This window comes from Dactylosporangium sp. CS-033363 (assembly GCF_050942475.1).
Classification (GTDB): domain Bacteria; phylum Actinomycetota; class Actinomycetes; order Mycobacteriales; family Micromonosporaceae; genus Dactylosporangium.
On sequence record NZ_CP192032.1, the window covers coordinates 565,703 to 1,021,342 of the forward strand.

Annotated in this window: 409 protein-coding genes, 3 tRNA genes, 7 pseudogenes and 1 riboswitch (1 of these 420 running past the window's edge); of the genes and pseudogenes, 232 read left to right on the forward strand and 187 right to left on the reverse strand. The window is 71.9% G+C overall.

From position 1 onward, the window contains the following. Nucleotides 1-28 precede the first annotated feature (28 nt). From ACQPZ4_RS02670 to ACQPZ4_RS02715, 10 genes are all read right to left on the reverse strand, one after another. Nucleotides 29-370: a hypothetical protein gene (locus tag ACQPZ4_RS02670; protein ID WP_433055565.1), complete on the reverse strand. Its 342-nt coding sequence runs from the start codon at nt 368-370 to the stop codon at nt 29-31. A gap of 59 nt (nt 371-429) precedes the next feature. Continuing rightward, nucleotides 430-966 carry a hypothetical protein gene (locus ACQPZ4_RS02675; RefSeq protein ID WP_433055568.1) on the reverse strand — a complete coding sequence of 179 codons (537 nt, stop codon included), beginning with the start codon at nt 964-966 and terminating at the stop codon, nt 430-432. A gap of 628 nt (nt 967-1,594) precedes the next feature. Next, nucleotides 1,595-2,755 carry an acyl-CoA dehydrogenase family protein gene (locus tag ACQPZ4_RS02680; RefSeq protein WP_433055571.1) on the reverse strand — a complete coding sequence of 387 codons (1,161 nt, stop codon included), beginning with the start codon at nt 2,753-2,755 and terminating at the stop codon, nt 1,595-1,597. 18 nt (nt 2,756-2,773) lie between these two features. Next, nucleotides 2,774-4,795, reverse strand: a complete 2,022-nt coding sequence (locus ACQPZ4_RS02685; RefSeq protein WP_433055574.1) for a biotin carboxylase N-terminal domain-containing protein — start codon at nt 4,793-4,795, stop codon at nt 2,774-2,776. A 10-nt stretch (nt 4,796-4,805) separates the two neighbouring features. Then, the gene (locus ACQPZ4_RS02690; RefSeq protein WP_433055577.1) at nt 4,806-6,383 is read right to left on the reverse strand and encodes an acyl-CoA carboxylase subunit beta; all 1,578 of its coding nucleotides are present in this window, start codon (nt 6,381-6,383) and stop codon (nt 4,806-4,808) included. Nucleotides 6,384-6,387: 4 nt separating this feature from the next. After that, a complete protein-coding gene (locus tag ACQPZ4_RS02695; protein ID WP_433055580.1) occupies nt 6,388-7,494 on the reverse strand; it encodes an acyl-CoA dehydrogenase family protein in 1,107 nt (368 codons plus the stop codon). After that, on the reverse strand, nt 7,491-9,167 hold the full coding sequence (locus ACQPZ4_RS02700) for an acyclic terpene utilization AtuA family protein (protein ID WP_433055583.1): 1,677 nt from the start codon (nt 9,165-9,167) through the stop codon (nt 7,491-7,493). The genes ACQPZ4_RS02695 and ACQPZ4_RS02700 overlap by 4 nt, the downstream gene beginning before the upstream one ends. Further along, the gene (locus ACQPZ4_RS02705; RefSeq protein WP_433055586.1) at nt 9,164-9,961 is read right to left on the reverse strand and encodes a TIGR03084 family metal-binding protein; all 798 of its coding nucleotides are present in this window, start codon (nt 9,959-9,961) and stop codon (nt 9,164-9,166) included. Before ACQPZ4_RS02705 ends, ACQPZ4_RS02700 begins: the two co-directional genes overlap by 4 nt. 12 nt (nt 9,962-9,973) lie before the next feature. Beyond that, nucleotides 9,974-10,549 (reverse strand): TetR/AcrR family transcriptional regulator, encoded by a 576-nt coding sequence (locus tag ACQPZ4_RS02710; RefSeq protein WP_433055589.1) that lies wholly within the window; start codon nt 10,547-10,549, stop codon nt 9,974-9,976. A gap of 91 nt (nt 10,550-10,640) precedes the next feature. Next, nucleotides 10,641-11,318: a Crp/Fnr family transcriptional regulator gene (locus ACQPZ4_RS02715; protein WP_426509797.1), complete on the reverse strand. Its 678-nt coding sequence runs from the start codon at nt 11,316-11,318 to the stop codon at nt 10,641-10,643. A gap of 592 nt (nt 11,319-11,910) precedes the next feature. On the opposite strand from ACQPZ4_RS02715, the gene ACQPZ4_RS02720 reads away from it, so the two are divergent. The 5 genes from ACQPZ4_RS02720 (at nt 11,911) to ACQPZ4_RS02740 (ending at nt 16,501) form a co-directional block, all read left to right on the forward strand. After that, nucleotides 11,911-13,119: a CapA family protein gene (locus ACQPZ4_RS02720; protein ID WP_433066173.1), complete on the forward strand. Its 1,209-nt coding sequence runs from the start codon at nt 11,911-11,913 to the stop codon at nt 13,117-13,119. 263 nt (nt 13,120-13,382) lie between these two features. Beyond that, a complete protein-coding gene (nth, locus tag ACQPZ4_RS02725) occupies nt 13,383-14,060 on the forward strand; it encodes an endonuclease III (RefSeq protein ID WP_433066176.1) in 678 nt (225 codons plus the stop codon). A 32-nt stretch (nt 14,061-14,092) separates the two neighbouring features. Then, nucleotides 14,093-14,656 (forward strand): TlpA family protein disulfide reductase, encoded by a 564-nt coding sequence (locus ACQPZ4_RS02730; protein WP_433055592.1) that lies wholly within the window; start codon nt 14,093-14,095, stop codon nt 14,654-14,656. Further along, complete coding sequence (locus ACQPZ4_RS02735) at nt 14,653-15,303, forward strand: NUDIX hydrolase (RefSeq protein WP_433055595.1); 651 nt, start codon at nt 14,653-14,655, stop codon at nt 15,301-15,303. Before ACQPZ4_RS02730 ends, ACQPZ4_RS02735 begins: the two co-directional genes overlap by 4 nt. 49 nt (nt 15,304-15,352) lie before the next feature. Next, the gene (locus ACQPZ4_RS02740; protein WP_433066179.1) at nt 15,353-16,501 is read left to right on the forward strand and encodes a MarP family serine protease; all 1,149 of its coding nucleotides are present in this window, start codon (nt 15,353-15,355) and stop codon (nt 16,499-16,501) included. Here ACQPZ4_RS02740 and mycP read toward each other — a convergent pair. Next, the gene (gene mycP / locus ACQPZ4_RS02745; protein WP_433055598.1) at nt 16,482-17,819 is read right to left on the reverse strand and encodes a type VII secretion-associated serine protease mycosin; all 1,338 of its coding nucleotides are present in this window, start codon (nt 17,817-17,819) and stop codon (nt 16,482-16,484) included. The genes ACQPZ4_RS02740 and mycP overlap by 20 nt on opposite strands. A gap of 720 nt (nt 17,820-18,539) precedes the next feature. Further along, entirely contained in the window at nt 18,540-22,514 is a 3,975-nt protein-coding gene (gene eccCa, locus ACQPZ4_RS02750; RefSeq protein ID WP_433055601.1) for a type VII secretion protein EccCa, read from the reverse strand. Between the two features lie 122 nt (nt 22,515-22,636). Here eccCa and eccD point away from each other — a divergent pair, with 122 nt between their 5' ends. Beyond that, nucleotides 22,637-23,947: a type VII secretion integral membrane protein EccD gene (gene eccD / locus ACQPZ4_RS02755; protein ID WP_433055604.1), complete on the forward strand. Its 1,311-nt coding sequence runs from the start codon at nt 22,637-22,639 to the stop codon at nt 23,945-23,947. 100 nt (nt 23,948-24,047) lie between these two features. On the opposite strand, the gene ACQPZ4_RS02760 is transcribed toward eccD, so the two are convergent. After that, nucleotides 24,048-24,584 carry an inorganic diphosphatase gene (locus ACQPZ4_RS02760; protein WP_433055607.1) on the reverse strand — a complete coding sequence of 179 codons (537 nt, stop codon included), beginning with the start codon at nt 24,582-24,584 and terminating at the stop codon, nt 24,048-24,050. An 81-nt stretch (nt 24,585-24,665) separates the two neighbouring features. On the opposite strand from ACQPZ4_RS02760, the gene dacB reads away from it, so the two are divergent. The 7 genes and pseudogenes from dacB to folE all read left to right on the forward strand — a co-directional run bounded on the left by dacB (nt 24,666) and on the right by folE (nt 34,624). Continuing rightward, nucleotides 24,666-26,057, forward strand: a complete 1,392-nt coding sequence (gene dacB, locus ACQPZ4_RS02765) for a D-alanyl-D-alanine carboxypeptidase/D-alanyl-D-alanine endopeptidase (RefSeq protein ID WP_433055610.1) — start codon at nt 24,666-24,668, stop codon at nt 26,055-26,057. An 88-nt stretch (nt 26,058-26,145) separates the two neighbouring features. Continuing rightward, nucleotides 26,146-27,186 (forward strand): annotated as a pseudogene (locus tag ACQPZ4_RS02770) (zinc-dependent metalloprotease); the annotation flags it as partial. A 1,072-nt stretch (nt 27,187-28,258) separates the two neighbouring features. Further along, complete coding sequence (tilS, locus tag ACQPZ4_RS02775) at nt 28,259-29,407, forward strand: tRNA lysidine(34) synthetase TilS (protein ID WP_433055613.1); 1,149 nt, start codon at nt 28,259-28,261, stop codon at nt 29,405-29,407. Nucleotides 29,408-29,481: 74 nt separating this feature from the next. After that, nucleotides 29,482-31,059 carry a gamma-glutamyltransferase family protein gene (locus tag ACQPZ4_RS02780; RefSeq protein ID WP_433055616.1) on the forward strand — a complete coding sequence of 526 codons (1,578 nt, stop codon included), beginning with the start codon at nt 29,482-29,484 and terminating at the stop codon, nt 31,057-31,059. Between the two features lie 73 nt (nt 31,060-31,132). Further along, nucleotides 31,133-31,708: a hypoxanthine phosphoribosyltransferase gene (gene hpt, locus ACQPZ4_RS02785; protein WP_433055619.1), complete on the forward strand. Its 576-nt coding sequence runs from the start codon at nt 31,133-31,135 to the stop codon at nt 31,706-31,708. Nucleotides 31,709-31,934: 226 nt separating this feature from the next. Next, entirely contained in the window at nt 31,935-33,935 is a 2,001-nt protein-coding gene (gene ftsH, locus ACQPZ4_RS02790; RefSeq protein WP_433055622.1) for an ATP-dependent zinc metalloprotease FtsH, read from the forward strand. After that, nucleotides 33,932-34,624 carry a GTP cyclohydrolase I FolE gene (gene folE / locus ACQPZ4_RS02795; RefSeq protein ID WP_433066181.1) on the forward strand — a complete coding sequence of 231 codons (693 nt, stop codon included), beginning with the start codon at nt 33,932-33,934 and terminating at the stop codon, nt 34,622-34,624. Before ftsH ends, folE begins: the two co-directional genes overlap by 4 nt. 79 nt (nt 34,625-34,703) lie before the next feature. On the opposite strand, the gene ACQPZ4_RS02800 is transcribed toward folE, so the two are convergent. Continuing rightward, complete coding sequence (locus ACQPZ4_RS02800; RefSeq protein WP_433055625.1) at nt 34,704-36,752, reverse strand: hypothetical protein; 2,049 nt, start codon at nt 36,750-36,752, stop codon at nt 34,704-34,706. A 187-nt stretch (nt 36,753-36,939) separates the two neighbouring features. Here ACQPZ4_RS02800 and ACQPZ4_RS02805 point away from each other — a divergent pair, with 187 nt between their 5' ends. Beyond that, nucleotides 36,940-37,575: a hypothetical protein gene (locus ACQPZ4_RS02805; RefSeq protein WP_433055628.1), complete on the forward strand. Its 636-nt coding sequence runs from the start codon at nt 36,940-36,942 to the stop codon at nt 37,573-37,575. 3 nt (nt 37,576-37,578) lie between these two features. On the opposite strand, the gene ACQPZ4_RS02810 is transcribed toward ACQPZ4_RS02805, so the two are convergent. The 7 genes and pseudogenes from ACQPZ4_RS02810 to ACQPZ4_RS02840 form a co-directional block, all read right to left on the reverse strand. Continuing rightward, entirely contained in the window at nt 37,579-38,199 is a 621-nt protein-coding gene (locus ACQPZ4_RS02810; protein ID WP_433055631.1) for a hypothetical protein, read from the reverse strand. Beyond that, nucleotides 38,196-39,254 (reverse strand): M23 family metallopeptidase, encoded by a 1,059-nt coding sequence (locus ACQPZ4_RS02815; RefSeq protein WP_433066184.1) that lies wholly within the window; start codon nt 39,252-39,254, stop codon nt 38,196-38,198. Before ACQPZ4_RS02815 ends, ACQPZ4_RS02810 begins: the two co-directional genes overlap by 4 nt. A gap of 86 nt (nt 39,255-39,340) precedes the next feature. Beyond that, nucleotides 39,341-39,883: a hypothetical protein gene (locus ACQPZ4_RS02820; protein ID WP_433055634.1), complete on the reverse strand. Its 543-nt coding sequence runs from the start codon at nt 39,881-39,883 to the stop codon at nt 39,341-39,343. Nucleotides 39,884-39,889: 6 nt separating this feature from the next. After that, complete coding sequence (locus tag ACQPZ4_RS02825) at nt 39,890-41,821, reverse strand: MFS transporter (protein ID WP_433066186.1); 1,932 nt, start codon at nt 41,819-41,821, stop codon at nt 39,890-39,892. Between the two features lie 50 nt (nt 41,822-41,871). After that, a pseudogene (locus ACQPZ4_RS02830) lies at nt 41,872-44,837 on the reverse strand (ATP-binding protein); the annotation flags it as partial. A 618-nt stretch (nt 44,838-45,455) separates the two neighbouring features. Beyond that, nucleotides 45,456-45,830: a hypothetical protein gene (locus ACQPZ4_RS02835; RefSeq protein WP_433055637.1), complete on the reverse strand. Its 375-nt coding sequence runs from the start codon at nt 45,828-45,830 to the stop codon at nt 45,456-45,458. A 12-nt stretch (nt 45,831-45,842) separates the two neighbouring features. Next, entirely contained in the window at nt 45,843-46,157 is a 315-nt protein-coding gene (locus ACQPZ4_RS02840; protein ID WP_433055640.1) for a hypothetical protein, read from the reverse strand. Between the two features lie 330 nt (nt 46,158-46,487). Between ACQPZ4_RS02840 and folP (ACQPZ4_RS02845) the strand changes: the two genes are divergently transcribed. The 7 genes from folP (ACQPZ4_RS02845) to ACQPZ4_RS02875 all read left to right on the forward strand — a co-directional run bounded on the left by folP (ACQPZ4_RS02845) (nt 46,488) and on the right by ACQPZ4_RS02875 (nt 51,108). After that, nucleotides 46,488-47,315, forward strand: a complete 828-nt coding sequence (gene folP / locus ACQPZ4_RS02845; protein ID WP_433066189.1) for a dihydropteroate synthase — start codon at nt 46,488-46,490, stop codon at nt 47,313-47,315. Next, nucleotides 47,312-47,680, forward strand: a complete 369-nt coding sequence (gene folB / locus ACQPZ4_RS02850; protein WP_433055643.1) for a dihydroneopterin aldolase — start codon at nt 47,312-47,314, stop codon at nt 47,678-47,680. The genes folP (ACQPZ4_RS02845) and folB overlap by 4 nt, the downstream gene beginning before the upstream one ends. Next, complete coding sequence (folK, locus tag ACQPZ4_RS02855; protein ID WP_433055646.1) at nt 47,677-48,198, forward strand: 2-amino-4-hydroxy-6-hydroxymethyldihydropteridine diphosphokinase; 522 nt, start codon at nt 47,677-47,679, stop codon at nt 48,196-48,198. The genes folB and folK overlap by 4 nt, the downstream gene beginning before the upstream one ends. A 47-nt stretch (nt 48,199-48,245) precedes the next feature. After that, a complete protein-coding gene (locus ACQPZ4_RS02860) occupies nt 48,246-48,785 on the forward strand; it encodes a DUF3180 domain-containing protein (protein WP_433055649.1) in 540 nt (179 codons plus the stop codon). 93 nt (nt 48,786-48,878) lie between these two features. Beyond that, on the forward strand, nt 48,879-50,261 hold the full coding sequence (locus ACQPZ4_RS02865) for an ABC transporter permease (RefSeq protein ID WP_433055652.1): 1,383 nt from the start codon (nt 48,879-48,881) through the stop codon (nt 50,259-50,261). 30 nt (nt 50,262-50,291) lie between these two features. Next, the gene (locus ACQPZ4_RS02870) at nt 50,292-50,591 is read left to right on the forward strand and encodes a hypothetical protein (RefSeq protein ID WP_433055655.1); all 300 of its coding nucleotides are present in this window, start codon (nt 50,292-50,294) and stop codon (nt 50,589-50,591) included. A gap of 109 nt (nt 50,592-50,700) precedes the next feature. After that, nucleotides 50,701-51,108, forward strand: a complete 408-nt coding sequence (locus ACQPZ4_RS02875; protein ID WP_433055657.1) for a hypothetical protein — start codon at nt 50,701-50,703, stop codon at nt 51,106-51,108. A gap of 21 nt (nt 51,109-51,129) precedes the next feature. On the opposite strand, the gene ACQPZ4_RS02880 is transcribed toward ACQPZ4_RS02875, so the two are convergent. Then, nucleotides 51,130-52,125 (reverse strand): ABC transporter ATP-binding protein, encoded by a 996-nt coding sequence (locus ACQPZ4_RS02880; RefSeq protein WP_433055660.1) that lies wholly within the window; start codon nt 52,123-52,125, stop codon nt 51,130-51,132. 2 nt (nt 52,126-52,127) lie between these two features. On the opposite strand from ACQPZ4_RS02880, the gene ACQPZ4_RS02885 reads away from it, so the two are divergent. The 4 genes from ACQPZ4_RS02885 (at nt 52,128) to ACQPZ4_RS02900 (ending at nt 56,651) form a co-directional block, all read left to right on the forward strand. Continuing rightward, nucleotides 52,128-52,811 carry an ABC transporter permease gene (locus ACQPZ4_RS02885; protein WP_433055663.1) on the forward strand — a complete coding sequence of 228 codons (684 nt, stop codon included), beginning with the start codon at nt 52,128-52,130 and terminating at the stop codon, nt 52,809-52,811. Then, nucleotides 52,808-53,494, forward strand: a complete 687-nt coding sequence (locus tag ACQPZ4_RS02890; RefSeq protein WP_433055666.1) for an ABC transporter permease — start codon at nt 52,808-52,810, stop codon at nt 53,492-53,494. The genes ACQPZ4_RS02885 and ACQPZ4_RS02890 overlap by 4 nt, the downstream gene beginning before the upstream one ends. Before the next feature lie 224 nt (nt 53,495-53,718). Then, a complete protein-coding gene (locus ACQPZ4_RS02895; protein WP_433055669.1) occupies nt 53,719-54,660 on the forward strand; it encodes a glycine betaine ABC transporter substrate-binding protein in 942 nt (313 codons plus the stop codon). A gap of 152 nt (nt 54,661-54,812) precedes the next feature. Beyond that, nucleotides 54,813-56,651 carry a hypothetical protein gene (locus ACQPZ4_RS02900; protein ID WP_433055672.1) on the forward strand — a complete coding sequence of 613 codons (1,839 nt, stop codon included), beginning with the start codon at nt 54,813-54,815 and terminating at the stop codon, nt 56,649-56,651. 286 nt (nt 56,652-56,937) lie between these two features. Here ACQPZ4_RS02900 and ACQPZ4_RS02905 read toward each other — a convergent pair whose 3' ends face one another. Further along, nucleotides 56,938-58,137: a DNA polymerase III subunit delta' gene (locus ACQPZ4_RS02905; protein ID WP_433055675.1), complete on the reverse strand. Its 1,200-nt coding sequence runs from the start codon at nt 58,135-58,137 to the stop codon at nt 56,938-56,940. Continuing rightward, nucleotides 58,134-60,227, reverse strand: coding sequence for a dTMP kinase (gene tmk / locus ACQPZ4_RS02910; RefSeq protein ID WP_433055678.1), 2,094 nt, complete (start codon nt 60,225-60,227; stop codon nt 58,134-58,136). Before tmk ends, ACQPZ4_RS02905 begins: the two co-directional genes overlap by 4 nt. 196 nt (nt 60,228-60,423) lie before the next feature. Between tmk and ACQPZ4_RS02915 the strand changes: the two genes are divergently transcribed. From ACQPZ4_RS02915 to ACQPZ4_RS02950, 8 genes are all read left to right on the forward strand, one after another. Continuing rightward, entirely contained in the window at nt 60,424-61,614 is a 1,191-nt protein-coding gene (locus ACQPZ4_RS02915; protein ID WP_433055681.1) for an amino acid deaminase/aldolase, read from the forward strand. Further along, nucleotides 61,614-62,537 carry an SAM-dependent methyltransferase gene (locus tag ACQPZ4_RS02920; protein WP_433055684.1) on the forward strand — a complete coding sequence of 308 codons (924 nt, stop codon included), beginning with the start codon at nt 61,614-61,616 and terminating at the stop codon, nt 62,535-62,537. The genes ACQPZ4_RS02915 and ACQPZ4_RS02920 overlap by 1 nt, the downstream gene beginning before the upstream one ends. 32 nt (nt 62,538-62,569) lie before the next feature. Beyond that, entirely contained in the window at nt 62,570-62,827 is a 258-nt protein-coding gene (locus tag ACQPZ4_RS02925) for a DUF6364 family protein (RefSeq protein ID WP_433055687.1), read from the forward strand. Continuing rightward, on the forward strand, nt 62,805-63,104 hold the full coding sequence (locus tag ACQPZ4_RS02930; protein WP_433055690.1) for a type II toxin-antitoxin system PemK/MazF family toxin: 300 nt from the start codon (nt 62,805-62,807) through the stop codon (nt 63,102-63,104). Before ACQPZ4_RS02925 ends, ACQPZ4_RS02930 begins: the two co-directional genes overlap by 23 nt. A 22-nt stretch (nt 63,105-63,126) precedes the next feature. After that, nucleotides 63,127-64,263, forward strand: a complete 1,137-nt coding sequence (locus ACQPZ4_RS02935; RefSeq protein ID WP_433055693.1) for an NADH-quinone oxidoreductase subunit D — start codon at nt 63,127-63,129, stop codon at nt 64,261-64,263. Between the two features lie 74 nt (nt 64,264-64,337). Beyond that, nucleotides 64,338-64,658, forward strand: a complete 321-nt coding sequence (locus ACQPZ4_RS02940) for a YbaB/EbfC family nucleoid-associated protein (protein ID WP_433055696.1) — start codon at nt 64,338-64,340, stop codon at nt 64,656-64,658. A gap of 600 nt (nt 64,659-65,258) precedes the next feature. Beyond that, nucleotides 65,259-65,540 (forward strand): hypothetical protein, encoded by a 282-nt coding sequence (locus ACQPZ4_RS02945; RefSeq protein ID WP_433055699.1) that lies wholly within the window; start codon nt 65,259-65,261, stop codon nt 65,538-65,540. Then, nucleotides 65,540-66,193 carry a WXG100 family type VII secretion target gene (locus ACQPZ4_RS02950; protein WP_433066192.1) on the forward strand — a complete coding sequence of 218 codons (654 nt, stop codon included), beginning with the start codon at nt 65,540-65,542 and terminating at the stop codon, nt 66,191-66,193. Before ACQPZ4_RS02945 ends, ACQPZ4_RS02950 begins: the two co-directional genes overlap by 1 nt. Here ACQPZ4_RS02950 and ACQPZ4_RS02955 read toward each other — a convergent pair. Both ACQPZ4_RS02955 and ACQPZ4_RS02960 read right to left on the reverse strand, forming a co-directional pair. Beyond that, entirely contained in the window at nt 66,190-66,810 is a 621-nt protein-coding gene (locus ACQPZ4_RS02955; RefSeq protein ID WP_433055702.1) for a LysE family translocator, read from the reverse strand. The genes ACQPZ4_RS02950 and ACQPZ4_RS02955 overlap by 4 nt on opposite strands. Continuing rightward, entirely contained in the window at nt 66,807-68,645 is a 1,839-nt protein-coding gene (locus tag ACQPZ4_RS02960) for a metallophosphoesterase family protein (protein ID WP_433066195.1), read from the reverse strand. Before ACQPZ4_RS02960 ends, ACQPZ4_RS02955 begins: the two co-directional genes overlap by 4 nt. 86 nt (nt 68,646-68,731) lie before the next feature. Here ACQPZ4_RS02960 and ACQPZ4_RS02965 point away from each other — a divergent pair. Continuing rightward, nucleotides 68,732-68,804 (forward strand) — tRNA-Thr (locus tag ACQPZ4_RS02965). A 95-nt stretch (nt 68,805-68,899) separates the two neighbouring features. Here the strand turns inward: ACQPZ4_RS02965 and ACQPZ4_RS02970 are convergent. Together ACQPZ4_RS02970 and ACQPZ4_RS02975 are read right to left on the reverse strand one after the other, a co-directional pair. Continuing rightward, complete coding sequence (locus ACQPZ4_RS02970; protein WP_433055705.1) at nt 68,900-69,739, reverse strand: hypothetical protein; 840 nt, start codon at nt 69,737-69,739, stop codon at nt 68,900-68,902. Between the two features lie 70 nt (nt 69,740-69,809). Next, entirely contained in the window at nt 69,810-70,889 is a 1,080-nt protein-coding gene (locus tag ACQPZ4_RS02975; RefSeq protein WP_433055708.1) for a S8 family peptidase, read from the reverse strand. Nucleotides 70,890-70,957: 68 nt separating this feature from the next. On the opposite strand from ACQPZ4_RS02975, the gene ACQPZ4_RS02980 reads away from it, so the two are divergent. The 3 genes from ACQPZ4_RS02980 to ACQPZ4_RS02990 all read left to right on the forward strand — a co-directional run bounded on the left by ACQPZ4_RS02980 (nt 70,958) and on the right by ACQPZ4_RS02990 (nt 76,274). Then, on the forward strand, nt 70,958-73,564 hold the full coding sequence (locus tag ACQPZ4_RS02980) for a CHAT domain-containing protein (RefSeq protein WP_433055711.1): 2,607 nt from the start codon (nt 70,958-70,960) through the stop codon (nt 73,562-73,564). A gap of 96 nt (nt 73,565-73,660) precedes the next feature. Further along, nucleotides 73,661-74,851, forward strand: coding sequence for a putative bifunctional diguanylate cyclase/phosphodiesterase (locus ACQPZ4_RS02985; RefSeq protein ID WP_433055714.1), 1,191 nt, complete (start codon nt 73,661-73,663; stop codon nt 74,849-74,851). Between the two features lie 13 nt (nt 74,852-74,864). Beyond that, a complete protein-coding gene (locus ACQPZ4_RS02990) occupies nt 74,865-76,274 on the forward strand; it encodes a cellulose binding domain-containing protein (RefSeq protein ID WP_433055717.1) in 1,410 nt (469 codons plus the stop codon). Here the strand turns inward: ACQPZ4_RS02990 and ACQPZ4_RS02995 are convergent. Then, complete coding sequence (locus ACQPZ4_RS02995) at nt 76,252-76,869, reverse strand: LuxR C-terminal-related transcriptional regulator (protein ID WP_433055720.1); 618 nt, start codon at nt 76,867-76,869, stop codon at nt 76,252-76,254. The two genes, ACQPZ4_RS02990 and ACQPZ4_RS02995, sit on opposite strands and share 23 nt — an antisense overlap. Nucleotides 76,870-77,058: 189 nt before the next feature. Between ACQPZ4_RS02995 and ACQPZ4_RS03000 the strand changes: the two genes are divergently transcribed. Then, nucleotides 77,059-78,921: a cellulase family glycosylhydrolase gene (locus tag ACQPZ4_RS03000; RefSeq protein ID WP_433055723.1), complete on the forward strand. Its 1,863-nt coding sequence runs from the start codon at nt 77,059-77,061 to the stop codon at nt 78,919-78,921. Here the strand turns inward: ACQPZ4_RS03000 and ACQPZ4_RS03005 are convergent. Continuing rightward, complete coding sequence (locus tag ACQPZ4_RS03005) at nt 78,918-79,754, reverse strand: PSP1 domain-containing protein (RefSeq protein ID WP_433066197.1); 837 nt, start codon at nt 79,752-79,754, stop codon at nt 78,918-78,920. The genes ACQPZ4_RS03000 and ACQPZ4_RS03005 overlap by 4 nt on opposite strands. 433 nt (nt 79,755-80,187) lie before the next feature. Here ACQPZ4_RS03005 and ACQPZ4_RS03010 point away from each other — a divergent pair, with 433 nt between their 5' ends. Beyond that, complete coding sequence (locus tag ACQPZ4_RS03010) at nt 80,188-81,495, forward strand: hypothetical protein (RefSeq protein WP_433055726.1); 1,308 nt, start codon at nt 80,188-80,190, stop codon at nt 81,493-81,495. A gap of 613 nt (nt 81,496-82,108) precedes the next feature. Here ACQPZ4_RS03010 and ACQPZ4_RS03015 read toward each other — a convergent pair. After that, nucleotides 82,109-82,345, reverse strand: coding sequence for a hypothetical protein (locus ACQPZ4_RS03015; RefSeq protein WP_433055729.1), 237 nt, complete (start codon nt 82,343-82,345; stop codon nt 82,109-82,111). A 199-nt stretch (nt 82,346-82,544) separates the two neighbouring features. On the opposite strand from ACQPZ4_RS03015, the gene ACQPZ4_RS03020 reads away from it, so the two are divergent. The 5 genes from ACQPZ4_RS03020 (at nt 82,545) to ACQPZ4_RS03040 (ending at nt 87,372) form a co-directional block, all read left to right on the forward strand. Next, the gene (locus ACQPZ4_RS03020; protein ID WP_433055732.1) at nt 82,545-82,946 is read left to right on the forward strand and encodes a winged helix-turn-helix domain-containing protein; all 402 of its coding nucleotides are present in this window, start codon (nt 82,545-82,547) and stop codon (nt 82,944-82,946) included. A 175-nt stretch (nt 82,947-83,121) separates the two neighbouring features. Beyond that, a complete protein-coding gene (locus ACQPZ4_RS03025; RefSeq protein ID WP_433055735.1) occupies nt 83,122-83,574 on the forward strand; it encodes a MarR family winged helix-turn-helix transcriptional regulator in 453 nt (150 codons plus the stop codon). Then, the gene (locus tag ACQPZ4_RS03030; protein WP_433055738.1) at nt 83,571-85,103 is read left to right on the forward strand and encodes an MDR family MFS transporter; all 1,533 of its coding nucleotides are present in this window, start codon (nt 83,571-83,573) and stop codon (nt 85,101-85,103) included. Before ACQPZ4_RS03025 ends, ACQPZ4_RS03030 begins: the two co-directional genes overlap by 4 nt. 98 nt (nt 85,104-85,201) lie before the next feature. Next, nucleotides 85,202-86,836 (forward strand): fatty acid--CoA ligase, encoded by a 1,635-nt coding sequence (locus ACQPZ4_RS03035; protein ID WP_433055741.1) that lies wholly within the window; start codon nt 85,202-85,204, stop codon nt 86,834-86,836. Next, the gene (locus ACQPZ4_RS03040; protein WP_433055744.1) at nt 86,833-87,372 is read left to right on the forward strand and encodes a hypothetical protein; all 540 of its coding nucleotides are present in this window, start codon (nt 86,833-86,835) and stop codon (nt 87,370-87,372) included. The genes ACQPZ4_RS03035 and ACQPZ4_RS03040 overlap by 4 nt, the downstream gene beginning before the upstream one ends. Here ACQPZ4_RS03040 and ACQPZ4_RS03045 read toward each other — a convergent pair. Beyond that, nucleotides 87,278-88,201 (reverse strand): Ku protein, encoded by a 924-nt coding sequence (locus tag ACQPZ4_RS03045; protein ID WP_433055747.1) that lies wholly within the window; start codon nt 88,199-88,201, stop codon nt 87,278-87,280. The two genes, ACQPZ4_RS03040 and ACQPZ4_RS03045, sit on opposite strands and share 95 nt — an antisense overlap. A gap of 97 nt (nt 88,202-88,298) precedes the next feature. Here ACQPZ4_RS03045 and ligD (ACQPZ4_RS03050) point away from each other — a divergent pair, with 97 nt between their 5' ends. Further along, nucleotides 88,299-89,228, forward strand: coding sequence for a non-homologous end-joining DNA ligase (gene ligD, locus ACQPZ4_RS03050; RefSeq protein WP_433055750.1), 930 nt, complete (start codon nt 88,299-88,301; stop codon nt 89,226-89,228). After that, nucleotides 89,221-90,102: a non-homologous end-joining DNA ligase gene (gene ligD / locus ACQPZ4_RS03055; protein WP_433055753.1), complete on the forward strand. Its 882-nt coding sequence runs from the start codon at nt 89,221-89,223 to the stop codon at nt 90,100-90,102. Before ligD (ACQPZ4_RS03050) ends, ligD (ACQPZ4_RS03055) begins: the two co-directional genes overlap by 8 nt. A gap of 69 nt (nt 90,103-90,171) precedes the next feature. On the opposite strand, the gene ACQPZ4_RS03060 is transcribed toward ligD (ACQPZ4_RS03055), so the two are convergent. Beyond that, entirely contained in the window at nt 90,172-91,455 is a 1,284-nt protein-coding gene (locus ACQPZ4_RS03060) for an aminotransferase class V-fold PLP-dependent enzyme (RefSeq protein ID WP_433066200.1), read from the reverse strand. A gap of 23 nt (nt 91,456-91,478) precedes the next feature. After that, a riboswitch (SAM riboswitch) is annotated at nt 91,479-91,594 on the reverse strand. 1,106 nt (nt 91,595-92,700) lie between these two features. Between ACQPZ4_RS03060 and ACQPZ4_RS03065 the strand changes: the two genes are divergently transcribed. Beyond that, nucleotides 92,701-94,083, forward strand: a complete 1,383-nt coding sequence (locus ACQPZ4_RS03065; protein ID WP_433055756.1) for a PrsW family intramembrane metalloprotease — start codon at nt 92,701-92,703, stop codon at nt 94,081-94,083. Nucleotides 94,084-94,170: 87 nt separating this feature from the next. Here ACQPZ4_RS03065 and ACQPZ4_RS03070 read toward each other — a convergent pair whose 3' ends face one another. Next, the gene (locus ACQPZ4_RS03070; protein ID WP_433066203.1) at nt 94,171-94,479 is read right to left on the reverse strand and encodes a GroES family chaperonin; all 309 of its coding nucleotides are present in this window, start codon (nt 94,477-94,479) and stop codon (nt 94,171-94,173) included. Between the two features lie 173 nt (nt 94,480-94,652). Here ACQPZ4_RS03070 and ACQPZ4_RS03075 point away from each other — a divergent pair, with 173 nt between their 5' ends. Continuing rightward, nucleotides 94,653-95,891 carry an AI-2E family transporter gene (locus ACQPZ4_RS03075; RefSeq protein ID WP_433055759.1) on the forward strand — a complete coding sequence of 413 codons (1,239 nt, stop codon included), beginning with the start codon at nt 94,653-94,655 and terminating at the stop codon, nt 95,889-95,891. A 5-nt stretch (nt 95,892-95,896) separates the two neighbouring features. On the opposite strand, the gene ACQPZ4_RS03080 is transcribed toward ACQPZ4_RS03075, so the two are convergent. The 13 genes from ACQPZ4_RS03080 to mtfM all read right to left on the reverse strand — a co-directional run bounded on the left by ACQPZ4_RS03080 (nt 95,897) and on the right by mtfM (nt 104,235). Next, nucleotides 95,897-96,634 (reverse strand): alanyl-tRNA editing protein, encoded by a 738-nt coding sequence (locus ACQPZ4_RS03080; RefSeq protein WP_433055762.1) that lies wholly within the window; start codon nt 96,632-96,634, stop codon nt 95,897-95,899. Nucleotides 96,635-96,725: 91 nt separating this feature from the next. Continuing rightward, a complete protein-coding gene (locus ACQPZ4_RS03085) occupies nt 96,726-97,151 on the reverse strand; it encodes a hypothetical protein (protein WP_433055765.1) in 426 nt (141 codons plus the stop codon). Further along, nucleotides 97,148-97,711 (reverse strand): RNA polymerase sigma factor, encoded by a 564-nt coding sequence (locus ACQPZ4_RS03090; protein ID WP_433055768.1) that lies wholly within the window; start codon nt 97,709-97,711, stop codon nt 97,148-97,150. Before ACQPZ4_RS03090 ends, ACQPZ4_RS03085 begins: the two co-directional genes overlap by 4 nt. 115 nt (nt 97,712-97,826) lie before the next feature. Beyond that, nucleotides 97,827-98,717 carry an alpha/beta fold hydrolase gene (locus tag ACQPZ4_RS03095; protein ID WP_433055771.1) on the reverse strand — a complete coding sequence of 297 codons (891 nt, stop codon included), beginning with the start codon at nt 98,715-98,717 and terminating at the stop codon, nt 97,827-97,829. Beyond that, nucleotides 98,714-99,040 carry a DUF2516 family protein gene (locus ACQPZ4_RS03100; RefSeq protein WP_433055774.1) on the reverse strand — a complete coding sequence of 109 codons (327 nt, stop codon included), beginning with the start codon at nt 99,038-99,040 and terminating at the stop codon, nt 98,714-98,716. Before ACQPZ4_RS03100 ends, ACQPZ4_RS03095 begins: the two co-directional genes overlap by 4 nt. 69 nt (nt 99,041-99,109) lie before the next feature. Next, entirely contained in the window at nt 99,110-99,589 is a 480-nt protein-coding gene (locus ACQPZ4_RS03105) for a hypothetical protein (RefSeq protein WP_433055777.1), read from the reverse strand. Continuing rightward, nucleotides 99,586-100,029, reverse strand: a complete 444-nt coding sequence (locus ACQPZ4_RS03110; RefSeq protein WP_433055780.1) for a helix-turn-helix domain-containing protein — start codon at nt 100,027-100,029, stop codon at nt 99,586-99,588. Before ACQPZ4_RS03110 ends, ACQPZ4_RS03105 begins: the two co-directional genes overlap by 4 nt. Nucleotides 100,030-100,100: 71 nt before the next feature. After that, on the reverse strand, nt 100,101-101,048 hold the full coding sequence (locus ACQPZ4_RS03115) for an asparaginase (protein ID WP_433055783.1): 948 nt from the start codon (nt 101,046-101,048) through the stop codon (nt 100,101-100,103). Next, nucleotides 101,041-101,874 carry a 3-keto-5-aminohexanoate cleavage protein gene (locus ACQPZ4_RS03120; protein ID WP_433055786.1) on the reverse strand — a complete coding sequence of 278 codons (834 nt, stop codon included), beginning with the start codon at nt 101,872-101,874 and terminating at the stop codon, nt 101,041-101,043. Before ACQPZ4_RS03120 ends, ACQPZ4_RS03115 begins: the two co-directional genes overlap by 8 nt. A gap of 178 nt (nt 101,875-102,052) precedes the next feature. After that, nucleotides 102,053-103,117, reverse strand: coding sequence for a YgfZ/GcvT domain-containing protein (locus tag ACQPZ4_RS03125; RefSeq protein WP_433055789.1), 1,065 nt, complete (start codon nt 103,115-103,117; stop codon nt 102,053-102,055). Further along, nucleotides 103,111-103,545 carry a Fur family transcriptional regulator gene (locus ACQPZ4_RS03130; protein ID WP_433055792.1) on the reverse strand — a complete coding sequence of 145 codons (435 nt, stop codon included), beginning with the start codon at nt 103,543-103,545 and terminating at the stop codon, nt 103,111-103,113. Before ACQPZ4_RS03130 ends, ACQPZ4_RS03125 begins: the two co-directional genes overlap by 7 nt. A 1-nt stretch (nt 103,546) precedes the next feature. After that, nucleotides 103,547-104,134 carry an FABP family protein gene (locus ACQPZ4_RS03135; protein WP_433055795.1) on the reverse strand — a complete coding sequence of 196 codons (588 nt, stop codon included), beginning with the start codon at nt 104,132-104,134 and terminating at the stop codon, nt 103,547-103,549. Then, nucleotides 104,131-104,235: a small membrane protein MtfM gene (gene mtfM / locus ACQPZ4_RS03140; RefSeq protein WP_033363477.1), complete on the reverse strand. Its 105-nt coding sequence runs from the start codon at nt 104,233-104,235 to the stop codon at nt 104,131-104,133. Before mtfM ends, ACQPZ4_RS03135 begins: the two co-directional genes overlap by 4 nt. Nucleotides 104,236-104,247: 12 nt before the next feature. Between mtfM and ACQPZ4_RS03145 the strand changes: the two genes are divergently transcribed. Continuing rightward, nucleotides 104,248-104,622 carry a DsrE family protein gene (locus ACQPZ4_RS03145; RefSeq protein ID WP_433055799.1) on the forward strand — a complete coding sequence of 125 codons (375 nt, stop codon included), beginning with the start codon at nt 104,248-104,250 and terminating at the stop codon, nt 104,620-104,622. 51 nt (nt 104,623-104,673) lie between these two features. Here the strand turns inward: ACQPZ4_RS03145 and ACQPZ4_RS03150 are convergent, their stop codons facing one another. From ACQPZ4_RS03150 to ACQPZ4_RS03175, 6 genes are all read right to left on the reverse strand, one after another. After that, nucleotides 104,674-105,459, reverse strand: a complete 786-nt coding sequence (locus ACQPZ4_RS03150) for a hypothetical protein (RefSeq protein ID WP_433055802.1) — start codon at nt 105,457-105,459, stop codon at nt 104,674-104,676. A gap of 145 nt (nt 105,460-105,604) precedes the next feature. Beyond that, the gene (locus ACQPZ4_RS03155; RefSeq protein ID WP_433055805.1) at nt 105,605-105,913 is read right to left on the reverse strand and encodes a DUF1416 domain-containing protein; all 309 of its coding nucleotides are present in this window, start codon (nt 105,911-105,913) and stop codon (nt 105,605-105,607) included. Nucleotides 105,914-105,929: 16 nt separating this feature from the next. After that, nucleotides 105,930-106,781, reverse strand: coding sequence for a sulfurtransferase (locus ACQPZ4_RS03160; protein ID WP_433055808.1), 852 nt, complete (start codon nt 106,779-106,781; stop codon nt 105,930-105,932). Between the two features lie 176 nt (nt 106,782-106,957). Next, nucleotides 106,958-107,050 (reverse strand): Ms5788A family Cys-rich leader peptide, encoded by a 93-nt coding sequence (locus ACQPZ4_RS03165; protein ID WP_390891029.1) that lies wholly within the window; start codon nt 107,048-107,050, stop codon nt 106,958-106,960. 31 nt (nt 107,051-107,081) lie between these two features. Then, a complete protein-coding gene (locus tag ACQPZ4_RS03170; RefSeq protein WP_433055812.1) occupies nt 107,082-107,852 on the reverse strand; it encodes an LmeA family phospholipid-binding protein in 771 nt (256 codons plus the stop codon). 108 nt (nt 107,853-107,960) lie between these two features. Continuing rightward, complete coding sequence (locus ACQPZ4_RS03175; protein WP_433055814.1) at nt 107,961-108,923, reverse strand: hypothetical protein; 963 nt, start codon at nt 108,921-108,923, stop codon at nt 107,961-107,963. A gap of 362 nt (nt 108,924-109,285) precedes the next feature. Between ACQPZ4_RS03175 and ACQPZ4_RS03180 the strand changes: the two genes are divergently transcribed. From ACQPZ4_RS03180 to pstB, 6 genes are all read left to right on the forward strand, one after another. Continuing rightward, entirely contained in the window at nt 109,286-109,987 is a 702-nt protein-coding gene (locus ACQPZ4_RS03180) for a winged helix-turn-helix transcriptional regulator (protein WP_433055817.1), read from the forward strand. A gap of 22 nt (nt 109,988-110,009) precedes the next feature. Continuing rightward, nucleotides 110,010-110,963: a mycothiol synthase gene (gene mshD / locus ACQPZ4_RS03185; protein ID WP_433055820.1), complete on the forward strand. Its 954-nt coding sequence runs from the start codon at nt 110,010-110,012 to the stop codon at nt 110,961-110,963. 255 nt (nt 110,964-111,218) lie between these two features. After that, nucleotides 111,219-112,340, forward strand: a complete 1,122-nt coding sequence (pstS, locus tag ACQPZ4_RS03190; protein WP_433055823.1) for a phosphate ABC transporter substrate-binding protein PstS — start codon at nt 111,219-111,221, stop codon at nt 112,338-112,340. A 12-nt stretch (nt 112,341-112,352) separates the two neighbouring features. Beyond that, the gene (gene pstC, locus ACQPZ4_RS03195) at nt 112,353-113,345 is read left to right on the forward strand and encodes a phosphate ABC transporter permease subunit PstC (RefSeq protein WP_433055826.1); all 993 of its coding nucleotides are present in this window, start codon (nt 112,353-112,355) and stop codon (nt 113,343-113,345) included. Continuing rightward, nucleotides 113,345-114,433, forward strand: coding sequence for a phosphate ABC transporter permease PstA (pstA, locus tag ACQPZ4_RS03200; protein ID WP_433055829.1), 1,089 nt, complete (start codon nt 113,345-113,347; stop codon nt 114,431-114,433). Before pstC ends, pstA begins: the two co-directional genes overlap by 1 nt. 16 nt (nt 114,434-114,449) lie before the next feature. After that, complete coding sequence (pstB, locus tag ACQPZ4_RS03205; protein ID WP_433055832.1) at nt 114,450-115,226, forward strand: phosphate ABC transporter ATP-binding protein PstB; 777 nt, start codon at nt 114,450-114,452, stop codon at nt 115,224-115,226. A gap of 9 nt (nt 115,227-115,235) precedes the next feature. Here the strand turns inward: pstB and ACQPZ4_RS03210 are convergent, their stop codons facing one another. Beyond that, entirely contained in the window at nt 115,236-116,000 is a 765-nt protein-coding gene (locus tag ACQPZ4_RS03210) for an NUDIX hydrolase (RefSeq protein ID WP_433055835.1), read from the reverse strand. A gap of 9 nt (nt 116,001-116,009) precedes the next feature. Next, on the reverse strand, nt 116,010-116,450 hold the full coding sequence (locus ACQPZ4_RS03215; protein ID WP_433055838.1) for a hypothetical protein: 441 nt from the start codon (nt 116,448-116,450) through the stop codon (nt 116,010-116,012). Nucleotides 116,451-116,467: 17 nt separating this feature from the next. On the opposite strand from ACQPZ4_RS03215, the gene ACQPZ4_RS03220 reads away from it, so the two are divergent. Genes ACQPZ4_RS03220 through ACQPZ4_RS03230 form a run of 3 tightly spaced genes read left to right on the forward strand, consistent with a single transcriptional unit; the run spans nt 116,468 to nt 119,848 of the window. Further along, nucleotides 116,468-117,445: a Gfo/Idh/MocA family protein gene (locus tag ACQPZ4_RS03220; protein ID WP_433055841.1), complete on the forward strand. Its 978-nt coding sequence runs from the start codon at nt 116,468-116,470 to the stop codon at nt 117,443-117,445. Nucleotides 117,446-117,494: 49 nt separating this feature from the next. Then, entirely contained in the window at nt 117,495-117,821 is a 327-nt protein-coding gene (locus ACQPZ4_RS03225; RefSeq protein ID WP_433055844.1) for a hypothetical protein, read from the forward strand. Nucleotides 117,822-117,847: 26 nt separating this feature from the next. Beyond that, nucleotides 117,848-119,848, forward strand: coding sequence for a M91 family zinc metallopeptidase (locus ACQPZ4_RS03230; RefSeq protein ID WP_433055847.1), 2,001 nt, complete (start codon nt 117,848-117,850; stop codon nt 119,846-119,848). Between the two features lies 1 nt (nt 119,849). Here ACQPZ4_RS03230 and ACQPZ4_RS03235 read toward each other — a convergent pair whose 3' ends face one another. From ACQPZ4_RS03235 to ACQPZ4_RS03250, 4 genes are all read right to left on the reverse strand, one after another. Then, nucleotides 119,850-120,863, reverse strand: coding sequence for an anion permease (locus ACQPZ4_RS03235; RefSeq protein ID WP_433066206.1), 1,014 nt, complete (start codon nt 120,861-120,863; stop codon nt 119,850-119,852). Nucleotides 120,864-120,865: 2 nt separating this feature from the next. Then, the gene (locus ACQPZ4_RS03240; protein WP_433055850.1) at nt 120,866-121,492 is read right to left on the reverse strand and encodes a DUF47 domain-containing protein; all 627 of its coding nucleotides are present in this window, start codon (nt 121,490-121,492) and stop codon (nt 120,866-120,868) included. A 116-nt stretch (nt 121,493-121,608) separates the two neighbouring features. Then, a complete protein-coding gene (locus ACQPZ4_RS03245; RefSeq protein WP_433055853.1) occupies nt 121,609-122,574 on the reverse strand; it encodes a hypothetical protein in 966 nt (321 codons plus the stop codon). 40 nt (nt 122,575-122,614) lie between these two features. Next, complete coding sequence (locus ACQPZ4_RS03250) at nt 122,615-123,115, reverse strand: DUF402 domain-containing protein (protein WP_433055856.1); 501 nt, start codon at nt 123,113-123,115, stop codon at nt 122,615-122,617. A 174-nt stretch (nt 123,116-123,289) separates the two neighbouring features. Here ACQPZ4_RS03250 and ACQPZ4_RS03255 point away from each other — a divergent pair, with 174 nt between their 5' ends. Further along, a complete protein-coding gene (locus ACQPZ4_RS03255; RefSeq protein ID WP_433066209.1) occupies nt 123,290-125,245 on the forward strand; it encodes an ATP-dependent DNA helicase in 1,956 nt (651 codons plus the stop codon). Here the strand turns inward: ACQPZ4_RS03255 and ACQPZ4_RS03260 are convergent. After that, nucleotides 125,171-125,560 carry a hypothetical protein gene (locus tag ACQPZ4_RS03260; protein WP_433055859.1) on the reverse strand — a complete coding sequence of 130 codons (390 nt, stop codon included), beginning with the start codon at nt 125,558-125,560 and terminating at the stop codon, nt 125,171-125,173. The genes ACQPZ4_RS03255 and ACQPZ4_RS03260 overlap by 75 nt on opposite strands. 110 nt (nt 125,561-125,670) lie before the next feature. Between ACQPZ4_RS03260 and ACQPZ4_RS03265 the strand changes: the two genes are divergently transcribed. Genes ACQPZ4_RS03265 through ACQPZ4_RS03275 form a run of 3 tightly spaced genes read left to right on the forward strand, consistent with a single transcriptional unit; the run spans nt 125,671 to nt 128,302 of the window. Continuing rightward, nucleotides 125,671-126,822 (forward strand): sensor histidine kinase, encoded by a 1,152-nt coding sequence (locus ACQPZ4_RS03265; RefSeq protein WP_433055862.1) that lies wholly within the window; start codon nt 125,671-125,673, stop codon nt 126,820-126,822. Beyond that, a complete protein-coding gene (locus ACQPZ4_RS03270) occupies nt 126,819-127,463 on the forward strand; it encodes a response regulator (protein ID WP_433055865.1) in 645 nt (214 codons plus the stop codon). The genes ACQPZ4_RS03265 and ACQPZ4_RS03270 overlap by 4 nt, the downstream gene beginning before the upstream one ends. A gap of 11 nt (nt 127,464-127,474) precedes the next feature. Beyond that, the gene (locus tag ACQPZ4_RS03275) at nt 127,475-128,302 is read left to right on the forward strand and encodes an EI24 domain-containing protein (RefSeq protein ID WP_433055868.1); all 828 of its coding nucleotides are present in this window, start codon (nt 127,475-127,477) and stop codon (nt 128,300-128,302) included. On the opposite strand, the gene ACQPZ4_RS03280 is transcribed toward ACQPZ4_RS03275, so the two are convergent. Continuing rightward, on the reverse strand, nt 128,262-129,020 hold the full coding sequence (locus ACQPZ4_RS03280) for a maleylpyruvate isomerase family mycothiol-dependent enzyme (RefSeq protein WP_433055871.1): 759 nt from the start codon (nt 129,018-129,020) through the stop codon (nt 128,262-128,264). The genes ACQPZ4_RS03275 and ACQPZ4_RS03280 overlap by 41 nt on opposite strands. A 36-nt stretch (nt 129,021-129,056) precedes the next feature. Between ACQPZ4_RS03280 and ACQPZ4_RS03285 the strand changes: the two genes are divergently transcribed. Continuing rightward, complete coding sequence (locus tag ACQPZ4_RS03285) at nt 129,057-130,091, forward strand: UDP-N-acetylmuramate dehydrogenase (RefSeq protein WP_433055874.1); 1,035 nt, start codon at nt 129,057-129,059, stop codon at nt 130,089-130,091. Here the strand turns inward: ACQPZ4_RS03285 and ACQPZ4_RS03290 are convergent. Together ACQPZ4_RS03290 and ACQPZ4_RS03295 are read right to left on the reverse strand one after the other, a co-directional pair. Next, nucleotides 130,088-130,837 carry a class I SAM-dependent methyltransferase gene (locus tag ACQPZ4_RS03290; RefSeq protein ID WP_433055877.1) on the reverse strand — a complete coding sequence of 250 codons (750 nt, stop codon included), beginning with the start codon at nt 130,835-130,837 and terminating at the stop codon, nt 130,088-130,090. The genes ACQPZ4_RS03285 and ACQPZ4_RS03290 overlap by 4 nt on opposite strands. Continuing rightward, a complete protein-coding gene (locus tag ACQPZ4_RS03295) occupies nt 130,834-131,592 on the reverse strand; it encodes an SDR family oxidoreductase (protein WP_433055880.1) in 759 nt (252 codons plus the stop codon). The genes ACQPZ4_RS03290 and ACQPZ4_RS03295 overlap by 4 nt, the downstream gene beginning before the upstream one ends. 125 nt (nt 131,593-131,717) lie before the next feature. On the opposite strand from ACQPZ4_RS03295, the gene mshA reads away from it, so the two are divergent. The 4 genes from mshA to ACQPZ4_RS03315 all read left to right on the forward strand — a co-directional run bounded on the left by mshA (nt 131,718) and on the right by ACQPZ4_RS03315 (nt 136,290). Beyond that, complete coding sequence (gene mshA / locus ACQPZ4_RS03300) at nt 131,718-133,019, forward strand: D-inositol-3-phosphate glycosyltransferase (protein ID WP_433055883.1); 1,302 nt, start codon at nt 131,718-131,720, stop codon at nt 133,017-133,019. Between the two features lie 8 nt (nt 133,020-133,027). Next, nucleotides 133,028-133,519 carry a YbjN domain-containing protein gene (locus ACQPZ4_RS03305; RefSeq protein ID WP_433055886.1) on the forward strand — a complete coding sequence of 164 codons (492 nt, stop codon included), beginning with the start codon at nt 133,028-133,030 and terminating at the stop codon, nt 133,517-133,519. A 14-nt stretch (nt 133,520-133,533) separates the two neighbouring features. Beyond that, nucleotides 133,534-135,003 (forward strand): glycosyltransferase family 39 protein, encoded by a 1,470-nt coding sequence (locus ACQPZ4_RS03310; RefSeq protein WP_433055889.1) that lies wholly within the window; start codon nt 133,534-133,536, stop codon nt 135,001-135,003. Between the two features lie 312 nt (nt 135,004-135,315). Beyond that, complete coding sequence (locus tag ACQPZ4_RS03315) at nt 135,316-136,290, forward strand: alpha/beta hydrolase family protein (protein ID WP_433055892.1); 975 nt, start codon at nt 135,316-135,318, stop codon at nt 136,288-136,290. Here the strand turns inward: ACQPZ4_RS03315 and ACQPZ4_RS03320 are convergent. The 3 genes from ACQPZ4_RS03320 to ACQPZ4_RS03330 are packed head-to-tail and all read right to left on the reverse strand — an operon-like array spanning nt 136,287 to nt 139,133. Continuing rightward, complete coding sequence (locus ACQPZ4_RS03320) at nt 136,287-136,595, reverse strand: STAS domain-containing protein (protein ID WP_433055895.1); 309 nt, start codon at nt 136,593-136,595, stop codon at nt 136,287-136,289. The genes ACQPZ4_RS03315 and ACQPZ4_RS03320 overlap by 4 nt on opposite strands. A 49-nt stretch (nt 136,596-136,644) precedes the next feature. Then, entirely contained in the window at nt 136,645-137,874 is a 1,230-nt protein-coding gene (locus ACQPZ4_RS03325) for an MDR family MFS transporter (protein ID WP_433055898.1), read from the reverse strand. Between the two features lie 32 nt (nt 137,875-137,906). After that, nucleotides 137,907-139,133 (reverse strand): MFS transporter, encoded by a 1,227-nt coding sequence (locus ACQPZ4_RS03330; protein WP_433055901.1) that lies wholly within the window; start codon nt 139,131-139,133, stop codon nt 137,907-137,909. Between the two features lie 65 nt (nt 139,134-139,198). Here ACQPZ4_RS03330 and ACQPZ4_RS03335 point away from each other — a divergent pair, with 65 nt between their 5' ends. Then, nucleotides 139,199-139,951 carry a phosphoglyceromutase gene (locus ACQPZ4_RS03335; protein WP_433055904.1) on the forward strand — a complete coding sequence of 251 codons (753 nt, stop codon included), beginning with the start codon at nt 139,199-139,201 and terminating at the stop codon, nt 139,949-139,951. A gap of 44 nt (nt 139,952-139,995) precedes the next feature. Here ACQPZ4_RS03335 and phoU read toward each other — a convergent pair whose 3' ends face one another. Then, nucleotides 139,996-140,661 (reverse strand): phosphate signaling complex protein PhoU, encoded by a 666-nt coding sequence (phoU, locus tag ACQPZ4_RS03340; protein ID WP_433055907.1) that lies wholly within the window; start codon nt 140,659-140,661, stop codon nt 139,996-139,998. Nucleotides 140,662-140,867: 206 nt separating this feature from the next. On the opposite strand from phoU, the pseudogene ACQPZ4_RS03345 reads away from it, so the two are divergent. Further along, nucleotides 140,868-141,914: pseudogene (locus ACQPZ4_RS03345) on the forward strand (sensor histidine kinase); the annotation flags it as partial. A gap of 77 nt (nt 141,915-141,991) precedes the next feature. Beyond that, nucleotides 141,992-142,675 carry a winged helix-turn-helix domain-containing protein gene (locus ACQPZ4_RS03350; RefSeq protein WP_395899630.1) on the forward strand — a complete coding sequence of 228 codons (684 nt, stop codon included), beginning with the start codon at nt 141,992-141,994 and terminating at the stop codon, nt 142,673-142,675. Between the two features lie 4 nt (nt 142,676-142,679). On the opposite strand, the gene ACQPZ4_RS03355 is transcribed toward ACQPZ4_RS03350, so the two are convergent. Further along, entirely contained in the window at nt 142,680-143,312 is a 633-nt protein-coding gene (locus tag ACQPZ4_RS03355) for a PilZ domain-containing protein (protein WP_433055912.1), read from the reverse strand. Nucleotides 143,313-143,392: 80 nt separating this feature from the next. Here ACQPZ4_RS03355 and ACQPZ4_RS03360 point away from each other — a divergent pair, with 80 nt between their 5' ends. Next, nucleotides 143,393-143,608: a hypothetical protein gene (locus ACQPZ4_RS03360; protein WP_433055915.1), complete on the forward strand. Its 216-nt coding sequence runs from the start codon at nt 143,393-143,395 to the stop codon at nt 143,606-143,608. Here ACQPZ4_RS03360 and ACQPZ4_RS03365 read toward each other — a convergent pair. Then, nucleotides 143,579-144,409: a hypothetical protein gene (locus tag ACQPZ4_RS03365; protein ID WP_433055918.1), complete on the reverse strand. Its 831-nt coding sequence runs from the start codon at nt 144,407-144,409 to the stop codon at nt 143,579-143,581. The genes ACQPZ4_RS03360 and ACQPZ4_RS03365 overlap by 30 nt on opposite strands. A 62-nt stretch (nt 144,410-144,471) precedes the next feature. Here ACQPZ4_RS03365 and ACQPZ4_RS03370 point away from each other — a divergent pair, with 62 nt between their 5' ends. Both ACQPZ4_RS03370 and ACQPZ4_RS03375 read left to right on the forward strand, forming a co-directional pair. After that, nucleotides 144,472-145,401 carry a Ppx/GppA phosphatase family protein gene (locus ACQPZ4_RS03370; protein WP_433055921.1) on the forward strand — a complete coding sequence of 310 codons (930 nt, stop codon included), beginning with the start codon at nt 144,472-144,474 and terminating at the stop codon, nt 145,399-145,401. A gap of 40 nt (nt 145,402-145,441) precedes the next feature. Next, complete coding sequence (locus ACQPZ4_RS03375) at nt 145,442-146,245, forward strand: sugar phosphate isomerase/epimerase family protein (RefSeq protein ID WP_433055926.1); 804 nt, start codon at nt 145,442-145,444, stop codon at nt 146,243-146,245. A gap of 117 nt (nt 146,246-146,362) precedes the next feature. On the opposite strand, the gene ACQPZ4_RS03380 is transcribed toward ACQPZ4_RS03375, so the two are convergent. After that, complete coding sequence (locus ACQPZ4_RS03380) at nt 146,363-146,563, reverse strand: cold-shock protein (protein WP_433055929.1); 201 nt, start codon at nt 146,561-146,563, stop codon at nt 146,363-146,365. A 190-nt stretch (nt 146,564-146,753) separates the two neighbouring features. Continuing rightward, nucleotides 146,754-147,326, reverse strand: coding sequence for a CGNR zinc finger domain-containing protein (locus ACQPZ4_RS03385; protein WP_433055932.1), 573 nt, complete (start codon nt 147,324-147,326; stop codon nt 146,754-146,756). A 78-nt stretch (nt 147,327-147,404) separates the two neighbouring features. Here ACQPZ4_RS03385 and ACQPZ4_RS03390 point away from each other — a divergent pair, with 78 nt between their 5' ends. The 9 genes and pseudogenes from ACQPZ4_RS03390 (at nt 147,405) to ACQPZ4_RS03430 (ending at nt 155,793) form a co-directional block, all read left to right on the forward strand. Beyond that, complete coding sequence (locus tag ACQPZ4_RS03390; RefSeq protein ID WP_433055935.1) at nt 147,405-148,325, forward strand: proline dehydrogenase family protein; 921 nt, start codon at nt 147,405-147,407, stop codon at nt 148,323-148,325. Nucleotides 148,326-148,430: 105 nt separating this feature from the next. Continuing rightward, nucleotides 148,431-149,882, forward strand: a complete 1,452-nt coding sequence (locus ACQPZ4_RS03395; protein ID WP_433055938.1) for a basic secretory protein-like protein — start codon at nt 148,431-148,433, stop codon at nt 149,880-149,882. Nucleotides 149,883-149,909: 27 nt separating this feature from the next. After that, nucleotides 149,910-151,247 (forward strand): efflux RND transporter periplasmic adaptor subunit, encoded by a 1,338-nt coding sequence (locus ACQPZ4_RS03400; RefSeq protein WP_433055941.1) that lies wholly within the window; start codon nt 149,910-149,912, stop codon nt 151,245-151,247. Further along, nucleotides 151,244-151,915: pseudogene (locus ACQPZ4_RS03405) on the forward strand (ABC transporter ATP-binding protein); the annotation flags it as partial. The gene ACQPZ4_RS03400 and the pseudogene ACQPZ4_RS03405, both read left to right, overlap by 4 nt. Nucleotides 151,916-151,997: 82 nt before the next feature. Further along, nucleotides 151,998-153,182 (forward strand): ABC transporter permease, encoded by a 1,185-nt coding sequence (locus ACQPZ4_RS03410; protein WP_433055945.1) that lies wholly within the window; start codon nt 151,998-152,000, stop codon nt 153,180-153,182. A gap of 146 nt (nt 153,183-153,328) precedes the next feature. Continuing rightward, nucleotides 153,329-153,544 (forward strand): helix-turn-helix domain-containing protein, encoded by a 216-nt coding sequence (locus ACQPZ4_RS03415; protein WP_033363444.1) that lies wholly within the window; start codon nt 153,329-153,331, stop codon nt 153,542-153,544. 129 nt (nt 153,545-153,673) lie between these two features. Beyond that, on the forward strand, nt 153,674-153,775 hold the full coding sequence (locus ACQPZ4_RS03420; RefSeq protein ID WP_007465623.1) for a 30S ribosomal protein bS22: 102 nt from the start codon (nt 153,674-153,676) through the stop codon (nt 153,773-153,775). A 90-nt stretch (nt 153,776-153,865) separates the two neighbouring features. Then, nucleotides 153,866-154,936 (forward strand): NAD-dependent epimerase/dehydratase family protein, encoded by a 1,071-nt coding sequence (locus tag ACQPZ4_RS03425; protein WP_433055948.1) that lies wholly within the window; start codon nt 153,866-153,868, stop codon nt 154,934-154,936. Further along, a complete protein-coding gene (locus ACQPZ4_RS03430) occupies nt 154,933-155,793 on the forward strand; it encodes a lysophospholipid acyltransferase family protein (protein ID WP_433055951.1) in 861 nt (286 codons plus the stop codon). The genes ACQPZ4_RS03425 and ACQPZ4_RS03430 overlap by 4 nt, the downstream gene beginning before the upstream one ends. A gap of 1 nt (nt 155,794) precedes the next feature. Here ACQPZ4_RS03430 and ACQPZ4_RS03435 read toward each other — a convergent pair whose 3' ends face one another. From ACQPZ4_RS03435 to ACQPZ4_RS03445, 3 genes and pseudogenes are all read right to left on the reverse strand, one after another. Beyond that, nucleotides 155,795-156,700 carry an HAD family hydrolase gene (locus tag ACQPZ4_RS03435; protein ID WP_433055954.1) on the reverse strand — a complete coding sequence of 302 codons (906 nt, stop codon included), beginning with the start codon at nt 156,698-156,700 and terminating at the stop codon, nt 155,795-155,797. Between the two features lie 382 nt (nt 156,701-157,082). Then, nucleotides 157,083-157,949: pseudogene (locus ACQPZ4_RS03440) on the reverse strand (DUF5667 domain-containing protein); the annotation flags it as partial. Nucleotides 157,950-158,118: 169 nt separating this feature from the next. After that, complete coding sequence (locus ACQPZ4_RS03445) at nt 158,119-159,045, reverse strand: sigma-70 family RNA polymerase sigma factor (RefSeq protein WP_433055957.1); 927 nt, start codon at nt 159,043-159,045, stop codon at nt 158,119-158,121. Nucleotides 159,046-159,575: 530 nt separating this feature from the next. Between ACQPZ4_RS03445 and ACQPZ4_RS03450 the strand changes: the two genes are divergently transcribed. From ACQPZ4_RS03450 to ACQPZ4_RS03460, 3 genes are read left to right on the forward strand one after another with little or no spacing between them, the layout of a single operon-like run. After that, nucleotides 159,576-161,084 carry an AMP-binding protein gene (locus tag ACQPZ4_RS03450; protein WP_433055960.1) on the forward strand — a complete coding sequence of 503 codons (1,509 nt, stop codon included), beginning with the start codon at nt 159,576-159,578 and terminating at the stop codon, nt 161,082-161,084. Further along, a complete protein-coding gene (locus ACQPZ4_RS03455) occupies nt 161,081-161,320 on the forward strand; it encodes a glutaredoxin family protein (RefSeq protein ID WP_433055963.1) in 240 nt (79 codons plus the stop codon). Before ACQPZ4_RS03450 ends, ACQPZ4_RS03455 begins: the two co-directional genes overlap by 4 nt. Then, nucleotides 161,317-161,964: an HAD family hydrolase gene (locus ACQPZ4_RS03460; protein WP_433055966.1), complete on the forward strand. Its 648-nt coding sequence runs from the start codon at nt 161,317-161,319 to the stop codon at nt 161,962-161,964. The genes ACQPZ4_RS03455 and ACQPZ4_RS03460 overlap by 4 nt, the downstream gene beginning before the upstream one ends. Here the strand turns inward: ACQPZ4_RS03460 and ACQPZ4_RS03465 are convergent. Then, on the reverse strand, nt 161,935-162,579 hold the full coding sequence (locus tag ACQPZ4_RS03465) for a response regulator (RefSeq protein WP_433055969.1): 645 nt from the start codon (nt 162,577-162,579) through the stop codon (nt 161,935-161,937). The two genes, ACQPZ4_RS03460 and ACQPZ4_RS03465, sit on opposite strands and share 30 nt — an antisense overlap. Before the next feature lie 20 nt (nt 162,580-162,599). Then, nucleotides 162,600-163,901, reverse strand: coding sequence for a sensor histidine kinase (locus ACQPZ4_RS03470; protein WP_433055972.1), 1,302 nt, complete (start codon nt 163,899-163,901; stop codon nt 162,600-162,602). 397 nt (nt 163,902-164,298) lie between these two features. Between ACQPZ4_RS03470 and ACQPZ4_RS03475 the strand changes: the two genes are divergently transcribed. The 12 genes from ACQPZ4_RS03475 to ACQPZ4_RS03530 all read left to right on the forward strand — a co-directional run bounded on the left by ACQPZ4_RS03475 (nt 164,299) and on the right by ACQPZ4_RS03530 (nt 179,119). Beyond that, a complete protein-coding gene (locus ACQPZ4_RS03475) occupies nt 164,299-165,021 on the forward strand; it encodes a redox-sensing transcriptional repressor Rex (RefSeq protein WP_433055975.1) in 723 nt (240 codons plus the stop codon). A gap of 85 nt (nt 165,022-165,106) precedes the next feature. After that, entirely contained in the window at nt 165,107-166,405 is a 1,299-nt protein-coding gene (locus tag ACQPZ4_RS03480) for a glutamyl-tRNA reductase (RefSeq protein WP_433055978.1), read from the forward strand. Between the two features lie 35 nt (nt 166,406-166,440). Further along, entirely contained in the window at nt 166,441-167,331 is an 891-nt protein-coding gene (gene hemC, locus ACQPZ4_RS03485) for a hydroxymethylbilane synthase (protein WP_433066212.1), read from the forward strand. Next, on the forward strand, nt 167,315-168,898 hold the full coding sequence (locus tag ACQPZ4_RS03490; protein WP_433055981.1) for a uroporphyrinogen-III synthase: 1,584 nt from the start codon (nt 167,315-167,317) through the stop codon (nt 168,896-168,898). Before hemC ends, ACQPZ4_RS03490 begins: the two co-directional genes overlap by 17 nt. An 18-nt stretch (nt 168,899-168,916) precedes the next feature. Continuing rightward, nucleotides 168,917-169,897: a porphobilinogen synthase gene (gene hemB / locus ACQPZ4_RS03495; protein WP_433055984.1), complete on the forward strand. Its 981-nt coding sequence runs from the start codon at nt 168,917-168,919 to the stop codon at nt 169,895-169,897. A 46-nt stretch (nt 169,898-169,943) separates the two neighbouring features. Next, nucleotides 169,944-171,503: a diguanylate cyclase gene (locus ACQPZ4_RS03500; protein WP_433055987.1), complete on the forward strand. Its 1,560-nt coding sequence runs from the start codon at nt 169,944-169,946 to the stop codon at nt 171,501-171,503. A 184-nt stretch (nt 171,504-171,687) separates the two neighbouring features. Next, nucleotides 171,688-172,650 carry a UDP-glucose 4-epimerase GalE gene (gene galE / locus ACQPZ4_RS03505; RefSeq protein ID WP_433055990.1) on the forward strand — a complete coding sequence of 321 codons (963 nt, stop codon included), beginning with the start codon at nt 171,688-171,690 and terminating at the stop codon, nt 172,648-172,650. 31 nt (nt 172,651-172,681) lie between these two features. Then, on the forward strand, nt 172,682-174,688 hold the full coding sequence (locus tag ACQPZ4_RS03510; RefSeq protein ID WP_433055993.1) for a hypothetical protein: 2,007 nt from the start codon (nt 172,682-172,684) through the stop codon (nt 174,686-174,688). Nucleotides 174,689-174,694: 6 nt separating this feature from the next. Next, nucleotides 174,695-176,125 (forward strand): GT4 family glycosyltransferase PelF, encoded by a 1,431-nt coding sequence (gene pelF / locus ACQPZ4_RS03515; RefSeq protein ID WP_433055996.1) that lies wholly within the window; start codon nt 174,695-174,697, stop codon nt 176,123-176,125. Next, nucleotides 176,122-177,564, forward strand: a complete 1,443-nt coding sequence (locus ACQPZ4_RS03520) for a hypothetical protein (RefSeq protein WP_433055999.1) — start codon at nt 176,122-176,124, stop codon at nt 177,562-177,564. Before pelF ends, ACQPZ4_RS03520 begins: the two co-directional genes overlap by 4 nt. After that, nucleotides 177,561-178,184: a spherulation-specific family 4 protein gene (locus tag ACQPZ4_RS03525; protein ID WP_433056002.1), complete on the forward strand. Its 624-nt coding sequence runs from the start codon at nt 177,561-177,563 to the stop codon at nt 178,182-178,184. Before ACQPZ4_RS03520 ends, ACQPZ4_RS03525 begins: the two co-directional genes overlap by 4 nt. Continuing rightward, nucleotides 178,181-179,119: an endo alpha-1,4 polygalactosaminidase gene (locus tag ACQPZ4_RS03530; RefSeq protein ID WP_433056005.1), complete on the forward strand. Its 939-nt coding sequence runs from the start codon at nt 178,181-178,183 to the stop codon at nt 179,117-179,119. The genes ACQPZ4_RS03525 and ACQPZ4_RS03530 overlap by 4 nt, the downstream gene beginning before the upstream one ends. Before the next feature lie 4 nt (nt 179,120-179,123). Here the strand turns inward: ACQPZ4_RS03530 and ACQPZ4_RS03535 are convergent, their stop codons facing one another. Then, nucleotides 179,124-179,774, reverse strand: a complete 651-nt coding sequence (locus ACQPZ4_RS03535) for a TetR/AcrR family transcriptional regulator (protein WP_433056008.1) — start codon at nt 179,772-179,774, stop codon at nt 179,124-179,126. Nucleotides 179,775-179,933: 159 nt separating this feature from the next. On the opposite strand from ACQPZ4_RS03535, the gene ACQPZ4_RS03540 reads away from it, so the two are divergent. The 3 genes from ACQPZ4_RS03540 (at nt 179,934) to ACQPZ4_RS03550 (ending at nt 186,055) form a co-directional block, all read left to right on the forward strand. Beyond that, entirely contained in the window at nt 179,934-182,876 is a 2,943-nt protein-coding gene (locus ACQPZ4_RS03540) for a PQQ-dependent sugar dehydrogenase (RefSeq protein ID WP_433056011.1), read from the forward strand. Then, nucleotides 182,873-184,960: a ThuA domain-containing protein gene (locus ACQPZ4_RS03545; protein WP_433056014.1), complete on the forward strand. Its 2,088-nt coding sequence runs from the start codon at nt 182,873-182,875 to the stop codon at nt 184,958-184,960. The genes ACQPZ4_RS03540 and ACQPZ4_RS03545 overlap by 4 nt, the downstream gene beginning before the upstream one ends. Before the next feature lie 228 nt (nt 184,961-185,188). After that, nucleotides 185,189-186,055, forward strand: coding sequence for a DUF3152 domain-containing protein (locus ACQPZ4_RS03550; RefSeq protein WP_433056016.1), 867 nt, complete (start codon nt 185,189-185,191; stop codon nt 186,053-186,055). A gap of 656 nt (nt 186,056-186,711) precedes the next feature. Here ACQPZ4_RS03550 and ACQPZ4_RS03555 read toward each other — a convergent pair. Beyond that, nucleotides 186,712-187,713, reverse strand: coding sequence for an N-acetyltransferase family protein (locus ACQPZ4_RS03555; protein ID WP_433056019.1), 1,002 nt, complete (start codon nt 187,711-187,713; stop codon nt 186,712-186,714). A gap of 138 nt (nt 187,714-187,851) precedes the next feature. Next, the gene (locus tag ACQPZ4_RS03560) at nt 187,852-188,931 is read right to left on the reverse strand and encodes a lytic transglycosylase domain-containing protein (RefSeq protein ID WP_433056022.1); all 1,080 of its coding nucleotides are present in this window, start codon (nt 188,929-188,931) and stop codon (nt 187,852-187,854) included. Between the two features lie 283 nt (nt 188,932-189,214). On the opposite strand from ACQPZ4_RS03560, the gene ACQPZ4_RS03565 reads away from it, so the two are divergent. Both ACQPZ4_RS03565 and ACQPZ4_RS03570 read left to right on the forward strand, forming a co-directional pair. Beyond that, a complete protein-coding gene (locus tag ACQPZ4_RS03565) occupies nt 189,215-189,448 on the forward strand; it encodes an FmdB family zinc ribbon protein (protein ID WP_433056025.1) in 234 nt (77 codons plus the stop codon). Between the two features lie 251 nt (nt 189,449-189,699). After that, nucleotides 189,700-192,426: an adenylate/guanylate cyclase domain-containing protein gene (locus ACQPZ4_RS03570; RefSeq protein WP_433056028.1), complete on the forward strand. Its 2,727-nt coding sequence runs from the start codon at nt 189,700-189,702 to the stop codon at nt 192,424-192,426. A 17-nt stretch (nt 192,427-192,443) separates the two neighbouring features. Here ACQPZ4_RS03570 and ACQPZ4_RS03575 read toward each other — a convergent pair whose 3' ends face one another. The 4 genes and pseudogenes from ACQPZ4_RS03575 to ACQPZ4_RS03590 all read right to left on the reverse strand — a co-directional run. After that, nucleotides 192,444-192,941 carry a hypothetical protein gene (locus ACQPZ4_RS03575; protein WP_433056031.1) on the reverse strand — a complete coding sequence of 166 codons (498 nt, stop codon included), beginning with the start codon at nt 192,939-192,941 and terminating at the stop codon, nt 192,444-192,446. Between the two features lie 20 nt (nt 192,942-192,961). Further along, the gene (locus ACQPZ4_RS03580; RefSeq protein ID WP_433056034.1) at nt 192,962-193,531 is read right to left on the reverse strand and encodes a DNA-3-methyladenine glycosylase I; all 570 of its coding nucleotides are present in this window, start codon (nt 193,529-193,531) and stop codon (nt 192,962-192,964) included. 60 nt (nt 193,532-193,591) lie between these two features. Continuing rightward, nucleotides 193,592-194,077: an SRPBCC family protein gene (locus tag ACQPZ4_RS03585; RefSeq protein ID WP_433056037.1), complete on the reverse strand. Its 486-nt coding sequence runs from the start codon at nt 194,075-194,077 to the stop codon at nt 193,592-193,594. 110 nt (nt 194,078-194,187) lie between these two features. Beyond that, nucleotides 194,188-194,544, reverse strand: a pseudogene (locus tag ACQPZ4_RS03590) (DivIVA domain-containing protein); the annotation flags it as partial. 76 nt (nt 194,545-194,620) lie between these two features. Between ACQPZ4_RS03590 and folP (ACQPZ4_RS03595) the strand changes: the two are divergent. Next, nucleotides 194,621-195,481: a dihydropteroate synthase gene (folP, locus tag ACQPZ4_RS03595; RefSeq protein WP_433056040.1), complete on the forward strand. Its 861-nt coding sequence runs from the start codon at nt 194,621-194,623 to the stop codon at nt 195,479-195,481. A gap of 74 nt (nt 195,482-195,555) precedes the next feature. On the opposite strand, the gene ndhC is transcribed toward folP (ACQPZ4_RS03595), so the two are convergent. Next, nucleotides 195,556-195,945, reverse strand: a complete 390-nt coding sequence (ndhC, locus tag ACQPZ4_RS03600; protein WP_433056043.1) for an NADH-quinone oxidoreductase subunit A — start codon at nt 195,943-195,945, stop codon at nt 195,556-195,558. A 146-nt stretch (nt 195,946-196,091) separates the two neighbouring features. Here ndhC and ACQPZ4_RS03605 point away from each other — a divergent pair, with 146 nt between their 5' ends. From ACQPZ4_RS03605 to ACQPZ4_RS03615, 3 genes are all read left to right on the forward strand, one after another. Continuing rightward, entirely contained in the window at nt 196,092-197,537 is a 1,446-nt protein-coding gene (locus ACQPZ4_RS03605; RefSeq protein ID WP_433056046.1) for a hypothetical protein, read from the forward strand. Nucleotides 197,538-197,741: 204 nt separating this feature from the next. Beyond that, nucleotides 197,742-199,589: a 2-oxoacid:acceptor oxidoreductase subunit alpha gene (locus ACQPZ4_RS03610; RefSeq protein WP_433056049.1), complete on the forward strand. Its 1,848-nt coding sequence runs from the start codon at nt 197,742-197,744 to the stop codon at nt 199,587-199,589. After that, a complete protein-coding gene (locus ACQPZ4_RS03615) occupies nt 199,582-200,610 on the forward strand; it encodes a 2-oxoacid:ferredoxin oxidoreductase subunit beta (protein WP_433056052.1) in 1,029 nt (342 codons plus the stop codon). The genes ACQPZ4_RS03610 and ACQPZ4_RS03615 overlap by 8 nt, the downstream gene beginning before the upstream one ends. Nucleotides 200,611-200,634: 24 nt before the next feature. On the opposite strand, the gene ACQPZ4_RS03620 is transcribed toward ACQPZ4_RS03615, so the two are convergent. Both ACQPZ4_RS03620 and ACQPZ4_RS03625 read right to left on the reverse strand, forming a co-directional pair. Then, nucleotides 200,635-202,086, reverse strand: coding sequence for a leucyl aminopeptidase family protein (locus ACQPZ4_RS03620; protein WP_433056055.1), 1,452 nt, complete (start codon nt 202,084-202,086; stop codon nt 200,635-200,637). A 103-nt stretch (nt 202,087-202,189) separates the two neighbouring features. Then, nucleotides 202,190-202,357, reverse strand: a complete 168-nt coding sequence (locus ACQPZ4_RS03625) for a DUF3117 domain-containing protein (protein ID WP_081971220.1) — start codon at nt 202,355-202,357, stop codon at nt 202,190-202,192. Nucleotides 202,358-202,579: 222 nt separating this feature from the next. Between ACQPZ4_RS03625 and ACQPZ4_RS03630 the strand changes: the two genes are divergently transcribed. The 4 genes from ACQPZ4_RS03630 to ACQPZ4_RS03645 all read left to right on the forward strand — a co-directional run bounded on the left by ACQPZ4_RS03630 (nt 202,580) and on the right by ACQPZ4_RS03645 (nt 206,824). Further along, nucleotides 202,580-203,380 carry a PaaX family transcriptional regulator gene (locus ACQPZ4_RS03630; protein WP_433056058.1) on the forward strand — a complete coding sequence of 267 codons (801 nt, stop codon included), beginning with the start codon at nt 202,580-202,582 and terminating at the stop codon, nt 203,378-203,380. Between the two features lie 5 nt (nt 203,381-203,385). Further along, nucleotides 203,386-204,180 (forward strand): enoyl-CoA hydratase-related protein, encoded by a 795-nt coding sequence (locus tag ACQPZ4_RS03635; protein WP_433066215.1) that lies wholly within the window; start codon nt 203,386-203,388, stop codon nt 204,178-204,180. A 136-nt stretch (nt 204,181-204,316) separates the two neighbouring features. Then, entirely contained in the window at nt 204,317-205,573 is a 1,257-nt protein-coding gene (locus tag ACQPZ4_RS03640) for a DUF1800 domain-containing protein (RefSeq protein WP_433056061.1), read from the forward strand. A 24-nt stretch (nt 205,574-205,597) separates the two neighbouring features. Next, on the forward strand, nt 205,598-206,824 hold the full coding sequence (locus tag ACQPZ4_RS03645) for a DUF1501 domain-containing protein (protein ID WP_433056064.1): 1,227 nt from the start codon (nt 205,598-205,600) through the stop codon (nt 206,822-206,824). 115 nt (nt 206,825-206,939) lie between these two features. On the opposite strand, the gene ACQPZ4_RS03650 is transcribed toward ACQPZ4_RS03645, so the two are convergent. Together ACQPZ4_RS03650 and ACQPZ4_RS03655 are read right to left on the reverse strand one after the other, a co-directional pair. Further along, nucleotides 206,940-208,307, reverse strand: a complete 1,368-nt coding sequence (locus tag ACQPZ4_RS03650; RefSeq protein WP_433056067.1) for a DNA-3-methyladenine glycosylase family protein — start codon at nt 208,305-208,307, stop codon at nt 206,940-206,942. A 40-nt stretch (nt 208,308-208,347) separates the two neighbouring features. After that, complete coding sequence (locus ACQPZ4_RS03655; RefSeq protein ID WP_433066217.1) at nt 208,348-208,950, reverse strand: O-methyltransferase; 603 nt, start codon at nt 208,948-208,950, stop codon at nt 208,348-208,350. Nucleotides 208,951-209,092: 142 nt separating this feature from the next. On the opposite strand from ACQPZ4_RS03655, the gene ACQPZ4_RS03660 reads away from it, so the two are divergent. Together ACQPZ4_RS03660 and ACQPZ4_RS03665 are read left to right on the forward strand one after the other, a co-directional pair. Beyond that, the gene (locus ACQPZ4_RS03660) at nt 209,093-210,418 is read left to right on the forward strand and encodes a trypsin-like peptidase domain-containing protein (RefSeq protein ID WP_433056070.1); all 1,326 of its coding nucleotides are present in this window, start codon (nt 209,093-209,095) and stop codon (nt 210,416-210,418) included. Between the two features lie 72 nt (nt 210,419-210,490). After that, nucleotides 210,491-210,913 (forward strand): Sec-independent protein translocase subunit TatB, encoded by a 423-nt coding sequence (locus ACQPZ4_RS03665; RefSeq protein WP_433056073.1) that lies wholly within the window; start codon nt 210,491-210,493, stop codon nt 210,911-210,913. 451 nt (nt 210,914-211,364) lie between these two features. Here ACQPZ4_RS03665 and ACQPZ4_RS03670 read toward each other — a convergent pair whose 3' ends face one another. The 3 genes from ACQPZ4_RS03670 to ACQPZ4_RS03680 all read right to left on the reverse strand — a co-directional run bounded on the left by ACQPZ4_RS03670 (nt 211,365) and on the right by ACQPZ4_RS03680 (nt 214,783). Beyond that, nucleotides 211,365-212,507 (reverse strand): Mrp/NBP35 family ATP-binding protein, encoded by a 1,143-nt coding sequence (locus ACQPZ4_RS03670; RefSeq protein WP_433056076.1) that lies wholly within the window; start codon nt 212,505-212,507, stop codon nt 211,365-211,367. Between the two features lie 338 nt (nt 212,508-212,845). Next, nucleotides 212,846-213,439: a DUF1003 domain-containing protein gene (locus ACQPZ4_RS03675; RefSeq protein ID WP_433056079.1), complete on the reverse strand. Its 594-nt coding sequence runs from the start codon at nt 213,437-213,439 to the stop codon at nt 212,846-212,848. Between the two features lie 60 nt (nt 213,440-213,499). Then, nucleotides 213,500-214,783 (reverse strand): magnesium transporter MgtE N-terminal domain-containing protein, encoded by a 1,284-nt coding sequence (locus tag ACQPZ4_RS03680; RefSeq protein ID WP_433056082.1) that lies wholly within the window; start codon nt 214,781-214,783, stop codon nt 213,500-213,502. 81 nt (nt 214,784-214,864) lie between these two features. On the opposite strand from ACQPZ4_RS03680, the gene ACQPZ4_RS03685 reads away from it, so the two are divergent. Beyond that, nucleotides 214,865-215,725, forward strand: coding sequence for a PhzF family phenazine biosynthesis protein (locus tag ACQPZ4_RS03685; RefSeq protein WP_433056085.1), 861 nt, complete (start codon nt 214,865-214,867; stop codon nt 215,723-215,725). Here the strand turns inward: ACQPZ4_RS03685 and ACQPZ4_RS03690 are convergent. Then, complete coding sequence (locus tag ACQPZ4_RS03690) at nt 215,671-216,603, reverse strand: DMT family transporter (protein ID WP_433056088.1); 933 nt, start codon at nt 216,601-216,603, stop codon at nt 215,671-215,673. The genes ACQPZ4_RS03685 and ACQPZ4_RS03690 overlap by 55 nt on opposite strands. An 80-nt stretch (nt 216,604-216,683) precedes the next feature. Here ACQPZ4_RS03690 and ACQPZ4_RS03695 point away from each other — a divergent pair, with 80 nt between their 5' ends. From ACQPZ4_RS03695 to ACQPZ4_RS03705, 3 genes are read left to right on the forward strand one after another with little or no spacing between them, the layout of a single operon-like run. Further along, nucleotides 216,684-217,376 carry an HAD family hydrolase gene (locus ACQPZ4_RS03695; RefSeq protein ID WP_433056091.1) on the forward strand — a complete coding sequence of 231 codons (693 nt, stop codon included), beginning with the start codon at nt 216,684-216,686 and terminating at the stop codon, nt 217,374-217,376. 20 nt (nt 217,377-217,396) lie between these two features. Next, entirely contained in the window at nt 217,397-217,987 is a 591-nt protein-coding gene (amrA, locus tag ACQPZ4_RS03700; RefSeq protein WP_433056094.1) for an AmmeMemoRadiSam system protein A, read from the forward strand. Between the two features lie 13 nt (nt 217,988-218,000). Further along, a complete protein-coding gene (locus tag ACQPZ4_RS03705; RefSeq protein WP_433056097.1) occupies nt 218,001-218,495 on the forward strand; it encodes a hypothetical protein in 495 nt (164 codons plus the stop codon). Here the strand turns inward: ACQPZ4_RS03705 and ACQPZ4_RS03710 are convergent. After that, on the reverse strand, nt 218,473-219,297 hold the full coding sequence (locus tag ACQPZ4_RS03710) for an SDR family NAD(P)-dependent oxidoreductase (RefSeq protein WP_433066220.1): 825 nt from the start codon (nt 219,295-219,297) through the stop codon (nt 218,473-218,475). The two genes, ACQPZ4_RS03705 and ACQPZ4_RS03710, sit on opposite strands and share 23 nt — an antisense overlap. Before the next feature lie 73 nt (nt 219,298-219,370). On the opposite strand from ACQPZ4_RS03710, the gene ACQPZ4_RS03715 reads away from it, so the two are divergent. The 6 genes from ACQPZ4_RS03715 to ACQPZ4_RS03740 are packed head-to-tail and all read left to right on the forward strand — an operon-like array spanning nt 219,371 to nt 223,930. Then, nucleotides 219,371-220,324: an HpcH/HpaI aldolase/citrate lyase family protein gene (locus tag ACQPZ4_RS03715; protein ID WP_433056100.1), complete on the forward strand. Its 954-nt coding sequence runs from the start codon at nt 219,371-219,373 to the stop codon at nt 220,322-220,324. A gap of 53 nt (nt 220,325-220,377) precedes the next feature. Then, on the forward strand, nt 220,378-221,289 hold the full coding sequence (locus ACQPZ4_RS03720) for an SDR family NAD(P)-dependent oxidoreductase (protein ID WP_433056103.1): 912 nt from the start codon (nt 220,378-220,380) through the stop codon (nt 221,287-221,289). Nucleotides 221,290-221,346: 57 nt separating this feature from the next. Next, nucleotides 221,347-222,057, forward strand: a complete 711-nt coding sequence (locus tag ACQPZ4_RS03725) for a hypothetical protein (protein ID WP_433056106.1) — start codon at nt 221,347-221,349, stop codon at nt 222,055-222,057. Nucleotides 222,058-222,101: 44 nt separating this feature from the next. Then, nucleotides 222,102-222,803 (forward strand): hypothetical protein, encoded by a 702-nt coding sequence (locus tag ACQPZ4_RS03730; RefSeq protein WP_433056109.1) that lies wholly within the window; start codon nt 222,102-222,104, stop codon nt 222,801-222,803. Nucleotides 222,804-222,820: 17 nt separating this feature from the next. After that, entirely contained in the window at nt 222,821-223,492 is a 672-nt protein-coding gene (locus ACQPZ4_RS03735) for a hypothetical protein (RefSeq protein ID WP_433056112.1), read from the forward strand. A 9-nt stretch (nt 223,493-223,501) separates the two neighbouring features. Then, complete coding sequence (locus ACQPZ4_RS03740) at nt 223,502-223,930, forward strand: CoA-binding protein (RefSeq protein ID WP_433056115.1); 429 nt, start codon at nt 223,502-223,504, stop codon at nt 223,928-223,930. On the opposite strand, the gene ACQPZ4_RS03745 is transcribed toward ACQPZ4_RS03740, so the two are convergent. Then, a complete protein-coding gene (locus tag ACQPZ4_RS03745; protein ID WP_433056118.1) occupies nt 223,893-225,098 on the reverse strand; it encodes an acyl-CoA dehydrogenase family protein in 1,206 nt (401 codons plus the stop codon). The two genes, ACQPZ4_RS03740 and ACQPZ4_RS03745, sit on opposite strands and share 38 nt — an antisense overlap. 82 nt (nt 225,099-225,180) lie before the next feature. Here ACQPZ4_RS03745 and ACQPZ4_RS03750 point away from each other — a divergent pair, with 82 nt between their 5' ends. Then, complete coding sequence (locus tag ACQPZ4_RS03750) at nt 225,181-225,381, forward strand: DUF4190 domain-containing protein (RefSeq protein WP_433056121.1); 201 nt, start codon at nt 225,181-225,183, stop codon at nt 225,379-225,381. Nucleotides 225,382-225,548: 167 nt separating this feature from the next. Here the strand turns inward: ACQPZ4_RS03750 and ACQPZ4_RS03755 are convergent, their stop codons facing one another. From ACQPZ4_RS03755 to ACQPZ4_RS03765, 3 genes are read right to left on the reverse strand one after another with little or no spacing between them, the layout of a single operon-like run. After that, nucleotides 225,549-226,337 (reverse strand): LLM class flavin-dependent oxidoreductase, encoded by a 789-nt coding sequence (locus tag ACQPZ4_RS03755; RefSeq protein ID WP_433056124.1) that lies wholly within the window; start codon nt 226,335-226,337, stop codon nt 225,549-225,551. Continuing rightward, on the reverse strand, nt 226,321-227,148 hold the full coding sequence (locus ACQPZ4_RS03760) for a RecB family exonuclease (RefSeq protein ID WP_433056127.1): 828 nt from the start codon (nt 227,146-227,148) through the stop codon (nt 226,321-226,323). The genes ACQPZ4_RS03755 and ACQPZ4_RS03760 overlap by 17 nt, the downstream gene beginning before the upstream one ends. A gap of 38 nt (nt 227,149-227,186) precedes the next feature. Further along, on the reverse strand, nt 227,187-227,804 hold the full coding sequence (locus tag ACQPZ4_RS03765) for a MarC family protein (protein ID WP_433056131.1): 618 nt from the start codon (nt 227,802-227,804) through the stop codon (nt 227,187-227,189). A 114-nt stretch (nt 227,805-227,918) separates the two neighbouring features. On the opposite strand from ACQPZ4_RS03765, the gene ACQPZ4_RS03770 reads away from it, so the two are divergent. Further along, nucleotides 227,919-229,163, forward strand: a complete 1,245-nt coding sequence (locus ACQPZ4_RS03770; RefSeq protein WP_433056134.1) for a glycoside hydrolase family 18 protein — start codon at nt 227,919-227,921, stop codon at nt 229,161-229,163. On the opposite strand, the gene ACQPZ4_RS03775 is transcribed toward ACQPZ4_RS03770, so the two are convergent. The 10 genes from ACQPZ4_RS03775 to ACQPZ4_RS03820 form a co-directional block, all read right to left on the reverse strand. After that, entirely contained in the window at nt 229,160-229,933 is a 774-nt protein-coding gene (locus ACQPZ4_RS03775) for a TetR/AcrR family transcriptional regulator (RefSeq protein ID WP_433056137.1), read from the reverse strand. The two genes, ACQPZ4_RS03770 and ACQPZ4_RS03775, sit on opposite strands and share 4 nt — an antisense overlap. Beyond that, nucleotides 229,930-230,781, reverse strand: coding sequence for a PHP domain-containing protein (locus ACQPZ4_RS03780; protein WP_433056140.1), 852 nt, complete (start codon nt 230,779-230,781; stop codon nt 229,930-229,932). The genes ACQPZ4_RS03775 and ACQPZ4_RS03780 overlap by 4 nt, the downstream gene beginning before the upstream one ends. A 20-nt stretch (nt 230,782-230,801) precedes the next feature. Continuing rightward, complete coding sequence (locus tag ACQPZ4_RS03785; protein WP_433056143.1) at nt 230,802-231,998, reverse strand: hypothetical protein; 1,197 nt, start codon at nt 231,996-231,998, stop codon at nt 230,802-230,804. A 31-nt stretch (nt 231,999-232,029) separates the two neighbouring features. Then, nucleotides 232,030-232,704, reverse strand: a complete 675-nt coding sequence (locus ACQPZ4_RS03790; protein ID WP_433056146.1) for a SigE family RNA polymerase sigma factor — start codon at nt 232,702-232,704, stop codon at nt 232,030-232,032. 96 nt (nt 232,705-232,800) lie between these two features. After that, nucleotides 232,801-233,748: a PH domain-containing protein gene (locus ACQPZ4_RS03795; RefSeq protein ID WP_433056149.1), complete on the reverse strand. Its 948-nt coding sequence runs from the start codon at nt 233,746-233,748 to the stop codon at nt 232,801-232,803. A 9-nt stretch (nt 233,749-233,757) separates the two neighbouring features. Next, nucleotides 233,758-233,916 (reverse strand): hypothetical protein, encoded by a 159-nt coding sequence (locus ACQPZ4_RS03800; RefSeq protein WP_203853873.1) that lies wholly within the window; start codon nt 233,914-233,916, stop codon nt 233,758-233,760. 134 nt (nt 233,917-234,050) lie between these two features. Further along, on the reverse strand, nt 234,051-234,731 hold the full coding sequence (locus tag ACQPZ4_RS03805; RefSeq protein ID WP_433056151.1) for a DUF6758 family protein: 681 nt from the start codon (nt 234,729-234,731) through the stop codon (nt 234,051-234,053). Nucleotides 234,732-234,750: 19 nt separating this feature from the next. Continuing rightward, nucleotides 234,751-235,368: a TrmH family RNA methyltransferase gene (locus tag ACQPZ4_RS03810; RefSeq protein ID WP_433056153.1), complete on the reverse strand. Its 618-nt coding sequence runs from the start codon at nt 235,366-235,368 to the stop codon at nt 234,751-234,753. Between the two features lie 142 nt (nt 235,369-235,510). Next, the gene (locus ACQPZ4_RS03815; RefSeq protein WP_433056155.1) at nt 235,511-236,011 is read right to left on the reverse strand and encodes a hypothetical protein; all 501 of its coding nucleotides are present in this window, start codon (nt 236,009-236,011) and stop codon (nt 235,511-235,513) included. Nucleotides 236,012-236,108: 97 nt separating this feature from the next. Beyond that, entirely contained in the window at nt 236,109-236,504 is a 396-nt protein-coding gene (locus tag ACQPZ4_RS03820; protein ID WP_433056157.1) for a thiol-disulfide oxidoreductase DCC family protein, read from the reverse strand. A 100-nt stretch (nt 236,505-236,604) separates the two neighbouring features. On the opposite strand from ACQPZ4_RS03820, the gene trxA reads away from it, so the two are divergent. Together trxA and ACQPZ4_RS03830 are read left to right on the forward strand one after the other, a co-directional pair. Next, nucleotides 236,605-237,021 (forward strand): thioredoxin, encoded by a 417-nt coding sequence (gene trxA, locus ACQPZ4_RS03825; protein ID WP_433056159.1) that lies wholly within the window; start codon nt 236,605-236,607, stop codon nt 237,019-237,021. A gap of 62 nt (nt 237,022-237,083) precedes the next feature. Continuing rightward, on the forward strand, nt 237,084-239,273 hold the full coding sequence (locus ACQPZ4_RS03830; RefSeq protein WP_433056161.1) for an intein-containing Rv2578c family radical SAM protein: 2,190 nt from the start codon (nt 237,084-237,086) through the stop codon (nt 239,271-239,273). On the opposite strand, the gene ACQPZ4_RS03835 is transcribed toward ACQPZ4_RS03830, so the two are convergent. Together ACQPZ4_RS03835 and ACQPZ4_RS03840 are read right to left on the reverse strand one after the other, a co-directional pair. After that, nucleotides 239,260-240,210 carry an MFS transporter permease gene (locus tag ACQPZ4_RS03835; protein ID WP_433056163.1) on the reverse strand — a complete coding sequence of 317 codons (951 nt, stop codon included), beginning with the start codon at nt 240,208-240,210 and terminating at the stop codon, nt 239,260-239,262. The genes ACQPZ4_RS03830 and ACQPZ4_RS03835 overlap by 14 nt on opposite strands. Beyond that, nucleotides 240,207-240,641 (reverse strand): hypothetical protein, encoded by a 435-nt coding sequence (locus tag ACQPZ4_RS03840; protein WP_433056165.1) that lies wholly within the window; start codon nt 240,639-240,641, stop codon nt 240,207-240,209. Before ACQPZ4_RS03840 ends, ACQPZ4_RS03835 begins: the two co-directional genes overlap by 4 nt. Before the next feature lie 288 nt (nt 240,642-240,929). Between ACQPZ4_RS03840 and ACQPZ4_RS03845 the strand changes: the two genes are divergently transcribed. Both ACQPZ4_RS03845 and ACQPZ4_RS03850 read left to right on the forward strand, forming a co-directional pair. Further along, the gene (locus tag ACQPZ4_RS03845) at nt 240,930-241,427 is read left to right on the forward strand and encodes a MaoC family dehydratase (RefSeq protein ID WP_433056167.1); all 498 of its coding nucleotides are present in this window, start codon (nt 240,930-240,932) and stop codon (nt 241,425-241,427) included. Between the two features lie 26 nt (nt 241,428-241,453). Continuing rightward, the gene (locus tag ACQPZ4_RS03850) at nt 241,454-242,212 is read left to right on the forward strand and encodes a DUF695 domain-containing protein (RefSeq protein WP_433056169.1); all 759 of its coding nucleotides are present in this window, start codon (nt 241,454-241,456) and stop codon (nt 242,210-242,212) included. 10 nt (nt 242,213-242,222) lie between these two features. Here ACQPZ4_RS03850 and ACQPZ4_RS03855 read toward each other — a convergent pair whose 3' ends face one another. Beyond that, complete coding sequence (locus ACQPZ4_RS03855; protein ID WP_433056171.1) at nt 242,223-242,786, reverse strand: TetR family transcriptional regulator; 564 nt, start codon at nt 242,784-242,786, stop codon at nt 242,223-242,225. 84 nt (nt 242,787-242,870) lie between these two features. Between ACQPZ4_RS03855 and ACQPZ4_RS03860 the strand changes: the two genes are divergently transcribed. Both ACQPZ4_RS03860 and ACQPZ4_RS03865 read left to right on the forward strand, forming a co-directional pair. Beyond that, a complete protein-coding gene (locus ACQPZ4_RS03860; protein WP_433056173.1) occupies nt 242,871-243,764 on the forward strand; it encodes an oxidoreductase in 894 nt (297 codons plus the stop codon). An 80-nt stretch (nt 243,765-243,844) separates the two neighbouring features. Next, nucleotides 243,845-246,622, forward strand: a complete 2,778-nt coding sequence (locus ACQPZ4_RS03865) for a glycoside hydrolase family 9 protein (RefSeq protein ID WP_433056175.1) — start codon at nt 243,845-243,847, stop codon at nt 246,620-246,622. On the opposite strand, the gene ACQPZ4_RS03870 is transcribed toward ACQPZ4_RS03865, so the two are convergent. From ACQPZ4_RS03870 to ACQPZ4_RS03880, 3 genes are read right to left on the reverse strand one after another with little or no spacing between them, the layout of a single operon-like run. After that, nucleotides 246,603-248,606, reverse strand: a complete 2,004-nt coding sequence (locus ACQPZ4_RS03870; protein WP_433056177.1) for a hypothetical protein — start codon at nt 248,604-248,606, stop codon at nt 246,603-246,605. The two genes, ACQPZ4_RS03865 and ACQPZ4_RS03870, sit on opposite strands and share 20 nt — an antisense overlap. A gap of 27 nt (nt 248,607-248,633) precedes the next feature. Further along, nucleotides 248,634-249,452, reverse strand: a complete 819-nt coding sequence (locus ACQPZ4_RS03875) for an oxygenase MpaB family protein (protein ID WP_433056179.1) — start codon at nt 249,450-249,452, stop codon at nt 248,634-248,636. Further along, the gene (locus ACQPZ4_RS03880; RefSeq protein WP_433056181.1) at nt 249,449-249,880 is read right to left on the reverse strand and encodes a Fur family transcriptional regulator; all 432 of its coding nucleotides are present in this window, start codon (nt 249,878-249,880) and stop codon (nt 249,449-249,451) included. The genes ACQPZ4_RS03875 and ACQPZ4_RS03880 overlap by 4 nt, the downstream gene beginning before the upstream one ends. 120 nt (nt 249,881-250,000) lie before the next feature. On the opposite strand from ACQPZ4_RS03880, the gene ACQPZ4_RS03885 reads away from it, so the two are divergent. After that, entirely contained in the window at nt 250,001-250,465 is a 465-nt protein-coding gene (locus ACQPZ4_RS03885; protein ID WP_433056183.1) for a DUF2231 domain-containing protein, read from the forward strand. Between the two features lie 9 nt (nt 250,466-250,474). On the opposite strand, the gene ACQPZ4_RS03890 is transcribed toward ACQPZ4_RS03885, so the two are convergent. Together ACQPZ4_RS03890 and ACQPZ4_RS03895 are read right to left on the reverse strand one after the other, a co-directional pair. After that, the gene (locus ACQPZ4_RS03890) at nt 250,475-250,777 is read right to left on the reverse strand and encodes a translation initiation factor 2 (protein ID WP_433056185.1); all 303 of its coding nucleotides are present in this window, start codon (nt 250,775-250,777) and stop codon (nt 250,475-250,477) included. 59 nt (nt 250,778-250,836) lie between these two features. Further along, a complete protein-coding gene (locus tag ACQPZ4_RS03895) occupies nt 250,837-250,971 on the reverse strand; it encodes a hypothetical protein (protein ID WP_433056187.1) in 135 nt (44 codons plus the stop codon). 86 nt (nt 250,972-251,057) lie between these two features. Here ACQPZ4_RS03895 and ACQPZ4_RS03900 point away from each other — a divergent pair, with 86 nt between their 5' ends. Next, the gene (locus tag ACQPZ4_RS03900; RefSeq protein ID WP_345124620.1) at nt 251,058-251,240 is read left to right on the forward strand and encodes a hypothetical protein; all 183 of its coding nucleotides are present in this window, start codon (nt 251,058-251,060) and stop codon (nt 251,238-251,240) included. Between the two features lie 73 nt (nt 251,241-251,313). Here ACQPZ4_RS03900 and ACQPZ4_RS03905 read toward each other — a convergent pair whose 3' ends face one another. Next, on the reverse strand, nt 251,314-251,661 hold the full coding sequence (locus tag ACQPZ4_RS03905) for an FmdB family zinc ribbon protein (protein ID WP_433056190.1): 348 nt from the start codon (nt 251,659-251,661) through the stop codon (nt 251,314-251,316). Nucleotides 251,662-251,664: 3 nt separating this feature from the next. Then, nucleotides 251,665-252,237, reverse strand: a complete 573-nt coding sequence (locus ACQPZ4_RS03910; protein WP_433056192.1) for a 5-formyltetrahydrofolate cyclo-ligase — start codon at nt 252,235-252,237, stop codon at nt 251,665-251,667. Nucleotides 252,238-252,363: 126 nt separating this feature from the next. On the opposite strand from ACQPZ4_RS03910, the gene ACQPZ4_RS03915 reads away from it, so the two are divergent. The 7 genes from ACQPZ4_RS03915 (at nt 252,364) to ACQPZ4_RS03945 (ending at nt 259,683) form a co-directional block, all read left to right on the forward strand. Further along, on the forward strand, nt 252,364-254,421 hold the full coding sequence (locus tag ACQPZ4_RS03915) for a diguanylate cyclase (protein ID WP_433056193.1): 2,058 nt from the start codon (nt 252,364-252,366) through the stop codon (nt 254,419-254,421). A 9-nt stretch (nt 254,422-254,430) separates the two neighbouring features. Further along, complete coding sequence (locus ACQPZ4_RS03920; protein WP_433056195.1) at nt 254,431-255,363, forward strand: UTP--glucose-1-phosphate uridylyltransferase; 933 nt, start codon at nt 254,431-254,433, stop codon at nt 255,361-255,363. Next, the gene (locus ACQPZ4_RS03925; RefSeq protein ID WP_433056197.1) at nt 255,360-256,646 is read left to right on the forward strand and encodes a molybdopterin molybdotransferase MoeA; all 1,287 of its coding nucleotides are present in this window, start codon (nt 255,360-255,362) and stop codon (nt 256,644-256,646) included. The genes ACQPZ4_RS03920 and ACQPZ4_RS03925 overlap by 4 nt, the downstream gene beginning before the upstream one ends. After that, the gene (locus ACQPZ4_RS03930) at nt 256,643-257,257 is read left to right on the forward strand and encodes a GNAT family N-acetyltransferase (RefSeq protein ID WP_433056199.1); all 615 of its coding nucleotides are present in this window, start codon (nt 256,643-256,645) and stop codon (nt 257,255-257,257) included. Before ACQPZ4_RS03925 ends, ACQPZ4_RS03930 begins: the two co-directional genes overlap by 4 nt. A 220-nt stretch (nt 257,258-257,477) precedes the next feature. After that, nucleotides 257,478-258,161 carry a divisome protein SepX/GlpR gene (sepX, locus tag ACQPZ4_RS03935; protein WP_433056202.1) on the forward strand — a complete coding sequence of 228 codons (684 nt, stop codon included), beginning with the start codon at nt 257,478-257,480 and terminating at the stop codon, nt 258,159-258,161. Nucleotides 258,162-258,226: 65 nt separating this feature from the next. After that, nucleotides 258,227-258,300, forward strand: a tRNA-Ala gene (locus tag ACQPZ4_RS03940). A gap of 225 nt (nt 258,301-258,525) precedes the next feature. After that, nucleotides 258,526-259,683: a low temperature requirement protein A gene (locus ACQPZ4_RS03945; protein WP_433056203.1), complete on the forward strand. Its 1,158-nt coding sequence runs from the start codon at nt 258,526-258,528 to the stop codon at nt 259,681-259,683. A 3-nt stretch (nt 259,684-259,686) separates the two neighbouring features. On the opposite strand, the gene ACQPZ4_RS03950 is transcribed toward ACQPZ4_RS03945, so the two are convergent. Continuing rightward, nucleotides 259,687-260,499 carry an SCO2525 family SAM-dependent methyltransferase gene (locus ACQPZ4_RS03950; RefSeq protein WP_433056205.1) on the reverse strand — a complete coding sequence of 271 codons (813 nt, stop codon included), beginning with the start codon at nt 260,497-260,499 and terminating at the stop codon, nt 259,687-259,689. Between the two features lie 315 nt (nt 260,500-260,814). Between ACQPZ4_RS03950 and ACQPZ4_RS03955 the strand changes: the two genes are divergently transcribed. From ACQPZ4_RS03955 to ACQPZ4_RS03970, 4 genes are all read left to right on the forward strand, one after another. Further along, nucleotides 260,815-261,768, forward strand: coding sequence for an FAD-dependent oxidoreductase (locus ACQPZ4_RS03955; RefSeq protein ID WP_433056207.1), 954 nt, complete (start codon nt 260,815-260,817; stop codon nt 261,766-261,768). 159 nt (nt 261,769-261,927) lie between these two features. Continuing rightward, nucleotides 261,928-263,769, forward strand: a complete 1,842-nt coding sequence (locus ACQPZ4_RS03960; protein WP_433056209.1) for an SCO2524 family protein — start codon at nt 261,928-261,930, stop codon at nt 263,767-263,769. A gap of 2 nt (nt 263,770-263,771) precedes the next feature. Then, nucleotides 263,772-264,689: an SCO2523 family variant P-loop protein gene (locus tag ACQPZ4_RS03965; RefSeq protein ID WP_433056211.1), complete on the forward strand. Its 918-nt coding sequence runs from the start codon at nt 263,772-263,774 to the stop codon at nt 264,687-264,689. Then, on the forward strand, nt 264,689-265,651 hold the full coding sequence (locus ACQPZ4_RS03970) for an SCO2522 family protein (protein ID WP_433056213.1): 963 nt from the start codon (nt 264,689-264,691) through the stop codon (nt 265,649-265,651). Before ACQPZ4_RS03965 ends, ACQPZ4_RS03970 begins: the two co-directional genes overlap by 1 nt. Before the next feature lie 21 nt (nt 265,652-265,672). Here ACQPZ4_RS03970 and ACQPZ4_RS03975 read toward each other — a convergent pair whose 3' ends face one another. After that, the gene (locus ACQPZ4_RS03975; protein WP_433056215.1) at nt 265,673-266,617 is read right to left on the reverse strand and encodes an SCO2521 family protein; all 945 of its coding nucleotides are present in this window, start codon (nt 266,615-266,617) and stop codon (nt 265,673-265,675) included. A gap of 276 nt (nt 266,618-266,893) precedes the next feature. Between ACQPZ4_RS03975 and ACQPZ4_RS03980 the strand changes: the two genes are divergently transcribed. The 3 genes from ACQPZ4_RS03980 (at nt 266,894) to ACQPZ4_RS03990 (ending at nt 273,953) form a co-directional block, all read left to right on the forward strand. Then, nucleotides 266,894-267,658: a hypothetical protein gene (locus ACQPZ4_RS03980; RefSeq protein WP_433056217.1), complete on the forward strand. Its 765-nt coding sequence runs from the start codon at nt 266,894-266,896 to the stop codon at nt 267,656-267,658. A 117-nt stretch (nt 267,659-267,775) separates the two neighbouring features. Continuing rightward, on the forward strand, nt 267,776-271,990 hold the full coding sequence (locus tag ACQPZ4_RS03985; RefSeq protein ID WP_433056219.1) for a HEAT repeat domain-containing protein: 4,215 nt from the start codon (nt 267,776-267,778) through the stop codon (nt 271,988-271,990). A gap of 124 nt (nt 271,991-272,114) precedes the next feature. After that, nucleotides 272,115-273,953 carry a hypothetical protein gene (locus tag ACQPZ4_RS03990; protein ID WP_433056221.1) on the forward strand — a complete coding sequence of 613 codons (1,839 nt, stop codon included), beginning with the start codon at nt 272,115-272,117 and terminating at the stop codon, nt 273,951-273,953. A gap of 46 nt (nt 273,954-273,999) precedes the next feature. On the opposite strand, the gene ACQPZ4_RS03995 is transcribed toward ACQPZ4_RS03990, so the two are convergent. Together ACQPZ4_RS03995 and ACQPZ4_RS04000 are read right to left on the reverse strand one after the other, a co-directional pair. After that, a complete protein-coding gene (locus ACQPZ4_RS03995; protein WP_433056223.1) occupies nt 274,000-275,241 on the reverse strand; it encodes an acyltransferase family protein in 1,242 nt (413 codons plus the stop codon). A 51-nt stretch (nt 275,242-275,292) separates the two neighbouring features. Continuing rightward, nucleotides 275,293-277,071 (reverse strand): hypothetical protein, encoded by a 1,779-nt coding sequence (locus tag ACQPZ4_RS04000; RefSeq protein ID WP_433056225.1) that lies wholly within the window; start codon nt 277,069-277,071, stop codon nt 275,293-275,295. Between the two features lie 160 nt (nt 277,072-277,231). Between ACQPZ4_RS04000 and ACQPZ4_RS04005 the strand changes: the two genes are divergently transcribed. From ACQPZ4_RS04005 to ACQPZ4_RS04025, 5 genes are all read left to right on the forward strand, one after another. Next, entirely contained in the window at nt 277,232-277,930 is a 699-nt protein-coding gene (locus ACQPZ4_RS04005) for a glycosyltransferase family 2 protein (protein WP_433056227.1), read from the forward strand. A 180-nt stretch (nt 277,931-278,110) separates the two neighbouring features. Further along, nucleotides 278,111-280,240, forward strand: coding sequence for a S8 family serine peptidase (locus ACQPZ4_RS04010; RefSeq protein ID WP_433056229.1), 2,130 nt, complete (start codon nt 278,111-278,113; stop codon nt 280,238-280,240). Nucleotides 280,241-280,335: 95 nt separating this feature from the next. Then, complete coding sequence (locus ACQPZ4_RS04015; RefSeq protein ID WP_433056231.1) at nt 280,336-281,376, forward strand: Clp protease N-terminal domain-containing protein; 1,041 nt, start codon at nt 280,336-280,338, stop codon at nt 281,374-281,376. 75 nt (nt 281,377-281,451) lie between these two features. Next, nucleotides 281,452-282,270, forward strand: a complete 819-nt coding sequence (locus ACQPZ4_RS04020; protein WP_433056233.1) for a metallophosphoesterase family protein — start codon at nt 281,452-281,454, stop codon at nt 282,268-282,270. Nucleotides 282,271-282,352: 82 nt separating this feature from the next. Next, complete coding sequence (locus tag ACQPZ4_RS04025) at nt 282,353-284,464, forward strand: carboxypeptidase regulatory-like domain-containing protein (protein WP_433056235.1); 2,112 nt, start codon at nt 282,353-282,355, stop codon at nt 284,462-284,464. Between the two features lie 49 nt (nt 284,465-284,513). Here the strand turns inward: ACQPZ4_RS04025 and ACQPZ4_RS04030 are convergent, their stop codons facing one another. The 4 genes from ACQPZ4_RS04030 to ACQPZ4_RS04045 are packed head-to-tail and all read right to left on the reverse strand — an operon-like array spanning nt 284,514 to nt 288,364. Further along, nucleotides 284,514-285,932 carry a S28 family serine protease gene (locus ACQPZ4_RS04030; protein WP_433056237.1) on the reverse strand — a complete coding sequence of 473 codons (1,419 nt, stop codon included), beginning with the start codon at nt 285,930-285,932 and terminating at the stop codon, nt 284,514-284,516. Between the two features lie 58 nt (nt 285,933-285,990). Continuing rightward, on the reverse strand, nt 285,991-287,124 hold the full coding sequence (gene solA / locus ACQPZ4_RS04035; RefSeq protein ID WP_433056239.1) for an N-methyl-L-tryptophan oxidase: 1,134 nt from the start codon (nt 287,122-287,124) through the stop codon (nt 285,991-285,993). Further along, on the reverse strand, nt 287,124-288,047 hold the full coding sequence (locus ACQPZ4_RS04040) for a hypothetical protein (RefSeq protein ID WP_433056241.1): 924 nt from the start codon (nt 288,045-288,047) through the stop codon (nt 287,124-287,126). Before ACQPZ4_RS04040 ends, solA begins: the two co-directional genes overlap by 1 nt. Continuing rightward, nucleotides 288,044-288,364 carry a PadR family transcriptional regulator gene (locus ACQPZ4_RS04045; protein WP_433056243.1) on the reverse strand — a complete coding sequence of 107 codons (321 nt, stop codon included), beginning with the start codon at nt 288,362-288,364 and terminating at the stop codon, nt 288,044-288,046. The genes ACQPZ4_RS04040 and ACQPZ4_RS04045 overlap by 4 nt, the downstream gene beginning before the upstream one ends. Before the next feature lie 146 nt (nt 288,365-288,510). Between ACQPZ4_RS04045 and ACQPZ4_RS04050 the strand changes: the two genes are divergently transcribed. Then, a complete protein-coding gene (locus ACQPZ4_RS04050; protein ID WP_433056245.1) occupies nt 288,511-288,930 on the forward strand; it encodes a hypothetical protein in 420 nt (139 codons plus the stop codon). A gap of 366 nt (nt 288,931-289,296) precedes the next feature. Here the strand turns inward: ACQPZ4_RS04050 and ACQPZ4_RS04055 are convergent, their stop codons facing one another. Then, entirely contained in the window at nt 289,297-289,572 is a 276-nt protein-coding gene (locus ACQPZ4_RS04055; protein ID WP_433056247.1) for a helix-turn-helix transcriptional regulator, read from the reverse strand. A gap of 65 nt (nt 289,573-289,637) precedes the next feature. Between ACQPZ4_RS04055 and map (ACQPZ4_RS04060) the strand changes: the two genes are divergently transcribed. Then, entirely contained in the window at nt 289,638-290,414 is a 777-nt protein-coding gene (gene map / locus ACQPZ4_RS04060; protein ID WP_433056249.1) for a type I methionyl aminopeptidase, read from the forward strand. A gap of 7 nt (nt 290,415-290,421) precedes the next feature. On the opposite strand, the gene rpsD is transcribed toward map (ACQPZ4_RS04060), so the two are convergent. Further along, nucleotides 290,422-291,030 (reverse strand): 30S ribosomal protein S4, encoded by a 609-nt coding sequence (rpsD, locus tag ACQPZ4_RS04065; protein WP_433056251.1) that lies wholly within the window; start codon nt 291,028-291,030, stop codon nt 290,422-290,424. Nucleotides 291,031-291,073: 43 nt separating this feature from the next. Here rpsD and ACQPZ4_RS04070 point away from each other — a divergent pair, with 43 nt between their 5' ends. After that, nucleotides 291,074-291,748, forward strand: a complete 675-nt coding sequence (locus ACQPZ4_RS04070) for a DUF2470 domain-containing protein (RefSeq protein WP_433056253.1) — start codon at nt 291,074-291,076, stop codon at nt 291,746-291,748. On the opposite strand, the gene ACQPZ4_RS04075 is transcribed toward ACQPZ4_RS04070, so the two are convergent. The 5 genes from ACQPZ4_RS04075 to ACQPZ4_RS04095 form a co-directional block, all read right to left on the reverse strand. Further along, the gene (locus tag ACQPZ4_RS04075) at nt 291,745-293,307 is read right to left on the reverse strand and encodes a methyl-accepting chemotaxis protein (protein ID WP_433056255.1); all 1,563 of its coding nucleotides are present in this window, start codon (nt 293,305-293,307) and stop codon (nt 291,745-291,747) included. The genes ACQPZ4_RS04070 and ACQPZ4_RS04075 overlap by 4 nt on opposite strands. Nucleotides 293,308-293,405: 98 nt before the next feature. Next, complete coding sequence (locus tag ACQPZ4_RS04080) at nt 293,406-294,794, reverse strand: chitinase (RefSeq protein ID WP_433056257.1); 1,389 nt, start codon at nt 294,792-294,794, stop codon at nt 293,406-293,408. A gap of 126 nt (nt 294,795-294,920) precedes the next feature. Continuing rightward, nucleotides 294,921-295,421, reverse strand: a complete 501-nt coding sequence (locus ACQPZ4_RS04085; protein ID WP_433056259.1) for an endonuclease V — start codon at nt 295,419-295,421, stop codon at nt 294,921-294,923. Between the two features lie 477 nt (nt 295,422-295,898). Beyond that, entirely contained in the window at nt 295,899-299,081 is a 3,183-nt protein-coding gene (locus ACQPZ4_RS04090; RefSeq protein ID WP_433056261.1) for a helix-turn-helix transcriptional regulator, read from the reverse strand. A 12-nt stretch (nt 299,082-299,093) separates the two neighbouring features. After that, nucleotides 299,094-299,366: a helix-turn-helix domain-containing protein gene (locus ACQPZ4_RS04095; RefSeq protein ID WP_433056263.1), complete on the reverse strand. Its 273-nt coding sequence runs from the start codon at nt 299,364-299,366 to the stop codon at nt 299,094-299,096. A 36-nt stretch (nt 299,367-299,402) separates the two neighbouring features. Between ACQPZ4_RS04095 and map (ACQPZ4_RS04100) the strand changes: the two genes are divergently transcribed. Next, nucleotides 299,403-300,170 carry a type I methionyl aminopeptidase gene (gene map / locus ACQPZ4_RS04100; protein ID WP_433056265.1) on the forward strand — a complete coding sequence of 256 codons (768 nt, stop codon included), beginning with the start codon at nt 299,403-299,405 and terminating at the stop codon, nt 300,168-300,170. Between the two features lie 60 nt (nt 300,171-300,230). Here map (ACQPZ4_RS04100) and ACQPZ4_RS04105 read toward each other — a convergent pair whose 3' ends face one another. The 7 genes from ACQPZ4_RS04105 to ACQPZ4_RS04135 all read right to left on the reverse strand — a co-directional run bounded on the left by ACQPZ4_RS04105 (nt 300,231) and on the right by ACQPZ4_RS04135 (nt 310,099). Continuing rightward, nucleotides 300,231-300,662, reverse strand: coding sequence for a hypothetical protein (locus ACQPZ4_RS04105; RefSeq protein WP_433056267.1), 432 nt, complete (start codon nt 300,660-300,662; stop codon nt 300,231-300,233). Nucleotides 300,663-300,747: 85 nt separating this feature from the next. Continuing rightward, nucleotides 300,748-302,742, reverse strand: a complete 1,995-nt coding sequence (locus ACQPZ4_RS04110) for a PKD domain-containing protein (protein WP_433056269.1) — start codon at nt 302,740-302,742, stop codon at nt 300,748-300,750. Between the two features lie 27 nt (nt 302,743-302,769). Next, complete coding sequence (locus ACQPZ4_RS04115) at nt 302,770-304,509, reverse strand: potassium channel family protein (RefSeq protein WP_433056271.1); 1,740 nt, start codon at nt 304,507-304,509, stop codon at nt 302,770-302,772. Nucleotides 304,510-304,533: 24 nt separating this feature from the next. Then, nucleotides 304,534-306,081: a hypothetical protein gene (locus tag ACQPZ4_RS04120; RefSeq protein ID WP_433056273.1), complete on the reverse strand. Its 1,548-nt coding sequence runs from the start codon at nt 306,079-306,081 to the stop codon at nt 304,534-304,536. A gap of 25 nt (nt 306,082-306,106) precedes the next feature. After that, a complete protein-coding gene (locus ACQPZ4_RS04125) occupies nt 306,107-306,751 on the reverse strand; it encodes a hypothetical protein (RefSeq protein WP_433056275.1) in 645 nt (214 codons plus the stop codon). Between the two features lie 292 nt (nt 306,752-307,043). Next, nucleotides 307,044-307,523, reverse strand: a complete 480-nt coding sequence (locus ACQPZ4_RS04130; RefSeq protein ID WP_433056277.1) for a hypothetical protein — start codon at nt 307,521-307,523, stop codon at nt 307,044-307,046. 29 nt (nt 307,524-307,552) lie between these two features. After that, nucleotides 307,553-310,099 (reverse strand): LuxR C-terminal-related transcriptional regulator, encoded by a 2,547-nt coding sequence (locus ACQPZ4_RS04135; protein ID WP_433056279.1) that lies wholly within the window; start codon nt 310,097-310,099, stop codon nt 307,553-307,555. Nucleotides 310,100-310,477: 378 nt separating this feature from the next. On the opposite strand from ACQPZ4_RS04135, the gene ACQPZ4_RS04140 reads away from it, so the two are divergent. Then, on the forward strand, nt 310,478-311,119 hold the full coding sequence (locus ACQPZ4_RS04140; protein WP_433056281.1) for a hypothetical protein: 642 nt from the start codon (nt 310,478-310,480) through the stop codon (nt 311,117-311,119). Between the two features lie 450 nt (nt 311,120-311,569). Continuing rightward, nucleotides 311,570-312,544: a cation diffusion facilitator family transporter gene (locus ACQPZ4_RS04145; protein WP_433056283.1), complete on the forward strand. Its 975-nt coding sequence runs from the start codon at nt 311,570-311,572 to the stop codon at nt 312,542-312,544. Between the two features lie 64 nt (nt 312,545-312,608). Here the strand turns inward: ACQPZ4_RS04145 and ACQPZ4_RS04150 are convergent, their stop codons facing one another. Then, a complete protein-coding gene (locus ACQPZ4_RS04150; RefSeq protein ID WP_433056285.1) occupies nt 312,609-313,187 on the reverse strand; it encodes a DUF7144 family membrane protein in 579 nt (192 codons plus the stop codon). A 292-nt stretch (nt 313,188-313,479) separates the two neighbouring features. On the opposite strand from ACQPZ4_RS04150, the gene ACQPZ4_RS04155 reads away from it, so the two are divergent. Both ACQPZ4_RS04155 and ACQPZ4_RS04160 read left to right on the forward strand, forming a co-directional pair. Then, complete coding sequence (locus tag ACQPZ4_RS04155) at nt 313,480-314,331, forward strand: formylglycine-generating enzyme family protein (RefSeq protein WP_433066222.1); 852 nt, start codon at nt 313,480-313,482, stop codon at nt 314,329-314,331. 203 nt (nt 314,332-314,534) lie between these two features. Beyond that, nucleotides 314,535-317,090 (forward strand): LuxR C-terminal-related transcriptional regulator, encoded by a 2,556-nt coding sequence (locus ACQPZ4_RS04160; RefSeq protein ID WP_433056287.1) that lies wholly within the window; start codon nt 314,535-314,537, stop codon nt 317,088-317,090. Between the two features lie 255 nt (nt 317,091-317,345). On the opposite strand, the gene ACQPZ4_RS04165 is transcribed toward ACQPZ4_RS04160, so the two are convergent. From ACQPZ4_RS04165 to ACQPZ4_RS04175, 3 genes are all read right to left on the reverse strand, one after another. Beyond that, nucleotides 317,346-318,320 (reverse strand): DUF7144 family membrane protein, encoded by a 975-nt coding sequence (locus tag ACQPZ4_RS04165; RefSeq protein ID WP_433056289.1) that lies wholly within the window; start codon nt 318,318-318,320, stop codon nt 317,346-317,348. 364 nt (nt 318,321-318,684) lie between these two features. Continuing rightward, nucleotides 318,685-319,356: a PP2C family protein-serine/threonine phosphatase gene (locus ACQPZ4_RS04170; RefSeq protein ID WP_433056291.1), complete on the reverse strand. Its 672-nt coding sequence runs from the start codon at nt 319,354-319,356 to the stop codon at nt 318,685-318,687. Nucleotides 319,357-319,413: 57 nt separating this feature from the next. Next, nucleotides 319,414-322,062 (reverse strand): LuxR C-terminal-related transcriptional regulator, encoded by a 2,649-nt coding sequence (locus ACQPZ4_RS04175; protein ID WP_433056293.1) that lies wholly within the window; start codon nt 322,060-322,062, stop codon nt 319,414-319,416. Nucleotides 322,063-322,730: 668 nt separating this feature from the next. On the opposite strand from ACQPZ4_RS04175, the gene ACQPZ4_RS04180 reads away from it, so the two are divergent. Then, nucleotides 322,731-322,922: a hypothetical protein gene (locus tag ACQPZ4_RS04180; protein ID WP_433056295.1), complete on the forward strand. Its 192-nt coding sequence runs from the start codon at nt 322,731-322,733 to the stop codon at nt 322,920-322,922. Here ACQPZ4_RS04180 and ACQPZ4_RS04185 read toward each other — a convergent pair. The 3 genes from ACQPZ4_RS04185 to ACQPZ4_RS04195 all read right to left on the reverse strand — a co-directional run bounded on the left by ACQPZ4_RS04185 (nt 322,919) and on the right by ACQPZ4_RS04195 (nt 326,277). Next, nucleotides 322,919-323,410, reverse strand: coding sequence for a MarR family transcriptional regulator (locus ACQPZ4_RS04185; protein WP_433056297.1), 492 nt, complete (start codon nt 323,408-323,410; stop codon nt 322,919-322,921). The two genes, ACQPZ4_RS04180 and ACQPZ4_RS04185, sit on opposite strands and share 4 nt — an antisense overlap. Nucleotides 323,411-323,434: 24 nt before the next feature. Continuing rightward, nucleotides 323,435-324,562: a PP2C family protein-serine/threonine phosphatase gene (locus ACQPZ4_RS04190; RefSeq protein ID WP_433056299.1), complete on the reverse strand. Its 1,128-nt coding sequence runs from the start codon at nt 324,560-324,562 to the stop codon at nt 323,435-323,437. A 146-nt stretch (nt 324,563-324,708) separates the two neighbouring features. Then, nucleotides 324,709-326,277, reverse strand: a complete 1,569-nt coding sequence (locus ACQPZ4_RS04195; RefSeq protein ID WP_433056301.1) for a dolichyl-phosphate-mannose--protein mannosyltransferase — start codon at nt 326,275-326,277, stop codon at nt 324,709-324,711. Nucleotides 326,278-326,315: 38 nt separating this feature from the next. On the opposite strand from ACQPZ4_RS04195, the gene rsmI reads away from it, so the two are divergent. Next, entirely contained in the window at nt 326,316-327,143 is an 828-nt protein-coding gene (gene rsmI / locus ACQPZ4_RS04200) for a 16S rRNA (cytidine(1402)-2'-O)-methyltransferase (protein WP_433056303.1), read from the forward strand. Between the two features lie 189 nt (nt 327,144-327,332). On the opposite strand, the gene ACQPZ4_RS04205 is transcribed toward rsmI, so the two are convergent. After that, the gene (locus ACQPZ4_RS04205) at nt 327,333-328,292 is read right to left on the reverse strand and encodes a hypothetical protein (RefSeq protein ID WP_433056305.1); all 960 of its coding nucleotides are present in this window, start codon (nt 328,290-328,292) and stop codon (nt 327,333-327,335) included. Between the two features lie 108 nt (nt 328,293-328,400). On the opposite strand from ACQPZ4_RS04205, the gene metG reads away from it, so the two are divergent. Continuing rightward, a complete protein-coding gene (gene metG, locus ACQPZ4_RS04210; protein ID WP_433056307.1) occupies nt 328,401-330,164 on the forward strand; it encodes a methionine--tRNA ligase in 1,764 nt (587 codons plus the stop codon). A 1-nt stretch (nt 330,165) separates the two neighbouring features. On the opposite strand, the gene ACQPZ4_RS04215 is transcribed toward metG, so the two are convergent. Continuing rightward, nucleotides 330,166-331,347 (reverse strand): hypothetical protein, encoded by a 1,182-nt coding sequence (locus tag ACQPZ4_RS04215; RefSeq protein ID WP_433056309.1) that lies wholly within the window; start codon nt 331,345-331,347, stop codon nt 330,166-330,168. A gap of 81 nt (nt 331,348-331,428) precedes the next feature. Between ACQPZ4_RS04215 and ACQPZ4_RS04220 the strand changes: the two genes are divergently transcribed. From ACQPZ4_RS04220 to ACQPZ4_RS04245, 6 genes are all read left to right on the forward strand, one after another. After that, nucleotides 331,429-332,286, forward strand: a complete 858-nt coding sequence (locus ACQPZ4_RS04220; protein WP_433056311.1) for a TatD family hydrolase — start codon at nt 331,429-331,431, stop codon at nt 332,284-332,286. Beyond that, nucleotides 332,283-333,131, forward strand: coding sequence for a 16S rRNA (adenine(1518)-N(6)/adenine(1519)-N(6))-dimethyltransferase RsmA (gene rsmA, locus ACQPZ4_RS04225; RefSeq protein ID WP_433056313.1), 849 nt, complete (start codon nt 332,283-332,285; stop codon nt 333,129-333,131). Before ACQPZ4_RS04220 ends, rsmA begins: the two co-directional genes overlap by 4 nt. 9 nt (nt 333,132-333,140) lie before the next feature. Then, the gene (locus ACQPZ4_RS04230) at nt 333,141-334,088 is read left to right on the forward strand and encodes a 4-(cytidine 5'-diphospho)-2-C-methyl-D-erythritol kinase (RefSeq protein ID WP_433056315.1); all 948 of its coding nucleotides are present in this window, start codon (nt 333,141-333,143) and stop codon (nt 334,086-334,088) included. Nucleotides 334,089-334,164: 76 nt separating this feature from the next. Further along, nucleotides 334,165-335,958 carry an ABC-F family ATP-binding cassette domain-containing protein gene (locus tag ACQPZ4_RS04235; protein WP_433056317.1) on the forward strand — a complete coding sequence of 598 codons (1,794 nt, stop codon included), beginning with the start codon at nt 334,165-334,167 and terminating at the stop codon, nt 335,956-335,958. A gap of 20 nt (nt 335,959-335,978) precedes the next feature. Beyond that, on the forward strand, nt 335,979-336,452 hold the full coding sequence (locus ACQPZ4_RS04240) for a DUF4383 domain-containing protein (protein ID WP_433056319.1): 474 nt from the start codon (nt 335,979-335,981) through the stop codon (nt 336,450-336,452). 79 nt (nt 336,453-336,531) lie between these two features. Next, a complete protein-coding gene (locus tag ACQPZ4_RS04245; protein WP_433056321.1) occupies nt 336,532-337,635 on the forward strand; it encodes a CehA/McbA family metallohydrolase in 1,104 nt (367 codons plus the stop codon). Here ACQPZ4_RS04245 and ACQPZ4_RS04250 read toward each other — a convergent pair. Next, nucleotides 337,616-338,218 carry a TetR family transcriptional regulator gene (locus tag ACQPZ4_RS04250; protein ID WP_433066224.1) on the reverse strand — a complete coding sequence of 201 codons (603 nt, stop codon included), beginning with the start codon at nt 338,216-338,218 and terminating at the stop codon, nt 337,616-337,618. The two genes, ACQPZ4_RS04245 and ACQPZ4_RS04250, sit on opposite strands and share 20 nt — an antisense overlap. Before the next feature lie 89 nt (nt 338,219-338,307). Beyond that, entirely contained in the window at nt 338,308-339,285 is a 978-nt protein-coding gene (locus ACQPZ4_RS04255) for an acyl-CoA desaturase (RefSeq protein WP_433056323.1), read from the reverse strand. A 231-nt stretch (nt 339,286-339,516) separates the two neighbouring features. On the opposite strand from ACQPZ4_RS04255, the gene ACQPZ4_RS04260 reads away from it, so the two are divergent. The 9 genes from ACQPZ4_RS04260 (at nt 339,517) to cysN (ending at nt 348,738) form a co-directional block, all read left to right on the forward strand. Further along, nucleotides 339,517-339,591: transfer RNA gene (locus tag ACQPZ4_RS04260), tRNA-Gln, on the forward strand. 10 nt (nt 339,592-339,601) lie between these two features. Continuing rightward, the gene (gene glmU, locus ACQPZ4_RS04265; protein ID WP_433056325.1) at nt 339,602-341,107 is read left to right on the forward strand and encodes a bifunctional UDP-N-acetylglucosamine diphosphorylase/glucosamine-1-phosphate N-acetyltransferase GlmU; all 1,506 of its coding nucleotides are present in this window, start codon (nt 339,602-339,604) and stop codon (nt 341,105-341,107) included. 33 nt (nt 341,108-341,140) lie between these two features. Then, a complete protein-coding gene (locus ACQPZ4_RS04270) occupies nt 341,141-342,121 on the forward strand; it encodes a ribose-phosphate diphosphokinase (protein WP_433056327.1) in 981 nt (326 codons plus the stop codon). A 327-nt stretch (nt 342,122-342,448) separates the two neighbouring features. Further along, nucleotides 342,449-343,066: a 50S ribosomal protein L25/general stress protein Ctc gene (locus ACQPZ4_RS04275; RefSeq protein ID WP_433056329.1), complete on the forward strand. Its 618-nt coding sequence runs from the start codon at nt 342,449-342,451 to the stop codon at nt 343,064-343,066. Nucleotides 343,067-343,139: 73 nt separating this feature from the next. Then, nucleotides 343,140-343,727, forward strand: a complete 588-nt coding sequence (gene pth / locus ACQPZ4_RS04280; RefSeq protein ID WP_433056331.1) for an aminoacyl-tRNA hydrolase — start codon at nt 343,140-343,142, stop codon at nt 343,725-343,727. Nucleotides 343,728-343,854: 127 nt separating this feature from the next. Beyond that, nucleotides 343,855-345,675, forward strand: coding sequence for a sugar transferase (locus tag ACQPZ4_RS04285; protein ID WP_433056333.1), 1,821 nt, complete (start codon nt 343,855-343,857; stop codon nt 345,673-345,675). After that, complete coding sequence (locus tag ACQPZ4_RS04290) at nt 345,675-346,433, forward strand: 3'(2'),5'-bisphosphate nucleotidase CysQ (protein ID WP_433056335.1); 759 nt, start codon at nt 345,675-345,677, stop codon at nt 346,431-346,433. Before ACQPZ4_RS04285 ends, ACQPZ4_RS04290 begins: the two co-directional genes overlap by 1 nt. A 105-nt stretch (nt 346,434-346,538) precedes the next feature. Then, nucleotides 346,539-347,447, forward strand: a complete 909-nt coding sequence (gene cysD, locus ACQPZ4_RS04295; protein ID WP_433056337.1) for a sulfate adenylyltransferase subunit CysD — start codon at nt 346,539-346,541, stop codon at nt 347,445-347,447. A gap of 1 nt (nt 347,448) precedes the next feature. Beyond that, the gene (cysN, locus tag ACQPZ4_RS04300; RefSeq protein WP_433056339.1) at nt 347,449-348,738 is read left to right on the forward strand and encodes a sulfate adenylyltransferase subunit CysN; all 1,290 of its coding nucleotides are present in this window, start codon (nt 347,449-347,451) and stop codon (nt 348,736-348,738) included. On the opposite strand, the gene ACQPZ4_RS04305 is transcribed toward cysN, so the two are convergent. Continuing rightward, nucleotides 348,722-349,495, reverse strand: a complete 774-nt coding sequence (locus ACQPZ4_RS04305) for a hemolysin family protein (RefSeq protein WP_433056341.1) — start codon at nt 349,493-349,495, stop codon at nt 348,722-348,724. The two genes, cysN and ACQPZ4_RS04305, sit on opposite strands and share 17 nt — an antisense overlap. A 59-nt stretch (nt 349,496-349,554) precedes the next feature. Between ACQPZ4_RS04305 and galE (ACQPZ4_RS04310) the strand changes: the two genes are divergently transcribed. Next, nucleotides 349,555-350,526 (forward strand): UDP-glucose 4-epimerase GalE, encoded by a 972-nt coding sequence (gene galE, locus ACQPZ4_RS04310; RefSeq protein ID WP_433056343.1) that lies wholly within the window; start codon nt 349,555-349,557, stop codon nt 350,524-350,526. A gap of 3 nt (nt 350,527-350,529) precedes the next feature. Here the strand turns inward: galE (ACQPZ4_RS04310) and ACQPZ4_RS04315 are convergent, their stop codons facing one another. The 4 genes from ACQPZ4_RS04315 to ACQPZ4_RS04330 are packed head-to-tail and all read right to left on the reverse strand — an operon-like array spanning nt 350,530 to nt 354,145. Then, on the reverse strand, nt 350,530-351,723 hold the full coding sequence (locus ACQPZ4_RS04315; RefSeq protein ID WP_433056345.1) for a hypothetical protein: 1,194 nt from the start codon (nt 351,721-351,723) through the stop codon (nt 350,530-350,532). Continuing rightward, nucleotides 351,716-352,204: an RNA polymerase sigma factor gene (locus ACQPZ4_RS04320; protein ID WP_433056347.1), complete on the reverse strand. Its 489-nt coding sequence runs from the start codon at nt 352,202-352,204 to the stop codon at nt 351,716-351,718. Before ACQPZ4_RS04320 ends, ACQPZ4_RS04315 begins: the two co-directional genes overlap by 8 nt. 44 nt (nt 352,205-352,248) lie before the next feature. Further along, nucleotides 352,249-353,541 carry a WD40/YVTN/BNR-like repeat-containing protein gene (locus tag ACQPZ4_RS04325; RefSeq protein ID WP_433056349.1) on the reverse strand — a complete coding sequence of 431 codons (1,293 nt, stop codon included), beginning with the start codon at nt 353,539-353,541 and terminating at the stop codon, nt 352,249-352,251. Beyond that, the gene (locus ACQPZ4_RS04330) at nt 353,531-354,145 is read right to left on the reverse strand and encodes an RNA polymerase sigma factor (protein WP_433056351.1); all 615 of its coding nucleotides are present in this window, start codon (nt 354,143-354,145) and stop codon (nt 353,531-353,533) included. The genes ACQPZ4_RS04325 and ACQPZ4_RS04330 overlap by 11 nt, the downstream gene beginning before the upstream one ends. A gap of 79 nt (nt 354,146-354,224) precedes the next feature. On the opposite strand from ACQPZ4_RS04330, the gene trpS reads away from it, so the two are divergent. From trpS to ACQPZ4_RS04350, 4 genes are all read left to right on the forward strand, one after another. Next, complete coding sequence (gene trpS, locus ACQPZ4_RS04335; RefSeq protein ID WP_433056353.1) at nt 354,225-355,247, forward strand: tryptophan--tRNA ligase; 1,023 nt, start codon at nt 354,225-354,227, stop codon at nt 355,245-355,247. Next, the gene (locus ACQPZ4_RS04340) at nt 355,244-355,780 is read left to right on the forward strand and encodes a 2'-5' RNA ligase family protein (protein ID WP_433066227.1); all 537 of its coding nucleotides are present in this window, start codon (nt 355,244-355,246) and stop codon (nt 355,778-355,780) included. Before trpS ends, ACQPZ4_RS04340 begins: the two co-directional genes overlap by 4 nt. Nucleotides 355,781-355,870: 90 nt before the next feature. Then, nucleotides 355,871-356,905: a YihY/virulence factor BrkB family protein gene (locus tag ACQPZ4_RS04345; RefSeq protein ID WP_433056355.1), complete on the forward strand. Its 1,035-nt coding sequence runs from the start codon at nt 355,871-355,873 to the stop codon at nt 356,903-356,905. A gap of 8 nt (nt 356,906-356,913) precedes the next feature. Continuing rightward, nucleotides 356,914-357,339, forward strand: a complete 426-nt coding sequence (locus ACQPZ4_RS04350) for a hypothetical protein (RefSeq protein ID WP_433056357.1) — start codon at nt 356,914-356,916, stop codon at nt 357,337-357,339. An 11-nt stretch (nt 357,340-357,350) separates the two neighbouring features. Here the strand turns inward: ACQPZ4_RS04350 and ACQPZ4_RS04355 are convergent, their stop codons facing one another. Both ACQPZ4_RS04355 and ACQPZ4_RS04360 read right to left on the reverse strand, forming a co-directional pair. After that, nucleotides 357,351-358,784, reverse strand: coding sequence for a glycoside hydrolase family 13 protein (locus tag ACQPZ4_RS04355; protein WP_433056359.1), 1,434 nt, complete (start codon nt 358,782-358,784; stop codon nt 357,351-357,353). 10 nt (nt 358,785-358,794) lie between these two features. Next, entirely contained in the window at nt 358,795-359,694 is a 900-nt protein-coding gene (locus ACQPZ4_RS04360; RefSeq protein ID WP_433056361.1) for a MerR family transcriptional regulator, read from the reverse strand. Between the two features lie 57 nt (nt 359,695-359,751). Here ACQPZ4_RS04360 and ACQPZ4_RS04365 point away from each other — a divergent pair, with 57 nt between their 5' ends. The 8 genes from ACQPZ4_RS04365 to ACQPZ4_RS04400 all read left to right on the forward strand — a co-directional run bounded on the left by ACQPZ4_RS04365 (nt 359,752) and on the right by ACQPZ4_RS04400 (nt 368,139). Continuing rightward, entirely contained in the window at nt 359,752-360,099 is a 348-nt protein-coding gene (locus tag ACQPZ4_RS04365) for a hypothetical protein (RefSeq protein WP_433056363.1), read from the forward strand. 238 nt (nt 360,100-360,337) lie between these two features. Continuing rightward, entirely contained in the window at nt 360,338-361,354 is a 1,017-nt protein-coding gene (locus tag ACQPZ4_RS04370; protein WP_433056365.1) for a BMP family lipoprotein, read from the forward strand. Between the two features lie 92 nt (nt 361,355-361,446). Next, on the forward strand, nt 361,447-362,967 hold the full coding sequence (locus tag ACQPZ4_RS04375; protein WP_433056367.1) for an ABC transporter ATP-binding protein: 1,521 nt from the start codon (nt 361,447-361,449) through the stop codon (nt 362,965-362,967). Continuing rightward, nucleotides 362,964-364,148, forward strand: a complete 1,185-nt coding sequence (locus ACQPZ4_RS04380) for an ABC transporter permease (RefSeq protein ID WP_433056369.1) — start codon at nt 362,964-362,966, stop codon at nt 364,146-364,148. The genes ACQPZ4_RS04375 and ACQPZ4_RS04380 overlap by 4 nt, the downstream gene beginning before the upstream one ends. Further along, complete coding sequence (locus ACQPZ4_RS04385) at nt 364,145-365,401, forward strand: ABC transporter permease (protein WP_433056371.1); 1,257 nt, start codon at nt 364,145-364,147, stop codon at nt 365,399-365,401. The genes ACQPZ4_RS04380 and ACQPZ4_RS04385 overlap by 4 nt, the downstream gene beginning before the upstream one ends. A 77-nt stretch (nt 365,402-365,478) precedes the next feature. After that, complete coding sequence (locus ACQPZ4_RS04390; protein WP_433066229.1) at nt 365,479-366,147, forward strand: cytidine deaminase; 669 nt, start codon at nt 365,479-365,481, stop codon at nt 366,145-366,147. Further along, the gene (locus ACQPZ4_RS04395) at nt 366,144-367,421 is read left to right on the forward strand and encodes a thymidine phosphorylase (protein WP_433056373.1); all 1,278 of its coding nucleotides are present in this window, start codon (nt 366,144-366,146) and stop codon (nt 367,419-367,421) included. The genes ACQPZ4_RS04390 and ACQPZ4_RS04395 overlap by 4 nt, the downstream gene beginning before the upstream one ends. Nucleotides 367,422-367,458: 37 nt before the next feature. Then, nucleotides 367,459-368,139 (forward strand): DUF4272 domain-containing protein, encoded by a 681-nt coding sequence (locus ACQPZ4_RS04400; protein WP_433056375.1) that lies wholly within the window; start codon nt 367,459-367,461, stop codon nt 368,137-368,139. Here the strand turns inward: ACQPZ4_RS04400 and ACQPZ4_RS04405 are convergent. Beyond that, nucleotides 368,136-368,990: a putative RNA methyltransferase gene (locus ACQPZ4_RS04405; RefSeq protein WP_433056377.1), complete on the reverse strand. Its 855-nt coding sequence runs from the start codon at nt 368,988-368,990 to the stop codon at nt 368,136-368,138. The two genes, ACQPZ4_RS04400 and ACQPZ4_RS04405, sit on opposite strands and share 4 nt — an antisense overlap. Between ACQPZ4_RS04405 and ACQPZ4_RS04410 the strand changes: the two genes are divergently transcribed. The 5 genes from ACQPZ4_RS04410 (at nt 368,975) to ACQPZ4_RS04430 (ending at nt 375,357) form a co-directional block, all read left to right on the forward strand. Continuing rightward, on the forward strand, nt 368,975-370,042 hold the full coding sequence (locus ACQPZ4_RS04410) for an adenosine deaminase (protein WP_433056379.1): 1,068 nt from the start codon (nt 368,975-368,977) through the stop codon (nt 370,040-370,042). The genes ACQPZ4_RS04405 and ACQPZ4_RS04410 overlap by 16 nt on opposite strands. A gap of 324 nt (nt 370,043-370,366) precedes the next feature. Further along, nucleotides 370,367-373,885, forward strand: coding sequence for a sensor histidine kinase (locus ACQPZ4_RS04415; protein ID WP_433056381.1), 3,519 nt, complete (start codon nt 370,367-370,369; stop codon nt 373,883-373,885). Further along, complete coding sequence (locus ACQPZ4_RS04420; protein WP_033358336.1) at nt 373,882-374,286, forward strand: roadblock/LC7 domain-containing protein; 405 nt, start codon at nt 373,882-373,884, stop codon at nt 374,284-374,286. Before ACQPZ4_RS04415 ends, ACQPZ4_RS04420 begins: the two co-directional genes overlap by 4 nt. A 110-nt stretch (nt 374,287-374,396) precedes the next feature. Continuing rightward, nucleotides 374,397-374,774 carry a DUF742 domain-containing protein gene (locus ACQPZ4_RS04425; protein WP_345124324.1) on the forward strand — a complete coding sequence of 126 codons (378 nt, stop codon included), beginning with the start codon at nt 374,397-374,399 and terminating at the stop codon, nt 374,772-374,774. Continuing rightward, nucleotides 374,755-375,357, forward strand: a complete 603-nt coding sequence (locus ACQPZ4_RS04430) for a GTP-binding protein (protein ID WP_345124326.1) — start codon at nt 374,755-374,757, stop codon at nt 375,355-375,357. The genes ACQPZ4_RS04425 and ACQPZ4_RS04430 overlap by 20 nt, the downstream gene beginning before the upstream one ends. Nucleotides 375,358-376,250: 893 nt before the next feature. Here the strand turns inward: ACQPZ4_RS04430 and ACQPZ4_RS04435 are convergent. The 5 genes from ACQPZ4_RS04435 to deoC all read right to left on the reverse strand — a co-directional run bounded on the left by ACQPZ4_RS04435 (nt 376,251) and on the right by deoC (nt 384,631). Then, entirely contained in the window at nt 376,251-379,862 is a 3,612-nt protein-coding gene (locus tag ACQPZ4_RS04435) for a hypothetical protein (RefSeq protein WP_433056383.1), read from the reverse strand. 234 nt (nt 379,863-380,096) lie between these two features. Next, nucleotides 380,097-381,260 carry a DNA primase gene (locus tag ACQPZ4_RS04440; RefSeq protein WP_433056385.1) on the reverse strand — a complete coding sequence of 388 codons (1,164 nt, stop codon included), beginning with the start codon at nt 381,258-381,260 and terminating at the stop codon, nt 380,097-380,099. 155 nt (nt 381,261-381,415) lie between these two features. Next, nucleotides 381,416-382,273 carry an aldehyde dehydrogenase family protein gene (locus tag ACQPZ4_RS04445; protein ID WP_433056387.1) on the reverse strand — a complete coding sequence of 286 codons (858 nt, stop codon included), beginning with the start codon at nt 382,271-382,273 and terminating at the stop codon, nt 381,416-381,418. Next, on the reverse strand, nt 382,263-383,693 hold the full coding sequence (locus ACQPZ4_RS04450) for an aldehyde dehydrogenase family protein (RefSeq protein ID WP_433056388.1): 1,431 nt from the start codon (nt 383,691-383,693) through the stop codon (nt 382,263-382,265). Before ACQPZ4_RS04450 ends, ACQPZ4_RS04445 begins: the two co-directional genes overlap by 11 nt. A gap of 2 nt (nt 383,694-383,695) precedes the next feature. After that, the gene (gene deoC, locus ACQPZ4_RS04455; protein ID WP_433056390.1) at nt 383,696-384,631 is read right to left on the reverse strand and encodes a deoxyribose-phosphate aldolase; all 936 of its coding nucleotides are present in this window, start codon (nt 384,629-384,631) and stop codon (nt 383,696-383,698) included. A 25-nt stretch (nt 384,632-384,656) separates the two neighbouring features. Here deoC and upp point away from each other — a divergent pair, with 25 nt between their 5' ends. Continuing rightward, complete coding sequence (gene upp, locus ACQPZ4_RS04460; protein WP_433056392.1) at nt 384,657-385,298, forward strand: uracil phosphoribosyltransferase; 642 nt, start codon at nt 384,657-384,659, stop codon at nt 385,296-385,298. A 90-nt stretch (nt 385,299-385,388) separates the two neighbouring features. Then, entirely contained in the window at nt 385,389-386,450 is a 1,062-nt protein-coding gene (locus ACQPZ4_RS04465) for a glycoside hydrolase family 26 protein (protein ID WP_433056394.1), read from the forward strand. On the opposite strand, the gene ACQPZ4_RS04470 is transcribed toward ACQPZ4_RS04465, so the two are convergent. Together ACQPZ4_RS04470 and ACQPZ4_RS04475 are read right to left on the reverse strand one after the other, a co-directional pair. Next, a complete protein-coding gene (locus tag ACQPZ4_RS04470) occupies nt 386,445-388,055 on the reverse strand; it encodes a phospho-sugar mutase (RefSeq protein ID WP_433056396.1) in 1,611 nt (536 codons plus the stop codon). The genes ACQPZ4_RS04465 and ACQPZ4_RS04470 overlap by 6 nt on opposite strands. Nucleotides 388,056-388,080: 25 nt before the next feature. Further along, nucleotides 388,081-389,802, reverse strand: coding sequence for a serine/threonine-protein kinase (locus ACQPZ4_RS04475; protein ID WP_433066232.1), 1,722 nt, complete (start codon nt 389,800-389,802; stop codon nt 388,081-388,083). Nucleotides 389,803-390,610: 808 nt separating this feature from the next. On the opposite strand from ACQPZ4_RS04475, the gene ACQPZ4_RS04480 reads away from it, so the two are divergent. Next, complete coding sequence (locus ACQPZ4_RS04480; protein ID WP_433056399.1) at nt 390,611-391,921, forward strand: amidohydrolase; 1,311 nt, start codon at nt 390,611-390,613, stop codon at nt 391,919-391,921. Between the two features lie 2,159 nt (nt 391,922-394,080). Here ACQPZ4_RS04480 and ACQPZ4_RS04485 read toward each other — a convergent pair. Next, nucleotides 394,081-395,163, reverse strand: a complete 1,083-nt coding sequence (locus ACQPZ4_RS04485; RefSeq protein WP_433056401.1) for a DUF4349 domain-containing protein — start codon at nt 395,161-395,163, stop codon at nt 394,081-394,083. 107 nt (nt 395,164-395,270) lie between these two features. On the opposite strand from ACQPZ4_RS04485, the gene ACQPZ4_RS04490 reads away from it, so the two are divergent. Genes ACQPZ4_RS04490 through ACQPZ4_RS04505 form a run of 4 tightly spaced genes read left to right on the forward strand, consistent with a single transcriptional unit; the run spans nt 395,271 to nt 398,457 of the window. Next, entirely contained in the window at nt 395,271-395,903 is a 633-nt protein-coding gene (locus ACQPZ4_RS04490) for an MBL fold metallo-hydrolase (protein WP_433056403.1), read from the forward strand. A gap of 9 nt (nt 395,904-395,912) precedes the next feature. After that, nucleotides 395,913-396,734 (forward strand): hypothetical protein, encoded by an 822-nt coding sequence (locus ACQPZ4_RS04495; RefSeq protein ID WP_433056405.1) that lies wholly within the window; start codon nt 395,913-395,915, stop codon nt 396,732-396,734. Nucleotides 396,735-396,792: 58 nt separating this feature from the next. Next, on the forward strand, nt 396,793-397,542 hold the full coding sequence (locus ACQPZ4_RS04500; RefSeq protein WP_433056407.1) for an SCO6745 family protein: 750 nt from the start codon (nt 396,793-396,795) through the stop codon (nt 397,540-397,542). 9 nt (nt 397,543-397,551) lie between these two features. Next, nucleotides 397,552-398,457: an N-acetyltransferase family protein gene (locus tag ACQPZ4_RS04505; RefSeq protein ID WP_433056409.1), complete on the forward strand. Its 906-nt coding sequence runs from the start codon at nt 397,552-397,554 to the stop codon at nt 398,455-398,457. Here the strand turns inward: ACQPZ4_RS04505 and ACQPZ4_RS04510 are convergent. Continuing rightward, nucleotides 398,454-398,909, reverse strand: a complete 456-nt coding sequence (locus ACQPZ4_RS04510) for a gamma-glutamylcyclotransferase family protein (protein ID WP_433056411.1) — start codon at nt 398,907-398,909, stop codon at nt 398,454-398,456. The genes ACQPZ4_RS04505 and ACQPZ4_RS04510 overlap by 4 nt on opposite strands. Before the next feature lie 164 nt (nt 398,910-399,073). Between ACQPZ4_RS04510 and ACQPZ4_RS04515 the strand changes: the two genes are divergently transcribed. After that, a complete protein-coding gene (locus tag ACQPZ4_RS04515; protein ID WP_433056413.1) occupies nt 399,074-400,477 on the forward strand; it encodes an NAD(P)H-quinone dehydrogenase in 1,404 nt (467 codons plus the stop codon). Here the strand turns inward: ACQPZ4_RS04515 and ACQPZ4_RS04520 are convergent. Further along, a complete protein-coding gene (locus ACQPZ4_RS04520) occupies nt 400,474-401,016 on the reverse strand; it encodes a 2'-5' RNA ligase family protein (RefSeq protein ID WP_433056415.1) in 543 nt (180 codons plus the stop codon). The two genes, ACQPZ4_RS04515 and ACQPZ4_RS04520, sit on opposite strands and share 4 nt — an antisense overlap. Beyond that, the gene (locus tag ACQPZ4_RS04525; RefSeq protein ID WP_433056417.1) at nt 400,989-401,801 is read right to left on the reverse strand and encodes an Fpg/Nei family DNA glycosylase; all 813 of its coding nucleotides are present in this window, start codon (nt 401,799-401,801) and stop codon (nt 400,989-400,991) included. Before ACQPZ4_RS04525 ends, ACQPZ4_RS04520 begins: the two co-directional genes overlap by 28 nt. 194 nt (nt 401,802-401,995) lie before the next feature. Here ACQPZ4_RS04525 and thrS point away from each other — a divergent pair, with 194 nt between their 5' ends. The 5 genes from thrS to ACQPZ4_RS04550 all read left to right on the forward strand — a co-directional run bounded on the left by thrS (nt 401,996) and on the right by ACQPZ4_RS04550 (nt 406,072). Then, nucleotides 401,996-403,219 (forward strand): threonine--tRNA ligase, encoded by a 1,224-nt coding sequence (thrS, locus tag ACQPZ4_RS04530; RefSeq protein ID WP_433056419.1) that lies wholly within the window; start codon nt 401,996-401,998, stop codon nt 403,217-403,219. 134 nt (nt 403,220-403,353) lie between these two features. Next, nucleotides 403,354-403,971: a DUF3152 domain-containing protein gene (locus ACQPZ4_RS04535; RefSeq protein WP_433056421.1), complete on the forward strand. Its 618-nt coding sequence runs from the start codon at nt 403,354-403,356 to the stop codon at nt 403,969-403,971. 58 nt (nt 403,972-404,029) lie between these two features. Beyond that, entirely contained in the window at nt 404,030-404,548 is a 519-nt protein-coding gene (locus ACQPZ4_RS04540) for a SigE family RNA polymerase sigma factor (protein WP_433056423.1), read from the forward strand. Beyond that, nucleotides 404,545-405,597: a hypothetical protein gene (locus ACQPZ4_RS04545; protein WP_433056425.1), complete on the forward strand. Its 1,053-nt coding sequence runs from the start codon at nt 404,545-404,547 to the stop codon at nt 405,595-405,597. Before ACQPZ4_RS04540 ends, ACQPZ4_RS04545 begins: the two co-directional genes overlap by 4 nt. A 136-nt stretch (nt 405,598-405,733) precedes the next feature. Continuing rightward, a complete protein-coding gene (locus ACQPZ4_RS04550) occupies nt 405,734-406,072 on the forward strand; it encodes a YbjQ family protein (RefSeq protein WP_433056427.1) in 339 nt (112 codons plus the stop codon). Nucleotides 406,073-406,083: 11 nt separating this feature from the next. Here the strand turns inward: ACQPZ4_RS04550 and ACQPZ4_RS04555 are convergent, their stop codons facing one another. Beyond that, entirely contained in the window at nt 406,084-407,838 is a 1,755-nt protein-coding gene (locus tag ACQPZ4_RS04555; protein WP_433056429.1) for an acetyl/propionyl/methylcrotonyl-CoA carboxylase subunit alpha, read from the reverse strand. 90 nt (nt 407,839-407,928) lie between these two features. Here ACQPZ4_RS04555 and ACQPZ4_RS04560 point away from each other — a divergent pair, with 90 nt between their 5' ends. The 4 genes from ACQPZ4_RS04560 (at nt 407,929) to ACQPZ4_RS04575 (ending at nt 411,640) form a co-directional block, all read left to right on the forward strand. Continuing rightward, nucleotides 407,929-408,564 (forward strand): PadR family transcriptional regulator, encoded by a 636-nt coding sequence (locus ACQPZ4_RS04560; protein WP_433056431.1) that lies wholly within the window; start codon nt 407,929-407,931, stop codon nt 408,562-408,564. 80 nt (nt 408,565-408,644) lie between these two features. After that, the gene (locus ACQPZ4_RS04565; protein ID WP_433056433.1) at nt 408,645-409,598 is read left to right on the forward strand and encodes an ATP-binding cassette domain-containing protein; all 954 of its coding nucleotides are present in this window, start codon (nt 408,645-408,647) and stop codon (nt 409,596-409,598) included. Between the two features lies 1 nt (nt 409,599). Beyond that, nucleotides 409,600-410,355, forward strand: a complete 756-nt coding sequence (locus ACQPZ4_RS04570; protein WP_433056435.1) for an ABC transporter permease — start codon at nt 409,600-409,602, stop codon at nt 410,353-410,355. Between the two features lie 58 nt (nt 410,356-410,413). Continuing rightward, nucleotides 410,414-411,640: an MFS transporter gene (locus ACQPZ4_RS04575; RefSeq protein WP_433056437.1), complete on the forward strand. Its 1,227-nt coding sequence runs from the start codon at nt 410,414-410,416 to the stop codon at nt 411,638-411,640. Here ACQPZ4_RS04575 and ACQPZ4_RS04580 read toward each other — a convergent pair. Continuing rightward, nucleotides 411,555-412,214 carry an O-methyltransferase gene (locus tag ACQPZ4_RS04580; protein ID WP_433056439.1) on the reverse strand — a complete coding sequence of 220 codons (660 nt, stop codon included), beginning with the start codon at nt 412,212-412,214 and terminating at the stop codon, nt 411,555-411,557. The genes ACQPZ4_RS04575 and ACQPZ4_RS04580 overlap by 86 nt on opposite strands. Beyond that, complete coding sequence (locus tag ACQPZ4_RS04585; protein WP_433056441.1) at nt 412,211-412,807, reverse strand: Maf family protein; 597 nt, start codon at nt 412,805-412,807, stop codon at nt 412,211-412,213. Before ACQPZ4_RS04585 ends, ACQPZ4_RS04580 begins: the two co-directional genes overlap by 4 nt. A gap of 28 nt (nt 412,808-412,835) precedes the next feature. Here ACQPZ4_RS04585 and ACQPZ4_RS04590 point away from each other — a divergent pair. Next, nucleotides 412,836-413,123: pseudogene (locus ACQPZ4_RS04590) on the forward strand (MscL family protein); the annotation flags it as partial. A gap of 190 nt (nt 413,124-413,313) precedes the next feature. On the opposite strand, the gene ACQPZ4_RS04595 reads toward ACQPZ4_RS04590, so the two are convergent. Beyond that, nucleotides 413,314-413,499 (reverse strand): acyl-CoA carboxylase subunit epsilon, encoded by a 186-nt coding sequence (locus ACQPZ4_RS04595; protein ID WP_433056443.1) that lies wholly within the window; start codon nt 413,497-413,499, stop codon nt 413,314-413,316. 166 nt (nt 413,500-413,665) lie between these two features. On the opposite strand from ACQPZ4_RS04595, the gene ACQPZ4_RS04600 reads away from it, so the two are divergent. Both ACQPZ4_RS04600 and ACQPZ4_RS04605 read left to right on the forward strand, forming a co-directional pair. After that, a complete protein-coding gene (locus ACQPZ4_RS04600) occupies nt 413,666-415,810 on the forward strand; it encodes a prealbumin-like fold domain-containing protein (RefSeq protein WP_433056445.1) in 2,145 nt (714 codons plus the stop codon). A 63-nt stretch (nt 415,811-415,873) separates the two neighbouring features. Beyond that, nucleotides 415,874-417,700: a serine/threonine-protein kinase gene (locus tag ACQPZ4_RS04605; RefSeq protein WP_433056447.1), complete on the forward strand. Its 1,827-nt coding sequence runs from the start codon at nt 415,874-415,876 to the stop codon at nt 417,698-417,700. A 3-nt stretch (nt 417,701-417,703) separates the two neighbouring features. Here ACQPZ4_RS04605 and ACQPZ4_RS04610 read toward each other — a convergent pair whose 3' ends face one another. Further along, nucleotides 417,704-419,335: an acyl-CoA carboxylase subunit beta gene (locus tag ACQPZ4_RS04610; protein ID WP_433056449.1), complete on the reverse strand. Its 1,632-nt coding sequence runs from the start codon at nt 419,333-419,335 to the stop codon at nt 417,704-417,706. On the opposite strand from ACQPZ4_RS04610, the gene ACQPZ4_RS04615 reads away from it, so the two are divergent. Both ACQPZ4_RS04615 and ACQPZ4_RS04620 read left to right on the forward strand, forming a co-directional pair. After that, complete coding sequence (locus tag ACQPZ4_RS04615) at nt 419,334-420,167, forward strand: biotin--[acetyl-CoA-carboxylase] ligase (RefSeq protein ID WP_433066235.1); 834 nt, start codon at nt 419,334-419,336, stop codon at nt 420,165-420,167. The genes ACQPZ4_RS04610 and ACQPZ4_RS04615 overlap by 2 nt on opposite strands. A 136-nt stretch (nt 420,168-420,303) precedes the next feature. Further along, nucleotides 420,304-420,858, forward strand: coding sequence for a PH domain-containing protein (locus ACQPZ4_RS04620; RefSeq protein WP_433066238.1), 555 nt, complete (start codon nt 420,304-420,306; stop codon nt 420,856-420,858). A gap of 164 nt (nt 420,859-421,022) precedes the next feature. Here the strand turns inward: ACQPZ4_RS04620 and ACQPZ4_RS04625 are convergent, their stop codons facing one another. Beyond that, complete coding sequence (locus tag ACQPZ4_RS04625) at nt 421,023-421,658, reverse strand: GtrA family protein (protein WP_433056451.1); 636 nt, start codon at nt 421,656-421,658, stop codon at nt 421,023-421,025. Between the two features lie 61 nt (nt 421,659-421,719). Continuing rightward, nucleotides 421,720-422,229, reverse strand: a complete 510-nt coding sequence (locus ACQPZ4_RS04630; RefSeq protein ID WP_433056453.1) for a GtrA family protein — start codon at nt 422,227-422,229, stop codon at nt 421,720-421,722. Nucleotides 422,230-422,492: 263 nt separating this feature from the next. On the opposite strand from ACQPZ4_RS04630, the gene ACQPZ4_RS04635 reads away from it, so the two are divergent. The 8 genes from ACQPZ4_RS04635 (at nt 422,493) to ACQPZ4_RS04670 (ending at nt 434,365) form a co-directional block, all read left to right on the forward strand. Then, nucleotides 422,493-424,319: a phosphoenolpyruvate carboxykinase (GTP) gene (locus ACQPZ4_RS04635; RefSeq protein WP_433056455.1), complete on the forward strand. Its 1,827-nt coding sequence runs from the start codon at nt 422,493-422,495 to the stop codon at nt 424,317-424,319. Nucleotides 424,320-424,438: 119 nt separating this feature from the next. After that, nucleotides 424,439-425,209: an isoprenyl transferase gene (locus ACQPZ4_RS04640; protein ID WP_433056457.1), complete on the forward strand. Its 771-nt coding sequence runs from the start codon at nt 424,439-424,441 to the stop codon at nt 425,207-425,209. A 494-nt stretch (nt 425,210-425,703) separates the two neighbouring features. Next, nucleotides 425,704-426,984, forward strand: a complete 1,281-nt coding sequence (locus tag ACQPZ4_RS04645; RefSeq protein WP_433066241.1) for a PhoH family protein — start codon at nt 425,704-425,706, stop codon at nt 426,982-426,984. Nucleotides 426,985-427,235: 251 nt separating this feature from the next. Then, the gene (locus tag ACQPZ4_RS04650) at nt 427,236-427,946 is read left to right on the forward strand and encodes a lytic transglycosylase domain-containing protein (RefSeq protein ID WP_433056459.1); all 711 of its coding nucleotides are present in this window, start codon (nt 427,236-427,238) and stop codon (nt 427,944-427,946) included. 73 nt (nt 427,947-428,019) lie between these two features. Continuing rightward, nucleotides 428,020-428,679: a rhomboid family intramembrane serine protease gene (locus ACQPZ4_RS04655; RefSeq protein ID WP_433056461.1), complete on the forward strand. Its 660-nt coding sequence runs from the start codon at nt 428,020-428,022 to the stop codon at nt 428,677-428,679. Nucleotides 428,680-428,688: 9 nt separating this feature from the next. Continuing rightward, complete coding sequence (locus ACQPZ4_RS04660) at nt 428,689-429,657, forward strand: NAD(P)/FAD-dependent oxidoreductase (RefSeq protein ID WP_433056463.1); 969 nt, start codon at nt 428,689-428,691, stop codon at nt 429,655-429,657. Nucleotides 429,658-430,346: 689 nt separating this feature from the next. Further along, a complete protein-coding gene (locus tag ACQPZ4_RS04665) occupies nt 430,347-432,884 on the forward strand; it encodes a PAS domain S-box protein (RefSeq protein ID WP_433056465.1) in 2,538 nt (845 codons plus the stop codon). Then, nucleotides 432,881-434,365 carry an ATP-binding protein gene (locus ACQPZ4_RS04670; protein ID WP_433056467.1) on the forward strand — a complete coding sequence of 495 codons (1,485 nt, stop codon included), beginning with the start codon at nt 432,881-432,883 and terminating at the stop codon, nt 434,363-434,365. The genes ACQPZ4_RS04665 and ACQPZ4_RS04670 overlap by 4 nt, the downstream gene beginning before the upstream one ends. Here the strand turns inward: ACQPZ4_RS04670 and ACQPZ4_RS04675 are convergent. Further along, nucleotides 434,355-434,882, reverse strand: a complete 528-nt coding sequence (locus ACQPZ4_RS04675) for a DUF4245 domain-containing protein (protein ID WP_433056469.1) — start codon at nt 434,880-434,882, stop codon at nt 434,355-434,357. The two genes, ACQPZ4_RS04670 and ACQPZ4_RS04675, sit on opposite strands and share 11 nt — an antisense overlap. A gap of 95 nt (nt 434,883-434,977) precedes the next feature. On the opposite strand from ACQPZ4_RS04675, the gene glpX reads away from it, so the two are divergent. Continuing rightward, nucleotides 434,978-435,964, forward strand: a complete 987-nt coding sequence (gene glpX, locus ACQPZ4_RS04680; RefSeq protein ID WP_433056471.1) for a class II fructose-bisphosphatase — start codon at nt 434,978-434,980, stop codon at nt 435,962-435,964. Between the two features lie 48 nt (nt 435,965-436,012). Here the strand turns inward: glpX and ACQPZ4_RS04685 are convergent, their stop codons facing one another. After that, entirely contained in the window at nt 436,013-436,900 is an 888-nt protein-coding gene (locus tag ACQPZ4_RS04685; RefSeq protein WP_433056473.1) for a 2-dehydropantoate 2-reductase N-terminal domain-containing protein, read from the reverse strand. Nucleotides 436,901-437,010: 110 nt separating this feature from the next. Here ACQPZ4_RS04685 and ACQPZ4_RS04690 point away from each other — a divergent pair, with 110 nt between their 5' ends. Beyond that, nucleotides 437,011-437,700, forward strand: a complete 690-nt coding sequence (locus tag ACQPZ4_RS04690; protein ID WP_433056475.1) for a TetR/AcrR family transcriptional regulator — start codon at nt 437,011-437,013, stop codon at nt 437,698-437,700. 192 nt (nt 437,701-437,892) lie between these two features. Here the strand turns inward: ACQPZ4_RS04690 and ACQPZ4_RS04695 are convergent, their stop codons facing one another. From ACQPZ4_RS04695 to ACQPZ4_RS04715, 5 genes are all read right to left on the reverse strand, one after another. Next, nucleotides 437,893-438,078, reverse strand: a complete 186-nt coding sequence (locus ACQPZ4_RS04695; protein ID WP_433056477.1) for an exodeoxyribonuclease VII small subunit — start codon at nt 438,076-438,078, stop codon at nt 437,893-437,895. Between the two features lie 49 nt (nt 438,079-438,127). After that, complete coding sequence (locus ACQPZ4_RS04700; RefSeq protein ID WP_433056479.1) at nt 438,128-438,883, reverse strand: GNAT family N-acetyltransferase; 756 nt, start codon at nt 438,881-438,883, stop codon at nt 438,128-438,130. Between the two features lie 865 nt (nt 438,884-439,748). Further along, on the reverse strand, nt 439,749-440,960 hold the full coding sequence (gene xseA, locus ACQPZ4_RS04705; RefSeq protein WP_433056481.1) for an exodeoxyribonuclease VII large subunit: 1,212 nt from the start codon (nt 440,958-440,960) through the stop codon (nt 439,749-439,751). Nucleotides 440,961-440,994: 34 nt separating this feature from the next. Continuing rightward, nucleotides 440,995-441,636 (reverse strand): response regulator, encoded by a 642-nt coding sequence (locus ACQPZ4_RS04710; protein ID WP_433056483.1) that lies wholly within the window; start codon nt 441,634-441,636, stop codon nt 440,995-440,997. A 28-nt stretch (nt 441,637-441,664) separates the two neighbouring features. Then, entirely contained in the window at nt 441,665-442,903 is a 1,239-nt protein-coding gene (locus ACQPZ4_RS04715; RefSeq protein WP_433056485.1) for a sensor histidine kinase, read from the reverse strand. Nucleotides 442,904-443,016: 113 nt separating this feature from the next. Here ACQPZ4_RS04715 and ACQPZ4_RS04720 point away from each other — a divergent pair, with 113 nt between their 5' ends. The 3 genes from ACQPZ4_RS04720 to ACQPZ4_RS04730 are packed head-to-tail and all read left to right on the forward strand — an operon-like array spanning nt 443,017 to nt 447,163. Beyond that, the gene (locus tag ACQPZ4_RS04720) at nt 443,017-443,772 is read left to right on the forward strand and encodes an ABC transporter ATP-binding protein (protein ID WP_433056487.1); all 756 of its coding nucleotides are present in this window, start codon (nt 443,017-443,019) and stop codon (nt 443,770-443,772) included. Continuing rightward, nucleotides 443,769-446,087 carry an FtsX-like permease family protein gene (locus ACQPZ4_RS04725; RefSeq protein WP_433056489.1) on the forward strand — a complete coding sequence of 773 codons (2,319 nt, stop codon included), beginning with the start codon at nt 443,769-443,771 and terminating at the stop codon, nt 446,085-446,087. The genes ACQPZ4_RS04720 and ACQPZ4_RS04725 overlap by 4 nt, the downstream gene beginning before the upstream one ends. A 38-nt stretch (nt 446,088-446,125) precedes the next feature. Continuing rightward, a complete protein-coding gene (locus ACQPZ4_RS04730; protein WP_433056490.1) occupies nt 446,126-447,163 on the forward strand; it encodes a 4-hydroxy-3-methylbut-2-enyl diphosphate reductase in 1,038 nt (345 codons plus the stop codon). A gap of 1,028 nt (nt 447,164-448,191) precedes the next feature. Here the strand turns inward: ACQPZ4_RS04730 and ACQPZ4_RS04735 are convergent. Continuing rightward, the gene (locus ACQPZ4_RS04735; RefSeq protein WP_433056492.1) at nt 448,192-449,367 is read right to left on the reverse strand and encodes a DNA recombination protein RmuC; all 1,176 of its coding nucleotides are present in this window, start codon (nt 449,365-449,367) and stop codon (nt 448,192-448,194) included. A gap of 10 nt (nt 449,368-449,377) precedes the next feature. On the opposite strand from ACQPZ4_RS04735, the gene ACQPZ4_RS04740 reads away from it, so the two are divergent. Further along, entirely contained in the window at nt 449,378-450,187 is an 810-nt protein-coding gene (locus ACQPZ4_RS04740; RefSeq protein ID WP_433056494.1) for a hypothetical protein, read from the forward strand. A 168-nt stretch (nt 450,188-450,355) separates the two neighbouring features. Then, nucleotides 450,356-450,706, forward strand: coding sequence for a hypothetical protein (locus ACQPZ4_RS04745; RefSeq protein WP_433056496.1), 351 nt, complete (start codon nt 450,356-450,358; stop codon nt 450,704-450,706). Nucleotides 450,707-450,781: 75 nt separating this feature from the next. On the opposite strand, the gene ACQPZ4_RS04750 is transcribed toward ACQPZ4_RS04745, so the two are convergent. From ACQPZ4_RS04750 to ACQPZ4_RS04760, 3 genes are all read right to left on the reverse strand, one after another. Beyond that, nucleotides 450,782-452,587, reverse strand: a complete 1,806-nt coding sequence (locus ACQPZ4_RS04750; protein ID WP_433056498.1) for a tetratricopeptide repeat protein — start codon at nt 452,585-452,587, stop codon at nt 450,782-450,784. A 186-nt stretch (nt 452,588-452,773) separates the two neighbouring features. Then, a complete protein-coding gene (locus ACQPZ4_RS04755; RefSeq protein ID WP_433056500.1) occupies nt 452,774-454,558 on the reverse strand; it encodes an ABC transporter ATP-binding protein in 1,785 nt (594 codons plus the stop codon). Between the two features lie 47 nt (nt 454,559-454,605). Further along, nucleotides 454,606-455,640, reverse strand: the 3' portion of a protein-coding gene (locus ACQPZ4_RS04760) for an ABC transporter ATP-binding protein (protein ID WP_433066243.1). Its footprint extends 657 nt past the window's final position; only the last 1,035 of its 1,692 coding nucleotides appear in the window; the start codon falls outside the window, past its right edge — the gene reads right to left on this strand; the stop codon is at nt 454,606-454,608.

Below are 455,640 nucleotides of genomic sequence, written 5' to 3' on the forward strand. Positions count from 1 at the left end.
GCCGCGAATGTCGGGCCACCCGCGGTTGCTAGGGCTGGGTGGGTGACGGTGCGAGGGCGCGCAACCAGCGGCTCAGCGTGGTCACCACCAAGGGCACGTCGGTCACCCTGAACAGCGAATCGGTGTCCGACTCCAGGGAGAAGGGTGGCAGGCCGCCCTCGTAGGACTCGATCTGCAAGTCCGCGTCGGCGCCGGTGAGGGTGAGGAACCAGCCGTTGTCGTCGTCGCCCACGTGGTCCACCGCGAATCGTTCGATGGACAGGTCGGGGAACTCGGCGTACAGGGCGGCGAACACCTCGTCGAGCGGTCCTCCGGTCTTGTGCTCCGCCGACCAGGGGACCGTGCTCCAGCGCTCCGCGGATCGTGACATGGCAGCCTCGCCTCGGTTGAGAAGCTCTCGAGGGGCGAGCATACGGCGATGTGGGACGGTCAGGCGTTCTGGCCGGCGACCGTCCAGCGGGTTTCGAACTTCATGCGTTGGCAGCGGTTGTCCGTCTCCGGGCTCAGGGTCACCGCCGAGCGGAGGACGATCGTGACCTCCGTCGTCGGGGGGATTCGGTACGTCTGCGGGTGGTCGTCGATCGCGTACGCCGGGTTTGGGGCCAGGGTCAGGCGGTCGGTGCAGTACGCCCGCGTTGCCGCATCGTCCGGAGTCGTGCCCGCCGTGACCGACTTTGCCGAGGTGGCCGCCGGCGTGATCGAGGTGATGGTCATGGCCACGTGGTTGGGGTTCGCCACGCGCATGGTGATGTCGGCGCTGTGGCCGGGGAAGAGGCCGTCCTCGCTGTCGAAGATGGATCTCACGGTGGACGGGTCGACCACCAAGGGCTTCAGGTCGCCGGCTCGGCCGTCGCCCGCCTTGGCGTCCGTGGTTTTCATGAGGGTGTCGAAGGCGTAGCCCGACACGCCCATGGTCGTGGCCAACGTCGCTGCCACGAGGACGGTGCGGAGTTCGGCGAGGGTCATGCCGCCGGGGACTCCGTGGGAGCGGGAGCCGGCGGGGCCTCGGTTGCCTCGACCACCGGAGGTTCCGTTGTCGGGGCCGCCTTGGTGGGAGCCGGTGGTGGGCCCATGAGGATGGTGCCGTTCTTGATTTTGTTGGGGTACTGCGTCGGCGAAGGAGCCGGGGGAGTGGTCGAGCGGACGGGGGCAGGGGCAGCCGTCGTGGGCTTGGCCCGAACAGGTGAAGAAGTCGATTCAGGCGCAGCAACAGCAACAACCGATTCAGGCGCAGCAACAACACCAGAAGTGGGCGGGGCGAACTGGGCGGCCTTGCCCAGAACCAGGACGTCCGTGGCGGCCGTCCAGCCAGTACCGGCGCCGGCGGGAGCGGTGGTCCAGGCCAGGGCGGCCATGAAGGCGGTCGCGGCGATGACGAAGTGGCGGGGCTGACGGGGGACGCGCACGACGGGCCTTCCAGAAGCCGGGGAGAGACATCCAGAAGTGTGCGCAGGTCAGGCCGTCCATAACACCGGGTGACCGGCGGGCCCCAAAGCGTCGAGTGGTGTAACTCTCCGGTGTTTCCGCAGCTCACGACGGCAAAAAACCACAAAGGGAGTGACGGCTATAAATCAAGCCGTCACTCCCTGGAGAACTAGTACGACTTCTCCTGGCCAAGCAGGTGCTGGGAGACGAAGTTCAGGATCATTTCGCGGGAGACGGGAGCGATGCGGCCCGCCCGGACTGCGCCCAGCAGGGTGGCCACGCCGTACTCCGTGGTCATGCCGTTGCCGCCCAGGGACTGGATTGCCGTGTCGACCGCCAGGGCGGCGGCCTCCGCGGCGGCGTACTTGGCTATGTTCGCGGCCACGCCCGCCTCCAGGTCGCGGCCGGCGTCGTAGAGAGCGGCCGCCTTCGCCACCATCAGGCGGGCCATCTCGACCTGGATGTACGCGTGGGCCAGCGGGTGCGCGACGCCCTGGTGGCTGCCGATCGGGCGGCCCCACACCGCTCGGGTCGCGGTGTAGGCCGAGGCTCGCTCCAGGGCGTACCGTGCCGTTCCACACGCCATCGCGGCAACTGTGATGCGCTCGGGGTTGAGGCCCGAGAACAATGCGGGGAGGCCCGCTTCAGGGTCCTCGCCGATCAAGGCGCCGGCAGGGACGCGTACGTCGTCCAAGTACAACTGGAACTGGTTCTCGGGGCTGACGATCTCCATGTCGATCTTCGTTGCGGTCAGGCCCGGCGCGTTGGTCGGCACGACGAACAGGGCCGGCTTCAGCTTGCCGGTGCGCTCGTCCTCCAGGCGGGCCACGACCATGACCTTGTCGGACTCGTCGACGCCGGAGATGTAGACCTTGCGGCCGGTCAGGGAGTAGCCGCCCTCGAACGGCTTGGCGACCGTGGTCAGTTTGTGGAAGTTGGAGCCGGCGTCCGGTTCGGTGATGGCGAAGCAGACCTTCAGGGAGCCGGCCGCGAAGCCCGGAAGGAGAGCCTGGCGCTGGGACTCGGTGCCGTGCTTGGCCACGATGGTCGCGGCGATGGCGGGGGAGACGACGAGCAGCAGGAGGGGGGTGCCGGCCGCGGCCAGTTCCTCGCAGACGATCGCGAGCTCGGTGATGCCGCCGCCACCGCCGTCGTACTGTTCGGGGACGCTGACGCCCAGGTAGCCGAGCTTGGCCGCCTCCTGCCAGAGCTCGTCGGAGTGCTCGCCGGCCTTGGCCTTGCGCACGAAGTACTCGTGGCCGAAGCGCTTGCCGAGCTTGGCCACCGCGTCGCGCAGGTCCTGCTGTTGAGGGGTGTAGTCGAAGTCCACGCAAACTCCTACGAGGGGCTATGAGGGGGAGAGCACCGCCAGCAGTGCGCCGGACTCGACCTGCGAGCCGGCCGCGACCCGCAGGTCGCTGATGACGCCGTCGGTGGGGGCGTGCACGGGGTGCTCGAGCTTCATCGCCTCCACCGTGAGCAGCAGGTCGCCGGCCGCGACCCGCTGGCCGGGGACCACGAGCACCCGGCCGACGGCGCCCGGCAGCGGCGCGACCAGGGAGCCTTCCGGCTGGTCGGGCACCGGCAGCGGGTACCGCGGCAGCTCCGTCAGCGCCACCGAGCCCTCGGGACTGTCCACGAAGGACACTCCCTCGACCTCGTGCACCGCGAACTGCAGCCGCACGCCGCCGACGTCGAGCACGACCCGGTCGCCGGTGGCGCTGAGGATGGCGGCCGGCGGGTGGTCGGGGGCGCCGGCCGGGTCGAGCGCGGCGCCGGGCAGGCCGACGTCCTCGGGGTCGATGCGGCGCACCGCCCACGCGGCCAGGTCGTTGGCGCGGTCCAGCCGGTAGCCGACCTCGATCGTGCCGGTCGGGCCCTCGTAGACGACGGTCTGCAGGGCGCTGGGCACGTTGCGCCAGCCGGACGGGAGCCCGGGCAGCAGCGCGGTCTTGGCCCGCCGTGCGGCCCCCGCGAGCGCCGCGGCCAGGCACGACAACCGCACCGCGTCCACAGAGGACAGCAGTGGCGCGAAGACCTCGGGGTGACGATCCAAAAAGCCTGTGTCGGTACCGCCCGAAAGAAACGCCGAATGCCGCAGCGTCCGCACCAGCAGGTCGCGGTTGGTCGTCACGCCGTGAATGCGCGCCCGGGCCAGCGCCCCGCCGAGCATCCGGGCCGCCTCGGCGCGGGTCGGCGCCCAGACGATGAGCTTGGCCAGCATCGGGTCGTAGTGCACGCCGATGACGGAGCCGTCCGCGACCCCGGAGTCGAGGCGCAGGCCGGGCCCGGGCAGCGGGGCGAACGAGTTCGTGACGCCGGGGATGTCGAAGCGGTGCAGGGTGCCGGTCGAGGGCATCCAGGCGTATGCGGGGTCCTCGGCGTACAGCCGCACCTCGATCGCGTGCCCGCGCAGCACCGGCGGGCCGTTGAACGGCAGCGGGCCGCCCTCGGCCACGACCAGCTGGAGCCGGACCATGTCGACGCCGACCACGCACTCGGTCACCGGGTGCTCGACCTGCAGCCGGGTGTTCATCTCCAGGAAGAAGAACTCGCCGGTGGGCGCGAGGAGGAACTCGACCGTGCCGGCGCCGACGTACGACACGGCGCGCGCGGCCGCGATCGCCGCCTGGCAGAGCCTCTCGCGCAGCTGCGGGTCGACCGCCGGGGACGGGGTCTCCTCGAGGATCTTCTGGTGCCGCCGCTGGATCGAGCACTCGCGCTCGCCCAGGGGGACCACGTTGCTGTGCGAGTCGGCCATGATCTGGACCTCGATGTGCCGGGCCCGCTCGACGTACCGCTCGCAGAAGACGGTCCCGTCGCCGAACGCGGACGCCGCCTCGTGCCTGGCCGCGGCCACCGCCTCGGCCAGCGAGTCGCGGTCGCGCACGATCCGCATGCCCCGGCCGCCGCCACCCGCGGACGCCTTGACCAGCACCGGGAACGTGTCGACGTCCTCGGGCTCGACGGCCGTGGGCAGCATCGGGACGCCGGCCTCGGCCAGCATCGCCTTGGCCTCCAGCTTCGAGCCCATGATGGCGATCGCCTTGGGCGACGGGCCGACCCAGGTCAGGCCGGCGTCGATGACCGCGCGGGCGAACTCCGCGTTCTCGGACAGGAAGCCGTAGCCGGGGTGCACGGCGTCCGCCCCGCACTTGCGCGCGGCCGCGATGAGCAGATCGCCGCGCAGGTACGTGGCCGTCGGCGCGTTGCCCGGCAGGTGGACCGCGTAGTCCGCCTCGGCCACGTGCGGGGAGTCGGCGTCGGCGTCGGAGTAGACGGCGACCGTCTCGATCCCCATCGCCCGGCAGGTGGCGAACACCCGGCGGGCGATCTCGCCGCGGTTGGCTACCAGCAGCCTTCTGATCACTATGGCTCCCCTAATGCCGGAATACGCCGAAGTTCGCCCGGTCGCCGGTGCCGGCGAGCGCCAGGCACATGCCCAGGACGGTGCGGGTGTCGCGTGGGTCGATCACGCCGTCGTCGTACAGGCGGCCGGACAGGAACAGCGCCGCGGACTCCTGCTCGACCTTGTGCTCGACCATGAACCGCATGGTGCGGTCCTGCTCCTCGTCGTAGGCGTGCCCCTTGGCCTCGGCCGCCTGGCGGGCCACGATCGACAGCACCCCGGCCAGCTGCTGCGGGCCCATCACCGCGGACTTGGCGTTGGGCCAGGTGAACAGGAACCGCGGCTCGAACGCGCGGCCGCACATGCCGTAGTTGCCGGCCCCGTACGACGCGCCGATGTTGATCGTCAGGTGCGGCACCCGCGAGTTCGCCACCGCGTTGATCATGAGCGCGCCGTGCTTGATGATGCCGCCCTGCTCGTACTCGCTGCCGACCATGTAGCCGGTGGTGTTCTGCAGGAAGATCAGCGGGGTGCCGCTCGCGTTGGCCAGCTGGATGAACTGGGCCGCCTTCTGCGCCTCGGCCGAGAACAGCACGCCGCGCACGTTGGCCAGCACGCCGACCCGGTGGCCGTGGATCGCGCCCCAGCCGGTGCACAGCGCCGCCCCGTACGCGGGCTTGAACTCGTCGAACTCGCTGCCGTCGAGCACCCGGGCCAGGATCTCCCGCGGGTCGAAGGGCACCCGCAGGTCGGCCGAGGGGATGCCGAGCAGGTCGTCGGCGTCGAACTTGGGCTCGGCCCCGTAGGTGCGGCCCACGGTGTGGCTGAAGTTGCGCACGCACGAGCGGGCCAGCCGCAGCGCGTCGCGCTCGTCCTCGGCGATGTAGTCGGCCAGCCCCGAGCGGGTGCCGTGCATGATCGCGCCGCCCAGCGTCTCGTCGTCGACCGTCTCGCCGGTGGCCATCTTGACCAGCGGCGGCCCGGCCAGGAACACCTTGGCCCGGTCGCGCACGAAGATCGTGTAGTCGGACATGCCGGGGACGTACGCGCCGCCCGCCGTCGCGTTGCCGAAGACCACGGCCACGGTCGGGATCCGGTCCGCCGAGAGCCGGGTCAGGTCGCGGAACGCGGCGCCGCCCGGGATGAAGATCTCGGCCTGCTGCGGCAGGTCGGCCCCGCCGGACTCGACCAGGTTGATCAGGGGCAGCCGGTTCTCGCGGGCGATCTGGGACGCGCGCTGGGTCTTCTTGAGCGAGAACGGGTTCACCGCGCCGCCGCGTACCGTCGGATCGTTGGCCACGATCACGCACGGGACGCCCTCGACGACCCCGATGCCGGCCACCACGCTCGCGCCGACCGGGTAGTCGGTGCCCCAGGCCGCGACCGGGCAGATCTCCAGGAACGGCGAGTCGCGGTCGATCAGCAGCTCGATGCGCTCGCGCGGCAGGAGCTTGCCGCGCGCGTGGTGGCGGGCGATGTACTTGTCGCCCCCGCCGCCGCGGGCCTGCCGCAGCGCCGACTCCAGCTCCGTCAGCCGCTCGAGCATGGCCGCCCGGTTCTCCGAGTAGGCCGCGCCCCGCGGGTCGAGGTTGCTCGTCAGGACCGGCATGGCCTCAGACCCCCAACTGCTTCGCGATGATCTCGTTCATGATCTCCGTGGTCCCGCCGCCGATGCCCAGGATCCGAGCGTCGCGGTAGTGGCGCTCGACCTCGGCGTCGCGGACGTACCCCAGGCCGCCGTGCAACTGCACGGCCTGGTCGACGACGTGGTCGCAGGTCGCGACCGCGGTGTTCTTCGCCATCGCCACCTCCGTAACGAGCCGCTCGCCGCTTGCGACACGGACGGCGACGTGGCGGACGTAGGTCCGGGCCACCTCCACCTGCCGCGCCATCTCGGCGAGCCGGTGCCGGACGAGTTGCCGGCTGGACAGCGGGCGGCCGAACGTGTGCCGGTCCCTCGCCCAGGCCAGGGTGAGGTCCAGGCAGCGCTGGGCGGTGGCGTACGCCTGCACCGCCAGCGTGATCCGCTCGGTCGCGAAGTGGGTCATGAGCTCGGGAAACCCGCCCACGACGTGGTCCTTGGGCACCCGCACGTCCACGAACGCCAGCTCGGCCGTGTCCGAGCAGTGCCAGCCCATCTTCTCCAGCCGCCGGGTGACCTGGAAGTCCTCGATCACCAGCAGCCGGAACCCGTCCTCGGTCCGCACGGCCGTGGTCGCGAAGTCGGCCCGCGCCCCGCTGGTGATGAACGTCTTCGACCCGTTCACCAGGTAGTGATCGCCCTGGTCGACGGCGGTCGTGCGGATGCCGGCCACGTCGGACCCGCCGCCGGGCTCAGTGACGGCGAGGCAGCCGATCCGCTCCCCGGCCAGCGTCGGCAGCACGAACCGCTCGATCAGGTCGCCGCGCCCGGTGGCCACGATGTGCGGCAGCGCGATCCCGTGCGTGAACAGCGCGGCGACCAGCCCGGACGACCCGCCGGCCTGAATGATCTCCTCGATCACCACGACGGTGTCGACGAGATCCCCTTCGGATCCGCCGACGTCCTCGGCAAACCCGATGCCCAAAATGCCAACCCCCGCAGCGGTACGGTGCAATCTCCGCGGAATCTCGCCCGCCCGCTCCCACTCGTCGAGGTGCGGCACGACCTCACGCTCGACAAAGGCGCGCACAAGCTCACGCAGCCGCCGCCGCTCCTCGGTCTCGAACGGATCGCTCACGGCAGCAACTCCCGAGGCAAGTCGACGACCCGAGAACGCAACCACTCGCCAAGCGCTTTGCCTTGAGGATCGAACCGAGTGCTGGCCGCGACCCCCTCCCCGAGAATCCCGCGCACGACAAAGTTCACTGCGCACAGGTTGGGCAGCTCGTACCGTTCGACGCTCAGCTCGCGCGTTTCGGGCAGCAATTCCTGAAGCCGCTTGGGCGTCAGATAATCCCGCAGCCACGCATATGCCTGCTCGCTCCGCCCCCAAACGCCGATGTTCGCGTCGCCGCCCTTGTCTCCCGAGCGGGCGCCGAACACCTCGCCCAATGGTGCTGGGACGAAATATCCAGACGCTGGCGCGTCCGGATATTTCGGACTTATCACCATATTGCCGGGCGCGGTGCGCGACGGCGGCAAGATCACCTCGCGGGTGCCGTCGGGCAGGACGGCGACGTGCTCGACCGCGGTCTGCGCGATGAAGTGGCCGGTGAACACGCCAAACGGGGTGGCGTCGCCGGGCGGGGCGGTGAGGGCCAGCCCCGGGTACGAGGCCAGCGCCAGCTCCACCGCAGCCTGCGAGAACGGCCGGCCCGCCCGCTTGGCGTCGGCGTCCTTGATCGACACGGTGAGCAGCGCGCTCGCCGCCGCCTCGCTCGGCGCATCCGCGCGGTCGGTGCGGGCGAGGGTGAACTCCAGGCCGTCGGGGCCGAGGGAATCGAGAAGCTGTTGCCGTACCAGAGCGGCCTTTTCCTCGATTTTCAGACCACACAGCACGAAGGTCATCGCGTTGCGGAAGCCGCCGAGGGTGTTGACGCCGACCTTGAGCTCCGGCGGGGGCGGGGCACCGCGCGCGCCCGAGATGCGCACGCGGTCCGGGCCGTCGGCGGCCAGTGTGATCGAGCCGAAGTCGGTGACCACGTCGGGGCCTGGATAAGCCGGAGCGCCGATCTCGTACAGCAGCTGCGCCGTCACCGTCTCCACCGTCACCGCCCCGCCGGTACCCGGGTGCTTGGTGATCACCGCCGAGCCGTCGGCGTGCAGCTCGGCGAGGGGGAAGCCGGGGCGGCGGGCGCCGTCGGGCAGCTCGGTGAAGAACGCGAAGTTGCCGCCGGTGGCCTGGGCACCGCACTCCAGCACGTGGCCGGCGACCGTGGCCCCGGCGAGCGCGTCGAGGTCGTCCCGGGTCCAGCCGAAGCGGGCGATGCCGGGGCCGACGACCAGCGAGGCGTCGGTGACCCGGCCGGTGACCACGATGTCCGCGCCGGCGTTCAGGCATGCCGCGATGCCGAAGGCGCCGAGGTACGCGTTCGCCGTCAGGCCCGGCACCTGCGCGGTCACGTCGTCGCCTTCCACGTGGGCGACGGCGATCTCCAGTCCCAGCCGCGCGGCGAGGGCCTTGATGGCGTCGGCGAGGCCGGCGGGGTTGAGTCCGCCGGCGTTGGTCACGAGGCGGATGTTGGAGGCTTTTGCGGTACCGATGACGGCTTCCAATTGGCGCAGGAAGGTCTTCGCGTAGCCGGTGGACGGGTCCTTCATCCGGTCGCGGCCGAGGATGAGCATCGTGAGTTCGGCCAGGTAGTCGCCGGTGAGCACGTCGAGCTCGCCGCCGTCGAGCATCTCCTGCCAGGCCGTGTTTCTGTCGCCGTAGAAGCCGGAGGCGTTGCCGACCCGGAGTGGCGCTGTCATCGGGCTTTCGCCTTCGGCTCGCGCTTGTGGCCGGGCGGGCCGGCGAAGGCCTGGGCGACGGTCAGCCAGTCGGCCGCGTGGTCGCCGGTCGCCTGCAGGGCCAGGTCGGCCGGGTGGCGGCGCTGGGTGACGAGGAGGCAGAAGTCCAGGATCGGGCCGGTCACGCGGTCGGGCGCGCCTTCCGGGCCGAACGCGAGCAGGCCCCCGCCGGGCAGGGTCAGCTCGACGCGGAACGGTTCGGCGGGAGCGGGCCGGCCGTGGCTCTCGAAGCCGTGGCCGATGGTGCGGTACCCGATAAAAGCGACATGTCGCAAACGCCCGGTCGGCCGCAGGTGGTCCTGCGCGAGCTCCGGGAACGTCTCGGCGATGTCCCGGCCGTGCGCCCAGGTCTCCATCATCCGGCCGGTCGCGCTCGACGCCGGCGACATCGCGGTGCCGAACCAGGGCCGCTTCTCGCCCGGCGGAACGTGGCGGAGGGCCTCGGCCAGCGCCTTGCGCCCGGCCCGCCAGCGGGGGAGCAGCTCGTCGGGCGGGGCGACGCCGGCGGCCGCGGCCCGGTCGACGAAGGTGTGCGGGTCGTCGATCTCGCTGAGCCGCGCGAAGAAGGCGGCCGGGTCGGTGTTGGCGAGGGCGGCCGCCTCGTCGGTCCAGTGCAGGTGGGCGATCTGGTGCGCGACGGTCCAGCCCGCGGCCGCCGTCGGCCGGCTCCACTGCTGGGTGTCCAGGCCACTGACTAGCCGGTCCAGCGACTCGGACTCCGCCGCCAGGTCTTGCAGCACCTCGTCGAGCTGCATTCGCGCCTCCGTCTACAGGATGTCGTCGAGTTGGCGTTTCCACGCCGCGAGGAGCTGGGTGCGGCGCGGGGTGTCGTCGGTGAGCAGGTTCGCGACGCCGAGGCCGCGGAGGAGGTCGAGCGTCGCCTGTACCGCTTCCCGCACGCCCGGCCGCGACTCGTCCGCGCCCAGCACGTCGACGGTGAGCCGGTGCATCTCGCGGCCGACCCGGGCCTCGAGGGGCACCAGGGCGTCGCGGAGTTCCGCATCGGTACGGGCGGCCACCCACACTTCCAGTGCGGCCACGAACAGCGGGCCGGTGAACGCGGCGGCGAGTAGTTCGACGACCCGGTCCAGCCGCTCGGCGCGGTCGCCGGTGAGCTCGGCGGCCTCCTTGCGGATCTCCTCGGCGCGCCGCTCGGCCAGGTGCTGGACGGCGGCGAGGACCAGGGCGGTGCGCGTGGGGTAGTGGTGCAGCTGGGCGCCGCGGGAGACGCCGGCGCGCTCGGCGATGACCGTGGTGGTGGCGCCGGACCAGCCGTACTCGTACAGGCACTCGACGGTGGCCTCGAGCAGGCGGCGCTGCGTGATTCGGCTGCGCTCCTGCATGGGTCCAGCCTGCTCGTCGCAAAACAAACAGTCAAGACTGATTGTTTTGCGATTTGCAAAAAGCCGCCTCTCAGGGCGGCCTTTTGGGGTGTTAGACGCGCGCGCGGCGGGCGAGGCGCTCCGGGTCCATGATGATCACGCTCTTGCCGTCCAGCCGCAGCCAGCCGCGGGAGGCGAAGTCGGCCAGGGCCTTGTTCACCGTCTCGCGCGAGGCGCCGACGAGCTGGGCCATCTCCTCCTGCGTGAGGTCGTGGTTGACCCGCAGCACGCCGCCGTCGCGGGTGCCGAAGCGGCCGGCCATCTGCAGCAGCGTCTTGGCCACGCGGCCGGGCACGTCGGTGAAGATGAGGTCGGCCAGCGAGTCGTTGGTGCGGCGCAGGCGGCGGGCCAGCACGCGCAGCAGCTGCTCGGCGATCTCCGGGCGGTTGGTCAGCCAGGGCCGCAGCGCCTGCTTGCGCAGCCGGGCGAGCCGGGTGTCGAGCACGGCGGTGGCGGTCGCGGTCCGCGGACCGGGGTCGAACAGCGAGAGCTCGCCGACCATGTCGCTCGGGCCCATCACGGCGATCAGGTTCTGCCGGCCGTCGGCCGCGCGGCGCCCGACCTTGATCTTGCCGGACAGCACGATGTAGAGACTGTCGCCGGGCTCGCCCTCGCTGAACACGACCTCGCCCTTGCGGACGTCGATCGTCTCCATCTCCTTGGCGAGCGATTCCGCGGCGTCGGCCTCGACCCCCTGGAAAATCCCGCTCCGCGCCAGTACCTCGTCCATCGCGTCCACCTCTATCAGTCGGCCGAACGCCAGTTTATGCATACGGGGTCGGTTCTCCGACGGTGGGCGGCCGGGATAGTACTCCGCGACCTGCGGCGGGGCAGTAGTCCTGAAGGGCGGCGCCCCGTTCGCGGGGGTGCGATATCTTCGCGTCGGACACGACTGCCCGTACTCGCCGTGGGCGCGGGCGTTGCCGAGTGGTGGAGTGGATCGCATGACGGTGTACGGCGCCGGGCCCTCTCGCTGGCCCGACGATGAGCCGGAGCGTGGCACGACGCCCCCGCAACGTGATCAACCGTCGGGCCGTGACCCGGGTTACGGGTCCGGTACGGGGCGTTTCGACGGATTTGCGGCGGGTCGCACCCAGCGCGCCGAACACCCGAATCAGCCCGAGCCCGGCTCCGGCAACATTTGGGGCGGCGACCGCACCGGGCCGGTCGGCGACCGTACCGGCTCCGTCTACGGCGCCCCGCCGGTCCAGCCCCTCTACGGCGGCGGCCGCGAGCCGATCCCCGGCCCGCAGCGCCCGGAGGACCTGTACAACGCCAGGGCGTACGAACCCGAGGAGCGCGCGGGCCGGCGGAAGCTGCCGCTGCCCGGCGAGGCCCCGGCCCCCCGCAGCGGCGGCGGCCGGCGCACCGCGATCATCCTGGGCGCCGTGGCCGCGGTGGTCATCGGCGCCGGTACCGCGGGCGCGGCCACCTTCCTCGGCGGCGGCGACGACAAGCCGGCCGCGAGCCAGGGCCCGGCCGCGCAGGCTCCGGTCGGCGACGGCTCCTCCTCCCCGGCGGGCGGCTCCTCGGCGCCCGGCGGCGCGGTGCCCGGCCCGGCGGAGGGCATCACGCTCAGCGCCACCGGCGACATCGTCATGGGCATGGCCCCCGGCGGGCTGCCGCCGAACAACGGCAAGGGCTTCTTCGACCCGGTGAAGAAGTACCTCGCGGCCGACTTCCAGATGGGCAACCTCGAGCAGGTCCTGACCGACGACACCGGTGTGGGCAAGTGCTCGGCCGACAGCGCGGGCAAGACGTGCTTCGCGTTCCGGACCCCGCCCGGGTACGTCCAGAACCTCACCGACGCCGGCTTCAAAATGATGAACATGGCCAACAACCACGCCTACGACTACGGCGAGGTGGGCTACAAGAACTCCCAGAAGGCGCTGGACGGGGCCGGCATCAAGTACACCGGCTGGCCGGGCGACATCTCCGTCGGCGAGGCCAAGGGCGTGAAGATCGCCGTGATCGGGTTCGCCTCCTACAAGTGGTCGAACCTCTGCTCCGACCTCGACGCCGCCGAGAAGATCGTCAAGGAGGCCACGACCAAGGCCGACCTGGTCGTCGTGCAGGTGCACATGGGCGCCGAGGGCTCCGACAAGACGCACGCCAAGGACCAGACCGAGATGTTCCTCGGCGAGAACCGCTGCAACCCGGTCGCCTTCAGCCACCGCGTCATCGACGCCGGCGCCGACCTGGTCGTGGGCCACGGCCCGCACGTGATGCGCGCGATGGAGTTCTACAAGGGCCGGCTGATCGCCTACAGCCTGGGCAACTTCGCGGGCTACCGGGCGCTGTCCTACAACGGCACCGTCGGCATCGGCGGCGTGCTCAAGGTGACGCTCCTTGGCGACGGTACGTTCAAGGGCGGCTCGCTGACCGCGACGTACATGGTGTCGCCGGGGCTGCCGCAGCCCGACCCGAAGAAGCAGGCCATTCCGTTCGTCTCCAACCTGACGAAGCAGGACTTCCCGAACAGCGGGGCGGTCATCGCGCAGGACGGCACGATCACGGCTCCCGCTGCTTAGCGTTCGGGGTTCTCGTCCGATAAGTCGGGCGCTGGCGCGCCGCGACTTATCGGAAATTTCGTATACGCGCCGTTTGTCCGAATCGACACTTGATTGACCCAAGCTTCGGTTGCCCCGCGCGGGCGGCGGAGCAGGGCGTTGATTGGCGCGGGCATCGGCCGGGCGGCCGACGGGCGGGTCGCTCGATCGGGCGGGCGAGCGGCGCGACGTATTGTCGTGGCGTGACCGAGACCGCGTTGGCGTTGAAGCGGCGGGCGCGGCGGATGGGCCGGGCGCTCGCGACGATTCACCCCGACGCGCACTGCGAGCTCGATTTCACCAGCCCGCTCGAGCTCGCCGTGGCGACGATCCTGTCGGCGCAGTGCACGGACGAGCGCGTGAACCAGGTGACGCCGAAGCTGTTCGCGCGGTACCCGGATGCGGCCGCCTATGCCGGGGCCGACCCGATCGAGATGCAGGAGCTCATCAAGCCGACCGGTTTCTTCCGCAACAAGACCGAGTCGCTCATCGGGCTCGGGCAGGCGCTGATGGAGCGGCACGACGGCGAGGTGCCCGGGACGCTCAACGAACTGGTCGCGCTGCCCGGGATCGGGCGCAAGACGGCCAACGTGATCCTGGGCAACGCGTTCGACGTGCCGGGGATCACGGTCGACACGCACTTTCAGCGGCTCGTGCACCGGTGGCAGTGGACCGAGGAGACCGATCCGGTGAAGATCGAGTTCGCCGTCGCCGTGCTGTTTCCGCCGCGCGAGTGGACGATGCTCTCGCACCGCATCATCTTTCACGGGCGGCGCGTCTGCCACGCGCGGAAGCCGGCGTGCGGGGCGTGCACGCTGCGAAAGGATTGCCCGTCGTACGGTCTTGGGCCGACCGACGTCGAAAGCGCTGTCAAACTGCTGAAGGGCCCGCGCGCCAACGAACTCGCGGAGCTGGTGCTGTGAAGCGTCTCCTGTCCCTGGCCGCGCTGTTCTCGGTGGCCGTTCTGCTCGCGTCCTGCACCGCTGAAGTCAAACCGTCCGCGCCCGATGCGGCGGCGACGGCCGGGCCTCGGTGCATCGAGAAACAGGCGGCTGCTTCGGCGGGCACAGGCGGTACGACGGCGGCCCCTGCTCTTCCGGCAATGGCGCTTCCGTGCTTTTCCGGTGGCCGGTTCACCGACGTCGCCGACCTCGGCGGGGTGCCGACCGTGGTGAATCTGTGGGCCTCGTGGTGCGAGCCGTGCCGGGTGGAACTGCCGGTGTTGCAGCAGCTCGCGGCCGGTGGGAAGGTGCGCGTGGTCGGCGTCGTGACCAAGGATCGCCACGACCAGGCACAGTCGGTCATCGATGACAAGAAGCTGACGTTCCCGATGCTGGAGGACCAGGGGCAGCAGTTCGCGATCGCGGCGAGCTCGCTGGTGTCGCGGTCGCTGGTCGCGCTGCCGGCGACGCTGTTCGTGACGGCGGAGGGCCGCATCGCGTACGCGTACCAGGGCAAACCGCTCACCACGGACAAGGTGCAGGAGTTGACGCAGCAGTATCTGGGGGTGTCGGTGTGACCCTGCCCGACTGGTTCGAGCCGCTGCTCACGAACCTGCGCTCGAGCGAGGCGGCCGACTTCACGCGGCTGCCGACGCCGGAGGGCGAGGGGCGGCGGCAGAGCGCCGTGCTCGTCCTGTTCGGCGAGGACCCGGTCACCGGCCCCGACATCCTGCTGCTGCAGCGGGCCGCGACCATGCGCAACCACGCCGGCCAGCCCGCGTTCCCCGGCGGCGCGGTCGATCCGGGCGACGCCGACACCGTCGCGTGCGCGCTGCGCGAGGCCGAGGAGGAGGTCGGCCTCGACGCGAGCACCGTCGAGGTCGTCGCCACGCTGCCGACGCTGTGGATCCCGGTGAGTAACTTCCTCGTCACGCCGGTCATCGCCTGGTGGCGCGCGCCGCACCCGGTCGGCCCGGCCGATCCGAACGAGGTGGCGCGCGTCGAGCGGCTGCCGATCCGCGAACTGGTCGACCCCGCGAACCGCCTGCGCCTGCGCCACCCCAGCGGCTGGATCGGCCCGGCGTTTCGGATTCACGACATGTTGGTGTGGGGTTTCACCGCGGGCGTGCTCTCTACGCTGCTGGAACTCGGCGGATGGGCGGTGGAGTGGCCGACCGGCCGAGTTGAGGAACTGCCGACATCTGGTGCCGCACCTGTACGTTGAATGCGTGTCTGGCAGCGTGATCGATCTAGTCCTTTTGCTCCTCATGGTGATGTTCGCGGTGAACGGATATCGCCAGGGGTTCCTTGTTGGTCTGCTGTCATTCGTCGGCTTCTTCGGCGGTGCGCTGCTCGGCCTCCAGCTCGGCCCGCTGCTGGCCGAGCGCTTCTTCCAGTCCGACCAGGCGCGCGTGGTCATCTCGCTCTCGTTCGTCTTCGGCCTCGCCGTCGCCGGGCAGGCCCTCGCGAGCTTCGTCGGCAACCGGCTGCGCAACGCGATCGTGAGCCGCAACGCCCAGGCCGTCGACAACGCGGGCGGCGCGGTGGTTTCCGTCGTCGCGGTACTGCTGGTGGTCTGGCTCGTCGCCGCGCCGCTGAGCGCCTCGTCGCTGCCCTGGCTGGCCCGCGCGGTCAGCAACTCGATCATCCTGAACGTGGTCGACAAGGCCATGCCTGCCCAGGCCGACGCCCTGTCCCAAGCCCTGCGCGACACCGTCGACACCCGCGGCTTCCCCGACGTCTTCGACGGCCTCTCGCCGACCCGGGTCAAGGAGGTCTCGCCGCCGGACCCGAAGCTCGCCGGCTCGGAGCTGGTCAAGAACTCCAAGAAGTCCGTGGTCAAGGTGCTGGGCCAGGCCCCGAGCTGCTCGCGGCGCATCGAGGGTTCCGGCTTCGTGTACTCCCAGAACCGCGTCATGACCAACGCGCACGTCGTCGCCGGCACCAAGACCGTCAGCGTCCTGGTCGACGGCTCCTCGCGCCCGCTTCCGGCCACGGTCGTCGCCTACGATCCCGAACGCGACATCGCCGTCCTGTACGTCAAGAACCTCACCGCCCCGGTCATGCCCTTCGCCACGAAGAAGGCCGACTCCAACGCGGACGCGATCGTGCTGGGGTACCCGCTCGACGGACCGTACGACGCGCAGTCCGCCCGCATTCGCGACCACCGCAACATCACGGGGCCGGACATCTACGAGGACGGCAAGGTCACGCGGGAGATCTACACGATCCGGGCGCTGGTACGGTCCGGCAACTCGGGCGGGCCGCTGCTCTCTCCGGAGGGCGAGGTGCTGGGCGTGATCTTCGCGGCGGCGGCTGACGATCCGCAGACCGGGTTCGCGGTTACTGCTGATGAGGCGTCGGTGGTCGCGGAGGCCGGCAAGGCGCACACGGATCCGACGCCTACTGGGAAGTGCGCCTAGCTTTTCTGTCGCGGCGCGTGTGGTGGAAGAGGACGCCGCCGGCGCCGAGGACGGAGATCAGCAGCATCGCGGTCAGGCCGGCGAGGGCGCTGAGTTGGGTGCGGGCCTCGCTGGCGAGGCGCTGCTCCTGGGGCTGGTCCGACCCGTCCGGCATCGGGGCCGCCCCGCCCGGGCGCTGCGACTCGGCGCCCTCGGCCGGCGCCGCGTCCGCGTGCATCTCGTCGGCGTCGCCCACGGCCGACACCGGCGGCGGTCCGACCTCGGCGAGCGGGTTGCTGTCGACCTCGCCGATGGTGTCGTGGAGGGCGGCGACGGGGTCGACCTCGCCGTACCCGAAGCGGTCGTCCCGGCCCATCGGCCCCAGGTCCTTCGCGGTGCCGATCAGCCGGTTGATGACGTTCGCCGCGCTCATCTTCGGATAGCGCGCCCGCACGAGGGAGGCCGCCCCGGCGACCAGGGGGGTGGCGAAGCTGGTGCCTTGGACCACCCAGTACCCGCCGCCGGGCTTTGCTCCTGTCAAATTCACCGCGGGCGCCGTCAGCACCGTCTCCGGCCCGGTGAGCGACCCGGACCAGAGCGTCTCGGTCCCTCGCGGACTCACCGCCCCGAGCCCGGCGACGGCAACGACTCCCGGCTCCCGCGCCGGGTACCAGACCTGATGAATCGTCGGATCGGTGGCGATGTTCCCGGTGCACGCGACCACCACGACGTCATGCGCCGCGGCGTACTGCAAAGCCTCCGCAATCGCCTCACTGCGCAACGCCCCACCGAGCGACAGATTGATCACCGACGCGTGATGGTCGACGGCCCACCGCATGGCCTTGGCCACGACCCCCGGATCGTCGTACTTGTTCGCCTTGTCCAGCACCCGGATCGGCAGAATCTTCGCTCCGGGCGCGATGCCCTCGGCACCGGAATTGTCCCGATTGCTGCCGGCAATAAGTGCCGCCACGGTCGTACCGTGCCCAACCGGATCAACCATCCCCTGATCCCCGGCATCGGGGTCCACAAAGTCGATCCCGGGCAGCACCTGCCCGACAAGATCGGGGTGCGTGGCGTCCACCCCGCTGTCGATCACCGCGACGACGACCCCCCGCCCGGTCGACACCTTCCAGGCGTCGCGAGCGTCGAGCGCACTGAGTTGCCACTGCTCACTGCGCGCCTCATCCGCCTGCGCGGCGGGCGCGACCCCGAAAACTCCGACCGAACAGGCGAGCGCCGCCGACAGTCCCAAAGCAAGGACACGGCCGGCGGCGCGGGTGACGGAGGTGAGCGCGATGGCCCAATTCTGGACCGTGCCTCCAAATCTGTCAGGCATCTAGCCACACCCTCGCCGAAAGGTGTTCTTGTCCTCCGTCTCACGCACAGTGACCTTCGACGTCCGCGAATTGCTTGTTCCGACTCTCAGTGACAAACCGTGCCCACTCCGTGCCGATACCGCATACCGCGCTCCCCTTGGCCGCCGCCTCTGACCACCGCCACGCCGCGCCTCCCTAGGCTCACCGCGTCGTGGACACCGCGCCTACCTGGATCGCCGCGTTGTGGCCATTGCCCGTCTTTCCGCGCCCACCATGGATCGCCGGGCTACGTACGTCACCCGCCGGTCCGCGCCCACCATGGATCGCCGGGCTACGTACGTCACCCGCCGGTTCGCGCCCGCCAAGGCTTGCTGCATTGTGGACACCACTCGCCGAACCGCGCCCGCCACGGTTCGCCGCCCGGCACAGGCGCACAAGCGCCCTCCCGGCATGCCCGCGTGCCATCGGAGCCGCCACTGGCAGCGCGATCGCCCCAATTGGACTCGTGCCGGTCTTCGGCCGCGCCGGCAACACCCGTCGCTCGCCCGTCGGTCGTCGGCGTTGGCCCCCCGTTGTCCGCGGCACGTCGCCTGCCGTTGTCCGTGCACCAGCCGTTGTCCGTGCACCAGCCGTTGTCGGTTGCCGCTCGCCACTGCGGTCAGCTGCCCATCCGTCGTCCGCCGTCGTTCGCGCCCCCTGCCGTCGCCCGCGGACGGGGCGCAGTTCGGGGCGGTCCGGCGTCATGGCGGGGCGGGGCAGTCGGCGACCTGCATCAGGACACCGCCTCCCTTCCGGGTCACCAGGCGGGCCCGCCCCGGTGGCAGCGAGCCGAACCGCACGTTCCCCAGCCCCAGGTTCTCCTCCCGGTCGCCCGACATGACGAGCACGGGTGAGGCCAGTTCGCGCAGGCGTTGCAGGATCGGCTCGTACAGCGCCCGTCCAACGCCGCCGCTGTGGCGGGCGACGATCAGGTGCAGGCCGATGTCGCGGGCCTGGGCGAGGTACGGCAGCAGCGGCGTCAGCGGATTCCCCTCGGACGTCGGGACCAGGTCGTAGTCGTCGACCAGGACGAAGCAGTGCGGGCCCGACCACCAGGTCCGGTTGCGCAGCTGCTCCTCGGGCACGTCCGGGCCCGGCAGGCGGCGCTGCATGTAGTCGGCCACCGAGGCGATCAGGTCGACCGTCTGCTGGGTGCCGGTGCCATAGCCGATGAGGTGCTCGGACCGCACCGCGCCCAGCAGGCTCCGGCGGTGGTCGATCAGCACCAGGCGGGCCTCCTGCGGGGTGAACCGGGTGCTGATGGCCGTGGCCAGGCCGCGCAGCAGCGTCGACTTGCCGCATTCGGCGTCGCCGAGGGCCATGAGGTGCGGCTCGCCCGCGAAGTCGAGGCGGACCGGCTGCAGGTTGGACTCGGCGATGCCGATCGGGAGCGCGAACGGGTTGGCGGGGTCGGTGTCGGCGGCGATCTCGGCGTACGGCACCGAGGCCGGCAGCATCCGCACGCGCCGCGCCGGGGCGCCGGGCCAGGCGGTGGCGATCGCCGCCACCAGGTCGGCTGGCTCGCCGTCGGTCAGCTGGGGCAGGGCCACGAGCATGTGCAGGCCCTCCGCGGTGATGCCGCGCCCGGGCGACTCGGCCGGCACGGTCATCGCCGCCTTGCGCGGGCCGAGCGAGTCGGACGGGTCGCCGAGGCGCAGCTCGACCCGTGCGCCGAACAGGTCGCGGAAGTTGGGGCGGAAGTCCATCCAGCGCGAGGCCGAGACGATCACGTGGACGCCGTACGACAGTCCGCGCGCCGCGAGGTCCAGCACCACGGGCTCGAGGTCCTCGTAGTCCGTGCGCACGCTCGGCCAGCCGTCGATGACCAGGAAGACGTCGCCCCAGCCGTCGTCGGGAGTGTCGGCGCCGCCGGTCGCGCGCCGCCGCCGGTACGCCGGCATGCCGTCGATCCCGGCCGCGGCGAACTGCCGCTCGCGCGCGGCGAGCACGGTGGCCACCTCGCCGATCGTGCGGCGGACAAGATCGGTGTCGAGGCGGCCGGCGACCCCGCCGACGTGCGGCAGGTCGCGCAGTCCGGCGAGCCGGCCGCCGCCGAAGTCCAGGCAGTACACCTGGATCTCGGTCGGCGTGTGCGTGAGCGCCAGCGCCATGACCAGCGTGCGCAGCGCCACCGACTTGCCGCTCCTCGGGCCGCCGACGACCGCGATGTGCCCCTGCGCCCCGTCCAGCCGGAACCACAGCGTGTCGCGCCGCTGCTCGAGCGGGTTGTCGACGAGCGCGACGGGGACGTGCAGGGCGCCGTGCAGCTGCGGGTCGGGGGCGCACAGGCCGCGGTCGGGGTCGACGGCCGGCGGGTCGAGCAGCTCGTCCAGCGGCGCGGCGGCGGCCAGCGGGGGCAGCCACACCTGGTGCGCGGGCACGCCCCGTCCGGCCAGCCGGTCGACCACGATGTCGAGCAGGCTCTCGCCCTCGGGTGTCTCGACCGGCTCCGCCTCGGGCTTCGGGGCGGGCGGTGGGGGCACGTACTGCGTTCCGTACGACATCACCATGGGCCGCCCGTCAGCGCCCATCGCCGCCGACCGGGCCGGCCGCCGCCACACCCCGCCGACGTAGGCGCCCTTGAACCAGGTCAGCGGCTCGGTGCCCGCCCGGATGATGCCGTATCCGCTCGGGGTCTTCGGCAGGTCATACGCGTCCGACACCCCCAGCACCGTGCGCGACTCAAGAGAAGTGAACGTGCGCAAGGCGATCCGGTACGCCAGGTGCGTGTCCAACCCCCGCAGCCGCCCCTCCTCCAGGCGCTGCGAGGCGAGCAGCAGGTGGATGCCGAGCGAGCGGCCGACCCGCCCGAGTTGCACGAACAGGTCGATGAAGTCGGGCTTGGCCTCGAGCAGCTCGCTGAACTCGTCACACACGACGAGCAGGCTGGGCAGCGCGGGCAGCGGCAGCCCGCCGGCCCGGGCCCGCTCGTAGTCGCGGACCGAGTCGAACCCGCCCGAGCGGCGCAGCACCTCCTGGCGCCGGATCACCTCGCCGGTGATCGCGTCGGTCATGCGGTCGACCAGCAGCAGCTCCGTGCGCAGGTTGGAGATGAACGCGGCCACGTGCGGCAGGCGGTCCATCCGGGCGAAGGTCGCGCCGCCCTTGTAGTCGATGAGGACGAAGTTGAGCGTCTCCGACGAGTGTGTCGCGGCGAGCCCGAGCACCAGCGTGCGCAGCAGTTCGGACTTGCCGGAGCCGGTGGCCCCGACGAGCAGCCCGTGCGGGCCCGACCCGCCCTCGGCCGACTCCTTGAGGTCCAGCTCGATCGGCTGGCCCTCCAGGCCGAGCCCGATCGCGACCCGCAGCCGGTCGCGCTGCGGCCGCGGCGCCCAGGCCCGCGCGATGTCGAGGGTCTCCGGGTCGCCGATCTCCAGCAGCGCCACGAAGTCCGGATCGGGGATCCGATCGCGGGCGAGACCGGCCTCGAGCTCCGCCCCGATCGCCAGCCGCAGCGGGGCGAGCCGCCGGGCGAGCGCCTCGGACTCGGCCGGGTCGAGGGCGTCGACGACCCCGACCGGCGGCTGCGGCTCGGCGACGTCGTCGTCGGCGGAGATGGTGGTCAGCCGTCCGTCCACGGGCTGGAGCACGATCGCGGACCGGCCGACCAGCCGCGGCGGCTCCCGGTCGAGGTCGATCAGGGTCACCCCGTCGATGCCGCCGTCCGTGCCCAGGTGCGCGCTGCCCTCGAGGTCGGCCCCGTCGAGCACGATCACGAGGTACGGCGAGGCCGACGCCCCCTCGTCCCGCTCGGCGTCGAAGCGGCCCCGGTCCTGCAGCAGGTCGTCCAGGCGCTGTTCGAGCTCCTTGGCCGTCTCCGCGAACAGCCGGACCGGCCCCAGGCCGTCGCTGCGGGCCGGGTGCAGGACGTGCGGCAGCCACTTCGTCCACTCCCACCACGCCCGCCGCTCCGGCCCGGCGCAGATCGCGACCAGCAGATCGTCGGGCGCGTGGAACACGGTGAGCTGGGCCAGGATCGCCCGCGCCAGGGCCCGCGCCGGATCGTGCTCACCCCCTGAGCCGGCGCGCAGGTGGACGCGGGCGAAGCCGCGCAGTGAGATCGCCACGGGGAGGTCGGGGATCACGGAGTACGCGTCGAGGAAGCGCCGCAGGGCCGCCGCGGTCATCGGTTCCAGGTCCTCGAGGGGCCGGGTCATCGGCGGGATCAGCGGGGTGGCGAGCGTCTGCGGCCCGATCGCCACCCGCACGACCCCGAAGTCGCCGTCGCTCGGCCTTCGCTCCCAGAGGCGGAAGCTGTCGACCGCGGACCACAGCGCGCGGGGGTCCGGATGTCGGTAGTGCAGGCCGGTGCGCTGCTTGCCCGCCGTCTCGCGGACGCGGTGCCGGAGCTGGGCCAGGTGCCGCAGGTAGTCGCGGCGGGCGGCGATCATCTCCGCCTTCTTCGGCCCGCCGGCGCCGGTCGTGGTGAGCAGCATGCCGAGGGTCGAGAAGCCGAAGATGGCGCCGATGACATAGGAGTAGGTGCCGCCGTCCCGCCCGGCGAAGAGCAGGGCCGTCGCGACGGTGCCGGTCAGCATCGGCACGACCTGCACCAACTGCTGCCAGCGGGAGGCGGGCGCCCGCGGCACCTCCGGCGGGGCGTCCACCACGATCTCCCCGCTCGGGATGTCCGGAGCGGGGCGCCGAGGTGATCTTTTGATGGCGACCGATGTCACGTTGCGGAACTCTAGGGGGACGGTACGACATTTTTTGGGCCCGGGAACCGCTCCTTCACTCTGTGCAAATGGCGGTGCCTCGGGGACGACGCGGGACCGGGGACCGTGATAGTCCTGTCGCCATGTCCACCGCGACGGCCGGTCTGGCCCGCATCACGATCAACGCTCCCAGGAGGCGCGTGGACGTCGCGGTGCCTGACGCGGTACCACTGGCGGAACTGCTCCCGGAGCTCCTGCAGCACGCCGGAAAGGGGCTCGCCGACGAGGGCGAACGGCACGGCGGATGGCTCCTGCGCCGGGCCGACGGCACCGCGCTGTCCGCCGCCGCGGGCCTGGCCGGTCAAGGCGTGCGGGACGGCGCGGTGCTGCACCTGGTCCCGGCGCTCACGGGCTGGCCCGAGCTCGAATACGACGACGTCGTGGAGGCCATCGCCGCCGACGCGCGCCGCCAGGGAGTCGCCTGGAGCCCGGCCGCGACCCGGGCGACCACGCTGGGGATCACCGCCACCGGGCTGTTCGTCGCACTCGTCGTGATCGCCCGCGCCGATCTGCCACTGGCAGCCGCGGCGGTTGCCGTCGGCCTGTTGCTCTCCGGCATCGTTTCCGCTCGTGTGTACGGCGATGCGCTCGTCGGCTCCGGCCTGGCCGCATTCGCTCTGCCGTTCGCGTTCGCCGCGGGCTGGCTGATCGCGCCCGCACCTGCCACGCCGGCCGCCCACGCGCTCCTAGGGGCCGTGGCGCTGCTGCTGACCGCGCTCGTGGCGCTGATCGGCGTAGCCCACCTGGTCCGCCTGTTCGTCGCCGGCGCGACCGCCGGCCTGCTCGGCTCGCTGGCCGGCCTCTTGGCGACCACGACTCGCCCGGCGGCCGCGGCGGCGGTACTGCTCACGGTGCTCGTGGCGGGCGTCGCGGGGCTGCCGCTGCTGGCCATCCGCCTCGGCGGCCTGCCGATGCCGATCGCGGCCGAGCCGTCCTCACAGGGGCGGCCGCAGATCAGGCTCCTGGTCACCGTCGCCCGGACCGACGAGGTCCTCACCGGGCTGTTACAGGGCTTCGCGCTCGCCGCCGCCGGGGCGTTCCTGGTCCTGGCCCGGTCCGGCGACGCGTCGGGCACGGTGCTCGTGGCGGTCGCGGCGGCGGCCCTGCTCTTACGGGCCAGGACCTTCCTGACCGCGCGGCAACGGCTGCCGCTGATCGCGGCGGGGGTGAGCGGTTTCGCGCTGATCGGGCTGTTCGTCCCGGTCGACGCCTGGATCGCGGCCACGCTGGTGCCGTTAATATGCCTGTTCGTCACGGTCTTGGGCATGCGCCAGGCCACCCGTCCGGCGTCGCCCTACCTGGGCCGCGCCGGCGACGTCATCGACGCGCTGTGCTTGGTGGCGATGGTTCCGCTCGCGTGCGCGGTGCTCGGACTCTACGGACTTTTCGCCTGAAGAAGGCCAAGAGCTCCCGCGACGTCCGTTGTGGTGGCCGCGAACAACGCGAAAGGCGCCCGGGCGGGTAGCAACCGGGCGCCTTCGCGGTGGTTCGTGATCAGATCGGGCGGGCGATCGGGGCCACACCCGGGTCGTGGTACGTGCCGTCGGCGATGGCCTCGGCGTAGCGGCGGCGGGATTCGGCGATCTCCGCCTCCGCCTCGACGCGGCCGACCCAGGTCGCGCCCTCGACGCTCTTGCCGGGCTCGAGGTCCTTGTAGACCTCGAAGAAGTGCTGGATCTCCAGGCGGTCGAACTCGCCGAGGTGGTGGATGTCCCGCAGGTGCTCGAGACGGGGGTCGTCGGCCGGGACGCACAGGACCTTGTCGTCGCCGCCCTTCTCGTCCGTCATGCGGAACATGCCGATCGCCCGGGAGCGGATCAGGCAACCCGGGAAGGTCGGGGACTGCACGAGCACGAGTGCGTCGAGCGGGTCCTCGTCCTGGCCGAGCGTGCCCTCGATGTAGCCGTAGTCCGCCGGGTACTGCGTCGAGGTGAACAGCGTCCGGTCCAGCCGGATCCGACCGGTCGCGTGGTCAACCTCGTACTTGTTGCGCTGACCCTTGGGGATTTCGACCGTGACGTCGAAGTCCATCTGACGACTCCTCACCCTCGCACCGCTGCGCCTGCCATTAGTCTTCCGTACGGCACGCCGGGGCGGTACGGGGAGGGTCAGATGGCGAGGGAAACACCACAACGAGGCTTGATCGCCAGTGTCGTCGCGGTGGTCGTCGCGCTCGGGCTGGCCCTGTCGGCGGTGTTTGCCGGGACCGAGATCGTCAACGGGCTGGGGCTGGCGGGCGGGCAGAAGACGCACTGGACGGCCGGTACCGCGCCGTCCGCGCCGCCGCCGGTGCTCGCGGCGATGGACAGCCAGGCCCCGATGCCGACCAAGGACGGGGTGACTTCGGCGCTGCAGGCGCTGCTGACCGTGCCGCAGCTCGGACCGCACATCACCGCTTCCGTCGTGGACGTGTCCACGGGCGAGACGATCTACTCGTCCGAGCCGGACGCGGCGATGACCCCGGCGTCGACGACCAAGCTGGTGACCGCGGCGGCGGCGCTGGCGGCGCGCGGGCCCGCGTACCGGATCGAGACCAAGGTGGTCGCGGGGGCGCAGCCGGGCGAGGTGGTGCTGGTGGCCGGGGGCGATCCGACGCTCGCGGTGTTCCCGACCTCCTACTACCCGGGCGCGGCGCGGATCGACGACCTGGCCAAGCAGGTCAAGGAGGCGCTGGGCGGGCAGGCGCCGACCAAGGTCATCTACGACGTCAGCATCTACACCGGGTCCGGCATCGGGCCGGCCTGGGACGCCGACGCCACGACCGGCGGGTCCGGGGCGGTGATGACGCCGATCATGACCGAGGGTGGACGAGTCAAGTCCCAGAAATACGCGCAGCGGTACGCCAAGCCAGACCTGCAGGCGGCGCAGGCGTTTGCGGGAGCACTGGGGGTACCGACGAACGCGGTTGCAGTTGGAAACGCCCCTCAGGGCGCCAAGGAGCTGGGTAAGGTCGAGTCCGCACCGATGGCGCGGATGGTCGAGTTCATGCTGCAGGAGAGCGACAACGTGCTCGCCGACGCGCTCGCGCGGCAGGTGGCACTGGCCAAGAACCAGCCGGCCTCGTTCGAGGGCGGCGCGGCGGCGACCAAGTCGGTCCTGGAGGAGCTGGGCCTTCCGACCACCGGGTACGGCCTGGTCGACGGCAGCGGCTTCTCCCGCAACGACCGGCTCTCCCCGGCGCTGCTCACCGCGATTCTCGCCATGGCCGCGCGGGCGGACCGGGCCGACCTGCACTCGATCTTCAGCGGGCTGCCGGTCGCGGCCTACTCGGGGACGCTGAGCACCCGGTACCTCAAGTCGGACGTGGGCGGAACCGCGGCCGGCATGGTGCGCGCCAAGACCGGCACGCTCACCGGCGTCAATTCGCTGGCCGGGGTCGTGGTCGACGCCGACGGGCGGACCCTCGCGTTCGCGTTCATGGCCGACCAGACCACGAACGCGGATCAGGCGGTCGTCGCCCTTGACAGAGTCGCCGCAGCTCTCGCCGCCTGTGGGTGCCGCTGAGCAGTGCCCCGGTGACGCTGGGTCGATCAGGGGATACTCAGGGTTCGCACCCCCGGCGGCGGTGGTCCCGCGCGGGTACGGTTGGTCCATGGCGCAGTTCGTCGATTGGGATCTGGCCGCAGCAACCGCCGCGGCGCTGGGCAAGAGCGGCCCCGCGGTGTCATATGAGGCGGCCGCCGACGCCGTCACCGACCTGCGCGGCCTGGCCGAAGAGGCCTCCGGGCACGTCACCGAGTTCACCGGCCTGAAGGCCATGATCCAGGGTCCACCGGTTCGCGTGGTGGACCGTCGAGACTGGGCCGCCACCAACATCGCGGGCCTGCGCGAGGTCATCCAGCCGCTGGCCGAGCGGCTGGCGGGCGGCAAGCCGCCGGGTGCCATCGTCGGCGCGATCGGCTCGCGCTTCACCGGCGTGCAGGCCGGAACGGTGCTCGCGTACCTCTCCGGCAAGGTCCTCGGCCAGTACGAGGTCTTCTCCGCCGACCCCGGCCAGCTCCTGCTCGTCGCGCCGAACATCGTCGAGGCCGAGCGCAAGCTGGGCGCCGACTCGCGCGACTTCCGCCTCTGGGTCTGCCTGCACGAGGTCACCCACCGCGTCCAGTTCACCGGCGTGCCGTGGATGCGCGGCTACTTCCTGGGCGAGGTCGGCGCCTTCGTCGACGCCTCCCAGCTCAACCAGGACCAGCTCGCCGAGCGCGTCCGCCGCGGGGTGAGCGCGCTGGCCGACGTGGTCCGCGACCCCGACAGCCGCGTTTCGGTGCTGGATCTCGTACAGACTCCGGGCCAGAAGGCGGTGCTCGATCGCCTGACCGCGCTGATGACGGTGCTGGAGGGGCACGCCGAGTTCGTGATGGACGGCGTCGGCCCCGAGGTGGTGCCGACGGTCGAGGACATCCGCTCCAAGTTCAACCGCCGCCGCGAGGCCGGCAACCCGCTCGACCGCGTGCTGCGCAAGCTCCTCGGCGTCGACGTGAAGATGCGCCAATACGCCGAGGGCCGCAAGTTCGTCCACGCCGTCGTCGAGCGCGTGGGCATGGAAAGGTTCAACCGGATCTGGCAGTCGCCGCTGACGATCCCGCGCCTCAACGAGCTCGGCGACCCCGACGCCTGGATCGTGCGCGTGCTCGGGGCGAGCGCCCTGAGCCGCCCGGTGCAGGTGCCGCCGTCCTCGATCGCCGCCCCGACCGCCGCGGCCGTGGTGGAGCAGCCGCCGGCCCCCGTGCCGACGGTGCCGGAGCCGGTCGACGAGGCCGCCGCAGAGGCAGGCGTGGCCGAGGCGACCGAGGTGGCAGGGCTGACGTCGGAGGAGTCCACTGCTGTTGTGGCTCCTTCTCCGGTACCGCCCGGCTTCGTCCCCGCCGACGCCCCTCCCACGACCAGCTCGGGGTCGGCCGCGACTTCTGTGACTGATGTGCCCGATGTGGATGACGAGCCGGCGGAGATCGAGCCGGGCCCGCCGGCGCACGCGCAGGTGGACGAGGACGGCGAGCCGGAGCTGTCGTTCGAGCGCGGCGAGACGGCGGCCGAGGCCCGGCTGGACGCTCCCGAGCCGATCGGCGCCTTCGAGCCGGGCGAGGCGATGAACGTGGCCGAGACCTCGGACACGAACGTTGCCGCCGCGCCGCCGGTACCGGATGCCGAGCCGCCCGCACCGCCCGCGCCGTCCGGTTGGTCGACCGCCGCGGACTCGGACTTGTCGGCTGACTCGGACTCGTCGGCGGCCTCGGCCGGCGGCGACCCGGCTTCCGGCCCGATCGGCGCGTTCCAACCGGGCGAGGCGATGAAGGTCGCCGAAACCTCGACCAGAGAGGATGCTACCGGCGGGCTCGGCGGGGCGACGACCGGCGACGGCGTGGCCGACACGACGACCGGCGACGGCGTGGCCGACACGACGACCGGCGGCGGGGCGGCCGAGGCGACGACCGACGACGGTGGGGCTGGTGAGGCTGCGACCGGCGACGGTGGGATCGGCGAGGCGAAGTCCGGCGACGACGAGGGTCCAGCCAGGCCCGTCGGCAGCGGCTGATCGGGTGGCGAGCCTGGCGCCGGCGGTTGCCGCCGTACGAAATGCCGTGCGGCGCAGCCTCGGCGGTCCTGCTCGCGCCACGACCAGCGGTCCGGTCGAGGCCGGCACCGCAGCTCCGAGCTCCCGATCGGCGGCGTCCGCGGCAACCCCGCGGTCCCTGAAGCCGACCACGGCGATGGCGGCCCAGGAGGACACGCCGCCGATCGGGAGCCCGGCTACCGGGCACTGGTCGCCCGACGGGTGGGTACCCGGCGATGCGGCACGCCCCCAAGGCGAACGTCCACTGCGTGCGGTCGGACCCGGCGAGGGTGAGGCCACGGTCGCCCGCCTCGCCGCAGCGGCGCGCGATGCCGTGCTGGGGGACAAGCGATCCGGCAAAGGCTCGCGCGGTGGTGAGCGGGTTTTGAGTGCGGCGCCGCGGCGGGTGGTGGCGGGGGACACGGTGTTGGTGGCCTGTTCGGGTGGGGCCGACTCGCTCGCGTTGGCCGTGGCGGCGTTGTTCGTTTCGCGGCGGATCGGGGTTCGCTGCGGGCTCGTGACCGTTGACCACCGGCTGCAGCACGGGTCCGGGGATCGGGCGGCGGAGTTGGCGGACTGGGCGGTCGAGAAGGGGTTTTCGCCTGTACAGGTGCGGACGGTGCGGGTTGGTAACACCGGCGGGCCCGAGGCGGCCGCTCGGGAGGCCCGGTACGCCGCGCTCGAAGCGGCGGCCGTTGAGCACGGGGCGGTCATGGTGCTGCTCGGGCATACGCGGGACGATCAGGCTGAGACCGTCCTGCTGGCGCTTGCGCGGGGGTCGGGGCCGCGCGGGTTGGCCGGCATGCCGGAGCGGCGGGTGCGCAACGGGGTGTTGTTCGTTCGGCCATTGCTCGATGTCAGTCGCGCGGAGACGCGGGCGGCTTGTGCGGCCGAGGGGCTGTCCGTTTGGGACGATCCGCACAACGTCGACGTCGCCTATGCGCGGTCGCGCGTTCGGCCGCTGGTGGCCGCGCTCGGGGAGGGGGTCGTGGACAACCTTGCGCGTACCGCTCGGTTGATCGGGGCCGACTCCGCGTTTCTCGACGGGCTGGCCGGCGACGCGCTCGAGAAGGCCGTCACTGAGGGTGGTGGGCTTGCCGTCGCCGAGCTGGAGCGCATGCCCGGACCGATTCGCACGCGCGTGTTGCACGCTTGGGCGCTGCGGCTGGGGGTGCCGGGGACGGATTTGTCGTACCGGCACGTGGACGCTCTGGAACAACTCATCGTGCGCTGGCATGGTCAAGGGGCGGTCGCGCTGCCCGGCGGGCTTTCGGTGTCGAGGACGGGCGGGCAGCTGCGCGGCTGAGTGGACCGGGCGCATGGAGGCGGAGGCTCATGGGGTACCAAATCCGGCGCACTTCGGTTTTTGCTCCTCGGGGTGTGGTCGCGACCAGCCAGAGCCTCGCGTCGGCGGCCGGGCTGGCCGTGCTGCGGCGCGGTGGGAACGCGGTCGACGCCGCCATCGCCACGGCCGTTGCGCTCACCATCGTGCAGCCGGGGTCGAATGACATCGGCGGGGATCTCTTTGCGCTGGTGTGGGACGGGGAGCGGCTGCATGGGCTGAACGCTTCCGGTCGTTCTCCGCGGCTGTTGACGCGCGAATTGGTGCTCGAACAGGCGACACGCGCGACCGCGGGAAACGGCGAAGAGCCGGGCGCGCTCGGCGGTGAGCAGGGCGACGCCACGGTGGCCATGCCGGCGCGCGGGTGGCTGCCGGTCACGGTGCCGGGCGCGCCGGGTGGATGGCGGGATCTGCACGCGCGGTTCGGGTCGCTGCCGTTCGCCGAGCTGTTCGAGGACGCCATCCAGTACGCCGAGCACGGCTACCCGGTGTCACCGTACGTCGCCGCCGGGTGGCGGGTCGCGGCCGAGCGCGAGCAGCCGAAGCTGCGCGGGGACGAGTTCGCGGAGTGGTCGCGCGTGTTCACATTCGGTGGGCGGGCGCCGCGGGCGGGTGAGCGATGGAGCAATCCGGACGCCGCGCGAACGTTGCGCGGGATTGCGCGTACGAACAGCGAGGACTTCTATCGCGGCGACATCGCGCACGCGATCGTGGCGCATTCCGAGCGGACCGGCGGGCTGCTGCGCGCGGACGACCTGGCCGGGCATGCATCCGAGTGGGTCGATCCGATTTCGATCGCGTACCGCGGGCACGAGGTCTGGGAGCTGCCGCCGAACGGGCAGGGTATCGCGGCGCTCATCGCGCTCGGCATCCTGGACGGCTGGGCGCAGGCGTCGCTGCACGAGCAGATCGAGGCGGTCAAGCTCGGGTTCGCGGACGCGCACGCGTATGTGGCCGATCCCGCGCTCAGCGGGCCGGTGCGCGACTTGCTCACTTCGGAGTACCTGGCCGGGCGGCGCGCGCTGATCGGGGAGCGGGCCGGGCGCTATCCGGCGGGCGAACCGCGCAAGGGCGGAACGGTGTACTTGTGCACGGCCGACGCGCAGGGCCGGATGGTGAGCCTGATCCAGTCGAACTACATGGGGTTCGGCTCGCACGTCGTGCCGCCCGGGACCGGTTTCTCGCTGCAGGATCGCGGGGCCGGGTTCGTGCTCGAGGATGGTCATCCGAACGTGGTCGGACCGGGCAAACGGCCGTACCACACGATCATTCCCGCCTTTTTGACCAGGGGCGGGGCGCCGGTCGGGCCGTTCGGCGTGATGGGCGGCCACATGCAGCCGCAGGGCCATGTCCAGGTGGCGCTCGCGACCGTGGACGCTCGGTTGGATCCGCAGGAGGCGCTCAATCGGCCGCGCTGGTACTGGCACCGCGGGCTGGAGGTGCTGGTCGAGCCCGAGCTGGCCGGCGAGGTCGATGAGCTGCGGCGGAAGGGGCACGCGGCGTCGGTTGCGCCGTCGCCGGGCGTGTTCGGGATGGGGCAGGCGATCTGGCGTACGCCGGCCGGCTACGTGGCGGGTTCGGAGCCGCGCGCGGACGGGCAGGCCATGGGGTACTGACGAGGCGGAGACGGGTTTCTCATCCGAGCGACCCCGCGTCGATTCGGCCCCGGCGATAGTGCAGGCTTGTCGCATGGCCGACGGCACCACCTGGCATTCGTCCGACATCGACCACGTCATCGTCAGCGAGGAGCAGATCCGCGACAAGACCGCGGAGCTGGCCAAGCAGGTCGCGGCCGATCACGCGGACGCCGAGTCGATCCTGCTGGTGGGCGTGCTCAAGGGCGCGGTCATGTTCATGGCGGACTTCGCGCGGGCGCTCGGGCGGGTCGGGCCGCCGGTGGAGCTCGAGTTCATGGCGGTCTCGTCGTACGGGCAGGGGACCACGTCGTCGGGCGTGGTGCGGATTCTGAAGGACCTCGACCGGGACATCGCCGGGCGCCACGTGGTCGTCGTGGAGGACATCGTCGACTCCGGGCTGACGCTGTCGTGGCTGCTCAAGTACCTGGAGAGCCGCTCCGCGGCCCGGGTGGACGTGGTGGCGCTGCTGCGCAAGCCGGACGCGCTCAAGGTCAACATCCCGGTGCGGTACGTCGGATTCGACATCCCGAGCGAGTTCGTGGTCGGATACGGGCTCGATTACGCGGAGCGCTACCGGGACCTGCCGTTCGTCGGAGTCCTCAAGCCGTCCGTGTACGGACGCGGCTGACCAGCACTTTCGGCGGAACTTTCCTGAGAGTCTGCTGAGAGCCCATCCTCCCCGGCCGACGCCGATCCGCGTCTGTCGGTGCCACGGTGTACCGTCAAATGGTCGCAAGCGTCAACTGAGCCCATATCTCTGGCGGCGCTTCCGGCACCGCGTCGGAAAGTGGGTCCGGCGCGGTTGACGGCCTTACGGATGGAGGGGCCGGGCGCCGTGTGCGTCCGACGACAACATGGAACGTACCCGTTTGTTCCGCCGGCCGGTGGTCTGGATCCTTCTGGTGATCATCGGTGCCATCGTGCTCAGTTCCTTCTTCACATCCGGCCCGAGCTACACCAAGACGGACACGTCGGTGGTGCTCCAGAACCTTCGCGACGGCAACGCGAAGAAGGCTGTGATCCAGGACAAGGAGCAGACGCTCAACCTCGATCTCAAGACCAAGATCAAGGTCAAGGGCACGGAAACCAACAAGATCCAGGGCCAGTTCTCGTCGCAGAGCGCTGACGATCTCCAGACCGAGCTGAGCACCCTGCAGGGGCAGGGCAAGCTCCCGGACGGTTACAACGTCAACGTCACCCAGGACAACATCTTCATCAGCCTGCTGATCAACCTGCTCCCGATCGCGGTGCTGGTGGTCCTCCTGCTGCTGTTCATGTCGCAGATGCAGGGCGGCGGCTCCCGGGTGCTCAACTTCGGCAAGTCCAAGGCGAAGCTCATCTCCAAGGACACCCCGAAGACGACGTTCGCCGATGTCGCCGGCTCGGACGAGGCGGTCGAGGAGCTCCACGAGATCAAGGACTTCCTCCAGGCTCCGGCCAAGTACCAGGCCCTCGGCGCCAAGATCCCGAAGGGCGTGCTGCTCTACGGGCCGCCCGGAACCGGTAAGACGCTGCTCGCGCGGGCCGTCGCCGGCGAGGCGGGTGTGCCGTTCTACTCGATCTCCGGTTCGGACTTCGTCGAGATGTTCGTCGGTGTCGGTGCCTCCCGCGTCCGCGACCTGTTCGAGCAGGCCAAGTCGAACGCGCCGGCCATCGTCTTCGTCGACGAGATCGACGCCGTCGGCCGCCACCGCGGCGCCGGCATGGGCGGCGGTCACGACGAGCGCGAGCAGACGCTCAACCAGCTGCTCGTCGAGATGGACGGCTTCGACACCAAGGGCGGCGTCATCCTGATCGCCGCGACCAACCGGCCCGACATCCTCGACCCGGCCCTGCTGCGCCCCGGCCGCTTCGACCGCCAGATCGCGGTCGACCGGCCCGACATGGAGGGCCGCAAGGCGATCCTCCGGGTGCACGCCAAGGGCAAGCCGTTCACGCCCGACGTCGACCTCGACTCGGTCGCCCGGCGCACGCCCGGCTTCACCGGTGCCGACCTGGCCAACGTGATCAACGAGTCGGCGCTGCTGGCCGCCCGCAACGACAAGCGGGCGATCACCAACGACTACCTCGAAGAGGCCATCGACCGGGTCATCGCCGGCCCGGAGCGGCGCACGCGGGTGATGAGCGAGCACGAGAAGAAGGTCACCGCGTACCACGAGGGTGGCCACGCGCTCGTCGCCTGGGCGCTGCCCCACTCAGCGCCGGTGCACAAGGTGACGATCCTGTCCCGCGGCCGCTCGCTGGGCCACACGCTGGTCCTGCCGACCGAGGACAAGTACACGCAGACCCGCTCCGAGATGATCGACACGCTGGCCTACGCGCTGGGCGGTCGCGCCGCCGAGGAGCTCGTCTTCCACGAGCCGACCACCGGCGCCGGCAACGACATCGAGAAGGCGACCGCGCTCGCCCGCTCGATGATCACGGAGTACGGCATGAGCGCCAAGCTCGGCGCCGTGAAGTACGGCACCGGCGACGGCGAGCCGTTCCTGGGCCGCACGATGGGCCACGAGCGGGACTACTCGGAGAAGGTCGCGGCCGAGATCGACGGCGAGATGCGCGGGCTCATCGAGATCGCGCACGACGAGGCGTGGGAGATCCTGGTCGAATACCGTGACGTCCTCGACAGCATCGTCGAGGAGCTCATGGAGAAGGAGACCATCTCCCAGGCGGACATGACCCGGATCTGCGCCCGCGTCGTCAAGCGGCCGCCGATGGCGCCGTACAGCGGCAACGGCCGTCGCCGGCGCGCGAGCGAGGCCGGCGCGAACGGCTCCGAGGTCAACCAGCCGTCCGGCTTCGGTGGGGACGACCACGTCCGCATCGGCGGCGGCGAGACCCCGGACGGCACGCACTGAGCGAGTTCAGCGGCACCGAGCCCGACACCGACAACGGTGCCGGGCTCGTTGCCGACCGGGAGCTCGATCATGTGGCCGCCCGCCTGGTCAGCGGCAAGCTCGGCGGCGTCGAGGTCGAGCGCAACGTCGACCTCAAGCGCATCGAGAGCGCGGTCCGCGAGATCCTGATCGCGATCGGCGAGGACCCGGATCGCGACGGCCTGCGCAAGACGCCGGCCCGGGTCGCGCGCGCGTACGCGGAGCTCTTCGCCGGCCTGCGGGTCGAGCCGGCCCAGGTGCTGAGCACCACCTTCGAGGCCGACCACGAGGAGCTGGTGCTCGTGCGCGACATCGAGGTGCAGTCCATGTGCGAGCACCACCTGCTGCCGTTCCACGGCATCGCGCACATCGGCTACATCCCCGGCGCCGACGGGCGCATCACCGGCCTGTCGAAGCTCGCCCGCCTCGTCGAGGTCTACGCCCGGCGCCCACAGGTGCAGGAGCGGCTGACCTCGCAGATCGCGGACCTGCTGCAGAACCAGCTGAACCCGCGCGGCGTGATCGTGGTGATCGAGTGCGAGCACATGTGCATGTCGATGCGCGGCATTCAGAAGGGCGGCTCCCGCACGATCACCTCGGCGGTGCGCGGTTTACTGCGCGACGACGCGAAGTCTCGCTCCGAGGCGATGGCGCTGATCCTGCACAGTTAGCGGTTTCGCTGGTACTTCCTGTGCCCGCACGTGTTCGCTTGCGCCCCCTGCGCCCTCATTGGGCCAGGGGGTTCTCTGGTCAGTAGAAGAGGATGACGCCGCCGAAGACCAGGAGTGGGACGAGGGCCAGGAGGCTGATCACGAGGCCGAGGACCGGTGTTCGCGAGGTGGACTTGCGGGTCATCGAGCCGATGGTGAGCCAGCCGAGGCCGAAGGAGAGCGCTGGGAGTACCAGAGCGCAGGGAAGGACCAGGAGACCTGCTCCGGTCAGTTCCTCGCTGGCCAGGAGCGCGGGGATCTGGACGATGGCGGCCAGGAGCGCGAAGCCGAAGTAGACGCCGGCGTTGAGCCAGACGCGGCGGTTGGACGCCGCCTGCCGCCCAGGGGCCGCCAACTCCGCCTCAGAACGCTTCAGACCCGCCGCCGCGATGCGCAGGGCCGTCGATACCCTTCCGGGCACTGAGTTCGGTACCGGCGGGCTCAGGGGGCTTACGACCCCCGTTCCGACGACCCCGCCTGGACCGGAGACCGGCACGCCGCTGACGCGGTTGGGCATGCCGCTGACGGGGACTCGTGGGATGGCTCCGGTGTTGTGGAGGCTGGGCGGGGTTGGCGGGGCACTGCGGGGTACGACGACGGGATAGCCGCCGGTTGCGGGCTGTTGTGGCGCCTGGACCGCGCGCGGGGCGCCGGCGACCGCGGGAGTGCCCGGCATCGCGTGGGTCGGGGTGCCCGGCATCGCCGAGGTCGGCACGCCCGAGACCGGGGGTGCGCTCGTCGGGGGCCACGGCGGGGAGCTGACCGGGGTGGTGAGGATGCGCTGACCCTGCGGCCACGCGCCCGAGCCGCCGGTGAGCGCGGACGGGGGCGGCGGCGGGGCCATGGGCGCGCCGCGGCGCGGGTCGACCGGCTGCGGGCCCTGCGTGAGGGCGTTGTGCGCGGCCTGGATCTCCGGCCACGCGGGGCGCATCTCCAGGGGGCGGCCGCCCGCCTCGCCGGCGACCTCGGACAGGTAGGCCTCGTGGTGCGCGAGCTTGGCCCGGATCGCCGCCAGGTCCTGCTGGGCCGCCTTGAGCGCCGACTTGTGCTCCGCGACGACCGCGATCACCTCGCGGCGGACGGCGTCGAGGCGCTGGCCGGCCGCGACGTACTCCATCCAGGCCGTCCGGCTCGGCTCGCCGACCGGCACCGGCGGCGCCGTCCAGGGCCCGCTCAGCTGGGCGCAGACCCGCCGGACGAGCTCGACGGGCGGGTCGGGATCGAGGTAGACCGGGGCGTTGAGGCGGCTCGGGCCGGTGCCAGTCCCGGAGAACGTCGCCCCCGGCGGATCGCCGACCCAGGCGTGCGGGTTGCGGATCGCGATCTGCGTGGCGTGCGGCAAGGGCGCCTGCGTGGTCTCCTGGGTCAGCGGCGGCGGCGGCCAACCGGCGGCGATCAGGTGCAGCCGCCCGGCCGGCCCGGCGTGCGCGAGCTGGGCGATCCGCGCGAGGTCGCGCCCCTCCGTCAGCTCGGGCAACGACGCGATGACGATGAGCAGCGTGGGCGCCGGCCCGTCGGTGCGGGCGGCGAGCCAGCGTTCGCCTTCGTCGAGTACGGCGCGAAGTCCTTCGGCATCTGTAGCCGGCGGCGGCATGATCGCATCGATGCCGGTAAACCAGTCGAACGTCCCGCCGTCCACCACCGCGTCGATCGTGCGGATGCGCACCGACCCGGGCGGCGAGGAGGCGAGCAGCCGGAGCACGAGGCTGCGCAGCAGTCCCCCCACGCGCGCGTCCCGGGCATCGGCGTCGATCGCGATGTGCCCCGCCCGCAGCAGGGGCACGATCACCGGAAATCTCGCATCGTCGAGCGGGTGCGCCTGCCCCACCCGCACGAACGTGGGCGGCAACGGCCCGCCGAGCGGCGTGGTGTTCGCCAGCGCGTCCAACTGGGCCCCGAGCCACCCCGGCGCGAGCATGGCCGCATTGGCCCTCAGCCCGGCGGCAAGATCATGCTGCTCGGCGTACTGGTCGGCGGGGGCGGCGTTGGGGGAGTACCCCTCGAGGATCGGCCCGGCGGCGGCGATCAGCGCAGCGGTGTGCCGATGCTGCGCAGCCGCTCGCTCGATCCGTGCCCGCAGGCGTGCCACCGTGCCCCTTCCGATCCAAGCAGATGCGGGAACGGTAACGCAGACTGCCATTCTCGTCAGCAGGCGCACTGGGGGCTTCGCATAGTCGCTGGTAGCCGTGTTGCCGTTCCTGCGGTCCGCCTTGCCTTCGGCGCGCTCTCGGCGCGGGAGGGTGCCTGGGGGGCGCTCGGCGGATAGCCTCTGGGGCGTGGACCCATCGATTCCCAACGACCCGGGCGTGGACCAGGGAAGGTCGATCCCGCGTTCCCGATCGGGCGAGGGGGAGGTCCTCGAGGGCGAGGTCATCGACAAGGGCGTGCCGTTGGGGCGGACCCGGCCGGGGCCGCAGGCGCCTCCTGCCGCACCACCTCGAAAACCGCGGCGGCCGGGGCGGGTTCGGCGGACGATTCTGTGGACGCTGCTCGGGATTGTGGTGGTGGGGTGCCTCGGGGGCGGGATTACTGCGTTTGTGTTGTACAACAAGGCGGCGGAGCCTGATCGCGGCAATCCGACCGCGACGCTGCGGCAATATCTCGACGCCCGGTACAACTCGCGCGACGCGGGACGCGCGAGTGTTTTCGTATGCCGGTCGCCGAAGCTCACGGCGATGGATCAGGCGATCAGCGATGTCGAGCGGCGTGAGCAGAAGGATCAAATCCGAATCCGGATGTTCACCACGGAGATGTCCATTACGACGTCGACATCGAATTCCGCCACGGTGCGCACCAAAATCACGTACGAGATTCCAGAGGACGGCGGCCGGAGCTCAGGTGAGGTCTACACCTGGGAGTTCGGCATGACGCTGGAAAGCGGCTGGAGAGTCTGTTCCGCGTCACAGGTGTAGGAACTACTCCACCCAGAGCAGGTGGACCGGGATTTCCATGGTCTTCGGCGCCTGCCCGCTCCAGGCCCACCGGTACCAGTCCACCTCCCGGCAGACCCGGACGCAGATGTCGCCCTCGACCCCGTTGTAGGCCTCGGTCACGGCCCGCAAATCTCGCTGGTCCTTGCCGACCTTGTCATCCGGCCCAGGAATCCGAATCACGCGCAACCCGGTGACCCGCGGCACCTCACGAACTCGCCGAGGGGCCCGCGGAGGCGGCGCGTCCAACGAGACCAACGCGAGGTCCGCTGCAGAAGGCGGCGTCACCGAACTGGAAAGCTGCTCAACCCACACCCGCTCAAGCGGCACGAGCGGCGCGAACACCTCGGTTTGCTCCGCCTCGGCCCGGTACCACTCCTGCTCCGGCAACGCCGGCACGTAGGTCCGACTCGCCTGCACAATGGCATCGTCAATGCGCAGATCCCCACGCCACCCAAGACCGGGAAGTCCGACGACCGCTCGACGTCCGCGCAAAGAGCGCAATCCGGCGGCCGGGACCAATTCGATGCCCGCGGGTACGCGCTCGTCGCCGCCGGCCAGCAGGTCCCAGTCGGGGAAATCGCCGTCCGACGGTAAATCGCTCACGTCTTGACTCCCAGCGGCGCGCCCATGCGCTGCATGAACGCCACGGGGTCGATCGCGCCATTGTTGCTCGGATCGCTGTTGATGTGCACCTCGAAATGCAGGTGCGGCCCGGACGAGTGACCGGTCGTGCCCGAGAAGCCGATTTCCTGACCCGGTGCGACCTGTTGGCCGATGACGACGCTGGGCTGCTTGATCATGTGGCAGTACCGGGTGAGGAGGCCGTTCGCGTGCTGAATCTCGACGTACCAGCCGCAGCCGAGCACGGACGGGGAGCCGTCGCGCCAGCAGCCCCATTCGGTGCCGTTCGCGAGATGGGCCTGGCAGCGCACCTTCACCACGAGTCCGGCGGCCGCCGCTCGAATCACGGTATTGCGCGGCACGATGAGGTCGACGCCCTGGTGGGTGGGGCGGGAAGCGGTACGGAATCCGGATCCCACCTCGCCGTTCACCGGCGCCGTCCAGCCCGACGCGGCGATTTGATTCGCGCTGACGCACATCAGCTGCGTCGAGTTTCCGGCCGCGCGGGCAGCCCCACCGGTCAGCGAATTCACGACGGTGCTCGCGAGCTGTTCGTGCTTCGCATAAGCATTCGGGTACGCGCTCCGCTGCACCCTCTGCGCCGCCCGGGTGAGGCTCAGCTGCTCCCAGCCCGGAACTTGCAGGAGCTTCTCATAGAACTTCCGCGTGGCGTACTGCGGATCCATGATCTGTTCCGGAGTACCCCATCCGGTGCTCGGCCTTTGCTGAAACAGCCCGAGCGAGTCATGGTCGTTGCGCGCCCCGAGATTCGGCAGGTTGTGCAGGCTCGACTCCTGCATGGCGGTCGCGACGGCAATCACCCATCCGCGCGGGGGCACTTTCATGTCCTGCCCGACCCGCACGATAATGGCCGCGTTGCGCACCTGTTCATCGGACAACTCGTGATGGCTCGGCATTTTCGCGGCGGCGTCGACGAGTTGCCCATTTCCGCACCCGGCGGCGTCATAGTCCTGCGTATTGCGAGCCGCATCCATGAAGAACGCGATCGCCCCGCCGCCACAGCAAATCAGGACCATCAGGAATCCGACGGCCGCCCAAATGACCGGCCGGAGGCGTCTCTTTGCCGGCGGTACATCGAAATCGTCTTCTTCGCCCAGAATGCTCACGCCGTCTCCCAGTCCAACGACGTGACCAGCCATCGCCCGCCCGCGGCCTGCAGCTCGAGGACGATCGTCCCGCCCTGCGCCGGGAACTTGGCGACGGTCACGGACCCGAGGCTCTGCAGCTGAACCGCACCGGTGATGGTGTCGGTCGGCACGTCGGCGGGATCGGTGTCGGCGAGATCGGTCATGAGCTCGGTGGACGCGTCCGGCTTGAGCCCGGCCCGCCACTGATCCCCGCTGATCCCCGGCTTGCGCAGCCAGGCCTTGGCGAACCGAGTGGCCACAGTGGACACGTCCGCCGCCCCCTTGCTCAGCGAGGGCGCGGGATTGGCCGACTCGTCGACCCCGTCATCGCCGAGCGACGCATAGGGATCGGCCGAGGTGGGAACCGCGGCAACGGTCGGCCCGAGCCCGTCGTTGGCCGACTTCCCCTCGTCCCGATCGAGCACGGTCCGCCCGAGCCCCACGACGACAAGCACCACGACAACAAGAACCAACGCGATGCCGTACCGCGTACCAAGCAGCCGCAGGACCGTCCGCATGCCCGCCTACCCGGGGAGAGTCGCCGACTCAGGCCGTCGAGCCGGTGCCCGTTCGGACCCACTCCGATCCGACCCGGGCCGATAGATCGAGTACGACGGCGCACTCTCGGCCGGCGTATCCGGCGCGTCCCAAGAGGGCTCCCGCCGCCGCGTCGACCCGCTCGCGCTCCGGCTCCCGGCACCGCTGGTGGACCGCCCGGTCTCGGGCCGATCAACCGGCGCCACTTCCCCGCCGCCTCCGGCGGAGACAACGTCCTCGGTACGAGATTCAGGCCGCTGCTGCGTCTGCACCGTTTCGCCGCCACGCCGCTGCGACCCCGGCTCACGCGTCCCACCGGCGTCAACAATCTTGAGCGCAGCGGCCTGGCGTACGTCCCGCATGAACAGCCGATGCCAGCCGCCGACCGAGGTGATGGCGCGAGTGGAGTCCTTGCCGCCGAGTTGCGTGATCCGCCGGTACGGCCGCAGAAGAAGCCAGCCGACGACGCCGGTGAGCCAGATCAGCAGAACCTGAAGCCAAGGCGCCAAGGAACCTGTCGTCAGGATCAGTGAAACGGCGAACAGGTAGATCGCCGACCCGGTTCCGAAGATGATGATGTTGAACATCGCGGCAATGACGGCATTGCCGAGTCGTCGGAGTCCAGCATTGGCCGGACGCAGCAATCCAATGGTTCCCAGGATCGGCGAAGCGATGACCGCCCACCGGAAGATCAGGAAGCCGAGGATGACGAGCACGGACGCCGTGATGTCGAACAAAGCGAAGAACAGGGCGGAGAGGATGGCCAGGAATCCCGACCCGACGCGATCCATACCGCGACTGCCCTGGAGGTGCTCGTAGGCCTCGGGGTCCTCGGTGCGAATCTGCTCCGCGATCTTCATCCACCGCTGTTGCTTTTCCTCGGTGATGGTCTTCCGCATCGTCGAGGTGATCGGGGGGCCGGGCTGCTGGTTTCGGATGCGGTCCGCCTCGCGGTCGGCGGCCTGCTTCTCGTCGGCCCGGATGTTCTGAATGTCGACCCAGGTGAACGACTTCGAGTCATACAGGGCAGGACCGTATTTGTTCGCCGTCTCGCTGTCCGCAGACCCGAGGGTGCCGCGCAGCCAGTTGCGATAGAGCAGTCCGTCGACGACGGTGTCGCTGGCCCGCACTGCGGGCGGTCGACTGTCCTGACAAGCGGTCGGATCGTTGTTGTGGCACTTCTCCGGCGGAATGGACTCATCCGGAGGGCCGACCGCACCGTGAATCATGTCGAGGCTCGTGATCAGCGTCTTGTCCGCCAGGTGGGCCGAGAAGCTCGGCCATTGCGCAAGGGCGGTGATCAAGACCATCACGAAAAGCGCCCAGCCGGCGGTGGTGACCGCGTTGGAAAGATCAGATTGCCGAGAGCGCCACAGCAGATAGAGGCCTACGATCGCCACCGTGATCGCGCCGAAGACGGTGAACACTTTCGAGTAGACCGCCTTCGTGGCGGTGTCGACCAACGGGTCTGCCCAGCCCCACATGTAGGATGGGTCCCACGCGCGTTCCCGAAGCGCATTCGATGCACCGACAATGCCTGTCGCGAACAGGAATTCGCCGTTGGCTACGGTATTCTCGAACTCTGCGCTCGGATTGGTCACGACCGCCGCGCATTTAAGATCGTATGTACTGAAGTCGTAACCCGCGTAACCGTATTCACTGTAACGGAACAACAGGCGAGAACCGCGATCCGCATCCGGCTGCTGCGCGAACCAGCCGGCCACACCCGAGTCCGGGGCGCTTGGAGTCGGGGCATCGAGACAGCTGAGCTTGCCTTGGACGTCAACCTGGAGGCGGTTGGCGCAGTTGTCGAAGTTGCCTGGGAAACGCCATTCTTCGACCGTGCAAAGTGGGTCGCCCGGGGCGTAGGTCGGGGCCGCCGAAGCCGGTGCCATGGGGCCCGCGAACAGCGTTCCCATAGCGGCAACAAGCACGACGATCGCGTACAAAGGCAAGCGTCGCAAGCGTTTCACCGCTCGTCCTCCGCCCCATCCTCGTGCAGGTCCATGATCTCGCCGCCCACGGTCGGGGTCCCCGGCACGCCACCAGGTGTCGTGTCCAGGTACCGCAGCAGATCGGTCACGTAAGAAACGTCGACGCGCACTTTCTGCACGCGTCCGTCCACATCCCGCATCACGAACTCGCGGAAGCCCAGGCGCGACGAAGAGCTCGTGTCGACCTGGGAGAGCGAGGCCAGCGTCTGCTCGTATCCCACGTCAGTCGGCACCCGCAGCAGCCGGAGCGCCTCCGCCGCGATCTCCGTGTCCTCCGCGATGCGTCCCACGAAGACCGTCGACACCAGGTTCTGCACGTCCAGCCCGAGGATGTCCTTCGGGTTCTGGGACGCGACCAGCGCCGCGAGGTTCCATTTGCGCGAGTCGCGCGCGAGGCGGACCAGGAACGAGCGGCCCGAACGCCACCCCTCCATGAAGTGCGCCTCGTCCAGGCCGACGAGCTTGCGCATCGACATGTCCCCGCCGTAGCAGCGCCGCACGGCCAACCGGTGCGCGGTGTGCAGCATGGGTAGGGCGAGTGACTCTTCCGCCGACCAGTACTCGCGCTCGATCTTGAGGTCCGGCAGGCGCAGGCCGGCCATGGTGATCACGGTCAGGGCCGCGTCGGCGCCCAGCAGGCCGGGGGGCGGGGAGCCGAAGAACAGCATGGCCAGCGGCATCTCGGCGGTGTCGAGCAGGAGGTTGCCCAGCTCGGCGGCGTCGTGGTCGCCCGTGTCGCGCAGGGAGCGGATCACGTCCTCGAGCGTCGAGGACTCCTCGGCCGGCACCTGGCGGACGGCGTGGCGGAGCATGGTGGCGGTCGATGCCTCGCGGGCCACCTGCGGCGGTACGAGCATCATGCAGATGTCCTGCACGAGCATGCGGCGCTCGGCGCGGGCGTTGGACACGGCGATCTCGAACTCGCGGTCGCCGGCCGGGCCGTGCGCATAATGTTGGCGCTGCGGGGTAGGAATGAGGGAATACGGAGCGAGCGTGCCCTGCTCCGATCCCGTCAGGTTGAGCACCCGCGCATACGGGGCCAACTCGGGCATCGCACAAAGGCGCGCCAGCGGTCCCGAAGGATCCAGGAGCGTCACTTGTACCCCACGACGCGCCGCCAAGTATCCCAGCGCGCCCATCAGGGTCGACTTGCCACCGCCCGGCTCGGCCACGAAGACCGCGAGGCCGGAGCGCTCCCGCACCTCCATCGGGAAGTGCAGGTCCAGGAAGACCGGGCGGCGAGAGGTACCCGCCGTGCGCCCGATGAGGTCGCCCCGCCGGTCGCCGACCGTGGAGGCGGCCTGCGGCAGCGCGGCCGCGAACAGCTTGACCGGCATGCGCCGCAGATAGCCGGTGTTGGCCAGCGGCTCGCCCGGAATGAACTCGCGGGCCAGCCAGTCCTGCTGCTTGGGGTGCTGCAGCGCGACCCGCATCTCCCGGGAGTACATCTGCGTGATCCGGCGGGCCCGCTCGAGGCACTCCTCGCGGGTGCGCCCGCCGACCGCCACCCGGTGCCAGCCGTGCGCGCGGGACGAGTCGACCGGCAGGCCGGTGCTGATCTCGTCGCCGATGGTCAGGGCGCGCTTGGCCAGGCGCTCGAGCTCCGGGGGCGCGTCGATGCCGTGCTCGGAGTAGTCGGCCTGCTGCGAGCGGATCAGCCGCAGCCGGTGCTCGAGGTTGCGGAACGAGTCGCCCGGGCCCAGGATGTCGATCCGCGACGACAGCTCCATCGGCCACGGCATGCGCTCGTGGAAGTGCAGCCACGGCTCGTGCCGCTCGGGGATCTCCAGCGGCTCCATGCGGCCGACGGTCAGGACGGCGACGTGCCGCTCCTCGCCGGTCTGGCGATTGACGAGCTTCACCGTCGACCCGTACGGCGTCCGGTACCGCTCCACCGCCTCCGTCAACGCGAGCAGGTCGCCGGCGTCCCAGCCGCCCTCCAGCGAGGTGATGTGACCGGGCGGCGACATGCACAGCGCGACCGAGCGGTACAAGAGCCATTCCAGCTCGAACGAGGTCACTCGGCGGCCGCGCATGCCGAACGCGCCCAGCACCTCGTCGAACTGCTCGACGGTGCGGGCCATGCGGCGCCGCTCGGCGTCGGCGACCCCACGCTTGAACAGGGCGCCGATCCGCTCCGACAGCGTGTCGCCGAGCGTGCGGCGGGCGAAGGCGATCCCGAGGTACGTCTGCCCCTCGGCGTGATTGATCGACAGCAGGTGCTTCTGGGCCCCGACCAGGTGGTCCGCCCACGACGGGCCGCCGGGCACGGAGGGCAGCGGGTGCGGCGTGTTGCCGTCGACCACGCGCGCCCACTGGTCCGCCGGGAACGGCCGGGTCGTGCGGCGCAGGTGCAGGCGGAAGCCCGCCAGGCCCGCGTACTGCTCCGAGATCGCCGACAGCAGCGCCTCCCGCTCGGCGTCCGGGCGGAAGGCCCAGCGCACCTCGGGCAGCCAGTACCAGGCGGTGACGGTGTTCGGCGTGAACGTCAGGTGCCCGGCGATCTCCTTGATCGCCAGGTCGATCGCCGCGCTGCGGTCCTTGTGCTTCGGCCGCGGCGTCCTGTCCAGCGGCGTCCTGCGCCCCCGCTGCGCGGCCGGCGGCAACTCGCGCGGCGGTCGCGGCGGCTGCTGGGCGGGCACGACCCGGGCGGGCGCGGCCCGTCGCGTCGGCGGCGGAGGAGGCGCTGTCGTTACTGCCCTTCGACTTGTACTCCCAGTGCCCCCACGCCCCCCGGCATCCCCGAAGCGCTCGCCGGTGGCCCACTCGGGCGGACGAGGAGCGGCCGGCCCACCCATCGGCCGCCGTTCACCCGAGCCCGAGCCCGAGCCGGAGCCCGAGCCGGAGCCGGAGCCCGAGCCGGAGCCGGAGCCCGAGCCGGAGCCCGAGCCGGAGCCGGAGCCGGAACCCGAGCCGAAGCCGAAGCCGGAGCTCGAGCCGGAACCCGAGCCGGAACCCGAGCCGGAGCCCGAACCCGAGCCCGAGCCGGGACGGCGGGTCGTCGGCGCACCGGGCCGGCCACTTGTCTCAGCCCAGTTGTCAAAAGCCGGCCGATCCTCAGTAGCCGACCGCCCACCCGAAGCAGCCGCCGGCCGTTCGCCGGAAGCAGCAGCCGGCCGATCGCTGAGCGCGGGCCGGGTCGGGTGCCGCTCGCCGTTCGTCCGCCCAGGCTCGGTCCCGCGGGGAATCGCCCGCTTCGGCGCGCGCAGGTCCTCGGCCGACCGCGGCGCTCCCGAAGAGGGCGCGGCCGAGATCGGTACCCCGGAAATCGGCTGCACCCGCTCGGCCCGGCTCGTGCTGGGCTCCAGCGCGCGCTGCCGATCCCGCGCAGCCCCGCCCGGCGGGTCGTCGAACAACCCCATGAACGGCGAGTCGACGTCGGGAGCGGGCTGCCCGCCACCGGAGCGCCCGTTCTCGCGGGACGGGCCCCGGAACATGGCAACGCGCCCGCCCTCGGCCACCGCACGAAGTCCGCCATCGTAGTCATCCGACTGCGCAGCGTCGTCATCGATGTCCGAGCGGTCCTGAAAGCCCCCGTTCTTGCGGGGCGGAGGTGTGGTCATACGAGTTCACCGGTGAGTTCCGGGCGGATGCGCACCTTCGACGCGACCAGGCGGGCGTCGCGCTGTTCGGCGCTCGGCTCGCGGGTGTGACGCCAGTCGGTCAGGGCGGTGCGGACCACCATGCGGGCAGGACGATCGGGGTCGACGTAACGGAAGATCAGCGACGTCGCCACGATCGCGAGGGCGATCTCGTAGGCGGGGAAGTAGTCGACGTGCAGCGTGATCAGGTAGCGGATGAACATGAACAACGGCACCAGCAGCGCGAACACCCCGTACTGCGCATACGGCAGCTGGATGGGCAGCGTGTAGCCGGGCGGGCCGAGGTAGACCAGCCGAGCCCGGTAGATGTCGTCGTCTGTGCGCAGGCGCATGGCAGGTCAGGCCTAGTTGAAGATCAGGTTGACCAGCGAGTCGCCGAAGAAGAACAGCGACGCGGCACCGGCGACGAACGCAAGGCCGATGATCGCGATCGCCGAGCTTGTGAGCACCCGCGAGACCTCGCCCTTGCTGGCCCGGCCGATGAAGATCACCCCGAGCGCGGCAAGCAGGATCGGAACGATCTTGGTCGTGAAGAACGTCAGGATGCCATCGGTGTTGATCGTCTTCGGCGCTGGTGTTGGCGTCGGCGCGAGGGCGATCGCATCCACGGCGCGTGCGGCCGAGCCCCACATCGCCTGGCCGATCTCCATCAACATCATCAGACCTCCCCGGAGGCGCGGCGGGCAGTGTGCACGCCACGCGTTAAGCCTCGCCGAAAAGACGACCCAGGGGTACAACCCTGGCTGCTGTGTCGCTCTCCGGCGGAACCTTATCCGGGCGTTTGCCCTGTTAAATGACCATTGTCGGGTTTAACGGTCCGAATAACGTTCACTTGCAGAGAGTACGTTGCAGTCCCCTGTCCAACAAGCTGACCGATGTGGGGTCAGTGTGCACAGTGTGCCTCCTGAGGTGCTTGCGCGCAGCACCCCGAAGGTTGTCGCAGGTCGCCCCCGGGCGGCCTCGGTGAGTTGAGTACCTTCATTCAAGTGATGGTCTTGCGCCGTTCAACGCCCCTCGTCATGGGCGTGCTCAACGTGACCCCGGACAGCTTCTCCGACGGCGGTCGCTACGGGGACCTCGACGCCGCGGTGGCACACGCGCTGCAGATGACGGCCGAGGGCGCTGACCTGGTCGATGTCGGCGGGGAGAGCACCCGTCCGGGTGCCGGACGGGTCGACGCCGAGACCGAGGCGGCCCGCGTGCTGCCCGTCATCCGCGCGCTGCGGGCCGAGGGCGTGGCCATGAGCATCGACACCACCCGGGCCGCCGTCGCCGCCGCGGCGCTGGAGGCCGGGGCGGAACTGGTCAACGACGTGTCCGGGGGACTGGCCGACCCCGACATGGGCCGCGTGGTCGCCGACGCCGGCTGCCCGTGGGTGCTCATGCACTGGCGAGGGCACTCGCGGCGGATGTCCGATCTCGCGGTGTACGGCGATGTGGTCAAGGAGGTCACCGCCGAGCTGCTCGAACGGGTGGAGGACGCGGTCGCGGCCGGCGTCGCACCCGAGCGGATCATCCTCGACCCCGGCCTCGGGTTCGCCAAGAAGCCCGAGCACACCTGGCGGCTGGCCGCCCACCTGCCCGACCTGGTCGCGCTGGGGCATCCGGTGCTGGTCGGCTCGAGCCGCAAGTCGCACCTGGGCCGCCTGCTCGCGGACGCCGAGGGCCACGACCGCCCGACCGAGGACCGCGAGGCCGCCACCATCGCCACGACCGTCCTATCGGTGGCCGCGGGCGCGTGGGGCGTGCGCGTGCACGAGGTCCGTGGGAACGTGGATGCGATCAAGGTGTGGCAGGCGACGAAGGCGGCGGCGTGAACGTACCGGACAGGATCTCGCTTCGGGGTCTCAAGGTCCGCGGCTTCCACGGCGTGTTCGACTTCGAGCGCCGCGCGGGCCAGGACTTCGTGATCGACGTGGACCTGGAGCTCGACCTGCGCCCGGCCGCCGCCTCGGACGACGTCACGGACACCGTCCACTACGGCGAGCTGGCCGAACGCCTGGCCGCGGTCGTCACTGGCCCGGCGGTGAACCTGATCGAAACACTGGCCGAGAAGCTGGCCGCCGAGTCCCTGGCCGACCCGCGGGTCCGCGCCGCGACCGTCACCGTGCACAAGCCCCAGGCCCCGATCCCGCTCGAGTTCGCCGACGTCGCCGTCGTCATCCGAAGGGAGCGGCCGTGACCACCGCGGTGCTCAGCCTCGGCAGCAACCTCGGCGACCGCGAGCAGCACCTGCGCGGGGCGGTGGCGAGCCTGGAGGACAAGATCCTCGTGGTGTCCGGGGTGTACGAGACGCCGCCCTGGGGGGATCCCGACCAGCCGCACTATCTCAATGCCGCCCTGCTCGCGACGGATCCGGACGCCGGGCCGCGGGAGTGGCTGGCGGCCGCGCACCGGCTCGAGGAGGCGGCCGGCCGAGTGCGCGATCCCGCCCGGCGCTTCGGTCCGCGTACCCTGGACGTTGACGTGATTGCTGTGTGGAACGACGACGGGACGCCGGTCACCTCCGGCGATCCAGAGTTGACCTTGCCGCATCCGCGCGCCCACCTGCGGGCGTTCGTGCTGCGGCCGTGGCTCGACATCCAGCCGTACGCCCAGCTGCCGGGGCATGGCTGGGTCAACGACCTGCTGCGAGCCGACGCGGTCGCCGCCGACCTCGCCGACCTGCGTCCACGAGTCGACGTCCTCCTCGATACCTGAGTCTGGAGCGCTAAGCGATGGCCACGCCGTCACCCGAAGACCCCAACGTGAACGGACCGAACGGTCCCAAGGGCCGGATGGAGCCGACCAGCCCGGCCACGCTGGTGATCGCGGCGCTCGCCACCACGGCGCTGGCCTGGATCGCGATCAGCAACTTCTGGAACAGCCTGCCGACGCTGCCCTGGCTGCCGCCGCTGACGCTGATCGGGCTGGCGATCTTCGAGGGCATCGAGGCGTACTCCACCCGCAACCGCATCCTCCGCAAGGAGGGCGCGGGACCGCTCCAGCCCCTGGTGATCGCCCGCTACGCCGTGCTCGGCAAGGCCTCGGCGCTGGTCGCGGCGCTCTTCGGCGGCATGTACGTCGGGCTGTCGACCTGGCTGCTCACCCAGCGCGGCGTGCTGGCCAAGGTGTCCGAGAACCTGCCGCAGGCCCTGCTCGGGGTGGCCGCATCGATCGTGCTCATCGCGGCCGCGCTCTGGCTGGAGCGCTCCTGCCGCGTGCCCCCGAGCGAGCGGGACAAGGACGTGCCCAGGCAGAACCGCCAGGGCGGCAACGACCGGGCCCCCGACGACCAGAACGCATAAAAAGCCGGATGAGCAGATCGCTGGGTCTGTCGCCCGTCACCTGACGCGGTTACTGTGCGACGCGTACCCGTCGGTTGGCAGGAGGCGCGCGCCATGGCGTACGACGACTCGCGGTTCCGCGGAGAGCCGGGATTCCGGGAGGAACCCGATTTCCGCTCGGGCGGCGTGCCCGAGGACGCTCCGACCCTCGGCGTTTCCAATCAGTCCGTGTACACGCCCGGCGCGTTCCCGGTCTCGCCCGCCTACGGCTCACCGTCCGGCGAGAGCTTCGACGACAGCCCGCGGCGCCGCACCCCGACCGCCCAGCAGCTCGGCGACGTGTTCGACGACCCCGAGCACGGCGAGCCCGGCCGGGACCGGTTCGCGGTGCACGCCCTGTGGGAGCTGGTGCTGCTGCTCGCCGCGGGCGCGCTGCTGTACCTCGTCCGCGACGCCAGCCCCGCCGCCCTGCGCGGCGACGAGCTGCGCGCGCTGCTGCTGTCCGGGGCCGAGCTGGGCCTGGTCGCCGTGGCCATGGGCCTCAGCCTGCGGGCCGGCGCCCCGAACCTGGCGGCCGGCTCCATCGCCTTCGCGGCCGGGCTGTTCTTCGCGAGCAACTCCGAGCGCGGCCTGCTCATGACCGCCCTGATCACCGGCCTGATCGCGGTCGGCGTCGGGGTGGTGATCGCGGTGGTGGTCGTCGCCTTCCACGTGCCCGGCTGGGCGACCAGCCTGGCCGTCGCGCTCGCGCTGATCGCCTGGATCGCCAACCAGCCGAGCGAGAAGCTCGTCGACGGCGCGTACGACCCGCACAAGCACGCGATGTGGTGGGCCCTCGGCGTGGCCGTGCTCGCCGCCGGCGGGGGAGCCCTCGGGGTGATCCGGCCGCTGCGGCGCGCGCTGGGCCGCTTCCGCCCGGTCCGCGACCCGGCCGACCGGCGCGGCGGCGGCGCGGCCACCTTCACCGGCCTCGCGATCGCCGGATCGTCCCTGCTCGCGGCGATCGCCGGGGTGCTCGTGGCGCTCGACGACCGCGGGGTGGCGGCGGCCGACGCGACCGGCTCGTTCGGCGGGTTCACCGTCACCGTCCTCGCGCTCGGCGCGGCGCTGGCCGGCGGCACCTCCGCCTTCGGCCGCCGCGGCGGGGTCCTCGGCACGCTGCTGGCGGTCGCCGTGATCACTCTTACGCTTCGGTACACCGCTGCCGAGGGCTGGAAGCTCCAGCCCATCGCCCTGGCGGCGGGCGCGATCGCGCTCGGCCTGGTGGTGACCCGCCTGGTGGAGACGTTCGGCCGCCCGCGCACCGCCGCCGAACTGGCCGAGGACGCGCCGTGGACGCCGCCGTCGATCACCCCGGCGCAGACCGACGTGGAGGACAACTGGTCCCCGCCGTCCAGCCGCACCGGCAGCTGGCCCGGCGGCTTCGCGCCCGACGCCGACCGCGATCGCGGCCCGGACCGGGGCTGGGGCGCCGAGGAACGATGGGGCACCCGGTAGCCGCGCGCGTCACCCGATAACCTGGTGACCATGACCGACGTCACCCTGGAACAGCTCGATGCGATGCCCACCGAGGAGCTGCGCGAGCGCGCGTTCGCCCTGGCCCGGCAGCGGCGGGACATCAAGTTCTTCTGGGACCTGTTCACCCACGTGACGCACAGCGACGACGACACCCAGGACGGGTGGCTCGGCTCGCTCGACGCGACCATCGACGACGCCGTCGCCCTGTGGCGCGAGGCCACCGGGCACGACTACGGCGGCAACGAGCCCCTGGTCCGGGCCGCCTTCATCGACTACATCATGAAGTACGGGGACGAATCCGGACATTGAGGCTCGCGGTTTAGTTTTTGCGGCCGGGGGGCCTTATCCCGGCATGGCAATCACGCGATCTCGATACCGCACCGCGACGAGTGCCGGTACACTCGTCGCCTTTCTCCTGGTGCTGATCTTTGGCAGCCCCTGGTACGTCGACTGGGTCAACTCCGGCGACCGGGGCATCTTCCTGGAGACCCTCGCCTGGCCGGCCTGGGCCTTCGACAGCGACGCCTCCGTGCGCGACCTGCTCGGGGCCGACCTGAAGGCGATCCTGCTGATCGTGTTCACGGCGCTGTTCATCACGCTGCTGGTCGGGGCGCAGCTGGCCTCGGCGCGCGGCACCATCTCGGCGATCTTCACCGGGTGGGCCGCCTACATCTTCGCGGCCGCCCTCGCCGCCTTCATCACGTCGTTCCTGCTCGCCAACCCCTCGTTCGGCCAGGCCACCGCGAACGCGGCCGGCGGCGCGGGGTACGGCCTGATCGTCGGCTGGATCATCGGCCTGGCGACCATGGCCGGGCGGCGACCGTAATCGCCGCCCGGAAGCTCATGATCACGCGGGCGTGTCCACCGCCGCGGACGCCAGGGCGACCTGGACGTCGGCGGCGGTGAGTGCGCCGATCGGCGAGTCGCCGTCCCGCACGACCACGGCGCCCTTGCCCGCGGCCAGCATCGCCCCGAACGCCTCCCGCAGCGTCGCGCCGGACGACACCACCGGCGCGCCGTCGCCCGCCTCGCCGACCGGCCGCAGCCCGGTGGCCGGGATCGGGGTCACCGAGAGCCGCATGATCCCGCGGTCCTCGCCGACGAACCGCTCCACGAACTCGTTGCCGGGGCGCGCGAGGAGCTCGGCCGGCGTGGCGTACTGCTGCAGCTGCGCGTGATCCGAGAGCACCGCGATCCGGTCGCCGAGCTTGATCGCCTCCTGCAGGTCGTGCGTGACCAGGATCGTGGTCTTGCGCACCGCCCGCCGCAGCCGCAGGAACTCGTCCTGCAGCCGGCCCCGGTTGATCGGGTCGACGGCCGAGAACGGCTCGTCCATCAGCAGCACCCGCGGGTCCGCGGCGAGCGCCCGGGCGAAGCCGACCCGCTGGCGCTGACCGCCGGAGAGCTCGTGCGGGTACCGCTTGGCGTACTGCTCGGGGGTCAGCCCGACGAGTTCGAGCAGCTCGTCGGTGCGCTCGGTGATCCGGCGCTTGTCCCAGCCGAGCATCCGCGGCACGGTGCCCACGTTGGCGCGCACCGTCTGGTGCGGGAACAGCCCGACGTTCTGAATGACGTAGCCGATGGTCCGCCGCAACTGGGTCGGATCGGCGGCCGTGGCGTCGGCGCCGTCGATGAGGATGCGGCCGCCGGAGGGCTCGATGAGGCGGTTCACCATTCGCAGCACCGTCGACTTGCCGCAGCCCGACGGACCGATCAGCACCGTGACCTCGCCGCTGCCGATCTCGAGGCTGAGCTCCCCGACCGCCACCGTCCCGTCCGGATACACCTTGCGCAGCCGATCGAGGGTGATCGGCGCGGCATCGTGCTTCGCGGTAACGTCCACGCATGTCCTTCCTGGCTCGCGGTGAGGCGGGCAACCCCTGGTTCTCCTGGTCGTATGTCCAGGACAACTACGACACGCTGCGGGATGCGCTCCTCGACCACGTGGTGATTACCGTGTGGTCAGTGGTGATCGCGGTGGTCATCGCGATTCCCCTGGCGGTGCTGGCGTACTGGGTGCGCCCGCTCGCCACGCCGATTCTGACATCAGCGGGCGTGCTTTACACGATTCCGTCGCTGGCCCTGCTCGCCGCCCTGACCCCGTTCATGGGCACCGGGCGGTCGCCGGTGATCCTCGCCCTCACCTCGTACGCCCTCATCGTGCTCATCCGCAACGCCCTCACCGGCCTCTTGCAGGTGCCCGAGGACGTGCGGGAGGCGGCGACGGCGATGGGGTACGGCAGGTTCGCGCGGCTCTGGCGGGTCGAGCTGCCGCTGGCGCTGCCGGGCATGCTGACCGGGCTGCGGCTGGCGACGGTATCGACGGTGGCCTTGGTCACAGTCGGCGCGATCGTCGGCTCGCACGGCGGGCTGGGCTCGCTGATCCTGGCCGGGTTCCGCAACAACTACTACAAGGCCGAGATCTCGACCGCCGCGATCGGCTGCGTCGCCCTCGCCCTGGTCCTCGATCTCATCCTGATCTTCGTCAGCCGCGCGCTGACCCCGTGGACGCGGAGGCGGGTCGCATGAGCGTCATCTCGGACGCCCTGGTCTGGTTCAACGATCCGCTCAACTGGACCAACCCCGACGGCATTCTCGACCGGCTCGCCGAGCACGCCGAGATCTCCGCCGGCGCCGTTGTCCTGGGCTGCCTGGTCGCCTGGCCGCTGGGCATCCTGCTCGGCCGCCGCGGGGCCGCCTCCGGGGTGATCGTGCTGCTGTCCAACCTGACCCAGGCAGTCCCGGTCATCGCGCTGCTGACCATCCTCACCCTCACCCCGATCGGCCTGGGAAAACCGGCGGTGATCATCGCGCTCGCGGTGTTCTCGCTGCCGGCCCTCCTCGCCAACGCCTACACCGGCATGCGCCAGATCGACCCGGAGGTGCGCGACGCGGCCAAGGGCGTCGGCATGACCTCGGCCCAGCGGCTTTTCAGGATCGAACTGCCCTTGGCGGTACCGTTCCTCGCCACCGGACTCCGCATCGCCACCACCACCGTGGTCGCCACCGCCACCCTGGCCACAGCGGTCAACGGCGGCGGGCTCGGCATGATCATCTCGGCCGGCTTCGGGCTGGGCCCCGGCCACGGCGGGCAGATCCTGGCCGGCGCGATCCTGGTCGCCGGGCTCGCCCTCATCATCGACGGTGTGATGGCAATCATTGAGCGGAAGCTCACACCGAAGGTCCTCCGCCGAGCCGCCGGCCGCGTGTGAACACGATCCGGTGACACGTCGTTACGAAAACGTGCCTGGTTGCGGTTGCCGAATTTCCATCGCCGGAGTTGCCTATTTGGAAGCGGGCGGGCTTCCATTGCCAATTGAAGCGCTGCCCGTCGGACACGCGGCCGGTCACAGTGATCGCGCCGGGACACGGAAGGCGGGCCATTTTGCGAACAGCCATACGCGCCTCGCTCGGAGTCGTCCTCGGTCTCGTCAGCATGGGCCTCGTGGCCTGTGGCGAGTCGGGCTCTTCGGGCACGGAGGCGCCGGCGAGCGTCAGCGGTGCGGGTTGTGCCCCGGTGGCTGGAGAGAAGCTGGTCGTCCTCGATGACGACAAGAAGCTCCAGCTGGCGGACAACATCATCCCGGCGATCAACACCAAGGTCGCCGACCCGGCCCTCATCGCCGCGTTGGACAAGGTCTCCGACGCGCTGACGGTGGAGAAGCTGATCGCGCTGAACAAGGCGGTCGACGTCGACCGCAAGACCTCCAAGGTCGCGGCGGAGGAATTCGCCAAGACCGCGAACCTCACCACCGGCCTGGAGAAGGGCAAGGGCGGGGCCATCAAGATCGGCGCCGCCGACTTCTCCGAGAGCGCCACCCTCGGCGCGCTGTACGAGCTGGTCCTCGACGCCGCGGGCTACGACGCCTCGGTGCAGACCATCGGCAAGCGCGAGGTCTACTACGGCCAGCTGACCAAGGGCGACATCCAGATCGTTCCGGAGTACGCCGCGACGCTGACCGAGTTCATCAACCAGTCCGTGAACGGCAAGGACGCGACGGCGCTCGCCTCGGGCGACGTCGACAAGACCGTGGCCGCGCTGAAGGACCTGGGCGGCAAGCAGGGCCTCTCCTTCGGCAAGGCGTCCACGGCGACCGACGGCAACGCGTTCGCGGTGACGTCGGAGTTCGCGTCGAAGTACGGCCTGAAGACGCTCACCGACTTCGCCTCCAAGTGCTCGGGTCAGGCCACCGTCCTCGGTGGTCCGGCGGAGTGCCCGCAGCGCCCGTTCTGCCAGCCGGGCCTGGAGAAGACCTATGGCATCCAGTTCGGCAAGGTCCTGAGCCTCGACGCCGGCGGCCCGCAGAGCAAGGACGCCCTCAAGAAGGGCACCGCCTCGCTCGCGCTGGTGTTCTCGTCCGACGGATCGCTGGGCTAGCAGGTTCGTAAGACGTCCTCTCGTACCGCCTACTTCAAGGCGGTACGAGAGGACATTTCGTTTGTCATGAAGAGCAGGTAAGTTGTCTGCTCATGCCCCCCGCGGAGACCACCGGTGTGACCGGGGTAAAGCGGAGCACCAAACTGCTCCAGATGCTCTTCTGGGGCGGCGTCGGGCTTGCCCCGCTGGCCGCCCTGCTCCTGCTTGTGGGCAGCGGCTTCGTCCTGCAGTTCGCCGCCGTCCTCGGCCTGCTCGCCGTGGTCCTCATCGGCCTGTCGATCGCCCTGCGGCGCGAGGGCGAGACGGTCAAGGGCGAGGTCGAGGAGATGGTGTACGAGGAGATCGACACCCTTCGCGAGAACGTCCGCGGCGACATCACCCACGCCGCCCGCCAGACGCACGGCCAGCTCATGGAGCGCATCGGCGTCCTGCATGAGACCGTCGACGCGCTGCGGAACCAGGTCGAGATGATGCGCCGGCAGCTCGAACGGGCGGCCGCGCAGCCCCCGCCGCAGCAGCACCAGGCCCCGGCCGCCCAGGCGCCGCCGAGCGTCCTGCGGCACACCGAGACCGTGCAGGTCACCACCAAGACCACGGTCGTCGACCCGAACGAGTCCCGCTCCGGCACCGTGTACGGCGCCGGCCCGCGCGCCGACATCCCGCAGCAGCGCCGTCCCGATCGCTCCGAGCGCATCTCCGCTCGTCCGGAGCCCCGGCCCGAGCCCCGCGCGGAGCGCGACGACTACGGCCCCCGCGCGGACCGCGACGAGTACGGCCCCCGCGCGGAGCGCGACGACTACGGGCACCGCCCCGAGCGCGACGACTTCAGTCACCGCTCCGAACGTGACGATTACGGCCACCGCTCCGAGCGTGACGACTTCGCCCACCGCCCTGAGCGCGACGACTTCGGCCACCGCTCCGAGCGCCGGGATGATCGCCGGGACGACTACGGCCACCGCGAAGAGCGCCACGAGGACTACGGCCGCCGCGATGCCCGCGATGCCCGCGATGCCCGTGACTCCCGTGATGCCCGCGACTCCCGCGAGGACGAGTTCGCCCGCCGCGAGGAGCGCCGCCCCGGCCAACGCCCTGAGCGCGACGACCACGGCCGCGGCGATCGCGCTCCCGCTCGCGAGCCGTCCGTTCGCGAGCAGGCCCGCGAACAGACCTCCTGGACCGAACAGCTGCTCCGCGAGCGCCTGGAACGCTCCCAGAGCGCCGAGTGGCCCCAGGTCCCCACGCCCCGCACCGCCGACGTCGAGCGCCGCGGCGGCCGCCGCCGGGCCGCCGAGCAGGACGAGGACGACAACGTCAGCGGCATGCGCACCACGGACCGCTGGGCCTCGGTCCACAGCGACGAACGCGGCGGGCGCGAGCTGCGGATGGGCGAGCGCCGCTCGGCGGTACACGCCGACGAGACCGGCACCCACGTCCGCATCGAGGACCGCTGGGCCACGGTGCGCCACGAGGAGTACTACGCCGAGGAGACCCGCACCGGCGGCCACCACGCCGAACCCGAGGAGCGCCGCCCCGGCCGCCGCCGCGCCGAGCCCGACGACCGGGACGAGGACTACGACGCCCAGTTCGAGGGCCGGTACGACGCCGGCACCGAAAGCCCCCGCCGCTCCGAGGCCCGCCGCGAGCGCGAACGCAGCTGGGCCTCGGGCGAACAGGCCCGCGTCGAGGTGGGCCGCCGCCCGGAGGCCCAGTGGTCGGAGAGCACCTACGAGGAGGCGCGCCGCGACGAGACCGGCTCGACGCGCTGGTCCGAGGTGCGCCGGACCGACCGCAGCCTGAGCGGCCCGCAGGCGGCGCTGCCCGCCTCCCCGGCCGACCCCGCCTCCCGCTGGACCTCCGCCGCCCCCCGCGAGGACGACCGCGTGTCGCGCCGCTCCCAGGACGACGAGGAATACGGCTGGAACGACCACCGCGGCGGCCGAGCGGCCCGCCCGATAGCCGAGTTCGACAACAACGACGACCGCTGGCGCTGACCGCGGCCCGCACCGGGCGGCCCGCAGCCGGAGCCGCCGTCGAGTGTCGGGGCAGGGCAGCCAGTCAGCGGTGATCGAACGCCCCACGGCGATCGCTGGCGTTCACGGCGATCGCTGGCGTTGACGGCGTCCGCCACGGGGTTCCGCGCGGTCGAAGAAGCGGTCGCCCGGTGGGAGCAGTCGCCGTCCAGCGTTCGGAAGTCGCCCTCCAGCCTTCGGAAGTCGCCGTCCAGCGTTCGGAAGCCGCCGGTCCAGCCGAAATCTGTCGGGCGGTGGGCGGACCGGTTCAGCCGCGCCAGAGGGTCAGCATCATCGCCTCGACGGCGATCTTCGGCTTGACGTTGGCCTCGATGGCGACCCGGCACTCCAGCACCGCTTCGAGGCGGCGCAGGGTGCTCTCCGGCGTCCACTTCTCCGAGGCCGTCGTGGCCAGCTCGTCGATGTCCCCGTGGACCGGGGCCACGTCGGCGTCGAAGGAGTGCGCGATCACGTCCCGGTAGAAGCCGGCCAGGTCGACCAGCGCCCGGTCCAGGGAGTCGCGCTGGGCCCGGGTCGCCCGCGACTTCTGCCGCCGCTCCAGGTCCTTCAGCTGCCCGGCCGAACCGCGGGCCGCCCCCGCCGCCCCCTTGCCGGTGCCACCGGCGCCCAGCGCAGTCTCCAGCGCCGACCGCTCCTTGGCATCCACCTCGGCCACGGACGCCGCCGCCTCGGCCTCGGCCGCCTCGATCAGCGAACTGGCCGCGTCGAAGGCGGCCCCGATCCCGGTCAACCGCCGCGGCACCGCCAGCACGGCATCCCGCCGGCTGCGCGCCTGCGGATCACGAGCCAGCCGCCGCGCCCTGCCCACATGCCCCTGCGCGGCCGCAGCGGCCCAGGCCGCGGTCTCGGCATCGATCCCGTCCCGCCGGTGCAACACTTCGGCGATGGCATCGGCCGGCGGCTGCCGCAGCGGCACCACCCGGCACCGCGACCGGATCGTCACCGAGATGTCGTCGGGATGCGTGCTGGGCGTGCACAACAGGAACACGGTCCGGGCCGGCGGCTCCTCGACGGCCTTGAGCAGCGCGTTCCCGGCCGCCTCGGTCAGCCGGTCGGCATCCTCGACCAGCAGCACCTGCCAGCGCCCCTGCGTCGGCGAACTGGCCGCCCGCAGCACCAGCGCCCGCATCTCCCCGACGGCGATCGAAAGCCCCTCCGGCACCACGAACCGCACGTCGGCATGCGTGCCCGTCAACGCCGTATGGCAGGCCTGACACGTCCCACACCCGCCGTTGGGACACTGCAGCGCCGCCGCAAACGTACGAGCGGCAACCGACCGCCCCGACCCCGGCGGCCCGGTGAACAGCCACGCATGCGTCATCGCCTGCTGCCCGGCCACATCCGGCGCCTCGCCCCGCACAATCGCATCCGCCGCCGCGACAGCCCGCGACAACGTCGCCACCGCATCCGGCTGCCCCACAAGCTCCCCAAAGATCGGCGGCGTCATACCCGCGAGCCCTTGTCTGAGGAGGCGTCGGCGTCGCCGGCGACGGCGGGGGAGTCGTCGGCGTCGCCGGTCAGGGTGGTGGCCACCTCGGCGGCGTCGTGCAGGACCGTTTCGATTGAGGACTCGTCCTCCGGGATCAGGTGCCGGACCCGCTGCAGGATGCCCTCCGCCAGGGCGTCGATGCCGTTCGTGGCGTCCAGGACCAGGTAGCGGCTCGGGTCAGCCGAGGCCAGGTCCAGGAAGGCGTAGCGCACGCGCTCGTGGAAGGCGAGCGACTCGGCCTCCAGGCGGTCGGCCTCGCCGCGCTTGCCGGCGCGGGCCAGGCCCACCGTCGGGTCGAGGTCGAGCAGGACCACGAGGTCGGGCTTCAGGCCGCCGGTGGCCCACTTCGACAGCCAGGACACCTCGTCGACCGGCAGGGTGCGGCCCGCGCCCTGGTAGGCCAGGGACGAGTCGACGTAGCGGTCGCTGATGACCACCGCGCCGCGGGTCAGGGCCGGGCGGACCACCGACGCCACGTGGTGGGCGCGGTCGGCCGCGTAGAGCAGGGCCTCGGCGCGGGGGGTCACCACGTCGCCGCCCTCGGCGGGCTTGTCGAGCACCAGGCTGCGGATGCGCGAGCCGACCGGTGTGGCGCCCGGCTCGTGGGTGGTCACGACCTCGCGGCCGACCGCGCGCAGGGCGTCGGCGAGCCGGTGGACCTGGGTCGACTTGCCCGCGCCCTCGCCGCCCTCGAAGACGATGAACAGACCGTGGGCGGCCCGGGGGTCGGCGGCGCTGAGCGGGCGGCCGCGGATCGAGCCGAGCAGGTCGGCCAGGATCGGTACGCCCCGCTTGTCGTCCATCTGCCGCAGGGCGAACAGGCCGGCGAAGACGCCCAGGACGCCGGCGATCGCGAGCAGCGGGCGGGTGCTGGAGACGTCGAACTCGTAGAAGCCCAGGTTGATGGTGCGGGTGCCGCCGAGGCCGACGATGACGCTGGAGAGCGAGATCGTGAGCATGAGCACCACGCGGGTGCCCATCTGCACGAAGGCGAAGGCGCGGCCGCGCATGTCGTCGGCCACCTCGCCGCCCAGCAGCGTGGTGCCGGACAGGAACGCCATGCCCGCCCCGACGCCGACCAGCAGCGCGCCGCCGACGGCGACGGCGAGGTGGGTGGCCAGGGCCAGGATGAGCACCGAGCCGGCCGCCAGGATGATCGACAGGCCGAACCAGCGGCGCCGGGACAGCGCGCCGACGAGCTTCGGGCCGGCCGCGATGCCGACTCCGAGGCCGAGGAAGAGCACCGCGAAGAGCAGGGCGAACGCGGCCGTGCCGGCGCCCAGCGAGACCGCGTAGAACTTGGCCGTGCCGACCACCACGCCGCCGCCGGCGAAGGCGCCGAAGATGCCCAGCACCAGGCCCCGCACCAGCGGGGTCTTGCTGACGAAGGCCCACCCCTGGGTGAACTCGCGGAGCATGCCGGGCTTGTGCTCGACCCCCGCCGTCCGCCGGCCGCTGATCTCCCGGATGCCGAAGAACACGGTCGCCGCGGTGGCCAGGAACGTCAGCGCGTTGAACCACAGCGCCACGTTGCTCGGCTGCACGCCGGCGGGCGCGTCGCGGCCGAAGACCGCGGTCACCAGCTGCTGCAGGCCGATCAGCACGAGGGCGGCCGCGACCGGGGTGATGCCATACGTCGTGGCCAGCGTGAGCTGGTTGGCCGTCTCCAGCCGCGCCCGGGGCAGCAGGTTGGGCACCGACGCCTCCTTGGCCGGCGTCCAGATCATCGCCACCGTCTCGATCACGAACGTGGCGATGGCCGTCCAGGTGATGACCAGCGCGGCGTCGTGGGTGATCAGCGCCGCGGCCGGGATGGAGGCGAAGAACAGGAAGCGCAGCAGGTCGCAGACGACCATCGTGTAGCGCCGGTCGAAGCGGTCGGCGAACACGCCCGCCACCGGCCCGAGGATCAGCGCCGGCAGCAGCCGCACGGCGATGACCGAGCCGAACGCCACGCCCTGGGCGGCCTCGTTGGACACCTGCGCGGCCGCGAACGTCGAGGCGGCGAGCAGGCCGAGCCAGTCGCCGAGGGAGGACAGGCCGAGCACCGCCCACAACCGGCGGAAGGGCCGGATCCGCAGGACGGCCTGAAGCTCCCCGAATCCGGAGAGATCGCTGCTGGCGATGACGACACCCCCTAAAATCTCCGGCCCTCACGCTACAGCCCACCCCTGACAATTCTCGCGGCGCGCCAGCGGATGCGAGGTTCTTTCATATTCCAATCGCACAAGTTACGGTGACGGCGTGTCCAATGCCCGTGCCGCTCAGAGGGAACGCTTCGAGCGCGCCACCGCCGACCTCGACCCGCCGTTCGCGCTCGTCGACCTGGATGCCTTCGACGCGAACAGCAAAGCCCTGGTCGCAAGGGCGAGCGGCAAGCCGCTGCGGGCGCCGAGCAAGTCCATCCGCGTCCGCGCGCTGATCGACCGCGCCCTGGCCCAGCCCGGCTGGCACGGCATCATGGCGTTCACCCTTCCGGAGGCCATCTGGCTGGCCGAGCAGGGCACGGCGGACGACATCCTGGTCGCGTACCCCACCGCCGACCGCGCCGCGCTGCACCGCCTGGCCGCCGAGGAGAAGCTGGCCGCCAAGATCACCATCATGGTCGACAGCGTCGAGCAGCTCGACCTGGTGCCCCAGAGCGACCTGCTCAAGCGGGTCTGCATCGACCTCGACGCCTCCTGGCGCCCGCTGTCCAAGGTCCACATCGGCGTCCGCCGCTCGCCGATCCACAGCGTCAAGCAGGCCGGCGCGTTGGCCGCCGCCATCGCGAACAAGCCGGGGTTCCGGCTGGTCGGGCTGATGTCGTACGAGGCCCAGATTGCCGGCCTGGGCGACGCCCCGCCCGGGCGCCCGGTGCGCGGCGCGCTCATCCGCGCGATCCAGGCGCGCTCGATGCCGGAGCTGCTGGCCCGCCGGGCCGCGGTCGTTGCCGAGGTGCGCCGCCACGCCGACCTGGAGTTCGTCAACGGCGGCGGGACCGGCAGCGTGGCCGCGACGGCCGCCGACCCGTCCGTGACCGAGGTCGCCGCCGGGTCCGGGCTCTTCGGGCCGTGGCTTTTCGACGGGTACCGCACCTGGCGCCCCCAACCCGCCGCCTTCTACGCCATGTCCGTGGTCCGCCGCCCCGACGCGCACACCGCGACCGTGCTCGGCGGCGGCTGGATCGCCTCCGGCGAGACGTCCCCGACCCGCCAGCCGCTGCCCTGGCTGCCGGAGGGCCTCAAGCTGATCGGCACCGAGGGCGCCGGCGAGGTCCAGACCCCGCTGGTCGGCCCGGGCGCGTCGGGCCTGCGCCCCGGCGACCGCGTGTACTTCCGCCACTCCAAGGCCGGCGAGCTGTGTGAGCACGTGAACGAGGTACACCTGGTGCGGGGCGACAAGATCGTGGACGTCGTCCCCACGTATCGCGGCGAGGGCCACGCCTTCCTGTGATGCGCTGGCGGGAGGCGATGGAGACGGCGCTGTACGGCCGCGACGGCTTCTTCATCCGCGAACGTCCCGCCGACCACTTCCGGACCAGCGTCCACGCCTCGCCCCTGTTCGCGGGCGCGATTGCCACCCTGCTCGGCCGGCTCGACGCGGCCCTGGGGCACCCGGAGCGGCTCGATCTCGTCGACGTCGGGGCCGGCTGCGGCGAGCTGCTGACCGGCATCCTGGCCGCGCTGCCCGACGAGGTCCGTGGCCGCGTGCGCGCGACGGGGGTCGAGCGGGCGCCCCGACCGGGTGATCTGCCGCCCACGATCGAGTGGTCCGCGACCCCGCCCCCGCGCACGGCCGGCCTGCTGATCGCGACCGAGTGGCTCGACAACGTCCCGCTGGAGATCGTCGAGGTCGATTTTCAGAGCCGGATTTTGTACTGCACGAGCCTCCTCACCCCCACCGACGAACCCCTGCACCCGGCCGATGCGGCCTGGCTGGACCGCTGGTGGCCGCTGGACGGCGCGCCGCCCGGGGCCCGCGCCGAGATCGGCCGCCCGCGCGACGAGGCCTGGGCCGCCGCGGCCGGCACGGTCGAGCGCGGCCTGGCGCTGGCCATCGACTACGGCCACTTCGCCGCCGAGCGGCCGCCCTTCGGCACGCTGACCGGGTACCGCGACGGCCGCCAGGTCGAGCCGGTCCCCGACGGCCACCGCGACCTGACCGCCCACGTGGCCCTGGACTCGCTCGGCGACCAGGTCATGGCCCAGCGGGACGCCCTGCGCCTGCTCGGGGTCGACGGCGCCCGCCCGCCGCTCGCCCTGGCCAGCACCGATCCGGCCGGATACGTGCGCGCGCTCGCCCGCGCCTCGGCGGCGGCCGAGCTCACCGACCCGTCGGGCCTCGGGGGTCACTATTGGGTCATGCGCTGGGTATGACTGGCGGTCATACCAGCGGTACACTCGATGGCATGACGACCAAGGTGACTCTCTCCTTTTCCGACCAGACCATCGCCGACGCCCGCCACTGGGCCGAACGCGACGGGGTGTCGCTCAGCGCGTGGATCGACCGCGCCACGCAGGAGCGCGCCCTGCGGGAGATCTTCACGGCCCACGCCGAGGCGGTCCGCCGCGCCAAGATCGATCTCGACGCGTCCGCACTCGCCGACGAGGAGGAGATCGCGCTCGTCAACGCCGAGCTATACCGTGGACGCCGTGCGTCGCGGTGAAGTGTGGCTCATCAAGGGTGCCCGGGAGCGGTACGGTCTCATCGTCAGCTCCGACGTGTTCAACAGCACCGACGTCCCGGTGGTGATCGTGGCGGAGGTGACGGACGCCGAGGAGCTGCGGGACTCCCCGCTCGCGGTGGAGCTCGACGAGCTCGTCGTCATGCCCGACCGGCTGTCGTCGCCGCTGAAGCGGTGGTTCGTGGAGCGGGTGGCGGTCGCCGACACCAGCACCATGCACAACGTCTCGCGCGCGCTGCGCATCCTGCAGGATCTCTGAGGTGTACCTCTAGAGTGACTCCATGACGTCCGAGGTGACGGTCGGCACGGGTGCCGGCCTCGACACCGCCGACATGGTGCTCAACATCGGCCCGCAGCACCCGTCGACCCACGGCGTGCTGCGCCTGCGGCTGGTCCTCGACGGCGAGCGGGTGCTCAGCGCCGAGCCGATCATCGGGTACATGCACCGCGGCGCCGAGAAGCTCTTCGAGGTGCGCGACTACCGCCAGATCATCATGCTGGCGAACCGGCACGACTGGCTGTCGGCCTTCTGCAACGAGCTCGGCGTGGTGCTGGCCGTCGAGCGTCTGATGGGCATCGAGGTCCCGGAGCGCGCGGTCTGGCTGCGCACCGCGCTGGCCGAACTCAACCGGGTGCTCAATCACCTCATGTTCCTGGGCTCGTACCCGCTCGAGATCGGCGCCATCACGCCCGTCTTCTACGCGTTCCGCGAGCGCGAGACGATTCAGGCGGTGCTGGAAGAAGCGAGCGGCGGGCGGATGCACTACATGTACAACCGCGTCGGTGGCTTGAAAGAGGAAGTGCCGGCCGGCTGGACGGGGCGCGCCCGCACCGCGATCGACCAGGTGCGCAGGCGCATGCCCGACCTCGACAAGCTGATCCGCAACAACGAGATCTTCCGGGCCCGAACGGTCGGCGTCGGGGTCCTCACCGCCGAGCAGGCCGCCGCGTTCGGCGCGTCCGGCCCGGTCGCCCGCGCCTCCGGCCTCGACCTCGACCTGCGCCGCGACGAGCCGTACCTGGCCTATGGCGAGCTCGACGTGCCGGTGGTGACCCGCACGACCGGCGACTGCCACGCGCGCTTCGAGGTGCTCCTGGACCAGGTGTACGTCTCGCTCGACCTCGCCCAGCAGTGCCTCGACCGCGTCGACCAGCTCACCGGCCCGGTCAACGTGCGCCTGCCGAAGGTGGTCAAGGCCCCGGAGGGCCACACGTACGCGTGGACCGAGAACCCGCTCGGCATCAACGGGTACTACCTGGTCTCCCGCGGCGAGAAGACCCCTTGGCGGCTGAAGCTGCGGACCGCCTCGTACGCCAACGTCCAGGCCCTCTCCACCCTGCTCCCGGGCACCCTGGTCCCCGACCTCATCGCCATCCTGGGATCGATGTTCTTCGTCGTCGGCGACATCGACAAATAGGGTTATCCACAGGGTGGAGTTCGGTCTTCCTTGGGCACGGCGGGGTGCCGTACGGTCGGTGCCGGGGAGGTCGGATGGGTCGGGAGATCGACGAGGCTTGGATCGAGGAGGCGGTCGAGCGCTACCGCCGAATCGAGGCCCTGCAGGCCAAGTTCGACAAGGCGGTGCGGACCGTCGAGGTGACCGTGCGCTCGGCCGACGGCCTGGTCGAGGTCCTGGTCACCGCGGACGGCACGATCCGCGACGTGCGGATCAACGGGCCGCTGCAGAACAGGACGAACGAGTCCGTGTCGCGGGCGCTCCGGGAGGCGGTGACCGCCGCGGGGGACGCTGCGGCCTGGGCTCGCAAGAAGCTCCAGGCCGAGACCTTCGGCGACTACCGCGAACTCCGATGACGACGACCAGCGCAACCCATCGACCCGCCGCGCCACGGGCCGAGCCGGACCGTTCCGCTGCGCTGCCGGTTGAGCCGGACCGGCCCACCGCGCCGCGGGGTCGGTTCACCACGCCGCTGGCCACGTCGAATCGGCCCGCTGGGCTGTGGGTGCGGCGCGATCGGCTTGCCGCGCCGCGGATCGAGCCGGGCCGCTCCGCCACGCTGCCGGATCGGCCGCGCCCACTCGCCGTGCCGTGGGTCGGGCCGGACCGTTCCACTGCGCCGCCGGTTGAGCCGTTGATTGAGCGGGGCCGACTGCGAGGTTGGCCGCGCCGACGCGCCGCGTCGTGGGGTGAGCCGCGCCGACGCGGTGGGTCGTGGGGTGAGCCGTGCCGACGCGCCGCGTCGTGGGGCGGGCCGGACTGTTTGGCCGCGCTGCCGATTGAGCCGCGGCTTGGGCCGGGCCGACTGACCGTGCTTCGGGGCTGGTCGCGCCGACTCGCCGCGCCTTGGGTTGGGTCGGGGTGGTTGACCGTGTTGCGGGATTGGCCGCGCCGACTTGCCGTGGCACGCGATTCGGCGGGTGGGATGACTCAAACGGCTGCGGCGGGAGGTTGAAGTGCGGCTCGAAGACCTTGCGCGGCGGCTGGATGCAGTCGCCGATGAGCTCGCCGGTGCGGGCACCACCATGAACGTCGTCGATCCCGGGGCGCGGGTCTTCGGGGCGGACTCTGATGGGGCGTTGGGGCAGGCCAGTCGTGACCTGTATCGGCTGCTTGCCATCGCGCTGGCCGAGCGGGGGCATGAGGCAGTGGCCCATGGCGCGCGGCTGGCCGAAACCGCCGATGCGGTGCGGAAGGCGGCCGCCGGGTATCGCGGGGCCGAGGAAGGGCGGCCGTGATGGGTGCCGATGCGCTTGAGAGGCTCGCCGAGCCCGGGGACGATCTCCTGCAAAAGGTCGGAACGCTGCTCGCCGGCGGGGGAGTGCCGCCCAGCGCCGTCGAGTTGGTGCGGCGGGTCGGGGCGCTGCCGGCCGACGTGCTGGAGTACGCGCTCAAGCTCGATGTCGACGCCCTCCGTACCGCGGCCGGCGAGGTCCGGGCGCTGCGGGATCAGTTTCGGGGGCAGGCCGCGAAGGTCGGAGCCGATGTCGGCGACAGCGCTTGGGAGGGGACGGGCGCCGAGGCGTTCCGGACCGCATGGGGCGGGCTCAACCAACACCTCGACAGCATCGTCGAGCGGCTCGATGCCACCGCCGGCTACGCGGAAGGGGTGGCGAGCTGGGCCGCGGGGTTCCGGTACGAGCTGGCCGAAGCCGTCGCCCGGGTCATCTCCTCCGCCGAGGCCGTCGTCGTCGTGACCTCGGGTGGGGTGCCGGCCGTGCAGGCGGCGGGAAAGATCGCCGAGCGGGTGCTGCGGACCGCGGCCGAGGGGCTGGACGCGGCCGAGGAGCTGCGGCGGCGCTGGGAACCCAGGCTCGGGCGGTTGGAGTGGCAGCTGCTCGCGGTACAAGAGGGGGCGGTTATCCCTGGAGTCACGCGCGTCGAACTCTAGGCGTGCTCGAGGGCCAGGCGGGTGCTGAACGCGACCAGGATGCCGCCCGTCGCGGCGTCCAGCGTGCGGCGGACTCGGCGGTTGGCGAAGAAGCGGCGGGCGCGGTTCAGCAGGGCCACGATGAGCTGCAGGTAGAGCAGCGAGAGCAGGGCGTGGCTCAGGGCGTACGCCAGGAGGGTGAGCGGCGGGGAGGACGGGCCCAGGAACTGGGGCAGCACGGCCAGGTAGAAGACCAGGACCTTCGGGTTCGTGATGTTCGACAGGAAGCCCTGCCGGAAGCCGGTCAGCGCCGCGCGGGAGTCGGGGACGGCCTCGTCCAGGGCCGGATACCGGCCGCGGTAGCAGGAGCGGAACGAGTCGAAGGCCAGGTAGAGCAGGTACCCGATGCCGGCCCACTTCACCGCCTGGAACAGCGGTTCGACGCGGACGATGACGGCGCCCAGGCCGGCCACCGCGGCTGCGCCCTGCAGGACGTTCGACGCGCTCACGCCGGCCGAGGCCCAGGCGCCCCGGAGGCGGCCGCCCATCAGGGTGTTCTTGACGACGATGGTGAAGTCGGCGCCGGGGATGAGGACGAGCATCGCGGCGAAGATCAGGAACTGGAGGTACGAGCTCATCTGATCACGATCGGGGTGTCGATCAGGTGGACGTCCATCGGGCGGCCGGGCTCGAACCACGGGGCGTCGAGCGGGGCGTCCGGGCGGGCGTGCCAGTGCCGGCCGGTGCGCCGGACGCCGAGCGGGTAGATGGTCAGCGAGCCGTCGCGCTGGAAGTGCAGGCGGAGGAAGCCTTTGTAGCCGGTGATGCCCTGGCCGGCGAACAGCTCGTTGAGGTTCACGTCGAACTTGGCCGCGATGAGCAGGTACAGCGCGAACAGTTCGCCGGCGGCGACGGCGGCCAGCGGGAGGTACAGGACGACGGAAATCAGCAGCGGGAACGGCCAGGCGAGGTCCACGAACGGCAGGCTGAGCCACGCCCAGGTGCCCAGCGTGGCCAGGCCCACGAACGCCAGGCCGTGCAGCAGGCCGAGCAGCCAGTGCCTTGGCCTTCGCTGGCCGGCCGAGCGGGGCATCGCGAGCATGCACGTGCCCAGGAGGTCGATGATCACCATGAGCACGGCCGGCACGGTGACCAGGCGCTGCTCGACGCCCGACACCACGCGGTCGGCGGCGTTGACGAACGACAGCATCGTGAGCAGCTGCAACAGGCCCAGAAGAGCCAGGAACACAGGATTTCGCCACGATACGCGCCAAAAGACGCCCAACGCGAGCCCGCGCGACTGGGCCTTGGTCGGGAAGGTCTGCTTGAGCTCGTAGGTGCGCGACGGCGACGCGTTGCGGACCAGCGAGCGCACCGGCGGCACCGAGATCTTCTCGGGCAGCTCGTGGGTCGGGTAGAGGTACGCGCCGCCGCCGCCCGACGTGATCAGCTCGCGGCCGGGGCGGGAGTAGCGGGCGTAGTGGTGCAGGTCGCCGGAGATCATCGCGCGCACCTCGGCGCCCGTCGGGTCGATGATCGTGCGGACGAAGTAGTCGAGGCTGTCGTACGCCTTGCGGTCGTCGGTCGCCTCCACCCAGCTCGGCGACGGCGGGCAGATGATGACCTTGTCGCCGGGGCCGAGGCGGGCCGCCACCGAGCGGAAGTACCGCAGCTGCGGGTCGTCGATGTAGGCGCCCGCCTGCACGTCCAGCCCGAGCAGCCACCAGCGGTTGGGCAGCTGGACCGCGAAGTACGACCTCGACTGCCGGGTCCGCCACCCGCCGACCGAGCCCTCGTCGCCGCGGACGAAGAGCCGCAGAAAGGCGGTGAGCCCGTCGTACCAGTCGTGGTTGCCCGGCACCGCATACATCCTCGGCTGCGGACCCTCGGCGGGGATCTCCGGCATCGCCGCGCGGAACGGGCCCTTGAAGCGGTCCTCGTACTGCTGCCCGCTCGCCGTCGGATAGACCTGGTCGCCGCCGAGGACGAGCACCTCGCCCCGCGGCAGCTCCTGGCCGTCGACGCTCAGGCTCGGCTGGGCCAGCAGATAGGCCACCGAGTAGGTCGCGTTGAACCCGTCGCCGGTGTCGGCCGCGTAGTCCAGCCACAGCTCGCCGTCGTCCGGCCATGCCGTGTCGCTGGATTCGCCGGTTTCGTCGGTGAGCTCGCCGGCGAAGCCAGGCCCCTCGCGGAGGATGCGCGGCGAGAGTGCGTCCTGCAGCTCGCGCTTGTCGAGGTACGCCCCGAAGAGGTCGGCCAGCACCACCCGCACCGCCGTACCGCTCAGCAGCACCGGGCTCAGCCACGGCACGCCCCGCCGCGGGGTGAACCCCATCTGCTCCGGGTCCAGCGCGGTCGGCCGCCCGCCGGGTGGCGCGGGCAGGGCCTCGGCGTCCTCCTGGGGGAGCGGCAGCAGCGGCTCGCCCGGGTCGGCGCTCAGCTCACCAGGCGCGGGCGGCATATCGTCGGGCATCACGCGCCGGACGTTACCCGGCTAACGACCAAGGGGGAAACCCCTCGCGCGACGCCCGGGGGCGTGCCGTACACTTGGGAACCGTTGCCGCCTTAGCTCAGTCGGCAGAGCGATTCACTCGTAATGAATAGGTCAACGGTTCGATTCCGTTAGGCGGCTCGGCAACAGGGCCCGGGACAGGCGTCCCGGGCCCTTTCCGTGTGCTCAGGCCGGCTCGAAATCCAGACGCTCAGGCCGGCTCGAAAACCAGACGCTCAGGCCCGCTCGAAGCAGGCCGAGATCGACCCTGCGTACGGCGGGCGGCCGGCCTCGATCGGCATGCGCGTCACCGAGAGCACGCGCAGGCCCTTGGCCAGCTCGATCGAGAGCACCACGCCCGACTTGAGGGTGTGGATGCCGTCGCGGCTGCCGCCGGTGTCGACCGGGAACCAGTTGCCCTCGCCGTTGCTGCCCCAGATGCGCAGCGCGTAGGCGTCGTTGCCGCTGTCGGCGCCGACGTTGAGCCACACCTTGCGCGGGTCGGCGAGCCCGGCCTGTACCGGCGGGATCGTCAGTGACGTCTGGGTGGCCTCCAGCTGGATCGGCCCGAATGATGCGCCCATCTCTTCCTCCTCATCGAATGCCCGCGGGCCGCCGAGGGTCGGCCACGCCTGGGTGCCGTCCGCGCGCGGGTCGCCGACCACGGACAGGTGCCCGTGCTCGCGGTGCTGGTCGCGGTCGGGGTCGTGCGGCAGGTACGGCCGCCAGGTCCAGGCCGGGTAGTGCTTGCCGTCCTGGTCGGCGTCGTGGTTGCTGAAGATCTCGTCGTTGCTGATGCCGTACTTCGCCCGCGGGTCCCGGGCCCGCCGGATGTCGTCGAGCACCTTGCGCGCGTCCAGTCCGAGCCCGGGGACGTTCGGGAAGTCCCCGGCCGTCACGATGTTGTCGCCCCAGCCGGGGAAATCGTGCGGCGTGTGGTCGCTCTTCTCGTCGTGCAGGTCGTTGCCCACCGTGCCCCACGACTTGGGGTCAGTGCCCGGCGGAACGGCCCGCGGCGCGGCCAGCTGCAGCTGCTCGAACAGGGCGAGGATGGACTTTGCCGCTCTCCATGCCATAACCGGCTCCTCCTCGTGTTGCGTACACAAGGCAGATGCACGAGGAGGAGCCGTGATTCGGTCGGGCTTCTTACAGTCGGCGCACCGGGCCGCCGCCGTCCGGGCCGGTCATCTTCTCCAGCGCCTCCAACGGCGTGCGCGAGCCGGGGATGGTGCGCGCGGCGATGGCCCCGGACGCGATGGCGGCGGCGAAGGACGTGCCGCTCCAGCTGGCCGCCCCGGTGAACTTCTGCCGGCCCTCGGGGAGCTCCACCTCGGCCTCGTTGAGGTACTCGGCCACGATTGCCACCCCTGGCGCGGCGTACTGCACCCACGGCAGCTTCGCGCTCCAGTCCGGCACGGCGCCGTTGCCGTCGAGCGCTCCCACGGCGACCACCGGCGGGATCGCGGCCGGCCAGGTCGCCGAGTGCTTGTCGCGGCCCTTGGTGAGCGTCTCGAACAGGCCGTGGTTGCCCGCCGCCGCCACCACGAGCACGTTCGCGCCGATCCGCTCGATCGCGCGCGCGATGACCAGCGGCGGGCCGCCGGCCAGGGTGTAGCAGCCGAGCGAGAGGTTGAGGATGTCCAGCGGCCGGTCCGGATCGGCGGCCAGGTCCATGATCGCGCGGGCGGTCTCCCACGAGCTGGCCCGGGCGGTGACCGAGTCGAGCAGCGCCAGCTCGACGATCTCGGCCCCCGGCGCGTACGCCTTGATCAGGCTCTTCACGAAGATCGCGTGGCCGGAGCGGTACGGCACCGGGTCGGTCCCGGGCGGCGCCGGCTTGGTGTCGATGACGCCGACGCGCACGCCCCGGCCGGAGGTCTCGTCGACCGGGGCGCCGAGCGGGGCGATGGTCACCGGGCCCTCGACGAACCCGGGCGGGCCGCCGTCCATCGGCTTGTGGCTCTCGCCGACGACCGCCTCCACGTCGCGGTTGCGCCCCATCGTCGGCATCCAGCCGTCGCGCTCGGCGGCGCAGCGCTGGCGCACGATGGCCAGGGCCTCGCCGACGTCCATGGACGCGATCCCCCGGACGAGGGCCAGGCCGAGTCGCTCGTCCCGGTCGGAATCCGCAATCGGGTTGTACGGGATGTCCAGACGTTCCAGCATGTCCTCGACGACCTTCAGGTGCAGGAGATCGACGACGAGCTCATCCGGGTTGTCCACCATGGCGCCAGTGTCCTTTCACACGGGAGGTCCAGCTGTCCGAATACGGACCAGAGTCGCCAACCGCGCCGGTGATACACCCGGACGGGCTGCTGGAGCGCGCGGCCGCGGCCGTCGCGGCGGTCGACCGCGATCCCGGCAGCGGGTTGCCGCTGGCCGAGCGGGCCGCCCGCGCGGCGGTGCGGGCCGGGGACGCGGCGGCCGCCTCGACCGCCGAGCGGGCCTGGGGCCACGCGCTGCTGCACAAGGGGGACCTCGCCGGCGCGGTGCGGCACCTGGGCCGCGCCGCCGCCTGGGGTACCCGCGCCGGCTCGCCCCAGCTGACCGCCGAGGCCCGGCACAAGCTCGCCTTCGCCGTGCTCCAGCGCGGGCGGCCCCAGGCGGCGCTGCGCGAGATCGACGCGGCCCTGCCCGACCTCGACGGGGTGCCGGCCGCGCGGGCGCGGGCGCAGCGCGGGATCGTGCTGCACAACATGGGCCGGCTGGACGAGGCGCTGGGCGAGTACGACGCCGCGCTTCGGGTCCTGCGGCGGGAGGCGGACCTGCTCGGGGTACAACGGATGCTCATCAATCGTGCGCTCGTGCACGCCGACCGGCACGCGTTCGCCGCGGCCGCGCGGGATCTGGGGGAGGCCGAGCAGCTCGCCCGGGAGCTCGGGCGGCCGCTGACCATCGGGCTCATCGCGAACAACCTCGGCCTGATGGAGACCCTGCGCGGGGACGTGCCGGCGGCGCTGCGGCACCTGGACCGGGCCGAGCGGATCATCGGGGCGCACGGGGCGCAGCTCGGGACCCTGCACCAGGATCGGGCCGAGCTGCTGCTGACGGTCGGGCTCACCGCGGAGGCGGGGCAGGCGGCGGCGCGGGCGGTGTCGACGTACCGGCGCGAGCACCGGCATCTCAAGGTGCCCGAGGTGCAGCTGCTGCTGGCCCAGGCCGAGCTGCTGTCCGGGAATCCGGCGGCGGCCGGGCGGCACGCGGACGCGGCGCGGCGGGCGTTCCGGGCCCAGGACCGTCCGGCGTACGCCGAGCTCGCCCGGCTCGGCGGCCTGCGCGCCCGGCTGGCCGGTGGGGGCCGGCCGCGGGTGCCGGTCGCGGTGCTCGACGCGATGCTGGCCACGCTCGCGACCGCCGGCTGGCCCGGGGCGGCCACGGACGCCGCACTCGTCGCGGCCCGCCTCGTCAACGATGGGGCGCCGTACCTCGCCCGGGCCGCCGCGGCCGCGCGGAGCCGGGGGCCGGCGCTGGTGCGGGCGCGCGGGTGGTACGCGCGGGCCTTGCAGCGGCAGGCGCTCGGCGACACGTCCGGGACGCTGGCCGCGACCCGCGCGGGCTTGCGCATCCTGGACGAGCACGGGGCCGCGATGGGCGCCACCGACCTGCGCGTGCACGCCGCCGCGCACCGGGCCGACCTGGCCGCGCTCGGGCTGGAGACGGCGTTCGCGACCGGGCGGCCGGCGACGCTGCTGGAGTTCTCGGAGCGGGCCCGGGCCAGCCGGCTGCCCGCCACGCCGGTCCGGCCGCCCGACGATCCGCTGCTGACCGAACTGCTCGCGCGGTTGCGCGCGGTCATGCACGCCGATCGGCCGTCGGCAGCCCGGCAGGCAATGCTGGAGCGGCGGATCCGGGATCGCAGCCGGCACCTGGACGGCGGGTCGGGGACGCCGGCGGGGCGGCCGGCGTCGGTCGCGGAGCTCGGGGCGGCGCTGGGGGAGTGCGGGCTGGTCGAGTACGTCCGCCGGAACGGTGCCCTGTATGCGATCACCGTCGTCGACGGGCGGGCCCGGGTGCACGAACTCGGCTCAGCGGACGTGGGTGATCTCGTCGATCGGGTCGCGTTCGCGGTGAGCCGGCTGGATCGGCCCGCGGCGGCCGCGCTGCTCGCCGACGCCGCCAGCCGGCTCGACGCGCTGCTGCTCGGGCCGCTCGGGCTCGGCGATCGGCCGCTGGTCGCGGTGCCGACCGGGCCGCTGCACTCGCTGCCCTGGGCGCTATTGCCCTCGTGCGCCGGGCGGCCGATCACCGTGGCCCCGTCGGCGACGCTGTGGCTGCGCGCGCAGGCGCGGGTCGCGGACGGCGGACCCGTGGTCGCGGTGGCCGGTCCCGGGCTGGCGGCGGCCGGGCCCGAGGCGGCGGCGGTCGCGGCGCGGCACGGCGGGGTCGCGCTGACCGGCGCGGACGCGACCGTGGCGGCGACGCTGGCCGCGCTGGCCACGGCCGGGCTTGCGCACTTGGCCGCACATGGACAGCTGTCGGCGGAGAACCCGCTGTTCTCGGCGATCGCGCTCGCCGACGGGCCGCTCATGGTGTTCGACATCGAGCGGCTGCCGCGCGTTCCGCACACGCTCGTGCTGGCCGCCTGCGACGGCGGACGTCCGGTTGTGCGCACCGGCGACGAGCTCATGGGGCTCGGCGTGGCGTTTCTCGCGCGCGGGGCCGCGCAGCTGATCGCGCCGGTGCTGCCGGTGCCGGATGCGAGCACCCATTCGCTCATGCTCGCCTTCCACGAGGGACTGGCCCGCGGCCGCTCGCCGGCCGAAGCGCTCGCCGATGCGCAGGTCGCGCTCGCGGATGCGCGGTCGGCCGCGAGTTTCATCTGCATCGGCGCCGGATTTCGTCAGGTCCGCGGCGCGCCGGTCGATTGGGCCGGGGTGGAATCGGGACGGCGGGATGCGTGAGGCCGTGGCCGCCGCGCTCAGTCGGGGCGCGAGCGAGATTTCGTCAGGTCCGCGGCGCGCCGGTCGATTGGGCCGGGGTGGAATCGGGACGGCGGGATGCGTGAGGCCGTGGCCGCCGCGCTCAGTCGGGGCGCGAGCGAGGGGCGCAGCACCGCGGTGCTGCTCGTCGGCCTGGAGGGCGCCGACGGCGAAGCGCGGGACGGGTTCGGCGAGCTGATGCGCCGCAGCGTGCTGCGCGACGATCCGATCGGCCGGTTCGGCGACGGGTACGCCGCGGTGCTGCAGGACATCCGCAGCGTCGACAACGCCGAGGCGGTCGCGCGGCGCATCGCCGTGGCCGGACCCGCGCGCATCGGCATCGCGGTCGCCGCGCCCGGCGAATACGGGGCCGACGACCTGCTCAACCGGGCCGCGCTCGCCCTGCAGGAGGCGCGCAGCCGGCCGGACGGGGCGCCCTGGGCCTGCTACGAGCCGGATCCGACGGCGACCACACCGCTCGCCGAGGCGCTGCACGAGGCGAGCACAAACGACCAACTGCGGCTCTTGTACCAGCCGATCGTGGCCCTTCCCGACGGTGCGCTGACCGGCGTGGAGGCGCTGGTCCGCTGGGCGCACCCGGAACGCGGCACGCTCGATCCGGACGCGTTCGTGCCGCTCGCCGAGCGCATCGGGCTGATCGGCGAGATCGGGCGCTGGGTGCTGCAGGAGGCCACCACCCAGGCCGCGCGCTGGCAGCGGCGGCTGCCGGCCCTGCAGCTCAATGTGAACGTCTCGCCGCGCCAGCTGGACGACGACGGTTTCGCGGCCGAGGTGCTGCGCATCCTCGAGCGAACGGGCTTCTTCCCCGGCAATCTGGTGCTCGAAGTGACCGAGGGCGCGGTCATCGGCGCGCCGGCCTCGGTCGCGCAGCTGGCCGTGCTGAGCAACGCGGGCATTCGCATCGCGCTGGACGACTTCGGCACCGGGTACTCCTCGCTGCGCTACCTCGCCCGCCTCCCCGTCGATGTGCTCAAGCTCGACCGGCTGTTCGTGGCCGAACTCGACGGCACCTCCCGCGGCGGCGCGGTCGCGCAGGCCGTGCTGCGCCTCGGGCAGATCCTGAACCTGGACACCGTGGCCGAGGGCGTCGAGAGTGAGGCGCAGGCGCGCGAGCTGACGCTGCTCGGCTGCCACAAGGCCCAGGGATATCACTTCGCTCGCCCGCTCACCCCGGCTGAGCTGCAGCGCTGGCTTCCGGCCGGCGATCTGTCGCGGTACGAGGCGGAGGTCTGGGGCCCCGAGGTGTGATACTGCACGGGCCATGGGTGCCCACCTTCGCCTCCGCATCGGCGTGTCCCTCGCCGCCGTAGTCGTGGCCGCGGTGGCCGCGTCCGTTCTGCCCGGGTTGCCCGGTGCGATCGCGCTCGTCGCGGCCGCGTGCACCGCCGGGGCGCTGCTCGGCTGGCCGGGCGCGATCGGCGGACTCCTGCTGCTGTTCCTCGCCGACGGGATCGCGGCCCAGGTCGCGGTGGTGCTCGCCGGTGTACTGGCACCGCCCGCCATGTGGGCCTGGCGCCGCTGGACGGTGCGCGAACGGCGCATCCGCGCGCACGCGGCCGCGGCCGAGCGGGACCGGGTGGCGGTGGAGCTGCCCGAGACGCTCGACATGGCGCCGCTGCCCGATCTGGTCGCGGGGATCACGGAGGAGTGGTCGGCGCGTACCGGCATCGGGGTCATCCTGCACAGCGCCGGCTTGGAGGAGGCCGGCGACATGCCACCCCGGGCGGGCATCGAGCTGGGCTGGATCCTCAGCGAGTCGCTGGGCAATGTGGCCGCACACGCGCGCGCGGAGACGGTCGCGGTCACGCTCGGCCGCGACGGCGACGGCATCATGCTGGAGGTCCGCGACGACGGGGTCGGCTTCGCGTCCGCGCAGGCCGCCCACCGCGGGATCGCCGGCATGCAGGAGCGGGCGCGCGCCTGCGGCGGGCAGCTGACGGTCTGGTCGCGGCCGGGTCAGGGGACCAGGGTCACCGCCGTCTTTCCGGCCGCTCAGGCCGCGCAGGTGGTCGCGGGGCCCACGTGGCGGGTCCGGCTGGGGGCCGGATTGGCCGCTGCTGTAGTACCGCTGGTGGTCATCGCCGCCTTCAGCACCTCCGGCGGCCTCACGACACCGCTCGCGGCCGACGACGGCCAGCTGCCCTTCGACCCGAACGCGACGCACGGCCCGGCGACCGCGCTGCCCGCCTCGGAGGCGGGGCCCGGCCGCGCGTCCTCGACCGCGAGCCCGACCGCCACCGCGTCGCGCGGCGCGTCCGTGCGGCCGTCGGATTCGGCGGCGCCGACCGGCACCGGCACCGGCCCGGGCGTCCCGCCGCCGCCCGCCCCGCCGCCCGGCACGCTCGCGGCGGAGCAGCGCAGCTGCCGGGTCACGTACGTGAAGCGCACCGAGTGGAACCCCGGCTTCGTGGCCGACGTGACGCTGACCAACCTGACCGGGGCGGAGCTGCGGGGCTGGACGCTGCGCTTCGACTACCCGGGCGGGCAGAAGGTCACCAGCTACTGGAACGCGATCGCCTCCCAGAGCGGGACGGCGGTGACGGTCCGCCCGACCGGCGACCAGCCGACGGTGGCGGCCGGCGGGTCGCTCACGTTCGGCATCCAGGGCACGTGGCAGGGCGCCAACCCGAACCCGCCCGGCTTCACCGTCAACGGCTCGCCGTGCGGCTGAGCCAGTGGACGATCGCCTCGGTGCGGTTGTTCACCTGCAGCTTCAGGTAGATCTGACTCACCCGGTTGCGCACGGTCTTCTCGGCCAGGGCCAGCCGCTCGGCGATCACCGCGTTCGGCTCGCCCGCCGCGATCAGCTCCATGATGTCCAGCTCCCGCTGGGTGAGCGGCTGGCGGAACGGCCCGGAACCGTGCTCCGGCGGGCGGCTCTGCACGTGGTCGACGACGACCGACAGCGGCCCCGGCGACAGGCGGCTGTGCCCGGCGGCCGTGGCGATGACCGCGTCGAGCAGATCCGTGCGCGTGTACTGCCCCTCGACCAGAATGCTGCGCGCGCCCGAGCGCAAAGCGGTGAGCACATCGCCCGGCACGATCGCGTGGGCCACGATCAGCACCGGCGGGCGCGGGCCCGGCAGGGTGGCCAGCGCCGCCAGCTCGCGCACCGGTGAAAGCGTGTGCAAGACGATTACATCCGCCGCCGGGGTGTTGCCCCCGAGGACATCGACGATCGGGCGCACCTCCACGCCGTCCGCCACGGGGCGGATCAGCTCGGCCAGCGCGTGCCCGGTACCGCTGATCACCAGCACTTTCGTCACGGGCGCCACGACACCACGGACCCCGCGGGGTTGGCAACGAGTTCCGAAACTTTTCGCGGGACTGGTGACCCGCCGCCCCGGGACATCGATGCCAACGATGGTGCTCATCGTTTCGTACCGATGTCTGGATGTTTACGATCGCCAGTCACGGGAGCGCTCCCACAACCGCTCCCCACCACTGGAGGAAGCATGCGCTTCAAAGTCTTGGCCGCGGCCGCCACCGCGGCCGCGCTCGTCTCGCTGGGCGTGGTGGTCACACTGCCGTCCGCCGGGGCGCAGACCAACGCTCAGGCGGCCGTCCCCGCCAAGGACTGGCTGCACACGTCCGGCAACAAGATCGTCGACGCCAACGGCAACGAGGTCTGGCTCACCGGCACCAACTGGTTCGGCTTCAACGCGACCGAGCGGGTCTTCCACGGCCTGTGGTCGGGCAACATCACCGAGATCACCAAGTCGATGGCGGACCGGGGCATCAACCTGGTCCGGGTGCCGATCTCGACCCAGCTGCTGCTGGAGTGGAAGAACGGCCAGGCGGCGGTGCCGAGCGGCGTGAACACGTACGCGAACCCGGAGCTGGTCGGCAAGACCTCGCTCGGCGTCTTCGACTACTTCCTGCAGCTCTGTGAGCAGTTCGGCATCAAGGTGATGCTGGACGTGCACTCGGCCGAGGCGGACAACTCCGGGCACCTGTACCCGGTGTGGTGGAAGGGCTCGATCACCACCGAGAACTTCTACCAGGGCTGGGAGTACATCGCCCAGCGGTACAAGAACAACGACACCCTGATCGCGGCGGACATCAAGAACGAGCCGCACGGCAAGTGGAGCGAGAGCCCGCGGGCCAAGTGGGACAACTCCACCGACCAGGACAACTTCAAGAACACGTGCCAGACCGCGGGCAGCCGCATCCTCGCCATCAACCCGGACATGCTCATCATGTGCGAGGGCATCGAGATCTTCCCGAAGAACGGCACCAACTGGTCCTCGACGAGCGAGGCCGACTACTACGGCGACTGGTGGGGCGGCAACCTGCGCGGGGTCGCGCAGTACCCGGTCAACCTGGGCAACCACATCGTGTACTCGCCGCACGACTACGGCCCGCTCGTCTACGAGCAGCCGTGGTTCCAGAAGCCGTTCGACAAGACCTCGCTGACCCAGGACGTGTGGGGCCCGAACTGGCTGTACATCCACCAGAACAACATCGCGCCGCTGCTCGTCGGCGAGTGGGGCGGCCGCCTCGGCCAGGATGCGCGGCAGGACAAGTGGATGCTCGCGCTGCGCGACCTGATCGCCGAAACGCGCATCTCCCAGACGTTCTGGGTGCTCAACCCGAACTCCGGCGACACCGGCGGCCTGCTGCTGGACGACTGGAAGACGTGGGACGAGGCCAAGTACGCGATGCTGAAGCCGGCGCTCTGGCAGTACAGCGGAAAGTTCGTCGGTCTTGACCACCAGGTGCGTCTCGGCGCCAACGGGATGAGCCTGGCCGACCGCTACGGCGGCACCGTGAACCCCTCGGACTCGGCCTCGCCGTCGAAGTCGCCGTCGGCGTCTCCGTCCCCCTCGAAGTCGCCGTCCACTTCGCCGTCGGTGTCCACGCCGCCGCCGAGCGGGAAGATTCGCGTGCAGTACAAGAACAACAGCCCGGCCACGAACGACCAGGAGATCAAGCCGGGCCTGCAGGTGGTCAACGCCGGCTCTGCGGCGCTCGCGCTGAACACGGTGACCGTGCGCTACTACTTCACACGGGACAACGCGTCGTACAGCATCTGGTGCGACTGGGCGCAGATCGGCTGCGGCAACCTGGCCACGCGCGTGGTGAACCTGCCGGCCGCGGTCAACGGCGCGGATGCGTACATCGAGGTCGGCTTCACCGGGGGCTCGCTCGCTCCCGGGGCGAACACGGGCGAGATGCAGCTGCGGGTCAGCCGGACCGACTGGCAGCCGGTCAACGAGAGCAACGACTACTCCCGCGGTACCGCGACGTCCTATGTGGACGCCGCCACCGTGCCCGGCTACGTGGGTGGATCGCTCGCCTGGGGCGTGCAGCCCTAGCCGTGCCGCTCCTCGTAGGCCTGGCGCGATCCGCAGACCGACGCCCGGCTGCACGAGCAGCGTGAACCGTCGGCGTCCATGCGGACGATGACCGAGTCGCGGGGAACGCTGTGGCCCACCACGCGGCCCTCGCCGTCCGGAGTGCTCACCCGCGCTCCGACGGCGGGGGCCGTCGCCTGGAACTGGGCATAGAGCGGATGCTCGTACTTCAAGCAGCACATGAGCCGCCCGCACGCGCCGGAAATGCGCAGCGGATTGAGCGGCAGGTCCTGGTCCTTCGCCATGCGGATGGTGACCGGCTCGAAGTCGTTGAGGAACGTGGCGCAGCACAGGTCGCGCCCGCACGAGCCGATCCCGCCCTGGACGCGGGCCGAATCGCGCGCGGACAGCTGCCGCAGCTCCACCCGGCAGTGCAGGGTCGCGCCCAGGTCCCGTACCAGGGAACGGAAATCCACCCGATGGGGTGCGGTGAAGTAGATGGTCGTCCGCGCGCCCTGCCCGCCCGGGGAGTCCAGTACGTGATCTACTGCGACGACCTTCATCGGCAGCTCGTGGTCGCGGATCAGCCGCTTCGCCGCGACCTTGGCCTCGGCCTTGCGCTTGCGCAGCAGCTCGTCGCGGCGCAGGTCGTCGTCGCCGGCCATGGCGACCAGGCGCGGGAAGCCCTCGGTCTCCTCGGTGACCCACTGGGCGGCCCAGACGCACTCGGCCACCTCGGGCCCGTCGTCGGTCGGCACCAGCACGCGGTCGCCCACCTGCGGGCGCAGCTCGCCCGGGTCGAAGTAGAACAGCCGCCCGTAGCGATTGAAACTCACCGCGCACAGCATGCCCATGGCGATCACAGTAACGCGGGTCACGCCGGGCGCCTACGGCCCGCGATCGGATGACAGGAAAAGTAGGGAAAAGTCCGACTCGACACTTTTGGTGGACGACGTACCTATACCGACCCTTTCGTCGTTACTAGTGCGGATGGGACCGCAAAAAGGGGCGTAACTCCGGCCGGGAAGGCCTCGTTGGGCGCAGCAGTGGCACGCCCTGACGGGCTTGCTCCCGTACTCCCCGGTCTCGGAGGACCTCATCGCTATGACGGCATCTGTAGCTTCCGCGCGCCCAAAAACAGCCCGACTCCTCGCCACCCTCGCTGCCGCAGGGCTGCTCGGAGCAGCGTGCCCGGTCGCGTTAGCGGCTCCCGCCTCGGCGGGCGCGGCGGAGAGCTCCGGCTGCCCCAACGGCTTCGGCGCCACCGCCGCCGCCAACACGCTGGCCGTGGGCGGGCTCGATTTGCGCGGCATCGGCCTCAAGACGCCCCCGCTCCCGGAGCTGCGAGCGGCCACCGCGCACTCCGGGTTCGCCGGCGGCCCGGCCCGCGCGGCGGCGGACGCCCGCTACATCCAGAGCAGCGGCGTGCTGCCGCCCGGCCTCATCGGCCCGAGCGCCTACCAGCAGGCCCCTCCACCGAACGAAAAGCCTGCGACGGTACCCGTACAAGGCGTCAACCTCGGCGCCCTCACCGTCGGCACGGGTGGCCTGAGCGCCCACGCCACGTGGAAGGACGCCGCACAGTGCACGGAGTCGGCCGGCCCCCGCGCCACCGCCGACGCCCGCCTCGGCGGCCTGTCGATCCTGCCGGGCCGCGGCGGCAAGGCCCTGCTGCGCTTCGGCGCGATCGAGAGCTCGACCGAGACCGGCGTCGGCAAGGTCTCGGGCAAGGCCGCCGCAAAGGCCGGCGCCACGGGTGACATCGCCGACTTCAGCCTCCTCGCCGGCACCCCGGCCGCGATGGGCGTCCGGGTGATCAGTCCGCCGACCCTCGCGGTCGCCGCCAGCTCGTCGAGCAAGACCGTCGACTACAAGGCCCCCGTCCTGGAGGTCCGCGTCCCCGGCCGCGACGCGGTGAAGCTCGACTCGGCCGGCTCGCACGTCGACGTGGTCGTCCCGGTCGACGGCAACTCCCGCACGGAGGCCGAGGACCTCGGCCGCGCCGAGAACCTCCCGGTCGCCGGCCTGCCGCTGCTGGACCTGCTGGGCGGCGCGACGAGCGCCCTGTCCGGCACCCTCGCCGGCGCCACCGCCATCCCCGAGTCGCTGCTCGCCGGCCTCCTCCCGGGCCTCCCGGTCGTCGGCGGCGGCGAGTCCACGGTCCGCAACACCGAAGGCAAGTCGACCCACCCCGCGCGCGCGGTGGTGCTGCGGGTCGAGCTGGGATCGGTCGAGAAGCAGACGAGCCAGACCGGCTTGTACGCCAAGGCGTACTCGGTCCGCGTCAAGCTGATCGTGCGCACGAAGTGGAAGTCCGGCGGGTACGGCGACCAGACCGACCAGACCACCATCCTCGACCTGGGCGTGTGCGCCCTCGAGGCCGCGGCGGCCGCCCCGTCCTCCTCCGGCGGCTACGGCACGGGCGGCCACTCGGGCGGCTACGGCGGCGTGAGCGGCGACACCGGCGGCGGTGGCGGCGGCACGCTCCCCGTCACGGGCTCGACCACCGCGATCGTGGTGGGCGCCGGCCTGCTGCTGGTCGTCGCGGGGCGGATGTTCGTGGTGCTGTCCCGCCGGCGGTCGTCGGCGGTCTGAGACCCCTCGTAAAACCCCTTCGCTGCCCGTGCAGCTCTTCCTCCGGGAGGGCTGCCCGGGCGGCGTTTTTTGTCGTACCCCACGGCTACGGTTTTGGTTGCGGCGATTGGCGGCGACAAGTTCGAACCAGCACCAGAACGCGGATTGGAGACTTGCATGGGTTGAGGTGCATGAGCTGACGTGCATCAGCGCGCGGCAAGAATCCCGAGCGCCGTCGTCGTTGCCGCCGTCGTCGTCCGTCGTCGCCCACCGCCGTCCGCTGGCCGTTGCCGCCGTGGTCCGTCGTCCGCCGTTGCCCGCCCGTCGCTGCCCGCCCGTCGCCGCTGCCCGTCGCCCGCTGCCCGTCGCCCGCTGCCCGCCGCTGCCCGCCCGCCGGTCGCTGCCCGCCCGTCGCCGCCCGGCCGTTGCCGCCGTGGTCCGTCGCCCGCCAGTCGCTGCCCGCCGCCCGTCGCTGCCCGCCAGTCGCCCGCCTGTCGCCGCTGTCCGTCGCCGCCCGCCCGTCGCCGTCGTCCGCTGTCCGTCGTCCGGCGCCGGTCTGCGGGGGCCCCGGAAACACGAAAGCCGCCCCCGGGAGTCCAGGAACGGTTGGCGGGGCGATGCGCGGGCGGCGGGCCTATTTCGGGACCAGGCGGCGGAGTATCGCGGCGAATTCCAGGGCGGCTGAGGCGACCCGCTGGGCGCCGAGGATGGCGGTGGCGTAGCTGCCGTTCATGCCTGACGTCAGTTCGATCTGCACGTCGCCGTCGTCGATCAGCAGGATCGGGTCGCCGTCGTCCTCGGTGATGACGGTGTGGATGGCGCGCAGGTCCAGGGAGACCACGGGGCTCAGTTCTTCTTCGTCGTCCAGCATCGCTACCAGCTCCAAAAGGCCAAGCAGTCCGGGGGGCGCGGCGGCCGTGCGGCTCGCAGCGATTGGCGGCCGCCGCGCCCTGTTGGGCAGCGCGAGGCTTGGACCGCCCAGCCCGGCTCCGCGCTACGAACAACATAGTAGCCGTTTGGCCCTAAGGCCAGTACCCCCTGCGCCGATTGAACTTCGTATGGTCGCCAGCATGATCTCCCGGAGTTCCGGCTTGTCGCTGTATCGGCAGGTCGCGGACGCGATTCGGCAACAGATCATCAGCGGTGAACTGCCGCCGGGGAGTCTGCTGCCCTCGGAGAAGTACCTGGCCGAGGAGCACGATGTCGGTCGCGACACGATTCGAGACGCGATGGCGCACCTGCGCAGCGAGGGTCTCGTCGAGAGCAAGCGCGGCTATCGCAGTCGAGTGCGCTCGCTGCAGCAGCGTGAACGGGTCTGGCTGCATCCGGGCGAGGTCGTCACCGCCCGCATGCCCACGCCGGTGGAGAAGAAAGAGCACAGCATGCAGGAAGGCGTGCCTGTGCTCGTGGTGGGAGACCGTGCCTACCCGGCCGACCGGTACGAGTTCGGACCCGCCGAGAACGCCGGCTGAAACCGGCGAGAACGCCGGCTGAAACCCGGCGGCGAACGCCAGGTCACGAAAAGACACTTGGCTGAGCAAAACGCGTAGGTAACGCGTATCACCCGCAAATAAGTTGTTCAACGCTGCCCGCTGAACCGATGCTTGTGGCAAGCAAGTATCGGCGACGAGCGGGGAGTACGCGGGCGTGCATGAAGAGATCGGGCGGGAGGTCGGCCGGTTCATCCGGCTGTCCGAGCGGCTCTTTGCCACGCTCAAGTGGAACGAGGCCGGTCGCGGCCTCGAGCGCCCCGCCTACCTGCTGCTGAGCCGGATCGCGGTCGACGGGCCGTTCCGGCTCTCGGCCCTCGCCGCCGATGTGAGCCTCGACCTCTCGACCGTCAGCCGGCAGGTCGCCGCGCTGGAGACGGCCGGGCTGATCGGGCGGTACCCGGACCCGCACGACCGCCGCGCCAGCCTGGTCGAGGTGACCGAGCTCGGGCGCGAGGTGTTCGCCGAGAACCGGGCCCGCTGGCTGGCCACGTGGGAAGAACTGCTCGCGGACTGGACACCGGAGCAGCGCGAGGAGTTCGCCGCGCTGTTCGCCCGTCTGAACGAGTCCATTGCGCAACGTCTGCCGAAAGAAAGAGACGCTCGATGAACGAAGCCCGGCCAGCCCTGGCCCACAAGCAGATTCTGCTGCTGATGGGCGGCCTCATGACGGGCATGCTGCTCGCCGCGCTCGACCAGACCATCGTCGGCACCGCGCTGCCCACGATCGTCGGCGACCTCGGCGGGCTCGACCACTACTCGTGGGTCGTCACCGCGTACCTGCTGGCGTCCACCGCGTCGACGCCGCTGTACGGCAAGATCAGCGACCTCTACGGCCGGCGCCCCGTGCTGCTGTTCGCGATCGCGACCTTCCTGGCCGGATCGCTGCTCGCCGGGCTGAGCCAGAACATGCCCGAGCTGATCGCGACCCGCGCGCTGCAGGGCATCGGCGCCGGTGGTCTGATGACGCTGGCGTTCACGATCGTCTCGGACGTGGTCGCCCCGCGCGAGCGGGCGCGGTACCAGGGCCTGTTCGGCGCGGTGTTCGGCATCTCCTCCGTCGCCGGTCCGCTGGTCGGCGGCTACTTCGCCGAGACCGACTGGCGCTGGATCTTCTACATCAACGTGCCGTTGGCGATTTTCGCGCTGTTCGTCTGTGCTCGTGTGCTGCGGCTCGTCCCGCACACCCGCCGCGACCACAAGGTGGACTACCTCGGCGCCGCGTTCATGGTGGCCGGGTCGAGCGCGCTGCTGCTGGCCCTGTCGCTGGGCGGCACCGACGGCTACGCCTGGGACTCGGTCACGATCCTCGGCCTGTTCGCCGCGTTCGCGGTGCTCGCCGCGGCGTTCATCGTCGTCGAGAGCCGTGCGCAGGAGCCGATCCTGCCGCTGCGGCTGTTCAAGCGCGCGACGTTCTCGCTGTCGAATGCGGCCACGTTCATTCTCGGCTTCGCGATGTTCGGCTCGATCATCTACGTCCCGCTGTACCTGCAGATCGTCAAGGGCGCCACGCCGACCCGCTCGGGCCTGCTCATGCTGCCGATGATGGCGGGCGTCATCGTGACGTCGATCGTGTCCGGGCGCATCATCTCGAAGGTCGGGCGCTACAAGTGGTTCCCGGTCGCCGGTACCGTCATCATGGGCTCCGGCTTGTTGCTCTTCACGACGCTGCAGGTGAACACGCCGCTGTGGCAGGCGTTCATCTACATGACCGTGATCGGCGTGGGCCTGGGCATGGCGATGCAGCCGCTCATTCTGGCCGTGCAGAACTCGCTCGAGCTGCGTGACATGGGCGCCGGTACCTCCGCCGCCACGTTCTTCCGCTCGCTCGGCGGTTCGGTCGGCGTCGCGGCGCTCGGCGCGGTCATGAACAGCAAGCTCAGCAGCGGCAGCGGCGGCGTGTCGATCAACGCTCCGGCGCAGGTGCGGGCGCTGCCGGCGGCCCAGCTGGAGATGGTCGAGCGGCTGTTCGTCAACGCGCTGCACCCGGTGTTCCTGTCCGCCGCGGTCGTCGCGCTGGTCGGAACGCTCATCACGCTGGCCCTGCCGAACAAGTCGCTGCAGGGCAGCACGCCGGTGGAGACGACCACGGGCGAGGATGCCGCGGCGGAGATGGAAGCGAAAGCCGCCGCTTTCTAGACAAATCACGATATGGCCGGATTCCTGAAAAGGCATCCGGCCATATTTTGTTACCGGTGGGTTTTCATTGTGGCGCAGGACACATTACTTTTGCAGGCATGCGCAGCACGATGATGAAGACACCCCTGCTGATCTCCCGCATTTTGCAGCACGGCAGCACCGTCCACGGCGACTCCGAGGTCGCCACCTGGACCGGCGAGGGCGCCCGGCGGACCAACTACGCCGAGGTCGGCCGGCAGGCCGCGCGCCTCGCCCACGCGTTGCGCGGGCTCGGGGTCACCGGCGACGAGCGCGTCGGCACCCTGATGTGGAACAACGCCGAGCATCTGGTCGCGTACCTCGCGGTGCCGAGCATGGGCGCCGTGCTGCACACCCTCAACCTGCGCCTGTTTCCCGAGCAGCTGATCTACATCGCCAACCACGCCGAGGACCGCGTGGTCATCGTCGACTCGACGCTGATCCCGCTGCTGGCCGGCGTCCTGCCGCACCTGACCACGATCCGGCACATCGTCGTGGTCGGCGGCGGCGACACCGCCAAGCTCGCCAAGGACGGCGTCGAGGTGCACGCCTGGGACGAACTGCTCGCGGGCAAGCCGGACACGTTCGAATGGCCGGATGTGGACGAGGACGACGCGGCGGCGTTGTGCTACACGAGCGGTACCACGGGAAACCCCAAAGGCGTCGCCTACTCCCACCGCTCGATCTACCTCCACTCGATGGAGGTGTGCATGGCGGAGTCCTTCGGCCTCGGCCCGCAGATGCGCAACCTGGTGATCGTCCCCATGTTCCACGCGATGGCCTGGGGCCTGCCCTACGCCGCGCTCATGAGCGGCGCGCAGCTCGTCATGCCCGACCGGTTCCTGCAGGCCGCCCCGCTGGCCAAGATGATCGAGGTGGAGAAGCCGTCCTTCGCCGGTGCGGTGCCGACGATCTTCAACGACCTGCTGGCGTACCTCGACGCCAACCCGACCGACGTCTCCTCGCTCAAGGAGGTCGTCATCGGCGGCTCGGCCTGCCCGCCGGCGCTCATGCACGCGTACGCCGAGCGCTACGACATCCAGGTCATCCACGCCTGGGGCATGACCGAGATGTCGCCGCTCGGCTCGATCGCGCGGGCGCCGTTCGGCACCGAGGGCCCCGAGGCCTGGGCGTACCGCTACACCCAGGGCCGCATCCCGGCCGGCGTCGAGGGCCGCATCGTGGGCCCGACCGGCGAGGTCATGCCCGCGGACGGCAAGGCGGTCGGCGAGCTGCTGGTGCGCGGGCCGTGGATCACCGCGCAGTACATCGGCGAGGACGGCCCCGATCCGGACAAGTTCGACAACGGCTGGTTGCGCACGGGCGACGTCGGCACGCTCACCCCGAACGGGTACCTCACGCTGACCGACCGCGCCAAGGACGTCATCAAGTCCGGCGGTGAGTGGATCAGCTCGGTCGACCTGGAGAACGCGCTCATGGCCCACCCGGCCGTGCTCGAGGCCTGCGTGGTCGGGGTGCCGGACGACAAGTGGGGCGAGCGGCCGCTCGCGACGGTGGTGCTCAAGGAGGGCCAGACCGCCGACGCGGCGACCCTGCGCGAGTTCCTGTCCGCGAAGGTCGCGCGGTGGCAGCTGCCCGAGCGCTGGTCGTTCATCGAGGCGGTGCCGAAGACCTCGGTCGGCAAGTTCGACAAGAAGCGGGTCCGGTCCGACTATGCAGGCGGGGACCTGGAGGTGGTAGAGATCAACGGGTGACCCGCCCGGCCAAGATTGCGTTGGCGATCACCGCCGCCCTGTCGGCGTGTGTGATCGCGCTCTGCGGCGTGGCCCTGGCACTCAAGGACTGGGTGCCAGGGCTCGCGGGCTGCGCCGATCCGACCCGCCCCGCCAAGACCTCGGTCATCACCGAAAAGGCGAGGATCGAGCAGTCGTACCCCACGATGAAGCCGATCCAGTCCGTCCACTGGCAGGAGCACGAGGCCCGGGCGCGCAGCTGCCCCGAGATCGGCCCGATGGACTACGAGATGAACGGTTTCGCGGTGCTGACCGCGCAGCGCGCGGCGGCCGCCCCGGACGGACCGGCCGCGGCCGACCCCGACGTGCCGGCCGACCTGCGCCCGTTCGCCCCGCCGTCGCCGCACTGGATCACCGTGGGCGACGGCCTGCTGCTCGATCGAGCGTCCGCGACCGTGTACTTCACGCGCTTTTCTTCGCGGCCGCCTTCTTCGCCGGGGCCTTCTTGGCCGGCGTCGCCTTCTTCGCGGGGGCCTTCTTCGCCGCCGCCTTCTTGATCGGCGTCGGCTTGGACTCCTCGTCCTCGTCCGACTCGGCCGGCTCCTCGCCGCGGGCGGCCCGGGCCCGCTCGACCGACGCCCGCAGCGCGGCCATCAGGTCGACCGCCGCGGCCGGGGCCTCCTCGGCCTCCTCCGGCTGCACGACCTCGCGCCCGGCCACCTTGGCGTCGATGACCTCCTGCAGCGCCTCGCGGTAGTTGTCGGTGTACGTCGACGGGTCGAAGTCGGCCGCCATCGACTCGATGAGCGATCCGGCCATCGCCAGCTCGGCCGGGCGCGCCGTCACGTCCTCGTCGAGGATGTCGAACTTGGCCGCGCGAATCTCGTCCGGCCACAACATGGTGTTCAACACGAGCACGTTGTCGCGGACCCGCAGCGTCGCCAGCTGCTCGCGCTGCCGCAGCGCGACCTTGACGATCGCCACCCGCTCGACGTTGGTCAGCGCGTCCCGCAGCAGCGCGTACGGCTTGGCCGCGGTCTGCTCGGGCTCGAGGTAGTACGCCTTGTTGTACAAGATCGGATCGACCTGCTCGGTCGGCACGAACTCGAGCACCTCGATCGCGCGGCTCGTGGTCAGCGGCAGCTCGGCGAAGTCCTCGTCGGTGAGGATGACCATCTCGCCGCCGCCCAGGTCGTAGCCCTTGGCGATGTCGTCGTAGGCGACCTCTTCGCCGTCGATCGAGCAGACCCGCTTGTACTTGACCCGCCCGCCGTCCTCCCGGTGCACCTGGTGGAAGCGGATGTCCTTCTCTTCCGTCGCCGAATAGAGGCGGACGGCGATCGAGACCAACCCGAAGGAGACCGCGCCCTTCCAGATCGCGCGCATGAGGATCCTTTCCGCAGCGTATCGACCATGCAATCTTCAGCTTCGCATCGTTTTGACCTGGGCGCGAGCAACTCTTAGGCGAACTATCGTGTGGTGCATGGCCGTCCCACCGGTTCCGATGCTCGCCTCGCCCGGCGTGCTGCCCGCCGGGCCGGGCTGGGCGTACGAGTTCAAATGGGACGGCATCCGCGCGATCGCGGTCGTCCAAGCGGGCGTGACCAGGCTCTACGCCCGCAGCGGGGCCGAGGTGACGGCCGCCTATCCGGAGCTCGCCCAGATCGGGCGCGGCCTCACCGACTCGGTGCTCGACGGCGAGGTGGTCGCCATGGACGAGGCCGGGCAGCCGTCGTTCCAGGTGCTCGCCGAGCGCATGCATGTGCGTGAACCGCACCGCGCGGCGCGGCTGGCCGCTGCGGTGCCGGTGACGTACCTCGTCTTCGATGCCCTGCGCGCGGAGGGCGAGGAGATCACCGGCGTGCCGTACCGCGGCCGGAGGGAACGCCTCGAAGCACTGCCGCTCGGCCCCCGCGCGATGGTCCCCCCGTCCTTCGACGACGGCCCGGCGACCGTGGCCGCGAGCGTCGAGAACCGGCTCGAGGGCGTGGTGGCGAAGCGGGCCGACTCGCTGTACCACCCGGGGATTCGCACTTCCGACTGGATCAAGGTCAAGCTGGAGGAGAGCGCCGAGTTCGTCGTCGGCGGCTGGCGGCCGGGCAAGCGCGCGCTGGGCGCCCTGCTGGTCGGCGTCCCGGCCGCGGGCGGGCTCGCCTATCGGGGCCGGGTCGGCGGCGGCATCTCCGGCGCGTCCGAGCGGGCGCTGCTGGCCGCGCTCGAGCCGTTGTCGACGAACGAAAACCCCTTTGGCGCAGCGGTACCCCGTGAGGACGCTCGCGGCGCCGTCTGGGTCCGCCCGCACCTGGTCGTCGAGGTCAAATTCAGCCACCGGACGCGCGACGGCCGGCTGCGTTTCCCGCGCTTTCTGCGCATCCGCCCGGACCTCACCGCCGAGGAGGTGCACGATGCCTGATCGAATGCGCGTCGAAGTGGACGGCCGGCAGCTCGAAATCTCCAATCTGGACAAGGTTTTGTACCCGCAGGCCGGATTCACGAAGGGCGAGGTGCTCGACTACTACACGCGCATCGCGCCGACCCTGCTGCCGTACCTGGAGGGCCGGCCGCTCACCCGCACCCGCTATCCGAACGGCGTCGAGGGCAACAGCTTCTTCGAGAAGAACGCGCCGGCGGGCACGCCCGATTGGGTCAGGACGGTACGGCTGCCGGTTCCTGGCTCTTCGAAAGGCCGCGAGCAGATCGACTTCATCGTGGTCGAGGAGATCGCCACCATGGTGTGGCTGGCCAACCTGGCGGCGCTGGAGCTGCACACGCCGCAGTGGCGCGTCGACGCCGAGGGCCGGAAACTCGACCCCGACCAGCTCGTCGTGGACCTGGATCCCGGCCCGCCGGCGGGCTTGCCGGAGTGTTACGAGGTCGCCCTGATCATGCGCGAACGCCTGTCCACTGATGGCCTTTCGTGCTGCGCGAAGACGTCGGGCAAAAAAGGAATGCAGCTGGTCGTACCGCTACCGGGCGACGAAACCGCCGACGAACTGAGCGCTTACGCAAAATCGATCGCCGAGGAACTCGCGCGCGCACACCCGAAACTGATCGTCGCGAAAATGGCGAAGCAGCTGCGGCCGGGGAAGGTCTTCATCGACTGGAGCCAGAACAACGCGTTCAAAACGACCATCGCGCCGTATTCGCTGCGGGCGGGTTCGGTGCCGACGGTCAGCGCGCCGCTGACGTGGGACGAGGTGGAGGCGGGGGAGCTGACGGCGGTCGATTTGAGCCCTTCGGCCGTGCTGGAACGGGTCGAGTCGCTCGGCGATCTGTTGCAGTTGTGATCCGATAAGTCGGGCGCTGGCGCGCCGCGACTTATCGGATATTTCGTATCTGCCCGATTCGGCCGCTTCTTAGCGCAGCGCGTTGATCAGGCGATCGATGTGCTCCGCTGTGGTGCCGATTCCGATGCTGGCCCGGATCGCCTGGTTGGCGCCGGGCTCACAGGATGCTTCGCTCCTCGCGCTCGCCGATCGCGCGGTCGCTTGTCCGACGGCCGGCTTGCGCGTGGAAGGGGTCGCGCAATCGGCGTCTGGCGCGTGCGTGGCGCGGCTTTCGGCTTCGGCCAGCAGGCGGCGGGTCAGCGGGTGGGCGCAGAACAGGCCGGTGCGCACCCCGATGCCGTGGTCGCGGCCCAGGGTGGCGGCCAGTTCGGCCGGGTCGCGGCCGGCCACCGTGAAGGAGACGATGCCGACCCGCTCGGCGTCGGCCGGGAACAGGCACAGCTCCTCGACGTGCGGCAAGGCGGCCAGGCCGGTGCGCAGGCGGTGCAGCAGGGCCTGCTCGGTCGCGGCCAGGTCGCGGTGCTGCAGGGCGCGCAGGGCGGTGGCGAGGGCGACGGCGCCGAGCAGGTTCGGGGTGCCGGCCTCGTGGCGGGCCGGGCCGGTCGCCCAGCGGGTGGCGCCGTCGTCGGGGACGTGGGCGCTGGCGCCGCCGCCGGCGAGGTACGGTTCGGCGGCGTCCAGCCAGTCGGCCCGCCCCGCGAGGACGCCCGCGCCGAACGGCGCGTAGAGCTTGTGGCCGGAGAACGCGATGTAGTCGGCGTCCAGCTCGGCGAGGCGGCCCGGCGCGTGCGGGGCCAGCTGCGCGGCGTCCACGGCGATGCGGGCGCCGAAGCGGTGGGCGACCTCGGCGAGGCGCCGGACCGGCCACACCTCCCCGGTCACGTTGCTGGCCGCGGTGATGCTGACGAGGACGTTCGCGTTCTGTCGACGGTACAGCCAAAGCTCCAAAGCCCCGACCGCCTCCTCCGCCGACCGTGGCGCGGGCAGGCGCACCGCGTCGCGCCAGGGCAGAAGATTGGCGTGGTGCTCGGCGTCGAACGTGACGACCGTGGTGCCCTCGGGGACCGCCCGCGCGAGCAGGTTGAGCGCGTCCGTGGTGTTGCGCGTGAAGATCACCGTGTCGCCGGCGCCGCGGCCGAGGACGTCGGCGACGGTCTCGCGGGCCTGCTCGTACTCGCGGGTGCAGCGCTCGGACAGCGCGCCCGCACCACGGTGGACGCTGCCGTAGTAGGGCAGCAGCTCGGCGACGGCATCGGCCACGACCCGCAGGCACGGCGCGGTGGCGGCGATGTCGAGGTTGGCGAAGTCGACGGACCGGCCGTCGGACAGCTTGACGTCGCCGGGCGTGAGGATTTCAGACACGGGTGCACCCCAATCGTTCGCGCTTGCTCGGCACACCGCGTGCCGGGCCGTGTCATCACCCGGGGCACCCCGCCGCGAACGCGAGGGTTGCCGGCCAGCAAGCCGGGGCTGTGCGCTGGCACTCATGACCTGTCCCGACGGTACCGCGGATAGAGTTGCCCCATGAGCGAACTCCCGCCGAGTGGGACGCCGTCCTCGCCCGAGCCGGCTTCCGGGCCGCCCGCCGCGCCATCCTCGGATGCGGGGCCCTGGGCTTCCCCGAGCGCGCCGTCGCCGGGGTGGGGTTCGCCCGATCCGAGCTGGGGATCACCCGCTCAGCCGCCTGCTTCGAGTCCTTCCTCCGCGCCGCCGCAGCCTTCCTCGGCACCGCCGGCTTGGGGCACGCAGCCGGCCTCCGCGCCGCCGGGGCCTGCCTCCGCGCCGCCGCAGCCGTCGTCGGCACCGCCCGCTTGGGGCACGCAGCCGCCCGGACCCGCCTCCGCGCCGCCGCAGCCTTCCTCGGCGCCGCCCGCTTGGGGCACGCAGCCGCCCGGACCCGCCTCCGCGCCGCCGCAGCCTTCTTCGGCACCGCCCGCTTGGGGCACGCAGCCGCCCGGACCCGCCTCCGCGCCGCCCTCGTGGGAAGCGCAGCCCGCCTCCGCGCCGCCCGCTTGGGAGGCACAGCCCGCCTCTGCGCCGCCCGCGCCTGGTTCCGGGTGGGGCGCTCAGCCCAATGCCGCGCCGCCCGGTCCCGCGGCGGCGCCGCCCGGCCACGGTTGGGGCGCCCCGAGCGCACAGCCCGCGCCGCCGTCGCCCGGGCACGTCCCGCCGCCACCTGGTCATGCCACGCCGCCGCCACCTGGGTACGCCGTCACGCCGCCTCCGCCCGGTTACCCCGCCGCGCCGCAGCCCGGGCAGGTCGCGCCTCCGCCCGGTTACCCCGCCGCGCCGCAGCCCGGGCAGGTCGTGCCGCCGCCTGGTTACGGTGCCGCGCCGCCGCCGGGGCAGGTCACGCCGTCGCCTGGTTACGGTGCCGCGCCGCCGCCGGGGCAGGTCACGCCGTCGCCTGGTTACGGTGCCGCGCCGCCGCCGGGGCAGGTCGCGCCGCCGCCTGGGTATGCCGCTGGGCCGCCGTCCGGGCAGGGTCCCGCGGGGCCTGAGGCGGGTGGGTCGGAGTGGGCGCGGCCCGTGATGGGGCAGGGTGCGCCGGGGCAGGGGGCGGTGGCGCCGGTGGTGCCGGCTTCGGCGGTACCAAATGTGACTGAAGCCGCCGAACCCCAAACCGGCCAGCAGCAATATCCGACGGCGGCGCTCGCCCTGGCTGCCGCGCCCCCCGCGCGGAGGTCGGATCGGCGGCGGCTCTGGACGCTCATCGGCGTCATGGGGTTCATCGCGGCCTGCGGCGTGGCCGTGCTCGCGTTCTTCGGGTTCAACGGGGGCTGGACCGCCCTCGTCGTCGGCGTCGCCTCCGCGATCATCCCGGTGCCGGTGCTGGTCTCCTGCTTCCTGTGGCTGGACCGGTACGAGCCGGAGCCGGTGAAGTACCTGGTCTTCGTCTTCGGCTGGGGCGCGTTCGTGGCCACCGGCGTCGCCCTGGTCGTCAACACCGCCGGGTCGTACTTCGCCGAGAAGGCCGGGTTCTCCGATGCGCTGGTCGCCGTGCTCGTGGCGCCGCTCATCGAGGAGAGCATGAAGGCGCTCGGGCCGGTGCTGCTGTTCTGGCGGCGGCCCCGCGCGTTCTCCGGGATCATCGACGGCATTGTCTACTGTGGACTGTCGGCGACCGGGTTCGCGATGGTGGAGAACATCCTGTACCTCGGGTTCAAGGGGTACGGGGAGACGGCCGACAAGTCCGGGCCCGTCACCGGGGCGGCCGCGCTGGTCGGGATCTTCATCGTTCGGATCCTGATGACCGGGTTCGCGCATCCGCTGTTCACCTCGATGACCGGCATCGGGCTGGGCTTCGCGTCGCGCTCGTCGGCCAAGGCGGTGCGGTGGCTCGCGCCGATCGCCGGGCTGCTGGTCGCCATGATGCTGCACGGATCGTGGAACCTGATGTCGGTGACCGCCTCGACCAGCGCCTGGGTCCTCCTGTACGGCTACTTCGCCGTCATGATGCCGATCTTCCTCTGCATGGTCGGGTTCGCGCTGTGGCTGCGGGCCAACGAGGGCAAGCTGACGGAGCGGGTGCTCGGGGAGTACGCGCGCGCCGGATGGTTCTCGCCGCCCGAGGTCGCCGCGCTGGGCACGCTCGGGCGCCGGCTCTCGGCGCGCCGCTGGGCCAAGCGCGTGGCCGGGGACGCGGGCGCCAAGGCGATGCGGGCGTTCCAGTTCGACGCGACCCGCCTGGCGCTCCTGCGCGACGGGCTGCACCGCGGGCTGGACAAGGAGCCCAACCGGCGGATGGAGGCGCTCGCCGAAGAGCGACAACTGCTGACCGCCCTCGACGCGTACCGTCAAGTCTTCGTCGGCCGCGACCCGCAATCGCCGCGCGCGGTGTGGGACGGCGCCCGGTACCACATCACGTTCCCGGACGGCGTGGTCCGCGTGCTGGACGCCCCGCCGACGCCGGTGGTCCCGGTGCCGGTCTCCCTGGCCCCGCCGCCCCCGCCGATGTTTGCCGCGCCGTACTACAGGTAGAACGCGCCGAGCCCGGCACGACGCCGCGCCGGGCTCAGACGGAAGCGCGCGCCCGGCCCGACCCGCGCAGGGCCCAGGGCGATGCTCTTACAGGTAGAGGCCCGTCGAGTCCGGTTCGACCCGGCGGGCCGCGACCGCGTGGACGTCGCGCTCGCGGAGCAGCACATAGTCGCGGCCCTGCAGCTCGACCTCGGAGCGCTCCTCGGGATCGAACAGCACCCGGTCGCCGGAGACGATGGAGCGCACGTTGGGCCCGACGCCGACCGCGGTCGCCCACGACAGGCGCTTGCCGACCGACGCGGTCGCCGGGATGACGATGCCGGAGATGTGTCGGCGCTCGCCCTCGGCGCCCTCGAGCCGGACGAGCACCCGGTCGTGCAGGAGGCGGATCGGCAAGGCCTCGGTGGGTGGATTGCCGGGTAGATCGCCGGTGGACGCCTGGTAACCACCGGCGGGTTGTGCTGTCACGCTTGCGACGCTACCGCTTCGGTGCGTGCCAACGTCGCGCGACCCGGTCTACCGTGGGGAGTCACCGTCGCGGCGTTGGGGCGTTTGGGGAGGTACTTCACGTGGGCCGGTTCGACAAGGTGCGCGCAAATCTGCGCCGGGCCTACGTTCAGCGCCTGGCCGCGGCTCAGGCCGAGCGCGAGCTCGCCGCCGCGGAACCCGAGCCGGAGCCGGTCGAGCCGGTCCGCCATCTCGATCATGCGACCACGACAAGCCGGGACGACGCCGAGGTACCGCACGGTCTCCGCGTCGCCACCGCCTGGTCCTGGCGCCTGCTGATCCTGATCGCGGCGGCCGCCGTGCTGCTGTGGCTCATCAGCCGGCTCAAGACCGTACTCATCCCGCTCAGCATCGCCCTGCTGCTCTCGGCCCTGCTCGCGCCCGTGATGGGGGTCCTGAGCCGGCGCGTGAAGCTGCCCCCGTCGCTGGCCGCGTTCGTCGTGCTGATCATGGGTCTGGGCGCCGTCGCCGGCGTGCTCACCCTGGTCATCAGCGAGTTCGTGGCGGGCTTCCCGGCGCTGGCCGAGAAGGCCTCGATCGGCGTGCAGCAGATCCAGGAGTGGCTGACCACCGGCCCGCTGCACCTCAGCGGCCGCCAGCTGGACGCCACCTTCGACGCCGCCACCACCTGGCTCAACGACAACCGCGGCAGCCTGACCGACAGCGCCGTGAACACGGCCACGGCCACGGTCGAGTTCCTGGCCCTGATGCTGCTGATCCTGTTCGTCACCTTCTTCTTCATGCGCGACGGCAAGCGCATCTGGCACTTCGTCACGGGCATCCTGCCCACTCCGGCCCGCGACCCGATCCGCCGCGCGGGCGAGGCGGCGTGGCGCACCCTGGTCGCGTACGTCCGGGCCACCGTCCTCGTCGCCTTCATCGACGCCCTCGGCATCGGCCTGCTGCTGTTCTTCCTCAACGTGGACTTCTGGTTCCCGCTGGGCACCCTGGTCTTCCTGGGCGCCTTCGTACCGATCGTGGGCGCGACCGTCTCCGGCGCCGTCGCCGTGCTGGTCGCCCTGGTCGACGAGGGCCCGATCACCGCCCTGGTGGTCCTGATCGGCGTGATCGCGGTCCAGCAGCTGGAGGGCCACGTGCTGCAGCCCCTGATCATGGGCCGCGCCGTCTCGGTCCACCCACTGGCCGTGATCGTGGCGATCGCGACCGGCGTGGTCCTGGCCGGCATCATCGGCGCCCTGGTGGCGGTCCCGCTGGTCGCCGTGCTGAACACCGGCATCCGCCACCTGGTCCAGCACCGCAGCGAACCCCCACCGGACGCCGTGATCGTGTCATCCGAGTAGCCGGGTCAGTCGGAGAGGCGCACCCGTACGCGACGGTTGGCCTTGCCCTTGGACTCGACCTTGACGACCTGCAGGCGGCCGATCTGCGCCGTCGAGGCGACATGCGTGCCGCCGTCCGCCTGGGTGTCCAGGCCGATGATGTCGACGATGCGGATTTCCTGTTCCTCGGCCGGGATCAGGTTGGACTGGGTGCGGATGATGTCCGGCAGGGCCAGGGCCTCGTCGCGGCCCAGGACCTTCGTCACCACCTTGCGGTCGGCGACCACCTCGGCGTTGACGAGCTCCTCGAGGCGGGCCTTGAAGTCCGGCGGTACCTCCGGCAGGTTGAAGTCCATCCGCGCCTCCGCCGGTTCCATGGAGCCGCCGGTGACCAGGGCGCCGAAGTCGCGGAAGACGACCCCGCACAGGACGTGCAGGCCCGAGTGGGTGCGCATGAGCTTCGTGCGGCGATCGTCCTCGACGGCGCCGGTTACCTCGGTGTCCACCGGGGGCAGCGGATCGCCCTCGGCGGGCAGGAGGTACAGGTCGTCGGCCTTGCGGGTGCCGGCGATCCGCGTCTGGACGCCCTGCCAGAGCAGGACGCCGTGGTCCGGGGGCTGGCCGCCCCCGCCCGGGTAGAACGCCGAACGATCCAGCACGATCCCGTCCTCGGCCGACGCGTGCAGGACCTTGGCGGTCCACTCGCGAAGCGTCGGGTCGGCGAGGTCGAGCCGGTACGTGCGGCCGTGATGTGTGACACCCATGAAAGCCGACTATATGCGGCAGGTCGGCCCGGCCCAGCACTGCGAAGTAGTCATGCAATACAGAATCCGTCGACCCCGGGTTTGATACGCGTCAGAGGCTCAGCCATTCGGTCACTACCGGCGACCCGTTCGACGGCGCGAAGTACAAGCGGAACAGGCCGGTGGGCAGCGGGCGCAGGGTGAACCAGCCCAGCGCGTCGACCTCGGCCGCGCTCGGCGCGCCGCGGTGGGGCGTGAGCTCGATGCGGCCCGGGGCCGGGGGAGCGACCTGGCCGACGAGCGCCTCCTCGGTCGCCTCGACCTCGATGGTGAGCTCGCCGGCGACGAAGGTGAACACCCGGGAGGCGCCGCGCACCGCGGCCTTCTCCGGTTCGGTCAGGGTGGCCAGTTCCGCGTCGACCGTGCGCCAGGTGAAGGCCGAACGGCCGGTGGCCAGGAACGACTCGGGCACCGCGGCGGCCGAACGCACCGCCTCCCCGAGGGAGTCCAGCAGGTGATCGTCCGAGAAAGCGGTCATCCGGCCACCTCCGTGAGCAGCGGGACCAGCGCGGGGTCGCGGCGCAGGCGGTCCAGGCAGCGCTGGCGGTTGGGGCCGATGGCGCCGACGGCGATCGCGAGCTCGGCGCTGATCTGCGCGTACGGCGTCGGCGGATCCGCGAACAGCAGCGCCAGCAGGCGCCGGCAGCGCTCGGGCAGCTCGGCGAACGCGGCGCGCAGGGCGATCGCGCGCTCCTCGACGAGCAGCCAGTCCTCGTCGGTGGCGCCGGGTTCCGGGCCGTCGAGAAAGTCCACGACGCTGACCCGCTGCCGGGCCCGCAGCACCCGCAGGCACTCGTTGCGCGCGGTGGTGGCGATCCAGCCGGGCAGCGCGGCCGGCTCGCGGATGGTGGCGAGGCGCTCGACCAGCCGCAGCCAGACGGCGGCTCCGGCGTCCTCGATGTCGGCGTCCTGCAGGCGGTACCGGCGGCAGATCCCATGCACCAGCGGCGCATAGCGGGCCACGAGCGCGTCCCAGGCGGTCTGGTCGCCGCCGCGCGCTCGATCGACCAGCGCCACCAGCGTCGGGTCGTCGCGCATGACGTCCATCATCCATGCCATAGCCCACTACGGAGTCGCGACCGCGCCGCACTGATACACCCCGAATCAGGCGGCCGGTAGCTCCACGACGTGGTCGCGCAGGTCCGGCCGCGAATCAGGCGTTCAGGAACTCCGAGATCCGGTTGCGCAGGTCGGCCCGCTGGGTCCAGAGGATGCCGGGCCGGTCGTAGAGGTGCAGCTCGGCGCCCGGGATGGCCGCCGCGAGCTGCTCGGCCACCGCGGCCGGGTGCAGGTCGTCGCCGCGGCAGCCGATCACCAGGCACTCGGCGGTGACCGCGGCCAGACCGGCCCGGTCGTCGAGGGCGGCCTGCTCGGGCAGGCTGGCCAGGCCGGTGCCCAGGCCGTCGCGCATGAGCTGGTCGAGGCGCTGGCGCAGGAACGCCCACACCGGCGGCGAGTTGCGCAGCTGGGCCGGGATCTCCTGGGAGATCACGTCGGCCACCGCGGCCGCGTCGCCCGCCTCGATCGCCTCCAGCAGGGCGCTCAGCCGCTCCTGGGCGGCCGCCGGGCGCGGGGCGTCGAGCACGGCGGGCAGGAAGAACACGGCGCGCTCGAAGCGGCCGGGGTTGTCGGCGAGCAGCCGCGTCAGGGCCCCGGCGCCCATGCTGACGCCGAGCGCCCGGGTCGCGCCGGCCAGGTCGGCGATCGCGCGAAGGTCACGGGCCAGGTCGACGTACGTCCACGTGCCCCCCGGAGCCGCCGACTGCCCGTGCCCGCGGAACTGGAAGAAGACCTTCCGGCCGCGCACGGCGCTGCCCAGCGGCCGGGTCTCGGCGATGCCGCTGCCGAGGCCGTGGGCGAACACCGTGACGGGGTCGCCCTCGCCGGTGACCAGCTGCTCCAGCTCGACGCCGTGCGGCGTGGCGACCAGCTCGGTCGGCGGGGAGGGGAGCGTCGGCCGGCCGGTCTGCGGTCCCCGGGTCACGGGCGGCCGGAACCGGTCGGGGCGCCCGTCCGGCGGGGGCGGCCAGCGGAAGTCCATCACCAGGAGCCGTGGCCGTCGACCGCGTCACGCAGCGCGGGGCGGATGTCGAGCAGGTACACCGCGAAGATCCCGCACGCGATGAGCGGGAAGATGCCGAGGTAGCCCAGCCCGAGGTTGGGCGAGATCGCGGTGAGCAGCTCGCCGCCGCCGATCAGGGCGAGCCAGATGGACTTGGACATGGTGCCGATCGCCGGGAAGGCGTCGGTGCGCTGCACCACGCAGTGCAGGAAGGCGGCGGCCCCCAGCACCAGGCAGAAGATCCACACAACGATGGAGATGTAGTTCTCGACCTGGGCGTAGAAGATCGGGACGGCACTCACCATGCAACGAGCTTATGCCGAAGCCCTCCGGCCCGTGTACGACGGTGCCGGAGGGCTCCGGAATAAACCTTGTTACTTCTTGGGAGCGACCTTCTTGGCCGCCGTCTTCTTCGCGGGCTGGGCGGCGGCGGGCTGCGCGGCGGCGGGCTCCTCGGTGGTGGTCGCCACCTCGGCGGTCACGGCCTTGTTCGCCGGCTCCAGCTCGACCCGGGCCTCGGCGGTCCGCGCGGTGGTCACGACCTTCTCGCCGCGGGCGACCAGGCCGGTGTAGACGGCCAGGGCGCGGTCCTGCGCGACCTGGGCGCCCTGCTGGGCGCTGGCCAGGAAGCTGGCGGCGTTGCGCCAGGCCACGCCGCGCAGGCGGTTGAGGTCGCTGCGCAGGTTGGCGTCGGTGCCGGCCGGGCGCAGGTCGCCGACCCGGGCGCGCAGCTGGGCGACCTGCTCGGGCAGCTTGCGCAGCTGCTCGTAGGCGAGGTCGCCGGCGCCGGCGGCGGCGTAGAGCGGCGTGGGGATCTTGCGAGTGGTGGTCTTGGTGGTGGTTTCGGTGGTCACTGCGACTCCTCGTGGGAACGTGTGGGCTCGGCGTCGGGCGCGCGCTCGACCTGCGCGCCATGCGTGTTCGCGCCATCGGCTTCGGCGTCGGCCGAGTCCGAGGTGTTCCGCGCGTTCTCCCGGCGGAACGTTTCGTAGATCTGGGTGAGCGACTGCTTCTGGGCCACGGTGAGATCACTGTCCGCGGCGATCGCGGCCAGCACGTCGTGCCCCTCGCGCTCCAGCAGCCCGGCCCGCAGGTACATCAGCGGGGTCGACACCCGCAGCGCGCCCGCCAGCTGGGCCAGCACCTCGGCGCTGGGTTTGCGCAGGCCACGCTCGATCTGACTCAGGTACGGGTTGCTCACTCCGGCCTGCTCGGCGAGCTGGCGGAGCGAGATACGCGCGTTGCGGCGCAGGTCACGGATGAACCCACCCAGGTCGCGCGGCTCTTCGGTCACGCTTACAGACGGTAGCGCGAGGTGCTAGCTGGTTGCAAGCAAAGTGCTAACTCCGGCTAGCGTGAACCGGGTCACCACACCGAGCGAACCACGCCCACCTCGCGCCCGCCGCCCAAAACCGGAACCCGGCCCGGAAGGTTCACCCCGAGGCGCGCGAACGCCGACGCGAGCACCGGGAGGCGGGCCCGCATGCCACCGTCGTCGATCTTCAGCGCCACCGCGCCGACGCCGGGGACCGCGGCCGCCGCCACGCCCTCGGCCCCGCCCTTGAGCAGCAGGCCCGGCACCGCGCGCATGAGCCGCGTGTCGTCGTCACCGGCGTCGTCGCCGGAGACCAGCACGGGGTACCGCCGCATCGCATCCGCCACCGCGCGCTCCTGCGTGCCCTCGGGCGCGTGCACCAGGCGCAGGAACGACCCCGCCAGTCCGCGCAGCGAGAACGCGAGCACCGGCGCGCCGCAGCCGTCGACGCCGGTCCCGCGGATGGGCTCGCCGGCCAGCTCGGCGACGGTCGCGGTCAGCCGCTCCTGCAGCGGATGGGCCGGGTCGAGATAGGTCTCCAGCGGCCACCCGTTGGCCCGCGCGGTCCGCAGCATCCCGGCGTGCTTGCCGGAGCAGTTCATGAACACCCGCTCGCGGCCGTGCCCGGCGCGCACCACGGCGTCGCGGGCGTCCTCGGACAGCGGGAAATCGGGCGGGCACCGCAGGTCGTCCACGGTCAGCCCGGTCCGGTCCAGAAGAGCCTGAACCGCCGTCACGTGTACCGCCTGACCTCGGTGACTCGCCGCCACCAGCGCGAGGTCGGGGCCGTCCACGTCGAGCCCGGCGCGCAGCATCCCGACCGCCTGCAGCGGCTTGGAGGACGAACGCGGGAACACCGCCCCGAGCACGTCCCCGGCCCAGGCCGCGACCTCGCCGTCGGCGCCGAGCACGACGACCGACCCGTGGTGCCGGCTCTCCACGAACTCGTTGCGCACGACTTCGGCCAGCGGTTCGCCGCCGGCGTACAGGTCAGACACGGGCGATCCCGAGCAGGTCACGGGCCTGGTCGGCGCTCATCGGCGGGCGCTGGGCGAGCCGGGCGAAGCCGCTGGCCCGGGCCACGAGCTGGGCGTTGCTCTCGACCGGCTGCCCCTTCGCGTACGTCACCGTGTCCTCCAGCCCGACCCGCAGGTGACCGCCGGCGGCGAGCGAGGCCAGCAGCACGGGCAGCGAGGAGCGGCCGATGCCGGTGGCCGAGAAGGTGGTACCGGCGGGCAGGTCCTTGATCGCCGCCTCGCACGCGGCGACCGCGGCGACGGTGCCGGGCATCCCGCCGGGCACGCCCATGACCAGGTCGACGTGCACGTGCCCGCCTGCGGGCAGGCCGTGCTTGTCGAGCAGCCGGGCCAGGGTGGTGAGCTGGCCCAGGTCGAAGATCTCGTACTCGGGGACGATGCCGCGCTCCTGCATGCGCAGGTGCAGCTCGACGATGAACTCCCAGCGGTTGAGGAACACGTCGTCGCCGAAGTTGACGGTGCCCATGGTGCAGGAGGCCATGTCGGGCCGGGCGTCGAGCACCCGCAGCCGGTCGGCCTCGGGGTCGGTCACCGCGCCGCCGGTCGAGAGCTGCACGATCAGGCCGGTCGACTCGCGCAGCGCGGCCACCGCGTCGGTGAGCCGGCCCGGGTCCAGCGTCGGCTCCGCCTTGTCGTCGCGGAGGTGGACGTGGATCACACTCGCCCCGACCGCCTCGCAGTCCCGTGCCGTCGTCACCAGTTCGTCCAGCGTCACGGGCAGCGCCGGCACGTCCGTTTTGCGGTTTTCCGCGCCGGTCGGGGCCACCGTGATCAACGTCGTCGTCATCACGGTGCCGAGTTTTCCACGATGCGGGACCCGACCACGACTCCGGGTCGATCGCGGCCGTCGCCGGGCCGGACCGCGCCGATCCACGGAGGCGAAGCCCGCAGCGGTGGGGCCCGCAGCGGTGGGGCCGCGTCACGGCGCGGACGGTCCGGGCGGTCGAGGCGGCCGGTGGGCCCCGTTACGACTCCGGGTCGATCCGGGCGGTGGACGGGCCCACGCGCAGTGCCGAATCGGGGGTGAGGTTCTGCTTCACGACGGCCAGCGCGACCATGCCCAGCTCGTAGTGGCGCACCGCGGTACCGATGAAGCCGACCGGCCGCTCGCCGCCCTCCAGCAGCACCGGGGTGTGCCGGGCGGGGAGCTCGTCGGTGGCGATCCCGTCGAGGTGGAGCAGGGCGAGCTTGCGCGGCGGCCGGCCCAGGTGGTGCACCCGGGCGATCGTCTCCTGGCCGCGGTAGCAGCCCTTCTCCAGGTGTACGGCGGGCGCGGTCCAGCCGACCTCGGACGGCAGCGTCTTGTGGTCGGTCTCGAACCCGGCCCGCGGGCGGCGGGCGGCGACCCGCATGGCCTCGAACGCCCAGATGCCGGCGAGCGGCAGCCCGAGATCCTCGGCCACGGTCGGCACGAGCTGGCGGGGGACGAGGAGGTCGGCACCGTACGGCATCCGGCGCACCCAACCGCCGTAGGAAAGGCGTTCCACGGCGTAGACGGCGGTCGGGCGGGGCGGCACCGAGCCGGTGGCGAACTTCGCGTCCGGCACCGCGAGCAGGTCCGGCGGCAGCATGGGCCCGACGCCGAGCGAGATCAGGACCTCGTCCGTCTGCGGCCCGACCACCGAGAGCAGGGCCCAGTCCTCGGTGACCTCGGCCGGCTCGACCCGCATGAGGAACCGCATGCGCTCAAGGAACTGCAGCAGCCCGGGCGCGTCGGCGGTGTCGAGCCAGGTGGCCGCGCCGTCGTCGGTGAGCACGGCGTGGTGCTCGACGTGCCCGTGCGGCGAGAGCACCAGCAGCTCGGAGCCGGTCATCGGGGCCAGGTCGGTGAGGTGCTGGGTGGTGAGGCTGTGCAGCCAGCCCAGCCGGTCGGCGCCGGGCACGGCCAGGACGCCAGTGTGCGAGCGGTCGACCAGGCCGGCGGCCGTGTCGAGGGTGCGCTGCTCCTTGGCCGGTTCGCCGTAGTGCGCGACGGCGCCGGCATCGGGGTCGGTGGGATCGAGGGCGGCGACGGGGATGGCGCTCAGCATGGTGCTCCCTTGCTCGTACCGCAGTCGCCGCACACGCCGAAGAGCGCCACGTGCCCGATGTCCAGGCGGAAGCCGCGCGACTCGAGCAGCTCGCCGGCCAGCTGGTCCAGGGCCGCGGACGGCAGCTCGCGAACCGAGCCGCAGTCCCGGCACACCAGGTGGGCGTGCTGATGCTCGTCGACCGCGTGGTACGTGGGCGCGCCGTGCGACAGGTGCGCGTGCGTGATCAGCTCGAGCTCCTCGAGGAGTTCGAGCGTGCGGTACACGGTGGTGATGTTGACCCCGGCCGCCTTCCCCGCCACCTCGGCGTGGATCTGGTCGGGCGTGGCGTGGCGCAGCAGGTAGACGGCCTCGAGCACGAGCTGCCGCGGCGCGGTCAGCCGTAGCCCGCGCGACCGAAGCAGTTCCGCGAGGTCCACAGCTCCCAATCTATCCCGCGACCCGCTCCAGCCGAGCGGACAGGTGGACCTGGAGCGGCTGCCCGACGGCGGCCATGTCGAAGGTGTACAGCAGCGCGCCGTCGACGATGCCGTAGAGCCGCTGGCCGCCGCGCACCTCCTTGGCCGTGCCGGTGCGCCCGACGCCGTCCGTGGCCATCTGCCACTGGGTGGTGGTGCGGGCGACGCCGGTGTACAGCTCCACGATCCCGGTCGGCGCGCTCGTGATCACCTCGAGCTCGTCGGTCGCCTTGCCCTCGCCGTCGAGCACCGGCCGCCACCAGCCGACCTCGCGCTGCGCGGGCCGGATCGGGTTGGCGTCCTCGTCGATGAGCCACGCCCGCGACTCGTAGAACAGGAACGGCCGCCCGTCATGGCTGAACCGGACCTCCTGGCCGTAGTGGAAGCCCTCGATCGTCGGATAGTCGCCCTGGCCGCGGCCGCGCCACACCCCGACGAGCGGCAGCAGCCCGAGCAGCGCCGGGTGCAGGTCCGGCCCCTGACGCAGGTCGTGCGTCTCCTCGTACGGATACTCGCCGACCTGCGCGAGCCCCGCCCACGGCGGCTGATCGTCCGTCACCAACGCCCCCTCGACACCCGAACCGCGAGATAGATCAGCCCACCGGCCAGCGCACCCATGCCGGCGACCAGCAGGCTCACGAACCCGATCTCCGTAACCATCACCGGAATCCTATGCTGCGGAGCATGGCCCGTTCTCTCGTCGTCAAGGCAACCGCCGGATCTGACGCCCCGGAGCGCTGCTCCCAGGCCTTCACCGTGGCCGCGACCGCCGTCGCCGGCGGCGTGCCGACCTCACTGTGGCTCACCGGCGAGTCGGCGTGGTTCGCCGTGCCCGGGCGCGCCGCCGAGTTCGAACTCCCGCATGCGGCGCCGCTGCCTGACCTGCTGGAGGCCGTCCTGGCCGGCGGCTCGGTCACGGTCTGCACCCAGTGCGCGGCGCGCCGGAACATCGGCCCGGACGACGTCCTACCGGGCATCCGCATCGCCGGGGCGGCCGCCTTCGTCGAGGAGGCCTTGGCGGAAGGCGCTCAGGCGTTGGTCTACTGAAAACGATATGTCGGGCGCTGGCGCGCCGCGACATATCGGACATATCAGCATTTAGCAGCCCGCGGTTGAGCTCACGATCAACTTGTCGCCGTCTCGGCGGAGCGTGACGCCGGCTGAGCCTGCGCGGTACGCGAAAAGTTTCTCGGTGTCCAGGACGACCGCCGAGGCCGGAACCGTGGCCCGCGCGGCCTGGCCGTCGCTGGTGACGACCGCCTCCACGGTCCACAGGGCGCCGCACGCCGGGCTGGTCAGGCGGTGCGTGCTCCACTCCGCCGACGGCTTGCCCAGGGTGTCGAGGACGGCCTGGACGGGGGCGCGGTTGGCGTTCTGGGACTGCGGCGTGGCCTCGGTGACCGCCGCGTCCTGGATCCGGCAGCCCGTGTCGGCCGTGAAGCGCAGGACGCCCTTGTCGGTCACGGTGCCGCGGACCGCCACGAAGTTGCCGGCGTCGGCGCTGAGGATGTCGGTGGTGCCGCTGTGGGCCACCTCCGCCCCGTACTCCTTGGGCAGCGCGGCCCGCACGCGGTCCAGGGTGGCGGCCTCGGCGTCCTGCTTGACGTACACGAGGAGGTCGCGGTTGAAGCGGGTGCCCTCGCGGGCCGTGGTCACCCGGCAGCTCGCCTCCGTGCGCCGGTACCCGCCGAGCGCGGCGACCGAGCCGGCCGGGTCCAGGGCGGCGTAGATGCGTCCGAGCGCCGTGTCCACCGTCGGCAGCGCGTCGGCGATCGTGGTCTGGTCGCGGGCGGTGGGCGGGTCGCTGGAGTACGAGTACAGGGCGAGCCCGGCGATGACCACGGCCCAGGCGACCAGTCCGGCGATGATCCAGCGACGCTTCACGGCGGTCATCCTCGCAGCCACATAGTGAGACGCCGCCCGCCGGGCCTCAGCCCGGCGAGCGGCGTCACGTCACGAAGCGTCAGCCGACGGTGACGGCAACCTCAAGAGATCGCCGACGGTGACGGCGATCTCAAGGAGAAAGGCGTCAGCCGACGGTGACGGCAACCTCGTTCAGGCCGCGGTTGGCGGCGAGGGTGGCGTCGCCGTTGCCCTGGCGGGACAGGGCGCGCAGCGTCCAGGTCCCCGGGGCGGCGAAGAAGCGGAACTGCCCGGCCGGCGAGGTGACGACCTCGGCCGTGAACTCGCCGGTGGAGTCGAGCAGGCGCACGTAGGCGCCGCCGACCGGCTCGGACCCGGAGCGGACGACCCCGGTGATGACGGTCTCCTTCTCCACGTCGACGCTCGCGGGCAGGGGAGCGCTCTGGTCGGGCGCGGCGCAGCTGTCGGTGCTCATGTCAGTCCCTCTTTCCTCAGGCCTGGCCGGGCTCGTCGCCCAGCGCCACCGGCACGCCGACCAGCGAGCCGTACTCGGTCCACGAACCGTCGTAGTTGCGCACGTCGCCGTGGCCCAGGATCTCCTTGAGCACGAACCAGCTGTGCGAGGAGCGCTCGCCGATGCGGCAGTACGCGATGGTCGGCTTGCTCTCGTCCAGGCCGGCCTCGCCGTAGATCTTGCGCAGGTCGTCGTCGGACTTGAAGGTGCCGTCCTCGTTCGCGGCCTTGCTCCACGGCACCGAGATCGCGGTCGGGATGTGGCCCGGGCGCTGCGCCTGCTCCTGCGGGAGGTGCGCCGGGGCGAGGAGGCGGCCGGCGTACTCGTCGGGGGAGCGGACGTCGACCAGGTTGTACGAGCCGATGGCCTTGACCGCGTCATCGCGGAAGGCGCGGATCGACAGGTCCTGGTCGTGCACGGCGCTGTAGGTGGTGGCCGGGCGGTCGACCTCGTCCTTGCTCAGCGGGCGCCCGTCGAGCTCCCACTTCTTGCGGCCGCCGTCGAGCAGCTTGACGTCGCCGTGGCCGTAGAGCTTGAAGTACCAGTACGCGTAGGCCGCGAACCAGTTGTTGTTGCCGCCGTAGAGCACGACGTGGTCGTCGTTGCCGATGCCCTTGCTGGACAGCAGGGCCTCGAACTGCTGCTTGTTGACGAAGTCCCGGCGGACCTGGTCCTGCAGCTCGGTCTTCCAGTTGATCCGGACGGCGCCGGGGATGTGCCCGCCGTCGTACGCGGTGGTGTCCTCGTCGACCTCGACGAACACGACGCCGGGGGTCTCGAGGTTCTGCTCGGCCCAGTCGGCCGTGACCAGGGCGGATTCGCGACTCATGGGTGTTCTCTCTCCCAGGATTGAGTTGGGCACGCGGGCATGGAGCCACGCGCGACCCAGGGGGACGGATCACGGTTTCGACGATGAGTCCGCAAAGGAGCCCGGCGGGCCAGACTCATCGGTCTGGGGCGCCGCTGCCTCGAGCCGTCAGAAGAGCACGCTGCAGGGCCGCACCACTAGGGGCGGCAACACAGGCACGTGGCCACGCGGCACAGGTCGACCGCGCGCCTTTTCGTGAGCAGCATGCTCATAGTCCGGCAGCCTAGCATTGCCGAGCGTGCCCGCCCAGGGTCCGCCGCGTCACTGATCCGTGAGCTTGACGTCGGCGGCCGAGGCCGTGACCTGCAGCCCCGCGTCGGTCGTCTGCACCGAGTTGACCACGAGGTTGTAGGGAAGGCCGGGCAGCTTGACCGACACCTGCAGTTTGCTCTGGTACTGCTTGATCAGCGAATTGACCTGGGAAGGCAGATTGCCGCGGTCGGTCGTGACCGACTCGAGCTTCAGCCGCACCTTGCCCGTCTCCACGACCATCGCGCCCTTGGCGATGAGCGTCAGGCTGAATCCCTGGAACGACAGCGGCACCCGCATCTCGATCTTGTTGTCCACGACCTTCAGGTCGACGTTGGACGGGTCGATCGAGGACGGCAGCCCGGCCACCTCGAGCAGCGGCCGCACGTTCTCCCACGACATCGTCGCGTTGCCGGCCACGACCCCGGCGACCACGTCGCCCTTGCCGTTCATGAGGTCCCGGGCATCGGCCTTGACCGAGCGCGCCTCGACCGTGAGGGTGTCCAGCTTGACGTTGTTGACCTGCGGCTTCGTCAGCGAGATGGTGATCTTCTTGTACTCGCCGGCAAGCACCTGGGTCAGGAACGGGAACCCGGTGATGGTCACGTCGGGCTCGCCCTCGTACTGCACGTTGTTGGCCGCGAGCTGCGACTTCGTCTCCTGCGTGATCCGGTCGTCGGCCGCGCTGGCCGCGATCCGGTCCACCACGACGAACACCCCGACCAGGATGATCGCCAGGACGACCAGCACGATGCCGATCTTGGCCCCTCGCCTTGCCGCCACTGACACTCCCTCCGACCGTGGTTCGTCAACCGTTCGTACCCACGAACGAGTTTTTCTTACCGTCGCAAGTGTGGGGCCGAAAGGCCGCCGCAAGTGTGGGCCGAAGGTCTACAGGAGCAGGAGCGTGGCGGCCACGTAGGCGGCGGGCGCGGCGAAGGCGATCGCGCCGATCGGGCCCTGGATGTGCCTGGCCAGCCATAACGCGGGTTCGTCCCCGTCGATGATGCGGCTCGCCTCGGCGTAGCCGACCGAGAGGTCGACCATGACCGCCACGATCGCGGTGGCCAGGCCGGCCAGGGCGCTCGGCAGCGGGTCGAGCCCGTCCAGGTAGTTGCCGATGGCGCCGGCGGCCGCCGTGCCGACCATGGTGCCCAGGACGACGCCGGCGCCGCCGCGGGGGACCTGCGGGGCGATGCGGGGCAGGGCGGCGATCGAGTCGGCGAAGCGGGCGATGAACAGGGCGATCCCGGCGGCGGCGAGGCAGGCCACGATCGCCTGGGTGCCCTTGGGGCTGCGGCCCAGGACGATCAGGCTGGCGAAGGAGACCACGCCCAGGGTCACCACCAGCGAGGAGCCCAGGGACTCGGTGACCCGCTGGCGGCCGGCCGGGCGGGTGAGCTGGCCGACCACGCCGATGATGAAGCCGGCCGCGGTGACGTAGGCCAGCGGGGCCAGGGACGCGGGGCGGGTGAAGACGGCCGCCGCGTCGGTGCCCAGGGCGACCGCGATGCCCACGGTGCCGACGACCTTCGGGGCCGGCGGGCGGCTCGCGATGGTCCAGACGGCGACGAAGAGGGCCTGGACGCCGAACACGACCACGGCGTAGGACTCGTGGCGGGTCTGTGCGCCGACGATCAGCGCGATGGCGACCAGCGCGGCGAAGCCCGCCACGCCCAGCGAGATCCAGCGGCGCACGGGCGGCTGGGGCGGCGGCTGCTCCTCGGAGGCGTCGTCGCCCGGCCGGGGGTCACCGTCCGAGGGGCCCGCGTCGCGGCGACGGCGACGGGCGGCCGGCTCGGTGGCGTCGGGCCAGGCGCCGAAGTCCTCGGTGGGCGGCGGGGATGCGGGCACGCAACGATGGTGCCAGAGAGCGGGCGTTCCGGCCGCGCCGGGGACGGGCGAGCCTGGAGCGGTGCTCGCAGCCGGTCCGGGCCATAGGGCCGTACAACACCCGAAAGTGCGCCCGAAACGGGCTCAACACGAATGTGAAATACACTAGAAACGCAGGTCACGCGGGCCATACCACGTTGCCGGAAATGATGGGGTGTGGCTCACCCGACTGTCTCGAAGTGCGGTTCGACCGGTCGCAAAACGTGAATACTCCGATATTCTCGTTCGGGACAAGCCACATACCTCCCGTCAGTGCTGCCGGGACGCTAGCGAGCCCACAGCGCCCCTCCTCGCGGGAGGCGCCGCGGCCACGGAGGTGACTCGTGGAGATTCTGCTGCTGACCGCGGCACCCGCGGGCCAGGTGGTCCTGCCGGGACTCGACCTGCTGCCCCACACGGTGCGCACCGCCCCGCGCGATGTCCGCACGCTGGTGAGCGGGCCGAGCCCTGACGCCGTCATCGTCGACGCCCGCACGGAGCTCGCCGATGCCCGCGCCACCTGCCGGATGCTGCACGCCACCGGGCTGGGTGTCCCGCTGCTGGCCGTGGTCACCGAGGCCGGGCTGGTCGCGCTGCACGCCGACTGGGGCCTGGACGACGTCATCCTGGCCACCGCCGGGCCGGCCGAGATCGAGGCCCGCCTGCGCCTGGCCGTCGGGCGGCTCAACTCGGCCGCGGCGGCGAGCGGCGGGATGATCAAGGCGGGCGAGCTGACCATCGACCCGGACACGTACGCCGCCAAGCTCAAGGGCCGCCCGCTCGACCTCACGTACAAGGAGTTCGAGCTGCTGAAGTTCCTCGCCCAGCACCCGGGCCGGGTGTTCACCCGCGACCAGCTGCTGCGCGAGGTCTGGGGCTACGACTACTTCGGCGGCACCCGCACCGTGGACGTCCACGTCCGGCGGCTGCGGGCCAAGCTCGGCTCCGAGTACGAGTCGATGATCGGCACGGTCCGCCAGGTCGGCTACAAGTTCGTGGTCCCGCCGTCGCGGCCGCTCCACGACTCGGAGCCGGTCCGGGTCTGAAGATCCCCGCTAGATTGATCGAATGAGCACAGAGGTCCAGCGCGCCGATCGACTTTCTCCGGACCAGGTCGAGCAGGTGCTCGCGCTCATGCGGGCGGCCGGCGACACCGATGGCGCCCTGCCGCTGTCCGAGCACGTCGTGCTGCATTTGCGGCACGGGGGCGAGGCACCGGCAGTACACCTGCTGGCTTGGAACGACGAGACGATCGTCGGCTATGCGCACGTCGACACCACCGACGCCGTCGAGGGGGCCTCGGCCGAGCTGGTCGTGCACCCGTTGCACCGGCGGCACGGACTCGGGCGCGCGCTGGTCACGGCGGCGATGGAGGTCGCCGACGAGCGGGCCGACGGGCGGCTGCGGCTGTGGGCGCACGGTGATCACCCGTCGGCGTCCGCGCTGGCCATCCGGCTCGGCTTCGCCCGGGTGCGGGTGTTGTTGCAGCTCCGGCGCTCGCTGTTCGCCCCGCTCGACGAGATCCGGCTTCCCGCGGGTGTACGCCTACGTGCCTTCGAGCCCGGCCGGGACGACGAGGCCTGGCTGGCCGTCAACTCGGCCGCCTTCGCCGAGCACCCCGAGCAGGGGAAGTGGACGCTCGAGGACCTGCACGTGCGGCTGCGCGAGCCGTGGTTCGAGGCGGCGGGGTTCATCCTGGCGACCGACGAGCACGACGATCGGTTGCTCGGCTTCCACTGGACCAAGGTCCACGGAGAGACGCATGTTCACCCCCACGACACCAGCGAACCTCATGCACACGAGCCGATCGGTGAGGTGTACGTTCTCGGGGTCGCACCCGACGCGCACAGCGGCGGGCTCGGCCGGGCGCTGACCCTGGCCGGCCTGCACCACCTGCGCAACCGGGGCCTGGCCCAGGTGATGCTGTACGTGGACGAGAGCAACACGCGGGCCGTGGCGCTGTACCAGAAGCTCGGGTTCGTCCGCTGGTCGAACGACGTTTCGTTCCAGCGCGCCCTGTGACCTGACGCTCTGTAACAGTGATCACTCGGCCAAAACGGACACCACGCATCACTGCTGGGCAGTTCACCCAATGGCCAACTCGCCTCCGACCAGGCGTCATCTGCGGAGAGTGACCTGTTCACCCCGCGTTCACCCTTCTCCAGAGGGGTGGTTACCTGCCCCTCTTAGCGTCGCTGTCAGTCGACGAACTGCGTCGGCCTTCCGACATCCTCCCCAGGCATCGGAAGTCGGATTACTCCCGACGAAGGGACCGCAGTGAACTTCAAGCGGCACGGCCTCATCGCCGGCATCGCGCTCACCGCGACGCTCGCGCTCGCCGCGTGCGGCTCGGACAACAACGACCCCGCGACCTCGGCTACGAACGGCGCCTCCGGTGGCACCGGCGGCAGCACCGTCGAGTGCGCGAGTGGCACCCTTACTTCGCAGGGCTCGAGCGCTCAGGGCAACGCCATGGCCGAGTGGGCCAAGGCCTACCAGCAGAAGTGCTCGGGCGCCCAGGTGAACTACCAGGCGACCGCCTCCGGTGCGGGCATCACCGCGTTCCAGGGCGGCACGGCCGACTTCGCCGGTTCTGACTCCTCGCTGAAGTCGGGCGACGAGCAGACCAAGGCCAACGCCCGCTGCGGCGGCGCCCCGGCGCTCAACCTGCCGATGGTGACCGGTCCGATCGCGATCGCCTACAACCTCGACGGCGTCAAGGACCTCCAGCTCAAGCCGGAGACCATCGCCAAGATCTTCGCCGGTACCGTCACCAAGTGGGACGACGCCGCGATCAAGGCGGACAACCCGTCGGCCACCCTGCCGTCGACCGCGATCCTCGCGGTGCACCGCGGTGACTCCTCCGGCACCACGGAGAACTTCACCAACTACCTGACCCAGACCGCGCCGAGCGTGTGGACCTTCGGCAAGGACAAGGTCTGGAAGGCGCCGGGCGGCTCGGGCGAGCAGAAGTCCGACGGTGTGGCCGCGGCCCTCAAGAAGACGGCCGGCGCCATCGGCTACGTCGAGTGGTCGTTCGCCAAGACCAACGCCCTCGCGACCGCCAAGGTCTACAACGGCGCGGGCGAGTACACCGCCCTGACCGGTGAGGCCGCGGGCAAGACCATCGCGGGCGCCAAGGTCACCGGCACCGGTGACGACCTGGCCATGACGATCGACTACTCCACCAAGGAGGCCGGGGCCTACCCGATCGTCCTGGTGACCTACGAGATCGTCTGCAGCAAGGGCAACCAGGCCGACAAGCTCGCGCTCCTCAAGGGCTTCCTCGGCTTCACCTCGAGCGCCGACGGCCAGACCCAGCTCGACAAGCTGGGCTACGCCCCGCTGCCCGAGTCGGTCCGCGCCAAGGTCGCTGCCTCCGTCAAGAACCTGGCCTGACAGGAAGTCTCGTTGAGCCAGACGACTCAGCCCGCCACCTCCGTCGGTTCGCCCGACGGAGGTGGCGGTCTTCCGCCGCGCAAGCGGTTCAGCGGTGACATCATTTTCCGCGGAACCGCCACGGCCGCCGGCTCGATGGTGCTCGTCATCATCGCGGCCATCGCCATCTTCCTGCTCGTCAAGGCGATCCCGGCCATCAGCAAGGACACCGAGAACTTCCTGACCTACAAGGACTGGTTCACCGACGGCGACCAGCCGAAGTTCGGTGTCGCCGCGACCGCCTTCGGGACGGTGCTCACCGCCGTGCTCGCGCTGCTCATGGCCGTTCCGGTGGCCCTGGGCATCGCGCTGTGCCTGTCGCACTACGCACACCGGCGGGTCGCGACGGCGCTGAGCTTCGTCATCGACCTGCTCGCGGCGGTGCCGAGCGTCGTGTTCGGTCTGTGGGGCCGGGACTACTTCTACGAGCCCATCTCCAACTTCTCCGCCTGGCTGCACGACGTGGCGGGCTGGCTGCCGATCTTCGGCAGCGAGGGCCCCTACGGCAAGTCCGTGCTGCTGGGTTCGGTCGTGCTGGGCATCATGATCCTGCCGATCGTGACCTCGCTGTCCCGTGAGGTGTTCCTCCAGACGCCTCCGGAGAACCAGGAGGCCGCGCTCGCGCTCGGCTCGACCAAGTGGGAAATGATCCGCACCGCGGTCATCCCCTACGGCCGCGCCGGCATCATCGCCTCGGTCATGCTCGGCCTCGGCCGCGCGCTGGGCGAGACGATCGCGCTCGCCCTGACCCTCGGCAGCGTCTTCGCCGTGAACTTCGACCTGCTGGGCCCCGGCGGCGTCACCATCGCCTCCAACATCGCCAGCCGGTTCGGCGAGGCCAACGAGTTCGGCCGCAGCGCGCTCATCGCGTCCGGTCTGGTGCTGTTCGCCATCACGCTCGTCGTCAACATGGCCGCTCGCGCGATCGTGTACCGGCGTCGTGAGTTCGTGGGAGGCAGTGCGTAATGGCCGTCGAGACCCCCGTTCGCAGCCTGGGCGTGCAGGACGCGTCCCAGCTGCGGACCAAGACGCTGCCGTCGTGGTCGCCGTACGTGGTCGTCGTCGTGGCGATCGTGCTGTCGTACGTGCTGATCAAGCTCACCGGCGCGGGTGGCTGGGTGCTCACCGGCGTCGTCGCCGCGGTGCTGTTCGTGCTCCTCATGGGAGTCGCGGCGACCGTGGTCGAGGGCGGCCGGTCGGCGCGCAACCGCATGGCGAGCATCATGATCTACGGGGCGTTCATCCTCGCCCTGCTGCCGCTGCTCTCGGTGGTCTACACCCTGCTCGACAAGGGCAGCGACCGCCTCGACGGCAACTTCTTCAACACGTCGATGAACAACATCGGCCCGTTCGACGAGCAGGGCGGCGCGTACCACGCCATCATCGGCACGATCGAGCAGGCGGGCATCGCCACGCTGATCACCGTGCCGCTGGGCATCCTGGGCGCCATCTACATCGTCGAGTACGGCCGGGGCTGGTTCGCCAACCTCATCCGCTTCTTCGTCGACGTCATGACCGGTATCCCCTCGATCGTCGCCGGTCTGTTCATCCTGTCGTTCTGGGTGTTCACGATCACGCCGCTGTACAGCTCGGACGGCTTCGCCCACTACTCGGGCTTCGCCGCCGGCCTGTCGCTCAGCGTGCTCATGCTGCCGACCGTCGTGCGGTCCGCCGAGGAGATGCTGCGGCTGGTGCCGACCGCGCTCCGTGAGGGCTCGTACGCGCTGGGCGTGCCGAAGTGGAAGACGATCACCAGCATCGTCCTCCCGACCGCTGGCCCCGGCATCGTGACCGGTGTCATGCTGGCTGTGGCCCGCGCGTGTGGTGAGACGGCTCCGGTGCTCCTCGTGGCCGGTGGCGCCTCCGCGATCAACTTCAACCTGTTCGACGGCAACCAGTCGTCGCTGTCGCTGTTCGTGTATCAGCAGGCCGGTGTCGCCTCGGAGTTCGCGCCTGGGCGGGCCTGGACGGCCGCTTTGACGCTGGTCGTCCTCGTTCTCGTCCTCACCGTTGCCGCGAAGCTGCTCGCCCGCCGCAACAAGCTCGCCCGATAATCACTGGAGCGCCAACATGGCAAAGCGGATTGAAGCCCACGGCGTCACCTCGTACTACGGATCGTTCAAGGCGATCGACTCCGTGTCGATGACGATCGAGCCCAAGTCGGTCACCGCCCTGATCGGACCCTCGGGTTGCGGCAAGTCCACGTTCCTGCGGTCGATCAACCGCATGCACGAGGTGCTGCCCAACGCGCGCATCGAGGGCCAGCTCCTGATCGACGGGCAGAACATCTACGACCGCGACGTCGACGTGACGGCCGTGCGCCGGATGATCGGCATGGTGTTCCAGCGGCCGAACCCCTTCCCGACGATGTCGATCTTCGAGAACGTCGTCGCCGGCCTGCGCCTCAACGGCGTGCGCAAGAAGTCGGTGCTGGAAGAGGTCGCGGAGAAGGCGCTGCGCAGCGCCAACCTCTGGAACGAGGTCAAGGACCGGCTGGGCCGCCCCGGCGCGGGCCTGTCCGGCGGTCAGCAGCAGCGGCTGTGCATCGCCCGGACGATCGCGGTCGAGCCGCAGGTCGTGCTGATGGACGAGCCCTGCTCGGCCCTCGACCCGATCTCGACGCTCGCGATCGAGGACCTGATCACCGAGCTGAAGAACCAGTACACGATCGTGATCGTCACGCACAACATGCAGCAGGCGGCCCGTGTCTCGGACCGCACCGGCTTCTTCTCGATCGACAAGACCGGGGAGCCGGGCCGGCTCATCGAGTACGACGACACCGCGAAGATCTTCACCAACCCCTCGGTGAAGAAGACCGAGGACTACATCACCGGCCGCTTCGGCTAGACCGGCGACTCACGCACCAGGGCGGATGGCGTCGGCCGGGTCACGGTCCGGCGCCGCCGCCAGCGCGGCCTCGATGCCGCCGGCCTCCGCGAGCTCCAGCAGCGTGTGACTGGTCGGCGGCAGCATCGTGTACCGCCCGTCGGCCGCCTCGGCCGGCGTGCACCACACGTGGTCGTCGGCCTCGCCGCCCACGTCCCGGGTCACCTGGCCGCTGGGCAGCAGGGCGAGGAAGAAGTACGTGTCGAAGCGCCGGGGCTCGAACTCCGGCGTGACCCAGCGCGACCACGGCGCCAGCAGGTCGCTGCGCAGCACGAGCCCGTTGCGGCTGAGGAACTCGGCGAAGCCCAGCTCCCGCGCGATCAGCGCCCGCCGCGCCCGCTCCCAGTCCGGCCCGCTCACGTCGCCGACCACGGACTCCGCGTCGGCCCCGGCGAGCAGCACCCCGGACTCCTCGAACACCTCGCGGACGGCCGCGCAGACGACCGAGCGGGCCACCGACTCGTCCAGCTTGAGCCGGGCCGCCCAGTCCGCGGGTGCGGGTCCGGCCCAGCCCGGCAGGACCGCCGCGTCGCGCGGGTCGACCCCGCCGCCCGGGAAGGCGTACATGGAGGCCGCGAAGGCCATCGTGGCCACCCGGCGGATCAGGTACGCCTCGAACGGCTCCCGCAGCAGCACCACCGTGCTCGCCAGCCTCGGCTGCACCGGGACGCCGCCCTCCGCCTCGAAGCGGCGGGCCATCTCGGCCATTTTCGGCGGCAGCTTGTACGAGACCATGAACCTACGTTAAGGGGTGGCCTCGTGCCCGGCGCGACCGTGGGTCCGCCGGCGCTCCTTCATCTCGGCCTCGAACAGGTGGCGGCGGCCCTGGGCGAGCTTGTGCCGCGCGTCCCGCTCCAGGTCGCGGAACACGGTGTAGTACCCGTCGTCGAAGTCCTCGACGATCTGGAAGGTCCAGCGCCCCGGGATCACGTTGCGCCCCAGGAGTTCGGTCTCGATCCGCTCGGCCGTGCCGTCGTGCCCGGCCTCGCGCAGCATGGCCACGGCGTCGTCGAGCATCAGGTCGGCGTGCCCGATGAGCTGGTGGAGGTCGTAGAGGCGGCCGCGGGCCCGCTCGACGGTCTCCAGGGCCTCGCTGAGCTTGCCCAGCGCCTCGACGGTCTTGTCCGAAACGCCCGCCGGACGGCGGTGAGCGGCGTCCGGGCCATCTCCAGGAGAACTGTTCACCTGCCTAAGCTACGGCCATGACTGATCGCATCCGCTGGGGGATTCTGTCGACCGGCTCCATCGCCGCCACCTTCGCCGAGGACCTCAAGCTGCTGCCCGACGCCGAGCTGGCCGCGGTCGGCTCGCGCAGCACCGAGTCGGCGGAGCGCTTCGCCGCGGCCCACGGCGTGACCCGGGCCCACGGGAGCTGGCAGGCGCTGGTCGAGGACCCCGAGGTCGACGCGATCTACGTGGCGACCCCGCACAGCGCCCACTACGAGGCCTCGATGCTCGCCCTGCGGGCCGGCAAGGCGGTGCTCTGCGAGAAGCCGTTCACGCTCGCCGTCGAGGAGTCCGAGCAGATGGTGGCCACGGCCCGCGAGCTCGGCGTCTTCCTCATGGAGGCGATGTGGATGCGCTGCATCCCGGCGATCCGGCGGATGGCCGAGCTCGTGCGCGACGGGGCGATCGGCGAGCCGGTCGCGGTGCACGCCGACTTCGGCATGCAGGGGCCGTTCCCGGAGACCTCGCGGCTGCGCGACCGCAAGCTCGGCGGCGGGGCGCTGTACGACGTCGGGATATACCCCGTGACGTTCGCGCACCTGTTCCTCGGCCGGCCCGCCTCGGTGCAGGCCTGGGCCCGGATGAGCAGCGGGGGCGTGGACGAGAACACGGGCATGCTGTTCGGGTACGACTCGGGCGCCGTCGCCGCGCTCACGTGCTCGCTGCTGGGGGACACGGCGCGGACCGGGGTCGTCACCGGCACCCAGGGCCGCATCGACGTCAAGCGCGACTTCTTCCACCCGCACGGCTTCACGCTCTGGCGGGCCGGCGAGACCGAGGAGTTCGACCTGCCGTACGAGGGCAGCGGCTATCAGTTCGAGGCGGCGGAGGTGCACCGCTGCCTGCGCGAGGGCCTGCTGGACAGCCCGCTGGTCCCGCTCGGCGAGACGCTGGACATCCTCCGGCTGCTTGCGGAGGTTTCCGGAATTGTCGGACTTGACTATTCAAGCTGAGGACTGAACGGGGCGGACGCAGCGTTCCGCCCTCACTACCGTGCGGCGTATGGCTCAGGAACTCCGGGCCGACCCGGACGAATTGATCAAGCTGGCCGCCGCCTGCCTGGCCGCGGCCGACACACTGGGCGGGCGCTACCGCTCCGACCACGGCGAGCTGGACCTGCCCGCCGACGCCTTCGGCAACACGGAGGCGGCGGCCGGGCTGGCCCGCACGGCGGCAGCGGTCGGGGCGAACGCCCATCGGGCCGTCTCGGCACACGTCGAAGTCCTCGAAGAGGACGCCGACGCGCTGCTGCAGACGGCCTTCGCGTATCTGGCCGCCGATCGGCAGGCCATGCAGACCGTGGGCAACGCGCGGCGGGCGCCGCTCTAGACCCACACCACACGGGGGAACGACTGATGGTGCAGACGGTAGAGCTGTCCGCCGTCACGGTGGACGACATCTGGGAACTCGCCGCGCGACCCGAGCTGCTCGGGCGGGCGGCCACGACCTGGCGGGCGGTCCGCGCCGACGTGCGCGCCGCCCTGGACGCACTGGAGCAGGCGGCGGGCCCGGTGACCCGCGGCTCCTGGGAGGGCGAGGCCGCGGACGGGTTCCGGCGGCACTTCGCGAAGTACACGGAATGCCTGCACGACCTCGACGCCGTCCTGCTGGACACGTCCGTCGCGCTGGACGGGGCGGCCGCCCTGCTCCGCAACGGCCGGGACCAGCTCGACGCTGCCTTCGGCTTCGCGTCGGGAGTACCGCACCGGCGCGGCGCCGGGACCGTCACGTTCGCGCCGGTCAACGCGGCGCAGGACGCGGCGGTGCGGGCCGGGATCGCCGAGGCGCTGGACATCCGCGCGGACCTGGAGCACGGGCTGGCCGAGCAGCACGGGCGGCTGACCGGCGCGCGGGCGCGCTGGGAGGTGCTCGGGGCGGTCTGGGCCATGGTCATCGGCCGGACGGCGCCGGGCTGGGTGCCGCCCCCACCGGCGCCCGGGATCGACGCGCGGCTGGTCGGCGACCTGTTCGTGGTGCAGGCGACCGGTGGCGCGGACCGCGTCGAGGTCGAGGACGGCCACGTGGTCGTCAACGGCGTGCGGCTGATCGTCCCGCCCGGGGCCCGGCTGGTGCTGCGGACCGGGGCCGGCGACGACACGGTCCAGTCCACCGCGCAAACGGGCATGACCGTGCTCGGCGGCGACGGGGACGACCGGCTGACCGGCGGCCGGGGCGACGACGTGCTCGTGGCGGGCCTGGGCGTGGACACGGTGACCGGCGGGGCGGGCGCGGACCGCGTCAGCCTCGGGGTCCTGGCGCCCACCGGCCGGAAGGTGCCGGAGGACGCCGCCGAGCACGCCGACCTGGGCGACGGCGACGACCGGCTGTGGGGCAGCTACGGCTCCGACGACGTGACCGGCGGGGGCGGGGCGGACCTGCTCTTCGGTACCGACGGCGAGAACCGCATGTCCGGCGGCGACGGCGACGACGTGCTGGCCGGCGGCGGGGGTCGCGACCGCCTGCTCGGCGGGGCCGGCTTCGACCGCCTGGCCGGCGGCGACGGGCAGGACTACCTCGACGGCGGCGACGGGGACGACCGGCTCGACGGCGGCCGCGGCGACGACACGCTCTACGGGCTGGGCGGCTCCGACCAGCTGCGCGGCGGCCAGGGTGACGACTACCTCGAGGGCGGCGAGGGGGCCGACCTGGTGGCCGGGGACGACGGCGCGGACGTGGTCTCCGGCGGCCAGGGCGACGACCAGCTCGACGGCGGGGCCGGGGACGACGTGGTGTACTCCGGCGCCGGCCGCGACGCGGTGACCGGGGGCGCCGGGGCCGACGCGCTGTTCGGGCAGGCCGAGGACGCGGTGACCGGGGTCGAGCGGATGGCCCCGGCCGAGACCGCCGACCTGAGCGGGTTCATCGAGGTGGGGGGCGATGCGCAGTACCAGGCGCGGGTGCACGCCGACCTCGACCTGCTCGCCGCCTCGCCCACGGGCCGCGCGATGCTCGAGGACCTGCGGGCTTCCGGACAGCGGCTGTACATCGAGCCGCTCGACGCCCGCAACGGCTTCGCGAACTACCGCGACGGGGTGCCGACCATCCAGTACAACCCGTCCTACGACGACCGCCCGCCGGTCACGACGCTCTTCCACGAGATGGCGCACGTGTACGACTACGAGCGCGGCAACGCCGACCGGAACGACTACAACCAGGCCAGCGGGCCGGACTACCAGTGGAAGGGCGGGCCGGCGGTGAAGAACTTCGAGCGCCAGGCGGTCGGCCTGCCGATCGACGACGACGGCGACCCGGCCACCCCGAACCGGATCGACCCGGGCCACCCGCTGGCCCGGACCGAGAACGGGCTGCGGGGCGAGCTGGGAGTGGGCGAGCGGGAGCGGTACGGCTCACCCTGATTCAGAACAGCGGGTGGGCCAGCAGATAGGTCAGCATCGCGATGACGGCGGCGGCCGGGAACGTCAGGATCCAGGCGATCACGATGTCCCCGGCCACCTGCCAGCGCACCGCCGACAGCCGCTTCGTGGCGCCAACACCCATGATCGCCGAGGTGATGCTCTGCGTGGTGGAGATGGGCAGCCCGAGCTGGGAGGTGGTGAACAGCACGCCGGCCGCGACCGTCTCGGCGGCGAAGCCCTGCGGCGGGTCGAGGTCGATGATCTTGCGGCCGAGGGTGCGGATGATGCGCCAGCCGCCCGAGTACGTGCCCAGGGCCAGCACGGTCGAGCAGGTCAGGAACACCCACTCCGGGATGTCGGTCTTGTCGGCGTGGTAGCCGCCCGTGTAAAGGGCCAGCACGATGATGCCCATGGTCTTGGCGGCGTCCTGCATGCCGTGGCCGATCGCCATCGCCGCCGCCGAGACCGTCTGGGCCCGCCGGAAGCCGCGGCCGAGCACGCGCGGGTGGGCCCGCCGGAACGCCCACATGATGGCGATCATGAACGCGCCGCCGAGCACGAAGCCGACCACCGGCGAGACGACCATCGGCACCAGGACCTTGTCCACGATGCCGGACCAGAGGACCTTCGCGTCGAGGCCGAACCACACGGCGCAGACGGAGGCGCCCACCAGGCCGCCGAACAGGGCGTGCGACGAGGAGGAGGGCATGCCGAAGTACCACGTGACGAGGTTCCAGGCGATGGCCCCGACGACCGCCGCGAAGACGATGCCCAGCCCGCTCATGCCGGTCGGCGGGTCGATGATGCCGCTGCCGACGGTCGCGGCGACGTGGCCACCCAGATGCGCGCCGATGAAGTTGCCGGCCGCGGCCATGAGCAGCCCGGCGCGCGGGGTCAGCGCGCGGGTCGACACCGAGGTGGCGATGGCGTTGGCGGCGTCGTGGAAGCCGTTGGTGTAATCGAAGATCAGCGCCACCAGGATGACGGCGAGAACCCCTGCGAGCTGTGCGCTGATGGCTACGACTCCTTGACCACAATGGTCTCGATCGTGTTGGCCACGTGCTCGAAGGCGTCGCAGGCGGCCTCGAGCTCGTCCACGACCTCCTTCATCTTGAGCACGGTCAGCGCGTCGTACTCGCCGGAGAACAGCCGGACCAGGGCCATGCGGTAGGCGCTGTCACCGTCGTTCTCCAGCCGGTTGCACTCCACCCAGTACGACTCGAGGTCCTTCATCGACTTCAGGCGGGGCATCGCCTCGGCGGTGAGCCGGGACTGCTGGTCGAGCACCTTCACGATCTCGTGGATCTCGCGGGGCAGCGACGGGAGCTTGGTGAGGCCGTAGAGGTACAGGAGGCTGCCCACCGCCTCGAGGTGGTCCATCACGTCGTCGAGCTGCGAGCCGAGGCGGTAGATGTCCTCGCGGTCGAACGGCGTGAGGAAGCTGGAGTTGATCTTCTTGTACAGCTCATGCGTGATCGCGTCGCTGTCGTGCTCGACCTCGACCAGCCGCTCGCTCACCGACTGGACGTCGACGCCCGGGACGGCCAGCTCGGACAGCAGGTCGGTGCCCTTGACGAGGTTCTGCGCCGCACGGCTGAACAGTTCGTAGAACGAATCGTCGCTGGGACGCAGCCTGAACCGCACAGTGAACCTCTTACGTCATCAAGGGGGCGCCGAAACTCCTAAACCGTGAATGCTAAGGCCCTCACCATGCGGCCGTCGCCGTGAGATCCCTCGCACGCTGCTGGTTCATCCCCAGTTCACCGAATATTCGCCTCCGGGGCGGCGTAGCGGACCGGGACCGCCCGGTGCTTGTAGGTGCGCTGGACCGGCCGCCGGAGAAAACGGGCCAGCGCCCCGCGGTGCCGGCTGGCGATCACGTCGACCTCGGCCGCCCGCAGCTCGCTCCAGAACGCGTTGCGCACCCGGCGGGGTGCCTCCGGGACGTCGGCGAAGCGGACCCGGCGCCCGTCGTCGTGCGCGGCCCGCACGAGCGCGCGCAGGATGTGCCGGGCCTCGGCCGGGAACTCGGGCCAGTCCTCCTGCGCGTCGAAGCCGAGCCGGGCCGCGAGCGACTCGGTGACGATCGGCGCGACCCCCACGGGCAGGCCGCCCGGCTCCAGGTCGCTGAAGCGGCCCTCCAGGAACGCGTACCGCTCGTACGCGCCGAGCAGGTCCGCCCGCGACCAGTGCGCCCCGGTGAGCACCACGGTGATCGCGCCCGGGACGACCCGCCCGCCGAGGAACTGGGTCAGGATCGCCGCGTGCGGGCGCAGGAGGAGGTCCAGCGTGTCGTACTCGCGGCCGGTCGCCAGCACGGCGCCGGTCTCCGGGTCGGGTTCCGGCTCGGCCCGCACCATGAGCAGGAACGGCTCGGCCCGCCGGGCGTGCACCCGGCCGAGCGGGTTGCCGGCCACCCGGGCGGCCAGCGGGGCGAGCACCGCCTGCTCGAACGTCGGCGGCGGCTCCCCGGGCGGCATCGCGCAGGTCAGCCGCAGCGTCGGGGTGGTCGTGTCCGGGTCGATCCGCACGCCGACCTCGACCCCGGCGAACCCGGCCCGGGCGGCGGTGGCGGCGGGGTCGATGGGGCCGTCGAGGGCCACGAAGAGCCCGGTGGCGAGGTACGGGCGGCCCCGGCGCACCTTCGACGCGGCGATCGCACCGAGGGCGCCGCAGGTCGCCAGGCCGGCCAGGCCGGTGGCGACGGTCGCCAGGGCATTGTCCATGCCAAAATGGTACTTAACGCACATTTCGTGCGCGGCCACTTTACGTGACGAAACTCAGCCACTCGTGGTACGCCGACCCGAACGGTTCGACCCGCTCGGTGACCGCGCCCATCAGCCAGTCCGCGCTGGCCAGGGCCTGCGTGACGACGTCCGAGGGGTACGCGTAGCGCACCTGGTGCACCGCGAACTCGTCCTCGTCCAGCAGCTCCACCCCGCCGTGGCGCCGCCGGCGCACGTCGAGGTCCAGGTCGATCGCGGTGACCTCGGTCTCGGCCGGCCAGTGCGGCACGCTGGTGATGTCGCAGTAGATCTCGGTCCGGTGTGGCGCGGCGTTGAAGCAGGCGGTCCACCAGGCCTGCCGCGGGAAGAGCAGCACGTGCGGGGACTCCGCGAACCCCTTCGGTGCGGCGCCCTTGAAGATCGCGGTCTGCGGGCCGGCCCCGACCCACACGCCGTGCTCGTCCTCGCCCAGCCACTCCGTCTCGTAGTTCCAGTGGAGCGAGCCGTCGTACTTGCGGTACACGACCCTCACGCGTTTCATGCGCCTCACGGTACCGACCGCGTGTGCCCTCCGTTTCTGTCGTACGCAAGGGGTAGCGTCCCCTCCGTGACCGCCACCCCCAAACCTCGTCGCCCCCGACCGGAAGTGATCGATCTCCTGGCCGCCGCCGTCGGCGCGGTCCCGGACGGGGCCGAGCGCCCCGGCCAGCAGAGCATGGCGAAGGCGATCGAGGCCGCGGTGGAGAAGGAGGAGCACCTGCTGGTGCAGGCGGGGACCGGCACCGGCAAGTCGCTGGCCTACCTGGTGCCCTCGCTGCTGGTCGACGGGCCCGTGGTGATCTCCACGGCCACCCTGGCCCTGCAGTCCCAGCTGGTCGACCACGACCTGCCCCGGCTGGCCGACGCGGTCGAGCCGGCGCTGGGCAAGCGGCCCACGTTCGCGGTGCTGAAGGGCCGCCACCACTACCTCTGCCTGGCCCGGCTGGAGGGCACGAACGCCGACGAGCCCGACGACGGGCTGTTCGACGTGGGAGAGGCCCGGCCGACCAAGTGGCTCGGCGAGGCGGGCCGGCTCGGCAAGCAGATCGAGCGGCTGCGCAAGTGGGCGATGGAGACCGACACCGGCGACCGCGACGAGCTCGACCCGGGCGTGGACGACACGGCCTGGCGGCAGGTCTCGATGCCGGCCCGCGAGTGCGTGGGCGCGCAGCGCTGCCCCTACGGCGCCGAGTGCTTCGCCGAGGCCAGCCGCACCCGGGCCCGCGAGGCCGACATCGTGGTCACCAACCACAGCCTGCTCGCCGTCGACATGCTGACCGGCCGGCAGATCATCCCGCCGCACGAGCTGCTCGTCGTCGACGAGGCGCACGAGCTGGCCGACCGGGTCAGCTCCGCCTCGCAGGCCGAGCTCACCCCGGAGACGCTGGAGCGGACGGCCCGCCGCTGCCGGACCTACGTCGACGACGACGTGGCCGACCGGCTCATGGAGGCCGGCGACGTGCTCACCGTCGCCCTGGCCGAGGTGCCGGCCGGGCGGATCACCGGCGAGCTGCCGACGGTCCTCGCCGAGGCCCTCACGCTGCTCGACGGCGGCGGCCGCAAGGCCCTCGAGGCGATCGGCGAGGTCCGCGCCGACGACGCCGACCCGGTCCGCAAGACCCAGGCCAAGACCATGATCGGCGACCTGGTCAAGATCGCCCAGCGCATGATCGCCAACGCCGAGCACGACGTCACCTGGGTCGAGCGCGACGAGCGCGGCCGCCGCGCCGTGGTCATCGCCCCGCTCTCGGTGGCCGGCACGCTGAGCAGCCACCTGTTCAGCGAGCGCACTGTGGTCGCCACCTCGGCCACCCTCGCCCTCGGCGGCCAGTTCGACACCGTCGCCCGCTCGCTGGGCCTGCCCACCGCCGTCGAGCGCCCGGCCCCCGCGGCCACCCCGGCCGAGCGGGCCCGCGAGGCGGTCGTCCGGGCCGACGAGGCGCGCGACACGGCCGGGCTGGCCTGGAGCTCGCTGGACGTCGGCTCGCCGTTCGACTACCCCAAGCAGGGCATCCTGTACGTTGCGGCGCACCTTCCCAAGCCGCAGACCTCGGGCCTGTCGGAGCCGGCCGCCAACGAGATGGTCGAGCTGGTGCAGGCCCTCGGCGGGCGGGCCCTCGGCCTGTTCTCGTCGCGCAAGGCGGCGGAGCGGGCGGCGGAGGTGCTGCGGGCCCGGACGCCGGGGATCACGATCCTGCTGCAGGGGGAGGAGTCGCTGCCGCTGCTGGTGCGCCGCTTCCGCGAGGACCGCAACAGCTGCCTGCTGGGCGTGATGTCCCTCTGGCAGGGCGTCGACGTCCCGGGCGACGCCTGCCAGCTCGTGATTATCGACCGCCTGCCGTTTCCCCGGCCCGACGAACCGTTGTCGGCCGCTCGGTCGGACGCGGTCCAGGCGGCCGGCGGGTCGGGATTCGCGGCGGTGAGTGTGCCGATCGCGGCAGTGCGTCTGGCCCAAGGGGTCGGCCGACTCATTCGCTCGCGCGGGGACAAGGGTGTGGTGGCCGTGCTGGACTCCCGGTTGCAGCACGCGTCCAGCTACGGGCCGTTCCTGCGGAAGTCACTGCCGCCGTTCTGGTACACGACCAAGCCCGACGTCGTGCGCGCCGCCCTTCGCCGCCTGGCGGCCTCGTAGCGTCAGGACGACGCCGATCAGCAGGAGGCCGCAGGCGATCTGTTCCAGCTTCAGCCAGAGCGGGAACGGGAGCGGGACCGAAACGATGACCGCGATCGCCACGGTCATGACGATGGCGATGATGCGCAGGCGCTTCACGTCGCCGCGGGCGGCCAGCCAGTTGCACACCGCGGCGCTGCCCACGACGATCGTGGCGCGGACCCAGACCGCGTCGTTGACCAGGTCCGGGTGGTGGCGGAGCAGGTAGGCGACGACCAGGGTGGCCAGGCTCAGCAGCAGGTAGGCGGCGATCAGCAGCCGTGGGGTTCGGGTCATGCCTCCAGGCTCGTGAACACCGGCCCTCAACCGCATCGGCGCTGGGGTAGAGCTGCGATCTCCAACCCCGGTTGGATGTCGGCGCCGCGGGATCCGGCTTGAATGGGGGCATGACCTCGCCGGCGCTGGTCGCGCTCGATTCGGCCCGGGCGCAGCGGGCGGCCGTCATCCGCTGGCTGCGGCCGCTCGCCCCGCTGATCATGGGGATCGTCGTCTGGTCGGCCTGCACCCAACAGCCGTCGCCCACGTCCAGCCGGGCGGTGCTGGTGGCGCTGGTGGCGTTCATCGCCGCCGGGGTCGGGGCCGTGGTGTCGATCAATCACACGCGGACGCACATCGGGTTCGTCGGGGCCTTGCTCGCGGCCTCGGCGGCGCTGGTCTGGCTGCAGCCCGACGGGGCCGCCGTGGCCGGGATCTTCGTGGGCATTTCGCTGCTCGCGCCGCTGCTGCGGGGGCATCTCTCGATTCCGATCACCGTGGTCGCGCTGATCTCGCTCGCCGTTGCCGTGAGCTCGGCGCGGAGCGGGGCGATCATCGACGCGCTGCTCGATGCCGTGATGGTCGGGGCGTTCTACGGGATGATGGTCTTCGCGCTGCGGCTGGGGGAGGCCAACCAGCAGGCCGAGCGGCTCGTCGAGGAGCTCGAACGGGGGCGGGCGGCGCAGGCCGAGGCGGCGCGGCTGTCCGAGCGGCAGCACCTCGCGCGGGAGATGCACGATCTGCTGGCCCATTCGCTGTCGGGGCTGATGCTGCAGCTGGAAGGGGCCCGGCTGCTCGCCGCCCGCTCGCCCGACGATCCGCGGCTGCCGGCCGCCATCGAGCGGGCCCAGCAGCTTGGGCGGGCCGGGCTCGACGAGGCGCGGCGGGCCATCGGGCTGCTGCGGGACGACGAGCTGCCCACCCTGGCCGAGCTGGCCAAGGCGTTCGCGCACGACCACGGGGTGCGCTGCGAGTACACGGTCGGGGGCGGCGAGCGGGAACTCGAGTCGCCGGCGCGGCTGGCGGTGTACCGGGTCGCGCAGGAGGCCCTGACGAACGCGGCCCGGCACGCGTCGCCCACGCTGGTCACCGTGCATCTCGAACATCTGGACGGGTCGGTGCGGCTGACCGTGGAGGACTTCGGGCCGCGCGCGGCCACGCCCAGCGCCGGGGCCGGCTACGGGCTGACGGGCATGCGGGAACGGGCGGAGCTGCTCGGCGGTACCCTCGACGCCGCTCCCACCGCGACGGGCTTCCGGGTCACGCTGGAGGTGCCGGCATGACCGTGATCCGCGTGCTGCTCGCCGACGATCAGCGGGTGGTCCGGGAGGGGCTGGCGCTCGTGCTGGGGCTGCTGCCGGACGTCGAGGTGGTCGGGGCGGCCGGCGACGGGGCCGAGGCGGTCGAGCTGGCGGTGCGGCTGCGGCCCGACATCGTGTTGATGGACCTGCGGATGCCGCGCTGCGACGGGGTCGAGGCGACCCGGCGGCTGCGGCAGCGCGCGCCCGAGGTGCGGGTCGTGGTGCTCACCACCTACTCCGACGACCGGTCGGTGCTGGAGGCGCTGCGGGCCGGGGCCAAGGGGTACCTCACCAAGGAGGCCGGCGGCGAGGAGATCCAGGCCGCCCTGCGCCGCGTGCTGGACGACGGGGCCGCGCTCGACCCGGCCGTGCAGCACCACGTGCTCAACGCGCTGACCCAGCCGCCGCCGGTCAAGGCCGACGAGCTGCTGACACCCCGCGAGGTCGAGGTGCTGCGGCTGATCGCGGCCGGGCTGAGCAACGGGGAGATCGCGGCGCGGCTGTTCATCAGCGAGGGTACGGTCAAGAGCCACGTCAACCACCTGCTGGCCAAGATCGGCGGACGGGACCGGGCGCAGGCGGTGGCGTACGCGTACCGCAACGGACTGGCCCCCGGCGAGTAGGCTGCCAAGCCGTGGGTCAGCTGAAGACGACCGGGTCCGAGTTCGCGATGGGGCTGCGGCTGCTGGGCAAGGGGTTCGCGCGGTACGGACGCAGCCCGAAGCTGTTGCTGCTCGGCGCCATCCCGGCCGTGATCACGTGCGCGCTGTTCGCGGTCGCCTGGGTCTTCCTGATCATCTACATCGACGACATCGCCGGCTGGGCGACCTGGTTCGCCGACGACTGGTCGCAGTTCTGGCGCGGCCTGATCGAGTTCGGGGCGGGCGCGGCCATCCTCGTCGCGGCCGCGTTCCTCTCGGCCGTCGGGTTCACCGCGGTCACGCTGCTCATCGGGGACCCGTTCTACGAGACCATCTCCGAGCGGATCGAGGAAGGGCTCGGCGGCACCCCTGGGGCCGTGGACCTTCCCTGGTACCGCACGCTGTGGCCCAGCCTGGTCGACTCGCTCCGCCTGATCATGTTCGGCGTGCTCTGCGCGATCCCGCTGTTCGCGATGGGCTTCATCCCGGTCGTCGGGCAGACGGTGGTGCCGGTGCTGAACGCGATCCTCGGCGGCTGGCTGATCACGCTGGAGCTGACCGGCGTCCCGTTCACCCGCCGCGGGATGCGGCTGGCCGACCGCCGCAAGATCATGCGGGCCAACCGGGCGCTCGCGCTCGGCTTCGGCATCCCGGTGTTCCTGGTCCTGCTGATCCCGGTGGTGGCGATCATCGTGATCCCGGCCGCGGTGAGCGGGGCGACCCTGCTGACCCGGCGCAGTCTGGGCCTGGGCATCGACGACCGGCCCCGCCCGGAGCTGGTCAGGCCAGCAGCCCCCGCAACAGAGTTGCGTCCCCGCTGACCAGCAGGGTGTCGAACGGCACCCGCCCCCACAGCGCCAGGGCCAGGTCGCTCGCGCTGCCGCTGGCCGTGGCCCGCTCGTGGTGCTCGTCGGAGTCGAGCAGCGTGTCGGTGTCGAGCAGGGCGATGCCGGCGTTGCGGAGCCGGACGTACCAGACCTGATCGGTGTCGGTGGCGTGCAGCGCGATCATGCCGGCCCGGTCGGCGGGGCCGCTGCGGCGCCCGGACGGGATCCAGGTGTCGAGCACCTCGGTCACGTTGTCGCTGGCCAGCCGGGCCTCGATCGGCTCGGCCAGGCCGCCCGCCATCTGCGCGTCCCAGCGGTGGATGGTCGTCTCGTGGGCCATCCGCCGGTGCCAGAACGAGGCCTTCTTGGCCTGTGGCGCGAAGTTCCACGCCGGCAGCTCGGGGTCGACGGAGTCCAGGGTGGCGACCAGCTCGGTGAAGGCGTCGGTCCAGGCGGTCGCCGCGTCGACGCCCGCCGGCAGCGGGTCGGTCGAGCGGGGCTCCGGCTTGTCCAGCACGCCGCGGGTGATGTGGCCGGTCACGTAGGAGTACACCTGGCTCAGGTGCCACGCCAGGTCGGCCAGGCTCCAGCCCGGACAACTCGGCACCGGGGCGTCGAGCGGCGTGCCGCTGCTCAGGGCGGCGCGGAAGGCGTCGCCCTCGGTGCGCAGTGCGACCAGCCAGATGTCCTTGGTGAGCTGAGGCTTGCTCATAGCCCACAAGATTAGGGCAACGCCTACTCTGGTGCGGTGCCCGAACCCCGCACGCTCGCCGCGTTCACGACCCTGCGCCTCGGCGGCCCGGCCGGCCGCCTGATCGAGGTCACCTCCGAGGAGGAGACGCTCGCCGCGCTCCGCGCCGGTGGCGATCAGCTGATCCTGGCCGGTGGCAGCAACATCGTGGTCGCCGACGAGGGCTTCCCCGGCACCGTGGTGCTGCTGCGCCAGCGCGGGACCCGGGCCCGGGTCGAAGACGGCGAGATCACCCTCACGGTGGCCGCCGGTCACCCGTGGGACGAGGTCGTGGCCGAGGCGGTGGCCAACGGATGGTCCGGGATCGAGTCGCTCTCCGGCATCCCGGGCTCGGCCGGCGCCACGCCGATCCAGAACGTCGGCGCCTACGGCCAGGAGGTCGCCGAGACGATCACCGAGGTGCGGGCCTACGACCGCGAGCGCGGCGAGGTCGTGACGATCCCGGCCGAGGGCTGCGGTTTCGCGTACCGCACGAGCATCTTCAAGCACAGCCCGCGCCACGTGGTCCTGGCGGTCACGTTCCGCCTCGCCGTCTCGAACCGCTCGACCCCGATCGCGTACGCCGAGCTGGCCCGCACCCTCGGCGTCGAGCCGGGCGCGACGGCCCCGCTGGAGGAGGTCCGCGCGGCCGTGCTGAAGCTGCGCGCGGGCAAGGGCATGGTCCTCGACCCGGCCGACCCCGACACCTACTCGGTCGGCTCGTTCTTCACCAACCCGATCGTGCCCGCGGCCGGCTTCGAGCGGGTCCGCGAGCTGGCGGCGGAGTTCGGCACCCCGCCCTCGTGGCCCGCCGGGGACGACGTGAAGCTCAGCGCCGCCTGGCTGATCGAGCGGGCCGGCTTCCGCAAGGGCCACGGCGACCCGGCGAGCGGCGTGGCCCTGTCCGGCAAGCACACCCTCGCGCTGACGAACCGGGGCAGCGGTACCACGGCCGCCCTGCTCGACCTGGCCCGCGAGATCCAGGCGGGCGTCCAGGAGCGCTTCGGCGTCACCCTGCACCCCGAGCCCGTCCTGGTGAACTGCGCGATCTAGGGCGCGACGGCCGCATAGGGCACGGTGACCTCGCCGAGGCGCCAGCGGGCCGGGCGGTCCAGCACGGGCCAGCCCGCGCTCCGAGCGGCCTCGACCGCGGCCCGCCAGCGCTGGCGCGGGCCGAAGACGGACAGCGGGGCCGCCGCGCGCCAACCGGCGTCCAGATCGCGCAACAGGGCGTGCATCCGCTCGCCGGGGACGTTGTGGTGGATCAGGGCCTTCGGCAGCCGCTCGGCGATCGTGCCGGGCTGGTCCAGGTTCGCCAGCCGGGCGGCCAGCGTCAGCGTCCGCGGGCCGGCGGCCGGGGCGACCAGCACCCAGGCCGCCAGCCGGCCGAGCTCGTCGCAGGTCCCCTCGACCAGCCACGCGCCGGACGCGGTCATCGCCGACCAGGCGGCCGGGACGTCCTGCTCGCCGTACTGGCGCAGGACGTTGAACGCCCGCACGACCGTCGGGCGCAGGCCGGCCAGCTCGAAGCCGCCGAGCCGGAACCGCAGCCCGGCGGTCTCGTAGGGCTTGGCCGCGGCCACCCGGGCCGGGTCGATCTCCAGGCCGACGACCGGCACGCCGAGGCGGGCGTGGAGCTCGATCGCGGTGATCGGCGAGGCGCCGTAGCCGAGATCGACCACCAGCGGGTCTTCGGCGCGGCGCAGCACCCCGCCGAGCGTCGCGGCGATCCAGTTGTCGACCCGGCGCAGGCGGTTGGGGTTCGTCGTACCGCGCGTGATCGAACCCAAGGGCCTCATTCGAACACTCGGTGCACCTTGTGCTGGGCGGCCTGGGCGAGCGGGCGGACCACGAGCCGGTCGATGTTGACGTGGTGCGGCAGGGTCGCGGTCCAGGTCACGCACTCGGCGATGTCCTCGGCGACCAGCGGCTCGGCCACCCCGGCGTACACGGCGGCGGCCTTCTCGGCGTCGCCCTCGTAGCGCTTGAGCGCGAACTCGTCGGTCCGCACCATGCCGGGGCAGATCTCCACGACCCGGATCGGCCGGCCGGACAGCTCCAGGCGCAGCGTCTCGGCCACGGCGGTCTCGGCGTGCTTGGCCGCCGTGTAGCCCCCGCCGCCCTCGTAGACCACGAACCCGGCGGTCGAGCTCATGATCACGATGGTGCCCCGGCCCGAGCGGTCCAGCAGCGGCAGGAGGGCCTTGGTGACCCGGATCGTGCCCAGGACGTTCACGTCGAACATCCACTGCCAGTCGGCCAGGTCGGCGTCCTCGACCGTTTCCGCCCCGATCGCCCCGCCGGCGTTGTTGACCAGCAGCTCGACCTCGCCGTCCAGGCTCTCGAGGTGCTCGGCCAGCGCGGCCACGGATGCGTCGGAGGTCACATCGGCCACGAAGGACGACGCTGTTTTCAGCTCCGCCACCAGCGCGTCGAGCTTCTCGGCCCGCCGGGCGACGGCGACGACGTGGAAGCCCGCGGCGTCGAGCCGGCGGGCGGTGGCGGCCCCGATGCCGCTGGAGGCGCCGGTGACGACGGCGATACGAGTAGGCATGTGGCCATCCTGCATGAAGTTGCCCGCGGCGCAGTGACCAACGCAACGGTGGGTAGACGGGTGAAAGCGAGGGAACATGGACGGTTGGGAAGATGTAACCAACCGGCAACAGACAGGAGCACGACGTGGCGCGGGTTGATTCGCTGCACGGTCATACCCCGCAGTCCCGCCGTACCCTGCCCAGGCGCGTCGCAACGCTCTCGGTGCACACCTCGCCGCTGGATCAACCGGGCACCGGGGACGCCGGCGGCATGAACGTGTACATCGTCGAGGTGGCCGAGCGGCTCGCGCGGGCCGGCGTCGAGGTGGAGATCTTCACCCGGGCCACCAACAGCGAGCTGCCGCCGACCGTGGAGATGGCGCCCGGCGTGCTCGTCCGGCACATCATCGCCGGGCCGTTCGAGGGCCTGGCCAAGGAGGACCTGCCGGCCCAGCTGTGCGCGTTCACCGGCGGGGTGCTGCGCGCCGAGGCGGCCCGGCCGTCCGGCTGGTACGACCTGGTGCACTCGCACTACTGGCTCTCCGGCCAGGTCGGCTGGCTGGCCAAGGACCGCTGGGGCGTCCCGCTGGTGCACACCGCGCACACCCTGGCCAAGGTCAAGAACCTGCTGCTGGCCGACGGGGACAAGCCCGAGCCGATTGCCCGCGTGATCGGCGAGGAGCAGGTGGTGGCCGCGGCCGACGGCCTGGTCGCCAACACCCCGGCCGAGGCGAACGACCTGATCGACCTGTACGACGCCGACCCGCGCAAGGTCAGCGTGGTGCCGCCGGGCGTCGACCTGGACCGGTTCGTGCCCCGCCCGCACCGCAAGCTCGCCGCCCGCGAGCGCTTCGGCCTGCCCGCCGACGCCCACATCGTCGCGTTCGCCGGGCGCATCCAGCCGCTCAAGGCGCCCGACATCCTGCTGCGGGCCGCCGCCGAGCTGCGCGCCCGCGACCCCAAGCTGCTCGTCGTCATCTGCGGCGGGCCCAGCGGCTCCGGCCTCGACCAGCCCACCGCGCTCATGGACCTCGCGAGCGAGCTCGGCATCGCCGACATCGTGCGCTTCCTGCCGCCCCAGCCGCGCGACGCGCTGGCCGAGCTGTTCCGGGCGGTGGACGTGGTGGCGGTACCCAGCTTCAACGAATCCTTCGGGCTGGTCGCCATCGAGGCGCAGGCGTGCGGCACGCCGGTCGTGGCGGCGGCGGTCGGCGGGCTGGTGACCGCGGTCCGCGACGGCGTGTCCGGGGTGCTCGTCGACACCCACAAGCCGGCCGACTGGGCCTCCGTGCTCGGGCCGCTGCTGGCCGAGCCGGCCCGGCGGGCGGCGCTGTCGCTCGGCGCGGTCCGGCACGCGCGGGAGTTCTCCTGGGCCCACACGGCGAGCGGGCTGCTGGCCGCGTACCGCGACGCACTGGAGTTCCACCGGGGGGCGGTGGCGGCATGAGTGGCGGCATGAGTGCTGACCTCGACGCGCTGATCGAGCGGGTCGCGACCGAGCGCGAGATCCCGTGGGAGAAGACCGGCGAGCACGCGTACGTCGTGACCCTCCCCGGCACCCACAAGCAGAAGACGAACTGCAACCTGATCGTCGGCGAGCACGCGCTGCGGGTCGAGGCGTTCGTCATGCGCCACCCGGACGAGAACCGTGAGGCGCTGTGGGAGTGGCTGCTGCAGCGCAACGCCCGCATGTACGGCGTGGCCTTCAGCGTCGACGCGGTCGGCGACGTGTACCTGATGGGGAAGCTCCCGCTGCACGCCGTCACCGAGGACGAGCTCGACCGGCTGCTCGGGGCGGTGCTGACCTACGCCGACGAGAGCTTCGACCCGATGCTGGAGATCGGCTTCGGCTCGGCCATCCGCCGCGAGTGGGAGTGGCGGGTCAAGCGCGGCGAGCCCCTCGACAACCTCCGCGCATTTACGGACTTCGTGAATCGACCCGCTTAGCTACATTCGCGGGGGTGACCCCGAAGCTGGCGTGGAAGCCCGTGAGCGTGGTGGCCGGCCTGGCCGCACTCGCGCTGCTGCTCACCATCAATCGGTACGACTACCACCGCGACGAGCTCTACTTCCGCATGGTCGGCGCCCACCCGAAGTGGGGTTACGTCGACCAGCCGCCGTTCACCCCGCTCATGGTCCGCGGCTGCATCGAGCTGTTCGGCGACACGGTCTGGGCCATCCGCATCCCGGGCATGATCTTCCTCGCGGCCGCCGCGTTCCTGCTCGCCCTGGTCGCCCGCGAGCTCGGCGGCGGCGCGGTCGCCCAGACCCTGGCCGCGGCCGGGGTGCTCACCACGTTCCCGCTCACCGCCGGGCACATCACCATCACGGCGGCGCCCGACCTCGTCATGTGGCTGCTGGTCATCCTGTGCCTGATGCGGGCGCTGCTTCGCGACGCGCCCCGGATGTTCCTGTGGGCCGGCCTGTTCACCGGCATCGCCCTTTACAACAAGCACCTGGTGCTCCTGCTGCTGCTGACGGTCGCGGCCGGCCTGCTCATCGCCGGGCCTCGCCGCGTGCTGCTCTCGCCCTGGCTGTGGGCCGGTGCCGGGATCGCGGTGCTGGTGGGGCTGCCGAACCTGCTGTACCAGATCGCCAATGACTTTCCGCAGCTGGACATGGCCTCGGCGCTGGCCGAGAACAAGGGCGAGGACGCGCGCATCACGCTGCTGCCGCTGCAGCTGGCCTGGCTCGGCCCGTTCTTCGTGCCGGTGTGGATCGCGGGCATCGTGGCCCTGCTGCGGCGGCCCGAGTGGCGGCCGGTGCGGGCGTTCGCGATCGCCTATCCGCTGATGCTGGTCCTGCTGTTCGTCATCGCGGGCCAGCCGTACTACAGCTTCGGCCTGCTGGCCGCGCTCTTCGCCATCGGCGCCGTGCCGACCGCGCGCTGGCTGGGCGACAGCACCACCCGGCGCCGGCTGCTCGGGGCGGCCGTGGTCGTCAACTGCGGGGTGGCCATCGTGATGTCGCTGCCCGTGCTGCCGGTGGACGTCATCGGCAGGACCCCCATCCCGGCCATCAACCAGGGCCTCTCCGACGAGATCGGCTGGCCGCGCTACGTGGCGCAGGTCAAGGCGGTCTACGACGAGCTGCCGGCCGAGGACAAGCCGCGCACGGTCCTGCTGACCGGGAACTACGGCGAGGCGGGGGCGCTCGACCGGTACGGCCGACCGCTCGGCCTGCCCGATGTCTACAGTGGACAGAACGAGCTGTGGTACCTCGGCCCGCCGCCCGAATCCAAGACCGTCGTGGTGCTCGTCTCGCAGGGCGACCCCGGCCGTTCCACGGCATTCGGCTCCTGCGTGGAACGCGCCCGGCTGGACAATGGTTACGGCGTGGACAACGAAGAGCAAACAGCTCGCGTCTACGTCTGCCGCGATCTCACCGGCACCTGGTCCGACCTGTGGCCGCGCTTTCAGCATTTCGACTGAGGGCTTCGATCGGCGCGGATTGTTTCGAGTGTGTGAGCGAGCCGACAGCTTGTTTACTTGGCGCGCGAATCAACGGCCGCGTACCGTCAATTTCGGATCCGGCGATTCCTGAAGTTGGGGAGCGGCGGGGGTGTTCCGGCCCGTAAGGGCCTCTCGCGATGACATGTCCGGGCGGGGCGTGTCGTCGCCACCGGCGGCACACAGCGGGTGCCGTGGACTGGGGGTGCACGCACCCGCTGCCGCCGGTACGAGTCGCCAAACTTAAGGCGGCCGTAAAGACGCCGGGGCCTCGAAGCCCGTAATTTTCCTCGCATGCTCAGGCGTCTGCTGACGGCCGCTCTTCTGCTGGGTCTCGCCGGTTGTGGCACCCAGGCCGCCGCCGATAATGCCCCGCCAAGCAGTGCTCCGTCGGTTGAAACTTCCACGGGCGAACCCGGCGGCAATGGCGCTCTTGGGGCGCGCGCCACAACGAGCGCCTCAGCCAAGGCGACGACCGCTCCCGCCGCGAATTCCGGCAAAGCGCCCACCCAGACGTTCGCCATTGCGAGCAGTCAGTTCACGTTCACCCGCGCGGGACGGACGCTGCGCACGGTCGTCTGGTACCCGAAGACCGCCGGCCGCTACCCGCTGGTGCTGTGGAGCCACGGCCTGCACGGCTCGCCCGAGGGGTACGCCGGCGTGACGCAGAAGATCGCCGCCGCCGGGTTCGTGGTCGCCGCGCCCGCCTACCCGGGCACCAACGACAAGGCGAACCCGTTCAATCAGAACGACATGGCCAACCAGCCCGCCGACGCGTCCGCCGTCATCACCGAGGTGCTCAAGCTCGACGGCCAGGCCGGCTCGCCGCTCGCCGGGCGGATCGACACCGCCCACGTCGGCGCGGCCGGGCACTCGGCCGGCGGGTACACCACGGCCGGCCTGCTCTCCGGCTCGACCCGGGACAGCCGGCTCAAGGGCGCGGTCATCGTCTCGGGCGGGTCCATGGGCGGCAAGTTCTCCGGCGCGGCCACCCCGGTGCTGTTCATCCACGGCGACGCGGATGCGACCGTGCCGTACAGCAGCGGCAAGTCGCTCTATGACGCCACCTCGTGGCCGAAGGGGCTGCTCACGCTGCTCGGCGGGGACCACGGCGCCGCCCTGTGGGGCACCACGCCGGCCGCGAACGCCGTCAGCAAGTCGATGCTCGACCTGTTCCGCTACGGCCTCTACGGGGACACCGCGGCCCGCTCCCGGCTGCGCGCGGACGGCACGGCGAGCGGCGCCGCGAAGTACGACGGCACGCTCTAGCTGACGGCGAACACGTCCAGCAGCCCGGTGAGCTCCAGCTGGGCGTAGGCGAGCGGCCGGGGGTTGCGCAGTCGCAGCGCACATCCCGCCCCGGCGGCGAGCTTCCAGCAGCCGACCAGCGCGCCGATGCCGGCCGAGTCGAGCAGCGTGACCTGGTCGAGGTCGAGGATCAGCGCGCCGGGGCGGAAAACGGGCAGGACGGCCTGGACCGCCTCGGTCACCTGCTCGCACGTGGCCAGGTCCAGCGTGCCGGCGAGCCGGATGACCAGGGCGTCCGATGGCGTCGGTTCGAGCGTCGCCGACAAGCCGTCCCCGTCCAAAACCGCCCCCCTCACGCAGAAGTGAGCGAGATGTCTACCCGCCGACCGGCACCGCAAACTCCTCGGCCGCCGCCGGCTCCTTGGCCACCCGGCGCTCTCGTGCGGGCTGGATGAGCAGGTGGCCGGCGGCCGCGCACAGGCCGAGGGCGCCGCATACGATCCAGTGCCAGTTGCCCAGATACTGCAGGCTCACGCCGCCCGCCGCCGGGGCGATGAAGCTCGCGGCCGGGAACGTCAGATAGAAGACGCTCTGGTACCGCCCACGCAGCGCCTCCGGGGACAGCTCGGCGATGACCGCGGCGTTGGGCGGGGCGGCGATCATCGAGCCGACGGTCCACACGGTCGCGGCCGCGAGGTAGCCCGCGATGCCGTCGGCCAGCGCGACGGCGGCGAAGCCCAGGCCCAGGAAGACGTTGGCCACGGCGAGCGCGGTGCCCTTGCGCCAGCGGTCGATCAGGCGCGGCACGAACAGCTGGCCGACCACGATGAGCAGCGCGGCGTAGGCCACCACGGAGCCGTACGCGGACGGCCGCAGCCCGTCGCCGGTGATCGCCAGCGGCAGGATGGTCGAGGTCTGCGTGCTGACGATCGCGAGCAGCAGCGACAGCCCGACGAACAGCATGTACGCGCGGTCGGTGAGCGCCGTGTGCAGCCCACCTCGCGACGTTGCGGCGATCCGATGCGCCGGCCGGGTCTCGTGCACCTTCCACAGAATCAGCAGCGCGGTGAGCAGCGTGCCTGCCGCGTCTACCGAGAACAGCAGCGTGAAGCTCACCTCGGCCAGCGCCCCGGCGAGCACCGAGGCGACCGCCATGCCCAGGTTGAACGCCCAGAACTGCAGGTTGAACGCGCGGCTGCGGTCGCCGGCCGGGGTCACGTCGACGATGGCGGCCACGAACGCCGGGCCGGGCATCGAGTGCATGACGCCGAGCAGCGCGGCGAGCACCGCGATGGCCGGGATGGGCCGGGCCACGATCAGGCCGCACAGCACGGCCACGGCGCCGAAGTGGGCGAGCAGGAGGGTCGGGCGGCGGCCCCAGCGGTCGGCGAGCACCCCGCCGAGCAGCACGCCGCCGATCCCGCCGATGCCGTAGGCGCCGACCACGAGCCCGGCCACGGGGATCGCGAGGTGCCGGGCGGAGGTGAGGTAGAGCGAGAGGACCAGCGCGACGAAGCCGCCGACGCGATTGATCAGCATGCCGGTCCAGAGGTACCAGTAGAGCCGGGGGAGGCCGCCGATCGTGGAGCGGTACCAGGTGCGCACTGTTGTTCTTTGCCTTCTTTAGTAAAGCCTCTTTACAGTTCGATCCTAGCCAGCTCGCGCTCGGCCAGTGCGGCCACCCTGTGCTCCCGGGCGCGGGCCGCGCTCAGGCTCCAGACGGCGGCGATCGCTGCGGCGCCGAGGCAGCCCAGCCACAGGCCGGTGTTGCCGAGGTGCCGGTTCTCCCGCACCAGGCCGCCGAGGGTGGGCGCCAGGAACGACGCGACCTGCCAGGACAGGCCGAAGACGCCCTGGTAGCGGCCGCGCATGCTGACCGGGGACAGCCCGGCCAGCAGGGCCGAGTTGGAGGGCGCGTTGAGCATCTCGCCGACCGTCCAGACGAGCACGGTTCCGGCGTACAGCAGCGGCGTGTGCGCGAACGCGGTCAGCCCGAACCCGACGCCCATGATGAGGGCCGAGACGGGCATCACATAGGCGGGCCGGCGGGTGCTCAGCAGCCGGGTCACGGCCATCTGCCCGGCCACGATGAGCACCCCGTTGAGCGCGATCACCAGGCCGAACGTCTGGCTGGACAGCCCGTCGTCGATCATCGCCAGCGGGAGCATCGACATGTGCTGCAGCAGGATGAGCGCCACGAGCAGGTTGCAGGCCACGAAGCCCAGGAACACCCGGTCGTGCAGCACCGCGCGCAGGCCGCCGCGCTCGTGCTCCTCGTGCGGGGCCGCCACCGGGCGCGTCTCGCGGATGCGCCAGGCGATCAGCAGGGCGGCGGCCGCGGTGGTGGCGGCGTCGGCGGCGAAGAGCGTGAAGTACCCGGCCTGCGCGGCGAAGCCGGCCAGCGCGGCCGAGACGGCGAAGCCGAGGTTGATCGCCCAGTAGTACGTGCTGAACGCGCGCATCCGCAGGTCGGCCGGCACGATGTCGGCGATCATCGCGCCCAGCGGCGGGCGGGCCGCCTCGGCCGCGGCGCCGAGCAGGACGGCGGCCGCGATGATCTCCACCGGCCCGCGGGCCAGGCCCAGGGCCAGCATGAGCACCGAGGACGTGCCGAGCGAGAGCAGCGCGGCCGGGCGGCGGCCCCAGTGGTCGGCCAGGTGCCCGCCGACGGTCACGCCGACGGCGCCGCCGACGCCGTACAGGCCGACGACCAGGCCCGCGGCCGACGCGCTGAAGCCGCGCTGGGTGGTCAGGTAGATCGTCAGGAAGATGATGACGAACCCGCCGGCGCGGTTGACGAGCGTGGCCGCCCAGAGCACCCAGAACTGGCTCGGCAAGCGCTGTTTCCCCGTAATGACTGCCACGGCTTCGCATCCTTACACCCCGGACCGTGTGATGTCGAAGTGATTCGGTACGGGAGGATGCTCGTATGAGTGAAGTCGGGACACTGGTGCTCTTGCGGCACGGTGAGAGCGAGTGGAACGCCAAGAACCTGTTCACCGGCTGGGTCGACGTGGACCTCAGCGCCCAGGGAGAGGCCGAGGCCCGTCGGGGCGGCGAGCTGATCCGTGATTCCGGTCTCCTGCCGGATGTGGTGCACACGTCAGTGCTGCGCCGTGCCATCCGCACCAGCGAGATCGCCCTGCACACCGCCGACCGGCACTGGATTCCCGTCCAGCGCTCGTGGCGGCTCAACGAGCGGCACTACGGCGCCCTGCAGGGCAAGGACAAGAAGCAGACCCTGCAGGAGTTCGGCGAGGAGCAGTTCATGCTCTGGCGCCGCTCCTACGACACGCCCCCGCCGCCGATCGACGACAACGACGAGTGGTCGCAGGCGAGTGACGCGCGCTACGCGGCGCTGCCGCCGGAGCTGCGGCCGAAGACCGAGTGCCTCAAGGACGTCGTGGCCCGGATGCTGCCGTACTGGTACGACCAGATCGTCCCCCAGCTCCTCAACGGCAAGACGGTGCTGGTGGCGGCGCACGGCAACTCGCTGCGGGCCCTGGTGAAGCACCTCGACGGCATCTCCGACGAGGCGATCGCCAAGCTGAACATCCCGACGGGCATCCCGCTGCGCTACGACCTGGACGCGGCGCTCAAGCCGATCACGGCGGGCGGCACCTACCTGGACCCGGAGGCGGCCAAGGAGGCCGCGGCCGCGGTCGCGAACCAGGGGCGCTAAGCAAAAAAGGGGGGCCGGTCACCCGACCGGCCCCCTTTGCACGCTCAGTTCTTGGCGGCTTCGCGCGCGTCGAGGGTCTCGCCCGTGACGAGGAACACCACGTGCCGGCCGGCGTTCACGGCGTGGTCGGCGTACCGCTCGTAGAACCGCCCGAGCAGCGCGGAGTCGACCGCGGCCTCGGTGCCACCGTCCCAGCCCGGCGCGAACATGAGCGCGAAGAGGCCGGCGTGCAGCTTGTCCATCGCGTCGTCGTCCCGCTCGAGCTGGCCGGCGGCGACCACGTCGAGGTTCGAGATGGCGCGGGAGATCTTGGCGGCGATCCGGTCGGCGACCTCGCCCATCTGCTCGAACGTCGGGGCCAGCGAGTCGGGCACGGCGCGGGCCGGGTGGCGGCGCAGCGTGGCCTTGGCGACGTGATCGGCCAGGTCGCCCATGCGCTCGAGGTCGGCCGCGAGGTGCAGCGCCGTCAGCAGCAGCCGCAGGTCGGAGGCGACCGGGGCCTGACGGGCGCACAGGTCGTACACCTTGTCCTCGACGAGCCGGTAGAGCGCGTTGACCTCGGCGTCGCGGGCCACGACCTCCTCGGCGTCGGTCTGATCGGCCGTGAGCAGGGCGTTCGTGGCCCGGCTCATCGCCGAGCGAACGGCGTCGGCCATCCACACGAGCAGTTTGTTGACCTGCAGTAGATCGGCACGATATTCGTCGCGCATATTGCTCCCATCGTTGTGAACCTCACCGTATGGCCAGACCTTTGCCAACCCGGTGAACAATGGCGGCCACCAGGGTGAACACTGGACCACATGAGCCCGATTCGTGCCTCCGTGCACGCTGGATGCGCTAACGGGTCTCCTACCATCGGATCGTGGATTGGAAGTTCCGGCAGCCGAAATCCGACGGACCGGCGGTGACCGACATCCTCGACGCGCTGCAGGTCGGGGTGCTCGTTCTCGACGAGCTCGACAAGCCCGTGCTCGCCAACGCGGCCGCACGGGAGATGGGCCTCGTCCGGCAGCGCCCGGGCGGAGCCGCGACCGTCGCCGAGGAGGCGCACACGATCGTGCGGACCCTCGCCGGTCAGGTGCGGCGCACGGGCATCACCCGGGTCGTCGAGCTCGACCTGCCCCGGCTGACGCACGGCGAGCCGCTCGGCGTCAACGTCCGCGCGGTCGCCCTGGACGGTGGCCGGGTCGCGATCGAGGCGGCCGACGTCACCGAGGCGCACCGGGTCGCCCGGGTGCGCCGCGACTTCGTCGCCAACGTGAGCCACGAGCTCAAGACTCCCGTAGGTGCGTTGCAGCTGCTCGCCGAGGCGCTGCTGGACGCCACCGACAAGGACCCGGCGGCCGCCATCCGGTTCGCCGAGCGGATCAAGCACGAGTCCTCCCGGCTCGGCCGGCTGGTCTCGGAGCTGCTGGAGCTCTCCCGGCTGCAGGGCGCGGAGCCGCTGCCCGAGCCGGAGCCCGTCGACGTCGACAAGATCACCGTCGAGGTGCTGGACCGGGCCAAGACCCCGGCCTCGGCCAAGGAGATCGAGCTCGCGTTCAAGGGCGTGCGCGGCCTGACCGTCTACGGCAACGAGAACCAGCTCGTCACCGCGGTCGTGAACCTCGTGGAGAACGCGATCGCGTACTCGCCCGAGCACACCACGGTCACCGTGACGGTCAGCGAGGACAACGGCTACGTCGAGATCGCCGTGGCCGACCAGGGCATCGGCATCGAGCCCCGGGACATCGACCGCATCTTCGAGCGCTTCTACCGCGCCGATCGGGCGCGCTCCCGGGCCACCGGCGGCACCGGGCTGGGGCTCGCGATCGTCAAGCACATCTCCACGAACCACGGCGGCCGGGTCACGGTCACCTCAACCGTGGGAGTTGGCTCGACGTTCACATTGCGGCTGCCCTCGCGTCCGACGGAGGCCGCGTTGGCGCTACCGCCGTCAGTTGAGATCGGAGGGGCCCCATGATCGTTACGCAACAGCAACCTTCCACCCGCGGTTCGCAGCGCAGTGTGGCTCCCCGGCAGCTACGAAAGGACAGCACGTTGGCGCGCGTACTCGTGGTCGAGGACGAAGAGTCGATCTCGGACCCGTTGTCGTACATGCTCCGTCGCGAGGGCTTCGAGGTGTCCATCGCGGCGACCGGCACCGAGGCCATGACCGAGTTCGACCGCACCGGCGCGGACATCGTCCTGCTCGACCTCATGCTGCCCGAGATGTCCGGCACCGAGGTGTGCCGGCAGATGCGGCAGAAGTCCAACGTCCCGATCATCATGATCACGGCGCGGGACAGCGAGATCGACAAGGTGGTGGGCCTGGAGATCGGGGCCGACGACTACGTCACCAAGCCCTACTCGCCCCGCGAGCTGGTCGCCCGCATCCGCGCGGTGCTGCGCCGCCAGGTCGACGCGGTCGGCGAGCTGGCCCCGCCGACGCTCTCGGCCGGACCGGTGCGCATGGACGTCGACCGGCACGTGGTGACGGTGGGCGGGGATGCCGTACAGCTGCCGCTCAAGGAGTTCGAGCTGCTCGAACTGCTGCTGCGCAACGCGGGCCGGGTGCTCACCCGCGGCCAGCTGATCGACCGCGTCTGGGGCGCCGACTACGTGGGCGACACCAAGACCCTGGACGTGCACGTGAAGCGGCTGCGCTCGAAGATAGAGCCCGAGCCGTCCGCGCCGCGCTACATCGTCACCGTCCGCGGCCTGGGCTACAAGTTCGAGCCGTAAGCCGCTAGCCGGCGTTCGCCACGGATTCGCGGTTGCGTCTGCGCTCCTCCATCTCCTTGCGCAGGACGTAGCCGCGGATCGCGCGGCCCACGAGCTCGCTGGACTCGTACGTGATGATGACGTCGTAGGTGGCGTTCTCGGGATCCCGGCGGACGAACAGGACGGTCCCGTTCAGGGTGATCGTCTCGGTCTCCAGGGCGACCTTGATGTCCACCCGGTCGTCGCGCTCGAAGCGGTCCTCGGTCAGCCGGCACCGCGCGCCGCCCTCGGACAGGTCGATGATCCGGCCGTGGTAGGTCGTGCCGCCGTGGACCACCTCGACCCACTCGCCGCCCCCGCCGCGCACGTAGTTGCGCCGGGTCTGCAGCCGGATCGAGCCGACCGCCTCCAGCGACCAGCGGGGCGGTCGCTCCCGGCCGAGTTCGACCAGGCGCACGTCGACGGCCTGCCGCCGGTCGCCCGCCACCCAGGCCAGCTCCATCGACGCGCCGAGCTTCGGGACATCCGCGTCCATCACGCCGAACGGCGCGGCCACGGTCAGGCGCTTGCCGCTGAAGTCCTCGACGCGGGACTGATAGGCCTCTCCGTCCATCAGCACCACGTCGACCAGGGCGTTGATCGCGGGCAGGGTCGTCACGCCCGCACCTTCGGCTCACCCGGGCGAGACTTGAGGAGTCCAGGCCCGCGACACACCGCGGTGCCGTAGCGTTTTTCCTGGTGCGCAGCTTCAACACCGGCCCGGCCGGCATGCTCATGATGGTCGTCGGCCTGCTGCTGGCGGTCAGTTCCGCGTACACGGCCTTCACCCAGTCGCGCTGGCCCATGCTGCTGCCGAGCATCCTGATCGGGCTGTCGCTGATGGCGGTGGGCTACTCCCTGGTGGCCAAGGCCCGCCGCTCGCGGCTAGACCGGCGTGATCGGGATCAGCTTTAGCGCCCGCGCGCTCGTCGTGGCCGGGTGCTCGGCGATCAGCCCCTGCTCGGCGCGGGCCGCGCACAGTTCCGCCAGCCGGGCGTACGCCGGCTTGCCGATCAGCGCCGTCAGCTCCGGCTCGTACTCCTGGTAGAGCCGCTTGGCCCCCACGTGCGCCTCCGGTGACGAGGTGCACCACCAGTGCAGGTCGTGACCGCCCTCGCCCCAGCCGCGGCGGTCGAACTCGCCCAGCGTGGAGACGAGCACCTTGGTGCCGTCGGGGCGCTTGCGCCAGTCCTGATCCCGTCGTACGGGCAGCTGCCAGCACACGTCCGGCTTGTACTCCAGCGGATGCACGCCGTCGCGCAGGGCCTGCCCGTGCAGCGCACAGCCCCCGCCGCCGGGGAAGTCGACGTCGTTCTGGAACACGCAGCCATGCCCGGCCCGCGTCGCGGTGCGCAGCGCCTTGTTCTTGCCGTCGATGGTGTCGTTCTCGGTCCACCGTTTGAAACCGCGGCGATAGTACTGCCAGTGCTCCGGCGTCAGCCGCTTGACCGCGGCCTTCACGCGCTCCTGGTCGTCATCGTCGGTGAAGAAGGCGCCGTGCGAGCAGCAGCCCTCCTCCGCGCGCCCCTCGATGATGCCGTGGCACTGGTTGCCGTAGACGCACGTCCAGTTGGACAGCAGCCACGTCAGGTCGGCGCGGACGAGGTGCTCGGGGTCGGCCGGATCGGCGAACTCGAGCCATTCGCGCGGAAAGTCGAGATCGACCTCGAGGTCGCGCGGGTCCTCGGGGTCCTCGACCTCGACGTGGATGTCCATTCGAAAGAGCCTACGCCGTCCCTTCGCGCGCGCCCGCAAGCCCACGCGGATACGGTTTGACCATGCGACTGGGCGTGCTCGACGTGGGTTCCAACACCGTCCACCTGCTCGTGGTCGATGCCCATCACGGCGCCCACCCGTGGCCGGCCCACTCGCAGAAGGCCGAGCTGCGGCTGGCCGAGCGGATCGGCAAGGACGGCGAGCTGTCCAAGGCCGGCGCCGACAGTCTCATCGCCGCCGTGGAGCAGGCCCGCGACGCCTCCGCGCGGCTGGAGACCGACGACCTGCTCGCCTTCGCCACCTCGGCCGTGCGCGACGCCAAGAACTCGGCCCGCGTGCTCAAGCGCGTGCGCGAGGAGACCGGCGTCGACCTGCAGGTCCTCTCGGGCGAGGCCGAGGCCATCATGACGTTCCTGGCCGTGCGCCGCTGGTTCGGCTGGTCGGCCGGGCGCCTGCTGGTGATGGACATCGGCGGCGGCTCGCTGGAGCTCGCGGCCGGCATCGACGAGGAGCCCGACGTGGCGCTCTCGGTGCCGCTCGGCGCGGGCCGGATGACCCGCGAGCGGCTGCACGGGGACCCGCCGTCGCCGGCCTCGGTCGACGCCATGTGCGAGTACGCCGAGACCCTGGTCCGCGGGGCCGCCCCGCCCCTGCTCGCCAGCGGCTGGGACCGGCCGGTGGCCACCTCGAAGACCTTCCGCACCCTGGCCCGCCTGGCCGGGGCCGCCCCGTCGGGCGCCGGGCCGCGGGTGACCCGCCGCCTCACGCGCGTCGGGCTGCACCAGGTCCTCTCGTTCATCCGCCGCATGTCGTCCTCCGCGCTGGCCGAGATCGACGGGGTCAGCCCGGGCCGCGCGCACCAGATCCTCGCGGGCGCGGTGGTGGCCGAGGTCACCATGCGCGTCCTCGGCATCGACGAGGTCGAGATCTGCCCGTGGGCGCTGCGCGAAGGAGTGATTCTTCGCCGGCTGGAAGTACTGGAGTCGAGTTGATCGACAGGAGACGCTGTGCGAACCGGGCTAGCCTGGTGGTGTGAGTCGCCAAGTTCCGGTCCTGTTGTCCACCTCCTCGGTCTTCCCCGAGCCGACCGCGGCCGGCTTCGAGATGGCCGCCGCGCTCGGCTACGACGGCGTCGAGGTCATGGTCTGGTCCGACGCGGTCAGCCAGGACGGCCGCGCGCTGGCCGGCCTGTCCAAGCACTACAACGTGCCGGTGCGCTCCGTGCACGCCCCGTGCCTGATGGTCACCCAGCGCGTCTGGAGCCCGGACCCGTGGGAGCGCCTGCGCCGCGCCGCCGAGCTGGCCGACACGCTGGGCGCCGACGTCGTCGTGGTGCATCCGCCGTTCGCGTGGCAGCGGGACTACGCCCGGACGTTCTCCTCCGGCCTGCTCCGGCTGGGCCGGCAGTTCCCGGGCATCCGCTTCGCCGTGGAGAACATGTTCCCGCTGCGCGGCGTGGGGCGTGAGTTCGTCCCCTACGCGCCCGGCTGGGACCCGACGCTGACCGGCTTCGACAACTACACCCTCGACCTGTCCCACTGCGCCGCCTCGCGCACGGACGTGATCCAGCTGGCCGACACGATGGCCGGCAACCTGGCCCACGTCCACCTGGGCGACGGCACCGGCAAGGCCCGCGACGAGCACCTCGTGCCCGGCCGGGGGAGCATGCCCTGCGCCCAGCTGCTGGCCTCGCTCGACGCGCGCGGCTTCACCGGCTCGGTGGCCGTCGAGGTCGGCACGCGCAAGGCGGGCAGCCGCACCGAGCGGGAGGCCGATCTGGCCGAGTCGCTGCGCTTCGCCCGGCAGCACCTGGCCACGCCGTCCGCGGTCGTCTGAGCCACGCCCACCTGCTGCGCGTGCGCACCCAACCGGTTCGCTCAGCGGTGCCCTGACATGGCAAGGCCCCGGCCGCGGGAGTGGTGCGCGGGGCCGGGGCGTTGCTGGAAGTCGGCGTCAGATCTTGCGGACGGACTCGGCCTGGGGGCCCTTGGGGCCCTGCTTGATCTCGAATTCGACGCGCTGGTTCTCGTCGAGGCTGCGATAGCCGTCCGACTCGATGGCTGAGAAGTGGACGAAGACGTCGGCGCCGCCGTCGACGCTGATGAAGCCGAAGCCCTTCTCAGCGTTGAACCACTTCACGGTTCCCTGGGCCATGGTGCTGTTTCTCCTTCGTAGGGCGTTGTGATCCGGTGACGAACCCGGTGTCGGGAGCCGGCCACATGGGAGGGGCCGGCACCTTCGCATCGCCCAAGCCCGGGTGTCCAAATTGTCGGACACTCGGTAAAGCGAACCACAAGACGCAAGATATGCCGAAGTGAGCAGCGGTGGAGGCCGTTTCCGGCAGTTACGCGGTCACGACCGCCCGATCGGCGTCACCCACGGCCAGCGAGGCGCTCGTCTCGGCCGCGCGCTTGCGGGCGCGGTGGGCCGCCACGTGGGAGCGGGTGGCGCACCGTTCGGAGCAGAACCGGCGGCAGCAGTTCGACGACGTGTCGAGGTACACGTTGCCGCAGCGTTCGTCGGCACAGACGCCGAAGCGCGTGCTGCCGTGCTCGCACAGCCACACCGCCAGCCCCCAGGCCGCGCCGGCCAGCAGCTCCGAGCTCACCGACGAGCCGCGGCCGGTCACGTGCATGTGCCAGTCGTGGGTGTCGTGCCCGGAGATGCGCGGCTGCATCGGATAGGCCTCGAGCAGCGCGTTGAGCTCCGCGACGGCGGCCACGTCCCGGCCGGACGAGCCGTGTTCGAACACTTCACGCAGCCGCTTGCGGGCGCGCCGGAACGCGACCAGGTCGCGCTCGGTCGCCTCCGCGGTCTGCCAGCTGTCCTCGCCGAAGAGGGCGGCCAGATCTTGCATGCTTTCGAGCGGCGCGTTGACGATGTCGACGGCGGTCCGCGCATACGCGTCGAAGTCCACCCGACCAAGGTAGTCAAGAAATGCCACAGTGGCGACCAGGCGTCACCGGAGTTCGGGAGTTCTGTTTACGCTCGGCACATGCTCAGATCGGTCATCCTCGCCGCCGCCCGCTCGAACAGGGTCGAGCGGCTCGTTGAAACCGCCCCGGTCAGCCGCAGCATTGTGCGCCGCTTCATCGCCGGGGAGCACGCGGAAGATGCGCTACAGCGCACCCGCGAGCTCGTCGCGGACGGACTCGCCGGCACGCTCGACCACCTGGGGGAGGACACCACCAACCCCCAGCAGGCCGAGGCGACCCGGGACGAATACCTCGCGCTGCTCGACGCCCTGCACGCCGCCGAGCTGACCCCGGCCGCGGAGGTGAGCCTCAAGCTCTCGGCGCTGGGCCAGGTCTTCGACGAGAAGGTCGCCTACGAACACGCCCGCGCGATCTGCGCCAAGGCCAGCGAGTCCGGGACCACCGTGACGCTGGACGCCGAGGACCACACCACCACCGACTCGACGCTGGAGGTGCTGGCCCGGCTGCGCGGGGAGTTCCCGACCACGGGGGCGGTCCTGCAGGCGTACCTGCGCCGCACCGAGGCCGACTGCCGGGAGTTGGCCGTGGCGGGCTCGCGGGTGCGGCTGTGCAAGGGCGCGTACAAGGAGCCGGAGTCGGTGGCGTACCAGAGCCGCCTGGACGTCGACAAGTCCTACGTGCGCTGCCTGAACGTGCTCATGGCCGGCGCCGGCTATCCCATGCTGGCCACCCACGACCCGCGGCTCGTCGAGATCGGCGAGGACCGGGCGAAGTGGTACGAGCGCTCGCCCGACGAGTTCGAGTTCCAGATGTTGTACGGCGTGCGCCCCGAGGAGCAGCTGCGGCTCGCCCAGCTGGGCTACACCGTGCGGGTCTACCTGCCGTACGGGACGCAGTGGTACGCGTACATGATGCGCCGCCTCGCCGAGCGCCCGGCCAACGTGGGCTTCCTGGCCAGGGCGTTGCGTTCGCGCGGGTGAGAACGCGTCACCCGATCCGCAGGAAACGGGCGATTCGTCACATCACCCCGCTTCTCGTCCGTTAGGGCGACGCGGCGGGTTGCCGGGTTCACGTACGGTCCGGCAGTGACCGTTGGGGATGAAGGGCCGCGCGGGGACGTCATCGACGTCCCCCCGTGCTATCCCGCCATCCCCCGCCAGCGCGGCGGGTCCCGGCATCGGCTGCTCGAGGCGCCGGTCGAGGCCCGCAGCGGCGCCACCGTGTTCCGGGCCGCCCTGGTCCTGGCGTTCGCCGTCATGCTGGGCGCCCCGGCCGGCGCGATCGCGTTCGCCACGGCCCGCCAGCACGAGCGCGCCGCGCTCGTCTCCGGCCAGGGCCAGGACCTGGGCCTGTGGAACGCGCCCGCCGCGGACGCGGCCGGGCACCCGAACGCGCGGGCCGGCGCGGGCCAGACCACCGCGCCGGTCGCCACCCCGAACGCCCCGCCGGCCTCGCTCGACGGGCGGATCAACCAGGTGCTGCAGGACCAGGCCAATGCGCTGCTCAACGGCGACGAGGCCGGCTTCCTGCGCGCCGTCGACCCGTCCGCGCGCGGGCTGCGGGCCGACCTCGCCCGCCGGTACGGCTCGCTGCGCAAGCTGCAGGTGAAGGTCTGGCAGCCGGCGGCGGAGGCCGCGGCCCGCACCGAGGACGGCGGCACCGCGCGGGTGACGGTGCTGGTGCAGTACTGCTACGTGGTCACCACCTGCGAGCCGATGAACCTCGAGGCCGACACGCGCTGGAAGGTCGGCGGCTCCGGCGTGACGCTGCTGGAGTTCGGCACGGCCAAGGTCCTCGGCCCGCGGCCGTGGGAGGTCAGCGACCTGCGCACGGCGATCGGGAGCCGGGTGGTGATGTCGACGACCGCGAAGTACGCCGACCGCCTGCCCTCCCTGCTCGCGGCGGCCGAGCAGGCGGCCGCGCTGACCGACCGGTACGCGCGCTGGGGTCCGCCGCCGTCGCGGTACGTCGTCTACCTGGCCGGGCCCGAGGAGTGGGCCGCCTGGTACGGGATGGCCCAGGAGCCGTGGGTGATCGGCTTCGCGCTGCCGCTCACCGCGAGCGCGACCGAGATCGTCCTCAACGCGGCCCAGGTCGACACCCAGGGCACCCTGGACGTCCTGCGGCACGAGTTCACCCACGTCGTGACGCTCGCCGGGGTCGAGAAGTCGTGGGCCCACACCTGGTGGCTGGTCGAGGGCATCGCGGAGTACGTCCGGGTCAAGGGCACCGGCAAGCCGTTCGACAGCCTCGCCGACGTGCGCACCTACGTGCACGGCGGGGAGTGGAAGGGCGAGATCGACCTCGACGACCCGCCCGCGGACGCGACCACGGCCGACGTGAGCGCGCGCTACGGGATCGCCTACCTGACCCTGCAGTACCTGGCCGACCGCTACGGCGAGGGCAAGCTGCTCAATTTCTTCAAGTACGCCGTGCGTGACGGCCGCTCCCTGGATGCCGCCGCCCGCAAGGCCTTCGGGGTCCGCTGGAACGACCTGCAGAACGACTGCGCCCGATATGTCCGGGACCACGTGTAACCCGCGGGCGTATCTACACTTGCCGACGTGTATCGCGTTCCCCCGCGTACGACGGCCGTGGCCCTGCTCATCCTCGTCTCGCTGACCGGAGCCTCCTGCACCGGCGGCGATTCCGGCATCGACCTGGGCAGCGCCGGGCGGGCCGACGTCGTCGAGGTCGTCGACGCGCCGGCCACCGTCACCGCCCGCGCCGCCGCCACGCTCACCGCGGCCGCCGACGGGACCCTGGTCTCGCTGAGCGTCAAGCCGGGCGACACCGTCACCGCGGGCCAGGTGCTCGCGGTGGTCGACTCGCCCGCGGCCCAGCAGCGGCTGGCGGAGGCGACTCAGGCCCTCGACGCGCTCAAGAACTCAGGCGGCGGCGGGACCGGCGTCAAGAACCTCTCCGCGCAGCAGAAGAAGACCGACGACGCGGCGGCGAAGGCGTTCTCTGATGCCCGTACCGCCGCCGCGCAGATCGCCGACCTCACCGTGCGCACGTCGCTGACCACGCAGATCGACCTGGCCGAGCGGACCTACCAGGAGGCGGCGGCCTCGGCCCGCGCGGTCATCCTGAGCGTCCAGCGCGGCCTGGCCAGCGTGTCGCAGGCGATGGCCGCGCTCACCCAGGCCCAGCGCGCCCAGGCCCAGTCCGCCTACGACCTCGCGAAGTCCACGGTGGACGAGCTGACCCTGCGGGCGCCCGTGGCCGGGGTGGTGCAGCTGGGCGGCACGTCGGCCGCGAGCGCCCCGTCGATCACCGACCTGATCGGGTCGGCCACCGGCGGGCAGGCTCCGGCGACGGGGACCGGCGGGCCCGGTCCGGGCGTGGATCCGGCGGTACCGGCGGGAGGCCGGGTCACCGCCGGCACCGCCATCCTCACCGTTGTCGACGTCTCCGAGCTGGGCCTGATGGCCGAGGTGGACGAGACCGACGTGCTGCTCGTCCAGCCCGGCATCACCGCGCGGGTGGAGCTCGACGCGGCCCCCGGCGCGACCTACGAGGCCACCGTGAGCTCGGCCGACGTGCTGCCGAGCACGTCGGCGCGGGGCGGCGTGGCGTACCGCTCGCGGCTGAGGCTGGGCGCCGGGAAGTACGACGACGGACGCCCGGCGCCGCAGCCCCGTCCGGGGATGAACGCGGTCGCGCATTTGCAGGTCCGCTCGATCGAGGATGCGGTGACGGTCCCGGCCGCGGCGGTCTTCAACGTCGGCGGCAAGGACGTCGTGTGGCTCGTGCGCGGCGGCAAGGCGGTCGAGCAGCCGGTCAGCGTCGGCGTCTCCGGCCAGGACCGCGTCCAGGTGCTCAACGGCCTCAGCGACGGCGACCGGATCGTGGTGCGCGGCACGGACAAGGTCAAGCAAGGCATGGAACTTCCGCAATGACCGCGGCTCTCGTCGCGGAGGACGTGACGCGGGAGTACGCGCTGGACGGGGTGACCGTGCCGGCGCTCAAGGGCGTCAGCTTCACCGTCGACGCCGGCGACTACGTGGCGATCATCGGGCCGTCCGGCTCGGGCAAGTCGACCCTCATGCACCTGCTCGGCGGGCTGGACCGGCCCACGTCCGGGCGGCTGCTGCTCGGCGGGCGCGAGGTGGGCGGGCTCGATCCCAAGGAGCTGGCCCGGCTGCGCAACGAGACCATCGGCTTCGTGTTCCAGTCGTTCCACCTGCTGGCCCGCACCAGCGCGATCGACAATGTGGCGCTTCCCTTGGTGTACCGCGGGATGCGCGCGGCCGACCGCCGCAAGCGGGCCGTGGCGATGCTCGAACGGGTCGGGCTCGGACACCGCCTCGAGCACCGGCCGAACCAGCTCTCCGGCGGCGAGCAGCAGCGGGTCGCGATCGCCCGGGCCCTGGTCACCGACCCGCAGGTGCTGCTGGCCGACGAGCCGACGGGCAACCTGGACACCAAGAACGGCCAGGCGGTGCTCGCGCTGCTCGAAACGCTCAACCGCGAGCAGGGCGTGGCGCTGGTGATCGTCACGCACGACCGCGAGGTGGCCGCCCGCGCCGGCCGGCAGATCGTGATGCGGGACGGGGAGATCGTGGCGTGAGTGGTCTGGAGCGGAGCGGAGGAGCCGCTCACCAGGGGCTCAGTTACGCGCCGGCACCGGAGCTTGCGGAGGTGGCGGCGTGAGGGTCGCGGAGGCGTGGCGGGTCGCGATCGACGCGCTGCGGGCGAACCGGTTGCGCAGCATGCTCACCATGCTCGGCGTGATCATCGGGGTGGCGGCCGTCGTGGTGCTCGTCGCCATCGGTACCGGCACCAAGCAGGAGATCGAGCAGCAGGTCGAGGGGCTCGGCTCCAACCTGCTCATCGTGGTGCCGGGCGAGGTCAACATCGGCTCGGCGCCGTCCGTGTCGCGGATGGACCTGTCCGATGTGGACGCCGTGTCGAAGATCGTCGGCGATCGCAACCGGGTGGCGGTGACCGTGGCGTCCGGCGAGACCGTCGCCGCCGGGAACGTGGAGACGTTCGCGAGCATCAACGGCGTCATCGAGACCACGCCGAACGTCTTCGTGCGGCACCTGGCCCGCGGCACGTACCTCACCCGGTCCGATGTGGACACCCAGCGCCGGGTCGCCGTGCTCGGCTGGAGCGTGGCCCACAAGCTGTTCGGCGACCGGGACGCGGTCGGCCAGCAGATGACCATCGCGGGCGTGCGGTTCCGGGTCATCGGCGTCTTCGAGCAGCTCGGTCAGAGCCTCGGGATCGATCGCGACAACGAGGTACACGTGCCGATCACGACCGCACAGCGCCTCCTCGCGACCAATCGGGTCGACGGCATCGCGGTCAACGCGCCCAACCGCGACGAGATCGCGGACCTGTCCGCGCGGATCATCGCCGAGCTCGCCCGGCGCCACCCCGGCACCCAGTTCAGCGCCGTGACCCAGGAGCAGATCCTCGGCGTGCTCGGCGACATCCTGGGCGTGCTCACCGGCGTGCTGGCCGCGATCGCCGGCATCTCGCTGCTCGTCGGCGGGGTCGGGGTCTCGAACATCATGCTGGTGTCGGTCCGGGAGCGGACCAAGGAGATCGGGCTGCGCAAGGCGGTCGGCGCCCGGCCGCGCGACATCGGCGTGCAGTTCCTGCTCGAGGCGGTCCTGCTGACCACGCTCGGCGGGGTGATCGGGATGGCGCTGGGCATCGGCGCGTCGCTCATCGTGGCCGCGCTGTCACCGGTGCCGGCCGCGATCACCTGGTGGTCGCTCGCCCTGGCCTTCGGCGTCTCCGCGGGCGTCGGGATCGTCTTCGGCGTGGTCCCCGCGCAGCGTGCGGGCAGGCTGGATCCGGTCGTCGCCCTCCGAACCGAATGATCAAGTCTCCCGGAAAGATTCCGACGAAGTCCAGGTACAAGTCACAGGCGTACCGTTACCGTACTGGTAACACGCTGATTGAGTGACGCTCGATCCCGGGGCTGCCGGGCCGGGCGCTTGGGCGAGCACGCTGGTCGGAGGTCGCGATGTCGAGCACGCCACACACCACCGAAGGCCGGCTGGGCGAGGTCAGGTTTCTGACCGTCGCCGAGGTGGCCACCTTGATGCGGGTGTCGAAGATGACCGTCTACCGCCTCGTCCACGCCGGTGATCTCACCGCGGTCCGCGTCGGCCGGTCCTTCCGGGTGCCCGAGCACGCGGTCGACGCGTACCTTCGCGAGGCGTTCCGCGAGACCGCGTAGCCATACCTCGGTGGGGCGGGGCGGGGCCGTTTTCCGATCCGGCGACGATGCGGCTACCCTGGAACGGCTAACCATGTCTTCGGCGTGCCAGCGATGGCACGCGTTCCGCTGTATCGAGGAGATGCTCGTATGGGCTCGGTGGTCAAGAAGCGCCGCAAGCGTATGGCCAAGAAGAAGCACCGTAAGCTGCTGCGCAAGACCCGCGTCCAGCGTCGTCGTCTCGGCAAGTAGCGTTCCGCACCCTCACCCGGCGGCCGGTAGCAGGCCCGTCCGGGTGACGGGTCTGCGCTCAGTTGTGCGCTCAGCTCTGATCGGAGCCGCGTGACCGCGTCACCCAGCGTCGTTCTGGTGACCGGGGTGAGCCGGTATCTCGGCGCGCATCTGGCCGCCCGGCTCGCCGCCGACCCGCGCATCGTCCGCGTCGTCGGCGTCGACGCCACCGCACCCACCGGCGACCTCGCCGCGGTGCTGGCGGCCGCCGGTTCCAAGATCGACGTACACCAGATCGACCTGCGCACCCCCGGGGTGCTGCGGGCGATGGTGGACGCCCGGGTCGAGGCGGTGGCGCACCTCGCCGTGGCCACCGCGACCGACCAGCACGGCGGCCGCGCGGCCATGAAGGAGCTCAACGTCATCGGCTCCATGCAGTTGCTCGCCGCCTGCCAGCAGGCGCCGCGACTGCGCAAGCTGATCGTGCGCTCCTCGACCGCGGCGTACGGGGCCTCCTTCCGCGACCCGGCGATCTTCACCGAGGACACCGAGCCGCGCGAGGTGCCCCGGGGCGGCTTCGCCAAGGACGTGCTCGACATCGAGGGCTACGTGCGCGGCTTCCGCCGCCGCCGGCCCGACGTGGCGGCCACGGTGCTGCGGTTCGCGCCGTTCATCGGCTCGGCCGTGGACACCCGCCTGACCCGGTACTTCGACCGCCCGGTCGTGCCCACGGTCCTCGGCCGCGACCCGCGGCTGCAGTTCCTGCACGTCGACGACGCGTTCGAGGTGCTGGTGCGCTCGGTGACCGAGGACCACCCGGGCACGTTCAACGTGGCCGGGGCGGGCACCCTGACGCTCTCGCAGGCCGTGCGCCGCGCGGGCCGTGTCACCATGCCCGTCCTTGAGCCCGGCCTGAACGTGCTGGCCGGCCTGGGGCGGGCCGGGGTCTCCCTGGACCAGCTCGACCTCTTCGTGCACGGCCGCGTCGTCGACACCACGAAGCTGATCCGCGCGTTCGGCTTCACGCCGCGCACGACCGCCGAGGCCTTCGCCGAATTCGTCGCCAGCCGCAGCGAGAACGAACTGCTGCGCGCGGATACCATTCGCTCGATCGAGCAGTCGTTGCTCGACGGCTTCCGCAGAACCCGCGCGGCACGGGCCGCCTTGGAGAGTGGCGAATGACTGACCCGAATCTCCCGGACGTCTGGGACGATCGGGTCGCCGGCGCGCTCGCCTTCCTCCGCGAGCGCCTGACCGGCGAATACGAGGTCGACGGCTTCGGCTTCGACCGGCACCTCACCGACGGCGTCTTCCTGCCGCTGCTGCGCCCGCTCTACAACCAGTGGTTCCGCACCGAGGTGGCCGGGGCCGAGCACCTGCCCAAGGAGGGCGCGGCGCTGGTCGTCGCCAACCACTCCGGCACGCTCGCGCTGGACGCCCTGATGCTCTCGGTCGCCGTCCACGACGAGACCGCGGCCCAGCGGCACCTCCGCCTGCTCGGCGCCGACCTGGTCTTCCGCATGCCCTTCTTCTCCGAGGTGGCCCGCAAGTCCGGGGCGACCCTGGCCTGCAACCCCGACGCCGAGCGCCTGCTGGCCGACGGCGAGCTCGTGGGCGTGTTCCCGGAGGGCTTCAAGGGCATCGGCAAGCCGTTCGCCGACCGGTACAAGCTGCAGCGCTTCGGCCGCGGCGGCTTCGTCTCGGCCGCCCTGCGCACCGGCACCCCGATCGTGCCCGTGTCGATCGTCGGCGCGGAGGAGATCTACCCGATGATCGCCAACATCCGCCCGCTGGCCCGGCTGCTCGGCGCACCCTACTTCCCGGTGACGCCGACGTTCCCGTGGCTGGGCCCGCTGGGCCTGGTCCCGCTGCCGAGCAAGTGGCTGATCGAGTTCGGCGAGCCGATCTCCACCGAGGACTACGTCGACTCCGCCGACGACCCGATGGTCGTGTTCAACCTGGCCGACCAGGTGCGCGAGACGATCCAGCAGACCTTGTACAAGCTGCTGGACCGCCGCCCGGACGCCTTCTCCGCCTGATCTAGTCGGCCGTCTTGGCCGCGGTCCGGCGGCGGCGCTTGCGCATGGCGCTGTAGGTGGCCACGCCGCCGATCACCACGCCGGTGGCGAGCGCGGTCGGGATGGCGATCTTGGCCGCCTTGCGGGCCGAGCGGAAGTCGCGGATCTCCCAGCCGCGCTCGCGGGCCATGCGGCGCAGGGCCGGGTCCGGGTTGACCGCCACCGCGTAGCCCACTGTGGAGAGCATCGGGGCGTCGTTGATCGAGTCGCTGTAGGCGGCGCAGCGGGCGAGGTCCAGCCCCTCGGCCAGGGCCAGGGTGCTGATCGCCGAGGCCTTCTCCGGGCCGTGCATCAGGTCGCCGACCAGGCGGCCCGTGTACTCGCCGTCGCGGATCTCGGCCACGGTGCCGATCGCGCCGGTCAGGCCCAGGCGGGCGGCCATGATCCGGCCCAGCTCGACCGGGGCGGCCGTGACCAGCCAGACGCGCTGGCCGGCGTCGAGGTGCAGCTGGGCCAGGGCCAGGGTGCCGCCCCAGATCCGGTCGGCCATGAGCTCGTCGAAGATCTCCTCGCACAGGCGCTCCATCTCCTCGACCTTCCAGCCGGCGATGAAGGCGAGCGCGGCGGACTTGGCGCTGGAGACGGTGCCGGCGTGCTCGGACGCGAGGAGCCGGAAGCGGGCCTGCTGGTAGGCGAAGCGGGCGAGGTCGCGGCTGGTGAAGTACTTGCGTTTGGCCAGGCCGCGGGCGAAGTAGTAGATCGACGCGCCCTGCATCATCGTGTTGTCGACGTCGAAGAACGCCGCCGCGGCGGGGTCGGACGGGATCTCCAGGGCGGCCTCGACCTCGGCCGCGGCCCAGCCGGCGGCGGAGACGACGATGCGGCCGCTCGGCTTGCGGCGGCGCAGCGCGGAGGGACGGATCGGCACGTCGGTCTCCCTTCAACCGAAAGCCAACGGTACAAGCACCAGACAGCAACAGGGCCCGGTGACGTGCACCGGGCCCTGTCATGTCGCGAACGTGTAGCTGTGTTGAATCAGTTGGAGTGAATCAGTGCAGCAGCCAGTCGAGCAGGCCGCCGCCCTTCTCCGACTTCGCCGGGGCCGGGGTCGGGTCCGACACCGAGTTGGCGTTCGGCTCGGCCGGGGCCGACTCCGTGGCCGAGGAGCTCACGGCCGCGGACGGGGCGGTGGTGGCGTTCTTGCCGCCGGTACCGCTGCCGCCGTTGGTGTTGTTCGTCGACGTGCCGGGCTGCTGTTGCTGCTGCCCCCCGTTGCCGTTGCTCGACTTGTTGGCCGGGCGGCAGGCGTTGCTGACCGGGACCGGGCCGAGCGTGTCGGGCGCCGTGACGGCCGTCGAGCCGCACCTGACCAGCGGGCGGAGCGCCTTGGACCGGCGGTCGATCTCGTCCAGCAGGGTGACCGACTGGGCCGCGCGGGTCCGGGCGTCGCCGCTCGCCCCGCTCTTGATCCGTTCGGCCGGTCCGCGCTGGTTGGTCACGAAGCCGTCGATCGCGTCGAGCGCGGCGGTGTCCTTGCGGGCCACCGCGGTGGCCGTCAGGAGCCGCACCCCCTCGAGGGTCTCGCCGTCCATGTCGTCGAGCACCGAGGAGAGCCCGTTCGGGTCCTTGACCGCCTGGGCCTCGTCGAGCCGGGTCCGGGCGAACTCGAGGTACAGCTGGCCGCGGCTGATGTCCGAGCCGGCCAGCGCGAGCTGGGCCTTCTCGGTCGACCGCTTCACGGAGTACAGCGCGTCGCCGGGCATGGCGTCGCCGCTCGCGGCCGACATGCCGGACAGGGCCAGGGTGCCGGCGGCGAGGCCGACGACGATGGCGCCCCGGGTGCGCGTCCGGCGGCTGACTGCCGGTCGGCTGCCCGCGGGCCGGCGCAGGGAGCGCAGGCCCGTCCGGCGGGTCGGTTCGGGCTCGGGTGCCGTGGCGGTCGCCCCGATGCCCTCGCGCTCGATCGTGGCCATGAGCATGGCCCGCAGACCGTCGCGGAACTCCTGCTGCGCCTCCACCCGGACCGGCATGTCGCCGAGCCGCCGTCCGACCGACACCAGGTCGGAGAGGGAGTCGTCGAGCGTGGTCCTCGTGTGGTGTCGTCGGGCCCCTTTGGCCTCGTCGAGGAGCTGAGCGAGTCGCTCAGCCCGCCGGCGATGGAAGACGGAGCCAATCACCTGAGGCACCCCCCTTCGCTGATCGCGTCACTACGGCGCGGCAGGGCAGCGGGATGGTGGGCCACCGCGTCCGCCGTGCGCCATGCCGACGGTCGCATCAGGACCAACGGTGCAGAGCGGAGGCTGGTTACGGCGCTTGCGGGCGCACTGTAACCGAAGGTGACAGCGGTCACGGCTGGAATCCGTCGGGGAGCAGCCGGGCGAGCGCACGCACCGCACGGTACTGCAACGCTTTGATGGCTCCCTCGTTCTTGTTCATGGTCTGCGCGGTCTCGGCCACCGAGAACCCGTGCAGGAACCGCAGCACGATGCACTCCTGCTGCTCGGGGTTGAGCTGCTTGACCGCCTTGAGCAGGTCCACGTTGGTGATGTGGTCGATGACGGCCGCCTCGGGGCTGCCCTCGGGCCCCCGGTCGGGCCGGTCCGCGTCGAGCACGTCGCCGGTGGTGACCTCCAGCCGGTACCGGCCGGACTTGAAGTGGTCGGCGACGAGGTTGCGGGCGATGGTGACCAGCCAGGCACCGAGGTCGCGACCCTGCCACGTGAAGCTGCCGATGCGCTTGAGCGCACGCAGGAACGTGTCGGCGGTCAGGTCCTCGGCGAGCTGGCGGTTGCCGACCCGGAAGTACACGAAGCGGAAGACCGTGTCGAAGTACCGGTCGTAGAGGAGCCCGAATGCCGCACCGTCGCCCGCCTGGGCCCGCTCGATGAGCGCCCAGACCTCCGAGGCCGGGTCCCCGCGGTCGGGGCGCGTCGGCTGCGGCGGGACGGGCTCGCGCGGACCGGTCTCGGTCAGCGTGTCCGTGCCGCCACCGAGCACGTCCTGCGGGATCGGCACGGTCTCCTCGCCCAGCAGCCCGGCACCGGCGCCGCCGTTGGCGGGCTTGCCGTTGATGCCGGCGTTGGGGCGGGCGTTCGGAGCCGGACCCGATCGGGTCGGTGCCTCGTTGGTGTGGGGGCGGCCACGGGTGCGCGGCACACTGCCGCCGTCACCGCGGATCACCGTGCTGAACATGTCGCGCATGGAGTCGCGCAGCATCGACAGCCCACCGGCGAGTGCGTGCTCGGCTTCGAACACGTGCAGGTAACCGCTCATGCTTCGTAAGCCCTGACAAAGGGCCTATTCGGCGCGATCACGGGCACTTCGGCCTCCTCGGGGTGAGGGGTGTCAACTCGCAACAAATGGGGTGAGTCGACTTCGGTGATAATAGGTCCGGCGTCACCCGCGTGTGGGCGGCTCTTGATGTGAGGGCACATTCTGTTCACGGATCCGTGTGCGACCGGCGCACATGCTGTCCGTCACTTCGCGACGACACGCCGTACGACACGCCGCGAAACCGGTAAACCGGGACGTAAACGGTCTCGGTGCTTCCCGGCATCTCACATCCCTTGCACACGTTCGGGTGGTCTCTTACTCAGTCGGCGTGTCGGGCCTCTCACGGCCGGCCCATCGAGCGCCCGTCATGCCGCACGCACGATGGCATGGAAGGGGGTGATTGGTGACGGGTGATCTTCCAGATCGCGCGCCCTCACCCTCTGGGTCTCGATGCCGGAGCCGGGGCTGTGCAAGACTCGTCGACCGTGCAGGAGCATTCGAATTCAGCTGCCGGCAACTTCGCCGACGCCGTGCGACGGGCTGCCGTCGCGGGTGGCGAGCGCCCGGCCCTGCGCTCGCACGACGCCGAGCTGACCTGGGCCGATCTCGACCGCCAGGTGGACGCCGTGGCCGCCGGCCTGTCCGCCCTGGGCCTGCCCGCCGACGAGCACGGGCGCCCCCGCGTCGCCATCGCGCTGCCCAACGTCCCCGAGTTCGCGGCGGTCTTCTTCGGTGTACTGCGAGCAGGCCTGGTCGCCGTGCCCGTCAACCCCGCCTACACCGCGCGCGAGCTCACCCACGTGCTGGCGGACTCCGGCGCCGCCGTGCTCGTGGGCACTGCGCCGGTGCTGGAGGCCCTCGGGGAGGCGGCGCCGGCCGTCCGGTACCAGCTCGGGAAGAACCTGGGCGAGTTACTCAGCGAGCGATCCGGGTTCACTCAGGACGAGGCGGTGGGCCGCTTCACGCAGGACGAGGCGGTGGGCGGCGAGGACCTGGCCGTCCTGCTGTACACGTCCGGGACCGCCGGCGCGCCGAAGGGGGCCATGCTGCCGCACCGCGCGCTGCTGGCCAACCACGAGCAGCTGGCGAGCATCGACCCGCCGCCGGTCGAGCCCGACGACGTGCTGCTGCTGGCCGTGCCCCTGTTCCACGCGTATGGGCTGAACTCCGGCCTCGGCGCGGTCGCGTACCACGGCGCCTGCGGGGTGCTGCTGGAGCGCTTCGACCCGGCCGACGCGCTGGAGGCGATCGAGCGCCACGGCGTGACCGCGGTGGTCGGCGTCCCGCCGATGTTCATCGCCTGGTCGCTCATGGGGGAGCGGCTGGCCGAGGCCTGGTCCCGGGTGCGGCTCGCGGTGTGCGGGGCCTCGCCGCTGGACGCCGCGGCCGAGCAGCGCTTCGCGGATGCGACCGGACGGGCCGTACACCAGGGATATGGACTCACCGAGGCGGCGCCGGTGCTCACCAGCACCCTGGTCAGCCCCGCGGTCAAGCCCGGCTCCATCGGCCGGCCCATCCCCGGCGTGGAGGTGCGGCTGGTCGACGCCGAGGGCGAGGACGTGGCGGTCGTCGACGAGGACGAGGACGAGATCAGCGACCCCGGCGAGATCGTGGCCCGCGGCGCCAACCTGTTCCTGGGCTACTGGCCCGACGGCAGCGGCGGACCGGGTGAGGACGGGTGGTGGGCGACGGGTGACGTGGCCTACGCCGACGAGGACGGGGACCTGTTCATCGTCGACCGGCTGGGCGAGCTGATTCTCGTCAGTGGCTTCAACGTGTACCCCCATGAGGTCGAATCCGTCCTCGCCGCCCACGAGTCCGTGGTGGAGGCGGTGGCGCTCGGGGTGCCGCACCCGTACACCGGCCAGACCGTCAAGGCGCTGGTCGTGCGCGTCCCGGACTCGCAGGTCACCGCCGAGGAGCTGATCGCGCACTGCGAGCGCAACCTGGCCCGCTTCAAGTGCCCCACGGCGATCGAGTTCGTCGCCGAGCTGCCGCACTCGGCCACCGGCAAGGTGCGCAAGGGGACGCTGCGGTGACGGCGCGGCTCACGCTGTACACCCGGCCGGGTTGTCATTTGTGCGACGAGGCCAAAACGGTGCTCGACCGGGTCGGCGAGCCCTGGGACGAGGTCGACATCGAGGGTGACGAGGAGCTGGAGGAGGAGTACGGCTTCCGCATCCCGGTGCTCCTCCTCGACGGCAAGGAGCACGGTTACTGGCGGGTAGAAGAGGAGCGACTGCGCCGGGACCTTTCGCTATCCTCACCCGGGTGAAGCACCTGGTTTGGGACTGGAACGGAACCCTGCTCGACGATCTCAAGCTCGTCGTCGACGCGACCAACGTCTGCCTGGCCACCGTCGGCGGCCCCGTGATCACGGCGGAGGAGCACCGCCGCGACTTCCGCCGGCCGATCCTGGACTACTACGCCCACGTCCTGGAGCGCCCGGTCGACGAGGTGGAGTTCAAGCTGCTCGACGACGCGTTCCACGACGCGTACCGCGAGCGCATGGCCGAGGTCCAGCTGGTCCCGGACGCGCTCGAGGCGATGGCCAAGTGGCCCGGCACCCAGTCCCTGCTCTCCATGTTCTTCCACGACGAGCTGCTGATCGAGGTCGAGCGGCACGGCCTGGGCGCGCGCCTGATCCGCGTCGACGGCCTGCCCGGCACCGTCGGCGGCTTCCGCAAGACCACCTATCTCGAGCGGCACCTCAAGGCCCTGGAGCTCAACCCGGCCGACGTCGTGCTGATCGGCGACTCGGTCGACGACGGCGAGGCCGCGCTGGCGAACGGGGCCACGGCGGTGCTGTACGCCGGCGGCTTCACCGACACCGCCCTGCTCAAGGCGACCGGCCTCCCCGTCGCCCACTCCCTCGTCGAGGCCGTCGACCTAGCCCTGGAGGTAGGTCAGCACGGCTAGCACCCGGCGGTGCTGCTCGTCGTCCGGCGGCAGGTCGAGCTTGGTGAAGATGTTCTTGACGTGCTTCTCGACCGCGCCGTCGGTGACGACCAGCTTGCGGGCGATCGCGGTGTTGGAGCGGCCCTCGGCCATCAGCCCCAGCACCTCGCGCTCGCGCGGGGTGAGGCTGCGCAGCGGGTCGTCGCGCCGGCGGCGCACGAGCAGCTGGCCGACGACCTCGGGATCGAGGACGGTCGCGCCGGTGGCGACCCGCTGCATCGCGTCGAGGAACTCGGCCACCTCGGAGACGCGGTCCTTCAGCAGGTACCCGACCGCGCCCGCGCGGTCCGCCAGCAGATCGTCGGCGTAGGAGACCTCGACGTACTGCGACAGCACCAGGATCGGCGTCTTGGGCACCCGGGACCGGGCCTCGACGGCGGCCCGCAGGCCCTCGTCGGTGTGCGACGGCGGCATCCGCACGTCCACGATGGCCACGTCGGGCCGGTGCTCGACGACCGCCTCGACCAGGCTGGGGCCGTCCCCGACGGCGGCGAGGACCTCGTGGCCGCTCTCGGTGAGCAGGCGCACCAGGCCCTCGCGCAGGAGTACCGCATCATCCGCAACGACTACACGCACGCGGCTGATAGTAGTGGGACTCAGATCGGCAGGATGGCCACCAGCTTGGTGCCGCCATCGAGCGGGCTCGTCACGGTGAGCTCGCCGCCCGAGGCCTTGACCCGGTCGGACAGGCCGGTCAGCCCGTGGCCCTTGGCCAGGCTCGCGCCGCCGACGCCGTCGTCCTCCACTGTGACGAGCATCCCGTAGGCCGAGCGCTGCAGGGCGACCTTGACCTCGCTGGCGTGGGAGTGCTTGGCCACGTTGGTCAGCGCCTCGGCCACCACGAAGTACGCGGTCGTCTCCACGTTGGCGGCCAGCCGCCCCACCTCGGGCAGCTCCAGGTCCACCGGCACGATCGAGCGGGCGGCCAGGGCGGTCAGCGCGGCCCGCAGCCCCCGGTCGACCAGGATCGGCGGGGCGATGCCGCGGGACAGCGCGCGCAGCTCCTCCAGCGTCTCGCGGGTCTGGGCCAGGGCCTCGGCCACCGTGGCGCGGGCGGCCGCCGGGTCGTTGTCGAACTGCAGGTCGGCGCGGCCCAGGTCCATGGCCAGCCGGACCAGGCGCTGCTGCGGCCCGTCGTGGATGTCCCGCTCCAGCCGGCGCAGGGCGGTCGCCTCGGCCGAGACCGCGGCGGTGGTCTGCTCGCGGGCCCGGTCGCGGCTCTGCTCGGCCTGGTAGACCCGCTCGCGCAGCTCGTTGACCCCGCTGAGCAGGGCCCGGGCGAACAGCGCCTCGAGCAGCGCCACGCCGCGCACCACCGGGATCAGCGTGAGGGCGAAGACCAGGCCGATGGCGGTGTGGAACAGCACGCGCGTCTCGGTGCCGCTGCCCAGGCCGAGCAGCTCCGGCAGGTCCGTGTTGTCGGGGCCGCGGGGGATCGACCAGTCCCACAGCACCGTGGTCAGCCCGCCCAGCGCGCCGGCCCACCAGACCACCACGAACGCGAAGGCGAACGTGCTGGGGATGATCCGGAACACCCCGTGCAGCAGGTCCAGCCAGGACTGGCCGTCGGCGAGCGGGACGAACGTGCGGCGCCAGAAGCCCGCGCCCGGCTTGGCCTTCTTGTAGTACGGGTGCGGCAGCTGGGTACGGAGCACCGGGCCGATCCGCGCGCGCTCCAGCGTGGCGAATCCGCGCGCCTGGAAGACGGTCGCGAACAGGATCGGGAAGCCGACCGTGAGGACCATCAGCCCGACGCCGAGGGAGAACCCCGTGAGGCACAGCACGATCGTGATGATCGACAGGGGGAACCCGAGCAGCACGTACTGCGTGTCGATGCCCAGCTGGCGGAAGATGCGGGAAACGCGGCCGGGGCCGATCGGGGTGATGGTCGTCGTCATGTCATCGACGCTAGGCATCGCGGCCCTCCGCTCCCATCCCGCCGTCCAGCCACTTGATGGTAGGGGCAGCCCTACTGGAGAAACGTGTAGGCTCACTACATAAGGCGTGTTGGGTGTGGCAAATGTCCTAATTGCCGGATACTTGCAGCAGCGCCCGCCCGCTGCCGACCGCGTCGGAGAAAGGGGGCACCACGTGCCGCGGGGGCATTTCTCGCGTGCGCGATCCGCACGGGCGGGCGCTGACCTCTACGTGGTGGGCGCCGAGTCTTCAAGATCGCGATTTGTGCACGGCTTCACAAGCGCCTACTCTGTTGCAACGACGAACACCGCTAGCACAGCTAGTAACCGCCTTTGCGAGCGGCCTCGTACACCGCCGTCGTCGTCGTCTCGGAGACTCATGAGCCATCAGCGCACCGGCCCCACGGACGGACCGGACTTTCCGGACCTTCCGGAGGCCACCGTCGCCAGGCTTCCGGAGTACCTGCGCGCCCTGCACCACCTCAGCGAGGAAGGGCACGACACGGTCTCATCGGAGGGTCTGGCCGCGGCCGCGGGGGTCAACTCCGCCAAGCTCCGCAAGGATCTTTCCCACTTGGGCCGCACCGGCACCCGGGGCGTCGGCTACGACGTGACCCTGCTCATCGACCAGATCGAGCAGGTGCTGGGCCTCACCCACCGCCGGGCCGTCGCGCTCGTCGGCGTCGGTAATCTCGGTCACGCCCTGGCCGGCTACGCGGGCTTCGGCACCCGCGGCTTCCGCATCGCCGCCCTCTTCGACGCCGACCTCGGCCGCGTGGGCGAGCAGATCAACGGCCTGGTCGTGCGGCACATCGACGAGCTGCCCGAGATCGTCGACGTGGAGCAGATCTCGATCGCGGTGATCGCCACGCCGGCGCACGCCGCCCAGCACGTGGCCGACCGCCTGGTGGCGGCCGGCGTCACGAGTGTCCTGAACTTCGCACCCTGTGTCTTGAACGTCCCCGACGGCGTCGACGTGCGTAAGGTCGATCTGGCAATCGAGTTGCAGATCCTGTCCTTCCACGAGCACCGCAAGTCGGCCCTCACCGGCCTGCCGGCGGGACCGAAGGCGGGACGGGGCGAAGCGGAGGTCGCGTCGTGAGCGGTTCGAAGCGGAGCGTAGAGGCCGCTCACCAGCAAGCTCAGCTCCAGTCGCGGCGGCGCCGGAGCGAAGCGGAGGTGACGGCGTGACCGGGAACGTCAACCTCTTGGTCGTTGGGCTGTCCCATCGGACCGCGGGGGTACCGCTGCTGGAGAAGCTCGTGTTGAGCCCCGGTGAACTGCCGGAGGTGCTCGCCGAGCTGGTCGGGCTGCCGTACGTCGACGAGGCCGTGGTCCTGTCCACGTGCAACCGCGTGGAGATCTACGCCGCCGTCACCGCGTTCCACGGCGGCCTGGCCGACATCGGCGGCATGCTCGCGGCGCGGGCCGGGCTGGCCGTGAGCGAGCTGGCGCCGCAGCTGTACGTGCACTACGAGGCCGACGCCGTGCGCCACGCCTTCCGCGTCGCCGCCGGCCTGGACTCGATGGTCGTCGGCGAGGCCCAGATCCTCGGCCAGCTGCGCGACTCCTACGGCACCGCCGGCGAGCAGGGCACGGCCGGCCGGCTCCTGCACGAGCTGCTGCAGCAGGCGCTGCGGGTCGGCAAGCGGGTGCACGCCGAGACCGAGATCGACCGGGCCGGGCAGAGCGTCGTGAGCGCCGCCCTCGCCTACGGGCAGGGGGCCACCGCGCCGGTCGAGGGCCGGCCCGCGCTCGTCATCGGGGCCGGCTCGATGGGCGCGCTGTCGCTGGCCACCCTGCGCCGCGCCGGTGCTTCGCCGCTCTTCGTGACCAACCGCAGCCACGCGCGGGCCGAGCGGCTGGCCGAGCTGCACGGGGCGGAGGCCGTACCGTTCGCCGAACTGCCCACGCTGCTGGAGCGGGTCGAGGTCGTGGTCAGCGCCACCGCCTCGCCCGGCGCCGTGCTCGACGCGCCGCTGCTCGCGGGGGCCGGCCACGACCTGCTGGTGCTCGATCTGGCGCTGCCGCGCGATGTGGCACCGGCGGTACACGAGCTGGAAAACGTGACGCTCGTCGACATCGAGCTGCTGTCGGAGTCGCTGTCCACCACCGCCGAGGCGGAGGAGCGGGCGGGCGAGGAGATCGTCGCGGCCGAGGTCGAGGCCTATCTGACCTGGCTGCGCGGCGCCGACGTGGCGCCGACGGTGGCCGCGCTGCGGGCCCGGGCCGACGAGGTCGTCGAGGCCGAGCTGCGCCGGCTGGCCCAGCGCTGCCCCGAGCTCGGCGACGACGCGCGGGCCGAGGTGTCCCACAGCATTCACCGGATCGTCCAGCGTCTGCTCCACCAACCGACCGTCCGGGTGCGCCAACTGGCGGCGGCACCGGGCGGCGAGGCTTATGCTCAGGCGCTGCGCGAGCTGTTCGATCTGCAGGTTCCCACCGCCGAGATCAATCCGGCCGAGGCTTCCGAGGTGCATCCGTGACGTTGAGGCTCGGCACCCGGGGCAGCGCGCTCGCGATGGCCCAGTCGACGACCGTGGCGGACGCCGTGCGCGCGCGGACCGGCCGCGAGGTCGAGCTGGTCGAGATCGTCACGCCCGGCGACCGCTCCAGCGCCCCGATCCCGCAGCTCGGCGTGGGCGTGTTCGTCTCCGCCCTGCGCGACGCGCTGCTGGCCAAGGAGATCGACTTCGCCGTCCACTCCTACAAGGATCTGCCCACCGCCGGCGCCGACGGCCTGGTCGTGGCCGCGATCCCGAGCCGGCAGGACCCGCGCGACGCGCTCGTCGCGCGCGGCGGGCTGACCCTCAACGAGCTGCCCGACGATGCCCGGATCGGCACGGGGGCACTGCGCCGGATCGCCCAGATCAACGTGCTGGGCCGACGGCTGCACGCGGTACCGCTGCGGGGGAACGTCGACACGCGCCTGCGCAAGCTCGCCGAGGGCGAGTTCGACGCCATCGTCCTCGCGCACGCCGGGCTGTCCCGGCTCGGGCGCGGCGGCGAGGCCACCGAGGTGCTCGACCCGCTGCTGATGCTGCCCGCACCCGCGCAGGGTGCGCTGGCCGTCGAGTGCCGCGAAGACGATGCCGAGCTGCGCGAGATCCTCGCCGCGCTCGACGACGAGTACACCCGCGCGGCGGTCACCGCCGAGCGGGCGCTGCTGGCCGAGCTCGAGGCGGGCTGCTCCGCCCCGATCGCGGCACTGGCCGAGGTCGCCGAGGGCGACGAGGGGCCGGAGATTTATCTGCGCGGTGCGGTGTTCAGCCCGGACGGCGGCTTCGCCCTCCGGCTCTCGCGCACCGGAACGCTCGCCGACGCCGCGGAGGTGGGCCGCGCCCTGGCCCGCGACCTGCGCGAAGAAGGCGCCGACAACGCACTGGGAGTGCAGCATGACCCGCACCCGTAAGGGCAGCACCGGCCGGATCGCCTTCGTCGGGGCCGGCCCCGGCGACCCCGGCCTGCTGACGCGCCGCGCCCATGAGGCGCTGGTGAACGCCGACCACGTCGTCCACGACCGCAACGTTCCCGAGCCGCTGCTCGCCGCGATCCGCGCCGAGGCCGACCCGGAATGCCAGTTCAGCCCGGCCGAGGGCGCCCCCGGCGACGTCGCCAAGGTGCTGCTGTCCGCGGCCCGCTCCGGCCTGCACGCGATCCACCTCGTCGGCGGCGACCCGCTGGCCCACGACACGGTGCTCAAGGAGGTGCAGGCCGTCGCCCGCACCGCGGTGCCGTTCGAGGTCGTGCCCGGCATCGGCCAGGCCGCCGGGGTCGCCACCTACGCCGGGGTGCCGCTGCCCGGCGTCCGCGTGACCGCCGACATCGACGACGTGCAGTCCCTCGACTTCGAATCCATCGCCACCGCCGTGGCCCGCGGCTCGTCCGCGCTGGCCGTCGACGCCGGTGACCTCGCCGCCGTCCGCGACGGGCTGCTGGCCGCCGGGGTCGACCCGGCCACGCCGGTCTCGATCACGGGCGACGGGACGGGGGAGACGCAGTACAGCTCGGCCTCCAGCGTCGACAGCATGGTCGCCGCCGCGCTCGGCTTCGCCGGTCGCGTGGTGCTCTGCCTCGGCTCCGGGGTGGCCCAGCGCGAGAAGCTCGGCTGGTGGGAGAACCGTCCGCTGTACGGCTGGAAGGTCCTCGTCCCGCGCACGAAGGAGCAGGCCGGCGCGATGAGCGAGCGGCTGCGGGCCTACGGCGCGATCCCGTGCGAGGTGCCGACGATCGCCGTCGAGCCGCCCCGCACCCCGGCCCAGATGGAGCGGGCGATCAAGGGGCTGGTCGACGGGCGGTACGCCTGGACGGTCTTCACCTCGGTCAACGCCGTGCGCGCGGTCTGGGAGAAGTTCGCCGAGCACGGCCTGGACGCCCGGCACTTCGGCGGGGTCAAGGTCGCCTGCATCGGCGAGGCCACCGCCGAGGCGGTGCGCGGCTTCGGCATCGTGCCGGAGCTGGTGCCGACGGGCGAGCAGTCCTCCGAGGGCCTGCTGGCCGAGTTCTCGCCGCACGACGAGGTGCTCGACCCGGTCGGCCGGGTGCTGCTGCCGCGGGCCGACATCGCCACCGAGACGCTCGCCGCCGGGCTCACCGAGCTGGGCTGGGAGGTCGACGACGTGACCGCGTACCGCACGGTGCGCGCCGCCCCGCCGCCGGCCGACATCCGCGACGCGATCAAGTCCGGCGGGTTCGACGCGGTGCTCTTCACCTCGTCTTCGACCGTGCGCAATCTGGTCGGCATCGCCGGCAAGCCGCACGCCCGCACCGTCGTGGCCGTGATCGGCCCGAAGACGGCGGACACGGCGGTCGAGTTCGGCCTGCGGGTCGACGTGCAGCCGGCACATGCCTCGGTGGGAGATCTGGTCGAGGCGCTCGCGGGCTACGCTGTAGAACTGCGCGAGAAGCTCGCCGCGATGCCTGCCAAGCAGCGCCGCGGCTCCAAGGTCCAGGGCCCTACTGCCCTGAGGTTCCGCTAGATAGAGGGGTCACTCCCGATGGGATTTCCCGAGGTTCGGCCGCGCCGGCTGCGTCGCACACCCGCGATGCGCCGGCTGGTCGCCGAGACGCACGTGCAGCCGTCCAACCTGATCCTGCCGATGTTCGTCAAGGAGGGGCTGACCGAGCCGCGGCCGATCAGCTCCCTGCCCGGCGTCGTGCAGCACTCCCGCGAGTCCCTGCGCAAGGCCGCGGCCGAGGCCGTCGCCGAGGGTGTGGGCGGGATCATGCTCTTCGGCGTGCCGGCGACGCGCGACGAGACCGGCTCGGGCGGCATCGACCCGGAGGGCATCCTCAACGTCGCCGTCCGCGACGTGGTCGCCGAGGTCGGCGACGCGACCGTGGTCATGGCCGACCTGTGCCTGGACGAGTTCACCTCGCACGGGCACTGCGGCGTCCTCGCGGCCGACGGATCGGTGGACAACGACGCCACGCTGCGGCAGTACGAGCTGATGGCGCTCGCCCAGGCCGAGGCCGGGGCGCACGTGCTCGGCCCGTCCGGGATGATGGACGGCCAGGTCGGCGTGGTCCGCCGGGCCCTGGACAAGGCCGGCTTCACCGACGTCTCGCTGCTGGCCTACGCGGTCAAGTACGCCAGCGCCTTCTTCGGCCCGTTCCGCGAGGCCGTCGAGTCCGCGCTGGTCGGCGACCGCAAGAGCTACCAGCAGGACCCGGCCAACCTGCGCGAGGCCCTGCGCGAGGTCGCCCTCGACGTCGAGGAGGGCGCGGACATGGTCATGGTCAAGCCCGCGCTGCCGTACCTCGACGTGCTCGCCCGGGTCGCCGAGATGGTCGACGTGCCGGTGGCGGCCTACCAGGTCTCCGGCGAGTACGCGATGGTCGAGGCGGCGGCGGCCAACGGCTGGCTCGACCGCGAGAAAGTGATCCTGGAGACGCTCACGTCGATCCGCCGCGCCGGCGGCCAGCTGATCCTGACCTACTGGGCCGCCGAGGCCGCCCGCCTGCTGCGCCGTATCTAGATCTTTTTCCGCTCAGCCGGGGCGGTGGCCTGCCGACGTCAAGTCCATGGCGACGTCGCGGCTCCCGGCCCTGGTGCGCCCGTACGGGCCGTTCCAGGAGCTGGCCCTGCGGGTGCACGACCTCACCGTGCAGGGCCGCAACTCCGAGGCCCTCGCGCTGGCCGACCGGCTGGAGTGGGTCGTCGAGCGGCTCGGCGACGAGCGGACCGCCGGGATGATCTGGCAGGGCCGCATGTACGCCCTGATCTCCCTCGGCCGCCTCCAGGAGGCGCTGGCCACCGGCGAGCGCCTGCTCGAACGGCACCGGGCGGCCGGCGTGCGCGGCGGCGAGGCCCGGGCGCTGGCCGACACCGCCGAGATCCTGATCAAGCTGGGCCGCCTCGACGAGGGCCTGCACCGGCTGGCCAACGCGCTGCGCGTGCTCGACGGGCTGCCGCTGGGCAATCCGCGGTACGTCGCCGCCATCTCCTCCATCTCCGAGGCCGCCCGCGCCGCCGAGCTCTACGAGCTGGCCGACTCCTCCGCCGCCTACGCCGTGGAGGCCTTCGCGCTCGACCCGGCCCAGCGCGTCGCGGCCGAGCTGCAGCGGGCCGAGCTGCTGCTGGAGTGGGGGCTGCGGCTGGAGCACGTCGGGCTGGTCGAGGAGGCCGACGGCAAGTTCGCCAAGGCCGTCGGGCTGGTCCGGCCGCTGGTCGCGGCCGATCTCGCCGACGCGCCGCTGGCCACCGCCCTGCTCGCCCTCGGCCTGGTCAAGACCGGCGCCGTCGAGGAGGCCCGGGCGGCCGCGGCCGCGCTCGTGGTGCCGCTGCGCGCCGGCGGGCACGAGCACGAGGCGCGGCTGGCCCACCTCGCGTACGGCATCGCGCTGCGCCGCGGCGGCGACTGGGCCGCGGCCCGGCGCGAGTTCCTGGCCGCGGCCGAGCTCGCGCCGCTCAGCCCGCAGCGGCTGATCTTCCAGTACGAGCTGGCCCACCTGGCGGCCGTGGCCGAGCCCGGGGAGGCGGCCGGCGCGCTCTTCGGCGCGGTCCGGGCCCAGGCCCGCCACCTGTGGCAACTGCGGCAGGAGCGGCGCTCGATGCTGCGCCAGGCCCGCCGCCGGGTCGAGCTGGAGGCGGCCAGGGCGAGCGCCGACCGGGCGGCCGCCCAGGACGCGCTGACCGGCCTGGGCAACCGGCGCCAGTTCGACCGCCAGCTGGATCGGCGCGACCTCGGCTCGGTGGTGCTCCTGCTGGTCGACGTGGACCGGTTCAAGGGCATCAACGACCGGTACTCCCACGGCACCGGCGACCGCGTCCTGCGCGAGGTCGCCGCGGTGCTGCGCGCCCACTGCCGCGAGGACGACGTGGCCGTGCGCCTCGGCGGCGACGAGTTCGCGCTGTTCCTGCGGTGCGACCTGGCCACCGCGGCCCGCGTCGGGGCCCGCATCCGCGACGTGATCGCCGCCCGGGACTGGAACGAGCTCGCGCTGGGCCTGCGGGTCACGCTGAGCATGGGGGTGGCGGCGCCGACCCCCGGCATGACCGGCCGGGACCTCTACGACCTGGCCGACCGGCACCTCTACGCGGCCAAACGCGGCGGACGCGACCGGGTGGCCGCGGCCGCCTAGAGACTCGCCCAATTCGGGCATATTGGGCGTGTCGTGACCCTCCGCCGGTACTCCGGGCGGCAAAATTGTTGCCGCAGCTCATGGCCCGGGTAACGGCCCCGCAGCGGTGAATTCCGGCCCCGGGGAACTGTCAGGAACACGACAGTTCCCCGATCGGGTGCGCGAGGCCCTCGTTGCGCTGATCGTGAGATGGCTCGTCACCGGAGGCGCCGGTTACATCGGCGCGCACGTCGTCGCCGCCCTGCAAGAGGCGGCCGTCGAATGCATTGTCATCGATGACCTGTCCACCGGCCGGGCGGCCCGCGTGCCGTTCGGGGTGCCCCTGCTGCGGGCCGACGTCCGCGACGGGGCCGCCGTGCGGGAGGCGTTCCGCCGGCACCGGCCCGACGGGGTGATCCACCTCGCCGCGCGCAAGGACGTGGCCGAGTCGACCGCCCACCCGCTGCGGTACTACCAGGACAACCTCGACGGCCTGCGCGCGGTGCTGGCCGCCGTGGCCGCCACCGGCACCCGATCGGTGCTGTTCTCCTCCAGCGCCGCCGTCTACGGCACGCCGCGCCGCTCGCCGGTGCGCGAGCAGGACGCGACCGAGCCCGCCAACGCGTACGGCCGGACCAAGCTCATCGGCGAGTGGATGCTGCGCGACGCGGCGGCCGGGGGCGGATTCCGGTGGGCGGCGCTGCGGTACTTCAACGTCGCCGGCGCCGCCGCCCCGCACCTGCGCGACGAGGGCGGCAGCAACCTCGTGCCCCGCCTGCTGCGCGCGGCCGAGCTGGGCATCCCGGCCACCGTCTACGGCACCGACTACCCGACCGCCGACGGCACCGCGGTCCGCGACTACGTGCACGTCGCCGACATCGCCGACGCCCACGTCCGCGCGGCCCTCGCGCTGGCCGCCGACGAGGTGCGCGACGAGGTGCTCAACGTCGGGCGCGGCGAGGGCGCGTCGGTGCTGCAGATGATCGCCGCCGTCGGCCGCGCCCTGGGCCGCCCGCTGCCCTACGACGAGGCCCCGCGCCGCACCGGCGACCCCGCCGCGGTCGTCGCCAGCCCGGCCCGCATCCGCGCCCGCCTCGGCTGGCGGGCCCGCCACAACCTGCACGCCATCGTCACGAGCTCGATCGCCGAAGTCGCCAAAGCCGCCTGAGTTTCTTGACCCCCAAGAGGAGCACAGCACTTTGAAGTCCCGGATCGTCGCCGGCGCCCTGGCCCTGCTGGGCCTCGCCGGCATCGCCCTCGCCCAGCCCGCGCTGGCCGCCGCCGCCCCCAAGCAGCGCATCGACCTGCGCGTGCTCGTCCTCGACGACGCCGGCACCGGCATCGACACCCTCCGCGCCCAGCTCGACCGGGAGGGCGTGCCCTACGACGCGCTCGACCTCACCGCGGCCGGCCGCCCGGCCATCACCGCGGCCTACCTCGCCGGCACCGTGAGCGGGGTGCGCCGGGCCAAGTACCAGGGCGTGATCGTGCCCAACGAGCTGTCGGTGACCGGGGCCGAGGCGACCGCGCTGGCCGACTTCGAGCGGGAGTTCAAGGTCCGCCAGATCGACGCGTACACCTTCGCGGGCTCGAACGTCGGGCTCACCAACGCCTGGAGCGGCGTGCTCGACGGCGCCACCATGCAGGTCACCGAGGCCGGCAGGGCGGGCGGGTTCGGCTACCTCAAGGGGGCCGTGCCGATCGACGACCGCGACCCGGCGGTCTCGGAGTCCTTCGGGTACCTCGGCGCCTCCGCGGCGCCCGCCGGCACGACGTTCACGCCGCTGGTGACCGGCTCGCAGCCCGGCGGCGGCGCGACCGGCTCGCTCATGGGCGTCTACGCGCACGACGGCCGCGAGGAGCTGGTGGTGACGCTGGCGGCCAACCGGTACCAGACCCACGCCCTGGAGCTCGGGCACGGCCTGATCACCTGGCTGACCCGCGGCACCCACCTCGGCTACACGCGCAACTACTTCAGCGTGCACGTCGACGACGTCTTCCTGCCCGACGACCGCTGGGACACCGTGCACAACTGCACGGTCGGCGACGACTGCAACCCGCAGCGGGATCCGACCGTCCAGCCGTACAACCAGACCGTCCGGATGACCAAGGACGACGTGAACGCCCTGGTCACCTGGCAGAACGCGCGCGGCGTCAAGCTCGACGTGGTGTTCAACGGCGGCGGCAGCGTGGAGGCCGGGGCGGGCGATCCGCTCACCGCGGCGGTCGTGGCGAACAAGGCGCAGTTCCGCTTCATCAACCACACGTACGAGCACCCGTACCTCGGCTGCGTGCAGGACTTCACGGTCACCCCGTGGAAGTGCACGGGGGAGTGGGTGTCGCAGGCCGACATCTCCGCCCAGATCAAGCAGAACGTGGACTGGGCGAAGTCCAAGGGCCTGCCGATCGACGCGAGCGAGCTGGTCACCGGCGAGCACTCGGGCCTCAGGACGCTGCCGCAGATGCCCACCGACAATCCGAACCTCGCGCCGGCGCTCACCGCGAACGGGGTCAAGTACGTGGCCTCGGACGCCTCCCGCGAGCAGACCGCGCGGACCGTGGGCAGCGCGACCACCGTGCCGCGGTTCCCGATGAACATCTACTACAACGTGGCCACCGTCGCCGAGGAGGTCGACGAGTACAACTGGCTGTACACCAGCGCGGCCAGCGGCGGCAGCGGGATCTGCGAGAACAACCCGGCCTCGACCTGCATCAGCCCGCTGGGGGCGAGCGGCTTCGCGAACTACATCGTGCCGCTCGAGAGCCGCATCGCCTACGACCACGTGGTGTCGGCCAACCCGGCGCCGCACTACGCGCACCAGTCGAACCTCGCCGAGGACCGGATCCTGTACCCCGTGCTGGACGCCGTTCTCGCCCGCTACCGCAACACCTACACGACCGCGACCCCGGTGGTGAACCCGAAGTTCGCCGAGAGCGCGCTGCAGAACCGGCGCCAGGCCGCGTGGACCGCCGCCGTGCAGAGCCGCCAGATCGAGGCGTACCTGCTCGACGGCAAGGTCACCGTGACCAACAAGGGCAACGCGCTGGACGTGCCGATGACCGCGCCCAGCGGCACCACGGTGGTCAGCGCCTCCCTGCTGGGCCTCGAGGTCGCCGGCGGCGCGTTCGGCGAGGCCTACGGCGGCGAGCGCTCGGCGTGGCGCAGCATCGGCAAGAACGGCCAGCAGACGCTGCGGGTGAGCTGAGCCGCCGTGCGCGTCGTCCTCGTCAACGAAGGCACCTACCCCTACGCCACCGGCGGCGTCACCACCTGGTGCGACCAGCTGGTGCGCGGACTGTCCGAAGTGGAGTGGGACCTGGTCGCCATCGTCGGGACCGAGCCCGACCGGCCCGCGATCGAGCTGCCCGGCAACGTCCGGTCGCTGCGCGCGGTGCCGGTCTGGGGCCCGGCCCGCCCCGCCCGCGGCCGCCCCGAGCGCGCCGCCGGGCTGCTGTGCCGCGGCATGCTCGGCGACTCCCCGGCCGACCTGGTCCTGTTCGCCGAGGGCCTGCGGGCGCTGGCCGGCCTGGCCGTCGGGCGCACCCGGTTCGGCCGGCGAGTGGGCCGCCACCCGCTCGCCGGGTCCGGCCTGGCCGACGTGCTGCTGGACGCCTGGGCGCGGGCGGCCGGCGACGGCATCCGGCTGCCCCGGCTCACCCTGCTCGAGGCCGACGAGGCCGCGGTCCTGCTCGAGCACGCCCTCCGCCCGCTCGCCGCCCCGCTGCCGGAGGACGCCCAGCTCGTGCACGCCAACGCCAACGGCCTCTCGGCGATGGTGGCCCTCGCGGCGAAGTGGCGGCTCGGGGTGCCGTTCCTGATGACCGAGCACGGGGTGTACCTGCGGGAGCGCTACCTCGCCGCCGGCCCCCGCTCGCCCGGGGTGAAGACGGCGCTGCTGCGCTTCCACCGGGCCCTGGCGCGGCTGGCGTACTGGGAGGCCGACCTGGTCACCCCGGTCAGCGGCTTCAACGCGCGGTGGGCGGTGCGCCACGGCGCCGACCCGGCCAAGCTCGCCGTCATCGGCAACGGCGTCGACCCGGACCGCTTCCCGCCGCTGACCGGCGAGCCCGACGAGCCGGTCATCTCCTGGGTCGGGCGGATCGACCCGCTCAAGGACCTGGAGACGCTCATCCGCGCGCTCGCCATCGTCCGCGAGTCGATCCCCGACGCCCGGCTGCACCTGGCCGGCCCGGTCCCGGAGGGCAACGAGTCCTACGCCGCCGACTGCCGCGCGGTCGCCGCCGGGCTCGGCCTGACCGCCGCGGTGACCTGGGCCGGGCCGTGCCGGACCAGCCGGGACGCGTTCGCCGTGGGCCAGGTGGCGGCGCTGTCGAGCATTTCCGAGGGGATGCCGTACACCGTGCTGGAGGCGATGATGTGCGGCCGGCCCACGGTCAGCACCGACGTCGGCGGCGTGGCCGAGGCCGTGGGCAACGCGGGCCTCGTGGTGCCGCCGCGCGACCCGGCCGCGTTCGCCGCCGCCTGCGTGGCGTTCCTGTCCTCGGCCGAGTTCCGGGCCGCGATCGGCCACAGTGGACGCGAGCAGGCCCTGGCCGAGCACACCCTGGACCGCTGCCTGTCCGCGTACCGCGCCCGCTACCACGCCCTGGTCGGGTCCACTGTGGACCTGGTGCTGGCGTGAGCGGAGACTCGCTGGTCGTTGTCCCCGCACAGCGGCGGGCCCGGCCCAGCGAACTCGACCGGCCGGAGCCCTTGCGGTACGTGGGCCGGGTTGCCACCGATCCGGTCGCCGCGCTCGCCGACAAGATGCGCGACGACTGCCTGGCCGCGGTCGACATCGACGAGATCGCGGCCATCCTGGAGGCCAACGGCATCAACGACCGGGTCGCCGACCGCGAGTACGGCGAGAAGTCCGTCTTCGCCCTAGCCGGCCGGGTCGTCGCCCGGACCCTCGACGCGGCCGACACCCAGCAGCTCCGCCCGGTCCCGCCCGAGGGCCCCGGCGCGGCCAAGGTGGTCGCCGACACGCTCCTGCGCGCCCTGATCTACCTGACCCCGCTCGCCATCGGCATCGGCGCGTCGTCCGAAGTGGACGGTGTGCCGGCCCTGGCCACCACCGGCACCCTGATCCTCGGCTGGGGCGGCGGGCAGGCCCTGTCCTACCTGGGCTACCGCGCGCTGTCCGAGCGCGGCCGCACCGCCGCCGCCCGGCTGCTCGGCACCGGCTTCCTCGCCCTGGCCGCGCTGTGGGCGCTGGTGCTCATCGGCGAGGGCGGCCGCGCGTACGTCGTCGCCGCCGTCCAGCTCGCCCTGTTCGCCGTGGCCGGGGTGACCCTGGTGACCAACCGCGAGCGGGCGGTGATCGGGGCCGTCGCGCCCTGCTGGATCGCGACCGCCGGGCTGCGCTACGGCCTGGGCATCGGCGCGCTGCTCGCCTGCGTCGCGGTGCTCGTGGCGGTGGCGTACTGGCCGGTGCTGCGCGAGCGGCGGCCGCGCCGGATCACCCGCCGGCGCTGGCGCTCGTGGCGGCACGACGTCGGCTACGCGGCCCTCTACGGGCTGGTCGGCACCGGCCAGGCGGCGCTGCTGCGCACGGTCGCGCTGGACGGGATCGCCCCGCACCGGGTCCCGCTGGCGGCGGTGCCGCTGCTGCTCGGGGTACCGCTGATGGAACTGACCCTGGTCTGGCACCAGCGCCGCATCGCCGCCGCCCGGGCCGGCCTGGCCGACCGGTTCGCGTTTGACCGCCGGCTGGGGTCGATCAGCGCCGGCACCGTCGCCGTGCTCGCCGTGCCGGTCGTGGCGGGCGCGGCCATCGCCGGCGCGGTGTGGTCCGGGCTGCTCGCCCGCGGGCAGTCCTTCGCCGCCGCCGTGCTGCTCATGGCCGTCTACGCGCTGTGCCTGGTGCTCGCCTCGCACGGCCGCGCCGGCACCGCCGCGATCGTCGTGTGGTGGCCGGCGCTGCTCGTCACGGGCGTCGGGCACTGGGCCCCGGCCCTGGTCCACGTGGCGCCCGCGTTCACCGAAACCCTCGCCGTGGCGACCCTGCTGGGAGCCGGCCTGCCCGGTCTCGCCGTCGCCGCGCTCGTCCTGCGCGATCCGGAGAGTTACCGAGAATGATGCTGCTGCCTTTGTACGTCCACCCGCTGGTCGACCCCGAGGCCTGGGACGCGCTGCCCCGGGGCGGCGCCTGCTGGACGGTCGTGAACGTCCACAATGGACCCGGCGCGGGCCGCGACGAGGTCTACACCGCCGCGACCGCGCGCCTGCACGAGGCCGGCGTGCGGATGCTCGGCTACGTCGACCTCGGCTACGGCGAGCGCGCCAACGGCGAGGTCTGGTGCGACATCGTGGGCTGGTCGCAGTACCCGGTCGGCGGCATCTTCTTCGACCAGGTCCCGTCCGACGCGGCGGGGCTCGCCTACGTGACCCAGGTGGTGCGCGCGGTGCGCGGCTGTGTGGTGCTCAACCCCGGCACCCGCTGCCTGCCCGGCTATGCCGCCCTCGCCGACCTGGTGTGTACGTTCGAGGGGCCATGGGAGACCTACGCCGCCCAGCCCGCCGAGCGCGACTGGCCCAACGCCGCGCACCTCGTCTACGGGGTGCCGACCGCGCGGCTGGGCGAGGCGGGCGCGCTGCTGCTGCGCCGGGCCGGGCACGGGCTGGTGACCGACCTGGCGGCGCCGCTGCCGTACCAGGGCGTGCCGAGCTCGCTGCGGGCCCGGGCGGCGGCAAGGTGACCTCCCGCCGGCTGCGCGCGCTGCTGCTCGGCCTGGTCGCGGTGGCCGTGCTCTACGCCGCCGCGTGCACCGGCGGCGACCAGCACGGCCGCGACCTCGGCGGCCCCGGCTCGCACGCACCGGGCACCGGCGGGGTCGGACCGTCCTATGCGGACGGACTCGGCTCGGCCTCGGCGTCCCCGCCGGCGTCGGCCGGCCCGTCCGGCACCGCCGCCCCGCCCCCGCCGCCGGGCGGCTGGTGGAAGCCGGCGGTGGGGATGACCTGGCAGTGGCAGCTGACCGGGACGCTGGACAAGTCGGTCCAGGCCGAGGTGTACGACGTCGACGGGGCCAACACCGCCGCCTCGGACGTGGCCGCGCTCAAGTCGGCCGGCCGGCACGTCATCTGCTACGTCAACGTGGGCGCGCACGAGGACTTCCGCGCCGACGCCAAGAATTTCCCGGAGTCCGTGCAGGGCAAGGGCCTGGACGGCTGGCCGGGGGAGAAGTGGCTCGACATCCGGCGCTGGGACGTGCTCGAGCCGCTGCTGACCGCCCGGTTCAAGCAGTGCCGGGACAAGGGCTTCGACGCCGTCGAGCCGGACAACGTGGACGGCTACAGCAACAGCAGCGGCTTCCCGCTCACCGCGGCCGACCAGCTGACCTTCAACCGGCGGGTGGCGGACCTGGCCCACCGCACCGGCCTCGGGGTGGGGCTCAAGAACGACGTCGAGCAGGCCGCCGCGCTCGCCCCGGCCTTCGACTTCGCGGTCAACGAGGAGTGCGCGCACTACGACGAGTGCGCCGACCTCAAGGTGTTCACCGACGCCGGCAAGCCCGTCTTCCACGTCGAATACGAGGGATCCACCGGTACCTTCTGTGGCAAGACGAAGCCGCTGCGCTTCTCGTCCATGAAGAAGAAGATGGACCTCGACGCCTGGCGCGAGACCTGCTGACGGCCTAGCCCGCCAGCCCGTTGCGCTCGGCCAGGGCGTGCATGGCCCGCAGGATGCCGACGTGGTCGGCCGGGGCGTCCACGGTCTCGCCGGGCGCTCGCAGGCCGGCCAGGGTGAAGCCGAGCTGGCGCCGCCAGGCCGCCGGGGCGTGCTCCGCGGTCCGCTCGGCCAGGCCCGCGTTGGCCATCAGCACCGGCACCACATCGGTGTGCCGGAAGTCCGGGCGCAGCACCCCGGCCGCCCGGGCCCGGTCGATCAGCTCGGCCAGCCCGTGATAGGCGCGCCCGCGCAGGCTCTCCAGCTCCGGTACCGCGGACGCGATCGCGACCAGCAGATCCGCGAACGCCCGGTTGCCCGCCTGCGCCTCGCACAGGAACGTGAGGTGCTCGGCGAACGCCTCCCACGGGTCCTCGACCTTCAGCGCCCGCTCGGTCGCGTCCACGACGTCCTGCAGCGCGTCGGCGAACACCGCGGCGACGAGCAGGCCCCGGCTGGGGAAGCGGCGGTACAGCGTGGCGTTGCCGACCTTGGCCCGCCGGGCTATCTCGTCCAGCGGCGCACCCAGCCCACGCTCGGCGAAGACCACCTTCGCGGTCTCCACCAACTGCCGCCGGTTGCGCTCGGCGTCGCTGCGCAGTCCCCCCTGAGCCCCCATGGCTACAGCATATTCGCCGCGATCGTTTTCGGTGGCTTTTAGCTGCTCCAGCAAAAGTTCGGGCATCGGCGAACCAAAGTATGGACAGCCGTAGCTAAAGCCCCTAGTGTGTCCCCCACGACACCAGGGTGTTTCATCAATGTATCCGGACGGCACCGGATGCGGCGGCGCCCCGGGTCGCTTTGGCATCCGGCGCGGCGGCGCGCGCCCTGCCTGGCACATCACCACGTCAGGAAGGGACACCCCGTGGACCTGCAACCCTCCAGGCATCGATGGCGGCCAATTTCGGCGGCCCTGATTCTCGTTGCTTCCAGCGTCACTGCCACCGCCTTCACCCTCGCCGCGGCGCCCGCCACGCCCGCGGAGGCGGCCATCAACGCCGCCGACTTCCAGCAGGTGACCCTGGCCAAGGGCGAGCCCGAGGTGGGCGAGCCGCTGGCCATCTCCGTGCTGCCCGACCGGTCGGTCCTGCACACCGCGCGCAACGGCACCCTGCGCCGCACCGACGCCGCCGGCACCACGTCGGTCATCGCCACCATCCCCGTCTACACCCACGACGAGGAGGGGTTGCAGGGCGTCGCCGCGGACCCGAACTTCAGCAGCAACCGGTACGTCTACCTGTACTACGCCCCGCCGCTGAGCACCCCGGCCGGGGACGCGCCCGCCACCGGCACCGCCGCCACCTGGGCCACCTGGACCGGCGTCAACCGGCTGTCCCGCTTCACGCTGAACGCCGACTTCACCGTGAACACGGCCAGCAAGGTCGACATCCTCGACGTCCCGGCCAACCGGGGCATGTGCTGCCACGTCGGCGGCGACCTCGACTTCGACGCCCAGGGCAACCTCTACCTGTCCACCGGCGACGACTCCAACCCGTTCGACTCGGCCGGCTACGCGCCGATCGACGAGCGCACCGACCGCAACCCGGCGTACGACGCCCAGCGCTCCGCCGGCAACACCAACGACCTGCGCGGCAAGATCCTGCGGATCAAGGTCAACGCCAACGGGACGTACTCGATCCCGGCCGGGAACCTCTTCGCCCCCGGCACCGCGAACACGCGGCCCGAGATCTACGCGATGGGCTTCCGCAACCCGTACCGCATGACCGTGGACAAGGCCACCGGCATCGTCTACGTCGGCGACTACGGCCCCGACGCCGGCGCCACCGACGCCAACCGCGGCCCGTCCGGCCAGGTCGAGTTCAACCGGATCACGGCGCCGGGCAACTTCGGCTGGCCGTACTGCACCGGCACGAACACGGCCACCGAGACCTACAACGAGTGGAACTTCGCCACCAACTCGACCGGCGCGAAGTTCAACTGCACCGGCGGCCCGACCAACAACTCGTTCCGCAACACCGGCCTGGGCACCCTGCCCGCGGCCAAGCCGGCCTGGATCCGCTACGGCGGCGACGCCGGCAGCCCGACCGAGTTCGGCGGCGGCTCCGAGTCGCCGATGGCCGGCCCGGTGTACCACTACGACGCGGCCAACCCGTCGACCACGAAGTTCCCGCAGTCCCTCGACGGGCAGTTCTTCGCCGGCGAGTTCGGCCGCGGCTGGATCAAGCCGATCAAGATCAACGCTGACGGCTCGCGCGGGGCGATCGACAACTTCCCGTGGAACGGCAAGCAGGTCATGGACATGCAGTTCGGCCCGGACGGGTCGCTCTACGTCCTGGACTACGGCACCGGCTACTTCAACGGCGACCTCAACTCGGCGCTGTACCGCTACGACTACGTCGGCGCCGGCGGCAACCGCGCCCCGATCGCCAACGCGAGCGCGAACGTCACCTCCGGCTCGGCCCCGCTGGCCGTGAACTTCTCCTCGTCGGGCTCCAGCGACCCCGAGGGCGGGGCGCTGACCTACGCGTGGACGTTCGGCGACGGCGGCACCTCGACCGCGGCCAACCCCTCACACACCTTCACCGCCAACGGCACGTACTCGGTGACCCTGACGGCCAAGGACCCGCAGGGCGCGATCGGCACCGCCAACGTCACCATCAGCGTCGGCAACACCGCGCCGACGGTCACCATCCACGGCCCGAAGCCCGGCCAGCTGGTGTCGTTCGGCGACTCGGTGCCGTGGAGCGTCACGGTGACCGACCCCGAGGACGGCCCGATCGACTGCACCAAGGTCACCATGACCTACGTGCTCGGCCACGACCAGCACGCGCACGCGATCACGTCGCAGACCGGCTGCGCGGGCACGATCACCATCCCGGTCGACGGGGAGCACGACTCCGCCTCGAACATCTTCCCGATCTTCGACGCGCAGTACACCGACAAGGGCGGGCTGACCGTCCACGCGCAGAGCATCATGGCGCCCCGCTACCGCCAGGCCGAGTTCTACAAGACCTTCTCCGGCGTCGACCAGTTCACCAAGACGACGGCCGAGGGCGGCAAGACCGTCGGCAACATCAACAACGGCGACTGGATCGGGTTCGAGCCGTACAAGCTGAACAACGCCACCTCGTTCACCGCGCGGGCCTCCTCGGGCGGCGCGGGCGGCACGCTGCAGCTGCGCACCGGCTCGCCGACGGGCACGATCATCGGCTCGGCGACCGTGCCGGTGACCGGCTCCTGGGAGACGTTCACGACGGTCAGCGGCTCGATCAGCAATGCGCCCGCCGGAACGACCTCGCTGTACCTGACCTTTGCCGGCAGTACCACCGCGGCCTTGTTCGATCTGGACAGCTTCACCTTCACGACCGGCGCGGGCGGCAACGGCACCGGCCCGGTCAAGGGTCTGGCCGGCAAGTGCCTCGACGCCCGCGGCGCGGCCAGCGCCGACGGCACCCAGATGCAGATCTACACCTGCAACGGCACCGCCGCGCAGGTCGTCGCCCAGGTCGGCCAGCAGCTCAAGGTCCTCGGCAAGTGCGTGGACATCTCGGCCGGCGCGACCGCGGACGGCACCAAGATCCAGCTGTGGACCTGCAACAACAGCGGCGCGCAGAACTGGGTGCCGCAGGCCGACGGCTCGCTGAAGAACCCGGCCTCGGGCAAGTGCCTGGACGTGGCCGGGGCGAACAGTGCCGACAGCACGGTCGTGCAGTTGTACACCTGCAACGGCACGAGCGCGCAGAAGTGGACGATGCCATGAAAATCCGCGCTTTGACGTTCGCCGCCGTCCTGGTCGGTTCGTTGCTCGTGGGCGCGCCCGCTGCTCAGGCCGCGGACCCCGCGTATGACGTCCTGGTCTTCTCCAAGACTGCGGGCTTCCGGCACGACGCGATTCCGGCCGGCATCCAGGCCGTGCGCGACCTGGGGGCGGCGAACAACTTCACGGTGACCGCCACCGAGGACGCGTCCGTCTTCACCACCGCCGGTTTGGCGCCGTACGAGGCCGTCGTGTTCATGTCGACGACCGGCGATGTGCTCAACGACGCGCAGCAGACGGCGTTCGAGTCGTACATCCGCGGGGGCGGCGGCTACGTCGGCGTCCACGCGGCGGCCGACACCGAGTACTCGTGGCCGTTCTACGGTCAGCTGGTCGGGGCCTGGTTCGCCTCGCACCCGGCGATCCAGCAGGTCAACTCGCGCACCGAGGACCGCGCGAACCCGGCCACCTCGCACCTGCCGCAGGTGTGGACGCGCACGGACGAGCTGTACAACTACCAGACCAACCCGCGCGCGACCGCGCACGTGCTGGCCACGCTCGACGAGTCGTCGTACTCCGGCGGCACCATGGGCGGCGACCACCCGATCACCTGGTGCAAGACGATCGACTCCGGCCGCTCGTTCTACACCGGCTTCGGGCACACGCAGGAGTCCTACGCGGATTCGAATTTCCGGAGCCAGCTGCTCGGCGGCATCCGGTACGCCTCGAAGCGGGCGCAGGCCGACTGCCGTCCCGAGACCGGCTACTCGCCGCTCTACAACGGCTCCACCACCGGCTGGTCGCAGGCCGGCCCGGGCAGCTTCACCAATTCGGACGCCACGCTGTCCTCGACCGGCGGGCTCGGCCTGTTCTGGTACTCCGCGAAGCAGTTCGGCACGTCGTACTCGCTCAAGGCCGACTTCCGGATCACGGGGGACAGCAACTCGGGCGTCTACGTCGGGTTCCCCAACCCGGGCACCGATCCGAACATCGCGATCAACCAGGGGTACGAGATCCAGATCGACGCCACCGACACGCCCGACCACACCACCGGCGCGATCTACAACTTCCAGTCGGCCAACATCGCCGCCCGCGACGCCGCGCTCAACCCGCCCGGCGCGTGGAACACCTACGAGATCCTGGTCGAGGGTCAGCGACTGCGGGTGTACCTCAACGGATCGCTGATCAACGACTTCACGAACACGGATCCGGCGCGCAACCTCGACGGGTACATCGGCATCCAGAACCACGGCTCGGGTGACCAGGTTTCCTTCCGCAACGTCCGCATCAGGGATGCTTCGGCTCCGGCGGCGGACACCGTCCAGGCCGAGCTGTTCTCCTCCGCGTCCGGCGTCCAGCCGTACACGAAGGCCGGCGCCCACAACGGCCAGACCCTCGGCTACATCGAGCCGGGCGACTGGGCGGCGTACAACGGCCTGAACGTCGGCGGCGCCACGCAGTTCAAGGCGCGCGTGGTCTCCGGCGGCCCCGGCGGCCAGATCCAGGTCCGCACCGGCTCCACCACCGGCCCGATCCTGGGCACGGTGAACGTCCCGAACACCGGCAGCTGGGACACGTACGCGGACGTCACCGCGGCCCTGTCCGGCGTCCCGTCGGGCACGGCGAACGTGTACCTGACGTTCACCGGCACCGGCACCGGCCTGTTCGACCTGGACGACTTCACGTTCGTCAAGGGCAGCTCCACGGTGACCGGCCCGATTCGCGGCCTGGCCTCGAAGTGCCTGGACGTGCGCTCCGGCGCCACGGCGGACGGTACGCAGATCCAGCTGTACACCTGCAACGGGTCCACCGCGCAGAGCTGGACGGTCTCCGGCCAGACCCTGCGCGCCCTGGGCAAGTGCCTGGACATCTCGGGCGGCAGCTCGGCCAACGGCGCCAAGATCCAGCTCTGGACCTGCAACGGCTCGGGCGCCCAGAACTGGGCGGCACAGTCGGACGGCTCCCTGCGCAACCCGCAGTCGTCCAAGTGCCTGGACGTGGCCGGCGGCAACTCGGCGGACAGCACCGTGGTGCAGCTGTACACCTGCAACGGTACGAGCGCGCAGAAGTGGACCTTGCCAGCCTGACGCTTTGGGGCTGTGCTCGGACGCTTTGGGGCTGTGCTCGGAGGCTTTGGAGCTGTGCTCGGACGCTTTGGGGCTGTGCTTGGACGCTTTGGGGGCTGTGCTTAGACGCGCAGCCCCCTCTCGTCCGTTGCTTACCGTGACGGATTCAATCGCGGGGCTCCATCTCTCGCGAAGTTCCCCTAGGCTCGGCCCGTGCTGGGGACACGAACGAAACACCTAGGGCTGAGCGTGGCACTACTGTCCGTGCTGACGGCATGCGGCACCCACGCGGAGTCCGCGCCTCCCGGCCCCCCACTGGCCGAGGCCCCGGCCAGCACCGACCCGTTCCCGGAAGGCCAGCTGGAGGGCGTGGGCGAACTGGCCCCCGCGCCGACCAAGTCCCCGACCCCGAAGCCCTCGGCCACGGTCAAGCGCGTGAACCCGGGCGGCGACACGGGCAACGGCAAGGCCAACACCAACGACGGCGTCCCGAACACCGCGAGCGGCACCTTCACCGTCGCAACGGGCGGCACGGACGTGGTGGGCACCGGCGGCACCCTGGTCCGATACCGGGTGGAGATGGAGAACGGCATCAACTGGGGCAACAACCAGGTCTGGACCACGGCCTCCCTGTCCACGGAGGTGGACCGGGCGGTGGCGTCCCCGGAGGGCTGGACCAAGTCCGCCGACCACCCGGTGACGTACGCCCCCAACAAGATCAGCAACGCCAGCTGGAAATTCCAGCGCGTCTCGGGCGCCGACTATGACGTGACCCTGAAGCTGGCCACGCCCGGCACCGTGGACAAACTGTGCAAATCGGTAGGCGTGAACACCCAGGGCATCTACTCCTGCCGCTACGGCAAGACCATCCTGCTGAACCTGCGCCGCTGGCTGAAGGGCATCGACGGCTTCCCCGCGGGCATCGACTTCCACTCCATGACGGTCCTCCACGAGATGGGCCACTTCTTGGGCTTCGACCACATGAAGTGCCCCGGCTCAGGCCAGGTCGCCCCGGTGATGCAGACCCAGACGATCGCGTTGAACGGCTGCAAACCGAACGCGTACCCCTTTACCACGGACGGCACCTTCGTCACGGGCCCGTGGGCGGCGAGCTGACGCCGCGTAGTTGGAATTCACTGAGGGTGATGATCGTCGGCTCGATTTTTTCGCGCCAGCTACCATCAGTTCCAAGAAAACAGAAGACAGCGGGGCCCCGAACGGCCGAATTTGCGCCTCCTTGCGTGGGCGTTGCCGCCTTCTCGATCGCCGCTCAGTCCTCAGTCGCCGCCAAGTCCTGGAGCCGGGTTTGCCGCCCTCGCCATGCCGCCACTCGTTCGAAGGTCAGCCCTTGCGCCGGCGCGGGTCGAAGGTCAGCCCTCGTGCTGCCGCGGCCTCCGCCGGTCTGCCGCGCTGAGCTCCTCGGCCCTGTCCAACCTGCCGCCGGCGCAGGTCGAAGGTCGGCTCTTGACGGCGGCGCGGGTCGAAGGTCAGCCCTCGTGCCGCCGCGGCGACCGCTTCGGGGACCGGCTGGGGGAGCGCAAGCTTGGGCGCGAGCAGCCTCCGCTGGTTTGCCGCGCTGAGCTCCCCGGCGCCGGCCGAGCTGCCGCCGGCGCGGGTCGAAGGTCAGCCCTCGTGCCGCCGCGGCCACCGCTTCCGGGGCCGGCCGAGGAAGCCCAAGCTCGGGCGCGACCGGCCCGCCGGTTCGCCGCGCTGGGCTCCCCGGCGATGGCCGACCTGCCGCCAGCCGACCTGCCGCCGGCGCGAGTCGAAGGTCAGCCCTTGAGCCGGCGCAGGAGGTCGATGACGTCGGCCTCGTACTCGCGCCACTCGCGGTCCGGCTTGAAGCCCAGCTCGGCGTTGACCTGCAGCAGCGGCTCGTTCTCCAGGGCGTTCCAGGTCTGCACGTCCAGCAGGTGGGGCTCGGCCGCGCGGAGTTCGAAGAGCATGCGGGCCTTGATCGCGCGGCTGATGCCGTAGCCGCGGTGGGTGGGGACCTCGATGGTGTCGTACTGGTCCGCGCGCGTCGGGCGCTGCGCCGGCACGACGACCTCGGTGAGGCCGGCGATCGTCTCGGACTGCTCGTGGACGGCCAGCACGATGTAGGGCTTCAGGCCGCGCGCGTGCAGGGTGCGCAGGCTTGCCGCCAGCCGTTCGGAGTCGTACGAGCTCGGGCGCAGCGCGAGGTCGTCGACCACCGCGGCGCGGGCGGCCTCCTTGGCGAGGGCGTAGCCGGCGTAGAGCTCCGGCGGCGGGCCGCCGGGGTAGTACTCGATGCGGTAGCCGGCCCCGATCCCGGCCGCCATCTCGCCCAGGCGCAGCCAGTCGACGCCGGTGAGGTCGAGCAGGTTGCGCATCTCGATGAACGCGCACTCGAAGCCGTGGGCCTCGAAGAACTTGACGCTCGGGGTGCCGCCGATGACCTCGACGCCGACGGACTCGAAGCCCTCCTCGGCGGCCCGGCGCGCGACGGCGGACAGCAGCGTGGTGCCGACCCGGCCGCGGCGGGCGCTCGGCACGACCGACAGCTCCAGCACGCCGATGTCCTCGAGCGCGAGCAGGCTGGCGTGCCCGAGCAGCGCACCGTCGTCGGTGGTCGCCAGCCACGACGTGCGCCGCTCGCCCGGCATGGTGACGCCCAGGTACTCCCGGAACATCGTCTCGCGCCACGGCGGGTCCTCGGGCACATCGACCGTCACGATGTCGTTCAGCGCCCGCAGTACCGCCTCGAGTTCGGCCGCGGGCGCGGTCCCTGGGTCCCACTCGCGCACCTTCACGGTCCTAAGCCTGCCCTTGTTTGTGGCTGAGCGGAAGTACCAGTGCGCAGAGCGTGGCATTGATCTACCCGCAGGGCTGGTGGATCACCCTCGTGACCTGCGCCGACCACGCAGCGCAACCGGGCCCGCGGGCCATGATCAGTTCTGCCGGTCCTTGCGTCCGTAGTCGTTCGTGGCGTTGAAGACGGCCGCCCGGTACTCCTCCGGCACGTTGTACGCGTGGATCGCCGAGTTCCAGCCCTCCAGCGTGGCCAGGTCCCGCCCGTTCTCGCACAGGAACTTGGCCGCCGTCAGCGCCGCGTCGTCGATGTCGTTGATGTCGATCACGCCGTCCGCGTCCGCGTCCAGCCCGTACTGCTTCCACGTCGACGGCAGGAACTGCATCGGCCCGACGGCGCGGTCCCAGGTCCGGTCGTTGTCCATCGTCCCTTGATCGGTGTCGGCCACGGACTGCCGGTTGTTCTGCCCGTCCAGCGGCGGCCCCACCACGGGCGGCACGGAGCGGCCGTCGTCCTGCAGCACCGAACCGTTGGTCCGGCCGTGGTCCGACTCCACCTTCCCGATCCCCGCCAACGTAGTCCACGTCAGGTGGCATTTCGGTGTCGTCCGCGCGGTCACCGCCTCCGCGTACCCGTACGCCTGCAGCGCCACCACCGGGACGTCCAGCCGCACGGAACGGCTCGCCGCCCACGCGCCGTACACGTCGGCGGGGCGTTGCAGGGTGCCCGGCGGGGGACTGAAGGTGGGTGAGGCGGACGGGTCCTCCGGCCGCGGGGCCTGCCCGGTTTCCGGTGCTCCCGTCATGGGAGGTGCGCCATTTGTACCGCCCGGTGCCGGCGCCGACTCCGCGACGTCCGCGCTCGGCCTGGAGGCGCCGGCGACCATGGCACCGGCGGTCCCGGCCGCGGCGAGCAGGACCGCGAGCAGCACGCCCGGCAGCAGGAACCGGATCCCGGGCCGCGCCCTGATCCGCTCGAACCGCTCCCGCCGCGCCTCGGACCGCGCCCACCTGGGGTTCCCGGCCTCCAGCACGTCGACCGACGACGAGCGCCGCAGCTCCAGCCAGCTCGGCCGCTTGCCCGCCTCCGCGAGATGCTTCGGCTCGTGAGAAGAGGCCACCGTCGAAGAAGAGACCACGGCCGAAGAAGAGGTCACGGCCGAAGAAGAGGTCACGGCCGAAGAAGAGGCCACGCTCAGATCGGGCGCGGTGATCTCCACCGGGATCGACCGCTCGTCGACCGGCTCCCGAGGAACAGGCGGCCGGATAGCGGCCGCGGCAGGAGCGGCCGCGGCAGAAGGGGTCGAGGCAGGAGCGGTCGAATCCGGAGCCCCAGCAATGTCCACTGTGGTCGGACGCTCGGCATCAGGCGTCTCGTCGTCGCGTGCCACGAGGACCAGTATTGCACCCGGACGGGCGAGGCAGAGCGTCCCGCGAACCGCCCCGGAGCGACCGCCGGAGACGAGTTCACCGGCAGGTGTCGGCGTGGCATAGCCTGTGGGAATGCCACGTTACGAGTACCGCTGCCGGGCCTGCGGTGACACCTTCGAGGTCCAGCGACCGATGCGTGAAGCCAACGTGAAGACCGCCTGTCCCGCCGGGCATGACGACACGGTCAAGCTGCTGTCCGCGGTCGCGGTCGGCGGGACGTCCGCGGTCGCGGTCGGCGGGACGTCCGCGGGCCCGGGTGGCGGGCAGTCCGGCGGCGGGTGCTGCGGAGGGGCCTGCGGCTGTTGAAACAATGTTACGGATGAGTTTCGCGATAAACCGTCGAAACGGCTTTGATGTTGTGTCCTGTTGTGCCACAACTGCTGCCGGAGTGTTGTCGTTACGTCACGCGAAACCCACTCAAGCTTTGCCTGCCATCGTTGCTGACCAGCACGGATCGCCCCGGAGGGCCAATCCGGGATCGACCGTTTCTACGATGCGCAGGTCTCTTGGTTGGGGAAATATAGGGCTCGCCTGAATTACGACGGCGGAGGTTTCACGTGTCGGGGCGGACGCACCTGCCCAGCGGGCTGGTGACTTTCCTCTTCACTGACATCGAGGGCTCGACGCGCTTGGCCCAGATGCTCGGTGCGGGATACCGGCCGGTGCTCCACGAGCACCGGGAGGTGATTCGCCGCGCACTGTCCAAAGCGGACGGTGTGGAGCTTTTCACGGAGGGTGACTCGCTCTTCGTGGCGTTCGCGGACGCCGCCCTCGCCCTGTCCGCCTGCGCCGAGGCCCAGCGCGCGCTCGCCGCCCACGAGTGGCCGAGCCCCGAGGCCCGCCCCAAGGTCCGGATGGGCCTGCACACCGGATTCGCCGAGCCGTACGGCGGCGAGTACACCTCCCCGGAGGTCCATCGCGCCGCCCGGGTCGCCGCGGCCGCGCACGGCGGTCAGGTGCTCTGCTCGGCCGCGACCGCCGCCCACGTCGGCCTGTCGTCCTCGGCCGCCCCGGTCGACCCGACCGACCCGAGCCTGGAGAACGGCCCCCTCGGCGACGGCGCCTGGCTGCTCGACCTCGGCCTGCACCGGCTGCGCGGCTTCGACGGCTTCGAGCGGATCTTCCAGCTCGTCGCGCCCGGCCTCGACCGGCAGTTCCCCCGCCCGCGCACGATCGACGCGCCCGCGCACAACCTGCCGGTGCAGACCACCCGGTTCATCGGCCGCGCCGCCGAGCGGGCCGCCGTGCGCGATCTGATCAACCGGCACCGCCTGGTCACCGTGGTCGGGGCCGGCGGCGCGGGCAAGACCCGGGTCGCGGTCGAGGCGGCCGGCGAGATCGTCGAGCGGTTCCGCGACGGCGTCTGGTTCGCCGACCTCAGCGCCGTGGCCACCGCCGACCTGGTCGACGTCAGCGTCGCCGCCGCGCTGGGCCTGCGCCCCGAGCCCGGGCGCGCCGTCGTGCAGACCATCGCGGACCACGTGCGCGACCGCCGCCTGCTCGTCCTGCTCGACACGTCGGACGCCCAGCTGCCCGCCGCCCGCCGCCTGGTGTCCCGGCTGCTGTCGGCGAGCCCCGAGGTGTACGTCCTGGCCACCTCCCGCGAGCCGCTCGGCCTGCCCGGCGAGGTGGTGTGGCGCATCCCGCCGCTGTCGGTCGAGGCGGCCTCCGGCGGCGGCTTCAGCGACGCCGTGGCCCTGCTCGTCGACCGCGCCTCCGCGGCCCGGGGCGGCCGCCCGGTCGAGCCCGGCGACATCGCCCACCTCACCCGGGTGGCCAAGGCGCTGGAGGGGCTGCCGCTCGCCCTGGAGCTGGCCGCGGCCCGCCTGCGCCTGCTCTCGCCGCCTCAGCTCGCCGACCGCATCGGCGACGTCCTGGGTACCCTCGACGCCGGCCTGCGCGCCGCCGCCCCCGAGCCGGGGCTGAGCGACCGGCACCGCACGATGCAGGCCGCGGTCGACTGGTCGTACCGCACCCTCGACCCCCGCTCGGCCCAGCTGCTGCGCTGGCTGTCGGTCTTCGCCAGCCCGGTCGACCTGCCCGCGATCGAGTGGCTGCACGACGGCGACCCGCTCGACCCGCTGGCCACGCTGGTCGACAAGTCGCTGCTGCAGGCCGAGGCCGGCGCCACGAACGCGACGTACCGCATGCTCGACCCCATCCGCGCGTTCGCCGCCCGGCTGCTGCTGGAGGCGGGCGAGGAGGAGTCGGCCCGGGAGCGGCACGTCGTCTGGTGCCTGCAGGCGGCCCACGACGCGTACCTCGACAACGAGGGGCGCCCGGTGACGCTCTCGCTGTACACCCTGGATCCGTTGGCCGATGAGCTGCGTGCGGCCCTGCACTGGACGGTGACGCGGGGCTCGGCCCGGCAGGGGCTCGCGCTGGCCGGCTCGATGGACCAGTGGTGGCGCGAGCGCGGCCTGGTCCGCGAGGGCCGCATGTGGTTGTTCCGCCTGTACGAGCGGATCAGCGCCACCGGCGAGCCCGTCCCCGACGCCGAGCTGGCGGCGGCGTACCACATGCACTCCCTGCACGCCGGCGCCGACGGCGAGACGGTCGAGGAGCTGCGCTTCTCCCAGCGCGCCGAGGCGGCCGCCCGCCGGGCCGGCGATCCGGGCCTGCTCGCGCGCATCCTGTCGGCCCGCGGCGCCCCGCTGCTCGAGCTGGGCCGCACCGACGAGGCCGAGCGGGTCACCCGCGAGATCATCACCTGGTCAGACGAGCAGGGCGTGGCCGGCGAGGCGCTCTCCGCCGTGTACGCGCTGGCCCAGCTCCTGTGGCGGCGCGGCGCCCTCGACGAGGCGGCGGACCTGCTGGCCAGCGCCCGCCCGCTGGAGAACAGCCGCCCCTTGGAACGCGGCCGCCGTACCGTCGACATGCTCCTGGGCATGGTCGCCCTGTCCCGCGGCGACCTGGTGGCGGCCCACGACCACCTGATCGTCGCCCTGCGCTCGCGGATGACCCACGGCTTCCACCTGCGGGTCTGCGAGACGCTGAACGCCGTGGCGGTCCGCTGCGCGCTGGCCGACGACCTGGACACCTCGGCCAAACTGTTCGGCGCGGCCCAGTCGGCCCGCATCCGGCTGCGCTGCTCGAGTGGCGGTTTCGCCGCGTACTGGACCGACCAGCAGGCCGACCTCCGCTCGTCGATGGGCGACGCGGCCTTCGACACCGCCTACGCGGCGGGCGGCGCCCTGAGCCTGGAGGAGTCGGTGGCGCTGGCGCTGACCATAGAGCACCCGGACCTCATGGCCGGCTCGATCCGCTTCTCGACGGTCGAGTAGACGGTCGAGTAGGGGCGCTACTCCTCCTCGGGGTCCTGGTTGGCCTCGGCGCCCAGCACGTACGCCTGCATCGCCAGCTCGTCCCCCGCCGGCCACACGAAGGCCGGCAGCTCCGCGGGGCCCAGTTCGCGCACGTAGCCCCAGAACGCCCGCACCGCCTCCCCGGGCGAGCTCGCCTCGATCGGCATGTCCACGCTCACCAGGTACGTCCGCCGCGGCGCGACCGGAGCGGCCGGCGGCGCGACCTGCCGGGCGACCGCGAGGTAGGCGTCCTCGTCGAGCGGCCCGGCCCGCAGCCCGCCGGCGGGCAGCGGAGCGTCGAGCAGGTTCACCGTGTACTGCACCCGCCCCGCCCGGTCGACGCGGCCCAGCCCGAACACGACCGGCTCGGAGCCGCCGGCGATCAGGAGTGCCTCGTCGCCGGGGGCGGGCCCGTCGACGGTCAGATCACCGGCCCCGTAGACCCGCTCGTTCGCGTACTGCTCCTCGGAGACCTCGACCACCCACTTCGCCATTGCCTTATTGCATCACGGCGTCAGATTCGTACGAAGCAGCCGGCCACGTGATCGTTGACCATGCCGGTCGCCTGCATCAGCGCGTATGCCGTGGTCGGGCCGACGAAGCGGAAGCCGCGCTTCTTGAGGTCCTTGGCCATCGCCTTGGACTCCGCCGTCACCGCCGGGACGTGGGAGAAGTCCACCGGGCGGTCCGGCTTGGGCGAGGGCGCGAACGACCACAGCAGGGCCGCGATCCCGCCCGGCAGCTCGGCCGCGGCCCGCGCGTTGGCGATCGCCGCCTCGATCTTGGCGCGGTTGCGCACGATGCCGGTGTCGGCGAGTAGTCGGTCCACGTCGGCCTCGCCGAACGCGGCCACCTTCTCGATCTCGAAGCCCGCGAACGCCGTGCGGAACGACGGGCGCTTGCGCAGGATCGTGATCCAGGACAGCCCGGACTGGAACGCCTCCAGGCTCATCCGCTCGAACAGCCCGTTGTCGTCGCGGATCTCCCGGCCCCACTCGTTGTCGTGGTACTCCAGGTAGTCCGGCGTCGACCCGCCCCATCCGCACCGGGCCAGCCCGTCCGCCCCCACCACCACATCACTCATGAGGGCAAGCTACCGCCCGGGTACGACAAAAAAGCCCGACAAAAAAGCCCGGCAGAACGCCTACCGCAGCTTCCCGGCCTCCACCAGCCGGGCGAACCGCCGCAAGGCCCCCGTGAGGCCGGCCTTGGACCCGGGCCAGAGCAGCGGCCACGCCAGCCGCCCCGCGTTCCCGGCCGGCAGCTGGAACCACTCGTGCCAGACCACCTGCGTGCGGTTCGGGCCCAGCGCGGTACACCGGAGGACGCCCGGACCCCGCAGGACCTTCCCGTGGTGCACGACCCGCACCTCGAACGGCGGGTCGACCTTCACCACCCGCATGAGGTCGCGCACCAGCACCGGGCCGGCCTGCGTGACCGCCTCGATCTGGCTGCCCTCGCCGCCGTCGCCGGAGAGCACCCGCACGGTCGTGAACGGGATCCACTCGCCCTGGCGCGACCAGTCGGTGAGCGCGGCGAAGACCTTCTCGGCGGGTGCGGCCACGATCACCGTGGCCGTCACCTCACCGGGACCGGGCCGTTCCGCCTCGGCGTCGTCGCCGCCGGTCACTTCACCACCGGCGAGGGGCGCAGCTCGTCGGCGTCGTCATCGGCGGGGGAGGAGATCACGTCGGCGTCGGCGTCGGCCGGAGCCTCGGCCGGCTCGGGCGAGGCACCGGTGGCCGCGGCCTGGCGCGCGTCGCGCAGCGCGTCGGCGTCCTCCTGCCGGCCCTCGCGGAGCGCCTTGATCTCGGCCTCGAGGACCTGGATCAGCTCCTCCTTGTAGCCGATGTCGTACCCGGCCCGCCGCAGCGCGGTGTCGACCTGGTTCATCCGGTAGCCCCGGACGACCGTGTCGAAGCGCAGCTGGTTGACGTCACCCTCGACGAGCGGGCGCGACGACGGCAGTGGTACGGAGCGTCCGTCGGGCTCATGTCCTTCGATCCCCGGGTCATCACCGGTGATCAACAGCGACACGCCGAACCCGATGGCCCCGACGACCACAGCGGCGATCAACACCAGGAGGAACTCAGCCATAGGGGGAATCGTGGCACGCTGAGTACGCCTGGGCGAGCCCGGCACACCCATATGTAGGAAACACGGAGGTCATGCGATGTTTCGTCTCGGCGCTCGGCAATTCGCCGACGGCGATTACGCGGTGATGGCGATCGTCAACCGGACTCCCGACTCCTTCTTCGACAAGGGTGCAACTTTCGCGGAGGACGCGGCGCTGCGCGCGGTGGAGGCGGCGGTCGAGGAGGGCGCCGACATCATCGACATCGGCGGGGTGAAGGCCGGCCCGGGGGAGACCGTGGACGCCGCGGAGGAGCTGCGGCGCACGCTGCCGACGGTGCAGAAGATCCGGGCCATGTTCCCGGACGTCGTGATCTCGATCGACACCTGGCGGGCCGAGGTGGCCCGGGAGGTCGTCGCGGCGGGCGCGGACCTGATCAACGACACGTGGGCGGGCGCCGATCCGGCCCTCGCGGAGGTGGCGGCCGAGACCGGGGCGGGGCTCGTGTGCTCGCACGCCGGCGGGCTGACCCCGCGGACCCGCCCGCACCGCACGGCCTTCCAGGACCCGGTCGCCGATGTCGTACGGACCGTCACCGCCCTGGCCGAGCGGGCCCTCGCCCTCGGGGTGCGCCGCGACGGCATCCTGATCGATCCGGCGCACGACTTCGGCAAGAACACCCGCCACTCCCTGGCGATCACCAACCGCCTCGGCGAGATGGTGGCGACGGGCTGGCCGGTGCTCGTGGCGCTGTCGAACAAGGACTTCATCGGCGAGACGCTGGACGTGCCGGTGGGGGAGCGGCTGGAGGGCACCCTGGCGGCGACCGCGGTCTCGGCCTGGCTGGGCGCCCGGGTCTTCCGCGCCCACCAGGTCCGCGCGACCCGCCGGGTCCTCGACACGGTGGCCGCGATCCGCGGCGACCGCCAGCCGGCCGCCACCCGGCGCGGGCTGGCCTGACAAACAGGCCCGACGCCGGGCAAAACCGAGTAACAGCTCGGAACCAGTGGCCCGAACGGGTATTGCCTAGAGGCTCAGGTCCATCGGAGGATGTCTTTCCGCCAGGCGTACAGAATGCCGAGGAAGAGAACCGCCACGAAGATCGCCATCTCGACCACCACCGCACCGCCGTACCCGGGCGCGGCGTAGATCACCGCCCATGGGAACAGGAAGACACTTTCCACCGCAAACAGGGCGTAGAGATAGGCGTACACATAGTAGCGGATCTGGGCCTGGGCCCAGTCGCCCCCAACCGGGTCCAAACCGCACTCATAGGTCTCGTACTTCGCACCCGTGGCGGTCGACCACTCGGCCGAACGGCGCGGACCGAGAAGCCGGTTGGCCGTAAAGGCGGCGACGAAAACCCCGGCTCCGACCAGGAGAAGGAGCCCGAGCGTCGCATATCCACCCAGATATCCGCTCACCGCACGCACCGTACACGCATCATCACGATCTCCGAAGTGCCGAAAACGCGAATCTGTCTAGATAATGTGCTTCAGGTTGCTTGTCGGACTGCAAAAGAGCTCGGCGAGCCACCTCGTCAGACACGACATCAGAAGGACACCCCCTTATGGAAGCACCCTCGGGCCGCCGCACAACACGGCGGCTGCGGGCCGGCTCCTTCGTGCTCCTGGCCACCGCCTGCTCCGTGCTGTTCGCCGTGCCGGCGTTCGCCGAGCCGCCGGGCGATGGCGAGACCAGTACCGCACCTGTGGAGACGCCGACCACCGAGGTCCCGACGCCGGACCCGACCACCGAGGCCCCGCCGACGCAGGCCCCGCCCACCACCGTGGCCCCGCCTCCGCCCACGACGGAGGCGCCGCCGTCGCCGCCCACGCCCGTGCACCGGTTCAAGATGACCGTGAGCACCGTGTCGCTCGGCGACGCGTACTGGCAGGGCGACGGCTCCGGCGAGCTGGTCGTCGCGATCAAGAACACGGGCGAGAACGTCGGCAAGGACACCGTGACCGGCTACTACGCGCTGCCCAGCGGCGCGCAGGTCACCGGCGGGTACGGCAGCGGCGGTTGCAACGTCGCCGTGGGCGCCTACAGCTTCAGCTGCGCCCTGCCCCCGGACGCCATGGGTCAGATCGTGCTCAAGGTGAACGTCGACCCGGGCGCCTGGAAGACCATCACGGCCGGCCAGATCACCGCGTCGATCGGGGCGTACCAGCGGATCGCCCCGATTTCGTTCGCCTTCACCACGCCGCCGACGCCCGGCATCGAGCTCAACACCTCGGCCCCGCCGCTGCCGGCCGCGTCCGCCCCGGCGGACGAGTCGTTCCAGCTCGCGGTGCGGCTGCGCAACACCGGGGTCACCAAGGCCGTCGGCGCGGTCGAGATCGTCACGCCGCCCGGTGTGGACCTGGTGACCTTCCCCACGGCCTGCCGCTCGCACAAGCGCATCGCCGGCGACCGGGACCGCTGTGAGCTCGGGGACATCGCGGCCGGCAAGGAGGTCTCGGGCAACTTCGGCATGGCCATCAGCGCCGCCGCGCGGGCCGAGCTGCCGCTGGTCGGGGCGGTGCACGCCTACCTCGCGCCGCCCGGCCTGGACATGGTCGAGACCCGGTACGACTACAAGATCACCGCCCCGCCGGTGGCCGGCTCGGAGGCCCCGCTGCCGACCTCGGCGCCGCCGTCGCCGCCCGCCCAGCGCAACCTGGACAGCGACCTCAGCCTGCGCAACCAGTCCGGCGGGGACGGCAGCCAGATGTCGAGCATGCCGATCATCGGCGCCATCGTCGCCCTGGTCGCGCTGTTCGGCGTCTTCGTGGTGCTCTCGCTGCGCCGGCGCATGCGCCTGGACACCGGCGAGGACGACTCGCTGCGGGCCGACGAGATCGAGGACGTGATGCTCGTCCCGGTCAGCGGCGGCCTCGGCGGCAAGTCCGAGGTGATCACCCGCTCGTCGGTACCGCGCTCGCTGACCCTCCCCCGCCTGCCCGACGGCCCCGTCGCCGGCTCGCGGTTCCGGGCCTCGAACGACCCGCCCAAGCGGGGCGGCGAGGACTGAGCGTCACAACGCAGGCGTCGGGAGTACACCCGGCGCCTGCTTTGTTCGTATTCGCGCGAAGCGCACAAGACGGCGGACCGCGCAATGACGAAAGTCGCAGCTTCGGCGCTCCGGAAGGGATATGCGCCGCAGGCATGACGTTCACGCCGACGTACCCTCAGGGGTGTAAGGCAACCCATCCGCCGCCACAGGAGGTCAGCTCACGTGACCAAGCAGGTCCGCCAGCTGGATCGAGTGGTCATCAGGTTCGCTGGCGATTCCGGCGACGGCATGCAGCTCACCGGTGACCGTTTCACATCCGAGACCGCGCAGCTCGGTAACGATATTTCCACTTTGCCCAACTTCCCCGCCGAGATCCGGGCCCCTGCCGGGACCCTGCCGGGCGTGTCGAGCTTCCAGGTGCACTTCGCCGACTTCGACATCCTCACCCCCGGTGACGCGCCGAACGTCCTGGTGGCGATGAACCCCGCGGCCCTCAAGGCCAACCTGGCCGACCTGCCCAAGGGCGCGTCGATCATCGTCAACACCGACGAGTTCACGAACCGCAACCTCGCCAAGGTCGGCTACGCGGCCAACCCGCTGGAGGACGGTTCGCTCGACGGGTGGAACGTCGCCCCGGTCGGGCTGACCTCGATGACGGTCAAGGCCCTGGAGTCCTTCGAGATCTCCAAGAAGGACGCCGAGCGGGCCAAGAACATGTTCGCGCTGGGCCTGCTGTCCTGGATGTACTCGCGGCCGCACGAGTCGACGCTGTCGTTCCTGGAGCGCAAGTTCGCCTCCCGGCCGGAGCTGGTGGCGGCGAACATCGCCGCGTTCAAGGCGGGCTGGAACTTCGGCGAGACCACCGAGAACTTCGCGGTGCGCTACGAGGTCAAGCCGGCCCGGATGGTGGCGGGCAACTACCGCAACATCACCGGCAACGCCGCGCTCGCCCTGGGTGTCGTGGCCGCGGGGGTACGGTCCAAGCTGCCCGTCTTCCTCGGCGCGTACCCGATCACCCCGGCGTCGGACATCCTGCACGAGCTGAGCAAGCACAAGAAGTTCGGCGTGACCACGGTGCAGGCCGAGGACGAGATCGCCGCGATCGGCGTGGCCCTGGGCGCCTCCTACGGCGGCGCGCTCGGCGTGACCACCACCTCCGGCCCCGGCGTCGCGCTCAAGGGCGAGACGATCTCGCTGGCCGTCGCCCTCGAGCTGCCGCTGCTGATCATCGACGTGCAGCGGGCCGGCCCGTCGACCGGTCTGCCCACCAAGACCGAGCAGGCCGACCTCAACATGGCCCTGTTCGGCCGGCACGGCGAGGCCCCGGTCGCGGTGCTCGCGCCGCGCTCGCCGGCGGACTGCTTCAACACGGCGATCGAGGCGGCGCGCATCGCGCTGACCTACCGCACGCCGGTGATCCTGCTCTCCGACGGGTACATCGCCAACGGTTCCGAGCCGTGGCGCCTGCCGGAGATCGACGACCTGCCCGACCTGCAGGTCCGGTTCGCGACCGAACCCAACGGCGAGGACGGCAAGACCTTCCTGCCGTACCTGCGCGACCCCAAGACGCTGGCGCGGCCGTGGGCGGTTCCCGGTACCCCCGGGCTGGAGCATCGCATCGGCGGCCTGGAGAAGGCCGACAAGACCGGTGACATCTCCTATGACCCGGCCAACCACGACTTCATGGTGCGCACCCGCGCGGCGCGCATCGAGGGCATCGACGTGCCCGACGTCGAGGTCGAGGACCCGGACGGCACCGCCCGCGTGCTGGTGCTCGGCTGGGGCTCGACGTACGGCCCGATCGGCGCCGCCGCCCGCGCCCTGCGCCAGCGCGGCCTGGCCGTGGCCCAGGCCCACCTGCGCCACCTCTCGCCCATGCCGAAGAACCTGGGCGAGGTGCTCAAGTCCTACGACAAGGTCGTCATCCCGGAGATGAACCTCGGCCAGCTCGCCGGGGTCATCCGGTCCCGCTACCTGGTCGACGCCATCGCCTACAACCAGGTCCGCGGGCTGCCGTTCACCGCGTCCGAGCTGGAGGGCGTGCTCGAGGAAGTGGTCAAGAATGCCTGAGCAGTTGAAGTTGACCATGAAGGACTTCAAGTCCGACCAGGAGGTCCGCTGGTGCCCCGGCTGCGGGGACTACGCGATCCTGGCCGCCGTGCAGTCCTTCATGCCCGAGCTCAACATCCCGCGCGAGCGGATCGTGTTCGTCTCCGGCATCGGCTGCTCCTCGCGGTTCCCGTACTACATGAACACGTACGGCATGCACTCGATCCACGGCCGCGCGCCGGCGATCGCGTCGGGCCTGTCCGTGTCCCGCCCCGACCTGTCGGTCTGGGTCGTCACGGGTGACGGCGACGCGCTGTCGATCGGCGGCAACCATCTCATCCACGCGCTGCGCCGCAACGTCAACCTGAAGATCCTGCTGTTCAACAACAAGATCTACGGGCTGACCAAGGGCCAGTACTCGCCCACCTCCGAGATCGGCAAGATCACCAAGTCGACCCCGGCCGGCTCGGCGGACTCGCCGTTCAACCCGATCTCCCTGGCCCTGGGCGCGGAGGCGAGCTTCGTCGCCCGGACCATCGACTCCGACCGCAAGCACCTGCAGTCGGTGCTGCGCGCCGCGGCCGAGCACCGCGGGTCGGCGTTCGTGGAGATCTACCAGAACTGCAACATCTTCAACGACGGCGCGTTCGACGTGCTCAAGGAGCCCGGCACCCGGGACGACTTCATCATCCGGCTCGAGCACGGCAGGCCGATCACGTTCGGCAAGGACGGCGAGTGGGCGGTCACCCACCCGACCGGCGGCTTCGGCCTGTCCGTGGTGCCGACCGCGTCGGTCCCGGCCGAGGAGATCGTCGTGCACGACCAGACGGTCACCGAGCCGGCGTACGCGTTCGCGCTGTCCCGCCTGCCCGGCCTCGACCTGCGCAACACCCCGATCGGCGTGTTCCGCTCGGTCGAGCGGCCCGCCTACGACGACATCGTGCGCGACCAGCTCGCCGCGGCGAAGGCCAAGGCGAAGGGCACGCCCGACGAGGAGCTCGGCGCGCTGCTCAACAGCGGCGACACCTGGACGATTCTGTAGCTGGTGGTCAAGGACCACCGCCGCTCACGCGGCGGTGGTCTCCAGCCAGCGGGTCAGCGTCCGCACGCCCCAGCCGGTGGCGCCCTTGGCCAGCTCGCCGTCGGCGGAGTCGGCCCAGGCGGGCGAGGACATGTCGAAGTGCGCCCAGTGCTCGCGCAGCGGCCCGGTGAACTCGCGCAGGTACAGCGCGGCCAGCAGCGACCCCGCCCCGATGTCGGTCGAGTTGATGATGTCGGTCAGCTCGCCGCGGATCTCCTGGGCGTAGTCCTCGCTCAGCGGCATCCGCCACACCGACTCGCCGCACGCCTCGGCGGCCGCCGCGAGGTCTCCGGCCAGGGTGTCGCTGTGGCTGTACATCGCGGCGGTCCGCTTCCCCAGCGCCACACCCTGGGCCCCGGTGAGGGTGGCCAGGTCGATCAGCACGTCGGGCCGCAGCCGGCGCACGGCGTAGGCCATCGCGTCGCCGAGCACCAGCCGGCCCTCGGCGTCCGTGTTGAGGATCTCCGACGTGATGCCGCCGTAGTGGGTGACGACGTCGCCGGGGCGCATGCTGTCGCCGCCGAGCGCGTTCTCGGCCAGCGGGGCCAGCGCGGTGATCCGCACCGGCAGGCGCATCGCGGCCGCGGCCAGGGTCGCGCCGATCACGGCCGCCGCGCCGCCCATGTCCTTGCGCATCAGCTTCATCCCGGCCAGCGGCTTGATGCACACGCCGCCGGTGTCGAAGGTGATGCCCTTGCCGATCAGCACCACGTGCAGCTTGGCCCCGCGCGGCTTCCACGACAGCTCGACCAGCCGCGGCCCGCGTCCGGCGGCGGCGCCCTGGCCGACCGTGAGGATCGCGTTGAAGCCGTGCTCGCGCAGGTACTCGGGCTCGCGCACCTCGACCGTCAGCCCCGCCACCCCGGCCGCCGCCTTGGTCACCTGCTTGGCGAACCAGGCCGGGGTCTTGCGGTCGCTGGGCATGTTGGTCAGGTCGCGGGCCAGGGTGGTGGCGGTGACGACGGCCCGGGCCTGCTCCAGCGCGGCGGTGCGCTCGTCGCTCGCCTCCAGCGCGATCGTGACGCGGCGCAGCGGGTCGGGCTCGGCGTCGGCCAGCCGGAACCGGTAGGAGGCGAGCCACAGCCCCTCGGCCAGGGCGCGGAGCGCGGCCGGTGCGGTGTCGTGGGGTACCAGAATCCGAAGCCCTGACTCTGCACGAGCCGACTTGGTCAGTGCCGCGCCCGCGGCCCGCCAGCCGGCCTCGTCGCCGTCGCCGATGCCGACGAACAGCAGCGGCGACGGCTTGCGGCCGGGCCGTGGCAGCTTGTGCACGGTGCCGGCTGACCCGGAGTGCTCGACGTCCTCCAGGAACGCCTCATACTCGGCCAGGTCGGCCGGGTTGAGCAGGTCGAGCGCGGAGAACGGATCGCCGGACGGCACCACGACGGCCACCGCACCAGAGGAAGTGCGGCTCGTGGCGAGCCTGATGTCCAGCACGGGGCCTCCAAAAAAATCCGCGCGCACGACAGTGGGAGCGACCGCGTGCCGGCCGCTCCTCCCAACCCAGTCAACCCGATAGCGGAGCCGATTGCAGGAAGACTCAGCCAGTGGCCGTCTTCAGCGCCTCGCTGAGTTCGTTGGCCTCATCCTTGGTCATCTCGACGACGAGCCGTCCACCACCCTCGAGCGGGACGCGCATGACGATGCCGCGGCCCTCCTTGGTGACCTCCAGCGGACCGTCGCCTGTCCGCGGCTTCATGGCCGCCATGTTGTCTCCCTTCGCTCCCTGATGTCCCAGACATCAGGTGGCACAGCCGTCCCCGCATGCCCGGCGCGCCAGCTCACGGGGCCTCGACCGGACCCGCGGACTCCGTGATGTACGCGCCAACCGATGATTTTCCCTGATGATGGCCCCAAGACCCAAACCGGGGCGCGATCCTTGTGACAGTTCCTGGCCAAAACGGTCGGTCAACTGTCACAATAAGCGGCCATGCAGGCACGGTCCGCCCTCTTTGATCTCTATGGCGACCATCTCCGCCCGCGTGGCGGACGGGCGGCCGTCGCCGCCCTCGTGCGCCTGCTCGCTCCCCTCGGGATCGCCGCGCCGGCCGTGCGCACCGCGATCTCCCGCATGGTGCGACAGGGCTGGTTGCACCCACTACGGTTGCCGACCGGCCCCGGATACGGCATCACCCCCAAGGCGGCACGACGCCTCGACGCCGCCGGTGCCCGCATCTACCGCACGCAGCGCCCCGGCGGCCCCGGGAGCGCATGGGCAGGCCGCTTCGATCTCATCACGCTCGAACCGCCCGCGCATCGCGGCGCGCGGGCGAGACTGGTGGCGAACCTCGGATTCCTCGGGTACGGCTCGATCGACGGCTCCACCTGGATCTCCCCGCGCCCTGGTGAGGGGGTCGACGCCCTGCTGACGGAGGCCGGTGTGCGCTACGACCGCTTTACGGCGGAGCATTCCGGCGGTACTGCTGGAGCCGTGAACCTGGTGGCGCGAGCCTGGGACCTCGACGCGATCGCCGCGGCGTACGGCGAGTTCGTCGAGCGCCTCACGCCGCTGGTGCACTCCGTCGGCCCGGCCACCCCCGACGAACAGGCGTACGCGGTCCGGTTCACGCTGGTCCACGCCTGGCGCGGATTCCTCTTCCGCGACCCGCAACTGCCCGCGGCCCTGCTGCCCGCACGCTGGGCCGGCACCGCCGCGGCCGGCTTCTTCGACCACCACGCCCTCCGGCTGCGCCCCGCGGCCGACCGATTCGTGGATGCAAGCCTTTTTTAGGAGACCTGATGGACGACCTGCTCGTGGAGCGCACCGAGTCCGGTGTGGCGATCCTGACCCTCAACCGCCCCGACGCCCTCAACTCGCTGACCGACGCCCTGAAGGTCGCGCTGCGCGACACGTTGCAAAACCTGCAAACCGACGCTTCGGTACGGGCTGTGGTCCTCACCGGCGCCGGCCGGGCCTTCTGCGGCGGCCAGGACCTGCGCGAGCACGCCGCGACGCTGGAGGCCGGCACCGGCTCCTCTCTGTCGACCGTCACCGAGCACTACAACCCGATCACCACCGCCCTGGCCGAGATGCCCAAGCCGGTCGTGGCCGCGGTCAACGGCATGGCGGCGGGCGCGGGCGCGTCCCTGGCCCTGCTGGCCGACTTCCGCGTGGGCGGCCCGCGCACCGCCTTCCTGATGGCCTTCGCGAACGTGGGCCTGGCGGGGGACACCGGGATCTCGTGGTCCCTGCCCCGCATCGTCGGCCACGCCAAGGCCACCGAGCTGCTGCTCCTGGCCGAACCGGTCCGTGCCGCGGACGCCTTCGCCCTGGGCATGCTGACCCGCCTGGCCGAGTCGGACGAGGACGTCCTGCCGACCGCTTTGGAACTGGCGGACCGCCTGGCCGCAGGCCCGACCGTGGCGTACGCCCAGATCAAGCGCGAACTGGCCGTAGGCGGCTCCGGCTCCCTGGCCGATGCCCTGGCCGTGGAGGCGGAGGCTCAGGCGACCTGCGGCCGGACCTCCGATCACCAGAACGCGACGGCGTCCTTCGTCAACAAGCAGAAGCCGGTGTACTCGGGTCGTTGATCGCCGATATGTCGGGCGCTGACGCGCCGCGACATATCGGATTTTTCGTATATGCCGGAGTTTTCGTCACCTGACTTCTTCTTAGCCAGAGGCGGTCTTGACATGCCTCGAACAAACGCCGCATAGCTTGGGGTCCATGGCCGATCGTGAGAAGGTCGCGCACCTGTTGCGCCGGGCGACGTTCGGGCCCACCGCCGAGGAGGTCGACGCCGCCGAGGCCAAGGGCCCGGACGCCACCCTGACCGCCCTGTTCGCCCCACCGGCCGCCGACCCCGGCGCGGCCAGGACCCCACCGCCCAAGCTCGGCCCGGTCGTCAACGAGAAGTCCGACCGCGCCGAGCAGATCCGTACCGTCGGCACCTGGTGGCTGGACCGCATGGTGCAGGCCGAGCACCAGGTGCACGAGAAGCTGACCTTCTTCTGGCACGGCCACTGGGCCACGTCCGCCGACAAGGTCAAGTCCGGCCCGCTGATGCTGGGCCAGCAGCAGACCATGTTCCGCACCGCCCTCGGCGACTTCGGCACCATGGTCCACGCGATGCTGCGCGACCCCGCGCTCATCATCTGGCTGGACGGGCAGAAGAACACCAACAAGGCCCCGAACGAGAACCTGGGCCGCGAGCTCATGGAGCTCTTCACGCTGGGCGTCGGCCACTACACCGAGCAGGACGTCCGCGAGGGCGCCCGGGCGCTGACCGGCTGGGTCGTGGACCAGAAGGCCGGAACGGCGACCTTCAACGCCAAGCGCCACGACGACAAGCCCAAGACCATCCTGGGTCAGACCGGCAACTACGACGCCGACGGCTTCGCGGACCTCCTGCTGGCCCAGCCGGCGAGCCCCGAGTTCATCGCCCGCCGTCTTTGGCTGCGGTACTGCAGCGACGCCCAGATCCCCGCCGACGTCCTCGGGCGCGCGAAGTCGAAGCCCACCACGGCCGCGATGCTGCAGGAGCTCCTAGCCGCAGACGGCCACGCCGAGCTGGTCAAACAGCCCGTCGAATGGCTGGTCGGCGCCCTGCGCCAGCTGCAGCTGCGCCCGGGCGACCTGCCCGACGCCCAGCGCAAGCAGCTCCTGAACAGCTTGAACGCGCTGGGTCAGGTCCCCCTTCGCCCGCCGAGCGTGGGCGGCTGGCCGGCGGGCGCGGCCTGGCTGACGACGTCGGCCACGCAGGCGCGGATCAAGCTGGCCCAGACCCTGGCCGCCAAGGCCCCGCAGCCGGTACTGGACCGCCTCACCGCCACCCCCGCCGCCCAACGCCCGGCGGCGCTGGCCCGGCTCCTGGTGATCGACAAGTTCACCGACCGCACGCTGGCCGCACTGACCCCGGCCGCCGGTGACGCCCGCCGCCTGCTGACGCTGGGTCTCGCGAGCCCCGAGTACGCCATCAACTAGGCCTGTTTGCTGAAAGGAGGCGGCATGGACGCCCTGACCCGGAGGAAGTTCCTGATCGCCAGCGGCGTGGTCGGCGGCACCGCCCTGGCCGCCGGCGGCGCCTGGACGCTGCGCGACATCTTCGACACCTCGACCTGGGACGACCGCCCCGGCGACGCCAAGACCCTCGTGCTGGTGACGCTCTACGGGGGCAACGACGGCCTGTCGAACGTCATCCCGTACGCGGACAAGGCCTACGCCCCGGCCCGCCAAGAGCTCGCCTACAAGCCCGAGGAGGTCCTCAAGCTCGACGACACCCTCGGCCTGAACCCGGGCCTGGCCGGCCTCAAGCGCATGTACGACGCGAAGAAGCTCGCCATCGTCCGCGGCGTCGGCTACCCGAAGCCCGACCACAGCCACTTCCGCTCGATGGACATCTGGCAGACCGCCCAGCCCGACCGCCCCGGCAACACCGGCTGGCTCGGCCGCTGGCTGGACACCTTCGGCGGCGACCCGCGCCACGCGGTCTCCTTCGAACCCGTCCTCCCTCCGCTCCTGGCCGGCGAGACCACCGCCGGTGCCGCCGTGCCCGTGTCCGGCCTGACCCTGCCCAACGGGGTCAAGCCCGAGGTGCTCACCGCCTTCGGCAAGTCCTCCGACGGCGAGTCCCCGCTGCAGGCCCGCGCCGCCCGAGCCTTCGCCGACCTGGTCGAGGTCGACGCCCTCATCCACAGCGTCGACGAGACCGACGGCGAGAACGACACCTCGGCCTCCTCCGGCACCGCGACGGGCGGCCGCTCCGACCTGAAGACGCAGCTGGACCTGGTGGCCCGCTGCGTCGAGGCCAACGTGGCGACCCGGGTCTTCTCCGTCTCCCTGGGCGGCTTCGACCTGCACGCGGAGGAGCGCAACTCCCAGGAGATCCTGCTCAAGCTCCTGGACCAGGCCCTGACCAACTTCGCCGACCGCATGTCCAAGACCGAGGCTGGCCGCAAGGTCGTCATCGCCGTCTACTCGGAGTTCGGCCGCCGCGTGGCCGCGAACGGCTCGGACGGCACCGATCACGGCACCGCGTCGAACATGTTCATCCTGGGCAGCCCGGTGAAGGGCGGCCTCTACGGCGAGCAGCCCAGCCTGGCCGACCTGGACAACGGCGACCTGAAGTTCACCACCGACTTCCGCTCCGTCTACGCCACCCTCCTGCACAACGTCCTCGACGCCGACCCGGAAAAGATCCTGGGCTACAAGGACCAGCTCACCGGCATCCTGTAACCGCGGCACGCCGCCGACCGGGAGCTGACGACATGACCGCCCTGGGCCCCGCCTCTCTGTGGACGGGGCCCAATCGCGTCGCCGCCGCGGTCAGCCGGCCGTGATCGACCTCGGTTCAGCCGGCCACGAACATCACGGACCGGTCCGCCCGCTCCGGCGCCAGATCGTCGGCCGTGGTCAGCAGCTCACCGGCCGCCGAATGCGAAGCCGCCGGATGCGTGGCCACAGACTCGTCCGGTCCCGCCCCGGCCAGGCCGTCGAGCCCGGGCTCAACCAAGCTGCGCAGTTCGGCCGTGGCTCGCTCGTCCAGCCCCGCCGCAGCCAAACCGTCCAGCCCGGCCACAGGCAAACCGTCCGCTTCGCTCAAGCCGCCGGGGTCGCCCAAGCCGCGGGGGTCGGCCGTCGCCAGGTCGTCGGCGACGCTGCCCGGGTCCTGTGGGCTCCACGGCCCCGGATCGCGCGGCGTCGGCGGCCGGTGAATGCTCCACGCCGTCGAGCGAGGTCGCCGCCCCGCCCCCGAGCGCCGCCGCGGTCGCTCCGCTCGTTCGCGCTCCACGCGGTCCTGGTCGATCCACGTCAGAGCGGCCCGGCACGTGTAGGCCCACCAGCCGATCCAAGGCCCGTACCGCTCCCGCAGCTCATCAGGCGAGGGCGCGTCCTCCCCGTAGACCGCCCGCGCCGTGTGCCGGTACTGCTCCATCTCCAACGGCACCGCATCCGGCCGCCCCAGGACCCGCAGCAGCAGGGCGTGCGCCGTGTAGTCGCCGATGCCGCGCACCGAGAGCAGTGCGTCCCGCGCCCGCTCGTAGGGGCCCGTCCGCAGCAGCTCCTCGTCGAGCGCGGCCACCCCCGCCAGCACCTGGACCAGCCGCTCGGCCTTGTTGCGGCCGTGGACGAACGGCCGCACCTCGAACGCCGTGAGCCGCGACAGGCTGGACAGGTCCGGGATGGCGGTGAAGTCCTGGCCGTCCGCGCGGGCCGGGGTGCCGAAGTAGAGGGTGAGCCGGCGCTTGCCCAGGGTCGCGAACCACTGGGTGGAGTTTTGCAGGAGCGTGAAGTACACCACTCCCTCGGCCAGGCTCGAGAACCTGACCTGGTGCAGGCCCCGCGCCAGGGCGAGCAGCGGGCGGACCGGCTCGTCGGCCTCGGCGCGGAGCAGGAACTCGGTCCGGTCGTCGTCCAGCCCGAGCCAGGCCGAGACCCGTCTTCGGACCGCGTCGAGGTCGGGGCCGTCGAGGGGATCGGCGCTGAAGACGGTCAGGCCGGCCCCGGTGGCGCCGTCGTCGCGCTCGGCGACCTCGACCACCACGGCCGCCTCCGGGTCGCTGGGGTGCGGGAAGGCGCGGCGCACCGAGCCGGCCGGGTCGAGGGCGATGTCGCGCCGGGCGGGGCGGAAGTCGGCGAGCGCCCGCAGGGAGGAGCGCAGGTCGTAGGGGGCGGTGGCCGTGAGGATCGTCCGGGTGATGATGCCGAGTTCTGTCATGCCCGTATCTTCGAACACGGGTACGACAATTTCCGGAGCGCTACTGTGCGCGAGCGGCGATGAGGAGACCGTCACCGAGCGGCAGGAGGGCCGGCACCCAGGCGTCGCTCTCGCGGAGGGCCTTGACCGCCTCGCGGAGCAGTACCGTCTCCGCGTCTCGAACCGTGGGATCGCTGACCCGCCCGCCGGCCAGGGCATCGGCCAGGACCAGGGTGCCGCCCGGCCGCAGGAGGCGCTCGGCGGCGGTCGCCACGAGGCCGTACTCGCTCTGGTCGTGGTCCACGAACACCAGGTCGTAGGCCCGGTCGGCGAGCCGCGGCAGCACGTCGAGGGCCCGGCCGGTGATGATCCGGGTGCGCGACGGCGGGTTGCCGGCGGCGGAGAAGACCCGGCGGGCGATGCGCTGGTGCTCGGACTCGAAGTCGATGGTGGTGAGCACGCCGTCGCGGCGCATGCCGCGCAGCAGCCAGCCGCCGCTCACCCCGGTGCCGGTGCCGACCTCGACGACCGCCTTGGCGTTGCTCACCGCCGCGATCACCCGCAGGGCCGCCCCGCAGCCCCGGCTCACGGCGCTGATGCCCAGCTCGAACGCCTGCTCGCGAGCGGCCGCGAGCACCGGGTCCTCGGCGACGAAGCCGTCGATGAAATCAGCGGTCCGGGCGGAGGCGGTAATGGGACACCCCTTAAAGAGAAGTCGATTGACCGCAAGCCTAGGAGACCGCGCCCGCGCATGCTTCAAGCCGGGTCGTGTAATGCTGGATGCGAAACGGACGGAGGAGCCGATCGTGACAGACGGTTCGGCCTGGCGGCAGCCGGGCCCCGGCGCGCCGGCCAGCAACACCGGCTGGGGGGCGCGCCCAGCTTGGGCTGCGCCCAACTCGCCGCAGGCCACGGCACCGCAGCCCGCGGCCAACAGCTGGTGGTCGGACGCGCTGGCGGACCCGTGGCGCGACCCCGACGCACCCGTCGTGGTGGTCAAGGCGCCCCAGGACGAGGCCCCCGAGCTGGAGAAGCCGCCGCCCCCGTCCACCGGTCCGCGCGTCGGCATCGGTCTCGTACTCGTCGTCTCCATCGTCACCGCCCTGCTCGCCGGCGCGCTCGGCGGCACCCTCGGCTACGTCTTCGCGGTCGGCGGAGGAGGGGCGGTCCTGGGCGGCAACCAGCTCGGCAACGCCCCGCTCAACAACCGCGCCCCCGAGTCGCTGGCCGCCCTGGTCAAGAAGGTGCTGCCGAGCGTCGTCACGATCAGCGTCCGGGTCGGCAACGGCACGTCCCTGGGCTCCGGCTTCGTCGTGAGCGCCGACGGCCACGTGATCACCAACAACCACGTCGTCGAAGGCGGCAGCGGTACCGCCACCGTCCGCTTCAGCGACGCCACCGTCGCCCCGGCGAGCGTCGTGGGCAGCGACCCCGAGTCCGACATCGCGGTACTCAAAATCGACACCAACGGCCTGCCCGACGGCAAGCTGGTGCCGGTCGAGTTCGGCAACTCCGACTCCGTCCAGGTCGGCGACCCGGTCGTGGCCGTCGGGGCGCCGCTGGGCCTGACCAGCACCGTGACGTACGGCGTGGTCAGCTACCTCGACCGCCCGATCCGCACCAGCGAGGGCGGCACGGCCCGGTACTACGCCGCGATCCAGACCGACGCCGCGGTGAACCAGGGCAACTCCGGCGGCCCGCTCTTCGACGCCGCCGGCCGCGTGATCGGCATCAACTCCGTGATCGGCACCCTCTCCGAGGACCAGTCCAGCGCCGGCAACGTCGGCCTCGCGTTCGCCATCCCGATCAACCACGCCCGCCGGATCGCCACCGACATCATCAACACCGGCAAGGCCCGCCGCACCGTGATGGGGGTGCAGGTCGACACGTCGTACCAGAACCCGGCCGGCGGCGCGCGCCTGTCCACGGTCGAGGCAGGCGGACCGGCCGAGGCGGGCGGGCTCAAGACCGGCGACGTGGTCCTGGCGGTCAACGGCAAACCGATCGAGGAGTCGTGGGACCTCACGGCCCTGATCCGCAGATACGCACCCGGGGACACCGTCGAAGTGCAATACCTCCGCGGTACCGCACGAGCCAAGGCCTCCGTCACGCTCGTCGCCGACGCGAAGTGACGTGACGGACCCTCCCGGAATCGGCGGGGGAGTGCGTAGTCTGGCAGGCGAGAGCAAGGGGAGGGCCGGCACATGGGCTTCGACGTGGGCGGCTGGGAGATTCTGGTCATCATCCTGGTCGGTGTGTTCATCTTCGGGCCGGACCGCCTGCCCAAGGCGATCAGCGACGGCGTACGCATGCTGCGCCAGGTCCGCACCATGGCCCGCAACGCCACCGGCGACCTGAGCAAGGAGCTCGGCACCGACATCCAGCTCGAGGACCTGCACCCGAAGACCTTCCTGCGCAAGCACCTGCTGAGCGAGGAGGACGAGGCCGCGCTGCGCAAGCCGCTGCAGGGCATCTACGACGACGTCCGCGGCGTGGCCGACCAGGTCAAGAAGGACGCCCAGGACGCCGCCTCGGCCGCCAAGAACGTCACGGCGTCCTCGCCGGCCCCGGCCACCGCCCCCGCGGCGCAGCCGGCCGTCCGCGCCTCGTGGGACGACGTCACCTGATCCGCGCGCAAAAGTCTGCTCGCGCGGAAGTCTGCCCGTGCGGAAGTCTGCTCGTGCGGAAGTCTGCTTGCGCAGGAAGCCCCGCTCGCGCGTGAAGCCCGCTCGCGCGGAAGTCTGCCCGTGCGGAAGTCTGCCCGTGCGGAAGTCTGCCCGTGCGGAAGTCTGCTCGCGCGGAAGTCTGCTCGCGCGGAAGTCTGCTTGCGCAGGAAGCCCCGCTCGCGCGTGAAGCCCGCATGAAGCCTCGCTCGCGCGGAAGTCTGCCCGCGCGTAACAAGCCTGTCCGCGCGTAACAAGCCTTTTGCCCGTTATGTCGGACGCTCCGCATCACGACATAACGGATTTATGCCCCGTCAGGCGAAAAATCAGGAAATGTCGCGGCGCGTCAGCGCCCGACATTTCGTCGACCAGCACAAACGGCGGCCCCGAAGGACCGCCGTCAGAACAAAGCGCCTCAGCGCCCAGCCGGCTTCAGCCCAAGCGGCTTGCCCACCAGGCTCTCCCGCCGCTGCGCGAGCCTGTCGGCCACCGCGGACAGCGCCTGCGCGGCCGGAGCGTCCGGCGTGGCCAGCACCAAGGGGAGACCCGAGTCGCCGGCCTCGCGCAGCCGCGTGTCCAGCGGGATCTGACCCAGCAGCGGCACCGTGGCGCCCACGGCCCGGGTCAGCGAGTCCGCCACCGTCTGGCCGCCGCCCGCGCCGAAGACCTCCATGCGCTGGCCGTCCGGGAGCTCCAGCCAGGACATGTTCTCCACGACGCCCACGATGCGCTGGTGGGTCTGCAGGGCGATGGAACCGGCCCGCTCCGCCACCTCGGCCGCGGCGGCCTGCGGCGTCGTCACGACCAGGATCTCCGCCGAGGGCAGCAGCTGGGCCAGCGAGATGGCCACGTCGCCGGTGCCCGGGGGGAGGTCGAGGAGCAGGACGTCGAGGTCGCCCCAGTACACGTCGGCCAGGAACTGCTGCAGCGCGCGGTGCAGCATCGGGCCGCGCCAGACCACCGCGGCGTTGCCGGGGGTGAACATGCCGATCGAGATGACCTTCACGCCGTGCGCCGAGGGCGGCATGATCATGGACTCGACCTGGGTCGGGCGGCCGTCGGCGCCGAGCATGCGGGGGACCGAGTGGCCGTAGATGTCGGCGTCGACCACGCCCACGGCCAGGCCGCGGGCGGCGAGGGCGGCGGCGAGGTTGACGGTCACGCTGGACTTGCCGACGCCGCCCTTGCCGCTGGCCACCGCGTAGACGCGGGTGCGCGAGCCGGGCTGGGAGAACGGGATGACCGGCTCCTGGACGTCGCCGCGCAGGCTGGACTGCAGGTCCTTGCGCTGCTCGGGGGTCATCACGCCGAACTCGACCTCGACCCCGGCGACGCCGTCCACGGCGCCGACCGCGCGCGTGATGTCGGAGCGGAGCTTGTCCTTCAGCGGGCAGCCGGCCACCGTGAGCAGGAGGCCGATGACGGCGGTCCCGTCCGGTCGGAGGGTGACGTCGCGGACCATGCCCAAGTCGGTGATGGGCCGGCGGATCTCGGGGTCGTCGACGGTCGCGAGCGCAGCGGTGATCGCGTCTTCGACGGTGGTGGCCGGGGCTGACATGCGTGCCATCGTACGTCGGGCCACCCGCCCCACCCGCCTGGTCGAGCCCGCACGAGGAACGCGTCACACGCCCGATAAGCGAATGATGTCCCCCCGCGGGGGTTGTCGCCGCACCGAACCCGGTGGGATCATCCTTTACACGCCCCCGCGCCTCGCCCCTTGAGGCGCGGGGGCGTAATGCGAGCAGTGCGAAACTGCTCAGCGCTTGTGGCGCGGGGACGTAATGCCAGCAGTGCGAAACTGCTCAGCGCTTGTGGCGCGCGGGGCGTAACGCGAGCAATGCGAAACTGCTCAGCGCTTGTGGCGCGCGGGGCGTAACGCGAGCAGTGCGAAACTGCTCAGCGCTTGTGGCGACGCGGCGGCTCGTCGGAGTCCACGACGTCGTCGGGCTCGTCGGCGCCCAGCGGATCGGACAGCGAGCCGAGCGCCTTGCGGACCTTCTTGCGCTCCGCCTTCGCCCGCCGGTCCGCCGCCTCGTCCAGCTCCTCGGCCACCCGGGCCAGCTCCGAGCGCAGGAAGTCCCGGGTCGCCACCTCGCCGAGCGCGATGCGCAGCGCCGCGATCTCCCGGGCCAGGTACTCCGTGTCCGCCTTCTGCGCCGCCGCCCGCCGCCGGTCCTCGTCCGCCGCCAGCCGGTCGCGGTCCGTCTGCCGGTTCTGCGCGAGCAGGATCAGCGGCGCGGCGTACGAGGCCTGCAGCGACAGGATCAGCGTGAGGAACGTGAACGTGTACGGGTCGAACTGCCAGCTCTTCGGCGTGAGCGTGTTCCAGGCGATCCAGCCCAGGATCACGATCGTCATGTACACGAGGAACTTGGCCGTGCCCATGAACCGGGCGATGCCCTCCGACCATTGCCCGAAGGCCTCCGGATCGAACCGCGGCAGGCTGATGCGCGTGTCCCGAGGCTGATCAAGCCGCTTGCGCTCAGCCACGAAGACCGCCGTTCGAAAAACGAAGTTCAGCCACGGAGACCGCCGTTCGAAAAACGAAGTTCAGCCACGGAGACCGCCGTTCAGGGAGATCGGCGCGATGGGCTCGGCATGGTCGCGGTCCCGCCAGTCCTCGGGCAGCAGGTGGTCGAGGACGTCGTCGACGGTGACGGCGCCGACCAGCTTGTCGTTGTCGTCGACCACGGGCATCACCACCAGGTTGTAGGTCGCCATCCGCCGGGTGATCTCGGCCAGCGCGAGCTCCGGCGACAGCGGTTCGATGTCGTTGTCGACCACCCCGCCGAGCAGGGCCGACGGGGGTTCGCGCAGGAGCCGCTGGAAGTGCACGACGCCGAGGTACCGCCCGGTCGGCGTGGCCATCGGCGGCCGCGTCACGAACACGCCGGCGGCGACCGCGGGCGAGAGCTGCGGCTCCCGGATGCGGGCCAGCGCCTCGGCGACGGTGTTGTCCGGCGCCATGACGATCGGCTCGGAGGTCATCACCGCACCGGCGGTCCCCGGCTCGTACTCCAGCAGGGCCCGGACCGGTTGCGCCTCGTCGGGCTCCATGAGGTCCAGCAGCACCTCCTGCTCCGGCTTGGGCATCTCGGCGAGCAGGTCGGCGGCGTCGTCCGGGTCCATCTCCTCCAGCACGTCGGCGGCCCGCTGCGGCTCCAGCGCGGTGATGATCTCCAGCTGGTCGTGCTCCGGCAGCTCCTCGAGCACGTCGGCCAGCCGCTCGTCGTCCAGGGCGGCCGCGACCTCGACCCGCCGGGTCTCGGAGAGGTCCTGCAGGACGTTGGCCAGGTCGGCCGGGCGCATGTTGTCCAGCACCGCGAGCAGCCCGGCGGTGCCCTGCGTCTCCGGCTCCCCGGTGAGCCCGGTCACCTCGGACCACTCGAGCTGGTTGAGGTGGCCGCGGCGGGTGAGCCGGCCGGTGAACTCGCGCACCGCGACCCGCGACAGCGACCACTCGCCGGCCCGGTCGGCGTCCATGGCCACGTCGACCACGGCGCCGGTACGCCCGGTCGCGGCCACCGTCACGTGCCGGTCCATGAAGTCCTCGAGCACCAGCAGCTCGCCCGGCCGCTTCTCGAAGCGGCGCAGGTTCAGCGTGCCCGTGTTGAGCACCACGGCGTCGGGCTCGATGGCGGTGATCCGCCCGATCGGCAGGAAGATGCGGCGGCGCATGGGCATCTCGGCGACCAGCCCGACCACCCGCGGCGGCTGGTTGCCGGTGCGGGCGCGCGCGACCGCGTCCCGCACCCGGCCGACCTGGTCACCGTTCGGATCGAACACGCTCAGGCCCGCGAGGCGCGCGATGTAGACCCGCGGCGCAGTACTCACGAGGCTCAAGCCTACTGAAAGGGGCCACAAAGCAAGCGTTGGACCGAACCACACGGTCCGAAGGCCAATAGGCTGAGGCTCATGAGCATGGTGCGGTACTCGATTGTGGACGTCTTCACCGATCGGCCCTTCACCGGCAACCCATTGGCGATCGTCTACGACGCCAAGGACCTCGCGACCGAGCAGATGCAGGCCATCGCGCGCGAGTTCAACCTCTCCGAGACCATTTTCGTACTGCCGGCGAGCCCGGGCGGCAACGCGACGTACCGGGCCCGGATCTTCACGCCCGGCACCGAACTGCCCTTCGCCGGGCACCCGACCGTCGGCGTGGCGGTGACGCTGGTCCGCGACGGGCTGATCAAGGGCCCGGACGTGGTGCAGGAGTGCGGCGCGGGACTGCTGCCGATCCACGTGGACGAGGTCCACGGGGCCGCGACCGTCACCGGCGGCACCCCGACCGTCGGCCCCGCCCTCGACCCGCAGCCCCTGCTGGAGTCGATCGGGCTGACCGAGGCCGACTACCTCGGGCCGGCGCCGCGCAAGGCCGGGTGCGGGCTCGAGTTCACGTTCCTGTCGGTGACCGACGAGGCCGTCCGGCGCGTGAAGCTCCTGCGGCCGGTGGACAACCTGAGCGTCTTCCACTGGGACGCCGAGCGGCACCTCGCGCACGTGCGGGTGCTCGTCCCGGACGTCGGCGTGGCCGAGGACCCGGCGACCGGTTCGGCCGCGATGGGGCTCGGGGTCTGGCTCGTGACCAGCGGGCTGGTGGCGGGCGACGGCACAGCGCAGTACGAGATCGCCCAGGGCTTGGAAATGCACCGCCCCTCGGCGCTGCACTGCACGGTGACGGCTTCGGGCGGCGCCGCGGTGTCGGCCACCGTCGCGGGTCACGTGGTGCCGATCGCCTCCGGCGAGATGATCGTGCCGCCCTTCGTGGGCTGACGGCGCCGGGCGCCCAGGACGACCACGGCCACGCCGGCCAGCAGGATCGCGATGCCCGGCAGGGTGCGCGCGGCCGGCAGCTGCCCGAGCAGCAGCCACGCGATGACCAGGGCGCCCGGCACCTCCAGCAGGAGCAGCACGGCGACCGTCGTGGCGCTCACCCGGTGCAGCGAGTAATTGATCAACGTGTGCCCCAGGAGCTGAGGGCCGATCGTCATGCCCGCGATCGCGATCCAGGTCTCCCAGGTGTACCCCCAGAGCCTCGTCCCGCTCGCCAGGCACACCGCGAGCAGGAGCAGCGCGCAGACCGAGTAGCAGACCGAGGCGTACACGGTCGTCGGGAGGGTCGCCCGCGCACGCTCGCCGAGCAGCGTGTAGCCGGCCGCGGCGATGCCCCCGGCCAGCGCCAGCGCGTCGCCCAGCAGCGCCCGCCCCGACAGGTCCGGGTCGGCCCCGGTCGCCAGGGCCACGCCGGCCACCGCGATCCCGATGCCGGCCCACGTGCTCGCCGGCACCTTCACCCCACGCGCGGCCGCGACCAGGGCCGTCCACACCGGCGTGGTGGACACCAGGGCCACCGACATGGCCACGCTGGTCAGCTTGGCGCTGGGCACCCAGGTGCCGAAATGCACGGCCAGGAACACGCCGGACAGCAGCGTCACGCCGAGCGCGCCCCGCCGCCGGCCCGGCTCTCCCCCTCGTCCTCCCCGGCTCCCGAGCAGCGCGGCCGGTGCCAGCGCGGCCGTGCCGAGCGCGTTGCGCCAGAACGCGATGGCGAGCGCGGGGGCGGCCGCGAATGCGATCATGGGCGCCGAGGCCGACACCGCCACGATCGCGACGACGAGGGCGGCGATGGTGGTGAGACCGACCTTGCGCATGGTGCGAATTGTCGTTGATCCGACACTGGCGGCCGCACCGACCAGGTACACCGTTCGGAGGATGCGAGGGGGGCCGAACGGTGATAGACGCCGTCTGTTTTGACTATTTCAACACCTGTACCAGCGCAGTTCGCCGAGGTGGGGGCCATCGGCGGACCGCCGAGGTGCTCGGCGTGGACCCGGCCGACTGGCTGGCCGTGCTGGACCGGACCTACGACGAGCGGGCCCGCGGCGGGTACGGCAGCCACCTGGCCGGCCTGCGCCGCCTCTGCACGGAGCTGGGCGTCGAGCCGTCCACCGCGCAGCTGCGGGCGGCGCTCGAGCTGCGGCTGGAGACGGTCCTGGCCGACGCGCCGCTGCGGCCGGAGACGATGGGGGTGCTGCGGACCCTGCGCACCGCCGGGGTGCGCATCGCGATCGTCAGCGACTGCTGGTTCGAGCTGCCGCTGCTCCTGCCGCGCACGCCGCTGGCCGACGTGATCGACACCGCCGTGTACTCGTGCCAGGTCGGGCACACCAAGCCGCACGCCGCGATGTACGCCACCGCCTGCGCACAGCTCGACGTCGATCCCTCCCGGTGCCTGTACGTGGGCGACGGCGGGAGTCGCGAGCTGACCGGCGCGAGCCGGTTCGGGCTCACGGCGGTCCAACTGCGGGCTCCTGACCTCGGCGGACACCTGACCTTCCACGCCGAGCCGGATTGGCGCGGGCCGGCCGTGCCCTCGCTGGAGGCCGTCCTGGACCTGGTCGGAACGCCCATGCTGGTGGCCTGAAACGCGCCTATGCTGTGGGCGTGACCGTGACGGCGGCGCTGTCGCTGACGGATGGCCGATTCCTCGCCCGCCTGGCCGCGGACGCCATACACGCACGGCTGACGAGCACCCGCATGACGTCGACGATCGCGCCGGACAGCCCGCTGCAGGCCGACGGCGCCTCGTTCGTGACCCTGGAGCGCGCGGGGGCACTGCGCGGGTGCGTCGGCAGCCTGGAGCCGGTCCAGCCGCTGCACCGTGACGTGGTGCGCAACGCCGTGCAGGCCATGCGCGACCCGCGGCTGCCCCCGGTCACCGAGGCGGACTGGCCGGCGCTGGACGTGAAGGTGTCGATCCTGAGCCATCCGGAGCCGATCGCGGCGCGGTCGCGGGACGAGCTGCTGGCCGCGCTGCGCCCGGGCGTGGACGGGCTGATCCTGCGCGAGGACGGCCGGCGGGCCACGTTCCTGCCGTCGGTCTGGGCCAAGGTGACCGAGCCGGGGCAGTTCGTCGACGCGCTGCTGCGCAAGGGCGGCTGGCCGGCGGGGGAGTGGCCCGAGGGGCTGCAGGCGCTGCGGTACGGCTCCACCGAGTTCCACGACAAGGCCCCGCGCGATCCGATCGGGCCGTGATTGGATGTCCGGCATGGACGCGCTGGTCGAAGAGGCGGCGAAGAAGGCCGCGGTCGCCTGGATCGGCGTCGGCGGCCGGCCCGCCACGCTCGTGTGGTGCGCCTGGCTCGGCGGCGCCCTGCTCGTGGTCAGCGGCGAGGGCGAGCAGGCGGTCCCCGGCCTGGCCGAGGCGGCCACGGCCGAGGTGAGCCTGCGCGGCGACCACGGCGGGCGGATCGTCACCTTCCCCGCCGAGGTCACCCGGATCGCGCCGGACGACGAGGCCTGGGCCGAGCTCGTGCCCCAGCTGGCCGGCAAGCGCCTCAACGGCTCCGGCGGCGCCGAGGACCTCGCCCGCGGCTGGGCCGAGCGCTGCGTGGTCAGCCGGCTGAGCCCGGCGGCCGGCTCGGCGGAGCTGCCCGAGGACTCCCAGGCCGCCCCGCCGCGGCCGACGCCGGCCACGCGCATCCCGCGCCGGCCGTTCCGGCTGCACAAGGTCCGCGGGGCTACGAAAGACCCACGGCGCTGAGGCTCTCCTCCCACAGCCGCGCGGCCAGGGCGGGATCGTCGGTCGCCCGGTTGGGCCGGGTCAGCTCGCGGTCCATGTAGTACCCGCCCGACGTGAGCTGCGAGGCCGGTGTCGCCGCCAGCCAGGTGAGGGTGTCGGCTCCCCGCTCCGGCGTGCGCGCGAACGGCGCCACCTTGGCCATGACGTTCACGCCGATCGAGGCGCCGAAGCGGCTGCGGACGAAGCCCGGGTGGTACGCGGCCGACATGATGTCCGGCCAGCGCCGCGCGGCCTCGGCGGCGAAGAGGATGTTGGCCTGCTTGGCCGAGCCGTACGTGCGCCACAGCCCGCGCTTGCGCGCGCCCCGCAGGTCGGCGGGGTCCAGCGCGCCCATCGCGTGCGCGCCGGAGGCGGTGTTGATGATCCGGCCGCCCCGCAACTGCTCCCGGAGCAGGCTGCTGAGCAGGAACGCGGCCAGGTGGTTGGTCTGCAGGGTGGCCTCGAAGCCGTCGGGCGTGATGTGGTGGCCGCGCACCACGCCGCCGGCGTTGTTGGCGAGCACGTCGATGCGCTCGTGGCGCTGGCGGAGCTGGTCCACCAGCACGTGGACGTCGTCGAGTCTGGCGAAGTCGCTGCGGTACGCGGGGATCGTGCGGCCGTTCGCCGCCGCCCGGACCGCCGTGGCGGCCGCCTCCAGACGGGCCGGGTTGCGGCCCACCAGGACCAGGTTGGCGCCGCGCCGGGCCATGTCGAGGGCGGCGGCCAGACCGATGCCGGAGCTGGCCCCGGTGATGACCACCGTACGGCCGGTGAGATCTCCCACAGGGGAGTTCTGTGTACTCACGCCACGAGGTTACCGTTTGGTAGCCGCCTGAACCTTCGCTAAGGAGCCCGCCATGGCCGCCCTCGGACGACCGCGCCGCTCGTGCCTCGCCCTCCCCGGATCGAGCGTGAAGATGCTCGGCAAGGCCCAGGGACTGCCGGCCGACCAGGTGTTCCTGGACCTGGAGGACGCGGTGGCGCCGCTGGCCAAGCCCGAGGCCCGCAAGAACATCGTGGCCGCCCTGAACGAGGGGGACTGGGCCGGCAAGACGCGGGTGGTGCGCGTGAACGACCTGACCACGCCGTGGACGTACCGCGACGTCATCGAGGTCGTCGAGGGCGCCGGCGCGAATCTGGACGCCGTCATGCTGCCCAAGGTGCAGAGCGCCGGGCAGATCGAGTGGCTCGACCTGACGCTGACCCAGATCGAGAAGACCATGGGGCTGCCGGTCGGCGGGATCGGCATCGAGGCGCAGATCGAGAACGCCGCGGGCCTGGTCAACGTCGACGCCATCGCCGCCGCCAGCCCCCGCGTGGAGACCATCATCTTCGGCCCGGCCGACTTCATGGCCTCGATCAACATGAAGTCCCTGGTCGTCGGCGGGCTGATCCCCGGCTATCCGGGTGACCCGTACCACTACATCCTCATGCGCATCCTGATGGCCGCCCGCATGCACGACCTGCAGGCCATCGACGGGCCGTTCCTGCAGATCCGCGACGTCGACGCGTTCCGCGAGGTCGCCGGGCGCAGCGCCGCGCTGGGCTTCGACGGCAAGTGGGTGCTGCACCCGGGCCAGATCGACGCGGCCAACGAGGTGTACTCGCCCGCCCAGGAGGACTACGACCACGCCGAGCTCATTCTGGACGCGTACGACTACTACACGTCCGAGGAGGGCGGCAAGCTCGGTGCCGTCATGCTCGGCGACGAGATGATCGACGAGGCCTCCCGCAAGATGGCGCTGGTCATCGCGGCCAAGGGGCGGGCCGGCGGGATGATTCGCAAAACCTCATTCACCCCACCGAACTGAGAAAACGCGCGTCGCATTGCCCGGTGGTGTATCGGGCAGGCAGGATTTGCCCTATGGCACCCGACCTACGTTCCAGCGGCCCCGCCGGCAAGAGCGGCCGGCGCGACGCGAGCCGGCCGTCCTCCGCGCGGCGGACCCTGCGCGCCGTACCGTCCAGCGGCCCCGACCTCGACGGCGAGACCGTCGAGGAGGAGCAGCCGACCGCGATCGACCGGCTCGACGGCCGGGTGGCTCTGGTCACCGGCGCGGGCAGCCCGGACGGCATCGGCTACGCCACCGCCCGCCGCCTCAAGCAGATGGGCGCCTCGGTCGCCATCGTGTCGACCACGCGGCGCATCCACGACCGGGCGAGCGAGCTCGGCGTGATCGGCTTCGTGGCCGACCTCACCGTCGAGGCCGAGGTCGGCGCGCTCGCCGACGCCATCCTCGACGGGCTCGGCGCGGTCGACATCCTGGTCAACAACGCCGGCCTGGCCAGCAAGGCGAGCCCCGAGGTGCTGCGCCCGGTGGCCCAGCTCACCTACGAGGAGTGGCGCGGCGAGATCGACCGCAACCTCACCACCGCGTTCCTGGTCAGCCGGGCCTTCGTCGGCGGCATGGCCGAGCACGGCTGGGGCCGGATCGTGAACCTCGCGGCCACCGCCGGGCCGGTCAACGCGCTGCCCGCCGAGGCCGGGTACGCCGCGGCCAAGGCCGGCGTGGTCGGGCTGACCCGCGCCCTGGCCATGGAGCTGGTGGCCGACGGCATCACGGTCAACGCGGTCGCCCCCGGCATCATCCACACCGGCGCGTCCACCCTGGTCGAGCTCAAGCAGGGCTTCGGCACGCCGATGGGGCGCCCCGGCACGCCGGAGGAGGTCGCGGCCACCATCGCCTTCCTGTGCTCGCCCGGCGCGTCCTACATCACCGGCCAGATGCTCGTGATCGACGGCGGGAACAGCGTGCGGGAGGCCCAGTACCGCTGAGCCGGCACCCACCGCGCGGTCAGCGAATGTCCAGGTTTGCTGGCTATGTTTGGCCGCATGGGGGCTCGTCCGGCTGACTACGCGGTGCTGCTCGCACCGCCGGCCGTCGTGGCGGCGGCCTGCGAGGTCGTGCTCCTGTCCGGCGAGCCCGGGATGTTCCTGCCCCTGATCATCGTGCTGCAGCCGCTGACCGTGCTCGGCATCGTGTTCGGGCTGGTCCAGCTCACCCGCAGCACGCGGGGCCCGTCGACGTTCCGGCTCATGCTGTTCCGCGGCGAGCCCGCGTTCGCCGCGCTGCCCGCGTTCCGCCGCCAGTGCCTGTTCAACGGCCTGCTCAGCGCGGCCCTGCTGCTCATGGCCCTCAACGGCCTGCGGGTGGCCGGCCGGATCGTCCCGACCATGGCCTGGGCGATCCTGGTGCTCAACGGCTGCACGGTACTGCTGCTGCTCTTCCGCATGATCCGCAGCGGCCCGCTGCTCATCACCCCGCACGGCCTGGCGATCGACGGCGGCCGCACCTTCGTCCCGTGGGCGGCGCTCGGTCCGGGCCCGGAGAGTTCGCTGTGGATGATCGTCCGCCCGGAACTGGTCGAGGGGCGGCCGATCAAGCGCTTCCAGCCGGGCCAGGACGTGCCCCTCGACGTGTCGCTGTGGTTCCTGTTCCGGGCCATCCACTCGTACGTCGAGCAGCCCTCCCACCGCGCCGCGATCGGCCTGCCGGAGGAGCTGGAGCGCCTGCGCGGCACGCTCGCCCGCCAGCCCACCTGATCGCCCGACGCGGTTTCGTCCCGGGCGTTCCTACCCTTTGCATCATGCGCTGGCTCTGGGTTGTCGCCCCGACGCTCCTGGTGGGGGCGGCGGCCGGGCTCGTGCACCTGGTGGCGCCGGGCGGCTTCACCCTCTTCGGCCTGGTCGCGATCGCCGTCATCGGGCTCGGCCACGCGCTCACCGACCTGCGCCGGCGCGCGGAGCCCCCGGCCCGGCCGGCGTTCGAGTTCTTCGCCGCGCCCCTGCTGGTCGCGGCCCGGGCCGGCCGCGCGTTCGCCCTCGCCGCGACGGTCGTGCTCGCGGCCCTGTGGCTGGATTTCGGGCTCGTCGCGCTGTCTGTTGCCCTGGCGCTCGCCGCGGTGCCCGCCGGCGTCGGCGGACTGCTCGTCGCGCGGCTGACCCGCGGCGCCTCCGTGCTGCGCTTGAACCCGGGCGGGATCGACGTGCGCGGCATCCGGTACCCCTGGGAAGCCCTCGACGCCGTCGAGCTCAACGGCGACCGCGCGGTGCCGCGCCTCGACCTGGCCGTCGCCGGCCGCCGCCGCCCGGTGACCCTGCGCCCGGCCGGGGTGGACGCCAGCCTGCTGTTCCTCACGGACCTGCTGGGCTACTACCAGACCCACGCACCCGCGCGCGGCGCGATCGGCGACCCCGCGGAGGCGGCCCGCGTACACGGCCTGCTGCTCTCCGCGCGCCTCGCCGCCGGCCTGCACGGGGGGCCGCGCCCGATCCTCGTCGCGCGCTAGCTTGGGGCATGCGTTGGATGACCGGCCTGCTGGCGGCGGCGGGTGGTGCGGCCACGGCCATCGCGGTCGCCGGCGTCGCGATCGCCCACTACGCGGCGTGGCGATCGGTCGCCCTCATGCCGATCGAGAGCCCGGGGCGGACCGCGGCGGTGCTCGTGGGCGGTCTGCTGCTGCTCGGCGGTGCGGGCGGGCTGGGCCTGCGGCCGCGGCCGGCAGCCAGGGTCGCGGCCGGTGCGGCTTGCGGGCTGGCGCTGATCGTCGGGTGCGCGGGTGGTGTCAGCGCCTCCGCGGCCCAGGCCGGCGGGGCCGGCCAGTCGTCGCTTCCCCGTGACGTCGTGGCCACCTCCGAGGACGGCCGGTTCGAGGTGGTGAGCGTGCGGCCCTCCGCCGACGAGGTCCGGTATCGGCTGCGCACCCGCGGCCGGTGGTCCGGGCGCGAGGGGAAGCTCGATTTCGCCTGCACCCCCAGCGCGAAGACCCGGCCGGACTACGACCTGCGGAACTCGGACTCGGAGCTCCCGCGCTCGGTTCCGACCGTGCGTCTCGAGGCGATCCGGCTCACCGGCGAGCCTCGCGTCGAACTGCGGATGAGTGATGCGACCAGTTGGACGGTCGGCTTCGACGTGGCGACCTTGCGGCCCGATCGCGTGCTGAGCTGGTGCGGGCCGGAGTACGGGCCGCCGCGCTAGCGTTGGGGCATGCGTTCTGCTGCACAGATTTTGCGCGAGTCAGCGACCATCGCCGTCGTGGGGGCTTCGCGGGATCGGTCGAAGACGGCTCATGCGGTACCGCTGCAGATCCAGCGGCACGGCTGGCGCATCGTGCCCGTGAATCCGTTCGCCGAGCAGATCTTCGGCGAGCGGGCCTACCGCACGCTGGCCGACATTCCGTTCCCGGTCGACATGGTCAACGTGTTCCGGCCGTCGGCCGACGCCACCCAGGTCGTCAAGGACGCGCTGGCCATCGGCGCGCCCGCGATCTGGCTGCAGCAGGACATCTACAGCCCCGAGGGCCGCGCGCTGGCCGCCGAGGCCGGGGTCGACTTCCTGGAGAACACGTGCATCGCGGTCGTCCGGGCGGTGCACGCGATCACTGGGCCCGGTACTCCCGCAGCAGACCGCGGCTGATGATCGTCTTCTGGATCTCGGAGGTGCCCTCGCCGATCAGCAGGAAGGGCGCCTCGCGCATCAGGCGCTCGATCTCGTACTCCTTGGAGTAGCCGTACCCGCCGTGGATGCGGAACGACTCCTGGACCACCTCGGCGCAGTACTCGCTGGCCAGCAGCTTGGCCATGCCCGCCTCGACGTCGTTGCGCTGCCCGGCGTCCTTGAGCCGCGCCGCCCCGACCATCAGCGCGTGCGACGCCTCGATCTTCGTGGCCATCTCGGCCAGCTTGAACGCGATCGCCTGGTGCTTGACCAGCGGCTGGCCGAACGTGTGCCGCTGCTGCGCGTACGCGATGGCCAGCTCGAACGCCCGGATCGAGATCCCGCACGCCCGCGCGGCGACGTTCACCCGGCCGACCTCGATCCCGTCCATCATCTGGTAGAAGCCGCGCCCGACCTTCTCGGCCCCGCCCAGCACCGCCGAGCCCGGGACCCGTACCCCGTCGAGCACCATCTCGGTGGTCTCGACGCCCTTGTACCCCATCTTCTCGATCTTCCCGGGGATGTTCAGCCCCGGCAGCTGCTCGTTCAGCCCGAACCCGGGCTCCTTCTCGAGCAGGAACGTCGTCATGTTCCCGTAGACCGACTCGGCCCCGAGCTCGGTCTTGACGAGCGTGGCCACGACGGACGAGTACGCCCCGTTGGTGAGCCACATCTTCTGCCCGTCGAGCACCCACTCGTCCCCGTCGGCCACGGCCTTGCTGCGGATGGCGGCCACGTCCGACCCGGTCCCCGGCTCCGACATCGAGAACGCCCCGCGCGCCTCGCCGGTCGCCATCCGGGGCAGCAGCCGCCGCTTCTGCTCCTCGGACCCGTGCTGCGACACCAGGTACGCCACGATGAAGTGCGTGTTCACGATCCCGGACACGGACATCCAGCCGCGCGACAGCTCCTCCACGACGAGCGCGTAGGTCAGCAGCGACTCCCCGAGCCCGCCGTACTCCTCGCCGATGGTCAGCCCGAACAGCCCCATCTCCCGCATCCCGGCCACGATGTCGGCCGGGTAGACGTCGTCGTGCTCGAGCTGCTGCGCGTGCGGAATGATCTCCTTGTCGACGAACGCCCGCACGGTCTCCAGCATCGACTCCTGCACATCACTGAGTCCGGGCGTCCGAGCCAGCCGAGCCATGGAGACCTCCTCGAAGTTACTGGCGGGTATGCGAGGAGTATCGACCTTCCGAAGCCGACAGACCATGTGAAATGGTTCTCAGGTGCGAGTGAACGGCCTGTCGATAGCCGCCCTGATCTGCGCCGTGCTCATCCCGCCGTTCGGCATCCTGATGGGGCACATCGCCTGGTCCCAGTGCCGCCGCGAGCAGCGCCCCGGCGCGGGACTGGCCCTGGCCGCCATGATCGTGGGCTACACGGTCCTGCTCGTGGTCTGCGGCCTGCCGATCATCTACTTCGCCTAGGCCCTGTCCTGCCGATCATGCCGGCCTGCGACGGGCCCAGATTCCGCCTGCGCACACGCCGCGAAGGCCTGGTTACAACACCGGTAGCCAGGCCTCCACGGCGCGCACGCAGACGAAATCTGGACCTCGTCTCGGCTCGACATGATCGACAGGACAGGGCCTAGGCCCTAGCGGTCGCCGATGCGGCGCATGAGCCCCTCCAGCGAGTCCCGGCGCAAGTGGATGTGCTCGAGCCAGAGGGTCACCCCGGCATCGGCGTACTCGGCCAGCAGCGGGTCATCAGGCCCCCGCGAAGCCCCGACCAGCGCCACCTCGAACGGTCCCGCCGCCAGGTCGCGCTGCTCGCGGATCAGCTCGACGGCGGCGGCGATCTCGGACGGGGAGGTGGTCATCGAGCCGTCCTCGTCGTCCCCGGCCGCGAGCCAGCCGTCCCACCGGGCCGCCCGGCGCAGCGCGGCCTTGCCGGCGCCCCCGACGAGGATCGGCGGCCGCGGCTGCTGAATCGGCAGGGGGCTCAGGGTCACCCCGTTGACGCTGTGCCCGCCGAGCAGCCCCGCGACCGTGTCCAGCCCGGCGTCGAGCAGGCGGGCCCGCGACTTGAGGTCGGCGCTCTCGCCGAACGCCGTGTATTCGACGTCCACCCCGCCGATGCCCACCCCCAGCACCGCCCGGCCCCGGCTCAGGCGGTCGAGCGTGGTCAGGGCGCTCGCCACCACCTGCGGCCGGCGCCGGGGCAGGGGCGTCACCGCGGTGCCGATCCGCAGCTCGGACGTGGCCTGCGCGACGGCCGCCAGCGTCACCCAGGGATCGGCCGACGGCACCCCCCACGCGAAGGCCAGGTGGTCCCAGACGAACAGCGCCTCCCACCCGGCCGCCTCCGCCGCCAACGCGATGTCGACGACCAGCGCGGGCTCCGCGAACTCGCCCAGCGTGCAGACGTCAATCCCGAACCGCATCGCCCGGCCCCCTCTCGACCGCCGTCCACGGGTCGCGCGCCGGCGAGGTGGAACCCTCCGGGCAGACCTTCCGGTAGTCGCACCAGGAGCACTGCGCCCCCGGCCGCGGCGCGAACTCCGCGTCGGCCAGGATGTCCGCCGCCGTGGCCTCCGCCCGGCGCAGGTGCCGGTCCAGGGAGGCGTCCGTGTGGTCGAACGCCGCCACCGTCCCGGTCGGCAGGTGGTGCAGCTCGACCCGGTGGCAGGGCTTGCGGAAGACCCGCGCGGTCGCGATCGCGTACAGCGCCAGCGCCCGCGACCCCCGCGCCTCGTCCTCCGAGACGCCGTTGCGGCCGGTCTTGTAGTCCACGATGACCAGCTCGGCGCCCCGCTGGTCGATCCGGTCCACCCGCCCCGACAGGGCGAGCGTCTCGGTCCGCGCCGCGACCGTGCGCTCGACGCCGACCGGGTCCTCCTGCGGGTCCAGGGTGTCCACATAGGATTCCAGCCAGCCCAGCGCCCGGCGGTACACCTCGCGCTCCTGGTTGTCGTCCTTGTAGCCCTCGCGCACCCAGGTCGCCTTGAGCAGGGTGGGCAGCACCTCGGGCCGGCGGCGGTCGGGCTCCAGCGCATACCAGTTCTTCAGCGCCGTGTGGACCGAGGCGCCGAGCGAGTTGTGCGCCCACGGCGCGCCCTTCGGCGGGGCCGGGCGGTCGACGTAGGTGAACCGGTAGCGCCGCGGGCAGTCCTCGTAGCTCCCGAGCTTGCTCGGCGTGCACGTGAACAACCGCGGCGGTGATGCGAAAAGTCCCAACTGCTCCACGCCCAGCATCCTGCCAGCCGGGTACGACAAAAAGACAAAAGGCGATGTCAGTGCGGCGAGTGCAGGTACGTCGTCACGAAGGCCCCGATCGCGTCCGCGAGCAGCTGCACCGCGATGGCCGCCACCAGCAGGCCGGCGATGCGCGTCACGACCTCGATGCCGCTGGGCCGCAGGATGCGCACCAGCACGCCGGAGAAGCGCAGCACGAGGTACACGACGGCCATGACGGCCAGGATGCCGACGGCGATCGACGTGTACCCGCTGAGGTGGTCCGCCCGCTGCACGAACAGCATCGTGGCGACGATCGCGCCCGGCCCGGCCAGCAGCGGGGTCCCCAGCGGCACCAGGGCGACGTTCGTGGTCGCCTCGCCGCGCGGGTCGTCGGTCTTGCCGGTGAGCAGTTCCAGCGCCACCAGGAGCAGCAGCAGGCCGCCGGCGCCCTGCAGCGCGGGGAGGTCGATGTGCAGGTAGGCCAGGATCTGCCGGCCCAGCACCGCGAACGCCACGATGACCCCGAGGGCGAGCAGCACGGCCTGCAGCGCCGCCCGGTGCCGGGCCCGCCGCTCCATCTGCCCGGTGAGGGCGAGGAAGATCGGCACGGCCCCCGGCGGGTCGAGGATGACGAGCAGGGTCACGAACACTTCGCCGAGAAGCTTCAAATCCACGACCGGATTGTCATAGCAGGCCCATATCGAGCGGATACCTGGGTCTTGACGCCATCGAACCCCGCCCCTACGTTGCCCAGAGAACCGAAAACTTTCCTTACAAATGGAGGGCTCATGGGCAAACGCAGGCTCCTGGCGGGGGTCGCGGCCGCGCTGGCGGTGACGTCGCTGGCCCTCGCGCCCGCGACGGCAGCCGGCGCCAATGGCGTCTCCCACCAGGACGAGTACAAGCGGGTCGGGTACTTCATCCAGTGGGGTATCTACGGCCGCTCGTACTTCGTCAAGAACCTCGAGACCAGCGGCCAGGCCTCCCGCCTGACCCATATCAACTACGCGTTCGGCGGCGTGGACGCGACCGGCAAGTGCGCCTCCGTCGACCCGTGGGCCGACTACCAGCGCCCGGTCTCCGCCGAGGAGAGCGTGGACGGCGTCGCCGACGTGGCCGGCCAGCCCATCGCCGGCAACTTCAACCAGCTCCGCAAGCTCAAGGCCATGCACCCCGGCCTGAAGGTCCTCATGTCGCTGGGCGGCTGGACGCTGTCGGCGAACTTCTCCAACGCCGCGCTGACCGACGAGTCGCGCAAGACGCTGGTGAAGTCCTGCATCGACACGTTCATGTCGACCGGCGTGTTCGACGGCTTCGACCTGGACTGGGAGTGGCCGGGCTCCGAGGGCAACCCGGGCAACGTGATCCGGCCCGAGGACAAGCAGAACTTCACCAAGCTCGTGGCGGAGTTCCGCAAGCAGCTGGGCAAGAAGGCCACCCTCACCGCCTTCCTGCCGGCCGCGCCCGCGAAGATCGACGCCGGCTTCGAGGCCAACCAGATTTTCAAGTACCTCGACTTCGGTACCGTCCAGGGCTACGACTTCCACGGCACGTGGGAGACGACCACCAACCAGCAGTCGGCGCTGTTCGTGCCGCGCAACGCCCCCACCACCCCGGACTTCAGCGGCTCCACGTCGCTGAAGGCGTGGGCCGACCGCGGCGCGCCCAAGAAGCAGCTCGTGCTCGGCGTCCCCTACTACGGCCAGGGCTGGACCGGCGTGACCGGCGGCGGCAACGGCCTGTTCAAGCCCGCGACCGGCGCGGCCCCGGGCACCTGGGCGGCCGGCAACGAGGACTACAAGGTCCTCGCCACGCTGCCCAAGCAGGGCTACAAGGTGTACCACGACCTGCTCTCCGGCCAGGCGTGGCTGTTCAACGGCACGACGTTCTGGACCTTCGACGACCCGATCGTCGTGGCCCAGAAGGGTCTGTACGTCCGCCTCGCCGGCTACGGCGGCGCGATGATCTGGTCGCTGGACGGTGACGACGCCAACGGCTCGCTCACCAAGGCGCTCTACACGACCCTGCGCTAGTACTGGCGGGTGCTCGGCGGCAGGAAACGCTCGATGCCGTCGAGCACCCGGTCCAGGCCGAAGGCGAACGCGCGGGCGGGGTTGCCGGCGCCGTACTCCTCGCCCGCGGCCTGGCCGATCCGCGCCGCGGTGGGGTAGCGGGCCGGGTCCAGCACCTCCGAGAGCAGCGGCGCCCACGCCTCCCACCACTCCGTGTCGCTGCGGCCGGTGCGCTGCTCCGCCTGGTCGGCCAGCACCGCGGCCCGAGCGGCTCCGGTGACGTAGTCCAGCACCAGGCTCAGCAGCTGATCCGTCTCCACGTCGGAGACCCCGGTGCCGTCGAAGGCCCGCAGTTCGCAGTCGTACTTCGCGATCGTGTTCGGCCCCAGCACGGGCCGGCTGGTGGCCACCTGGAGCAGCCAGGGATGCCGCCGGTACAGCTCCCAGTTGGACCGGGCGACCTCGGTGAGCCGGTCGCGCCAGCCGCCGGACGCGTACGCGTCGCGGACCGCCTCGCCGGCCACCGCGTCCACCATCACGTCGAGCAGCTCGGACTTGCTGGGCACGTACGTGTACAACGACATCGCCGTGACCCCCAGGCGCTCCGCCACCTTCCGCATCGACACCGCGGGGAGCCCCTCCTCGTCGGCCAGCGCGACGGCGACGGCCACGATGCCGGGCACGGTGAACTTGGGCCGCGGCCCCCGGCGCGCGGCCGGCCCCGGCAGCCGCCCCCAGAGCAGGTCGATGCTGCGGCGGGGATCGCCGGCCCCGCTGTACTCCGTGGTCACCCGCCGACCACCTCGCTCCCGCGCCCGGCCGCGACGATCTTGGCCAGCACCTCGGGCGAGGTGGTCCGCGCCCCGAGCCGGACGGTCTTGTTGGTGCCGTGGTAGTCGCTGCTGCCCGTGGTGACCAGGCCCAGGCGGTCGGCGAGGGCGTGCATCTCGGCCTGTTCGCGCGGGTTGTGGTCGGTGTGGTCGGCCTCCAGCCCGAAGAGCCCGGCGGCGGCCAGTTCGACGATGAGCGAATCGGGCACGATCGGGCCCCGCACGCTTGCGCGCGGATGCGCGAACACGGGCACCCCACCCGCCCCGAGGATCAGCCGGAGGCCCTCGAAAACCTCAAGATCCTCCTTTGGTACCCGATAACGCGCGCCGAGCCACTCCGGCCGGAACGCCTCGGTGACCGTGCCGACCAGACCGCGGCGGATGAGCGCCTGGGCGACGTGGGGGCGGCCGACGGTGCCGCCGGACGCGTCCTGCAGGACCTCGTCCCAGGTGACGTCGATGCCGTCGGCGGCCAGCAGGTCGACCATCCGCTCGGCCCGGGTCTCGCGGGAGCTGCGCACGCGGGCCAGCGCGGCCGACAGGGCGGGGTCGGCCGGGTCGAACAGGTACGCCAGCATGTGCAGCCCGATCGGCCGGGCCCCGCCGTGCCAGCGCAGCGACAGCTCCGCCCCGGGCACGATGGCCAGCCCCTCGGGCCGGGCCGCGAACGCCGGCTCCCAGCCGCCGGTGGTGTCGTGGTCGGTCAGGCCCAGGACGTCCAGCCCGGCCGCGGCCGCCTCCCCGACCAGTTCGGCCGGGGTCGAGGTGCCGTCGCTGGCCGTCGAGTGGGCGTGAAGATCGATCCGCACGTCCCCAGTCTAGGGAGGCGTCACTTCTGTGTGAGCGGTTCGATGAGCACGACGCCGTCGCTGTCCTCGTCGAGCGTCTCCACCTTGTCCGCCTGGCCGCCCGGGTCGAGCTTGACGAACTTCTTGCCGTTGTCCACCACGAACGCCTTGGCGTTGAGCCAGACGGTCTTGCTCGTCACCGTCAGGTTCCACAGTTTGGGCTTGCCGCCGGTGAACACCGAGGTGAGGTCCACGATCGCCACCTGTTTCGCCCCCACCACCGGGTAGGCGAGCCAGCGCCCGTCGGGTGAGATCCGGGCGCCCGCCTTGTCGGCGACCGGCAGCCCGCAGATCTTGTTCATGATCTTGAACGGCTGGTCAAACTTCAGCAGGGCCAGGCACATCGCCGTCTCGCCGGCCGCGACCGCCTTGAGCTCCGCGTAGACGCCGCCGTTGTCCGGGGTGCCGCCGAACACGCGCACGACCGTGGCGTCCCAGGTCGGGCTGTACCCCCGCTCGGTGTGCCAGACGTCGAAGCCCTTGTCGTCGTTGCTGACCACCAGGTTGGTCCCCACGAAGGTGACCGGCTCGGTGTCCTGCGGCACGTCGACCGAGTTCTCCTTGGAGATCGACTTGGCGTTCTCGTCGCTGCGGGTGCCGACGTTCATCTTGCCCTTGGACGCCCAGGCCACGGTGCTGCCGTCCTTGGCCACCGTGATGTTCGTCGCCTCGTCGACCAGCACCTGCTGCTTCTCGTCGTCGTCCTGCAGGACGAGCTGCTTGTCGCCGTCGGGCTGGGTGTTGACCACCAGGTAGCCGTCCTTGGCCTGGTACGCCGCGGTGACGCTGCTCTTGGCCGGCAGCTGCAGCCGGACCCGGGTGGCCGCCTCGGCGCTGGGGCCGATGCCGGTGACCTCGCGCATCTCCGACGGGGTGACCGGGGCGGTGGGGGTCTGCTCGGCCGCCGGGTGCTGCGAGGGGCTGCCCTGGGCGTTGGGCGCCGGGGGCTGCGGTGCGCCGCCGGGGGCGCCGGTGGTCAGCGTGTACAGGACCGCCACGGAGGCGGCACCGAGCGCGACGATCCCGGTCAACCCGCTCATCGCGACGCGCCGCCGCCGCCGGACCCGCGCGGCGCCGCTGATCGCGGCGTCGGCGAACCCGTCCAGCGACGCCAGCGACCCCGGCGGGGTGTTGCCCGCCCTGGCCGCGAACGTTTCGCGGAGCTCGTCTTCCAGCATGGTTGTCACGTCTCCAAACCCAACCGCATGGTCAGACTTCAACCGGCTCTTCCACCACGGTGTCCGCGGGTAGAAGCGCCTCAGCCTCGGCAAAAGGTTGTTCCGGGTCCTCGATGACCGCAATTTCGTCCGTCACAGGTGCGGCGACGGGCAGCGGCACGGACTCGGTGGGAGGCCGGGCGGGCTGGGGTTTGGTGGAGGGGCGTACACCCTCCGCGCTGAGCTTCTCGCGCAGCGTGGCCAGGGCGCGGGAGGTCTGGCTCTTGACGGTGCCGACGGACACGCCCAGCAGGCGGGCGGTCTCGGCCTCGGACTGGTCCTCGTAGTACCGCAGCACGAGCACGGCCCGCTGCCGGTTGGGCAGGGCCTTCACGTGCCGCCACATGGCGTCGCGCTCCAGGCTCTCCTCGAGCTGGTCGGCGGCGGCGCTCTCGGGGAGGATCTCGGTGGGCCGCTCGCCGTGCCAGCGCCGGCGCCACCAGCTGGTCGCGGTGTTGACGAGCACGCGGCGCGCGTACGGCTCGACGGCCTCGATGTGCCCGAGCCGCTTCCACGCGAGGAAGGTCTTCGTCAGCGCGATCTGGAGGAGGTCCTCCGCGGTCGCCCAGTCGCCGGCCAACAGGTAGGCCGTGCGCAACAGCGCCTTGGAGCGAAGCCCGACGAACTCACGGAAATCTTCCTCGCGGAACTTTGCGTCGTCCGGCACCGGCCGCCCCCTCCACCCTCCGCGCCCACGTTCATAGACGCAACGAAGGGTCCCTGAGGTTGCATGCCGGGCCCAGTTTTCAGCGAACTCTCAGCGTCAGGTGCCGTCGTCCTCGCCGGTGACCGCACGGCCCAGGCGGGCCTCGACGGCCTCCGGCTCGTACATCTCCTCGACGATGCGCAGGTAGAGCTCATTCGGGTTGGGCAGGTTGCGAATATTGCGCAGCGCCTGATCCTGACCGGCCGACTCCAGCTCGAAATGGCCGTAGCCGAACATCCGGCCCGTCAATGACTGCACGTATTTCATGTCCGTGACCCGCTGCAGCGGCATCATCGCAACATTGCGCGTGAAAATGCCCGAAACGACCATCACCCGCTTGTTGGTCAGGATGAATCGGTCGTACCACCAGTCGGCGACCTTCCAGGCGCACCAGAGAATCACCACGGCCCAGATCACGACGACCGCGGTGCGCAGTTGGTCCTGGCCGTGCTTGGTGAGCCAGCCGGCGATGTAGCCCATCGCGATGGTCGCGAAGATCGCGATCCCGCCCTCTTTCGCGAGCTGGATCCAGTGCCGCTTCCATTCACCGCGGAACTTCTCCGTCGGGAACAGATAGCGCGCCGCGTGCCGGCTCGCCTCGTCCTCCAGCGGCGCCATCCGGCTGCCCGGCGGGACGGACGGGACCGAGTCGCCGCCCTGGAGCCGCGCGAACTCGTCCTGCGAGAAGGACGGGGGAGCGCCGCTGTACTGCGGGGCGGCCGCCCCACGCGCATGCGCCCCGTCGGTCATCGGGTCGGCATACGGGTCCGACAGGTACTCGTCGCCGTCCGTGGTGTAGTCGGCGTGCGCGGATCCGCGGGACGCCTCGGCGTCGCGGACGGCCTCGTAGTCGGAGGTCGGCGAGTACTCGGGCTCGTCGGCGGAGTAGTCGGCGTGCGACTCGGGGCGGGAGCCCGGTCGGGCACGCGGGATCGGCTCGGTGTCCCGGTCCTGGTTTCGCCGGGCGTTCGGTTCGTCCTCTGGAGGCTCGGCGCCGGTCGACATGTGCGGGCCTTAGGCGACGAGGCTCGAGAAGAAGTCGCCGAACCCCGTGGCGATGTCCATGATGCCTCCGCCGATGGACTTGAACACCTCGGCGGCCGACTGTGGCCGATATGCCACGAAGAAAATCAGGAAGGCAATGCTTCCCCAGGTGAGGACCTTCTTGACCATCGCCGTCAATCCCCTCCCCGTGGCGCTGCGCACCAACGCCCCGGCGAACTCAGCGTATCAGCTACGCGGCTCAGGGTGCAGTTGCGCCGCGCCGAGCGGTTTGCGGCTCGGAGCCCGATCCTAGTCGCGGCTGTCTACGCCTTGCCGTGAAGATACGGCGACGGCGCGCCGTAAACCAGGTGCGCGGGAATGTCCTCGGCGAGATCGTGCAGGTCCAGCTCCTCCTCCAGGAGATAACCGGCCGCGGCGGGCCAGGTGACGACGTAGATCCACATGCCGGCCGCCTCGCCGACGTACGCGCATCGATCCTCCGGCGACTTCGCCATCCACAGCGGGGTCGGCCAGCCCGAGGCCTTGACCCGCGCGTGCGCGGTGGTGGTGGCGATGTCCCCGTCGAAGAACGGGCCCGGATCGGTGCCCGGGATGCCGGCGAACCGGGTGCCCAGGCCGATGCCGGGCTCCTCGGCGATGATCACGCAGTCGGCCGGGCCGTGCTCCACCGGGCCGGGGCCGCTGCAGGCGACGGCGGTTGCCCGTACACCCGAACGCTCGTCACCGACCCACCCGAGCCCGGTCATGGTCCACCCGGTCGGCAGGGGCCACGGGCACCACAGGGGCGTGGGGCGCTTGTCCCCGGCCCGCGTGGCGGCCGCGATCAGTTTGGCCTTGGCCGCGTCGACGATCTCGGGGCCGATGTGGTGCGCGACGTGCAACGGCAGCACGGCACCGTCGCCATCGCAGCGCCAGTCGGAGTGCATCAGGTCCGGCGGCCGCACCGGACCACCACAGCGGGGACAGCTGACTGCGACACCCATGTACCCACGGTAAGGCCGTTCAGGAGTTTCCGACCCCGTACTGACGGATCCAGGTATGCATGGCGATCCCGCTGGCGACGCCGGCGTTGATGGAGCGCGTGGAGCCGTACTGCGCGATGGAGTACACCGCGGCACACGCCGCATGGGCGGGTTCCGAGAGGCCAGGGCCCTCCTGGCCGAAGAGCAGCACGCACCGCTCGGGCAGCTCGGCCCGCTCCAGCGCGCGGGCGCCCGGAAGGTTGTCGATGCCGATCAGCGGCAGCCCGGCCGCCTCGGTCCACGCCAGGAAGGACTCGACGTCGGAGTGGTGGCGCACGTGCTGATAGCGGTCGGTGACCATGGCGCCGCGCCTGTTCCACCTCCGCCGCCCGACGATGTGCACCTCGGCGGCGAGGAAGGCGTTGGCGTTGCGTACCACGGTGCCGATGTTCAGGTCGTGCTGCCAGTTCTCGACGGCGACGTGGAAGGGGTGCCGCCGCGTGTCGAGGTCCGCGACGATCGCGTCCAGGCGCCAGTAGCGGTACCGGTCGACGACGTTGCGCCGGTCGCCGGCGGCGAGCAGCTCGGGGTCGTAGTGGGCCTCGGTGGGCCAGGGGCCCTCCCAGGGGCCGACGCCCACCGGCAGCTCGATTTCCATCCGGGCACTGTATTGGGGCGTCCGGAGTTGGAGGCCAGCCGGGTGAGAAGGTTTGCCCAGCCCACCCGACCGGCGTTCGCGGCGCGCCGGGGTTGGCGCGCGCCAGTTCACAGTCGGCGCACGCGACGCGCCGGATTCGCCCTCAGCGGTGCAGGGCCTGGGCCAGTTCGCGGCCGATGCCGTTGACGAAGCGGCGCTCCGCCAGGTGGATCTCCACCCCGCCGAGCCGGATCCGCCCGGCCTCCCAGGCGGTCCGCCCGACGCTGGCGGCGATGTCCATCAGCCACTCGCCGTACGCGAGGGCGATGTCCGGCCCGAGGCGCTCGGCCAGCAGGCGCACCGCGTATCCGCAGTCGGCGAGCACCGCGGTCACGCCGGGCCCGATGTCCTCGATGTCGTTGTCGGTGAGCTGCTCGGCGAAGATGGCGGCCACCACCCCGCGGACGAGCAGCGCGCGGGACCGTTGACCGGCGGCGATGGCCGCGACCCCGGCGACGGCGTCCACGTCCTCGTCCCCGGCGCACGCCGCGACCAGCACGCTGCGGGGCAGCCGGACGAGCAGGTCCCACTCCTGCCGCCGCAACGGCAGGTCGACCCCGACGGCCGGACGGCCGGACGGGCCGGATGCGGGCTTGCTCGGCATGGCAACCTCCCACCGCCGAGCGTATGCCGAAAGGACCGCCTTGGCGCCATTTTGCCCGTGCATTTCGGTTGCGGCGCGCCGCGCCCGGTCTCGGCCGCTACGCGGCGCGGGCGGGGTGGTCGGGCGGGAGGGCGCAGGCCGCGGTGCCGCCGGGCATGCGGTGGCGGTTTCGGGCGACCCAGCGGTACACCGGCCAGGCCGTTGCGGTGATCGGCCGCAGACCCAGCACGGCGCCCGCCGCCCGCCAGACCACACCCGCGCGCTTGAGCAGGTCGGCGATGGCCGCCGGGCCGGCCGTCACCCGTCCGGGGGCCACGTAGTAGACGGCCGAGCTCACCTGTTCCTCGCTCAGGCCGAGCCCGGCGAGGTCGGCGAACTGCCAGGCCACCACGTCGGCGGCGGGCCTGATGCGCCGCTCGATGAACCGGGCGCATGATGAACAAAAGGCACAGTCGCCGTCGAAGACGAAGACCGGGCGTTCGATCGCTGCCACGTGACCATCATCCCCCCGACCGGTTGGGAATGCAGGTAAGGGGTATCTGGTTATGACGGTGCATACCCGAGGACGCCATGAGGGATCGGAGCTGAAAAGCATGGCAACCGTAGAGCTGACCGCGGAGAACTTCGCCGAGAAGATCGGTGGCGAGGGCATCACCCTCGTCGACTTCTGGGCCTCCTGGTGCGGCCCCTGCCGGATGTTCGCACCGGTCTACGAGCGCGTGTCCGAGGCCAACCCGGACATCACGTTCGGCAAGGTGGACACCGAGGCCGAGCAGATGCTCGCCGCCGAGTTCAACATCCGTTCGATTCCGACGCTGATGATCGTGCGCGACGGCGTGGCGCTGTACTCGGAGCCCGGCGCCCTGCCCCAGCAGGCCCTCGAGTCGCTGATCCAGCAGGCCCGCGACATCGACATGTCCGAGGTCAAGGCCAAGGTGGCCGAGGCCAAGGCGGCCGAGACGGCGGACGCCGAGCCGGCCGAGGACGCCGACTCCGTCACCAAGGCCTGACGTTCGGTAGTACCCCGCCGGGGCGCCTTGCATCCCCTTAGAACACGTGTTCGAATGGGGTCGTGCGATGGGACAACCTCAAGGCGACTGGCGGTCCTGGCACCGGTGACCCCGGGCAGCCGCGAGCACTTCCGCTCGCCCTGCCCGGGGCCGTCGCCCGGACCTTCGACACGCCCGAGTTCCGCGGCATGACGTTCTACGAGGTCCAGGCCAAATCCTTGATCAACAAGGTGTCCGGGGCCTCGCGCGTGCCGTTCCAGTGGACGATCAACCCGTACCGCGGCTGCTCACACGCCTGCGTCTACTGCCTGACCGGCGACACCGCGATCCTGATGGCCGACGGCACCAGCCGTCCCCTGGCCGAGCTGCGGGTCGGCGACGAGATCGCCGGCACCGTGCGCGACGGGCGCCTGCGCCGCTACACCACCACCCGCGTGCTGGCCCACTGGCAGACCGTGAAGCCCGCCCACCGGGTCACCCTCGCCGACGGCACCGCGCTGGTGGCCTCCGGCGAGCACCGCTTCCTGACCGACCGGGGCTGGAAGCACGTGACCGGCGCCCGGCACGGCCGCAGCCGCCGGCCCCACCTGACCCCCGCCAACCGGCTCGCCGGGTTCGGCCTGCTGCCGCCCGCCCCGCCGGTGGACGCGCCCGCCTACCGCCGGGGCTACCTCTGCGGCTTCGTCAACGGCGACGGCCACGCCACCCAGGTTCCCTCCGCGGTACTGGCCCGGGTCCACGACTACGCCGCCGCCTGCGGGGGGCTGCACGCGCTGACCAACGACTCCCGGGAGTACGCGGGGGCGAGCGTCCGCGATGCCAGCGCCGTGCTCGACTGGCCGGAGCAGCCCGGCCGCGCGTGGGGCCTCGGCTTCGTGGCCGGCCTCTACGACGCCACCGGCACCCTGTCCGGCGGCCTGCCCCGCTTCGACGTGGTCGACAAGGTCGTCGTCGACTGGCTGGTCGAGTGCCTGGAGCGGGCCGGCTTCGCCACCGCGGCCGACGACCCGTTCGACGGCTTCCGTCCCGCCCGCGACCCGGCCCGGGGCGACGGCAGTGCGGCCGGTCTCCGGACCGATCGCGGCGACGGCAACGCGGCCGGCTTCCGGACCGACCGCGGCGACGGTGAGGCGGCCGGCGTCCGGGTGCTCGGCGGGCCGCGCGAGCGCGTGCGGTTCGGGCTGCTGTTCGCCCCGGCCCGCGGCGTCGGCGTTCCGGCCGGCGAGCTGGTTCGCGGGGACGAGTCGCTGCGCGTGGTGAGCGTCGAGCCGCTGGGCGTCGACGTGCCGATGTTCGACATCACGACCGGCACCGGGGACTTCATCGCCAACGGGGTGGTCAGCCACAACTGCTTCGCCCGGCACACGCACACGTATCTCGACCTGGACGCCGGGCACGACTTCGACTCGCAGGTCGTGGTCAAGGTCAACGCGGGCGAGGTGCTGCGCCGCGAGCTGTCCGCCCGGAGCTGGTCGGGCGCGCACCTCGCGATGGGCACGAACGTCGACGTGTACCAGCGGGCCGAGGGGCGGTACAAGCTGATGCGCGAGATCCTCACCGCCCTGCGCGACCGGGCCAACCCGTTCTCGATCCTCACCAAGGGCACGCTGATCATGCGCGACCTGGACCTGCTCATGGAGGCGTCCTCGGTGACGTCGGTGAGCCTGTCCATGTCGGTCGGCTTCGTCGACGAGCACTACTGGCGGGCGGTGGAGCCCGGCACGCCCAGCCCGCGCCGCCGGCTCGACGCCATTCGCAGGCTCTCCGACGCCGGGTTCGCGGTCGGGGTGCTCATGGCCCCGATCCTGCCCGGCCTGACCGACACCCCGGAGTCCATCGACGCCACGGTGGCGGCCCTGTCGGCGGCGGGGGCGGCGAGCATCGTGCCGCTGGCCCTGCACCTGCGGCCGGGCGCCCGCGAGTGGTACCGCGAGTGGCTCCTGCGCGAACACCCCGAACTCGGGCCGCGGTACCGGGAGCTGTACGGCAACGGCTCGTACGCGCCGCAGTCCTACCAGCGGGAGATCGCCGCCCGCGTCCGGCTCGCCGCCCGCCGGCACGGCATGAACGCCGGCGACTTCGGCTCGACCCGCAACGTCGACGACCCGCGTCCCACCGGCAGCCCGCGCCCCACCGACAGCCCGCGTCCCACCGACAGCCCGCGCCCGGCGAAGGCGGCGTCCGGCCGCGAGAACGGCCCGGAGAACGGCAGGCCGAACGGCCAGGAAAGCGAGCAGCTCACGCTGTTGTAGGCGCCGGCTCCTCGGGCCCGTCGTGGCGGGAACGGTCGCCGCCCTCAAGCTCGCCGGCCGAGGGCGACGGGGAACTCGAGGCGGACGAGAGCGAGGAAGCGTCGAGCGCGGACGAGCGGGAACGCCAGCGGCGGAACCAGGCGATCGGCGTGACCTTCTCCAGCGGCAGGAAGCCGGCCATCGCGATCTGGTGCGGCACGAACGAGATCGTGATCAGCGCGAACGTCAGCAGGTGGAACACGTAGAACCCGGCCACGAGCAGATAGCGCCACTTCGGCCTCACGACGAACACGATCGGGCTGAGCAGCTCGAACCCCACGATCCCGAACTGCGACACCGTCGTGAAGCCCGGGATCTGCAGCAGCCACTGCGCCGCCAACGTGCCCCGGCGGATGAACGAGCGGGTCAGCGTCGCGCCGGTGAGCCACTCCAGCCCGCCGTAGCGGAACTTGGCCACCGAGGCCAGGAAGTACGTGGCGATGACGGCGATCTGGGTGACCCGCAGCGCGAACCCGCCCGCCTCCGACGGGGTCTGGTCGCCGTGCCGGGCCCGGCCGGCGGTGGGCAGCGCGGCCAGGGCGACCAGGATCGCGTACCGATCGTGGTCGATCTTGCCGTAGCTCATCGCGATGATCATCCACTCGAAGTAGAGCGCGAAGACCGCCCAGCCGAGCAGGCGCGGGGCGCGGCCGGTCGCGGCGAGCAGCGACAGCGGGATGAGGGCCCAGTAGATCGCGTTCACGAGCAGGTGGGTGGGGGTCGGCAGGTGCAGCAGGTCGCCCACCACGAGCGGCTGGTAGAGGTTGCCCGGCAGGTTGCCGTGCGACTTGATCCAGGCGCTGAAGAACACCAGGTCGAGCGGGATGAACAGGTACACCAGGGTGCGGAAGGCGGCGATGCGCGCCTTGGGCACGGGTGCGAACAGCCAGCGCGTCATGGCCGGTACCTCGCCAGAACCACCTCGGTGATCTCCCCCGTCGGCTGGGAATGGCGCAGGTGGTGCTGCACCTCCACGATGTCCACCTCGACCAGCGGCGGCTTGCCGGGGTTGCGGGCGGCGTACGACTCCTGGACCGAGTGCAGCAGCGCCGGGTCGGCCTTGAAGCGCTCGATCTGCGCCTCGATCTCGGCCCGCCGCACGCCCGCGTTGCGCTCGTTGAGCTCGAACTTCCGGCCCGCGGTGTCGATGCCGTCGGTGCGCAGCACGAGCACCGGCTCGTTGGGCTTGTCGGCGGTGGAGAACATCCGGAACGGCGCGAACGGGAACACGGTGTCGTCGGCGAAGAAGCTGCCCGCGAGGGTGAGGGCGCCGACGATCAGCGTCGCCACGATCCGCAGCACGCGCCCCCGGGTGTTCAAGCGTTCCATCGGGCCCGGACTTTACCAAACGGTGAACATCTCACTGTCAGTAGTGGGACGGCCATCACAGTGCGTGATGAGCACGCTCAACCCATCGATAATGTGACGCGCGTCTCTATACGCAGCGTTGCGACGAGCGTGGATGGCGTACCAAGATAACCAGCACGAAGCGTGGGCGGCGGGCGCCGGGAGAGCCCCGCCGCTTGCTGCGTTTTGTCACACTTGCCCGCATCCCTCTATCGAGTGCCCGATCCGGCCCGGCATGCTGCCGCCAGACACCTGAACTAGGGGGCGACGATGCAGTTCGGCCGGTACTTCGAGGAGTTCGACGTCGGCGCGGTCTACCGCCACTGGCCCGGCAAGACGGTGACCGAGTCCGACGACCACCTGTTCTGCCTGCTGACCATGAACCACCACCCGCTGCACCTCGACGCCCACTACGCGGAGACGTCGACGCAGTTCAAGCGCAACGTCGTGGTCGGCAACTACATCTACTCGATCCTGCTCGGCCTGTCCGTGCCCGACGTGTCCGGCAAGGCCATCGCCAACCTGGAGGTCGAGTCGCTGCGGCACACCGCGCCGACCTTCCACGGCGACACCATCTACGGCGAGACCACGGTGCTGGACAAGCGCGAGTCCGAGTCCAAGGACGACCGCGGCGTGGTGACGGTGGAGACCAAGGGGTACAAGCAGGACGGCACGCTCGTCTGCGTCTTCAAGCGCCGGGTGATGGTGCCGAAGCAGTCGCACGCGGGCCCGGAGGCGCCCAGCTTCCCGGTGCCCAAGGGGTCGTAAACGCACGAGGCGTCAAGGAGGACGGCGTGGGGTTGCTGCGCAGGCTGCTGGGCCGGGAACCGGCATGGGTCGAGCGCTGGGCGGTCTACCCGGGCGAGGTGGGCGGCCGGCTCGCGATGTACAACATCGACCTCGGCGCGGTCGAGGCCGCCCCGGTGGCCCGGTTCCCGCAGCGCTTCGACGTCGAGTTCCGGTACACCGGTGACGGCGCCAGCGGCATGCCCGCGGCCGACGAGCTGGCGGCCATCCACGAGCTCGACGCCGCCGTCCGCCAGGTCCTGCGCTCCTCCGGCGGGGCGCTCGTCGGCCGCGTGCTGTCGGACAACCGCGGGCGGATCACCGGGTACCTGCCCGCCGACAGCACCCCGCCGCCGCTGCCCGCGATCGACGGCATCGCCCCGGAGACCGCGATCGCCTCGGACCCCGGCTGGACCAAGGTCCGCGAGGAGCTCACCCCGGACGCCTGGCAGCGCAACATCATGGACGACAACCAGGTCGTGCAGGAGCTCGAGGCGCACGGCGACCGGCTCAGCTCGCCGCGCGCGGTGGAGTTTCTCGCGTACTTCTCCGACGCCGACCGCGCCGAGCTGTCCGCCCAGGACCTCCGCGAGGACGGGTTCGCGGTCACCGTCGAGCGCGGCGACGAGGGCGACTTCGTGCTGCAGGCCATCCGCCGCGACTCGGTCGAGCCCCCGGCCCTCCACGAGATGACCTGGAAGGTCCGCGGCATAGTCGAGAGCCACGACGGCATCTACGACGGCTGGGGCTGCATGGTCCAGGCCTAGAAAGCCAGGCCTAGAAAGCCAGGGCGAAGCACTCCTCGACGAGGGCGTTCAGATCCTCGTCGGGGTGCAGGGCCCAGCGCATCAACGCCGTGTCGAACGCCGCGAACGCGACGGCGACCAGCACCGAAGGCTGCAAATCCGACGCCCCCATCGACATGCGCCGGGCGAGTTCGAGAGTCAGCGTCTGCTTCCAAGCCACCTGGCGCTCCAGGTAGCGGCCGAGCAGCGCCGGCGTCTCCACCGTCACCCGGGCCAGCCGCGACGACTTCTCCGGGTGCTCCCAGAACGTGTCGGTGAACACCCGCAGCGCCTGCCGCAGCGCCTCGTCCGGCGCCTCCGACGAGGGCCGCGCGTGCAGCGCCTCGCTGAGCTTCCGCCCCAGGTCGCTCAGGAACTCGATGATGACGTCTTCCTTGGACTGGAAGTACCGGAAGAACGTCCGCCGCGACACGCCCGCCGCCGCCGCCATCTGGTCGATCGTCGTCTCCTCGAAGCCCTGGAAGGCGACCAGCTTCAGGGCAGCCTCGGCCAGCTCGTCCCGGACGAGCTGGCGCTTGCGCTCCACGAGGCTCACCGGATCATCGTACGCCCCGACGGGCAATTTTGGCATCGCGAGCCGTAGTTGACACTGAGTGCCACAAACGGCATCCTGGGAAGCATGAGGTGGACCGAAGAGCAGGTGCCGGACCTGTCCGGCAAGACGTTTCTCGTGACCGGGGCCAACAGCGGCCTCGGCCTGGAGACCACCAAGGTGCTCGCCGGCAAGGGCGCGCACGTGATCATGGCCGTGCGCGACCTCGGCAAGGGCGAGCGGGCCCGCGCCGGCGTCACCGGCAGCACCGAGCTCGCCCGCATCGACCTGGCCGACCTGGACAGCGTCCGGGCGCTCGCGAAGCAACTGCACGACGACCGCCGCACCATCGACGTGCTGGTCAACAACGCGGGCATCATGATGCCGCCGCGGCAGCTGAGCGCGCAGGGCCACGAGCTGCAGTTCGCCGCCAACCACCTGGGCCACTTCGCCCTGACCCTGCTGATCCTCGACCTGGTGCAGGAGCGCGTGGTCACGGTCAGCTCGGGCCTGCACCGCGGCGGCCGCATCCACTACGAGGACCTCGACGGCGGCGCGAAGTACAACCCCTCGGCCTTCTACAGCCAGTCCAAGTTCGCCAACGTGCTGTTCGGGCTCGAGCTGCACCGCCGGCTCGCCGGCACGACCAAGCGCAGCATCCTCGCCCACCCCGGGTACTCCGCGACCAACCTGCAGACCTCCGGCCCGACCGGCGGCGCCAAGCTGTTCATGCGCATGGGCAACGCGATGTTCGCGATGCCGGCCGCCCAGGGCGCGCTGAACATCCTCTACGCCGCGACCGAGCCCAGGGCCGCGAGCGGGCAGTTCATCGGGCCCGACAAGTTCCGCGAGTTCCGCGGCTGGCCCAGCGTCGTGCAGCCCGATCCGAAGGCCGCCGACGAGGCCGACGCCAAGCGCCTCTGGGCCCTGTCCGAGCAGCTCACCGACGTGCAACTTTCACCCGCCGACCTGCGGGGATAGGCGTCCCGGGCAAACCTCCCTGTCGAAAGCCGGGCGGCGGCGGGTTCAATCCGATCACGCCGCCGCAGGGAGGAAAGTCGATGCGAAGAAGCCTGATCGTGGCCTTGGTCTTGGCCGCGGCCGCCGTGGTCATACAACAACCGGCCGCCCACGCCGCCGGTGGATACAACTACGCCGAGGCGCTGCAGAAGTCGATCTGGTTCTACGAGGCCCAGCAGTCCGGGCCGAAGCCGTCCTGGAACCGGGTCAACTGGCGCGGCAACTCCGCCATGAGCGACGGGTCCGACGTCGGGCGCGACCTGACCGGCGGCTGGTTCGACGCCGGCGACCACGTGAAGTTCGGCTTCCCGATGGCGTTCTCGACCACCATGCTGGCCTGGGGCGCGGTCGAGTACCGCAGCGCCTACGTCAACTCCGGCCAGCTGACCAACCTGGTCAACAACCTGAAGTTCGTCAACGACTACTTCATCAAGGCGCACCCGAGCGCCAACGTCCTCTATGGACAGATCGGGGCCGGCAACCCCGACCACGCCTGGTGGGGTCCGGCCGAGGTGATGCCGATGGCGCGTCCCTCGTACAAGATCGATGCGACCTGCGGCGGCTCGGACCTGGCGGGTGAGACCGCGGCCGCGATGGCCGCCTCGTCGATCGTGATCCGGCCGACCGACCCCGCGTACGCCGACACGCTGGTGACGCACGCCAAGCAGCTGTACACCTTCGCCGACACGGTGCGCAAGAAGTACACGGACTGCATCACCGACGCCGCGAGCTACTACAACTCGTGGAGCGGCTACAACGACGAGCTGGTCTGGGGCGCGATCTGGCTCTACCGCGCCACCAACGACGCCAGTTACCTCGCCAAGGCGGAGAGCGGCTACGCCAACCTCAGCAACGAGAACCAGACCACCACGAAGTCGTACCGCTGGACGATCGCCTGGGACGACAAGTCCTACGGCTGCTACGTGCTGCTGGCCAAGCTGACGGGCAAGCAGCAGTACATCGACGACGCCAACCGCTGGCTGGACTACTGGACCGTGGGCGTCAACGGGGCCAAGGTGCCGACGTCCCCCGGCGGCGAGGCCGTGCTCGACAGCTGGGGCTCGCTGCGGTACGCCGCGAACACCTCGTTCGTCGCGTTCGTCTACAGCGACTACCTCACCGACGCGACCCGCAAGGCGCGCTACCACGACTTCGGCGTGCGGCAGATCAACTACATCCTCGGCGACAACCCGCGGAACTCGAGCTACATGATCGGGTTCGGCACCAACCCGCCGAAGAACCCGCACCACCGCACGGCCCACGGCTCGTGGTCGGACAACATCAACGAGCCCGCGCAGTCGCGGCACACGCTGTACGGCGCGCTGGTGGGCGGCCCGACGTCGCCCAACGACGCCTACACCGACAGCCGCAACGACTACACGATGAACGAGGTCGCCACCGACTACAACGCCGGGTTCACCAGCGCCCTGGCCCGCATGTACGGCGAGTACGGCGGCACGGCCCTCGCGAACTTCCCGGTCGCGGAGACCCCGGACGGGCCCGAGATGTACATCGAGTCCTCGATCAACACCCCCGGCAGCACCTTCACCGAGGTCAAGGCGCTGGTCTACAACAAGTCGGCGTGGCCGGCCCGGGCGCTGACCCAGGGCTCGTTCCGCTACTACTTCACCCTCGACGGCGCGACGACCCCGAGCCAGATCACGCTGTCCAGCGCCTACAACCAGTGCTCCGCCCCGACCGGCCCGACGCTGGTCAGCGGCAGCACGTACTACGTGACCGTCAGCTGCGCCGGCCAGACCATCGCCCCGGCCGGGCAGTCCGCGTGGCGGCGCGAGGTGCAGTTCCGCATCGCGAGCAGCGGCACCTGGGACCCGTCCAACGACTGGTCGCTGCCGGCCGGCTCGACCCAGGCCGCGAACAGCCACATGACCCTGTTCGACGGCTCCACCCAGGTCTGGGGCACCGCGCCGAGCACCGGCCCGGCCGACACGACCGCGCCCAGCACGCCCGGGAAGCCGGCGTTCACGAACGTCACGGCGACCGGGGTCACCGCGTCCTGGACGGCGTCCACGGACAACGTGGGGGTCGCGAGCTACAAGGTGTACAACGGCAGCACCCTGATCGGCACCAGCACGGCGAACTCGCTGGCGATCACCGGCCTGACCCCGTCGACCGCGTACTCGTTCACGGTCGTCGCGCTCGACGCCGCCGGCAACGCCTCGGCCGCCTCGACGGCGGGGACGGTCACCACCGCGGCCCAGACCGGGGACGTGACCGCGCCGAGCAAGCCGGGCACCCCGACCGCGTCCGCGATCACCGCGTCGAGCGTGACGCTGTCCTGGGCGGCCTCGACCGACAACGTCGCCGTCACCGGCTACAACGTCTACAACGGCAGCGCCCTGGTCGGGTCCAGCAGCACGAACTCCCTGGCCGTCACCGGGCTGAGCGCGGCGACCGCGTACTCCTTCACGGTGCGGGCCAAGGATGCGGCCGGGAACCTGTCCACGGCGTCCGACCCGGTGTCGGTGACCACGTCGGGCGGGTCGACGGGCAAGTCGTGCTCGGCCACGTACAAGGTCACCAACCAGTGGGGCGACGGCTTCAACGGCGAGCTGACGGTGACCAACACCGGCGGCACGGCGCTGTCCGGCTGGACCGTCTCGTTCACCTTCCCGGGCAACCAGAAGATCTCCAACGGCTGGTCGGGCGTGTGGACCCAGTCCGGGGCCGCGGTCACCGTGACCAACGCGGACTGGAACGGCACCCTCGCCCCCGCGGCCACGGTCGCGCCGGGCTTCGGGGCGAGCTACTCCGGGACGAACACGGCCCCGGCCACGCTCACCTGCACGGCCCGGTAAGGCGGTAGATCACGATCTCGCCGGCGGACCAGACGAGCGACGTCTGGTCCGCCAGGCGGGGTGACTCCCGGCCCTGCGCGCGGTCGACGAGGATCCAGCGCACCCGCCGGTCCCACAGCCAGCGCAGCCGGTCCGGGTCCGGTTCGTAGATCGCCAGGTCGTTGGCCCGCAGCCGGGCCGGATCCCAGAACCGCAGGGCCGGCCCGACCCCGCCGCTCGCGGCCTGGATCGCGTTCGACTCGGGGGAGTAGCCCCAGCTGCCGAGCAGGACGCGGCGCTCCGAGTACGCCGAGATCCAGTACGCCAGGCTCTGGTTCGCCTGCAGGCCGGAGCCGACCCGGTGCACGTTGGTGGCCACATACTCGTCCGGGGTGCTGTGCGCGCGCAGCCAGCGGGCCCCGGCGGCCTGGTCGGGGGTGACCCGCACGTGATACGCGGTGCCGAGGTTGGCGCGATGGGCCGCGTCATAGGGCAGCCCGGCGGCACCGGCGAAGAGCACAACCGCCAAAGCGCCGGATTTGGTACCGGTGGCAAGCGCGACGATCGCCACCAGCGCGGCGAAGGCGAAGACGGCGTAGATCGGCAGCCGCAGCGGCGGGAACGGCGCGCTCCAGGCCAGCACCGCCACCGCCGCGGCACCGAGCAGCCCCTTGGCCGGGAGCCGGCGCACCCCGGCCGCGGACAGGATCACGCCGAACGGGAAGCCGGCGATCGCGAAGAAGTGCTGGCCCCAGGAGTTGTGCCAGACCAGCACGGCGGCCGCGAACCCGGCCAGCGCCGCCCCGGCCAGGAACCGCTCGACCGGCCCCCACTCGCGGATCATCACCACCCCGGCCAGGCGGCACCCCATCGCGATGGCGTACGCGCCCAGCCCGGCGGCGATCACCGCGGGGCGGCCGTGCGCGAAGTCGGCCATGATGCCGAAGGGCTTCCAGGTGAGGCCGCCGCCCTCCCCGCCGTACAGGAACAGCATGGCCAGACCCAGGATCCCGGCCAGCACGGCGATGGGGCGCCAGGCCCGGCGGGGGCCGGCGCAGACCAGGCCCGCGAGGGCGACCGGCAGCACGGTCGACTTCGCGCCCGCCACGCCCGCCGCCAGCAGCGCGAGCAGCAGCCAGGTGCGGGTCGTGTGGCCGCGCCGCAGGACCTGGGCGAGCACCGCGATCAGGGGCATGGACAGCGCCGAGGCGTACAGCACGGACCGGCTCGACCAGGAGTAGTACGCCGTGATCGACCCGAAGAACGCCGGCGCCCGGGCCGGGAGGACGGCCTCGCCGACCGTGTACATCAGCGCCGCCGCGAGCGGGCCGGCCCAGGCCCGGCCGGTGACCCGCCAGGCCGCCACGGCCAGCAGCACCACGGCCAGCACGGCGAGGGCGGGCAGGTCGAGCCGGAACCACAGCACCGGCAGGTCGACGCCGGTCAGCCGGCCCGCCGCGGCCAGGTGCGCGTAGGCGAACCAGTGGTAGGGCAGCGGCTCCGCGCCGAGCTCGGGGACGGCCAGCGGGAAGTGGTGCCGGAGGTCGGCGGTGACCGCGAGCAGGTTCAGCTGGTCGATCATGTAGTCGGCCGGGGCGGAGCGCGGCACGGGCGGGTTCACGCGCAGGAAGGCCCAGCCGAGGTACCCCACGAAGCCCAGCGCCACCGCGGCCACGCTCCACGACCAGGCGCGCGTGGGCCGCTGGGGGTAGTCGGGACTGCGCAGGTGCCGGCGCAGCAGGATGACCGTGAGGAGCGGCCAGGCCCAGAAGATCGGCCGGGCCGCGGTCTCCACGATCAGCCCGGCGGCGGTACCGAAGGCCAGATCTTCCACCAGGCTGTGCGGGTCGCGGCGCAGCGCCCGGTAGATCAGCGTGCCGGGCAGGACGACGGCCAGCCCGACGTAGGCGCAGTACCTGGCGATATCCGAAATGTCGGTTTTGAGGACCAGGAGCATCGCCATCACGGCGGCGGCGACCGTGCACGCCGGGAGCCAGCGGGTCACGCCGGGTTGAACGGCGGCGGCCCCGGTTCAGTTGCGGCGGCCGAGCCGTTCCATGGCGCGCTTGCGGGCCGGGGACTCGATCCACTCGATCGGCACCGTGCGCAGCAGCCGGCCCACGACCCGGGCGTTCACCGAGGTCACGAGGTCGGTCGCGGGCAGGCCGGGCAGCCCGTAGAGCCGCCGGGCCCAGGCCGGCAGCAGCCCGATGGCCAGCGCCGACACGCTGAAGGCGGCCCCGCGCACGGGGGTGAGGCCCAGGCCGTACGGCAGCGGGGGCAGGGTCAGGAAGATGCCGGTCGCCGCCGAGTCCACAGTGAGCTCCAGCTCCGGCCGCATCCGCTCGTAGTAGGCCTCGACCGCCGCCACCGAGTCGGGCACCGTGGCCGGATCGAGGCCGACCAGCGCCGCGGCCCGGGTCTGCTCGCGGAAGTACCCGTCCCGCTCGTCCGGGCTCAGCCGGAGCCCGCCGCGCAGGACGGCCGCGAGGTAGGACTCGACCTCGGTGACGTGCACCCAGCGCAGCAGCTCGGGGTCGTCGATGCGGAACCGCTCGCCGGTGCGCCGGTCGACCGCGGTCATCCGGGCGTGCAGCCTGCGGACCCGGGCGCCGGCCTTCTCGGCCTCCTCGGTGGTGCCGTAGATCACGGTCGTCACGAAGGTCGAGGTGCGGGCCAGGCGGCCCCAGGGGTCCTTGCGGTACGAGCTGTTCTGCTCGACCCCGGCGACCGCCCGCGGCAGCAGCGCCTGCAGGTAGAGGCTGCGCAGGCCGCCGACGGTGACCATCGGCTCCCGGTGCACGCGCCAGGTGATCGAGTCCGGGCCGAACAGGCCGTGATCGCCGGTCACCGGGTGTCTTCGGTCCGCTTGGCCTGGCAGGCCGGGCACAGGCCCCAGAATGTGACCTCCGCCTCATCCAGGACGAACCCGTGCGCCTGCGACGGGGTCAGGCAGGGCGCCTCCCCGACCGCGCAGTCCACGTCGGCGATCTCGCCGCAGCCCCGGCAGACCACGTGGTGGTGGTTGTCGCCGACCCGCGACTCGTACCGCGCCGGGCTCCCGGCGGGCTCGATCCGGCGGGCCAGACCGGCCCGGGACAGGGCGCTGAGCACGTCGTACACCGCCTGGGTGGAGACCGTGTCGAGGCGCTGGCGCACCTGGATCGCGATCTGTTCGACGTCGAGGTGGCCGCGGGAACCCTCGAGGACCTCCAGCACGGCCAGCCGGGGTCGCGTCACACGCAGACCCCGGGCGCGCAGCAGATCTTCACCCGACACAGTTTCAATAAGACCACGCAGGTTGGAACCGTTCAAATGTTTCCGGACTCTTGAACCCCGGAACCTCTGCGCGTGTACCTCACCTGCGGGGAGGATCCGTAAACGGAACGAGGAGGATTCGTGTTCGATCGTGTCTCGGGCATACCGGCCCACCCACTGTTCGTGCATGGCGCGGTAGTGCTGGTGCCGCTGCTGGCGCTGGTCGCGGTCCTCTACGGGGTGTGGCCGGGCAGCCGGCGGCACATCCGCTGGCCGCTCATCGCCTTCGCCGTGGCCGCGCCGATCGCCGTCTTCGTGTCCCGGGAGTCCGGCGAGGAGCTCAGCAAGCAGTTCGGCAACTCGCCGGCCGTGCTGCAGCACGAGGGGTACGCCGACAAGCTCTTCTGGTTCATCCTCGCCCTCGGCGTGGTGAGCCTCGTCATGGCGTTCGCGGTCCCCGCCACCCGGGACGGCGCCGCGGCGATCAAGGCGCCCGCCGTCGCGCAGTACGCGGTCGCCGGCTTGGCCGTGGTGCTGGCGCTGGTGTCGGCGTTCTACGTGTACAAGACGGGGGACAGCGGCGCACACATGGTCTGGGGCTCCTAGCGAACCGGCTCAGAACAGCGCGCGGCCGCACAGGATGAACAGCAGGACCAGCATCACGGCCCCGGCGAAGATGCCCATGCCCTTGGTCAGGATGGTGGCCGCCTGCTCCTCGCGCTCGATGCGCTCGGTGTCCTGGGCGGGCAGCTTCCGCGGCGGGGCCGGGGTCTCGACCACCGGCGGGCGCCAGCCCCGCGGCGGCGGGTTGCTGCGCGGCGCGCCCGTGTAGGGCACGTGCTTGGGCTCGGCCGGCGCGGGCGGGGCGGCAGCTTCGGTCCCCTCGGCGGGGCGCCGCCAGTACGCGTCGTCGCTCACGTCATCGACATTACCCACCGCCGGAGTTTTCCTCCGGCGGTGGGCGCTTTGTTCGAAGGTCAGTCGTTCTCGAGTTCGCGCAGTTCGGCCAGGGACATGGGACGGGTCGCGTCCGGGTCCTGCTGGTCGAGGCGGAGCGTCTCCTGCTCGTCGGCAGAAGGGTCGGCCACGGGCTCAGGGGTGGGTTGCGTCATGCCGCCGAGTGTGACCTGTGCGGCACAGGGGCGACTGTCGTCATTCGGCCACTTTCCGGCAAACTCGCGGGGGTACCTTTACTGCCGTGGCTGGTACGAACGGGTGGGCCCCCACCGATGAGCAGCGTGAAGTGAGCTTCGAGGACTTCGCCGACGAGTTGGTCGTGCTCCCGGACCACACGACCGACGACACGGATGCGGGCTGGGGTGAGCGCGCGTCGACCAACGACGATCGCCTGCTCTCCGACCGGCCCCCGCACTGGGACTGACTGACGGCAAAACGCCCGGCCTGCTCGCAGGCCGGGCGTTTTCGCGCTGATACGTCCTTTTTGCGCTGCTGGATCAGGACGAAGTGCTCGAAGAGGACGAGCTGCTTGACGACGACGAGCTCGCCGCGGGCTTCGAGTCGCTCTTGGTCTCCGTCTTCGTGCTGGACGTCGACTCCGACTTGGTCTCGGATTTCGTCTCGGTCTTCGAGGACTCGCTCTTGGACGACGAGCCGGACTTGCCGTTGGAGCGCGAGTCGGTGCGGTAGAACCCCGAACCCTTGAACACCACGCCGACCGCCGAGAACTGCTTGCGCAGCCGGCCCTGGCACTCCGGGCACTCCGTCAGCGCCTCGTCGGTGAACGACTGCACAGCTTCGAGCTGGTGGCCGCACACCGTGCAGGCGTACTGGTAGGTAGGCACCGCTCAGCCTCCATCATTGGCACTCTGATACTTCGAGTGCCAATGGTGCGGTATCGGACACCCCTTCGTCCAGTCGACGTGCGCGTTGTCATAGCCCGCCAGCGCTCCGCAGACGCGCTGGTCATGCGGTTCGGACGGAACTTCCCGCAGGTACTCCCCGGGATAGAGCAGCACGACCGCAGGCGCCTCGACCCGGCGCAGGACCCGGTCGTAGGAGCCGCCGCCCTGCCCGAGCCGCGTGCCGTCCTCGCCCACGGCCAGCCCCGGCAGCAGCACCAGGTCGGCGTCGGCGATCGCGTCGCGGCCCAGCCGCGGCCCGTCCGGCTCGCGCAGGCCCAGGCGGCCCTCGCGCAGGGTTCCGGTGTACCGCGCCCAGTCCAGGTCGTCGTCGTCCAGCAGGACGGGCAGCAGGAGGCGCTCCGCCGCCGCGGCCAGGGACGGCACGAGGTCCGCGCCGCCCGGCTCCAGGGCCAGGGGGACGTAGGCGGCGACGGTTCGGGCGCCTGCTCGCCGTACCAGATCAACAGCGGCGGCGACCAGAGAACGGTCGGCGACCGCCCGATCGGCGGCCGGCATGGCACGGCGGACGGACCGGATGTGCGCTCGCAGCTCGGATTTGGGGGACACCTGTGGTAGCACCGCTCGATTCCATGTGATTTGTGACAGCATCGCATCAACCGAGGCAGTGATGGAGGCGAGGACGTGACCCTGCGGGCGCGGCTCACCGCCGCCTTCCTCGCGGTCGTCCTGGGCCCGGTGCTGCTCGGCGCGGTCTTCGTCGGCATCGCGGTGGCCACCGTCGGCGACCAGCGCGCCGCCGAGCGGCTCGCGGCCGGCAGCGACAACCTGCGCGCCGCCCTTGCCGTGACCTGCCAGCGCCTGCAGCTGGCCGCCGAGACCGCAGCGCTGCAGGTCGCGAGCCCGGACGCGGCCCGCACCGCCGTCGGGCGCGGCCTGGCCCGCGCGGTCGAGGTGACCCGGGCCGACGGCAGCGTGCTCGCCGTCGCGGGCGATCTCCCGGCCCGGCCGTGGGCCGACTGCGCCGCGCCGACCACCGCCGCCTACGCCGCGCTGTCCGCCTCGGTCGACGTGCTCGACGCCAACGGGCAGCGGACCGGCCGCGCCTACGCGGTCGAGCCGGTCGACTCCACCCTGCTCGGCCGGCTCGCCTCGGCCAGCGGCGTGCGGGTGAACTCGCTGGCCAGCGGGCCGCAGCCGACCGCCGAGGACGGGGCCATCGCCGACCTGGCCCGCGGGCTGATGCCGGGCGCGACCGGCACCACCGACGGCGGCCGGCTCGTGCGCCGGCTCGACCCGGCGGCGGGGCAGCCGCTCGCCCTGGCCGTCAGCGTGCCCGCGCCGGACGTGCAGGGCCTCTATGCGGTACTGGTGGCCGTCGTCGTCTGCGCCGGCCTGGTCGCGATCAGCGTGGCCTGGTGGCTGGCCCGCTCCACCACCCAGCCGCTCACCGAGCTGGCCCAGGCGGTCGAGCGGGTCGCGGACGGCGACCTCGGGGCCCGGGTGCCGGTGCGCAGCCAGGACGAGGTGGGGCGGCTCGGGCAGACGTTCAACCGCATGACGCGGGAGATGCAGGGGTACGTCCAGGCCCTCACCGCCAGCCGCGACCAGCTCCGGGGCCAGCTCGGGGTGCTCGGCGACACCCTCGCGGGCACCCACGACCTCGACCGCATCCTGCAGGTGATCCTGCAGACCGCGACCGCCGCCACCGGGGCCCAGGCCGGCGTGGTGCTCATGGCCGACCAGGCCGGGGTCGAGCTGCGCGGGCAGGTCAGCGAGGGGCTCGCCGGGATCGACCTCAACGAGCTGCGCCTGGCGCCGGGCGAGGGGCTGCTCGGCACCGTCGCCGCGTCGGGCGAGCCGATCCGCGGGCGGGTCGACCGCGACGGGCCCGTGCTCTCGCCGAACGAGCCGCGGTGCGTGACGTACGTCGCCGTCCCGATCGCCGCGCCCGCCGCCGGCCCGACCACCGGCCTGGAGCCGCAGACCGAGCGCCCGCCGGCCGCGCGGGGCGTGCTCGCGCTCTACGACCGGCACGGCTTCGACGAGTTCGACGACGCCGACCTGGTCACCCTGCGCACCTTCGCCGGTCAGGCGGCCGTCGCGGTGGACAACGTCCGGGTCCACGAGGAGGCCCAGCGGCTCTCCCTGACCGACCCGCTGACCGGCCTGTCCAACTACCGCTACCTGCGCGAGTCGCTGCGCCGGGAGGTCGAGCGGGCCAGCCGCTTCGGCCGCGACCTGGCCGTGCTCTGCCTCGACCTGGACCACTTCAAGGAGGTCAACGACACCTACGGGCACGCCGCCGGCGACGCGGTGCTGGCCGAGTTCGCCCGCCGGCTGCGCGTCGAGATCCGCGAGGTCGACTTCGCCTTCCGGCAGGGGGGTGAGGAGTTCGTGGTACTGCTGCCCGAGACCGACTCGACCGGCGCGTCCGTGCTCGCCGAGCGCCTCGGCGTGGCCGTGCGGCGCAGCCCGGTGCTGGTCGTGTCGGCCGCGGGCAGCCCGGTACCGCGCCGAATTCCGGTCACCGTATCGATCGGGATCGCAGTCTTTCCGCACCACGGCCCGACCGGGGCGGCGGTGCTCGAAGCGGCCGACGATGCCCTGTATGCGGCCAAGGCCGGAGGTCGCGACACATATCGGCTGGCCGCGGGCGAAAGCGGCGTGAAGGCGAGCGCCGAGGTGACGCCCGGCGCGCCAAAGGCGACGCAACCACCGCGACAGAGCCGCGGCGGCTAGCCTTCTACCATGCCTGACACGACTCCTCACCAGTCCGCGACGCGGCAGCGGGCTGTCAAAGCCGTGATCCCGGCGGCGGGGCTCGCCACCCGCTTCCTCCCGGCAACCAAGGCCGTCCCCAAGGAGCTCCTGCCGGTGGTCGACCGGCCCGTGCTCCAGTACATCGTCGAGGAGGCGACCGCCGCCGGCATCAGGGACATCCTGCTGGTGACCGGCCGCGGCAAGACCTCGATGGTCGACCACTTCGACCGCCGCCCCGATCTGGAGGCGCGCCTCGCCGAGAAGGGCGACACCAAGCGCCTGGAGGCGATCAAGCGCCCGGCCGAGCTCGCCGAGATCTACACCTGCCGCCAGGCCGAACCCCTCGGGCTGGGCCACGCGGTGTCCTACGGCGAGAGCCACGTCGGCCCCGAAGCCTTCGCGGTGCTGCTGGGTGACGAGTTCTGCGACGAGGCGGAACCGCTCCTGCCGGCCATGCTCGACCTGCAGGCCCAGACCGGCGGCATCGTGCTCGCGTTCATCGAGGTCGACCCCGAGGAGACCAACCGCTACGGCATCGCCGCCGTGGAGCCCTCCGACCTCAAGGTCGACGCCGGCGAGACGGTGAAGGTCACCGCGCTGGTCGAGAAGCCCAAGCCCGAGGAGGCCCCGAGCAACCTCGCGATCGTCGGGCGGTACGTGCTGCCGGCCGAGATCTTCGACGCGATCCGCCGCATCGGCCCCGGTGCCGGCGGTGAGATCCAGCTCACCGACGCCATGGCGCTGCTGCTGGCGGAGGGCACCCCGGTGCACGGCATCGTCTACCGGGGCACCCGGTACGACACCGGCATGCCGCTCGGGTACTTGCAGACGGTCGTCCAGCTCGCGGTGAAGCGCGACGACCTCGGTCCGGCGTTCAGCCAGTGGCTGACCAGTTTCGTGGAGAAGGATCTGCGCGGGTGACAGCGGTTCCAGCGACGGGCTCCCACCACGACGCGGCGCGTGACGCCGGCGTCGGGTCGAACGCGCGCGTCCCCCTCGCCGACTATCTCGCCGGCGTGCTCCGAGGGCTGCGCCCGTTGCCCCCGCTGGACCTGGAGATCACCGCGGCGCACGGCAACGTGCTCGCCGAGGACGTGGTCGGACCGGGCCCGGTGCCCGCGTTCGACCACGCCGCCATCGACGGGTACGCCGCGCGCTTCGACGACATCAGCGACGCCCAGCCGGGCCGGCCGGTCCGGCTGAGCGTCGTCGGCGACCTGGTGGCCTCGAGCTGGCGCCCGGTCCGCCTCACCCCCGGCACCTGTTTCTCGGTCGCGGCCGGCGCGCTCATGCCGGTCTCGGCCGACGTCGTGGTCCCGCCGGGGATGACCGACCAGGGCATGGCCGCCGTCGAGGTGTACCACCCGACCAAGCGCGGCCACGGGGTCCGCCGGGCCGGCGACGAGCTGCCCGCCGGGGCGATCCTGGCCCGGGCCGGCGCCTACGTCACCCCGCCCCTGGTCTCCGTGCTGGCCGCGAGCGGCATCGGCCACGTCGTGGTCCGCCCCAGCCCGCGGGTCGTGGTCATCGCCACCGGCGACGAGCTCGTCGACGTGGGCCGGGCCAGCCAGCCGGGCCAGGTCGTGGACGCGAACTCGCACGCGCTCACCGCGGCGGCGGCGGAGGCGGGCGCGCACGCGTACCGCGTCGGCATCTGCGACGACGACCCCGAGGGCCTGCGCGGCCTGCTCGACGACCAGATGCTGCGGGCCGACCTCATCATCACCACCGGCGGCACGGGCACCGGCCCGGGCGACATGGTCCGCCGCATCCTCTCGCGCACGGTGGTCTTCTCGGATCTTTCGGTGTACCCGTGCAGCTCCCTCGGCTACGGCACGGTCGGCGGCCCCAACGGCGTGCCGATCGTCTGCCTGCCCGGCGACCCGGGCGCCGCCCTCATCGGCTTCGAGGTGCTCGCCCGCCCGGTCATCCAGCTGCTGGCCGGGGCCGATCCGGTCTTCCGGCCCAGCGTCCGCGCCCACCTGCTCGAGACGGTCAGCTCGCCCTCCGGGATGCGCGAGTTCCGTCCGGCGTACATCACCGAGCGCCGCGGCGGCGGGTACACTGTCGCTCCGCTCGCCGGTGGCCCGTACACCCTCTCCGGCCTGGCCGACGCCAACGGTCTGATGGTCCTGGGGGAGAAGGTCATCAGCGCGGCCGCAGGCTCCACCGTGGACGTCATACTTCTGGATAGGCGGCGATGAGTCAGCCCGGATGGCCCGCAGTCCTCAGGGACGGCCCCGTGACCCTGCGCCCCTACCGTCGCTCCGACGCGCGCCCGTGGTCCGAGGTCCGCCGGGCCAACGAGCAGTGGCTGGGCAAGTGGGAGCCGACGCCGTACGGCACCTGGCACGACCTGAACTCGATCGCCGCCTTCCGGGCCGTCCACGCCGACCTGCGCCGGGCCGCCCGCCACGGCACCGCGATGCCGTTCGCCGTCTGTTACGAGGACCGCCTCGTCGGCCAGCTCACGCTGGGCAACATCGTGCGGCGGGCGTTCTGCTCCGGGTACGCCGGCTACTGGGTCGACTCCCGCTACGCCGGCAAGGGCATCATCCCCACCGCGCTCGCCCTGGTCGTCGACCACGCGTTCCGCGTCGGCGGGCTGCACCGCATCGAGGTCAACATCCGCCCGGACAACGCCGCGAGCCGCCGGGTCGTCGAGAAGCTGGGCTTCCGGCAGGAGGCGTACCACCACCGGTACCTCCACATCGACGGCGACTGGCGGGACCACCTCGGGTACGCGATGACGACCGAGGACCTGGTCGACGAGGGCGGCCTGCTGGCCCGCTGGCACAAGACGCTGGTCTCGTAGGGTCACGTAGGGTTTCCTCCCTTTCGTCCCGGTTTGCCGACATTCGGCCATGTCCGATTTGCACCTTCGGGCGTTTCCTCCTGCGTGTTGACGTGGTACAGCCCCCGGCGCGTCGTAAGGTCTTGAGACGGAGTTACCACGGTGTAACTTCCACATACTTCGATGACTTTCGTGCCTGGGGGGACCGGCACGGGGGGCTTGAACAGGATCAATAGGAGGGGTGAGGGTGCCGACCTCGGTGCTCCTCGCCGTCCTCGCCGCTGCTGGGCTCCTCGCCCTGGCGCCCGCCTTGGTGCGCCGATACGACGCAACAGAGCGGCTGGTGGCGGAGCGGGCGTTGTCGACCGCGCGGGTGCTGACCCGCGCCGATCGACGCCGCCGCACCGTGCCCGGCCGCCGCCCGGTCAACCCGCCGCGCCTGCTCGTGCCGCGGGTCTCGTCGTCGTCGGGCCCGCTCCCGGCGCCGCGCCTGGCCCCGGTCTCGGCCCCGCCCGCCCGCACCCCGCGCCGCCGCGTGCACCGCGCCCCGCGCGCGATGTACCGCCGCCGCCGCGTGCTGCTGGCCCTGGTCCTGCTCAACCTGGCCGAGGTGTGCGGCATCACGCTGGTCAGCCCCGGGTTCTGGGTGAGCTTCGCGGTCACCGGCGCGCTGCTCGTCTACTACCTGGCCCACCTGCGCACCCGCGCGCTGCGCGACCGGCGGCGGCGGCGGGAGGAGGCGCGGTACGCGGCCTGGATCGCCCGCCGCCAGGCCCAGGTCCGCCGCGAACAGCTCCGCCGCGCCGCCGCCCGCCGCGAGGCCCTGGCCCGTCAGCTGGCCGAGCGCGACCGCGCCCGCCGCGAGGCGGCCCGCCTGAACTCCCTGCGCGGCCGCCCGTACGACACGCGCGCCTCGGGACAGTGAACCCATTCGCGAAGCCCGGAACCGACCTGTTAGTCTTAGCGCCGGTCCGCTACACGGGACCGGTTGGGGTTGTGGCGCAGTCTGGTAGCGCACCTCGTTCGCATCGAGGGGGTCAGGGGTTCGAGTCCCCTCAACTCCACGTTTAGGCCCAGCCTGCTCACAGGCTGGGCCTGTTCGCGTTTGCGTGGAGTTGCCTCCGCGCTCGCAAGCTCGCTCCCCAATGGGGGAGCGAGCTCCACCCATGCCCCCTCATCTGCGCTCCGGCTCGATTGGCGCACCATAGAGATCTTCGTCGGGGTCTGATTTGCTGGTGTGGGCCCTGGTTGCCGCTGGGCCATTGGAGGGTGTCTTGGGCGTTCCTGGGTTGCAGGCTCCCTGGCGGCGGCTCATGGGCGGGCGCGACCCGCAGGAGGAGCACCGCGCCTCCACGCCCCTCGAGCTGCTCTTCGACCTGTGCTTCGTGGTCGCCGTGTCGCAGGCCGCTGCGCAACTCGCGCACGGCATCGAGGAGGGACACTCGCTCCAGGCGGTCGCCGGCTTCGCGATGGTGTTCTTCGCGATCTGGTGGGCCTGGATGAGCTTCACCTGGTTCGCCTCGGCCTACGACACCGACGACGGGCCGTTCCGGCTGCTCACGCTGCTGCAGATGGCGGGCGCCCTGATTCTCGCCGCGGGCGTCCCGGCCGCGCTGACCGACTACGACTTCACCCAGGTCACCATCGGCTACGCGGTCATGCGTATCCCCATGGTGGCGCAGTGGCTGCGGGCCGCGCGCGAGCACCCGGAGGGGCGGCAGACCGCCCGGCGCAACGCCCTGGGCATCACGGTCGTGCAGGTGCTCTGGATCCTCCGGCTGCTGCTGCCGCACCCGTTCGACTACATCGCCTTTGTCGTCCTGGCCCTGGCCGAGGTCGCGGTCCCGGCCTGGGCGGAGCGAACCGGCGCGATCAAGTGGCATCCCGAGCACATCGCCGAGCGGTACGGGCTGTTCACCATCATCGTCCTGGGCGAGGTCATCCTGGCCTCGACGGTGGCCTTCGGCAGCGCCATGCACGCCGGCGTGTCCATCCAGCTGATCCTGGTCGCCGTGGGCGGCCTGCTGCTGATGTTCGGCATCTGGTGGGCCTACTTCCTGGGCGGCGACGAACACGGCTTCCGCTCGGGCAAGGTGGTCCGCACCTGGGCCTACGGCCACTACGTGGTGTTCGGCTCGGTGGCCGCCCTGGGCGGCGGGCTGGAGGTCGCCGTGCGGGCCGCGGAGCACAACGTCCACGTCCCGCCCCTGGTCACCGGCTATGCGGTGGCGGTACCGGTGGCGCTGTTCCTCATCGCGGGCCTGTTGCTGCGCTGGCTGGTCTGGCCGAGCGGGACGGTCATGCCCGTCCCGTTCATCGCGGCGTCGGCGGCGTTGCTGTTGTGCCCGCTGCTGGCGCCGTCCCTGGGCATCGGCGCGGCCATCCTGGTGATGGGCCTGGTCCCGGCGGCCGCGCTGACGGTCCTGCTGAGCCGGCGGTCTACGTAGCGGTTACCTGCCGCGGTACCCGGTCGCCAGCACCATGCCCACCTCGGGCCGCAGGTCGGACGCGATCGGCGTCACGATCGTCGACGGGGCGTGCTTCCGGGTCGCGTGCCTGACGGTCTCCTCGGTGACCGGGAAGGCCGGGAAGGTGCGGTCCTTGATCTCGTACCCGCTGGAGCCGGTCATGAAGGCCGCCGCGAACGGGGCGCCGGTCTTCAGCGCCTCCAGGAAGCGCGTGACGGCGCGGAAGAACTCGTTGCGGTCGGCCGACAGGGAGCAGGCGACGAAGAACATGGTGCCGATCTCGTACCGCCGCCGGGGCAGGTCGAAAATGCTGCCCTGACTGATGACGGCCTTGCGCCGGAACTCGGCGAACGGGCTGTGCGAGCGCACGTAGTGCTCGTAGTTGCGATCCTCGCCGTAGAGCTTCCAGAACGGGTCCCACGAGCGCCACGAGCGGTCGAAGCGGCGCACCCACGACTGCTGCCCGCGCAGCCAGGCCACGTTCGCGGTCGAGAACTCGACCAGGTCCAGGGCCGAGCAGAACGGCAGCATGGACAGCGTCGGGTACAGGTTCGCCCCGGGCCCGACGTCCAGGCCGCGCGCGTTCGGCGGCAGGGGCGAGCGGCCGAAGAAGTCGCGCACGTGCTCGACGATCTGGCGGTCGTCGTCGCGCACGGTCATGTAGTTGTGCTGGTGGTACGCCTTCGGGTTGAAGGCGTTCCAGTCGAACTCGTGATTCTGGGGTGGCTTGTGCGCGTCCGCAGCGGCGCGGGCCGCCTTCCGGCCGGGTTTCGTGGCCGTGGCCGGGCTCGTCATCGAGCTCCTCCTCGGATCGCCGACATGATCGTCATAGGGGGCGGTCGGCACGTGCGACAGTTGATCGACCGCTGACATTACTGGAGTGTCAAGAGGTGCAATCTCGCCCGATCGGGTGGCGGGCGCCTGCCGGGCGTTCACGAGACCGCCTCGGAAAAGCCTCGCGTCCAGCGTACGTCGGTGGTGCCCGCCACGCGGGTGAACCCCGAAGTGGTCGACCGGGCTTCTGACAAGAGGCTTGTCGTTTGTCGGACAGCTTTCTGCCAAATATTCATGAGCATCGTGATGATCATATGATCGCGCTAACCTGTCTCTATGGGGCGCCCGGAGTTCTTGGTCCTCGGTGCGGGCGTATCTGGACTTACGACCGCCGTCTATCTGGCCGAGCGCCGGCATGCTGTCCATGTCGTGTCGGATCGGGCACCGGGCCGGACCACTTCGGCCGCCGCGGGCGCCAGTTGGGGTCCGTATCTCGTCAACGACCCGCGGGCGCTGCATTGGTCCGATGTCACCCTCGAGGTGCTCGAATCCATTGCCGATGTCCCCCGGACCGGCGTCCGGATGGTCGCCGGACTGGAGGTGTCCGACGATCCCGGCGGACCCCCCGAATGGGCGACCCGCATCCGCGACTTCCACCGGTGCACCGACAGCGAGCTGGATTCGTTCCGGCCGTTGTACCGCACCGGCTGGCATTACACCATTCCGCTGGTGGACATGCCGGTCTACCTGGAGTTCCTGGCCGACCGCCTCCGCGCGGCGGGCGGCACCACCGACTTCCGCCGGCGGGTCGAGAGCTTCGACGAGCTGCTCGGCGAAGCCGACTGCATCGTCAACTGCTCCGGGATCGGCGCGCGCGAGCTCGTCCCGGACAAGACGCTGTACCCGACCCGCGGCCAGCTACTCGTCGTGGAGAACCCCGGAATCGAGGAGTTCTTCCAGGACAACCAGCACGGCGACGACCTCACCTACATCTTTCCCCACGGCGACCAGGTGGTCCTGGGCGGCTGCGCGACCGACCACGACGACTCGCTCCTGCCCGATGCGGTGACCGCGGACCGAATCCTGGAGCGCTGCACGAAAATCAGGCCCGAATTGAGCAACGTCAAGGTGCTTGATCACCGGGTCGGCCTGCGCCCGTCGCGCGACACCGTGCGGCTGGAGCTCGTCGATCTCGCGGGTACACCGCTGATCCACAACTATGGACACGGCTCGGTGGGGGTGAGCCTGTCATGGGGATGCGCCGAGGCCGTCGGCGACTTGATCGTTTGAACGTAGCCGCCGGTCATGCCGTATTACCCCACGGGGGCTAGGGATTGTCGATCCCGCTGGTTACGATTTGTTTGAAGCCTGACCCGCAGAACTGATCTTGCGAATGGTCACGAATGCGGCGGCGATCTATAGGGCCCGACGGGGACATGGTGGTTATCGATGAGGATGCAGCCCCGCCAGGAGATACTCGATATCTGGCGCGCCGTCGTGAGGTGGTCCTGGCAGAAGGACCAATGGGTGTGGGGCGGGCGGTTCGCCTCCAACTCGATCGGTGACGCCGAGCAGCTGCTGTGCCTGCTCCTGCCCGCCTCCAAGGTCTCGGCGTTCGGCCTGGACGATCCCGACCGCACCGGCCTGGACATGATGGACGCGCTGGAGGACTTTGGCGGCGCCACGGAGATCCCGCGCCGGATCATTTCGGTGCTCGCGGAGTACTACCACCGCTACACCGACGAGTCCGGCACCCCCATCTTCGCCGGGGGCAGCTACTTCACCTCCTCCACCGAAGGCGAGGAGCCGACCGAGGAGCAGCGCGCCCTCGACATCGTCGACTCCTACGCCATGTCGATCACCCTCTCGCTGGCCACCATCGGTTTCGCGCGGGTCTTCCGCGGCACGACCCGCCGCCATGCGGTGCTCGAGGTGATCGACGACGTCGAGCAGCGGGCGAGCGCCCGGCTGACGGCCGCGATGATCGGCCTGCTGCGCAGCTTCAGCGTCAACGTCTTCGACGCCGACTCGGTCTACGGCAAGAACCTGATCCGGACCGTCAACCAGGAGGGACTGCCGTCCCGCGAGGTGGTCGACGGGCTGCGGCTGGAGCTGCGCCAGACGATGGCGAGCTTCCGCGAGGTGCTCATCGGTTCCGGCCAGGTCACCGACCTCGACAGCCAGAACCAGCTCTTCGAGTGCGGCTGGTCCTGGAGCATCGTCGAGAACGCCCCCGAGATCGAGGTGGCCTCGACCGAGGAGATCGGGACCCAGCGGCCGGGCGTGGCCGAGCAGGCGCCGTACCTCTACTTCACCGTCATCGCCCTGGACGCCATCGAGGACCTCTTCTCCGAGCGCACCCGCGTCCTGGGCCTGCTCAACGAGGAACAGCAGCGGCTGTCCCGGGCGCTGCAGCTGCGATCCGACCTGACCCGCTCCTACTGGGCCACGGTCGCCACCTACGGCGAGGGCACGCGCTGGCCGCTGGAGGACATCCCCTGGCGGACCACCGACGGCCTCGACTCGGACTACTTCACCCTCCAGGTGACCTCGCTGGCGGTGAAGGGGTTGGTGCAGAACCGCAGCTCCAACGCCCAGCTCGTGCGGATCGGCAACGTCCTGGCCGAGCTGGCCAACCGCGCCCGCATGACCCGCCGGCCCAACCGCAACGACCAGGCGATCGGGCTGCACTACCCCGGCGTGCGGCTCAACCTGATCGGCAGCGAGCGCGTCGGCGGCGGCGAGATGACCTGGATCGTCAACGAGTTCGCGCCGCTGCTGCTGCAGCGCACCGCGAACATCGCCGGCCTGCTCACCGACGCCACCGACCGCGGCGTGCTGCTGGAGACGGCTGACCGGGTGTGGGAGCACCTGCTCAGCCGGCGCCTGCAGCGCGGCGCGGGCCGCAACCTGTGGGACAACCCGGCCGGGGCGTTCCCGGACCTGCGGATGCCGCCCGAGGACTCGCCGTCCTGGCTGATCAACGAGCGGGTCGTCGATGCGCTGGTGGTCACGGCCAACGTCCTGGACCGGCCCCCGTTGACCAGTCCTGAGCTCGCCATGCACGGGGCCGCGCTGCTCAGCGAGGCCGAACAGCTCTTCGACCGCGAGCTCATGCGGGGCAGCGGCAAGTCCCTGGAGTTGGAGATCAAGACCATTCGCGCCAACCTGCGCCGGGCCCGGGAGGTCATCAACGACCGGCCCGGCACGGCCGCCTGGCTCGCCCTCACCGTGCTCGGACTGCTCAACGACCTGTCGGCCGGCCGGCAGAAGTCGACGGGGGTGAACTGACCGTGCTGATCTTCGTCACCTCGGACAAGGGCGGCACCGGCCGCTCGGTCACCAGCTGCAACGTGGCGTTCCGCAGCTCGCTGTACAACCGCGAGGTCTGCTACCTCGACTTCGACTTCGGATCCCCGACGGCCGGGGCCATCTTCCAGATCGCGGGCGCCTCCAGCGGCACCCGCGGCGGCGGGCTGCACTCCTACCTGCAGGGCCGCATCAGCACGCCCGAACGGCTGGACATCTGGACCTCGTCCGACCGCCAGAGCCTGCGCCAGCGCCCGCCCGGGGCCGGCCAGCTGATCCTCTTCCCGGGCGACCACGGCGGCTCGGAGTTCCCGACCAACCCGGAGATGAACAAGCGCTGCGCGGAGCTGTTCCTGCGCCTGGACGAGGAGTTCGACATCGTCCTGGTCGACCTGAGCGCCGGGCGGTCCTACGCGACCGACATGGTGCTGGCCGCGACCGCGATGCCGAGCCTGCGCAAGGTCCTCACCCGCTGGCTGATCTTCCACCGGTGGACCAACCAGCACGTGGGTGCGGCCGCCAGCCTGGTCTACGACGAGGGCGGCATCCTGGCCACCGGCGAGGCCCGCGGGCACGACCGGGAGACCCTGCTCGACTCGCTGCGCTTCGTGCGGACCGCGGTCATCAACCCCGACGGCGAGGAGCTCAGCCCGCTGCGCCCGGCCCAGATCGCGTTCCTGCGCGAGTGCGACGCCCGCCTGACCGAGCTGGCGAGCAGCCGCAAGGTGGGACGCACCAGGGTCATCTCCACGATCCCGCTGGACCCCCTGCTGCAATGGCGGGAGCAGCTGATCTCGGACAACGATCTGTACGAGCGCAAGATCGCCAACACCGAGACGGTGGAGGCGTTCGAGAAGCTCGCCAAGGATCTCGTCGACGATGTCGCCTGGGAGATCGTGTAATGGTCGCCGATGTCGAGTTCCGTGAAATCGCGGCGCAGCCGCGGACCCAGTCGATTCCGCTGTCGCACCTGTCGATCGAGCTCGGACACCTCTACGCGGAGGACTTCGGCCCCGGGTACGTGAACATCAACCGGCACTTCGAGCGGGTCGCGCCGTGGGTGCACCAGGCCCGGGCGGCCTGTGCGGCGATGCTGCCCAAGGAGGTCCGGCCGCGCATCAGCACGTGCTTCCTGGTCGACGACTACCGCAACGAGATCCCCAACCCGCCCGAGGTCATCGAGCAGCTGCGCAAGGCAGCCGACGCGCACGACCTGACCATCGACTACGTGGCGCGGGAATCGGGCTGCGTGGAGGCCGAGGGCGTGCCGCTGGCGGAGCTCGTGGTCGACCGGCTGGTGTCCGACCCGCCGCACCACACGACGGGCGGCCGCCCGCCGGCGGTGGAGTCGGGCTGGCTGTGCAACGGCCAGCGCACCCCGGGCACGCCGCCGGCGATGGCCGCGGGTCCCTTGTGGACACCGCCGCGGGAGAGCGGGCCCAACGGGCACTCGATCTTCGTCGACGTCGAGCTCTGGTCGCAGGTGCAGCACGAGCGGGTCTGGTCGTGCGCGTTCCTGGCGTCGGTGTGGCAGCTGGTGCGGCTCGGGCTGCTGCGCCATCACGGCGAGGCGGCGGTCCGCCCCTACCGGCTGGATGAGGACGAGCCGCTCCCGCGGGACTGGAACCGGCTGCCCGCCGTCATCCAGCTCAACCCGAAGGCGGCGCCCTTCGCCGCGTACCAGACGATGTCGATCCTGCGCACCCAGTTCCTCTCGGTGGAGCTGGCCGTGCGCACGATCCTCAGCCAGGTCGCGGCCGAGCGCTCGGTGCTCGAGGAGCTGGGCCGGCGCGGGGCGAACGAGGGCGTCAGCGTGCCGGAGCAGGTCGTCCAGCGGATCTCGTACGCGTTCGTGAACGACTGAAGCAAGGGCCCGCCGAGGGGCTCAGCGCGCCCGCTCCAGCATGGCCATCGTGCCCGAGGCCAACTGGTCGCGGATCCACTCCACCGAGGCCGTCCACTGCCGGCTGAACCCGGGGCGGCGCTCGAACACGTCCCAGACCGCCTGCAGCTCGGGGCCGACCCGGGCGCCCGGCATCCACAGGTGCAGCAGGTGCTCGACGACCGGACGCAGGCGCGCGGCCTTGTCGGTCACCGGGCGCGGGCTGCTCGCCACCCCCTCCACGAACGCCGTGACGGTTGTCAGCAACCAGTCGTGCAGCGCCAGGTCCTCGCACAGCTGCTGCGCGGCCTCCGCGTCCCCGGGCCCCAGCGTCATCTCGACCGTGCGCAGGCCGTCGGGGCCGACCGTGAACCACGCGCGGACGGTCGCGTCGGGCCGCTCGTCGACCGTGACCGTCCAGCGCAGCCGGGTGCGCTGACTCCGGAACGGGGCCCGCCGATCGAGGCGGCCGGCCCCCTGCACGGCGTCCATGAGCCGCGCCGCGATGCCGCCGAGGCTGAGCGTGTCCTCCGTGGCGTCCTTGGGACTGCGCCGGTCCGGCTGCAGGAACCCGGTGACGACGTCGGACCAGTCGGTGCGCCCGATCGCCTCGAGCCGGCCGACCGACGCGATGTAGTGCGACCACGGCAGCCGGCGGCCGGCCGCGCTGGGCTCGACGGTGGCCCAGGCCGACGTCTGCACGACCCGCCCGCCACTGAGCACCGCCCGGGACAGGGCCGCGCCCACACAGCGGACCTTGCGCCGCGACGCGCTCGGCAGCAGGCAGTCGACGCCGACCGGGATGTCGGGGGAGACCACGTAGGAGGTCGGTCGCTGCGACGCCATCACGTTGGCGCCCTCGATGAGGCTCAGCAGGTCGACGCTCTCGGCGGTCTGCAGCGATGTCGAATGCTGCAGCAGGCCGGTGTGCACCTCGCCGATCAACATGGCCACTCCCGCTCGACGGCTCTTGTGATTCCACCGTACGGGGGTCGTTGATGGCAACTGGATGACAGTGCCGTGCGATACGTGCGCACGGAAAATACACTCGGCCGCACGCAGCGTATCCGGGCTTCGGAGTGCGTCTGAAGGAGCCGCCGTCCGAAGTGGGTGATTGTCGTGCCGACGCCCGCACTTGCTCGTGACCTTGTGACCCAAGTGCCGATCCCGGCCGCGCAGGTGGTCTACTGTGCAGCTGTGGCTCCCGCTGCGCACCCCAAAAACGTGCTGTACAGCAACGTCTATATCCCGCTCACCGAGGCCTGGTTCGCGGCGCTCGCCGCGTCGCCCGCCAAGGATGAGCTGCTGCGGCGGGCATCCGAGCGAGATCTGCTCGAGAGCCTCGAACGCCTCAATGCGCTGTGCCGGCAGCTCGTGGTCGAGACGATCGACGACGCGATGGTGGCGGCCGCCTACGGACAGCGCGACGCCATCCACTGGATGGACGGCGACTGGGCCGAGCCGCCGGGCCCGGACCCGACGCTCGAGCAGATCCGCGTCGCGCTCGGGAACAAGCTGCGCCGGAACATTAGCCTGGGCGTGCTCGAGGCGGTGCTGTGCCTGGAATCGGCGTGCCGCTACGGTCGGGACGAGCTCGAGCTCTCCGGCGAGCCGCTGCGCCGGACGCTGCTGGGCAGCCGGCAGCTCTACGCCAGCCTCGCCGTCCTGCACGATCAGCAGGAGCGTGAGCGGCTCTCGTTCCTGACCGGGTTGACCGGCTATCTGGAATATCCGGCCAACGACTACCCCCACGTCATCCTGGGCAAGCTCGCGATTCAGTCCGACAAGTTCATCCGCACCGACACGCCCGACGGCCCGCGCATCCGGTTCGTGACCTCGAAGCTGAGCCGGATCGACGAAGCGGTGCAGGGCCCGACGATGCGCTGCCCGGCGCACCGGCCGAGCGGTGGCGAGACCGGCGAGACGTACAACGACATTCTCTGGAATCTGCTGATCGACATCTATCAGCGATCCGGGCGGTTCGACTGACCGATCGTTCAGCCGGCTCGGCCGCGGTGCCCGGGAATGCGTCCGGCAGGCGGTCAGGGGGGTCGATCGATGTTGCTACCGTAGAGGTGGCGGCACCCACCGACCCCCGGAGCAGCCGTGACCAAGGCTTACATCTCGGCGACCCAGAAGGACCTCCTGGATTGCCGGGGCGTGGTGCATGCCGCATTGCGCCGTTTGGGCATCGACGACGTGGCGATGGAGGCCTATGTCGCCGAGGGGCGCCCGCCGTTGGAGCGGTGCCTGGCCGACGTGGCCGCGTGTGACATCTACATTGGACTCTTCGCGTGGCGGTACGGCTTCCGCCCACCCGGTCAGGCGAAGTCCATCACCGAGCTGGAGTATCGCGAGGCGGTCCGGCTCGGGAAGGCCTGCTACATCTTCCTGCTGTCCGAGGACGCGGCCTGGCCGGTGATCCAGGTCGACCGCGGCGAGGACCTCGAACGGATGACCGCGCTGCGGGAGGAACTGCGCACCAACCACGTCTGCAGCTTCTTCACCGGCCCGGACGACCTCTCCGCGGAGGTCACGGTCGCGCTGGCGAACTACAAGGGCGAGCAGAACGAGAGCGCGCGCGGTGCCGCCGCCGAGCGGCCGCTGACCGACGCGGCGCGCGACGCCTACCTCGGCCGGCTCCGCCAGCAGTACCAGGGCGTCGAGCTGGACGTGCTGAACCCGGGGCCGAGCGACTACCTCAGCATCGGGCTGCAGGCGGTCTTCGTGGAGCCGTCGGTGCGCGAGGAGGCCGCGCCCGAGGTGCCGCGGGCCTGGTGGCAGCGGATCCAGACGGAGGACGATCCGGAGCTGCCCGACGACCGGCAGCAGGCGGTGCGGCTGCGCGAGTCGTACGAGCTCAAGGCCCGCGAGCACCTCTTCGACGTGGTGTCCGATCCGGACCACCGCCTCGTGGTGGTGCTCGGCGACCCGGGCTCGGGCAAGTCGGCCGTGACCCGGTTCCTGGCGCTGACCCTGGCCGACGGGTCCGTGCCGGCGCGGCTGACCGGGCTGCGCGACCACCTCCCGGTGCTCATCGAGCTGCGCTCGTTCCTGGCCCACCTGGGCGACGGCCGGTGCGAGAACATCCTGGACTACCTCGACCACCGGGCCGGCACCGACCAGCTGGGGCTGCCCAGCGACGGGCTGAGCCGCTACCTCGGCAGCGGCGGCAAGGCCCTGTTCCTCTTCGACGGGCTCGACGAGATCCTCGACCGGCAGGTGCGGGAGAACACGGCCAGCCAGATCGCCGCGTTCGCGGTGCGGTTCCCGGACGCGCGCGTCCTGGTCACCTCGCGCATCGTCGGCTACGCGCGGCGGACCCTCACCGAGGCGGGCTTCGACCACTTCACGCTCGACGACTTCGACGACGAGCAGATCGAGCGGTTCCTGTCCGGCTGGCAGACGCTCACCATGCACGCGCAGGAGGACGAGGCGGCGGTGCAGCGGGCCCGCATCCGCGACGCGATCGGCGACTCCGCCGCGATCCGCGAGCTGGCCGGCAACCCGCTGCTGCTGACCATCCTGGCCGTCATGGCCCGCAACCAGGAGCTGCCCAAGGAGCGCTGGAAGCTCTACGACCACGCGGCCGAGGTGCTGATCGTCCACTGGGACGTCGTCCGGCAACTGCGCGAGCACCACGGGACCGAGCTGGACGAGGACGCGACCAGGACGCTGCTGCAGCGGCTGGCCCTGTGGATGCAGTCCCGCCCGAGCGGGCTGTCGGGCAACTACATCGCCAAGCACGAGCTCGTCCGGGTCTTCGAGGACTACCTCGTCGAGCGCTACTCGTACCCGCGCGGCCGGGCCAGCGCGATGGCCAACACGATGATCGAGCAGCTGCGCGAGCGGAACTTCATTCTCGGGCGGTACGGCTCGCGGCTCTACGGCTTCGTCCACCGCGCGTTCCTGGAGTTCTTCTGCGCCCAGGCGATCGTCGAGCGGTTCGAGCAGGACGACCCCGAGTGGAGCCTGGAGCGGCTGCGGCGGCTGTTCGAGGAGCACTGGGACGACCCGTCCTGGCGCGAGGTGCTGCGGCTCATCGTGGGCCAGCTGCCGGACCGGCCGGCGGGCGAGCTGATCGAGATGCTGGCGGTCGAGGTGAACCGGCCCTGGCCGGCCGAGGAGTTCCCGCAGCCGCCGTGGAACCTGGTGCTCGCCGCGCAGTGCCTGGCCGAGGTGGCCGACGTGCGCTCGGTGGCCACCGCCGCCCACACGGTGCTGCGCCAGCTCATTCTGCTCATCGAGCACGGGATCTCCATCGAGGACCGCACCACGGCCGAGATCGTCGAGGCCGAACTCCTGCCGACGGTCCGGGTGCTCGGCGAGCACTGGCCGGGCCGGGAGGCCTTCATCTTCTGGTACCGCCGCCGCGGGGTCGGCGTCAGCTGGATGTCCGGCTCCTCCTTCGCCACGCGGATCGCCGCGCTGCTGGCCACGCCCCAGGAGGGCATCGAGGGCGTCCTGAACGACCTGCTCGGCGGGGTCGGCGACCGCCGGGCCCGGCACGCGTTGATCGCCGGGCTGGCCGAGGTCGCGGCCCTGCCCAGGCTGAGCGACCGGCCGGCCGGAATCGCCCGCCGGGCCCGCTGCCAGGAGCTGCTGGCCGACCGGGCCAGCACGGACCAGGACGGCGCCGTGCGCCTGGCCGCCTTCGAGGCCCTCGTGGCCAGCTTCGGGTCCGATCCGCAGACCACCCAGCTGCTGGTCGTGCACGCCTCCGACGACCCGTACCCGGAGCTGCGCCTCATGGCCGTGCGCACCCTCGGCGCCCGTCCCGAGCTCGGCGACGCGCTGCACCTCCTGCTGTTCGAGCGGGCGGCGAAGGAGCCCAACGAGCCGGTACGGCGGGCGGCGGTGCAGGCCCTCGGCCGGCACGTCGCCGGGCGGCCGGACATCGCGCAGCTCCTCATGGAGCGGATCCGCGCCGACCCGGACGCGGGCGTGGTCGAGGCGGCCACCGACGCCCTGATCGACGGGGTCGGTGCCGGCGAGGACATCCGGGGCCTGCTCATGGCTCGCGTCGGCGCCGAGGCCAGCGACCCGGTGCGCCGGTGCGTGCTGCGGCTTCTGGCCGAGCGGTACCAGGGCCCGGACACGCGCGAGCTGCTCGTCAACGCGCTGCGGGCCAAGGAGTCCGATCTGCGGTGCCGGTCGGTGGCGCTGGAGGAGCTCGTCCGGCTCGACCGGACCGGGCCCGCCCTGCGCGAACTGCTCGCCGACCGCGCGGTGACCGACAGCGACGCCGGGCTGCGGCTCGTGGCGCTGCGGACGCTGACCGAGCGGTACCAGCCGGACCGCGAGCTGCTCGAGCGGGCGGCGCGGATCGACAGCGACGCCGGCATGCGCAGCTTCGCCCTGCACCGGCTCGCCGAGCACTGGCCCGACGACAACACCGCCATCCTGCTCCTGGCCTGCGCCCGCGAGGACACCGCGGCCGGCACCCGCCTGGCCGCCACCCGGCTGCTGGCCGACTACTTCGCCGGCGATCCCCGCACCCGTGCGCTGATCGTCCAGCAGGCGGCGGACGAGGCCAACACCGTCGTGCGGCTGGAGGCCATCCGGGCCCTGCTCCGCCTCGGCGGCTCGCCCGAGGTCCGCGACCGGTTGCTCGACAGCATCGGGGTCGACAACGAGCCGAAGATCGTCAGCGAGGCGGCGAAGGCCCTCGCCGGCTGGCCCGGCCACCGCGAGCAGGTGCTGCACAAACTCGTCGAGCGGGCCCGGCACGACGACTACTCCCGCATCCGGCTGGCCGCGCTGGAGACCCTGATCGCCAGCTTCGGCCCCGGCGAGCTGGTCGACGTGCTGCTCGATCTGGCCGCCAACGACGTCGACCCGCAGGTGTTCCGCACGGCCGCCGAGAGCCTCGCGCCGCAGCTCGGGGCCGAGCAGACCCTCGTGGTGCTGCTCATGGGCCGCGCCGCCGCGCCCGATCCGGCGATCCGGCGCCAGGCCTGCGAGCTGCTCGGCCGCCGCTTCGGCGACGACCAGCGGGTGCGGGCCCTGCTCATCGATCGCGCCGAGCACGACGACGACGTCCAGGTGCGCCGGGTCGCGGTGGCCGAGCTGGGCGCGTCCGCGTGGCAGCACCCGGAGGTGCGCACGCTGCTCGGCGTGATGATCGACGACCGGGACTGGTCGGTGCGCCGCCACGCCGTGCACGCCCTCGGCCTGCGCTTCGGCGCCGACGAGACCACCCGCGCCGTCTTCGCCGAGCGGGCCCATTCCAGCCCCGACGCCGATACCCGCCGCCTCTTCGGCCAGGCCCTCACGTGGCTGCCGCGCGCCGACCCCGAAGATCTGCCGTCCGTGATGTGACCGGAGGTGCGGCCGCCGGGTTTCTGTCACAAAGCTGTAATAGGAGGTCGCGGCGGGTCCCGGTCGCACGTGGGCGGGGCTCGAAACTCACGGTTACCGCAGGTGATGCTCTACTCTCCACGTCATGTCTGTCGTCAGCGCCGACACCTCAGTGACCAATGAGCCGGAGATCGAGCACGCGCCCGTGGATGACGCCGAACGGTCTTCCTGGCTCCGGCGGCACCGTGCCGACCTGCTGATTCTCGCCGCGTTCGTCATCGTCGGCGGGTACCTCTACGCGCACGTCTGGGTCGATCCGGGCGGGCGGCGGCCCCTGCACAGCTACAGCGACTACTTCCAGTTCGAGTGGTTCCTGACGGCCGATACGCGGGCGTTTCTCGGGCTGCACAACCCGTTCTTCAACGATCTGCAGAACGCCGGTGTGGGCGTCAACATGATGGCCAACACCAGCGTGCTCGGGCTGGCGCTGCCGCTGCTGCCGATCACGCTGCTGTTCGGGGCGGGCACCAGCTTCGTGGTCGCCGCCACGCTGGGCTTTGCGATGACCGCGTTCGGCTGGTACTTGCTGCTGCACCGCGACCTGCGCCTGCACCGCGCGGCGGCGGTGCTCGGCGGGGCGTTCATCGCCTTCGCGCCGCCGCTGGTCGCGCACGGGAACGCGCACCTGAACATGGTGTCGCTGTGGCTGGTGCCCTGGATCGTCCGGTTCGCGCTCAAGCTGTTCCGGTCCGAGCGGCCGGTTCGTGACGGTGTGTGGCTCGGTGCGCTGATTGTCTACCAGGTCTTCATCGGCGAAGAGGTGCTGCTCATGGCGGCCCTCGCGCTGGCGCTGTTCGTGATCGTCTACGGGATCGGCAACCGGGCGCGGATGCGGGACGAGGTGCGCGAGATGCGCCGGCCGTTCCTCATCGGCATCGGTACGGCGCTCGCGGTCTCGCTGCCGCTGCTGGCGTTTCCGCTGTACTGGCAGTTCTTCGGCACGCAGTCCTACAAGAACATCGGTGACCTGAACTATGTCACCAACGATCTCAACACGTTCACCGAGTTCTCGACGAAGTCGCTCGGCAACCAGACCGGGGTGCTGACGTCGACGAACTACAGCGAGGAGAACACGTACTTCGGCTGGGCCCTGCCGATCCTGGCCGTGGCGATCTTCCTGTGGCTGTGGCGGGACCGGCTGGTCCGTACCGTGGCGATCCTCGGTGGGTTGTTCGCGGTGCTGTCGATCGGGCCCGAGGTCGTCGTGCACCACAAGGGCACCGGCATCCCCGCCCCGTGGCGGCTGTTCGTCAACGTGCCGCTGCTGGACTCGATGAACGTCGGCCGGTTCACCTTCGTCACCGTGGCGGCGCTGGGCGTGCTGCTCGCCGTGGCCACCGACCGGGTGCTCAAGTCGGCCAGGTTCGCCGGCGAGGGCGAGCGGAAGGTGCCCGTGCGGCTCATCTGGATCGGCGCGCTCGCCGCCGCCCTGGTACCGCTCATGCCCCAGCCGCTGCCCGCCACCGGCCTGCCGGCGATCCCGCGGTTCATCACCTCCGGCAACTACCGGGAGTACGTGGCGGAGAACCACACCATGTTCCCGGTCCCGCCGATGGACGCGGTCAACAACGTGCTGCCGCTGAGCTGGCAGGTCGCGGGCGGGATGGACTTCCGGATTCCGGAGGGGTACTTCATGGGCCCCGTCGGCAACGACCGCGAGGCGAGCAACCAGCCGCCGAAGGGCCCGACCGCGACGCTGCTGCTCAAGGTCTTCAGCACCGGCAAGGCGGTCACCCCGACCGCGACCGAGAAGGCCGCCATCGAGGCCGAACTCAAGCGCATCAAGGCCGACGCGTTCGTCGCCTACGGCAAGCAGGCCACCACCCGGCTGCCGGAGCTGCAGGCCACGCTCGACCCGCTGTTCGGCCCGGCCCGCCAGGTCGACGACGTCTGGCTGTGGGACGTCCGCGCACTGACGAACTGAACGAGAAGAGGGCCCGGGTCGCGCGACCCGGGCCCTCTCTTCATGCCTATTTGCTGTTGCTGACCAGTTCCGGATCGGGATCCGGATCCGGGTCCCGCTTCACGGGCGGCGGGGGCGGCGGCGGGGACTCCTTCTCCGGCACGACCTTGGGCTGCAGGACGCCGCTGTCGGCCCGCCCGATCGCGTCGAAGCCGCGGCGCAGGCCGCGCTTGAGGATCGGGGCGAACGGCCGCTCGACCAGCCGGTGGCCGAGGTAGGCCACCACCAGCATGCCGCCGACGGTCAGCGCGAGCAGCGGCCAGGGGTCCAGCCGGCCCCGCATCGAGCGGATGAAGATGACCCCGATGTCCTGGTGCAGCAGGTACAGCGGGTAGGTCAGCGCCCCCGCCACGGTCAGCCAGCGCCAGCGCGCCCAGCTGGTCCAGCCCAGCGCCACCGCGGCCACGCAGGCCACGAAGCCCAGCACCAGGAACTCGGCGAAGACCCAGCTCAGCGGGTGGCTGATGAAGTTGCTGGTCCACCGCACGTCGACGAGCAGCTGGTGCTGCGCGACCAGCAGGCTGAAGACGATCATGCCCCAGAGCAGCCAGGTCGACCCGAAGCGGTGCACGAGGTACAGCAGAATCCCGACGATGAAGTAGGGCGAGTAGGCCGGCTGCACCACGGCGTTGACCAGCGGGATGTTCAGCTGCCCGAACAGGACCGTGGCGGCCAGCCAGAGCGCGCAGAAGGCCAGCGTCCGCCTGTAGGTCACGCCGATCAGCACGACGACCGCGAACAGCAGGTAGAAGCGCAGCTCCGACCAGAGCGTCCAGTAGACCCAGTCGACGTGCGGGACGCCGAAGGCCTCCTGGGCCATGGTGAAGTTCAGCAGCAGGTCCGACAGCGAGTGCACGCGCAGGATGACCTGCACGGAGTCGGCGGTCGGGCGGTTGAGGTAGACGACCGTGAAGGACAGCGCGACCGCGACCCAGTACATCGGGTACAGCCGCACGATCCGGGAGATCAGGAAGTCGCTCAGCCGCCGGCCCCACGAGCTCATGCAGATGACGAACCCGCTGACCACGAAGAACAGCTGGACACCGAAGCTGCCGTAGGTGGCCAGGCCGTACAGATGCGTGAAGATCTGGTTGTTCGGGCGCTCCCAGAGGTGCGAGCGCGTGGTCCCCACGTAGTGGTACGACACCACGAGGAGGGCGGCGATGAGGCGGAGCCCGTCGAGGGCGGCGAGCCGGCCCTCGCGCTTCGGGGCGCCGGTGCCGCTGGGGGACGGTCGGTCGTTGCGCACCGGGAACCTTAACTCCCTGGCCGCCGGGATGTCGAACCCCCGGCGGACCGATCAATTCACGAGGTAGATGACGTAGCCGTCGACGTGCTCGACGCGGTAGGTCTTGCCCGCCTTGTCCAGGATCGCCTCCACGGCGGGCAGGCGGTAGGTGCCGCCGGCTTTCTGCAGGAACTCCGAGCCCTTGCAGCTGAACCAGGGCAGGGAGCGGCAGGGGTTGTCGGCGAAGACGTATGCGGCGTGCGGGTCGGCCGTGGTGTCCACCCAGTACTGGAAATAGCGGTTCTGGCCCGGGCCCATGTCGAGGGCCTCGTTGGTCGAGGCGCACGTGATCCGCTCCTCGGCCCGGAAGGCGATCTTCGCGCAGATCCAGTAGTCCGAGTAGAAGTGCTGGACGCCCTCCCGGTGCAGCGTGTCCACCAGGGCGGCGTCGTTCCGGTTGACCTCCCGTACCCGCGGCACGTCCGCGAACGCCGCCCCGGTGCCGAGCACGAGGGCCAGGCCGTAGCCGAGCACGCCGGCCCCGCAGACCAGCCGGAGCAGCTTGGGGAACAGGCCCGCGCGCTCCTTCGCCCACCCGTAGCCCTCGGCCAGCGGCCGGAACACGGCGGGCAGCGCGATCACGAAGCCGATCAGGTACCGGGCGTGGATCGCGGGCCAGACGACCGCCGCGTTGCTGAACGCGAACAGGTAGAACGTGATCAGCGCGGCCAGCAGCATCGCGAGGTGCAGGCTCGGGCGGCGCGAGCCGGTGGGCTCGGTGCGCCGGTTGCGCCACGCCCGCCACAGCAGCCACGCGGCCAGCAGGGTCGCGACGCCGAGCAGCAGCATGTAGCCGGTGCCCCAGCCGGCCCGGGTCAGCGAGCACGGCCGGGCCCAGGACGTCGTCGGCCCGATCGCGGCCAGCTCGTTGGCCTGGCAGAACGGCTCGCCGGTCATCATCGGCACGCTGACCCGCACCGCGTCCCAGAGCGCGTGCAGCTTCGCCTCGAGGCCCTCGGGCGGGGTACCGCGGACGACCGAGAGCGTCGTGAGCGTGTCCGTGCCCGGCGCGGCGTGCAGGTTGAACCACAGCAGCGGGAACATCCCGAGCACCAGCCCGGCCCCGGCGATCACGGGCGCGGCCAGCTGGACGAACTCGCGCCGGCAGTACAACACCAGCACCACGCCGGACATCAGCGCGAACGGCGCGATGAGCAGGTCGGACCACAGGCCGGTGCCGGCCAGCACGCCCCAGGCGGCGTAGGCGGCCAGGCGCCAGCGGCACTCCCGGAAGACGCGGTACGGCCGGTACGCCGTCACCAGCTTCGCGGCGATCAGGAACAGCAGGGAGGAGACGGCCAGCGTCTCGCCGTAGCCGCCGATCGCGGACAGCTCGCGGGCGAACACGTACGGCGAGCCGAGCGCCAGCAGCGCCAGCGTGACCAGCGCCCAGCGCGGCCCGTACACGAGCCGGGTGAACAGGTAACTGCTGATCAGGAACACCGCGAACAGCAGCACCATGCCCAGGCGCAGGACGAACAGCGAGGTGCCGAAGAGCTTGAACAGCGCCGCGCCGAGGAACGCCTCGTGCGGGCCCATGTAGAACTGCCCGGGATAGAAGGTCGGCAGCTCGCCGCGGTAGGCGATGTGCAGCCCCATGAGGCCGATGAAGCCCTCGTCGCTGTTGGTCTCCGGCCAGCCCAGCGCGATCAGGGTGGTGCGGATCGCGACACCCAGGGCGATCAGCCCGGTGGCGGCCCAGATGTGCACGCGGTGTGACCGAGGCCGGGGCTCGCTCGGGCCGGCGCCGGCCGCCTGCTGAGGCGGATCGGCGATGGTTTCGGTCTGCAAGATCGCTGCTCCCCCGGCTGCCGAGACGTTCCGGCGGACTATACCGACCTGGCCGGGCCCGGGGTGAGAGGTGGTGAGCCGTGGGTGACCAGGCGCGGATGACTGCGGGGCTTCGTCAGCGTACTGTGAGCCCGTCTCGTAACCAAGCGCTGGAGTCCCCGTGAAGCTCTCCATCCTGATGCCCGTGTACAACGAAGAGGCCCGGCTGCCTGACGCATTGAAGCAGGCCCTCGCCGTTGACTACCCGTGCGAGATCGAGCTCGTGGTCGTCGACGACGGCAGCAAGGACGGGACGGCCCAGATCCTGGCCGCGGCCGACGACAGCCGCCTGCGCCCGATCACGCACCCGCGCAACCAGGGCAAGGGCGCCGCGATCAAGACCGCCGTGGCCGAGGCGACGGGCGACTACATGGTCATCCTCGACGCCGACCTCGAGTACGACCCGAACGACATCCCGCGCCTGCTCGACCCGGTGCTCGACGGGCGGGCGACGGTCGTCTACGGGAATCGGACGTTCGGCTCGCACAGCTCGTTCTCGTTCTGGTACGTGATGGGCAACAAGGCCGTCACGACCGCGGCGAACATGCTGTACAACTGCTACCTCGGCGACCTCGAGACGTGCTTCAAGCTGATGCCGCTGGAGCTGTACCGCTCGCTGGCCGTCAAGTCGAAGGGCTTCGGCATGGAGGCCGAGGTGACCGGCAAGCTGCTGCGCCGCAAGGTCCGGCCGTTCGAGGTGCCGATCAGCTACGCCGCGCGCTCCCGCGAGGAGGGCAAGAAGATCACGGCGATGGACGGCGTCGAGGCGCTCTGGATTCTGCTCAAGGAGCGGATCCGCAAACCCCCGGCGAACATCTGACGGACCCGCGGCCGGTCGCTTTTCGGACCGGAAAAATTGACCGATCGACGGAGTCGCATTCGCCGATTCGTGGGGATGATGTCCCCCGTTGTGACCCAAGCCCCTCGTCCGTTCGGGCAGGGGCCCAAGCAACGGGGAGTTCCGCCTGTGTCTGAATCACCCCTGCCCAGACGTGCCTCGATGACCCGGTTCGCGGTCATCGGCGCGGTCGCCACGGCCCTCGTCGCCGCCGGCACCACCGCGGCGTTCGCGGCGCCTGTGCAGCAAGGCAACACCAGCAAGGTCAAGAAGCCGGCGTTCGGCCTCGGCAACCGTACGGACACCGCGAGCGCGCCGGCCAAGGCGCCCGCGGCGACGGAGAAGTTCCGGGCCGGCGGCCTCGGCGCGGTGGCGAACAGCTACCTCGTCGTCCTCAAGAACACCAAGGCGACCCAGGACCAGGTCACCGCGAGCGCCGGCACGCTCACGAAGGCCCACAACGCCAAGGTCGGCAAGGTCTGGTCGAAGTCCCTGCGCGGGTTCTCGGCCACGATGTCCGAGGCCGACGCCCGCAAGCTGGCGGCCGACCCGAGCGTGGCGTACGTCGAGCAGAACAAGCTCGTCTCGAAGTCCGACACCCAGAACACCCACCCGGCCGACGACCTGAACCTCTGGGGCCTGGACCGCATCGACCAGCCCTTCCTGCCGCTCGACCACGGCTACACGTACCCCACCGGCGGCAGCGGGGCCAGCGGCGTCACGGTCTACGTGATCGACTCGGGCGTCGACAAGAACCACCCCGAGTTCGCCGCCAACACCGGCTTCCAGCACCCGTTCTCGGTCACCTACACCCCGGCCCAGCTCGCGGACTGCGCCCAGCCCGAGCCGGGCATGGACGACGACGGCCACGGCACCTTCGTGGCCGCCGAGATCGCCGGCGCGACGTTCGGCGTGGCCAAGAACGTGCCGATCGAGTCCGTCAAGGTGCTCGACTGCACCGGCCACGGCACGCTGGAGCAGGTCGTCGAGGGCGTCGAGCACGTCACCGCGACCGCGGTCAAGCCGGCCGTGGCGAACATGAGCCTCGGCTCGGACGTCAGCCAGGCCATCGACGACGCGGTCAAGCAGTCCATCGCGTCCGGCATCACCTACACGGTCGCCGCCGGCAACGAGAACACCGACGCCTGCGTCAAGTCGCCGGCCCGCGTGCCCGAGGCGATCACGGTCGGCGCCACCGATCAGATGGACTTCCGGGCCTCGTTCTCCAACTACGGCGCGTGCCTGGATCTCTTCGCGCCGGGCGTGCGCATCGAGTCGGCCTTCGCGGCCTCCAGCACGTTCGCCGACGGCACCTCGATGGCCGCGCCGCTGGCCGCCGGGGACGCGGTGCTGCTGCTGCAGGCCCACCCGGCCTGGACGCCGGCCCAGGTCCGCGACGCCATGGTGACCGCGAGCATCACCGGCTCGGTGCACGGGGCCGGGACCGGGACGACGACCAAGCTGCTGCGCGTGGGGGAGCCGGGCACCCCGGCGTCGTTCGGCCTGCGCGCCCGGGCCAACAGCCTGATCGTGACCGCCGACGGGGCGGGCACGAAGCCGATGGTAGCCAACCGGCTCAGCAAGGGCGCCTGGGAGGGCATCACCGTCGTCGACGCCGGCGGCGGGCTCGTCGGACTGCGCTCCAGCGCCAACAACCTCTTCATCACCGCCGACGCCGGCGGCAACGCCCCGCTGATCGCCAACCGGACGAGCATCGGGGACTGGGAGAAGTTCACGCTCGTGCGCAACGCCGACGGCAGCGTGAGCTTCCGGGCGGCGGTCAACGGCAAGTACGTCACGGTGGACCTGAACAACGGCGGCAAGCTGATCGCCAACCGCCCGTCCGTCGGCGCGTGGGAGTCCTTCGACCTGGCCGGTCCGGGCGCGGTGGTGTTCTTCATGTCGTGGGCGAACGACAACATCGTCACGGCCGACAACGGCGGGGCCTCGCCGCTGATCGCCAACCGGGGCACGATCGGCGCCTGGGAGCAGTTCGACGTGGTCGACGTGAACGGCTACGCCGCGTTCGTCGCGCACGCCAACGGCAACTACGTGACCGTCGACCTGAACAACGGCGGCCGGCTGATCGCCAACCGGGCGGCCCCGGGCTCCTGGGAGATGTACGCGATGGTCGCCAACCCGGACGGCTCGACGAGCCTCTTCGCCAACGCGAACGCGCGGTACGTCACGGCCGACAACGCCGGCGCCTCGCCGCTGGCCGCCAGCCGCACCGTGGTCGGCGGCTGGTGGGAGGAGTTCTCCTTCTACACGATGGACGAGCTGAACCTGTAGCCTCGCCCGCTCGCAGCGCGTTCCCCCGCCGGTCGCCCGTACCGGCGGGGGAATCGTGTTTTCGCGGCTTTTCGCGGCTGCAGTACCGTGGCGCGGTGAGCTTCGGTCAACCCGTCGCCTCCCTCGAGGTGCAGGTCGCGCTGTCCTGGGCCGTCCGGCGGGCCTGGGAGGCCCGCGAGCCGAGCGTGAGCGCCGAGCGGGCGGCCGACGCCATGCTCCGCATGCTCGGCGCGGACGAGGTGCGCTGGCAGATACTGCCGGGCTGGGGCGCCTCCGGCGAGGGGGTGCCGGCCGAGCAGGAGGACGAGGTCGAGGCGACGCTGCGGCTGGCCCAGTGGCGGGCCCGCCGGGAGCTGCGCCGCTCGGCCGCGGACCCGCTGCCGGTGTGGGACCCGCGGGTGCGGGTCGGGCTCGGGCGGGCGCTCGCCGCCGCGGCCGAGGCGCCGTCGATCCGCTGCATCGGCTTCCGGCTGTTCCTGCGCGCGCTGCTCGTCGAGTGCGCCTCGCCGGGGGAGTGGTCGGAGTTCATCCGCCGCTTCCACCTGCGCCCCGACGAGGAGTTCCTGCTCGACGGCACGCCCCCGGTCAGCTCGGCCGCCGCCTTCCTGCGCCCGGCGCGCAAGGGCGACCCGGTGCTCTCGGCCCTGGCCGCCCCGGCGGTCCTGCGCGGCGAGGCGGTCCAGCAGGCCGTACGCGGCGGCTGCGAGCTGGTCGGCCAGGCGCACATGGTGATGGCCATGTGCTCGCTGGACTACCTCATGGAGATCACCCGCATCCGGCTCGCCGAGGACGCCGAGGCCACCAACCGGGGCGCGCACGTGCTGGCCGAGCTCGGGCTGACCTACCCGGCCGTCAAGGACTTCGCGATGGACCTCTCGCCCGGCCCGGCCGACATCCCCCGCGAGGAGAAGGCCTGGCGGGTGGGGCGGGGGGACCCGCCGTACGGCGCCGACCTCTTCCGGGCCGCCGGCGAGGCCGCGCGGCTCGCGAACGAGCTCGGGCACCGGTACGTCGGCTCGTCCCACCTGCTCTTCGCGATCGCCTCGGAGGGCGACGGCCCGGGCGCGCGGATGCTGCGCGGGCACGGCGTCGACCCCTCGATCGTCGCCGTGCGCCTGGGCCGCGAGCTCGCCTGAGGCGTTCGCCGGTGCGGCCGCACACAGCAATCACGGTGGAGACGGCCCGGGAGGTCGGGTCGGTAGGCTGCCAAGGTGACCGGGCGACTGCTGGCGATCAGCGACCTCCACGTCGGATACGCCGAGAACCGCGCGCTCGTCGAGCAGCTGCGGCCGACCCACCCCGACGACTGGCTCATCGTGGCCGGCGACGTGGCCGAGCGGTTCGCCGACGTCACCTGGGCGCTGCGCACGCTCAGCGAGCGGTTCGCCAAGGTGATCTGGGCGCCGGGCAACCACGAGCTGTGGACCCCGCAGAACGATCCCGAGCAGTCGCGCGGGGTTGCCCGGTACGAGCGGCTCGTCGAAGCCTGCCGCGAGCTGGGAGTGCTCACGCCCGAGGACCCGTACGCCAGGTGGGAGGACCGGCTGACGGTCGCGCCGCTCTTCGTGCTGTACGACTACTCGTTCTGGCCCAAGGGCGCGACCTCGTCCGACGAGGCGCTGGCGATGGCCCACAAGGCGGGCATCGTGGGCACGGACGAGGCCCTCCTGCACCCCGACCCCTACCCCGGCCGCGCGGCGTGGTGCGCGGCCCGGCTGGAGCTCACCGAGGCCCGCCTGGCCGCGATCGAGGGCCCGACGGTGCTGGTCAACCACTTCCCGGTGGTCCGGGAGCCGACCGATGTCCTCTGGTACCCGGAGTTCGCCCTCTGGTGCGGCACGACCCGCACGCGCGACTGGCCCACCCGCTTCAACGCCGAGGTCGTGGTCTACGGGCACCTGCACATCCCGCGCACCATCTGGGTCGACGGCATCCGGCACGAGGAGGTCTCGGTCGGCTACCCGCGCGAGTGGAGCAAGCGCGACCGCCCGCCCGCGCAGCTGCGCCCGATTTTGGACGTTCCGGCCTAGTACGTCGCTCCGGGGTACCGGGCCGCCATCGATTCGTGAATGATCGATGCGCCACCCCAGCCACCCCCTTTGGGAGCGCAGTTTGCGAAAGCATGCCCTGCGCCGTTCGCTGCTGTCCCTGGCAGCCACGGCGCTCGTCGTCACCGGCATCGCGGTGCCCGCCGGACCGGCCCTCGCGGCCGGGACGGGCACGGTCACCGGCCACCTCACCGACGCCGCCGGCCAGCCCCTCAACGGCGCCTACGTCAGCGTGCAGACCTCCGACTTCGGCCTGCCGCACACCACCCACACCGACGCGACCGGCGCCTACACGGTCTCCGGGCTCGACGCCGGCGAGTACGTCGTCAGCTTCAGCCCGTTCGGCACGGCCTTCACGCAGTACGCGCACCAGAAGCTGACCCCGGGTGCGGCCGACCGCTTCGCCGTGGCCGCGGGCGCCACCGTCGTGGTCGACGACCAGGCCCTGCCGACCGGCCGGATCACCGGGTCGCTGCGCAAGCGCGACGGCTCGCCGGCCCAGGCCTCCATCATCGTCTACACCGCCGTGGACCAGAACTACGTCGGCAGCGGGCACACCGACCCCGACAACGGCACGTTCTCGCTCGAGGTGCTGCCGGGCTCGTACAAGCTCAACTTCAGCCTGTACCCGTCGGTGGCCCAGTGGAACGGGGCGGTGCTCAGCTACGCCGAGGCGGCCCCGATCACCGTGGTCGCCGGCCAGTCGACGGCGCTGCAGGAGACGCTCGTGGCGACCGGCTCCATCGCCGGCCGGCTGACCAACGCCGACGGCAGCCCGGCCGCCGGGGTCGCGGTGGGGACGAGCTACCGGGACTTCTCGGTGGCCGGGAAGAACGCCACGACCGGTGCCGACGGGCGCTACCGGATCGACGACGTGCCGGTCAGCGACAAGTGGATCCTCGGCTTCACCGGGGCGAACAACATCGTGCAGTACACGCCGGGCAAACTCCTGCGGGACGAGGCCGCCTCGGTGCCGGTGGTGGCCGATCAGGTGGCCACGGTGGACGAGCAGTTCCTGCCCACGGGCACGCTGCACATCAAGGCCCACGACGCCGCGACCGGGGCACCGCTGTCCGGCTTCTGCGCCTGGGACCGGGTCGTCTTCTCGCTCGGCGGCTGCGCCGACGGCCCCGAGCTGGTGCTGCACGACGTGTTCGCCGGGGCCTGGGGCTTCGACGTCACCATCAACGACCGCGCGCACTTCAACGCCGACAACGCCCGGGTCACCGTGGCCGGCGGGCCGGACACCACGCTCGACGTGGCCCTCCGCCCGGGCGCGGTGCTGAGCGTGCCGATGACCAAGCGGGCCGGCGGCGCCGCGGCCGAGGGCTGCGTGCGGGTCGCCAAGGCCGGCGACCTGTTCCCGCCGCCGAACTTCATCGGCTGCTCGGACGAGTCCACGCCCGGCACGGCCGTGGCCGGGCCGCTGGAGCCCGGCACGTACCAGATCTACGCCGACCCGAACGACGACGCGCTCGGGGCGCAGTGGGTGGGCGCGACCGGCGGCACCGGCGACCGCGGGGCCGCCCGGACGATCACCCTGGCCGCGGGCCAGGCGATCACCGCGCCGGCGGTGCAGTTCGACGCGGCCGGCTCGATCCGGGGCACCGTCACGGACCTGGCCACGGGCGCCCCGGTGCCGTACGCCTGCGTTTCGGTCGTGGCCCAGTACCCCGACCACAGCGGCGACGGCTGCCGGCAGGCGACCACGGCCGAGAACGGCACCTACACGATCGGCGGCCTCGGCCCGTACGCCTGGCCGGTCCAGTTCGCGCGCTGGGACTACCAGTGGCGCTGGTCGGGCAACCAGGTGAGCCGGCCCGAGGCCACGACGGTCACCGTCAAGGTGGGCAAGAGCGTCGCGGCCAACATCAAGCTGCGCACCGGCGGCGGGACGATCGCCGGCACCATGTCCGACGCGGCCGGGCATCCGGTCGAGGGAGAGGTCGTGCCGTACAACTCGGTCACCGGCGAGGCCGCGGGCAACGGCGGGCAGACGATGGACGCGGGCGGGCACTACACGGCCCCGTTCCTCGCGCCACAGCAGTCGGTCAAGCTGCGCTGGTACACCGGCGACGGGCGCTCGGGCTGGGTCGGCGGCGGGGACTTCGCGTCGGCCACCGCGTACCAGGTGAAGAACAACAAGACCGTGACGGTGAACGTCACCGTGGCGTAAAGGGGTGCGGCCGGGGCCCGCGATCGGGTCCCGGCCGCTCCTCGTGGGATCAGCGGTTGAACTGGCGGTCGAGGGCCAGGTTGTGGTCGTCCAGGCTCGGGATGTACCCGGGAGCCCCGGACGCGCTGAAGGACGACGCCGGCGGCGTCACATTGGCCCACCGCAGCACGGCGGCCGTGGCCTTGGCGGTCTCGTCGGGCTTGAGGGCCGCGATGTTGGCGCCGTGGTTCGCGCCCGCCGCCACGTACCACTGGGAGTCGCGGGTGAACGGCCCCAGCCGGAAGGGCTCGGCGCCCCAGGGGTCGTTGCCGCCGTACACGAACAGCAGCCGGCTGCCCGCGAACTTCACCCAGATGTCGATGTCGAGCATGGCCAGCGGCTGGAAGCGCGGGACCAGCTCCTTGGGGATGTAGGACTGGGCCCGGTCCTGGCCGCGGTAGTGCTGCAGGCCCTTGAGGTGCGGCAGCGAGATCTCCGGGTACCCCAGCTGGTAGGACGCCTGGAAGTAGTACGGGATGAAGCCCTCGATGCCCTGGTCGGTGTTCGAGTCGAGCCCGTAGATCAGGTCGATCCAGTTCCAGATGTCGTCACTGGACGCGGTGCGCGCGGGCACGTCGGCGCAGTCGCTGGCCAGGCTGTACTGCCAGAACGCCCACGTCGTGCCGTTGACCATGAACTCGAAGGCCCGGTCGGCGTTCCCGACGATCGAGAAGGTCCGCTGGTTCTCGGTGGCCCAGGCCTGGTACCGCGCCACGAACTCGGCCCGCCGCTTCAGCGCCTCGATCTGCACGCCGTCCAGCGCGGCCCGGCACTCCGCGGTGCCGACCTTGGTGAAGAACGTGTCGTACGCGGAGTCCTCGGGGTTGACGACGTCCTGCGGCGCCACGTAGGCGACCGTGCCGTCCACGTCGTCGGGGTAGAAGCGGCGGTGGTACACCGAGGTCATGCCGCCCTTGGACGCGCCGGTGGAGATCCACTTCTGGTTGTAGATCGGCTTCAGCGCCTGCACGATGCGGTGGTGGTCGGTGGCCGCCTGCCAGATCGTGAGCTGCTGCTGCCAGTTCGGGTCGGCCGGCCGCGACGGGGTGAAGAAGCGCTGCTCGACGGAGATCTGGTTGCCGTCGATCAGGCGGGTCGGCTCGGAGCGGAACGCGTACTCGGGCACGTTGTACCCGGTGGTGTGCAGCACGGTGGGCCGGTCGGTGCCGCGGTGCAGCAACGTGAACCGCTGCTCGAAGGTGCCCTTGCGCGGGTTCAGGTGGTCGACCGGTTGCGTGATGCTGAGGATGAAGAAGCGGTACGGCGCGACGACCGGCTGCTCCTCGAGCACGGTGACGCCGGGCGCGGCCTCCAGGCGGTCGCGGATGTCGGTGTCCGTCGCCGCCGCCGCGGGCCCGGCCACGGCCGTGGTGCCGACCATCCCGGCCAGCAGTGCGACGGCGAGCAGCGTGCGTCGGAATCGGATCATGCGGTACCTCCACATCGAGACTTTCCGCTGTCTCGATGGAAGCTACCGGCGTGCCCGGCTACTCGACCCCGCTCGGATACCCTCGCCCTGGATCGAAGAGGGCAATTGGATGACCGGTGCTGCCGGTCAATGCGAGATCGGCCAGGATCTCGCCTACTACGGGCGTGAACTTGAAGCCGTGGCCGGAGAAGCCGCAGGCCACGGTGACGCGGTCGTGGCCCGGGTGGCGGGCGATCACGAAGTGCATGTCGGGGGTGTTGGTGTACATGCAGGTCTTGCCGCGCAGGAATCTTCCGGGGATCGCCGGCACCCGGTCCTTGAGGTAGCGGGCGATGTACTCGATCTCCTCTTCCCGGATGGCGCGGTCGATGGTCTGCGGTGTGGTGGGCTCGCCCCTTCGGAAGAAGGCGACCTTGACCGCTTCTGCTTCCTGGGGGAAGCCGTAGACCTGCATGCCTTTCGGGTCTTCCCCTTCCCAGATGAAGATGGGGATTTCGAGCTTTTCTTGGGGCTCGAACCAGAATTGGACCTGGCGTTCCACCTCTAGCGGCACGTTGAGGTCTGGCAGGAGTTGCGGGGCCCAGGCGCCGGGGCAGATGACGAGCTGGTCGGCCTCGTATTGCGCTTTGTCCGTTTTTATCAGGACTTTTTCGGCTTTTTCTTCCCAGGTCACGACTGGCTCGTGGAAGCGGAGCGTGGCTTGATGGCGCGAAGCAAGCGCTAGGTTGGCCTCGACCGCGGCCTCGGGGCGCAGCACGCCGGCGTTGCGCTCGAACAGCGCCACCTCCCCGTCGCGCGGCGTGAACTGCGGAAACCGCCGCCGGATCGCCGTCGCGTCGAGCATCTCGTGGGGGAGGTCCCACTGCTCCGCGGTACGCCGGCTGCCGTCGACCGTCCGCGACTCGGGCGGCCCCATGAACAGCGCGCCGGTCAGCGTGAGCAGGTCGCGCCCGGAGTCGCGCTGCAGGCGGTCCCAGAGCTCGTACGAGCGCAGGATCAGCGGCACGTACGCGGGGTCCTCGAAGTACGCCTGCCGCGTGATCCGCGACCCGCCGTGACTGGACCCCTGATCGTGCGCCGGCCCGAACCGCTCCAGCCCGAGCACCCGCTGCCCGCGCGCGGCCAGGTGGTAGGCGGCCGAGCTGCCCATGCCGCCGAGGCCCACCACGATCACGTCGTACTGCTGCGCCATCAGGGCAGCGTAGCCACCTTCGGCCGGTTTCGGACCAGCGCGGCGAGCCCGATCGCGAGCGCCGCGACCACGAGCCCGGCGGCAGCGAGCGGGGGCTGCGACACATAGGCGCCGATCACATCATTGTTCCCGATCCGGGTGTACCCGACGTGCTCCGACTCCAGCGCGAACCGCACGGCGCGGGCGGTGCGGTACCAGGCGGCGGCTGTTGAAGGCGCTAGCAGTACCAGAGCCAGGATTGCTGTTCTTGAACGCCCGGCCCGATAACCCATCCAGGCCGCCAGCAGCCACCCCGCCAGCGCCCCGCCGATCGCCCCGGCAACGGTGAGCGGAGCGACGAACGGCGGCACGGCCGGCGTCGCGACCGCGGTGACGCTGGTGGTGCCCGCCCACTCCCACGTCGCCAGGGTCAGCACGACCCCGCCGCGCTCGGCGATCGTGGCCGGCGCGGCGTAGTCCACGTCGACGACCCACCCGGCCTCCTCCAGCCGCGCGCGCACGAAGGCGGCCGGCAGCGGGTCGGTGGTCGTCGCCTCCACCACGGTCTGGTGCTGGGTGTGCGAGACCTGGTGCGGCAGGGGCTTGCCGGCCGCCACGTCGAGCATGGTCGCAACCTCGGCGTCGCTGGGGTCGGCCGCGCTCGCCCAGCCCGCGGTCGAGCCGGCCGCCGCCCCGATCCCACCGACCGCGAGCGCACTGCACGCGGCCGCGACGACCATCAGCCGCCCGACCGGGAGCCGGAACCGCTGCCGCACGCCGTTCGCGATCAGGTCCTTGACTTCGGCCCTGGTCGGCCGCGTCTGCCCCGGCTTGGCGGTGTCGAGCAGGATGGTGACGATCTCGTCGCCGCGCTCCCGTCGATAGGCGGCGGGGTAGGCGCGCAGGAGGCGGCGGTACCGGGACTCCAGGCTCGTTTCCCTCACGCGGTCACCGGTCCTCGTTGCCGGAGGCGCTCGGCAGCGGCCCGGGCGTGCCGTTGGAGCCGCTCCGCCTCCTTGGCGAGGGCGCCGGCGCCGGTGTCGGTGAGCCGGTAGTACCGGCGAAGGCGCCCTTCCACCGCCTCTTCCCGATCGACGGCGATCAGGTCCTGCTCCACGAGCCGGTCGAGCGCCCCGTAGAGCGTCCCGGCCCCGAGCACGACGTCGCCCGCGGACAGGGCGCTGACCTCTTGGATCAGCCCGTACCCGTGCAGGGGCCGCGCGGCGAGCGCGGTCAGGATCAGGAAGGTGGGTTCCCGCATGCCTGTCAAGTTACGGTGTCCGAGATATATCGTCAACCGTACTGTCACGGCTTCCCGCCGCGCTGGCACGTTTCCGGGATTCTTCGGATCCGCGGCTTGCCTAACGTTGTCGTCAACAAGGACAACGATTCCAGGGAGATAATCAGATGAGCGACTTCGACGGCGGCGACTCCGGCCACGACGTTGACTACGGCCACTACTCGGCGGGTCAGGAGCACGAGGGTCTGGACCAGTTGCACCAGGCGAACGGTTCGGAGTACGACGCGCAGTCGCAGTTCGGTGTGTACGAGAACGACCACCACGCCGCGGAGTCGACCGATTTCTCGACGGGTTCGCACGTGGAGTACGACCAGCCGGCGGCGGTGCACTACGAGGCGGACAACTACACGAACTACAGCCACGACGCGTCGGAGGATGACCACGTCTTCGCCGCGGAGGGCAGCGAGTCTTCGCATTCGGCGGAGTTCGGTGAGCTCGACGCGTTGTCGCAGCGGTTTGATGGCGCGTTCGCGGAGGGCACCCAGTTCCACGCCGGTGAGGGCCAGTTCGGCGTCGCCGCCAACTGACGCCTCACGGCACACGGCCGGCCACCCCACCACGGGGCGGCCGGCCGTTCCGCGTTTTGCGGCAGTGCGTATCCGGGCAATCTTCAGCGGGCCGCGGTTCGGGCCGAAGTCCTACCAGCCGTCTTCCTCGGGCCGGTCATCACCTCCGGCCGCGACGGCGTCTCGTATCCCATCGACGGTCAGCGGCGGCTGACCACCGTGATGCTGCTGCTCATGTGGCTGCGCCGCACTCAGGACGCTTCGGCGTCGCGAGCCGAGGTCACCGCCGGCGCGCGGATTCGGGTCGAGTTGGGCGAGGAGTTCGAGGCGGTCTCGCCCGGGGCCATGGCGGTGCTCGACAAGCAGTCCTGGAAGGTAGCCCGGAACCTACGAGGCCAGCCTCCGGACCGGCGTACGGTCAGGCTGGTTGATCTCAGCCCACACGGCATCCAGCGACAGCCCCAACACGTCCGCGATCGCGGCAATGGTCGGAAACGCCGGCGTGGCCACCCGCCCCGACTCGATCTTTCGCAGGGTTTCGGGTGAGACGCCGGCCTCGAGGGCGGTCACCAGCATCGACCGCTCCCCCCGGGCGCGGCGCAGCAAGGCGCCCAGGCGCTCCCCGCGCTCCAGCTCTTCCGCGGTGAGCGGCAACCTGACCATGCTCCAATACTAATACCGGGATAGTATGGCCGGGATAGTTATTGGTAGCGAGGGAAGACGCCGACATGATCGAGATTCTGGAGCTCACCGACCTGCCGCGGGCGCGGGTTACCGGTGCGCTGGTGGCCGACATTCTGCAGAGCCTCAAGAGCCGGACCGCCGTGGGGACGAATCTGCTCGAGATCGATCGGTGGTGTCAGGACATGATCGTCGAGGCGGGGGCGCTGTCCTGCTACGTCGACTATGCGCCGTCGTTCGGGCGGGGGCCGTTCGGGCATTACATCTGCACGTCGGTCAACGATGCCGTCCTGCACGGGCTGCCGCACGACTACGCGCTCGCCGACGGGGACCTGCTCTCGCTCGACCTCGCGGTGTCCAAGGGCGGGATCGTGGCCGACTCGGCGATCAGCTTCGTCGTGGGTGAGAACCAGCGCCCCGAGGACGTCAAGATGATCGAGGCTACCCAGCGGGCGCTGCAGGCCGGGATCGCCGCGGCGGGGCCGGGGGCGAAGATCGGGGACCTGTCGTATGCGATCGGGACCGTGTTGAGTGACGCGGGGTACCAGATCAACACCGAGTTCGGCGGGCACGGGGTCGGGTCGACCATGCACCAGGATCCGCACGTCTCGAACACCGGGCGCCCTGGCCGCGGGTACAAGCTGCGCCCCGGTCTTTTGCTCGCGCTCGAACCCTGGGTCATGGCGGACACGGCCAAGCTGGTCACCGATGACGATGGGTGGACGCTGCGCAGTGCGACCGGGAGCCGGACCGCGCACAGCGAACACACCATCGCCATCACGGGCGACGGGGCCGAGATCATGACCCTGCCGACAGGCCTTTAAGCAACAATCACCGGCTGTAGAACTCGACGATCAGCTGCTCGTCGCAGAGCACCGGGATCTCCTGCCGGATGGGCAGCCGGATCAGGCGCGTGGTCAGGCCCGCGAGGTTCGTGTCCAGGTACGGGGCCGTCCGCTCGCCGGCGTGCGCGCCCGCGGCCGCGACCTGGAACGGGGTCTTGGTCCGGCTGCGCTCGGCGATCTCGATCACGTCGCCGGGGCGGAGCCGGTACGACGGGCGGTCCACCCGCCGGCCGTTGACGTTCACGTGCTGGTGGGTGACGACCTGGCGGGACTGGTAGATGGTCCGCGCGAAGCCGGCGCGCAGGACGAGGGCGTCCAGCCGCAGCTCCAGATCGATGATGATCTCATCGCCGGTCTTGCCGGGGCGGCGCACCGCGCGGTCGAAGGCGGCCCGCATCTGCTTCTCGCGGATGTTGTACTGCGCCTTCAGCCGCTGCTTCTCCAGCAGTCGCACCTTGTAGTCGCTGACCTTGGGCCGCGCGCGGCCGTGCTGGCCGGGCGGGAAGGGACGTCGCTCGAAGTACTTGACGTCCTTGGGGGTCAGCGCAATGCCCAGCGCGCGGGAACGGCGGACCTTGGGGCGTGACTGGTTCACGGGGCTCCTTTCGAATAAGGTAAGCCTAACCTTAGGAGGTCGGATGTCCAAGCTCCCCACCCCGGCCGAGCGTTTGCGCTCGTTACTGGCCACCGCCGGCTCGCTCACGCTGCACGTCCCCGGGCGCCGGTGCGACCTGGTGGGCGCGCATCGGTTCGAGGCCGGGCGGATCCTGCTCGACATGCCCATCCAGGGTGTACCGCTTGACGACACCGACACCGACACCGCCGCCGTCCTCGAGCTCACGGACGTGGCCCCGACCTCGGTCCGCTCGCGGGTTCGGGCGCGGGCGACCTTCGGCGGCTGGCTCGGCGTGCACCCCGAGGGCGGCCTGGCGCTGGACCTGGCCGAGGCCACGCTGCAGGACCCGGCGTACGGGCGCGATGCCGAGATCTCGGTCGACCCGGACGACTTCGCCGCGGCCGCGCCCGACCCGCTCGCGCACGTCGAGGCCGACCTGCTGTGCCACCTGACCGACGCCCACCCCGACGCCGTCGACCGCCTCGCCCGGCTGGTGCCGCCGCACCACCTGCACGGCGTCAAGCGCATCGTGCCGGTGCGCATCGACCGGTACGGCGTGGTCCTCCGCCTGGAGTTCGCCGGCCGCGCCCGCGACGTGCGGCTGCCGTTCCGGACCCCGCTCGACAGGCCCGAAGAGGCGGGCGAGCGCATGCAGGAGCTGTACGCGCAGGCCCGCTGCTGCCGGGGCGGCCACTAGACGCTGAAGCGGCCCACCAGAACACGCAGCCGACCGGCCGTCTCGTGCAGCGACGACGCGGCCCGGCTGGACGCGGACGCCGCCTCGGTCACGGCCTGCGCGGTGGTGGCCAGGTGCGTGACGTTCGCCGCGATCACCTGGGTGCCCGCCGCCGCCTCCGAGACCGAGCGGTTGATCTCCTCGGTGGTCGCGGTCTGCTCCTCGACCGCCGACGCGATGGTGTTCTGGTAGTCGTTGATCTCGTCGATGATGCCGGCGATGCGCGCGATCGCCTCGGTCGTGGCGCCGGTGTGCGTGCGGATCGACGCGACGCGCCGGCCGATGTCCTCGGTCGCCCGCGCGGTCTCCTGGGCCAGGTCCTTGACCTCGCCCGCGACCACCGCGAAGCCCTTGCCGGACTCCCCGGCCCGGGCCGCCTCGATGGTCGCGTTCAGCGCGAGCAGGTTCGTCTGGGCCGCGATGCCGGCGATCGTCTTGAGCACCTCGGCGATTTCCGCAGAGGCCAACCCCAGCAGTTGTACTGTGCTCGAAGTGTCGGCCGCGGTGTCCACGGCCGCCGTCGCGACCTGCGCGGCGCGGGACGCGTTCTGCGCGATCTCGGAAATCGCCGCGGTCATCTGCTCGGACGCGCTCGCCACGGTGCTCACCCCGGCCGAGACCTCCTCGGCCGCGGACGCCGTGCTCTGGGCCTGGACGTTGGCGTTGTCGGCGCTCGTCGCGGTGTCCCCGGCCGAGCGCGACAGGTCGCCGGCGGTGTCGGTCAGCGACGTCGCGGTCGAGCCGAGCGCGTCGACCGTCTCGCGCATCGCGGCGGTGGCGCGGTTCAGGGCCCGGCCCATGTCGGCGAGCTCGTCGCGGCCGCGCGCTTCGACGGTACCGGTGAGATCTCCCGCGGCCACGCGACCCAATGCGGCGACCGCGGACCGCAGCGGGCGCACGATGCCGCGCACGATCAGCACGGCCAGGGCGGTCACGACCACCACGGCGGCGATCGGGATGACGCCGGCCATCCACGCCCCGACGTGGACCTGGTGCATGCCCGCGGCCGTCGCGGCGTTGATCGTGGCGGTGTTGAGATCCTCCAGCTCGGTCAGGCCCGCGAAGATCCGGTCCTCCAGCGGCCCGAGGACGTCGTTGGACGCCGCGGTGGCCTCGGCGGTCTTTCCGGCCTCGACCAGCGCCACGACCTTTTCGCCCTCGCTCTGGTACGTCGCGTCGGCGCTGGACACCGCATCCAGTACCGACGCCTCGTGCGCCGTCACGTCCAGCTTGCGGTAGGCGTCGAGCCACTTCGCGAACTCGGTGTGGTCGGCGGTCCATGCGGTGACGAACTGCCGGTCGCCGCTCGCGACGTAGCTGCCGAGGTCGTCCGCCTGCCCGGTCTTGGCCACCTCCATCTCCAGCGCGGCGCGCACGGAGGGGTGGTCCTGCTCCGCGACCTCGGTGAAGCGACTGGCGAGGCCGCCCATGAGCACGCCCAGTACGACGGCGGTGGCTCCTATGCCGAGCGCGGCCAGCACGATGAGCGCCCCGAGCTTCCGGGCCACGGTGACCTTCATGTCGGACCATTCGGCGCCCGCGCCGGACAGGTGAGGCAAACGGCGAGGCCGCCGCCCGATGACCCTTCGGGCGGCGGCCTCAAACTTGCGGTGTGGCCTCAGCAGGCGCCGTTGTCGGTCCAGACGGCCTGCGAGTTGTTGCCCGGGATGTCGCCCTGGGTCCACCACTTGGCGGTCCACTTGTGCCCGCCGTAGGAGACCGTCGCGCCGCCGCTGTACGCGGTGCCCGAGTTCCAGGCGGCCGGGCAGGTCGGGGGCTGCGTGGTGCCGCCACCGCCGCCGCACGCGCCCTGGTCGACCCAGACGCTGGCGGAGCCGGGCGTCTCGCCCTGCGTCCACCACGCGGCCTTCCAGGTGTGGCCGTTGTACGACACGAGCGCGCCGCCGGTGTACGCCGTACCCGAGTTCCAGGCCGCCGCGGTGCACGTGCCGCCGCCGGGCGTGGTGGGCGGCGGGCCGCCGGTGGTCGGGTTGGTGGTGGGCGGCGTGGCGCCGGCGAACCGGGCCGTGTACTTCGTGAACTCCCACGCGGTCTGCGGCACGCTGCTGCAGGTGCCCGACGTGGTCGACTGGTTCGGGTCGGCGCACTGCCGGTCGCGGTTGACCGACCAGTACGTGAACCGGGCCAGGTGGTGCGACGTCGCGTAGTTCAGCACCGTCTCGAAGTCGGCCTGCCGGAAGTACTCACCGGCGTCGCTGCGCCCGTTCATGAGCGACACGCCCTCGTGCGCGTACGCCGTGGCGCTGTCCCAGCCGAACGTGTTCATCAGGATGCCGTGGAACGCCTCGGCCGCCGCGGTCTGCGCGGACGCGCCGTTGAAGCCGCCGTCGAACGGCATGATCGAGTAGTTGTTCGGCGTGAAGCCCAGGCTCTTGGCGTCCTTGAGCATCTCGGTGCCGAACCAGCCCGTGCCGGAAGCGGTGCCGGCCGTGGTGACCGAGACGTACAGGCCGGGGTTGTTCTGCTGCAGGATCTGCGCCGCACCGAGCTCGTTGTGCACGGCCGCGGCGTTCTCGTACTCCGGCTCCTCGAGGTCGAAGTCGATCGCCTTGAGGCCGTACTTCGTGACCACCTGCTGGTAGGCGGCGGCGGTCGCGGCCGGGGTGCCGCAGGTCTGGCCGAGCTTGGTGCCGCCGTACCCGCCGATGGAGACGCTCACGTCGCCGCCGGCCGCACGGATGCGCGAGATCAGGTTGGCCGCCTCGGTGTCGGAGGAGACCGCGCGGGTGCCGTCCCACGTCGGGGTACAGCCACCGCCGTTGGGCGCGAGAATGAACGCCAGCTGGAACGCCTTCTGCCCGGTCGCGTTCATGACCGCGACGGCGTCGGGCGGGCTGTTGTCGAACGGCATCAGGTACGGCGCCGAGGCGTACCAGTTGCTGGTCAACGCGGCACTGGCGGTCTGCGCGTTGATCACGCCGAGGGTCGTCGCACCAAGGGTGGCGGCGGCGGTCAGCGCGAGGGGGATCAAGGTTCTGCGTTTCATGGACCCCTCCACGAGCACTACGGACGTGACGCTAACTGTTAACAAAGTTAAGCGTTGTGGAGGGAACGTACAACGTCATCGATGCGCCCGCAAGTGCTCTTAAGGTCCTTAACAGTTTGAAATTTTTCAATGCCCCCGCCCACGCGCCAACGCGTCGACCCGCCGCAGCGCCTCGGGCATCCGGTATGCCCCGCTCATGCCGAGCACGTACGCCGCCGCCTCCGCGCGCGAAACCCCGACGGCGGTCACGAACAGCGGTTTCGTGGCAACGCCGCGCAGCACCGGCACCGCGTGCGTCGCGGAGCGAAAGGACGTCTTGGCCACGCCGATGACGGGGATGCCGAGCGCCTCGTGCACGTGGGCCCCGAGCCCGGGCCGCCCGTCCGGATCGAGATCGACGTACCCGTCCACGATGAGCAGCTCAACGGCCGCCACCCCGGCGAGCACGGCCCGGATGGCGGGCAGCTCACGCCGGTAGAACTCGCCGGGCACATAGGGCTCAACGGTGTCGAGCCACGCGACGTGCTCCTCGGCAACAACGAACCCGGGCAGCGCCCCGACCACGAGCGCGGCCCGTCCCCCGCCCGATTCGGGATAGTCCACATCAACGGCGCCGGTGCGAATCATGAAGGTCAAACTAGCCCGACCCGCCGCGCGGCCGCGCCCACCCACAGCGCGCAACGCCCGCCCGACCCGCCGCGCGGCCGCGCCCACCCACAGCACGCAACGCCCGCCCGACCCGCCGCGCGGCCGCGCCCACCCACAGCACGCAACGCCCGCCCGACCCGCCGCGCTGTCGCGCCCACCCACAACGCGCAACGCCCGCCCGACCCGCCGCGCGGCCGCGGCCACCCACAGCACGCAACACCCACCCGACCCGCCGCGCGGCCGCGGCCACCCACAGCACGCAACACCCACCCGACCCGCCGCGCGGCCGCGGCCACCCACAGCACGCAACACCCACCCGACCCGCCGCGCGGCCGCGCCCACCCACAGCACGCAACACCCACCCGACCCGCCGCGCGGCCGCGCCCACCCACAGCACGCAACACCCACCCGACCCGCCGCGCGGTCGCGCCGCCGACGGTGCGCGACGTGCAGCGGTCAGACGAGCCCGAGTCGCCGCGCGGTCGCGGCGGCCTGGGTGCGCGACGTCGCGGACAGCTTGCCCAGGATCGCCGACACATGGTGCTGCACGGTCTTCTCGGACAGCGTGAGCGCGGCGGCGATCTCGGCGTTGGACCGCCCGTCGGCCAGCAGCCGCAGCACCTCCGCCTGCCGCCCGGTCAGCCCGGCGGCGTTCGCGGCCGTGGCGGGGCGCGGCCCGCGCGGCACGCCCACGACCCCGCGCCGGCGCAGATCCGCGCGCACCCACGCGGCCGCGCGCCGGGCCCCGAGAACCTCCAGCTCAGCCAGCGCCTCCCCAGCCGACGTCGCGTCCCCGAGCGCGAGCGCATGCACCCGCGTCAGCCGCCGCCCACCACGCCCCCACGCGTCCGCCGCCGCGCGCCAGTCCCCGGCCATCAACGCCCCGAACGCCCCGTCCACAGTGGACCGCACCCGCGCATTCCCGGCCACTGAATCGACGGCCGCCTCGTCCACACCACGGCGCCCCGCCGCCGAGTGCTCGATCGCCCCGCCCATAGCCGGCCGCTTCCGCGCGTCCCCGGCACGGCGCCCGCGCGCGTCCGCCGCCGAGTCCTCGATCGCCCCGCCCGCAGCCGGCCGCCTTCGCGCGTCCCCGGCACGGCGCCCCCGCGCGGCTCCGGTCGCCGGGTCGCCGCGCGGGCCGTCCACAGCGGACGGTTCACCGCCTGCACGCCAAAGGCGAAAAGCCAGCTCCCGGGTGTACCTTCGGTGCCCGACCGCCACCGCCAGCTCCAGCCCCCGCCTCGCCTCATCGGCCGCTCGGTCGGGGTCGCCCGCGAACAGGAAATGCTCGGCGCGGGCGATCGCCACCGGCCCGATGCGCTGCAGTTCCTCGGTCGCCAGCGCCACCGCGAGGGCGCGATCCAGGGTCTCCTCCGCCTCCGGGTCGCCGCGGCCGGACTGCACGCGTCCGCGCGCGACGTACGCGGGCAGCGGCCCCACCCCACCCCGGCTCGGGTACGACAGGGACTCGTCCGCATCGGCCAGTGCACCGTCCCAGTCGCCGGCCTCGACGCGCACGGTCGCGCGGACGCCCAGCAGGTACTGACGGTAACCGTCCAACTCATGCCGATCCGCGTACGCGAACGCCGTCGCGATCGCGGTCAGCGTCGCCGCGACGTCGTCGCCGAGCCACAGGTCCATCGCCGCGCGGTTGACCAGGGCACGGGCGGCGTGATCGACGTACCCGGCGGCGGCCGCGCGCTCATGCACGCGGACCAGCTCGGCCGCGGCGTCCACGCGCCCGCGCCCGCCCGCCGCGTCGTCGCGCCCGCGCCCCGCCGCCGCGTCGTCACGGCCGCGCCCCGCCGTCGCGTCCACACGTCGTCGCCCGGCCGCCGCGGCGTCGTGCCCGCGTAGGGCCGTGGCGTCGTCGCGTCCGTGCCCGGCCGCCGCGTCGTCGCGCTCGCGATCTGCCATCTCGTCCACACGTTCGCGCCCGGCCGCCGCGTCGTCGCGCCCGCGATCTGCCATCTCGTCCACACGTTCGCGCCCGGCCGCCGCGTCGTCGCGCCCGCTACCTGCCATCTCGTCCACACGTCCGCGCCCGGCCGTCGCGTCGTCGTGCCCGAGTCCGGCCGTCGTTTCCTCGCGGCCGAGACGCGCGGTCGCGTCGTGCCCGGTGGTCGCGTCATCGGGCCCGGCCGCTGCGGCGTCGTGCCCGGGTCCGGCGGTTGTTTCCTCCAGGCCGAGGCGGGCCGTCGCGACGTTGACCGCGGCGTGCAGCTCGGTCTCGCGGTCGCCCAGGCGTTCGGCCAGCTCCGCCGCGCGGGTGCCCCACTCGATGGCCGCCTCGTGTTCGTAGGCGAGCATGTGGAGCTGGGCGCGGGTGCTGTACGCCATCGCGAGCTCTCGCCCCGGCGGCCCCGCGCGCAACGTTTCCACCGCGGCCGCGACCGCGCGGCGGGCCAGGGCTGTGTCGCCGCTCCACCAGGCCACGCGCGAGATCCAGCGCTCGTTCGCGCCCGCGCGTTCCCAGTCGCCCGCGGCCCGGCGCAGGGTGGCGGCGCGCTCCCGCGCGGTGAGGGCCTCGTCGGCCAGGCCGGCCAGGTAGGCCTGGAACGCGTACTCCTCCAGGACGTCCGCGCCGGCGCCGAGCTCGACCAGATCCCGGTAGTGCGCCGCGGCCTCGCGATGGGCGCCCTGGTGGGCGGCGGATTCGGCGGCCATCAGGGAGTACGAGAGCCGCAGTTCTGGATCTTCGGAGAATCTGGCGTGGTGGGCGAGGCGGGCCGGGTCGACGCCGGGCCGGGCCGCGAGCCGCCGGACCGCGCGCAGGTGCAGCGCGCGACGTCGCCCCGGTGGCAGCGCGTCCTCGACGGCCCGGCGCAGCAGTTCGTGCCGGAACTCGGCCCCGCCCTCGGCCGCGACGAGCACGCCCGCCGCCACGCACCGATCCACGAGCGCCGATTCCGGACCGTCGCCGCGCACGTCGAGGCGCTGCAGGACGGCGGCGAGTTCGGCCAGGTCGCGCGCGTTTTTCGGCAGGCTCGCCAGACGATTCAAGATCAGATGTTGTACCGCTCCAGCCTGCCTCCCGGCCAGCGCTTCCGTGACGAGTAGCGGGTTGCCGCCCGTGAGCGCATAGACCGCCGTCCAGTCCCGCCCCGCGTGCGCGGCGACGCACGCCTCGGAGAGGCGCGGTAGCGATACCCGCCGTAGGACATCGCGCGGAAACGCGGCCAGCGCGGCGTGCAGCGGGTGATCGGGTGCCTCGTCGTCGCGGTACGTCAGCACCAGCAGCGCGCGGACGCGTTCGATCCGCCGCGCGAGCGAGACGAGCAGGTCGAGGGTGGCGGCGTCGGCCCAGTGGAGGTCCTCGATGACGAGTACCGGCCGGGCGCCGGGCCGCTCGAGCGCGTCGAGCAGCGCGGGCAGCGGCGGCCGCCGGCCGGCCAGGGCCTCCCGCAGCGCGCCGCCGGCCTGTCGCGCAATGTCGTGCCAGGGCCCGAGCGGCCGCGGGGTGACGAGCGGGTCGCACAGGCCCGTCCAGACCGGCTCGCGGCGGGTTTCGGCGAATGCGCGTACCAGGCTGGACTTGCCGATCCCGGCCTCACCCGCGACGAGCGCGATCCGCCCGCCCTGCCGGTGCAGGCCGGCGAGCTCGGCCAGCGCCTCCTCGCGCTCCCACAGGGCCACCGTGCTGCGCGGTTACGCGACGCGGCTGTTCGTCTGCGGCCGCTCCTCCGCCAGCGCCTCGCCGAGCGCGGTCAGGTCGAGCCCGAGCACCCGCGCGAGCGCCGCGACCGTGAAGAACGCGGGCGTCGCGATGGCCCCGCGCTCGATCTTGCGCAGCGTGTCGAGCGAGATGCCGGCCTCGAAGGCGACCGCCGCCGCGCTGCGCGCCCCGCGCGCCTGCTGCAGCAGCCGGCCCAGCACCAGTCCCCGGTGCCGCTCGTCATCGGTCAGCGGGTTGCGCACCATGCCCACGATGATAATCCTGGTATTACAATATTCGGCATGGTGTTGGTGAAGAGTGCGGCGGAACTCGCCACGATGCGCGAGGCCGGCCGCGTGGTCGCCCAGATCCTGCAGGCCGTACGCGCGGCCGCGGCCCCGGGCGTCACCCTCCAGGACCTCGACGACCTGGCCCGCCAGCTGCTGGTCGAGAAGGGCGCCAAGTCCTCGTTCCTGCACTACCACCCGTCGTTCGCGCCGATCCCGTACCCGGCGGTGCTCTGCCTCTCGGTGAACGACGCGATCGTCCACGGCATCCCCGACACCCGCCCCCTCGCCGACGGCGACCTGCTCTCCATCGACTTCGGCGCCCACATCGACGGCTACCACGGCGACTCCGCGCTGACGGTCGGCATCGGCACCATCGACGAGCCCGCCCAGCGCCTCTCGGACGTCTGCAAACAGGCCCTCGACGCCGGCATCGCCGCCGCGCTCCCCGGCAACCGCCTCGGCGACATCTCCCACGCCGTCCAGTCGGTCTGCCGAGCGGCGGGTTACGGCCAGCCCACCGGGTACGGCGGCCACGGCGTCGGCACCGCCATGCACGAGGACCCCCACGTCCCGAACGAGGGCCGCCCGGGCCGCGGCCTCCCCCTGCGCGCGGGCATGGCCCTGGCCATCGAGCCGATGGTCGTGGAGAGCGGGTCGGACCGCCACCGCCTGATGCGCGACGGCTGGACGGTCTCCACAGTGGACGGCTCGCGGGCCGCCCACTGGGAACACACCATCGCCATCACCGACGACGGCCCCACCATCCTGACGGCGGTCTGAACGCAAACGCGGAACGGCCGGCCGCCCCGTGGTGGGGTGGCCGGCCGTGTGCCGTAAGCGTCAGTTGGCGGCGACGCCGAACTGGCCCTCACCGGCGTGGAACTGGGTGCCCTCCGCGAACGCGCCATCAAACCGCTGCGACAACGCGTCCAGCTCACCGAACTCCGCCGAATGCGAAGACTCGCTGCCCTCCGCGGCGAAGACGTGGTCATCCTCCGACGCGTCGTGGCTGTAGTTCGTGTAGTTGTCCGCCTCGTAGTGCACCGCCGCCGGCTGGTCGTACTCCACATGCGAACCCGTCGAGAAATCCGTCGACTCCGCGGCGTGGTGGTCGTTCTCGTACACACCGAACTGCGACTGCGCGTCGTACTCCGAACCCTGCGCCTGGTGCAACTGGTCCAGACCCTCGTGCTCCTGACCCGCCGAGTAGTGGCCGTAGTCAACGTCGTGGCCGGAGTCGCCGCCGTCGTACCCGCCGTCGAAGTCGCTCATCTGAAAGCCCCCTGGATCATTGTTTGCCCTGTTGACGACAACGTTAGGGATCCGGCGGTCTGGCCAAATCCCGGAAACGTGCCACTCACTGGGCGTTGTAGAAGGTCTCCCAGGTGCCGGCGGTGGTGCGGTTGGCGATGAGCGGGGAGTTGCCGCCGTTGTCGGCCGTCACGTACTTGCCGTTGGCGAGGGCGCGGAACGTCACGCCGCCGGTCGGGGCGGCGGTCATGGTGAACTTCTCCCAGGGGCCGATGTCGGTGCGGTTGGCGATCAGCGGGGAGTTGCCCCCGTTGTCGGCCGTCACGAAGCGGTAGTCGGCGTGGGAGTAGAGGGCCACGTACCCGTCGCCGGCGTCGACGATGTCGAAGCGCTCCCAGGTGCCGAGCTGGGTGCGGTTGGCGATGAGCGGGGAGTTGCCGCCGTTGTCGGCCGTCACGTAGCGGTTGTTGGCGTTGGCGCGCAGGGAGTTGCCGGCGTTGAACCACTCCACGCGGTGGAACTTCTCCCACGGGCCGATCGAGGTGCGGTCGGCGCTGAGCGGGCGGCCGCCGAAGTTGCTCGACACGTACTTGCCGGTCGCCAGCGAGGTCAGGCTGAACGAGCCGTCCGCGTTGGCGGTCTGGCGGAAGTAGGAGGCCGGGGTCAGCTGGGTCATGTTCGCGAGCAGCGTGCCGTCGGCGAGCACGTTGACGTAGAAGCCGCCGGACCGCAGGGCGATGGTGGTCGCGTCGATCTCGAGCACGTCGAACGCCGGGCCGCCGTCGGTGCCGGTGCCCTGCAGGTTCAGGGCGTCGACCACGACGTACTTGTTGTTGCCCCCGGTCATGAGCATCTCGCGGGCCAGCAGCCGGTGGACGGAGGCCGGCTTGGTCGTCGTCGCGCTCTGCCCGAACTTGTCGGTGACGGTCAGCGTGACGGTGTAGTTCCCGGTGCGGGCGTAGGTGTGCTGCACGGTCCCGACGGTGTCGGTCACCGGGGCGGTGCCGTCGCCGAAGTCGAAGACGAACGTCAGCGGCGACTCCCAGCCCGGTCGCGAGGTGTACCCCTCGGCGGTGATGGCCAGGTCCTGGTACGTGACGCCGGTGACGCTCAGGGAGGCCGTCGGCGCGGGCGGGACCGCCGCGGAGTAGGCCAGGCTCGTCACCGGGTACGCCATCCCGTAGGTGCTGACCGCGCCGGTGGCCGTGTCGACGACGTCGAGCCGGTCCTGGTCCGAGGTGATCTGGGCCAGCTTGCCGTCCGGCGTGATCGAGACCCCGGACGGGGCGTCGCCGACGGTGATGAAGCGGCGGACCGCGGCGGTCGCGGTGTCGATGAGCGCGACCGACTTGGAGCCGTTGTTGGCGACGTAGACGGTACGGCCGTCAGGCGTGACCGCCGCGCCCGCCGGATGGGTGCCGACCGGCACCGTCGCGGTGACCGCGTTCGTCGCGGTGTCGACGACCGAGACGGTGTTGCCGGCCCGGTTGGGCACGTAGGCGCGGCGGCCGTCGGGGGCCACCGCGACCGCGGACGGCTCGTCGCCGACCGTGACGAGGGCGGTCTGGGTCAGGGCGGCCGCGTCGACCACCGCCAGCTGGTCGGAGTCGGTGAGCGGCGCGTAGACCCGGGTGCCGTCCGGGCTGACGGCCAGCGCGCGGGCCTTGGCGGGCAGCGTGAGCCGGGCGGTGACCTGGCGGGTCGCGGTGTCCACGGCGGCCAGGACGGTGTCGCCGTCGTCGGCCACGAACACCTTCCGGCCGTCCGGGGCGACGGCGAGCGCGTACGGCTTGTTCAGCCCGCTCACGGTGCCGGTCAGGGCGCCGCCGGCGTCGAGCACGGTGACCGTCGTGCCGCCGTGGTTGGCGACGTACACGGCGCCGTTCGGGGCGGCCGTGACCGCGCGCGGGTGGTTCAGGCCGTCGATCTCGGTCAGGTAGTTGCCGGTGTCGCGCTCGCCGATGAGCAGGCCCTCGTAGAGGTCGTTGCCCAGGAAGACGATCGGGTGCGGGGTGGTCGGGGCGGCGGATGCGGCGTGGGCCGGGAGCGCGACGAGCGCGGTCCCGGCCGTGACTGCGGCCAGGAGGCCTCTGAGGTACACGTTTTCCCCCGTGGGAGTAGGAAGGGTCTAGCGGGGTTGCGGCGTGAGCAGCGGCGGAGCCGCCGGTGGGTTGAAGGGTGGCGGGTTCTCGACCCCGGCCGCGCGTTCGAGCAGCGCGACGAGGCCGGCCCGGGTCGCGACCACGACCATCGTGTGCGTGCGGTCGAGCGTGCGCCAGCGGTTTTGCTCCGGGGCCCAGAACGTCTGCACGCCGACGCCGAGCCCGGCCCGGCCGGTCTGCACGGCGACCAGGCGGACCAGGCCGGGCTCGCTGACGCCGCGGAAGTACTGGCCCTCCAGCTGCGATCCCGCCCCGACCGGGACCTCGGCGACCAGCAGCACCCGGCGGCCGACGGGGATGGTGTCGATGACCTCGCTGCCGACCATCGAGGCGGCGAAGGCGGGCGCGGCGAGGTACGAGACGCTGCGGGAGAGATTGATGTCGAACGCGGTCTTGACGCGCTGGGCGAACTCCTCCTCGAAGAGCCGCAGCACGACGCGCAGCTTGAGGTCGGGGTCGGCCCGGCGGGCCAGGTCGCGGCCGAGCAGGGCGGCCTCGAGGTTGGTGATGTCGGCCGTGGTGACCACGACCAGGCAGCGGGCGGTGGCCACGGACGCGGCGGTGAGCGTGTCCGGGTTCGTGGCGTCGCCGATGATGACCGGCAGCCCGAGGTCGCGGCCGACCTGGACGCCGCGGGCGCGCTCCTCGCGGTCCACGGCGACCACGTCGATGCCGAGGTCGTTGAGCTCGGTCAGCACCCGGGTGCCGATGTTGCCCAGGCCGACCACGATCACGTGGCCGGAGATGGGCTCGGTCAGGCCGCCGGCCGCGATGGCCAGCCGGGCCTTGACCACGATGCCGACGACGGCGGCGGTGATCGCCGGGATGACGGCCACCCCGACGACGACCAGCGCCACGTCGACCACCTGGGACAGCACGGTGGTGTTCTCCTGCGGGTTGGCCCCGCCGAGCGCGGTCAGCACCGCGAGGTACAGCGCCTTCCACACGCCCACGTGCCGCACGGCGGCCACCGCGACGGTACCCAGGGCCAGCACCACCACGATCGCGACCAGAATCCGCCGCAGGCCGCCGCCGATGAGCAGCCGGGACAGCCGCATCGGGTGGCGGCGGCGCCGGCGGCGGGGTTCGACGTCGCGGCGGCCGTAGACACTGGCCAGTACGAAATCGGCGGTTGTCGCATCGGCGGGAAGGCTCTCCCCGCGCGCGGTGTCGGCCAGCCCGCAGCGGATGTCGTTGGGGTTGGCCAGGCTCCGATCGAGGGCCATCAGTTGCTGGCCGTCGGAGAGCCGGATGGTGGTCGGGTTGCTGTCGCCGAGGGCCGCGGCCACGAAGGCCGGCGCGGCGATCTCCGAGGCCGACAGCACCGCGCAGTTGGAGAGCCGGGCGGAGATGCCGGCCCCGAGGCGGAGGTTGAACATCCGCAGCACGACCCGGACCGTCGGGTCGACCTCGCGGGCGATCAGGGCCGCGTCGACGTTGCCCACGTCGTCGGTGTCGACGAACGCGATCGCGTCGGCGTCGGTCAGGTCGGCCGCCTCGAACACGGCCCGGGTCACCTTCCGCGCCGCGATCATCACCGGCCGGGTCTCCGGGTCGTCGTCCGCGCAGATCTCGGCGATCTCGGGGGCCTGCCCACCGGCCAGATCGGGCACGATGACGGTCACCTGGGCCGAGTACGTATTGATCAGCTCGCCGACCAACCGGCGCGCGAGCGCGTTGTCACCCCAGACGACGAACTTCCGCACGGCAGCGATCGTATAGGCGCGACGCTAACCGCAGTGGGGCGGAAAACCGTTCAAGAGATTGATGTTGTACAGCAAGATGGCGTACTTTCCCACGTCGTGCCGCTCGACCGGGGCGCCCCACATCTTTTCGGCCTGCTCCGGGGTTCCGTAGAACGGGCGATCCTTCTCGAACACCACGAACCGGGCGTCGTGCGCGCCCGCGTCGTACATCGCGGTCTTCGACTGCCAGCAGAACGGGACCAGCCGGTCGTCCGCGCCCACCACCGGGGCCACCACGACCTTGTTCTCCGTCGTCACCGTGATGTTGTTCGAGGCCCAGTAGGCGCCCAGGCCGTAGGTCTGGCCCCGCGAGCGCAGGAAGTCGGCCGCCTCCTGGGCCTCCGACGGCTCGGCCCGCGGCGGGGAGTAGATCACCACGGTGAGCGCGAAGATCGCCAGCACGCCGGCCAGGACGCCGCGGCCGATCCGGATCTTGACCTGCGCGCCGTCGGAGGCAAGCCACGGTCCGGCGAAGCGCGCGGCCAGGGCGGCCGCCATGGGCAGGACCGGCGCGATCTCGCGGGCCGCCATCAGGTCGACGGAGATGGTGGAGACGATCTCCGCGCCGAGGTTGCACGTGATGGCCGCGATCATCACCGAGTCCACGCGGTCGGCCGTGCCGCGCACCGCCCGTACCAACGTGACGAAGAACGCGGCGAGGGCCACCAGGAACCCGATGAGGTGGAGCAGGGAGAGGAAGATCTCGAAGGCCGCGGGGTGCCAGCCGGGGCGGTGGGTCCCGAAGATCACGCCGACCATGCGGGCGGTCATCCACGCCCGGTGCGGCCAGTCCGACAGCGGCGCCAGCTCGATCGGCGGGTGCGGCGACTCGAACGCGCCGAGCGCGGTCAGCAGGTGCCGGAAGCCGCGGGAGATGAGCACCGAGACCACGGCCGCGCCGACCAGCGAGAGCTCGTAGAGGCGCTCCCCGGAGCGCAGGGCGCGGTACCCGCAGACGACCGCCAGCGGCACCGCGGCCACGAACGTGACGAGCGGGTCGCCCATCGCGCCCCAGCCCAGCAGCAGCGCCACCAGCACCGGGGTCCACACGCGGTGCTTGAGGCGGTCCAGCACGAGCCAGGCCAGCAGCAGCGGGACCGCGGAGCCCGTGTGGTTGGGGGAGGAGAGCAGCGTCTGGTACCCGGTGCCGGGCACGGGCAGCAGCAGGACGGCGACCGCCACCCCGATCCGCAGCCAGGCCTCCTTGCCGGTGGCGCGGCCCTTGGCCAGGGCGGCGGCCAGGAAGACGATCATCGTGTAGGTGATGGCCGCGGTCACGTGCACCTGATCGGCCGTGACGCCGGTGAACCACTGGACGATGCCGTACTGCACCAGCTCCGTCGGATAGAACGACACGTCGGAGAGGGCCCAGCCCTTCAGCAGCGGGTTGCCGTGGAACATGTCCCAGGCCTGCAGCGCGTTGCTCGCGCCGTCGCCGTTGATCGGGAACGCCCTGGCCATCCGCAGGTACGCGAAGAAGAGCCCGACGGCCACAACAACCGACCCGGCAGCGATCATCAGCCTTTGGCGCACCCGGGAAGGGTAGCCGAGCACCGGATTACTCGTATTCGTCGGCCAGCTCCCGGTATGCGGCCAGCACCACCTCCGTCCGCTCGACCAGCTCCGGCTCGGGCCGCGAGCGCAGCGAGCCCAGCAGTGCCTCGGCCGCCGTCACCCGGATCCGGGCCCGGCTCTGGGCCGCCCGGTGGTCCAGGAAGTCCTGGCACAGCCCGGCCAGCCGGCGCAGCTGCCCGGCCCGGCGGCGCACCTCGGCGTCCACCGCGACGAGCCGCTGGGCGATCTCGGCCTGCCGGTCGGTGACCGCGCTGAACAGGCTGCCCGCGCCGATCGGGTCGCCGACCGAGGCGCGCAGGTCGCGGTCGGCCGCGCGCAGCTCACCGCGCTCGGCCAGGGCCTGGGCCAGGTCCCACAGGGCCCGTTCCAGGGTCCGCGTCGGGTCGGCCGGCGAGGCCAGCCGCTCCAGGGCGGGCCAGGTCAGCCGGATGCGGTCGGCGTTGGCCGCGGCCGCCTCGAACTCGGTGCGGTCGCGCGGGTCGGTGAGATACTGCCGCATCGCCCGCCCCCGCAGCGTCGGCGCGCGCACCGCGGTGTAGCCGGCCAGCAGGAACACCGTGCCCGCGACCAGCGCGAACCCCCCGCGCAGGGCGGCCGGCGGGTTGAGCCAGTGAATGGCGAGCGCCACCGCGGCGGCCGCGGTGAGGGCGAGCGCATAGAGCGCGTGGATCCACTTGTCGACAGGCCAAAAAGGGCCCGCTGTGGTACCTCCAGTGCTCCGCCGCGACCCCGCCTCGTCCCCGATCGCGGCGAGGCTGCGCTCGACCGCGTTCCCGCCGCGGCGCAGCACTCCGACGCGGAACCCGCGCAGGTAGTCGATCACCGCGCGGCCCGCCGGTGCCGGGTCTGGCGCACCCGCGCCGCGATGCCGGCCCCGCCGCGGCGCAGCACTCCGGCGCGGAACCCGCGCAGGTAGTCGATCACCGCGCGGCCCGCCGGTGCCGGGTCTGGCGCACCCGCGCCGCGATGCTGGCCACCACGAGCGCGGCCAGGGCACCGAGCACGCCCTGGGCGATCCCGCCGAACACGGCGGCGGCCGAGGCGGCCGGGATGGACAGCGGGCCGAGCCAGCCGGGCAGGTGCTGCGCGGGCGCGGCGGCCAGCGTGACGAGCGCGGCGGCGGCCAGCCCGAGCAGCGGGGCGTACGGCTGCGGCACCAGTCCGGCCAGCACCGCCGTCAGCAGCACGCCCAGCACCGGGCCGAGCCACGGCAGCACGGTCAGCAGGCCGACCGCGACCGCCGCGGCCTGCGCGTGGCCGACCCCGCAGGCGGACAGGACCGGCCAGGCGACCGCCGCCGCCAACGCGCCCCACAAGCAGCGATGGGTGGCGGCGGTCGCGGTTCCGGCGACCCGGGCCGGCCGCGAGCCCGAGCGCAGGATCAGCACCGGCTCCGGCATCGGCTCGACGACCCGGACCGGACCGCCTTTCACAAGAGCCGGAGTTCCCGCGCGCGCTCGACGGCCTCGCGCCGGCGGCCGGCGTGCAGCTTGCGGTAGATGTTCTTGACGTGCGTCTTCACGGTGTTGACCGAGACGTACAGGGTGGAGGCGATCTCCAGGTTCGACATGGTGCCCTGCAGGTAGCGCAGCACCGTGAGCTCGCGCTCGGTCAGCGGCTCGACCAGGTTGGCGTCGCCGCCCCCGCGCGAGCCCCCGGCCAGCGGCGAGGAGCCGGCGGCGAGTTCGGCCGCGAGCGGGTGGTACACCGGCAGCAGCGGCGCGAAGTTGGCCAGCAGGTCGCGCACCGGGTGCCCGCCCACCAGGAACGGGCGGCGGAAGCTCTCCTCCTCGGCGATGTCCAGCGCCACCTCCAGCCCGCGCAGCACGCGGTTGCGGTCGCCGAGCGTGCGCCCGGCCAGGCTGGTGAGGATCGCCGCCTGCACGGTCCAGGTCAGCGCGGTGTCGACGGACGGGGTGGCGTACTGCGCCGCGGTCGTCGCCGCGGCCGCCGCCTTGCCCTCGATCAGCGCCGCCGACGCGTCCACGCACGCCGCCCAGCCCTGGAACACGTCCGGGTCGCCGCCGGTGGCCACGAGCCGCCGGGCCGCGCCGAGGTCGCCGCCGCCGATGCGCAGCTCGGCCTCGGTCAGGGCCAGGGCCCGCTCGACCGCCGGGGCCAGCGCCGCCCCGCCCAGCTCGCGGCGGGCGGTGTGCAGCACCTCCAGGGCCGGGGCGAGCCGGCCGGAGCCGTGCCGGAGCTTGGCGCGCACGGTCGCGATCGAGACCAGCAGGTCCGGGTCGCCGGCGGCCAGGTCGAGGGCCTCGTCCAGCAGACGGTCGGCCTCCGCGATGCGGTCCCACTCGCCGTAGACGCCGGCCAGGGCCATCCGCACCCAGCCCAGGTCGGTGGCGTCGGTGATGCCGAAGCGGTCCGCGGTGACCAGCGCCTGGCGGCCGAGCCGGGCGCTCGCCCGCAGCCGGCCGCGCATCGACTCGAGCACCGCGAGCTGGGCCGCCGCGCACACCTGGGCCTGCGCCAGGCCCGAGCGCTGGGCCAGCACCAGGGCGCCGTGCAGCGGGGCCCCGGCCGCGCCCAGCTCGCCGAGGCGCAGCCGGGCCTCGCCCTCATCGAGGAGTGTCAAAGCGCGAACTTCATCGTTATTTGCCGATATTTCGGACACCTCGGCGAGCATCCGGCGCGGGTCGCCGCCCAGCCAGGCCTCGGCCGCGGCGAACGCGCGGAACATCGGCGTGGTGCGGTCCTCGCCGGAGCGGCGCAGGAAGTCGCGGGTGCCCTCCAGGTCGCCGACGCGCAGCCGCTCGGCCGCGAACGCCAACGGCAGCTTGGGGTCCATCGACTCCTCCGCGGCCGGGGCGTGCGGGGCGGCCTCGTGCGGGCGGTCGTACCGCACCCCGCCCACGATGTCCGGCCAGGACCGCTCGAGCGTCTCCACCGCGCCGGTCCAGTCCTCGGCCAGCAGCGCGTGGCGCAGCGCCTCGGCCGGGATGCCGTACGTCCCGTGCCACGCGGCCGCCCGCCGGTGCAGGTCGGCGACCCGCTCCGGGCTGCGGCGCAGCAGTTCAGCGTGCAGCGTGCGGGCGAAGAGCGGGTGGAAGCGGTACCAGCCGCCGGGTCCCGCGTTTCGGGTCAGGAACGCGTTGGAGCCCTTGAGCTCGGCGAGCATCCGGGCCCCGTCGTCGCGGCCGGTGATCGCCTCGACCAGCCCGGCGTTGAGCCGCGGGGCGATCGCCGTCTCCAGCAGCAGCCGCCGGGTCTCGGCCGGCAGCGGGTCGATCACCTCGCCGGCCAGGAAGTCGCCGACCGCGCTGCTGAACGCGCCGCCGTCGTCGAGGACGCGCTCCGGCTCCGGGTGCCCGCGCATCGCCATCGCGGCGAGGCGCACGCCGGCCGGCCAGCCCTCGGTGATCGAGTGCAGCGAGTACAGCGTCGCGCTCGGCAGCACCACGTCGTGGGCCGCGAGCAGCTCGGCCGTCTCGGCGATGGTGAGCGAGAGGTCGCTCGTGCGCATCTCGGTGAGCGAGCCGTCCACGCGCCAGCGGTACAGCGGCAGCGACGGGTCGCGGCGGCAGGACAGCACCAGCCGCAGCCGGCCCATCCCGTGCCGGACCAGCGCCTCCAGCTCGGCCAGCGCGTCCGGGTCGCTGATCTCACGGACGTCGTCGACGACCACCACGTGCGGGCGCTGCAGCGCGTCGACCACGCGCAGCAGGTCGCCGTCGGCCTTGCCGCCGTGCGCGTCCGGGTGCTCCGACAGCGCGCCGAGCAGCTGCCCGGGCACGTCCGCGCCCCGCTCGGCGTGCGAGGTGACCCAGCGCACCACCGGCAGTTCGCCACCCTCGCCGATGCGCACCGTGCGCGCCCACGCGACCAGCGCCGCCGTCTTGCCCCAGCCGGCCGGCGCCGTGACCAGCGTCAGCGGCGCGCGCACCGCCGCGTCCAGCTGCGCGACGACCCGCTCCCGCAGCACGTACCCCGGCGGTAGGTCCGGCACCGCCGCCGACGGCGCCGCCATGCGGCGTTCCTGCTGTACCAACGCTTGTGACACCCGTGCCCCCCGAAATCGCTTTCCCGGCCCTGTTTCGACGCGGATGGCTCGCGGTTTTTCCACTCGTCTTTCATCCGGGCCAAACGTGACGAGCAAACCATCGCCGCACGCTGCGGCGCCTCACCCGGCTCGGGTGGTCCACCCGTCTCCGGGCAAGCGATTTCCCTTACGTGCCAACGGTTCCATCGACACCATTGCACCGCCGCGCGGGCCGCCGAAGGCTCACCCGAAAAGGATGACGCGCGCTCACCACGGTGCTGGGGAGCGTTGAGCGCTGCCGCCCGTGCTCTCGGTGCCGGCACAGAAGACCTGACCGGGCACACACCAGGGGGAGGACGAGCGAGCATGAGCGCGGTTGTGGGCGAGATCGAGCTGAGCCCCGCGAATGGCTTCGAGCTGAGTCTGCGGGGCTATCACCGCGCTCAGGTCGACCGGTACATCGCCACCTTGCAGATGCGGCTGACCACCGCCGAGACCGAACTGGCCGCCGCACGGTACCGCGAGCAGCAGCTCGGCGGCCGGGTGGAGCGCCTGGGGGCGGAGCTCGAGCAGTGCCGCTGCGCGGACGAGTCGTCGAAGATGGTCGGCAGCCGGATCCAGCGGATCATCGAGCTGGCCGAGGAGGAGGCCGGCGCCCTGCGCGCCCAGGCCCAGGAGGACCTCGAGTCGGCCCGCGCGGCCGGCGAGGTGATGCTCGCCGACGCCCGGCAGCACACCGAGGACGTCATGCGCGACTTCCAGACCGCACTGAGCGAGCGGCGGGCCGAGGAGGCCCGGGTCGAGGCGAACCGGCGGGCCCAGTGGGACGCCCGCCGCCAGCGCCAGCGCGAGGCGGCCGAGAACCTGCTGGCCACCACGCGCTCGGTCGGCACCGACACGGTCGAGGTGACCCGGCGGCTGCTGGACTCGCTCATCGCCGAGCACAGCAAGCTGCTGGCCGAGGTGGAGACGGCCGAGAAGGAGATGGTGAACCTCTCGTCGGCGTGATGGCCGTCGGGCAGGTGGATCACCCAGCCCGGGTGAGGACGGATCATCCAGCGGAAAGCCAGGATTCGTTATGTGACAAGGCAAACGACGGATGGCCCAGGGCCGGTGACTGCTGCACCGTCCACTGTGGTCCGTCCGGTCCCGCCAGCCGCGGGCGTCACGCCGTCGGTGGTCCCCGGCGTGACGGACCCAGCTGGGCCGGGCGGTGAAAACCATTGAGCAGGGGGTACTCAATGGTCCAGGAGTCAGCGGTGAACACGGCCCGCGTCCTGAGCACCGACCGGCCTTCAGCGAGGGCGGCGGGAGCCGATGGGTGGGCGGCTGATCCGGAGGAGGCCGCCCACCCATCGCAAGTCTGATCTGCCCGGTCACATCCACGAACCAAGGACGGCGCGCTCCCAGGCCCGCGCCGTCCTTTTTTCTGTCCGCGTTTCTGCCATGGTGAGAGGCATGTCGTCCTCGCTGGCGCACCGCCTCCGGCACCTGCTCACGCCGCATTCGCACGACGCGGCCGACAAGGTCGATCCGGCCCTGGCGGGCTCCGCGGCCGGCCTGCGGGCGCTGTGGTTCTCGCTGCTCGGCCTGGGGGCCACCGCCGCGCTGCAGGCGGTCGTGGCGGTCTGGTCCGGCTCCGTCGCCCTGCTCGGCGACACCCTGCACAACGTGGCCGACGCGCTGACGGCGGTACCCCTGGGCATCGCCTTCCTGGCCGGCCGGCGCCCCGCGAACCGGCGGTACACCTACGGCTACGGCCGCGCCGAGGACCTCGCCGGCATCGCGATCGTGCTGACCATCGCCGCGTCGGCCGCCCTGGCCGCCTGGGCCGCGGTCGACCGCCTGCTGCACCCGCAGGATGTGTCCCGGCTGCCGTTCGTGGCCGCCGCCGGCCTGATCGGCTTCGCGGGGAACGAGCTCGTCGCGCGGTACCGCATCCGCGTCGGCCGCCGCATCGGCTCGGCCGCCCTCGTCGCCGACGGCCTGCACGCCCGCACCGACGGCTTCACGTCCCTGGCGGTGCTGGTCGGGGCGGGCGGCGTGGCGATCGGCTGGACGTGGGCCGACCCGGTGGTCGGGCTGCTCATCACGCTGGCGATCCTCTTCGTGCTGCGGGACGCGGCCCGGGAGGTGTACCGCCGGCTGATGGACGCGGTCGACCCGCACCTCATGGACGACGCGGAGGAGGCGCTGGCCGGCACGCCGGGCGTCATCCGGGTGGCGGCGCTGCGGATGCGCTGGATCGGCCACCGCCTGCACGCCGAGACCGACCTGGTCGTCGCGGGCGACCTGTCGCTGGCGCGGGCCCACGAGATCGCGGTGGAGGCCGAGCACCGGCTGCTGCATGCGGTGCCGAAATTGGCCGCGGCGACGGTACACCCGGATCCTGAACTGCCGCACGTCCACGACCGGCTCGATCACCATCACTGACCGAGCGGGATGCGGAAGGGCCCGGCGACGTCGTTGTCGCCGGGCCCTGCCGTTTCTCGGGGTGTTACGGGCGGGGACTGGGGCCGGGGCCGGAGGTGGGGGCCGTGTGCGGCGTCTCGGTGCGCGCCTGCTGCTCGTCCGTCAGGTGGGCCGGCGTCGGGCGCGGTTGGTTCATCGGGAACGCGGGGTCGCGCTGCTGCTGGTGGTCGGCCCGGTGGGCGCCGCCGGCCGGCATGGCGGGCTCGAGCTCGCGGGGCGCCCAGTGGACCGTCAGCGCGAACAGCACGATCACGTCCAGGGTGATCATCAGCAGCGACCAGACCGGGTACGCGCCCAGCCAGCCGATCTGGGTCAGCGCGTGCAGGGCGACGATGATGATCGCGGTGACCCGGGCGACGCGGTTGCGCGTGAACAGCCCGATGCCGCACAGCAGGAGCAGCGCGCCGAAGACGATCATCACCACGCCCAGGCCGGTCAGGTCCACGACGACCAGACTGTCGCCGTCGATGAAGGTGACCTGGTCCTGCAGCAGGGCGACCAGCCCTTCGAGGATGTTCAGCGCGCCGAGCACGGTGAGCAGTACGGCGGCGAACGTGATCCAGCCGGACCAGGTACTGCTCCGGCGAATACCGGTATCAGCCATGACCTCTGTCTTCCTCCCAGAGGGAAAGCGGGAGGCGCGGCGGCTTCGCGGGATGGGCCGCGGCGGACAAGAGAGGAGGCGCCGCGGCCGGATCCGGCGAAACTCGTGTGGCGACCTCCCTCCCTCGCACATGCGGTGAACGGTGCTTTTGGCCTGATCGTTCGGCCCCTCCGGGGGAGGGGGCATCACCCCCGGCGTGTGAACACGCCAGCGGGTATGGCCTCCGCCGGGCCTCACCCGGGGTGGGTGAGGACCAGTCACCCGTGGCCGTTCGCACAATGCGCTCGTGGAGATGGCCTGGATCCCCGGTGGCACCTTCGCCATGGGTGCCGAGGGCTTTTATCCGGAAGAGGCGCCCGTGTGCAAGGTCACGGTCGATGGCTTCTGGATCGACTCGCACCCGGTGACCAACGCGGAATACGCCCTGTTCGTGCAGGAGACCGGCTACGACACGCTCGCCGAGCGCGACGGCGAGCAGGGTCCGCCCGGCTCGATGGTGTTCGTGCAGCCGCCGGGCCCGGTGCCGCTGCGCGACTGGCGGGTCTGGTGGGAGCTGCGGCCCGGCGCGTCCTGGCGGCACCCCTTCGGCCCGGAGTCGGACATCCGCAAGCGCTCGGCTCACCCGGTGGTGCACATCGCCTACGAGGACGCCGCCGCGTACGCGCACTGGGCCGGCAAGGACCTTCCGACCGAGGCCGAGTGGGAGTTCGCCGCGCGCGGCGGGCTGGACGGGTCGCCGTACCCCTGGGGTGACGAGCCCGAGCTCGGCCGGGCCAACATCTGGCAGGGTATTTTCCCGTGGCTCGACCGCAGCGACGACGGCCACGGCACCAGCCCGGTCGGCGCGTTCGCGGCCAACGCCTACGGCCTGTTCGACGTGGTCGGCAACGTGTGGGAATGGACCTCGGACTACTATCGCTCGGGCAACGCGCGCTTCGGCGAGGTGGAGGGTGAGATCCCGCAGAACCCGCGCGTGGACTCGCCGCCCGGCGCTACTGTCTTCTCCAGCCGGGTGGTGAAAGGCGGCTCCTACCTCTGCTCAACGGGGTACGACCACCGCTTCCGACCGGCCGCCCGCCAGCCCGAACCGATCGACAACGGTAGCTGTCATGTCGGCTTCAGGTGCGTGCGCCGGCAGGCGTAAAAAGCCAGGGTGATCACGGATCGTATTTTGTTCACCCCCTACGGGTGAGGCGACATCACCTTTTGTCGCCTCACAATCCCGTGGTCATCCGCCGTGCTGCGGTGGGTGGGAGGGGGCGAAATACGTTGGGGCAGAAAACGCTCGTTGACACCATCACCCGTCCCGCACTGCACTTCGCAGTGCCCGAGCCGCCCCGCTATCACGTGCCGCGACCGCGTCTGCTCGACGCACTGGATCGCGCCGTGGCGGGGCCTTTGACATTGATCTCAGCACCGGCGGGGTGGGGCAAGACCACCCTGCTGGCCGAGTGGGTGGCGGCCGGGCGAGCACCCTGGCCGCTCGCGTGGTTGACCGTCGAGGCCCACCACGGCCCACGCTTTTGGGAGCACGTCCTCGACGCGGTCACCCAGGCGACCGGCGAGGAGGCGACGGGGGAGAGTCTCGCCGACGGCCGGGGTGAGGCCCTGGAGGCCCTCATCACCCTGCTGCGGCGGGCCGGGCCGCCCGTGGTGCTGGTCCTGGACGACCTGCAGGAGCTGTCGGTGCCCCGCGTGTGGGGTGAGCTCGAGACGCTGCTTTCCCAGGCGGGTGACCGCCTGCGTCTCGTGATCGCGTGCCGGACCGATCCGGCGCTCACGCTGTACCGCTTCCGCATCCGGGGCGCGCTGAGCGAACTGCGCACCGGGCCGCTCGGCTTCACCCTCGACGAGACCGCGCAGATGCTGGCCGCACATGGGGTCCGGCTGGCCGAGTCCGCGCTCGTCGAACTGCACGCGGTGATGAAGGGGTGGGCGGCCGGTCTGCGGCTCGCCGCGCTCGCGGTGCAGGGGCACCCCGAGCCGGACAGCCTCGTGCCGAGGTTCGCGCTGCAGGATCGGGCGCTGGGGGAGTACCTCGTGGGGGAGGTCTTCGACACGCTGCCCGAGGACGTGCGCGAGGTGGTGCTGTGCACGTCGGTGCTCGACCAGGTCAGCGCCGAGCTCGTGGAGGCGCTCACCGGCCGGGTGGACGGCGCGCGCATCCTGGCCCAGCTGGAGCACTCGAACCTGTTCGTGGTGCAGGGCAGTGGCAACGCCGGCATGTACCGCTGTCACCCGCTGTTCGGGCTGATGCTGTACGACGAGCTGCGCCACCGCCGGCCCGAGCAGGTGCGCCAGCTGCACCGCCGCGCGGCCGACTGGTTCGCCGCGCACGACCAGCCGGCCGACGCCCTGCGCCACGCCCTGGCCGCGCGCAACTGGAGCCAGGCCTCGGACCTGCTCGCCGCGAGCTGGCAGGAGCTGGTGCCGGGGGCCCGGATGCGCACGATCAAGGAGCTGGTGCCGCCGCCGCCGCAGGAGATCCGCAACGATCCGAAGCTGGCCCTGGCCTTCGCGGCCGAGCGGCTGGACGCGAGCGACCCGCAGGGCACGGAGACGTTCCTGCACCTGGTCGACCGCAGCCAGCACACCTTGATGGATTCGGCCCGAGCCGAGCTGCGCCCGATCGTGGACAGCTTTCGGATGGCCGAGGCTCATCAGAGCCAGAAGCCCGATCTGGTACTGGCGACAGCTCCGCTCCTCCTCCGCGAGGACACCGGCCTCGACGACCAGGACGCCGCCCGGATGCGGGCGCTGGCTCTCGTGGCGGTCGGGGGTGCGCGGCTCATTCAGGGCGACCTGAACGCCGCCGAGCTCGCGCTGCAGGAGTCGCTGAACTTGGCCCGCCGGTGCGGCGGCGTCCAGTCCCAGCTCGCCGCCCTGCGCCAGCTCGCGCAGCTCAACGCGGCCCGGGGCCGGCTCACCGCGGCGATGCGCTACGGCAAGGAGACGCTCGCCCTGGCCGACCGCGAGGGCCAGACCCAGGGCAGCGACGTGGTGTGGGCCCAGCTCACCGTGGCCGAGGTCTGCTACCTGCAGGCCCGCGTCCCCGCGGCCGAGCACTACCTGGACCGCGCGCTCGACGGCGGCGGCCTGGCCGACCCGGCCCTCGTGGCCACGGCGACCATGACCCGGGCCCACATCCGAGCCGCGGCGGGCGACGCGCGCGCCGCGTGCACGGAGCTGGCCGCGATCCGCCGGCAGCTCGCCGACTGGCGGTACACGCCGCGCATGCAGCACTGCGTCACCCTCGCCGAGGCCGAACTGCGCCTGGCCGCGGGCGACACCGAGGCGGCCAAGCGCCTGCTGACCCTGGAGCCGGTCGAGATGCTGGCCCCGTGGCTGGGGGTGGTCCGCGCGAAGGCCCACCTCGCGGAGCGCAGACCGGCGGCGGCCCTGGGTGCGGTGCAGCCGTACCTGGAGGCCACCACCGGCTCGCTGGTGTGGACGGTCGACGCGAATCTCACCAGTGCCCGCGCCCTGCGTGCCCTGGGTGACCGCTCCAAGGCCGGCCGCGCGCTCGAACAGGCCCTGCGCCACGCCGACGACGAGTCGATCCGCTGGCCCTTCGTGGCGGGCGGCCAGCCGGTGCGGGAGCTGCTGGTGACGTACCTGCCGGCCGGCAGCGGCTACCGCGGCCTGGCCGAGGACATCGCCCAGGAGCTCAACGCCTTCGGCCGGGCGCCGGCGGCGGCGGGGGAGCTGGCCGAGCCACTGACCGAGCGCGAACTGGCGGTGCTGCGCTACCTGCAGGGCACGCTGTCGGCGGGGGAGATCGCCTCGATGCTGTACGTGTCGGTCAACACCGTGAAGACCCACATGAAGAACATCTACCGCAAGCTGGGCGTCGGCCGCCGGCGGGAGGTGATCGAGCGCGCACGTGAACTCAACCTGCTGTAACGCCCGCCAGACCCCTAGGAGCGCGACCCGTGGTATTCGGGTCGCGCTCCTTTGTCGTGTGCGCTCCGTCCACTGTGGTGTGCTCTCCATCCACTGTGGATGCCGATAAGTCGGGCGCCGGCGCGCCACGACTTATCGGATTCATACCCTGACGCCCGCTAAGTCATGGCGTTACAGAGGCTGAGCACCGCAAAGCGAAGCGGCGGCGGTCCCCCCGGTGAAGGAGGACCGCCGCCGCTTCCGGCGGGAGACAGGTCAGCGGTTGACGTACGGCCGGGCGCCGATCGCGGCCAGCTCCGGCATGTCCTCGCCCGGTTCGTCGACGGACTCGGCGGCGATCGCCGCCTCGCCCGCCAGGACCAGCGGCAGAGGGTCGATCAGCGGGTCGAACGACTCGAGCGACGCGCGCTGGACCGGCACGGTCTGACCGTCGGCCGGCACCGCGGCCTGGCCCACGGCGCGCACCCAGACCTTCGTCGGGGTGTCGCCCACCAGCTCGGCCTCGATGGTCTCCTCGATGACCGCCGAGATGACCGGCTTCCCGACGGACGCCGTGACGATGACCGTGTCCTCCTGGTGCGCCTCGACGATGTCCGGCGGCAGGAGGTCGATGGTGATGATGTCGTCGCGGGAGACGCTGTGCCGCACGGGCGGGCGGCCGGCCTTGTGGCGTCCGTGGTACGCGTTCGAGCGGCTGTTGCGCCGCAGGATCAGCTTGGCCACGGGGGCCGGGCGCGCGGGTTTGGCGGGCGCCGCGGGTTCCTCGGCGACGACGCTGCCGCGCGGCACCGTCATGATGAAGAGCATGATCACGTCGAGCGTGACCATCAGCAGCGACCACGCCGGGTAGGCGCGCAGCATCGCCAGCTGTGAGATCGCGTGCAGCGCCACGACGCTCGCGGCCACCGCCTTCGCGCTGGGGCGACGGGCGCGCAGCGCGAAACCGGCCGCGACGAGCAGCAGGCCGAGCGTCACCGTGGCCGCGGCCCAGGTGCCGGCGCTGGTGAACGCCACATCGTTGCGGTCGAATCCGACCTTGTCGCCGGCAAAAGCCACCAGCAGTCCCTGCGCGACGTTCAGCGCGCCCACCAACGTGAGCATGCTCGTGCCGAACGCCCGAAATTCCTTGACCCGCATCCGCCCGTCTTCTCCCTGTTGTTTGCTAATGACGGCGTAAAAAATCGAAGGCCGCGCCGGTACCCGGTCAGAAACCGGGACCGGCGCGGCCATATATCCCCCGTTACGGTCCCCAGCCCGGCTCGGAAGCCGATCCGGGCTGGGACCCGTGTTTGTTCCCCCCGGAACAGGCCCGACCCGTGGAGTCCGGTTCCGCCGCCCGCGGTTCCGGACTCCGGCGCAGACCCCTCCATGCCGGAACCGGGTGCCGGTCGGCCCCTCCCGCGGACATGGGTGGGTCTCCCGGCCTCCCGCTTCCGACCTCGGCGCCTGCCGCAGATCGGCAACGTGTCGTGCCTGCAGACATGATTCGATCGAGAGGGGTGAACGGGGATCACCCTCGATGGGTGAACGGCCGGGTGGCCGTCGGCCAGGCGAACGGGGGAGCCGGCGGGCGCGGGCCTCCCCTACCGGGTGCTCAGACGGGCTCAGCAGCCAGAAGACAGGCGTCGTCGTCGGGGTTGGTGCGGTGCGCGCAGTCCAGCGCGGTACGCAGCCGCTCACCCGGCGCGGAGGCGCGCATCGCCACCCCCACGTCCTCGGCGAGCCCGGCCACCCCCTGGTCGATCGCGCGGTCGCGGCGCTCGACCACGCCGTCCGTGTACATCAGCAGCAGATCACCCGGGTCGACTACCACGAACGCGGTGTCATAGCGGGCCGCCGGGTCGACGCCCAGCGCCATGCCCGACGGCTGGGCGAGCTGGCTCACCCCGCCGGCGGTGGCGCGCAGGATCGGGAGGTGACCGGCGCGGGCCCAGGTGAAGGAATGGTCGGCCGGGTGAAAGCGGCCGCACACGGCGGTGGCGAGGATCGTCGACGGGCGGCGGCAGAGCATGCGGTTCAGCGCGGCCAGGATCGCGCCCGGCTCGTCGCCGGCCAGCGCCAGCCGGGTCATCGCGGCCCGCAGCCGCATCATGGTCGCGGCGGCGGGGCGGCCGTGGCCCATCACGTCCCCGACGGCGAGCATGACGTCCCCGCCGGGCAGGGGCGTGCTGAGGTACCAGTCGCCGCCGACCGGCCCGGCGTGCCTCGCGACGGCGTACCGCACGCCCACCCGCACGCCGTTGACCTGCTCCCGTAAACCCGTCATGCCGCATATCGTGGCCCCGGCCGGGCTTCCCGCGACTCGCCTCAGGAGGGTGAGGACCTAGATGAGGCTCAGCTCGCGGCCACGTCGCACGGCGTCACGGCGTCGGCTGACGCCCAGCTTGCGGTACACGTGGCGGACGTGGGTCTTGACGGTGTTCGCGGAGACCGAGAGCACCGTGGCGATCTCGGCGACCGACAGCATGCTGCGCAGGTATTGCAGTACCAGCGTCTCGCGCTCGGTGAGCGGCTCGGTGATGTGCTCGGCGGCGACGTCGAACAGGTCGGCGGCCGACTCCTCCTCCTCGTCCTCCTCCTCGGCCGGGGCGGGCCCCTCGAGCAGCTCGGCGACCCAGGCCCCGTGGCCCAGGAACGGCGCCCGGATGCCCTCGGGCGCGGCCAGCCGCAGCGCGGTCTCGACCCGCTCGGCGGCCCCGGCGACGTCGCCCAGGCGGTGCAGGGCCTGCGCGAGCAGTACACCCGCGACGACCGTCACCACGAGGGAGGGCGACGGCGCGTCCAGCAGGCGTTCGAGCTCGTGCGCGGCCAGCTCGGGGCGATCCTGCACGAGCGCGATCCGGGCCCGCGCGAGCACCACGGGCGGCGAGTCGCGCCGGTGCCGGTCGAGCTCGTCGAGGATCGCCAGGGCCTTGTCCGTCTGCCCCTCGGCCAGGCACAGGTCCGCGTGCAGGACCCGGGCCGTGATCTCGGCCAACATGGGCATGGTGCCTATTCGGTTGCTCAGCAGCGGCTCCAGCGCCTCGGCCGCGCCGGCCAGGTCGCCGGAGTCGAACTGCAGCAGGCCGAGGCTGAGCACGCCGCTGAGCCAGCCGTGCGGGTCGGGCGGGACCTCCGCGGTGAGGCTCTCGTCGAGGTGGTACCGCGCCTCGTCGAGCTGCCCCCGCACCCGGCACACGGCGGTGAGCACCAGCCGGGCGTAGCTGATGTTGCGCGACTCGGCGATGCCGGCGTCGCGGCTGCCGTCGAGCACCCGGCGCGCGCAGGCGGCGGCCGCGGACAGCCTGCCCTGGTGCAGGTGCAGGAGCGCCTGCTGCCGGTTGGCCTGGACGATGAGCTGGTTGAAGCCGGCCTTGCGGGCCAGCACGGCCCCGCGGGCCAGGGCGGCGTCCGCGTCCTCGAGCGCGTCCCGGGCCATGTCGGCCCCGGCCATGGCGAGGTGCGCGGCCGCGCGGGCCCCGTCGGCGGCGTCGGCGTAGAGATGCTCGTCGGCCGCCTCGTCGGTACATCGCAGCAGCCGGGCGGCCGCGTCGGCGCAGCGGTCCGGGTCCTCGGCCGCGGTCGCCTCGGCCAGGCGCATGGCGGCCAGGATCTCGGCGTCCAGCGGCGTCGGCGCCTCGCCCAGGGCGCGCTCGCCGAGGCGCAGGAAGGCCGACATGCCCGCCGCGTCGCCCGTGTCCCGGCAGCAGATGGCCAGCGCGAAGGCGAGCATCGGCCGCTCGGCGATGTCCTGGGGAGGGCGCGGGCCGGTCCGCGACGCCATGGCGCGCGATCCCGACCCGCACAGCTCAGGCCAGTACTGGAGGAATAATCGCTCGGCGACGACCCAGTCGGCCCCGAGGACGGCGTGCACGACCGCGTCGCCGGGAAGGCCGTTGGCGGCGTACCAGCCGGCCGCGGCCCGGTGCAGCCCGCCCTCTTCCGCGGCGAGTGTGGTGCGCACCTCGGCGCGCAGGACCGAGCGGAGCAGGCGGCGGTAGCGGTACCAGGAGTGGGAGCCGCCGTAGAAGGTGGCCAGGGCGTTGGCCCGGCTCGCCTGGGCCAGCTGGCGGGCCCCGTTGCGGCTGCCGGCGAGCGCCTCGACCAGGCCGGGGCAGACCGTCTCCACGATCGAGGTGCGCAGCATGACGTCGTACACGTCGGGGTCGAGGTTGGCCAGGATCTCCCGCTGCACGTACTCGGTCAGCCCGACCTGCTCGTTCAGCCCGGCCTCGCCCGCGACCAGGTCGGTCACCACCCGCTCGGGCTCGTGCCGGCCGATCATCGCCGAGAGCGCGACCGACACGGCGGCGGGCCAGCCCTCGGTCACGTGCCACAGGGCGTGCCGGAAGTGCTGGGCCAGCCGCACCTCGAGCCGGTCGGCCAGGCCCGCCACCTCCGCCTGGGAGAAGGCGAGGTGATCGGCGCGCAGCTCGGTGAGCTGGCCGCGGACCCGCCACCGGTACAGCGACAGCGGCGGCTCGTTCCGCGCCAGCAACAGGAACCCGATCCGGTCGCCCAGGCGGGTCATCAGCCGCTCGATCCGGCGCAGCACGGTGCGGTTGGTGACGTTGTGCAGGTCGTCGAGGACCACCACGGCGCGCTCGGGCAGCCGGCCGTTGTTCCACGCGTACGTGGCCGGGTCCAGCGCGATGCCCGCGACGTTCAGCGCCGAGGTGAGCTGGCGCCAGGCGGCGGCCCCGCAGTTGGGCTCGAAGCGCACGTACGCGGTGCGCCCCGGCGGCCGTCCGGCCCGGATCCACGACGACGCGAGCACGGTCTTGCCCCAGCCGGTCGGCGCGCAGACCAGGGTCACGGGCTGCTCCACCGCCGCATCCAGGTGCTCGAGCAGCCGTTGACGCTCCAGGTGTACCGCGGGCAGGCCCGGCACTTCCCGGCTGGTCACGATCTCGGCCGGCACGGGCCCCAGCAACTCGAGGGGCCGTGCGGCGGGCGAACCCCGGAACCGCTCGGCGGCGTCGTTGTGCGCCAATCTGTCAAGTGTGGTTTCGCCGTGGTGGCTGCTATGCACCGTCACTCCCGAAGCCGCGGGTCTACGACGTGCCCGGACTGGCACCTTTCCCTTGCGTGATTGGCCGTGCGCGACGTCGAACACCATAGAACTCCGAGCCGGATTCGTGGAGTGTCTCATTCAAACTTTTCGATGGGTGCAGGCGTGGAGATGCCCCCGCTTTCGCATTTCGAGCGCTGTTCTAATAGACGTGTACCGATTTATTGCACGTGTGCAGCCAACGCCGTGTACAGACTTGCGGGGGCGATGGGCGGTCTTTGCCCGGTTTTGCTGTCCGCGTGACTTGTCACCCGAGGGGCTCGGCTACTGTGCGTGACGGCCTGTGGATTACGCTCCGGTAGCGTCCGGCTGGCCGGGGGCGGGGCCACGGATGAACGGGGCCATGGCATACCCCGAACGGGGCATCTTGCGGATGGCTACGGCGTGTCGCGGTCCGTATCACCGACATGTGTCGTGACTGATACTCAGGTGGAGCCCGAGATCGACGTTGATCTTACTTATAATTACAAGGTTGTCATCAGTGAAATTCCTCTGAGATTAAGATCGTCCCACTCAATCGAGTGCCAATCTGCAATTTGCACTCGTGAAGAATGGCCAAACTCGGGCAAAACACCCACACGGGCTGTGTCGTGACGAACACCGATATGGACCCGGGTCTGTTGAGCGCTCAAGTGAAGGCCGGCGAGCGCTTCAGCGCTATTTGCCGCCCGTCAGGGTATAAATCCGAAATGTCCGATCGCGAAGTGTCGGACATTTCGCCACCAGCGGCGGAGCGACGGACCGGCGGCACCGGTCAAATAGGTGCCGCCGAAAAGGGCTAGCTCGCCTGCGCGGCGGTGTCGTCCTCGGCCAGCGGTACGCCGGAGGCCCGCGCGAAGGCCGTCAGACCCTGCAGGAGGGCCGCGCGGTCGTCCGGGGACATCCGGCGCAGGACGGCGGCGATCGTCTCCTGGCGCTGGCGTCCGAGGCCGTCCAGGAGGCGCCGGGCCGTCGGGGTCAGCACCAGCCACACCTCGCGGCGGTCGCGCTCGTCGGCGGTGCGGCGCAGGAGGTCGGCGGCCTCCAGGCGGTCGCACAGGCGGCTGGCCGAGGAGGGCGCGGTGTGCAGGGCGACGGCCAGCTGGGTCAGGTTCACCGACCCGGCCTGGTCGACGACGCCGAGCACGCGCAGCTGGGCGGCGGACACGCCGGAGTTGTCGTTGGCCGCGCTCGTCGCGAGGACCAGCGCCTGGCCGGCGGCGTCCGCCAGGGCCGCCGCCCGCGCCAGGTCATCTGGGCTCGACGGGTGCGGTGAGGGTCGGCTCCGCACGTTGTCCTCCGTGTCTCGCGGCGGTCACGGGTCGGCTCGGGGCGACCAGTCCAGGCAGATGATCAGGGCATCGTCCTCCATCTCGGCCCCTGCGTGATAGTCACGAAGGTTCCGCATGACGCTGCTGATCGCCTCGGCCGGTGGCTGCAACCGGGTCGATCGTATGGCACGACTCAACTCCCGCTCACCGAACGTCGCCTCGTTCGGCCTCAGAGCGGAATGCACCCCGTCGCTCACTACGAAGAGCCGATCGCCAGGGTTCAGCGTGGTGGTTTCCTCCACGTACCGCGTGTCGCCGAACATGCCCAGCGGGAGCTGCGCGTCCAGGGGCATGTCGGTCACCTGCCCGTTGCGGACCAGGATCATGCGCGGCGAGCCGGCGTCGATCATGCGCAGTTCGCCGGTGGCGGTGTTGATCGCGAGCAGCAGGGTGGCCACGTGCCGCGCCCCGCCGTACTGCGAGAAGATCGCATCCGCCGCCAGTACCGCCTGGTCGGTGAGGTCGCCCGGCCGGCTCTGCTCGGAGGGGAGCGAGCGGCGGGCGTTGCGCATCGCGTTCACGGCGAGCGTGGTCAGCAGCGCGGCGTCCAGGCCGGAGCCCATCCCGTTGAGGGCGGTCACGGTGAGCCAGTCGCCGTTCACGGACCAGTCGAAGTGGTCGCCGCAGACCGCGTAGGCCGGCTCCAGCTGGCCGGCGAACTTCACGCCCGGCTGCTCGTACGCGCGGGCCGGCAGCAGGTCCCACTGCATCTCCGCGGCCATGGTCAGCCGGCTGGTGCGCCGGGCCATGTGGAAGCGGTCGGTGCGCCGGTACGCGGCCGAGAGCGCCACCGCGAAGCTCTCGGCGAGCTCCTCCAGCCGCGGCCGCTCGGCCGGCAGCCGGTCGGCGTCCAGCCCGACGCTGAGCACCCCGACCCGCTCGCCCCAGGCGCTGACCGGCAGGTGCAGCCGGGCCAGGGCCTGCCCGTCGCGCGCCTCGAGCACCGGGGTCTGGCTCGCGAAGGCGCGCATCGCCGACCCGAGCTGTTCGCTCAGGTTCTCCCCGGGCTCCACCCCGGCCGGCGACAGCGAGGTGGTGCGATAATCCGCTAGCCACACCGTGCTGTGCTTGGTGCCGTGGGTAGCGCTCAGATACGCGTCCAGGGTCTCCACCAGGCGATCCGGTGGAGCTGTACGCAGCGCTTTGTCGATGGAGTCAACGCCGGACATGCGAGCCTTTCGCCAGCCTTTGCTTGCCGTGCGGCAAATAATATAAGGCAGGTTTCTCGACTCTTCAGATACCCACTGGGCGGGGGGATCTACACCCAGCGCGATCCGAGCCACATCCGGGAGAACCAGTCGGTGTAGGAAATGTCCATTCCTGAGTAAATTGGGTAGAAATAGGCGAAGCAGGCGGCCACGAGCAGCATGTACGCCCCGACGATGATCGCCCCGATGAGCCGCTGGTCGCTGTCCGGCCGGGCCTTGCGCGACGGGCCGAGGATCGAGCCGAGCACGTACACCACCGCCAGCACCAGGAACGGCTCGGCCGGCAGGCAGTAGAAGTAGAACATCGTGCGGTGCTCGGGCATCTCGTTGAACCAGGGCAGGATGCCGGTCAGCGCGCTCGCCATGATCAGCCAGGCCCGGCCGTCGCGGCGGGCGATGCCGAGCCAGCCCAGGGCGATCAGCGCCGGCAGGAACGACCACCACAGCAGCGGGGTGCCCAGCAGCAGGATCTCCGAGGCGCAGCTCGGGGCGCCGCACGGGCCGGACTGCTCCCAATAGAACGCCACCGGGCGACCCAGCAAGAGCCACTGCCAAGGCCAGCTCTGGTACTGGTGCTTCGTGCTCAACCCGGTGTGGAACGCGTAGGCCTCGGAGTGGTAGTGCCACAGATTCACCAGCGGATCGATGAACCGGTCGTGGGGGAGGCCGTTGGTCTCGGCGTACCAGTGGCGGAAGTAGCCGCCGTCGGAGAGGAACCAGCCCCACCAGCAGTTGATGTAGACGACCACGGCGATGACGAACACGCCGAAGAACCACAGCGCGCCGTCGGCCAGCGCGCCCTCGCGCATCCAGTGCTTGAAGCCGGCGCTGCGGCGGGCGCTCATGTCGAACAGGACCATGGCCACCGCGAAGATCGCCACGTAGTAGACGCCGCTCCACTTGACCCCGCAGGCGAGGCCGAGGGAGATCGCCATCAGCAGGCGGTACCAGGGGAAGCCGAGTTTCGGCCGCACCCCCGGCTGGTCGGGATCGAGCCCGCCCTCCAGGAGTTTCAGCCAGCGGGCCCGGCGCTGCTCGCGGTCGAGGACCAGGAAGAAGAACGCGACCACGATCCAGAACATCAGGAAGATGTCGAGCAGGGCGACCCGCGAGAGCACGAAGTGCATGCCGTCCAGCGACATGAGCAGCCCGGCCGCGCCCGCGAGGATCGTCGAGCGGAACAGCTTGTAGGCCGCGATCACGATCAGCAGGATCGAGATGGCGCCGACCGTGACGGCGGAAATGCGCCAACCGAAGGAGTTGTACCCGAAGAGCTGCTCGCCGATCCCGATCATCCACTTGCCCAGTGGCGGGTGGACCACGTACTGCGGCGTGTTGTCCTCGGGGTTCCACTCGACACCCCGCTGGAGCAGGTCCTGCGCCTCGTTGGCGTAGTAGACCTCGTCGAAGATGACGTCCTTGGGGTGCGCGAGGTTGACCATGCGCAGGACCAGCCCGATGCCCGTGATCAGGGCCGCGACCAGCCAGAAGTTGAGGCCGCCGCGGGGCGCGGGGGCCAGCCGGCGGCGGACGGCGTCGGACACCTGGCGCACCGCTCGCACCGGGGCGGCGGCGGGGCTCTCCGGCTCGCTTGCTTGGGTCAGCACACCCGTGGTCATTGGGCGATCGTAGGGGTCGGGATGGCACCATCGCACATGTGCCATTGATTCTTCTCGGCGCGCCGCTGGGAAATCCCGAGGATGCGTCCCCCCGCCTGCGTGAAACACTCGCGACCGCCGACATCGTCGCGGCCGAGGACACCCGGCGACTGGGCCGCCTCGCCCAGTATCTCGGCGTCGAGATCACCGGGAAGCTCGTGAGCTACTTCGAGGGCAACGAGGAGCGCCGCACCCCGGACCTCGCCGAGGAGCTGGCCGCCGGCCGGACGGTCGCCGTGGTCACCGACGGCGGCATGCCCAGCGTCTCCGACCCCGGCTTCCGGCTGGTACGCGCGGCGATCGCGCTCGGCGTGCCGGTGACCGCCGCCCCCGGCCCCAGCGCCGTGGTGACCGCCCTGGCCGTGTCGGGGCTGCCGTGCGACCGGTTCTGCTTCGAGGGGTTCCCGCCCCGCAAGCCCGGAGAGCGCCGCTCGTACTTCGCCTCGCTCGCCGCCGAGCCGCGCACGCTGGTCTTCTTCGAGTCGCCGCACCGGGTCGCCGACACCCTGGCCGACCTCGCGCTGGCCTTCGGCGAGGACCGCCCGGCCGCGCTGTGCCGGGAGCTGACCAAGACCTACGAGGAGATCCGCCGGGGCACCCTGGCCTCCCTGGCCGCCGAGGCCGAGACCGCCCGGGGCGAGATCACCCTCGTGGTCGCGGGCGCACCCCCGGCCGCGGCCGAACGCCCCTCCGACGAGGCGCTGGCGGCGGAGGTGGCCGCCCTGGTCGCCGCGGGCGCCGACCGCAAGGAGGCGACCCTGGAGGTGGCCAAGCGCCACTCCCTGGCCAAACGCGACGTCTATGCGGCCGTCATCGCCCACAAGTAGCCCCTCTCTGGTACCCCCCGACGAACCCGGCCGGCCGCCGCCACAACATCGGCGCCGACGAACCGGACGCGCCGCGGCGTCGTGGCGAGGTCATCGCGCGTCGGCGTGCCCCCCGGGTCGGTCAGTACGCCGCCAGGACGATGGCGGCGTCGTGGCGGTCATCGCGCGTCGGCGTGCCCCGCCGGGTCGTCAGTAGGCCGCCAGGACGATGGCGGCGCCGAGGACGAGGGGTGCGGCTGCGGTCAGGGTCCAGGCGGTGAGGCGGTCGCGGAGGCGGGCGAAGCGCCAGGCCCCGGTCAGCCAGGCCAGCACGATGCCGCACAGCACGATCAGGCCCAGCCCGGCCGCCCAGCGGACCCGCAGGCCGGTCGGGTTGCCGGCGTACGCGATCCGCCCGCCCGGCACCATTTCGGCCGCCACCGACGCGCCCGCGGGCTCGTCCAGGCCGACCAGGCGGGTGCCCTGGACCGGCTCGACCAGACCCGGGCGGGTGAACTCGGCCAGGCAGCGGCGCAGGACGCCGGTGCCCTTGCAGGAGGTGATCCGGGCCGTGCCGCGCTCGCCGTGGCCCATGTCCAGCCAGAACGGCTCGGCGCTGGTCCAGGCGAAGAAGCCGGCCAGCAGGGCGATGAGCAGCATCGCGCTCAGGCCGGCGGCCGGGCCGCGGGCCGGGCGGACGCGGCGCTGGCGGACCCGGCGCTGCGGCGCGCTGCGGCGGTCGTCGCGCGGCTGGCGCATGGCCCGCATCGCCGGCGGCGGCCACACCTCGGCCCGGCCCTCCAGGTGATCGACAGCCGCGGCGTGCCCGGCCGCGTGGGCCGTCACCGCCTCCGGATCGCTGCCCAGGCCGGCGCCGAGGTCCGCCTCCGTGTGCGCCGACTCGTGCAGGGCGACGGTCGTGGTGGTCGGCCACAGCGGGAAGTCCTCGGCATCGGCGGCCCCCCGCGCGCCGGGAGCGGGGACGGACGCCCGCGCGACGCCGCCGCGCGTGGGAACGGCGTCCGGCGCGTCCGCGGCCGCCGAAGCCGCGGCGGTGGAAGACTCGGTGCTCATCGGCAGGACAGCGGCGGCGGCCGGCACCAGGACGCGGGCCGGCGGAATCCCCGCAGCCTCGCCCCGCCACCCCCGCCGAACAGGCTCATCGCTCACGTTTTCATTGGACAACGGGCGATAGCCGACTTTTCGGACGTTATCCGCGTGTCGGGAGAACTTATCCTGTTCGCGGAACCACGGGACGGGTCACTACGCTTGCAGGTCATGAGTCGTGTTCTCGCCGCGGTCGCCTGGCCTTACGCCAACGGGCCGCGCCACATCGGTCACGTGTCCGGATTCGGGGTGCCCTCCGACGTCTTCAGCCGCTACATGCGGATGGCCGGCCACGACGTGCTGATGGTCTCGGGCACCGATGAGCACGGCACGCCGATCCAGGTCCAGGCCGACGCCGAGGGGGTCACCCCCCGCGAGCTGGTGGACCGGTACAACCGCGTCATCGTCGAGGACCTGCACGGCCTCGGGCTGTCCTACGACCTCTTCACCCGCACCACCACCGGCAACCACTACGACGTCGTCCAGGAGCTGTTCTCGGGGCTGTACGACAACGGGTACATCATCGCCAAGACGACGCTCGGGGCGATCTCGCCGTCGACCGGGCGTACCCTGCCCGACCGGTACATCGAGGGCACCTGCCCGATCTGCGGGTACGACAGCGCCCGCGGCGACCAGTGCGACAACTGCGGCAACCAGCTGGACCCGGACCAGCTGATCAACCCGCGCTCGAAGATCAACGGGGAGACCCCGGAGTTCGTCGAGACCGAGCACTTCTTCCTCGACCTGCCCGCGTTCGCCGACCAGCTCAACGCCTGGCTCGACACGCGCGAGGGCTGGCGGCCCAACGTGCTGAAGTTCTCCCGGAACCTCATCGACGACCTCCAGCCGCGGGCGATCACCCGGGACCTGGAGTGGGGCGTGCCGATCCCGCTGGAGGCCTGGAAGGACCGCGGCGACAAGCGCATCTACGTCTGGTTCGACGCGGTGATCGGCTACCTGTCGGCCTCGATCGAGTGGGCCCGCCGCAGCGGCGACCCGGAGGCGTGGCGGCAGTGGTGGCAGGACCCCGAGGCCCAGGGCTACTACTTCATGGGCAAGGACAACATCGTCTTCCACTCGGTGATCTGGCCGTCGATCCTGCTGGGCTACTCGGGCCCGAAGCCGCAGGCCCTCGGCGCGCTGAACCTGCCGACCGAGGTGGTCTCCTCGGAGTACCTCACGATGGAGGGCAAGAAGTTCTCCTCCTCCCGCCGCGTGGTCATCTACGTGCGGGACTTCCTGGAGCGCTACGACGCCGACGCGCTGCGCTACTTCATCGCGGTGGCCGGGCCGGAGTCCAACGACACCGACTTCACCTGGTCGGAGTTCCGCCGGCGCAACAACGACGAGCTCGTGGCCGGCTGGGGCAACCTGGTCAACCGCTCGATCTCGATGGCGGCCAAGAACTTCGGCGAGATCCCGGCGGCCGGTGCGCTCACCGCCGACGACGAGGCGCTGCTGGCCGCGGTCCGGGCCGGCTTCGACTCCGTCGGGCAGCTGATCGGCAAGCACCGGCAGAAGGCCGCGATCACCGAGGCCATGCGGGTCGTCGGGGAGGTCAACAAGTACTTCTCGGACCAGGCGCCGTGGAAGCTCAAGGAGGACAAGGCCCGCATGGGCACCGTCCTGCACGTGGCGCTGCAGGCCGTCCAGGACTGCAACACGCTGCTGACGCCGTTCCTGCCGCACGCCGCCCAGCGCATCCACGAGCTGCTCGGCGGCACCGGGGTGCACGCGCCGATGCCGGAGATCCGCGAGGTCGAGGACCTCGACAACGGCACGGTCTACCCGGTGCTGACGGGCGACTACACCGTCGGCACCAAGTGGGAGCACGTGGCGATCCAGGCCGGCACCAAGCTGGAGGCGCCGACCCCGGTGTTCAAGAAGCTGGACGAGTCGATCGTCGAGGAAGAGCTCACGCGACTGCAGAGCTGAGCTAGAGCTGGTACCAGTGGTCGCTCTCGTGGGCGTCGGTCACCTCGTTGGCCGGCGCCCACGCCTCGTAGAGGCCGCGTTCCACGCAGTGCGCGCCGAGGCGGGCGACCTGGTCGCCGTCCGGGCGGGACAGCCGCAGCCGCAGCCAGTCGCCCTCCTGGCGGATCACCGTGCAGCGCGCGTCGCGCCAGGTGGCCCGGGGTATGCGGCGGGCCAGGGACTCCAGGGGGTACCGCGCGGCCCGGGTCTTCGCCGCCACCCGGAACTCGCCCGGCGGGTCGACGATCGCCTCGAACATGTTGTCGCGGTAGGTGCCCAGGTAGCGGGTCATCGACGGGTTGACCGGGAAGTACTCCTGGTCGGAGGCGTCGGGCAGCAGGTGGCGCCACTGCGGGCCGTGCATCCGGCTCCAGGCCCGCTGCTCGGGCAGGTAGGTGTAGAGCGTGACCTCGGTGCCGTCGCCGGTGTAGGCGACCAGCGAGGTGTTGGCCGGAACCGGCAGCTCGGCCAGGTCGGCGGTGACGAACTCGGGCACGATGTGCTTGCCGCTGGGCGCGAAGCCGGTGCCGATCACGGGCGGGCCGAGGCGGTCGTGCGGGGGCATGCTCACCAGGCCGGCGTAGTTCGAGGCCAGGGGCACGTCGTAGTCGAAGGCGTCCACGGCGCGCCAGCGGACCGCGAAGACCACGTTGCCGGAGTTGTCGCCGGACAGGATCGCGAGGTCGTCGGGCGTGCGCAGGTGGGCGACGTCGAACGCGCGGTAGCAGAAGCCGCTGATCGGCCAGCCCTTGAGGTAGCCCTGCAGCTGCCGCCCGGACAGGAACTTGATCATCCGGGTGCCGCGGCGCACGACCGCGGTGCGGCGGATCGGGGCGAGCGCGGAGGCGGCCGCCGGGGTCTGGCTCAGCCGGTGGATGGTCGCCCAGTCCAGGGCGCGGGTGACGGGCATCAGCAGCGGCTCGTCCTCCAGCCCGTCGAGGGCGGAGGTCACCTCGGTGGCGTGCACGAAGCGCCGGTACGGCCACTTCGCGCCCGGCCGCGGGTTGGGCAGGAATCCGGGGGCGGGGTGCGTCGCGTACACCTCGTACGCCGCGCCCTGAGCGATCTCCTCCGCCGGATAGCTGACCCCGTCGATGGTCACGCTGTGGGTCGCGGACCCTTCGGCGTGTCCGATTACCGTCACTCGGGGGACGCTACGGAGGGGTGGTTTTCCCCAGGTGAACGGAATGTTAACTGCACATCGAGGATGGCATGCTTGACGCCGATGAGTGCGAGAAAACACAGCCGCCAGGGAGCATTCCCACCGGCCCCCGAACCGCTGGCCGTCCGGGTGCCCGACAGCCATACGCACATCGACATCACCCTGGAGGGTGACGGCCAGGGCGGGCCGGTAACGATCGAAGACGCGATCGCCCGTTCGACCGAGGCCGGCGTGGACCGATTGGTGCAGGTCGGCGTGGATGTGGAGTCGTCCCGGTGGGGCGTCGAGGCGGCCGAGCGGCACCCGGCGGTGCTCGCCACCGTGGCCCTGCACCCCAACGACGCGCCCCGCCAGGCCGACCTGGACGCCGCGCTGCGCGAGATCGAGCGGCTCGCCGCCCACCCGCGGGTGCGGGGCATCGGCGAGACCGGGCTGGACTACTTCCGCACCGGCGAGGAGGGCCGCAAGGCCCAGCACGAGAGCTTCCGGGCGCACATCGCGATCGCCAAGCGGCACGGCAAGGCGCTGGTCATCCACGACCGCGACGCGCACGACGACATCCTGGCCGTGATCGACGAGGAGGGCGCGCCCGACCAGGTGGTCATGCACTGCTTCTCCGGCGACGAGCACTTCGCCAAGGAGTGCCTCGACCGCGGCTTCCTGCTCAGCTTCGCCGGCACGGTGACCTTCGGCAACGCCGACCACCTGCGCCGGGCGGCGGCGATCACCCCGCTGGACGGCCTCCTGGTGGAGACCGACGCGCCGTTTCTCACGCCGGCGCCGTACCGCGGCCGCCCCAACGCCTCGTATCTCATCCCGCTGACGGTGCGGGCCCTGGCCGAGGTCGGCGGGCACGACCTCGACGCGCTGTGCGCGGCCATCTCCGCCAACGGCGAACGAGCGTTCGGCAGCTGGACGTGACCCTCCTCGGACCCAACGACGTCCGGCAGCTGGCGGCGAGGCTCGGCATCCGCCCCACCAAACAGCTCGGGCAGAACTTCGTGCACGACCCCAACACCGTGCGCCGGATCGTGCGCGCGGCCGAGCTCACCCCGGACGACCTGGTGCTGGAGGTCGGGCCGGGGCTGGGCTCGCTGACCCTGGCGCTGCTGGAGCGCGAGCTCGCGGTGTGCGCGGTGGAGATCGACCCGCCGCTGGCCGCCGCGCTGCCGGAGACCGCGGCGCAGTTCGTGCCCGAGCAGGCCGGCCGGCTGACCGTCGTGGCCGGGGACGCGCTGCGGGTGGACCTGGGCGACGTGAAGCCGACGGCGCTGGTGGCCAACCTGCCGTACAACGTCGCCGTTCCGGTCGTGCTGCACCTGCTGGCCACCGTGCCGTCGCTGCGGCGCGGCCTGGTGATGGTGCAGAAGGAGGTCGCCGACCGGCTGACCGCGGGCCCGGGATCGCGGGTCTACGGCGTGCCGAGCGTGAAGCTGGCCTGGTACGCGACCGCCAAGCAGGCCGGCCGCGTCCCCGCCTCGGTGTTCTGGCCGGTGCCGAACGTCGAGTCCGGACTTGTCGGATTTGCGACACGCGGTGCCCCGGAGGGGGATCGGCTCGCCACCTTCGCGGTCATCGACGCCGCGTTCGCCCAGCGCCGCAAGATGCTGCGGGGCGCGCTGGCCTCCTGGGCCGGTGGCGCGTCCGAGGCCGAGCGCATCCTGCGGGCCGCCGGGGTCGACCCCGGCCTGCGGGGCGAGCAGCTCACGGTGGAGGACTTCACGCGGATCGCGAGCCAACGCCGGACCGAGGAGGAGCACGGGTAGGGTGCAGCAGTGACCGAGCCGCTCTTCTCCGAGGACGAGGAGTTCGACCGGCCGCGCCTGGCCGCGCACGGACCGGTCCGGGTTCGCGTGCCCGCGAAGATCAACCTCCATCTGCACGTCGGGCCGGTGCGCCCGGACGGCTTCCACGAGCTGACCACGGTGTACCACGCGATCGGGCTGTACGACGAGGTGACCGCGCGCCGCGGCGACACGCTGACGCTGACCATGGAGGGCGAGGGCACCGGCGAGCTCTCGCTGGGTGAGGACAACCTCGTCATGCGGGCCGTGCGGGCGCTGGCCGCGGAGACCGGCCACGACGCGCACGCCCGGCTGCACCTCAAGAAGCAGATCCCGATCGCGGCCGGGCTGGCCGGCGGCAGCGCCGACGCGGCCGCCGCGCTCGTGGCCTGCGACCACCTGTGGGGCACCGGCATGTCCCGCGACGACCTGGCCGCCATCGCCGCCACCCTCGGCTCGGACATCCCGTTCCTGGTGCTCGGCGGGACCGCGCTGGGCACCGGGCGGGGCGAGCTGGTCAGCCCCGTGCTCACCGGCGGCCACGCGTGGCACTGGGTCCTCGCGGTGGCCGACGAGGGGCTTTCCACGCCGACGGTGTACCGCACGTTCGACGAACTCGGCGGCCACAGCAGCGCCGGACCGCCGGACGACCTGCTCGCCGCGCTCCGCCAGCGCGACCCGGAGGTGCTGGCCGACCGGCTCGCCAACGACCTGCAGGCGGCCGCCCTGCACCTGCGCCCGGAGCTGCGCGCGGTGCTCGACGCCGGGCTGGACGCCGGGGCGCTGGCCGGCCTGGTCTCCGGCTCCGGCCCGACCTGCGTGTTCCTGGCCGAGGACGCCCGGCACGCGGCCCTGCTCGCGGCCGACCTCGAGGGCCGCAAGTGCTGCCGGGCCGTGAAGACCGCCGTCGGCCCCGTCCCCGGCGCCCGAGTCCTGTGATGGCGAGCGTCATCAGTCCGGCCGGGAACGACCGCCGGCGCCCGAGTGCTCTGAGAGCGTAGGAAAAGCGTAGTAGATGGCCAACATCGTCAGTCTCGACAAGGTTTCCAAGACGTACCCGGCCGGGCGCATCTTCGACGAGGTCTCCCTCGGCATCGACGACAGCGACCGGATCGGCATCGTCGGGCTCAACGGGGCCGGCAAGACGACCCTGCTGCGGATGCTCACCAAGGCCGAGGAGCCCGACGAGGGCCGGGTCACCCACCGCCGCGACCTGCGCGTGGCCGCCCTGCCGCAGACCCTGGACCTGCCCCCGGCGGCCACCGTCCGGGACGTGATCATCGGCACCGCCTGGCTGCCGGCCGGGTTCGCGGCCGAGCACGAGTGGGCCGGCGACGCCGGGGTGCGCACCGTGCTCAACGGGCTGGGCATGCCGCACCTGGGCCTGGACGCGCCCGTCGGGCCGATGTCCGGCGGCGAGCGGCGCCGGGTCGCCCTGGCCGCGCTGCTGGTGCGCCCGGCCGACCTGCTGATCCTCGACGAGCCCACCAACCACCTCGACGTGGCCGGCATCGCCTGGCTGGCCCGGCACCTGCTGCAGCGCCGCGGCGCGCTCATCGTCGTCACCCACGACCGCTGGTTCCTCGACGCGGTCTGCACGGCCACGTGGGAGGTCGCCGACGCGACCGTGCGCGCCTACGAGGGCGGCTACGCGGCCTGGACCCTGGCCCGGGCCGAGCGGGAGCGGGTGGCCGCCGAGACCGAGGCCCGCCGGCAGAACCTGCTGCGCAAGGAGATCGCCTGGCTGCGCCGCGGCCCGCCGGCCCGCACCAGCAAGCCCAAGTTCCGCATCGACGCGGCCAACGCGCTCATCGCCGACGTCCCGGCCGCCCGCGACTCCGTCTCCCTGCAGCGCCTCGCGGTGACCCGGCTGGGCAAGCAGGTGTACGAGCTGCGGGGTCTGCAACTGCGCGCGGGGGAGCGGACCCTGCTCGACCCGACCGACTGGATCGTCGGCCCCGGCGACCGCATCGCCGTGCTCGGGGCCAACGGCGCGGGCAAGACCACGCTGCTGCGGGTGCTGGCCGGGCTGCGCGAGCCCGACGGCGGCCAGGTCCTGCGCGGCACCACGGTCCGCCCGGCGTTCCTGTCCCAGGAGCTGCACGAGCTGCCCAACGACCTGCGGCTGCTGGAGGCGGTCGAGGAGGTCGCCAAGCGGGTCAAGCTGGGCGACCGGGAGCTCACCGCGGGCCAGCTGGCCGAGGTCTTCGGCTTCACCGGGGCCCGGGTCTGGACCCCGGTCGGCGACCTGTCCGGCGGCGAGCGGCGCCGGCTGCAGCTGCTGCGGCTGCTGGCCACCGAGCCCAACGTGCTGCTGCTCGACGAGCCGACCAACGACCTGGACATCGACACCCTCGCCGCGCTGGAGGACCTGCTCGACACCTGGCCGGGCACGCTGATCGTGGCCAGCCACGACCGGTACCTGGTCGAGCGGGTGGCCGACGTGGTCTACGGCATGCACGGCGACGGCCGGCTGCGGCACCTGCCGGGCGGCGTCGACGAGTACCTGGCCCACGTCACCGACTCGACCGGCTTCCGGGAGACGAAGGCCCAGCCGGCCGCCGCCGACCGGGCGCAGGATCTGCGGGCGAGCGAGAAGGACCAGAAGGCGGCGAAGAAGGAGCTGGCCAAGGTCGAGCGCAGCATCGACAAGCTGACGCAGAAGGAGGCCCAGCTGCACGCCCAGCTGGCCGAGCACGCCACCGACTACTCGAAGATCACCGAGCTGGACGCCCAGTTGCGCGCGGTACAGCAGGAAAAAGCCGATTTCGAGGAGCAATGGCTCGCCCTGGCCGAGCTCGCCGGGTGAGGTCATCTTAGGATTGGCCCATGGCCGCACACTTCCCGATCAACCACCCGCTTCGCCCGCTGTACCGGGTGCTCAGCGCACTGGCGGGCCTCTACATGCTGGTCTTCGGCGTGGCGGGCTTCATCGCAACCTCCGGCGCCGACTTCTTCACCCGTGACGAGGCCGAGTGGGTCCTCGGGCTGCGGACGAACCCGGCGTTCTCCCTGCTCTCCATCGTCGCGGGCGTGGTCGTCCTCGGCGCCAACATCATCGGGCGCAACCTCGCCCACCAGATCAACCAGCTGGCCGGCGTGGTCCTGACCATCGTCGGGATGGCGTCGCTGGCCCTGATGCAGACCGAGGCGAACATCTTCGCCTTCTCCATGGTCAACGTGATCGTCACGTTCATCCTGGGCGGCATCATGGGCGTCGCGAGCCTCTACGACCGCGTCGGCTCGGCCAACGCGGCCTCGGCCGAGGAGGCCCACCGGCACAGCGCCCGCGTGGCCGCCTGATCACAGCCTTTCCCGGGTCGATTCCCGCAGTTCGCGCCGATCACATGCCCCCGTGCCCCAGCGGTGCTGGGCTGGGGGCATGACGGACGCGCTGCTCATCACCGCCGGTGAGGGCGGGCCGACCGGCCGGGGCGAGCTGCTGCTGCACGCGGACCTGCACAACCACACGCGGTTCTCCGACGGCCTCGGCCGGCCCGAGGACGCGTTCGCCTCGATGCGGGCGGCCGGCCTGGACGTCGCGGCCCTGACCGACCACGCGTACGGCCCGGTCGAGCCCGGCAAGACCATCGACGACGAGGGCTGGCGCCGGCTGGGCAAGCTGGCCGACGCCGCCGACGAGCCCGGCGCCTTCGTGGCGCTGCGCGGCTTCGAGTGGTCCAGCATCACGCTCGGCCACATGAACGTCTGGGGCGGCGACCGCTGGGTCGAGCCGCTGGTCACCGGCGCGGCGATGCCCGCCTTCCACGAGTGGCTCGCCGCGGGCGACGAACTCGTCGGCTTCAACCACCCGGGACGTGAACCCGGCCGCTTCGGGCTTTTCCGGTACGACCACCGCCTCGCCGAACGGCTCGTCTCCCTGGAGATGTTCAACCGCGACGAGGACTACCTGTTCGAGGGCGTCGGCGGGGCGGTGTCCCCGCTGGTGGCCTGCCTCGACGCGGGCTGGCGGGTCGGGCTGGCCGGGGTGACCGACGAGCACCGCGAGGGCTGGGGGTTCCACGAGGGGCTCGGCCGCACCGGGCTCTGGGCGCCCAGCCGCACCCGGGAGGGCGTGCGGACGGCGATGCTGCGGCGGCGGATGTTCGCGACCCGCGAGCGCGGCCTGCGGGTCGACGCGCGGCTGAACGGGGCGGCCATGGGTGGGCACGTGCGGTACCAGAGCGGCGTTTCGGTTCTTGAACTGGACTTTGCGGCGCCGGCCGAATGGCTGGGGCATCCGCTGCGCCTGCAGGTGCTGCAGCGGGGCGAACCGGTGCCGGCCGTGGTGGCCGAGTTCGACTTCGCGGTGGCGGCCGGGACGCTCACGTTCCGCGCGCCGCTGGAGGAGGGGGAGTGGGTCGTGCTGCGGGTGACCGATCCGGCCCGCCCGGCCGACCCGCGGGCCGCGGACCTGCCGGGCTATCGGTCGGCCGGGCACGCCGTGGCCTATCTGAGCCCGTTCTTCATTTCGCCTGGCGGGTGACCAGGCCGGGCTTGCCCTCCATGTTGGACAGTCCGTTCCAGGCCAGGTTGACCAGGTGCGCGGCCACCACTTCCTTCTTCGGCTTGCGCACCTCCAGCCACCAGCGGCCGGTGAGCGCCACCATGCCGACCAGGGCCTGGGAGTAGAGCTCGGCGAGCTTGGGGTCGAACCCGCGCCGCTTGAACTCCGCGCCGAGGATGTGCTCGGCCTGGTGGGCCACGTCGTTGAGGACGCTCATGAAGTTGCCGGTCGGGGACATCACGGGGGACTCGCGGACCAGGACCCGGAAGCCGTCGGTCTCGTGCTCGATGTAGTCCAGCAGGGCCAGCGCGGCCTGCTCGAGCAGCTCGTGCGGGTGACCCGCGGTGAGCGCGTTGGTGATCCGGTCGAGCAGCGAGCGGACCTCGCGGTCCACGACCACCGCGTACAGGCCCTCCTTGCCGCCGAAGTGCTCGTACACGACGGGTTTGGAGACCTTCGCCCGCGACGCCACCTCCTCGATGGAGGTGGCGTCGAAGCCGCGCTCGGCGAACAGCGCCCGGCCGATCGAGATCAGCTGCTCACGGCGCTGGGTGGAGGACATCCGGACCCGGCCCTTGGCGGGGGCGAGGGGCGGCGGGGCGGGCGGCGGCACGGGTGGCCGCGGCTGGTCGAGGTCCTCCGGGCGCTCGGTCACCCCTGCATCGTGCCAGCAGCCACCCGCTTGGCGTCCAGCCGGTCGCGCTTGGGCCAGCGGACGTTGGTCGCCCAGCCCAGCTTCTCGAAGATCCAGATGAGTCGCGCGTTGATGTCGATCTGGCCCTTGTCCACGCCGTGGCGGGCGCAGGTCGGGTCGGCGTGGTGCAGGTTGTGCCAGCTCTCGCCGAAGGACAGGATCGCCAGCGGCCAGAAGTTGCTGGCCTTGTCGCCGTCGCGGGTCTCGAAGGGCCGCTCGCCGTAGACGTGGCAGATCGAGTTGATCGACCAGGTGACGTGGTGCAGCAGGCCGATGCGGATCAGGCCGGCCCAGAAGAACGCCGACAGCGCGCCCTGCCACGACCAGGTGACCAGGCCGCCGATGATCGCGGGCAGGGTCGCCGAGAGGGTGACGATGAGCGGGAAGAACTTGTCGATGCGCTGCATGTCCTTGTCGGCCATCAGGTCGGGGGCGAAGCGCTCGCGGTTGGACAGCTCGCGGAAGAACAGCCAGCCCACGTGGGCGTAGAAGAGGCCCTTGACCAGGCCGCCGAAGCTCTCGCCGAAGCGCCACGGGGAGTGCGGGTCGCCCTCGCGGTCGGAGAACGCGTGGTGGCGGCGGTGGTCGGCGACCCACTGGGTCGGCTCGCCCTCGATCGCGGTGCTGCCGGCGATCGTCAGCGCGATGCGCAGCCCGCGGTTGGCCTTGAACGATCCGTGGGTGAGGTACCGGTGGAAACCGGTCCCGATGCCCAGTCCCCCGATGACGTAGAACACGGCGCCGATCGCGACGTCGAGCCAGCTCAGACCCCAGCCCCAGGCGAACGGCACGGCGGCCAGCAGCGCGAGGAACGGCAGGACCACGAAGGCCCACAGCGCGATGACGATGCCCAGCTGCTGCTTGCCCTCGGTGAGCGGCTTCGGCCCGTTTCCGGGGCCTTCGGTGGACGTGGGATCAAGGACCGATACGGACATGGCACCTCTCAAGGGGACTCGTCGCAGATTGGCCTACGCCTACGTCACCGTAACTTACGGAGGCGTAGGTTGGCCATATGGAGCCTGTGTCAAGGTGGCGCTCGGGAGCTCCATTGTGATCTTCGTCGGCCCGGCGCCCGACACGAACGGCTGAACTTCATGCCGCGCCGGACCGGGCGCCCCTGGGGCAAAAGGGATCGACGCGCAAGTTAGGCTCACGGGCAACGGCGGTGGGGTGTGGGGTAACGGCAGCCCGCAGGCCTTTGGAGCCTTGCAGTCCTGGTTCGAATCCAGGCACCCCAGCCACCTGACTACGATGAGGCGCACCGACACCGTCGAGGAGCGCTCCGTGAGAAACGTGATCATCCTGGCCGCCGGCGAAGGCAAGCGGATGAAGTCCGCGATCCCGAAAGTCCTGCACCCCCTGCTCGGGCGGACGCTGCTCGGGCACGTGCTGGCCGCGGCCGAGCCCTTCCTGGACAGCGGCACCGTCACGGTCGTGGTGGGCCACGGCGGCGAGCAGGTCCGCGAGCACCTCGCCCAGGTGGCGCCGGAGGCCCGGCCGGTCACCCAGGAGGAGCGCCGCGGCACCGGCCACGCCGTGCGGATCGCGCTGGACGCCGCCCCCGAGCTGACCGGCACCGTGGTCGTGCTCAACGGCGACATCCCGCTGCTGCGCGCCGACACCCTGGCCGCGCTCGTGCACACGCACGAGAACACCAAGGCCGCGGCCACCGTGCTGACCGCCGAGGTGGACAACCCCACCGGCCTCGGGCGCATCGTGCGCAACCGGGGCGGGGAGTTCGCCGCGATCGTGGAGGAGCGCGACGCCACGCCGGAGCAGCGGGCGATCCGGGAGATCAACTCGGGGGCGTACGTCTTCGAGGCGAGCGCGCTGCGGGAGATGCTCGGCAAGCTCTCCACGGACAACGACCAGGGCGAGGAGTACCTCACCGACGTCATCGCGCTGCTGGCCGCGGCCGGTGCCCCGATCGTGGCGCACCGCGCCCCGGACGCGACCGAGACCCTGGGCGCCAACGACCGCGCCGAGCTGGCCGGGCTGCGGGCGCTCATGCGCGACCGGATCAACGTCGAGTGGATGCGCGCCGGGGTGGCCATCGTCGACCCGGCCACCACCTGGATCGACGTGACGGTGACGCTCGAGCGCGACGCGCTGGTCGAGCCCAACACCCACCTGCGCGGCGCGACCAGCATCGGCGAGGGCGCCGTGGTCGGCCCGGACAGCTCGCTGATCGACACCGTGGTGGACGCCGGGGCCTCGGTCGTGCGCACGCACGCCGTCGGCGCCCACGTCGGGCCCCAGGCGTCGGTCGGGCCGTTCGCCTACCTGCGCCCTGGCACCGAGCTCGGGCGCAAGGCGAAGGTCGGCACGTTCGTCGAGACCAAGGCGGCCAGCCTGGGCGAGGGGGCCAAGGTCCCGCACCTGTCCTACGTGGGCGACGCCACCATCGGCGAGCACACCAACATCGGGGCGGCCTCGGTCTTCGTCAACTACGACGGGGTCAACAAGCACCGCTCGGTCATCGGCGCGCACGCCCGCACCGGCGCCGACAACATGTTCGTGGCGCCCGTGACGGTCGGTGACGGTGCCTACACCGCCGCCGGCAGCGTGATCATCAAGGACGTCCCGGCCGGCGCGCTCGGTGTCTCCCGAGGTCAGCAGCGCAATGTCGAGGGCTGGGTGGAGCGCCGGCGGGCGGGCACGGCGGCGGCCGAGGCGGCCCAGAAGGCCCGGGCACGTGAAGAAGACCACGTGGGGGCCGGTGAGGTGGCTGAAACGGGTCGCCCCGACGAACAATGAGCGCAACCACGAGATCGGGAGCGGGCGACCCCAATGGCCAGCATCAGTTCGGAGAACCGCAAGAACCTCATGCTCTTCTCCGGCCGGGGGTTTCCCGCGCTGGCCGAGGAGATCGGCGCCGTGCTGGGGGTCGACCCGACCCCGATGGACGCCTACGACTTCGCCAGCGGTGAAATTTTCATCCGGTACCGCGAATCGGTCCGCGGTTCCGACGCGTTCGTCGTCCAGTCGATGGTCTCGCCGATCAACGACTGGCTGATGGAAACCCTGATCATGGTGGACGCGCTCAAGCGCGGTTCGGCCAAGCGGACGACCGTCGTGCTGCCGTTCTACCCGTACGCGCGGCAGGACAAGAAGCACCGCGGCCGCGAGCCGATCTCGGCCCGGCTGATCGCCGACCTGCTCAAGACCGCGGGCGCCAACCGGATTTTGACCGTGGACCTGCACACCGCGCAGATCCAGGGCTTCTTCGACGGCCCGGTGGACCACCTGTTCGCGATGAACACGCTGGCCGACCACATCGAGGCCAAGTACGCCGGCCGCCCGATCACGGTCGTCGCCCCGGACTCCGGCCGGGTGCGGGTGGCCGAGCGCTGGACCGACCGGCTCGGCGGCTGCCCGCTCGCCTTCATCCACAAGACCCGCGACCCGATGAAGCCCAACGAGGTCGTGGCCAACCGCGTGGTCGGCGAGGTCGAGGGCCGGGTCTGCCTGATCGTCGACGACATGATCGACACCGGCGGCACCATCGTGTCGGCGGCCGACATCCTCTTCAACGAGGGCGCGGCCGAGGTCGTGGTCGCCGCGACCCACCCGGTGCTGTCCGACCCGGCCTGCTCGCGGCTGGACGCCAGCAAGATCAGCGAGGTTGTGGTGACGAACACGTTGCCGCTGCCGCCGGACCGCAAGGTCGAGAAGATCACGCAGCTTTCCATCGCCCCGCTCCTCGCCCGGGCGATCCGCGAGGTCTTCGACGACGGCTCCGTGACCACGCTTTTCGGTGGTCTGTCCTGATTTAAACGTCAGTCATTCGTGTGGGGGACGCTGTCCCCCACCGCCCCCGTAGGCCCCGCTGAAGGGGCTCGGGTAAGCTATTCAGGTTGCCACGGCGAGGGTGCTCCTTACGGGCCGGGCGTTGCGGTCGCTGTGTGACTGCCGGGTGGATCTGAACCCCGGCCGCCACCCAGAGACCGGCACAGCGGCCAAGCGGGCTCCGTGATCGACGCGGTGCTCAGGGCCCGTGCCCCAAGCACTCCTCGCCCGAGCGCCGCACCACCTAGACAACTGTTTACCGGTCGCGCAGGCCGGTGCCCGCCGCACAACCGCATCAGGAGTTCTGTCGTGTCCGAGGTAAAGATCAGCGCCGAGCCCCGTACGGAGTTCGGCAAGGGTGGTGCCCGCCGCACGCGCCGGGCCGGCAAGGTGCCAGCCGTGCTGTACGGCCACGGCGAGGCGCCCCGCCACATCGCCCTTCCCGCCCGTGAGTTCGCCGCGGCCATTCGCCACGGCGGCATGACCCAGGTCTTCAACATCGAGATCTCCGACGGCAGCGCCGCCCTGGCCCTGCCCAAGGCGATCCAGCGCGACCCGATCAAGGACACCTTCGACCACGTGGACCTGCTCGTGGTCCGCCGCGGCGAGAAGGTCACCGTCGAGATCCCGGTCCAGCTCGTCGGCGACGCCGCCCGCGACACCCTGGTCATGACCGAGAGCAACACGCTCGCGGTGCTGGCCGACGCGACCAAGCTGCCCGAGCACCTGGAGGCCTCGATCGAGGGCCTCGAGGCCGGCAGCCAGGTCAAGGCGGCCGACGTCAAGCTCCCGGCCGGCGTCGAGCTCGCCGCCGACCCGGACTACGTCATCGCCATCGTCTCGGCCGCGCAGGAGCAGGTCATCGAGACCGAGACGGCCGAGGAGGCCCCGGCCGAGGAGCCGGCCGCCGCGGCCGCCGAGGCCTGATCACCGCAACAGCCTGAAGCAGTCGCGGTCGCCCACGGGCGGCCGCGACTTTGCTGTGTGAGGAGGAGCTCCGGTGCCCGACGACGCACCCTGGCTGGTCGTGGGCCTGGGCAACCCCGGCCCCGAGTACGCCCGGCACCGGCACAACGTCGGGTTCATGGTCGCCGACCTGCTCGCCGCGCGGGCCGGGCTGCGCTTCGGCCGGCACCGCCGGGTCGTGGCCGACGTGGCCGAGGGCCGGCTGCGCGTCGGCGGGCCCCGCCTGGTGCTGGTGAAGCCGCTGACCTTCATGAACCTCTCGGGCGGCCCGGTGGCCGGGCTGGCCCAGTTCTACAAGGTGCCGCGCGAGCAGGTGATCGCCGTCCACGACGAGCTCGACATCCCGTGGACCCAGGTGCGCGTCAAGCAGGGCGGCGGCGAGGGCGGCCACAACGGCCTGCGCTCGATGTCGAGCTCGCTGGGCGGCAAGGACTACATCCGGGTCCGCTTCGGCATCGGCCGCCCGCCCGGCCGGCAGGCCCCCGCCGACTTCGTGCTGTCCGACTTCGCCGCCGCGGAGCGCAAGGAGCTGGACTACTTCGTCGACCGGGCCGCGGACGTGGTCGAGATGGTAGTCGACCAGGGCCTGGAAGCTGCCCAGAACCGCTATCACGCGGACTGAACGACCCGTTCGTCGCTATCGCGGGGCCCGTCCCGATTACCCGTCGGCGTGACGAATGTCCGAGTTGCACGTTGTACCCGAGGTTGCACCGTTTGATGGAGACGGTCCTTCCGAAGGAGGCAGCGGAGTGGCGATCGACAGCGGACGAACGCGGGACGGATTCCACCGTCCGGCCCACCTCCGCCGTGAGGATCGCCCGGCCGGCCTGCGCCGCGAGGAACGGGCGCCCAACGTGCGGCAGCACGCCGAGGAGCCCGCGCCCGCGCCGGTGTACGGCCGCCCGGCCGCCCCGGCCCGCGGCCGCCGCCCCAGCCCGGTGCGCAACACGGTCCGCAAGACGCAACCGCGCACCGCCCGCGTCGCCGCGCCGGTCTCACCCGCCCCCGCGCCGGGCGCCGCACCGGCCCCCGAGGTCGACCCGGCCCTGGCCGCCGAGGTCGAGGCCGCCGTCCGCGGCACCACCCCGTTCACCCGCACCCCGGTGCGCATCGCCGCGCCGGACATGTTCGTGGGGCAGGGCCGCACCGCGCGGCACCGGGCCCGGTGGGCGTGGGAGGGCCGCTACCTGCGGACCCTGCTCGTCCTGGACTTCGTGATCGGGCTGATGGCCGGCGCGGTGGCGTTCGAGGCGCGGTTCTCCAACGCGCTCACGTCGAATGGGCTGACGCTGTACAACAGCCGCTATGTGCTGCTCTCGGTGCTGCTGCCGGTCGCGTTCACGGCGAGCCTCGCGGCCAACCGGGCCTACGAGAAGCGGTACCTGTTCGTCGGCACCGACGAGTACCAGCGCGTCCTGCGGGCCGGCCTGGCCCTGACCGCGGCCACCGTCTTCGTCGCGTACGCCAGCGAGATCCGCATCGCCCGCGTCTGGTTCTTCGTCGCGCTGCCGTTGGTCACCTTCGGCTGCCTGCTCGCCCGGTTCCTGCTGCGCAAGCTGCTGCACCGGGCCCGCAAGCAGCGCGGCGCGTGCATGCGCCGGGTGGTGGTGGTCGGCCACGAGCTCGCCGTGGAGGCCATGGCGCGACAGTTGCGGCGCGAGCGGTACCACGGCCTGAAGGTCGTCGGCGCCTGCCTGCCCGCCGCCGGCGCGGTCGCCGACGTGCCGATCCTGGGCGCCTTCGACGAGATCGCGGGCGCGGTGCGCAAGGCCCGGGCCGACACCGTGCTGGTGCTGTCCTGCCCCGAGCTGGACGGCCACGCGCTGCGCCGGCTGGCCTGGCACCTGGAGCGCGACGACATCGACCTGATCGTGGCCAGCACCCTGATCGACGTGGCCGGCAGCCGCACGACGATCCGCCCGGTGGACGGCCTGCCGATGCTGCACGTCGAACACCCGACCCTGAACGGGGCCCGCCGACTGGTCAAGGCGCTCGTCGATCGGGCCGGCGCGGTCGCCCTGCTGGTCCTCGCCTCACCCCTTCTGGCCCTTCTGTCGCTTGCGGTTCGCGTGGATTCCACCGGGCCGGTACTGTTCCGACAGGTAAGAGTGGGCAAGGACGGTCACGAATTTGTGATCTTCAAGTTCCGTACGATGCACATCGATGCCGAGGCGCGCCTGGCCGAGCTGCGGCACCTCAACGAAGTCGACGGCGCGCTGTTCAAACTGCGCAACGACCCCCGGGTCACCCGCGTCGGGCGGCTTCTCCGCAAGTTTTCGCTCGACGAGCTGCCGCAGCTGCTCAACGTCATCGGCGGCAGCATGTCGCTGGTCGGGCCGCGCCCGCCGCTGCCGGAGGAGGTCGCCGTGTATCCGGACGACGCCCGGCGCCGGCTGGCCGTGCGGCCCGGGATGACCGGCCTGTGGCAGGTGTCCGGCCGGTCGGACCTATCGTGGGACGAAGCGGTCCGCCTCGACCTGCAGTACGTGGAGAACTGGTCGCTCTCGCTCGACCTGGTCATCCTGCTGCGGACGTTGAGCGCCGTGACCCGAGGGGCTGGAGCGTACTGATGACCGATCTGCCACCCGCCACCGACGGCGGTTTCGCGCGCTGGCTGGCCCAGCGGGCCGGCGACATGCTGCTGAAGCTGCGCGAGGAGATGGGCTACGGCGACCCGGCGGCCCTGCGCAAGGCGGGCGACCGGCTCTCCCACGAGCTGCTGGTGGAGCAGCTCACGCGCTGGCGCCCGGCCGACGCGATCCTGTCCGAGGAGGGCGCCGACAGCGCGGCCCGGCTCGCGGCCGAGCGCGTCTGGATCGTCGACCCGCTGGACGGCACCCGCGAGTTCGGCGAGGAGGGCCGGGCCGACTGGGCCGTGCACGTGGCGCTCTACGCGGGCCGCCTGGTCGCCGGCGCGGTCGCGCTGCCGGCCCAGCACTGCGTGCTCGGCACCGACACCCCGCCGCCGTTCCCCCCGATGCCCGGGGTGCAGGGCGAGCCGATCCGGATGGCGGCCAGCCGCACCCGGCCGCCGGCGCTGCTGGCCGACCTCGCCGAGAAACTTCCCATCGAGCTGGTGCCGATGGGGTCCGCGGGGGCGAAGATCGCCGCCGTGATCGACGGGGCCGTTGATGCCTATGTGCACGCCGGTGGGCAGTACGAGTGGGACTCCGCCGCCCCGGTCGCTGTGGCTCTCGCCACGGGTCTGCACGCTTCCCGTATCGACGGGACTACGTTGGAATACAACCAGCCCGACCCTCGCCTGCCTGACCTGGTGGTGTGTCGGAAGGCATTGGCGCCGTCACTGCTGGCCGCGATCAACAGCTGAAAGGTTCCGCCGACAATGAGCGGTACGAAGCAAAGCGTAGTGGCCGCTCATCAGAAAGCGCAGGTTTAAGCTCATGCCGACGCCGGAGCTTGCGGAGGTGGCGGCATGAGCCGGCCGCCCTACCGGGTCTCTCATCTGGACGCTCTCGAGGCCGAGAGTCTCTTCATCATGCGCGAGGTGGTCGCCGAGTTCGAGCGGCCCGTGCTGCTGTTCTCCGGCGGCAAGGACTCGATCGTGATGCTGCGGCTGGCCGAGAAGGCGTTCGCGCCCGCCCGCATTCCGTTCCCCGTCATGCACGTCGACACCGGGCACAACTTCCCCGAGGTCCTCGAGTACCGGGACCGGCGGGTGAACGAGCTCAACGTGCAGCTGATCGTGGCCAGCGTGCAGGAGGCCATCGACGCCGGCACGGTGCGGGAGGCGGCCGACGGCACGCGGAACCGGATCCAGACGCCGGTGCTGCTCGACGCGGTGGAGAAGTACCGCTTCGACTCGCTCTTCGGCGGCGCCCGCCGCGACGAGGAGAAGGCCCGGGCCAAGGAGCGCGTGTTCAGCTTCCGCGACGACTTCGGCCAGTGGGACCCGCGCAACCAGCGGCCGGAGCTCTGGGCGCTGTACAACGCCCGGATCGCGCCGGGGGAGTCGATCCGCGTCTTCCCGCTGTCCAACTGGACCGAGCTGGACGTCTGGCACTACATCGCCCGCGAGGGCATCGACCTGCCCGGCATCTACTACGCCCACGACCGCGAGGTGGTCGACCGCGGCGGGATGCTGTACGCGATCAACGAGTACCTGCCGCTGCGCGCGGGGGAGACGCCGTTCGTGGAACAGGTCCGGTACCGCACCGTCGGTGACGCGTCCTGCACGGCCGCGGTCCGCAGCGACGCGGACACGATCGACAAGGTCATCGACGAGGTCGCGGCCACCCGGATCACCGAGCGCGGGGCGACCCGCGGCGACGACCGGGTGAGCGAGGCGGCGATGGAAGACCGCAAGCGTGAGGGGTACTTCTAAGATGACCTCCGTTCTGGAGACGCCGCAGCAGCGGCAGATGGACCTCCTGCGCTTCGCGACCGCCGGCTCGGTCGACGACGGCAAGTCGACGCTGATCGGCCGCCTGCTGTACGACTCGAAGGCGATCTTCGAGGACCAGCTGGAGGCGGTCGAGGCGACCTCCCGCTCGCGCGGCGACGAGTACACCAACCTGGCGCTGCTCACCGACGGCCTGCGCGCCGAGCGGGAGCAGGGCATCACCATCGACGTGGCGTACCGCTACTTCGCCACCCCGCGGCGCAAGTTCATCATCGCGGACACGCCGGGGCACATCCAGTACACCCGGAACATGGTCACCGGCGCGTCGACCGCCGACCTGGCGCTGATCCTGGTCGACGCCCGCAAGGGCCTGGTCGAGCAGTCCCGCCGGCACGCGTTCCTGTGCTCGCTGCTGCGGGTGCCGCACCTGGTCCTGTGCGTGAACAAGATGGACCTGGTCGACTACGACCAGGCCGTCTTCGACCGCATCGCCGACGAGTTCACGTCGTTCGCGGCGAAGCTCGAGGCGCCCGACCTGACGGTGATCCCGATCTCCGCCCTGCACGGCGACAACCTGGTCAGCCGCAGCGAGAACATGCCCTGGTACGAGGGGCCCTCCCTGCTGCACCACCTGGAGCACGTGCACATCGCCTCCGACCGCAACCTGGTCGACGTGCGGTTCCCGGTGCAGTACGTGATCCGGCCGCAGTCCACCACCGTGTCGGACTACCGCGGCTACGCGGGCCAGGTCGCCTCCGGCGTGATGAAGCCGGGCGACGAGGTCATGGTGCTGCCGTCGGGCTTCACCACGCGGATCACGCACATCGAGACCGCCGACGGGCCGCTGTCCGAGGCGTACCCCCCGATGTCCGTCACCATCCGCCTGGCCGACGAGATCGACATCGCGCGCGGGGACCTGATCTGCCGGCCGAACAACGCCCCGCAGGTCGCCCAGGACATCGAGGCGATGGTCTGCTGGATGGACGAGACGCGGCCGCTGGCGGTGGGCGGGAAGTACGCCATCAAGCACACGACCCGGGCGGCGCGGGCGGTGGTGCGCGGGCTGCAGTACCGGCTGGACGTCAACACGCTGCACCGGGACGAGTCGGCGCATCAGCTGGGGCTCAACGAGATCGGCCGCGTGAAGCTGCGCACGACGGTGCCGCTGCTGGCCGACGAGTACCGCCGCAACCGCACCACGGGCGGCTTCATCATCATCGACGAGCAGACCAACCGCACCGTCGGCGCCGGCATGATCATCGAGGCCGGCTGACCTTCACGCTCGCCACGCGGCGGCCTTCCACGGTGCTCACCTGGAGGTGCCAGCCGTCGTGGCGGACCTGGTCGCCCACGGCCGGCACGCGACCCAGCCGGGCCATGAGAAAGCCGGCCACGGTCTCGTAGGGCCCGGCCGGCAGCGTCAGCCCGATCCGGTCGGCCAGGCCGGCCAGATTGAGCCGCCCGTCCACCTCGTCCACCCGGGGAGGGACGGGCGGTGCGTCGTACTCGTCGTGAATCTCCCCGACGAGCTCCTCGATCAGGTCCTCGAGCGTGACGATGCCGGCCGTCCCGCCGTACTCGTCCACGACCACGGCCAGATGGTGCCCCTCCCGCCGCATCTCCGACAGCGCCGCCAGGACCCGTTTGCTGGCCGGCAGCCGCTTCACCTCGCGGGTCAGGCCGCGCAGCGGTGCCGCCGGGCCGTCCGCGGCGAGGGTCAGGTCCCGCAGGTGCACGAAGCCGAGCACGTCGTCGGGATCGCCGTCGATCACCGGGAAGCGGGAGTGCCGGGCCGTGCGCACCTCCTCCAGCGCGCCCTCGACGGTCAGCGCGGCATCGAGGAACACCACCTCCGTGCGCGGCACCATCACCTCGCGCACGTGCCCGGTGCCCGAATTCACCGTGATGAGGGTTCGCAGCTCGGCCTCGGATATGCCGCCCCCGTCCGGGGTAGCGTGAAGCCGCTGCGCCCAGCGGATCAGCAGGGCGGCCGCAGCCTGCCGTAGGGTTCCGGGGCCAGGCTCCGGCATAGAGCTGAGTGTAGCGACGTGTATTTTTGTTGGAACACGTCGGAATATGGGAGGTTGTAGTGAAGCTACTCGTCACCGGTGGCGCCGGCTACATCGGCAGCATCGTCACCGCGCTGCTGCTCGACGCCGGCCACGAGGTGGTGGTGCTGGACGATCTCTCCACCGGCCACGAGCAGGCGGTGCCCGCGGGCGCGGCGTTCGTCCGCGGCCGGGTCCACGACGCGGTGGGCGACCTGCTCACGCCGTCCGCCGGGTTCGACGGGGTGCTGCACTTCGCGGCGTTCATCGCGGCGGGCGAGAGCGTGCAGAAGCCGGAGAAGTACTGGGAGAACAACGCTATCGGCACGCTGCGCCTGCTCGATGCCATGCGGGCCGCGGGGGTACGCCGCCTGGTGTTCTCCTCCACCGCGAACGTCTACGGCGACCCCGACACCGTGCCGATCCCGGAGACGGCCGCGGTCCGCCCGCCGAACCCCTACGCGACCTCCAAGCTCGCCGCCGACCACGCGCTGACCGGGTTCGCCGTCGCGCACGGGTTCTCCGCGGTCAGCCTGCGCTACTTCAACGTGGCCGGCGCCCTCCGCCGCCCCGACGGCGGCATGATCGGCGAGCGGCACGACCCCGAGACGCACCTGATCCCGATCGCCCTGCAGGTGGCCGCGGGCAAGCGGGAGAAGCTGCAGATCTTCGGCGACGACTACGACACCTTCGACGGCACCAACATCCGCGACTACATCCACGTCGCCGACCTGGGCGCCGCCCACCTGCTCGCGCTGGGCACGATGGACGGCCCCGGGCACCGGATCTTCAACCTGGGCAACGGCACCGGCTTCTCCAACCGGCAGGTCGTCGAGGTCGTGCGCGAGGTGACCGGCCACCCGATCCCGGTCGAGATGGCGCCGCGCCGGGCGGGCGACCCGGCCCAGCTCGTCGCCTCCTCGGACAAGGCCAAGCGGGAGCTGGCCTGGACCCCGCAACACCCGGAGCTGGCCACGATGGTGGCCGACGCCTGGGCGTTCATGAACCGCTGACGGTTATTGGGCGTCGAGCTTCTGCCAGTCGGCGCCGTCGGCCGAGAACGCGGTGTAGATCGTGGTCATCTGGTACGCCACGTAGCCGCCCTCGGTCCGCGCCAGGCGCATCGTGAGGTGCAGGCCCTCCAGCCGCACCCACGACGTGCCGGAGTCCTCGGAGACCAGCCAGTGGCCGTAGCCGTCGACGATGAGCAGCCGGCCGTCCAGCAGCGGCACCAGGTCCCCGCCGATGGTGGCATTGCCCGCCGTCGGCCGGGGCGGGCCGAAGGTGGCCCCGCCGTCCGTGGACACCGCCACCGCCAGCAGCCGGTCCGGAGCCCCGGCGGCCTCCTGCGGCGCGGCGAAGGCGACGAACACCGCGCGCCCGAGCGTCGCCATCCGGATTCGCGTGGCCGTCTCGTAGCCGGGGAAGTGGGTCGTCGTCCAGCTCTGCCCGTCGTCGCGGGTCACCGCCACCGCCATGCCCTGCCAGTCTCCGCCGGCGACCCACCACGCGCCGTCGCCGGCCCGCACGGGGGAGCGCCAGCAGACGGAGATCGGCGGCTGCTTCGGGAGCGGGGCGAGGCGGTTGCCGGCCAGCCCGGCGGTGGCCGAGCCGCACTCGGAGGTGCCCAGCTGGACCATGCGGGAGTCGCCGGTGAGGGCGGAGTCGGCGTCGAGCTTGTCGCCGCCCGCCGTCCAGTGCTCGCCGTCCGCGCTGGTGGCCCGGGTCCGGTGGTCCTCGCCGAACAGCGTGACCCCGGCGGCCGTGACGACCATCCGCGGCTGTCCGGAGACAGGGGATTCGACGGTACGCCACGTGCGTCCCCCGTCGTCCGTCGTGCTGATCCACGTGGTGCAGCAGTCGGTGCTCAGCAGGTAGCCGCGCTCGGCGTCCAGGAACTCCACGTCCCGGACCGCCCCCGGCAGGTCGGCGGGCAGGTGGTCCAGGCCCGAGATCGTGATCCCGCCGGCGCTCCAGGTCGCGGCCGGGTCGGACGCGGCGATCATCGGTGCGGACTTCGTCGGGCGGTCCACGGTGGCCACCGCGGCGCCGATGACGGCCAGCGTGGCCAGCGACGCGATCCCGGTCCGGGCGGCGAGCCGGCGCCGGCGCAGCGCCGCGGCCCGGGCCGCGATGACCTCCATCGGCGGCTGGTCGATGTCGAGCCGGTCCCGCTCGGCGCGCAGCCGCGACTCCAGTTGATCAGGCACGCGACACCTCGTATCCGTTGAGGCGCGCGGCCAGCGCGGCCCGGCCGCGGGACAGGCGGGACTTGACGGTGCCGGCGGGGACGCTCAGCGCGGCGGCGATCTCGTCCACGCTGAGGTCGGCGTAGTAATGCAGCACGATGACCTCCCGGTAGCTGCGTGGGATGGCGTCGAGGGCGTCGGTCAGGTCGGTGCGGGTGTCGGAGTCGGGCTGGTGGACGTCGTCGTGCAGCGGCCGTTCCCGCAGCAGCAGCAGGTCCAGGACCCGGCGGCGGCGCCAGCGGCGGCGGGCCACGTTGAGTGCCACCGTGCGCAGCCAGGCCTCGGGGTTGTCGATGCCGGAGAAGCCGCGCGGGCGGGCGACGGCCCGCACGAACGCCTCCTGCACCGCGTCGTGCGCCTCGGCGAGGTCCGTGGTGAACGCGTAGAGCTGCACCACCAGCCTGCGGTAACAGGCGTGGTACACCTCGCCGACGTCGCCCACGCAGACAACGATCCCCCGCGCGTCCGGCGGGTTCCCAGGAAATTTCAGTTCGGCATCACGGTGGAGGACAGGGCGGCCTCCTGCCAGGTGTGGGCGTCGTGGGAGACCCGGGCCGGATCGCCCAGCGACGCGTAGCCGTTGTCGACCGCGGCGATCGTGCCGCCGGGGCCGGACATGACCGCGAAGTGCTCGCCGTCGTTGCTGTCGAAGAAGACCGTGGTGTTGACCGTGGCCGGGTTCGAGTACACCCACATGAGCACCGAGCGGTCCGGCCGCACCAGGGCGCCGAGCAGGCGGTTGTCCAGCGTCTTGAGCTCGGGCGGCAGCGTGACCGCGCCGCGGACCTCGCGCCAGTGGCTCCCGCCGTCACTCGTGCGGAAGAGCCGGATGCCGCTGCTGTACGGCACGAAGGCCCACGCGTTCTTCCCGTCCGACGTCGCCACGGTCGGCACGTCGCTGCCCGCCGGCGCGTCCAGGGTGCGCGCGGTCCAGGTCGCGCCCTGGTCGGTGCTCACGCTGACCGCGGGCGCGCCGGTGTTCAGGTCGGCGCCGGTCACCCACCAGCCGGCGGAGGCGGGCGGGAGGGCCGCGATCGTGCGCCGGGCCATCGGCGGCTGGCTGATCAGGCTCAGCGCGCCGTCGCTCTCGCGCACCCCGAACAGGTCGCCGTACTGCACCAGCTGCACCGTCCGGTCGCCCGCCTTGAGCGCGAGGTGGTCGTTGGGCCCCATCACGGGCGCCGCGTCCTGCGGGTTCAGCTCGGTCTGGGTGGCCGACGTGAGCTCGAAGCGCACGCTGGAGCGCGAGCCGCCGCCGACCTCGCCGCTGAGGATGTACCCGGTCGGGGCGACCCGCAGCAGCTGGACGTTGGAGACCCGGTCCAGGGGGCTGGTGCGCAGGGCGTCGACCACGAACGGCGTGCGGCGCTCGGCCTCGCCGCCGAGCGCGACGATCTGCAGGCTGCACCGGCGGGCCTGCGGGATCTCCGCGCACACGTCGACGGCCGCGATCAGGTTGGGCAGGTCGCCGGCGGCCGCCATGACGGTGACCGTGGACGGGTAGCGCCCGGTGGCGGTCGGCGTGGCCGAGGCGATCGGGCTCCAGGCCTCGCCGAGGTCGGGGTTGGGGCCGAGCACGGCCGGGCCGGGGCGGCCGAAGATCCCGGCCAGCGCGACCGGGGCGAGCACGCCGAGGGTGCCCAGCAGCGCGCCCAGCACGGTCATCCGGTCGCGCAGCTTCACGCGGCCGGCCCGGCGGTAGAGGGTGCTGAAGTCGGGGACCCAGGTGGCCTGCTCGATCTGCTGGCGCAGGGACCGGAAGTCCAGGTCAGGGCGCATCGCGCACCTCCTGGGGCCGGTCCTGCCGCACCTGGATCTGCGGCTGGGCCGGGGGCTGGGCCTGGGGCTGAGCGCCGCGGCGCCGCGGGGTGTTCTCCGCGCCCGCCTCGCCGTCGCTGAGCAGGGTGGCGAGCATGGCGCGGCCACGGGACAGGCGCGCCTTGACCGTGCCCACCGGCACGCCCAGGGCGTCGGCGACCTCGTGGACCGACATGTCGGCCAGGTGGTGCAGCACGATCGTCTCCCGCGTGGCCTGCGACAGCTGCTGCAGGGCGGCGACCAGCGCGACCCGGTTGGGGTCGACGCCCGGCACGCTCTCCACCGGCCGGGCGACGCGGCCGCTGCGCACCAGTGTGTCGAACAGGCGCCGCCGCCGCCAGCGCGTGCGGGCCAGGTTCATCGCGACGGTGCGCAGCCAGGCCTCGGGGTCGGCGACGTCGAGGAACTGCCGGGGCCGGGCCAGGGCGCGCGCGTACGCCTCCTGCACCAGGTCCTGGGCCTCGGCGTGGTCGCCGGTCAGCGCGTACAGGGCGGCCACCAGCCGGCGGTAGTGCGCCTGATACGCGTCGCGCACGGCCTCCCGGGCCTCGAGATCGTCGCCCACCGCCCACCTCCCTCGACTGGCACGCTACCCAGACAGACGCCTGTGCGGCTCCTCCGGTTGCGCCTGACAGAATGGCGGCATGTCGTCTCCCGCCCGGCCCCGGGTGCTCTCCGGGATTCAGCCCACCGCCGACTCGTTCCACCTGGGCAACTATCTCGGTGCCGTGCGCAACTGGGTGGCCATGCAGGAGACCCATGACGCCTTCTACTGCGTGGTCGACCTGCACGCGATCACGATGGGCCACGACCCGGCGCTGCTGCGCAAGCGCACCCGGATCGGCGTCGCCCAGCTGCTGGCGGTCGGGCTCGACCCGGAGCGGTGCACCCTGTTCGTGCAGAGCCACGTGCCCGAGCACGCGCAGCTCGGCTGGGTGATGAACTGCATCACCGGCTTCGGCGAGGCCAGCCGGATGACCCAGTTCAAGGACAAGTCGGGCAAGCAGGGCGCCGACCGGACCAGCGTCGGGCTGTTCACCTACCCGATCCTGCAGGCGGCCGACATCCTGCTGTACCAGGCCGACGCCGTCCCGGTCGGCGAGGACCAGCGCCAGCACCTGGAGCTGACCCGCGACCTGGCCCAGCGGTTCAACACGACGTTCGGCCCGACGTTCACCCTGCCGGCGCCGTTCATCGTCAAGGACACCGCCAAGATCACGGACCTGCAGGACCCGACGGCCAAGATGTCCAAGTCGGCCTCGGCCGCCAACGGCCTGATCGAGCTGCTCGACGAGCCGGCCCGGTCGGCCAAGAAGATCCGCTCGGCGGTCACCGACACCGGCCGCGAGATCATCTTCGACCCGGTCAACAAGGCCGGCGTGTCCAACCTGCTCACGATCTACGCGGCGCTGTCCGGCCGGACGATCGACGAGCTGGTCGCGGCCTACGACGGCAAGGGCTACGGCGACCTGAAGAAGGACCTCGCCGAGGTGGTGACCGAGTTCGTCAAGCCGATCCAGCAGCGCACCAACGCCTACCTGGACGACCCGGGCCAGCTGGACAAGCTGCTCGCGATCGGTGCGGAGAAGGCGCGGGCGGTCGCGGTGCCGACGCTGAAGTCGGCGTACGACCGGATCGGCTTCCTCGCCCCTGGCGCTGCGCACTGACGACGGTGGACAGAACCACCATCGGCGTCGCGATCGACATCCCCCAGCCGTGGGGCGGCGAGCTGACCGCCGCCCGGCTGGCCGCCGGGGACCGGGTCGCGGAGTTCGTGCCGGCCCACGTCACCCTGCTCGGCCCGACCGAGATCGACGCCGCCGAGGTCCCGAGCCTGCACCGGCACCTCGGCGGCGTGGCGCGGGCGCACCGGCCCTTCACCGTGCGGCTGCGCGGGACCGGCACCTTCCGCCCGATCACCCAGGTCGTGTTCGTGGCGGTCGCGGCCGGGATCGGCGAGTGCGAGCAGCTGCACTCGGCGGTGCTCGCCGCGCCCGCCATCTCGTCGACGGCCCGGTTCCCCTACCATCCGCACGTAACCGTCGCCCACGACGTCGAGCCCGACCGGCTGGACGCCGTGTTCGCGGAGCTGGCCGACTACGAGGCCGAGTTCCCGGTCGCCGGGTTCACGCTTTTCGAACACGACGACCATGGACGGTGGCGTCCCCATGCGGAGTACCGCTTCACAGCGGACCATTGAGGGCGTGAGTGGTACGGAGCGGAGCGGAGTGGCCGCTCACCATGGACTCAGTGCCCTCGCGACGGCGCCGGAGCTTGCGGAGGTGACGGCGTGAGCCTCCTGGACCGGGCTGAGGCCGGCTTTGACCGCGTGATTGCGGCGGGCCGGCGGCGCTCACGCGTGTTCGACCACGTGTGGCGGGCCCAGCAGCGCTACTTCGACGTGGACGCCGTCCGCCTGGCCGCCGCCACCGCGTACTACGGCTTCTTCGCGGTCTTCGCCATGGTCGTCGTGCTGTTCTACATCCTCGGCCAGGTGCTGGGCGGCAACAAGCTGGTCGTCGAGCGCGTGCAGGTCTATCTGCAGGCCAACCTGCCGCAGCTGCAGAGCGACCAGATCTTCGCCGGCAGCCAGCAGATCGGGATCATCGCGCTGGCCGGCCTGATCATCGCGGGCGTCGGCTGGGTGGAGAACCTGCGCTCGTCGCAGCGGGCGCTGTGGCAGCTGCAGGAGCACCCCGGCAACGCGGTGGTGCGCTGGCTGCTCGACCTCGCCGTGCTGGTCGGCCTCGGCCTGCTCCTGCTGATCTCGATCGGCATCTTCGCCGGGGTCCAGGAGCTGATCTACTGGCTGGCCGGCGACGTGGACCAGGACCCGGTCCGGGTGGCCCTGCGCGGCTTCTCCACCCTGCTCTCCGGCGTGGTCGACGTGTTCCTGGGCGCGGCCCTGCTCGTCGGCGTGCCCCGGCTGCGGATGTCGCTGCGCCGGCTGTGGCCCTCGGCGCTGCTCTTCGCGATCGGGCTGGGCCTGCTCAAGACGCTCGGGAAGTGGTACATCACCCGCACCGAGCACAATCCCGCCTACCAGCTGGTCGCGGGCACGATCGGGCTGCTGCTGTACATGTACCTGCTGCACCAGCTGCTGCTGTTCGCGGCCGCGCTGTCCGCCACCAGCCCGCACGGCCGGGTCGTGGACCTGGCCGGCGGCGCCCCGCGGGCCGACGTGCAGGCCGCCCGCCGGGCCGCCGAGCTGGTCGAGAAGGCCGCCTCCGAGGCCGAGCACGCGGCCCAGATCGCGGCCAAGGTGTCGCCACCCATCGTGCCGTCCGGCGGTTCGCCGGGTGCGGAGCGCCCGGAACCGTCATGATGGGCGCCGTGGGTGCACTCGTGACTTTGGACCTGCCGGCCGACGCGCCGGCGCTGACCCTGCCGTGGATCATCACCTTCGGCCCGATGAACGACGAGGAGGAGTGGGAGCCGGTCGTGTGCGGCCCGTACGAGCGCGCGCATGCCCTGGCCCTCGCCGAGGCCGTGGTGGCCGACGAGGACCTGATGGCCGTCGTGGAGCCGCTCCAGCCGCACGTGACGGTGGCCCAGATCCAGGGTGACATCGCCGCGTCCCGGCTGGCCGCCGAGAACGAGGACGTGGAGACGGCCGCGCTGGACGCGGAGCTGGCCGGGTACGAGGACTCGTACCACGACCACGATCATGACCACGACGACGACCACACGCACGAGCCGCCGTCCGTCGACGAGATCCGCGCCGGCTTCTCCCGGATCGCCGCCAAGCTCAGCAGCTGACCAGCCGCTGGTCAGCCTGATTCCATCCAGACCGTCGTGTCGGGCGGCAGTGTGCCGCCCACCGGCGAGCTGGCCAGCACCGGCTCCCGCGGCAGCGCGAACGCCGAGCCGCCGAGGTTGGCCGCGACCAGATAGCCCTCCGTCTCGAAGCACAGCACGCCGTCCGGGGCCGGGCGCCACGCGAGCGTCGCGGCCGGGCGGCGGAGCCGGAGCGCGTTGCGGTACAGGTTGAGCGTCGAGTCGGGATCCGCCCGCTGGGCCTCGACGGTGAACGCCGCCCAGTCCGCCGGCATCGGCAGCCAGGACCGCGCGCCGAAGCCGAACGGCGGCGCGTCGCCGGACCACGGCAGGGGCACCCGGCAGCCGTCCCGCCCCAGCTCCCTGCCTCCGGACCGGATCCACTGCGGGTCGGCGCGGGCCTCGTCGGGCAGGTCGAGCACCTCGGGCAGGCCGAGCTCCTCGCCCTGGTAGACGTACGCGGAACCGGGCAGACCGAGCATGAGCAGGGCCGCCGCCCGGGCCCGGCGCCGGCCCGGCACGCCGTCGCCGAAGCGGGTCACCGGCCGCCGCCGGTCGTGGTTGGAGATGACCCAGGTGGGCGGGGCGCCGACCGTGGCCGCCGCGGCCAGCGAGCCGTCGATGATCCGGCGCAGCTCGGCCGGGTCCCACGGGGCCTCGAGGAAGTCGAAGTTGAACGCCTGGTGCAGCTCGTCGGCGGCGACGTACCGCGCGACCCGGGCCGGCTCGGTGTCGAAGACCTCGGCGACGGCCATGCGCTCGCCGGGGTACGAGTCGAGGATCTTGCGCCAGCCGCGGTAGATCTCGTGCACGCCCTCCTGGTCGAAGAACGCCGCTTCGGAGAGCTCCGGCTTGACCAGGCCGTGGGCCACGTCGACCCGGAAGCCGTCCACGCCGCGGGCCAGCCAGAAGTGCAGGATGTCGTCGAACTCGGCCCGCACCTCGGGATTGTCCCAGTTCAGGTCCGGCTGGGCCGGGTCGAACAGGTGCAGGTACCAGGAGCCGTCCGGCAACCGGCTCCAGGCCGGCCCGCCGAAGAGCGACTGCCAGTCGTTCGGCTTCTCCGGCTTCACGACGTAGCGGTCGCGCAGTCCCTCCGCGAACCACGGGTGGGCCGAGGACGTGTGGTTGGGCACGATGTCGACGATCACCCGCAGCCCGAGCGCGTGCGCCCGGGCCAGCAGCGCGTCGAAGTCGGCCAGGGTGCCGAAGAGTGGGTCCACGTCGCGGTAGTCGGCGACGTCGTAGCCGCCGTCGACCATGGGGGAGCGGTAGAACGGGGACAGCCACAGGGCGTCCACGCCGAGGTCGGCCAGGTGCTCGAGGCGGGCCGTGATGCCCGGCAGGTCGCCCACGCCGTCGCCGTCGGAGTCGGCGAAGCTGCGCGGGTAGACCTGATAGATGACCGCGGTCCGCCACCACTCCACGTGATCAACGCTACCGGGCGAGGGTCTCCCGCAGCGCCGAAAGGAACCAGGACCAGCGGTGCATCGTGGCCGGGACGGGGGCCCAGCCGTTGATGACGGCCATCAGCTGCCAGTAGCGCTCGGCCCGCACGTCGATCGAGAGCTCCAGCGCCGCCAGCACCTCCCGCCGGAGCTCGTCGGTGTCCGCGCCCCAGCGTTCCAGCACCTCGGCCACGACCTCGGCCGGGTCGCGGCCGCCGCCGTCCTGGGCCTCGGCCACGGTGTCCACGAACCACTTGATCTCCGCCAGGTCGGTCGGGATCACCCGCCGGGCGCCCGGCTCGAAGCTCTTGCGCCCCATCTCCCGCAGCCGCTCCCGGAAGTCCGGCTGCCGGAGCATCTCGGCCAGCTCGATCCAGGCGTCCACCTGCTCGTCGGTCGGCTCGTCGGGCAGGTCGGCGGAGACGCTGCGCATCCCGGCGGTGAACTCCCGCGACTCCGCCGAGTCGGCGATGCCGGCGAAGATGCTGTCGAAGAAGTCGTCGATGATCCGCTGCCGCTCCGACGCGCCGGCCTGGGCGATGCGGGCCAGCCGCTCCAGGTCGGCCGGGGACGAGTCGCGGCCGGCCACCGCGCGCAGGGCCGCCCGGCGCAGGCGCAGCACGCGGATCTGCAGGCTCAGCGCCTCCGCGTGGGCCGCGGCCACCTCGCGCAGGTCGGCCCCGCGGTCCAGCACCTGCCGGATGGTGGCCAGGTCGAGGCCGAGCTCGCGCAGGGTCCGCACGAACTCCAGGCGCACGATCGCGCCGTGGTCGTAGCGGCGGTACCCGGCGCTGGACCGCTCGGCCTCCGGGACCAGGCCGACGTCGGAGTAGTACCGGATGGTCTTGACCGGCAGGCCGGTGAGCCGGGACAGCTCGCCGATGTTCATGCCACGATCCTGGACCCTCCAGCAGGGGGAGAGTCAACGGGCCGCTACCTTGCGCGGATGGAAGCTTTGCGCCTCATCCTCCTGTTCCTGCACCTGATCGGCTTCGCGCTGCTGCTGGGCGGTTCGATCGCGCAGTACATGACCGGCAAGCTGCGGATCAACCCGGCCATGCTCTGGGGCGCCTTCATCCAGGTGGTGACCGGTCTCGGGCTCGCCGCTCCGCTGCGTGGCGGGGGTGACGCCGAGCCGCCGACGGCCAAGCTCGCGGTGAAACTCCTGCTCGGCCTCATGATCTTGGCCATGACGTTTTTCTCCCGCAAGCGCGAGGAGGTCAACCGCGGTCATTTCCTGGCTTTGGTCGGGTTAACGCTCGCTAACGCCGCGGTTGCCGTGTTTTGGAGGTAACTGGGCTGTTACAAGATCGATCCCACAGGGCGGAATGACCGGCGGCACGTCACGGCCCTATAACGTGCTCCTCCCAACCCGGCAGCAAACGCTGGTTCAGCACCGTCGAGGGCGTACGCTCCCGCCGTTGGGTTCACCGCGTTCGGGCGGTGCATTGGGAAGGGAGACCGTCTTGCGCCGAGTGCGTGGGATGAAGGTTCTCGCGGCCGCCGCGGTGGCGTTTGTCGCGTTGGGAAGCATGACCGCTTGCGGTGATGACTCGGACACCGCGGGGACCGGTGGCGCCAGCGGCGCGCCGCCCGCGAAGAAGAACGTCAAGGTCGGCCTCGCCTTCGACATCGGCGGCCGGGGCGACAAGTCCTTCAACGACTCCGCCGCCGCGGGCCTGGACAAGGTCAAGAGCGACCTGAACCTCGAGGTCAAGGACCTGGCCGCGGTCGCCGGCGAGAGCGAGAACGACAAGTACTCGCGCCTGAAGCTGCTCTGCACCAGCGGCTTCAACCCGGTCATCGCGGTCGGCTTCGTCTACGACGGCGCCGACGCGGCCAACGGCCCGCTCGCCCGTGCCGCCAAGGACTGCCCGAACACCAAGTTCGCGATCGTCGACGGCGCCACCAAGGCCGACAACGTGGCCGACCTGACCTTCGCCGAGGAGCAGGGCTCCTACCTGGTCGGCGTGGCCGCCGCACTGAAGTCCAAGAAGGGCACCGTCGGCTTCATCGGCGGCTGCCAGGTCGACCTGATCAAGAAGTTCGAGGCGGGCTTCACCGCCGGCGCCAAGGCCACCAAGGCCGACATCAAGGTGCTGACGAACTACCTGTCGACCCCGGCCGACGCCTGCAAGGGCTTCAACGACCCGGCCGGCGGCAAGACGGCCGCCAGCGGCATGTACGACCAGGGCGCGGACATCGTCTACGCGGCCGCCGGCGGTTCCGGCACCGGCGTGTTCGAGGCCGCCAAGTCCAAGAACGCGCTGGCCATCGGCGTCGACTCGGACCAGTACAACACCGTCTCGGACGCGTCGCTCAAGCCGGTCATCATGACCTCCATGCTCAAGCGGGTCGACACCGCGGTGTTCAACTTCGTCAAGGACTACGCCGACGGCAAGTTCACCGCGGGCGCCACCGTCTTCGACCTCAAGGTCGACGGCGTGGGCTACGCCACGTCCGGTGGGCAGGTCGACGACATCAAGGACAAGCTGGACGCGGCCAAGGCCGACATCTCGTCGGGCAAGGTCACCGTCCCCAGCAAGTAAGCAACAGCTTGTAGTAGACATCTGGTAGTAGACATCGGGTGCTCGGCGGGGGACTGTGATCCAGTCCCCCGCCTCATCTGTTAGGAGCCTGGATGACCGCGGAACCACCCGCCGTCGAGCTGAAGGGGATCACGAAGCGGTTCCCCGGCGTTGTGGCGAACTCCGACGTCAACCTCACCGTGCGCAAGGGCACGATCCACGCGATCGTCGGTGAGAACGGCGCCGGCAAGTCGACCCTGATGAAGATCCTGTACGGCATGCAGCCGCCCGACGAGGGCGAGATCATCGTCGCCGGCCTCCCGGTCAGGTTCTCCTCGCCGCAGGGCGCCATCGCGGCCGGCATCGGCATGGTGCACCAGCACTTCATGCTCGCCGACAACTTCACCGTGACCGAGAACGTCGTGCTCGGCGCCGAGAAGCTCTACGGCATCGGGTCCAGGGCCAAGAACAAGATCACCGAGATTTCGCAGCGGTACGGCCTGGGCGTGCGCCCCGACGAGCTGGTCGAGAACCTCGGCGTCGGCGACCGCCAGCGCGTGGAGATCCTCAAGGTCCTCTACCGCGGCGCCCAGATCCTGATCCTCGACGAGCCGACCGCCGTGCTCGTCCCGCAGGAGGTCGACGAGCTCTTCGGCAACCTGCGGGAGCTCATCCGCGAGGGCCTCACGGTCCTGTTCATTTCGCACAAGCTCGACGAGGTGCGCGCGGTGGCCGACGACATCACGGTCATCCGCCGGGGCACCACCGTCGCCTCGGTCAAGCCGGCCGAGGTCTCCGCCCGCCAGCTGGCCACCCTCATGGTCGGCAGCGAGCTGCCCAGCCCGGAGGCGCGCGAGTCGACCGTCACCGACGAGCCCGCGCTGGTCGTCGAGGGGCTCACCGTCCTCGGCCCCGAGGGCCGCCCGGTCGTCAACGACGCGACCTTCACCATCCACCGCGGCGAGGTCGTCGGCATCGCCGGCGTCGAGGGCAACGGCCAGGCCGAGCTGGCCGAGGCCATCCTCGGGATGCGCGCGGCCACCGGCACCATCCGCCTCGGCGGGGACGACATCTCCGGCTGGACCACCCGGCGCCGCCGCGAGGCCGGCATCGGCTACGTGCCCGAGGACCGCCACCGGCAGGGCCTGCTGCTGGACGCGCCGCTCTGGGAGAACCGGATCCTCGGCCATCAGACCGAGCGCCCCAACGCCACCGGCTTCCTGATCAACGTCGGCGGCGCGCGGCGGGACACCCAGCGCATCGTCGAGCAGTACGACGTGCGGACCCCCAGCATCGACGTGGCGGCCGTCGCCCTGTCCGGCGGCAACCAGCAGAAGCTCATCGTCGGCCGGGAGATGAGTCACAACCCCCGGGTCCTCATCGCCGCCCACCCGACCCGCGGGGTCGACGTCGGCGCCCAGGCCGCCATCTGGGACCACATCCGCAACGCCCGCATCGCCGGGATGGGCGTGCTGCTGATCTCGGCCGACCTGGACGAGCTGATCGGCCTGTCCGACTCCCTCAAGGTCATCTACGGTGGCAGGCTGGTGGCCGAGGCCGACCCGGCGACCGTCACCCCCGAACAACTGGGCGTCGCGATGACGGGCGCCACGACCGAGGAGGCCTCCGAGTGAGTGCGGCCGCCGCAACGACTACCGCCTCGCCGCCGCCGTTCTGGCGGCGGATCGACCTGGCCAAGCTGCTGCCCCAGCTGATCGCGCCGGTCGCGGCCCTGCTGCTGGCCGCCCTGATCTCCTGGCTCGCGCTGACGCTGACCGGCAAGGACGCCGTGCAGGCGTTCAACGACATGCTCGACTTCGGCACCCAGCCGGACTCGATGGTCGAGATCCTCAACAAGGCCAGCGAGTACTACATCGCCGCCGTCGCGGTCGCCATCGGCTTCAAGATGGGGCTGTTCAACATCGGCGTCGAGGGCCAGTCGAAGATCGGCGCGTTCATGGCCGGCGCGCTGGCCAGCGCCTCCTTCATGAGCTGGATGCCAGGCTCACTGCGGATCGTCATGATCATCGTGGTCGCGGCCATCGTCGGCGCCCTCTGGGCCGGCATCGCCGCGCTGCTCAAGACCCAGCGCGGGGTCAGCGAGGTCATCTCGACGCTGATGCTCAACGCGATCGCCGGTCAGGTGGTCACCTGGCTGCTCAACGACCACTGGGGCACGCAGCAGCCCGGCGCCCAGATCAAGACCACCGGCGTGCTGCCGGAGAACTCCTGGATGCCCGGCCTGCCGATCGTCTCCGGCACCGACCAGAAGGTGCTGGGCTTCCTGGCCATCGCCGTGGTGCTCGGCCTGGTGTACTGGTTCACCGTCAACCGCACCCGCTTCGGCTTCGACCTGCGGGCCACCGGCTACAACCCGTTCGCGGCCACGGCCAGCGGCGTGAGTGCCAAGAAGATGATCATCACCGCGATGCTCATCTCGGGCGCCATCGGCGGCCTGGTCAACCTGCCCCGCATGCTCGGCGAGACGCACACCTACACCGAGGGCTTCGGCGGCATCGGCTTCACCGGCATCGCGGTCGCGCTGCTGGGCCGCAACCACCCCGTCGGCATGGCCCTGGGCGCGGTCCTGTGGGGCTTCCTGGCCCGCTCGCAGCTCATCCTCGACCTCGACGGCATTCCGAAAGAGATCGTGGTGATCATGCAGGGCGTCACCGTCCTGTCCGTGGTCGTCGCCTACGAGCTGGCCAACCGCATCGGCCGCCGGGCCCAGCAGCAGCGGGTCGGCAGCGCCACCGCGGCCCCGGTCGGCTCGGCCCCGCTGGCCGCCGCCGCGAGCACGGAGGAGTCCAAGTGAGCACCGACGCGATGCTCTCCGCCGTCGCCACGCAGCCGGCCGCGCCCAAGCGGCGGCGCATGAGCACCGCCCGCATCCTGCTCATCGTCGCGGGCGCGCTCATCGGGCTGTCGCTCGTACACCTGCTGACCGGCGCGGACGACGTCACCTCGCAGGGCGCCATCCAGGCCGCGCTGCAGGCCGCGGTGCCGATCGGGCTGGCCGGCCTGGGCGGGCTGTGGGCCGAGCGGGCCGGCGTGGTCAACATCGGCCTCGAGGGCCAGATGATCCTCGGCACCTGGTTCGGCGCGTGGGGCAGCCTCAACTATGGCCCCTGGGTCGGCCTGCTGATCGGCATCGCCGGCGGCGCGCTCGGCGGCCTGCTGCACGCCCTGGCCACGGTCACCTTCGGCGTGGACCACATCATCTCCGGTGTGGCGATCACGCTGCTGGCGCCGGGCATCACGCGGTACCTCTCGTTCATCGTCTGGGGCAGCGCCGGCGCGACCCAGTCGCCCGCGCTCAAGCCCGACCAGACCGTCCCGCGGGTCTCCGTGCCCTTCGTGGACAACCTGGAGGGGCTGGAGAAGCACCACTGGTTCCTGATCAGCGACCTGGCCGGCGTCCTGCGCGGCCTGCTCGTGGACGTGTCGCTGGTGACGGTGCTCGCGGTGCTGCTGATCGTCGGGACCTGGCTGGTGCTCTGGCGCAGCCCGTTCGGCCTGCGCGTGCGCTCGGTCGGCGAGGACCCGCAGGCGGCCGAGAGCCTCGGCATCAACGTGTACAAGTACAAGTACTACGGCGTCGTCATCTCCGGCGCGATGGCCGGCCTGGGCGGCGTGTACCTGTCCACGGTCAGCTCCGTGATCTTCCGCGAGGGGCAGACGGGCGGCCGCGGGTACATCGGCCTGGCCGCGATGATCTTCGGCAACTGGCGGCCGGGCGGGCTCGCGATGGGCGCCTCGCTGTTCGGCTACACCGACGCCCTGCAGCTGCGCCGCGGCTCCGAGTCGGTGCACGCGCTGCTGATCCTCGTCGGCGCGCTGCTGCTGGCCCTGGCGGTGTGGGAGTTCGTGCGGCGCAACACCGTGATCGGCGTGGTCGCGGCGGTGCTGGGCGTGGGCTCGTACGTGCTGTACTTCGCCGTCGACACGATCCCGACCGCGCTGGTGCAGGCCGCGCCGTACATCACGGTGCTGGTCGTGCTGGCGCTGGCGGCGCAGCGACTGCGAATGCCCGCCGCCGACGGCAAGCCCTATCGCCGCGGCAGCTGATCAACGACAGGCAAGATGGACACGTGAACTCTCTAGCGGTTGATTGGGAAGCGCTGCGCAGTGCGGCGGTCTCGGCCATGGAACGGGCGTACGCGCCGTACTCCAAGTTCCCGGTCGGCGCCGCCGCGCTGGTCGACGACGGGCGGGTGGTCGTCGGCTGCAACGTCGAGAACGCCTCCTACGGCATCGGCCTGTGCGCGGAGTGCGGCCTGGTCTCCAGCCTGCAGGTGACCGGCGGCGGCCGGCTCGTGGCGCTGGCCTGCGTCGACGCCGACGGCCGGCCGCTCATGCCGTGCGGCCGGTGCCGGCAGCTGCTGTGGGAGCACGGCGGGGCGGCGCTGCTCATCGACCACGCGAGCGGGCCGCTGCCGATGTCGGCGCTCCTGCCGCACGCGTTCGACGACGCCGACCTGATCCGGATTCACGAGCGGGAAAGCGAAGGGCATCCGACGGTACCGGCGGCGCTGGCTCTGAAGGTCGGCAGCGGGACGGTCTTCGTGCATCCCGACATCGCCGACGGCCGCCAGGTGTGGACGTCGTACTGGGAACGCTCCTCGGGCACCGGCGAGGACGAGCCCGCGGGCATCCTCGAGGAGGGCCCGATCTTCACCACCGCCGCCGAGGCCGTCGACTGGGGTCGCATCCGCACCCCCCGGGTCGTGGTCGTCGACGCACAGGGCACCGCCAGCTGGGCCGGGGACACCCCTCGGCCGGCCGGCATCGAACAGGACTGGAGCAGTCGATGAGCTTCGCGGCGGTGGACGTCATTCGTGCCAAGCGCGACAAGGGCACGCTGAGCGACGAGCAGATCGACTGGGTCGTCGCCGCGTACACCCGCGGCGAGGTGGCCGACGAGCAGATGTCCGCGCTCGCGATGGCCATCCTGCTCAACGGCATGACCGGGCGGGAGATCGCCCGCTGGACGGCGGCCATGATCGCCTCCGGGGAGCGGCTGGACCTGTCCAAGGTCGGCCGGCCGACGGTCGACAAGCACTCCACCGGCGGGGTCGGGGACAAGATCACGCTGCCGTTGACGCCGCTCGTGGCCGCGTGCGGGGCCGCCGTGCCGCAGCTGTCGGGCCGCGGGCTGGGCCACACCGGCGGGACGCTGGACAAGCTGGAGGCCATCCCCGGCTTCGGCACCAAGCTCTCCAACGAGGAGTTCACCGAGCAGCTGCGCACGGTCGGCGCAGCGATCTGCGCCGCGGGGGAGGGCCTGGCCCCCGCCGACCGCAAGCTCTACGCGCTGCGGGACGTGACGGGGACCGTCGAGGCGATCCCGCTCATCGCGAGTTCGATCATGAGCAAGAAGATCGCCGAGGGTACGTCCGCGCTGGTGCTCGACGTGAAGTTCGGCTCGGGCGCGTTCATGCGCGAGGTCGCCGACGCCCGCGAGCTGGCCCGCACCATGGTGGAGCTGGGCAAGGCGCACGGCGTGACCACGGTCGCCCTGCTCACCGACATGAACGCCCCGCTCGGGCGCACCGTCGGGCACTCGGTCGAGGTCGAGGAGTCCCTGGAGGTGCTGGCCGGCGGCGGCCCGCAGGACATCGTGACGCTGACCCTGGCCCTGGCCCGGGAGATGCTCGACGCGGCCGGCCTCGGCGACGCCGACCCGCAGGCCGCGATCGCCAGCGGCCGGGCCATGGACTCCTGGCGCAGCCTCGTGCGGGCCCAGGGCGGCGACCCGAGCGCCCCGCTGCCGGTGGCGAACGAGGTGGAGACCATCACCGCGGGCTCCGACGGGTTCGTGGCCGAGCTGGACGCGTACGCGGTCGGGGTGGCCGCCTGGCGCCTCGGTGCCGGCCGCGCCCGCAAGGAGGACCCGGTCAGCGCCTCGGCCGGGATCATCCTGCACCGCAAGCCCGGCGACCCGGTGCACGCCGGCGACGTCATCATGGAGCTGCGCGCCGAGGACGCGGCCAAGCTGCCCGCGGCGCTGGAAGTGGCCCGCGGCGCGGTGACGCTGGCCGACGTACCGCCGGCGAAACGACCCTTGATCCTCGACCGGATCTCCTGATGCGCAGGCCGCCCGAACGGGCGGTTATTGTGCGCGGGTGAGCACCACGGCGCCGGATCCGCAGCGGGTGCGGGAGGCGAGCCTCGAGGAGCTGCACCGCCTGCGGCTCCCCCTTCCCCCGCCCGACTTCCCGCTGGTCTGGGAGCCGGGGGACCAGATCGACCTGCGACCCGGGCCCGATATCGAGGCCCGGGCCGCGTGCCTCAACGTGCTGCTCGCCCGGGCCCGCGGCATGCCGCCGGAGCTCGGGGTGCAGTGGCTCGCCGAGGCGCGGCTGGTCGACCGGCTCACGCCGCCGGAGTGGGCGTTCGTGGCCGACGGGGTGGGCGAGGACCGGGTGTTCGCCGGGCACGTGGAGGCCCTGTTCGCGCTGGCCTGGCTCTTGGGTATCGCGCTGGACCTGGACCCGCTGCGCGGCGCGCCCGAGGAGCTGGCGGAGCGGCTGCCCAACCTGGCCGCGGGGGAGCCGTTCGCGGCGTGGCGGCGGCGGACCCTGGTCGCCCCGCGCTCGGCGCCGGCCGCGGCCGCGCAGCTCGACCTGTATTACTGCCTGGCGTGGTCGCTGCAGGAGTGCGCGCGCTCGGGGCTGCCGCTGCCGGGACAGCTGGAGGCGTGGCAGGCGGGGCAGCGGCGGTGGGCGTTGGAGTGGGCGGTGGTGTTCAGCGGGCCGTACCACGGGGAGCCGCCGAGCTGGGAGCAGGTCGATCTGACGATCTAACGGGTGCGCCACACGGTGAGGTCGACGTCCAGGTGGGCGGCGATCGGCTCCCGCATTGTCTCCAGCGCCTGCTTGATCGCGCCGGGGTCGGTGTGCCAGGCGCTGGGGCCCATGGCGACGAGGGCGAGGGCGTCGGCTCGGCTCAGGGTCAGGGGCGCGCGGATGTTGCGGGCATTCGACGGTACGAAATGGGGATCCAGGCTTTTGTGCAGTCGCTCCTGTTTGGCCGGATCGACGCGGATCAGGCCGAGGGCGTCGACCAGCTCGGCCAGGTGACCGGCGGCGGGGGTGGCCACCACCAGAGCGCCGCCGGGGCGCAGGACGCGGGCGAACTCGGCGCCCGAGCGGGGGGCGAACACGTCGAGGACGACCGCGGCGGACTGATCGGCGATCGGCAGGCCCTGCCAGATGTCGGCCCGGACGGCGCCGATGCGCTCGCTCGCCCGCGCCGCCCGCTTGAGCGCGGGCTTTGAAGTGTCGATGGCCAGGCCCACCTCGCCGGGGCCGAGCGCGGCGGCGAGGTAGTGCGCGGTGCCGGCGCCGACCTCGACGACCGGGCCCGGCTCCTCCCGGGCGACGGCCTCCCGCACGGCGTCGGTCAGGGCGGCGAAGTGACCGGCGGCGAGCAGGGCCTCCCGGGCGGCGACCATCTCGGCCGTGTCGCCGGTGTGGGCGGGGCGGCCGGCGGTCAGGTCGACGTACCCCTGCCGGGCGATGTCGAACGAGTGGCCCTGCGGGCACCGCAGCGCCCGCTCGGCCGCGGCGAAGGGACCGCGGCAGACGGGACACCGCAGATGTGTGATGACGGACGGTTGCACACCACTAGTGTCGTTCCATGGCTGCACCCACATTCGACGAGATCCGTCGCGCGCCCAAGGCCCTGCTCCACGACCACCTGGACGGGGGCCTGCGCCCCGCCACGATCCTCGATCTCGCGGCCGGGATCGGCCACGAGCTGCCCGCCGCCACACCCGAGGGGCTGGGCGAGTGGTTCGTCGCCGCGGCGGACTCCGGGTCGCTGGAGCGCTACCTGGAGACGTTCGCCCACACCGTCGCGGTGATGCAGACCGCGGACGCGCTGCACCGGGTGGCCCGCGAGTGCGCGCTGGACCTGGCGGCCGACGGGGTGGTGTACGCCGAGGTCCGCTACGCGCCCGAGCAGCACCTGGAGGGCGGGCTCACGCTGCCCGAGGTCGTGGAGGCGGTGCTGGACGGCTTCCGGGCCGGCTCGGCCGAGGCGGCCGCCCAGGGCACCCCGATCCGGGTCGGCACGCTGCTCACCGCCATGCGGCACGCGGCGCGCTCGATGGAGATCGCCGAGCTGTCCATCCGGTACCGCGATGCCGGGGTCGTCGGCTTCGACATCGCCGGCGCCGAGGCCGGATTCCCGCCCACCCGGCATCTGGACGCGTTCGAGTACCTCCAGCGCGAGAACTCACATTTCACCATTCACGCCGGCGAGGCGTTCGGCCTTCCGTCCATCTGGCAGGCCCTGCAGTGGTGCGGCGCCGACCGGCTCGGGCACGGCGTGCGGATCGTCGACGACATCGGCGCTGACAACTCGCTCGGCCGGCTCGCCGCGTATGTGCGCGACAAGCGCATCCCGCTGGAGCTGTGCCCGTCGTCCAACGTGCAGACCGGGGCGGCCCCCTCGATCCGCGAGCACCCCATCGGGCTGCTGCGTGACCTGCGCTTCCGGGTGACCGTGAACACCGACAACCGGCTGATGAGCGGCACCAGCATGTCGCGGGAGATGGCGCTGCTGGTGGAGGCGTTCGGGTACGGCTGGGCGGAATTGCAGTGGTTCACGGTGAATGCGATGAAGAGCGCGTTCATTCCGTTCGACGAGCGCCTGGCGTTGATCAACGACGTCATCAAGCCGGCGTACGCCAAGCTCACGTGATGTCCGGATTTGTCGGCGTCGATCATCTGGGTGTATCGGGTGAACCTGTATGAATGCCTTTAAAACGGACATTGGCTCCAGTGTTGCACATAATGCACAGCGGGATACCTGGGCTTTCTTCTTGGCACGGGACATGGTGGAATCTCGTGGGTCTGGCCCAGTAGGGTCGGCCGGTCGCGGGTGCCTGCTGTTCCACAAGGCGCCGGTTCGGAGGGCGGTGAAGTGAGCAAACGGCCATCGACGCGGGAGCCGGTCTCGTCGCGTCTGCGGTTCCCCATCGGCCGGCTCCGAGACCTGCCAATTTGGTCCAAGCTCGGTCTGATCATGATTGTCCCGATCATCGCGACGATCGTGGTCGGCACCAACGGTCTCGTCGGCAACATCGGCGACGCCAACGACGCCGACCGGGCCCGCACCCTCTCCGGCCTGTCGGCTCAGTCCTCCGCCCTCGTGCACGAGCTGCAGAACGAGCGGGCCAACGCGGCCATGCTGCTCGGCCAGCTCAACACCGACGCGGCCGTCGAGGCCCGCAGCGTCTTCGAGCGGCAGACCCAGAAGACGGACGACGCCGCCAAGGACTACCGGCTCACCCGGTCCGGGCTCGCCGACCCGCCCGAGGACTTCCGCAAGCAGCTCGCCTCGATCGACACGCAGCTGCAGGACCTGCCGCAGATGCGCAAGCAGATCAGCGAGGGCAGCAAGGACATCCTGGCCAGCACGGTCGTCGCGCGGTACAAGTCGCTGGTCGACGACCTGCTCGGCATCCGCGACAGCGCGGCCGAGCTGTCCAACAACCCGTCGCTGGGCGCCGACATGCGCGCCGCCGCCGCCATCTCGGAGATGAAGGAGCAGGTGGCCCTCGAGCGGGTCGTCGGCATCCGGGCGCTCACGACGAAGGCGTTCACGCCGCAGCTGCGCAAGGAGTTCCAGTCCGCGCTGACCGGTCAGGAGCAGGCGGAGGAGCAGTTCCGCACCAACTCCCAGCCGTGGCACCGCGACCTGTTCGACAAGAAGCGCTCCGGCTCGGACCTCAAAGAGGCCGCCACCTTCGAGGGTGTGCTCGGCCCGCTGACCACCGAGGCGCTGCCGGGCGACATCTTCACCGCCACCGCGTGGGACAACGCCATGATCAACAAGGCGAACCTGCTGCGGGGCATCGAGATCGAGTTCGACGACCACAACATCGACAGCGCCACGGTCGCCCGCAACGACCTGCAGCGCCGGGTGCTCGTCACCGCCGGCGCGCTGCTGGGCATGCTGCTCCTGGCGATCCTCTTCGCCTGGATCGTGGCCCGGTCGATGGCCCGCTCGCTGCGCGAACTGCGCCACGGCGCGCTCACGGTCGCCCAGTTCGGCCTGCCCCAGGCGGTGCAGCGACTGCGCGACCCGGCCCTGGCCACGCAGATGTCGCCGCACCAGCTGGCCCTGCAGATCGCCGAGCCGCTGCCGATCCGCAGCCGCGACGAGTTCGGCCAGGTGGCCGAGGCGTTCAACGCGGTTCACCTCGAGGCGGTGCGCACCGCGGCCGAGCAGGCCGCCCTGCGGGCCAGCGTCGCGACCATGTTCGTCAACCTCGCCCGCCGCTCCCAGATCCTGGTCGACCGGCTCATCGGTCACCTCGACCGGCTGGAGCGCGGCGAGGAGGACCCGGACCGACTGGCCGAGCTCTTCCAGCTCGACCACCTGGCCACCCGGATGCGCCGTAACGACGAGAACCTCCTGGTCCTCGCGGGCGCCGACTCCACGCGCATCCAGCGCGAGCCGGCCCCGTTCATGGACGTGCTGCGCGCCGCGCAGTCCGAGGTCGAGCACTACACGCGCATCGAGTTCGGCATGATCGACCGGGACATCGAGATCGCCGCCCACGCGGTGAACGACATGGTCCACCTGGTCGCCGAGCTGCTGGACAACGCGACGGCGTTCTCGCCGCCGGACTCGGCCGTCATCGTGGAGGCCCGCCGCGTCGGCGACCGCGCCGCGCTGCTGGTCGAGGACCACGGCATCGGCATCTCGCCCGAGCAGCTGGCCGAGCTCAACGACCGGCTCGCCAATCCGCCGATGGTCGACGTGGCCGTCTCCCGGATGATGGGCCTGGTCGTGGTCGCGCGGCTGGCCGCCCGGCACGGCGTCAAGGTCGAGCTGCGGGCGGCGCGCGAGCGCGGCACCATCGCCGACATGACGCTGCCGGCCGGCGTGCTCGTGCCGCGGGCACTCGCCGGGCGCGGCGGCCCCGGGATGCCGTCCGCCGGCATGCCAGCGGTCGGCCCCAACGACGTCGTGCAGGCCCGGCCGATCCCGTCGACCCCGGCCCCGCGCTCCCCGCTCGCCTCGCCGCTGGCGCTGGAGAGCGGCCCGACGCCGGGCGGCTTCGGCGGCTTCGCGGGCGCCGGCACCGGCCCGCAGGGCGGCCCCGGCAATGGCCCCGGCAACGGTGGCGGCCCGCGCTTCGGCACCCTGACCAGCAGCGGCCTGTTCGGCGGGGACCGCCCCGAGCGACCGGACCGCAGCAACGGCACGGGCGAGCGCCCGACCGTCAACGGCTTCGCCAACGGCACCCCGCCGCGCCCGGCTCCGCCCGCGCCGCCGGCCCGCCCGTCGCTTCCGCCCGCGGGCGGTGGCTTCGGCGACGACAGCGGCTTCCGGCGCGGTGACACCGGCGGGTTCCGCCGGGGCGACACGGGCGAGCAGTTCCGCCGCGGCGACGCCGACGGGTTCCGCCGCGGTGACACCGGCGGCTTCCGCCGCGACCCCGACCGGGACACGGGCGGCTTCGACCGCAGCGAGCGGGCGCCCGAGCGCAACGGCGGCGGCCGCGCCCTGCCGGCCTGGTCCGACCTCACCGGCGTCGGCGACGTCTCCGGGCAGGACGACTACCGCCGGGACCGCGAGGACGCCCCCGGCGGCTCGGGCCGGCTCGGACCGCTGCCGCAGCGCCGCGCGAACGAGGCCTGGCCGTCCGAGGACGAGCTCGCGGAGGTGACCGACGCCGAAGAGGTGAGCGGCCCGATCCCGCGGCAGCGGCCCGGCTTCGGCGGCGCCTACGACGACGCCCCGGCCGCCCAGAACGGTCTGGCCACCCCGCCCGCACCCGCCCCGTCGCCGTGGCCGCCGGCCGCTGCCGAGCCGCAGCAGCGGCCCGCGCCGCAGCCGGAGCCGTACGCGCCGGTCGACATGACCGCGGAGATTCCGCGCGTCCGGCTCGACTGGGACCCGGCGCCGGGGGAGAGCGAAGCACCGGACACCCGGCAGCGCTTCGTCGACGAGACGATGGAACTGCCGATCTTCCGGGAGCTGGAGTCCGCCTGGTTCACCACCAAGCGGCAGCCCCTGGAGGACCTCACGCCCCCGGCCTCCGCGGCCGCGGCGGCCCCGGCTTCGGCTCCGGCCGCAGCTCAGCCGCCGTCTTCCGGCCAGCGGCCGGTCGAGGTGACCTACAGCGAGGCGCCGTCCCCATACGTCCCGCCGCAGCGATTTGAAACCCGCACTCCGGGTGAACCTTCGCGAGGTTCGGCCGACCGGGCGTCGAGCGGTTCGGCAGTAAACTGGCACACTGCGGCAGACGAAGGATGGCAAGCGGCTGCGGCAATCGCCGAAGCGCAGGAATTCACGACGACCGACATGGGTTTGCCCAAGCGCGTGCCGATGTCGCAGTTGGTTCCAGGTGGGGTCGAAAAGAACCCCGCCGCTGCGCACAAGCGGACGCCGGAATCCGTGCGCGGTCTGTTGTCGGCGTACCACCGAGGCGTTCAGCGCGGCCGCACGCGGTCCGACGACTCGAAAACCCCTGAGCCGACTTCGGCCGGGCCTCAAAACTCGCAGGTTGGCAAGGAGCAAGAGGCATGACATCTACGCAGGATCTCGGTTGGCTGCTCGCCAACTTCGCGGACCGAGTGCCGGGGGTCGCCCACGCGGTCGCCGTCTCGGCGGACGGTCTGCTGTTGGCTGCTTCTCGCGACCTGCCGCGCGACCGTGGTGATCAGCTTGCCGCGATCGCTTCCGGCCTGGTCAGCCTGACCCAGGGCGCATCCCGCTGCTTCGAGGGCGGGGCCGTGCTGCAGACTGTGGTCGAAATGGACAATGGCTTTCTGTTCCTCATGTCGATCTCCGACGGTTCGTCGTTCGCGGTCCTCGCGGCCCGCGCCTGCGACGTCGGCCAGGTCGGCTACGAAATGGCATTGCTGGTCGACCGGGTCGGTGACGCTCTCACGCCGCCGCCCCGCCCAACGGCCTCGATGCTCGGCTGAAGCTGAACTAGGTGACAGAGCACTATCCATTAGTTGGTATCCATTGGCTGCTAACGACATACTCAGTGGCTGCTTACGAGGCCCGACGAGTGAGGAGGTGAACGGCGAACATGGCCGAACGCGATGAGCCAACGGGCGCGTTGGTAAGGCCGTACGCCGTCACCCGAGGTCGCACCCGGCCCAAGCTGGAGATTGCGATCGAGGCGCTGGTCGAGACCACCGTGCGTGGCCGGGCGGCCAATACCCGGCCGGGTGGTGCTCACGGCCAGGAGCAGCAATACATTTCAACGCTTTGCGACGGGCGCCTGCAGTCCCTCGCCGAGATCGCGGCGCGCATGCAGCTCCCGCTGGGTGTCGCCCGCGTCATCGTGGCGGACATGGCTGCGGACGGACTGGTCGCGGTGTACGAGCCGACCTCGCTCGACGAAAACGAGTCGGTGGGCACAGAACTGCTTGAGAGGGTGCTGAGTGGACTTCGGAGGCTCTGACGTGGCGCACCGCCCAGGGCGGGTCACGTCAGCGAAGATCGTCATCGCCGGCGGTTTCGGCGTGGGCAAGACCACACTGGTCGGCTCGGTCTCGGAGATCACGCCGCTGACCACCGAGGCCATCATGACCTCCGCCGGTGTCGGTGTGGATGACACCCGCAATGTGCCCGGCAAGACGACGACCACGGTCGCGATGGACTTCGGTCGTATCTCGATCGACCGGGACCTGATCCTGTACCTGTTCGGTACCCCGGGCCAGACGCGGTTCTGGTTCATGTGGGACGAGCTCGTGCGGGGCGCCATCGGTGCCGTCGTCATGGTGGACACCCGGCGTCTGGCCGACTGCTTCGCCGCGATCGACTTCTTCGAGCACCGGCGGCTGCCGTACCTGGTGGCCATCAACTGCTTCGACGGCGTGCAGTACCACAACGCCGACGACGTCCGGGAGGCGCTCGCGATCTCGAGCGACGTCCCCGTGGTGTCGTGCGACGCGCGCTCCCGCGAGTCGACCAAGAACGTACTCATCTCGCTGGTCGAGTACGTGCTGTCGATGCGCCGGACCCGCGCCACCGCGCCGGCCTAAAACTTCACACGCACCGCCGCTACACCCCACTCAAGCAGTGGAAGCGCACCGAGCGACCCTAGGGGACGCGCGGTGCGCTTCTGCGTTGGTGGCTATGACGCTGCGTGTTCACCCCGGTGCGGAACGCTGCGGTTCCGTTTCTGAGCCTCGCTGAGCGATTTCAGGGGCGTTTGGGCACTCGTGGTGCTCTGAGGCGTTCTGAGGCTGCTGCGGGGCGCACAGGGCGTCTGCACGCGCATTCGCGCGCGAGTCGACACACGCATCTGCCGGGCAACCCGCCCGCGTCGCCGGGAGCCGTCGAGCGGCGCTGGGAACCACACGCTTCACCGTCGCCCGCTGCTTGCCGTCGCCTACCCAAGTCGCCGCCGCCCGCCGCCCGCCGCCCGCGCCCCCGCTACTCGCGCCGGGCGCTGACAGCGACCGGGTCCCGGCGGAGAAACCCTGCGGCGCCGACGGGAAGCCGCGGCGCTGACGACTGCTCGCGGCGCTGACCTGGACCGCGGCGCTGACCTGGACCGCGGCGCTGACCTGGACCGCGGCGCCGACCTGGACCGCGGCGAAGGCGTGGACTGCGGCGAAGGCGTGGACTGCGGCGAAGGCGTGGACTGCGTGGACTGCGGACCGGACCTCGGCGTGGACGGCGGACCCGCGCGTCGGCGCGTGGACGGCGGACCGGGGCGTCGTTGTGAACGGTGGCGGTCATCGCTACTCGCAGCGCCGGTGAGGTCCCGTGACGCCGGTGGGTCCCGTGGCGCTGGTCGGTCCCGTGGCGCCGTTCGGTCCGTGACGCAGGTGGGTCCGTGGCGCCGGTCGGTTCGTGGCGCCGACCACGGAAAGGGCCGCCCCCGGTGGGAGCGGCCCTCTTCGTGTGCGTTGTGTGGAGGAGCGAGCTTCTAGCGGCGCGCGGAGCGGTACTCGTACTCGCGCTCCTGGTAGTCGCGGCTCGCCTCGCGGCTGAAGTCCCAGCCGCCGGCGGACTCGCGGCCCGGGCGGCCGCCGACTGAGAAGCCGCCGACCTCCTGGCCCCGGCGCCAGCCGCGGAAGTAGCCCGTGGTGTGGGCGGCGATCTGGGCGGCGTCGCGGACGATGCGCAGCGGGCGCTCCGGGTTGGCGTTGACCGGGGCTCCGGGGACCAGGTTCTGCTGCGGTACGCGGCGCGGGAGGCCCGTGCTGGTCTCGTCGCCGATCTGCGGGGCGGCCGCGCGCTGGGCCGCCTGCCAGGCCTGGTCGTTCGAGTTTTCCCAGCTCGGGTTCGGGGCCTGGGTCTCGCCGGTGGCCTCGTCGGCGTCCCAGTCGGTGAACCAGGCCGAGCGGGCGGCCGCGAAGATCAGCAGGTCGCCGTCGCCCTCGTCGGGCTGCTTCGGGGCGGCGTCCCGCTCGGCGGCCTGGGCGCGGCGGCTGCGGCCGGCGCCGGTGCTGCGGGCGGTGGCGCGCTCGGCCGGGCGCTCCGAGTCGACCAGGCGCAGGGCCGGGGGCTCGAAGCGGAACTCGCCGCTGTACTCCCCGCTGAGCTCGTCCGAGTAGCCGCCCCTGAGCGCGGGGTCGGCGACCGGGGCGGGCTCGACCAGGCGCAGGCCGGCCGGCTCGACCGGAAGCTCGCCGGTCTGCCACGGCGGGGGCACGCGGCCCTCGCGCTGGCGGGGCAGCTCGACGTGGCGCTCGGCCGTGCGGGACCGCTCGCTGCGCGGGATCTCGGTGCGGCCGCGGTCGGAGCGGGGGATCTCGGTGCGGGCCCGCTCAGAACGGGGAATCTCAGTGCGGGGAATCTCAGTGCGGGAAACCTCGGTCCGGGGAAGCTCGGAGCGGGGACTCTCGGTACGCGGAATCTCGGTACGCGACGTGCGCGGGATCTCGGTGCGGGCGCGCTCGCTGCGGGCCGGCTCCTCGTCCTGGGCGCGGTCGGCGTGCCGCGAACCGCCGCGGGCCTGCTCGGCCGCGGCCTGCTCGGCGCGGTCGCGCTCGGCCCGCCGCTCGGCGCGGGAGAGCCCCGCGGAGGCGGCCGCCGCGCCGGACTCGGCCCGGGACCGGGTCGAGCGGTCGCCGTTGAGCGGCGGGAACTCCCCGGAGCCGAACGAACTCAGCGCGTCCGAAGCCGCGCTGCGCGAACCCAGCGCGTCAGCGGCCGACGACCGCGAGCCGAGGGCGTCGGTAGCCGACGACCGCGAGCCGAAAGCGTCGGTCGAGGAGGAAGAGGAAGAAGCCGAGGAAGCGGCCGAGGTCCGGGGCTCACGGCGCGGAGTGCCCGAGGCGCTCAGCGACCCCGACGTCGACTCGATCGTCGCGTCCAGAGCCGAGAAGTCCGGCGGCTGCGGGATGTCGCTCAGCTTCGGCAGGCTGCTCAGCTCCGAGGCGGAGGCGAGCGGGTCGGCGCCGAACTTGTACGCCGCGGCCGAGGTCTCCGTGGTCGGCGCGTCCGCCGAGCCCTGCGCCCAGCGCGACAGCGTCGGGGGCTCGCCCAGCGCGCTGAGGTCGCTCAGGCGCGGGCCACCGTCCAGGCCGCCGCCCGAGGTGGGCGCGGCGGGCGTGATCGGCGGGGCCGGGGGCATGCCGGCCAGCGGGTCGAAGCCGTACGAGTCGAAGCGCGGCATCTCGTGGTGCTCGTGCCCGCCGATCAGCGGGGCGATCCCCGGCGGGGGCGACGGCATCAGCGAGGTGAACTGCGGCTCGTTGTTCGTCGACGTCGGCTGCGGCGGGATCACCGGGCTCGGCGCGACCGGCGGCGGGGCGACCGGGGCCGGGGCCACCGGCAGCGGCGCGACCGGGGTCGGCTGCGGGGGAGCGGGCTGCAGCGGGACCGGGATCGACTGCATCGAGGCCGGGGTGGGCTGCTGACCCTGGTACGTCGGCGGCACCGGCGGCGCGGGCGCGTACATCGGCGTCGGCGCCTGGTAGGCGGCCGGCTGGTACGGCGGCGTCGGTGCGGCGTGCGAGGCGGGCGCGTAGCCGGGCGGGGCCGAGGTGACCCCGTAGGCGGGCGGCCCTGAGGGCACCGAACCGTAGGCAGGCGGCCCTGACGGCACCGAGCCGTAGGCCGGCGGGGCCGAGGGGACCGACCCGTAGGCCGGCGGGGCCGAGGGGACCGACCCGTAGGCCGGCGGCGCCGATGGCACGTAACCGGGCGGCGTCGAGACGACCGGCGGCGCGGAGATCACGGCCGGCGGGCCGGAGACGACGGCGGGCGCGGAGCCGATGGTGCCCGGCAGGCTCGCGGCCGGCGGGGCCGACACGACGGGCGGCTGGGCCTGCAGCGGCATGTTCGGCGTGGTCTGGGCGCGGCGGCGACCGCCGGTGGCGCGGGCGGCGGCGGACTCCTCGGCCCGGGCCACCTCGGCGGCGCGGGCGGCGGTCTCGGCGACGCGGCCCGCGGACTCGGCGGCCCGCGAGGCGCGGGTGCGGGTCGGCATGGCGTCGCTCGCCGCGGCGGCCGGGCGGGCGTTGGAGGCGACGGCGGCGGCCCGCGAGCGGGACGGCGAGCTCTCCGGCAGGGCCGTGGCCGGGCGGAGCGGGGTGGCCGGGGTCAGCGGCTGGGCCGGCTGGTTCAGCGGGGCGGCCGGGCTCAGCGGCGTGGCCGGGCGCTGCCGGTTGGGCAGCGTGCGGTGGGCGGCCGGGCTCATCTTCTCGGCCAGCACCGCGACGAGCGCGGCGGCCGCGGCGTCGCCGGCCCGCACGGCCGCGACGGACTGCCGGATGGTCTCGGCGACCGCGGCGGTCATGGCCCGGTTGACGCCGGTGCGGCGGGGAGTCTCGGCGATCGCGACGCGCAGGGCGGTGATGGCCTCGCCCAGCGTCGCGGCGTCGGCGACGCCGGCCTTGGCCAGCTCACCGATGACGACCTGGTCGCCCTTGCGGCCGGTGGCGCCCCCGCCCAGTATTCCGGGCTCGGGCAGCGCGTCGAGGACGGCCAGCGGGATGGTCTCGGCCGGGTCCGGGTACGCGCGCAGGGCCGCCGGGTACAGCTCGCGGAGCACCTCGCGCAGCGTGGCCGCGGCGCTCTGCCGGCCGGAGACGACGGCGGCGTGCGCGGCGAGGACCGGCTTGAGGGGAAGCATGTCGCGCGGCGGGCTCTGGCCGACCGCGGAGAGGACGCCGGCCTGCAGCGCGCGGGCGAGGCCGACGGCGCGGCGCTCGGCCGCGTTGGACTGGATCTCCTCCGGCGACTCGTCGTCGGCGAAGCGCTCGGCGTAGTCGTCGGCCGAGTCGTCGTCGGTGAACGCGAGGTTGCGGCCCGCCGCGGTGAGCAGCTGGGTGACGACGTGGTCGTCGCTCTCGGCCGCGACCGCCACGGCGGAGGTACCGCCGGAGCGCTGCGCCAGCAGAGCGCTGAGCTCGGCGTAGCCGCCGGCGTCGTCGCTCACTTCGCAGATGTCGATGAGTCGGCCGGCGTCGTCGACGACCGCGACGGTCAACCAGATGTCGGAACCGGACTGCGGCTCGGCGAGATCAGCCGACGCCAGACCGCAGTACACCCGAACGAGCGCCACCGCGTCGTCCTCCTCTCGGGACATCAGTTGAGCTTTCGTCACGTCGGCGGGGACTGTCCCGGCGCCCCGCCGATGTGTTGCCGCAGGTCAAACTGAACGACCTCTAGTGAACAGGTTGACGGCCGGTGACGCGATCAGCCGAAACGGTTGATTGCCGAGCTGGCTGATCGTCGTCCACCGTCGCCACCCGTCCGGCTAGGAGCCGGGTCGGGCCCGCCGTGCCAAAATGCCCACGGCTTAGATCCTGTCGGTCACAAATCAATCACGCCAGTCCACGGCGGCAGAAATTTTGCCGATGATCGTCCGCCAGCCCAGCGCTGCCTGTTGTGCCCCGATTTTCTTCAGCCGGCGCTTGGCGAAGAACCCGCCCACACCGCCCGATGCCGCAGCTCGCAGGCCCTCGTCGAGGTCGTCGAGGGGGGAGCCGGCGGACAGGGCCGTGCGGACCGGCTCGAGGCGCAGGGCGTAAGCAAGGTCACGCGCCGCCTCGCCCGCGGCGAGCAGCAGATCGGTGTCCCAGGCGTCCTGGCCGCCGCGCAGGTTCTCCACCACGAGGTCGAGCTCGTAGCGGTTCTCGTCGGTCGGCACCACCGAGGCGACGGTGATCCGCTTCTTCAGGCTCTCCCAGGTGTCGACCTGGACCAGGTCGTTCTCGACGCCGTCGGTCTTGACGTATTCGACCAGGCCCTCGACGGAGCGGAAGAGCAGCAGCTTGCCGCGGTGGGAGAGGAACGCCGGAACCTCCTCGGGCTCCGCCTCCTCTTCCTCGTCCTCTTCTTCCTCTTCCTCCGCCTCGGCCTCGAGCGCCTCTTCCTCTTCGGCCTCGGTGAGCTCGTCGTCGTCCTCGTCGTCGAGCTCGTCGTCATCCGACTTGGCCGAGGAGTCCGCCTTGGCCGAGGACTTCTTGGCGACCGGCGCGTCGGTGGAGTCGGCGGAGTCGGTGGAGTCCGATTCGTCCGAAGAGGAAGAATCCGCAGAGTCCGTCGACGTGTCCTTCTTCCGGGAACGCTTCGATGAAGCTTCCACGGCGGCCGGCTCCGGCTCGTCCTCGAACAGCTCCGCGTTCTCGAGGATCACGACCCGCTCGTCGTCGTCCTCGTCCGACCGGCGGTGGAGGATCGCGAAGTCGTCCTCCTCCTCGTCGAGCTCGGTCGGCGTCAGCTCCGTGTTGAGCCGGTACGCCCGCAGGGTGTAGCCGACCCCCTTCGGCAGCGCGATCTCGACGGGCTCCATGCGCACGTCGTTCCACATCGCGTCGGCCTGAGCGGAGCGCTCCTTGCCGCCGTCCTCCTCGTCGAAGTCGGCGTCATCGTCGGCGTCCTCGTCATCGACGATGTCGTCGGCGTCCTCGACGGTGTCGACCTCGTCGTCGACTCCGGTCTCGGCATCCACCGCGTCGACTTCCTCGACGTCCTCCTCCACCGGCTCGGGCTTGGCCGGTCGCGAGGAAGCGGGCCGGGAAGACCGGGAAGACTGGCGGGCCACTGTGACCTCCGTAGTCGGGCTCGGCGTGCGGGCACACCAGGGCGTGTGTGGCCTCGCGCACAAAACACCCTAGTGTGCACGTTGTGCGGCGGTCAGACCCCCTTGGGGTGCCAGACCGTCTTGATCTCCAGCAGCGACAGCATGCGGGAAATGCCGGGGTCGCCGGTCCAGTCGGGGTCGCTCGGGCGGATCACCCGCTTCAGGTTTTCCGCCGCGGCCGCCTCCAACTCCTTCGCGAGTGTGGTGTCCGTCACACCGGTGAGGTCGATGGCGTTCACGTCCATGTGCGCGGCGAGCCAGGGCGCCATCTCGGCCGGCTGCCCGGTGAGGATGTTGACCACCCCGCCGGGCAGGTCGGAGGTGGCGAGCACCTCGGCCAGGGTGACGGCGGGCAGCGGGCGGTCGGGCGAGGCGAGCACGACCGCGGTGTTCCCGGTCACGATGGCCGGCGCGATCACGCTCACCAGCCCCAGCAGCGAGGAGGCGGCGGGGGCGACGATCCCGACGACGCCCGTCGGCTCGGGGGCGGAGAGGTTGAAGTACGGCCCGGCGACCGGATTGGCCCCGCCGTGCACCTGCGCGATCTTGTCGGCCCACCCGGCGTACCAGACCCAGCGGTCGATCGCGGCGTCGACGACCTCGGGGCCGGAGCCCTCCGCCGCCGCCACCTCCTCGACGAACTGCGACCGGCGCCCCTCCAGCATCTCGGCGACCCGGTAGAGGATCTGCCCGCGGTTGTAGGCGGTCGCGCCCGACCACTTGGCCACGGCCCCGCGCGCCGCCTTCACGGCGTCGCGGACGTCCTTGCGGGAGCCGAGCGCGGCGTTGGCGAGGAAGTCGCCCGAGGTCGACTGCACCTGGTAGGACCTCCCCGACTCGCTGCGGGGGAACGCGCCCCCGATGAAGAGCTTGTACGTCTTGCGGACGGCCAGCCGGCCTTCAGTGCTCAAGGTAGGCCTCCAGCCCGTGCCGGCCACCCTCGCGGCCGTAGCCCGACTCCTTGTACCCGCCGAACGGTGACGTCGGGTCGAACTTGTTGAACGTGTTGGCCCACACGACCCCGGCGCGGAGCCGGTCCGCGACCTGCAGGATCCGCGAGCCCTTCTCGGTCCAGACGCCGGCCGAGAGCCCGAAGGGCGTGTTGTTGGCCTTCTCCACCGCCTCGTCGGGCGTACGGAAGGTCAGCACCGACAGCACCGGCCCGAAGATCTCCTCGCGGGCGATCCGGTGCGCCTGGGTCACCCCGGTGAAGATCGTGGGGGCGAACCAGAAGCCGCGGTCGGGCAGCTCGCACGGGGCCGACCAGCGCTCGGCGCCCTCCTGCTCGCCGATCTCCGACAGCTCCCGGATGCGGGCCAGCTGGGCGGCCGAGTTGACCGCGCCGACGTCGGTGTTCTTGTCCAGCGGGTCGCCGACGCGCAGCTGGGCCATCCGGCGCTTGAGGGCGGCCAGGAAGTCCTCGGCGATCGACTCCTGCAGCAGCAGCCGCGAGCCCGCGCAGCACACGTGGCCCTGGTTGAAGAAGATGCCGTTCACGACGCCCTCGACCGCCTGGTCGATGGCGGCGTCGTCGAAGACGATGTTCGCGGCCTTCCCGCCGAGCTCCAAGGTCACCCGTTTTTCGGTACCGGCCACCGCCCGCGCGATCGCCCGCCCGACCTCGGTCGAGCCGGTGAAGGCGACCTTGTCGATCCCGGGGTGCTCGACCAGCAGCCGCCCGGTGTCCCCGGCCCCGGTGATGATGTTGACGACGCCCGGGGGCAGCTCGGCCTGCCGGCAGATGTCGGCGAACAGCAGCGCGGTCAGCGGCGTGGTCTCGGCCGGCTTCAGCACCACCGTGTTCCCCGCGGCCAGCGCCGGGGCGATCTTCCAGGCCAGCATGAGCAGCGGGAAGTTCCAGGGGATGATCTGGCCGGCCACGCCGAGCGGGCGCGGGTCGGGGCCGAAGCCGGCGTACCCGAGCTTGTCCGCCCACCCCGCGTAGTAGAAGAAGTGCGCGGCCACGAGCGGGATGTCCACGTCCCGCGACTCGCGGATCGGCTTGCCGTTGTCCAGCGACTCCAGCACGGCCAGCTCGCGGCCGCGCTCCTGGATGATCCGGGCGATCCGGAACAGGTACTTCGCCCGCTCCCGCCCCGGCATCGGTCCCCAGACCTTGTCGTAGGCGTGCCGGGCGGCGCTCACCGCGGCGTCGACGTCGGCCGCGTCGGCGTTGGCGATCTCGGCGAGGGTCTCCTCGCTGGCCGGGTTGATCGACTTGAACGGCTCGCCCTTGCCGTCGACGAACTCGCCGCCGATGAACAGCCCGTAGGACGAGGCGATGTCGACGATGGCGCGCGACTCGGGCGCCGGGGCGTAAGAGAAGTCCATCGCTAGTCCAGGGTGAAGTAGTCGGGGCCGCTGTACTGGCCGGTGGCAAGCTTGGTCCGCTGCATGAGCAGGTCGTTGAGCAGCGTGGAGGCGCCGAAGCGGAACCGGTCCGGGTCCAGCCAGTCGGGGCCGGCGGTCTCGTTGACCATCACGAGGTACTTGATGGCGTCCTTGGCGGTGCGGATGCCCCCGGCCGGCTTCACGCCGATGATCCGGCCCGTCTCCGCCCGGAAGTCGCGCACCGCCTCCAGCATGACCAGCGTGACCGGGAGCGTGGCGGCCGGCTGCACCTTGCCGGTGGAGGTCTTGATGAAGTCGGCCCCGGCCAGCATCGCCAGCCAGGAGGCCCGGCGCACGTTGTCGAGCGTGCCGAGCTCGCCGGTCTCGAGGATGACCTTGAGGTGGGCCGGCCCGCAGGCCTCCTTGATCGCCGCGATCTCGTCGTGCACCTCGGCGTAGCGGCCGGACAGGAACGCGCCGCGGGAGATCACCATGTCGATCTCGTCGGCGCCGTCGGCGACCGCGGCCCGGGTGTCGGCCAGCTTCACCGCGCGCGGGGCCTGGCCGGACGGGAACGCGGTGGCCACGCTGGCCAGGTGGACCTTCGACCCGCGCAGGGCCTCGGCGGCGGTGGCGATCATCGCGGGGTACACGCAGATGGCCGCCGCGCTCGGGCAGCTCGGGTCGGCCGGGTCGGGGCGGATCGCCTTGGCGCACAGCGCGCGCACCTTGCCCGGGGTGTCCGAGCCCTCCAGCGTGGTCAGGTCCACCATGCGGATCGCCAGGTCGAGGGCCTGGGCCTTGGCCGTCGTCTTGATCGACCGGGTGCCCAGCATCGCGGCGCGCTGTTCGGCGCCGACCTGGTCGACTCCCGGCAGCCCGTGCAGAAAGGTCCGCAGCGCGCCTTGTGAGCGTGCGACCTCGGCGGTGAGGGTCATGTCCCAAATACTAGGCTGCTTGTTTGTGGACGTACTCGTGGTGGATCACCCCCTGGCCAAGTCGCGGCTGACCGCGATGCGTGACGAGCGCACCGACAACGGGGCGTTCCGCGCCGCGTTGCACGAGCTCACGACGATGCTCGTGTACGAGGCGGCGCGCTCGTTCGCCACCGAGCAGTTCCCGGTCAAGACGCCGGTCGCGACCACCGAGGGCACCCGGCTGGCCAACCCGCCGCTGCTCGTGCCGGTGCTGCGGGCCGGGCTGGGCATGTCCGACGCGGCCCTGGCGCTGCTGCCGGAGTCGTCCATGGGGTTCGTGGGGCTGGCGCGCGACGAGCACACCTTCGAGCCGCGGGCCTACATGGAGTCGCTGCCCCGCGACCTGTCCGGCATCCCGGTGCTGGTCCTCGACCCGATGCTGGCCACCGGCGGCTCGCTGGAGCACTGCGTGCGGCTGCTGGTCGACCGCGGCGCGACCGACATCACCGTGCTGTGCGTGCTCGCGGCCCCGGCCGGCATCGAGCGCCTGGCCAACTCCGGGCTGCCGATGCGCCTGGTCACGGCGGCGATCGACGACCACCTGAACGAGAAGATGTTCATCGTCCCGGGCCTCGGCGACGCGGGCGACCGGCAGTTCGGCGGGATGCCGCGCTTCGGCAATTCTTAAAAATCTCCTTAATTCCGGTCCTCACAACGGGGGAACGACGGCTCCGTGACCTTGAAGGGGTGAACGGGTCCGGCCTTACGTTGGCCCGCGATGAGGTACCGGAAGAACGTGATGCTGCTGGCCGCGGTCGTCCTGGCCCTGACGGGCTCGGGCGCGATCGCGGCGGCCACCATGCAGGAACCGGTCGCGCGGCTGGGCGAGGCCGACGCGCGGCAGGGGCTCGAGAAGCGCCGATGCGCGGTCGACGCCAAGCTCGTACCGCGGTGCGGGCTGTTATGGGGTGTCGCGCCCGGCGCGTTCACCGACCTTCCGGCCGGAAAGGCGCTGGGGGACTTCGAGAGCACCACGGGCCGCCCGGCGGACATTCTGCACTCGTACCACCGCGGCGACGAGGTCTTTCCGACGGCCGATGAGATCGCGGCGGTACGGCAGCCGCGCAAACGCATTCTCTTCGCGAACTGGAAGGTCGCCTGGAACACCACCTGGGCCGGCGTCGCGGCCGGGGGCGAGGATGCGCGGATCGACAGGGCGGCCGCCCGGTTCAAGGCCTTTCCCGGCACCATGTTCCTGGCGCTGCACCACGAGCCCGAGAACGACGTGCGCAGCGGCGGCGGGATGACGGCGCGCGACTATGCCGCGATGTTCCGCCACACCGTGCAGCGGCTGCGGGCCGACGGCGTGCGGAACGTCGTCTTCGTGCTCGTCTACATGGCCTATCAGCCCTGGTGCGAGAAGGACTGGTTCGAGGAGCTCTACCCCGGCGACGACGTGGTGGACTGGATCGGGATGGACCCGTACCTGTTCGCCAAGCCCGGCGGCTACGGCTTCGGCGACTTCGCGTATCTCGTCAATCACACGACGAATCCGGCGAAATGGCCCGGCTTCTATTCCTGGGCCACGAAGCAACACGGCAACAAGCCGCTGATGGTGGCCGAATGGGGCGTCTACGAGCACACCGCCGACCCGGCCCAGAAGGCCTGGATCTTCTCCACGGTCGCCCAGCAGATCGGGCGCTTCCCGGCGATCCGGGCGCTGGTCTACTTCGACTCCGCGTACGCGCCGAAGGGCGACACCCGGCCGGACTCGTCGCCGCCGGCGCTCGACGAGTTCAAGAAGCTGGCCGAGTCGCAGCTGTTCGACGTGACGCTATAGCCCCAGCGCCGCCGTCGTCTCCGTCCGCAGCGCGACCAGCGCGGCGGCGGCCCGCTCCCGGGCCCCGGCGAGGTCGTCGCCGGCGACCGGCTCCACCACCTCCAGGTAGGCCTTGAGCTTCGGCTCCGTTCCGGACGGGCGGACCACCACGCGCGTGCTGCCGGCCCGCAGGATCAGCACGTCGGCGTCGGGATGGAGGTCCTCGACCGCGGTCACCGCGACGTCGAGCAGCGCGGCCGGCGGCCGGGCCCGGACGGTGGCCATCATCGACGCGATCTGCCCCAGGTCGGAGACGCGCACCGAGAGCTGGTCGGTGGCGTGCACCCCGTGCCGGAGCGCGATCTCGTCCAGCCGGTCGCCGAGGGTGCGCAGCTCGGCCTTGAGCCCGGCGGCGAGCTCGCAGACCAGCAGGGCGGCGGTGATGCCGTCCTTGTCGCGGACCAGCTCCGGGGCGACGCAGTAGCCGAGCGCCTCCTCGTACCCGTAGACCAGGTCGTCGCCGGCCCGCACGATCCACTTGAACCCGGTCAGCGTCTCGCCGTAGGGCAGGTCGCGGTCCGCGCACAGCCGGGAGAGCAGGCTGGAGGAGACGATCGTGGTGGCGTAGCGGCCGTGCACCCCGCGGCGCATGAGGTGGTCGGCGAGCAGCACCCCGACCTCGTCGCCGCGCAGCTGCCGCCAGACCCCGCCGTCGGCGTAGGCGACCGCGCACCGGTCGGCGTCCGGGTCGTTGGCGATGGCGATGTCGGCGCCCTCCCGCGCGGCCAGGGCCAGCAGCAGGTCGGTGGCGCCGGGCTCCTCCGGGTTGGGGAAGGCCACGGTCGGGAACTCGGGGTCGGGGTCGGCCTGCTCGGCGACGACGAACGGGGCCGGATAGCCCGCCGCGGCCAGGGTCGCCTCGAAGACCTCGCGGCCGACGCCGTGCATCGGGGTGTACGCCACGGCCAGCTCGCGGGGCACCGCGGGATCGATCACGCCGACCGCCGCGTCGACGTAGTCGCGCACGATCTGCTCGCCGAGGACCTCGCCGGGCGGGCCCAGCGGCACGTCGGCCAGCGGCCCCACCTCGCGGATCGCGTGCTCGATCTCCGCGTCGGCGGGCGGGACGAGCTGGGCGCCGTCGGCGAGGTACACCTTGTAGCCGTTGTCCTGCGGCGGGTTGTGGCTGGCGGTGACCATGACGCCGGCGGCCGCACCGTGCCGGCGGACCGCGAAGGCGAGCACGGGGGTCGGCAGCGGCCGGGGCATGAGCAGCGCGCGGCGCCCGGCCCCGGTGGCGACCCGGGCCGTCTCGACCGCGAAGGCGTGCGAGCCGTGCCGGGCGTCGTAGCCGATGACCAGCGGCCGGTCGTCCGGCCCGGCGCTCTGGGCGGCGAGCCAGCGCACCAGCCCGGCGGCGGCCCCGCGGACCACCGCGAGGTTCATGCCGTTGGGCCCGGCCCGCAGCGGGCCGCGCAGCCCGGCGGTGCCGAACCGCAGCGGGCCCGCGAACCGGTCCGCGAGCTCCGCCTCGTCCTCCAGCACCCCCTGGAGCTCGTCCCGGCTGGCCGGATCGGGATCGTCGGCCAGCCAGGCCTCAGCCGCAGCGCGAAGGGTGGAGGTCATCTGCCCTTCATAACACGGGTCGGGTTCAGTTCGACGGCGGAGTCACCTTGAAGCTGTCGACCATCTCTTCGAAGATCGCCTTGCTCTCCGCGAACCGCGCGTCGGGCACGGTCACGAAGAAGTGGTACGCCTTGCCGTTGACCACGACCGCATCCCACAGCGCGTGCCGCAGGTGGTCGCCCGAGCCGCAGGTGTACTCCAGGATCGCCGACGTCTGCCCGTCGAGCTTGCCGTCGGAGAGGTTGACCCGGCCGTACGGCGTCTCGCAGCTGGACGGGGTCGACTTGAGCCGGTTCTCGGCCGACTCCAGGAACTGCCGGGGCGCCGCCGAGGTCTTCTCGATGTTGACCCGGATGCGGCGGTTGGCGTCGGCCGGGTCGGTGATGTCGAAGTACGGCGCGGTGGCCGCACCCAGCTGCTTCGACGTCCAGCCCTTGGGCACGCTGACCGTGATGCCGCCCGGGTGCGTGAACGACTCCACCTCGAACGCCGGGCCGGCCGGTGCGCTGGAGCCGCCCGCGCTGGGCTTCTGGCCCGTGTCGCCGCCGTCGCCGGAGAACAGCCCGGAGGCGGCCCCGATGCCGAGGAACAGCACCAGCACCACGGCGGCCGCGACCGCCGCCTTCATCCAGGTCGGGGCGGCCTTGACCTTCTGGGCCAGGCCGGCCCCGGCGCCGCCGCCGAAGGTCGTGCCGTGCCGGGGCGGGGTGGCCGTGGTCGGGCCCTGGGCCCAGTCGTCCTGGGCGTACTCGGGCGCATACGCGTTGTAGGCGTCGGCCCCGGTGCGCTCCAGCTCGGCCTCGGGCGCGCCGCCCTGGGCCGGGGCCCCGGAGTGCATGCGCCGCAGGGCGCCGCTGACCGTCTCGCCGGGGGCCATCATGGCCCGGCCGCCGATCTGGCCGCTCGGCTGCTGCGGGTGCACCATCGTCGGCTGGTGGGCCGGGCGGACCACCGCGTAGGGGTCAGTCATGTGCGCCGGCGCGTTGCTGGCCAGCGGCCCGGCGAGCAGGTCGCGCAGCACCGCCCGGCCGGTCTCGATGTTCCAGCGCCGGGCCGGGTCCTTCTCCAGCAGCCCGTAGAGCACCCCGGCCAGCGGCCCGGCGCGCATCGACTGCGCCGGCGGCTCCTCGACGACGGCCCGCATGGTCTCGAACGGGTCGCGCTTGTCGAACGGCGGGCGCCCCTCGACGGCCGTGTACAGCGTCACACCCAGCGAGAACAGGTCGCTCGGCGGGCCGAACTTGGCGCCGATCGCGCGCTCGGGCGAGATGAAGTGCGGCGAGCCCAGCACCATGCCGGGCGTGGTGAGCTCGCTGTCGGTGGGCATGCGGGCCACGCCGAAGTCGGTGAGCACGCACCGCCCGTCACCGCAGATGAGCACGTTGGCCGGCTTCACGTCGCGGTGCAGCACCCCGGCGGCGTGGGCCACCTCGAGCGCGCCGAGCAGCGCGATGCCGATCTTGGCGACCGCCCGGGCCGCCAGCGGGCCGTCCTCGACGATCATCTCGGCGAGGCTGCGGGCCTGCAGCAACTCCATGACGATCCAGGGGCGGCCGGCCTCGGTCACGACGTCGTACACCTGCACGACCGAAGGGTGCGACAGCGCGGCGGCCGCGCGGGCCTCGCGCAGGGTCCGCTGGTACATCGAGTCACGGTCACTGGGCGCGAGGCCGGGCGGGAGGATGACCTCCTTGACCGCCACGTCGCGGCGCAGCAGCGTGTCGCTGGCGCGCCAGACCGTGCCCATGCCGCCGTGTCCGATCGCGGTGCGCAGGGCATAGCGCCCGCCGATCACCACGCCGGGCGCGGCCCGCTGCCCCGGCACCGGGGGAGCGGTCGAGCCTGGCTCGCGGGGTTCGCGGGCGGGTCCGTTGGAGGGGGAGTCGGAGCCGTGCGCAGGTTCGCGCCCGGCTCCGGCCGAGGCCAGAGCACCGGTGGGTGGCAGGGGCTCGCCGTGCCACGTCGGAAGCTGAGTCACAGGCAGTAAACCGTCATGGGAGGGGGAGGTTGACTTCTCGCCCCACTATCTTGCTTGCTCTTGGCTTCGGAAGAAAGGTGGGGTCCGGTCCTTCACCGTACCGTGACCCGCATACAACGGACCGTGTCGGTCGGATCGCCCTGCGGACGGTTCGAGGATTGAATTCGTTCATCCGGGGAACCTGGACAGATGGATGAAGCGTCTACGCAGGTGACGGAAACCGATCGGGAACATCGGCGACTCGTCTTTCCTGGATTCTGCATCGCGACGGCCGATTGTCGGACGAGGAGTGCGACGTCTCCCGTCACTGTGCGTTGAATGTTGGCGACGCTGTCCAGGGTGTGGGACGAGCTCCGGGGCTAAAAGTCATCACGACTACGCGTGACCGAAGTGGTGGTCGCGCGTTAGAGGGGGTGTGGTGGCGCCTGCGGTTCGGCGCCTTTAGCAGCGGTTAAGTGACGCTCAGCTATTCCGGCATCACGAGAATGATGTTGCGCTCCGTCACCTTGACCCGGTTAGTCTGTCCATGGCACGCATGGGGCGGGCCGCTCCTTTAGACCGAAATAGAGAACTCACCGTGACGAGAGCGCTGACCCTGACCGAGACCGCCGCAACGCCGGCGCGCACGGTCGGCAAGTCGTCGTCGTCGAGGGCCGAGCGTCTGTCCGAGGGCTGGCCCGAGACACCACCTGGAGCCGACCCGCTGCCCGGGCAGCTCGACCGCTGGCTCGCCTCCCGGGGCGCCGAGCTGGTCGCGACCCGGCGGCACATCCACGCCCACCCCGAGCTTTCCGGGCACGAGTTCGAGACGGCCGCGCTCGTCGCGCGCGAGCTGACCCGGGCCGGCCTTTCGCCCCGCATGCTGCCCAAGGGCAATGGCGTGATGTGTGACATCGGTCGCGGCGAGCGCGTGATCGCGCTGCGCGCCGACCTCGACGCGCTGCCGCTGCCGGACACCAAGGACGTGCCGTACCGCTCGACCGTCGACAACGTCTGCCACGCCTGCGGCCACGACGTGCACACCACGATCCTGCTCGGCGTCGGCCTGGCCCTCGCCCAGCTGGCGGAGCGCGGTGAGCTGCCGGGCCGGGTGCGGCTGCTGTTCCAGCCGGCCGAGGAGACCATGCCGGGCGGCGCGCCCGAGGTCATCGCGGCCGGCGGGCTCAAGGACGTTGCCGCCATCTTCGCCCTGCACTGCGCCCCCCAGCTGCCCGTCGGCCTGGTCGGCGTGCGCTCCGGGCCGTTCACCGCGGCCGCCGACAAGATCGAGGTCCGGCTCACCGGCCGCGGCGGGCACACCGCCCGCCCGCACCTGACCGCCGACCTCGTGCACGCCCTCGGCCGCATCCTGGTCGACGTGCCGTCGCTGCTGGACCGCAAGCTCGACGCCCGGGCCGGGGTCTCCATGGTCTGGGGCGCGGTGCGCGCCGGCGAGGCCGCCAACGCCATCCCGATCGAGGGCACGGCGCGCGGCACGATCCGGGTGCTCAGCCGCGAGGCCTGGCAGGAGCTGCCGGAGCTGGTGACCAAGCTGGTCCACGACGTCATCGCGCCGACCGGGGCCGACGTCGAGGTCACGTACACCCGCGGCGTCCCGCCGGTGGTCAACGACCGGCTCGCCACCGCGATCATCGCGGGCGCGGCCGCGGCCGCCCTGGGCGCCGACCGCGTGGTCGAGGCCGAGATCAGCATGGGCGGCGAGGACTTCGCCTTCTACCTCGACGGCGTGCCCGGCTCGATGATCCGGCTCGGCACCGGCATCCCCGGCTCCGACACGAAGTTCGACATCCACCAGTCGGCCTTCGACGTCGACGAGCGGGCGATCGGCCACGGCGTGCGGATCATGGTCCACACGGCACTGGCGGCCCTCAGCGCGGGGGCTTTTTAAAGCGAAGGTTGTCCAAGTCTGGTAGACCCGAGGCGTGGTCACCGAGCTGCGTGTGCACGGCGTCACCGGGTCTCCGGCCGAGGACATGCTGGACCGGCCCCTGCTGCGGCGGGTGGCCGGGGACACCGACGCGGGGTTCTTCCGGCCGCGCGCCGAGTACGGCGCGGTCACGGGCCCCGGCGGGGCGACGCTCGAGGGGTACCGGTGGGGCAACCTCACCGCCGGTGCCGCCGCCCGGGCGCTGTGGTTGCTGCTGCTGCCGTTCATGTTCGCCAACGTGGCGCTCTGGCTGCGACCGGCGACCAAGGCGGGCCCGCGGGCGGTGATCCGGGCCCTGGTGCGCATCTACGCGCTGTCCATGACCGGGTCCTTCGTGCTGTCGTTCACCGAGGTCGCCGTCGACCTGGTCGGGTGGCAGTGCGCGAGCCTGCCGCGGTGCCTGGACGGGCGCGGGTACCTGGCGCTGTTCGCGGACGGGTTCTTCGCCACCACCAGCCGGCGGCTGGCCCTCGGTGCGCTCGGGCCGGTGCTCGCCATCGGGTTCCTGTGGTTCCTGGGGCGGCGGACGTGGGCGCGGTACGAGGCGTTCCCGGCCCAGACCGAGGGCGACGGGGACGGCCTGGCCCACCCGTGCTTCTGGAACGGCAAGCCGCTCGTGGGGCGGCTCCGCTCGCTGCACATCGCGTTCGCGTTCGCCACGCTGGACGCGGTCCTGCTGGCCAACCTGGTCCCGCACGGCTGGCGCGCGCCCGGGCTGGCGCTGGCCGGGCTGACCGCGCTGATCCTGGTGCTGTGCGTCGTCGCGGTGGCGGTGCGGGCGGTCGTCGACCGGGACGGCCCGGCGCCCTGGGCCCGCCCGTTCACCCGGCTGCTGAGCCATGCCGCCGTCGTACTGACCGCGCTCGTGCTCGGCTACGCGCTGCTGCCCCGGGATCCGTGGGTCGCGGGCGGGCGGTTGCCGCAGCTGGGCGGTACCGTCACCGGGCTCTTCGCGGTTCAGGTCGTGCTCATGCTGGTGCTCGGCGCCGTGGTGCTCGCCAGCCGCCCGCGCGGGACGTTCCTGCAGGGCCTGGCCGGGCCGCTCATCGCCTCGGCCGGGCTGGGCGTCGCGGTGGCGTTCTCGGCCGGCCTGGCCTACCGCGTCGCCGACTTCCTCGACCGCCGCTCGCGCCCGTCGTCGGCCGACTACGCCGGCTGGCACCCGCTGCAGCCGCCGGCCGCCTACGAGTGGGCCGCGGCCGGGTTCGTGCTGCTGCTCGTGCTCACCGTGATCGTGGCCGCGGCCGGCGCGCTGCCGGTGGTGCGGCGGCTGCGGCGGCAGGCCCGCGCGGTCACCGACGCCGACTTCCGCGGGGGACGCGCGCGCGACGCCGAGCGGGCCAGGCACCTCGACCACGCCGTCGCCGACGCGCGCGTCACCGACCACATCGGACGGATGCTGGTCTGGGTGTTCATCCCGGCCGCGCTGGCCGCCGTGGTCGCCACCGGGTTCGCGATCGCCGGGCGGCGCCCGATCGCGCTGGCCCGGTCGGGCTCGGCCGGGGCCGAGGTGCTCTCCTTCGCGGTCAACCTCGGCACGTACCTCATCGGCCTGTCCGCGGCCGCGCTGGTGCTCATCGGCGTGCTGGCCTACCGGTACCAGCGCTTCCGCAGGATCGTGGGCGTGCTGTGGGACCTGGGCACGTTCTGGCCCCGCGCGGCGCACCCGCTCGCCCCGCCCTGCTATGCCGAGCGGGTGGTGCCGGAGCTGGCCCAGCGCGCCTCCTGGCTGGCCGCGGAGCAGGGCGGCGTGATCCTCTCCGGGCACAGCCAGGGCAGCGTGCTCGTCGCCGCCACGGTGCTGCAGATGCCGCCCGAGGCGCAGGCGCGCACCGCCCTGCTGACCTACGGGTCGCCGCTGCGTCGGCTGTACGGCCGGTTCTTCCCCGCCTACCTCAGTGACCCGGTGCTGGAGCAGGTCGGCGGGGTGCTCGGCGGCCGCCGGTGGATCAACCTGTGGCGGGACACCGACCCCATCGGGGGGCCGGTGCGGACCCCGGCCGCGGCGGACCGGCGCCTCGTCGACCCGCCGGCGTTCGCCGTCCAGCCCGGCGACACCGTGTACCCCAAGGTCGACGGGCACTCGGCCTACCAACTCCGCCCCGAGTTCGGGGCGGTCGTCAGCTCTCTTGCGGCTTCGCTGGCTCGTCCTCCTTCGGAGCCACCTTCGGAGCGTCCTGCGGGGCCGGACGCTGCACCGGCGGAACCGGCTGCGCCGCCACCGGGGCGGGAATCGGAGCCGGACGCTGCACCGGCGGAGCAGGCTGTGCCGCCACCGCGGCGGGAACCGGAATCAGCGCCGGCCGCGGGCGGCGATAGCGCCTGAGGAGCCAGACCAGCAGCCAGATCGGCAGGCCGAGGAAGACCGCCCACGGCAGCAGCCAGCCCAGCACGGTCAGCGCCACCCGCAGCGAGGCCACGAACGCGTTCCAGCCGTTGCGCAGGCCGACCAGGATGCCGGTGTCCTCCTCCGAGACCACCGGCGCGTCCGGGCCGTGCAGCACGACGGTGATCGTGGACAGCGCGGTCAGCCCGTCCAGCTTGCGCTTGCGGGCCTGCAGCGACTCCAGGTCGGACTCGCGCCGGGACAGCTCCGACTCGAGCGACGTGATCTCGCCGATGGTCTGCGCCCTGGCCAGCAGCGCCCGGATGCGGTCGACGCTGGCCTGGGCGGTGGCGATCCGCGACTCCACGTCGACCACCTGGTCGGTCACGTCCTGGGCGGTGAGCTGCCGGTTCTCCTCGTCGCCGAGGTTCTTGAGCTGGTCGAGGGTGGCCTGGAACTTGTCGGCCGGCACCCGCAGGGTGAGCGTCGCGGTCGAGCTCTGCCCGTCGATCTGCCGGTTGTCCCCGCCGATGAACCCGCCCGCCCCCGTGGCGAACGCGATCGCCTGCGCGGCGGCGACGTTGACGTCCTTCACCTCGACGGTCATCGAGCCGGAGTAGATGATGGCCCGGTCGGTGGTGGACAGGTTGTCCGGCACCTTCTGCTCGCCGGGGGCCTGGGCCGGCTGCCCGCCCGAGTCGGCCGCGAAGTCGCCGGCCCCGGCCGCGTCCTCCTTCTGGGGCGCCACGGCGGGTCCAGGGCCGGCGTTGCCACTGCTCTTCGCCGAGTCGTCGGCGGACGAGCCGCACCCGCTCAGCGCGAGGACCATCGCACTGGCAGCCGCCGCGAGGATCACGGTGGTGCGCCTGACTGACATGACGCCTCCTGGGTAGGGTCCGGTGGGGGTTGTGCCGGTCCGACGCCGAGCGCGCCGCGGCCGTTCCACCCGTGCGGGTCACGTTTCTGCCACGAGGAGGTCTCCGGATGCGCATCACGAAGTACACGCACGCCTGTCTGCGGATCGAGCACAGCGGCGGGGTGCTGGTGATCGATCCCGGGGTGTTCAGCGAGCCGGAGGCCCTGGAGGGCGCCGACGCGGTGCTCATCACCCACGAGCACGTGGACCACGTCGACATCGACAAGCTGCGCGCGGCCGCGGCCCACCAGCCCGCGCTGACCGTCCACACCCACCCCGACGTCGAGGCCACGCTGACCGACCTGGACGCCGACGTCTTCCCGGTCAGCCCGGGCGACACGTTCGTCGCGGCCGGCATGACCGTGCGCGCGCACGGCGGGCAGCACGCCGTGATCCACCCCGACATCCCGCGGATCGTCAACGTCGGCTTCACCATCGACGGCCCCGACGGCCCGATCTACCACCCGGGCGACTCGTACTTCGTGCCCGACGAGCAGATCGCCACGCTGTTCGTCCCGGTGTCGGCGCCGTGGCTCCGGCTCGCCGAGGCGATCGACTTCGCCCGGGCGGTCAAGCCGGAGCGCGCCTTCGCCCTGCACGACAGCCTCTACGTGGAGGCGGGCCAGCAGATGGTCACCGGCCACATGACGCGCCTGTCCGGCACGCACTACACGCGCCTGGATCCGGGTACGACCATCTAGCTTGGTTGCATGGCAGACGCCCTCGCCGCCGTGGTGGCCCGGCTGTACTCCGCCGCGCCCGAGGACTTCATCCCGCTGCGCGGCGAGGAGGTGGCCAAGGCCCGCGCGGCCAAGGACACCGGCCTGGCCGCGGCGATCGGCAAGCTGCGCAAGCCCACCGTCGCGGCCTGGCTGGTGAACCGGGTGGCCCACGAGCGCCCGGAGCTCATCGCCGAGCTGCTGGAGCTGGCCGACGAGCTGCGGACCGCCCAGCGCGAGCTGCGCGGGGCGGACCTGCGGGAACTGTCGGTGCGCCGGCGCAGTACCGTCGCCGCCCTGGCTCGTGAAGCGGTGAAGCTGGCCGGTCGCGGCTCCGCGGGCAACCTCCCCACGGCCGAGGTCGAGGCCACCTTCGCCGCCGCGCTCGCCGACCCGGACGTGGCCGCCGAGGTGCGGGCGGGGCGGCTGACGAAGGCGCTGGAGTACACCGGCTTCGGTGAGACTCCCCGGCCCAACCTGCGCCTGGTCAAGGGCGGCGACGGCGAGGGCGGCGGCGACGACGAGCCGAGGACGGCCAAGGTGACCCCCATCCGCTCCGCGCCGGACGACAGCGAGAAGGAGCGGCGGGCCGAGGCCCGGCGGCGCGAGGAGGAGCGCAAGCGGGCCGAGGAGGAGCACGCCCGGCTGGTCAAGCAGGCCCGGCGGGAGCTGATGACCGCCCTGCAGCAGGTCGCCGACGCCGAGAACGCCAAGGCCGAGGCCGAGCGGGCGGTGGCCGCGGCCGACAAGGCGATCAAGCAGGCCGAGAAGCGGGTCAAGATCGCCCAGGACGCGCTGGCGGATCTGGGCTGACCCCGTTCCACCGTTCAGTGCCTCGCCGTGATCCATGCGGGAGGGCAGAATGACCCGGGTGACTCCCGAGCAGGCGGCCGCCGCGGCGAAGCAAGCGGTGCTGGTGTTGGGCGGCGCGTTCAGCGACGATCCCAAGACCATGCGCCGGGCCCGTCAGATCGGCCTGACCGGCTGGGCCTTCTACGTCGCCGGGCGCGGCGGCGCGCTGGGCGACGTGCGCGCCGACACCGTGGCCGCCGCCCTGGGCTTCATCGCCCCGGAGGCGGTGCAGGACGGCTGGGACGCGGCCCGCAAGGTCGCCCCGCCGGAGCAGATCGCCGCCGACAACCTCGACGAGTGCTGCCGCTGGGGCCGCGAGCACCTGGAGAGCTTCTACGCCCTGCCCAAGCTGGTCGAGCTGGCCGAGCGGGTGGTCGTCAGCGCCGAGACCGCCGGCATGCCGCTCTTCGCCGCCTGGCGGGCGATGCCGCTGCCGGACGACTCGCCCGGCGCCCGGGCGGCCGTGCTGGCCCACCTGCTGCGCGAGCACCGCGGCTCCGCCCACCTGCTCGCCATCCGGGCCAGTGGGCTGACCCCGCTGGAGGCGATCATCTCCGGCCCGGACGGCGAGGCGGAGGCGACCGCGTTCGGGTGGCAGCCGCCGTACCCCCCGTTCGAGCCCCTGGTCCGCCGGCGCAGCTGGGCCGAGGCGCTGACCGACCGCATCGCCGGCGAGGCGTTCAAGTCGCTGACCCCGGCCGAGCGCATCGAGCTGGTGAACCTCCTGGACGCCGCCGTGGTCTCGGTCAAGGAGGCCCTGCCGGGCTAAGTTGCTCGCATGGAGCTGACCGTTCGCGGGTGCTCGCTGCGGGACGTGGCCGCGATCCTGGCCATCACCCGGGCGAGCGACATCGCGTCCACCGGCGAGCCGGACTGGACCGAGGACGAGGTCGTGGCCACCCTGACCGCCCCCAACCTCGATCCCGCCACCGACACCTGGCTGGCCTTCGGGCCGGACGGGACCCCGCTGGCCTGGGCGTACGTGGACAACCCGGAGCTCGGCGAGCGGGACAACGTCGAGGTCTACGCGGTGCCGGAGGCCGGCCCGTTCGCCTTCGGCCCGCTGCTCGACCTGGCCCTGGCCCGCATCGCCGAGCGCGGGGCGGCGATCGTGCAGGCGGGGGTGGTACCGGCGGAAATCGCGTATGTCGAGGCGCTGACCGCCCGCGGCTTCGCGTTCCGCCTGCGCCGGGCCCGGATGACCAGGGCGCTGACCGGGCGGGAGCGGCCGCCCGAGGCGCGCTTCGGCATCCGGGTGGTGCGGGAGGACGACCTGCCCCGCTTCCACGAGGTCTTCCAGACCGCGTTCGCCGACCTCGCCGACCACGTGCCCATGTCCTACGCCGACTGGCGGGAGTCGCTGGCCGCGCTGCCCTCGGTGAGCTGGGACGAGTGGCTCGTGGCGGAGTCCGGCGGCGTGATCGTCGGCATCCTGCAGTCCTCGGACCAGGGCGTCGAGCGCGGCGAGGGCTGGGTGAAGAACCTGGCCGTGCTGCGCGAGCACCGCGGGACCGGGATCGGCCGCGCGCTGCTGGAGGCCGCGTTCGCCGTCTACGCCGCGAAGGGGCGCACGACGGCCGGGCTGGGGGTCGACGTCACCAACCCGACCGGGGCGTACCACCTGTACACGAGCGCCGGCCTGACCGTGGCGTTCGCCGCGGACATGTACGAGCTGACGCGCTAGGGCATCGCCGTCTTGGTCGGGCGGGCGCGCAGGTCCTCGAGGTAGTCCTCGGGGGCGCCGGCCTTGGCCGCGGCGTTCGCGATCTCGGCGAGGTACCAGGCCGTCGGCAGCCCGCCCTCGTAGCCGGCGAACACGTAGACCCAGGCGGTCTCCTCGCCGTCCAGGGTCGCCACGCGCAGGTGCAGCTTGCGGTAGGTCCCGGCGAGCGCGCCCTCGACCTCGTCGAGCTGCTTCTCGTCGTTGGGGTGCACGTCGTACAGCGCCACGAAGACCCGATCGCCCGGCGACTCGACGATCGTGGTGACCGAGCCCTCCCAGCCGAGGACGTCCTCGCCGGCGAAGGTCAGGCGCCAGCCCTCGAGCCAGCCGGTCCCGATCATCGGTGAATACGGACAGTAGGCCCGCATGCGGGCAGGGTCCAGGTTCGAGCCATACGCGGCGTAATGACGCACGGCGATGACGATAAACCCGACCGGGTGCAGGAGAGAATACTGCAGAGCGTGTCGGATTCGGATCCACTCGTCGGCGCGCCCTGGCCGTACGGGTGGGGTGAGTCGGGCGCGATTGCCGTGGCGAGGGAGAATAAGGCGATAACAGCCGAGGAGGGGTGACTGGCGTGGGCCGGATCGTGATCATCGGAGGTGGCCCGGCGGGCTACGAGGCGGCCCTGGTCGCCGCTCAGCTCGACGCCCAGGTGACCGTGATCGAGGCCGAGGGGGCCGGCGGCGCCTGCGTGCTGCACGACTGCGTGCCCTCCAAGACCTTCATCGCCAGCTCGTCGGTGGTCACCGCGCACCTGGACACGGAGGCGTTCGGGGTCATCGGCCCCGCCGGGCCGGACGTGCGGGTGGACGGCCCGGCCGTGCACCAGCGGGTCAAGCGGCTGGCCCACGCGCAGTCCGGCGACATCCACGCCAAGCTCGTGAAGGCCGGTGTGGAGTTCGTCACGGGCACGGCGCGCCTCGGCGAGGACACGCTCGGTCACACTCACGCCATTCAGGTCACGCCGGCCGACGGTGACGCTCCGTACGCGATCGCCGCCTCCACGGTGCTGATCGCCACCGGCGCGACGCCCCGGGTCCTGTCGAGCGCGGCGCCGGACGGCGAGCGGATCCTGGACTGGCGCCAGGTGTACGACCTGCCGAAGCTGCCCGAGAAGCTGATCGTGGTCGGCTCCGGTGTCACCGGTGCCGAGTTCGCCTCGGCCTACCTGGCCATGGGCGTGGACGTGACGCTGGTCTCCAGCCGCGACCGGGTCATGCCGCACGAGGACCCCGACGCCGCGATGGCGATCGAGCGGGTCTTCCGCACCCGGGGCATGACGATCCTCAACAACTCCCGCGCCGCGGCCGCCCGCCGCACGGCCGACGGGGTCGAGGTCGAGCTGGCCGACGGCCGGGTCGTCCAGGGCTCGCACGTGCTGATGTGCGTGGGTTCGGTACCGCAGACGTCGTCCCTGGGCCTGGCCGAGTACGGCGTCGAGGTGGCCAAGGGCGGCTACGTCACCGTCGACCGGGTCTCCCGCACCAATGTGCCCGGCATCTACGCGGCCGGCGACTGCACGGGTCTGCTGCCGCTGGCGAGCGTCGCGGCCATGCAGGGCCGGATCGCCATGTGGCACGCGCTCGGGGAGGCGGTCGCCCCGCTGAAGCTGCGCACGGTCGCGGCCAACGTGTTCACCGACCCGGAGCTCGCGTCGGTCGGCATCACCCAGTCCGACATCGACAGCGGCCGGGTGCCGGCCCGCGCGGTGATGCTGCCGCTGGCCGGCAACGCCCGGGCCAAGATGGACGGCCTCGACGACGGCTTCGTGAAGATCTTCTGCCGGCCGGCCTCCGGGCTGGTGGTCGGCGGGGTCGTGGTGGCGCCCAAGGCGAGCGAGCTGATCATGCCGATCGCGATGGCGGTCGAGAACCACCTCAGCGTCGACCAGCTGGCCCACACCATCACGATCTACCCGTCGATCTCGGGCTCCATCGCCGAGGCCGCGCGCCAGCTCATGCAGCACGACGAGGACTAGGGAATCTCCTGGAAGATGCCCCGGGCGTAGTCGGCGACGGCCGCCCGGGTCACCGTGGCCTCGATCGGCAGGGACTCGAGGCAGCGCCGCAGCGCGTCGGTGAGCAGCGGCCGGGGCACGCGCATGGAGACCGTGGCGTGCGGGACCCACTCGCCCGGCTCGTACAGCGGCAGCGACGCGATCCCCGCCGCCGCCAGCAGCCCGTGGATCCGGGCCTGGTGCGCGATCAGCTCCGGGGTGGGCGCCGGGCCGAGGAACACCACGCGGCCCACGAACACGCCGGTGTACTGGAAGTTCAGCCGCAACGGCGCCGCCACCTCGGTGCCGGCCAGCGCCGCGGCCACCGCTGCCGGGTCGAGCTGCCGGGCCACGCTCAGGGCCACGTGCGGGCGGTGCTGCCCGTGGTGCGGGGTGCGCAGCGACTGCACGCCCAGCTCCTCGAGCTGGTCCCAGAGCACCCGGATGCGGCGGGTGGCGCGCTCGTCGAGGTACATCTCGACCGACGCGACCATCAGCGGGCCCGCTGGCAGCGCGGGCACCAGTAGGCGTTGCGCGCGTTGAGCACTGCGGTGCGCACGGGCGTGCCGCAGACCAGGCACGGCTGGCCGGTGCGGCGGTACACGTACACCTCGCCGCCGTGCCGGTCGACCCGCGGCGCGCGGCCCATCGCCTCCGGCGTGTGTGCACTGCGGACGGTGTCGATGCGCCCCTCGGCCACGCCCGCGCGCATCAGCACGCGCAGGTCCTGCCAGATCGCCTGCCACTTCCGCCGGCTCAGCCTCGCGCCCGGCGCCGTCGGCGGCAGGCCGGCCCGGAACAGGGACTCGGTCACGTAGATGAGCCCGGCCCCGGCCACGATCGACTGGTCCATGAGCAGCGCCATGAGCGGACGCCCGGAGCCCTTGATGCTGTCGTACGCCCGGCCGCCGTCGCTGTCGTCGTCCAGCGGATCGGGCCCGAGGCGGGCGAGCAGGGCGTCGAGGCGCGGCGGGTCGAGCAGCTCGCAGGCGGCCGGCCCGCGCAGATCCAGCCAGTGCTCGCCGTTCGCCATGCGCATGCGGACTTCGCCGACCGGCGGCAGGGGCGCGCCGTCGCCGTCGGTGACCTTGCCGTACAGCCCGAGGTGCACATGCACCACCGCGCCGCCCGCGTAGTGGTGGAACAGGTGCTTGCCGCGCGCGGAGGTGTCCTCCAGCTCGCGGCCGTCGACCCGCGCGGCGTCCGCGGCGAAGCGCCCCTGCGGGCTGGCGACGGCGACCGGGCGGCCCGCGAACAGCTTGCGGTGCCGCTCGGCGAGGCGGTGGATGGTGTGACCTTCGGGCACCGGGCATTTATACCCGCACCGATCGCGCGACCGCGCGCTATTCTCGGTCCCATGAGTCGCAGCGCACTGTTCACGACGACGCCGGGAATCCCCCGGCGGCGCTGACCGACATTTTCGGAAGCTCCGGGGCGATGCGCTCCGGAGCTTTTTTGGTGCCCGCGGTGTGTCGCTCCGGTCGATCGACAGGAGAAGCCATGCAGGACCACCGCAGGCTCGGCCGCGAGCTCGAGCTGTTCCACTCCGACCCGCTCGTCGGCGCCGGGCTGCCGATCTGGCTGCCGAAGGGTGCCGCCGCCCGGCGCGCCGTCGAGGACTACCTGCTCGACCTGGAACGCCGGCACGGCTATCAGCACGTGTACTCCCCGCCGCTCGCCAAGGCCGAGATGTACTACAGATCCGGGCACCTCCCGCACTACGCGGACGACATGTTCCCGCCGATGGAATTGGATGCGGACAACGCGTTCGTGCTGCGGCCGAGCCTCTGCCCGCACCACGCCGCGGTGTTCGCCGCGCGCGGCCGCTCCTATCGCGAGCTGCCGCTGCGCGTCGGGGAGATCGGCGGGCAGTACCGGGCCGAGCGCTCGGGCGTGCTCGGCGGCCTGTCCCGGGTGCGGGCGATCTCGCTCAACGACGGGCACGTCTTCTGCGCCGACGACCAGGTCGAGGCCGAGGTGCTCGCGGCGCTGGAGGTGATGCGGGAGGCGCACCGGGCGCTGGGCTTCGCGCCGGCGTCGTGGCGGCTGTCGCTGCGCGGGGACGGGCCGAAGTACGTCGACGACCCGCCGATGTGGGAGCGCGCGACCGCGGTGCTGCGCGGTGCGCTGGAGGCCGCCGGCGTGGACTACGTCGAGGCGGCGAACGAGGCCGCGTTCTACGGCCCGAAGATCGACATTCAGCTGCTCGACCACGCGGGCCGGGAGAGCACCCTGGCCACCGTCCAGGTGGACTACTTCATGCCGCAGCGGTTCGAGCTGTCCTATGTGGACTCCGACGGGGCCCGGAAGCGGCCGGTGATGGTGCACCGCAGCGCCGCCGGCAGCATGGAGCGGCTCTTCGCGCACCTGATCGAGGTGCACGACGGCGCCTTTCCGGCCTGGTTCGCGCCGGTCCAGCTGGAGATCGTGCCGGTCGGCGACGCGGACGTGCGCGGGTTCGCCGGCCGCGCCCGCGCGCTCGGGCTGCGCGTCGAGGAGTCGTACGACGGCAGCCTGGCCACCCGCATCCGCGACGCCTCCCAGCGCCGGGTCCCGTTCGTGGCGGTGCTCGGGGCCAAGGAGATCGCGGCCGGGACCGTCTCGCTGCGCTCCCGGGACGGCTCGGTCGCGGTGCATCCGGTCGATGACGCTCTGGCGTTTCTGGAAAACGCCTGTGCGGCGCCTAAACACGACGAGGCATTGGCGCCGTCTGTGTCCATGTGAACGTCCTTCGCACGGTTGGTGCGGGGCTCGCGGTGCTCACCCTGGCCGCCTGCTCCGCACCCGCCGCCACCTCTTCCCCCGCACGACAAGAGCCATCCGCTTCGCCCAGCGCCGTGGAGGCGGCCCGCGGCCCCGTGAACGCACCGGTTCCCCAGATCGACTACCCGAAGGAGGGCGGCGGCAGCTATGAGGTCGCCGCGGCCGGAGGTCCTGTCATCGGTACCGCCGGTCAGCTGCTCACCTACCGCATCGCCGTCGAGCGCGACATCACGGGCATCTCGGCCGCCGCGTTCGCCGAGTCGGTCGAGGCCGTCTTCGCCGATCCGCGCAGCTGGCCCGGCACCGGCAAGTGGCGGCTGCGCCGGGCCGGGGCCGGGGACCGCTACGACTTCACGATCTACCTGGCCACCCCGGCGACCCGGGACAAGCTGTGCGCGAGCTCGTTCGACCGGTACACCAGCTGCCGCAACGGCAACAGCGTGGTGGTCAACGTGGCCCGCTGGGCGCACGGGGTGCCGGACTACGGGGCGGACCTGGTGACCTACCGGCAGTACGTGATCAATCACGAGACCGGGCACCGCCTGTACCACGGCCACGAGCTGTGCCCCGGCCCCGGCAAGCCCGCGCCGGTCATGCAGCAGCAGACGCTCGGCCTGCACGGGTGCGTGGCCAACGCCTGGCCGATCGTGGACGGGAAGGCATATTCCGGGCGCTCCGGGCAGTACGACGACCCGACTCCGCGCGACCCGTAAACGTAGCGGCGGTCGTCCCTCGTCTACGCAGGTGGAACCACCGCCGCTGGAGGGGTCTGTGCAGGTCGATTTCACCGAGTTCGTACTCGGGCGGTCGCATGCCCTGCTCCGCTTCGCCTACCTGCTGACCGGGGACCGTCACCTCGCCGAGGATCTCGTGCAGGAGGCGCTCGTCAGGGCGCACCGCCGCTGGTCCGGCATCGTCGGGGACGAGGGTCCCGAGCCCTACGTGCGAAAGACCATGCTGCGGCAGTACCTCTCGTGGCGCCGCCGCCGCAGCTTCGCCGAACGACCGATCGCCGAGATCCCCGAGCGCCCGACCGGGGACGCGGCGCACGACCTCGCCGAGACCGACGCGATGTGGACCCTGCTCCGCACGCTGCCGCGCTCGCCGCGCGCCGTCGTGGTCCTGCGCTACTACGAGGACCTGCCGGACGCGGAGATCGCCCGGCTCCTCGGCTGCTCCGAGTCCACCGTTCGAGTACACGCGTTCCACGCCCTGAAGAAGCTTCGTGCGGCCCTGAACACCGTCGACCACGACCGGGATGCCGCGTCCGCGCCGGGAGGCAGATCATGAACGACGACGAGGTCGAGGACCGGCTTCGCGACGCCCTGCGCGAGTTCGCGGGCGCCGCGCCGCCGGGCGGATCGATGCTGAGCACGGTCACCACGGAGTCGGCCCGCCGCGGCCGGCGCACCCGGATGGCCACCCGCGCCGTGGGGATCGCGGCCCTGGTGGCGATCGGGGCCGGGCTGCCGTACGCGCTGCGCGGCGGCGGTGGCGACCTGTCCCCGATGCCGGCGGCCCCGCCCTTCGTGGCATCGTCGGCCGCGGTCGCCGACCAGCCCGACCTCGTGCCGTCGACGGTGCCGGCCTCGGTCACCTTCCCGTTCACGGCCGCGGCCGGCAAGGGCTACGGCGAGCCGATGGTGATGCTGGCCGCGGCCCGTCCGACGCTGCTGCAGACCCTGAAGACGGGGGAGGGGCTGAGCGTGACGCTGTACGGCGAGCGGCCCGCCCCGCCGACCTCGAAGGCCCGCGCGACCGACGCGAAGATCGGCGGTCTGCCGGCCACGGCGTACCAGTGGTCCTGGTCCGACGACGACGCCGCGAACCCCGACACGGGGACGCGCGCGTCGCTGGTCTGGCAGCCGTCGGGCTCGTCCTGGCTCCGGCTGGACGCCGATGCGGGTGTACCGCTGGAGCGCCTGACCGAGTACGCCGCCTCCCTGCGGCCCGGACTGCAGAAGGCGCCCGCCCCGTTCACGTTCAAGGTGATGCCGGCCGGCTGGACCGTCGACAACATCAGCGGCGCGGTGGTCACCTTCGCCCCGCCCGGCGTCGGCCCGGACCAGTCCTTCGTCGACAAGATCGCCGTGCAGCTGGACGAGACCCCCGGGCTGGAGCCGAAGCTGGCCGGGCCGGAGACGGAGCCGGTGCTGGTGGGCGGCCGCAAGTCCTGGCTGACCACCACCGCGGACGGCCAGGACCTGCAGATTCCGGCCGAGGACGGGCGCTCCGTGCTGCTGCAGATCGGCGCGAAGGCGGTCCTGCCGCCGGACGTGCTGCTGCTGTTCGCGGCCGGCATCGTGGTCAACCCGTCGGCCCAGGTGAGCCACGGGTGAGTGCCGGTTAGGGCGGTCGCCGGGCGGGGAGTACCCGTCCGGCGGCGGTTGTCAGCGATGTCGCCCTGGGGTCAGATATCGGATGAATCGCCCGTAACGCCGCGTATGTGTCATAGCCCTGCATACCATCGATTTTGTGCTCGTAGTAACGACTGAGGGCCTACCGGGTTACGAGATCACCGCCGTGCTCGGCGAGGTGCTGGGCGTGGTGGCCACGTCCCGCAACCCGTTCGCGGCCGGCCTGCGCTCCACCGAGGGCGGCCCGGGCCAGGACATGTCCCAGTTCCTGGTCCAGACCCGCGCCCGCGCCGTCGGCCAGATGGTCCAGGCGGCGGAGAACCGCGGCGCCAACGCGATCGTCGGCATGCGCTTCGACCACCGCGACGTGACCAACACCTGGGTCGAGCTGTGCGCCTACGGCACCGCCGTGGTCGCCGTGCCCGTGCACTCCCGGACCGGCGCCCACGCGGCCTGACGTTTACCGGGCTACTTGATCTCGGCGACCACGGCACCGGACGAGACGACCTCGCCGACCTGGGCCTGCAGCCCGGTCACCACGCCCGCCTTGTGGGCGTTGAGCGGCTGCTCCATCTTCATCGCCTCGAGCACCACGATGAGGTCGCCCTCGGCCACGGTGTCCCCCTCGGCCACCGCGATCTTCACGATCGTCCCCTGCATCGGGCTGGTGAGCGAGTCGCCGCTCGCCGCCGCGCCGGCCTTCTTGCCCGCGGCCCGCTTGCGCGGTGCGGCCGCCGCCGCCGGCGCGCCCGCTCCGCCGATGGCGCCCAGCCCGGCCGGGAGCGAGACCTCGAGCCGCTTGCCGCCCACCTCGATCACGACCGTCGAGCGCGCCTCGGCCTCGGCGGTGTCGCCGGCCGCGGCGGTGAACGGCGGCACGTCGTTGTCCCACTCGGTCTCGATCCAGCGGGTGTGCACGCGGAACGGCGAGTCGGTGAAGGCCGGGTCGCGCACCACCTTGCGGTGGAAGGTCAGCGCGGTGGCCATGCCGTCCACGACCATCTCGTCGAGGGCCCGGCGGGAGCGCTCGATGGCCTGCTCGCGGGTCTCGCCGACGATGATGACCTTGGCCAGCAGGGAGTCGAAGTTGCCGCCGATGACGCTGCCGGACTCGATGCCGGTGTCGACGCGGACGCCGGGGCCGCTCGGCAGGGTCAGCTGGGTGACGGTGCCGGGCGCGGGCAGGAAGTTGCGGCCCGGGTCCTCGCCGTTGATGCGGAACTCGATCGCGTGCCCGCGCGGGGCCGGGTCGGCGTCGAAGCGCAGCTTCTCGCCGTCGGCCACCCGGAACTGCTCGCGGACCAGGTCGATGCCGGCGGTCTCCTCGCTGACCGGGTGCTCGACCTGCAGCCGGGTGTTGACCTCGAGGAATGAGATGGTGCCGTCGTTGCCGACGAGGTATTCCACCGTGCCGGCCCCGTGATAGCCGGCCTCGCGGCAGATCGCCTTGGCCGACTCGTGGATCTGGGCCCGCTGCTCGTCGGTGAGGAACGGCGCCGGGGCCTCCTCGACCAGCTTCTGGTGCCGCCGCTGCAGCGAGCAGTCGCGGGTGCCGACCACGATCACGTTGCCGTGCTGGTCGGCCAGGACCTGGGCCTCGACGTGGCGGGGCTGGTCGAGATAGCGCTCGACGAAGCACTCGCCACGCCCGAACGCGGCCACCGCCTCGCGCACGGCCGACTCGAACAGGGCCGGGATCTCCTCGATCGTGCGGGCCACCTTCAGCCCGCGCCCGCCGCCGCCGAACGCCGCCTTGATGGCCACCGGCAGCCCGTGCTCCTCGGCGAACGCGACGATCTCGGCCGCGTCGGCGACCGGCTCGGCGGTGCCGGGCACCAGCGGCGCGCCGGCCCGCTGGGCGATGTGCCGGGCGGTGACCTTGTCGCCGAGGTCGCGGATGGACTGCGGGCTGGGCCCGATCCAGGTGATCCCGGCGTCGAGCACGGCCTGGGCGAACTCCGCGTTCTCGGAGAGGAACCCGTAGCCGGGGTGCACCGCGTCGGCGCCCGCCCGCGTGGCCACGTCGATCAGCTTGTCGATGCGCAGATAGGTCTCCGCCGCCGAGTCGCCGCCCAGCGCGTAGGCCTCGTCCGCCAGCCGCGCGTGCAGCGCGTCGCGGTCGGAGTCGGCATAGACGGCGACGCTCGAGAGCCCGGCATCGCTGCAGGCCCGGATGACCCGGACGGCGATTTCACCCCGGTTGGCGATCAGTACCTTGCGCACGCAGGCAGTCTATGCCCGGAGTCCGACACTTTCCGTTGCCAAGAAAATCACTACCGGGCGTTAGTCAAAGTTTCCTATTACGCTTATGTCGTGTCTGTTACGCGTCTGATGATCCTCGGGCTGGTCCACTACCTCCAGCCGGTGCACGGCTACGACATCCGCAAGGAGCTGTCCAGCTGGAACGTGGAGAGCTGGGCCAACGTGCAGCCGGGCTCGATCTACCACGCCCTGCGCAAGATGTCCGAGGAGGGGCTGCTCGCCGAGGTGGCGACCGAGCAGGTCGGCAACCGCCCGGCCCGCACGGTCTACCGGATGACCCCGGCCGGCGCCGCCGAGTATCAGACGCTGCTGCGCCGGTACTGGTGGGAGTACCAGGAGCCGACCGACCCGTTCCTGGCCGCCTTCGCGTTCCTGCCGCACCTGCCGCGCTCCGAGGCCGTGGGGGCGCTGCGCGCGCGGGCCCGGCTGCTGGAGGGGTGGGTGGCGACCTATCGCGACAACGGCGACAAGTGGATGGACAACAAGCCGGTCCACGTCGGCTGGCAGTTCGAGCTGACGATGGCCCGGTGCGAGGCGGAGGCCCGCTGGTGCCACGACATCGCCGCCCGCATCGAGGCCGGCGAGGGTGTGCACCGCGACGAGGAGGGCGACGGCTCGACCGCCGAGGACTGGCGCCAGGCCATCCGGGCCGAGTACGGCGAGCCGGTCGACGACGAGGACGAGTAGTACGCGACATACTCAAGCTTGACCGAGAAAACTATATCGCGTTATGGTCTCCCTGCGAACACACAGACAGGGAGACGGACATGATCGAGACGAGGGGCCTGCGCAAGTCGTTCCGCTCCCGCGCCGGTCGCGAGAAGAAGGTCGTCGAGGCCGTCCGGGGCGTCGACCTCTCCGTCAAGGAGGGCGAGATCTTCGGGTTTCTCGGGCCGAACGGCGCGGGCAAGACCACGACGCTGCGGATGCTCGCCACGCTCATCACGCCGGACGGGGGCGAGGCCACCATCGCGGGGGCCGACCTGCTCAAGGACCCGGGCGAGGTGCGCCGGCGGATCGGCTACGTCGCGCAGGGCGGCAGCACCTGGGACGAGAGCACCGCGCGCGAGGAGCTCGTGCTGCAGGCCCGCTTCTACGGCATCGGCAAGGCCGAGGCGCAGCAGCGGGTCGTCAAGGCGCTCGACGCGTTCCAGCTGACCGAGTACGCGGACCGCCGCACCAAGACCTACTCCGGCGGCCAGCGCCGCCGGGTCGACATCGCGCTCGGGATCATCCACGAGCCGAAGATCGTCTTCCTGGACGAGCCGACCACCGGGCTCGACCCGCAGAGCCGCGCCCACATGTGGGACGAGGTGCGCCGCCTGCGCGACGAGGGCATGACGGTCTTCATCACCACGCACTACCTCGACGAGGCCGACGCCCTGTGCGACCGGATCGCGATCATGGACCACGGCGAGATCGTGGCCGAGGGCACCGTCGACGCCCTCAAGCGCGAGGTCGCCGGCGACGTGGTCACGGTCGGCGTCAACGGCAGCTCGGAGACCGCGGCCGGGCTGCTGGCCAACCAGGACTACGTGCGCAACATCGACCGCGCCGACGGGCGGCTGCGGCTGTACGTCACCGACGGCGCCACCGCCATCCCGCACATCCTGCGCCTGCTCGACCACGCGGGCGTGACCCTCGGCGAGATGGAGCTGCACCGGCCCAGCCTCGACGACGTGTTCCTCACCAAGACCGGCCGTTCCCTGAGGGAGAGCTGACATGAAGTTCCTCCGCGACACCTGGCTGGTCTTCCAGCGGCAGATGCAGCTCATGCTGCGCAATCCGGTCTGGCTGATCGTCGGGATCATCCAGCCCCTGTTCTACCTGCTGCTCTTCGCCCCGCTGCTCAAGCCGGCCCTGGGCGTGCAGAGCAACGCCGAGGCGTACAAACTCTTCGTGCCGGGCCTTCTGGTGCTGCTGGCCATGTTCGGCTCGCTGTTCACCGGCTTCGGCCTGATCGCCGAGCTGCGGGCCGGCGTCATCGAGCGCAGCCGGGTCACCCCGGTCAGCCGCTTCGCGCTGCTGGTCGGCCGCTCGCTGCGGGACGTGGTGTCGCTGCTGTTCCAGGCCCTGCTGATCGTGCTCATCGCGGTCGCGGTCGGGCTGCGGGTGAACACGCTCGACGTGCTGGCCGCGTTCGCCCTGATGGCGGTCGTCTCGCTGATGCTCTCGGCGTTCTCCTACGCCATCTCGCTCAAGCTGCGCAGCGAGGACGCGCTGGCCCCGCTGCTCAACACGATCTCCCAGCCGCTGCTGCTCACGGCGGGCATCCTGCTCCCGCTGACGTACGCGCCGAAGTGGCTCAAGACGGTCGCCGACTGGAACCCGTTCTCCTGGGCGGTCGACGGCGTGCGCGCCCTGTTCGACGGCAACGCCGGGGCCGACTCGGTCTGGCAGGCCGCGGTCGTCATCGGCGGGCTGGCCATCGTCACGGTGGTGTGGGCCTCGCGGGCCTTCGCCAAGGGCGTCCGCTGACGAAATCCGGTACGGGCGGCCCTCCTTCCGGGGCCGCCTGTACCGGTAACGTGACCGCGTGCCTCGTCTCGTGCGCGACCGGCTCACCTGGGTCATGTACGCCCAGCTGGCCCTGTGGGTCTACTTCATGTACGGCTTCGGCCCGGTGGCCCCGATCCTGCGCGACGAGCTGCACATCAGCCGCGGACTGGCCGGCCTGCACGGCACCGCCTTCGCCCTCGGCGGCGTGCTCGGCAGCCTGATGATGACCACCCTGACCCGGCGGCTGGGCCGGGCCCGGCTCATCTGGATCGGCCTGGCCTGCATCAGCACCGCCGCGCTGGGGATGTACGCCGCGCACCACCTGGCCCTGACCCTGACCTTCGCCACGCTGGCCAGCGTCGGCTCGGCCTTCACGGTCAACGCGATCAACACCGCGCTGACCGACCACCACGGCCCCGCCGCGCCGGCCGCGATCAGCGAGGCCAACGCCGCCGCGGCCGCCGTGGGCCTGGTCGCCCCGCTGGTGGTGGGGGCCACGTACGCAGCCGGCTGGGGCTGGCGCTCGGGCCTGGCCGTGGTGGTCGTCCCGGCGCTCGCCGTCGCCTGGTACGCGTGGCGCACGGGCGTGAAGCCGCCCGAGCCCGCCGGCTTCGGCCGCGAGCGGGTGCCCCACCGTCCCCTGCCGGAGGCGTTCTGGCTGGCCCTGACCAGCCTCTTCGCCACCGGCGCGATCGAGATCTGCCTGACGCTGTGGGGCAGCGAGGTGCTCCGCGAGCACGCCCACGTCTCGGCCGGCGTGGCCACCGCCGGCGTCTCGGCGCTGATCGCGGGCATGGTCGTCGGCCGGCTCGTCGGCGGCCGCCTGCTGCTGGTGTTCCGCCCGTCGCGGATGCTGCTGGTGGCGCTCGGCGTGTGCCTGGCCGGCTTCGCGGTGTTCTGGCTGGCGACGCTGCCCTGGCTGGCCATGGCCGGCCTGGCCCTGACCGGCACCGGGATGGGGCTGCACTATCCGCTGGGCATGAGCCTGGCCCTGGCCCACTCCGACGGCCAGCCGGACCTCGCCGCCGCCCGCACCTCGTTCGCCGTGGGCGTCGCGTTCGGCGTGGCCCCGTTCGCGCTGGGCGCCCTGGCCGACCGGGTCGGCCCGCACCCCGCGTTCCTGCTGGTCCCGCTGTTCGCGGTGGTGTCGGCGGCGGCGATCGTCCGGCTGGACCGGATTACAAGCGTCGCGCGATCGTCAGGCCGTCCGCCAGCGGCAGCAGCACCGATTCCACCCGCTCGTCCGCCAGCACGTACCGATTGAACTCGACCATGGCGATGGTGCCCGCGTCGCCGGGGTCGGGGTCGATGATGTGCCCGTGCCGCAGCACGTTGTCGACCAGGATCAGCCCGCCCGGGCGCATCCGCGGGACCAGCGCCTCCCAGTAGGTCAGGTAGCCGGTCTTGTCGGCGTCGATGAAGGCCAGGTCCAGGTGCGGCTCGCCGGGCAGGGTCGAGAGGGTCTGCGCGGCCGGGCCGATCCGCAGCTCGATGCGGTCGTCCAGGCCGGCCCGCTTCCAGTAGCGCCGGGCGATGCTCGTGAACTCGTCGGACACGTCGAAGCAGGTCAGGCGGCCGCCCTCGGCCAGCCCGCGGGCGATCGCGATCGACGACAGGCCGGTGAACGTGCCGATCTCGACGGCCTGGCGCGCGCCGATGATGCGGGTCAGCAGCGTCATGAAGCCGGCCTGGTCGGGCGCGATCTGCATGCCCTGGTCCTCCGGCAGCACCCGCGCGGTCTCGTCGATCAGGTCGCGGACGATGTCGTCGGGCGCGCTGCCGTTGGCCACCACGTAGTCGTGCAGTTCCGGGCTGAGCGCGAGCGTCTCCTTGGTCATGAGGACCAGAGTGACACGAGTGGCACGCCCAGACGGGCCAGCAGCAACCGCAGCGTCGGTACCGACAACCCGACCACGTTCGTGTGGTCGCCCTCGATCCCGGTGACGAACGCGCCCCCGAGCCCGTCGATCGTGAACGAGCCGGCCACCTCGAGCGGCTCGCCCGTGGCCACGTAGGCCGCGATCTCCTCGTCGTCCGGGGTCGCGAAGTGCACCGTGGTGCCCACGACCTCCTCGGCCGCCGCCCCGGTCGCGGCGTCGAGCAGGCAGTGCCCGGTGTACAGCACGCCCGAGCGCCCCCGCATCGCCCGCCAGCGCGCGGTCGCCTCCGCCGCGGTGCCCGGCTTGCCGAGGATCTGCCCGTCGAAGGCGAGTACCGAGTCGCAGCCCAGGACGAGCGCGTCGGACTCGCCGAGCGTGCCCAGGACGGCCCGGGCCTTCAGCCCGGCCAGCGTCTGGGCCAGCGAGGCCGCGTCGCCGGCCTGGACCACCGACTCGTCGACGCCGCTCACGATCACCTGGGCCGCGATGCCGGCCTGGGCGAGCAGCCTGCGCCGGGCGGGACTCGCCGAGGCGAGGATGAAGGTCTTCACGTCCGGAAACGTTAGCGAACTACCATCTATGACCGTGCGCAGGCTGTGGGCGGAGTTCAAGGCGATCGCCATCGGGGGCTCGGTCCTCGACCTGGCGCTCGGGTTCATCATCGGCACCGCGTTCGCGACGCTGATCCAGTCCTTCGTGACGAACCTGTTCCTGCAGGCGATCGCGGCCGCGGTCGGGCAGCCGGACTTCAAGAACCTCGCGATCAACGTGCATCACACGCCGATCCGGTACGGCACGTTCCTCAACGATCTGCTGCAGTTCGTCCTGCTCGCGGTGGGCCTGTTCATCGTCATCAAGTTCATGACGCTGATCGGCGTCGAGCGCGGCCGCTCCCTCGAGCTGCGCAACTGCCCGTACTGCCTCGACCGCATCCCGTCGGCCGCGCTGACCTGCCGGTCCTGCGGTCAGCAGCTGGTGGCCGACCTGCCCGACCCGCAGGAGGCGGAGCGGCTGCAGCTGGAGCGCGAGGCCCGCAAGTGGCCCACGCTCCCGCCGATCACGATCCCGCGACGGCGCGCCACTGGCGGGCCCGACCCGGACGAGCACTCCGCGCCCAGCGGGACTGCGGACGAGCCGGAGCGCCCGGCGCCGGAGCGAGGCTGAACAGCGCGCCCACGATCGCGGCCACCTCCTCGGGGGTCGGCGTGCCGCGCACCACCCTGAACAGCGGCTCCTCGGTCACGTAAGCCTCCCGCACATGTTCGCGAAACGTTGCCGTCCTGCGAGCATACGCACACCCCAGCAGCGCATACTCGAACGGAACGGGAGTCGATGGCGAATTGGGGGGCGCATTGACAAACGTCCTGTTTCGCCGAATCTCTGCCGCTGCATCGATCGTCTTCGCTGTCGTGCTGCTCGGCGCGGCCAGTCCGGCGTCGGCCCGCGAGGGCGAGACGCCCGCCTCGGTGTCCGCGTCGCTGCACTACCAGGTCACGTTCGTGGCCCGGGCCTGCGAGAACTACCAGAGCGTCATGGGCAACCGGGTCCGCGACGACAACGCCGAGAACGCGGCGCCGACCGGGCGCACCAACGCGTACCACGACGGCAACGAGGTCGACCCCGGCGTCGAGGCGGCCAACTCGGGCGGCTGCGCCCCGCTGAACGGGTGGCAGTTCTCACTCGGGCCCGGCCGCGAGAAGAAGGGCGCCCTGTCCACCATCACGACCCCGGGCACCGGCTCGGGGCCGACCGCGGCCGGCGTGCAACTGCTCGACCGCACCGGGCAGAAGACCGGCAGCACGATCGACGGCGCGGTCACCGTGACGCTCACCGACGAGCAGGCCAAGGCGGCCGCCGAGCACAAGCTGTGGGTCCAGGGCGGCACGCCCGGCGATCCGCTGATGGCCGGCGCGCAGTCCGGCCAGGCCGGCTTCGGCTTCGGCGCCCTGCGCTGCGCGGTCGACGGCCACGCGAACGCGAACGTGCAGTGGATCGGCTACCCGTCCGGCGCCCGGCACGTCTTCTGCTTCGCGTACTACGTCAAGGCCGCCCAGCCCGCCGGGACGCTCATCGTGCGGGCGCGGACCAGCACGCCGATCTCGTACCCGCAGCAGTTCGCCTTCGACGCCAGCCCCAGCTACACGCTGAACAAGCGGATCTCGGTCGACACCAAGACCGACGCCACCTTCGTGCGCAGCGCGGGCGGGGCGCCGGGCACGGTCGTGGCCCACGCCCCCGACGGCTGGACGCTCGCCGGCGCGAGCTGCACCAAGAGCGGCGCCGGGCGGAGCCTGGCCACGGCCGACGTCCCGACCGCCACGGCCACCGTCACGCTGTCCGCGGGCGAGGTCGTCACGTGCACGTTCACCTTCACGCCGCCGCCCTCCCCGCCCGGTCTGACCCTCCGCCTGTACTCCGACGTGCCCGGCGGCGCCTTCGACCTCACGCTCGGCGATCCGGCCGGCGGCCCGCCCCGGCACCTGAGCGCGACCGCGACCGGCGACGGCTCGGCCTCCGTGGCCACCGGCGCCGACCTCGGCGCGGTGCTGCCCGGCGCGTACCCGGTCACCGTGACCGCCCCGGCCGGGGACACCGCCGCGTGGAGCCTGGCCGGCGCCGGCTGCGGCGAGCAGGAGCTCAAGCCGGACAAGCTGACGGTCACGATCACGGTGACCCCCGGCGCGCCGGCCGACTGCACCCTGCGCGTGACCCGCAAGGCCGGCGCGATCGAGCTGCGCGCGGTCACCGTCGGCGGCACCGGGGCCGCCTCGTTCGCCGTCACCCCGCACAACGCGGGCCAGCCGGGCTGGTCCGGCGTGGCGACCACGGCCGGGCTGGGCGAGCCGGCGGTGGCCAAGGGCGACGTCCCCGCCTCGCTGGCGTTCGGCGAATACCTGGTCATCCCGGTCGCGCCGATCTCCACCGTGGAGGGCAGCTGGCGGCTGAGCTCGTTCGCGTGCGACCCCGGCGAGTCGGTGGGCACCGACGACGGCGCGGCCGGCGTGGTGCCGCTGACCGCCGGCGAACCCGCCGCCAAGTGCACGGCCACCTACACCTTCGACCCGGCCCGGCAGCTGCAGCTCACCGTGCGCTTCGCGGGCGACGTGGCCGGCCGCGCGGGCGCCGTGGTGGTCGACATCGACTGCGAGGACGGCTCGGCCGGCCGGGCCGTGCTGGCCGGCGACGACAACAGCGAGGCCTCGCTCCCGGCCCCGCTGGGCTTCCTGGCCCCGACCAGGTGCACCATCCAGCAGCCGGAGGCCCCGGCGGCCAAGAACGCCGCGGTGACGGTGGCCGGCGTGGTCAACCCCAACCCGGGCAACGCGCCGCTGGAGATCCCCGGCGCGGTGCAGGTCGGGGCCGACAACGTGCAGGACGCCGAGGACTACACGGTCGTCGTCACGGTCACCTTCGACACCGGCAGGTCCGGGCCGACCCAGCAGAAGGTGCTCGACACGGTGCGGATCCTGCCGGTCGCGCTCATCGGGGCCGGGCTGGTCGGCATCGGATTGATCATCCTTTTGATCATGGTCCTGCGCTCGCGTACGGACTGATGTTGGATCTTCACCAGAACCGGGGTTTTTCCGGGGTGCATGGGTTGGGTAACTTTCTTGGTGATGACGCCGCCCAGGCCCCTGGTCGCCGAGCGCTACCGCTTGCTCGAGCAGCTCGGTTCCGGAGGCATGGGCGTGGTCTGGCTGGCCCGCGACGAGATGCTGCGCCGGGACGTGGCCATCAAGGAGGTCATCCCGCCGGAGGGGCTCACCCCGCAGGAGCGTGACGAGCTGCGGCTGCGCACCCTGCGGGAGGCGCGCGCGGCGGCCCGGCTCAACGACGCCAACGTGGTGCGGATCTACGACGTCGTGCACGACGAGCAGGCGCCGTGGATCGTCATGGAGTACGTCCCGTCGCGCTCCCTGCACCAGGTGATCACCGACGACGGCCCGCTGCCGCCCGAGCGGGTGGCCACGATCGGCCTGGCCGTCCTCGGCGCGCTGCGGGCCGCGCACGCCGCCGGCGTCATGCACCGCGACGTGAAGCCCGGCAACGTGCTGCTCGCCGACACCGGCCGGGTCGTGCTCACCGACTTCGGCCTGGCCGTCTTCGAGGGCGGCGACGGCGCCGTGACCCGGCCGGGGCTGATCCTGGGCTCGCCGCAGTACATCTCGCCCGAGCGGGCCCGCGAGGGCACCTCCGGCCCCGAATCGGACATGTGGTCGCTCGGCGCCACGCTGTACGCCGCGGTCGAGGGGCGCTCGCCGTACGCCCGCACGACGACGTACGCGACGCTGACCGCCCTGGCCACCGAGGAGCCCGACCCGCCCATCCGCGCCGGCGTGATGAAGCCGGTGCTGGCCGCGCTGCTGCGCAAGGACCCGCGGGCCCGGGCCGGCGCGGCCGAGACCGAGCGGCTCCTGCAGCGCGCCGCGGCGGGCGAGGGCCGGCCCTGGTGGAGCATGCCCGCCCTGCCCCGCCCGCGCCGCTCCCGCGAGGGGCACACGGGCGGCACCGGGAGCTCGAGCCCGACCCCGGTGGGCGCCCACGTCAGCCCGATCAGCGCCGACCCGGGCATCGCCGCGGACGTGTCGCCCGCCCCAGTCTCGCTGCTGCACGCGTACGGCCGCCCGGCCCCGAGCCCGTCACCCGCCCCCGCGCCCCCGCCCGCGCCGGTGGTGAAGAGCTCGTCCGGCTCCGGCGACCAGCTGGTGCCGCTGCGCTGGGTCGACGACGAGGCGGACGCCACCGTGCCGCGCGCGCAGCGGCGCTGGTGGCTCGTGGCGGGCGCGGCCACCGTGGTGCTCGTGGTGGCCGCCGTCCTGCTGCTGAGCGACACCCGCGACGACGCACCGCCGAACGCCGGCCCGATCGGCGGCGTGCGCACCACCGCAGCCCCGGCCAAGGCCGGCCCGGCCTCCCCGACCCCGACGAAGTCTCCGGTCGTGCTCGGCAGCATCGGCGGCGACACGATCCAGGCGCCGAACGGGTTCGAGTGGGTCGAGCGCCCCGACCTCGGCTGGCGGGTGGCGTTGCCGATCGGCTGGGTCGAGCAGGACCGGACGCCGGGGGACCCGATGGTCTACTTCGCGTCGAACATCGTGCCCGGGATGCGGGTCGGCATCGCCACGACCTCGAAGCCCCCGACCGCCGGGGCGGTGCAGTCCGCGGAGGCGCAGGAGTCCGCCCGGCTCAAGCAGAACCCCTTCCCGAACTACGAGAAGCTCGGGATCAAGCCGGTCAAGGACTACTGGGGCGACTGCGCGGAGTGGCAGTACACCTACGACAGCTCCCAGGGGCACATGCGCGTGTCCAGCCTGGGCTGCCGGGTCCGCCCCGACCTGGGGCTGACCCTCTACTGGGAGTGCACCACCGACATGTGGGTCCAGCCGACGGCGCACAACACCTACGGCATCATCTACGGCAGCCTGCAGCCCAAGACCGGGTAGCGGCTACAGCGGGATGTTGCCGTGCTTCTTGGGCGGCAGGGTCTCGCGCTTCGTGCGCAGCAGCCGGAGGGCGCGGACGATCTCGACGCGGGTGGTCGAGGGCGGGATGACGCCGTCGATGTAGCCACGCTCGGCCGCCACGTACGGGTTGGCCAGCGTGTCCTCGTACTCCTGGATCAGCTCGGCCCGCACCGCGGCCGGGTCGTCGGCGTCGCGCAGCTCCTGGCGGTACAGGATGTTCACCGCGCCCTGGGCGCCCATGACCGCGATCTGGGCGGTCGGCCAGGCGAAGTTCAGGTCGGCGCCGAGATGCTTGGAGCCCATGACGTCGTACGCGCCGCCGTAGGCCTTGCGGGTGATGACGGTGACCTTGGGTACCGTCGCCTCGGCGTAGGCGTAGATCAGCTTGGCGCCGCGGCGGATGATGCCGTCCCACTCCTGGCCGGCCCCGGGCAGGAAGCCGGGCACGTCGACGAACGTCAGGATCGGGATGTTGAAGGCGTCGCAGGTGCGCACGAAGCGCGCGGCCTTCTCCGAGGCGTCGATGTCCAGGCAGCCGGCGAAGTGCATCGGCTGGTTGGCGACCACGCCGACCGGGTGGCCCTCGACGCGGCCGAAGCCGACCACGATGTTCTGCGCGAACAGCGGCTGCACCTCGAGGAAGTCCTCGACGACCGACTCGACAACCGCGTGGATGTCGTACGGCTGGTTGGCCGAGTCCGGGATCAGCGAGTCGAGCGCCAGGTCCTCGTCGGTGACCTCCAGGGCGGCCGGCGCGGCTGTGGATTGGTCTGACACCGGCGCGTCGTCCATGTTGTTCGACGGGAGGTACGACAGCAGCGCCCTGACATAGTCGATCGCGTCGTCCTCGTCGGCGGCCAGGTAGTGCGCGTTGCCCGACTTGGTGTTGTGCGTGCGGGCCCCGCCCAGCTCCTCCATGGCGATGTCCTCGCCGGTGACCGTCTTGATGACGTCGGGGCCGGTGATGAACATGTGCGAGGTCTGGTCGACCATCACGGTGAAGTCGGTGACGGCGGGGGAGTAGACCGCGCCGCCCGCGCAGGGTCCCATGATCAGCGAGATCTGCGGGATGACGCCGGACGCGCGGACGTTGCGGAAGAAGATCTCGCCGTACAGGCCCAGGGAGACCACGCCCTCCTGGATGCGCGCGCCGCCCGAGTCGTTGATGCCGATGACCGGGCAGCCGATCTTCATGGCCAGGTCCATCACCTTGACGATCTTCTCGCCGAAGACCTCGCCGAGGCTGCCGCCGAAGACCGTGAAGTCCTGCGCGAACACGCACACCTGGCGGCCGTCGACGGTGCCGTAGCCGGTGACCACGCCGTCGCCGTACGGCCGGGTCTTGTCCAGGCCGAAGTTGGTCGACCGGTGCCGGGCCAGCTCGTCCAGCTCGACGAACGAGCCGGGGTCGAGCAACAGGTCGATGCGTTCCCGGGCGGTCTTCTTGCCGCGGGCGTGCTGCTTCTCCACCGCGCGGGCCGAACCGGCGTGGACCGCCTCTTCGGTGCGGCGCTGCAGATCTGCGAGCTTTCCGCCCGTCGTGTGGATGTCGGCCTGCTCAATGGTCACGTGCGAAAGCCTAATCGCGACGACATAGGGTCGAGCTGTGAACATTTCCACCGGTGCCTGGTCGGACCTCGGACGGCCCCCGCTGCGCCCGGCGGCGCTGCGCCGTGCGCTGGTCGTGCCGGGCGGGCTCTGGACGGATCTGCGGGTCGTACCGGAGACCGGCTCGACCAACGCCGACGCGATCGCCGCGGCCCGGGAGGGCGCCCCGCAGGGCCTGGTCATCGTGGCCGAGCGGCAGATCGCCGGGCGGGGGCGGCTGGGCCGGCAGTGGGAGTCGCCGCCGCGGGCCGGGCTGGCGCTGAGCGTGCTGCTGCGCCCCACGGTGCCGCCGGCCCGGCTGGGCTGGCTGCCGCTGCTGGCCGGGGTGGCGCTGGCCGAGGCGGTGCGCCGGATCGCCCGCATCGACGCCTACCTCAAGTGGCCGAACGACCTGCTCCTGCAGGGCGACCGCAAGACCGCCGGGATCCTGGCCGAGGCGGCCGACGGCGCCGTGGTCCTCGGCATCGGGCTCAACGTCACGCTGCGTGAGGACGAGCTGCCGCGGCCCGACGCGACGTCGCTGGCGCTGGCCGGCGCCGAGAACACGGACCGTGACCCCCTGCTGCGGGCACTGCTGCGCGCGCTCGCGGACTGGTACACCCGCTTCGCCGAACACGGCGGCGACCCCGAGGCCTCGGGCCTGCGCGAGGCGTACATCTTCCACTGCGGCACCATCGGCCGCCGGGTGAGCGTGGACCTGCCGGGCGGCTCGGTGCTCGAGGGGCAGGCCAGCGGCATCGACGTCGACGGACGCCTGCAGGTCACGGACCGGTTCGGCGCCGTGCGGACGGTCGCGGCCGGCGACGTGGTGCACGCGCGGCTGGACACGTCCGGCTAGGCGGTGCTCACCCGCGGCCGGACACGTCCGGCCAGGCGGTACTCACCCGCGGCTGGACACGTCCGGCTAGGCGATGCCGCAGTGTGGCACGAAGGGTCTAGCCTCACCTCCGACATTCATGATTGAGGAGGATTTCGTGGGGTTCCCGGAAAGCGTCCTGACCAAGGACGAGCAGGTGGTGCTGCACCTGCACCCCCACTGGAAGGCTTTGTTCCTGCCGGTGGTCTGGTTTGTGCTGGCCGCGGCGGCGGTCGTGGTGCTGGCGATCTTCACGGGCTGGGGCATGATCCCCATGCTCATCGTGGGCGGCGTGGCCCTGATCCTGGTCATCGTGGTCACCGTGTGGCCGTGGATCAAGTGGCGGACCACCCACTACGTGTTCACCAACGAGCGGGTCATCATGCGCAGCGGCGTCTTCTCGCGCAGCGGCCGCGACATCCCGATGGGCCGGATCAACGACGTGTCGTTCTCGCACTCGCTGTTCGAGCGGATGCTCGGCTGCGGCACGCTGACCATCGAGTCGGCCGGTGAGCGCGGCCAGGTCCAGCTGACCGACCTGCCGCAGGTGGAGAAGACCCAGAGCGTGCTGTACGAGCTGGTCGACGCGGACCGGCAGAAGCACACCTTCGGCGACGACGACCGCGACGCGCTGGTCAGGGAGATCAAGAACGACGCGGAGCCGGCGAACTGACCTTCGCGTTCTCCGGCTTTTCCGGACCCCCGTCAGCGCTTCGCGACGGGGGTCTGCCGTTGCTCGGCCGCCGGCTTCAGCGCTTCGCGGCGGGGGTGTGCCGTCGCTCGGTCGGCGGCATCAGCGCTTTGCGGCCGGGGTCGGCCGTTCCTCGGGGGACGGCTTCAGCGCTTCGCGGCGGGGGTTTCCAGTTCCTCGGCGGGCTGGCGGGGCGCGGGCGGGTTGGCCGGCTGGTCGGAGAAGGCGGCCTCCAGGGCCTCCATCTGCCGCTCGTCCGGGGCGATGACCGCGGTCTCGGAGAAGGCCACTTCCAGCGCCTCGATCTCGCGCGCCTCGGCGCTGACAGCCGGCTCGGAGGTGAAGACCCACGTGCGGTACGCCCAGAAGCGGAAGATCATCGCCATCCCGATGCCCGCGGCGTTGGCGATGTTGAACGCCAGCCGGTCGTCGGGGTTGGCCTCGCTGAAGTGCAGGCCGTACTTGGCCACCGCCAGCGCGGACTCCTGGATGAGCAGGCCGACGCCGTTGAGCGCGAAGAACAGCACGGACTCGCGGCGCATGCTGCCGCTCTCCCGGCCCTTGTAGGTCCACTGGCGGTTGAGCAGGTACGAGACCAGGGTGCCGACGAGCACCGCGATGATCTTGGCCTTCAGTGGTCCGATGAAGAGCAGGGCGTTGACCAGGATGAAGTCAACGGCCGTGTTGACGCAGCCCACCGCGCCGAACTTGAACAACTCGGTCGCGAGCGCGTGGTAGCGCTCGGGAAGAAAGCGGTCGCGGAGTCTGCTGGCGAATCGCACCGGCCAACCTTACGGTAAGCGACCAAACCGCGCGCGGGCCCGAGGCCGAGTGCGGGACAGGTCACCCTGCCGACTCACTCCGGGTGACGGCGGGGGTGCCCGCGGTGTCGTCCGGGCGCTTGCGGAAGACGACCTGACGGTACGAGATGAACCGGAACGCGGTGCCCAGGACGAGCCCGACGCCGTTCTTGGAGATGTTGTCCGCCAGCCGGCCGGTGTAGCCCAGGCCGTAGTGGCTCACCCACAGGCAGGTCAGCGCGATGAGCAGGCCGCCCAGGTTGAACAGGAAGTAGAGCGCGTACTCCCGGCGCAGGTCGGTGCGGGCCCGGTCGCGCCAGGTCCAGTACCGGTTGCCGATGAACGCGCAGGTGGCCGCGACCGTCATCGAGATCGCCCCGGCGACCAGCGAGTTCATCACCCCGAGGAGGAGGTTGAACACGACGGTGTCGATGACGAAGGTGATCAGGCCGATGGTGCCGAACTTGCCCACCTCGCGGACCAGGCCCTCGAAGCGCGCGTAGAGCTTCTGCACGAGGGACGGCGGGCGGGTCGGCGACTGCAGGTCGGTCACGCAGGACAGGGTAAGGCACGGCAGGCTTTGCGCAGTAATGCGCGCTGAACGAAAAGTTCGCGCGAATTTCTGCGTACGGGCTTGAAAGTCTCTCGTTCTTGTGCAGGTTTTCACAAGCTCCGGCGCTGCCGGGGACCTTGTGCGGGCCTAGGCTGAGAGAAACCCGCCGGATTTCGAACGACGCGCTCGCACCATCGCGCGCCGCGCTTTCGCGCACCCTTCCGGCGGTTGCGAGGTCAATGCCGACCCTGAGGAGTCACCGCATGTCTGCCCCGGTAACCGTGCCCGGCCTGGATCAGGCGCCGACCGATCATCCCCGGCTGCTCGCCTGGGTCCGCGAGGTCGCCGAGCTCACGAGACCCGAACGCGTGGTCTGGTGCGACGGCTCGCAGGAGGAGTGGCGCCGCATGACCGACGAGCTGGTCGACAGCGGGGCGCTGGTCCGGCTGAAGGCCAAGCCGAACTCGTTCTGGGCCCGCACCGACCCCTCGGACGTGGCCCGGGTCGAGGAGCGCACCTTCATCTGCTCGGTCGACGAGGCCGACGCGGGGCCGACGAACAACTGGATGGCGCCCGAAGAGATGAAACGGCGCATGACCGAGTTGTACGACGGTTGCATGCAGGGGCGGACGATGTACGTCATCCCGTTCTGCATGGGCCCGCTCACCGCCGACAATCCGATGTTCGGCATCGAGCTGACCGATTCGCCGTACGTTGTCGCCTCGATGCGGATCATGACCCGAATGGGCACCTCGGTGCTGGAAAAGATGGGTTCGGACGCCTCGTTCGTGCCGTGCCTGCATTCCGTGGGCGCGCCGCTGGAGGACGGCCAGCAGGACGTCGCGTGGCCGTGCAGCGAGACGAAGTACATCTCGCACTTCCCGGAGACCCGCGAGATCTGGAGCTACGGCTCCGGGTACGGCGGCAACTCGCTCCTGGGCAAGAAGTGCTACTCCCTGCGCATCGCGAGCGCGATCGGCCGCGACGAGGGCTGGCTGGCCGAGCACATGCTCATCCTGAAGCTCACCAGCCCCGAGGGCGTGGTCAAGTACATCGCCGCCGCCTTCCCCAGCGCGTGCGGCAAGACGAACCTGGCCATGCTGGAGCCGACCATCCCCGGCTGGAAGGTCGAGACGCTCGGCGACGACATCGCCTGGATGCGCTTCGGCGAGGACGGCCGCCTCTACGCCGTGAACCCCGAATACGGCCTGTTCGGCGTGGCTCCCGGTACCGACTGGAAGACCAACCCCAACGCGATGCGCACGCTCGCCAAGGGCAACTCGGTCTTCACCAACGTGGCGCTGACCGACGACGGCGACATCTGGTGGGAGGGCATGGGCGAGCCGCCCGCGCACCTCACCGACTGGCGCGGCCGGGACTGGACCCCCGACTCCGACGAGCTCTCGTCGCACCCGAACTCGCGCTTCTGCACCCCGATCGCGCAGTGCCCGATCCTGGCCCCCGAGTACGAGGACCCGCGCGGCGTGCCGATCGACGCCATCCTCTTCGGCGGGCGGCGCAAGACCACCGTGCCGCTGGTCACCGAGGCGCGGGACTGGGTGCACGGGGTGTACCTCGGCGCGACCCTGTCCAGCGAGACCACGGCGGCGGCCGTCGGCCAGGTGGGCGTCGTGCGGCGGGACCCCATGGCGATGCTGCCCTTCATCGGGTACCACGCCGGGGACTACTTCGCGCACTGGATCGAGATGGGCAAGGGCGTGGACGGCGACGCCGCCAAGCTGCCCAAGATCTTCTACGTCAACTGGTTCCGCCGCGGCGACGACGGCCGGTTCCTGTGGCCCGGCTTCGGCGAGAACTCCCGGGTGCTCAAATGGGTCGTCGAGCGCATCGAGGGCACCGCGCAGGCGGTGGAGACGCCCATCGGTGCGGTACCGGCGCCGGGTGCTCTCGATGTGGCCGGCCTGGACCTGACCGCGGACGACGTGGCCGCGGCCCTGGCCGTCGACCCGGAGGAGTGGCGCGCGGAACTGCCCCAGATCCAGACCTGGTTCGAACAGTTCGGCGAGAAGTTGCCAGGAGTTCTCTGGGCCGAACTCGACGCCCTGCGGGCCCGCCTCGACGCCGCATAACACCAGGTGAGCGGCCGGTCCGTCAGGTGACCGGCCGCTTGGCTGTTTACTGAACAGATACTGTCCGGTGCCCGCCTGACGGTGTCGCTTCGCCCGCCGGGTCGCTAGTCTTCTCTGCCGTGGGCCTGCGTGACGTGGTTTATTCGCTGTACGAGAAGCGTCTCGCCCGGAGGCTGCTCGGCAAGCCGAAGCCGCACCACGTCGGGGTGATCGTCGACGGGAACCGCCGCTGGGCGCGCGAGATGGGGTACGTCGACCCCAACGACGGGCACCGGGTGGGCGCCGAGCGCATCAAGGAGCTCCTGCGCTGGTGCGACGGGGCCGGGGTGAAGCACGTCACCCTCTGGCTGCTGTCCACCGACAACCTCTCCCGCCCGGCCCAGGAGCTCGACCCGCTCCTGCAGATCATCGAGAGCCTGGCCGCCGACCTGGCCGACGAGCGCAACCCCTGGCAGCTGCGCATCGTGGGCGCCCTGGACCTGCTGCCCGCCTCGAGCGCCCAGGCCCTGAAGGCGGCCCAGGAGCGGACGCTCGAGCGCGCCGACGGCGCCCAGGTCTCCCTGGCGGTCGGCTACGGCGGCCGCCGCGAGATCGCCGACGCGGTGCGCTCGCTGCTGCACGAGCACGCCAAGGCCGGCACCACGATCGAGGAGCTCGCGGAGATCCTCGACGTCGACCACATCTCGGACCACCTGTACACGCGCGGCCTGCCCGACCCCGACCTGGTCATCCGGACCTCGGGGGAGCAGCGGCTGTCGGGCTTCCTGCTGTGGCAGAGCGCCCACTCGGAGTTCTACTTCTGCGACGTGCACTGGCCGAGCTTCCGGCGGACCGACTTCCTGCGTGCCCTGCGTTCTTACGCCAACCGGCAGCGTCGGTACGGTACCTGAGCCTGCACTTTTTGTCCGATAAGTCGGGCGCTGGCGCGCCGCGACTTATCGGATTTATCCCCCGACGGGGTATATGTCGGGTTCCTGGGGTTTACGATGGCGTTTTTGCTGGTCAGGGGCTTCGTTCAACCCCCATTGGCTGGCAATCGGTCGCGCGATCTAGTGGATTTTGCGAGTACCGGTTAGCGTCATTGCTGTGGCGGGGGTTTTCCCCGGCATCCGAGGCCCGGACCGAGCGAACGCATGTGAAGCCACGGGGCCAAGCACCCGACCCCGTGCGGGCGTCGGAGGACGCGAGTGCGGGCGGCGAGGTGCCCGTCCCCGGAGATCCCGTGACCGTTCGCCGTAGTCCCTCAGCAGACTCCTCTGCCTCCTCCGCCGCCGCCTCTACGGAGCCGGCCCCAGGCGTGGCGACGCCGCCCGTCAAGGCCGTCCGGCGAACCCGGAAGAAGGCCGAGGAGAACCCGGTCCCCACGCCCACCCGGCGCACCTTCGTGCTGGACACCTCCGTGCTGCTCTCCGATCCGGGCGCGTTCCTGCGCTTCGGCGAGCACGACGTGGTCCTGCCGCTGGTCGTCATCTCCGAGTTGGAGGGTAAGCGGCACCATCCCGAGCTGGGCTACTTCGCGCGGCGCTCGCTGCGCTTCCTGGACGATCTGCGGGCCAAGCACGGGCGGCTGGACGAGCCGCTCCCGCTGACCGACGCCGGGGGCACCCTGCGGGTCGAGCTCAACCACGCCGACCAGCGCGTGCTGCCGGCCGGGTTCCGGGCCGAGACCGACGACGCCCGCATCCTCGCCGTGGCGCTCGCGCTGCAGGCCGAGGGCAAGGACGTCCTGCTGGTCACCAAGGACATGCCGCTGCGGGTCAAGGCCGGCTCGGTGGGCCTGGCCGCGGACGAGTACCAGCCCGGGCCGGCCGCCGACCACAGCTGGACCGGCATGGTCGAGCTGGGCGTCAGCGAGGCCGAGGTCAAGCAGTTGTACGCCGGGGAGGCCGTCGATCTCGACGGTGCCGGGGACCTGCCGGTGCACACCGGGCTGGTGCTCACGTCGCAGAACGGCTCGGCGCTCGGCCGGGTCGGGACGGACAAGTCGGTGCGCCTGGTGCGCGGCGACCGCGAGGCCTTCGGCGTGCGCGGCCGCTCCGCGGAGCAGCGGGTGGCGCTCGACCTGCTGATGGACGACTCGGTCGGGATCGTCTCGCTCGGCGGGCGGGCCGGCACCGGCAAGTCGGCCCTCGCCCTGTGCGCGGGGCTCGACGCGGTCATGGAGCGGCGCAAGCACAAGAAGGTCATCGTCTTCCGCCCGCTGTACGCCGTCGGCGGCCAGGAGCTGGGCTACCTGCCCGGCAACGAGGCCGAGAAGATGTCCCCGTGGGCGCAGGCGGTCTTCGACACGCTGGGCGCGCTGGTGCACGACAACGTGATGGAGGAGGTCGCGGCGCGGGGCATGCTCGAGGTCCTGCCGCTGACCCACATCCGCGGTCGCAGCCTGCACGACGCGTACGTGATCGTCGACGAGGCCCAGTCCCTCGAACGGGGGGTCCTGCTGACCGTGCTGTCCCGCATCGGGATGAACTCGCGGGTGGTCCTCACCCACGACGTCGCGCAGCGTGACAACCTGCGCGTCGGCCGGCACGACGGTATCGCCGCGGTCATCGAGACGCTGAAGGGCCATCCGCTCTTCGCACACGTGACCCTCACCCGTTCGGAGCGTTCTCCGATCGCCGAAATGGTCACCGATCTGCTGGAAGACCTGCCGTTCGAGCGCTGATCATCGGCGGCCGCGCGCCGGACTTGAGGACATGCGCCCGAATTGTGGCGTGAGTAAGGTCACAAGTGGTGCCGTTTGGGTTCTCACCCTCAAATGAACTAGGCGATGGTGGGTTCCGGAGCGCGTGAAGCCACGGAAGTGGGCATCAGGCGCTCACGGTGCGTAAGGACCCGGGCGGGTGGGTAACCCCCGTCCGGGTCCGTCCCCCGTGAACGTCGCTGGGGCGGGCGCCGGTTTCCTGTCCCCGACGAATGGATGACCCTGTGATCCGGCTGTGGCACCGGGTCGGCACGATCCGAGCCGTATTCGCCCTCGTGATCCTCGCGGGTCTCGTCGGCGGCCTCGCGATTGCCGGCCTGACCCAGCACGACGACGACTCGGCGAACACCGTCAAGGCCGCCGACACCGCCGCCTTCCCCGTCTCCTCGTCCTCCGCGACGCCGTCCGCGTCGCGCTCGCCGAGCAGCCCCGCCGAGGCCGACGCGCTGGCCAAGGCCAAGGCCGCCGCCGAGGAGGCGTCCGCCGAGGCCAAGGCCGCCGACGACGCGGCCCGCAAGAAGGCCGAGGAGGAGGCGAGTCGCAACAAGACCCGCACCACGACGGCCCCGCCGCCCACGAACTCGGCGCCGAAGTACCCGGTGCCGGCCTCCTGCGATGCCTACTCGGGCAACAAGAAGATCGGCTGCGCCGTCCTCGTCGGCACCGGCTTCGGGCTCGACCAGATGCCGTGCCTGGAGAAGCTGTGGGACAAGGAGAGCCACTGGAACGTCAGTGCCTCCAACAAGAGCAGCGGCGCGTACGGCATCCCGCAGGCCGTCCCGGGCAGCAAGATGTCCTCCGTCGGCGCCGACTGGAAGACCAACCCCGAGACGCAGATCCGCTGGGGCCTCGGCTACATCAAGAGCCGGTACAAGAACCCGTGCGGCGCGTGGTCGCACAGCCAGTCGACCGGTTGGTACTAGTACAGACGCATTCGCCGGCGCCGTCACACCTGCTCGTGTGGCGGCGCTGGCGCGTCTCTGCTACCACTTTGGCGTGGCGAGCGACATCGAGCGGCAGTCCGACCCGACGCGTTTCGGGACAGAAGCCTTCTACGCGTCCATCGGGCGGGCGTTCGTGGCCATGTGCGCGTTCGTACCGGTGCTGTTTCTGATCGAGTTCTTCGACAAGCTCAGCGGCAACCGGCTCGACCAGGAGGGCGGCATCCGCCCGCACCACATCGACGGGCTGGACGGGATCGTCTTCGCCCCGTTCCTGCACGCGAGCTTCGACCACGTGCTGGCCAACAGCATCCCGCTGATCCTGCTGGGCACGTTCGTCCTCGCCGACGGCGGCGCCCGCTTCTGGATCACGACCGCCTTCATCGCGATCGTGGCCGGCGTCGGCGTGTGGTTCCTCGGCGACGCCAACACGGTCGTGGTCGGGGCGAGCGCCGTCATCTTCGGCTACCTCGGCGTGATCCTCATGCGGGGGGTTGTCGGACGCCGCCTCTGGTACATCGCGGTCGGCCTCCTCGTCGCGCTCCTCTACGGCTGGCAGCTCTTCGGCGTCCTCCCCGGCGACCCGGACGTGTCCTGGCAGGGCCACCTGTGCGGCTTCCTGGCCGGACTGGTCGCCGCAGTGCTGTTCCGCCGGCGGCGGCCCCGTCCCGTTGAGCACGTGGACCCCCTATCCCTGGGCTCGGACCTGTCGTAGCGTCGGCGCATGCGGGAAGTCGACCTCGCCATCGTGGGCGCGGGACCGGCCGGGTTGTTCGCCGCCTACTATGCGGGGTTCCGCGGGTTGTCCACCGCGGTCATCGACGCGCTGCCGGAGCCCGGCGGCCAGGTGACGGCGATGTACCCGGAGAAAATGATCTTCGACGTGGCCGGCTTCCCGGGCATCCGCGGCCGCGACCTGGTGGCCAACCTGGTCGAGCAGGCCGCGCAGTTCAGCCCGGAGTACTTCCTGGGGATCCGGGCCGAGGGCCTGTCCTATGTGGACGAGCGCCCGGTGCTGGCCCTGTCCTCGGGGGAGCAGCTGCAGTGCGGGGCCGTCCTCATCACCGGCGGCCTGGGCAGCTTCACCGCGCGACCCCTTCCGGCGGCGGACGGCTTCCCGGGCGAGGGCCTGCTGTTTTTCGTACCGCACCTCGCCGACCTGGCCGGCCACGACGTCGTCATCGTGGGCGGCGGCGACTCGGCCTTCGACTGGGCGCTGGCCCTGCAGCCGATCGCCCGCTCGGTGACGCTGGTGCACCGCCGCGACAAGTTCCGCGCGCACGCCTCGACGGTCTCGCGGGTGCAGGCCCTGCCCGTCGAGATGGTGGTGAACGCGGAGGTCACGAAGTTGCACGGCGCCGACCGCGTGACGGGCGTCGACGTGGCCGTGCGGGGCGGCGCGGTGCGCACCCTGCCGGCCGACACGGTGGTGGCCGCGCTGGGCTTCACGGCCGACCTGGGGCCGCTGGCGGACTGGGGGCTGGAGCTGTCGAAGCGGCACATCTGCGTGGACAGCACGACGGCGACCAACCTGCCGCGGGTCTTCGCCGCCGGCGACATCAGCGAGTACGCGGGGAAGGTCCGCCTGATCGCCGTCGGCTTCGGCGAGGCGGCGACGGCGGTGAACAACGCCGCGGTGATCATCGACCCGGCGGCGCACCTGTTCCCGGGCCACTCGTCCGACAACGGCTGACGCTCCCCGCGCCCGCACGGCCCTTGGGCGACGCCCGCGGCGTTCATGCGGCGGCGGTGCGGCGTGGCGCGCGCGGGCGTGGGGTGCGGTGCGTGCGGCGGCGCGATGGGCGCGGCGGCGGTGCGGCGTGGCGCGCGCGGGCGTGGGGTGCGGTGCGTGCGGCGGCGCGATGGGCGCGGCGGCGGTGCGGCGTGGCGCGCGCGGGCGTGGGGTGCGGTGCGTGCGGCGGCGCGATGGGCGCGGCGGCGGTGCGGCGTGGCGCGCGCGGGCGCGGGGAGCGGTGCGTGCGGCGGCGCGATGGGCGCGGCGGCGGTGCGAGGTGACGGTGGCGTGATGTGCGCGGTGGCGGTGGCACGTGGCGGTGGCACGTGGCGGTGACGGCGTGGCGGTGACGGCGTGGTGCGTGCGGCGGTGGCGCAGTGCGTCCGGCGCTCGGGTGGTGACTGCGGCGTTCGTAGCGCGGCGGGGCGCGACGACCCCGTGGCATTTGCCTGGCGGTGAGCGGTTTGCCCGAAAAGTCGGGTGCTGGCGCACCGCGACTTTTCTGACTTATGCCCCGTCAGGCGATAAATGCAGTTATGTCGCGGCGCGCCAGCGCCCGACATAACGGCATCCGGCATATCGGGCGAATCGCCACCGACGGGCAACTTCTCAACCACCCGGGCGCACCGCCGATGGGACAGGGCGTGGTGGGCGTCCGTCTCCAGGTCCTCGGCGTGGTGCTCCTCGGCCTGCTGGTCTCCGGCGGCGCGGGGTTGCTCATGCACCGCGTCGAGCGGGACGGGGCCGGGCAGGCGCTCGACCGGCGGACCGCCGCGGCGCAGGATGCCGTTGCCTCGGCCACGCAGCGGTACGTCGATGCGCTGCAGCTCGCGGCCGGGGGGCTCGAGGCGTTGTCCGCGCTCGACGCCGCCGCGTTCAGCACCGCCACGCAGCCGCTCGGGCAGTTGTGGCTGCCCGGGGCCACCGGGGTCGACTACGTCGTGGCCGTGCCCGATGCCGGGGTCGCCGCGGCGCAAGCCTCCTGGCGGGATCGGGGGGCCAGCGATCTGACGCTCGCCGCGGCGCCTGGGAATCCGGTGCACTATTTCGCCGTACTGTCGCGGGGGCTTGATGCCAAAAACGCGCTGCCGGCGGGGCGGGATCTCGTGGGGGTGCCGCAGGTCGGGGCGGCGATCGATCGGGCCGAGCGGACCGGGCTGCCGGCCGCGTCGGAGCCCTACGTGGCGCTGCGGGACGCGGGGAGCTCCGCCGAGCCGCAGCCGCAGACCGTGGCCCTGGTACAGCGGGTGGTGGAGCGGCGGACCGGGGCGCTTCGGGGGTACCTCCAGCTGACCGTCCGCGTGCAGGACTTCTTCGGCGACACGTTGCGGCAGCCGGTGCGGGACCTGCTTGACGTGGGGCTGGCCGCGTACGCGGGGTCGGAGCTGCGCACCATCGCGACCATCCGCAGCCGGGGCGAGCGCGGCACCGACCTGCACCGGACGGTCGAGGTGCAGGTCGCGGACCGGCAGTGGCAGCTGCGGGTCACGGCCGGCAGCGGGGCGCTCGCGGGGGCCGGCGGGCACCTCGACGACGGGATGTTCTTCGGGGGCGCGGCGCTGACGCTGGTGACCGCGCTGCTCGTCTTCACCCTGGCGACATCGCGCCGGCGGGCCGAGGAGCGGGTCGAGGAGGCCACGGCCGAGCTGCGGGTCGCCGGGGCCACCGCCAAGTCCCAGGCGGCGCTGCTCAGCGGGGTGATGGACACCATCGCCGACGGGGTGGCCGTGATCGACGGGGCCGGGCGGGCGGCGTGGCTGAACCCGACCGCCCGGGCCATCCTCGGGCCGGACGCGTCCCAGGCGCCCACGTGGGAGTGGCCGGAGCTGTTGGACATGCGCGAGGCGGACGGCGTCACGCGGTACAAGAGCAGAAACGGCGTGGCGGGGACGGAATCGCTCGTCGAATGCATGATGGCGGGGCGGCGCATCGAGATCCGGCTCCGGACCCTGCTGCAGGACGGGGAGGCCCCGGGCGCGGTGGCGGTCATGCGCGACATCACCGACCGGCACGCGGCCGAGGAGCAGCTGCGCTCCTCCGAGGAACTGCTGCAGCTGCTGCTCGACGGGGCGCGCGACTACGCCATCTACATGCTCGACCCGGCCGGGCGGATCGTCAGTTGGTCGGTCAATGCCGAGCGCCTCAACGGGTACAGCAGCGACGAAACGATCGGCGAGGACTTCGCGCGGATGTTCACGCCCGAGGATCGCGAGCGGGGGCTGCCCGCGCGGCTGCTGGAGCAGGCCCGCGAGCTGGGGCGGGCCGAGATCGACGGGCCGCAGGTGCGCAAGGACGGGACCCGGTTCTGGGTGCACGGGCTGCTGTCCGCCGTGCACGAGCAGGACGGCTCCGTGCGCGGGTTCGTCAACGTCAGCCAGGACGTCACCGCCCGCAAGCAGGCCGACCAGGTCATCGAGCGGCTCAACGCCGACCTGGAGCGGCGGGTGGCGGAGCGCACGGCCGACCTGCGCGAGGCCAACGCCGAGTTGGAGTCGTTCTCGTACAGCGTGTCGCACGATCTCCGCGCGCCCCTGCGAGCCGTCGACGGGTTCGCCCGCATCCTCGCCCGCGACCACGGGGCCGAGCTGGGCGAGGAGGGGTGGCGCTACGTCGGGCGCATCCGCGCGGGGGCGCAGCAGATGGGCGAGCTGATCGACGGGCTGCTGGCCTTCTCCCGGCTGCAGCGCCAGGAGCTCGCCAGCCACCGGGTGCCGGTCGCGGACCTGGTCGCCGAGGTGTGGGAGCAGCTGGCCGTCGAGCGCGGCGACCGGGCCGTCGAGCTGGTCGTCGGGGAGCTGCCCGACGCGCTGGGCGATCCGCGCCTCGTGCGGCAGGTGCTGGCCAACCTGCTGGGCAACGCGATCAAGTACAGCCGCGACGCGCCCGCGCCCCGCGTCGAGATCGGGCACAAGGTGACGACCGGCGGCGAGGCGACGTACTTCGTCAGGGACAACGGGGCCGGGTTCGACATGCGGTACGCCGAAAAGCTCTTCAAGGTCTTTCAGCGCCTCCACCGCGCGGAGGAGTTCGAGGGCAACGGCATCGGCCTGGCCCTCGCGCACCGGATCGTGCACCGCCACGGCGGGCAGATCTGGGCCGACGCCGCGCCGGGCGAGGGCGCGACGTTCTACTTCACCCTGCCGGTGACCGCCCCGGCGGTCCCGGCGTTGGAGGCGGTGCCGTGAACCGCGTGCTGCTGGTCGAGGACAGCGTGAGCGATGCCGAGCTGCTCGAGCTGGAGCTGCGCCGGGCCGGGTTCGCCCCCGACTGCCGGCGCGTCGACACCCGGGACGGCTTCCGGGCCGCGCTGCACGACGGCGGCGGCCCGCCCGACGTGATCCTCGCCGACTACACGCTGCCGCAGTTCGGCGCGCTGGAGGCGCTCGAGGTGCTGGGCGCGGACGGGTACGACGTGCCGGTCATCGTCATCAGCGGCGCCCTCAGCGAGGAGGCGTGCGTCGACGCGCTGCGCCACGGTGCGGTGGACTACCTGCTCAAGGACCGCCTGAGCCGGCTCGGCCCGGCGATCGAGCACGCCCTGTCGCAGCGCCGCCTGCTCGCCGACCGGCACCGCGCGGAGCTCACCTTCCGCGCGGCGTTCGACCACGCGCCGGTCGGCATGGCCGTGACCAACCTCGCCGGCCGGGTCCTGCAGGTCAACCAGGAGCTGGCCCGGATGACCGGCCTGGAGCCCGCCGGGTTCCTGCCCGACATGATCTGCGACGACGACCGGCCGCTGGTCGAGGAGCGGCTCAAGCGGCTGGTGGCCGGCGAGGCCGACAAGGTGACCCGGGAGCTGCGGATGTGCCGGGCGGACGGGACGCTGCTGTGGGGGCAGTACTCGGCGTCGCTGATCGGCGGCGACCCGGCCGCCGTGGTGCACCAGATCGCCGACGTCACCGACCGGCGCCGGGCCGAGGACGCGCTGCAGCGGCAGGCGGAGAAGCTCGCGCGGTCCAACAGCGACCTGCAGGAGCTGGACCGGCTCAAGAGCGAGTTCGTGGCCACGGTGTCGCATGAGCTGCGGACGCCGTTGACGTCGATTCGGGGGTACACCGAAATCCTGAACGACAGCGACGCCACCGCGCTGGGGCCGACCGAACGCAAGATCGTCGGCATCATCGACCGCAACGGCCGGCGGCTGCTGGACCTGATCGAGGACCTGCTCACGTTCTCCCGCATCGAGTCGGGCACGCTCACGCTCAACCCGGGGCCGGTCCGCCTGCGCGGCCTGGTCGACGCCGCCTGCGAGGCGATCCGCCCGGCCATGGAGACCGCCGGCCTGCGCCTCGCGGTGGACGTCGACGAGCACATCCCGGTCGTGCAGGGCGACGCCGAGCAGCTCGAGCGGGTGGTGCTGAACCTGCTCGACAACGCCGTGAAGTTCTCCGACCCGGCCGGCACCGTGACCATCACCGGCCGCGAGCGCGACGGCGAGGTCGTCCTGTGGGTCCGTGACACCGGCTGCGGCATCCCCGAGGGCGAGCTGGGGATGATCTTCCAACGCTTCTTTCGTACCGCCGATGCTCAGAAACGCGCCATCAAGGGCTCCGGCCTCGGACTGGCGATCGCCAAGGCCATCGTCGAGGCGCACGGCGGCTGGATCGCCCTGGAGTCGATCGAGGGCAGCGGCACGACCGTCGGGTTCGGCCTGCCTACGCCTTGAGGCTGTTGGCCAGCTGTTCGAGCTGCGGCTGCTTGGCCTGGCCCACGATGATGATCGTCCGGCCGGTCTCGGTGCGCACGATCGCGCGCTCGCCCGGGCGGCCCTGCGACCAGCGGTGCCACGTGGCGCCGGCGATGGTCGTCTCCCCGTCGTCGTGGGGGTCGTGGCCGACGATGGCGGGGAGGAGTACCGACTCCGGCTTGGCACTTTCGACGAGTTGCATGGCGCCGTCGTCGGGCGCGGTCACCCCGATGCGGAGGATCTCGTCGGTGAACGTGGCCGAGGCGATCCGCCACCCGTCGGGCAGCCCCTCGGGCTTGAGCAGCGCAAACTTGCCGGCGCGCTGCACCGAGCCGTAGACCTCGGTGGTGTCCACGGTCGGCGGGGTCTCGTGGCCGAGGTACCGGTAGAACGCCACGATGAGAAACACCGGGATGATCAGGACGAGCATGGACAAAGCCATGTCCCGCGGACGGCGTGCCTTCGGGGTCTTGGGCTGCTCGGTCGTACTGGCCACGTGACCATCTTGACAGGTCATCCGGCGGCTCTGACTGCCAGGATGATTGATGGATAGAACACACACCCACGCAACGAGGCGCGAGGAGTGCACGGATGAGTCGTGAGATGGATCGGAACCTGGCGCTCGACCTGGTCCGCGTCACCGAGGCGGCGGCGATGGCCGCGGGCCGGTGGGTCGGACGGGGCGACAAGAACGGCGGCGACGGCGCGGCCGTCGACGCGATGCGCCTGCTCATCAACTCGCTGCCCATGCGCGGCACGGTGGTGATCGGCGAGGGCGAGAAGGACAACGCGCCGATGCTCTACAACGGCGAGAGCGTCGGCGACGGCACCGGCCCGGAGGTCGACGTGGCGGTCGACCCCGTCGACGGGACGACCCTCATGAGCAAGGGCATGCCGAACGCCCTGGCCGTACTCGCCGTGGCCGAGCGCGGCGCGATGTTCGACCCGTCCGCGGTGTTCTACATGGAGAAGCTGGCGGTCGGCCCGGACTGCGCCGACGTGGTGGACATCGAGGCGGGCGTGGAGGAGAACCTGCGCCGCATCGCGCGGGTCAAGCGCTCCAGCGTCTCCGAGCTCACGGTCTGCATCCTGGACCGGCCGCGGCATTCGGAGCTCGTGCAGACGGTACGGTCCACCGGCGCCCGCATCCGCTTCATCTCCGACGGCGACATCGCCGGCGCGATCAGCGCGGCCCGCGAGAACTCCGAGACCGACGTCCTCATGGGCATCGGCGGCACGCCCGAGGGCATCGTGGCGGCCGTGGCCCTCAAGTGCATGGGCGGCGCGATCCAGGCCAAGCTCTGGCCCCGCGACGACGCCGAGCGGGAGAAGGCCCTCGCCGCGGGCCACGAGCTGGGCCGCGTCCTGCACACCGACGACCTGGTCAGCGGCGACAACATGTTCTTCTGCGCCACCGGTGTGACCAGCGGCGACCTGCTCAAGGGCGTGCGGTACCGCTCCGGCGGCGCCTACACCCAGTCGATCGTGATGCGCTCCCGCTCGGGCACCATCCGCTGGATCGACTCGTTCCACCGCTTGGAGAAGCTGCGGGCGTACTCGCTCGTCGACTTCTCGTAGTTCGCTGAGGCCTGCCGGCCGCGGGGTGCTCGCGCACCCCGCGGCTGCTCAAGCCTTCAGTGTTGCGCGAATGGAGTCGTCCAGGGGCGTGGCGGTCAGGCCGAACTCGTTCGTGACCCGCGAGGAGTCCATGACGAACGGCCGGTCGTGCTGGTAGCGCACCTCCCGGAACTCCTTCGCGAACTTGTCGAACAGGCCGGCGGCATAGACGGCGGCCTTCGGGTACACCTTGAGCGAAGGCGTCCCCAATCCGGCCAATTCGGCGACCCGGGTCAGCAGCTGCCGAGCCGTCATCGCGGGCACCGACGGCGTGTGCCAGGCCTGGCCCCACGCGCGCGGGTCGCGGGCCAGGGTGACGAGGGTGTGCGCGGCGTCGCCGGTGTACGTGTACGTGTGCGGGACGTCCAGCGAGGCCGGCATCCACGCGGTCTTGCCGGCGCGCATGGCGGGCAGGGCCATCTCGATCAGCGAGTACTTCGGGGCGATCCAGTCCGACGAGCGCACCTCCAGCGCGCGGACGCCCGAGGCGACCGTGTCCTGCCACATCTTCGCGCGGACGCGGCCCTTGACGGTCTGCGCGGCCAGCGGCATGTCCTCGGTCATCGGGCGATCGACGTGCCCGTACGCGTACAGCGGCGCCGTGATCGCCAGCACCGCCCCGTTGGCCTCGGCCGCGCGCAGCATCGCGTTGTGCATGGGCGGCCAGGCGGTCGGCCACTCGAAGTACTGCGGGTTCGCGCAGTTGTAGATCACGCTCGCCCCCTCGGCGATCCGCAGCAGCGCCGCGGCGTCCCCCGCATCGGCGGCCACCCGCCGGACGAGCGGATGCTCCGGCCCGCTCCCGCTCCGTGTGACCAGTGTGACCTGCTCCCCGGCCCCCGCGAGCTCCAGCGCCACCGCGCTGCCGACCGCTCCCGACCCGACGACGATGTGCATGACTGCCTCCCTTTTTGGAGAGCACCGCTCTCGAAGTAGAGCATAGGACTCGGACGCCGCGAAAAGCAAGAGCAGTGCTCTCGATTCGGATCGTGTGTCAGACTGGGGCGATGAAGGCGAACTCGATCAGGGCCCGCGTCCGAGCGGAGATGACCGACGAGATCAAGGAGATCGCCCGCCGCCACCTGGCCACCGACGGCGCCAACCTGTCCCTGCGCGCGGTCGCCCGCGACCTCGGCATGGTGAGCTCGGCGATCTACCGCTACTTCCCGAGCCGCGACGACCTGTTGACCGCCCTGATCCTGGACGCCTACAACGACCTGGGCGGCTCCGCCGAAAAAGCCGTCGCGTCGGTACCCCCTGAGGCCCCCGCAACCCGCTGGCTGGCCCTCGCCGGCGCGGTCCGCGACTGGGCCTTGGCGCGCCCGCACGAGTACGCGCTCATCTACGGCAGCCCCGTGCCCGGCTACCAGGCCCCCGAGGACACCGTGGCGGCAGGCACCCGGGCGGTGACGGTGGCGGGCGCGATCCTGCAGGGCGCGCTGATGACCGGCACCCTGGACTTGAACGACGACCCGCTGCCCCCGCCGTCCTCGGTCGCGGACCTCGAGCGCGTGCAGGCCGTGATCGCCCCGGACGTGCCGCTGAACGTCCTGGCGCGCGGACTCTCGGCGTGGGTGGCGCTGTTCGGGTCGGTGACCTTCGAGATCTTCGGCCAGCTGCGCAACACCATCAACACGCCGGCCGAGTTCTTCGACCACCAGATGCGAGCCCAGGCCCGCTACATCGGCCTGCGCTGAAGGATCACGACTCCCGTGAGCGCCAGGCGCGCCCGCGCGTGCTACATGGGGTGGCGCGGAAGGGTCACGACTCACTCCCGTGAGCGCCAGGCGCGCCCGCGCGTGCTACATGGGGTGGCGCGGAAGGGTCACGACTCACTCCCGTGAGCGCCAGGCGCGCCCGCGCGTGCTACATGGGGTGGCGCGGAAGGGTCACGACTCCGTCGGGGTCAGACGCGCCCGCGCGGCGTCGAGCCAGCGCTGGCAGATGGCGGCGAGCTCTTCGCCGCGCTCCCAGAGCGCCAGCGACTCCTCGAGCGTCGACCCGCCGGACTCCAGCCGCTCGACGACGGTCGCCAGCTCGGCGCGCGCCTGCTCGTACGTCAGCGTGTCACTCACGCCGAGAACCCTACGCGACCGCCCGCACACTCCACCGGGGCGCGCCGGGTCAGGCGGTGTGGGACAGGAACAGCACGGAGTCGGCGCGGCTGAAGCCGACCCGGGCGTAGACCCGCTCCTGGGCGTCGCCGGCCGGGGTCAGGAAGGCCAGGGTCGCCCCCGCCTCGAATGCGGCGCGGGTCAGGTGGAGGGTGAGGGCGGCGCCGAGGCCGCGGCGCTCGTACTGGGGGCGTACCGCGATGCCGGCCACCTCGCTGATGCCGTCGCGTACCGTGGCCGCGACGCCGCCGCCGGCCACGGTGCCCGTTTCGAGCTCGCGGGCCAGGAGCTGCAGCTGGCCGGCCTTGGCCTTGGCGCGGGTGTTGCTGACGTGGGCGGCCGAGGGCGGCTCCTCACCGAACGCCTCGTGCTGCGCGGCCAGCATCGCCTCGATCTCCTCGTCGGTGGACGGGACGACGAGCTCGAACCCGGCCGGCGTCGGCTGGTCGGCGACCGTCTCCGGCGTGCACTCCATGAGCGGCAGCCGGTCGGCCACCACGAACCCGGCGGCGAGCAGGGCCGGTTCGACGAGCGGGGCCAGCCCGGGCATGTACTCCAGCCGCGGCGCCCGCCCGCGGCTCGCGAACGCCGAGATCAGTGCCTCGATGTCGGCCGGGCTGGGGTCGGCGCCGGGGGCGGGGATGGCGTAGTTGACGTACACGTTGGCGTCGTGGCCGGTGATCGTGACCGTGAACGGCCCGACCTGGACCACCTCGCGACCGCTCTTGGCGCTCGCCAGCATGTACTCCTGCAGCCGTCGCGACATGCTCACCTTCCCGCAGATACCACCCGGAACGCAGAAACCACCCTGAAACGGGCCGACCGTCATCATCGCGCATGAATGGCAGACGTCAAGTGCCTTCCGCCGCGCTCAACACACCCTGCCGAAACGCACCCGCCCACGGCCCGCCGTCACACGTCCCGAGCTCTAACCGCGCGCCGAGCGACCTCGTGACCCTACTGCGCTGGTCGGTCGGGTGCGCTCGGCCGAATACCAGCCGGCGCCAGGCGATCGCGCCCATCCGCGCCGGGGCGGTCGCGTCCCCGCCCACGTGCCTCGCCCCGCGCCGTGCGGTCGCGTGCCCGGGCTGGATGGGTGCCTCGCCCCGCGCCGGATGGTCGCATGCCCGGGCTGGATGGATGTCTCGCCCGGGCTGGGTGGATGTCTCGCCCCCGCGCCGGGTGGATGTCTCGCCCCCGCGCCGGGTGGTCGTGTGCCCGGGCAGGATGGGTGCCTCGCCCCGGGCTGGATGGGTGCCTCGCCCCGCGCCGGATGGTCGCGTGCCCGGGCAGGATGGATGTCTCGCCCCGGGCTGGGTGGATGTCTCGCCCCCGCGCCGGGTGGTCGCGTGCCCGGGCAGGATGGGTGCCTCGCCCCGGGCTGGATGGGTGCCTCGCCCCCGCGCCGGGTGGTCGCGTGCCCGGGCTGGATGGATGTCTCGCCCCCGCGCCGGGTGGTCGCGTGCTCCGGCTGGATGGATGCCGCGCCCCGCGCCGGGTGGTCCCACCCCGCCCGCGGGTCGAGCGCCTGGAGCCCGCCGCCGAGCGTCAGAAGCCCGCCGCCGAGCCTCAGGAGGCCGCCGTCGAGCGTCAGGAGGCCGCCGTCGCGGTCAGGAACCCGCCGTCGAGCGTCAGGAACCCGCCGTCGCGGTCAGTTCGCCCTCGGCCAGGCGGATGCGCAGGGCCTCCTCCGCGGCCACCTCGTCAGGCGAGCGCACCACGGCCCCGTCCGCGCGCTGCACGATGGCGTACCCGCGTTGCAAGGTCGCCGACGGAGACAGCGTCCGCAGCCGGGCCAGGGTGTGCTCCAGCTCGGTGCCGGCCCGGTCCAAGCGGTGCGTCAAGTTGCGCGTCGCCCGCGCCTGCAGCGCCGTGACCTCCGCCAAGCGCGTGTCGACCATCGTGAGCGGGCGGGCGATCGACGGGCGGGAGCGCAGCGCGTCGAGGCGGTGCTGTTCGCGGTCGAGCAGGCCCCGCAGCGCGCGGTCGAGGCGTTGCTTGGCCTGGCCGATCAGGCGTACCTCGTCGCCCAGGTCGGGCACGATGCGCTTCGCGGCGTCGGTCGGGGTGGAGGCGCGCAGGTCGGCCACGAAGTCGACGAGCGGCACGTCCGTCTCGTGCCCGATGGCCGACACGATCGGGGTGCGGCAGGCGAAGACCGCGCGGCACAGGGCCTCGTCGGAAAAGGGGAGGAGGTCCTCGATCGAGCCGCCGCCGCGGGCGAGCACGATGACGTCGATGGACTCGTCGCGGTCGAGCACGGCCAGGGCGTCGAGGATCTGCGGTACCGCGGAAGGGCCCTGCACGGCGACGTTGATGACCCTGAAGTCGATCGTGGGCCACCGGCGCCTGGCGTTGGTGAGCACGTCGCGCTCGGCGGCGCTGGCCCGGCCCGTGATCAGGCCGATGCGGCGGGGCAGGAAGGGCAGGCGGCGTTTGCGCTCGCGGGCGAACAGGCCCTCGGCGGCCATGAGCTTCTTGAGCTGCTCCAGGCGGGCCAGCAGCTCGCCCACGCCGACCTGGCGGATCTCGTCGGCGCGCAGGCTCAGCGAGCCGCGCGCGGCGTAGAACTCGGGGCGGGCGTGCACCACGATGCGCGCGCCCTCGTTGAGGCCGGGGGCGCCGAGGTCGACGACGTCGCGGTTGGTGGTCACGGTGAGGCTCAGGTCGGCCGACGGGTCGCGCAGGGTCAGGAAGACGGTGCTGGTGCCCGGGCGGCGCGTGACCTGGGCGACCTGGCCGTCGACCCAGATCCAGCCGAGCCGGCCGATCCACTGGCCGATCTTCTGGCTGACCACCCGGACCGGCCAGGGCTTGTCACTGCTCGAAGCCTCATCCGTCATGCCCACACCCTAGCCACGAGGTACGACAAAAACGTCATCCCCGCAGGTAGGCCAGCACGGCGCGGACCCTGCGGTGCACGTCGTCGTCGGGCGGAAGGTCGAGCTTGGCGAGCAGCCCGTTGATGTGCTTGGCCACCGCCGCCTCCGACACCACGAGCGACCGCGCGATCGCCGCGTTCGAGCGGCCCTCGGCCATCAGCGCCAGCACCTCCCGCTCGCGCGGGGTCAGCCGGGCCAGCGGATCGCGGCGGCGCCCGAGCAGCTGCGCGACCACCTCGGGATCGACGACCGTGTGTCCGGCGGCCACCCGCGAGACGGCGTCCGCGAACTCGGCCAGGTCGCCGATGCGGTCCTTGAGCAGATACCCGACCCCGGCCCGGCGCCCCGATTCGAGCAGCTCGGCGGCGTAGGTCTGCTCGATGTACTGGCTGAGCACCAACACCGGCAGCCCCGGATCCTCGGCCCGCAGCCGAATCGCCGCCTGCAGCCCCTCGTCGCTGAACCCGGGCGGCATCCGCACGTCGGTGACCACGAGATCCGGCTTGTCCGCCCGCACGGCCTCGACCAGCTCCGCGGCATTGCCCACCGCCGCCACGACCTCATGCCCAAAGCGCCGCAGCAATCCGGCAATTCCCTCGCGGATGAGCACACCGTCCTCCGCGATCACGACCCGCACGACAGCACCCCCGCGCCGACGAGAGCGGTCACAAACCGCAAGGCAACTCCACGTGTACCACCGTAGGCCCCCCGACGGGACTCGCCAGCGCCACGGTCCCGCCCGCCGCCGCGACCCGGTCCGCGAGCCCCGAAAGCCCACTGCCACGCGCCGGATCCGCGCCCCCGCGCCCGTCGTCGCGCACCTGCACCGTGAGCCGCCCCGCCGACACCGACGCCACCACCCGCGCCCGCGACGCCGCGCTGTGCTTGGCCACGTTGGCCAGCGCCTCCACGACGACGAAATACGCGCACGCCTCCACGGCCCCCGGCAACCGCTCCGGCAGCGCCGCGTCGACCTCGACCGGCAGCGGCGCCCGGTCCGCGACCTCGCGCAGCGCCGCATGCAGCCCCCGGTCCGAAAGGATCTTCGGGTGTACCCCACGAATCAACTCCCGCAACTCGCCCAGCGCCTCCTTGGCCAGGTCGTGCGCCTGCGCGACCGAGGCCGCGGCCGGTGAGCCGGGCGGCAGCTCCAGGCGGGCCAGCCCGAGCTGCATGCTCAGCGCGAGGAGGCGCTGCTGGGCTCCGTCGTGCAGGTCCCGCTCGATGCGGCGCCGCTCCACCTCGAACGCGTCGACGAGCCGCGCGCGGGAGCGGGCCACCTCGGTCAGTTCGGCGTCCAGCTCCATGCGCGGGCCGAGCACGGCCTGCGTGATCGCGGCGCGGGCGGCGGCCCAGGCGCTCAGGGGGTACAAGAGGAGGATCCCGAGGACGATGCCGAAGAACGCTCCGAGGATGGGCAGCGACCGCGGGGTGTCGTCGTTGATGTAGAACGGGCCGCCGACGAGCGCGCCGACGATGTAGACCCACAGCGCGACGACCATGCCGTCGAGCCAGCACAGGGCCGTGCACATGAGCATCGTGTACCCGAGCTCGCGCCACGTCGCCGGCTCCCACAGCCGCGTGGTGACCCAGGCGCGCAGGCCGGGGCGGTCGGGGCGGCGGTGCGGGTCGCTGAGCCGCACGTCGTCCACGAGCCGCAGCCGCCGCCGCTCGATGCGGGCCACCACGATGCCCGACAGCGCCGCGGCCAGGAAGCCGGCCAGCCCGATCACGCACAGGGTCAGCGCCGCGCCGCCCGCCAGCAGGCCGAGCAGCACCAGGCCGGTGGCGATGCCGAGCAGGCCCCCCGAGGACAGGTACAGCAACGCGCGCCACGGCCACCGCGAGGTCAGGAACCGCCGGGGCGGCAACCGCAGCGCGTCCATGACAGAGCGGGGGCGCATGCTGCCGACCGTACCGGCGAAGGATGGAAAGCGCGGTAGTGCTGGCGTTACCCGCAGGTCTCACCGCCGCGCGACTGTGCCGGAGGGCTGGACCGGCTTCGATCGACGGTGTGATGACGACCTTGCAGACGCACCAGGCGGTCGAGCTGTGGTCCGTGACCCGGCGCTACGGCGCGGGCGAGCACGCGGTGACCGCCCTCGACGACGTATCCGTCCAGTTCGCCCCGGCCAGCTTCACCGCGGTGATGGGCCCGTCCGGCTCCGGCAAGTCGACGCTGCTGCACTGCGCGGCCGGGCTCGACCGGGCCACCGCCGGGCGGGTGCTCATCGACGGCGTGGAGCTCGGCCCGCTGTCCGAGAAGGCGCTCACCCGGCTGCGGCGCGACCGCGTCGGCTTCGTCTTCCAGGCCTTCAACCTCGTGGCCGCGCTCAGCGCCGCGCAGAACGTCGAGCTGCCGCTGCGCCTGGCCGGCCGCCGCGCCGCGCCCGGGCAGGTCGCCGCGGTGCTGGCCGAGGTCGGGCTGGCCGAGCGGGCCGGGCACCGCCCGAGCGAGCTGTCCGGCGGCCAGCAGCAGCGGGTGGCGATCGCCCGCGCCCTCGTGACCGCGCCCGCCGTGCTCTTCGCCGACGAGCCGACCGGCGCGCTGGACAACGCCGCGTCGCGCGAGGTGCTGCGGCTGCTGCGCACCGCGGTCGACCGGCACGCGCAGACCGTCGTGATGGTCACCCACGACCCGCTCGCGGCCGCGCACGCCGATCGCGTGCTGTTCCTGGCCGACGGGCGGATCGTCGACGAACTGCGGGAGCCGCGCGGCGCCGAGCAGATCGCCGCCCGGATGGCGCACCTGGAGACGGGAGTGGCGCGATGAGCCTGGCGATGCTGCGGTACCGGTGGAGCTCCTTCTTCGGCACCTTCCTCGCCCTCCTGCTGGGCGTCGCGGTGCTCTCGGGCAGCCTGTCGCTCTGGGCCGCCGCGCAACCGCGCGTGCCCGACGCGCTCGCCGGGGCGCCGATCCTCGTGGCGGCGCCGCGGTACGACCCGCCCGAGGGCGGCTTCCCGACCTATCGGCCCTGGTCGGACGCGGAACTCGGCCGGCTCACCACCGCCCTCGCCGCGGTCCCGGGCGTCGCCGCGGCCGTCCCCGACCGCCCGTTCTACGTGCAGCGACTCGTCGACGGAGCGCCGGTGGGGGACCACCGCGACTCCCTCCACAGTGGACGTTCGTGGTCCGTGATGGCGGCGCAGCAGTACCGGATGCGGTCCGGCGCCGCCCCCGCGCGCGACGGCGACGTGGTGGTGGACGCCGCGCTCGGGGTCCCGGTCGGCGCGACGCTGCCCGTGGTGACCGCGGCCGGCCCCGCGACCTGGACCGTCACCGGCACCGTCGACCAGCCGGGCTTCTACGTCGCGGACGCCACCGCCGCGTCGCTGTCCGGCGGCGCGCGCTTCATCGCCCTGACCCTGGCGCCGCGCGCGGACGCGTCCGACGTCGCGGCCCGCCTGCCCGCCGTGCTGGGCGAACTCGGCGGCGTCCTGACCGGCGACGCGCGCGGCGCGGCCGAGCCCGAACGCGACCGCGGTACCCGCTGGATCGGCGCCCAGCTGATCATCGCCACGGTCTTCGTCGGCACCTTCGTCGCGATCTTCGTCGTCGCCTCGACCTGCGCGTTCGCGGTGTCCCAGCGCCGCCGCGAGCTCGCCCTGCTGCGCGCGGTCGGGGCCACGCCGGGCCAGGTGCGCCGGATGCTGCTCGGCGAGGCCCTGCTCGTCGCGCTCGCCGCCGGGGTGCCGGGCGCGCTGCTCGGGGCCGCGCTCGCCCCGCTGCTGGCCGGCCCGTTCATCGCGACCGGCCTGGAGCCGACCGGGTTCCGCGTCGGCTTCACCTGGTGGGCGCCCGCGGTCGCGCTCGGGATCGGCCTGGTCGTGGCCGTGCTCGGGGTCTGGCTCTCGGCCCGCCGCGCCGGCAAGGTCCCGCCGCTGGACGCGCTGCGGGTGGCCGCGGCCGAGCCCCGCCCGATGACCCTGGCGCGCTGGCTGACCGGCGGGGCACTCCTGCTGCTGGGAGCCGGTCTGGCGGTGCTGCTGCCGTCGTCCACGGCCGAGCAGAAGCCCACCCTGGTGCTGGCTTCCGCGATGGTACTGCTCGTGTCCGCCGCCCTCCTCGCGCCCGTCGTCGTGGTGCCGGTGGTGCGCCTGGTCACCTGGCCGGCCCGGCGCGGCGCCACCGGCCTGCTCGTCCGCGAGGGCGCGCGCGTGTCGGCCCGCCGCGTCGCGGGGACGGCCGCTCCCGTACTCGCCGCGGTCGGCTTCGCGGTCCTGCTGGTCGGCACGTATCAGACGGCGAACGAGGCCGTCGGCATCGAGGAGTCCGCGAAGATCCCGGAGTTCGCCGTGGCCGCGCGGTCCGGCGACAGCCCCGGCCTGTCCGAGGCGGCGACCCAGGCCCAGCCCGGGCGATCCGAGCTGCCCAGCACCGTGTACCTCGCGTCCGGGCGCCCGCTCGACGCCACCGGCACGAAGGTCGACGGCCTGATCGCGTCGCCCTCGCTGGGTTGGACGGCCGGAGATTCGGTGCCGCTGCGGTTCGCCGATGGAGTCGTACTGCCGGTGACGGTCGCCGCCGTCTCCTCCGAGCTCGCCGAGGACTCCGTGCAGCTGCCGCGCGGCCTGGTGCGCGCGCACGACCCGGCCGCGCTGACCGACGTGGTGTACCTCGCGGGCGACTTCGTGCCGTCACCCGGTGCGCAGCGGATGACGTCGCGCTCGTACGTCGAGCGCGAGGCCGCCGAGGAGGGCGATCTCATCCAGCTGTTCCTGACCGTCCTGCTCGGGATCTCGGTCGGCTACACGGCGCTGGCGGTGGCGAACACGCTGCTCATGGCCACGAACGCGCGCCGGCCGGAGTTCGTGACCCTGTCCCGGGCGGGCGCCACGACGGGCCAGACCGCGCGCGTGGTGGTGAGCGAGGCGTTGCTGGCGGTGCTGGTGGGGTCGCTGCTGGGGCTGGCGGTGGCGGTACCGGCGTTGTTCGAGGCCCGCGCCGGCCTGCAGGACGAGATCGGCGCGGCGGTGAAGCTGGTCATGCCCTGGGGAACGCTGGCCGCGGTGGTGGGCGCGTGCGCGGTGCTCGCGGCGGTGGCGTCGGCCCTGCCCCTGCGCCGTGGTGTTTCTCGAGCCATGTGATGGTGTGACCCTGGTCATGTCGCAAGGGCGGGGGCAGCTTGCGGGCAACGGGCGGGCAGGGCGGCGGCACGTACGATGGCGGGGTGACTGCTTCGAAGCGCGTCCTGCTCGCCAAGCCCCGCGGCTACTGCGCCGGTGTGGACCGCGCGGTCCAGACAGTCGAGGAAGCCCTCAAGCTGTACGGCGCGCCGATCTACGTCCGCAAGGAGATCGTGCACAACAAGCACGTGGTCAGCACGCTGCAGGCCCGCGGCGCGATCTTCGTCGAGGAGAACGAGGAGGTGCCCGAGGGCGCCACCGTCGTCTTCTCCGCCCACGGCGTGGCGCCCGAGGTGCACGACCAGGCCAAGGCCCGCTCCCTGCGCGCCATCGACGCGACGTGCCCGCTGGTCACCAAGGTCCACCAGGAGGCCCGCCGCTTCGCCGCGGACGACTACGACATCCTGCTGATCGGCCACGAGGGCCACGAAGAAGTCATCGGTACCACCGGCGAGGCCCCCGCCCACATCCAGCTCGTCGACGGCCCGGACGGCGCCGACAAGATCACGGTCCGCGACCCGTCCAAGGTGGTCTGGCTCTCCCAGACCACCCTCTCGGTCGACGAGACCCTGGAGACGGTCGCCCGCCTCAAGAAGCGCCTGCCGCTGCTCATGTCCCCGCCGAGCGACGACATCTGCTACGCCACCTCGAACCGCCAGGACGCCGTGAAGGCCATGGCCCCGAACTGCGACATCGTCCTGGTCGTCGGCTCCCAGAACTCCTCCAACTCCCAGCGCCTCCGCGAGGTGGCGGTGGACGCGGGCGCCAAGGCCGGCTACCTGATCGACTACGCCACGGAGATCCAGGAAGCCTGGCTCACGGACGCCACCACGGTCGGCGTCACCTCGGGCGCCTCCGTCCCGGACGAACTGGTCATGGAGGTCCTGGACTTCCTGGCCAAGCGCGGCTTCACCGATGTGGCCGAGATCACCACGGCGCAGGAGAAGCTGGTGTTCTCCCTGCCGCAGGAGCTCAAGCGCGACATGAAGGCCCAGGCCGCCGCCCGCTCCGCCGAGGTAGCCAAGACCCTCTCCTGACCCCGGGCCCCTCCGCTGCCGCCCGGCTCCCCTCCGCGAGGTCAGCCTCACCGGGGGCACCGGGCCGTGATGGGCGGCGGCCGGCACGCCAAGGCCGGCGCCGCCACAAGGAGCGGCGTCGCCTGTGGCCGCGTCGCGGCTGGGGTTGGGGTTGGGGTCGCCACGCTACGTCCGGCGCCGCCTGCACAGGCAGCCCACCACCGCCGTCACGCCGAACGGTGCGCGGCGGCGGGTCAGTGCGCTCGGCAAGGCCCCAGCCAATGTTGTGCTGGGCATCGGGCGGCCTGACATTTTCGTCCGGTGGGCCCCGGCCGCCGACTGCACGTCACGGCCGCCACGTCCGCGACCTCCTGGCCACGACGCGTTCGACCCTCCGCTGCTTCCGCTCGCGCCGGCCTTCGCCGCGGCGGTGCGGCCCGTGTGCCGTGGTGTCCCTTCGCCGCACGGAAAGTCCACCGAGCCGGGGCGGTCGGGCGCGATGGTGCAGCCCGCGTCAGGCCGACGTCGCCTGCTCCGGCCACGTCGCCGCGCCACGTCGCCGCGCCACGTCGCCGCCCCGCGTCGGCGATGCAGCGGTCCGGCCTATGGGCAGCACAGGAGCGGCCCGCGGTGCCCCGGCTGCGGTCGTGGGGCCCTTGACGCCTCGGCCGCGCGCGGCAACTGCGCGGCGCCAAGGCGGCGACCGAGGGTTATGCCTCCGCAGTGCTCGGCGGCCGACGGCGCTCGTGCGGCCCCGGCGACGGTCGTGCGGCGTCCCGGCGGTGGGCGGCAACCGTACGGGGCGCGGCGCCACGCGGCGACCGGCGATTGTGCGGTCCGCGGTGCCCCGGCGGTGGGCGGCAACCGTCGGGCGTGCGGCGCTCCGGCGGTGGGCGGCAACCGTGGGGCGTGCGGCGCCAACGCGGCGACCGGCCATCGTGCGGTCCGCGGTGCCCAAGGGGCCGGCGAACGTGCGGCCTGCGGTGCCCCAGCGGGCGGCGGCGCCCGAGCGGCCTGCGGCGCGCCCCCAGCGGCGGGCGGTGTGGCAGCTACTTGGGCGGCTCCTCTCGTAAGGCGGCCAGCAACGCCTCGTACTCGTCGTCGACCAGTTCCGGGGCCTGCAGCTGCCGCGGCGTAGCCTCCACCTGCGGCGGCGTGGGCAAGGCGTCGCCGCTCACGCCCAGTTCGGCCAGGCGGCGGGCGCTCACCAGGACGCGGGCCTCCAAGGAGCCGACCGCGCGGTTGTACGAGGTCACCGCCGTCGTCAGGGACGTGCCGACCTTGGACAGGTGGTCGCCCATGGTGCTGAGCCGGGCGTACAGCTCGCGGCCCGTCTGGTGGACCGCAAGGGCGTTCGTGGTCAGGGAGTCCTGGCGCCAGGCGTAGGCGATGGTGCGCAGCAGGGCGACCAGGGTGGCCGGCGTCGCCAGGATCACGTTGCGGGCGAAGGCGTGGTCCAGCAGCCCCGGGTCGTGCTGCAGGGCCGCGTCCAGGAAGGTGTCGGCCGGGACGAAGAGGACGACGAACTCCGGGGCGGGCTCGAAGGCGGTCCAGTAGGACTTGGCCGACAGGGACTCGACGTGGGCGCGGACGTGCTTGGCGTGCTGGGTCAGGCGGGCGGCGCGGGTCTGCTCGTCGGGGGACTCCAGCGCCGCGAGGTACGCCTCCAGCGGGGCCTTGGCGTCCACCACCACCTGGCGGCCGCCGTGCAGGCGGACGACGAGGTCGGGGCGGACCACGCCGTCCTCCGTCGGCGCCGTGACCTGCTCGTCGAAGTCGCAGTGTTCGAGCATGCCGGCGGCCTCGACGATGCGGCGCAGCTGCTGCTCGCCCCAGCGGCCGCGGACGGTCGGTGCGCGCAGGGCCGAGACCAGGCGTTTCGTCTCGGTGCGGAGCTCGCCGGAGACCTCGTGCATGGCGCGGACCTGCTCGCGGAGGGACTCGTAGGCGCCCACGCGGTCGCGCTCCAGCTCGGCCACCCGGCGCTCGTACCGCAGCAGCGCCTCGTGCAGCGGCGCCACCGCGTCGGCGACGGCGTCCTGGGTCTGGCCGCGGGCCTCCAGGGTCAGGCTGCGCAGGGAGGCCTCCAGGCGCGCCTCGCCGTCCCGGGTCGCCTGCAGCGTCGCCTCCAGTTTGGCCAGGTCGACGGCCGAACGTGAACGGGCGACGTACCAACCCAGAACAGCACCCAACAGCAGGCCGATGATCAGTAGGACGAGATCCACGGTATTCAGCATGCCGCAGGGGTATGACAGAAACCGGTACCGTCGAAGGCATGAGTTACTCGTCCTGGTTGGAGTGGTGACGGTGTTCGGCTTCGGGCGCAGGAAGCGTGAAGCGCAGCAGCTGGCCGATGCGCGGGAGGAGGCCCTGCGCTGGTACGAGCGCCTCGGCGGACAGCTCATGAACCTCTCCGGCGACGAGCCGGCGGTGAAGCAGGCCCTCGTCGACGCGAGCGAGCGATACAACGCGGCCGGTGGACAGCTCGAGCGGTCGACCACGCTCAAGCAGTACGAGCTGGCCCGGGAGTCCTCGCTGGAGGGCCTGGCCTACATCCGGGCGGCCCGCACCGCGATGGGGCTCGACCCCGGACCCGACATCCCGCCGCTCGCGGGCGCCCGGGCTGGGCAGATCACCAAGGAGCGCGAGGTCGACGTCCAGGGTCACTCGTACCGCGCGAGCCCCCAACCCAGCAATGCGACCCCCTACTACTACCCGGGCGGCGCGGTGGCCGGCCGCGGCGTGCCCGGCGGCTGGTACTCCGAGCCCTGGTGGAAGACCGCGCTCGTCGCGGGCGCCTGGGGCATCGGCTCGGTGCTGGTCTTCGACGCGCTGTTCGACAACTCGTTCGGCGACCACGGCTACGACGCCGCGTACAACGCCGGCTTCGACCAGGGCCAGGACCAGGGCTTCGACCAGGGCTTCGACCAGGCCATGGACGACGGCGGCGGCGATGGTGGCGACGGCGGCGACTGGGGCGGCGACGGCGGGGACTGGGGCGGCGACGGCGGCGGCGACTTCGGGGACTTCGGCGGCGACTTCTAAAACAGAAGCAACAAGAGTTCTGAAAACGGAAGCCGGCTCCGGGCAGGCCACGCCCGGAGCCGCGCGCTCAACGAGCACAAAAAAGCCGTTGCCGGAAGCTAAATGTCTGACCAAACGCTGTCGGGCACGTGATCGAGCCGGGGCGCAAACGGACCTAGCGTCCCCGGCATGTTCGGATTCGGCCGGAAGCCCGGCGCCAACGCGGTCACCGCCCGCGGCGAGATCGTGCGCGTCGACTTCGGCGCGAAGGGCAACTTCACCGTGCGTGTCCTGGTCATGCCCGACGACACCGCGTCGTTCGAGGCCGACATCAAGGTCAGGCTCCGTGGTACCGCCGCCCCGATGATCGGCGAGGAGACGTGGGTCCGCTACGCGCCCGGCCGCATCGACTTCGATCGCGACCGCATCAAGGACCGCAGCTACGACCGCGTGCGCACCAATCCGAGCCTGCAGAACGTGGTCGACACGCTGTACCGCCACGGAGATCCACCGGTCAGCGTGATCGCCACCGCACGGTGAGCAAAAACCGGCATATACGATAAATCCGATATGTCGCGGCGCGCCAGCGCCCGACATATCGTGATCAAAAGCGCACTAGTACCGGGTCTGAGCGCCCCGAAGTGCACGCTCCGCGAGAGCCAGGTCAGAGGCGGCCGCCCGCGCGAACGGACTGGACGCCCCCAGCAGCTCCGCATAGACAGCCTGGGCCGCCCGGTACTCCGTGATGGCCTCATCCAGCCGCCCGAGATCGTGCAGCACGCTCGCCAGCCGGTGCCGCGACACGGCGGTGTCCAGATGGACCGGGCCGAGCAGGCGCAGGCGGCTGCCCAGGACCGCCCGGTGCTCCCCCTCCGCGTCCGGCAGGCGGCCCGCGTGGTGCAGGGCCGACGCCAGCAGGCTGCGGCTCATCAGCGTGTCGCGGTGCTCCGGGCCGAGCAGGCGGGCGCGGGCGCGCATCACGGTGCGGTGCTCGTCGATCGCGCGGTCGAGCTCGCCCATGTCCTGGTACACCTTGGCCAGGTTGCTGCGGCTGATCAGCGTCTCCTGGTGGTTGGCCCCGAGCACGCTCGTGCGCGACTCCAGGACCCGCTGGTGCTCCGCCTCCGCGCGGTTCAGGTCGCCCAGCTGGTGGTAGATCGTGGCCAGGTGGCTGCGGCTGGTCAGGGTGTCCGGGTGGTCCTCGCCGAGGATGCGCACCCGGGCGGTCAGCGCCTCGTCGCACTCCACGAGCGCCTCGGCCAGCCGGTCCAGGTCGCGCAGCACCGTCGCGTGCTGGTCGCGGGCCGTCAGCGTGTCCGGGTGGTCCCAGCCGAGGGCGTGGGCGCGGGCGTCGACGATCTCGCGGTACGCCTCCTCGGCCTCTTGCAGTTGACCGCGCCAGTGCAGGTCGGTCGCGCGCTGCCAGGTCGCCGAGTCGTCGTAGACGCGCGGGGCGGGGGAGGGGCGGCGGCGCGGCTCCGGGGCCGGCCACTCGACCGGGTCCTCCTCGACCACCGGCTCGGCCTGCGGCGAGCCGTAGACCGTGGACGACGTCATGTGCGGGTACACGTCGTCGTCATCGTCCATCCGCTGCGCCTGCTGCTGCGGAATGGGGGGAGGCGGCGCCGGTGGGGGAGAAGCGGGGCGGGTCGGCATGCGCACCGGCTCGTACGTCGGCGGCTCGTCGTAGGGGGGCTCGACGTCATCGAGCAGCGGCACGTCGATCGGGGACTCGTGGTCGCGCCGGCGCAGTTCGCGGCGCAGCGAGACGATCGCGTCGGAGATGGCGTCCGAGTGGTCGCCGATCCGCCAGGCCACCGCCGCGACCGGGCGGTCCAGCGACGTGCTCAGCTGCCGCACCGAGCCGAGGATCGAGTCGTCCGGCGAGGCGTTGACGATGACCAGCGCCGCCTGGAACGAGGCGGTCGGCCCGACCAGCAGCGCCTGCAGGGTCGCCTGCATGCGCGCGATCGAGAAGCCGGTGCCGGCCCGGATGTCCACGATGATGTGGGCCTCGGACATGGCGATGGGGCCCAGGAAGTACCCGAAGACGGGCTGCAGGCGCTGCCCCTCGCGCCCGGCGGCCTCGTAGAGCGCGGCGTTCGCGCCCTCGTGATAGGCGATGGCCTGCGGGGCGTGGCCGCGGATGAGCTGCACGAAGCGGTCGTACGCGCCCTCGGCGTCACCCTCCTGCTGGGCCTTGCCGGCCGAGGCGAGCCGCTCCTCGCGGTCGGTGGAGCGGACGTTGATGATCCCGCCGGACAGGCCCGCGAGCCCGACCAGGACCCCGGCGCCGACCAGCGCGGCGGCCCCCGCGGTGCTGCGGAACTGCACCGTCGTCAGCACGCCCAGGCCGACCAGAGCCAGCCCGACGAACACGACGAGAAATCGGGTCTGGCCACTCCAGCGTCCGCCAGTCATCGGTCCTCTTCATCCGCGCCGTATCAGAGTCGTGGTCACGTCCTAGAACAACCGAGACGACCCTCCATAGATCCTTAGCGTGACGAGAATCCTCCCACGAACCGCTGTATCCACGGTAGATCGACGGCGTGAACCCCGCCATTCATGCATTCCAACCCGGCGAACTGTCAAGTTCCCGACAAACACTCATTGGAGCGAGTCACGCCATTGGGCGTGCAACTCGGCGTACTGCCCACCCCGGTCGATCAGCGCCGAAGGCGGCCCGTCCTCGACGATCCGCCCGCCGGACATCACGAGCACGCGGTCGGCGATCTCCACTGTGGACAGGCGGTGCGCGATGACCAGAGCCGTGCGCGACGCCAGGATCGTGCGCAGCGCGTTCTGCACCGCCCGCTCGCTCGGGATGTCCAGCGAGGACGTGGCCTCGTCGAGAATCAGCACCGCGGGGTCGGCCAAAAAGGCGCGCGCGAACGCCACGAGTTGGCGTTGTCCGGCCGAAAGGCGTCCCCCGCGCTTGCGTACGTCGGTGTCGTACCCGTCGGGCAGTGCTCGGATGAATGCGTCCGCGCCGATCGCCGCCGCGGCCGCCTCCACCTCGGCCCGCGTCGCGTCCGGGCGGCCGAAGGCGATGTTGTCGGCCACGGTGCCGGAGAACAGGTAGTTCTCCTGGGTCACCATCACCACGGCGCGGCGCAGGTCGTCCTCGGAGATCGCGCGCAGGTCGACGCCGTCGAGCGCGACCGCGCCGGCCGTCGGGTCGTAGAAGCGGGCCACGAGCTTGGCCAGGGTGGACTTTCCGGCTCCGGTCGCGCCCACGAGGGCGACCGTCTGGCCGGCCGGGACGAACAGGTCCAGCGGGGGCAGCACGGGGCGCCCGGCGTCGTACCCGAACTCGACGGCGTCGAACGTCAGCTCGCCCCGCGCCGCGGCGATGCGCGTCGGCGACTGGGCTTCCGCGACCGATGGGGGCTCATCCAGTACAGCTGCCAGCTTTTCCAAGGCCGCGGTGGCGGACTGCAGGGTGTTGTAGAACTGCGACAGCTCCTGCATGGGCTCGTAGAACCGGCGCAGATAGAGCAGGAACGCGGCCAGCACCCCGACCTCGGTCTGCCCGTGCAGCACCCGCCAGCCCCCGTAGGTCAGCACGACCGCGATGGAGACGTTGCCGATCATCTTGATCGCGGGGGAGTAGGTCGCGACGAGGCGCTGCGCGTGCAGGCTGGCCCGGCGGAAGTCGTCGTTGACGGCGCCGAAGATCTCGTCGTTGCGCCGCTCGCGGCGGAACGCCTGCACCGCGCGGATGCCGCCCAGCGACTCGACGAAGTGGATGATGACCAGCGCGATCGTCTCGCGGGTGCGGCGGTACGCGCGGGCGCTGGCCCGCTGGAACCAGCGCGAGAGCCAGACCAGGAACGGGAACGACGCGAGCGTGACCAGCGCCAGCGGCAGGTCCAGCCACAGCAGGATGCCGGCCACCGACACCACCGAGAGCGCGGCGAGCACCAGGTCGTCCAGCGCGCCGTCGGCGAGCTCGGAGATGTTGTCCACGTCGCTCGTCAGGCGCGCGATGACGCGGCCCGAGGTGAACCGCTCGTGGAAGCCGATGCTCAGCCGCTGCAGGTGGTTGTAGACGCGGGTGCGCAGGTCGAACAGCACCGCGTTGCCGACGCGGCCGGACATGGCCAGAAACGCGCGCCGGGTGCCGAACTCGGCCAGGGTGGCCACCCCGAACAGCACGGTGACGAGCACCAGCGCCGGCGGGTGCCCGATGCCGCGGTCGATGCCGAGCTTGACCAGGTACGGCCCGGCCATCCCGGCCAGGTTCTGGGCCAGCAGCAGCGCGACGAGCACGCCGATCGCGGTGCGGTGCGGGCGCACGAGCGAGCCGAGCAGGCGCCGGCTCGCGACGCGCTCGGTCGGGTCGGGCTCCTCCGCGGCCGTACCGCGCCACCGTTGAACGTCAAGCGCCACGCAGCACCTCGCGTTCCTCCACGGCCCTACCGCGCCACCGTTGGACGTCAAGCGCCACGCAGCACCTCGCGATAGCCCGGACACGTCGCCAGCAGCTGCGAGTGGGTCCCGATCGCGGCCAGCCGCCCCTCGTCGAGGAACGCGACCCGGTCGGCCAGCGCGATCGTCGACGGCCGGTGTACCACCAGCAGCGCCGTCGTCCCCGCCAGCACCGTGGCCAGCGCGGACTCGACGAGCGCCTCGGTGTGCACGTCCAGGGCGGACAGCGGGTCGTCCAGCACGAGCACCCGCGGCCGCCCCACGACCGCGCGGGCCAGGGCGAGGCGCTGGCGCTGCCCGCCGGACAGCGACAGGCCCTGCTCGCCGATGCGCGTGTCGAGCCCCCACGGCAGCTCGTACGCGAACTGGGCCTGCGCGATCTCGAGCGCCTCGGCGATCTCGGCGTCCGTCGCGTCCGCGCGGCCGAGCGTCAGATTCTCGCGCACGCTCATCGAGAACAGCGTGGGGTCCTCGAACGCGGTCCCCACGATGCGGCGCAGGGCGTCGAGTCTGATGTCCCGGATGTCGTACCCGTCGATGCTGATCGACCCCGCATCCACGTCGTACAACCGGGGCACGAGCGACACCAGCGTGGTCTTCCCGCTGCCGGTCAGCCCGACGATCGCCACCGTCTCGCCCGGCTCCACCTCCAGGTCGATGCCCCGCAGGATCGGCCGGCCGGGCTCGTAGCCGAACCGCACGCCGGAGAAGCGCAGCCGGCCCTCCACAGTGGACGGCGAGACCGCGGCCGGACGGTCCACGATGGACGGCGGGGTGTCCAGCACCTCGTAGATGCGGACAGAGGCGCTCATCGCCTCCTGCGCGTTCGCGATGATCCAGCCCAGGAGGTCGATCGGCCAGACGAGCATCACCTGCAGCGCCACGAACGCGACCAGCGTGCCGACGGTGAGCTCGCCCCGCGACACCTGCACCGCCCCGCCCACCAGCACCACCGCGAGCGTCACGTTGGGCACCAGGTCGAACTGCGCGAGCGTGCGCGCCACCATGCGGCTCTTGCCCACGCCGAGGTCGTGCACGTGGCG

What these genes read in the sequence shown, in the direction of transcription:
- ACQPZ4_RS02670 (WP_433055565.1), bottom strand. Translation starts at nt 370, where the DNA reads ATGTCACGATCCGCGGAGCGCTGGAGCACGGTCCCCTGGTCGGCGGAG.
- ACQPZ4_RS02675 (WP_433055568.1), bottom strand. Translation starts at nt 966, where the DNA reads ATGACCCTCGCCGAACTCCGCACCGTCCTCGTGGCAGCGACGTTGGCC.
- ACQPZ4_RS02690 (WP_433055577.1), bottom strand. Translation starts at nt 6,383, where the DNA reads ATGCCGGTCCTGACGAGCAACCTCGACCCGCGGGGCGCGGCCTACTCG.
- ACQPZ4_RS02700 (WP_433055583.1), bottom strand. Translation starts at nt 9,167, where the DNA reads ATGACAGCGCCACTCCGGGTCGGCAACGCCTCCGGCTTCTACGGCGAC.
- ACQPZ4_RS02705 (WP_433055586.1), bottom strand. Translation starts at nt 9,961, where the DNA reads ATGCAGCTCGACGAGGTGCTGCAAGACCTGGCGGCGGAGTCCGAGTCG.
- ACQPZ4_RS02710 (WP_433055589.1), bottom strand. Translation starts at nt 10,549, where the DNA reads ATGCAGGAGCGCAGCCGAATCACGCAGCGCCGCCTGCTCGAGGCCACC.
- ACQPZ4_RS02715 (WP_426509797.1), bottom strand. Translation starts at nt 11,318, where the DNA reads ATGGACGAGGTACTGGCGCGGAGCGGGATTTTCCAGGGGGTCGAGGCC.
- nth (WP_433066176.1), top strand. Translation starts at nt 13,383, where the DNA reads ATGGGCCGGGCGCTCGCGACGATTCACCCCGACGCGCACTGCGAGCTC.
- ACQPZ4_RS02740 (WP_433066179.1), top strand. Translation starts at nt 15,353, where the DNA reads ATGTTCGCGGTGAACGGATATCGCCAGGGGTTCCTTGTTGGTCTGCTG.
- mycP (WP_433055598.1), bottom strand. Translation starts at nt 17,819, where the DNA reads ATGCCTGACAGATTTGGAGGCACGGTCCAGAATTGGGCCATCGCGCTC.
- eccD (WP_433055604.1), top strand. Translation starts at nt 22,637, where the DNA reads ATGTCCACCGCGACGGCCGGTCTGGCCCGCATCACGATCAACGCTCCC.
- ACQPZ4_RS02760 (WP_433055607.1), bottom strand. Translation starts at nt 24,584, where the DNA reads ATGGACTTCGACGTCACGGTCGAAATCCCCAAGGGTCAGCGCAACAAG.
- dacB (WP_433055610.1), top strand. Translation starts at nt 24,666, where the DNA reads ATGGCGAGGGAAACACCACAACGAGGCTTGATCGCCAGTGTCGTCGCG.
- tilS (WP_433055613.1), top strand. Translation starts at nt 28,259, where the DNA reads ATGGCGGCCCAGGAGGACACGCCGCCGATCGGGAGCCCGGCTACCGGG.
- hpt (WP_433055619.1), top strand. Translation starts at nt 31,133, where the DNA reads ATGGCCGACGGCACCACCTGGCATTCGTCCGACATCGACCACGTCATC.
- ftsH (WP_433055622.1), top strand. Translation starts at nt 31,935, where the DNA reads ATGGAACGTACCCGTTTGTTCCGCCGGCCGGTGGTCTGGATCCTTCTG.
- ACQPZ4_RS02815 (WP_433066184.1), bottom strand. Translation starts at nt 39,254, where the DNA reads ATGGTCCTGATTTGCTGTGGCGGCGGGGCGATCGCGTTCTTCATGGAT.
- ACQPZ4_RS02820 (WP_433055634.1), bottom strand. Translation starts at nt 39,883, where the DNA reads ATGCGGACGGTCCTGCGGCTGCTTGGTACGCGGTACGGCATCGCGTTG.
- ACQPZ4_RS02825 (WP_433066186.1), bottom strand. Translation starts at nt 41,821, where the DNA reads ATGGGAACGCTGTTCGCGGGCCCCATGGCACCGGCTTCGGCGGCCCCG.
- ACQPZ4_RS02835 (WP_433055637.1), bottom strand. Translation starts at nt 45,830, where the DNA reads ATGCGCCTGCGCACAGACGACGACATCTACCGGGCTCGGCTGGTCTAC.
- ACQPZ4_RS02840 (WP_433055640.1), bottom strand. Translation starts at nt 46,157, where the DNA reads ATGATGTTGATGGAGATCGGCCAGGCGATGTGGGGCTCGGCCGCACGC.
- folP (WP_433066189.1), top strand. Translation starts at nt 46,488, where the DNA reads ATGGTCTTGCGCCGTTCAACGCCCCTCGTCATGGGCGTGCTCAACGTG.
- ACQPZ4_RS02865 (WP_433055652.1), top strand. Translation starts at nt 48,879, where the DNA reads ATGGCGTACGACGACTCGCGGTTCCGCGGAGAGCCGGGATTCCGGGAG.
- ACQPZ4_RS02870 (WP_433055655.1), top strand. Translation starts at nt 50,292, where the DNA reads ATGACCGACGTCACCCTGGAACAGCTCGATGCGATGCCCACCGAGGAG.
- ACQPZ4_RS02885 (WP_433055663.1), top strand. Translation starts at nt 52,128, where the DNA reads ATGTCCTTCCTGGCTCGCGGTGAGGCGGGCAACCCCTGGTTCTCCTGG.
- ACQPZ4_RS02890 (WP_433055666.1), top strand. Translation starts at nt 52,808, where the DNA reads ATGAGCGTCATCTCGGACGCCCTGGTCTGGTTCAACGATCCGCTCAAC.
- ACQPZ4_RS02895 (WP_433055669.1), top strand. Translation starts at nt 53,719, where the DNA reads ATGGGCCTCGTGGCCTGTGGCGAGTCGGGCTCTTCGGGCACGGAGGCG.
- ACQPZ4_RS02900 (WP_433055672.1), top strand. Translation starts at nt 54,813, where the DNA reads ATGCTCTTCTGGGGCGGCGTCGGGCTTGCCCCGCTGGCCGCCCTGCTC.
- ACQPZ4_RS02905 (WP_433055675.1), bottom strand. Translation starts at nt 58,137, where the DNA reads ATGACGCCGCCGATCTTTGGGGAGCTTGTGGGGCAGCCGGATGCGGTG.
- ACQPZ4_RS02920 (WP_433055684.1), top strand. Translation starts at nt 61,614, where the DNA reads ATGCGCTGGCGGGAGGCGATGGAGACGGCGCTGTACGGCCGCGACGGC.
- ACQPZ4_RS02925 (WP_433055687.1), top strand. Translation starts at nt 62,570, where the DNA reads ATGACGACCAAGGTGACTCTCTCCTTTTCCGACCAGACCATCGCCGAC.
- ACQPZ4_RS02935 (WP_433055693.1), top strand. Translation starts at nt 63,127, where the DNA reads ATGACGTCCGAGGTGACGGTCGGCACGGGTGCCGGCCTCGACACCGCC.
- ACQPZ4_RS02940 (WP_433055696.1), top strand. Translation starts at nt 64,338, where the DNA reads ATGGGTCGGGAGATCGACGAGGCTTGGATCGAGGAGGCGGTCGAGCGC.
- ACQPZ4_RS02950 (WP_433066192.1), top strand. Translation starts at nt 65,540, where the DNA reads ATGGGTGCCGATGCGCTTGAGAGGCTCGCCGAGCCCGGGGACGATCTC.
- ACQPZ4_RS02955 (WP_433055702.1), bottom strand. Translation starts at nt 66,810, where the DNA reads ATGAGCTCGTACCTCCAGTTCCTGATCTTCGCCGCGATGCTCGTCCTC.
- ACQPZ4_RS02960 (WP_433066195.1), bottom strand. Translation starts at nt 68,645, where the DNA reads ATGCCCGACGATATGCCGCCCGCGCCTGGTGAGCTGAGCGCCGACCCG.
- ACQPZ4_RS02970 (WP_433055705.1), bottom strand. Translation starts at nt 69,739, where the DNA reads ATGGCATGGAGAGCGGCAAAGTCCATCCTCGCCCTGTTCGAGCAGCTG.
- ACQPZ4_RS02975 (WP_433055708.1), bottom strand. Translation starts at nt 70,889, where the DNA reads ATGGTGGACAACCCGGATGAGCTCGTCGTCGATCTCCTGCACCTGAAG.
- ACQPZ4_RS02985 (WP_433055714.1), top strand. Translation starts at nt 73,661, where the DNA reads ATGCGTGAGGCCGTGGCCGCCGCGCTCAGTCGGGGCGCGAGCGAGGGG.
- ACQPZ4_RS02990 (WP_433055717.1), top strand. Translation starts at nt 74,865, where the DNA reads ATGGGTGCCCACCTTCGCCTCCGCATCGGCGTGTCCCTCGCCGCCGTA.
- ACQPZ4_RS03000 (WP_433055723.1), top strand. Translation starts at nt 77,059, where the DNA reads ATGCGCTTCAAAGTCTTGGCCGCGGCCGCCACCGCGGCCGCGCTCGTC.
- ACQPZ4_RS03005 (WP_433066197.1), bottom strand. Translation starts at nt 79,754, where the DNA reads ATGGGCATGCTGTGCGCGGTGAGTTTCAATCGCTACGGGCGGCTGTTC.
- ACQPZ4_RS03015 (WP_433055729.1), bottom strand. Translation starts at nt 82,345, where the DNA reads ATGCTGGACGACGAAGAAGAACTGAGCCCCGTGGTCTCCCTGGACCTG.
- ACQPZ4_RS03020 (WP_433055732.1), top strand. Translation starts at nt 82,545, where the DNA reads ATGATCTCCCGGAGTTCCGGCTTGTCGCTGTATCGGCAGGTCGCGGAC.
- ACQPZ4_RS03030 (WP_433055738.1), top strand. Translation starts at nt 83,571, where the DNA reads ATGAACGAAGCCCGGCCAGCCCTGGCCCACAAGCAGATTCTGCTGCTG.
- ACQPZ4_RS03035 (WP_433055741.1), top strand. Translation starts at nt 85,202, where the DNA reads ATGCGCAGCACGATGATGAAGACACCCCTGCTGATCTCCCGCATTTTG.
- ACQPZ4_RS03045 (WP_433055747.1), bottom strand. Translation starts at nt 88,201, where the DNA reads ATGCGCGCGATCTGGAAGGGCGCGGTCTCCTTCGGGTTGGTCTCGATC.
- ligD (WP_433055750.1), top strand. Translation starts at nt 88,299, where the DNA reads ATGGCCGTCCCACCGGTTCCGATGCTCGCCTCGCCCGGCGTGCTGCCC.
- ligD (WP_433055753.1), top strand. Translation starts at nt 89,221, where the DNA reads ATGCCTGATCGAATGCGCGTCGAAGTGGACGGCCGGCAGCTCGAAATC.
- ACQPZ4_RS03080 (WP_433055762.1), bottom strand. Translation starts at nt 96,634, where the DNA reads ATGGGTGTCACACATCACGGCCGCACGTACCGGCTCGACCTCGCCGAC.
- ACQPZ4_RS03085 (WP_433055765.1), bottom strand. Translation starts at nt 97,151, where the DNA reads ATGACCGCTTTCTCGGACGATCACCTGCTGGACTCCCTCGGGGAGGCG.
- ACQPZ4_RS03090 (WP_433055768.1), bottom strand. Translation starts at nt 97,711, where the DNA reads ATGCGCGACGACCCGACGCTGGTGGCGCTGGTCGATCGAGCGCGCGGC.
- ACQPZ4_RS03100 (WP_433055774.1), bottom strand. Translation starts at nt 99,040, where the DNA reads ATGGTGAGTGCCGTCCCGATCTTCTACGCCCAGGTCGAGAACTACATC.
- ACQPZ4_RS03120 (WP_433055786.1), bottom strand. Translation starts at nt 101,874, where the DNA reads ATGACGACGACGTTGATCACGGTGGCCCCGACCGGCGCGGAAAACCGC.
- ACQPZ4_RS03125 (WP_433055789.1), bottom strand. Translation starts at nt 103,117, where the DNA reads ATGCTGAGCGCCATCCCCGTCGCCGCCCTCGATCCCACCGACCCCGAT.
- mtfM (WP_033363477.1), bottom strand. Translation starts at nt 104,235, where the DNA reads ATGGTTACGGAGATCGGGTTCGTGAGCCTGCTGGTCGCCGGCATGGGT.
- ACQPZ4_RS03145 (WP_433055799.1), top strand. Translation starts at nt 104,248, where the DNA reads ATGCTGCGGAGCATGGCCCGTTCTCTCGTCGTCAAGGCAACCGCCGGA.
- ACQPZ4_RS03155 (WP_433055805.1), bottom strand. Translation starts at nt 105,913, where the DNA reads ATGAGCACCGACAGCTGCGCCGCGCCCGACCAGAGCGCTCCCCTGCCC.
- ACQPZ4_RS03160 (WP_433055808.1), bottom strand. Translation starts at nt 106,781, where the DNA reads ATGAGTCGCGAATCCGCCCTGGTCACGGCCGACTGGGCCGAGCAGAAC.
- ACQPZ4_RS03165 (WP_390891029.1), bottom strand. Translation starts at nt 107,050, where the DNA reads ATGCTAGGCTGCCGGACTATGAGCATGCTGCTCACGAAAAGGCGCGCG.
- mshD (WP_433055820.1), top strand. Translation starts at nt 110,010, where the DNA reads ATGAGCACAGAGGTCCAGCGCGCCGATCGACTTTCTCCGGACCAGGTC.
- pstA (WP_433055829.1), top strand. Translation starts at nt 113,345, where the DNA reads ATGGCCGTCGAGACCCCCGTTCGCAGCCTGGGCGTGCAGGACGCGTCC.
- pstB (WP_433055832.1), top strand. Translation starts at nt 114,450, where the DNA reads ATGGCAAAGCGGATTGAAGCCCACGGCGTCACCTCGTACTACGGATCG.
- ACQPZ4_RS03210 (WP_433055835.1), bottom strand. Translation starts at nt 116,000, where the DNA reads ATGGTCTCGTACAAGCTGCCGCCGAAAATGGCCGAGATGGCCCGCCGC.
- ACQPZ4_RS03220 (WP_433055841.1), top strand. Translation starts at nt 116,468, where the DNA reads ATGACTGATCGCATCCGCTGGGGGATTCTGTCGACCGGCTCCATCGCC.
- ACQPZ4_RS03225 (WP_433055844.1), top strand. Translation starts at nt 117,495, where the DNA reads ATGGCTCAGGAACTCCGGGCCGACCCGGACGAATTGATCAAGCTGGCC.
- ACQPZ4_RS03230 (WP_433055847.1), top strand. Translation starts at nt 117,848, where the DNA reads ATGGTGCAGACGGTAGAGCTGTCCGCCGTCACGGTGGACGACATCTGG.
- ACQPZ4_RS03245 (WP_433055853.1), bottom strand. Translation starts at nt 122,574, where the DNA reads ATGGACAATGCCCTGGCGACCGTCGCCACCGGCCTGGCCGGCCTGGCG.
- ACQPZ4_RS03250 (WP_433055856.1), bottom strand. Translation starts at nt 123,115, where the DNA reads ATGAAACGCGTGAGGGTCGTGTACCGCAAGTACGACGGCTCGCTCCAC.
- ACQPZ4_RS03255 (WP_433066209.1), top strand. Translation starts at nt 123,290, where the DNA reads ATGGCGAAGGCGATCGAGGCCGCGGTGGAGAAGGAGGAGCACCTGCTG.
- ACQPZ4_RS03260 (WP_433055859.1), bottom strand. Translation starts at nt 125,560, where the DNA reads ATGACCCGAACCCCACGGCTGCTGATCGCCGCCTACCTGCTGCTGAGC.
- ACQPZ4_RS03265 (WP_433055862.1), top strand. Translation starts at nt 125,671, where the DNA reads ATGACCTCGCCGGCGCTGGTCGCGCTCGATTCGGCCCGGGCGCAGCGG.
- ACQPZ4_RS03270 (WP_433055865.1), top strand. Translation starts at nt 126,819, where the DNA reads ATGACCGTGATCCGCGTGCTGCTCGCCGACGATCAGCGGGTGGTCCGG.
- ACQPZ4_RS03280 (WP_433055871.1), bottom strand. Translation starts at nt 129,020, where the DNA reads ATGAGCAAGCCTCAGCTCACCAAGGACATCTGGCTGGTCGCACTGCGC.
- ACQPZ4_RS03290 (WP_433055877.1), bottom strand. Translation starts at nt 130,837, where the DNA reads ATGAGGCCCTTGGGTTCGATCACGCGCGGTACGACGAACCCCAACCGC.
- ACQPZ4_RS03295 (WP_433055880.1), bottom strand. Translation starts at nt 131,592, where the DNA reads ATGCCTACTCGTATCGCCGTCGTCACCGGCGCCTCCAGCGGCATCGGG.
- ACQPZ4_RS03305 (WP_433055886.1), top strand. Translation starts at nt 133,028, where the DNA reads ATGAGTGCTGACCTCGACGCGCTGATCGAGCGGGTCGCGACCGAGCGC.
- ACQPZ4_RS03315 (WP_433055892.1), top strand. Translation starts at nt 135,316, where the DNA reads ATGCTCAGGCGTCTGCTGACGGCCGCTCTTCTGCTGGGTCTCGCCGGT.
- ACQPZ4_RS03335 (WP_433055904.1), top strand. Translation starts at nt 139,199, where the DNA reads ATGAGTGAAGTCGGGACACTGGTGCTCTTGCGGCACGGTGAGAGCGAG.
- phoU (WP_433055907.1), bottom strand. Translation starts at nt 140,661, where the DNA reads ATGCGCGACGAATATCGTGCCGATCTACTGCAGGTCAACAAACTGCTC.
- ACQPZ4_RS03365 (WP_433055918.1), bottom strand. Translation starts at nt 144,409, where the DNA reads ATGGACATCCACGTCGAGGTCGAGGACCCCGAGGACCCGCGCGACCTC.
- ACQPZ4_RS03370 (WP_433055921.1), top strand. Translation starts at nt 144,472, where the DNA reads ATGCGACTGGGCGTGCTCGACGTGGGTTCCAACACCGTCCACCTGCTC.
- ACQPZ4_RS03380 (WP_433055929.1), bottom strand. Translation starts at nt 146,563, where the DNA reads ATGGCCCAGGGAACCGTGAAGTGGTTCAACGCTGAGAAGGGCTTCGGC.
- ACQPZ4_RS03390 (WP_433055935.1), top strand. Translation starts at nt 147,405, where the DNA reads ATGCTCAGATCGGTCATCCTCGCCGCCGCCCGCTCGAACAGGGTCGAG.
- ACQPZ4_RS03415 (WP_033363444.1), top strand. Translation starts at nt 153,329, where the DNA reads ATGTCGAGCACGCCACACACCACCGAAGGCCGGCTGGGCGAGGTCAGG.
- ACQPZ4_RS03420 (WP_007465623.1), top strand. Translation starts at nt 153,674, where the DNA reads ATGGGCTCGGTGGTCAAGAAGCGCCGCAAGCGTATGGCCAAGAAGAAG.
- ACQPZ4_RS03430 (WP_433055951.1), top strand. Translation starts at nt 154,933, where the DNA reads ATGACTGACCCGAATCTCCCGGACGTCTGGGACGATCGGGTCGCCGGC.
- ACQPZ4_RS03445 (WP_433055957.1), bottom strand. Translation starts at nt 159,045, where the DNA reads ATGAGCGGTTACCTGCACGTGTTCGAAGCCGAGCACGCACTCGCCGGT.
- ACQPZ4_RS03470 (WP_433055972.1), bottom strand. Translation starts at nt 163,901, where the DNA reads ATGACGACGACCATCACCCCGATCGGCCCCGGCCGCGTTTCCCGCATC.
- ACQPZ4_RS03475 (WP_433055975.1), top strand. Translation starts at nt 164,299, where the DNA reads ATGAGCCATCAGCGCACCGGCCCCACGGACGGACCGGACTTTCCGGAC.
- hemC (WP_433066212.1), top strand. Translation starts at nt 166,441, where the DNA reads ATGGCCCAGTCGACGACCGTGGCGGACGCCGTGCGCGCGCGGACCGGC.
- ACQPZ4_RS03490 (WP_433055981.1), top strand. Translation starts at nt 167,315, where the DNA reads ATGACCCGCACCCGTAAGGGCAGCACCGGCCGGATCGCCTTCGTCGGG.
- hemB (WP_433055984.1), top strand. Translation starts at nt 168,917, where the DNA reads ATGGGATTTCCCGAGGTTCGGCCGCGCCGGCTGCGTCGCACACCCGCG.
- ACQPZ4_RS03500 (WP_433055987.1), top strand. Translation starts at nt 169,944, where the DNA reads ATGGCGACGTCGCGGCTCCCGGCCCTGGTGCGCCCGTACGGGCCGTTC.
- ACQPZ4_RS03525 (WP_433056002.1), top strand. Translation starts at nt 177,561, where the DNA reads ATGATGCTGCTGCCTTTGTACGTCCACCCGCTGGTCGACCCCGAGGCC.
- ACQPZ4_RS03535 (WP_433056008.1), bottom strand. Translation starts at nt 179,774, where the DNA reads ATGGGGGCTCAGGGGGGACTGCGCAGCGACGCCGAGCGCAACCGGCGG.
- ACQPZ4_RS03540 (WP_433056011.1), top strand. Translation starts at nt 179,934, where the DNA reads ATGCGGCGGCGCCCCGGGTCGCTTTGGCATCCGGCGCGGCGGCGCGCG.
- ACQPZ4_RS03545 (WP_433056014.1), top strand. Translation starts at nt 182,873, where the DNA reads ATGAAAATCCGCGCTTTGACGTTCGCCGCCGTCCTGGTCGGTTCGTTG.
- ACQPZ4_RS03565 (WP_433056025.1), top strand. Translation starts at nt 189,215, where the DNA reads ATGCCACGTTACGAGTACCGCTGCCGGGCCTGCGGTGACACCTTCGAG.
- ACQPZ4_RS03575 (WP_433056031.1), bottom strand. Translation starts at nt 192,941, where the DNA reads ATGGCGAAGTGGGTGGTCGAGGTCTCCGAGGAGCAGTACGCGAACGAG.
- ACQPZ4_RS03580 (WP_433056034.1), bottom strand. Translation starts at nt 193,531, where the DNA reads ATGAGTGATGTGGTGGTGGGGGCGGACGGGCTGGCCCGGTGCGGATGG.
- folP (WP_433056040.1), top strand. Translation starts at nt 194,621, where the DNA reads ATGTTTCGTCTCGGCGCTCGGCAATTCGCCGACGGCGATTACGCGGTG.
- ACQPZ4_RS03605 (WP_433056046.1), top strand. Translation starts at nt 196,092, where the DNA reads ATGGAAGCACCCTCGGGCCGCCGCACAACACGGCGGCTGCGGGCCGGC.
- ACQPZ4_RS03615 (WP_433056052.1), top strand. Translation starts at nt 199,582, where the DNA reads ATGCCTGAGCAGTTGAAGTTGACCATGAAGGACTTCAAGTCCGACCAG.
- ACQPZ4_RS03625 (WP_081971220.1), bottom strand. Translation starts at nt 202,357, where the DNA reads ATGGCGGCCATGAAGCCGCGGACAGGCGACGGTCCGCTGGAGGTCACC.
- ACQPZ4_RS03630 (WP_433056058.1), top strand. Translation starts at nt 202,580, where the DNA reads ATGCAGGCACGGTCCGCCCTCTTTGATCTCTATGGCGACCATCTCCGC.
- ACQPZ4_RS03640 (WP_433056061.1), top strand. Translation starts at nt 204,317, where the DNA reads ATGGCCGATCGTGAGAAGGTCGCGCACCTGTTGCGCCGGGCGACGTTC.
- ACQPZ4_RS03645 (WP_433056064.1), top strand. Translation starts at nt 205,598, where the DNA reads ATGGACGCCCTGACCCGGAGGAAGTTCCTGATCGCCAGCGGCGTGGTC.
- ACQPZ4_RS03650 (WP_433056067.1), bottom strand. Translation starts at nt 208,307, where the DNA reads ATGACAGAACTCGGCATCATCACCCGGACGATCCTCACGGCCACCGCC.
- ACQPZ4_RS03665 (WP_433056073.1), top strand. Translation starts at nt 210,491, where the DNA reads ATGGGCTTCGACGTGGGCGGCTGGGAGATTCTGGTCATCATCCTGGTC.
- ACQPZ4_RS03670 (WP_433056076.1), bottom strand. Translation starts at nt 212,507, where the DNA reads ATGTCAGCCCCGGCCACCACCGTCGAAGACGCGATCACCGCTGCGCTC.
- ACQPZ4_RS03685 (WP_433056085.1), top strand. Translation starts at nt 214,865, where the DNA reads ATGAGCATGGTGCGGTACTCGATTGTGGACGTCTTCACCGATCGGCCC.
- ACQPZ4_RS03690 (WP_433056088.1), bottom strand. Translation starts at nt 216,603, where the DNA reads ATGCGCAAGGTCGGTCTCACCACCATCGCCGCCCTCGTCGTCGCGATC.
- ACQPZ4_RS03705 (WP_433056097.1), top strand. Translation starts at nt 218,001, where the DNA reads ATGGACGCGCTGGTCGAAGAGGCGGCGAAGAAGGCCGCGGTCGCCTGG.
- ACQPZ4_RS03715 (WP_433056100.1), top strand. Translation starts at nt 219,371, where the DNA reads ATGGCCGCCCTCGGACGACCGCGCCGCTCGTGCCTCGCCCTCCCCGGA.
- ACQPZ4_RS03720 (WP_433056103.1), top strand. Translation starts at nt 220,378, where the DNA reads ATGGCACCCGACCTACGTTCCAGCGGCCCCGCCGGCAAGAGCGGCCGG.
- ACQPZ4_RS03725 (WP_433056106.1), top strand. Translation starts at nt 221,347, where the DNA reads ATGGGGGCTCGTCCGGCTGACTACGCGGTGCTGCTCGCACCGCCGGCC.
- ACQPZ4_RS03730 (WP_433056109.1), top strand. Translation starts at nt 222,102, where the DNA reads ATGCGCTGGCTCTGGGTTGTCGCCCCGACGCTCCTGGTGGGGGCGGCG.
- ACQPZ4_RS03735 (WP_433056112.1), top strand. Translation starts at nt 222,821, where the DNA reads ATGACCGGCCTGCTGGCGGCGGCGGGTGGTGCGGCCACGGCCATCGCG.
- ACQPZ4_RS03740 (WP_433056115.1), top strand. Translation starts at nt 223,502, where the DNA reads ATGCGTTCTGCTGCACAGATTTTGCGCGAGTCAGCGACCATCGCCGTC.
- ACQPZ4_RS03745 (WP_433056118.1), bottom strand. Translation starts at nt 225,098, where the DNA reads ATGGCTCGGCTGGCTCGGACGCCCGGACTCAGTGATGTGCAGGAGTCG.
- ACQPZ4_RS03755 (WP_433056124.1), bottom strand. Translation starts at nt 226,337, where the DNA reads ATGCGGTTCGGGATTGACGTCTGCACGCTGGGCGAGTTCGCGGAGCCC.
- ACQPZ4_RS03760 (WP_433056127.1), bottom strand. Translation starts at nt 227,148, where the DNA reads ATGCTGGGCGTGGAGCAGTTGGGACTTTTCGCATCACCGCCGCGGTTG.
- ACQPZ4_RS03770 (WP_433056134.1), top strand. Translation starts at nt 227,919, where the DNA reads ATGGGCAAACGCAGGCTCCTGGCGGGGGTCGCGGCCGCGCTGGCGGTG.
- ACQPZ4_RS03785 (WP_433056143.1), bottom strand. Translation starts at nt 231,998, where the DNA reads ATGCTGGAAGACGAGCTCCGCGAAACGTTCGCGGCCAGGGCGGGCAAC.
- ACQPZ4_RS03795 (WP_433056149.1), bottom strand. Translation starts at nt 233,748, where the DNA reads ATGTCGACCGGCGCCGAGCCTCCAGAGGACGAACCGAACGCCCGGCGA.
- ACQPZ4_RS03800 (WP_203853873.1), bottom strand. Translation starts at nt 233,916, where the DNA reads ATGGTCAAGAAGGTCCTCACCTGGGGAAGCATTGCCTTCCTGATTTTC.
- ACQPZ4_RS03805 (WP_433056151.1), bottom strand. Translation starts at nt 234,731, where the DNA reads ATGGGTGTCGCAGTCAGCTGTCCCCGCTGTGGTGGTCCGGTGCGGCCG.
- ACQPZ4_RS03810 (WP_433056153.1), bottom strand. Translation starts at nt 235,368, where the DNA reads ATGGAAATCGAGCTGCCGGTGGGCGTCGGCCCCTGGGAGGGCCCCTGG.
- ACQPZ4_RS03815 (WP_433056155.1), bottom strand. Translation starts at nt 236,011, where the DNA reads ATGCCGAGCAAGCCCGCATCCGGCCCGTCCGGCCGTCCGGCCGTCGGG.
- trxA (WP_433056159.1), top strand. Translation starts at nt 236,605, where the DNA reads ATGGCAACCGTAGAGCTGACCGCGGAGAACTTCGCCGAGAAGATCGGT.
- ACQPZ4_RS03835 (WP_433056163.1), bottom strand. Translation starts at nt 240,210, where the DNA reads ATGACGCGCTGGCTGTTCGCACCCGTGCCCAAGGCGCGCATCGCCGCC.
- ACQPZ4_RS03840 (WP_433056165.1), bottom strand. Translation starts at nt 240,641, where the DNA reads ATGGAACGCTTGAACACCCGGGGGCGCGTGCTGCGGATCGTGGCGACG.
- ACQPZ4_RS03845 (WP_433056167.1), top strand. Translation starts at nt 240,930, where the DNA reads ATGCAGTTCGGCCGGTACTTCGAGGAGTTCGACGTCGGCGCGGTCTAC.
- ACQPZ4_RS03860 (WP_433056173.1), top strand. Translation starts at nt 242,871, where the DNA reads ATGAGGTGGACCGAAGAGCAGGTGCCGGACCTGTCCGGCAAGACGTTT.
- ACQPZ4_RS03865 (WP_433056175.1), top strand. Translation starts at nt 243,845, where the DNA reads ATGCGAAGAAGCCTGATCGTGGCCTTGGTCTTGGCCGCGGCCGCCGTG.
- ACQPZ4_RS03895 (WP_433056187.1), bottom strand. Translation starts at nt 250,971, where the DNA reads ATGACGCAACCCACCCCTGAGCCCGTGGCCGACCCTTCTGCCGACGAG.
- ACQPZ4_RS03910 (WP_433056192.1), bottom strand. Translation starts at nt 252,237, where the DNA reads ATGCCGGCCGCCGATCGGGCGGTCGCCGACCGTTCTCTGGTCGCCGCC.
- ACQPZ4_RS03920 (WP_433056195.1), top strand. Translation starts at nt 254,431, where the DNA reads ATGCCTGACACGACTCCTCACCAGTCCGCGACGCGGCAGCGGGCTGTC.
- ACQPZ4_RS03930 (WP_433056199.1), top strand. Translation starts at nt 256,643, where the DNA reads ATGAGTCAGCCCGGATGGCCCGCAGTCCTCAGGGACGGCCCCGTGACC.
- ACQPZ4_RS03950 (WP_433056205.1), bottom strand. Translation starts at nt 260,499, where the DNA reads ATGACGAGCCCGGCCACGGCCACGAAACCCGGCCGGAAGGCGGCCCGC.
- ACQPZ4_RS03955 (WP_433056207.1), top strand. Translation starts at nt 260,815, where the DNA reads ATGGGGCGCCCGGAGTTCTTGGTCCTCGGTGCGGGCGTATCTGGACTT.
- ACQPZ4_RS03960 (WP_433056209.1), top strand. Translation starts at nt 261,928, where the DNA reads ATGAGGATGCAGCCCCGCCAGGAGATACTCGATATCTGGCGCGCCGTC.
- ACQPZ4_RS03970 (WP_433056213.1), top strand. Translation starts at nt 264,689, where the DNA reads ATGGTCGCCGATGTCGAGTTCCGTGAAATCGCGGCGCAGCCGCGGACC.
- ACQPZ4_RS03975 (WP_433056215.1), bottom strand. Translation starts at nt 266,617, where the DNA reads ATGTTGATCGGCGAGGTGCACACCGGCCTGCTGCAGCATTCGACATCG.
- ACQPZ4_RS03990 (WP_433056221.1), top strand. Translation starts at nt 272,115, where the DNA reads ATGTCTGTCGTCAGCGCCGACACCTCAGTGACCAATGAGCCGGAGATC.
- ACQPZ4_RS04010 (WP_433056229.1), top strand. Translation starts at nt 278,111, where the DNA reads ATGACCCGGTTCGCGGTCATCGGCGCGGTCGCCACGGCCCTCGTCGCC.
- ACQPZ4_RS04030 (WP_433056237.1), bottom strand. Translation starts at nt 285,932, where the DNA reads ATGATCCGATTCCGACGCACGCTGCTCGCCGTCGCACTGCTGGCCGGG.
- solA (WP_433056239.1), bottom strand. Translation starts at nt 287,124, where the DNA reads ATGGCGCAGCAGTACGACGTGATCGTGGTGGGCCTCGGCGGCATGGGC.
- ACQPZ4_RS04045 (WP_433056243.1), bottom strand. Translation starts at nt 288,364, where the DNA reads ATGCGGGAACCCACCTTCCTGATCCTGACCGCGCTCGCCGCGCGGCCC.
- ACQPZ4_RS04050 (WP_433056245.1), top strand. Translation starts at nt 288,511, where the DNA reads ATGAGCGACTTCGACGGCGGCGACTCCGGCCACGACGTTGACTACGGC.
- ACQPZ4_RS04055 (WP_433056247.1), bottom strand. Translation starts at nt 289,572, where the DNA reads ATGGTCAGGTTGCCGCTCACCGCGGAAGAGCTGGAGCGCGGGGAGCGC.
- map (WP_433056249.1), top strand. Translation starts at nt 289,638, where the DNA reads ATGATCGAGATTCTGGAGCTCACCGACCTGCCGCGGGCGCGGGTTACC.
- ACQPZ4_RS04070 (WP_433056253.1), top strand. Translation starts at nt 291,074, where the DNA reads ATGTCCAAGCTCCCCACCCCGGCCGAGCGTTTGCGCTCGTTACTGGCC.
- ACQPZ4_RS04075 (WP_433056255.1), bottom strand. Translation starts at nt 293,307, where the DNA reads ATGAAGGTCACCGTGGCCCGGAAGCTCGGGGCGCTCATCGTGCTGGCC.
- ACQPZ4_RS04080 (WP_433056257.1), bottom strand. Translation starts at nt 294,794, where the DNA reads ATGAAACGCAGAACCTTGATCCCCCTCGCGCTGACCGCCGCCGCCACC.
- ACQPZ4_RS04085 (WP_433056259.1), bottom strand. Translation starts at nt 295,421, where the DNA reads ATGATTCGCACCGGCGCCGTTGATGTGGACTATCCCGAATCGGGCGGG.
- ACQPZ4_RS04095 (WP_433056263.1), bottom strand. Translation starts at nt 299,366, where the DNA reads ATGGTGCGCAACCCGCTGACCGATGACGAGCGGCACCGGGGACTGGTG.
- map (WP_433056265.1), top strand. Translation starts at nt 299,403, where the DNA reads ATGGTGTTGGTGAAGAGTGCGGCGGAACTCGCCACGATGCGCGAGGCC.
- ACQPZ4_RS04105 (WP_433056267.1), bottom strand. Translation starts at nt 300,662, where the DNA reads ATGAGCGACTTCGACGGCGGGTACGACGGCGGCGACTCCGGCCACGAC.
- ACQPZ4_RS04130 (WP_433056277.1), bottom strand. Translation starts at nt 307,523, where the DNA reads ATGCCGGAGCCGGTGCTGATCCTGCGCTCGGGCTCGCGGCCGGCCCGG.
- ACQPZ4_RS04135 (WP_433056279.1), bottom strand. Translation starts at nt 310,099, where the DNA reads ATGGCGGCGCCGTCGGCGGCGGTGCCGGACCTACCGCCGGGGTACGTG.
- ACQPZ4_RS04140 (WP_433056281.1), top strand. Translation starts at nt 310,478, where the DNA reads ATGAGCGCGGTTGTGGGCGAGATCGAGCTGAGCCCCGCGAATGGCTTC.
- ACQPZ4_RS04145 (WP_433056283.1), top strand. Translation starts at nt 311,570, where the DNA reads ATGTCGTCCTCGCTGGCGCACCGCCTCCGGCACCTGCTCACGCCGCAT.
- ACQPZ4_RS04150 (WP_433056285.1), bottom strand. Translation starts at nt 313,187, where the DNA reads ATGGCTGATACCGGTATTCGCCGGAGCAGTACCTGGTCCGGCTGGATC.
- ACQPZ4_RS04155 (WP_433066222.1), top strand. Translation starts at nt 313,480, where the DNA reads ATGGCCTGGATCCCCGGTGGCACCTTCGCCATGGGTGCCGAGGGCTTT.
- ACQPZ4_RS04165 (WP_433056289.1), bottom strand. Translation starts at nt 318,320, where the DNA reads ATGGCCGCGCCGGTCCCGGTTTCTGACCGGGTACCGGCGCGGCCTTCG.
- ACQPZ4_RS04170 (WP_433056291.1), bottom strand. Translation starts at nt 319,356, where the DNA reads ATGACGGGTTTACGGGAGCAGGTCAACGGCGTGCGGGTGGGCGTGCGG.
- ACQPZ4_RS04195 (WP_433056301.1), bottom strand. Translation starts at nt 326,277, where the DNA reads ATGACCACGGGTGTGCTGACCCAAGCAAGCGAGCCGGAGAGCCCCGCC.
- metG (WP_433056307.1), top strand. Translation starts at nt 328,401, where the DNA reads ATGAGTCGTGTTCTCGCCGCGGTCGCCTGGCCTTACGCCAACGGGCCG.
- ACQPZ4_RS04220 (WP_433056311.1), top strand. Translation starts at nt 331,429, where the DNA reads ATGAGTGCGAGAAAACACAGCCGCCAGGGAGCATTCCCACCGGCCCCC.
- ACQPZ4_RS04235 (WP_433056317.1), top strand. Translation starts at nt 334,165, where the DNA reads ATGGCCAACATCGTCAGTCTCGACAAGGTTTCCAAGACGTACCCGGCC.
- ACQPZ4_RS04240 (WP_433056319.1), top strand. Translation starts at nt 335,979, where the DNA reads ATGGCCGCACACTTCCCGATCAACCACCCGCTTCGCCCGCTGTACCGG.
- ACQPZ4_RS04245 (WP_433056321.1), top strand. Translation starts at nt 336,532, where the DNA reads ATGACGGACGCGCTGCTCATCACCGCCGGTGAGGGCGGGCCGACCGGC.
- ACQPZ4_RS04250 (WP_433066224.1), bottom strand. Translation starts at nt 338,218, where the DNA reads ATGTCCTCCACCCAGCGCCGTGAGCAGCTGATCTCGATCGGCCGGGCG.
- ACQPZ4_RS04255 (WP_433056323.1), bottom strand. Translation starts at nt 339,285, where the DNA reads ATGTCCGTATCGGTCCTTGATCCCACGTCCACCGAAGGCCCCGGAAAC.
- glmU (WP_433056325.1), top strand. Translation starts at nt 339,602, where the DNA reads ATGAGGCGCACCGACACCGTCGAGGAGCGCTCCGTGAGAAACGTGATC.
- ACQPZ4_RS04270 (WP_433056327.1), top strand. Translation starts at nt 341,141, where the DNA reads ATGGCCAGCATCAGTTCGGAGAACCGCAAGAACCTCATGCTCTTCTCC.
- ACQPZ4_RS04290 (WP_433056335.1), top strand. Translation starts at nt 345,675, where the DNA reads ATGACCGATCTGCCACCCGCCACCGACGGCGGTTTCGCGCGCTGGCTG.
- cysD (WP_433056337.1), top strand. Translation starts at nt 346,539, where the DNA reads ATGAGCCGGCCGCCCTACCGGGTCTCTCATCTGGACGCTCTCGAGGCC.
- cysN (WP_433056339.1), top strand. Translation starts at nt 347,449, where the DNA reads ATGACCTCCGTTCTGGAGACGCCGCAGCAGCGGCAGATGGACCTCCTG.
- ACQPZ4_RS04305 (WP_433056341.1), bottom strand. Translation starts at nt 349,495, where the DNA reads ATGCCGGAGCCTGGCCCCGGAACCCTACGGCAGGCTGCGGCCGCCCTG.
- ACQPZ4_RS04325 (WP_433056349.1), bottom strand. Translation starts at nt 353,541, where the DNA reads ATGCGCCCTGACCTGGACTTCCGGTCCCTGCGCCAGCAGATCGAGCAG.
- trpS (WP_433056353.1), top strand. Translation starts at nt 354,225, where the DNA reads ATGTCGTCTCCCGCCCGGCCCCGGGTGCTCTCCGGGATTCAGCCCACC.
- ACQPZ4_RS04360 (WP_433056361.1), bottom strand. Translation starts at nt 359,694, where the DNA reads ATGAACATCGGCGAGCTGTCCCGGCTCACCGGCCTGCCGGTCAAGACC.
- ACQPZ4_RS04365 (WP_433056363.1), top strand. Translation starts at nt 359,752, where the DNA reads ATGGAAGCTTTGCGCCTCATCCTCCTGTTCCTGCACCTGATCGGCTTC.
- ACQPZ4_RS04370 (WP_433056365.1), top strand. Translation starts at nt 360,338, where the DNA reads ATGACCGCTTGCGGTGATGACTCGGACACCGCGGGGACCGGTGGCGCC.
- ACQPZ4_RS04375 (WP_433056367.1), top strand. Translation starts at nt 361,447, where the DNA reads ATGACCGCGGAACCACCCGCCGTCGAGCTGAAGGGGATCACGAAGCGG.
- ACQPZ4_RS04390 (WP_433066229.1), top strand. Translation starts at nt 365,479, where the DNA reads ATGGAACGGGCGTACGCGCCGTACTCCAAGTTCCCGGTCGGCGCCGCC.
- ACQPZ4_RS04395 (WP_433056373.1), top strand. Translation starts at nt 366,144, where the DNA reads ATGAGCTTCGCGGCGGTGGACGTCATTCGTGCCAAGCGCGACAAGGGC.
- ACQPZ4_RS04410 (WP_433056379.1), top strand. Translation starts at nt 368,975, where the DNA reads ATGGCTGCACCCACATTCGACGAGATCCGTCGCGCGCCCAAGGCCCTG.
- ACQPZ4_RS04405 (WP_433056377.1), bottom strand. Translation starts at nt 368,990, where the DNA reads ATGTGGGTGCAGCCATGGAACGACACTAGTGGTGTGCAACCGTCCGTC.
- ACQPZ4_RS04415 (WP_433056381.1), top strand. Translation starts at nt 370,367, where the DNA reads ATGATTGTCCCGATCATCGCGACGATCGTGGTCGGCACCAACGGTCTC.
- ACQPZ4_RS04420 (WP_033358336.1), top strand. Translation starts at nt 373,882, where the DNA reads ATGACATCTACGCAGGATCTCGGTTGGCTGCTCGCCAACTTCGCGGAC.
- ACQPZ4_RS04425 (WP_345124324.1), top strand. Translation starts at nt 374,397, where the DNA reads ATGGCCGAACGCGATGAGCCAACGGGCGCGTTGGTAAGGCCGTACGCC.
- ACQPZ4_RS04435 (WP_433056383.1), bottom strand. Translation starts at nt 379,862, where the DNA reads ATGTCCCGAGAGGAGGACGACGCGGTGGCGCTCGTTCGGGTGTACTGC.
- ACQPZ4_RS04450 (WP_433056388.1), bottom strand. Translation starts at nt 383,693, where the DNA reads ATGGACTTCTCTTACGCCCCGGCGCCCGAGTCGCGCGCCATCGTCGAC.
- deoC (WP_433056390.1), bottom strand. Translation starts at nt 384,631, where the DNA reads ATGACCCTCACCGCCGAGGTCGCACGCTCACAAGGCGCGCTGCGGACC.
- ACQPZ4_RS04465 (WP_433056394.1), top strand. Translation starts at nt 385,389, where the DNA reads ATGAGGTACCGGAAGAACGTGATGCTGCTGGCCGCGGTCGTCCTGGCC.
- ACQPZ4_RS04470 (WP_433056396.1), bottom strand. Translation starts at nt 388,055, where the DNA reads ATGACCTCCACCCTTCGCGCTGCGGCTGAGGCCTGGCTGGCCGACGAT.
- ACQPZ4_RS04475 (WP_433066232.1), bottom strand. Translation starts at nt 389,802, where the DNA reads ATGGGCACGGTCTGGCGCGCCAGCGACACGCTGCTGCGCCGCGACGTG.
- ACQPZ4_RS04485 (WP_433056401.1), bottom strand. Translation starts at nt 395,163, where the DNA reads ATGTCAGTCAGGCGCACCACCGTGATCCTCGCGGCGGCTGCCAGTGCG.
- ACQPZ4_RS04490 (WP_433056403.1), top strand. Translation starts at nt 395,271, where the DNA reads ATGCGCATCACGAAGTACACGCACGCCTGTCTGCGGATCGAGCACAGC.
- ACQPZ4_RS04495 (WP_433056405.1), top strand. Translation starts at nt 395,913, where the DNA reads ATGGCAGACGCCCTCGCCGCCGTGGTGGCCCGGCTGTACTCCGCCGCG.
- ACQPZ4_RS04505 (WP_433056409.1), top strand. Translation starts at nt 397,552, where the DNA reads ATGGAGCTGACCGTTCGCGGGTGCTCGCTGCGGGACGTGGCCGCGATC.
- thrS (WP_433056419.1), top strand. Translation starts at nt 401,996, where the DNA reads ATGCAGGACCACCGCAGGCTCGGCCGCGAGCTCGAGCTGTTCCACTCC.
- ACQPZ4_RS04545 (WP_433056425.1), top strand. Translation starts at nt 404,545, where the DNA reads ATGAACGACGACGAGGTCGAGGACCGGCTTCGCGACGCCCTGCGCGAG.
- ACQPZ4_RS04565 (WP_433056433.1), top strand. Translation starts at nt 408,645, where the DNA reads ATGATCGAGACGAGGGGCCTGCGCAAGTCGTTCCGCTCCCGCGCCGGT.
- ACQPZ4_RS04570 (WP_433056435.1), top strand. Translation starts at nt 409,600, where the DNA reads ATGAAGTTCCTCCGCGACACCTGGCTGGTCTTCCAGCGGCAGATGCAG.
- ACQPZ4_RS04580 (WP_433056439.1), bottom strand. Translation starts at nt 412,214, where the DNA reads ATGACCAAGGAGACGCTCGCGCTCAGCCCGGAACTGCACGACTACGTG.
- ACQPZ4_RS04605 (WP_433056447.1), top strand. Translation starts at nt 415,874, where the DNA reads ATGACGCCGCCCAGGCCCCTGGTCGCCGAGCGCTACCGCTTGCTCGAG.
- ACQPZ4_RS04610 (WP_433056449.1), bottom strand. Translation starts at nt 419,335, where the DNA reads ATGTTCACAGCTCGACCCTATGTCGTCGCGATTAGGCTTTCGCACGTG.
- ACQPZ4_RS04635 (WP_433056455.1), top strand. Translation starts at nt 422,493, where the DNA reads ATGTCTGCCCCGGTAACCGTGCCCGGCCTGGATCAGGCGCCGACCGAT.
- ACQPZ4_RS04650 (WP_433056459.1), top strand. Translation starts at nt 427,236, where the DNA reads ATGGATGACCCTGTGATCCGGCTGTGGCACCGGGTCGGCACGATCCGA.
- ACQPZ4_RS04660 (WP_433056463.1), top strand. Translation starts at nt 428,689, where the DNA reads ATGCGGGAAGTCGACCTCGCCATCGTGGGCGCGGGACCGGCCGGGTTG.
- glpX (WP_433056471.1), top strand. Translation starts at nt 434,978, where the DNA reads ATGAGTCGTGAGATGGATCGGAACCTGGCGCTCGACCTGGTCCGCGTC.
- ACQPZ4_RS04685 (WP_433056473.1), bottom strand. Translation starts at nt 436,900, where the DNA reads ATGCACATCGTCGTCGGGTCGGGAGCGGTCGGCAGCGCGGTGGCGCTG.
- ACQPZ4_RS04690 (WP_433056475.1), top strand. Translation starts at nt 437,011, where the DNA reads ATGAAGGCGAACTCGATCAGGGCCCGCGTCCGAGCGGAGATGACCGAC.
- ACQPZ4_RS04700 (WP_433056479.1), bottom strand. Translation starts at nt 438,883, where the DNA reads ATGTCGCGACGGCTGCAGGAGTACATGCTGGCGAGCGCCAAGAGCGGT.
- xseA (WP_433056481.1), bottom strand. Translation starts at nt 440,960, where the DNA reads ATGACGGATGAGGCTTCGAGCAGTGACAAGCCCTGGCCGGTCCGGGTG.
- ACQPZ4_RS04715 (WP_433056485.1), bottom strand. Translation starts at nt 442,903, where the DNA reads ATGCGCCCCCGCTCTGTCATGGACGCGCTGCGGTTGCCGCCCCGGCGG.
- ACQPZ4_RS04720 (WP_433056487.1), top strand. Translation starts at nt 443,017, where the DNA reads ATGACGACCTTGCAGACGCACCAGGCGGTCGAGCTGTGGTCCGTGACC.
- ACQPZ4_RS04725 (WP_433056489.1), top strand. Translation starts at nt 443,769, where the DNA reads ATGAGCCTGGCGATGCTGCGGTACCGGTGGAGCTCCTTCTTCGGCACC.
- ACQPZ4_RS04740 (WP_433056494.1), top strand. Translation starts at nt 449,378, where the DNA reads ATGCCGCAGGGGTATGACAGAAACCGGTACCGTCGAAGGCATGAGTTA.
- ACQPZ4_RS04745 (WP_433056496.1), top strand. Translation starts at nt 450,356, where the DNA reads ATGTTCGGATTCGGCCGGAAGCCCGGCGCCAACGCGGTCACCGCCCGC.
- ACQPZ4_RS04750 (WP_433056498.1), bottom strand. Translation starts at nt 452,587, where the DNA reads ATGACTGGCGGACGCTGGAGTGGCCAGACCCGATTTCTCGTCGTGTTC.